At 71.4% G+C, this 461,373-nt stretch carries 354 protein-coding genes, 1 tRNA gene, 4 pseudogenes and 1 riboswitch (1 of these 360 only partly in view); of the genes and pseudogenes, 229 read left to right on the top strand and 130 right to left on the bottom strand.

Annotated elements, in window-relative coordinates; genetic code table 11:
* From POL72_RS21765 to POL72_RS21755, 3 genes are all read left to right on the top strand, one after another.
* Positions 1 to 880, top strand: the 3' portion of a protein-coding gene (locus tag POL72_RS21765; protein WP_272097427.1) for a hypothetical protein. It extends 14 nt beyond the left edge of the window; 880 of the gene's 894 nt are visible here — the last part of the coding sequence; its start codon lies off the left edge, out of view; it ends in the stop codon at positions 878 to 880.
* Between the two features lie 38 nt (positions 881 to 918).
* Positions 919 to 1,623 (top strand): thioredoxin family protein, encoded by a 705-nt coding sequence (locus POL72_RS21760; RefSeq protein WP_272097426.1) that lies wholly within the window; start codon positions 919 to 921, stop codon positions 1,621 to 1,623.
* Positions 1,624 to 1,932: 309 nt separating this feature from the next.
* A complete protein-coding gene (locus tag POL72_RS21755) occupies positions 1,933 to 5,253 on the top strand; it encodes a serine/threonine-protein kinase (RefSeq protein ID WP_272097425.1) in 3,321 nt (1,106 codons plus the stop codon).
* A gap of 21 nt (positions 5,254 to 5,274) precedes the next feature.
* Here POL72_RS21755 and POL72_RS21750 read toward each other — a convergent pair whose 3' ends face one another.
* The 3 genes from POL72_RS21750 to POL72_RS21740 are packed head-to-tail and all read right to left on the bottom strand — an operon-like array spanning position 5,275 to position 8,222.
* Entirely contained in the window at positions 5,275 to 5,793 is a 519-nt protein-coding gene (locus POL72_RS21750; RefSeq protein ID WP_272097424.1) for a J domain-containing protein, read from the bottom strand.
* A 13-nt stretch (positions 5,794 to 5,806) separates the two neighbouring features.
* Complete coding sequence (locus tag POL72_RS21745) at positions 5,807 to 7,027, bottom strand: GNAT family N-acetyltransferase (protein ID WP_272097423.1); 1,221 nt, start codon at positions 7,025 to 7,027, stop codon at positions 5,807 to 5,809.
* Positions 7,028 to 7,070: 43 nt separating this feature from the next.
* Positions 7,071 to 8,222: an alpha/beta fold hydrolase gene (locus tag POL72_RS21740; RefSeq protein ID WP_272097422.1), complete on the bottom strand. Its 1,152-nt coding sequence runs from the start codon at positions 8,220 to 8,222 to the stop codon at positions 7,071 to 7,073.
* Between the two features lie 323 nt (positions 8,223 to 8,545).
* On the opposite strand from POL72_RS21740, the gene POL72_RS21735 reads away from it, so the two are divergent.
* The 16 genes from POL72_RS21735 to POL72_RS21660 all read left to right on the top strand — a co-directional run bounded on the left by POL72_RS21735 (position 8,546) and on the right by POL72_RS21660 (position 24,878).
* On the top strand, positions 8,546 to 9,478 hold the full coding sequence (locus POL72_RS21735) for a hypothetical protein (RefSeq protein WP_272097421.1): 933 nt from the start codon (positions 8,546 to 8,548) through the stop codon (positions 9,476 to 9,478).
* A 12-nt stretch (positions 9,479 to 9,490) separates the two neighbouring features.
* Positions 9,491 to 14,257, top strand: coding sequence for a sigma 54-interacting transcriptional regulator (locus POL72_RS21730; RefSeq protein WP_272097420.1), 4,767 nt, complete (start codon positions 9,491 to 9,493; stop codon positions 14,255 to 14,257).
* Positions 14,258 to 14,396: 139 nt separating this feature from the next.
* Positions 14,397 to 14,747: a hypothetical protein gene (locus POL72_RS21725; RefSeq protein WP_272097419.1), complete on the top strand. Its 351-nt coding sequence runs from the start codon at positions 14,397 to 14,399 to the stop codon at positions 14,745 to 14,747.
* Positions 14,748 to 14,871: 124 nt separating this feature from the next.
* Positions 14,872 to 15,630 carry a hypothetical protein gene (locus POL72_RS21720; protein ID WP_272097418.1) on the top strand — a complete coding sequence of 253 codons (759 nt, stop codon included), beginning with the start codon at positions 14,872 to 14,874 and terminating at the stop codon, positions 15,628 to 15,630.
* A gap of 122 nt (positions 15,631 to 15,752) precedes the next feature.
* Positions 15,753 to 15,914: a hypothetical protein gene (locus POL72_RS21715; protein ID WP_272097417.1), complete on the top strand. Its 162-nt coding sequence runs from the start codon at positions 15,753 to 15,755 to the stop codon at positions 15,912 to 15,914.
* A 56-nt stretch (positions 15,915 to 15,970) separates the two neighbouring features.
* Complete coding sequence (locus POL72_RS21710; protein WP_272097416.1) at positions 15,971 to 16,336, top strand: hypothetical protein; 366 nt, start codon at positions 15,971 to 15,973, stop codon at positions 16,334 to 16,336.
* Positions 16,333 to 16,767 (top strand): hypothetical protein, encoded by a 435-nt coding sequence (locus POL72_RS21705; protein ID WP_272097415.1) that lies wholly within the window; start codon positions 16,333 to 16,335, stop codon positions 16,765 to 16,767. The genes POL72_RS21710 and POL72_RS21705 overlap by 4 nt, the downstream gene beginning before the upstream one ends.
* A 31-nt stretch (positions 16,768 to 16,798) precedes the next feature.
* On the top strand, positions 16,799 to 18,490 hold the full coding sequence (locus tag POL72_RS21700; RefSeq protein ID WP_272097414.1) for an AAA family ATPase: 1,692 nt from the start codon (positions 16,799 to 16,801) through the stop codon (positions 18,488 to 18,490).
* A gap of 833 nt (positions 18,491 to 19,323) precedes the next feature.
* Complete coding sequence (locus tag POL72_RS21695) at positions 19,324 to 19,983, top strand: hypothetical protein (protein WP_272097413.1); 660 nt, start codon at positions 19,324 to 19,326, stop codon at positions 19,981 to 19,983.
* Positions 19,980 to 20,225: a hypothetical protein gene (locus POL72_RS21690; RefSeq protein WP_272097412.1), complete on the top strand. Its 246-nt coding sequence runs from the start codon at positions 19,980 to 19,982 to the stop codon at positions 20,223 to 20,225. Before POL72_RS21695 ends, POL72_RS21690 begins: the two co-directional genes overlap by 4 nt.
* Before the next feature lie 386 nt (positions 20,226 to 20,611).
* Positions 20,612 to 20,749 (top strand): hypothetical protein, encoded by a 138-nt coding sequence (locus tag POL72_RS21685; protein ID WP_272097411.1) that lies wholly within the window; start codon positions 20,612 to 20,614, stop codon positions 20,747 to 20,749.
* Positions 20,750 to 20,994: 245 nt separating this feature from the next.
* Positions 20,995 to 21,360 (top strand): hypothetical protein, encoded by a 366-nt coding sequence (locus POL72_RS21680; protein ID WP_272097410.1) that lies wholly within the window; start codon positions 20,995 to 20,997, stop codon positions 21,358 to 21,360.
* Positions 21,351 to 22,181 (top strand): HK97 family phage prohead protease, encoded by an 831-nt coding sequence (locus tag POL72_RS21675; protein WP_272097409.1) that lies wholly within the window; start codon positions 21,351 to 21,353, stop codon positions 22,179 to 22,181. The genes POL72_RS21680 and POL72_RS21675 overlap by 10 nt, the downstream gene beginning before the upstream one ends.
* Before the next feature lie 306 nt (positions 22,182 to 22,487).
* Complete coding sequence (locus POL72_RS21670; protein ID WP_272097408.1) at positions 22,488 to 23,816, top strand: coiled-coil domain-containing protein; 1,329 nt, start codon at positions 22,488 to 22,490, stop codon at positions 23,814 to 23,816.
* Positions 23,817 to 23,871: 55 nt separating this feature from the next.
* Positions 23,872 to 24,435, top strand: a complete 564-nt coding sequence (locus tag POL72_RS21665; RefSeq protein WP_272097407.1) for a hypothetical protein — start codon at positions 23,872 to 23,874, stop codon at positions 24,433 to 24,435.
* The gene (locus tag POL72_RS21660; protein WP_272097406.1) at positions 24,432 to 24,878 is read left to right on the top strand and encodes a hypothetical protein; all 447 of its coding nucleotides are present in this window, start codon (positions 24,432 to 24,434) and stop codon (positions 24,876 to 24,878) included. The genes POL72_RS21665 and POL72_RS21660 overlap by 4 nt, the downstream gene beginning before the upstream one ends.
* Positions 24,879 to 24,900: 22 nt before the next feature.
* Here the strand turns inward: POL72_RS21660 and POL72_RS21655 are convergent, their stop codons facing one another.
* The 4 genes from POL72_RS21655 to POL72_RS21640 form a co-directional block, all read right to left on the bottom strand.
* Positions 24,901 to 25,101 carry a hypothetical protein gene (locus tag POL72_RS21655; protein ID WP_272097405.1) on the bottom strand — a complete coding sequence of 67 codons (201 nt, stop codon included), beginning with the start codon at positions 25,099 to 25,101 and terminating at the stop codon, positions 24,901 to 24,903.
* A gap of 86 nt (positions 25,102 to 25,187) precedes the next feature.
* The gene (locus POL72_RS21650; RefSeq protein WP_272097404.1) at positions 25,188 to 25,778 is read right to left on the bottom strand and encodes a Uma2 family endonuclease; all 591 of its coding nucleotides are present in this window, start codon (positions 25,776 to 25,778) and stop codon (positions 25,188 to 25,190) included.
* A 79-nt stretch (positions 25,779 to 25,857) separates the two neighbouring features.
* On the bottom strand, positions 25,858 to 26,055 hold the full coding sequence (locus tag POL72_RS21645) for a hypothetical protein (RefSeq protein WP_272097403.1): 198 nt from the start codon (positions 26,053 to 26,055) through the stop codon (positions 25,858 to 25,860).
* A gap of 241 nt (positions 26,056 to 26,296) precedes the next feature.
* Positions 26,297 to 26,914 (bottom strand): hypothetical protein, encoded by a 618-nt coding sequence (locus tag POL72_RS21640; RefSeq protein WP_272097402.1) that lies wholly within the window; start codon positions 26,912 to 26,914, stop codon positions 26,297 to 26,299.
* A 486-nt stretch (positions 26,915 to 27,400) separates the two neighbouring features.
* Here POL72_RS21640 and POL72_RS21635 point away from each other — a divergent pair, with 486 nt between their 5' ends.
* The 9 genes from POL72_RS21635 to POL72_RS21595 all read left to right on the top strand — a co-directional run bounded on the left by POL72_RS21635 (position 27,401) and on the right by POL72_RS21595 (position 34,515).
* The gene (locus tag POL72_RS21635; protein ID WP_272097401.1) at positions 27,401 to 28,009 is read left to right on the top strand and encodes a DUF6431 domain-containing protein; all 609 of its coding nucleotides are present in this window, start codon (positions 27,401 to 27,403) and stop codon (positions 28,007 to 28,009) included.
* A gap of 126 nt (positions 28,010 to 28,135) precedes the next feature.
* On the top strand, positions 28,136 to 29,485 hold the full coding sequence (locus POL72_RS21630) for a DDE-type integrase/transposase/recombinase (RefSeq protein WP_272097400.1): 1,350 nt from the start codon (positions 28,136 to 28,138) through the stop codon (positions 29,483 to 29,485).
* A complete protein-coding gene (locus tag POL72_RS21625; protein ID WP_272097399.1) occupies positions 29,482 to 30,297 on the top strand; it encodes an ExeA family protein in 816 nt (271 codons plus the stop codon). Before POL72_RS21630 ends, POL72_RS21625 begins: the two co-directional genes overlap by 4 nt.
* Entirely contained in the window at positions 30,294 to 30,551 is a 258-nt protein-coding gene (locus tag POL72_RS21620; protein ID WP_272097398.1) for a hypothetical protein, read from the top strand. The genes POL72_RS21625 and POL72_RS21620 overlap by 4 nt, the downstream gene beginning before the upstream one ends.
* A 792-nt stretch (positions 30,552 to 31,343) precedes the next feature.
* On the top strand, positions 31,344 to 31,598 hold the full coding sequence (locus tag POL72_RS21615; protein WP_272097397.1) for a hypothetical protein: 255 nt from the start codon (positions 31,344 to 31,346) through the stop codon (positions 31,596 to 31,598).
* Between the two features lie 134 nt (positions 31,599 to 31,732).
* Positions 31,733 to 32,533, top strand: a complete 801-nt coding sequence (locus POL72_RS21610; RefSeq protein ID WP_272097396.1) for a hypothetical protein — start codon at positions 31,733 to 31,735, stop codon at positions 32,531 to 32,533.
* Positions 32,530 to 32,841: a hypothetical protein gene (locus tag POL72_RS21605; protein WP_272097395.1), complete on the top strand. Its 312-nt coding sequence runs from the start codon at positions 32,530 to 32,532 to the stop codon at positions 32,839 to 32,841. Before POL72_RS21610 ends, POL72_RS21605 begins: the two co-directional genes overlap by 4 nt.
* Complete coding sequence (locus POL72_RS21600) at positions 32,834 to 33,235, top strand: hypothetical protein (RefSeq protein WP_272097394.1); 402 nt, start codon at positions 32,834 to 32,836, stop codon at positions 33,233 to 33,235. Before POL72_RS21605 ends, POL72_RS21600 begins: the two co-directional genes overlap by 8 nt.
* Positions 33,235 to 34,515 carry a tyrosine-type recombinase/integrase gene (locus tag POL72_RS21595; RefSeq protein ID WP_272097393.1) on the top strand — a complete coding sequence of 427 codons (1,281 nt, stop codon included), beginning with the start codon at positions 33,235 to 33,237 and terminating at the stop codon, positions 34,513 to 34,515. Before POL72_RS21600 ends, POL72_RS21595 begins: the two co-directional genes overlap by 1 nt.
* On the opposite strand, the gene POL72_RS21590 is transcribed toward POL72_RS21595, so the two are convergent.
* A protein-coding gene (locus tag POL72_RS21590; protein WP_373372220.1) for an IS5 family transposase occupies positions 34,484 to 35,312 on the bottom strand; the annotation gives its coding sequence in 2 pieces (ribosomal slippage) (positions 34,484 to 34,957 and positions 34,959 to 35,312; 828 coding nt in all). The two genes, POL72_RS21595 and POL72_RS21590, sit on opposite strands and share 32 nt — an antisense overlap.
* Positions 35,313 to 35,511: 199 nt before the next feature.
* On the opposite strand from POL72_RS21590, the gene POL72_RS21585 reads away from it, so the two are divergent.
* Entirely contained in the window at positions 35,512 to 35,814 is a 303-nt protein-coding gene (locus tag POL72_RS21585; RefSeq protein WP_272097392.1) for a hypothetical protein, read from the top strand.
* Between the two features lie 72 nt (positions 35,815 to 35,886).
* Here POL72_RS21585 and POL72_RS21580 read toward each other — a convergent pair whose 3' ends face one another.
* The 8 genes from POL72_RS21580 to POL72_RS21545 all read right to left on the bottom strand — a co-directional run bounded on the left by POL72_RS21580 (position 35,887) and on the right by POL72_RS21545 (position 43,684).
* Positions 35,887 to 36,597 carry a hypothetical protein gene (locus POL72_RS21580; protein WP_272097391.1) on the bottom strand — a complete coding sequence of 237 codons (711 nt, stop codon included), beginning with the start codon at positions 36,595 to 36,597 and terminating at the stop codon, positions 35,887 to 35,889.
* Between the two features lie 344 nt (positions 36,598 to 36,941).
* Positions 36,942 to 37,202, bottom strand: coding sequence for a hypothetical protein (locus POL72_RS21575; protein WP_272097390.1), 261 nt, complete (start codon positions 37,200 to 37,202; stop codon positions 36,942 to 36,944).
* A gap of 60 nt (positions 37,203 to 37,262) precedes the next feature.
* Entirely contained in the window at positions 37,263 to 37,391 is a 129-nt protein-coding gene (locus tag POL72_RS21570) for a hypothetical protein (protein WP_272097389.1), read from the bottom strand.
* 399 nt (positions 37,392 to 37,790) lie between these two features.
* On the bottom strand, positions 37,791 to 39,011 hold the full coding sequence (locus POL72_RS21565) for a matrixin family metalloprotease (RefSeq protein WP_272097388.1): 1,221 nt from the start codon (positions 39,009 to 39,011) through the stop codon (positions 37,791 to 37,793).
* A 1-nt stretch (position 39,012) separates the two neighbouring features.
* On the bottom strand, positions 39,013 to 39,585 hold the full coding sequence (locus tag POL72_RS21560) for a hypothetical protein (protein WP_272097387.1): 573 nt from the start codon (positions 39,583 to 39,585) through the stop codon (positions 39,013 to 39,015).
* Between the two features lie 473 nt (positions 39,586 to 40,058).
* Positions 40,059 to 41,696, bottom strand: a complete 1,638-nt coding sequence (locus tag POL72_RS21555; RefSeq protein WP_272097386.1) for a tetratricopeptide repeat protein — start codon at positions 41,694 to 41,696, stop codon at positions 40,059 to 40,061.
* A 249-nt stretch (positions 41,697 to 41,945) separates the two neighbouring features.
* The gene (locus POL72_RS21550; RefSeq protein ID WP_272097385.1) at positions 41,946 to 43,280 is read right to left on the bottom strand and encodes a LysM peptidoglycan-binding domain-containing protein; all 1,335 of its coding nucleotides are present in this window, start codon (positions 43,278 to 43,280) and stop codon (positions 41,946 to 41,948) included.
* Positions 43,277 to 43,684, bottom strand: coding sequence for a hypothetical protein (locus POL72_RS21545; protein WP_272097384.1), 408 nt, complete (start codon positions 43,682 to 43,684; stop codon positions 43,277 to 43,279). Before POL72_RS21545 ends, POL72_RS21550 begins: the two co-directional genes overlap by 4 nt.
* A gap of 201 nt (positions 43,685 to 43,885) precedes the next feature.
* Here POL72_RS21545 and POL72_RS21540 point away from each other — a divergent pair, with 201 nt between their 5' ends.
* The 4 genes from POL72_RS21540 to POL72_RS21525 all read left to right on the top strand — a co-directional run bounded on the left by POL72_RS21540 (position 43,886) and on the right by POL72_RS21525 (position 46,894).
* Entirely contained in the window at positions 43,886 to 44,401 is a 516-nt protein-coding gene (locus tag POL72_RS21540; protein WP_272097383.1) for a hypothetical protein, read from the top strand.
* Positions 44,398 to 45,024, top strand: a complete 627-nt coding sequence (ruvA, locus tag POL72_RS21535) for a Holliday junction branch migration protein RuvA (RefSeq protein WP_272097382.1) — start codon at positions 44,398 to 44,400, stop codon at positions 45,022 to 45,024. The genes POL72_RS21540 and ruvA overlap by 4 nt, the downstream gene beginning before the upstream one ends.
* Before the next feature lie 274 nt (positions 45,025 to 45,298).
* Positions 45,299 to 46,405 (top strand): double zinc ribbon and FHA domain-containing protein, encoded by a 1,107-nt coding sequence (locus tag POL72_RS51275; RefSeq protein WP_272097381.1) that lies wholly within the window; start codon positions 45,299 to 45,301, stop codon positions 46,403 to 46,405.
* A 90-nt stretch (positions 46,406 to 46,495) separates the two neighbouring features.
* On the top strand, positions 46,496 to 46,894 hold the full coding sequence (locus POL72_RS21525; RefSeq protein ID WP_272097380.1) for a (deoxy)nucleoside triphosphate pyrophosphohydrolase: 399 nt from the start codon (positions 46,496 to 46,498) through the stop codon (positions 46,892 to 46,894).
* 13 nt (positions 46,895 to 46,907) lie between these two features.
* Here POL72_RS21525 and POL72_RS21520 read toward each other — a convergent pair whose 3' ends face one another.
* From POL72_RS21520 to POL72_RS21510, 3 genes are all read right to left on the bottom strand, one after another.
* Complete coding sequence (locus POL72_RS21520) at positions 46,908 to 47,978, bottom strand: FecCD family ABC transporter permease (protein ID WP_272097379.1); 1,071 nt, start codon at positions 47,976 to 47,978, stop codon at positions 46,908 to 46,910.
* The gene (locus POL72_RS21515) at positions 47,975 to 48,871 is read right to left on the bottom strand and encodes a type III pantothenate kinase (RefSeq protein WP_272097378.1); all 897 of its coding nucleotides are present in this window, start codon (positions 48,869 to 48,871) and stop codon (positions 47,975 to 47,977) included. Before POL72_RS21515 ends, POL72_RS21520 begins: the two co-directional genes overlap by 4 nt.
* Positions 48,872 to 48,973: 102 nt before the next feature.
* Positions 48,974 to 49,615: an O-methyltransferase gene (locus POL72_RS21510; protein WP_272097377.1), complete on the bottom strand. Its 642-nt coding sequence runs from the start codon at positions 49,613 to 49,615 to the stop codon at positions 48,974 to 48,976.
* 93 nt (positions 49,616 to 49,708) lie between these two features.
* Here POL72_RS21510 and POL72_RS21505 point away from each other — a divergent pair, with 93 nt between their 5' ends.
* Together POL72_RS21505 and POL72_RS21500 are read left to right on the top strand one after the other, a co-directional pair.
* Positions 49,709 to 50,419, top strand: a complete 711-nt coding sequence (locus POL72_RS21505) for a hypothetical protein (protein ID WP_272097376.1) — start codon at positions 49,709 to 49,711, stop codon at positions 50,417 to 50,419.
* Between the two features lie 80 nt (positions 50,420 to 50,499).
* Complete coding sequence (locus tag POL72_RS21500) at positions 50,500 to 50,934, top strand: hypothetical protein (RefSeq protein ID WP_272097375.1); 435 nt, start codon at positions 50,500 to 50,502, stop codon at positions 50,932 to 50,934.
* Between the two features lie 141 nt (positions 50,935 to 51,075).
* Here POL72_RS21500 and POL72_RS21495 read toward each other — a convergent pair whose 3' ends face one another.
* Positions 51,076 to 51,870, bottom strand: a complete 795-nt coding sequence (locus POL72_RS21495) for an SDR family oxidoreductase (RefSeq protein WP_276596855.1) — start codon at positions 51,868 to 51,870, stop codon at positions 51,076 to 51,078.
* 501 nt (positions 51,871 to 52,371) lie between these two features.
* Between POL72_RS21495 and POL72_RS21490 the strand changes: the two genes are divergently transcribed.
* Complete coding sequence (locus POL72_RS21490; RefSeq protein ID WP_272097373.1) at positions 52,372 to 52,950, top strand: protoglobin family protein; 579 nt, start codon at positions 52,372 to 52,374, stop codon at positions 52,948 to 52,950.
* A 250-nt stretch (positions 52,951 to 53,200) separates the two neighbouring features.
* Positions 53,201 to 54,559 carry a hypothetical protein gene (locus POL72_RS21485; RefSeq protein WP_272097372.1) on the top strand — a complete coding sequence of 453 codons (1,359 nt, stop codon included), beginning with the start codon at positions 53,201 to 53,203 and terminating at the stop codon, positions 54,557 to 54,559.
* A 21-nt stretch (positions 54,560 to 54,580) separates the two neighbouring features.
* Here the strand turns inward: POL72_RS21485 and POL72_RS21480 are convergent, their stop codons facing one another.
* Together POL72_RS21480 and POL72_RS21475 are read right to left on the bottom strand one after the other, a co-directional pair.
* Positions 54,581 to 54,793 carry a hypothetical protein gene (locus tag POL72_RS21480; RefSeq protein WP_272097371.1) on the bottom strand — a complete coding sequence of 71 codons (213 nt, stop codon included), beginning with the start codon at positions 54,791 to 54,793 and terminating at the stop codon, positions 54,581 to 54,583.
* A gap of 395 nt (positions 54,794 to 55,188) precedes the next feature.
* Positions 55,189 to 58,608 carry a transglutaminase family protein gene (locus POL72_RS21475; protein WP_272097370.1) on the bottom strand — a complete coding sequence of 1,140 codons (3,420 nt, stop codon included), beginning with the start codon at positions 58,606 to 58,608 and terminating at the stop codon, positions 55,189 to 55,191.
* Between the two features lie 458 nt (positions 58,609 to 59,066).
* On the opposite strand from POL72_RS21475, the gene POL72_RS21470 reads away from it, so the two are divergent.
* The 3 genes from POL72_RS21470 (at position 59,067) to POL72_RS21460 (ending at position 63,834) form a co-directional block, all read left to right on the top strand.
* Complete coding sequence (locus POL72_RS21470) at positions 59,067 to 60,983, top strand: serine/threonine-protein kinase (RefSeq protein ID WP_272097369.1); 1,917 nt, start codon at positions 59,067 to 59,069, stop codon at positions 60,981 to 60,983.
* A 10-nt stretch (positions 60,984 to 60,993) separates the two neighbouring features.
* A complete protein-coding gene (locus tag POL72_RS21465; RefSeq protein WP_272097368.1) occupies positions 60,994 to 62,070 on the top strand; it encodes a hypothetical protein in 1,077 nt (358 codons plus the stop codon).
* A gap of 210 nt (positions 62,071 to 62,280) precedes the next feature.
* Positions 62,281 to 63,834 carry a sensor histidine kinase gene (locus POL72_RS21460; protein WP_272097367.1) on the top strand — a complete coding sequence of 518 codons (1,554 nt, stop codon included), beginning with the start codon at positions 62,281 to 62,283 and terminating at the stop codon, positions 63,832 to 63,834.
* Positions 63,835 to 63,914: 80 nt separating this feature from the next.
* On the opposite strand, the gene POL72_RS21455 is transcribed toward POL72_RS21460, so the two are convergent.
* The 4 genes from POL72_RS21455 to POL72_RS21440 form a co-directional block, all read right to left on the bottom strand.
* The gene (locus tag POL72_RS21455) at positions 63,915 to 64,946 is read right to left on the bottom strand and encodes a DUF1835 domain-containing protein (RefSeq protein WP_272097366.1); all 1,032 of its coding nucleotides are present in this window, start codon (positions 64,944 to 64,946) and stop codon (positions 63,915 to 63,917) included.
* A 181-nt stretch (positions 64,947 to 65,127) separates the two neighbouring features.
* Positions 65,128 to 66,270, bottom strand: a complete 1,143-nt coding sequence (locus POL72_RS21450; protein WP_272097365.1) for a hypothetical protein — start codon at positions 66,268 to 66,270, stop codon at positions 65,128 to 65,130.
* A gap of 148 nt (positions 66,271 to 66,418) precedes the next feature.
* Positions 66,419 to 67,537 carry a hypothetical protein gene (locus POL72_RS21445; RefSeq protein WP_272097364.1) on the bottom strand — a complete coding sequence of 373 codons (1,119 nt, stop codon included), beginning with the start codon at positions 67,535 to 67,537 and terminating at the stop codon, positions 66,419 to 66,421.
* Between the two features lie 17 nt (positions 67,538 to 67,554).
* Positions 67,555 to 69,084, bottom strand: coding sequence for an RNA polymerase sigma factor (locus POL72_RS21440; protein ID WP_272097363.1), 1,530 nt, complete (start codon positions 69,082 to 69,084; stop codon positions 67,555 to 67,557).
* Between the two features lie 396 nt (positions 69,085 to 69,480).
* On the opposite strand from POL72_RS21440, the gene POL72_RS21435 reads away from it, so the two are divergent.
* Together POL72_RS21435 and POL72_RS21430 are read left to right on the top strand one after the other, a co-directional pair.
* The gene (locus POL72_RS21435; protein ID WP_272097361.1) at positions 69,481 to 70,173 is read left to right on the top strand and encodes a DNA-binding protein; all 693 of its coding nucleotides are present in this window, start codon (positions 69,481 to 69,483) and stop codon (positions 70,171 to 70,173) included.
* An 80-nt stretch (positions 70,174 to 70,253) separates the two neighbouring features.
* Complete coding sequence (locus tag POL72_RS21430; RefSeq protein ID WP_272097360.1) at positions 70,254 to 70,844, top strand: Uma2 family endonuclease; 591 nt, start codon at positions 70,254 to 70,256, stop codon at positions 70,842 to 70,844.
* 90 nt (positions 70,845 to 70,934) lie between these two features.
* Here the strand turns inward: POL72_RS21430 and POL72_RS21425 are convergent, their stop codons facing one another.
* From POL72_RS21425 to POL72_RS21405, 5 genes are all read right to left on the bottom strand, one after another.
* Positions 70,935 to 71,516, bottom strand: coding sequence for a hypothetical protein (locus tag POL72_RS21425; RefSeq protein ID WP_272097359.1), 582 nt, complete (start codon positions 71,514 to 71,516; stop codon positions 70,935 to 70,937).
* The gene (locus POL72_RS51270) at positions 71,513 to 72,832 is read right to left on the bottom strand and encodes a tetratricopeptide repeat protein (RefSeq protein WP_272097358.1); all 1,320 of its coding nucleotides are present in this window, start codon (positions 72,830 to 72,832) and stop codon (positions 71,513 to 71,515) included. Before POL72_RS51270 ends, POL72_RS21425 begins: the two co-directional genes overlap by 4 nt.
* A gap of 227 nt (positions 72,833 to 73,059) precedes the next feature.
* Positions 73,060 to 75,156, bottom strand: coding sequence for a hypothetical protein (locus tag POL72_RS21415; RefSeq protein WP_272097357.1), 2,097 nt, complete (start codon positions 75,154 to 75,156; stop codon positions 73,060 to 73,062).
* Between the two features lie 47 nt (positions 75,157 to 75,203).
* On the bottom strand, positions 75,204 to 77,867 hold the full coding sequence (tssI, locus tag POL72_RS51265) for a type VI secretion system tip protein TssI/VgrG (RefSeq protein WP_272097356.1): 2,664 nt from the start codon (positions 77,865 to 77,867) through the stop codon (positions 75,204 to 75,206).
* Between the two features lie 280 nt (positions 77,868 to 78,147).
* The gene (locus POL72_RS21405) at positions 78,148 to 79,161 is read right to left on the bottom strand and encodes an SGNH/GDSL hydrolase family protein (protein WP_272097354.1); all 1,014 of its coding nucleotides are present in this window, start codon (positions 79,159 to 79,161) and stop codon (positions 78,148 to 78,150) included.
* A gap of 149 nt (positions 79,162 to 79,310) precedes the next feature.
* Between POL72_RS21405 and POL72_RS21400 the strand changes: the two are divergent.
* The 6 genes and pseudogenes from POL72_RS21400 to POL72_RS21370 all read left to right on the top strand — a co-directional run bounded on the left by POL72_RS21400 (position 79,311) and on the right by POL72_RS21370 (position 86,043).
* A pseudogene (locus POL72_RS21400) lies at positions 79,311 to 80,705 on the top strand (IS1380 family transposase).
* A gap of 1,298 nt (positions 80,706 to 82,003) precedes the next feature.
* A complete protein-coding gene (locus tag POL72_RS21390; RefSeq protein ID WP_272097351.1) occupies positions 82,004 to 82,750 on the top strand; it encodes a radical SAM protein in 747 nt (248 codons plus the stop codon).
* Positions 82,747 to 83,823 (top strand): radical SAM protein, encoded by a 1,077-nt coding sequence (locus POL72_RS21385; RefSeq protein ID WP_272097349.1) that lies wholly within the window; start codon positions 82,747 to 82,749, stop codon positions 83,821 to 83,823. Before POL72_RS21390 ends, POL72_RS21385 begins: the two co-directional genes overlap by 4 nt.
* A complete protein-coding gene (locus POL72_RS21380; protein WP_272097348.1) occupies positions 83,820 to 84,812 on the top strand; it encodes a class I SAM-dependent methyltransferase in 993 nt (330 codons plus the stop codon). The genes POL72_RS21385 and POL72_RS21380 overlap by 4 nt, the downstream gene beginning before the upstream one ends.
* Before the next feature lie 11 nt (positions 84,813 to 84,823).
* On the top strand, positions 84,824 to 85,441 hold the full coding sequence (locus POL72_RS21375) for an AAA family ATPase (RefSeq protein ID WP_272097347.1): 618 nt from the start codon (positions 84,824 to 84,826) through the stop codon (positions 85,439 to 85,441).
* 56 nt (positions 85,442 to 85,497) lie between these two features.
* Positions 85,498 to 86,043, top strand: a complete 546-nt coding sequence (locus POL72_RS21370) for a Uma2 family endonuclease (protein WP_272097346.1) — start codon at positions 85,498 to 85,500, stop codon at positions 86,041 to 86,043.
* Between the two features lie 69 nt (positions 86,044 to 86,112).
* Here the strand turns inward: POL72_RS21370 and dnaX are convergent, their stop codons facing one another.
* Positions 86,113 to 88,503: a DNA polymerase III subunit gamma/tau gene (dnaX, locus tag POL72_RS21365; protein ID WP_272097345.1), complete on the bottom strand. Its 2,391-nt coding sequence runs from the start codon at positions 88,501 to 88,503 to the stop codon at positions 86,113 to 86,115.
* A 511-nt stretch (positions 88,504 to 89,014) separates the two neighbouring features.
* On the opposite strand from dnaX, the gene POL72_RS21360 reads away from it, so the two are divergent.
* The 4 genes from POL72_RS21360 to POL72_RS21345 all read left to right on the top strand — a co-directional run bounded on the left by POL72_RS21360 (position 89,015) and on the right by POL72_RS21345 (position 92,885).
* Positions 89,015 to 89,338: a YbaB/EbfC family nucleoid-associated protein gene (locus POL72_RS21360; protein WP_272097344.1), complete on the top strand. Its 324-nt coding sequence runs from the start codon at positions 89,015 to 89,017 to the stop codon at positions 89,336 to 89,338.
* Complete coding sequence (gene recR / locus POL72_RS21355) at positions 89,335 to 90,051, top strand: recombination mediator RecR (RefSeq protein WP_272097343.1); 717 nt, start codon at positions 89,335 to 89,337, stop codon at positions 90,049 to 90,051. Before POL72_RS21360 ends, recR begins: the two co-directional genes overlap by 4 nt.
* 95 nt (positions 90,052 to 90,146) lie before the next feature.
* Entirely contained in the window at positions 90,147 to 90,533 is a 387-nt protein-coding gene (locus POL72_RS21350) for a RidA family protein (protein WP_272097342.1), read from the top strand.
* A gap of 54 nt (positions 90,534 to 90,587) precedes the next feature.
* Positions 90,588 to 92,885, top strand: coding sequence for a hypothetical protein (locus POL72_RS21345; RefSeq protein ID WP_272097341.1), 2,298 nt, complete (start codon positions 90,588 to 90,590; stop codon positions 92,883 to 92,885).
* 113 nt (positions 92,886 to 92,998) lie between these two features.
* On the opposite strand, the gene POL72_RS21340 is transcribed toward POL72_RS21345, so the two are convergent.
* The 3 genes from POL72_RS21340 to POL72_RS21330 all read right to left on the bottom strand — a co-directional run bounded on the left by POL72_RS21340 (position 92,999) and on the right by POL72_RS21330 (position 106,144).
* Positions 92,999 to 93,787: a DUF4097 family beta strand repeat-containing protein gene (locus tag POL72_RS21340; protein WP_272097340.1), complete on the bottom strand. Its 789-nt coding sequence runs from the start codon at positions 93,785 to 93,787 to the stop codon at positions 92,999 to 93,001.
* Between the two features lie 196 nt (positions 93,788 to 93,983).
* Positions 93,984 to 94,976: an aminotransferase class IV gene (locus POL72_RS21335; RefSeq protein ID WP_272097338.1), complete on the bottom strand. Its 993-nt coding sequence runs from the start codon at positions 94,974 to 94,976 to the stop codon at positions 93,984 to 93,986.
* Between the two features lie 14 nt (positions 94,977 to 94,990).
* Positions 94,991 to 106,144, bottom strand: a complete 11,154-nt coding sequence (locus tag POL72_RS21330; RefSeq protein WP_272097337.1) for a tetratricopeptide repeat protein — start codon at positions 106,142 to 106,144, stop codon at positions 94,991 to 94,993.
* A gap of 317 nt (positions 106,145 to 106,461) precedes the next feature.
* On the opposite strand from POL72_RS21330, the gene POL72_RS21325 reads away from it, so the two are divergent.
* The 23 genes from POL72_RS21325 to POL72_RS21215 all read left to right on the top strand — a co-directional run bounded on the left by POL72_RS21325 (position 106,462) and on the right by POL72_RS21215 (position 137,782).
* Positions 106,462 to 107,352, top strand: coding sequence for a 3-hydroxyacyl-CoA dehydrogenase family protein (locus POL72_RS21325; RefSeq protein ID WP_272097336.1), 891 nt, complete (start codon positions 106,462 to 106,464; stop codon positions 107,350 to 107,352).
* A 544-nt stretch (positions 107,353 to 107,896) separates the two neighbouring features.
* A complete protein-coding gene (locus tag POL72_RS21320) occupies positions 107,897 to 108,718 on the top strand; it encodes an enoyl-CoA hydratase/isomerase family protein (RefSeq protein WP_272097335.1) in 822 nt (273 codons plus the stop codon).
* 1,154 nt (positions 108,719 to 109,872) lie between these two features.
* Positions 109,873 to 110,080: riboswitch (cobalamin riboswitch) on the top strand.
* Between the two features lie 92 nt (positions 110,081 to 110,172).
* Positions 110,173 to 110,892 carry an energy-coupling factor ABC transporter permease gene (locus POL72_RS21315; RefSeq protein WP_272097334.1) on the top strand — a complete coding sequence of 240 codons (720 nt, stop codon included), beginning with the start codon at positions 110,173 to 110,175 and terminating at the stop codon, positions 110,890 to 110,892.
* A gap of 23 nt (positions 110,893 to 110,915) precedes the next feature.
* A complete protein-coding gene (locus POL72_RS21310) occupies positions 110,916 to 111,239 on the top strand; it encodes a hypothetical protein (protein WP_272097333.1) in 324 nt (107 codons plus the stop codon).
* Positions 111,229 to 111,978, top strand: a complete 750-nt coding sequence (locus POL72_RS21305) for a CbiQ family ECF transporter T component (RefSeq protein ID WP_272097332.1) — start codon at positions 111,229 to 111,231, stop codon at positions 111,976 to 111,978. The genes POL72_RS21310 and POL72_RS21305 overlap by 11 nt, the downstream gene beginning before the upstream one ends.
* On the top strand, positions 111,975 to 112,802 hold the full coding sequence (locus POL72_RS21300) for an energy-coupling factor ABC transporter ATP-binding protein (protein WP_272097331.1): 828 nt from the start codon (positions 111,975 to 111,977) through the stop codon (positions 112,800 to 112,802). Before POL72_RS21305 ends, POL72_RS21300 begins: the two co-directional genes overlap by 4 nt.
* A complete protein-coding gene (locus tag POL72_RS21295; protein ID WP_272097327.1) occupies positions 112,778 to 113,965 on the top strand; it encodes a CbiX/SirB N-terminal domain-containing protein in 1,188 nt (395 codons plus the stop codon). The genes POL72_RS21300 and POL72_RS21295 overlap by 25 nt, the downstream gene beginning before the upstream one ends.
* Before the next feature lie 23 nt (positions 113,966 to 113,988).
* Positions 113,989 to 114,363 carry a DUF3209 family protein gene (locus tag POL72_RS21290; protein WP_272097326.1) on the top strand — a complete coding sequence of 125 codons (375 nt, stop codon included), beginning with the start codon at positions 113,989 to 113,991 and terminating at the stop codon, positions 114,361 to 114,363.
* 67 nt (positions 114,364 to 114,430) lie between these two features.
* Complete coding sequence (locus POL72_RS21285; protein ID WP_272097324.1) at positions 114,431 to 115,168, top strand: FAD-dependent oxidoreductase; 738 nt, start codon at positions 114,431 to 114,433, stop codon at positions 115,166 to 115,168.
* A 100-nt stretch (positions 115,169 to 115,268) separates the two neighbouring features.
* The gene (gene purL, locus POL72_RS21280; protein ID WP_272097323.1) at positions 115,269 to 119,198 is read left to right on the top strand and encodes a phosphoribosylformylglycinamidine synthase; all 3,930 of its coding nucleotides are present in this window, start codon (positions 115,269 to 115,271) and stop codon (positions 119,196 to 119,198) included.
* A gap of 134 nt (positions 119,199 to 119,332) precedes the next feature.
* The gene (locus tag POL72_RS21275; RefSeq protein ID WP_272097322.1) at positions 119,333 to 120,469 is read left to right on the top strand and encodes a cobalt-precorrin-5B (C(1))-methyltransferase; all 1,137 of its coding nucleotides are present in this window, start codon (positions 119,333 to 119,335) and stop codon (positions 120,467 to 120,469) included.
* On the top strand, positions 120,466 to 121,185 hold the full coding sequence (locus POL72_RS21270) for a precorrin-8X methylmutase (protein ID WP_272097321.1): 720 nt from the start codon (positions 120,466 to 120,468) through the stop codon (positions 121,183 to 121,185). Before POL72_RS21275 ends, POL72_RS21270 begins: the two co-directional genes overlap by 4 nt.
* Positions 121,182 to 122,501, top strand: a complete 1,320-nt coding sequence (gene cbiE / locus POL72_RS21265; protein WP_272097320.1) for a precorrin-6y C5,15-methyltransferase (decarboxylating) subunit CbiE — start codon at positions 121,182 to 121,184, stop codon at positions 122,499 to 122,501. The genes POL72_RS21270 and cbiE overlap by 4 nt, the downstream gene beginning before the upstream one ends.
* On the top strand, positions 122,498 to 123,298 hold the full coding sequence (gene cobI / locus POL72_RS21260) for a precorrin-2 C(20)-methyltransferase (protein ID WP_272097318.1): 801 nt from the start codon (positions 122,498 to 122,500) through the stop codon (positions 123,296 to 123,298). Before cbiE ends, cobI begins: the two co-directional genes overlap by 4 nt.
* Complete coding sequence (locus POL72_RS21255) at positions 123,295 to 124,434, top strand: cobalt-precorrin 5A hydrolase (protein WP_272097317.1); 1,140 nt, start codon at positions 123,295 to 123,297, stop codon at positions 124,432 to 124,434. The genes cobI and POL72_RS21255 overlap by 4 nt, the downstream gene beginning before the upstream one ends.
* Positions 124,427 to 125,272, top strand: coding sequence for a precorrin-3B C(17)-methyltransferase (gene cobJ / locus POL72_RS21250; RefSeq protein ID WP_272097316.1), 846 nt, complete (start codon positions 124,427 to 124,429; stop codon positions 125,270 to 125,272). The genes POL72_RS21255 and cobJ overlap by 8 nt, the downstream gene beginning before the upstream one ends.
* Positions 125,273 to 125,698 (top strand): precorrin-3B C(17)-methyltransferase, encoded by a 426-nt coding sequence (locus tag POL72_RS52285; protein ID WP_272097315.1) that lies wholly within the window; start codon positions 125,273 to 125,275, stop codon positions 125,696 to 125,698.
* Between the two features lie 388 nt (positions 125,699 to 126,086).
* On the top strand, positions 126,087 to 133,079 hold the full coding sequence (locus POL72_RS21240; RefSeq protein WP_272097314.1) for a DEAD/DEAH box helicase family protein: 6,993 nt from the start codon (positions 126,087 to 126,089) through the stop codon (positions 133,077 to 133,079).
* Positions 133,066 to 134,301, top strand: coding sequence for a hypothetical protein (locus POL72_RS21235; protein ID WP_272097313.1), 1,236 nt, complete (start codon positions 133,066 to 133,068; stop codon positions 134,299 to 134,301). Before POL72_RS21240 ends, POL72_RS21235 begins: the two co-directional genes overlap by 14 nt.
* Positions 134,291 to 135,742, top strand: coding sequence for a metallophosphoesterase family protein (locus POL72_RS21230; protein ID WP_272097312.1), 1,452 nt, complete (start codon positions 134,291 to 134,293; stop codon positions 135,740 to 135,742). The genes POL72_RS21235 and POL72_RS21230 overlap by 11 nt, the downstream gene beginning before the upstream one ends.
* 603 nt (positions 135,743 to 136,345) lie before the next feature.
* Positions 136,346 to 136,897, top strand: coding sequence for a precorrin-3B C(17)-methyltransferase (locus POL72_RS21225; protein ID WP_272097311.1), 552 nt, complete (start codon positions 136,346 to 136,348; stop codon positions 136,895 to 136,897).
* Positions 136,898 to 137,323, top strand: coding sequence for a precorrin-3B C(17)-methyltransferase (locus tag POL72_RS21220; protein ID WP_272097310.1), 426 nt, complete (start codon positions 136,898 to 136,900; stop codon positions 137,321 to 137,323).
* A 159-nt stretch (positions 137,324 to 137,482) separates the two neighbouring features.
* The gene (locus POL72_RS21215; protein ID WP_272097308.1) at positions 137,483 to 137,782 is read left to right on the top strand and encodes a hypothetical protein; all 300 of its coding nucleotides are present in this window, start codon (positions 137,483 to 137,485) and stop codon (positions 137,780 to 137,782) included.
* A 576-nt stretch (positions 137,783 to 138,358) separates the two neighbouring features.
* On the opposite strand, the gene POL72_RS21210 is transcribed toward POL72_RS21215, so the two are convergent.
* From POL72_RS21210 to POL72_RS21175, 8 genes are all read right to left on the bottom strand, one after another.
* Positions 138,359 to 140,587: a TOMM precursor leader peptide-binding protein gene (locus POL72_RS21210; protein WP_272097307.1), complete on the bottom strand. Its 2,229-nt coding sequence runs from the start codon at positions 140,585 to 140,587 to the stop codon at positions 138,359 to 138,361.
* 136 nt (positions 140,588 to 140,723) lie between these two features.
* Positions 140,724 to 141,878, bottom strand: a complete 1,155-nt coding sequence (locus POL72_RS21205; protein ID WP_272097306.1) for an amidohydrolase family protein — start codon at positions 141,876 to 141,878, stop codon at positions 140,724 to 140,726.
* Between the two features lie 77 nt (positions 141,879 to 141,955).
* Positions 141,956 to 142,906 carry a BMA_0021/BMA_0022 family TOMM bacteriocin gene (locus tag POL72_RS21200; RefSeq protein ID WP_272097305.1) on the bottom strand — a complete coding sequence of 317 codons (951 nt, stop codon included), beginning with the start codon at positions 142,904 to 142,906 and terminating at the stop codon, positions 141,956 to 141,958.
* 267 nt (positions 142,907 to 143,173) lie between these two features.
* Positions 143,174 to 144,565, bottom strand: a complete 1,392-nt coding sequence (locus tag POL72_RS21195; protein ID WP_272097304.1) for a TfuA-like protein — start codon at positions 144,563 to 144,565, stop codon at positions 143,174 to 143,176.
* Entirely contained in the window at positions 144,562 to 145,785 is a 1,224-nt protein-coding gene (locus POL72_RS21190) for a YcaO-like family protein (RefSeq protein ID WP_272097303.1), read from the bottom strand. Before POL72_RS21190 ends, POL72_RS21195 begins: the two co-directional genes overlap by 4 nt.
* Positions 145,786 to 145,831: 46 nt before the next feature.
* Complete coding sequence (locus POL72_RS21185) at positions 145,832 to 146,251, bottom strand: hypothetical protein (protein WP_272097302.1); 420 nt, start codon at positions 146,249 to 146,251, stop codon at positions 145,832 to 145,834.
* Positions 146,252 to 146,265: 14 nt separating this feature from the next.
* Entirely contained in the window at positions 146,266 to 150,330 is a 4,065-nt protein-coding gene (locus POL72_RS21180) for a TOMM system kinase/cyclase fusion protein (RefSeq protein WP_272097301.1), read from the bottom strand.
* A 152-nt stretch (positions 150,331 to 150,482) separates the two neighbouring features.
* Positions 150,483 to 152,240, bottom strand: coding sequence for a sigma 54-interacting transcriptional regulator (locus tag POL72_RS21175; RefSeq protein WP_272097300.1), 1,758 nt, complete (start codon positions 152,238 to 152,240; stop codon positions 150,483 to 150,485).
* Between the two features lie 437 nt (positions 152,241 to 152,677).
* On the opposite strand from POL72_RS21175, the gene POL72_RS21170 reads away from it, so the two are divergent.
* The 3 genes from POL72_RS21170 to POL72_RS21160 all read left to right on the top strand — a co-directional run bounded on the left by POL72_RS21170 (position 152,678) and on the right by POL72_RS21160 (position 157,261).
* On the top strand, positions 152,678 to 153,784 hold the full coding sequence (locus POL72_RS21170; protein ID WP_272097299.1) for a BPSS1187 family protein: 1,107 nt from the start codon (positions 152,678 to 152,680) through the stop codon (positions 153,782 to 153,784).
* 204 nt (positions 153,785 to 153,988) lie between these two features.
* Positions 153,989 to 155,881, top strand: a complete 1,893-nt coding sequence (locus tag POL72_RS21165) for an FG-GAP repeat domain-containing protein (protein WP_272097298.1) — start codon at positions 153,989 to 153,991, stop codon at positions 155,879 to 155,881.
* Positions 155,882 to 156,028: 147 nt separating this feature from the next.
* Positions 156,029 to 157,261, top strand: a complete 1,233-nt coding sequence (locus POL72_RS21160; RefSeq protein ID WP_272097953.1) for a formylglycine-generating enzyme family protein — start codon at positions 156,029 to 156,031, stop codon at positions 157,259 to 157,261.
* Here the strand turns inward: POL72_RS21160 and POL72_RS21155 are convergent.
* Both POL72_RS21155 and POL72_RS21150 read right to left on the bottom strand, forming a co-directional pair.
* Positions 157,258 to 160,167, bottom strand: coding sequence for a serine/threonine-protein kinase (locus tag POL72_RS21155; RefSeq protein ID WP_272097297.1), 2,910 nt, complete (start codon positions 160,165 to 160,167; stop codon positions 157,258 to 157,260). The two genes, POL72_RS21160 and POL72_RS21155, sit on opposite strands and share 4 nt — an antisense overlap.
* 34 nt (positions 160,168 to 160,201) lie before the next feature.
* Complete coding sequence (locus tag POL72_RS21150) at positions 160,202 to 162,052, bottom strand: hypothetical protein (protein WP_272097296.1); 1,851 nt, start codon at positions 162,050 to 162,052, stop codon at positions 160,202 to 160,204.
* A gap of 669 nt (positions 162,053 to 162,721) precedes the next feature.
* On the opposite strand from POL72_RS21150, the gene POL72_RS21145 reads away from it, so the two are divergent.
* The 9 genes from POL72_RS21145 to POL72_RS21105 all read left to right on the top strand — a co-directional run bounded on the left by POL72_RS21145 (position 162,722) and on the right by POL72_RS21105 (position 174,067).
* Positions 162,722 to 163,612 (top strand): calcium-binding EGF-like domain-containing protein, encoded by an 891-nt coding sequence (locus POL72_RS21145; protein WP_272097295.1) that lies wholly within the window; start codon positions 162,722 to 162,724, stop codon positions 163,610 to 163,612.
* A gap of 336 nt (positions 163,613 to 163,948) precedes the next feature.
* Positions 163,949 to 164,743 carry a precorrin-4 C(11)-methyltransferase gene (gene cobM, locus POL72_RS21140; protein WP_272097294.1) on the top strand — a complete coding sequence of 265 codons (795 nt, stop codon included), beginning with the start codon at positions 163,949 to 163,951 and terminating at the stop codon, positions 164,741 to 164,743.
* The gene (gene cobO / locus POL72_RS21135; protein ID WP_272097293.1) at positions 164,740 to 165,312 is read left to right on the top strand and encodes a cob(I)yrinic acid a,c-diamide adenosyltransferase; all 573 of its coding nucleotides are present in this window, start codon (positions 164,740 to 164,742) and stop codon (positions 165,310 to 165,312) included. The genes cobM and cobO overlap by 4 nt, the downstream gene beginning before the upstream one ends.
* Positions 165,312 to 166,784 carry a cobyrinic acid a,c-diamide synthase CobB gene (locus tag POL72_RS21130; protein ID WP_272097292.1) on the top strand — a complete coding sequence of 491 codons (1,473 nt, stop codon included), beginning with the start codon at positions 165,312 to 165,314 and terminating at the stop codon, positions 166,782 to 166,784. The genes cobO and POL72_RS21130 overlap by 1 nt, the downstream gene beginning before the upstream one ends.
* Positions 166,781 to 167,380 carry a bifunctional adenosylcobinamide kinase/adenosylcobinamide-phosphate guanylyltransferase gene (gene cobU, locus POL72_RS21125; protein ID WP_272097291.1) on the top strand — a complete coding sequence of 200 codons (600 nt, stop codon included), beginning with the start codon at positions 166,781 to 166,783 and terminating at the stop codon, positions 167,378 to 167,380. Before POL72_RS21130 ends, cobU begins: the two co-directional genes overlap by 4 nt.
* A complete protein-coding gene (cbiB, locus tag POL72_RS21120) occupies positions 167,377 to 168,315 on the top strand; it encodes an adenosylcobinamide-phosphate synthase CbiB (RefSeq protein WP_272097290.1) in 939 nt (312 codons plus the stop codon). Before cobU ends, cbiB begins: the two co-directional genes overlap by 4 nt.
* The gene (locus tag POL72_RS21115) at positions 168,312 to 169,874 is read left to right on the top strand and encodes a cobyric acid synthase (RefSeq protein WP_272097289.1); all 1,563 of its coding nucleotides are present in this window, start codon (positions 168,312 to 168,314) and stop codon (positions 169,872 to 169,874) included. The genes cbiB and POL72_RS21115 overlap by 4 nt, the downstream gene beginning before the upstream one ends.
* A gap of 84 nt (positions 169,875 to 169,958) precedes the next feature.
* Positions 169,959 to 172,142: a DUF362 domain-containing protein gene (locus tag POL72_RS21110; RefSeq protein ID WP_272097288.1), complete on the top strand. Its 2,184-nt coding sequence runs from the start codon at positions 169,959 to 169,961 to the stop codon at positions 172,140 to 172,142.
* A gap of 233 nt (positions 172,143 to 172,375) precedes the next feature.
* Positions 172,376 to 174,067 (top strand): AMP-binding protein, encoded by a 1,692-nt coding sequence (locus POL72_RS21105; RefSeq protein WP_272097287.1) that lies wholly within the window; start codon positions 172,376 to 172,378, stop codon positions 174,065 to 174,067.
* Between the two features lie 30 nt (positions 174,068 to 174,097).
* On the opposite strand, the gene POL72_RS21100 is transcribed toward POL72_RS21105, so the two are convergent.
* Complete coding sequence (locus POL72_RS21100; RefSeq protein ID WP_272097286.1) at positions 174,098 to 174,634, bottom strand: hypothetical protein; 537 nt, start codon at positions 174,632 to 174,634, stop codon at positions 174,098 to 174,100.
* Between the two features lie 46 nt (positions 174,635 to 174,680).
* On the opposite strand from POL72_RS21100, the gene POL72_RS21095 reads away from it, so the two are divergent.
* The 15 genes from POL72_RS21095 (at position 174,681) to POL72_RS21025 (ending at position 193,120) form a co-directional block, all read left to right on the top strand.
* On the top strand, positions 174,681 to 175,871 hold the full coding sequence (locus tag POL72_RS21095) for a DUF4135 domain-containing protein (protein WP_272097285.1): 1,191 nt from the start codon (positions 174,681 to 174,683) through the stop codon (positions 175,869 to 175,871).
* Between the two features lie 66 nt (positions 175,872 to 175,937).
* Positions 175,938 to 176,327, top strand: coding sequence for a DUF4280 domain-containing protein (locus POL72_RS21090; protein ID WP_272097284.1), 390 nt, complete (start codon positions 175,938 to 175,940; stop codon positions 176,325 to 176,327).
* 3 nt (positions 176,328 to 176,330) lie between these two features.
* A complete protein-coding gene (locus POL72_RS21085) occupies positions 176,331 to 177,326 on the top strand; it encodes a type VI secretion system protein IglI family protein (RefSeq protein ID WP_272097283.1) in 996 nt (331 codons plus the stop codon).
* Positions 177,327 to 177,332: 6 nt separating this feature from the next.
* Positions 177,333 to 178,223, top strand: coding sequence for a hypothetical protein (locus POL72_RS21080; protein WP_272097282.1), 891 nt, complete (start codon positions 177,333 to 177,335; stop codon positions 178,221 to 178,223).
* A 139-nt stretch (positions 178,224 to 178,362) separates the two neighbouring features.
* On the top strand, positions 178,363 to 181,653 hold the full coding sequence (gene tssC / locus POL72_RS21075) for a type VI secretion system contractile sheath large subunit (protein WP_272097281.1): 3,291 nt from the start codon (positions 178,363 to 178,365) through the stop codon (positions 181,651 to 181,653).
* A gap of 33 nt (positions 181,654 to 181,686) precedes the next feature.
* Positions 181,687 to 182,256 carry a hypothetical protein gene (locus POL72_RS21070; RefSeq protein WP_272097280.1) on the top strand — a complete coding sequence of 190 codons (570 nt, stop codon included), beginning with the start codon at positions 181,687 to 181,689 and terminating at the stop codon, positions 182,254 to 182,256.
* A gap of 11 nt (positions 182,257 to 182,267) precedes the next feature.
* Positions 182,268 to 183,671, top strand: a complete 1,404-nt coding sequence (gene tssK / locus POL72_RS21065) for a type VI secretion system baseplate subunit TssK (protein WP_272097279.1) — start codon at positions 182,268 to 182,270, stop codon at positions 183,669 to 183,671.
* 42 nt (positions 183,672 to 183,713) lie between these two features.
* Complete coding sequence (locus POL72_RS21060) at positions 183,714 to 184,076, top strand: GPW/gp25 family protein (protein WP_272097278.1); 363 nt, start codon at positions 183,714 to 183,716, stop codon at positions 184,074 to 184,076.
* Positions 184,073 to 185,716, top strand: coding sequence for a hypothetical protein (locus POL72_RS21055; protein WP_272097277.1), 1,644 nt, complete (start codon positions 184,073 to 184,075; stop codon positions 185,714 to 185,716). The genes POL72_RS21060 and POL72_RS21055 overlap by 4 nt, the downstream gene beginning before the upstream one ends.
* Positions 185,717 to 185,718: 2 nt before the next feature.
* Positions 185,719 to 186,297, top strand: a complete 579-nt coding sequence (locus tag POL72_RS21050; protein ID WP_272097276.1) for a hypothetical protein — start codon at positions 185,719 to 185,721, stop codon at positions 186,295 to 186,297.
* 12 nt (positions 186,298 to 186,309) lie between these two features.
* Positions 186,310 to 187,923: a type VI secretion system baseplate subunit TssF gene (locus tag POL72_RS21045; RefSeq protein ID WP_272097275.1), complete on the top strand. Its 1,614-nt coding sequence runs from the start codon at positions 186,310 to 186,312 to the stop codon at positions 187,921 to 187,923.
* Entirely contained in the window at positions 187,920 to 188,573 is a 654-nt protein-coding gene (locus POL72_RS21040) for a DotU family type IV/VI secretion system protein (RefSeq protein ID WP_272097274.1), read from the top strand. Before POL72_RS21045 ends, POL72_RS21040 begins: the two co-directional genes overlap by 4 nt.
* An 83-nt stretch (positions 188,574 to 188,656) precedes the next feature.
* Positions 188,657 to 188,917: a hypothetical protein gene (locus POL72_RS21035; RefSeq protein WP_272097272.1), complete on the top strand. Its 261-nt coding sequence runs from the start codon at positions 188,657 to 188,659 to the stop codon at positions 188,915 to 188,917.
* A 6-nt stretch (positions 188,918 to 188,923) separates the two neighbouring features.
* Positions 188,924 to 192,604 carry a type VI secretion system membrane subunit TssM gene (locus POL72_RS21030; RefSeq protein ID WP_272097271.1) on the top strand — a complete coding sequence of 1,227 codons (3,681 nt, stop codon included), beginning with the start codon at positions 188,924 to 188,926 and terminating at the stop codon, positions 192,602 to 192,604.
* A gap of 105 nt (positions 192,605 to 192,709) precedes the next feature.
* A complete protein-coding gene (locus POL72_RS21025) occupies positions 192,710 to 193,120 on the top strand; it encodes a hypothetical protein (protein ID WP_272097270.1) in 411 nt (136 codons plus the stop codon).
* Positions 193,121 to 193,179: 59 nt separating this feature from the next.
* On the opposite strand, the gene POL72_RS21020 is transcribed toward POL72_RS21025, so the two are convergent.
* Positions 193,180 to 194,025, bottom strand: coding sequence for a hypothetical protein (locus POL72_RS21020; RefSeq protein WP_272097269.1), 846 nt, complete (start codon positions 194,023 to 194,025; stop codon positions 193,180 to 193,182).
* A gap of 189 nt (positions 194,026 to 194,214) precedes the next feature.
* Between POL72_RS21020 and POL72_RS51815 the strand changes: the two are divergent.
* The 6 genes and pseudogenes from POL72_RS51815 to POL72_RS21000 all read left to right on the top strand — a co-directional run.
* A pseudogene (locus POL72_RS51815) lies at positions 194,215 to 194,598 on the top strand (regulatory protein RecX); the annotation flags it as partial.
* Positions 194,599 to 194,780: 182 nt separating this feature from the next.
* Positions 194,781 to 194,852: pseudogene (locus tag POL72_RS51810) on the top strand (regulatory protein RecX); the annotation flags it as partial.
* A 109-nt stretch (positions 194,853 to 194,961) separates the two neighbouring features.
* Positions 194,962 to 198,417, top strand: coding sequence for an ATP-binding protein (locus POL72_RS21015; RefSeq protein WP_373372234.1), 3,456 nt, complete (start codon positions 194,962 to 194,964; stop codon positions 198,415 to 198,417).
* A gap of 46 nt (positions 198,418 to 198,463) precedes the next feature.
* Positions 198,464 to 198,880 (top strand): GAF domain-containing protein, encoded by a 417-nt coding sequence (locus POL72_RS21010; RefSeq protein WP_272097267.1) that lies wholly within the window; start codon positions 198,464 to 198,466, stop codon positions 198,878 to 198,880.
* Between the two features lie 154 nt (positions 198,881 to 199,034).
* Entirely contained in the window at positions 199,035 to 200,264 is a 1,230-nt protein-coding gene (locus POL72_RS21005; protein ID WP_272097266.1) for a radical SAM protein, read from the top strand.
* A gap of 460 nt (positions 200,265 to 200,724) precedes the next feature.
* Positions 200,725 to 203,562, top strand: coding sequence for a hypothetical protein (locus POL72_RS21000; RefSeq protein WP_272097265.1), 2,838 nt, complete (start codon positions 200,725 to 200,727; stop codon positions 203,560 to 203,562).
* A 55-nt stretch (positions 203,563 to 203,617) separates the two neighbouring features.
* Here the strand turns inward: POL72_RS21000 and POL72_RS20995 are convergent, their stop codons facing one another.
* Positions 203,618 to 204,571, bottom strand: coding sequence for a S1 family peptidase (locus tag POL72_RS20995; protein WP_272097264.1), 954 nt, complete (start codon positions 204,569 to 204,571; stop codon positions 203,618 to 203,620).
* 753 nt (positions 204,572 to 205,324) lie between these two features.
* Here POL72_RS20995 and POL72_RS20990 point away from each other — a divergent pair.
* The 5 genes from POL72_RS20990 to POL72_RS20970 all read left to right on the top strand — a co-directional run bounded on the left by POL72_RS20990 (position 205,325) and on the right by POL72_RS20970 (position 213,416).
* A complete protein-coding gene (locus POL72_RS20990) occupies positions 205,325 to 206,773 on the top strand; it encodes a cytochrome P450 (RefSeq protein WP_272097263.1) in 1,449 nt (482 codons plus the stop codon).
* A gap of 254 nt (positions 206,774 to 207,027) precedes the next feature.
* Positions 207,028 to 207,273, top strand: coding sequence for a hypothetical protein (locus tag POL72_RS20985; RefSeq protein ID WP_272097262.1), 246 nt, complete (start codon positions 207,028 to 207,030; stop codon positions 207,271 to 207,273).
* A gap of 218 nt (positions 207,274 to 207,491) precedes the next feature.
* Positions 207,492 to 208,418: an RpnC/YadD family protein gene (locus POL72_RS20980; protein WP_272097261.1), complete on the top strand. Its 927-nt coding sequence runs from the start codon at positions 207,492 to 207,494 to the stop codon at positions 208,416 to 208,418.
* A gap of 103 nt (positions 208,419 to 208,521) precedes the next feature.
* Positions 208,522 to 212,121 carry a PD-(D/E)XK nuclease family protein gene (locus POL72_RS50980; protein WP_272097260.1) on the top strand — a complete coding sequence of 1,200 codons (3,600 nt, stop codon included), beginning with the start codon at positions 208,522 to 208,524 and terminating at the stop codon, positions 212,119 to 212,121.
* A gap of 83 nt (positions 212,122 to 212,204) precedes the next feature.
* Positions 212,205 to 213,416 (top strand): ABC transporter permease, encoded by a 1,212-nt coding sequence (locus POL72_RS20970; RefSeq protein ID WP_272097259.1) that lies wholly within the window; start codon positions 212,205 to 212,207, stop codon positions 213,414 to 213,416.
* A 63-nt stretch (positions 213,417 to 213,479) separates the two neighbouring features.
* Here POL72_RS20970 and POL72_RS20965 read toward each other — a convergent pair whose 3' ends face one another.
* Both POL72_RS20965 and POL72_RS20960 read right to left on the bottom strand, forming a co-directional pair.
* Positions 213,480 to 215,837, bottom strand: a complete 2,358-nt coding sequence (locus POL72_RS20965; protein WP_272097258.1) for a GAF domain-containing protein — start codon at positions 215,835 to 215,837, stop codon at positions 213,480 to 213,482.
* 530 nt (positions 215,838 to 216,367) lie between these two features.
* Positions 216,368 to 216,697, bottom strand: coding sequence for a hypothetical protein (locus POL72_RS20960; RefSeq protein WP_272097962.1), 330 nt, complete (start codon positions 216,695 to 216,697; stop codon positions 216,368 to 216,370).
* Between POL72_RS20960 and POL72_RS20955 the strand changes: the two genes are divergently transcribed.
* On the top strand, positions 216,671 to 217,669 hold the full coding sequence (locus POL72_RS20955; protein ID WP_272097952.1) for a DUF4142 domain-containing protein: 999 nt from the start codon (positions 216,671 to 216,673) through the stop codon (positions 217,667 to 217,669). The genes POL72_RS20960 and POL72_RS20955 overlap by 27 nt on opposite strands.
* 176 nt (positions 217,670 to 217,845) lie before the next feature.
* On the opposite strand, the gene POL72_RS20950 is transcribed toward POL72_RS20955, so the two are convergent.
* Positions 217,846 to 218,271, bottom strand: coding sequence for a hypothetical protein (locus POL72_RS20950; protein WP_272097257.1), 426 nt, complete (start codon positions 218,269 to 218,271; stop codon positions 217,846 to 217,848).
* Between the two features lie 161 nt (positions 218,272 to 218,432).
* Between POL72_RS20950 and POL72_RS20945 the strand changes: the two genes are divergently transcribed.
* Positions 218,433 to 219,080 carry a hypothetical protein gene (locus tag POL72_RS20945; protein WP_272097256.1) on the top strand — a complete coding sequence of 216 codons (648 nt, stop codon included), beginning with the start codon at positions 218,433 to 218,435 and terminating at the stop codon, positions 219,078 to 219,080.
* Positions 219,081 to 219,214: 134 nt separating this feature from the next.
* On the opposite strand, the gene POL72_RS20940 is transcribed toward POL72_RS20945, so the two are convergent.
* Entirely contained in the window at positions 219,215 to 219,574 is a 360-nt protein-coding gene (locus POL72_RS20940) for an arsenate reductase family protein (protein WP_272097255.1), read from the bottom strand.
* Positions 219,575 to 220,307: 733 nt separating this feature from the next.
* Here POL72_RS20940 and POL72_RS20935 point away from each other — a divergent pair.
* The gene (locus POL72_RS20935; protein WP_272097254.1) at positions 220,308 to 221,648 is read left to right on the top strand and encodes a sigma-70 family RNA polymerase sigma factor; all 1,341 of its coding nucleotides are present in this window, start codon (positions 220,308 to 220,310) and stop codon (positions 221,646 to 221,648) included.
* 24 nt (positions 221,649 to 221,672) lie between these two features.
* On the opposite strand, the gene POL72_RS20930 is transcribed toward POL72_RS20935, so the two are convergent.
* The 3 genes from POL72_RS20930 to POL72_RS20920 form a co-directional block, all read right to left on the bottom strand.
* On the bottom strand, positions 221,673 to 221,852 hold the full coding sequence (locus tag POL72_RS20930) for a hypothetical protein (protein WP_272097253.1): 180 nt from the start codon (positions 221,850 to 221,852) through the stop codon (positions 221,673 to 221,675).
* 506 nt (positions 221,853 to 222,358) lie between these two features.
* Positions 222,359 to 222,703 carry an RCC1 domain-containing protein gene (locus tag POL72_RS20925; RefSeq protein ID WP_272097252.1) on the bottom strand — a complete coding sequence of 115 codons (345 nt, stop codon included), beginning with the start codon at positions 222,701 to 222,703 and terminating at the stop codon, positions 222,359 to 222,361.
* A 496-nt stretch (positions 222,704 to 223,199) separates the two neighbouring features.
* Positions 223,200 to 224,120: a transposase gene (locus POL72_RS20920; RefSeq protein ID WP_272097951.1), complete on the bottom strand. Its 921-nt coding sequence runs from the start codon at positions 224,118 to 224,120 to the stop codon at positions 223,200 to 223,202.
* 1,063 nt (positions 224,121 to 225,183) lie between these two features.
* Here POL72_RS20920 and POL72_RS20915 point away from each other — a divergent pair.
* Entirely contained in the window at positions 225,184 to 227,622 is a 2,439-nt protein-coding gene (locus tag POL72_RS20915; protein ID WP_272097250.1) for a PAS domain-containing protein, read from the top strand.
* A 30-nt stretch (positions 227,623 to 227,652) separates the two neighbouring features.
* Here POL72_RS20915 and POL72_RS20910 read toward each other — a convergent pair whose 3' ends face one another.
* Positions 227,653 to 228,561, bottom strand: coding sequence for an MBL fold metallo-hydrolase (locus POL72_RS20910; protein ID WP_272097249.1), 909 nt, complete (start codon positions 228,559 to 228,561; stop codon positions 227,653 to 227,655).
* Between the two features lie 357 nt (positions 228,562 to 228,918).
* On the opposite strand from POL72_RS20910, the gene POL72_RS20905 reads away from it, so the two are divergent.
* The 5 genes from POL72_RS20905 (at position 228,919) to POL72_RS20885 (ending at position 235,664) form a co-directional block, all read left to right on the top strand.
* Complete coding sequence (locus tag POL72_RS20905) at positions 228,919 to 229,662, top strand: AzlC family ABC transporter permease (RefSeq protein WP_272097248.1); 744 nt, start codon at positions 228,919 to 228,921, stop codon at positions 229,660 to 229,662.
* Complete coding sequence (locus POL72_RS20900) at positions 229,659 to 229,988, top strand: AzlD domain-containing protein (protein WP_272097247.1); 330 nt, start codon at positions 229,659 to 229,661, stop codon at positions 229,986 to 229,988. The genes POL72_RS20905 and POL72_RS20900 overlap by 4 nt, the downstream gene beginning before the upstream one ends.
* 52 nt (positions 229,989 to 230,040) lie before the next feature.
* Entirely contained in the window at positions 230,041 to 233,316 is a 3,276-nt protein-coding gene (locus tag POL72_RS20895; RefSeq protein WP_272097246.1) for a P-loop ATPase, Sll1717 family, read from the top strand.
* A 98-nt stretch (positions 233,317 to 233,414) separates the two neighbouring features.
* Complete coding sequence (locus tag POL72_RS20890; protein WP_272097245.1) at positions 233,415 to 234,170, top strand: glutathione S-transferase N-terminal domain-containing protein; 756 nt, start codon at positions 233,415 to 233,417, stop codon at positions 234,168 to 234,170.
* A gap of 234 nt (positions 234,171 to 234,404) precedes the next feature.
* Complete coding sequence (locus tag POL72_RS20885; protein ID WP_272097244.1) at positions 234,405 to 235,664, top strand: PAS domain S-box protein; 1,260 nt, start codon at positions 234,405 to 234,407, stop codon at positions 235,662 to 235,664.
* 96 nt (positions 235,665 to 235,760) lie between these two features.
* On the opposite strand, the gene POL72_RS20880 is transcribed toward POL72_RS20885, so the two are convergent.
* Positions 235,761 to 236,414 carry a TetR/AcrR family transcriptional regulator gene (locus POL72_RS20880; protein WP_272097950.1) on the bottom strand — a complete coding sequence of 218 codons (654 nt, stop codon included), beginning with the start codon at positions 236,412 to 236,414 and terminating at the stop codon, positions 235,761 to 235,763.
* 136 nt (positions 236,415 to 236,550) lie between these two features.
* Here POL72_RS20880 and POL72_RS20875 point away from each other — a divergent pair, with 136 nt between their 5' ends.
* Positions 236,551 to 237,159 carry a VOC family protein gene (locus POL72_RS20875; RefSeq protein ID WP_272097243.1) on the top strand — a complete coding sequence of 203 codons (609 nt, stop codon included), beginning with the start codon at positions 236,551 to 236,553 and terminating at the stop codon, positions 237,157 to 237,159.
* A 209-nt stretch (positions 237,160 to 237,368) separates the two neighbouring features.
* Positions 237,369 to 237,794, top strand: coding sequence for an organic hydroperoxide resistance protein (locus POL72_RS20870; protein WP_272097241.1), 426 nt, complete (start codon positions 237,369 to 237,371; stop codon positions 237,792 to 237,794).
* Here the strand turns inward: POL72_RS20870 and POL72_RS51260 are convergent.
* From POL72_RS51260 to POL72_RS20855, 3 genes are all read right to left on the bottom strand, one after another.
* A complete protein-coding gene (locus tag POL72_RS51260) occupies positions 237,780 to 239,702 on the bottom strand; it encodes an ABC transporter ATP-binding protein (protein WP_272097240.1) in 1,923 nt (640 codons plus the stop codon). The genes POL72_RS20870 and POL72_RS51260 overlap by 15 nt on opposite strands.
* Entirely contained in the window at positions 239,699 to 241,633 is a 1,935-nt protein-coding gene (locus POL72_RS20860; RefSeq protein ID WP_272097239.1) for an ABC transporter ATP-binding protein, read from the bottom strand. The genes POL72_RS51260 and POL72_RS20860 overlap by 4 nt, the downstream gene beginning before the upstream one ends.
* 153 nt (positions 241,634 to 241,786) lie before the next feature.
* Positions 241,787 to 243,337: a hypothetical protein gene (locus POL72_RS20855; protein ID WP_272097238.1), complete on the bottom strand. Its 1,551-nt coding sequence runs from the start codon at positions 243,335 to 243,337 to the stop codon at positions 241,787 to 241,789.
* A gap of 680 nt (positions 243,338 to 244,017) precedes the next feature.
* On the opposite strand from POL72_RS20855, the gene POL72_RS20850 reads away from it, so the two are divergent.
* On the top strand, positions 244,018 to 244,929 hold the full coding sequence (locus POL72_RS20850) for a LysR family transcriptional regulator (protein WP_272097237.1): 912 nt from the start codon (positions 244,018 to 244,020) through the stop codon (positions 244,927 to 244,929).
* A gap of 95 nt (positions 244,930 to 245,024) precedes the next feature.
* Here POL72_RS20850 and ilvE read toward each other — a convergent pair whose 3' ends face one another.
* Together ilvE and POL72_RS20840 are read right to left on the bottom strand one after the other, a co-directional pair.
* Positions 245,025 to 245,915, bottom strand: a complete 891-nt coding sequence (ilvE, locus tag POL72_RS20845) for a branched-chain-amino-acid transaminase (protein WP_272097236.1) — start codon at positions 245,913 to 245,915, stop codon at positions 245,025 to 245,027.
* 5 nt (positions 245,916 to 245,920) lie between these two features.
* Entirely contained in the window at positions 245,921 to 246,634 is a 714-nt protein-coding gene (locus tag POL72_RS20840) for an IclR family transcriptional regulator (RefSeq protein ID WP_272097235.1), read from the bottom strand.
* 248 nt (positions 246,635 to 246,882) lie between these two features.
* Here POL72_RS20840 and POL72_RS20835 point away from each other — a divergent pair, with 248 nt between their 5' ends.
* From POL72_RS20835 to POL72_RS20825, 3 genes are all read left to right on the top strand, one after another.
* Positions 246,883 to 247,584 carry an alpha/beta hydrolase gene (locus tag POL72_RS20835; RefSeq protein WP_272097234.1) on the top strand — a complete coding sequence of 234 codons (702 nt, stop codon included), beginning with the start codon at positions 246,883 to 246,885 and terminating at the stop codon, positions 247,582 to 247,584.
* 153 nt (positions 247,585 to 247,737) lie between these two features.
* Complete coding sequence (locus POL72_RS20830; RefSeq protein ID WP_272097233.1) at positions 247,738 to 248,187, top strand: cupin domain-containing protein; 450 nt, start codon at positions 247,738 to 247,740, stop codon at positions 248,185 to 248,187.
* Between the two features lie 173 nt (positions 248,188 to 248,360).
* The gene (locus POL72_RS20825) at positions 248,361 to 248,909 is read left to right on the top strand and encodes a hypothetical protein (protein ID WP_272097232.1); all 549 of its coding nucleotides are present in this window, start codon (positions 248,361 to 248,363) and stop codon (positions 248,907 to 248,909) included.
* Between the two features lie 93 nt (positions 248,910 to 249,002).
* Here POL72_RS20825 and POL72_RS20820 read toward each other — a convergent pair whose 3' ends face one another.
* The 9 genes from POL72_RS20820 to POL72_RS20780 all read right to left on the bottom strand — a co-directional run bounded on the left by POL72_RS20820 (position 249,003) and on the right by POL72_RS20780 (position 258,193).
* Positions 249,003 to 249,542 (bottom strand): hypothetical protein, encoded by a 540-nt coding sequence (locus POL72_RS20820; protein WP_272097231.1) that lies wholly within the window; start codon positions 249,540 to 249,542, stop codon positions 249,003 to 249,005.
* A gap of 132 nt (positions 249,543 to 249,674) precedes the next feature.
* Positions 249,675 to 250,307 (bottom strand): hypothetical protein, encoded by a 633-nt coding sequence (locus POL72_RS20815; protein ID WP_272097230.1) that lies wholly within the window; start codon positions 250,305 to 250,307, stop codon positions 249,675 to 249,677.
* A 6-nt stretch (positions 250,308 to 250,313) separates the two neighbouring features.
* Positions 250,314 to 250,952, bottom strand: a complete 639-nt coding sequence (locus tag POL72_RS20810; RefSeq protein ID WP_272097229.1) for a peroxiredoxin — start codon at positions 250,950 to 250,952, stop codon at positions 250,314 to 250,316.
* A gap of 166 nt (positions 250,953 to 251,118) precedes the next feature.
* On the bottom strand, positions 251,119 to 252,441 hold the full coding sequence (locus tag POL72_RS20805; RefSeq protein ID WP_272097228.1) for a S41 family peptidase: 1,323 nt from the start codon (positions 252,439 to 252,441) through the stop codon (positions 251,119 to 251,121).
* Between the two features lie 354 nt (positions 252,442 to 252,795).
* On the bottom strand, positions 252,796 to 254,148 hold the full coding sequence (locus POL72_RS20800; RefSeq protein WP_272097227.1) for an LLM class flavin-dependent oxidoreductase: 1,353 nt from the start codon (positions 254,146 to 254,148) through the stop codon (positions 252,796 to 252,798).
* The gene (locus POL72_RS20795) at positions 254,145 to 254,933 is read right to left on the bottom strand and encodes an ABC transporter ATP-binding protein (RefSeq protein ID WP_272097225.1); all 789 of its coding nucleotides are present in this window, start codon (positions 254,931 to 254,933) and stop codon (positions 254,145 to 254,147) included. The genes POL72_RS20800 and POL72_RS20795 overlap by 4 nt, the downstream gene beginning before the upstream one ends.
* Positions 254,909 to 255,817: an ABC transporter permease gene (locus POL72_RS20790; RefSeq protein WP_272097224.1), complete on the bottom strand. Its 909-nt coding sequence runs from the start codon at positions 255,815 to 255,817 to the stop codon at positions 254,909 to 254,911. The genes POL72_RS20795 and POL72_RS20790 overlap by 25 nt, the downstream gene beginning before the upstream one ends.
* On the bottom strand, positions 255,814 to 256,725 hold the full coding sequence (locus tag POL72_RS20785; RefSeq protein WP_272097223.1) for an ABC transporter substrate-binding protein: 912 nt from the start codon (positions 256,723 to 256,725) through the stop codon (positions 255,814 to 255,816). The genes POL72_RS20790 and POL72_RS20785 overlap by 4 nt, the downstream gene beginning before the upstream one ends.
* A gap of 550 nt (positions 256,726 to 257,275) precedes the next feature.
* A complete protein-coding gene (locus POL72_RS20780; RefSeq protein WP_272097222.1) occupies positions 257,276 to 258,193 on the bottom strand; it encodes a LysR family transcriptional regulator in 918 nt (305 codons plus the stop codon).
* A gap of 234 nt (positions 258,194 to 258,427) precedes the next feature.
* Between POL72_RS20780 and POL72_RS20775 the strand changes: the two genes are divergently transcribed.
* Together POL72_RS20775 and POL72_RS20770 are read left to right on the top strand one after the other, a co-directional pair.
* Positions 258,428 to 259,228: a dioxygenase family protein gene (locus POL72_RS20775; RefSeq protein WP_272097221.1), complete on the top strand. Its 801-nt coding sequence runs from the start codon at positions 258,428 to 258,430 to the stop codon at positions 259,226 to 259,228.
* 21 nt (positions 259,229 to 259,249) lie between these two features.
* Complete coding sequence (locus POL72_RS20770; RefSeq protein ID WP_272097220.1) at positions 259,250 to 259,909, top strand: YceI family protein; 660 nt, start codon at positions 259,250 to 259,252, stop codon at positions 259,907 to 259,909.
* Positions 259,910 to 260,176: 267 nt separating this feature from the next.
* Here POL72_RS20770 and POL72_RS20765 read toward each other — a convergent pair whose 3' ends face one another.
* From POL72_RS20765 to POL72_RS20760, 3 genes are all read right to left on the bottom strand, one after another.
* Entirely contained in the window at positions 260,177 to 260,788 is a 612-nt protein-coding gene (locus tag POL72_RS20765) for a protein phosphatase 2C domain-containing protein (RefSeq protein ID WP_272097949.1), read from the bottom strand.
* 1,007 nt (positions 260,789 to 261,795) lie between these two features.
* Positions 261,796 to 262,194 (bottom strand): ClpX C4-type zinc finger protein, encoded by a 399-nt coding sequence (locus POL72_RS51805; RefSeq protein WP_373372219.1) that lies wholly within the window; start codon positions 262,192 to 262,194, stop codon positions 261,796 to 261,798.
* 155 nt (positions 262,195 to 262,349) lie between these two features.
* Positions 262,350 to 263,084, bottom strand: a complete 735-nt coding sequence (locus POL72_RS20760; protein ID WP_272097219.1) for an MBL fold metallo-hydrolase — start codon at positions 263,082 to 263,084, stop codon at positions 262,350 to 262,352.
* Between the two features lie 525 nt (positions 263,085 to 263,609).
* Here POL72_RS20760 and POL72_RS20755 point away from each other — a divergent pair.
* The 6 genes from POL72_RS20755 (at position 263,610) to POL72_RS20730 (ending at position 270,787) form a co-directional block, all read left to right on the top strand.
* Complete coding sequence (locus POL72_RS20755; RefSeq protein WP_272097218.1) at positions 263,610 to 264,548, top strand: RpnC/YadD family protein; 939 nt, start codon at positions 263,610 to 263,612, stop codon at positions 264,546 to 264,548.
* Between the two features lie 347 nt (positions 264,549 to 264,895).
* Positions 264,896 to 266,158: an alpha/beta hydrolase family protein gene (locus POL72_RS20750; protein WP_272097217.1), complete on the top strand. Its 1,263-nt coding sequence runs from the start codon at positions 264,896 to 264,898 to the stop codon at positions 266,156 to 266,158.
* Between the two features lie 315 nt (positions 266,159 to 266,473).
* Complete coding sequence (locus POL72_RS20745; RefSeq protein ID WP_272097216.1) at positions 266,474 to 267,898, top strand: M20 family metallopeptidase; 1,425 nt, start codon at positions 266,474 to 266,476, stop codon at positions 267,896 to 267,898.
* 166 nt (positions 267,899 to 268,064) lie between these two features.
* Positions 268,065 to 268,736, top strand: coding sequence for a lamin tail domain-containing protein (locus POL72_RS20740; RefSeq protein WP_272097215.1), 672 nt, complete (start codon positions 268,065 to 268,067; stop codon positions 268,734 to 268,736).
* Positions 268,737 to 268,986: 250 nt separating this feature from the next.
* Entirely contained in the window at positions 268,987 to 269,892 is a 906-nt protein-coding gene (locus POL72_RS20735; protein ID WP_272097214.1) for a hypothetical protein, read from the top strand.
* Positions 269,893 to 270,019: 127 nt separating this feature from the next.
* Positions 270,020 to 270,787 (top strand): thaumatin family protein, encoded by a 768-nt coding sequence (locus tag POL72_RS20730; RefSeq protein ID WP_272097213.1) that lies wholly within the window; start codon positions 270,020 to 270,022, stop codon positions 270,785 to 270,787.
* 46 nt (positions 270,788 to 270,833) lie between these two features.
* On the opposite strand, the gene POL72_RS20725 is transcribed toward POL72_RS20730, so the two are convergent.
* Complete coding sequence (locus tag POL72_RS20725) at positions 270,834 to 272,687, bottom strand: vanadium-dependent haloperoxidase (RefSeq protein WP_272097212.1); 1,854 nt, start codon at positions 272,685 to 272,687, stop codon at positions 270,834 to 270,836.
* Positions 272,688 to 273,000: 313 nt separating this feature from the next.
* On the opposite strand from POL72_RS20725, the gene POL72_RS20720 reads away from it, so the two are divergent.
* Entirely contained in the window at positions 273,001 to 273,504 is a 504-nt protein-coding gene (locus tag POL72_RS20720) for a GNAT family N-acetyltransferase (RefSeq protein ID WP_272097211.1), read from the top strand.
* Between the two features lie 544 nt (positions 273,505 to 274,048).
* Positions 274,049 to 274,744, top strand: coding sequence for a Uma2 family endonuclease (locus tag POL72_RS20715; RefSeq protein WP_272097210.1), 696 nt, complete (start codon positions 274,049 to 274,051; stop codon positions 274,742 to 274,744).
* A 134-nt stretch (positions 274,745 to 274,878) separates the two neighbouring features.
* On the opposite strand, the gene POL72_RS20710 is transcribed toward POL72_RS20715, so the two are convergent.
* From POL72_RS20710 to POL72_RS20695, 4 genes are read right to left on the bottom strand one after another with little or no spacing between them, the layout of a single operon-like run.
* Complete coding sequence (locus POL72_RS20710; protein ID WP_272097209.1) at positions 274,879 to 275,430, bottom strand: hypothetical protein; 552 nt, start codon at positions 275,428 to 275,430, stop codon at positions 274,879 to 274,881.
* On the bottom strand, positions 275,427 to 276,329 hold the full coding sequence (locus POL72_RS20705) for an MbnB/TglH/ChrH family RiPP precursor modification enzyme (protein WP_272097208.1): 903 nt from the start codon (positions 276,327 to 276,329) through the stop codon (positions 275,427 to 275,429). The genes POL72_RS20710 and POL72_RS20705 overlap by 4 nt, the downstream gene beginning before the upstream one ends.
* The gene (locus POL72_RS20700; RefSeq protein ID WP_272097207.1) at positions 276,326 to 277,102 is read right to left on the bottom strand and encodes a hypothetical protein; all 777 of its coding nucleotides are present in this window, start codon (positions 277,100 to 277,102) and stop codon (positions 276,326 to 276,328) included. The genes POL72_RS20705 and POL72_RS20700 overlap by 4 nt, the downstream gene beginning before the upstream one ends.
* Before the next feature lie 2 nt (positions 277,103 to 277,104).
* Positions 277,105 to 278,013: a hypothetical protein gene (locus tag POL72_RS20695; protein ID WP_272097206.1), complete on the bottom strand. Its 909-nt coding sequence runs from the start codon at positions 278,011 to 278,013 to the stop codon at positions 277,105 to 277,107.
* 162 nt (positions 278,014 to 278,175) lie between these two features.
* Here POL72_RS20695 and POL72_RS20690 point away from each other — a divergent pair, with 162 nt between their 5' ends.
* From POL72_RS20690 to POL72_RS20670, 5 genes are all read left to right on the top strand, one after another.
* The gene (locus POL72_RS20690) at positions 278,176 to 278,430 is read left to right on the top strand and encodes a YdeI/OmpD-associated family protein (RefSeq protein WP_272097205.1); all 255 of its coding nucleotides are present in this window, start codon (positions 278,176 to 278,178) and stop codon (positions 278,428 to 278,430) included.
* Positions 278,427 to 279,047 (top strand): hypothetical protein, encoded by a 621-nt coding sequence (locus POL72_RS20685; protein WP_272097204.1) that lies wholly within the window; start codon positions 278,427 to 278,429, stop codon positions 279,045 to 279,047. Before POL72_RS20690 ends, POL72_RS20685 begins: the two co-directional genes overlap by 4 nt.
* 12 nt (positions 279,048 to 279,059) lie before the next feature.
* Entirely contained in the window at positions 279,060 to 279,497 is a 438-nt protein-coding gene (locus tag POL72_RS20680; protein ID WP_272097203.1) for a hypothetical protein, read from the top strand.
* A gap of 88 nt (positions 279,498 to 279,585) precedes the next feature.
* Positions 279,586 to 280,698: a hypothetical protein gene (locus POL72_RS20675; protein ID WP_272097202.1), complete on the top strand. Its 1,113-nt coding sequence runs from the start codon at positions 279,586 to 279,588 to the stop codon at positions 280,696 to 280,698.
* 48 nt (positions 280,699 to 280,746) lie between these two features.
* Positions 280,747 to 282,663 (top strand): hypothetical protein, encoded by a 1,917-nt coding sequence (locus tag POL72_RS20670; protein WP_272097201.1) that lies wholly within the window; start codon positions 280,747 to 280,749, stop codon positions 282,661 to 282,663.
* A 45-nt stretch (positions 282,664 to 282,708) separates the two neighbouring features.
* On the opposite strand, the gene POL72_RS20665 is transcribed toward POL72_RS20670, so the two are convergent.
* Entirely contained in the window at positions 282,709 to 283,113 is a 405-nt protein-coding gene (locus POL72_RS20665) for a hypothetical protein (protein WP_272097200.1), read from the bottom strand.
* Between the two features lie 550 nt (positions 283,114 to 283,663).
* Here POL72_RS20665 and POL72_RS20660 point away from each other — a divergent pair.
* Complete coding sequence (locus POL72_RS20660) at positions 283,664 to 283,984, top strand: hypothetical protein (RefSeq protein WP_272097199.1); 321 nt, start codon at positions 283,664 to 283,666, stop codon at positions 283,982 to 283,984.
* Between the two features lie 148 nt (positions 283,985 to 284,132).
* Here the strand turns inward: POL72_RS20660 and POL72_RS20655 are convergent, their stop codons facing one another.
* On the bottom strand, positions 284,133 to 284,642 hold the full coding sequence (locus tag POL72_RS20655) for an RDD family protein (protein WP_272097197.1): 510 nt from the start codon (positions 284,640 to 284,642) through the stop codon (positions 284,133 to 284,135).
* 423 nt (positions 284,643 to 285,065) lie between these two features.
* Here POL72_RS20655 and POL72_RS20650 point away from each other — a divergent pair, with 423 nt between their 5' ends.
* From POL72_RS20650 to POL72_RS20625, 6 genes are all read left to right on the top strand, one after another.
* Positions 285,066 to 286,685 carry a DUF1552 domain-containing protein gene (locus tag POL72_RS20650; RefSeq protein ID WP_272097196.1) on the top strand — a complete coding sequence of 540 codons (1,620 nt, stop codon included), beginning with the start codon at positions 285,066 to 285,068 and terminating at the stop codon, positions 286,683 to 286,685.
* On the top strand, positions 286,618 to 287,415 hold the full coding sequence (locus POL72_RS20645) for a Mu transposase domain-containing protein (protein ID WP_373372218.1): 798 nt from the start codon (positions 286,618 to 286,620) through the stop codon (positions 287,413 to 287,415). Before POL72_RS20650 ends, POL72_RS20645 begins: the two co-directional genes overlap by 68 nt.
* A gap of 457 nt (positions 287,416 to 287,872) precedes the next feature.
* Positions 287,873 to 290,611: a Kelch repeat-containing protein gene (locus POL72_RS20640; protein ID WP_272097193.1), complete on the top strand. Its 2,739-nt coding sequence runs from the start codon at positions 287,873 to 287,875 to the stop codon at positions 290,609 to 290,611.
* 304 nt (positions 290,612 to 290,915) lie between these two features.
* A complete protein-coding gene (locus POL72_RS20635; protein WP_272097192.1) occupies positions 290,916 to 291,779 on the top strand; it encodes a DUF6209 family protein in 864 nt (287 codons plus the stop codon).
* Positions 291,780 to 291,834: 55 nt separating this feature from the next.
* On the top strand, positions 291,835 to 293,919 hold the full coding sequence (gene metG, locus POL72_RS20630; protein ID WP_272097191.1) for a methionine--tRNA ligase: 2,085 nt from the start codon (positions 291,835 to 291,837) through the stop codon (positions 293,917 to 293,919).
* 361 nt (positions 293,920 to 294,280) lie between these two features.
* The gene (locus POL72_RS20625) at positions 294,281 to 295,687 is read left to right on the top strand and encodes a hypothetical protein (RefSeq protein WP_272097190.1); all 1,407 of its coding nucleotides are present in this window, start codon (positions 294,281 to 294,283) and stop codon (positions 295,685 to 295,687) included.
* Positions 295,688 to 295,873: 186 nt separating this feature from the next.
* Here POL72_RS20625 and POL72_RS20620 read toward each other — a convergent pair whose 3' ends face one another.
* On the bottom strand, positions 295,874 to 297,520 hold the full coding sequence (locus POL72_RS20620; RefSeq protein WP_272097189.1) for a glycoside hydrolase family 43 protein: 1,647 nt from the start codon (positions 297,518 to 297,520) through the stop codon (positions 295,874 to 295,876).
* A 152-nt stretch (positions 297,521 to 297,672) separates the two neighbouring features.
* Positions 297,673 to 298,674, bottom strand: a complete 1,002-nt coding sequence (locus POL72_RS20615) for a universal stress protein (protein ID WP_272097188.1) — start codon at positions 298,672 to 298,674, stop codon at positions 297,673 to 297,675.
* A gap of 565 nt (positions 298,675 to 299,239) precedes the next feature.
* Between POL72_RS20615 and POL72_RS20610 the strand changes: the two genes are divergently transcribed.
* Positions 299,240 to 299,608: a hypothetical protein gene (locus POL72_RS20610; RefSeq protein WP_272097187.1), complete on the top strand. Its 369-nt coding sequence runs from the start codon at positions 299,240 to 299,242 to the stop codon at positions 299,606 to 299,608.
* A 325-nt stretch (positions 299,609 to 299,933) separates the two neighbouring features.
* Entirely contained in the window at positions 299,934 to 300,266 is a 333-nt protein-coding gene (locus POL72_RS20605) for a hypothetical protein (protein ID WP_272097186.1), read from the top strand.
* A gap of 34 nt (positions 300,267 to 300,300) precedes the next feature.
* Here POL72_RS20605 and POL72_RS20600 read toward each other — a convergent pair whose 3' ends face one another.
* The 3 genes from POL72_RS20600 to POL72_RS20590 all read right to left on the bottom strand — a co-directional run bounded on the left by POL72_RS20600 (position 300,301) and on the right by POL72_RS20590 (position 302,075).
* The gene (locus POL72_RS20600) at positions 300,301 to 300,468 is read right to left on the bottom strand and encodes a hypothetical protein (protein ID WP_272097185.1); all 168 of its coding nucleotides are present in this window, start codon (positions 300,466 to 300,468) and stop codon (positions 300,301 to 300,303) included.
* A gap of 397 nt (positions 300,469 to 300,865) precedes the next feature.
* The gene (locus POL72_RS20595) at positions 300,866 to 301,534 is read right to left on the bottom strand and encodes an NAD(P)-dependent oxidoreductase (RefSeq protein ID WP_272097184.1); all 669 of its coding nucleotides are present in this window, start codon (positions 301,532 to 301,534) and stop codon (positions 300,866 to 300,868) included.
* A 67-nt stretch (positions 301,535 to 301,601) separates the two neighbouring features.
* Positions 301,602 to 302,075 carry an AtaL-like protein gene (locus POL72_RS20590; RefSeq protein ID WP_272097183.1) on the bottom strand — a complete coding sequence of 158 codons (474 nt, stop codon included), beginning with the start codon at positions 302,073 to 302,075 and terminating at the stop codon, positions 301,602 to 301,604.
* A 132-nt stretch (positions 302,076 to 302,207) separates the two neighbouring features.
* Here POL72_RS20590 and POL72_RS20585 point away from each other — a divergent pair, with 132 nt between their 5' ends.
* Positions 302,208 to 303,101, top strand: coding sequence for a LysR family transcriptional regulator (locus POL72_RS20585; protein ID WP_272097182.1), 894 nt, complete (start codon positions 302,208 to 302,210; stop codon positions 303,099 to 303,101).
* 205 nt (positions 303,102 to 303,306) lie between these two features.
* Here the strand turns inward: POL72_RS20585 and POL72_RS20580 are convergent, their stop codons facing one another.
* Complete coding sequence (locus tag POL72_RS20580; RefSeq protein WP_272097181.1) at positions 303,307 to 304,524, bottom strand: cytochrome P450; 1,218 nt, start codon at positions 304,522 to 304,524, stop codon at positions 303,307 to 303,309.
* Positions 304,525 to 304,878: 354 nt separating this feature from the next.
* On the opposite strand from POL72_RS20580, the gene POL72_RS20575 reads away from it, so the two are divergent.
* The 4 genes from POL72_RS20575 (at position 304,879) to POL72_RS20560 (ending at position 312,477) form a co-directional block, all read left to right on the top strand.
* Entirely contained in the window at positions 304,879 to 305,397 is a 519-nt protein-coding gene (locus POL72_RS20575) for a DUF2690 domain-containing protein (RefSeq protein ID WP_272097180.1), read from the top strand.
* Between the two features lie 473 nt (positions 305,398 to 305,870).
* Positions 305,871 to 307,724 (top strand): OmpA family protein, encoded by a 1,854-nt coding sequence (locus tag POL72_RS20570; RefSeq protein WP_272097179.1) that lies wholly within the window; start codon positions 305,871 to 305,873, stop codon positions 307,722 to 307,724.
* Positions 307,721 to 311,827 (top strand): DUF3344 domain-containing protein, encoded by a 4,107-nt coding sequence (locus POL72_RS20565; protein ID WP_272097178.1) that lies wholly within the window; start codon positions 307,721 to 307,723, stop codon positions 311,825 to 311,827. The genes POL72_RS20570 and POL72_RS20565 overlap by 4 nt, the downstream gene beginning before the upstream one ends.
* 236 nt (positions 311,828 to 312,063) lie before the next feature.
* A complete protein-coding gene (locus tag POL72_RS20560; protein ID WP_272097177.1) occupies positions 312,064 to 312,477 on the top strand; it encodes a PilZ domain-containing protein in 414 nt (137 codons plus the stop codon).
* A gap of 11 nt (positions 312,478 to 312,488) precedes the next feature.
* Here POL72_RS20560 and POL72_RS20555 read toward each other — a convergent pair whose 3' ends face one another.
* The 5 genes from POL72_RS20555 to POL72_RS20535 all read right to left on the bottom strand — a co-directional run bounded on the left by POL72_RS20555 (position 312,489) and on the right by POL72_RS20535 (position 320,489).
* On the bottom strand, positions 312,489 to 313,184 hold the full coding sequence (locus POL72_RS20555; RefSeq protein ID WP_272097176.1) for an acetoacetate decarboxylase family protein: 696 nt from the start codon (positions 313,182 to 313,184) through the stop codon (positions 312,489 to 312,491).
* Positions 313,185 to 313,216: 32 nt separating this feature from the next.
* On the bottom strand, positions 313,217 to 314,878 hold the full coding sequence (locus tag POL72_RS20550; protein WP_272097175.1) for an amidase: 1,662 nt from the start codon (positions 314,876 to 314,878) through the stop codon (positions 313,217 to 313,219).
* 165 nt (positions 314,879 to 315,043) lie between these two features.
* Positions 315,044 to 316,339 (bottom strand): hypothetical protein, encoded by a 1,296-nt coding sequence (locus POL72_RS20545; protein WP_272097174.1) that lies wholly within the window; start codon positions 316,337 to 316,339, stop codon positions 315,044 to 315,046.
* Entirely contained in the window at positions 316,336 to 317,541 is a 1,206-nt protein-coding gene (locus POL72_RS52165; RefSeq protein WP_444547643.1) for a YwqJ-related putative deaminase, read from the bottom strand. The genes POL72_RS20545 and POL72_RS52165 overlap by 4 nt, the downstream gene beginning before the upstream one ends.
* Before the next feature lie 923 nt (positions 317,542 to 318,464).
* The gene (locus POL72_RS20535) at positions 318,465 to 320,489 is read right to left on the bottom strand and encodes a DUF6531 domain-containing protein (RefSeq protein ID WP_272097173.1); all 2,025 of its coding nucleotides are present in this window, start codon (positions 320,487 to 320,489) and stop codon (positions 318,465 to 318,467) included.
* Between the two features lie 53 nt (positions 320,490 to 320,542).
* Here POL72_RS20535 and POL72_RS51800 point away from each other — a divergent pair, with 53 nt between their 5' ends.
* On the top strand, positions 320,543 to 321,193 hold the full coding sequence (locus tag POL72_RS51800; RefSeq protein ID WP_373372217.1) for a metallophosphoesterase family protein: 651 nt from the start codon (positions 320,543 to 320,545) through the stop codon (positions 321,191 to 321,193).
* A gap of 242 nt (positions 321,194 to 321,435) precedes the next feature.
* On the opposite strand, the gene POL72_RS20530 is transcribed toward POL72_RS51800, so the two are convergent.
* Entirely contained in the window at positions 321,436 to 322,014 is a 579-nt protein-coding gene (locus POL72_RS20530) for a Uma2 family endonuclease (RefSeq protein WP_272097172.1), read from the bottom strand.
* A 360-nt stretch (positions 322,015 to 322,374) separates the two neighbouring features.
* On the opposite strand from POL72_RS20530, the gene POL72_RS20525 reads away from it, so the two are divergent.
* The 14 genes from POL72_RS20525 to POL72_RS20460 all read left to right on the top strand — a co-directional run bounded on the left by POL72_RS20525 (position 322,375) and on the right by POL72_RS20460 (position 339,642).
* Positions 322,375 to 322,617, top strand: a complete 243-nt coding sequence (locus tag POL72_RS20525) for a type II toxin-antitoxin system VapC family toxin (protein ID WP_272097170.1) — start codon at positions 322,375 to 322,377, stop codon at positions 322,615 to 322,617.
* A gap of 72 nt (positions 322,618 to 322,689) precedes the next feature.
* Positions 322,690 to 324,345 (top strand): DUF2169 family type VI secretion system accessory protein, encoded by a 1,656-nt coding sequence (locus tag POL72_RS20520; protein WP_272097168.1) that lies wholly within the window; start codon positions 322,690 to 322,692, stop codon positions 324,343 to 324,345.
* A 159-nt stretch (positions 324,346 to 324,504) separates the two neighbouring features.
* Complete coding sequence (locus POL72_RS20515; protein ID WP_272097167.1) at positions 324,505 to 325,965, top strand: type VI secretion system Vgr family protein; 1,461 nt, start codon at positions 324,505 to 324,507, stop codon at positions 325,963 to 325,965.
* A complete protein-coding gene (locus POL72_RS20510; RefSeq protein WP_272097165.1) occupies positions 325,962 to 328,640 on the top strand; it encodes a type VI secretion system Vgr family protein in 2,679 nt (892 codons plus the stop codon). Before POL72_RS20515 ends, POL72_RS20510 begins: the two co-directional genes overlap by 4 nt.
* Before the next feature lie 56 nt (positions 328,641 to 328,696).
* On the top strand, positions 328,697 to 331,054 hold the full coding sequence (locus POL72_RS20505; RefSeq protein ID WP_272097164.1) for a DUF2169 family type VI secretion system accessory protein: 2,358 nt from the start codon (positions 328,697 to 328,699) through the stop codon (positions 331,052 to 331,054).
* A complete protein-coding gene (locus POL72_RS20500; protein WP_272097162.1) occupies positions 331,051 to 333,063 on the top strand; it encodes a pentapeptide repeat-containing protein in 2,013 nt (670 codons plus the stop codon). Before POL72_RS20505 ends, POL72_RS20500 begins: the two co-directional genes overlap by 4 nt.
* 44 nt (positions 333,064 to 333,107) lie before the next feature.
* Positions 333,108 to 333,839 (top strand): DUF3540 domain-containing protein, encoded by a 732-nt coding sequence (locus POL72_RS20495; RefSeq protein WP_272097161.1) that lies wholly within the window; start codon positions 333,108 to 333,110, stop codon positions 333,837 to 333,839.
* Between the two features lie 12 nt (positions 333,840 to 333,851).
* The gene (locus tag POL72_RS20490) at positions 333,852 to 334,265 is read left to right on the top strand and encodes a DUF4150 domain-containing protein (protein ID WP_272097160.1); all 414 of its coding nucleotides are present in this window, start codon (positions 333,852 to 333,854) and stop codon (positions 334,263 to 334,265) included.
* Between the two features lie 30 nt (positions 334,266 to 334,295).
* The gene (locus tag POL72_RS20485) at positions 334,296 to 335,171 is read left to right on the top strand and encodes a transglutaminase family protein (protein WP_272097159.1); all 876 of its coding nucleotides are present in this window, start codon (positions 334,296 to 334,298) and stop codon (positions 335,169 to 335,171) included.
* A 300-nt stretch (positions 335,172 to 335,471) separates the two neighbouring features.
* A complete protein-coding gene (locus POL72_RS20480; RefSeq protein ID WP_272097158.1) occupies positions 335,472 to 335,846 on the top strand; it encodes a VOC family protein in 375 nt (124 codons plus the stop codon).
* A complete protein-coding gene (locus tag POL72_RS20475; RefSeq protein ID WP_272097157.1) occupies positions 335,843 to 336,826 on the top strand; it encodes a TauD/TfdA dioxygenase family protein in 984 nt (327 codons plus the stop codon). Before POL72_RS20480 ends, POL72_RS20475 begins: the two co-directional genes overlap by 4 nt.
* Positions 336,823 to 337,674, top strand: coding sequence for a dienelactone hydrolase family protein (locus tag POL72_RS20470; RefSeq protein ID WP_272097156.1), 852 nt, complete (start codon positions 336,823 to 336,825; stop codon positions 337,672 to 337,674). Before POL72_RS20475 ends, POL72_RS20470 begins: the two co-directional genes overlap by 4 nt.
* A gap of 167 nt (positions 337,675 to 337,841) precedes the next feature.
* Positions 337,842 to 338,654 (top strand): dienelactone hydrolase family protein, encoded by an 813-nt coding sequence (locus tag POL72_RS20465; RefSeq protein ID WP_272097155.1) that lies wholly within the window; start codon positions 337,842 to 337,844, stop codon positions 338,652 to 338,654.
* A 127-nt stretch (positions 338,655 to 338,781) separates the two neighbouring features.
* Positions 338,782 to 339,642 (top strand): alpha/beta fold hydrolase, encoded by an 861-nt coding sequence (locus tag POL72_RS20460; protein ID WP_272097154.1) that lies wholly within the window; start codon positions 338,782 to 338,784, stop codon positions 339,640 to 339,642.
* 32 nt (positions 339,643 to 339,674) lie between these two features.
* Here POL72_RS20460 and POL72_RS20455 read toward each other — a convergent pair whose 3' ends face one another.
* From POL72_RS20455 to POL72_RS20445, 3 genes are all read right to left on the bottom strand, one after another.
* Positions 339,675 to 340,151, bottom strand: a complete 477-nt coding sequence (locus POL72_RS20455; RefSeq protein WP_272097153.1) for a DUF2059 domain-containing protein — start codon at positions 340,149 to 340,151, stop codon at positions 339,675 to 339,677.
* Between the two features lie 121 nt (positions 340,152 to 340,272).
* Positions 340,273 to 341,091 carry an MOSC domain-containing protein gene (locus POL72_RS20450; RefSeq protein ID WP_272097152.1) on the bottom strand — a complete coding sequence of 273 codons (819 nt, stop codon included), beginning with the start codon at positions 341,089 to 341,091 and terminating at the stop codon, positions 340,273 to 340,275.
* A 79-nt stretch (positions 341,092 to 341,170) separates the two neighbouring features.
* Entirely contained in the window at positions 341,171 to 342,154 is a 984-nt protein-coding gene (locus tag POL72_RS20445; protein WP_272097151.1) for a hypothetical protein, read from the bottom strand.
* A gap of 79 nt (positions 342,155 to 342,233) precedes the next feature.
* Between POL72_RS20445 and POL72_RS20440 the strand changes: the two genes are divergently transcribed.
* The 5 genes from POL72_RS20440 to POL72_RS20420 all read left to right on the top strand — a co-directional run bounded on the left by POL72_RS20440 (position 342,234) and on the right by POL72_RS20420 (position 347,876).
* Entirely contained in the window at positions 342,234 to 342,890 is a 657-nt protein-coding gene (locus POL72_RS20440) for a ferritin-like domain-containing protein (RefSeq protein WP_272097150.1), read from the top strand.
* 447 nt (positions 342,891 to 343,337) lie between these two features.
* Positions 343,338 to 343,676, top strand: a complete 339-nt coding sequence (locus POL72_RS20435; RefSeq protein ID WP_272097149.1) for a four-helix bundle copper-binding protein — start codon at positions 343,338 to 343,340, stop codon at positions 343,674 to 343,676.
* A 219-nt stretch (positions 343,677 to 343,895) separates the two neighbouring features.
* Entirely contained in the window at positions 343,896 to 345,005 is a 1,110-nt protein-coding gene (locus POL72_RS20430; RefSeq protein WP_272097148.1) for a DUF5005 domain-containing protein, read from the top strand.
* A 148-nt stretch (positions 345,006 to 345,153) separates the two neighbouring features.
* On the top strand, positions 345,154 to 346,119 hold the full coding sequence (locus POL72_RS20425; RefSeq protein ID WP_272097147.1) for an AraC family transcriptional regulator: 966 nt from the start codon (positions 345,154 to 345,156) through the stop codon (positions 346,117 to 346,119).
* A gap of 212 nt (positions 346,120 to 346,331) precedes the next feature.
* Entirely contained in the window at positions 346,332 to 347,876 is a 1,545-nt protein-coding gene (locus POL72_RS20420) for an IMP dehydrogenase (protein WP_272097146.1), read from the top strand.
* Positions 347,877 to 348,008: 132 nt separating this feature from the next.
* Here POL72_RS20420 and POL72_RS20415 read toward each other — a convergent pair whose 3' ends face one another.
* Positions 348,009 to 348,920: a LysR family transcriptional regulator gene (locus POL72_RS20415; RefSeq protein ID WP_272097145.1), complete on the bottom strand. Its 912-nt coding sequence runs from the start codon at positions 348,918 to 348,920 to the stop codon at positions 348,009 to 348,011.
* Between the two features lie 232 nt (positions 348,921 to 349,152).
* On the opposite strand from POL72_RS20415, the gene leuC reads away from it, so the two are divergent.
* The 4 genes from leuC to POL72_RS20395 all read left to right on the top strand — a co-directional run bounded on the left by leuC (position 349,153) and on the right by POL72_RS20395 (position 357,719).
* The gene (gene leuC, locus POL72_RS20410; protein ID WP_272097144.1) at positions 349,153 to 350,562 is read left to right on the top strand and encodes a 3-isopropylmalate dehydratase large subunit; all 1,410 of its coding nucleotides are present in this window, start codon (positions 349,153 to 349,155) and stop codon (positions 350,560 to 350,562) included.
* 27 nt (positions 350,563 to 350,589) lie between these two features.
* Complete coding sequence (gene leuD, locus POL72_RS20405) at positions 350,590 to 351,207, top strand: 3-isopropylmalate dehydratase small subunit (protein WP_272097143.1); 618 nt, start codon at positions 350,590 to 350,592, stop codon at positions 351,205 to 351,207.
* 786 nt (positions 351,208 to 351,993) lie between these two features.
* Positions 351,994 to 353,664 (top strand): hypothetical protein, encoded by a 1,671-nt coding sequence (locus tag POL72_RS20400; RefSeq protein ID WP_272097142.1) that lies wholly within the window; start codon positions 351,994 to 351,996, stop codon positions 353,662 to 353,664.
* A 1,511-nt stretch (positions 353,665 to 355,175) separates the two neighbouring features.
* Entirely contained in the window at positions 355,176 to 357,719 is a 2,544-nt protein-coding gene (locus tag POL72_RS20395; protein WP_272097140.1) for a glycoside hydrolase family 31 protein, read from the top strand.
* A gap of 78 nt (positions 357,720 to 357,797) precedes the next feature.
* Here the strand turns inward: POL72_RS20395 and POL72_RS20390 are convergent, their stop codons facing one another.
* The 4 genes from POL72_RS20390 to POL72_RS20375 are packed head-to-tail and all read right to left on the bottom strand — an operon-like array spanning position 357,798 to position 361,106.
* Entirely contained in the window at positions 357,798 to 358,499 is a 702-nt protein-coding gene (locus POL72_RS20390) for a lycopene cyclase domain-containing protein (RefSeq protein ID WP_272097139.1), read from the bottom strand.
* 14 nt (positions 358,500 to 358,513) lie between these two features.
* Complete coding sequence (locus tag POL72_RS20385; RefSeq protein ID WP_272097138.1) at positions 358,514 to 359,431, bottom strand: prenyltransferase; 918 nt, start codon at positions 359,429 to 359,431, stop codon at positions 358,514 to 358,516.
* Positions 359,428 to 360,162, bottom strand: coding sequence for a ferrochelatase (locus tag POL72_RS20380; protein WP_272097137.1), 735 nt, complete (start codon positions 360,160 to 360,162; stop codon positions 359,428 to 359,430). The genes POL72_RS20385 and POL72_RS20380 overlap by 4 nt, the downstream gene beginning before the upstream one ends.
* Positions 360,159 to 361,106 carry a UbiA family prenyltransferase gene (locus POL72_RS20375; protein WP_272097136.1) on the bottom strand — a complete coding sequence of 316 codons (948 nt, stop codon included), beginning with the start codon at positions 361,104 to 361,106 and terminating at the stop codon, positions 360,159 to 360,161. The genes POL72_RS20380 and POL72_RS20375 overlap by 4 nt, the downstream gene beginning before the upstream one ends.
* 250 nt (positions 361,107 to 361,356) lie before the next feature.
* On the opposite strand from POL72_RS20375, the gene POL72_RS20370 reads away from it, so the two are divergent.
* A complete protein-coding gene (locus tag POL72_RS20370; protein WP_272097134.1) occupies positions 361,357 to 365,109 on the top strand; it encodes a UvrD-helicase domain-containing protein in 3,753 nt (1,250 codons plus the stop codon).
* Positions 365,110 to 365,155: 46 nt separating this feature from the next.
* On the opposite strand, the gene POL72_RS20365 is transcribed toward POL72_RS20370, so the two are convergent.
* The 3 genes from POL72_RS20365 to POL72_RS20355 all read right to left on the bottom strand — a co-directional run bounded on the left by POL72_RS20365 (position 365,156) and on the right by POL72_RS20355 (position 367,408).
* Positions 365,156 to 365,761 carry a hypothetical protein gene (locus tag POL72_RS20365; RefSeq protein ID WP_272097133.1) on the bottom strand — a complete coding sequence of 202 codons (606 nt, stop codon included), beginning with the start codon at positions 365,759 to 365,761 and terminating at the stop codon, positions 365,156 to 365,158.
* 683 nt (positions 365,762 to 366,444) lie between these two features.
* Positions 366,445 to 366,948, bottom strand: coding sequence for a hypothetical protein (locus POL72_RS20360; protein ID WP_272097132.1), 504 nt, complete (start codon positions 366,946 to 366,948; stop codon positions 366,445 to 366,447).
* A gap of 145 nt (positions 366,949 to 367,093) precedes the next feature.
* The gene (locus POL72_RS20355; protein WP_272097131.1) at positions 367,094 to 367,408 is read right to left on the bottom strand and encodes a hypothetical protein; all 315 of its coding nucleotides are present in this window, start codon (positions 367,406 to 367,408) and stop codon (positions 367,094 to 367,096) included.
* A 398-nt stretch (positions 367,409 to 367,806) separates the two neighbouring features.
* On the opposite strand from POL72_RS20355, the gene POL72_RS51255 reads away from it, so the two are divergent.
* Entirely contained in the window at positions 367,807 to 368,655 is an 849-nt protein-coding gene (locus tag POL72_RS51255; RefSeq protein WP_272097129.1) for a GNAT family N-acetyltransferase, read from the top strand.
* Between the two features lie 24 nt (positions 368,656 to 368,679).
* Here the strand turns inward: POL72_RS51255 and POL72_RS20345 are convergent, their stop codons facing one another.
* The gene (locus tag POL72_RS20345) at positions 368,680 to 368,991 is read right to left on the bottom strand and encodes a hypothetical protein (protein WP_272097128.1); all 312 of its coding nucleotides are present in this window, start codon (positions 368,989 to 368,991) and stop codon (positions 368,680 to 368,682) included.
* A gap of 520 nt (positions 368,992 to 369,511) precedes the next feature.
* Here POL72_RS20345 and POL72_RS20340 point away from each other — a divergent pair.
* Both POL72_RS20340 and POL72_RS20335 read left to right on the top strand, forming a co-directional pair.
* Positions 369,512 to 370,513 carry an N-acetylornithine carbamoyltransferase gene (locus POL72_RS20340; protein ID WP_272097126.1) on the top strand — a complete coding sequence of 334 codons (1,002 nt, stop codon included), beginning with the start codon at positions 369,512 to 369,514 and terminating at the stop codon, positions 370,511 to 370,513.
* A 5-nt stretch (positions 370,514 to 370,518) separates the two neighbouring features.
* Positions 370,519 to 371,856 carry an acetylglutamate kinase gene (locus tag POL72_RS20335; RefSeq protein WP_272097125.1) on the top strand — a complete coding sequence of 446 codons (1,338 nt, stop codon included), beginning with the start codon at positions 370,519 to 370,521 and terminating at the stop codon, positions 371,854 to 371,856.
* A 57-nt stretch (positions 371,857 to 371,913) separates the two neighbouring features.
* On the opposite strand, the gene POL72_RS20330 is transcribed toward POL72_RS20335, so the two are convergent.
* Positions 371,914 to 372,687, bottom strand: a complete 774-nt coding sequence (locus POL72_RS20330; protein WP_272097124.1) for a GNAT family N-acetyltransferase — start codon at positions 372,685 to 372,687, stop codon at positions 371,914 to 371,916.
* Between the two features lie 176 nt (positions 372,688 to 372,863).
* Complete coding sequence (locus POL72_RS20325; RefSeq protein ID WP_272097123.1) at positions 372,864 to 373,475, bottom strand: superoxide dismutase; 612 nt, start codon at positions 373,473 to 373,475, stop codon at positions 372,864 to 372,866.
* A 344-nt stretch (positions 373,476 to 373,819) separates the two neighbouring features.
* Here POL72_RS20325 and POL72_RS20320 point away from each other — a divergent pair, with 344 nt between their 5' ends.
* The 3 genes from POL72_RS20320 to POL72_RS20310 all read left to right on the top strand — a co-directional run bounded on the left by POL72_RS20320 (position 373,820) and on the right by POL72_RS20310 (position 380,961).
* Positions 373,820 to 375,646, top strand: coding sequence for an OmpA family protein (locus POL72_RS20320; protein ID WP_272097122.1), 1,827 nt, complete (start codon positions 373,820 to 373,822; stop codon positions 375,644 to 375,646).
* Positions 375,647 to 375,659: 13 nt separating this feature from the next.
* Positions 375,660 to 379,913 (top strand): hypothetical protein, encoded by a 4,254-nt coding sequence (locus tag POL72_RS20315; RefSeq protein WP_272097121.1) that lies wholly within the window; start codon positions 375,660 to 375,662, stop codon positions 379,911 to 379,913.
* Between the two features lie 181 nt (positions 379,914 to 380,094).
* Positions 380,095 to 380,961: an Hsp33 family molecular chaperone HslO gene (locus POL72_RS20310; protein ID WP_272097120.1), complete on the top strand. Its 867-nt coding sequence runs from the start codon at positions 380,095 to 380,097 to the stop codon at positions 380,959 to 380,961.
* 33 nt (positions 380,962 to 380,994) lie between these two features.
* Here the strand turns inward: POL72_RS20310 and POL72_RS20305 are convergent, their stop codons facing one another.
* Positions 380,995 to 381,630 (bottom strand): TetR/AcrR family transcriptional regulator, encoded by a 636-nt coding sequence (locus POL72_RS20305; RefSeq protein ID WP_272097119.1) that lies wholly within the window; start codon positions 381,628 to 381,630, stop codon positions 380,995 to 380,997.
* Positions 381,627 to 383,273 carry an FAD-dependent monooxygenase gene (locus POL72_RS20300; protein ID WP_272097118.1) on the bottom strand — a complete coding sequence of 549 codons (1,647 nt, stop codon included), beginning with the start codon at positions 383,271 to 383,273 and terminating at the stop codon, positions 381,627 to 381,629. The genes POL72_RS20305 and POL72_RS20300 overlap by 4 nt, the downstream gene beginning before the upstream one ends.
* A 160-nt stretch (positions 383,274 to 383,433) precedes the next feature.
* On the opposite strand from POL72_RS20300, the gene POL72_RS20295 reads away from it, so the two are divergent.
* Entirely contained in the window at positions 383,434 to 383,898 is a 465-nt protein-coding gene (locus tag POL72_RS20295) for an SRPBCC family protein (RefSeq protein WP_272097117.1), read from the top strand.
* A gap of 134 nt (positions 383,899 to 384,032) precedes the next feature.
* Here POL72_RS20295 and POL72_RS51250 read toward each other — a convergent pair whose 3' ends face one another.
* Positions 384,033 to 384,896 (bottom strand): hypothetical protein, encoded by an 864-nt coding sequence (locus POL72_RS51250; RefSeq protein WP_272097116.1) that lies wholly within the window; start codon positions 384,894 to 384,896, stop codon positions 384,033 to 384,035.
* 13 nt (positions 384,897 to 384,909) lie between these two features.
* Between POL72_RS51250 and POL72_RS51245 the strand changes: the two genes are divergently transcribed.
* On the top strand, positions 384,910 to 385,356 hold the full coding sequence (locus POL72_RS51245; RefSeq protein WP_272097115.1) for a cellulose binding domain-containing protein: 447 nt from the start codon (positions 384,910 to 384,912) through the stop codon (positions 385,354 to 385,356).
* Between the two features lie 505 nt (positions 385,357 to 385,861).
* Positions 385,862 to 386,926, top strand: a complete 1,065-nt coding sequence (locus POL72_RS20280) for an aminotransferase-like domain-containing protein (RefSeq protein ID WP_272097114.1) — start codon at positions 385,862 to 385,864, stop codon at positions 386,924 to 386,926.
* Positions 386,927 to 387,022: 96 nt separating this feature from the next.
* Here the strand turns inward: POL72_RS20280 and POL72_RS20275 are convergent, their stop codons facing one another.
* Positions 387,023 to 387,763 carry a hypothetical protein gene (locus tag POL72_RS20275; RefSeq protein WP_272097113.1) on the bottom strand — a complete coding sequence of 247 codons (741 nt, stop codon included), beginning with the start codon at positions 387,761 to 387,763 and terminating at the stop codon, positions 387,023 to 387,025.
* Between the two features lie 280 nt (positions 387,764 to 388,043).
* Here POL72_RS20275 and POL72_RS20270 point away from each other — a divergent pair, with 280 nt between their 5' ends.
* The 6 genes from POL72_RS20270 (at position 388,044) to POL72_RS20245 (ending at position 395,850) form a co-directional block, all read left to right on the top strand.
* Complete coding sequence (locus POL72_RS20270; protein ID WP_272097112.1) at positions 388,044 to 388,718, top strand: dienelactone hydrolase family protein; 675 nt, start codon at positions 388,044 to 388,046, stop codon at positions 388,716 to 388,718.
* 112 nt (positions 388,719 to 388,830) lie between these two features.
* Positions 388,831 to 390,186, top strand: coding sequence for a cyclic nucleotide-binding domain-containing protein (locus POL72_RS20265; RefSeq protein ID WP_272097111.1), 1,356 nt, complete (start codon positions 388,831 to 388,833; stop codon positions 390,184 to 390,186).
* A 274-nt stretch (positions 390,187 to 390,460) separates the two neighbouring features.
* Positions 390,461 to 391,993 carry a serine/threonine-protein kinase gene (locus tag POL72_RS20260; protein ID WP_272097110.1) on the top strand — a complete coding sequence of 511 codons (1,533 nt, stop codon included), beginning with the start codon at positions 390,461 to 390,463 and terminating at the stop codon, positions 391,991 to 391,993.
* A gap of 8 nt (positions 391,994 to 392,001) precedes the next feature.
* Positions 392,002 to 392,994, top strand: coding sequence for a tetratricopeptide repeat protein (locus POL72_RS20255; protein ID WP_272097109.1), 993 nt, complete (start codon positions 392,002 to 392,004; stop codon positions 392,992 to 392,994).
* A complete protein-coding gene (locus POL72_RS20250; protein WP_272097108.1) occupies positions 392,994 to 394,700 on the top strand; it encodes a hypothetical protein in 1,707 nt (568 codons plus the stop codon). Before POL72_RS20255 ends, POL72_RS20250 begins: the two co-directional genes overlap by 1 nt.
* A 490-nt stretch (positions 394,701 to 395,190) precedes the next feature.
* The gene (locus tag POL72_RS20245; protein WP_272097107.1) at positions 395,191 to 395,850 is read left to right on the top strand and encodes a hypothetical protein; all 660 of its coding nucleotides are present in this window, start codon (positions 395,191 to 395,193) and stop codon (positions 395,848 to 395,850) included.
* A gap of 168 nt (positions 395,851 to 396,018) precedes the next feature.
* Here the strand turns inward: POL72_RS20245 and POL72_RS20240 are convergent, their stop codons facing one another.
* On the bottom strand, positions 396,019 to 399,351 hold the full coding sequence (locus tag POL72_RS20240; protein WP_272097106.1) for a lamin tail domain-containing protein: 3,333 nt from the start codon (positions 399,349 to 399,351) through the stop codon (positions 396,019 to 396,021).
* Positions 399,352 to 399,388: 37 nt separating this feature from the next.
* Positions 399,389 to 400,714 carry a hypothetical protein gene (locus tag POL72_RS20235; RefSeq protein WP_272097105.1) on the bottom strand — a complete coding sequence of 442 codons (1,326 nt, stop codon included), beginning with the start codon at positions 400,712 to 400,714 and terminating at the stop codon, positions 399,389 to 399,391.
* 80 nt (positions 400,715 to 400,794) lie between these two features.
* Between POL72_RS20235 and POL72_RS20230 the strand changes: the two genes are divergently transcribed.
* From POL72_RS20230 to POL72_RS20215, 4 genes are all read left to right on the top strand, one after another.
* Entirely contained in the window at positions 400,795 to 402,489 is a 1,695-nt protein-coding gene (locus tag POL72_RS20230; protein ID WP_272097104.1) for a DUF8728 domain-containing protein, read from the top strand.
* A 143-nt stretch (positions 402,490 to 402,632) separates the two neighbouring features.
* Positions 402,633 to 403,433, top strand: coding sequence for a hypothetical protein (locus POL72_RS20225; protein ID WP_272097103.1), 801 nt, complete (start codon positions 402,633 to 402,635; stop codon positions 403,431 to 403,433).
* A gap of 44 nt (positions 403,434 to 403,477) precedes the next feature.
* Entirely contained in the window at positions 403,478 to 404,371 is an 894-nt protein-coding gene (locus POL72_RS20220) for a hypothetical protein (protein ID WP_272097102.1), read from the top strand.
* A 144-nt stretch (positions 404,372 to 404,515) separates the two neighbouring features.
* Entirely contained in the window at positions 404,516 to 406,462 is a 1,947-nt protein-coding gene (locus POL72_RS20215; protein ID WP_272097101.1) for a CBS domain-containing protein, read from the top strand.
* Between the two features lie 182 nt (positions 406,463 to 406,644).
* On the opposite strand, the gene POL72_RS20210 is transcribed toward POL72_RS20215, so the two are convergent.
* Positions 406,645 to 406,851, bottom strand: coding sequence for a hypothetical protein (locus POL72_RS20210; protein WP_272097100.1), 207 nt, complete (start codon positions 406,849 to 406,851; stop codon positions 406,645 to 406,647).
* On the bottom strand, positions 406,848 to 407,060 hold the full coding sequence (locus POL72_RS20205; protein ID WP_272097099.1) for a hypothetical protein: 213 nt from the start codon (positions 407,058 to 407,060) through the stop codon (positions 406,848 to 406,850). Before POL72_RS20205 ends, POL72_RS20210 begins: the two co-directional genes overlap by 4 nt.
* A 259-nt stretch (positions 407,061 to 407,319) precedes the next feature.
* Between POL72_RS20205 and fadI the strand changes: the two genes are divergently transcribed.
* From fadI to POL72_RS51795, 11 genes and pseudogenes are all read left to right on the top strand, one after another.
* Positions 407,320 to 408,630 (top strand): acetyl-CoA C-acyltransferase FadI, encoded by a 1,311-nt coding sequence (gene fadI / locus POL72_RS20200; protein WP_272097098.1) that lies wholly within the window; start codon positions 407,320 to 407,322, stop codon positions 408,628 to 408,630.
* Entirely contained in the window at positions 408,627 to 410,855 is a 2,229-nt protein-coding gene (gene fadJ / locus POL72_RS20195; protein WP_272097097.1) for a fatty acid oxidation complex subunit alpha FadJ, read from the top strand. The genes fadI and fadJ overlap by 4 nt, the downstream gene beginning before the upstream one ends.
* A gap of 234 nt (positions 410,856 to 411,089) precedes the next feature.
* Complete coding sequence (locus tag POL72_RS20190) at positions 411,090 to 412,070, top strand: SDR family oxidoreductase (protein ID WP_272097096.1); 981 nt, start codon at positions 411,090 to 411,092, stop codon at positions 412,068 to 412,070.
* Between the two features lie 163 nt (positions 412,071 to 412,233).
* A complete protein-coding gene (locus tag POL72_RS20185; RefSeq protein ID WP_272097094.1) occupies positions 412,234 to 412,794 on the top strand; it encodes a GNAT family N-acetyltransferase in 561 nt (186 codons plus the stop codon).
* Between the two features lie 12 nt (positions 412,795 to 412,806).
* Positions 412,807 to 413,586 carry a lysophospholipid acyltransferase family protein gene (locus POL72_RS20180; protein ID WP_272097093.1) on the top strand — a complete coding sequence of 260 codons (780 nt, stop codon included), beginning with the start codon at positions 412,807 to 412,809 and terminating at the stop codon, positions 413,584 to 413,586.
* A gap of 8 nt (positions 413,587 to 413,594) precedes the next feature.
* A complete protein-coding gene (gene speB, locus POL72_RS20175) occupies positions 413,595 to 414,590 on the top strand; it encodes an agmatinase (RefSeq protein ID WP_272097091.1) in 996 nt (331 codons plus the stop codon).
* Between the two features lie 101 nt (positions 414,591 to 414,691).
* Complete coding sequence (locus POL72_RS20170) at positions 414,692 to 415,684, top strand: M14 family metallopeptidase (RefSeq protein WP_272097090.1); 993 nt, start codon at positions 414,692 to 414,694, stop codon at positions 415,682 to 415,684.
* A gap of 126 nt (positions 415,685 to 415,810) precedes the next feature.
* Complete coding sequence (locus POL72_RS20165; protein ID WP_272097089.1) at positions 415,811 to 417,208, top strand: serine/threonine-protein kinase; 1,398 nt, start codon at positions 415,811 to 415,813, stop codon at positions 417,206 to 417,208.
* Positions 417,195 to 418,202: a tetratricopeptide repeat protein gene (locus POL72_RS20160; protein ID WP_272097088.1), complete on the top strand. Its 1,008-nt coding sequence runs from the start codon at positions 417,195 to 417,197 to the stop codon at positions 418,200 to 418,202. The genes POL72_RS20165 and POL72_RS20160 overlap by 14 nt, the downstream gene beginning before the upstream one ends.
* Positions 418,203 to 418,335: 133 nt before the next feature.
* On the top strand, positions 418,336 to 419,043 hold the full coding sequence (locus tag POL72_RS20155; RefSeq protein ID WP_272097087.1) for a hypothetical protein: 708 nt from the start codon (positions 418,336 to 418,338) through the stop codon (positions 419,041 to 419,043).
* Positions 419,012 to 419,329: pseudogene (locus POL72_RS51795) on the top strand (alkaline phosphatase PhoX); the annotation flags it as partial. The gene POL72_RS20155 and the pseudogene POL72_RS51795, both read left to right, overlap by 32 nt.
* 83 nt (positions 419,330 to 419,412) lie before the next feature.
* Here the strand turns inward: POL72_RS51795 and POL72_RS20145 are convergent.
* Both POL72_RS20145 and POL72_RS20140 read right to left on the bottom strand, forming a co-directional pair.
* Complete coding sequence (locus POL72_RS20145; RefSeq protein WP_272097086.1) at positions 419,413 to 422,274, bottom strand: PBP1A family penicillin-binding protein; 2,862 nt, start codon at positions 422,272 to 422,274, stop codon at positions 419,413 to 419,415.
* Between the two features lie 207 nt (positions 422,275 to 422,481).
* Positions 422,482 to 423,687: a serine/threonine-protein kinase gene (locus POL72_RS20140; RefSeq protein WP_272097085.1), complete on the bottom strand. Its 1,206-nt coding sequence runs from the start codon at positions 423,685 to 423,687 to the stop codon at positions 422,482 to 422,484.
* An 86-nt stretch (positions 423,688 to 423,773) separates the two neighbouring features.
* On the opposite strand from POL72_RS20140, the gene pgeF reads away from it, so the two are divergent.
* Together pgeF and POL72_RS20130 are read left to right on the top strand one after the other, a co-directional pair.
* On the top strand, positions 423,774 to 424,586 hold the full coding sequence (gene pgeF, locus POL72_RS20135) for a peptidoglycan editing factor PgeF (RefSeq protein WP_272097084.1): 813 nt from the start codon (positions 423,774 to 423,776) through the stop codon (positions 424,584 to 424,586).
* A 9-nt stretch (positions 424,587 to 424,595) separates the two neighbouring features.
* A complete protein-coding gene (locus tag POL72_RS20130) occupies positions 424,596 to 425,858 on the top strand; it encodes a bifunctional nucleoside/nucleotide kinase/histidine phosphatase family protein (RefSeq protein ID WP_272097082.1) in 1,263 nt (420 codons plus the stop codon).
* A 92-nt stretch (positions 425,859 to 425,950) separates the two neighbouring features.
* Here POL72_RS20130 and POL72_RS20125 read toward each other — a convergent pair whose 3' ends face one another.
* Both POL72_RS20125 and POL72_RS20120 read right to left on the bottom strand, forming a co-directional pair.
* Entirely contained in the window at positions 425,951 to 426,949 is a 999-nt protein-coding gene (locus tag POL72_RS20125) for a hypothetical protein (protein ID WP_272097081.1), read from the bottom strand.
* A 91-nt stretch (positions 426,950 to 427,040) separates the two neighbouring features.
* On the bottom strand, positions 427,041 to 427,607 hold the full coding sequence (locus POL72_RS20120; protein WP_272097080.1) for a hypothetical protein: 567 nt from the start codon (positions 427,605 to 427,607) through the stop codon (positions 427,041 to 427,043).
* A gap of 69 nt (positions 427,608 to 427,676) precedes the next feature.
* Between POL72_RS20120 and POL72_RS20115 the strand changes: the two genes are divergently transcribed.
* Positions 427,677 to 427,958, top strand: a complete 282-nt coding sequence (locus POL72_RS20115; protein WP_272097079.1) for a hypothetical protein — start codon at positions 427,677 to 427,679, stop codon at positions 427,956 to 427,958.
* Between the two features lie 117 nt (positions 427,959 to 428,075).
* On the opposite strand, the gene rpoN is transcribed toward POL72_RS20115, so the two are convergent.
* Entirely contained in the window at positions 428,076 to 429,596 is a 1,521-nt protein-coding gene (gene rpoN, locus POL72_RS20110; RefSeq protein ID WP_272097078.1) for an RNA polymerase factor sigma-54, read from the bottom strand.
* Between the two features lie 343 nt (positions 429,597 to 429,939).
* Between rpoN and POL72_RS20105 the strand changes: the two genes are divergently transcribed.
* On the top strand, positions 429,940 to 430,698 hold the full coding sequence (locus tag POL72_RS20105) for a Crp/Fnr family transcriptional regulator (protein ID WP_272097077.1): 759 nt from the start codon (positions 429,940 to 429,942) through the stop codon (positions 430,696 to 430,698).
* Here the strand turns inward: POL72_RS20105 and POL72_RS20100 are convergent.
* The gene (locus POL72_RS20100; protein ID WP_272097076.1) at positions 430,652 to 431,359 is read right to left on the bottom strand and encodes a DNA-binding transcriptional response regulator; all 708 of its coding nucleotides are present in this window, start codon (positions 431,357 to 431,359) and stop codon (positions 430,652 to 430,654) included. The two genes, POL72_RS20105 and POL72_RS20100, sit on opposite strands and share 47 nt — an antisense overlap.
* A 457-nt stretch (positions 431,360 to 431,816) precedes the next feature.
* On the opposite strand from POL72_RS20100, the gene POL72_RS20095 reads away from it, so the two are divergent.
* The 5 genes from POL72_RS20095 (at position 431,817) to POL72_RS20075 (ending at position 437,066) form a co-directional block, all read left to right on the top strand.
* A tRNA-Leu gene (locus POL72_RS20095) sits at positions 431,817 to 431,901 on the top strand.
* 355 nt (positions 431,902 to 432,256) lie between these two features.
* On the top strand, positions 432,257 to 435,277 hold the full coding sequence (gene secA, locus POL72_RS20090) for a preprotein translocase subunit SecA (RefSeq protein WP_276596833.1): 3,021 nt from the start codon (positions 432,257 to 432,259) through the stop codon (positions 435,275 to 435,277).
* A 137-nt stretch (positions 435,278 to 435,414) separates the two neighbouring features.
* On the top strand, positions 435,415 to 436,065 hold the full coding sequence (gene fsa, locus POL72_RS20085) for a fructose-6-phosphate aldolase (protein ID WP_272097073.1): 651 nt from the start codon (positions 435,415 to 435,417) through the stop codon (positions 436,063 to 436,065).
* Positions 436,037 to 436,693, top strand: coding sequence for an rRNA maturation RNase YbeY (ybeY, locus tag POL72_RS20080; protein WP_272097072.1), 657 nt, complete (start codon positions 436,037 to 436,039; stop codon positions 436,691 to 436,693). The genes fsa and ybeY overlap by 29 nt, the downstream gene beginning before the upstream one ends.
* Before the next feature lie 64 nt (positions 436,694 to 436,757).
* Positions 436,758 to 437,066 carry an HU family DNA-binding protein gene (locus POL72_RS20075; protein ID WP_272097071.1) on the top strand — a complete coding sequence of 103 codons (309 nt, stop codon included), beginning with the start codon at positions 436,758 to 436,760 and terminating at the stop codon, positions 437,064 to 437,066.
* Here POL72_RS20075 and lnt read toward each other — a convergent pair.
* Together lnt and POL72_RS20065 are read right to left on the bottom strand one after the other, a co-directional pair.
* Positions 437,053 to 438,810: an apolipoprotein N-acyltransferase gene (lnt, locus tag POL72_RS20070; RefSeq protein WP_272097070.1), complete on the bottom strand. Its 1,758-nt coding sequence runs from the start codon at positions 438,808 to 438,810 to the stop codon at positions 437,053 to 437,055. The genes POL72_RS20075 and lnt overlap by 14 nt on opposite strands.
* A gap of 136 nt (positions 438,811 to 438,946) precedes the next feature.
* Entirely contained in the window at positions 438,947 to 439,855 is a 909-nt protein-coding gene (locus tag POL72_RS20065) for an outer membrane beta-barrel protein (RefSeq protein WP_272097069.1), read from the bottom strand.
* A gap of 236 nt (positions 439,856 to 440,091) precedes the next feature.
* On the opposite strand from POL72_RS20065, the gene POL72_RS20060 reads away from it, so the two are divergent.
* The 3 genes from POL72_RS20060 to POL72_RS20050 all read left to right on the top strand — a co-directional run bounded on the left by POL72_RS20060 (position 440,092) and on the right by POL72_RS20050 (position 444,222).
* Positions 440,092 to 441,291 (top strand): class I SAM-dependent rRNA methyltransferase, encoded by a 1,200-nt coding sequence (locus tag POL72_RS20060; RefSeq protein ID WP_272097067.1) that lies wholly within the window; start codon positions 440,092 to 440,094, stop codon positions 441,289 to 441,291.
* A 10-nt stretch (positions 441,292 to 441,301) separates the two neighbouring features.
* A complete protein-coding gene (locus POL72_RS20055; RefSeq protein WP_272097066.1) occupies positions 441,302 to 442,156 on the top strand; it encodes an HAD family hydrolase in 855 nt (284 codons plus the stop codon).
* Between the two features lie 182 nt (positions 442,157 to 442,338).
* Entirely contained in the window at positions 442,339 to 444,222 is a 1,884-nt protein-coding gene (locus tag POL72_RS20050) for a serine/threonine-protein kinase (protein WP_272097065.1), read from the top strand.
* 273 nt (positions 444,223 to 444,495) lie between these two features.
* On the opposite strand, the gene POL72_RS52280 is transcribed toward POL72_RS20050, so the two are convergent.
* Entirely contained in the window at positions 444,496 to 445,098 is a 603-nt protein-coding gene (locus POL72_RS52280) for a zinc-ribbon domain containing protein (protein ID WP_276596831.1), read from the bottom strand.
* 367 nt (positions 445,099 to 445,465) lie between these two features.
* Between POL72_RS52280 and nusG the strand changes: the two genes are divergently transcribed.
* Genes nusG through POL72_RS20025 form a run of 3 tightly spaced genes read left to right on the top strand, consistent with a single transcriptional unit; the run spans position 445,466 to position 450,665 of the window.
* Positions 445,466 to 446,887 carry a transcription termination/antitermination protein NusG gene (gene nusG, locus POL72_RS20035; RefSeq protein WP_272097064.1) on the top strand — a complete coding sequence of 474 codons (1,422 nt, stop codon included), beginning with the start codon at positions 445,466 to 445,468 and terminating at the stop codon, positions 446,885 to 446,887.
* 26 nt (positions 446,888 to 446,913) lie between these two features.
* Positions 446,914 to 448,710: an ABC transporter ATP-binding protein gene (locus tag POL72_RS20030; protein ID WP_272097063.1), complete on the top strand. Its 1,797-nt coding sequence runs from the start codon at positions 446,914 to 446,916 to the stop codon at positions 448,708 to 448,710.
* Between the two features lie 29 nt (positions 448,711 to 448,739).
* Positions 448,740 to 450,665 carry an ABC transporter ATP-binding protein gene (locus tag POL72_RS20025; RefSeq protein ID WP_272097062.1) on the top strand — a complete coding sequence of 642 codons (1,926 nt, stop codon included), beginning with the start codon at positions 448,740 to 448,742 and terminating at the stop codon, positions 450,663 to 450,665.
* Positions 450,666 to 450,676: 11 nt separating this feature from the next.
* Here POL72_RS20025 and POL72_RS20020 read toward each other — a convergent pair whose 3' ends face one another.
* The 3 genes from POL72_RS20020 to POL72_RS20010 all read right to left on the bottom strand — a co-directional run bounded on the left by POL72_RS20020 (position 450,677) and on the right by POL72_RS20010 (position 452,833).
* Positions 450,677 to 451,213, bottom strand: coding sequence for a hypothetical protein (locus POL72_RS20020; RefSeq protein ID WP_272097061.1), 537 nt, complete (start codon positions 451,211 to 451,213; stop codon positions 450,677 to 450,679).
* A gap of 42 nt (positions 451,214 to 451,255) precedes the next feature.
* Complete coding sequence (hemB, locus tag POL72_RS20015) at positions 451,256 to 452,239, bottom strand: porphobilinogen synthase (protein WP_272097060.1); 984 nt, start codon at positions 452,237 to 452,239, stop codon at positions 451,256 to 451,258.
* Positions 452,240 to 452,455: 216 nt separating this feature from the next.
* Positions 452,456 to 452,833, bottom strand: coding sequence for a DUF4339 domain-containing protein (locus tag POL72_RS20010; RefSeq protein WP_272097059.1), 378 nt, complete (start codon positions 452,831 to 452,833; stop codon positions 452,456 to 452,458).
* A gap of 143 nt (positions 452,834 to 452,976) precedes the next feature.
* Here POL72_RS20010 and cobA point away from each other — a divergent pair, with 143 nt between their 5' ends.
* Positions 452,977 to 454,641 (top strand): uroporphyrinogen-III C-methyltransferase, encoded by a 1,665-nt coding sequence (gene cobA / locus POL72_RS20005; protein ID WP_272097058.1) that lies wholly within the window; start codon positions 452,977 to 452,979, stop codon positions 454,639 to 454,641.
* Positions 454,642 to 454,972: 331 nt separating this feature from the next.
* On the opposite strand, the gene POL72_RS20000 is transcribed toward cobA, so the two are convergent.
* Both POL72_RS20000 and POL72_RS19995 read right to left on the bottom strand, forming a co-directional pair.
* Positions 454,973 to 457,795 carry an ArnT family glycosyltransferase gene (locus POL72_RS20000; protein WP_272097057.1) on the bottom strand — a complete coding sequence of 941 codons (2,823 nt, stop codon included), beginning with the start codon at positions 457,793 to 457,795 and terminating at the stop codon, positions 454,973 to 454,975.
* 260 nt (positions 457,796 to 458,055) lie between these two features.
* Positions 458,056 to 458,934 carry a response regulator transcription factor gene (locus POL72_RS19995; RefSeq protein ID WP_272097056.1) on the bottom strand — a complete coding sequence of 293 codons (879 nt, stop codon included), beginning with the start codon at positions 458,932 to 458,934 and terminating at the stop codon, positions 458,056 to 458,058.
* Between the two features lie 301 nt (positions 458,935 to 459,235).
* On the opposite strand from POL72_RS19995, the gene POL72_RS19990 reads away from it, so the two are divergent.
* Positions 459,236 to 460,195, top strand: a complete 960-nt coding sequence (locus tag POL72_RS19990) for an RluA family pseudouridine synthase (protein ID WP_272097055.1) — start codon at positions 459,236 to 459,238, stop codon at positions 460,193 to 460,195.
* Here the strand turns inward: POL72_RS19990 and hrcA are convergent.
* Positions 460,188 to 461,231 carry a heat-inducible transcriptional repressor HrcA gene (hrcA, locus tag POL72_RS19985; RefSeq protein WP_272097054.1) on the bottom strand — a complete coding sequence of 348 codons (1,044 nt, stop codon included), beginning with the start codon at positions 461,229 to 461,231 and terminating at the stop codon, positions 460,188 to 460,190. The two genes, POL72_RS19990 and hrcA, sit on opposite strands and share 8 nt — an antisense overlap.
* Between the last annotated feature and the right edge of the window lie 142 nt (positions 461,232 to 461,373).

Below are 461,373 nucleotides of genomic sequence, written 5' to 3'. Positions count from 1 at the left end.
CGCGCTGGCCGCCGCCGCGGCGCTCGCCGCGCTCACCCTGCTGCCCCGCGGGGCCGGCGCCCAGGATCCGGCCGATCTGCCGTCGACCGCCGGCGAGCCGCCGCCGGTGCCCTCGGGCATCGACCTCCTGCAGAAGCGCTCGTACTGGGCGCGGAGCGCGGCCGCGCGCCCGTTCCTCTCCGCGCTGATGGATCTCGGCGTGATCTATTTCAGGCCGAGCCTCGCCCTCGGCGTGGGCAAGCCGCACTGGTCCTGGCTCGGGATCGAGGCCTACGCGAGCGTGTCGCCGAGCGGCGGCGCGGAGTACCTGGGCCTCCGCGCCGCGCTGCCCAGCGTGGAGATCCGCGGCGGCGCGCGATACGCCTTCTCGACGAGCCAGTATTTCCTCGAGCCCCGGGCGTCGTACACGCGCAGGGACACCGAGCTCATGCAGGGCCCCCCTTCGCGGTACGTCGCCGGGGAGATCGAGGTGTCGGGCTCGATACCCTTGCTCGGAGGCAGCCTGTTCGGCGTCGCGACCGGCTATGCGGTGCTGGGGACGCCGCGGGGGTTCTACCTTTACGAGGAGGCGCTCCACGCGGTGATGAAGCCGCCGTACCTCTACCGGGGCCGGCTCGGCTACATGGCGGAGATGGACCGGTTCGGCGAGCTCCGCCTGGGCGCCGCCGCCGAGGTGCTCGGCAACCCTGGCCGCGACAGCCTCGTCGTGCGCATTGGCCCCGTGCTGGCCGTGTCGTTGACGCACCACCTGGACGCGGTGGGCACGGTGATGGTGGTGGCGGCGACGCCCGATCGGCTCGGCCTGCTGGGCGCGGATCTCGGCCAGCTCGGCCTTCGATACCGGTGGGCGACCGGCGATCGCTGGCCGGAGTTCCCGTGACGCATGCGCCTCCCGCGACGCGTGGTAAGCGTCCCTGTATGAACAAGCTCATTTCCCTGACGTTCCTCGCCGCGGCCCTCGCGGCCTGCACCCAGCCAGGCGAGGCGAGCGCGCCCGCGGCCACCGGCGCCGCCGCGCCGCAGCCCGCCAAGGCCGACGCCCCGAAGGCGAAGGCCGCGGACGCGCCGGCGGCTCAGGCGAAGGCGGCCCAGGCCAAGATCGGGCAGCCCGCGCCCGATTTCACGCTGCCGGACCTCGACGGCAAGCCCGTCAAGCTGGCCGATCACAAGGGCAAGACGGTCGTCCTCGAGTGGTTCAACCCGGGTTGCCCGTTCGTGCAGCTCGCGCACCGCCAAGGCGGCCTGAAGGACGTGCCGGCGCAGCACGCCCAGAAGGGGGTCGTGTGGCTCGCCATCAACTCGGGCGCCCCGGGCAAGCAGGGCACCACCAAGGAAGAGAACGTGAAGGCAAAGGGCGAGTTCGGGATGAGCTACCCCGTCCTCATCGACGAGAAGGGCGATGTCGGGCGCGCCTACGGCGCCCAGCGCACACCGCACATGGTCGTCATCGATCCGCAGGGTACGGTCGTCTACGCCGGCGCCATCGACAGCACGAAGGGCGGTGAGCCCGAGCCGGGCGAGCAGGTCACGAACTACGTCGATGCCGCGCTGGCCGAGCTCGCCGCCGGCAAGGCGATCTCCACGAAAGAGACCGAGGCGTTCGGCTGCACCGTCAAGTACTGAGCAGCCCGCCGGCGGTCGCTCGAGCAGCGGAGCAGCGGAGCAGCCGAACCCACCCACCTCGGCGTCATGTCGCGCGCCCCACAAATGGCGTCGCGGACGGCGTCCCGGGCTCCGGGGATAGGCCCCGTCCGGGGTGTTGACATGGACGTAAACTCAGGTTTACCGTTGGGTGACAGTTCTGTCATATCGCTCGTAGCTCACGCCTGAAGCGAGACGCTCACTGGCAAGCGGCCAGGCGGTCCGGGATGATGGCGATTCGAGGCCATGCGCTGGGGGGCTCCACCTTCGCTGTTGAAAAGGGTCCGAGTCATGAGCCGAATGGGAGGAGCGGGCCCGGAGAGCGCGGACGCCGCGTGGTCGGCGAACGAGGAGCCCACGTCCCGCCCCGTCGCGATCGCGCCCCAGAGCAGGCCGCCCCGCTCCGCCCCGCCGGGGAGCTCGGGCGCCGCGCAGGAAACGGTGTTCATGTGCGTCGAGCCGCCCTCGTCGCACGTGCCGAGCAGGTTTCCCATCCGCAACTGGGATCGGTATGAGTGCGAGTCGCTCCTCGGGAAAGGGGGAATGGGCACGGTCTACAAGGCCAGGGACCCCCGACTCCACAGGTACGTGGCGCTCAAGCTGATACGGGGCAACGATCCGGAGCTCGCCCAGCGCTTCATCTGGGAAGCGCGGGCCCAGGCCCGGGTCGAGCACCCGAACATCTGCAAGGTGTACGAGGTGGGCGAGGCGCAGGGCCAGCCGTTCATCGCCATGCAGTACATCGACGGCCAGCCGCTCCACCGGGTGGCGCAGCAGATGTCCCTCGAGCAGCGGGTGAAGATCGTGGCCGACGTCGCGGACGGCCTGCACGCCGCCCACCGGCTCGGGCTGATTCACCGCGATATCAAGCCGGCGAACATCCTGGTGGAGCGGACGGCCGACGGCGCCTTCCGCCCTTACCTCCTCGATTTCGGGCTCGCGAGGGACACCGCGGCGGACGCCCGGGCGACGACGAGCGGCGAGGGGACGCCGGCGTACATGGCGCCCGAGCAGGTGTCCGGGGGCCAGCGCCAGCTCGACCGCCGCACGGACGTCTACTGCCTCGGCTCCACGCTCTACGAGGTCCTCGCCGGGCGCCCGCCGTACGTCGACCCGTCGGTGACGAGCCTCATCGCCCGCGTGGCGCGCGAGCTGCCGGCGCCGGTGCGGAAGATCGACAAGCGGATCCCCGTCGATCTCGAGACCATCGTGATGAAGTGCCTCGAGAAGGAGCCCCAGCGGCGGTACGACTCCGCGAAGATGCTCGCGCTCGATCTCGAGCGCTACCTCGAGGGGGAGCCGATCCACGCGCGGCCGATGGGCATCGGCTACCGCGCCCTGAAGCGCGCCAGGAAGCACAGGCTCGCTGTCGCGGCGGCCGCCGTGGCGCTCGTCGTGCTCGCGCTCTCGGGCGCCGTCGCCCTCCGCGCGAAGCTCGCCGCCGCGCGGCAGGCCGAGCTCGCCGCGCGCGTGGCGTCCCTGGCCGAGGGCTTCGGTCAGGACGTCAAGGAGATGGAGCTGTTCATGCGCTACGCCTACGCGCTCCCCCTCCACGAGGTGTCGCGGGAGAAGGAGGTCATCCGGGCGCGCATGGGCGAGATCGACCGGAAGATGCAGGGCATGCGCGAGACGACGGGCGATCTCGTCGAGGGCCCCGGCCGCTACGCGCTCGGGCGCGGGCACCTCGCGCTGCACGAGCCCGAGGAGGCGCTCGCGCACCTCGAGGCGGCGCTCGCGAGCGGGTATGCCACGCGCGACGTGAAATTCGCGGCGGGCCTCGTGCACGGCATGCTCTACCTGAAGGGGCTCGATCGGGCGCGGCGCCTCGCCGACAAGGGGGAGCGGTCCGCGCACCAGCTCGAGCTCGAGGAGCGGCACAAGCAGCCGGCGATCAGGTACCTGAGGGACAGCGTGAGATCGGCCGCGGAGCCGCCGTCGTACGCCGTGGCGCTCATCGCGCTCTACGAGGGGCGGTTCGACGAGGCGCTCACCGAAGCGCGGCTGGCGTTCGCGCGATCCCCCTGGGAATACGAGGCGAAGAAGCTGGAGGGCGACATCCTGCTCGCGAAGGGCACGGCGGCGCGCGACCTCGGGGAGCACGCGGCGGCGCTCGTCGAGTTCTGGGAGGCCGTCGCCTCGTACAAGGCCGCGGCGGAGATGGCCGAGAGCGATCCCGACGTCCACGAGGCGACCGCGCGCGCCCTGAGCGAGATCATGCTGATCGAGGCGCAGCGCGGCGGAGACGCGCAGGAGGTCGTCGCGCAGATCATCGCCCGGTGCGACAGGGCGCTCCAGGCCAACCCGCGGGCGAGCGGCGCGCTCGCCAAGAAGGCCTGGGCGCTCGTGCACCGCGCGAGGCGCGACCTGTCGCGCGGCTCGGACCCGAGGTCGGACCTCGTCGAGGCGGTCGCGGCCAGCGAGCAAGCGGCCCAGGGCGACCCGTCGGACGCGACCGCGTACGGCGCGATGGGGGCGAGCTTCTTCCTCCTCGCGTCGCACGAGAGCTCCGTGGGGCTCGACGCGTGGCCCTCGCTCGGCCGCGCGGTCGACAGCGCGCAGCGATCGCTCGCCCTCGACCCGAACTCGTTCTGGACGTGGAACGACGCCGCGATCGCCTACGGCATGATGGCCGAGTACGCCGCGTCCCGCGGCGCCGATCCCCTCTCCCTCTTCGAGATCGGCGCGTCGTACGCCGAGCGGGCGATCGAGATCGCGCCGAACGACATGCCGCCGCTCCTCAACCAGGGCTGGCTCTACGCGCGGCGCGCGCAGTACGAGCTCGACCACGGCGCGTCGCCCGAGGAGTCGCTCGACGTGGCCAAGGACAGCCTCGAGGCGGCGCTCCGGCGGCGCCCGGACAGCTACCGCGCCTACAACAACCTGGCCCTGACCTACCTGATCCAGGGCCGGCACCAGCGGCTCACCGGCGAGAGCCCGGAGGTCTCGCTCGCGCGGTCGCTCGAGGCGTACGGCGCGGCCGCGGACCTCAACCCGGACGATCTCGAGGCGCAGCAGGGCGCGGGCCTCGCGCGCATCGAGGCGGCGCACTGGGCGCTCCTCCGGGGGGAGGATCCGACGGCCGCGCTCCGCGCCGCGAGGGGCGCGATCGAGCCCATCGTGGCCGCGAGGCCGCAGAACGCCGGAGCGCTCCTCGCGCTCGGGCACATCGAGCTGCTCTCGGCGCGGTGGGCCGCGTCGCGCGGCAGGAGCCCCGCGCCGGCGCTCGACGCCGCGGAGCGGTCGCTGCTCCGCGCCCACGAGGCGAACGGGGGCAACCCGAGGATCTTCGGCACCCTGGCCGAGGTCCACCGGCAGCGCGCCGCCCTGACCGGGCCGGGGCTCCTCGACGTGCGCTCGGAGATCGAGGCGGGGCTCGCGCTGATCGATCGCACGCTGGCCATCGACCCGGGCTTCCCGCTGGCGAGCGCCAGGAAGGGCGCGCTGCTCCTCCTGAAGGCAAAGGTGGAGCGCGAGCGGGCGGCGCGCCTGGAGCTGGCCCGGCGCGCCGGAGCCCTGCTCGATCAGGCGCTCCGCGGCAACCCGCTGCTCACGCGCGAGTACGCGCCGCTCCTCGACGAGGCGGGGAAGGTCGCCGCGGCGAGCCCTCCTTAGCCCCAGATCCCCGCAGCATCCCTACCGGCGCCTGGGCCGCGTCAGCCTGGCCATCGCCTCGTCGTGGGCCCACTTGACGCGCATGAACTCGCCGGCGTCGCCGCCGCGATCGGGGTGCGTGACGAGCGCGAGCCGGCGGAACGCCTGGCGGATCTCGTCCGCGCTCGCGGCCTCCGCCAGTCCGAGCACCGCGAACGGCGACGCGCCGCGCGCGGACGCAGGCCGCGACGGCGCGCGCCTCGACGGCCCGGGTGGCGGCGGGGGCGCCTCCCGCCGCGCGCGCGGCTTGGGCCACGGGGGCTCGCCGCGCAGGATGCGCGTCCAGGCCGTCGCCCACGCCGGCTCGATCTCGACGAGCGGGCGCCCGGCCGCGCGCTCGGCCTGCGCCCGCGCCTCCTCGACGGTCCGCGCGCCGCCCTGGCTCGCGTCCGGAGGGCGGAACGGCTCGCGCGCCGGCTCGGCCGTCCACCATGCGGCCCACAGGAAGCGGCGGCGGCGGGTCGGGGTCACCGCGTAGACACCGCGGAGCGGGAGCGTCATCGGGGCCGGGCCTTCAGAAGATCTCGGGGCACCACGGGGCGCGCGCGGCGCGGAACAGGCTGTCCGCGCGCTCGACGGCGCCTCCGGAGAGCTCCTCGACCTGGCCCGCGTCGGCCATGCAACGGAAGGAGACGCCGCCGAGGTACGCCGAGCCGAGCGCCGTGATGTCGAGGCGGAGGTCCGGCGCCGCCGTGGTCCGCGTCGCGCGCCGCTCGCCCCCGTGCAGCCGGAACCGGCCCGCGTTCGAGGGGCAATCGCGGTCGGTGATCTCGAGCGTGAGCGCTTCGCCGCTGCCGTAGGCGCGCGCCGCGAGCGCGGCCTCGACGTCCACGATGCGCACCCACAGCCCGTCGCTCGCCGTGAGGCGCAGCCGCCGCGGCTCGACGAGGAGCATACCGAGGGGATGATCGGGCGGCAGGAGGCTCGCCTCGATCCGCTGCGCCAGATCGATGTCGAAGAGGTACCGCCAGACGAGCCTGGTCCCGAGCGGCGAGGCGCCGATCGCCTCGATGACGCGGACCGAGCCGATCGGGATCGTGGAGGCGTCCCACCGGTGATGCACGCAGTACAGCGCGTAGGCCTCGGCGCGCCCGTCAACCTCGATCACGACGCGCTGGAGCTGGCCGCCCCCCTGGCGGATGAAGTCGTTGTCGCTCAGCCGCCGGCCCCGCCACCACGGCTCCGAGCGCGCCAGCATCCCGGGGACGAGCGGGCGGGCGCGCTCCCAGACCGGCGCGAACGCCTCGAGCGCCTCGGCTTCCCCGAGCAGCCGCGCCCGGCCCTCCGCGCTCGCCTCCCCACGGAACGCGCTGCGATCGCGCTCGATCGAGATGGAGCACGCCTGCGACGCGAGGCCGTAGCCGAAGCGGCCGTAGATGGAGCCCTCCGTGGCCCAGAGAGCGGAGATCGGCTGCCCCGCGGCCCGCGCCTCGTCGAGGTGCCGCCGGACGAGGCGCGTGAGGATGCCGCGGCGGCGGTGCGTCGGCATGACCGCGACCGCCGTGAGCCCGGCGGCCGGGACGGCGCCGCCCGGCGTGGTCATCGTGAGCGAGAACGTGCCGGCGGCGCCGACGAGCGACTCGCCGTCGTACGCGCCGAGGCGCAAGGTGAACTCCTGGAGCCGCTTCGTCCCCTCCATGCGCTCGGGGTTCAGGAGCGCGCCGAAGGCGGTGAGGATCGGATGGACGAACTCGCCGTACCGCTCGATGCCCAGCTGCCGGAGCTCGATGTTCATCAGGCTACGATAGCAGTCGCGCCGGCGCCCTCGCTTGGCGCCCCTACGCGCTCAGCCGATCGCGCTCCCTCGCCGCCGCCCGCCGGATGCGCGTCTTCAGCCAGGCCTCGATGAGCGGCCACACCGTGAGCGGCGCGTCCCGGCCGACGACGATGTCGAGGTGGCCGCGCGGGAACGCGCGGTACGTCTTGTCCGACGAGCGGCTGAAGTCGTAGGCCGGCTTCACCGACGCCGGCGGCGCGAGGTCGTCGTGCGTGCCCGCGATGACCAGCAGCGGCAGGTCGAGGTGCTCGAAGCGCTCGGCGTAGCCGAAGAGGCTCCCCATGTGGTGGCCGCTCTTCCGCGACGCCGCCGCGTCGAGGAACATGTTCCGGAGCACCGTGATGCTGCCGCTGTCCATCGCCAGCGACATGTGCTGCGTGAGCACCCGCGTCTCCATCGAGCCGGGCACGAACCCCCGGATCGGCAGCGGAAAGATCGGGCTCTCGACGAACGCCCGCACGAACCGGAACGGCTCGCCCCACGCCGACAGCGGGAGCGCCCCCTGCCCGAGCGGGACGCGCCGGTCGACCGTCAGCATCAGCCGGCCGAGCAGCGCGAGCGACCGCGATCCGTGCGTGAACAGGTACGGGCTCCCCAGCGTGACGATCCCGCCGACCGCGTCCCCCATCGTCGGCGCCGTCGCGTAGCTGACGAGCCCGCCGAGCGAGTGGCCGATCAGGTACACGGGCCGCGGGCCCGAGATGCGCCGGATCTCCTCGATCGCCGCCGGCACGTCCTCGCGGACGAAATCGGTCACGTGAGCCGGCCGCCGCGCCCCGAGGTGCCGCGACCGACCGTGCCCCCGCAGGTCCAGGTTGAAGACGTCGAAGCCCGCGCGCGCCAGGTAGTTGGAAAAGCTCCGCGACGGCAGGTGCCAGATGTACCGGTTCTGGCCGTACCCGTGGATCAACAGCACGCTCGCCACCGTGCTCCGGAGCCGCGCGCTCCGCTTGCGGATCATCGCCAGCGGCACGTCCCGCTCCACCGGCTCCGCGTCCTCCACCCCCGGCGCGCGCGCCCCCTCGATCCCACGGCTCGCCGGCGGGGACTCGTGCGCGGTGCTCCGGACCCGCACCACCACGAGCTCCTTGATGAACCTGTCCCGCTCGTCGCGGTCGACCGTCTGCTCGACCTGGGCCTGATGCAGGATCATCCTTTCCGTCTATTGCGGATTATTTTGCTGTGCGCAACCTCGTTTGGCCCGCCGGGGATGCCGCCGCCGTAGGGCCTTTGCCGCGCCAACATCGCACGGCCACCCACGCTGATCACGAGCAGGCGCGCTCTGGCGCGCCGCCGTGGAAAAAGCTCCGCCGTGGGCGGTCCGCGGGCGTCACACGGCGCTGCGTCTCGTGTACCCTCCCCTCGCTGGTGCCCGGTCCACCGGGGCGCGCGGAGAACCCGAGGCTGGCCTCGGCGCGCCCGTTCCGTGGGCGCCGGAGCCCGGCCCTGAACTTACGCATCGCTAGGTGACCTACAATGTACCACGTGAAGATGGGTCGGCAGCTCGCGGTCGGGGTGCACGCCAGGGCCGCCGCGCTCGCCGCGCTGCTCGGCGCCGTGTGCTTCTCGTCGAGCGCCAGCGCGCAGCCCAAGAAGGACGACGCCGAAGGCAAACAGGACGACTCCGCTGCTGCCGAGAAGCAGGCCACGGACGAGAAGGCGCAGGACGACAAGGCGCCCGGCGAGAAGGAAAAGCCGCAGGAAGCGCCCCCCGAGGCGGCGGATGACAACGCCCCGTTCGAGAGGGAGGGCAAGACCTATCGGTTCGCCGGGCTCCGGTTCCGGAACCTCATTGTGCCGAAGGCGATGATCAACCTCTTCGCGGACGGCGGGGCGTCCGTGAACGTGTTCACGTTCGGCCCGGAGCTCGCCACACGCAGGGACGGGCTCGAGATCGATCTGGCGATCTCCTACGCGGACTACTCGATGGATCCCTTCCTCTTCAAGGGGAAGAACGACGGCAACGACGCCTGGGAGATGGTCTCGAGCGACATGAAGCTCGTCTACTTCACGACCGATCTCCTCTACGAGATCCCGCTCGACAAGGAGAAGGGCCGCTTCTCCCTGCTCATCGGCGGCGGCGTCGGGCTCGGCGTCGTCTTCGGCAACCTCTACCGCGCGCAGGCGTACCCGAACAACCCGTCGCGCCTCGACCCCGACGACGTGGGCTCGTGGAGCAAGTGCGCCGGCCCGACCGGCGGCTTCTGCGACGGCTCCAACGACCATTTCGGCAACTACGACGAGCCGAGCTGGATCAACGGAGGATCCAAGCCGTCGGTGTTCCCATGGATCTCGTTCCCGCAGCTCAGCTTCCGGTACAAGCCGATCAAGCAGCTCCAGACGCGGCTCGACGCCGGCTTCTCCATCACAGGGTTGTTTTTCGGGCTGTCCGCGGGGTATGGCCTCTGATCGAGGGATGAGGTGACGTCGCGTCCGCTGTTTCCCCCGCGCTATGAGCCGATCGGGGCGCTCGGAAAGGGCGGTGGTGGCGAGGTGTGGGCGGTGCGCGACCGCCTCACCGGCAAGACGGTCGCGCTGAAGACGCTCGGCGAGGAGGCGGACGAGCCGGAGGTGCTCGCGCTCGTCCGCGAGGCGGCGGCGCTGTCGGGCGTCGAGGGCCTCGGCGTGCCGCGCGTGCTCCGCTTCGGCCGGCTGCCGGCGTCAGGGCGGCCGTTCATGGTGCGCGAGCTCGTCGAGGGGACGAGCCTCGCCGATCTGCTCGCGCGCAAGGGCGACCTGGCCAGGAACCTCGCGGCCATCGCCGACGCGGCCGATCAGCTGACGCGCCTGCACCGCGCGCTCCTGCTGCACGGCGACGTGAAGCCCGCGAACATCATCGTCGGCGAGGGCGGCCGCGCGACGCTCGTCGACCTCGGCCTCGCCGCGCCGTTCCGCGACGACGGCTCGCGGCCCCTGGGCCTCACGCCCCGCTACGCCGCGCCGGAGCTCTTCAAGGGCGACGCGCTCACCGTCCGCGCCGAGGTGTTCGCGCTCGGCGCGACGCTCGCCGAGGCCCTCCGCGACAGCGGGGGCGATCGCGATCCGAAGGTCGTCGAGGCGCTCCAGGGGGTCGTCGACCGGGCGACCGCCAAGGACCCGAACGCGCGCTACCCGAGCGCGGACGAGCTCGCGAACGCGCTCCGGCGCGCGGCGCGGCTCCCCTCCGGGCCGGGCGAGGAGGCCGGGAGGCCGGGCGAGGCGGGGGCGAGGCCCGACGCGGACGCGGGCGCCGTGGTCTGGCCCATCGTCGGGCTGGACGCGCCCTCCACGCGGCTGCTCGCGCAGATCATGGCGCTGCCCGCGGGCGGCGGGCTCTCGATCGACGGCCCGCGCTCTTCCGGGCGGAGCGCGCTGCTCCGGCGCATCGCGTGGTCGCTCGAGGTGGGCGGGTACGCCGTCGCGTGGGTCGAGGCGGCCCGCGTGGCAGACCCGCGCGAGGCGCTCTCGATCGAGCTGTCGGAGCACGATCTCGGCCGGGTGACGGCGCTCGTCGACGACGCCGACCGGCTCGGCGACGCGGCGCTCGAGCGCCTCGACGAGGTGCGGAAGGCCGGCGGCAAGCTCGTGTTCGTGCTCGGGGATCCATCGGAGGGCGGCGCGGGCCGGGCGTCAGGCGCGCCGCGCGCGGCGCGCGGCGCGCCCGCTGACGACGCGCCGCGTACCGCGCGCGGCGCGCCCGCTGACGACGCGCCTTCCCCCGCGCGCCTGGGCCGCGGGTTCGAGCGCTTCGAGATGGCGCCGCTCGACGAGCAGGTCGCCCGCGAGCTCGTGCAGCGCACCATCCCGTCGCTGAGCGACGCGGTGGCGGCGCACGTCGTCTCCCGCGCGGGGCGGTGGCCCGGGCGCATCCGCGAGATCGTCGCGCGCATCGCGCGCGCGCCCGTCGCGTCGACCGAGGACGTCGATCGGCTGCTCGACGCGCCCCCGACGAGCGCGGTGGCGTCCGGGCCGGGCGGCGCGGGCGCCGAGGGGGCGGCGCTGCCGCCGGCGGAGATCCACCGGCTGCTCGACCGCGGCCACTTCGACGCGGCCGCAGAGGCGCTCGGGCGGCACGTGGGCGACGGCTCGCCCGCCGCGGTGCCCACCTTGACCATCGCACGCGCGCGGCTCGCCATGAACCGCGGCGACACGGCGAGGGCGCTCGCCGAGCTCGGGCGCGTGAAGGACCAGGTCGAGGCCTCGCACGATCACGCGCTCGCGGCGTTCTGGTCGCTGCAGATGGCCCGCGCGCTCGTGCGCGCCGGCGACTACGGCGAGGCGGAGCGCCGCGCCGGCGAGGCCGTGGAGCGCGTGGGCCCGCTCAAGATCGAGGCGGAGCTCACCGGCGCGCCGCGCTCCGAGGTCGCGACGGCCGCCGCGTTCGGCGCCTCGCCCGAGGCGATTGTCGCCGAGGCGGTGGCGACGCGCGGGCTCGCGCAGAGCTTCGCCTCGCGGCACGAGGACGCGAAGCGCACGCTGGAGCACGCGGTCCGGCTCGCGCGGCTCACGGGAGAGCCGCGCATCCTGTCGGTCGCGCTCGTGTCGCTCGCCTTCGCGCTCCAGCGGGACGACCGCCTCAGCGAGGCGAAGGCGGTCTACGAGGAGGCGCTCACGGCCGCGGAGCAGGCCGGCGACGCGGGCACGCTCGCGACGACCCGCCTGAACCTCGCCGCGCTCACGAAGCTCCAGGGCGACCTCGGCGCGGCCATCCGCCACCTCGAGGCCGCCGTCGATCTGGGCCGGCGCTCCGGCCGCGTCGCGACGATCCGCCAGGCGCTCCTCAACCTCGCGAACCTCGACCTCTACCTCGGGCGGCTCGCGCGGGCCCGGGTGTCGCTCGACGCGCTCGCCGCCCAGCGCGCGGATCTCGCGCCGCAGCAGCAGGCGCAGCTGCTCGCGCTCGAGGCGGAGCACGCGGCGCGCTCGGGCGATCTCGAGCAGGCCGAGCGGCTCTGCCTCGAGTGCGCCGAGGCGTACGAGGCGATGGGCCGGCGCATCGACGGGGTCGAGGCGCGGCTCGAGCGCGTGCTCTTCGCGGTGGCGCGCGCCGGCGCGGATCCGCGCGCCCTCGGCGAGGAGATCGACGTGGCGTCGGAGCGCCTGGGGACGACCGGCGCCCACCGCGCCCTGCTCGCGCTGGCCCGCGGCCGCGTCGCGGCGCTCGCGCGCGACGAGTGGCGGGCCCGGTCGGCGTACGACGAGGCGCTCGACGCGGCGCGCGCCGCGGGCCAGCGCGATTGGATCTGGCGCTCGCTGGAGGCGCGGGCGCAGCTCGAGACGGAGCGGGGGCACCTCATCCGGGCGCGCCACGACCGCGAGGAGGCGCTGATCACGCTGGAGGAGATCGCCTCGAAGCTGCCGCGCGACCTCCGGGAAGTGTTCTGGAACGACGCCCGGCGCAAGGAGATCCGGGCGGCCGCGATGCTCGAGCTGATGAGCAGCCGCACGGTGCCGTTCACCCAGCAGAGCGCGGGCGCGCAGGCCGGCGCGGCGCCCCCGCAGGGCGAGGACCGGCTGGCGCGGGTCCTCGAGATCAACCGCGAGATCGCGGGCGAGCACGATCTCACGCGCCTGCTCGCGAAGGTGACCGATCATGCGATCGCGCTCCTCCAGGCGGAGCGCGGGTTCATCATCCTCCAGCGGCCGCCGCGCGACGAGCTGCAGCAGGCTGCGGGCGAAGGCGCTGTCGATCTCTCGATCCACGCCTCGCGCGACCAGGCGGGGGACGACCCGCACGCGCGCTTCTCCAGCTCGATCGCCGAGCGGGTGATCTCCACGGGCGAGTCGGTCGTGACCGCGAGCGCGCGGGACGACGCGCGCATGAGCGATTACGTCTCGGTGCACCAGCTCATGCTGCAGTCGGTCGCGTGCGTGCCGATCCGGCAGCGGAGCGGGCAGGTGATCGGCGCGCTGTACCTGGAGACCCGGCTGAGCGCGGCGGCGAAGTTCGAGGTGGAGCTCCCGACGCTGACGGCGCTGGCCGATCAGGTCGCGATCGCCATCGAGACGGCGCGGCTCGTGAGCGAGAACGAGCGCCGCGCCCGCGAGCTCGAGCGCGCGAACGAGGAGCTGCGCGCGGCGCGCGCCAAGCTGGAGGAGCTCCTCGGCCACCGCACCGCGCAGCTGGCCGCGACGCGGCGGGATCTGCGCTCGGCGCGCGCGGTGATCCGCGGCCATTTCGGCTACGAGGGCCTTGTCGGCACGAGCGAGGCGATGCGCCGCGTGTACGCGCTCATCGACCGGGTGAAGGACACGGACATCCCGATCCTGATCACGGGCGAGAGCGGGACGGGCAAGGAGGTCGTCGCCAGGACGATCCACAACGCGAGCCCGCGGGCGAAGAAGCCGTTCGTCGGCGTCAACTGCGGCGCGATCCCGGAGCACCTGCTGGAGAGCGAGCTCTTCGGGCACGTCCGCGGCGCGTTCACGGGCGCCGACCGCGACCGGAAGGGGCTCTTCCGGGAGGTGACCGGCGGCACCATCCTGCTCGACGAGATCGGGGAGATGCCGCAGAAGATGCAGGCCGGGCTGCTGCGCGTGCTGCAGGAGAAGGTCGTCCGTCCGGTCGGCGGCGCGCGCGAGGAGCCTGTCGACGCGCGGGTCATCGCGGCGACGCACCGGGACCTCGCCGACATGGTCTCGAGGGGCACGTTCCGCGAGGATCTCTACTACCGGCTGCACGTCGTCGAGGTGCGGGTGCCGTCGCTGCGCCAGCGGATCGAGGACATCCCGCTGCTCATCGACTACTTCCTCGGGATCTTCGCCGCGCGCTACGGCCGCGATCGCCGCAGCGTGTCCCGCGCCGCGCTGAAGCGGCTGTCGGCGTACACCTGGCCCGGGAACGTGCGGCAGCTCGAGAACGTGCTGCTCAACGCGTGGGTCCTGTCGGATCGCCCCGAGCTGGAGAGCGAGGACTTCGAGCTCCCCGACGCGGCGCCTCGGTCGCTGCGGGGCTCGCTCGACAGCGGCGCCGCGCCCCCGCCGCGAGCGCCCGCCGGCGGCGGGGCGCCCGCGAGCGCGGGCCGGGCACCGCCGTCGAGCGATCCGCGCCGCCTCGAGACGTCGCTGGACGCGCACAAGGCGAGCGAGCGGGAGCGGATCCTTGTCGCGCTCTCGAGCTGTAACTGGAACCGGGTGAAGGCGGCGCAGGTCGTGGGCCTGCCGCGCCGGACGTTCTACCGGCGCCTCAAGGAGTACGGTATCCAGTGATGTGAGGGCCGCGCTCGGGGTGGGGCGCGGCGGCGAAGCTGCCGGAACAATTGGAGAAGTAGAGCAGGGTCCGGCCGATGTGCTCGGGGGCGTGGAGGGGCCTGGGTCCGACCATGGGTCCAAGGCGGAGCTCGGGGCCGTGACCGAGCCGTCGCCGCCCACACAGGCCTCGCCGCGGCCTCCGGTCGACCTCGAGAGCGCGCAGGGTGGCGCCGCGCCGGCGGTGCTCGTCGTCCACGCCAGCGGCCCCCCACCCTCGCCGGGACCGGCAACGGCGCCGTCGGGCGCGTCGGGGACGAGCTCGCCGCGAGCGGTCCTGCTGGCGCAGCTGACCGAGATGGTCCGGACCGCGCTCGCCGCCGGCGACCTGGAGGCCGCGCGCATGGCGAACGAGGCGCTCGGCAAGCTCCTCGCGACGCCCGAGCAGCCTTCCGGGCACACGGCCGATGTCGTGCGCCTTTCGACCGAGCGCGCGCGGCGGGGACGATGAGCGCCCGAGGTAGCGCGCTGCTCGCCACGCTCGCGGTGCTCCTCGCCGCGGCGTAGGCTCAGAAGGAACCGGCCGGCGAGGGCGGCAACCCTCCCGGCCGACGACGCGAACGAGCGAGGTTCACGTGGTCAGCAGGATACGGCTGAACGTCAAGGCGGGCAAGCGGCTCCAGACGCGCAGGGACGAGGCGCCAATCTGGAGCGACGACTTCAATCCTGATGATGCGTTTCGAGTCTTCAGTAGCAGAATAAGGTCTCCGATAGAGGACCGCGAACCGGAGCCGCTGCCCGTCAAAGAGCTCAGTGCGAAGCTCGCGAAGCTCGCACATGCAGCCGGGTCGCCTAGCGCCTCCTATCTGCCGAGGGAGCCGCAGATAACGGTGCATGAGATACTGTGGGCGATGCACGTGGCGCTCGCCAATGGGGACGAGATGGCACTCAAAGACATGCACAAGCATGCTGTCGAGTACCTGAAAGCCAACAGTGATAGGAACTTCGACGGCGCAACGACGGATGTCGCGCAGCGAGGCGAGTTCGCTGGTTGGCTTGTTCAGGCACTCGGGCGCATCCACGAGCCGATTGACAGGCACCCGGTCCCCGATCCGGTATTCGACGTCGAGCCCCACGTGCGTATAGGGTGGGCGGTGCTCAAGGGCGCTCGTGTCTTCCGTGAGATCTTCGATCTCGGGGAGGATGGCGTGATGGACGCGATGGAGCGCGAGTTCGGCTCTGACCCTGGCGACCTTCACGACGCGAAGGAGATCGCGATGCGCGCCCTTCGCGCGGTTGGGGTTCCAGCAAAGGTCGTTTGGAACACGTTCGAGGCACCGGAGCGCATGAGGTACTCCAGGGCCCGCAGGCGGGCCCGTGGCGGGCCCGTCTAACATCCGAGGGTGTTAGGCACCCCGTCGACGCTGACCGCTTAGCCGCGCACCTTTGCTGCATGAGTGATGCAGCAAAGCGAACGGGGTCCGTCGTGGCTCCGGAGGACGTGAGGCAGGGGGCCATGGCCCTCGTCAGGGATCTCGGCGAGGCGGCCGCGGTGGCGCGTCTCGGCATCAGCCGGCAGGCGTTCGGTCGTCTTGTCGGCGGGCTGCCCGTCCGGAATGCGACGGCGGAGCTCGTCGCGATCCGCCTTCAGAACCCGCAGGGCCCCAAGGCCGCCTGACGATGAGCGCGCCGGGCGCCGGGCTGGTCCTGGCGATCGTGCGCCGGAGAGGTGCCATGTCGAAGGCCACGGGATCGGATACGCAGACGGGAGCGCATGGCGTTCCCAAGGAACTGGCCGGCTTCCTCGAGCTCTTCCGCGGCGTCGTTCGCGGCATCGTGCGGGAGGAGCTCAAGAGCGCGAAGCACGCGACGGATCGGCGGATCCGGCACGACAGGATCGCGCTCCCCAAGCGCGCTGTCCTGGCCGACATCCGCGCCGGCAAGCTCGCCGCGCGGAAGATCGGCAAGTTCTACTTCGTCGAGCCGGAGGAGCTCGAGCGGTACTACGCCGCGCGCGCGAAGGAGAAGCCCGCACCGGAGGGCGACGATTTCGAGGCCGCCATGCAGCGCGCCGGCCTCCGGAAGGGGGCAAGCCGATGAGCCACGCGAGGAAAGCCCGGCGGGCAGCAGAGCGCGCCGCCCGGAAGGCTGGCGGGCAGCGCGGCGCGGTGCGCACGGTCGACACAGCGGAGCTCGCGCCGGAGCTGCAGCAGGGCTTCCGGGCGATCCGGGCGTACATCGAGCGCACCCCCTCGTTGCCCGACGACCTCGGCTCGTACGTGGCGATGGCATTCGAGGTCACGAACATGCCCGGCGCGACGCGCGTCATGCTGTACCCGCGCGAGGTCGCGATCGTGTGCGCCCTCTTCGAGGGCAAGGCGGAGCTCGCCATCGAACTGGCCGAGCGGCCCACGACGGGTGAGCTGACGATCGTCGCGACCAGCGCGAGCGGCCGCTACGCGATCGGGTCCGGCCAGGTCTTCACCGCGGCGGAAGGCCGGAGCATCACCGCGCCGGGAGGCATCGCTTGACGCCCGCGAGCGTCGGCGCGCGGGGGGGCGCATGAGCGCGGAGCAGGACCGACCCGCAGGGCCGCCCGCGCCGAACCAAGCGCTCCTCGACGTGCTCGACGCCGTCGAGCGCTGGATCGATGCCTCACCCGAGCAGCGACAAGCCGCGGGGGCGCACGCGATCGAGCGCTGGACGCTCCTCGCGAGCGAGCGCGGGATCGTTCGCGGCGCGGCCAACGACAACGCGGCGGACCGTCCAAGGGACGATGCGACCGCGCAACTCCAACGCGCGCGAGAGGCCCTGCTGTCGCGCTGCTCGGAAGGCCTCGACGGCGACACCGGCAAGGATGCTCGCGCCCTCGCGAGGGCGGGCAAGGCGCTCGCAAGGGCGGCGGAGCTCGAGTCGGCGCGGGGGCTCGTCCTCGGCGTTCGCCCGAAGACTGGCACGGCGATCCTCGAGCCGCTCCCCGAGCAGCTCTGGCTCGTGAAGGATCTTCAGTGGTGCGCCGGCCGCCCCGCGATGCTCATCGCCGCGGCGGGGAGCGGCAAGACGATCGTCTGCCAGAGCGCGGCCGTATCCCTCGCCGCTGGGCGCCCGCTGTTCGGGTGGTTCTGGGGGCCGCCCCGCTCGCGGGACGTGCGCGTGCTGCACCTCGACTACGAGCAGGGCGACTACGCGACGCGCCGGCGCTACCAGAAGATCGTGCGCGGGATGGGCCTCAACGCCGAGGAGCTCGAGCGCGTCCAGCGCAACCTGAACCTGCTCTGCTTCCCGCAGATCTACCTGACCTCGAAGAACGCAGAGGCCGAGTTCAAGCGCGCGGTCGACGGCGTGGACCTCTGCATCATCGACTCGCTGCGGGTGGCCTGCCGGGGGCTGGACGAGAACGACAGCGCGATCCGCGACGCGATCGACATCATGACGCGCGTGTCGCAGGCGACCGGCTGCGCGTTCCTGGTGGTTCACCACGCGGGCAAGTCCTCGGGGCAGAAGCGCGACGCGCGGGAGCTCGGCCGGGGCAGCTCGGCCATCTTCGACGCGAGCGGGTCGGTCCTGAACCTGTGCCTCGACGGCGACGGCGACGAGAAGGGCGCCGGGGCTGCGCAGCGCGAGGAGATCGCGATCGACTGCCCGAAGTGCGGCGGGAGCGGCTCTCTTCCGCAGTACGAGAGCGTCGAGGGCGGCGTCTGCTTCGGGTGCAAGGGGCAGGGCAAGGTGTGGCGCTCCGGACCGGCGACGACCAAGCAGAGCGCGCCTGCAGCTGCAGACCCGCGCCGCCGCGTCGAGATGAGCAAGGCGAGCGCCGAGGGCGACGGGATGCGCCTCGAGCCGTTCTACCTACGCTTCGTCGACGTCGCGGAGGGAGACAACCTCCTCGCCGGCGTCCGCGTCGAGTACCGGACCGAGGAGCAGATCAAGGGCCCGCCCGAGCAGCCAGGAGACAAGCTCGAGGCCGTCAAGGCGAAGGTGTTGAAGCTGATCCTGGAGGAGACGCGTGCGGGCCGCCCGATCGCTGGCAAGGTCGTGCTCGCGGAGAAGCTCGGGGGGCGCCGCGCCAACGTGTCGGCCGCCGTCGACGAGCTCATCGCGGAAGGCATCATCCTGGACAAGCCAGAGAAGTCCGGCAGGGGCCCGGGCAAGTCGCGCCTGTGGGCGTACGTGGGGAGCGACGGCGCGGAACCTGGCGAGCGCCGCCAGCCGCCCACCGATGCGCCGACGATCGGCGATCCCTCCGACGTCTGACGTGCTCGACCCGTATCCGCCCGGCGGTTCTCACCGCAGAGGCGACGGTGCCAGAAACGCGGTTTTTGGCCGTGACCAGTGCATATTCGCCAATCGTTTCGCAGGCTTGACGGCGGTCCCAGAGATCAAGTTCGCGTCGCCGCGATGGATCCTCCTGGGCGGCAGCGTCCTCACCGCTCCCCTGCGTGATCCTCGCCGGCTCGGTGGGAGACACGGCCGCCAGGACGTCACCCCAGGGGACGGCTGGCCCGGCCATCACAATGGCATGTCCCGGGGTGTCCCGGGGTGTCCCTGGCCTGTCCGGGACACGTCACCGTTGGCCTGTCCGCCTGTCCCCCCCCTTTAGGGGGACAGGCTATGGGACAGGTCAACGTGGAGCGGGACGGGCCACGTTGAACGGGACAGGCCAAGCCGGGTGGCCGCTCTGTGGGCAGCGGCGAAGGAAGGCAGACGAGCCCACCCCCTCCTACAGTTACAGGGGGATCCAGGCGCAGGGCTCCCGACTTTTCCGCGCAAGGTTTGCGCGATTGCAATCTGGGTGAACAACCAGCACCCCGAGCAGGCCGGCTGATCACCCTCGCCGCCGCGGTTAACAGCCGGTTCACAGGTTCACCAGCGGCCTTCACCAGCGCTCGACGCCTGGTTGATGGTCAACCCGGGCCGGTTGATGCCGTGCCCTGCATGTGAGGGGGCTCCAACAGTGACGGGACCGGACAGGCCCTGGGGGCTCGGTCCTTATCCGAGACCGCTTCGGGCTCGGGATGCGGTAGCAGGCGCGGTAGCACGATCGTCTCAAGTCGTGCTACCGGCAGCGGCGCGTGGTACCATCGAGCGTGCGCACGAGAGCGGCTGTTGACCTCGAGGCCTGGGCGGAAGCACGCGGTGGTGTCCGCGCCGCCGCGCGCGAGATCGGGATCGCGTCGCCCACCCTGAGCCGGTGGATCTCCGGCCAGCGGACGCCGGCGGATGACGGCGAGCTCTCGAAGGCTTGGATCGAGACGCAGACGGGCGTGAAGGCGGCCGGCTGGAACGTGCTCGTCGACCAGGCCGCGCCGCCCTCGCCGCCGCCCGTGAAGGCCTCGACGGGTCGCAGGGCGCCCTCACCATCGCCTCGCCCTCGCCGCCCCCCTTCGCAGCCCTCCAGAGCGCCAGCGGCGACGGCGTCGCCTCCCGAGCTCCCGCCGGCGGAACCGGAGCCTCCCGAGCCGCCCGCGTCGCTCGAGGAGCTCAAGCGCAGGGCGCGCGCCATCCCCGGCGAGATCCGGCGCCTGCGGGGCCGCGTGGAGCGCGGCGACGTCGCGGTGAGCGCTTGTGAGACCATCCGGCGCCTGCTCACCGACGAGCGCGCCGCCGCGATCGCGGCCATCGAGGCGGACGGTACGGCGACCGTGGCGGAGGTCGAGCAGCTGCGGGCGCTGGTGCTCGACGTGACCCGGGGGTGCGAGGGCTGCCGCGCCCGGGTGGCGGCCGCGCTGAAGGAGCGCGCGGCGTGAAGGCGCCCGACTGCTCCGAGGCGGCGCCGACAGCGGCGGAGCTCCGCGCGAGGCTCTTCGCGCTGCCCGGGGAGGTCCGCGCGCTCCGGTTGGCCCTCGCCCGCGGGGAGCTCGCCCCCGAGCTGGCGGACGCGCAAGGGCGCCTGCTGGACGCCGAGGGGCAGGCGATCGCCGCGGCGCTCAGGTGCTGCTCGCCCCCGGGTCGGCTGGCCGACGAGCTGCTGCGCGCGCTCGAGGCGTAGTCCCTCGCCCTCGGCACCGCGCCCGCGCTCCCCCGCCGCGGGCCGCTGCCGGGGCAGGACGGGGCCGCCGTCGAGCCGCTCCTCCTGCCCGCAGGCGTGAGCCCCTCCCGGCGACGCGCGGGACGCCCGTTGGCTTCCTGTGATGCTTCACGTGTGAATGGTTCGTGTGCGAAACATCTCCAGCCCCTATCCGCGGGCCTGACCGAGCCGCCCGCGCTGCGATAGGTCGTGATGAGTCGCTATGAGTCGCGATGTCCTGTCTTGTGAACGTCTTTTCGCGTCATATCAGGCACATCGCTTGAAACGACAATGGGGGCCTATCAGACTCCGCACCTATGAGCATGCGCGGGGTCACTGTCTTCATGGGTGACGCGCTCGAACGGCGCGTGAACGGGCATCGAGTCGACGACGGCAAGATCCGGAGTTTCTCGGACGTCGCGCGCGAGGCGATGGAGAAGGGCCTCGACGCGATGGACCGCGAGCGGCGGAGTCAGGCGCAGGCCGGCGAGCACGCCGCGGCGTGAGAGGAGCGAGAGATCATGTCCACGAAGAGAGCAAAGGCGATCAGCGCGGCCGCGAGACAGCAGCGGAAGCGAGATATCGATCGCGAAGCGGCGCGCACCCCGCGCCAGAAGGCCGAACGGCCGACCGCCCCGCGGAAGCCTCCGAGCTCCGGCGCCGCCGCGAAGCGCACCCCCGCCAAGCGCACGCCCGCCAAGCGGGCCGCACGGGGCGACCGATGAGGACCTGGAAGCCCTTGGTCGGGAGCATGTCGACGCAGCGCGAGGCGGACTCCGAGGTCGACCGCGCCCTCGGCTTGTCGTCGTCCCCGCCGACCTTCGCCGGGTTCGGCCCGCCGGAGCGAGGCATGCGGAAGCTCAGCGCCATGACGCCGACGCAGGCGCGCGCCCGTGCTGCGGCGCGGGCCCTCACGTCGTCTGGCGTGCGCGCGAGCGCCGCGGATCTCGAGGTCGACCGCGCCCTCGGCTCCGGCGTGCTCGGCGTGGAGCCGCCGGCGCCGGCACGAGCTGGCTTCGGTCCCCCCGAGCGCGGCGCCAGGAAGATGCCGAGCATGACGCCGACGCAGGCGCGAACTCGCGCGCTGAGGCGGGAGGCCTCGACGCCATGCCGATGACGGCAGGGAGGCCACGCAGCGGTGAAGGCCCGCTGTTCCGCGCGGCTCAGGTTCGCTCGGTCAACGAAGCCGAGCGGCGGATCTCGGCGGTCGCCTCGACGGAGGCTCTCGACGCCTACGGCACGATCGTCCGCGCGAACTGGGATCTGGCGAGGTTCAACGCCAACCCGGTGCTGCTCTGGGGGAACGACGACAAGGCGCTTCCCGTCGGCCTCTGCGAGAACGTGCGCGTCGAGGGCAAGTCGCTTCTCTTCGACGCCCGCTTCGACGACGCGACCGAGTTCGACCAGCAGGTCTGGGAGAAGTACCGGCGCGGCGTGCTCCGCGGCTTCGCGGTCCGCTTCAACCCGATCGAGCGCAGGACCGTCGAGCACGAGGGCCGGCAGGTCATCGAGTACACGCGCGCCGAGCTCATGGCGATCAGCTGCACGCCGGTCCCGTTCAACCCTCAAGCCCTCCGGCGGTCGGCGGGCGATGTGCAGAAGCACCCTGGAGACACGATGAAGAACAAGACGACCAACGGCGCCGGGCAGTCGACCGTGCGCCTGCTCGTGGACGCCTATCCGCAGATGTTCCCTGGCGAGCTCCGTTCGTGGGCTCTCAAAGAGCCCCTCAGCGTGGTGCAGAGCTTCATCAACGCCGGAGGGCATCAGAGCGGGAGCATCCCGCGGGAGGACGCGGAGAAGATCGATCGCCTCCTCGGCATCCGTCCCGCATCGGACGGCAAGATCGGTTACGGCGACGTCGACCCGATCCGCGGCGTGCGGGTCTTTCACGCGCCGACCCCGGGCGAGCTCCGCGCCCTCGGCGGGAGGTCATGACGATGGATCCGAAGCACGCGAACAGCGGCACGCCGATGCGGCCCGCGAGCGTTCCTGCCCTTTTGCGCATCGCCGCGCTGGCGAGATGCTCTCCCGATCAGCGAGAGGCGCTCGCGCGGGTGTTCGCGCCCCGCGACGCGCGCCCTGTCGTGGCGAGGACCCGCGCCGGCGAGCTCGTGATGTCTCACATCGGACAGGTGCCCGGGGGGGCGACGGTTCTCCCGCGGGCCACGGCCGCGAGGGCGCGCCGGTAGGCGATGGCGTGAACGAGACGGGGCGAGAGCGCCTCGAGGAAGACAGGGGACGATGAGCATTCGATCGATGTTTGGGGCCCTCCTGAACTTGGGGGAGGCGCGGCCGAGCGAGGCGGCCGCGCAGGTGGACCGCGCCCGCGCGGTGCTGGCCGCTGCAGAGCGCGACGCCGCGGAGACGGGTGAGCGCCTGGCCGAGCGGGAGGCGCACGTAGCGAAGGTCGAGGCGGCGTTCGACGAGGACCCGAGCGACGCGAACGGCGCCGCCGTGATCTCGGCGCGGAACTCCCGCGACCTTGCCAAGCTCCAGGCGGACCGGGCAGCGCGCCGCGAGCAGCAGGCCCGCGAAGCCCTCGCCCAGGCCGAGCACGAGGCCGAGAGAGCCCGGCTCGAGGCACAGCTCGCGGAGATCGAGCAGCGCCACCACGCCGCCCTCGAGGCCGAGCGGAGCGCCAGCGCCGCCCGACTCGCCGCGCACCCGGCGCGGGCCGTCCTCGAGGCGATCCGCTCCGCGGAGGAGCGCCAGCGCCACGCGACCGCCGAGCACGCGACCGCCGCCGCCGCCCTCGACGCCAGCGCGGCGGAGCTGGCCGAGCTCGAGGCCAAGGTGATGGCCATCGCGCCAGACCGCGCCGAGGAGCTCCGCGCCCGTGCCGAGCGGCGCACCGGCGAACAGCGAGATGCCCTGGCCGCGCGGGCATCCCTCGCCGCCGCCAAGGTGAGGTTCATGCCGAGCGTCGAGCTCGTCATCGCCGGGGAGGCGCTCATCCGGAAGAGCCTCGCCGACATCGACGCCGCGGTGGAGGACGCCCGCGCCGCTGCGAAGCGCGCGCAGGAGCTCGGGGCCGACATCAAGCCGATCGACGACTTCCACAAGCTCTGCCACGTGCGGCACGCGCAGTTCATCGCGTTGCCCGAGGAGGTAAGAAACTGGAACGGCCACTACCAGGACATCGGGCATCTGGCCGGCATCAGCACGCCTTTCGGTCGCGTCGAGCGCGCGTACCGCTTCCAGCTCGAACAGCCGAAAGAGGCTCGGCGAGATGGCGATGTGTCGGACGCGATGAGTCGGATCTCCGAGATCCTGAACAGCCACACGACAGATGAAGTGCGCGCGGCGGAGAAGGCCCGTTACGAGCGCCAAGAGGCAGAACGCCAAAGGCGCTTTGAGGAAACCTACATCCCGCCTCCGCCCGGCGGTATCGTCGTGAGCTATGAAGGGGGCAAGCAGGTGGTCAAGCCGCGTTACGCGGAAGACGCCAACCACCCGTATTTCACGCGCAGGAGGGACGCGACGGAGCCGCAACCCTCCCTGCTCGAGAGCGCCTCGAGCGCGTTCCGCTCGCTCTTCTCCGCGAACGACGGCGAGCCCCCGGCGGCTTGACCCATGGCAGCCATCGACGCGCGCAGCGCCTCCGCGACGTAAGCACAGGAGCACCATGCCCAACCCGATCGAACAGGCAGACCTCTATGACGTGATCGTCTTGGCGGGCCAGCGCTCGCCGGGGCAGGCGCAGGTGAGCGGCGCCGGCTCGCCGCGGAACTGGGACGAGCGGAAGGGCTACGGGCTCAGCGGTGCCTTCCTCGTGTTCACGGGCGACGGGCTCGCGACGTTCCAGGTGCGGCTGCTCTTCTGGGAGCCGCAGCACTTCGCGCAGTGGGACACGTTCTCGCGGCTCCTTGCGCGCCCGCAGCTCGGCGCGCGCCCCAAGGCGCTCGACTACTACCACCCGTATCACGAGCCGCTCGGCATCAAGTCCGTGGTTGTCGAGGACGTCCTGCAACTCGACCAGATCGAGCCCGGCCTCTGGGCGCAGGACATCAAGTTCAAGCAGTACCGCTCGCCGAAGCCGACCCTTTCGAAGCCCGAGGGCAGCACGGCGCAGCTGAACGAGCCGAAGGCCCAGGACGAGTTCGATCAGAGCATGGTGTATCTCGAAGGGCAGATAACGAATCCGACCGACAGCGTCGTGACGATAATTGGAAAGGTGTTCGGTCGATGAACACCATTGAAGCGCACGAAGCGGACGTGTTACGCGCTCGGCTCACGCTGGAGACCGCGGAGCGCGCGCTGCTCGAGGCCTGCACGAGGCTGGCCGCTGCTGAGGCGTCGCTCGGCGCTGCGCGTGGGGCCGACGTACCCGCCGCCCGAGATGCTCGGGACCTCGCCGCAGCGAAGGCAGCCGCGGCCAAGCGCTGGGAGCACGAGGCTCGCGCCGCCCTCGCCGCTGCGGAGGTGGAGCGAGTGCGCGGTGGGCTCGAGGCGCAGCTCGTCGAGGTCGGACGCCTCGAGACATCGGCTCGCCGCCGCGTGGACGGTGGCCAGAAGGAGCAGGACGCCGCCCGCATCGTCCTGCAGAGCGCGGTCCGAATCCGCGAGACCCTCGAGGCACAGCTCGCCGCGCTCGCCCTTCCCCCTGCCGTTCGTCTCACCGACCTGAACTGAACTCCGGGCGAGCCCGCAGCGCTCATCGACGCAGGGCCACGACGACGACCGCCAGGGCGAGCCCGAGCGCGTGCACGAGCGGGTCCGGTGGCTCGATGCTCGCGACGTCAGGGCGCGGGTCGGAGACGGTCATCTCGACGCCGTGACGCGGAGAGACGGGGCTCGCTGTCACGCCGGGGTAGGGCGGATCAAGGATCTCTGCGTCCTGGGGTGGGAGGATCATGCAGCGAAGCTACCACGACGCAGCGCCGCTCCTCACCCTCGCCGCGGTCGAAGCGCCCGTGCCATCGCGCTGGCGAGAGCGGCCGCCTACCTCGCCCAGAGGACCGAGAGGTCGAGCTCGATGGCCTCGAAGGGCTCGACGCGAACCCGTGCGGCATCGCGGTGGACGACCGCAGGTCCCCAGCGGCGATCCGCGCCGAGCACGTACACCTCCAGCGTCCTTTTGACAGGGTCGACCAGCCACGCGTGCCGCACGCCCTCGCGCGCGTAGATCGGCATCTTCTCGTCGCGGTCGACGTCCTCCGTCGAAGGGCTCAGGACCTCGCAGATCCAGTCCGGGGCGAGCGCGAAGTAGGCCGTCTCGGGCAGCTCGGGCATGCGCTCGATCCGCCAGCCGGCAAGGTCGGGCACGAGCGCGTCGATCTCGCCCGGCGCGTGCGGGTCGGGAAAGTGCAGTTCCGGCTCGACCAAGATGGTCCAGCCGCCGGGCCCACCGCGGCCGCGGTCGAACGGGCCGAAGAGCTCCCCCTGCAGCGCGCTCTCCGCCCTGGAATGCCGCGGCGCCGGCCGGGGCATGACGTGGAGCACGCCCCCGATGAGCTCCGCCACCTTGTTCGGCGGGACGGCTTCAAGGTCGGCGTACGTCGCGCGGCGCTGCTTCTCGGCGGGCTGGCCCATGGGCGAAGCCTGCCCGGGCTCGGATGGCGAGGCAAGGCGGCTGCGGGCAGCACACCACGCCGCGCGTCGGCCGGGGCGCTCATCGGCGAAGGGCCACGACGGTGAGCGCCAAGGCAAGCCCGAGCGCGTGCACGTGCGGGTCGGGCGGCTCGATGCTGGCAACCTCGGGGTACGAGTCCAAGGTGATCGCCTCAACGCCCCGCATGGGCGGCGTCATGCCGGCGCTGCCGGGGTACGGGGGATGGACGATTTCGGCATCACGGGGCGGGTGGAGCATGCCGGGAAGCTATCAGGACGTAGCGACGGAGTTCACCGGCAACGAGACGCGCTCACCCTGTCTCGCTGCGCATCGCGCCGCCGGGCCGCTCGAAGCTCCCAGAGACCTTCGAGCCGGTGCTCAAGGATATCTGCGCTCAGGTCGAGATCGCCATGGGCGGCGCCGCCGGCGAGGGCTGGCCCTCGCCCGGCCCTCAGAGATCAGCTCAATGGCCTCGCAGCCCGACGTGGCATCACCGGACTCATTCTCGGGCAAACCCATCAAGACCAAGGAAACAGACCCTGCCTTGATGATAAAACCTGAATCTCTTCCCGACCGCTCCGATTCTATGAGAGTCGGTGGCCTTCACGACACGCCTCACGTTGCCCCGGCTGAAGAACTTCTCGCGAGAAGACACCCAGTCCAACGCATCTTTACTCAGCGACCGGACGTCTTGAAGCTGCGAATATAGCCGCTTCACGCTACCCTCATCGTCGAGCGAACCGACGATACCCGCCTCGCCAATCGCGTCTACCAGTGCTTGTGCTTGCAACACCGAACGTTCGATCCGGTCGGGCGACGCCTCCGGCTCCCACCATTCAAGGCCAGCGATGTGCTCGATCCGGTAGTCTGGCTTGTGTCGACCTGACGCCGGATCAAATACGTATTCCTTGAATTCAACCGCGGTGCTTGGCCCTGCCGCGGCCGTCTGCCTGCGCACCATCTCTTCTGCGAGCTCGGGCACGAGTCGCTGAAACTGCGCGCGCAGTTCTTGGAGCCTTGTCGCACGACGCCGAAGCTCTTGAAGGCTGGCCAAAAGCTCCCGTGGCTGGCTCCGGAGAGCGTCGAGCTGACGGGCCATTGCATCTTCGCGGAGCATGAATCCACGCACATCCTCGTACGCCTCGATCCAATGGCCGGCGCAGACATGACCAATCGCCACCTGTTACTGAGCACCGTCGTTGATGCCGATGATGCGCTTGTCGAGCCAGCTCTTTGATGGCGGGGCGGCCGGCTCACCGCAGCGCACCATCGCCGAGGCGGATCATGGTCGATGGCGACGTTGTCCGGGGGCAGCAAGCTGCCAGGACCTTCTCCGGCGATGCATTGCGCCGCGTTCGATCAAATTCTCAGCGTAGCTCCTCCTGAGCACGATCGCGTCGGTCGAATGCGGGTGCACAGGAAAAGAGGGAGCGCGCATTCCCTTCGTCTCCCGAAAATTACCAGCACGACTCCTCGCCCGTCCGCGTCACGAACGGGGTAGGTCAGCGACAGGAGCGGAGCATCGGCGCGGCGCGGGCCACAAAATAGGCGACGGGAGGAGCTCGTTTGGCCGCGTGCCCCCTCCCGTCGTGCTCCGAATCGCTTGAAAGAGCGGAGCCCTCAACAGATCGTCCATCTGGACCTCGATGTCAAAGGCTGGCTCGCTTCACCGCCCACCGTAGATCGCGCGCGGCCAGCCCGCTGCCCGCGTTGCGGTGCCGCGGCTTGCCCGCTGGGGGGCGGGTTGGGGCTGTGGGGTCACGGCTCGCGGTCCCGGCAGGTACGCGGGCCGCTGGCTGCCGGCGAGCGCGGCGGGCTCGTCACGATCGAGGTGCGCCGTTATCGATGCCGCCGCTGCGGCGCGACGATCACGGTCGTACCGCGGGGCGTCGCACCGCGACGGCACTTCGCCGCGACGGCGATCGGTCTGGCCCTGCTGCTCGTCGGCATCGCCAGTGCAGCGCTCATCGAGGTGCGGCGGCGTGTCAGCCCCTGGTCTGCCAGCTTCGATGCCGACAGCTGGGCGACCGTGCGGCGCTGGTTACGCGCCATCGACCAGGGGCGCCTCTTTCCGTCAGTCCGCCCCAGTCCCCTTGCTGCTTCGCTGCGGCAGCGGGCCGAGCGGGCCGCGATGACGCTCGTCGCGATGGCGCCTTTTGCGGCCGAGGTCCTCGAGGCCGCCGTCATGGCCGGCGCCGCGCGAGCTGCGTGATGGCGAGCGGCCCGCTTCTCGGGCTCATGTCGGGCTCCACCCGGCTGGATCCTCGGTCGGCGGAGCGCCTTGCGCTTGGATGGCTGTGCGGCCGGTGCGGTGTCACCGGTCCGGAAAGGACACGACGTGCAAGACCCCCTCAAGCCGAAGGACCACGCGGAAGCGGTAGCGCTCTATCGCAGTGAGATCATCGGCTCGCTCATGCACCGCGAGCTCGACCGGGGAGAGCTCGCCGAAGCGCTCGCCGACCTGAGCAAACAGCGGTTTCGCCCACCGCGCGCCCATTCTCCGCGCACTTACTCGGTCCCCACGCTCGAGCGTTGGTACTACGCGTACAAGACCGAAGGTCTCGAAGGCTTGCGTCCCAAGCCCCGCAAGGACAAGGGACGGGCGCGCGAGCTCACCCCCGAGCAACGGCAGATGCTGCTCGACATTCGAGAAGAGCACCCGAGCGCCTCGGTCTCGCTCATCCTCGACACGCTGATCGCGGCGGGCCGGATCGACAAGGAGGCCATCTCCGCCACCACGGTGCGACGCCTGTACGCCGAACACCGCCTTGATCGCGTCGCGCTGCGCGATCGCACGGGCGGCAAGGTGCGGTTGCGCTGGCAGGCCGAGCACCCCGGCGCTCTGTGGCACGGCGACGTGTGTCATGTGTCACCGATCCTCGTTGGCGGCAGCGTGGCGCCGGTGCGGATCCACGCGCTGCTCGACGACGCCTCCCGGTACATCCTCGCGATCGAGGCGATGAGCGCCGAGCGGGAGGTCGACATGCTGGCGCTCTTCATCCGAGCACTGCGCAAACATGGCGCTCCCGACGCCCTCTACCTGGATAACGGCTCGACCTACCGCGGGCACACCTTGCACCTGGCGTGTGAGCGACTCGGCACTACCCTGATCCACGCCCGTCCGTACGACGCCCCCGCGCGCGGCAAGATGGAGCGCTTCTGGAGGACGTTGCGAGAGAGGTGCGTGGACTTCACCGGAGCGCTCGGCTCGCTGCACGACCTCAACGTCCGGCTCTACGCCTGGGTCGACGAGCACTACCACCGCACACCGCACGCGGCGCTCTTCGGCAAATCCCCCGCGCAGGTGTACGAGGGGTATCCCCACGTCACCGACAACCTCGACGAGCGGAAGCTCCGCGACGCGCTCACGACCCAGGCCCGTCGGCGCGTCCGACGCGACAGCACGCTCTCGATGGATGGAGAGGATTGGGAGACCGATCTCGGCTTCCTCGCCGGCCACCTCGTCACGGTGTCGCGGTGCCTCGTCACGCCGAACGAGCCGCCCTGGATCGAACACGAGGGCAAACGCTTCGCCCTGCACCGGGTCGATCCGGTGAAGAACGCCCGTCGCCCGCGGCCGGCCTGCAACCTTGATGTCGCGCACGAGGCGCGGGTGCCCTTCGACCCGCCGAAAACGCTTCTGGACAAGGCTCTCGGACGAACGCCCCGCGATGGCGAGGAGGAATGACCATGGACTTTTGTAGCTACTTCAGCTTCACCGCAGAGCCATTTTCAAAGGAGGTCGAAGACGGCGAGCTCTGGCTCCCTCCGTCCAAGCAGGCGATACTCGAGATGCTCATCGAAGCGGTGCACGCCAGAAAGAGCGTGCTCCTCGCTGGTGACCCAGGCGTTGGCAAGACGTGTCTCCTCCGCGCGCTCCGTCATGCCCTTTCGCCGCAGACGTTTCGCTTGACCTACTGCGCCAACGTGACGCTTGGACGCCGGGACTTCTATCGCCAGCTCTGTCTGGCGCTCGGTCTCGCGCGCTGCAGCACCGCTGGAGACGTCTTCTACGCGGTCAGCACGCACGTCGAGGAACTCGCGAAGGAACGAGTATTTCCGGTCTTCGTCCTCGATGAGGCCCATCTACTTCATCAGGATACACTCGATCATCTTCACATACTCCTTAATTACGCCTGGGATAGCCGCGCATTGCTTTCGCTCGTGTTGCTTGGCTTGCCCGAGCTCGGCGAGCGGCTCCGCGTGCGCCGCAATCGCTCCCTGTATTCGCGCCTCCATTACCGATTGACCATCGATCCGCTCACGCCGGACGATACGGCCGACTATCTGCGTGTACGTCTCAACCGAGTCGGCTGCGCGAAAGAGCTCTTCACCACCGACGCGATCGCGATGCTGCACGAGGCGGCCGCCGGCAGCCTGCGCGACACCGACCGACTCGCCACGGCCGCTCTTCGAGCCGCTGCGCGCAAGAAGCGCAAGCTCGTCGAGCGCGATGTCTTCAGCCGCATCCTGCAACTGGACGCAGAGGAGCCCGGATGAACCCCGCCCCCCTGGCCGAGGGGGACACGCGGCGCGGTGACGTCGAGGGCAGCGCAGTCGCCGCCCTCGTCGTTTCCCTCGCGCTCGCCCGCGACGCGCTCACCGCGCCCTACCCGAGCGACCCGGATCCGCTTTGCCCTCGCCTCTACGCCGTCGACGTCGTGCTCCACTACCTCGATCGGCTCGACCACGCTCTCGCTCGCTACCACGCCGTCCTCGACGGCGATGACCGCCTCCCCCTCCACACCGACTGAACGCACCGGCGCTCTGCGACCACCGCAGTCACCCCGGTGCCTCGCCTCGCTGCAATCGCGGTGAGCGGAGATCCGGGTCGACGATGGCCATCACGGAGCCGGATCTTCCGGCCATCAAGCAGCCTGCTCGGTAACACCACCACGCTGCCGCAGAGCGTCCTTACGATGACTCCGTCGAAATGAGCAGTGTGGTCTGGGAAGCTGCACACCACCTTTTTCTTTGAGTCCTTGGTGTCGTACTTAGCTAGTATTCCGTCCTGTCGAGCCCAGTGTCGGTCCTTGGACACGACGACGCCGTATTCAGCAAACTGGAGCTCTGCGCGAAGCAGCGGGACGCGTCGCGCTCTAACGACCGCTGATATCTCTGCTCCACTGTCGAGAAGAGAGACACACTTCTCGCACATCTTTTCTGACTTGCTTGTTTCTTCGGTGTGCTGCGAAACGAGGATACTGCTGCTGTGCATCCAATCTCCATCTGACAAGCCCGGCCTGCGGGCTCGTCACCAGGGCTCTTTTCTGCCCCCGACGGGGTCTTGACTCGAGCGAGCGGCAGTGTCGACGTCGATTTGATTTTTTTCTTGAAAACCATCGGCGTCTATGCATCTGACCCTCGGTCGGGTACCACAGGCGACATGTCGCACTTTGGCGCCGAGTTCATTAAGAGCCGCCGATGATCGACGCATCGATCCTGTCGTGCCGCGTCGCGCACCTCAGAGCAGGGTTCCTCCCGAATCGCCACGCCCGAGGCGCAGTCGGGTTGACCGATTGCACGACGTTGCACAACATTGTGCAGTGGCAACCCTGAACGTCCCGATGAGCGACGAGCTCCGCGAGGCGGTGCGCAAGCTCCGCCCGAAGCTGGGCGCGCGCTCGGATGCCGCCGCGGTGCGGATCTCGGTGGCGCGGCTCTGCCGCGAGCACGGGGTCGCGGTCCGCGGCTCCGACGAGCACCCAGACCCTGACGATCAACCCGACGCGCTGGAGGCCTCGCTGCCGGAGCCGTCGAAAGGAGGGAAACGCGCGGCGCGACCGCCGACGAAGGAATAAGCCCCCGAAGTAGAGCGGGCCGTCCGGGAGCTTGGACCCTTCCGGACGGCCCTGATCGACCCCTGAGTCAGCAGGAGACGACCATGAGCCGTGTAACGCATTCCGAGAAGCGAGCAAAGATTTCCACTTCGAGCATGAAATCGTCGAGCTCGAAGCCGCGGCACCGAGGAGCCAACGAGGCGACCAAGCCGCGGCGGCAGAGTTCGAAGCGCCCCGCGGGCAAGCCCGGTCCGGCGTCGCCCGGCAAGGCGACGTCCGAGCCGTCGAAGTACGCTCGCGGCGCGTCCCCCGCAGACCGCGCGACGGTGCACGGGACGATCAACGAGGCGCTGCGGCAGCTGATCAAGCGCATCGCGCGTCGGCCGTGGGCTGACTTCGCGACGCAGGGCCCGGCGTGGCTCGCCCTCCTCGTGCTGGACGCGCTCGTGCTCGTGCTCGAGCGCAGGGGCGCGGACGCAAACCCCGAGGACATGATCATGTGGCTCGAGAAGCCCAATGCGGTGTTCTCGATGTTCGGCGGGCAGCCGGTCACGCCCGCGCGGTCGGCCCCGCCGGCGCCCGCGACAGCGCCGCCCTCGCCGCCATCCCCGCCCGCGAGGAAGGACGTCCGCGATCCCGCCGACCCGCACCTGCGCACGCTCGGCATCGAGTTCCACGCCTGCGCCGACGAGCTCGGGAAGGCGTCGATCGCGGACATGATGTCGCTGCTGTTCGTCGGGGATGACGACCCGACCTTGGCCATTCAGGACGGCATACGGCGAGAAGTGAACCTCATCAGGTACGCGCTTCAAAGTGAAGAGGACGTCGACACGGAAGCGGTGGGCATGGCCCTGTGGCAGATCGAAGCGCGCCTGATCGTCGCCCGGGAGCTCTACTGCCGCATGCGCGAGTCCATCAAGGACGAGCGCGCGCAGAGCGAAGGGGGCCGCTCGTGAGCCGCGACAAGGACAAGCCCATCCGAGCCCAGTACGACGCCCTCGCGCAGGCGAGGGCGCTCGGCCGGCGTGCGTGCCCTCTCGCGTATAGCCGCCGGGGCACACCCGAGGCCGCCGCGCTCCAGTTCATCGCATCGGCCCTCGTGCATGCCGAGTTCGCCCTCCGCCAAGCGCACAGGGAGGCTCGCGAACTCCGCTGCGTCCACGTGGGCGGCGGGCGTGTGGAGCTCGTTCACGGTCCGGCGCCGGCGCCGGTCATCTCGATCGCGCCGTACCTCGCCGCGAAGAGAGGAGGCGCACGTGGGTAGCTCGCACATCCCCTCGAGCACCCTGATCCCGCCCGACGCGCTCGAGGCGTTCGGCCACGCCGTTGCGCGCCTCGCCGCGGAGATCGCCGCGCCCCTCGCCGTCCGCCTCCTGCAGGAGCACGCGGCCGCACCGGCAGCGCGCCCTGAGCCGCTGGTCGACGTGCACGGCCTCGCCGCGGCCCTCGGGGTCTCGACGACGACGGTGCACCGCATGCAGAAGCAGGGCTGCCCCGTCGAGTACTACGGCGACGACCCGCGCTTCGACGTGGCGGCGGTGCGGGCCTGGGCTCGCGCCCGCGGGAAGGCGAGCGTGGCGCCGCCTCGGAAGGCGCGCGCCGTCCGGGAGACACCGATCCCGGGCGTGACCCTCAAGACCCGCAAGAGGAGGGTCTGATGGCGACGAAGACGAAGGACCAGCCGGTGAAGCTCCCCCGCGGCAACGTGGAGGAGCGCGGCGGCTCGTGGTCGCTGCGCGTCCGGCTCGGCGGCGAGCGGAAGCGCATCCCGCTCGGCTCCGGGATGAGCGAGGCGAAGGCGCGCGAGAAGGCCGACGCGTGGCTCGAGCGCATGGCGCGCGAGGGCTACGGCGTCGACGCGCCTCCAGCGAAGCGCGAGGGCGTGACGGTGCGCGAGCACTTCGCCGCGTGGATTTCGGGGGCGCTCCTGCGCGAGCACGGGCCGGTCAACGGGCTGCGCGAGAAGGCTTCCGCGGACGTCGATGGCTGGCGCGCGGCCAAGTACATCTACCCCGCGATCGGGGACAAGCTCGTGCACGAGGTGACCGAGCAGGACATCGATCGCGTGATGGCGCGCGTGCCGCGCGAGCGTCGCGAGAAGACGCACCTGCAGCTCTACTCGCTCCTGCGGCGCGGGTTCGATCTCGCCGTGATGCCCGCGCGGCTCCGGAAGGACAACCCGGTCACGCGCTACCACCGCCCGCCGAAGGGGACGGCGAAGCTCTTCGCCTACCTCCTGCCGTCGGAGGTGCTCGCGCTGCTCGCGTGCGTGGAGATCCCGATCGGGCGCCGCGTGCTGTACGCGCTCGCCGTCTACACGGGCCTGCGGAAGTCGAGCCTGATGGCCCTGAAGTGGAAGGACGTCGACATCACCCACGCCATGCTCGCCGCCCTCATCACCAAGAACGGCGTGCCGCAGCTCTTCGAGATCCCCGCTGGTCTGGTCAACGTGCTGCGCGCCTGGCGCGCGCGGTGCGGCGACCCGGCCGATGATGAGCGCGTCGTGCAGGATGTCGAGTGCGTGGAGACGCGCGAGGCCGAGCAGCTGCGCGAGGATCTGCGCGCCGCCGGGGTGACGCGCGCTGTGCTCTTCTCGAAGGAGAAGAACGTCGCCCAGATACGCTTCCACGATCTGCGCGCCACGTTCGTCACGTGGGCGAAGCGCGCGGGGAAGACCGAGGGGTGGATCTCGGACCGCACGGGCCACCTTGATCGTGCGCAGCTGGACCGTTACACGCGCGCCGCCCGCACGCTGGCGGACCTCCGGATCGAGCCCTTCCCCGACATCACCAGCGCGATCCCCGAGCTCGCGCCGGCGGCGGCGGATGGGCCCGCCGGCCCCTTGACGGAGGGGGGCGGGACGCCCGAAGGTGGACCCACGGGACGGACCCACGGGCACTTAGAGCCTATCCCAGTAGGCCGGCTGCACGCCAGGTGATGACCCCGCAGGCGAGGTGCAGAAGGGCGAGGTAGGTGTCCGCACGCTTCGACCACCGGATGAGGATTCCCCGAAAGCGGTTCATCCAGCTATGGGAACGCTCGACGACCCATCGGCGGGCTCTGCGGCCTGCCTCCTTCTTGATCTCGCGCGCCTCCTCACCGCGCGGGCGGATGTGTGCCGTGAACCCGAACTCCTTCAGCAGCGCCGGTACTTCAGCGTAATCGTACCCTTTGTCCAGACACATGCCCTGCGGCTTGCGCCCGCTGGGATGCGGGCGTTCGACCGGGATGCTCTCGATGGTCTCGCGCGCCATCTTGAAGTCGTTGCGATTGGCTCCGGCCACGGCGACGCCCACGGGGACGCCCGACGCCTCTGTCAGCAAGCTGCGCTTGGCGCCCCTCTTGGCGCGATCGGTGGGGTTGGGCCCGGTTTTTTTCCCCGCCGAGCGGGGCCTTGCTCATCGCCCCGTCCATCGCCAACCAGCTCCAGTCGATGCCGATGAACTCATCGTACGCCAGCAGCCCGCGGCGCCAGAACTCCCGAAACGCGCCCGCCTCGATCCACTCGATGAATCGTCGATGCGCTGAGGAATGGCTGCAGATACCGGTCGCATCGAGCGCCCCCCATTGGCAGCCCGTCCGGAGGACGAAGAAGATGGCGTCCATGGCCACGCGATCGGGCACGCGCGGGTTATGGCAACCGAGCGGGTGCGCCTTGCGCGGCGGCAGTAAGGGTTCCATCTCTGTCCAGATGGCGTCGGGCAACCTCCAGCCATCATCCTTGAACTGCTTCATCTGCCGCGGCTGCCGCGTCACGTGCCAATGTCAAGACGTCTGGCCAGGACCTCCGCATGTTCCTGAACATAGTCTCCCAAGATCCCAGGTGCTCCCTACTGGGATAGGTTCTTAGCCGCCGCGATCGGTGGGTACCGATCCTCGAAAAGACCAGGGAAATGCAGCACTTCACACCCCCACAATCCGGATACGGTATCCAGTGAGCGATCGTTCGAACCTCGCCGCCTCCATCGACGGCGCGCCCCTCGCCGACGAGGAGGCGCGCGATCTCTGGACGCGGTTCAGCCGGTACATGGATGAGCACCGCGGCGACATGGCGGGCTTCGCGCGGGAGAACGGCTACGTGAGCGTGACGCCGACCTTCGAGCGCGGGCGAGCGCTGCTCGTCGTCCGGACGACGGAGGCGCCGCCGGAGAAGCCGGCCCCGCGCCCCGGCGGAGAAAAGCCGGCGCCGCGCCGCGGAGGCAGCGGCAAGCCGGCGCGCGGCAGGCGGCGGCGCTGAGCGCTCACCGGACGGGCGCGAATCGCGAGCTGCCTCGATCCCGACGGAGAGGCGCCCCGATCGGCCGGAGCCTCACCGCGACTTCCCGGCCCCTCCGGGGAAGTCCTTGCGCTTGATCTTGGCGCGCCGGCCGTCGGGGTGGTGAAACACGATTCCCTCGGCGAGGTGGCCCGGGGCGAAGCGGCTCTCCAGGTGATCGAACAGGCCGTGGAGGCCGTCATAGGTCCTCGGGATGTCGTCGTAGACGGGAATCTCGAGGTTGAACGGCACGACCATGTGCCTGGCGAGCCCGAGCGGGTTGCCCTGAATGCTCGGTCCGAGCGCCTCCGCCGAGTGCTCGCCGTCCGGCCAGCCCTGGAACTCCGTCCCGCGAACCGCCTCGAAGATCCACTTGTCTTCCGGCCCGTGCTCGTCCGCGTCGACGTACCAGCCGTCGATGATCCCCTGCTGCTTCTGGAGCTTGCTCGGGTTCCTGCGCTTCTCGACCCGGACCACGTGGCCCGAGCGAACGGTCAATCGCACGTTCGTGCCGTCGAGCTTCTCGGTGGGACGGCCCTCGCCCGCAAAGACCCACTCGCACCCCTGGCGCGGCTTCGGGAGCACCTTGAAGTCGTCGCCGCGATCGAAAATCGTCGGAATCTTCTCCATGACCTGAATGCCCTTTCGTACCTGGCCGAGCAGCTCGTCAGGCGTGATGACGCCTCCAGCGAGCCCGCTCGCCAGGGCGCGCACCAGCTCCGCCACGGAGGTGCTCGCCTCGAGCGCGACGCGCTTCAGCGCCATCCGCTCCTCCGGCGAGATCCACGCGACGAGGCGTGACCAGCCTTCCGGCGGAACCCATGTCGCGAGCTGCTGCGGATCCTTCCTCGGTCTGCCGCGCGGGCGGCCTGGCGATGTCACGAGCTTCAGGGTAGCCCTATTTTCTATTGTGTCAATTGGCAAAACAAGAATTGGGCACGAGGCGGAGATGGTGGGAGCAAGTAGGACGCCTGCCGCTGCCCTCCTGGAGATCGGGAGCCAGGGCGAGCTCCGCGAAGGCGCGCGTGGACGCGCGCCTCGAGACATCGGGGCTTCGTGCGCGGAGACGCCCTGGCCCTGCGATGGACAGCTGGTCTGTCGCCGAGGGTTCAGTCGAGGAGGGTCCAGGTGGCCTTGGCGGTGCAGCCGTAAGCGTCGAGCGCGCCGGGGTGCGTGAGGGGGACGAGCTTGGTCTGGCCCTTGGCGAGCGGCCCGGTGACCGAGCGGGTGATGGGCCCCGGATCGCCGTAGTAGTGCGTGACGGTGAAGGTGATCTTCGCCGAGTCCGGAACGGCGAAGAGCGAGGTGTTCTTGATCGCGGCGTTCGGGTTGAAGATGCTGGGATAGGTGATCGAGCAGGAGAGGTTCACGGTCTTCGTGACCGGACCGCCGCCGTCATCGCCGCCAGGACCGATGATCGCCTCTGCGCCCTAGCCCACGACCTCGGCGGCGTCGCTCGCGCCGTCATCGGCGCTGTCGCCCTCGAGCGGCTCGGCGATGCAGCCGACGAGGGAGAAGGACGAGATGAGGGAGCAGAGGAGCAGGTTCTCGATGTTCATGGTGGTGTGTCCTTTGGTCCGGTGTTCACGCTCGCGAGATCGCATGTCGGCGGCCTCCGGCGAGTTCGAGCTCGCCTCGGCGTCCCTCATCGCTGTCTCGCGGCGTCGCATCCGGATAGAGCAACCGGCGGGCCAGGTCGTCGGGGCGCTCCGGGCCGCCCCCGGCGCGCCCAGGATCCGCGGGGAACACAGCCTATCTCGGGATTTTAGCGCTCCACCGCGCCGCGCCGGCGGGCGCCTGCGCGGCGCGGTGGAGGTCAGAGCCCCCACGCCGACGGCGTGGGCCTCCACCAGGTGTCCTCTGAGGTGCTCTCTGGTCCGGAAGATCGCGGCAGGCCCAGGCTCGCTCCGCGCCGCCGCGAGGGCCGGTGCTCCCCCCGAAGCCCCGCGATCGAACGCTCAGCGCCGGCGCCGTCGCGACGCCAGCGCGCCGAGCACGCCGAGGAGCATGACCCCGCCGACATCGGCCGATCGGCCGGTCGTCGAGCAGGAGCACCCGGCATCGCCGCCAGACTCCCCATCGCCGCTCTTCTGCGTGTCGTCCGGATCGGCGCCGCCGCCGCCGCCCACCCCGCCGCTCGAGGCGACCGACGAGCTCGCGGTCGCGCCCACGCTCGATCCGCCGCCGGCCGACGAGGAGGTCGACGTGCTGCTGCCGCCCGCTCCGCCGTCGCCCCCGCTGCCGCCGGCGCCGCCGGCGCCGCCGCCATCGAAGCCGGCGCACTCGGTGGAGCACTCGGTCGAGCATTCCCCGCAGACGCACTCGAGGATGCTGATATACATGTCGGCCCCCTCGGGCTGATCATTCAAGCATCCCTCGACGCACGCGTCGTCCGGGCACTCGTTGATACAGCCGATGAATCTCCTGCACGCGAGCGACGCGCCGCACGCGTCATAGGGGGCCTTGCAGTTGTTCGCGAGCGAATCGTTCGAGCAGCTATCGCAGCCGCCGCCGCCGGCGGCGGCGCTCGTGGCGCTCGCCGCATTCGCGGCCGTGGTCCCGCCGATGGGATACAGCGCGCACACGCCGTCGATGTCGTCTTGCTCGATGGTGCGCATCGACGAGCCCACGACATAGTAAGGCGTCATCGTCGCGCTCCGCTCGCTGGAGTGGCCGAGGCCCAGGAAGTGCCCCTCTTCGTGCGTGGCGATCGACTGTGTGTCGACACAGCCGTTGTTGCCGGTGTCGTTCCAGCAAAACCCGACGTCGTTGAAGACCATGTCGGCGTCCACGATGGCGCCGTTGAAGCTCCAGACCGGCATCGTGACGCCGATGACCGAGTTGACGTCGCCGAGCATGTTCGGCCAGGAGGAGCTGATCCAATGAAACACGTTCTTGCCGTCGTTGTAGTTGTAACGATCGGTGGTGTCGCCGAGGAGGTCGACCCGCCACTCCGTACACCCCGCGTTCGACCACGTCTCGAACCCGGACTCGACACGGGCGACGGCGAAGGCGGAGATCTCGCCCGGGATCGTCGAGCGGTTGATGTAGTAGGCGACGGGCAGCTTGTCCCAGCGGGGGACCACGTCATCGAGCGGCACCCACGCGGCGGCCTCACGGGCCACGGCGAGGGACGAGGCGGCGCCGAGCAGGGCGGCGAGGGCGACGTGGCGCCTCACCTCACTTCCCTCCCGCGATGCGCACGACGTCCGTCATGAGGCTCTCGATGGGCTCGACGTCCTCGACGGGCGCCTCGATGGGCACGAGCGCGGCTCCGGTCCGCCGGACGAGGTGCAGCCCCTCGAGGATGCGCCGCGCCATGCCCTTCTTGTCCACATGATAGGCCGAAAGCGCCAGCGCCGTGAGGTGCCACCGCCCCTTGTCGCCCGGGCGCAGGAAGACCACGGCGTCCTCGCCAGGCGAGAGCCTGGCGTCGCCGAGCAGCCGCTGTGTCTTGCCGTTGTAGGTCCCGCCCATCTGCTCCAGCACAATCATCTTCGAGCCCCCCTTGTCCGCCGCGCCACCCTTGAGCGGCTGGGTGATCGTGAGCTCGGTGCGGGTCACGATCGATTTTCCGTCGTCGGATTCCGTCGCGTACGATCGGCCGACGATCACGCGCGCGACCGTCGCCGACTGGCGCACGAGCTCCTCCCGCGAGAGCAGGACGGCCGTCGTCGCGTCCGCGGGCGCGCCGATGCCGAGCAGAGCGAGCGCAGCCGACAGGGCGAGCACTGCTTTCAAGCCTCTCTTCATGTAGATGACTCCTTAAGACATTCATTTCTATCCCGAAGCGCGCGCGGCGGCCACACAGGAAACAGGACTGCAACGTGCTCGCGCTGCCGTGGTGTTGCCCATCTGTCGTGACGGCGGATCATCACGCTGCGACGCGACAGCGCGCCGACATGTACGGAGACGCGCACTACCACCCGCGCCGTGGTACGCCTGGATTTGTGCCGTACACGTAGACGGCGCACTCCGGAGCTCTCCCGGAGGCTCTCGGGGATGAGACACCCTTATCGGGTCATCCCCGCTCTCGACAGCATCGGGCGGAGTCAGGGTGGCTGTCCGTCGATCGGGTCAACTCGCCATCAGCGCCATCAAGGGCGGTCTCCGCTCGCCAGCGGCGCTCGGGCCCTCGGCGCGGCCCCGCGCCGCCCGCGGAGGCACGGGCGCGCGGAGGCCTCGCCCCGACGCCCTCCGCGCCCCGACGCCGCTCAGGGCATCTCTCAGTCGAACCGCTTCAGGCCGTTCGGCGCCCTGGAGTCGCGCTTCGCGCCGGCCTCTCCCCGCGCCACGACGCGACCGGCGAGGACCGCCTCCGCGAGCTCGCGGCACTCGGCGCTCGTCGCGCGATCGGCCCGCGCGAGCGCCTGCTCCGCCGCGGCGCGCGCCTCGGCCGCGCGGCCCGAGAGCGCGTGCGTCCGGGCGATCTCCGCGAGGGTCGCCGAGAGCTCCGCGGCGTTGCCCGACACGTCCAGGAGCCGCTTCGCTCCGAGGTAGAGCGACAGCGCCGCGGCGAGATCCCCCTGGATGCGCGCCAGATCGCCCCGCGCCCGCAGCACGCCGGCCTGACCCGCGCCGTCCTCGAGCACCTCGAACAGGGCGAGCGCCTGCTCGTAGTCCGAGAGCGCCTCCTCCAGGTCCGACGCATCGGCCGCCGCGACCCCCACGAGCTCGGCCACCAGCTCGAACTGCTTGCGGCGGAGATCGCCCCGCACCTTGAGCGTCGCGGCCTGCCCGCGGCGCTCGAAGCCCGTGCGGAACAGCGCGAGCGCACGGTCGTAGTCGCGCACCGCGTCCACGAGGTCCTCCTGCACGGAGCGCAGATCGCCCCGCGCCTTCAGCACCGCGGCCTGGCCCAGGACGTCGCGCGTCGCCGTGAACAGCTCGAGCCCGTGATCGTAATCCTTCTCGGCGCCCGCAAGATCCCCCTGCCGCACCCGGAGATCGCCGCGCGCCTTGAGTGTGCCGGCCTGCCCGAGGTGGTCCTCGGTCGCCTGATAGAGCGTCAGCGCCCAGTCGTAGTCGCGCGCGGCGCCCGTCACGTTGTCCTGGCCGAACCGCATGTCGCCCCGCGCCTTCAGCACGCTGGCCTGCCCGCTCCGATCCCCCGTGTCCTGGAACAGCGCGAGCGCGGTGCTGTAGTCGCGCGCCGCTCCCGCGAGGTTGCGGAGCCGGACCCGCAGATCGCCGCGCGCCTTGAGCGCCCGCCCGTGCGCGGCGCCGTGTGGGCGGGCGCGAGGCGGCTCCGAGGGGCCCGGGGCGTCGGCGTCGGCGGCCCCGCGCGACCCGGCCCGGGGCTTGAGCGGCTCGCGATCGCCGAGCTGCAGGAACAGCTGGATCGCCAGATCGTAGTCGCACACCGCGCCGCCGAGATCGCCCTCCTCGGCGCGCGCGAAGCCCCGCGCCCTCAGCGCGTCGCCCTCCGCCGCGCGAGCGCCCGCGGCCTGGAACAGCGCGAGCGCCTCGTCGTAGTCGCGCACCGCCTGCGCGGGGACGCCCTCCCGCAGGCGCAGCGCGCCCCGATCCATGAGCACCTGGGCCTGCCCGAGCGCGTCGCCCGTCGCACGGAACAGCGCGAGCGCCTCGTCGTAGTCGCGCGCGGCGCCCACGTAGTCGCTCCGCCGGAGGAGCAGGTTGCCGCGCTCCCGCAGCGCGTTGCCGCGCGACTCCGGCGGGGTGCTGTTGAGGCTCGGAGGCGCCGCGCTCGAACGGGGCCCCCGCGTCACCCCCTCGCCGAGCACCTCGGCCAGCGATCCGCTCCTCGGCGTGCAGCGATCCGCCGCGCTGTCGAACGAGCGCTGTGTGGGAGGATCGCCATCCACGCCCTTCAGCTCGGACTGGACTTCGGGGAGGCGACGCATGCCAGGCGGAACATCATACCGCGCCAGCGCCTCTCTCGTGGAGACATTGCGCGGTCAGCGCGGCGGCAGCGCTCGGTTTCCGTTTTCCGTTTTCCGTTTTCCGCTTCCGGTTTCCCTCCGCCGCCCGCGAGCGGAGGCGCGCCGACGGCTGGGGCCGCTGGCTTTCCGCACGTTGGCCCGCTCACGCAATCGGATGCGGGCCCGTGAACTCGTCCACCCCGGCCGTGAAAAGCCGTAGACGGCCGATCATCAGAGGCCCTTGCGCGAGACCAGCACCGCGTCCCGCTCGACCTCGTACATCGCGTGGGTCACGAGCGCCGCAGCCGTGCGCTCGCGCACATGCACGACCCGCAGCTCGGCGTAGGTCTCGTCCGGCAGCAGCTCCTCGTCGACGCCGAACTTCGGATCGTCGACCTGCGCCGGGCGCTCGTCCTGCAGCCGCGGCCGGACCGTCGCCAGCCTGCCCGCGCCGCCGATCTGCTGCAGCCAGCGGTCGCCCCGCCGGACCGCGAAGAAGCGCTGCCCCGGCTTCACGCCGTCCTTCTCGCCCTTGTCGATGAACACCACCTGGTTCTGCCCGACGAGCTGGTAGGGATAGACGGCCGCGATGATCCTCGCCTCGAGATCCGCCTCGGCGCCCACCGGCGGCACCACGTCGAGGCGCCGCAGCACCGCGCCGACCCTGTCCGTGCGCTCGACCACGTCGAGCGACTCGATGAGCCGCGCGCGCACCATGTGCGTCTTCGGGTTGTAACGATCCACGCGCGCCGTGCCGCGCACCGTCACGAGCTCGCCCTTCACGTCCCCGCTCTTCACCTTCTTGATCTCGCGGAAGATCGTCAGCTCCTGGCCGATCGAGACGTCGTGATCGTCCGAGAGGCGGAGGTAGACGTCGTCGCCCTCGCTGAGGAGCATCTGGTCGTCGGGGCTCGCGACGAGCTCCCCCCACGTGTCCTTCTTCACGTCGTCGACCCAGCCGAGCTCGCGCAGGAAGATCGTCTTCGACGGCACCCGCCCCCCGCGCCCCAGCTGGTTCGCGCCGAACCCGATGCTGCCGCGGGTCGGGCCCTCGCTCGGGTCGCGGAGCCGGATCCGGTCGCCCGGGTAGATCCAGTGCGGGTTCTGGAGCTGCGGGTTCAGCGCCCAGACCTGCGGCCACGCATAGGGGTTCGTGTAGTACCTGCCCGAGATGTCCCAGAGCGTGTCGCCGCGCCGCACCGAGTGCGACTCGGGCACGAACTGCCCCTCGACGACGTAGCTGCCGTTCGCGCCGCCCTTCACCGAGGCGGGGCCCTCGCTGCGGCGGCCCAGATCGAAGCCGTCCGACGGGCGCGACGTGTCCGTCGTGCCCCGCGAGCTCGAGGGCAGGTGGGCGTTCGGATCGAACCCGGGCTGCGGATAACCCGGCACAACGACCTGCGTCTCGACGGTCGGCTCGCCCCTCGGGAGCTGGACCACGGTGACGCCCGGCCCCTGGCCGGCGCCCTCTTCGCCGCCCTGCTGATCCTGAGCGCGCGCCAGCGGCGGCGCCGCGACGAGCGCCAGGGAGACCAGGACCAGCGTTGCCTTCGGGGGGAACTTCATCGCTTGCGCCTCGACGGGGGTGAGGGTGGCGGGCTCGGCGGCGGCGATCCGCTCGGGGGCTCTTCGATCACGACGCCGTTCGCGGTCGAGCGGAGCACGGGCGGCCGCGCGCCGTCGTCCTCCGGCGCGAGCCGCACCACCTCGAGGTCAGGCCTGTCGGGCTCCTCCGGGGGCACGGCGCGCGCCCCGGCCTCGCCAGGGCGCGCCGCGCTGCGGACGCCGCCCCGCGAGCGCTCCAGCGAGCCCACCCGATCCGTGAGCACCGCGTTCTCCGCGCGCACCCTGACGAGCTCCGCGCGCAGCTCGGAGAGCTGTCGTTCGACAGCGTCCTGCCCTCCGCCGCAACCGACGTTGAGCGCGGCGAGCGCGAGCGCCATCGCGCCGATGCCCAGGCCAATCCTCATGGGACGCCCAGCCTACCCGCCGCCGCGCCGGCCGGCCAAACGCGCGGCGATCTCCGCGCCCCGGCGGTGCGCCCCGCAACGGCGCGACGCGCCGCGCGCGCCGGAACGACCCGCGCGACCCGAGGTGGGCGGCGCGACGTCACGCGTTACGGAGCGCGCGCAGTTCTGCTAGGGTCCCACCCCGACATCTGGGTGCGAGGGGTGAACGTGCGGAAATTCTTCCTGATTTTCCTTGTCGCGACGGCCTGCGCCGGCGCCGGCTGCGGCGATGACGGCCCCGCGGCGACGGAGTGCTTCGACTACAGCAAGTTCGACGGCGCCACGCCCGAGGTGAGCTTCTCGGCCGAGGTCCTCCCCATCTTCCAGCGGTCCTGCTCGTTCAGCTCGACATGCCACGGCGCCGAGGCCGGCTCGGCCGGGTTCGCGTACCTCGGCCCGCCGCTGAGCGAGCAGGCCACGCAGGCGCAGATCGACGCGATCGTGGCCCAGAACGTCGGCGCCGCGTCGAGGGCGCCCTCCGGGATGCCGCGGATCACGGCCGGCGACCCCGCGAACAGCTTCCTCCTGCACAAGCTCGACGACACCCTGAGCTGCGGGGACCTCGAGTGCGCTCCCGACGGCTGCGGCGACCCGATGCCCTTTGGCGGCGACCCCCTGCCCTCCGTGGAGCGCGACGCCATCCGCAGGTGGATCCAGCAAGGGGCCAAGGTCAATTGATCGGCCGGCTCTCCGGCCACGTCGTTGAAGAAGGCGACGAGGGCACGGTCGTCCTCGACGTCAGCGGGGTCGGCTACGAGGTGACCGTCCCGCTCGGGGCCGTGGGGCGCGCGCGCGGCATCGCCGCGAACGCGAAGGCCGGCTCGGACGCGATCACCCTGTTCGTCCACACCCACGTGCGCGAGGACGCGCTCCTCCTGTACGGCTTCGCGACGCGCGAGGACCGGGCGGCCTTCCGCGTGCTCATCGGCATCTCCAGCATCGGCCCGAAGATCGCGATGGCCATCCTCAGCGCGCTCGGCGCGGGGGAGCTCGCCGCGGTGATCACCCGCCGGGAGACCGCGCGCCTCACCGCCATCCCCGGCGTCGGCAAGAAGACCGCCGAGCGCCTCGTCCTCGAGCTGAAGGACAAGCTCGTCCACCTCCCCTCGGCCCCGCTCTCCGCCGCGGCCCCTCCGCCCGCAGCCGCCGACGCCAAGCAGGACCTCCTCCACAGCGCGCTCACCCGCATGGGCTACCGCCCTGCCGAGGCGGAGCGCGCCGTCACAGCCCTCGGCGCGCGCGTCGACAGCGCCCCGCTCGGCGACCTCGTACGCGACGCGCTCGCGCTCCTGTCCAAGTGAGCCACGCCGCCGGCGCCCGACGAGCCCTGCAAGCCTGGCCGCCCAGGCCCGGCGAGCCGCGACCGCCCGCGTCCGGCAAACCGCGGCAGCCCGCGCCGGCGAGCCGCGGTTTTCCGGGCGGGATCGCCCCGGCGGGCGGGCGGACGGCGGCGCGCAACCCCCCGCGGGGAGGCGGAGGAGCGACAGACAGTCGACAGAGGGGCGCCGCGGCGAATATGCTCCCGCCGCCGTTCGCCCTGGGATCCAGTCCGGTCGCTCGTTGTGAGGAGGCGTGGTGATCACCTGCCCGAAGTGCTCCAAGGAAAATCAGGACCATTACAAGTTCTGCCTCGGCTGCGGCGCCGAGCTGCCTCGCGACGTTTCGCCCAAGAAGTTCGCGGCCGGCACCCCGCCCCACGGCGTGCCGGCGGCGACGCGGGCGAAGGACTACGGCGATGAGCCGACCGCCATCGGCACCGGCGCCCAGAAGGGCCCCGCGGTCGCGCCCCCGCCGCCCGCGCTCGTCGATCCCGCGGCGTTCATCGCCCCGGCCCGCGGGGAGGACACCGGCGCCGGCAAGAAGGCCGCGGCGGCCGCGGCAGCGCCCGCGACGCCGGCAGCGGCGGCCGGCGCGGGGACGGTCGTCTGCCCCCAGTGCCAGGAGCCCAACCCGCCGTCGAACAAGTTCTGCGCGCTGTGCGGCTTCAAGCTCGTCAAGCCGGCGGGCCAGGCCGCGCAGCCCTCCACGCCGGTCGTCTCCACGTCGGGCGCCGCGAACGTCGTGCTGACGGCGCTCCGGGCCGACGGCACCGAGGCCGGCTCGTACACGCTGCCCACGAACCCCACGTTGATCGGGCGCGACTCGGGCACGATCTTCGGCGGCGACAGCTACCTCTCGCCGCGCCACGCGACGTTCTCGATCAAGGGCGGGCGGCTCTTCGTCAAGGACGAGGGCTCGCTGAACGGCGTCTACCGCAGGCTGCGCAGGGACACGCCGGTGCAGCTCGACAACGGCGACGTCTTCCGCATCGGCCAGGAGATCGTCCGCGTCGAGCCGCTCTCCCCGGCGCCCACGACGCCCGACGGCGTCGAGCGGCTCGGCAGCCCCTCGAAGGGCTACGTCGCGCGGCTGGCCCTCATCATCGGAAGGGACGCGACCGGCAACGCGTTCCCGGTCCCCGACACCGGCCTGCACCTCGGGCGCGAGCGCGGCGACATCCTCTTCCCCGAGGACGGCTACGTCTCCGGGCTCCACTGCCAGATCTCGCTCCAGGGCGGCCGGCTGTTCCTCACGGACCTCGGCAGCTCGAACGGCACCTTCCTCCGCGTCCTCGGCGAGACCGAGATCACGGGCGGCGACATCCTGCTCATGGGTCAGCAGCTGTTCCGCATCAACGTCTGAGGGCGCGCCGCCGTCGTCCCGAGGGCGCGACCGTCCCGCTCGCACAACCCGACGCCCCATCGTACGCTCAGCAGCCCTGAGGCACTCGCCATGGAAATGGTCCGCACCATCCGCGTGGTCGCCGCCGTGATTGAACAGGACGGCCGGTACCTCATCACCCAGCGCCGCCCGACCGCCGTGCTCCCGATGCTCTGGGAGTTCCCCGGGGGGCGCGTGGAGGAGACCGAGACGGACGCGGCGGCGCTGAAGCGCGAGGTCCGCCACCGGCTCGGCGTCGAGATCGAGGTGGGCCAGCTGATCTCGTTCGTGAGCCACCCCTACGAGCGCTACGTCGTCGACCTGTACCTCTACGAGTGCCACATCAAGAGCGGCGAGCTCGCCTCGCTGGCCGTGAACGCGTTCCGGTGGGTCACGAGCGCCGAGTTCGATCGCTACCCGTTCACGCCGGCGGACGAGGCCAGCATGAACAAGCTCCTCGGCATGACCTGACGCGCCCGCGCCCTCACAGGCGCGGCGAGCGCCGCAGCAGCACGAGGAACATCGGCCCGCCGAGCACCGCGGTCACCGCGCCCACGGGCGGCTCCGTGCCGAGCCACCGGAACAGGAGCCGCGCGACGAGGTCGCACGTGGTGAGCAGGACCGCGCCGGCCACGAGCGACAGCGGCAAGAGCCGCCGGTGATCCGCGCCGCAGAGCCGGCGGATCGCGTGCGGGACGATGAGCCCGACGAAGCCGATGAGGCCGGTGCGGCTGACGATCGCGCCGACGACGCACGAGGACGCGAGGAAGACGCGGCGCTCGACGGCGCGGACGTCGACACCCAGGGTCCCTGCCGACTCGTCGCCGAGCGAGAGGAGGTTCAGCCGCGCGGCGTCGGCGAGGAGCACGGCGCAGCCTGCGGCGACGTACGCGGCGACGCCGAGGAGGGCCGAGGTCGTGGGCAGCTCGACGAAGCCGATGAGCCACCGGAGCAGCTGCTGGGCGCGCGAGGGGGAGACGAGCGTCTTGAGGAAGGAGATGAGGCCCGCCGCGATGGAGTTCACGATGACGCCGGCGAGGAGCATCGAGGCGCCGGAGGTGCCCTCGGCCGCGCCGCGAGCGATGGCGTAGACGAGCAGCGTCGCGACGAGGCCGCCGGCGAGCGCCGCCGCGGGCAGGAGCGTCGCGCCGAGGACGGTCGTCGCGCCGATGCCGAGCGCGATCGCGACCGCGGCGCCGAGCGCGGAGCCGCCGGAGACGCCCAGCACGTACGGCTCGGCCAGCGGGTTCCTGAGCAGCGCCTGGAACGCGGCGCCCACCGCCGCGAGGCCCGCGCCGGAGACGGCCGCGAGGAGCACGCGCGGCAGGCGCACGTCGATGAGCAGGGTCCGGTCGAGGCCGGGCTCGGCGACGGCGCGCGCGATCGAGACGGGCTCGGCGCCGAGGATCACGGCGAGGAGGAGCGAGAGCACGAGCGCCGCGGGCGCCGCGGCGAGGACGAGCGCGCGGCGGAGGCCCCGGCCGGGCGCGGGCGGCGCCGGGAAGGAGGGCGCGCTCGCTCGGCGCGGGGCGCGGCCGGACACGGGCGACGTCAATCCTGGCCGCCTCCGCGCGCCGCGGGCGGCAGGGTGGCGGGCCCGCTGTTGCGCTCGGCGTTCCGCTCGTAGATGAGGCGCAGCCCGCTGAGCGTCAGGTCGTCGTCGACCGCCTCGATGGTCTCGGTCTGCGGCGCGATGAGCCGCGCCAGGCCGCCGGTGGCGATGACGCGGCACGGGTAGCCGAGCTCCCGCCGGAGGCGGCCCACGAGCCCGTCGACGAGCCCCGCGTAGCCGTACACGATGCCCGACTGCATCGAGTGGACGGGGTTGCGGCCGACGACCCGGGGCGGGAGCGCGATCTCGACGCGGGACAGCCGCGCGGCGCGGGAGAAGAGCGCCTCGGCGCTGATCTGGATGCCCGGCGCGATGACGCCGCCCAGGTACTCGCCCTTCGGGGTCACGCAGTCGAACGTCGTCGCCGTGCCGAAGTCGACGACGATGGCGCCGGCGGGGTGATCACCCCGGTCGGGCTCGGCCGCGTGCGCTCGCGCCGGCGCGGCGCGGGGCGCGGGCTCGGGTTGCCGCCGCACCCACTCGTGCGCCGCGACCGCGTTGACGATCCGATCGGCGCCGACCTCGCGCGGGTTCTCGTAGAGGATGGCCATCCCGGTCTTGATGCCAGGCCCCACGACGAGCGGCTCGATCCCGAACGCCCGCTCGACGAGGCCCACCATCGTGTCGGTCAGCGTCGGCACGACGCTCGCGACGATCGCGCTGTCGATGCGGGCGAGGTCGACGCGGCGGAGATCGAGCATCTGCCGGACGAGCACGGCGTACTCGTCCGCGGTGCGGGAGCGCGCGCTCTCGCAGCGCAGGTGGTGCTGGAGCACCTCGCCCTCCAGCACCCCGAAGCTGATGTTGGTGTTCCCGACGTCGATGGCGAGCAGCATGCTGGCGCGACTCTAGCGCCGCGCGCCCGGGATCCTGCCAGGATTTCGGACGCGCCGCCGGCGCTCGCGGCGCGCTGCCGCACGCCCGCGCGCGCCCGGCCTTCAGCGCTTGCGCGCGAGCGTCACCCCGTCGCGCACGGTGAGCATGACCTTCTCGACCCGGGGATCGCGGAAGACGAGATCGTTGAAGGCGGCGATGGCGCGGCCGTCGGCGCTCTCGGGGGCGAGGACCTCGCCGCTCCAGAGGGTGTTGTCGGCGACGATCAGCCCGCCGCGGCGGAGGCGCGGGAGGGCCTCCTCGTAGTAGGCCGGATACCGCTCCTTGTCGGCGTCGATGAACACGAGATCGAAGGCCGGGCTCGCCGGCATGGCGCGGAGGGTGGCGAGCGCGTCGCCGAGCGCGATCCGGATCTTCCCGCCGTGCTCGCTGCGGTCGAAGAACGATCGGGCGATGCGGGCCACTTCGGGGTCGCGATCGCACGTGATGAGCTCGCCGTCCGGCGGGAGCGCCTCGGCCATGCTGAGCGCCGAGTAACCGGTGAACGTGCCGATCTCGAGCACCCGGCGCGCCTGAATGAGCGCGACCAGCATCCTGAGCAGGGCGCCTTCGACCCGCCCGACCTGCATGACCGCCCTCGGCTCATGGGCGAGGGTGAACTCGCGCAGCTCGTCGAGGAGCGCGGGAGGCGGCTCGGAGTGGTCGTGAACGTAGCGATCCAGCTCTGGATTGACGATGGCGATCATGGCGCGGTTCCTCGGCCGGGCACCGTAGCATCGGTGCGCGCTCGCTCCTCGCCTCACCTTGAGCCGCCGGCGGCCTTCGCGGTAGCGTCGACCATGGCCTTCTCTTCCTGGCAGACGTGCGCCGCAGCGGCGCTCCTGGCGGCGGCCTGCAGCTCGACCGGCGGCAGCCCCGGGACGGGCAGCGCCGGCAGCGCCGGCCTGGGCGGCTCCGGCGGAGCCGGCATGGGCGGCGCTGGCGGGGGCGCGGGCGGCACTGGCGGCGCTGGCGCTGGCGGCGCTGGCGGGGCGGCGAGCTCCACGACGGCCGGCGGCGGCGCGGGGGGAGAGGCTGTCTACGATTGCGCGTCGATCGGCGATCCGTGCACGACCTGCCTCGCCCTGCGCTGTCAGGAGAGCTATTGCGCGTGCCAGCGGAGCACGGAGTGCGCCGCGCTGGGCAACTGCCTCCTCGGCTGCGCGGCGGAGGACGTCGCTTGCAAGCAGGCGTGCATGACGGCGCACCGGGCGGGCATCTCGGGCATCTTCCTCGAAGGCGGCTGCGCGTCCGAGCTGTGCAGGGCGCAATGCCCGTCGCGAGACGCGTTGTCCCCCTGCGCGTCGTGCCGGTTCACGGGGTGCGCCGCCGAGATGAACGCGTGCGTCGCCGACCCGTCGTGCAGGGCGCTGCTCGCGTGCGTGGAGTTGTGCCGTGCGGACGGAGATGGTTGCCAGGAAGCGTGCGCGGCGATGCACGCGGACGGCGTGCAGACCGCCGGGGCGGTCTTCGCGTGCGAAGAGGCGAAGTGCGGTGCGGATTGCGAGTGACGGGTGAGCCGCCGCGGGCCGCCATGCCGCGCGGCGCCGCCGGGGTCGACGCCCCGGGCGAACGGGCATACCATTCCGTCGTGGCCTTCCTCGGATTGCGCGAGATCGAGCGGGACCCGTACACGGCCGTCCATCACGACCCCGCTCAGCAGCTCGTGCTCATCAAGCGATATTCGCTGAACTATCCGAGCATCGCGGCGATCGAGCTGAGCTTCGACCGCATCAATCGGTCGCTCGAGGCGATCGCCAGGCGGCGCACGCTCCTGCTCGTCGACGCCCGAGATGCACCGCTGCGCAACGACGACGGGTTCGAGAATGCGTTCGCTCACTGTCACACGCGGCTGACGGAAGGTTTCAAGAGGACCGCGGTCCTCCTGAAGAGCGCGACCGGGGTGCTCCAGCTCGGGCGGCTTTCGAAGGGCTATTCAAAGCCGATGGGCATCTTCACCCGCCCCGAGGACGCGCTCCACCACCTCGGCGTCAGCGTCGACCTGAAGCAGCTCACCGATCCCTGACGCCCCCCGCCGCCCCAGCGCGGGGCTCACCCGCACAGGAGACGGGCCCAGATCGGCGTTTTCGGCGCGGAAGCGCACTGTTGTGCGCGGAGCACCGAAAACGTCGAGGTGGGCCCGTATCCGCAGCGGGTGCGCCCCGCTCTAGGAAAGGGGTTTGCCGCCGGTTACGCCTAGGACCTCGCCGTTGACGTAGCTCGCCTCGTTCGAGGCCAGGAACACGAACGCCGGGGCGAGCTCGACCGGCTGTGCCGGGCGCTCCATTGGATGATTCTTGCCGAAGGTGGCCACCTTCTCCTTGTCGAAGGACTGCTGGATGAGCGGCGTCCACACGGGCCCGGGCGCCACGGCGTTGACGCGGATGCCACGCTCGATGAGGTCCTGCGCCAGCCCCTTGCTGAAGGTGACGATCGCGCCCTTGGTAGACGCGTAATCGAGGATATTCGAGCTCGGCTGGTACGCCTGGATCGAGGCGACGTTGATGATCGAGCCGCCTTCCTTCATGTGCGGCAGCGCGTACCGGACCATGTGAAACATGGCCAGGATGTTGACGCGGAAGGTGCGCTCGACGCGCGCAGCGTCGATGTCCTCGAACCGCTCGACGGCCTTGCCCTGCTCCGCGGCGTTGTTCACCAGGATATCGATGCGCCCGAACTTGCGCGCCGCCTCCTCGACGACCTTCCTGCAATGGCCCTCGTCGGCCAGGTCGCCGGGTATCGTGAGCGCCTCGCGCCCCGCCTCCTTCACGACGCGCGCGGTCTCCTTCGCGTCCTCGTGCTCGCTCAGGTACGAGATCGCCACGTGGGCCCCCTCGCGGGCGAACGCGAGCGCGACGGCGCGGCCGATCCCGCTGTCCCCTCCCGTGATCAGCGCGATGCGGTCCTTCAGGCGGCCGAGCCCCTTGTACGACGATTCGCCGTAATCGGGCCTCGGATCCATCCTGCCTTCGATTCCGGGACGCTCCTGTGTCTTGCCCTCGAAAGGCGGCTTCGGGCCTGCGCCTCTCGGATCCGCTGTCGGTCCAGTGTTCTGCATAACCTCCTCCTGACGCTGCGCTGTGGGAGCGGCCGAACGCGCTCCCACCGAACCGTGGCCATAAGGGCGTCGGCACAGCCCAGCCATCGGTCGCTGCCTGCTCTCCAGATCGGAGCTCCCCCTACACACCGGCGCAGCGACCGGCGAGCGGCTCGTGCCGTCGGATCCTCGCCGGGCGCTCGCGAGCGGACACGGCAGCAGGCCTCTCGCGGTGATGGACGCGGGGGACGTGATCGACGTGATCGACGTGATCGACGTGATCGAGCAGACGACGCGCGCCCCTGTCGCCCGGTGCCGCCGCGACCCGTCACGTCAAGGCTTGACAGGCGACAGCTGGTCCGGTGTCTTCACCCTGCGTCGCCTCGCGGCATGCCGCCGGCGAAGACGCGGAGGAGAACCGTGGTGATGAAACACATCGACGAGAGCCGTCTGGAGTCAGATCTCGAGTATCGGTTCGGATACCTCATCGAGTTTGTCGGCTTCGGCGAGGCGGACATCGCGGCGATCCACGGCGCCGCGCCGCACCTCGCCCCGCGGGTCGAGGCGCTCGTCGACGCGGTGTACGAGAAGCTGTTCCTCTACGACGCCACGAAGCGCCATTTCGTGCCGAAGCAGCACGGCTACGAGGGGGCGCCCCCGGCCGACCTGGCGTCGCTGACGCTGGGCCACGAGCAGATCAAGTTCCGCAAGCAGCACCTCTCGGCCTACCTCGTCCGGCTCGTGACCCACCCGTATGATCCGAAGATGGTCGCCTACCTCGACATGGTGGGGAAAATCCACACCACGAAGGCCGGCAATCCCGAGGTCGTCGTCCCGCTCGTGCAGATGAACGCGCTCATGGGCTTCGTGTCGGACGCCCTGCTCCAGACCATCCTGTCGCTGGGCCTCGACCGGGAAGCCGAGGTGCGCACCCTCCGCGCGTTCAACAAGCTGCTCTGGCTCCAGAACGACCTCATCGCGCGCCATTACCTCTCGGCGGCTTGATCCCCTCCCCCTCCGACCCCAACCATCGCCCGCCGGGACGGACCGCAGCGGCGGGCGGCGGGCGGCGGCGCGTCGAGCGGATGGCCCATTGCGCAATTGCGCGACCGTTTGCGCAAGCGCACAACGGCTTGCGCTGCGCCGGCCCGCCCCGCGCACGGCGCGATGGCGCGGCCGCCTGCGGCCCGCCTGGATCGGCCGGGAATACTGCGACGACGAACCCGGCACATGCGGTGCTAGGCGCCCGGCCACCATGAACCGATTCTTCGATGGCATCGCGCTTCTCGTGGGGCTGTCCTTCATCCCGACGGTCGCCGGCTGCAGCGACGAGCCATCCGAGGAGGAGCGCCGCTTCGCCCGGCTCGCGAGGCGCGCCGAGCAGGTGCGCGAGCTGTCGTTCCGCCACGCCGTGCCGGTCGCCACGATATCGCGGGACGAGTACGAGGCGGATCAGGAGGCCGCCGCGGCCGACGCTGAGGAGGCCGATCTCGCGGAGATGGCCGCGACCTACGGCCGGCTCGGCTTCTTCGCCGTCGACGCGGACCTGCGGGGGACGCTGGCTCGCTCGGGGGACTGGGCCGCTGCCTGGTACTCTCCCGAGAGCGAGGGCATCGTGCTCATCGGCGAGGTGGACGACGCCGTCCTCGTCCACGAGTACGTGCACGGGCTCCAGGATCAGCATTTCGACCTGGCGCCTGACCAGGACGACGCGCTGACGAGCGACGCATTCCTCGCGCAGCGGGCGGTCACCGAGGGCGACGCGACGCTCGCGGAGGGGCGCTTCATCATGCAGGAGCGCCTCGACGCCGATCTGCACCTCGTGGACTGGGGCCCGCTCCTGTCCTCGGTGCACGCGCGTCGGGAAGAGCTGCTCGCCGGGAGCGAGCTCCCGCTCTTGTTCATGGCGTATCCATCGTTCGCTTACAGCTTCGGGCTCGAGTACTGCGCCCACAACCTGACCGGGGTGAGTGCGGCGACGCCCTTCATCGACAGGCTCCCGCCGTTCGACTGGTCGAGCGAGGACGCGCTATTCACCACGCGGGCGCCTGCGAGCACCCAGCAGATCCTCACCCTCGACGCCCAGGACCCCGAGGTCGGCGTCGGACTCGACGAGATCCCGTCCGCGCTCGACGAGCGGCTCGAGCGGCTCAACTGGGACACCCTCGGCGAGTGGCTCACGTACCTGCTCCTGCGCCCGCTCGAGGGCGCGCCCGAGCTCGGCGACATGCGCGCGCTGGCCGCGGCCTGGGACGGCGATCGCGCCCTGTTCGTGCGCGATCGGAAGACGGACGCGATCGGTACGGCGTGGGCGTCGGCGTGGGACGACGCCGGCGCCGCGGCGGGCGTCGAGGCCGCGCTGTGGCGGCTCCACGACGCCTCGCCGATCGCCGGCGAGGAGCCGCGGCTCGGGCGGGCCGGCGACGGCGAGCTCATCTGGATCGAGCGGAGGGAAGAGCGCGTGGTCGCCGTCAAGAACGTCGATGAAGCGCTCCTGCCCTCGCTCGCCCAGGCCGCCTTCCCTTCCGGGCTCCGGCCGATGCGGCACGTGATCCGCACACGCCCGTCGCTCGCGGCCAGGCTCTCGCGGCGCCTGCCCGGGCCACATCCCTGATCCAGCGACGGCGCGGCGCTCTCAGATGCAGAGCGAGTCGCAGTCGTGTTCTTCTTCGCACGCCGAGACGCAATCGCCGTCGTCGTCACATGCAGCGACGCAATCGTCCCGATCCGTCGAACACGCCGTGATGCAGTCGTCCCCTTCGTCCTTGTCATCGTCCGCGTCGACGAAACAGCCTGCCGCCAGGGGAACCGTGGAAACCAAGAGCACTGCGAGCACCTTGCGCAACATGAGTTGTCCTCCTTCGTGGTGTACTGTCCGCATGCGATGCAGGGGACATCGAACACTCAAGCAGGGGGCGTACCAATCGGCGTTCTGACGCGACTCACCTGTTGTTCCGCAGACCCGGAGAGCCGTTATGCCGCGCAAAGCGAGCTCGGCGCCGGACTTCCGGCTCACCCGAGCACGTCGGCCGACGGTGGTGGGGGGTCCCGCGAGAAGGCAAATCGCCACAGCGGAGCGGGCCTTGGCGGCGCTCGGCGCCGCCGGCGCCGCGGTTTCCCGCGCGGCGCGCCGGGCGTGCGCGCTGGGCCAAAGTGTCACACCCGGCTCGACCGTGAGCGACGGACCTCCGTCCAGGCGAGCCCCCGGCCGCGCTGGGTTTCACCGCAGCGCGGCCCCGCAGCTCACCCCTCGTCTTCGGGCTTCTGCGGCTTGGGCGGCGGCCGGTCCACGGCGTAGCGCCGCAGATCCAGCGTGCAGGGCGCGTCGCCGTGGGCGAACGCCTGCTTCGCGGTCACCGGCCAGGGCGTCGGCCCCTCGATCGTGAACCGCTGCGCGCGCCGCGCCGACGCCTCGAACCGCGTGAGCGGCGCGGCGTCGAAGGCGCGGCCCTCGGGGTGCCACACGTGGTAGGCGCACGCGCCGATCGAGCGCTTGCCCCACGTGTCCAGGATGTCGATGTGAACCGGGTGGTGGATGCCGAGGTGCGCGTGCAGGCTGTGCGGCGGCGCCCAGGCGCGGAAACGCACGCCGCCCACGTGCTCGCCCGCCGTCCCCGTCGGCCGGAGCGGCAGCACGTGGCCGTTCACGAGCACCGTGTGGCGCTCCGGCGTGAGCCCCTGCACGCGCACCTCGATGCGCTCCATCGACGAGTCCACGTAGCGCGACGTGCCCGTCGTCGTCAGCTCCTCGCCGAGCACGTGCCACGGCTCGATCGCGTTGCGCACCTCCAGCACCACGTCGCCGGCGTGCAGCGTCCCCACCACCGGGCAGCGCAGCTCGATGAACGGCCGGTACGCGTCCGCGGGCAGGGCGAGCCCGCGCTGCTTCAGGTGATCCAGCACGTCCTCGAAGTCGCGCCACAGGTAGTACGGCAAGAGGAAGCGGTCGTGCAGCGCCTGGCCCCAGCGCACGAGCCGGCCCGAGTACGGCTCCTCGGCGAACGAGGCGAGCAGCGTGCGGACGAGGAGCGCCTGGGCGACCGCCATCCGAAAGTGCGGCGGCATCTCGAAGGCGCGCAGCTCGATGAGCCCCTGCCGGCCGTGCGCCGTCTGCGGATCGAACAGCTTGTCGATGCTCACCTCGGCGCGGTGCGTGTTGCCCGTCATGTCCACGAGCAGGTGGCGGAACAGGAGGTCCGAGAGCCACGCCGGCTCGTTCTGCCGGCGCTCGAACGCGCGCGAGAGCGCGATCTCCAGCTCGTAGAGGTTCTCGTGGCGCGCCTCGTCGACGCGCGGCGCCTGCGACGTCGGGCCGACGAAGAGGCCGGCGAACATGTACGAGAGCGACGGGTGGTGCTGGTTGAACGTGAGCAGGCTGGCCAGCAGATCCGGCCGGCGCAGGAAGGGGCTCGAGAGCGGCGTCGGGCCGCCGAACGTGAGGTGATGGCCGCCCCCGCTCCCCGCCATGCGCCCGTCGACCAGGTATTTCTCGCAGTGCAGGCCGCTGTGGAGCGACGCGTCGAACACCGTTTCGAGGAGCGACGCGTACGCGCGCACCCCGTCGGAGGGCGGCAGGTTCACCTCGAGCACGCCCGGGTCCGGCGTCACCGAGAAGCGGAGCACGTTCGCGCCGGGAGGCGGCGGGTACCCCTCGAGCAGCACGTCGATGCCCGTCTCCTGCCGGGTCGCGTCGATCGCGGCGATGAGGTCGAAGAAGTCGCCCGGCGAGAGGAGCGGCGGAAGGAAGACGTGGACGAGGCCGTCGCGCGTCTCCACGCAGAGCGCGGTGCGCACGCCGTAGCCCGATCGCCCCGCGGCGGGGGCGGCGCGCTGGGCGTGATGCGCGGCGCGCTCGCCGTCGTGGGCGTGCCGCTGGGCCGCGCGCGCGCGCGCCGTCTCGGCGTGCTCCGGGTCGCCGTCGCCCTCCAGCAGCTCGACGCGGCGCTGCCGCTCTTCCTCCTCGTCGGCCTCGGGCTCGCCGCGCCGCGGGTCCTGCGGCGACACGAGCTCCTCGATCGGCGGCGGCGGGGCCACCGCGACGAGCGAGCGGAGCGGGAGGCGCAGGCCGATGGAGCTGTCGCCCGGGAGCAGGAAGAGGTGCCCGCGCCGGAAGCCCCAGCGCTCGCTGATCCACGACCCCCACTGGCGCGCGAGGGGCAGGACGAAGCCGGCCTCGCGCCCGAGCCCGCGATCGAGGACCCGCGCGAGGCGCCGCCGCTCCTCCGGGTCGTCGAGGTTCGCCTTGAGCGGGTCGACGTCGGTGGGCAGGCTCGCCTCGTCCTGGAGGTGGCGCCAGGGGTCCTCGAGGGCCGGCATCAGGAAGTCGACCAGCCCGAGCCGCGCCGCGAGCGCGTCGGCGAACCTCCGCGAGAGCTCGACGCCGCGCCCGCGCGACGCGCTGGTCGCCGGATCGGCGTGGCGCGCCTGGGACATCTCGGTCCAGATCGGGACGCCGTCGCGCCGGCCGATGATCTCGAGCGCCCAGCGGGGCAGGCTCTCGCCGGGGTAGTGCTTGCCGGCGCGGAGCAGCAGGACGCCGCCCGGCGTGATCCGGCGCCGGAGCTCGTGCGCGAGCCGGAGCCCTTGCGACCACTTCGTCGGGCCGAGCGCGCCCTCGGACCACTCGGGCGCGTCCGGGTACTCGCGCGAGTTGAACGTCGGCTCGCCGCCCATGGTCAGGGAGAGACCCGCGGCGGCGAGCCGCTCGTCCGCGCGATCGGCCACCGACAGGAGCTCCTGCCACACGGGCTCCTCGTAGGGCGTGGTGGGGCGCGGCTCGTGGCCGAGCCGCCCGACCTTCATCTCGAAGGTCACGTCGGTGGCGCGTGTGTCGCTCGTGCCCTCGACCGGCGCCGCGAGCGCGGGCGAGGCGGTGCAGGCGAGCGGGATGTGGCCTTCGCCGCAGAGCAGGCCGCTCGTCGCGTCGAGGCCGATCCAGCCTGCGCCGGGGAGGAAGACCTCGGCCCACGCGTGCAGGTCGACGACGTCGCGGCTCACGCCGCGCGGCTGGTCGGGGATCATCCCCTCGTCCGTGAGCTGCACGAGGTAGCCGCTCACGAAGCGCGCGGCGAGCCCGCGCGACCGGAGCGCCGCGATGAGCAGCACCGCCGAGTCGCGGCAGCTGCCGCGGCCTTGCGCGAGCGTCTCCTCCGGCGTCCAGATGCCGGCCTCCTCGCGGATGACGTACTTGATGCGCCGGTTCACGGCGGTGTTCAGCGCGACGAGGAGCGACACGGTGTCGCCCTTCGAGGGCAGCCCGGCGAGGAACTCATCGAGCAGCGGGCCGCGGGCGAACGACGGGTCGGAGCTGTCGAGGAAGGGGGCCAGGTCCTGCTTGAGCTCGGCTGGGTACGAGAACGGGACCTCCTTCGCGCGCTCGTCGAGGAAGAAGTCGAACGGGTTCACGGGGCGCACGCTGACCGCGAGCTCGACCAGGACGTCGAGGTGAGGGACGCGCTCGCCCGCGGGCAAGAGCACCCGCGCCACGTGGTTGCCGTACGGGTCCTGCTGCCAGCGCGCCGCGATCGGCGGGTCGATCTTCAGGCTGTACGACTCGATCTTCGCCTTCGCGTGCGTCGCGGGCCGCAGCCGGATGAGCTGCGGGCCGAGCGAGGCGGGGCGGGGATAGTTGTAACGGGTCCGGTGCTGGATGAGCAGGCGCACGGTGGTTTGTCTCCGGGGGTGGCCCTATCCAACCAGAAGTGCCCCGTTGCGTCTCGCCTTCCGTGACGCGCGTGAGGCGCGCTGCGCGATCGTTTCGAGGACGATTCGGCCAGGGATCGACCGCGTGGCGGCGCGTGGGCGCGAGCGTGTGGCGGCGCGAGCGCGTGGCGGTGCGCGGACGCGAGCGCGGCGCAGCGCGCGGACGCGACGACACGAGCGTCTGACGGAGAGCGCGATGCAACGCGACCGCGCAGCGACGCGGGCGTGTGATGGAGCGACCGCACGCCAACGCGGCCTCGCGACGGCGCGAGCCGCGTGACGAAGCGACCGTGCGGCGGCACAAAAACCGCGTGTTACGCGGCCTTTGGCGCCGTTCTGTCCCCCCCGCCGCGCCGCGCCCCGACACCGGCGCCGCCCGCCCTTGCCGTCCGAGGGCGAAGCGGTGATCATCGCCCGCTGTGTCGGGTTCGGAGACGAAACAGCCCTCGCTGCCCCCGGTCGAGCCGGGGACGGTGCTCGCCGGCAAGTACCGCGTGGAGCGGGTCATCGGCCAGGGCGGCATGGGCGTGGTCGTCGAGGCGCGCCACGTCGTGCTCGACGAGCGGGTCGCCCTGAAGTTCCTGCTCCCCGAGTTCACCCTGCACCCCGAGGGCTCGGCCCGCTTCCTCCGCGAGGCGAAGGCCGGCATGAAGATCAAGAGCGAGCACGTCGCCCGTGTTTCGGACGTCGGCACGCTCGAGAACGGCGCTCCCTACATGGTCATGGAGTTCCTGATCGGGAGCGACCTGGCGCGCCTGCTGCGGGATCAAGGCGTGCTCGGCGTCGAGGACGCGATCGATTACATCGCGCAGGGCAGCGAGGCGATCGTCGAGGCCCACGGGCTCGGCATCGTCCACCGCGATCTCAAGCCCGCGAACCTGTTCCTGACGGCGCGCGTCGACGGCTCGCCGCTCGTCAAGGTGCTCGACTTCGGCATCTCCAAGATGGCGACCGGCGCGGTCGACGTCCTGACGGGCACGGACGCGGCGCTGGGCTCGGCCCTGTACATGTCGCCGGAGCAGATGCGGCAGACGCGCTCGGTGGATCACCGGACGGACATCTATGCGCTCGGCGTCTCGCTCTACGAGCTGCTCGCCGGCAGGCAGCCGTACTACGCGGAGACGCTGCCGCAGCTCTGCGCGGAGGTGCTGACGGGCACGCCGACGCCGCTGCGGGAGATCCGCCCCGACGTGCCCGCCGCGCTCGCGGCCGTGCTGGAGAAGGCGTACGCCCGCGAGCGCGAGCACCGGCACGCGTCGGTCGCCGAGCTCGTCGTATCGCTCGCGCCGTTCGCGCCCGCGCGCACGTACCCGACCCTGGCCCGGATCGCGCGCATGGGCGGCCTGTCGCTGCACGCCGCGATCCCCGGCGGGCAGCGCGCGTCGCAGCCGTCGTTCCCCGGCGGGCAACGCGCGTCGCAGCCGTCGTTCCCCGCCGTGGACTCGAGGCTCCCTGGGCCGGCCGCTCGCGAGCCGTCGTGGCCGGAGCTCGCCTCGCATCCGGCCGGGCAGCGCGACACAGCGCAGCCGCGCCCGCCGACGCCGCTCCCGCACGGGACGCCGTTCTCGCAGGCGCCGTCGCCCATCGCCCACGCCGCGACGCCTTACCCGCACCCGTCGTCGCCGTTTTCGCACTCCCCGTCGCCGGGCAACGGCGCCTTCGGGCCTCGGCCTGCCGAGGACGGCAGGCCGAGCCCGATCCCGCCGAACGGCTTCCCGGCGCCCACGCCGCAGCAGCAGATCGTCCCCGGTCCGTACAGCGCGCCGATGAGCTCGCGCGCAGCGGCGACCTTCGCCTCGTCGACCCACCTCGGGATCTCGTCGGACGGGCGCCGGATCCCTGGGCTCTCGGTCTCCCCTTCCGCGATCCTCGCGATCGCGCTGATCTCCGCGACCCTCCTCCTGGGGCTCATCGTCGGCAGCGTCTACGTGCTCCGCCGGGGCGGCGCCGACCGGACGGAGGGCACGGCGGCGGCGCCCACGGTCGCCGTGAGCACCACGGAGACCGCCGCGCCGGCGCCGGCGCCGACCCCCGAGCAGCCCGCGCCTGCCGCCGCGACGACGACGCCGGACGGACCGACGATCCGACCGACGGGGGCCGCAGCCGACGCAGCGACGACGGCCGACGCGACGGCGGCGAGCGCCTCCGCTGCCGCGAGCTCCCCCGCGTCGAACGCCGCCGCGGCCGCGAGCTCCCCCGCGGCGTCGCCGAGGACGGCGCCCACCGCCGCTCGGGGAGGCGCGCCTGCGGGGCGCACAACGCCCGCCGCCCGCCCGTCACAAGCTGCGACGACGCAGCGCCCTCCCAAGGGCATCGACCTGAACGACCCGCACTGAGCCCACAGCCATGATCCCCTCGACAGTCCATGCCCCCCGCGCGCTCCGTCGCGCCCGCCTCGCCCTCGCCGCGGTCGTGCTCGGCTCGGCCGCCCTGCTCGCGCCCTCGAGCGCCGCCGCGCAGGCCGCGGGCGGCGATCCGACGCTCGCCCAGACGTTGTTCGAGGAGGGGCGCCGCCTGATGGAGGCGAAGTCGTACGCGCAGGCGTGCCCCAAGCTGGCCGAGAGCCAGCGCCTGCGGCCCGGGACGGGGACGCTGCTCAACCTGGCCCTGTGCAACGAGGGGCTCGGCAGGACGGCGACGGCGTGGGGGCAGTTCAAGGAGGCGCTCTTCGCCTCGAAGAAGGAGGGCAACGCCGCGCGCGAGGCGTTCGCGCAGGAGCACATCGACGCGCTGGAGCCGAGGCTCTCGAAGATCCAGCTCAACGCGGAGAACACGCCCGGCCTGCTGGTCCGCGTCGACGGCGGCGACATCCCCGCGGCCGCGCTCGGCACGCCGATCCCGATCGATCCTGGGGCGCACGAGGTCGAGGCGACGGCGAGCGGCTACACGGTCTGGTCGACGACCGTCCAGGTCGGCGAGAGCGCCGATCTGAAGGCGATCGCCATCCCGAAGCTCCTGCCGGTGGCGACCACGAGCAAGCCCGCCGGGCCGCAGGCTCCGCCGGCCAGCGGCGGCGCCGGCGGCCGGAGCGGCGGGGGCAGCCTGCAGACAGCGGGCTTCGTGATCGGGGGCGCCGGCGCGGCGGTGCTCGGCGTAGGCGCCGTGTTCGGCATCCTCGCCGCGGGGCAGGCGAGCGACGCGGAAAAGGACGAAGCGCTCTGTCCGGAGAAGCTGTGTACGCCGGAAGGTCGCAAGGAGATCAACGCGGCGGAGACCAAGGCGCTCGTGTCCACGATCGGCGTCGGCGTGGGCGTCGCCGCGCTCGCCGCGGGGGCGGTCCTCGTGCTGACCTCGGGCTCATCGAGGGCGGAGGGCGCGAGCGCCGCGGCGGCACGGCACGGCTCGCCGGCGCGGGTGCACGCGCGCATCGTGCCGCTCATCGGCCCGGAGGGCGGCGGGGTCGGGGTGCTGGGCGCGTTCTAGCGCCGAGTCGCGGCAGACGCGGATCGGCCGGGGACCGAAGAGCCGGCGGGCCGAGGGCGGAGGCGCCGGGCCCGGTGGCCGAGGCAGAGAGATCAGGCCCGGTGGCCGAGGGTGGAGACGTCGGGCCCGGGCCCGGTGACGGTCACTTACGCGCCAATCAGGGGGTGTCCTCACGTGACATCCGCGCCGGCGAGCGCTCGCTTTGTGTCGATGGATGACGCCGGCCCGCTAGCAAAGACCTCCGCTGCCTCCCGGCTCCGCAGCTGCAAGCGCGACGTGCTCGATCGCTGGACGCGCCGGGTGCTCGACGATCCCAGGGCGCCGGCGCCACTGCGGGGCGAGCGCCCGATGCTCGTCGACGCGGTGCCGGCGCTGCTCGAGCACCTCATCGAGGCGCTCGCTGCGAGCCGGCTCGCCGGCGAGGACGCGGCGCTCCGCGGCGCCTACGAGCGGGTCGAGGACCACGCGCGCCGCTGCGTCACGCGGGGCCGCTGCATCGCGGCGGCGCTGCGGGAGCTATCGCACCTCCGGGCTGCGCTGATCGAGGAGTGCGTCGCCCAGGGCATCGCGCTCGGGGTGGGGGAAACGCAGGTCCTCCACGCGGTGGTGGACGCGAGCATGTGGACGAGCGCCCTCGAGATCGAGCGAGCGACGCGCGCCGCGCTCGAGGACAGCGGCGCGCGCCTGCGGCTCGCGACGCAGGCGGGCGGCGTCGGCATCTGGGATTACGACACGGTGACCGGCCAGCTGCGCTGGGACGACCGCTGCCGGGAGGTGTGCGGGCTGGAGCCGGCGTCGGACGTCGATTACGAGCTCTTCCTTTCGGCGATCCACCCCGACGATCGCGCGCGCGTGCAGGAGGCCGTGCGGCGCTCGCAGGCCCCGGAGAGCGGCGGCGAGTACAGCATCGAGTACCGCCTCGTGGGGCTCCGCGACCGGATCGAGCGCTGGGTCTGCGTGCAGGGGCGAACCTTCTTCGACGCGACCGGGCGCAGCGTCCGGATGATCGGCACGGCGATCGACATCTCCGATCGCAAGCGGGCGGAGGCTGCGCGGCTGGACGATCTCGCGTTTCGCGATCGATTCCTGGCCGCGCTCAGCCATTACCTGCGCACGCCGCTCACGGCGGTCACGCTGGCGTCGAGCACGCTGGTGCGCCACGGCAACCTGACGCCGCGCCAGGCGACGAGCGTCGAGGGGATCGCGGCGAGCGCGCGCCGCATGGCGCGGACGATCGAGGACCTGCTCGATCTGACCAGGAGCTGCTTCGGCGACAGCATCCCGATCGCGCGGAGGCCGGGGAACCTCCATGTCCTGTGCAAGGGGGCGATCGACGAGCTCCGGGCGACGCACGCGGGGGTGCCGATCCGGCTCGATCTGCGGGGGAGCGGCGCGGGGCTGTGGGATCCCGAGCGGATCGCCCAGATGGTGACGAACCTCGTGCAGAACGCGGCCGACCACGCCGAGCCCGGGAGCGCCGTGCGGGTGGCGATCCGGCCGCGCGGGGGAGACGTGCTGATCGAGGTGCACAACAAGGGCCCGGCGATCGCGCCGGAGCGGCTCGGGACGCTGTTCGAGCCCTGGCAGCAGGCGTCGCCCGCGGAGGGGCGAGCGAGCGCGGGGCGGGGGCTAGGGCTCGGGCTGTTCATCGCGCACCAGATCGTGCGGGCGCACGGCGGGGCGATCGAGGTGGCGAGCCATGCGGAGCGGGGGACGACGTTCACGGCGCGGCTGCCGCGGAGGGGGGCGGCGGCGAGGGGCTGATAGGTGGGGGCAGCGGCGCACATGGGATCCCGTGGCGTGAGGCGGCCACAGTGATCCCGCCGTGCGGATCACGTTAGCTCTTACAGTCGAGCGAGCCGTCCATCGTCGAGCAGCACCCAGGGGGCGGAAGCCGAGTACGCCTCGGTCCCGGCGATTGGCAGGCTTGGCGCATCCGTCAGCTGCTCGAGTCCCTTATCCCGTAGCCGCATCCCACGTTCCGTGAGGCGATACACCTCCGAGAGCATGGGGTAGCCAGCATTGGGCGGTTTTGGACCAGGCGCGCGTTCCACGACCGCGCTCGAATCGTGGTTTGCCCAGTGCTCCAGCCGGCGTGGCAGGAACAGGTCGCCTGTACAGAAAAGGAGATGCCACATGTCTACCAGCGTCTCCGACTTCTGCGCGGCCACGCCCGCCGGAGTTTGCCACTCAGTCGACAGCCGAGAGAGAATGATCTCGTCGAATCGACTCAAGCGCAGGTCTCCCTCTGCGGTCCTTCTCGGAAAGAAGCAGGAGAGGAACGCCCACAGGGGGGCAAGCTCCGGAAACCCTTCGACGCCAGCCCTGCAGCTCTCTGCGAACGACAAGGGGTTCTCGTCGACGTAGCTGTCCCAGAGGCGAATGGCATGTTCGTAGCGTTCCCCCGACCAGGGCCGCGCCTTACCAAGGCGGTCCAGAAGGATCTCGTCCGCATGATCGGACACTGACTCGGAGCAGGTAAACGGACGAACCAACACCTCACGGCTCGCTGCTCTCGACGGTGAAACAGGCTCGAAATCGAGAACGAAGATGTCGTGATGCGCGAACCCGAGATGGCGCAACCAGCTGCAAGTCCTCCAGAGGTTCACCCGCTCGTGAAGGCTCGCCGACACCCACAAGGCGACGGGAGGCTCCCAGTGGGCATCCGACGAATAGAGCTTGTCCCATTCCTCGGTCGAATTCCACCACGCACGACGCGCCCGCGCATGTTCCAGAGCATCCCGACGGCTCGGACCGATGACAAGACGGTCGGAGGCGCACACGACATGCGTCGCACCAAGCTGCAACAGCCGCTCGGTGGTGAGCCCATCGAAAGCAACGTGAGTAGCCCCGCCAAGTTCAACGATGCTCGCCATGCTCAACAGAGCCCACACTTGCAGCAGTACCTGAAATTGTAATTCATGGCCTTTCAATGCAGCGCGAGGGACGACATTCACGGCGCGGCTGACGCGGTGCGCGGCGGGGGCGATGCGCCGACGGACGGCGAGGGCGGCGGTGCAATGCGCTCTTGCGAGAGGGCTTCCGGGAGGAAGCCAGTCAGGCCATGCAGCAGAAGGTGGAGGGCGCGCTCGCCTGGAGCTCGCCCACGGGCTCCCCGCCGTGCGGCGCGCACGCGCCCGGCTCGACATCCGCGATCACGGCCGACTTGCTCCCCAGGCCGACGCCGGGAGGTGTCACGACGCAGAACGGGACACTGGAGCTGACGAGGTTCGACGCGAGCAGGTCCGTGCAGGCGGCGTCGCGGTACACGGACGCCATGAGGGTGCACGAGGCGCCGGTCGGATCGCCGCAGCCGCAGGGGGTGCACTCGCGGCCGTCGATCACGTCCTCGAAGAAGACGTGCCTGACGGCGTACCCCTCCGGACAGCTGGCGTCGTCGCCCTCGTGGTAGATGCAGGTCAGGAAGCCGGACGGCGCCGCAGGCAAGCACGTCGTCGCGTCCTCGCACGCGGTGTACGCGCCAGGGAGGCACGCCCTGGCCCGCGTCGCCCAAGGATCGGCCCTGGGGACCGGCGGCGGGGCGTCGATGCGCGGCGTACACGCGCCGGTCGCAACCGAGGGCGCCGCGATCGTGAGCGACTGCACGCAGGGCTCGCCGTCGCAGAGCTGATCTTCGGGGATCGGGTTCGCCGCGGTGCACGCGCCGTCCCAGCCGTCGGGCGCAGCGAAGGAGGTCATCACGGTGCCCGGCTCGTCGCCTGGGCACGACACGGACGAGGATGCGGCCCAGCCGGTGGGGAGCGCGCAGGAGGCCTCGGGCGGGTCGCACGCGCAGAGCGCGCAGTCCATCGGCGGCTGCTGGAGATCGGCGAAGCCTTCGTAGCCGAGCGTCGGCGCGTCGGCGGGGCAGTCCGGGACAGCCTCGGTCGGCCCGAACCAGAGCAGCGCAGGGCCGAACCAGCCGAGCGGCGCGGGCGGGGCGCACTGGCCGGAGCACAGCGAGCTGTGCATGTCGCCGCCGGAGCCGCCCTGGCCGCTGACGCTGGCCTCGCCACCGGCGCCGGCCTCACCACCGGCGCCGCCTTGGCCGCCAGCACCGCCCTCACCGCCGGCGCCAACCCCCGAGCAATAACCCAGTCTGATCTCTTCGGGTGTACAGGGCCCCGTGATGATGATGGGCTCCTGATCGCAGCCAGCGATGAGCAGCAGCCCTGGAAGGACGAATCGTGCCGTGCGCATAGCTGAAACCTTACTTGAGCGCCGTTCTTCAGCGCAAGGCGAATGACGTACGACGACTTTCATGAACACCATTCCATGAAGCGAGAGGAATTTCTCTTTCCGCGCCAATCTGCCGAAGCGTTTTGCCGCGCTCACTATCGAATCACCCTCAGAAGCGCGCTTGTAAACCGATGCCGAGTGCCACGGCGAGAGCAGGCGCGCGCCAGACGGGGCGCTCGGGCTCAGGAGCGCCTGGGTGGCGAAGAATGGCGGCTCCGGCCACAGGATGAACGACATCCGCGTGTGCTCGGGCCGATAAATTTTCTGACAGAGGCCACTCGATACCCGCCCGTGCACCGAATCCGCTGTGGAGATTCAGCCGTGATGTCGCGTTTAACGGAACGTTGGGAGCCGCATGGAGTATGCCGAGCTCGGCGAGGCCGCACGCGAACAGGCTGCGGCGGTCGAGACAGAAGACGACATCCGTCGTGAGGGTGGAGACCGACATGCCGACGGCTTCGACGTTTCCCGACAGCGAGGCGAGCCCGCGGACCTCCAGCGTAACGGACCACGCCGGCCAGCGTGCCCCGAAGGACAGCGCTGGCCCACCGGCAACGCCTGGTGTCATCCCGAGGCCCGTCACAGCGCCGAGGCCGGCCACCCAGGAGAAGCGCCCTGCCGGAATCCGCGGCAACGCGCTGCTCCGGGGCGGCGCGCGCACCGGCGGCGCCGTGCCCGGGGGTGGCGGCGGCGCATGGGCTGGCTGCGGCGGGCAGGGCCGATCCGGCGAACAGGGCCCCTCGGGCGGCGCGGGCGGCGAAGCGGGCTTCACTGGCACCCCAGGTGGTGCGGCGAGCTCGGCGGCGTCGTCGAGCAGCACCGCGATGGACAGGGCCATGGCGGTGACGAGCACCTTGCAGTCATCGTAGGCGCTGAACCCGTCGAACCAGCGTCCGTGACCGTCGCCGTCGCGGAGGAACATCGAGGCGGCGAGCTTGCCGCGCCGGCGCTCGATGGACGCCGTCATCGTGAACGGAGCCTCCGAATCATAGGGGTCGACCCCGCCCATCGCCCGGGCCGTCTCCGCGCGCAGCAGCTGCTCGTCCGGGCAATCCTCGGCGCCTGGCCCACGGATGAACTCGAGCCGCGCCCGGAGCGGCGTGGCCGTGGGCTCGGCCCGGACCGGTGCGACTCCGGCGGCCGAGATCGCGGCCGCGGCCATCGAGGCGAGCGCTGCGCGTGCTGCCCGCTTCCTGCGCGCGCCCTCGTCGTGAGATCTCCCGCGCATCGGCCTCGTCCGCGCGGTCACGGAAGCGTCTGCCCCGCCGCGCTGCCGGCCGGCGCTGCCTGCGCCGCCGCGGCCTTCGATCGCAGCCGCTCGCGCGTCAGTTTGAGCCGCCCCTCGGGGAACCGCCGCTCGTGGGCGGCGATGCGCTCCAGCGCGGTCGCTCTATCGCCTTGCAGCAGCGCCTGCCTGGCGGCGGCGAGCAGCTGCAGCTCGTCGGCGAGCGGCTCTCGATCCTGGTCGGAGGGAGCGTGCTGCTCCGGCGCGGCGGGTTTGCGCGGGCGGGAGACGCTCGCCGGCGCGGGCGTGGGCGCGCGAGAGGGTGGAGCTTCCTTGTCCGAGATCGCATCGGCTCGCGGCGCCTCGGATCGCGGCCTTCCACCGGGCCCCGTCTCCGGCCGCGCATCAAGGCCGACGGCACGCGAGAGGAGGAGCGGTGTCGCGATCGGGCCCAGGCGGTTGGCCCAGAGGGCCGGCGCTGGCGCGAGCGCGGCAAACAGCGCGGCGCCGCCGACGCCTGCCGTCGCCCACGCCAGCGCCGGGAGGATGAACCGGGCGAGCGCCGGGCGGGCGAACCGGGCGAGCAGACGCGCGAGGCGCGCGGCGCGCCCAGGCCTATCAGCGAGATCCTGGCGTCCGAGATCGCTCGGGAACTCGGGACGGGTCGCGGGCGCGCTCGTCTCGACGACGGCGGAGGCGCCGGAGTGGACAGCCGGCGACGCGGCGGAGCGCGAGGAGGCGAGGGAGAAGAGCGGGACCATGAGCAGGCCGGACCGGAGCGCGCGTTGCTCCTCGGGGCGCAGGCGCTTCACGGCGGCGCGAAAGTCTTCGCGCGCGAGGCGCAGCCGACTTGAATCGGTGTTCTCGTTGAGCTCGAGGGAGCGCGCGATCTCGCGCACCGGGATCTCGACCATGTCGGCCATGATCAGGATGGCGCGCCGTTCGGGCGCGATCGTCGCCAGCAGGCGGGTCGCGATCGCGATCCGCTGGTTCGTGGCGATGCGCTGCTCGCTGCTCGGCGCGACGTCGGCGCCCTGGAAGCATGCCTCGTCTGAAAGGCCCACCGGCACCTCGAGGCGCCGGTAGGTGCGCTCCAGATGGCGCCGGACCTTTCGCCAGGCGATCCCGAAGAGCCAGCTGCACTCGACACGCCAGCGCGGGCCGAGGCCGTGCGGGCGCGATGGCCGAGGGGGATTGCGCAGCTCCGGTGGAGGGAGCGACGCGGGGTCGTCCTGCTCCTGCTTCTCCTGCGCGGTGTCCGCGGCGGCGCCTGGCACGGCGGACACGATGTCGTGGAGAAGCGGCGAGTCGACCGGCGGCAGTGAGGCAGAGCCGCAAGCCGCGGCGGGATAGGCCGGGTTGTACCGGGGGAGGCTGGTGTAGGCGCCGAGGAGGACCTCCTGGGAGAGGTCGTCGATGTCGTCCTCGGCGACGCCGAGGTAGCGGAGCATGCCCGGGAGGACGTGAACGGCGGTCGCGTGCATGGACGTCCAGGTGCTGTGCTGGACGAGGTCGACGGGAGGAGGCGGGAGGGGAGAGAGTGTGCTCATGCTTAGAATTGCGGGGGATTCTTGGGACCGTCACGGAATCGACGGGGGCTCGCGCCAAGGGACGAGGCGGAACCGCAGGCGGGCCTCCAGCTGTACGAGGATCGGAGCCCGGGCTGCGCGCCAGCGCGCCTGATCCCTGGCTGTTCCGGAGAGCGTCGCCCCGCGGCACCGGCGTGCTCCTGAGCAGCGCTTTCAAGAGGGAGGGGAACGTCGCTCGGGATCGCCGCCCGCTCGTTCCACGTCGTGGTTCACGCGGATCCGCGTTGAGGAATGGCGCGACGGAACGCACGCTTCGGCAGGTCGCGCCATGGCGACGCGGCGCTGGGCCTGTAGATGACATCCAGCGCACCGGGGCCATGGCTTGTCCCCAGGAGGCAGCACGACTAGGGACAGGGAATGCGCAAGACCGTTTCGACTCGCAGCATCGTCTCGATCGCCATCACCGCATGCGTCCTCGCGACGACGGCCTGCAGCTCTGACGAAGAGTCGCCTGCTCCGGACGAGGAGGTCGTGGTCGCCATCTCCGAAGCCCGCGGCCTGGCCGAAGGCTCCACGGCGACGATCGAGGGTGTCGTGACCGTCGCGCCCGGCACATTCAATTCGGCGACCGGCGAGCAGGGCTTCGCCCTGCAGGACAACACCGGGGGCGTCTACGTCAGCCTACCCGACGCGCTCGATCTCGGCCTCGATACCCGGGTGCGTGTCACGGGGACGCTCGGGCAGGCGGCCCAGCAGACGGTGCTCAACGCCAAGGCAGCCTCGGTCACGGAGCTCGGCGAGGCCGGAGCCGTCGGCCCGAAGGACGTGACGACCGGAGCGGTCGGAGAGCCCGTCGAGGGCCTGCTGGTGAGCGTGGGCGGCCGCGTGACCAAGGCCGTGGAGGACGACCAGCCCTACGGCTTCAAGGTGTACATCGACGACGGCTCGGGCGAGATCCAGGTCTTCGTGCATATCGTGGACGGGCAACCCGTCATCGACACCGCGTCGCTTGCGGTCGATCAGGACATCACGGTGATCGGCCTCGCCGCGCAATACGAGACGACCTACGAGGTCGCGCCGCGCTTGGCAGGAGATCTCGTGGCGCAATGAGCGAGCCGGGCGGCGCGCCAACCCGACCCTGCGCCTTACCGCCTTGCCCCGCTGTGCGCCCCCGGGCAGACTTGGCCCCTATGGGCCGAGCCGCCGAGAAGCAGCGTCGCGCGACGTACGCCGACCTCGAAGCCGTTCCGCCGCACCAGGTGGCGGAGCTCGTCAGCGGCACCCTGCACGTGTTCCCCCGGCCGGCACCGCGACATGCACGGGCGTCGTCCAGGCTAGGCATCAAGCTGGGCGGACCGTTCGACCTGGGCGACGGAGGGCCCGGCGGCTGGCACATCATCGACGAGCCCGAGCTGCGCTTCCCCGACCCGGACGCGCCGGGCGAGCTCGACGCGCTCGTGCCCGATCTCGCCGGCTGGCGCCGCGAACGCATGCCCGAGATGCCCGACACGGCGTACTTCGCGCTCGCCCCGGACTGGATCTGCGAGGTGCTTTCCCCTTCGACGGAGGGCGTCGACCGCGACGACAAGATGCCGATCTACGCACGCGAGGGCGTGCGGCACGCGTGGCTGGTCGACCCGATCGCCCGGACGCTGGAGGTCTACGTGCTCGGCGCGGATCGCGGCTGGGGGCCCGCCGTCGTCCACCGCGACGCCGCCCGCGTCCGCGCCGAGCCCTTCCACGCCATCGAGCTCGATCTCTCGGTCCTCTGGGCGAGGTGACCTGCAGCCGCGCTGACCTGTCCGAGCTGACCTGGACCGAGCAGCGATGGTTGTACTCCTGCCCGAGGCGATACTGGGTCCATCTTGGGATCAGCGCTTCTTGCTGGGCTCGCGCGCCGGATCGAGCTCCTGGAAGGGCAGCGTGGGCCGGGGGACGAACCGGCTCATCTCGGCGGTGCCGTGGAGGTTCCGCAGCGCGCCGGGCGCCGGCTCCGCGGGCGGAGCGGGCCACGGCGCGCTCGCGGCCTCCCGGGGCGCGCTCGCGGCCTCGTCGCGCAGGTACGACGGCCGCTCCGCCGCACGCTCGCCCTCGAACGCGCGCGCGCCGTCGGTGTCCCCCTGCTGGGCCACGGGCTCGCCGAGCGACTCGATGCGCGGCGGGAACTCGCGAAGTCGCCGCTCCTGGGTCGCGAGGGCCTTCGCGAAGCGCGTCAGGATCTCCGGCTCGTCGCGGGCGAGCGCGCTGCTCATCGCCGTGCCCCAGCCGCGCGTCGCCGCGTCCCAGCGCGCCGGCTGGACGCCGAGCCGGAGCAGCACCTCGATCGCGCGCGCCGCGGGGAAGTGGCGGCGATAGGCCATCACCTCCGCGTAGCGCTCGATCGTGAGCCCCTCGATCTGCGGTTCGCGCTGGTGCGCGCGCCCTGCCTGCCGCCCTCGCTCTGCCGCGCTCATCTCGGCTCCTCGGTCGCGGCGCCGCGCGCCTTGCGCTTCGCCAGCCGCTGCTCGCGCTCCTTCACCCATTTCGGGGTGTGGAGCGCGGGGTTCTTCAGCCACCCGCACGCCTCGCGATCGCCTCGATCGCACGCGAGCTGCGCGGTCTCGCGCGCCTTCTTCGGGTCCCTGGGCACGCCCCACCCCTTGTCGTGGAGCAGGGCGTAATCGAGGCAGCTCGGACTGCTATCGCCAGCGCATGCCTCGCGGAGACGCTCGGCGCCTTCGCGCATCCCTTCTCCCTCCGGTACCTCCTCGCCGTCGTGGGAGATGAGCCAGACACCGAGGGTACGGCATGCATTCCTGTCGTGCCAGCCGCAGGCCCGCCGGCGGACGGCGATCGAGCGGGAGACGTCGCGCTGCGCGCCCTCCGCGTCGAGGTACATCGAGCCGAGGACGTCGCAGCCCTGCGCGAAGCCGAGAGCACAGCTTCGCTCCATGAGCGAGAAGCTCTTGCGCAGGTCCTTCGCCATGCCGCTCCCGAACTTGTGGAGCGCCGCGAGCTCGTAGCACGCGCCTCCGATGCCGCCCTTGCACGCGATCTCGAACAGGAGCGCTGCGCCAGCGAAGTCCTTGTCTCCCTGCTCTCCTCGCTCAAGCATGAACGCCAGGTCGTTGCACGACGCGAGGTGGTTGCGCGTCCGGCAGAGCTCGCCGAGGCGCGCCCTCGCCGTGCTCGCGCGCACCCCCTCGAGCACGTTGCAGAAGAGGCCTGTGTCCTCGCACGCTGCCTCCCGGAGCTTCTGCTGGCGCTTCACGAACCCTTCGATCCGCGCCGTGCGCTCGTGCTCCTTGATGTTCCCGAGCGCGGTGAGATCGGCGGTCCGCCACATCTCCGTGGCATGCTTGCAGCTCCACTCGCTGTCCAGGGAGCAGCCTTCTGCCAAAAGCTCGCTCCCCCTGGCCTGGTTCTTCGTCCCATGGATGGGGACGAAATGGACGGCGCCCAGGAAGCCGCAGGCGTCGCCGTCCTTGGCCTCGCAGGCCCGCTCCAGGAGCTTGACCGCGGCGGTTCGCTCCTCATCGGTTCGCGCCTCGACGCCCGGCTCGCTCCGGAAGCGGAGCTGAGCGAGATGACCGCACGCCGGCAGGTATCCGCCGTCGCAGGCCTTTCCGTAGAGCGCAGCCGCGCGCGGGTAGTCGATCTCGAGCGAGTCCCCGAGGTAAAGCGCCGCGAGCCGGTCGCACCCGCTCTGCTCTCCGCCATTGCACGCCGCGTCGAGCGCGATCGCCGCCTGCTTCGGATCCGTCTGTCGGTAGATGTTCCCGACCCGCACGCAGCTCCGCAGCGCGCCCTGGTCGCAGGCCCATTTGCACTTTTCGAAAGGATCGGATCTCGTGCAGTCCGTAGGAGCTGCTCGCAGCGCGCTCGCGGTGGGTGGCGCAGCTGCTGTGACGGGAGGCGCGGCCGTTCGCGACACCGCGGGCGACGGCGTCGTCGACGGCGCTCCTGAGCACCCGAGCAAGGTGAGGATTCCGGCGGACAACGCTGTTGCAAGCGCTCTCATACGAGCTCCACGATGCCGGGTTCCTTGGGCTCGTCGTCGATCATGCACCCCCTGAGCGCGTCGGCGTGCTCGTCGTCGGTCGCGATGGGCATGGAGTCCTGCTCGGTGGCCGCCCTCGTGTCCTCGCCGTCGCGGAACAGCGATGGAATCGCGATGTCGATATCGTTGTAACGGTCGTCGAAGCGCTCGCCGTTCCAGGGCACCTCGAGCTTCGGATCGCGCCCCTGCCGCGCCACGGGCGCCACGCTGTCCTTGATCGCGTTCGGCAGCGGGTTGCCCTGGATCTGCTCGTTCGTCACCCCGAAGCTGAGCTCCGACCGAGCCCGGCTCCAGTAGAGCGCGCCTCCTCGGTCGTCATTCGTGAGGACGATCTGCGCCACGTAGTCCTCACCGTAGCGGAGCCCCGGCGCGGGCGGAGGATCCTTCTTCGTCTTCTTCGCCTGCTCCCTGTCGAATTTCATGCGGCGGATGACGGACACGTCGCGCGCCATCTCCGAGAGCTTCCGGCTCCGCGCGCCCTTGGTCCACATCATCCTCGCGAGCTCCATGCGCGGGATGTAGATGATCCACCAGGGCTGGATGCTGGTGAACCCGGGGGTGTTGCGCAGCGACCACGCGCACTTGCTCACCCAGAAATTCTGGTCCTTGTCATCGTACATCCGCATGAGCTTGCTGACGAACAGCACGTGTCGGTCGCTGAGCTCGCGCCCAGGGCGGCGCTCCGCGATCACGAGCCGCATGAGGCCGATGGGGCGTGCGCGGCGGATGTGCGCCGCCATGACGTCGAGCGCCACGGGGGCCTCGGGCAGCACGCCCATCCCGCAGAAGACGTTGCCAGGAGGAGCCGTGGTGAGGGAGATGCCATCGTAGATCCCCTCCTTGCCGAGGGGGTCCATCACGGTGTCACCTGTATGTTTGTCGAGCGGGTAGCCGTTGCTCGTGTCGAACTTCTGGATCCGCTTCTCGTCCTTGCTCACGCGGAGCACGAAGAAGATGTGCGAGCCCTTGCGCTGCCCTGTGGCGGGCAGGGTGACGCCCACATACATGTTCTCTGCTTCTGCCTCGGAGGTCGGCGCGGAGGGTGAATAGGGCAGCGTGTCGACCTTCGATTGCTGGTCGGCGCTGCTCGTGACCATCCGTTTTGGCGCGTCGTGCTGCGAGTGCTTCTCAGGTAGATCGTTGAGCACGTGGTCCGCATGCTTCTGGTCGACCGTCGGGCGTCCCTGCGCATCGGTCACGACCCAGGCGATGGGGACATAGCCAGTCACCATCTTGTTGTCGCCGAACGGATTGTAACAATAAATGGTGCCAGGGCCGATCGGTGGAGTCTTCTCCAGGCCAGCAGCGACGTCGAGCGTCGCCTCCTTGGTCGGGTACCACCTGCCGCCCGGAAATTGCTCGGCGTCGAAGATGGGGCGACCGGGGTTCTGTCCGGCTGCCCAACAGGCGCCGTTCATGTGCTGCTCGAGCGTGAACCCGCGCGTGATGGTTCCATACGTCGCGTTGTGCTCGCACGCACAGCAGATCGAGATGGCCGGGTCGTCGTTGTCGGTCATCATCGCGACGAGATCCGTGTTCCTCTTTTCGAGCTGTTTCTTGAAGATCTGAACCTCGAGCCAGGTCGCCGGCGCGGTCGCCTTCTTCCGCAGCCCCCATACGTCCTGGCTCATGTAATCGATCGACGTCTTCTGCATCCGCGAGAAGATGAACGAGTCCCACTTCGAATCCCCGAAGTAGCACTGTCCCGGCCCCCCGTACCGCTGGCCGAACATCGCCTCGCTGAGCGCCTTGGCCCAGGCCTCCTCGGCGGGGTCGTCGACCCACTCGTCCTCGCCGTCCGTGCCCGGCGGGCCGGCCCACGCGTCGTCGAGAGGGGCGTGGATCCGCGCGTCGATGTGGGCGAGGATCTGCTCGATGCTCGTCGCGTCGGTGAGATCCAGCTCGTGCGCCGGGAACTCCGGCGCGCCCGTGGTGCCGTCGGGGTAGTCGACGGGCGTCATGTTGAGGCACGTCGTGAGCCGCGGCGGCTCGGCCTCGAACGCGGCTGGCGGCGAGGCGTGGCCAGGGCCGCCTGCGGGGACCTTGACTCCCATCGGTGCGCTCGGAGCAGGCATCGTCTCTTCTCTCCCTTGGCGTCGCGTCAGCTCCCGTGCCGCTCGACGATCGACCCGGCGGTCGCCCCGTCGAGCTCCCCCGTCGGCTCCAGCGCGTGGTCGCTCTGGAACCTCCGCAGCGAGGCGCGCGTCTCGTCGTCGATCTCCCCCTTGCCCGCGCCCCGGTAATACCCGAGGTTCTTGAGCCGGATCTGCGCTCCGGCGATCGACGTCGGCGCCGGCAGGTCCTCGATCTGGATCGAGTAGCGCCGCACCTGCCCCGTGGGGAACTCGCCGAGCCACAGCGTGATCTCCGCCGTCCTCGCCGCCTCCGGCACGTCCGCCTCGATGGATCCGTCACGGCCCGTCTCGCCGTCGAGCTTCAGGCCCTCGCACACCATCTTGAACCGCTTGCCGGCGTAGGGCTCGAACCGCTCGTCGGTCAGCCGGATGCTGAACCTCTTCGTCCCCGGCGGCGCCTCGCCGTCCTCCGGCGGCTCGGGCGCGCCCTCGTCGCAGTTGAGGAGCACCTGCTCGCCCTTCACGCTCGCCTTCTTGCCGAGCTCGATCGACGCCTCCTCGCCGTAGATCTTGACGACCTTCGACACGATCTCCGCGTCGCTCGCGAGCCGCACCGCCGGGCCCGGGCCGGACAGCGACGCGCGCTCCGAGCCCACGACCTCGATCGACCTCGCCCGGATGACCACGCCCTTCGGCGTGACCTCGATCGAGCTCTGGCCCGACTCGAGCACGATCGAGTCCTCGGCGCGGACGCGGATCACGCTGCCCGAGGAGAGCAGGTACTTGCGCGACACCGAGACCTCGGCCTGGCCGTCGTCGCGGCCCTCGCCCACGAGCAGCGTGTGCTCGGCGTCGACGCGGAGCACGTGCGGGCCGCCCACCACGGTCGTCGAGCCGCCGTGGAGCGTGGCCGTGTCCGTGCCGTGCACCTCGACGCTCCGGTTCTGGAGGATCTCCTCCGCGACGCTGCCCGTGGTGCGGCCGCGCGCGTCGCCGCCGCAGCTCCTCGATGCGCCGCCCTCGACGACCTCGACGAGCGCCCCCGTGACGTGATCGTCGCGGTCGCCCTCGACGCGGACGACCTGCTTCCCCGCGACGTTGAGGGTCTTGTCGCGGCCGACGGTCTCCGTGGCGTCGTTCTCTATCGAGGCGTCGAGATCGCGCTGCGCGCGGATCACCACCTGCTCGCCGCCGGCCCGGTCCTCGAAGGCGATCTCGTTGTATCCGCCGCCGCCCGGCGTCGACTGCGTGCGGATGCCGCTCCGCGAGCGCGAGCGCGGCAGCGGGTGCGTCGGCGCGTGGAGGCCGTTGTGGAGCGCGCCCACGACGACGGGGCGGTCGAGATCGCCGCCGAGGAAGCCGACGAGGACCTCCATCCCCACGCGAGGCACGAACTGGAAGCCCCAGCCCGCGCCCGCCCACGGCGTCGCGACGCGGAGCCAGCACGAGCTCCTGTCGTCGCGCGCGCCGTCGAGGTCCCAGTGGAACTGCACCTTCACGCGGCCGAGCGCGTCGGTGTGGATCTCCTCGCCGGGCGGGCCGACGACGGTCGCGGTCTCGAGCGCCTGCCGCACCGACGCGCGGGGCGCGGGGGGCCTCACCGGCACGGCCTCGGGCGCGCAGCGGAAGCGCGCCTCGTAGCTCGGCCCGTCGCTGCCCGAGAGGTGCGCGTTGTGGCCCTCGTGCTCGACCCGGGTCAGCACGTAGCGCCCGTTGAGCGCGGCGACGTCGTGGCCCTCCAGCGAGAACCTGTGCCCCGGCGCGAGCCGCCTGCACCACGACGCGCCCTCGCCGAGATCCGCGCGCGCCCGGGCCTGCTCCAGCGCGATCTGCGCCCGCTCGGCGCCGGCGTCGATCCTCTCGTCGTGATCGTGGTGATCGTACGTCGTGCGCGCCCGGATCGCCTCCCCTCGGGCCGCGCCGAGATCGAGCGCCGGCCGCGCGAAGTCGAAGCCCTTCACCCGCGCGCCGCGCGGCGCCTTCGCCTGCCTCCGCACGAACCGCGTCACGTGCCGCTCCTCGGGAGCGAGCGCGGCGGCGCCCGTCGCCTGGCGGTAGGCGAGCGTGGGATCGCCGGCGATCTGCGCGTAGGCCCCGGGCGAATCGGCGAAGACGATCACCTCGGGCGCCGCCGGATCGCCATCGCCGCCCTCGGGCGGCTCGAACCAGAAGAAGACGCCGTCCTCCGCGCAGAGCCTGGTGATGAAGGCGAGATCGCTCTCCTGGTGCTGGACGCAGTAGACGCGCGGGGGCCGGGGCGCGGCGAGGGAGAAGCGGTGGGGCAGCCCCGCCTCGGCGAGCACGGCGCCGAGGACGCCCGAGAGGGGTTGTTCCTGGAAGATCCGGCTCTGCCGCCCCTCGCCGAGGAGGGCGAGCCGCGGCTCGATGCGCACGCGGACGACGGCGCGCCCGTCGCCGTCGGCGCCCTCGACGCTCACCCGGGTGACGACGCCGGTCACCGCGCGCGCCTCGGTCGCCGAGGTGGGCACGCGCAGGGACGCGGGCCGCTCCATCAGCGCGGCGGCGAGGGTCGCCTCATCGATCGCCCCGGCGTCGAGCCGCGCGGTGACATCGAAGGAGAAGCAGCGTGAGAGCCTCTCGATCCCTCGAAAGCGCACGACCTCCAGATCGGGTGTCCCGGGCGCGTCGACGCGGAGCTGGAAGAGGGCGGAGGGCGAGGGCGCCTGCACGGGAGCGGATGGTCGGCGGCCGGCTGAGCGGCGTCAACGCCGGTGGAGCGTCGGCGCGCGCCCTCGATCGCCGCGACGTGGTGATCTCGGCCTGGCAGGACGTTCACGGTTCGGCTTCGCTACGGTTCGAGAGTCGCAACACAGCCATGGCGCGTCGCCGTCGGCTCACTCGTGCCCCGTGGGCGCGAAATCAAGGCTGAGATTACCTACCCCCTGGTCGAGCCTGCACACGCCGCGCCGGGCGTCGGGCTCCGCGCGCCTCCCTCCAGCGACCGCGCCGTCACAGCAGAGGCTGCAACGCCGCGTACCACTGCTCGCCCAGCAGCACGTAGCCCTGGAGGTTGGGGTGCCACTGATCTTCGAGCAACGTGGTCTTGTTCGGATTGAAGGGCGTGTACATGTCGACGGAGATGATGTGTCGGCCTGCGTCCGCGCGGGCCTTCACCACCGCCGGAATGGCGTCGTCGTAGGTCTTGATGCGCGCGCTGAGCGCGGTGTCGTCGCCCTTGCTCGCATCGCCGCGCGACGGGACGGGCGCGGCCACCACGATGAGAACACTGGGGAGCTGCTCGTAGATGCTGTCAATCAACGCGCCCAGACGTTTGGGAGCGTTGGGCATGTCGTAATTGTCGATTGCGTCGTTGGTTCCAATCATCAAGAGCACGATATCGGGCTTGTATTGCGGCATGACGGTCGACACCAGCGTCGAGATGCCGCTCCTTCCGCCGGCGGGGGCGATCGTCCAGCCGCTGTGGCCCTCGTGGTTGTGCGGGAACGCCACGCCGCCAACGGTGCTCGGTCCGTTCGATCCCGAACCGACGAACGTGATGTTCTTGCCCGCCGCGTGCGCGAGCCGGAACAGCTCGACGCGATAGCCGCCCGGCGTGTCCCCGTTGTATCCGTCGGTGATAGAGTCGCCGAACGGCATGATCTTGCACGCCGTACCGTCGGTCGGGCAGGGCCGATAGGTCGAGCCCGCGCCGCCGCCGGCGCCACCCTGCGCGCCCGAATCGCCGCCGCTGCCGCCGGCCGCCGCGCCGCCGCCATCCCCGCCACCGCCCGTTCCCGCGAGCGATCCACCGGTGCCGGCCGCAGAGGTCGTTCCGCCGGTGCCCGCGGCAGCGCCGTCCGTGCCGCCGCCGTCGCTCGTTCCGCCTGCGCCGCCGCCGGCGCCCGCTTCGCCCGCTCCGCCGGCGCCCGCTTCACCCGCTCCGCCGGCGCCCGCGCCGCCGCCGCAGCCGAGAGCGATGACGACGAGCCCGGCCACGACCGGCCAAGATGTGATCCTCTTCATGCCGGAGGATGGTAACGCCGAAGGCTACGGCGTTGTCAACTGAGCCTGAATTTCGCGCGTCCTGAGCCATTCAAAAAAGTGGCAAACTGACGCCGCAAAACGGAATGCATTGAAGAAAAGGCTCGGCGTGCGCACCCGTTGCGTTTGTTATGACCCAACGCAAGCGCACGCCGAGCACCTCGAAGGTGCGACGGCGCATCCGCCGAAACGAGCCCAAACCGACCCCGCCTCGACGCGCCCGCGTCCGCCGTCCCGATCCGCGTGCGGTGCACCTCCGCGCGACGGAGACGACGCTCACCGGCGTGGCGGGGCTGGTCGGCTTCGGTGTCTTCCTCCGTGAGCTCGATGTCGACGCCGAGCTCCAGCGCACGTTCGGTCGACTCAAGCCGGACAGCCGTGTTGTCTTCCCCATGGCCGCCCAGATGCGGCTGCTCATCGACGCCGCCGTGGCCGGGGAGGCGCGGGTCTTCGGCCTGGAGGCGCCGGCGAACGACCCGCTCTTCGTGCACCTGGCCGGTGGCGTCGTGCCCAGCATCGACAGGGTCTACCGTGACCTCCGCCGCTTCGACGACAAGGCGCTCGCCGCGCTCGATTCGATGCTCGCCGAGCACGGGCTCGCTCCGCTCGCCAAGGCGCCGCCCGACATCATCCATCTGGACGTGGACACCACCGTCGAGCCGCTGTTCGGCTCGCAGGAAGGAGCCCGACCGGGACCCAATCCTCGCTACCACGGCAGGCCCAGCTATCACCCGCGGCTCGTCCGCGTCGCCGAAACCAACACCGTCATCGGCGCCCAGCTCCGGCCGGGAGACACGAACTTCGGCAACGATGACGTGCCCGACGTCGAGCGCTGCCTCGATCGCGTCCGCGCGGCGGCGCCCGAGGCCGCCGTCTACGTGCGCATTGACGCCGCCGGCGACTGTACCCAGCTGCTGCGGGCCATCGCTGACAAGAGGGCCTTCTTCCTGACCAAGCCCAGGCTTACGCGCGATCTCGCTGGTGCCATCTCCCTGGTCACCCGCTGGAAAACCGTGGACTGGGACGCGGACGGTCGGCCTCGTCGCCAGGTCGCGGAGGTCCTGTTCCGGCGCGGCGAATGGGCAGACCTCGCGGCCCGCGTCATCGCCGTCCGGACGCTCGATCGGACGCACGCCAGGCCCATCTATCTCTGGGGCGATCTCGACTACCCCGTGCAGGTCTACCTCACCAACTAGATGGTCGAAGCGCCGGAGGACGTCGCCGCCCGCTACGACCTTCGGGCTGGCGTCGAGATGCTGATCCGCGACCTCAAGCACGGTTGGGGCTGTGGTCAGGTTCCAAGCCATACCTTCGTCGCGAACCACGCGATGCTGCTTCTGAAGCTCCTCGCCCACAACCTGATGCGCCGTTACGCGCTCCGGCGATTCCCCGAGCTGTCGCGCTGGACCGCGCCGTGGCTTCGCCGCGGGCTCATCCTCGCTCCAGGACGCCTGCTACGAGGCCCAGGACGGGAGCGCCTCCTCCGCGCCCCGGAGCTGTCGTTGCTCGGACGCTGGCTCAACTGAGCGGCAGGCCAGCATTGTGACGGCATTTGGGGAAAGGGGGAGGTGTGCCCTCGCATCGCGATGATGCAGCGGAAAACCGCATTTCTCGCATATTCGCGGTCCGGCGCGCCGCTGAATCACTGAACCCCCGTCCGCTACCGCTCCGACGCGCGAAGGTGAAGTTCAATGGGGCCGCCGCCTTTCAACGGCGGAGAGGGGGTCCCGTCGAAGGTGCGGCGCGGGAAGGGGTCGGAGCTTCAATGGGGCCGCCGCCCTTCAGCGGCGGAGAGAGGACATGCGTGCGACTTGAGGTAGCCGTGAGGGCAGCTTCAATGGGGCCGCCGCCTTTCAACGGCGGAGAGCACGTGGACCGGGACGTTCATCCTGCCGAGGGAGAACTTTCAATGGGGCCGCCGCCTTTCAGCGGCGGAGAGATGACGCGATGTTGACGGTGGCGACGTCGCAGGCCCAAGGCTTCAATGGGGCCGCCGCCTTTCAGCGGCGGAGAGCTGATGGCCGAACGGAATCCGCAACTCGGCGTAAGGATCGTGCTTCAATGGGGCCGCCGCCTTTCAGCGGCGGAGCGTGTAGGCAGCTGCACCCACCAGCCGCACCGACACTACTTCAACTAGGCCTGCATCGCCAAACTCGACGATGTGGGGAAGCACCGGGGGCCGCTCGATCGCTGGCATGCCAAACTCACGGATTCGCTGCATACACCATGTCTTTAGACATGCGGCATGGTTCGTCAAGCGAGCCTCGGTTGCCGTTCTACTACAAGTCTCCAGTGAGCACCGACTCTTAACACAGAATAGCGGCCACTCAGACCGTACCGCGAGGCGCACCTGGCTGAAGTCGTCTCGACGGGCGAGCCCAATCGCTGACCTATTTAGCTCACCTGCTCGCTTTGCCGATTCAACCCGAACAATTCGCCCTTCCTCCACATGGCAGAGGCGGCAATCCGACCAGCCAGCTCTGAATTCCTTGAGAATCAAACGGTTTATGCGCACGCCTCCGCCCGGCCAATCGCGGCTGCCGATATACCCAAGGACCCGCCTAGCACTCGCGAACACGCTGTCCGCGCAGCGCGGACTCGGGCGGCGAGCAGACGACCCCATGCTCCTCGCCGGCAATGCATCGCCCTATCGCCACTAGCCTCGGCCTGCTCCTCACCTTCGCCGAGCCCGTCCGCGGCCCCATCGCCCTCGGCTACGCCTCCCACTTCGGCCTCGGCGCGATGGCCCCATCGCCGTGATCCGCCGCCCCGGATCTCCTTCATCCCCTCCCCTGCCCGCCGTATCCTCCTCGCAGGAGGCTCCATGCCGACCGCGACGCGCCCCCAGAACGCCACGCTCACGGGCACGCTGCCGCTCGACCGCCCCACGGCGGAGCGGCCGCACCGGCTCTACGTGGCCACGTCGAACCACTGCAACCGCTCCTGCCCGTGGTGCTGCACCTGCTCGTCGCCTCGGGGGCAGACCTTCCTCGCCCTCGATCGCTACCGCGCGAGCTTTCCGGCCGAGGGCCCCTTCGAGGTGCAGCTCGAGGGCGGCGAGCCCACGATCCACCCGCACTTCGACGAGATGGTCCGCCTCGCCCGCGCCGAGCCCCGCTGCGCGCGCGTCGTCGTCGTGACCAACGGCGTCGAGATCCCGCGCGATCCGGCCGGGCTCGACGCCTGGCTCCAGAAGCTCGGCGAGCCCGCCACGATCAAGCTCTCGGTGAACCACCACCTCCTTGAGAACGACGGCGGCCTGCTTGCCCTCGCGTGCGCCCTGCGCGAGCGGCTCTCGGCGCTCGGCGGCGATCGCCAGCTCGTCCTGAACGTCCGGTTGCGCAAGACCGAGCCCGACGGCGATGCATGGATCGTCGAGGCAGTGCGCGACGCGGGGCTCATCGAGCTCGCCAACGTGTTCCACCTCCAGCGCTATGGCTTCGCGCAGAAGCGCGACGACTGGGACGAGCCCTTCCTCGTCGGAACCCATTTCACGATGCTCAACCCGGACGGCAGCGCCTTCGGCCCCGACCTCGTGGCGCGCTCAGATGCCATGAGGAGGCTGCCGTGAGCGCCCGTCCCTTCCGCGAGGAATGGCGCCGCCTGAAGAGCCGCGCCTTCGATCTCAAGGGCAACAGCACGGCCGGCGACACGGTGCGCTTCGACCTCTGGGGCCGGCCAGTCGAGGTCTATCGCAACGCGAACTTCTCCATCTACAGCCGTCAGCCCTGCAACGCGAAATGCCACTTCTGCGTCGAGGAGCTGAGGCCAGCGTCGCGCGGGCGCAGCCTGTCCGTGCAGAAGACCGTCGAGGACGACGATGGGCGCTATTTCGATGCCATGGCGGCGTCCCTGGAAGCGCTCCGGCCGCTCGATCCGACCGTCTCGGTGACCGGCGGGGAGCCGAGCCATGATCCGCGATTGCCCCGCATCCTCGCGCTCGGGCAGGCCCACCGGGGCCGCAAGCGGACGCTCACAACGAACGGCTCGGGGCTGCTCCAGCAACGCGAAGGAAAGCGGGTGATCGACTGGATCGTCGACACTGGCGTGCAGCACCTCAACATCAGCCGTGCCCACCCCGATCACGACAGGAACGCACGGCTGATGGTGATGAAGGACGGCCTGCGCGCCGACGAGCTCCGCAGCGTCGTGGCGGCGGCGACCTCGGGCGGCACCCGGGTGCGCCTCTCCTGCGTGCTCCTCGACGGGCAGATCGACGCGGTCGAGCCCATCGTGGAATACCTGCGCTTCGCCCGGTCGCTCGGCGTGGACAACGTGATCTTCCGGCAGCTGATGAAGACCGACCCGACCGCGGTGGTCGAGAACCACGTCGTCAAATACAGCGATCGCGCGCGCGTCCGCCTCGATCCGCTCCTCGACGCGCTGAGCGCCGACGCGCGGTTCTCGTTCGAGCGGCAGATCGTGGGCTATTACTACTATGTCGAGGTGTTCCGCTTCGAGGACATGGATGTCGTCTTCGAGGAGGCCGACCTCGCCCAGCTCGAGGAGACGAAGCGCTCGGGCCCGGGCATCGTCCACGAGCTCATCTTCCATCCCAACGCGAGGCTCGCCTCCACCTGGCAACCGTGGGACGGCGTCCTCGGCCCTCCCCCTTCGATGCGCGCCTCGCTGGCCACGTCATGACACCGCTCCTCATTCCCGTTCCTTACATCGGCCGGAACCTGCTCTTCCTCGAGGAGGTCCTGGACGAGCTCGAATCGCACGGCACTCCTCACCTTCTCCTGTTCCGCGCGAGCGAGGCGGACAAGCTGGCTCGCCTCCTCGAGCACGGCACCGACCGCGCCGGATACCCCGGAGAGAGGGCCTGGACCGACGGCCCGGATCAAGGGCGGCCGATCCGGCACGAAGACGTGATCTTCGCGACGACCGAAGGCGAGATCCGGAGAGGAGAGCGGGAGCCCGAGCGGTCCACGTCGCTCAAGAAATTCGCCGTGATCGAGCGGCCCCTGTTCATCGCGCACGACGCCCGCTGCTTCGTCAAGCTGTGCGACAGGCAGTACGAGTACCGCGATCCGGCGCAGAAGCGAGCAGCGCTGCTCGCGCTCTTCCCGGTGAACCGGGCCGCGCCCATCCAGGGCTGGTTCTCCGAGGAGGACGGCCTCTCCTACCGGGCGCTTGTGCGCCCCATCCGGGGAGGCGCGATGGTCGAGGTGGGCTCGTGGAAGGGGCTCTCCACGGCGTACGTCGGGCGGCTCGCCGCGAGAAACGGGGTTGCGCTCCATTGCGTCGACACCTGGGGAGGCTCGAGCGACAAGTACGCGGACAGGTATCGCGCCATGCTCGCCGCGGAGGACGTGCCCGGCGCGTTCAAGGCGAACATGGCGGCGCTCGGGATCCAGCCAGACGTCCTCCGGATGGCGTCCACGGACGCGGCGGCGCGCTTCGCGGACGCCAGTCTGGATCTCGTGTTCCTCGACGGCTCGCACGACCGCGCGGCCGTGCTCGCCGATCTCGAGGCCTGGTGGCCAAGGCTCAAGCCGGGCGCCGTCCTGGCCGGCCATGACCACAACGAGGATCACGCGGGCGTCATGGAGGCCGTCGCTCACTTCATGTCGCGTGCCGGACGGGCGATCGAGCGCGGCGCAGGCTCGGTGTGGTGGGCGCGGCGATAGGTGGGATGGCGATGAGCAAACCTCTCTTCGTGGCGACAGGGGCCTATTCGTGCGGCAAGACAACGACGCTCCGTCACCTCGCGTCCACGCGGGGCTATCGCATCCACGGAGAGGCGCACCGGCGCGTGCTCGACGAGCTCGGCGCGCGCACCCACGGCCACGCGCCGGACGCGCCGTTTCGTCCGATCGACACGCCGGAGCACCTCTGTCCGATGTGCCGAAAGCGGGAGTTCGCCGCGCGGGTGCTGGAGACCCAGAAGGCGATCGAGGCGGACGCGCGGGAGGGAGACTGGCTGGAGCGCGGGTACCTCGATCCGGTCGAGTACTACCTGCGCACGAGCGGAGAGGCGGAGTATCCCTGGCCGGAAGGCGAGCCCGCGTTCGAGCGTTATGCGCTTGTGTTCCTGTTCGCCGTGATGCCAGAGCTCCAGGAGCCGCGCTGGGGCAAGAGCCGAGAGGCGCGCGCCGCCGAGGCGGAGCGGATCAACCGGCGGCTCGGCGCGCTCTACCGCGCGGCGGGCTTCGAGGTGATCGACGTCGCCCCTGGCACGGTGGAGGAGCGGGCGGAGTTCCTGGCGAGCCGCGCGCGGCTCATCGAGCGTGCTATCCTGCGCGCGAGCCCATGGTAGCCGCCGCGCACATGCCGCTTCCGTCCTCGACCGCTCCTGCGGGGGAGCAGCGGTTTGTGCTCCACGGCGTTCCCTGGCAGACCTACGTGAGGCTGCGGGACGAGCTCGACACCCCCGGCCTGCGGATGACCTTCTGCGAGGGAACGCTGGAGCTGATGAGCCCGTCGACCGAACACGAAGTGGCGAAGACGACCATCGCCCGCCTCATCGAGCTCTTCGCGCTGGAGCGGGACGTTCCTCTCTACGGCTACGGCTCGACCACGTTCCGGCGCGAGGCCAAGTCACGCGGCCTCGAGCCCGACGAGTGCTACTGCGTTGGCAGCACGCTGAAGGAATTCCCCGAGTTCGCGATCGAGGTGGTGTTGACGAGCGGCGGGATCGACAAGCTGCCTGTGTATAGCGGGCTCGGAGTCCGCGAAGTCTGGTTCTGGGAGCGCGACGCATTCCACATTCATGCATTGCGCGGTGAGCAATACGAGCCCATCGCGGCCAGCGAGCTCATTCCGGATCTGGATCTCGTCGCGCTCGCGCGCTTCGTGCGCTGGCCGGATCAACACGAGGCGGTCAAGGCGTTCCGCAGCTGGCTGCGAAACGGAGGCTGAGGCCGCCCCGCCGTCAGCCCACGGCCGTGCTCGGCGCGCCAGGGCGCATGGCGCGCCGGCCCGGGGCCCTCACCCCTCCGCGAAGTCCTGAGCGAGCCGCACGTCCTTGAGCTCCGCGCCGAGCAGCTCGATCGCGGCCGTGACGAGCGGGTGATCGGCCACGGCGCGCTTGGCGGCATCGATGCGGGCCTTGCGCTCGGCGGTCTCGACCTGGGCGAGCGACGGGCCGGCGCTGCCGCGGGTGATCGTCTCGAAGACCAGCTCGGTGGGGCCGCCGAAGTGGGTGCCGAGGACGCGGGCGAGCAGCTCGCGGGACACCGGCTCGGTGGCCTGGCCGGCCAGGAACGAGTTCGCCTCGTAGCCGAGGGCGACGCGGGTCGGCGTGAGCTCCAGCACCGCCGCGTGCTCGAGGACGGAGGCGAGCGCCGGCCGCTGCACCCTGACCGCGGCGATCACCGCGCGCCAGGTGGCGAGGTCCTCGGCGTTCATCGCAGGCGGCGGCGGCGCGCTCGACGCTGGCGCCGGGCCCTGCGCCGAGGGCGGCACGCTCGACGCCGGCGCCGGGGTCTGCGCCGAGGGCGGCGCGCTCGACCTCGGCGCAAAGCTGGGCGCCACGAACGGCGGCGCGCTCTGCGGAACGGAGTACAACGCGCCGCGCGGGGAGGGTGGCGGAGCGCTGTCGGCGCGGTACGCGGGCGCGGCTGCGCTGCTCGCGTACGGCGGCGCCTTCGCGAAGGCCGGCGCGGCGCCGCCGCTCGCGAAGCTGGTCGCGGCGCCGTGCACGCCCGGCGCGCCGTTCACGAAGGGGACGACGTTGGCAGCCGACGTGCCGCTCGCCGCGACAGCGCCGTTCGCCGCCATGCCGCCGTGCGCTCGCGCCACCCCGCTCCCGCCCGGCGCGCCATAGGCAGCCGCCGCACCGTTCGCCCTCGCCACGCCGTTCACCGCCGCCGCGCCGTTCACCGCCGCCACGCCATTCGCCGGCGCCGCGCCGGTCGGTCTCCCCGCCGCGCCCGCGCCCGCTGCGCCGCTCGCAAAGGCGACGCCGTTCGCCGGTGCGCCGGTGGCGGCCGCGCCGTTCGCTCTCACCACGCCGTTCGCCGCCGCCGCGCCGTTCAACGCCGGCGCGTCGTTCGCCCTCGCCACGCCTGCCGCCGCCGCGCCGGACGCGCGCGCGTCCTCCGCCGCAGCCTCGGCCGAAGCCGCCCCGCGCCGGGGCGCAGCCGCTCCGCCGGAGGGCGCTCCAGGCCGCTGCGGCCCGCGCTCCGGCGCGCCGCCACCACCACCCCCGCCGCCGCCTCCGCCGTTCAGGCGCCGCTCGAGATCGCCAAGGCGGCGCAGCAGCTCGTCGATCGGCAGGAGCGGCGGCCTCCGGGCGAGCCGGACGAGCGCCATCTCGAACGAGGCGCGCGGCTGGCCGCTCCGGGCGATGTCGTCGAACGCACGCGAGAAGCCCTGGTGCAGCCGCGTGAGGTCGTCCGCGTCCGCCCGCGCCGCGAGCGCGCGCGTGTCGGCGATCTCCTCGTCCGCGAGATCCAGGAGCGGCGCCGGATCCTCGCAGACCTTGGCCACCACGAGATCGCGCAGGTGCGCGAGGAAATCGCGGGCCACGTGGGGCAGATCGTACCCCTCCTGCGCGAGCTCGCCGACGATGCGCACGCAAGCCGCCGGGTCGCCGTCCACGAGCGCGCCCGCGAGCCGGTGCAGCACGACGCGGTCGGCGACGCCGAGCACCTTCGCCACCCCCTCGGCCGTGATGCGATCGCCGCTCGTCCCCACCCACGCGATCACCTGATCGAGCAGGCTCATCGCGTCGCGCATGCTCCCCGCCGCCTCCCGCGCGAGCGCGCTGAGCGCCGGGTCGTCGGCGGGGATCTTCTCCTGATCGAGCACCCAGCGGAGCCGCGCCGCGATCGCCTGCGCCCCGATGAGCTTGAAGTCGTAGCGCTGGCACCGGCTCAGGATCGTGACCGGGACCTTGTGCACCTCCGTCGTCGCGAAGATGAACTTCACGTGCGGCGGCGGCTCCTCGAGCGTCTTCAAGAACGCGTTCCACGCCGCGTTCGAGAGCATGTGGACCTCGTCCACGATAAAGATCTTGAACCGGTCGCGCGCCGGCCGGTACGGCAGGCTCTCCTGGAGCTTGCGCACCTCGTCGACGCCGTTGTAGCTCGCGCCGTCGATCTCCTGGACGTCGACGTCCGCGCCGATCGTGATCTCGGCGCACGGCGCGCACGTCTGGCAGGGCGTCGCCGTCGGGCCGCGGACGCAGTTCAGCGCCTTCGCGAGGATGCGGGCGCTCGTCGTCTTGCCGACCCCGCGGACGCCCGTGAAGAGGAACGCGTGGGCGACGCGATCCCGCGCGATGGCGTTGGCGAGCGTCGTGGAGACGTGCTCCTGTCCGACGAGATCCTCGAAGGACTGCGGGCGCCATTTCCGCGCGAGGACGACGTAGCTCATACGCTGCTCGACTAGCACCTTCTCGCGGGCGCGTCGCCGCAGCTGTGGCCGGTACGGAAGTCGCCCTGCATTCCGGAGAGTTTGCCAGAATTGCCGCACAAAATGCACCCCGCCCGCGCCAGGGCCGGAACCGGGCCACCGCTCGCGCCAAGGAGCCCCTGGAGAGCGCCAACGGGCCCTAACAAGGCGGAGCGGAGGAGCCCGCTCGCAACGGCAGCCCCGGAAGCGCTCGGCGCGAGCGGAACGCACGGAAGTGGAAACGGAAGCGTCCGCTCGCAGAGGACGGGGGCGTCCACCGCGGAGAGATAGACGCCCCGCAGCGGAGCCGACAAACGTCGGGCCGGCGCCCGCCCCCGGAGGGAGACGCGCCCGTGGTGCCGCCGCGCGCTGCGTCGAACGGCCGCGCGCTGCGTCGGCGGGCCGCGCGTCCAGCGCCCCACCTCGCCCCCCGTTCCCCTCCCCTTCACGGTTGCGGCGCGGCGCGGTTCACGGCATAGACGCCGATCTGAATATGCAATTTCGCGGCGGAATGAACGAGCTGGTTCGCCAGGCGGCGCGCGTGCAGCGCAAGATCGACCAGGTGAAGGGCGAGCTGAAGGACCGCGAGGTGAGCGCGACCGCCGCCGGCGACAAGGTCACCGTCGTGGTCTCCTGCGAGGGCAAGCTGCGCCGGATCGAGGTCGACCCCGCCTTCCTCGCGAGCGAGGGCCTGGAGATGGCGCTCGACGCCATCGTGGCCGCATCGAACTCGGCGCTCGACGCGGCCGACAAGCTCGTCGAGACCGAGATCACCAAGGTGACCGGCGGCGTCAAGCTCCCCGGCATGCATACTTGACGGCGTTGCGTTCCCCGGCGTCGCTCCCCGGCTCCTCGAAGGTCCCGAACGGCGACCGGGGCGCGCCCTCGGCCGGCTTCCGAAGCGCGCCCGGCGGCCTGCCCGGCCGGCTGTCGCGGGTCGCCCAGCTGCTCGCCCGCCTGCCGGGCGTCGGCGAGAAGACGGCACAGCGCTTCGCCCTCTTCCTCGTGACCGCCGGAGAGGACACCGCGCGCGACCTGGGCGGCGAGCTCGTCGAGCTCTGCGATCACATCAGGCCGTGCATCCGGTGCGGCCATATCGCCGAGCTCGACGACGACGGCCGGGCGCTCTGCGCCATTTGCCTGGATACGCGGCGCGACGGCGCGCTCCTGTGCGTTGTCGCGCGCGTCCAGGACCTCCTGGCGATCGAGCGGAGCGGGGCGATGCGCGGGCGGTATTTCGTGCTCGGCCGGCTCCTCTCGCCGCTCGAGGGGGTCGGCGCTGAGGAGCTGCCGCTCGAGGCGCTCCGGGCGCGCGTGCGCGATCCCGAGCAGCCGGTGAGGGAAGTGCTGGTCGCCACCCCGCCTTCCGTCGATGGAGAGGCGACCGCGCTCCTGCTCGCGCGGGAGCTCGGCGCGATGGGGATCCAGGTCACGCGGATCGCCAGCGGCGTGCCGCACGGGGGAGATCTGGAGTTCGCCGACCAGGTGACGCTGGGGCGAGCCATCGAAGGCCGGAAGAGCTTCGGCTAGCAGGAAACGCGAGAATCGGCCCCAGCCATGAAAGCGAGGGCCGGGGCGGGCGGGCGTTCTTCACGCCGAAGCGCTCACGAACTTCAGAGGTCGACATGTCCAAAATCGCCATCACATCCGATCGGGCCCCGCGCGCCATCGGCCCCTACTCGCAGGCCGTCAAGGCCGGAGATCTCGTGTTCTGCAGCGGCCAGATCCCCATCGATCCCGCGACGGGCGAGCTCGTCGCCGGGGGGATCGAGGAGCAGACGGCCCAGGTGATCAAGAACCTGACCGAGGTGCTGTCCGCGGCCGGCGCGAGCTGGAGCGACGTGGTGAAGACCACGATCTACCTGACGGACCTCGCGGATTTCGCCATCGTCAACCAGGTGTACGGAGCAGCCGTCGGCGGCGTGCTGCCCGCACGGGCGACGGTGCAGGTGGCGGCGCTGCCCAAGGGCGCCGCCGTCGAGATCGAAGCTGTTGCCCATCTTTCGCGATAATCGGGGAGCCGCGGCCGCGGCCCCCATCTCCAATATGTCCCCGGGAGCCTCGACATGAGCACAAAGAACGAGAGCGAGAGCACGGAGCGGACCGCCAGCGCAGTGTCCGAAGCTGCGCGCGAGGGCGCCCCCGATGCAGAGAGCGGAGACAAGCCGCGCGCGCGGAGGGTCGTCCGCTCGGCGAGCACGTCCGTCGGCGCGAGCGGCGCGAGCGGCGTGAGCGGCGCGAAACGAACCGACGAGCCCTCCGAGGGCGCGTCGGCGCAGCCCGCAGGCGAGGCGCCGCGTCCCTCGTCGAAGGCCGCCGCAAAGGAACCGCAGGGCTCGCTGCTGGACGTCATCGCGCCGCGCAAGCGGCCGGCGCTCGCGGACGCGCCGCCGCCGCCGACGACCGAGGACGCCGCGCCGCCGCCGGCCGCCGCGCCGCGGGTCGTGCGCGACTACCGCGCGCCGAGGCCCGAGCGGCCCGCCGCGGCCTCCGGCGGGCCCAGGCCCGACCGCGGGCCCAGGCCCGATCGCGGCCCGCGCCCTGACCGTGGACCCAGGCCCGACCGCGGGCCGCGCCCCGACCGCGGGCCCAGGCCCGACCGTGGACCCAGGCCCGAGCGGGCCCCTGGAGCGGCGCAGGTGGCAGGCGCAGAGCAGGGCGCGCAGGGCGCGAGGCCCGACCGCGGGCCGCGCCCCGACCGCCCCTGGTCCGACCGCGGGCCCAGGCCCGACCGTGGACCGCGCCCCGACCGTGGACCTCGCCCCGACCGCGGGCCGAGGCCCGACCGCGGCTTCTCGGCGCGGCCGGCTGCAGAAGGCGGGCGGCCGCAGGGCCCCGGGGGCGCCGAAGGACGAGCGCCCGCCGCGGCGAAGCAGCAGCAGAGCGACCGGATGGTGACCGTGGTCGGCCAGGGCGCGGCCGCGACGGTCGTGACGGGCAAGAGCGCCCGGCAGCCGCAGGGCCCGGCCAAGCCGGCGCACCTCCTCTTCGCGCTGCCGGCGGCCAAGGCGAAGCCGGTCGCGACCTCGGACAAGCCGGCGCTCACGGCGCGCGAGGCGCTCGGCGCGCGCACCGCGAAGGCCCAGCAGGCCGCGGCCACCTCGAAGAGCAAGGCCGAGAGCGGCGCCCGCCCCGAAGGCAGCCCGAGCGCCGGGGCGACGAAGGTCGACTTCGACGCCGAGGTGCTCGCGGCGGGCTGGGATCGGGCGCTCGAGGCGCTCAAGTCGGCGGGCGACGCCGCGCCGGCGCTCGTCGACGCCTGGCTCGGCGCCTCCAACGCGGAGGCGATCGCGGCGGCCGCCGAGGCGGAGGACGCCTCCGGCGCGGCGCGCAAGGCGGCGCGGCGCGCGCTCAACGTGCTCAAGTCGCGCGGGGCGACGATCCCGACGCGCCCGCGCGTGGTGCGGCTCGCGGAGGAGCGCGCCGAGGTGGTCGAGGCGACGCTCATCCCGCCCGACTCGAGCGGGACCGAGGCCATCGCGATCACGAGCCGCGACACCAGCGGCCGCTACCGGATCGCCGAGGTGATCGTGCGCGACTCGGTCGGCGTGCTGCACGCCGGCGCGGGGTGGCTCAGCGGCTCGCAGATCAAGGAGGGTCGCGCGCGCGCGTACGAGAACCTGGGGACGGCGCCCGTGCCGGTCTCCGTGGAGTGGGCGCGCCACCGTATCGCGGCCGCGAAGCGGCAGAACGCGGTGTCGGGGCAGGTCGTGCCGCTCGGGTTCGAGGGATGTCGCGATCTCATCGAGCCCGCGCCGGAGGCCGAGCCGAGGCACCCGGTGGCGGACCTCGAAGAGAGCCTGACGGACGAGCTGGTGACGGCGCAGATCGCCGGCTCCGCCGCGCTGCACGACGAGCCTGAGTTCCGGCACTGGCTGCCCTCGCGGCCGGCGCTCGACGAGCTCTTGCAGAAGGTCGGCCAGCGGCTCGGGGCCGCCGGGATGCGCGATCCCGGGCTGGTGAACACGGCCCTGCGGGAGGAGATCGATCTCGCGACCGACCGGTTCTTCTCGCCCGAGGTGCGCGGGCAGCTCGCGACGCGGATCCGGAGCAGCGCCGTGTCGCTGCGGGCGCGCAAGGGCGACGCGGCGGCCACCACCGCCCTCGCCATCGCGCGCGCCATCAAGGACGCCGGGCTGATCACCTCGCCGCCGCGGGAGATCCCGTTCCTGGCGGCCTTCTTCCAGAAGGCGCTCGGCGTGCTCGCCCAGCAGGGCGGCGGGCAGCTGCGGATCCCGGTCCCGGCCGGCGCTGTCCCGCCCGCGCCCGCTGCGGGCGGCGAGGAGCCCGCCGAGGGCTCGGGCGCCACGGCGCAGGGCGCCGAGGGCTCGGGCGCCGAGGCCCAGCCGTCGACCGACACGTGATCAAGAGCGCCGGCGTCGCCGGCGCGCCGGCGACGCGAAGCCGGTGACCCAAAGACCAGGAGGCGAGCCCGGGGCGACCCGGCGCTCGCCTCTCGGCTTTTGTCCCGGCGGAACTACTTCACCGCGATGGTGATGTCACCGTTCTCGGTGAACAGCTCGAGCAGGCCGCCCTCGCCGTCACCCATCGTGTACGACGTCGCGCTGCCCTCGCCGGCGGTGGCCCACGTCGAGGGGATGCCCTGCTCCACGACGTCGCCGTTGAGCGTCTGCGCGGTCATCGTCCCGTCCACCCCGGCCGGCACCGAGAGCTCGATCGCGCCGTTGCCGGAGCTGATCGCGCCATCGGAGCTGCTCCACGCGTCGAGGTCGACGAAGACGTGGCCGTTGTCGGTGGCCACGTCGATGGCGCCGCGCGCGCCGACCACATCGATGCTGCCGTTGTCGCTTACCACGGTGGTGCCGCGGGACGGGGCGCCGTCCAGGTTGACCTCGACGCCGCCGTTGTCCTGCTCGACGCGGAGCCCGCCGTCGAACTCGGCGGGCAGGACGACCTGGATGTCGGCGCCCAGCCCTCCCCACCCGCCCGAGACGCGTCGCGTCGAGATCACGACATCGCCGTCGGTGATCGCGGAGAGCTCGAGGTCGTTCTCGATCTCCTCCACCGCGATCTGGTTCTCGTCCTTCTTGCGCATCGTGAACGGGGAGAAGCTGACCTCGACCGCGCTCACGTCCCCGATACGGACATCGACGTCGCCGTTCTCGCTCACGATGCGGACGCTCTGGGTCGGTAGGTAGTCGACCCGCGCCTTCTCCTTGGTGCCCTCGTAGCGCACGAGGGTCTCGGCGGTGATGGAGTTGTCGTCGATGGTCAGGGCACATCCGGCCGTCGCTGCGGCGGACACGGCGCACACCAAGAAACAGGCGATTCGGAGCGAGCGATTCATCATGGATTCCTCTCGGGCAGATTGTACGGCGGGCGAGTTGCGAGCCCCATCCGACCCGCGCAGGGAACGTGCCGGCCCGTTCCTTGGACGCGCGCGCCGAGCGGCACGTCATGGATCGCAAGATTTCGACGCCGTGGAGCCGGCCGCGGCGGGCTCAGGGCGCCTCCCACGGGAGAGGAATCGCACCAGCACCCACCCGCTTGCGGAAAGCGGCATGCAGCGCCCGGGTCTTCGGGCCGGGGACACCGGCGCCGATCGTGTGGGCGTCCACGCGAACGACGGGAACGATCTCGCGGAGGCTCGAGGTGATGAACACCTCCTCGGCGGCGAGGAGCCGGGCCATCGTGACGGGCTCGCAGCACACCGGCATGCCGACCTCGCTCGCGACGTGCATCACGTGGGCCCGGGTGATGCCGACGAGGATCCCTGCCTCCTTGGGCGGTGTGATCAGCAGGTGCCCCGGGTCCTCGGCGCCCTCGTGCGCCGCGGGCCGCCGCTCGACGAGGAAGACATTGGACGTCGTGCCCTCCACGACATGACCTGACGGATCCAGGATCAGCGCCTCGTGCGCCCCCGCGGCCCGCGCGTCGCGCAGGGCGAGCAGGCTCTCGAGGTAGTTCGAGACCTTGGCGCCGGGCGCCGCGTCGCCGGCCCGCTGGGTGCGGATCGTGATGGCCGAGATCCCCCCACGGTAGAGCGCGCCCGGCAGCGGCTTCAGCGGCTCGACGAGGATGACGCGGAGGGGCGCGCCCGCGAGCGAGGGATCGAGCCCGAGCGGGCCGCTGCCGCGCGTCAGCATCACGCGGATGTAGCTCTCTAGCGGCGCGGCCGGGCTGCCGGCGGAAGCCGAGCCCGGAGCCCCCGCCGAGCCCGCCGTGGCCCCGGCGCTCCCGGCCGCCGTCGCTGCCCGGAGCAGCGCGACGACCTCGCGGCCGAGATCGTCGCGCGGGATCGGCAGGGCGATCGCGATCCGCTCGGCCGAGCGCTCGAGGCGGACGAGGTGCTCTTCCAGAGCGAACGGCTCGCCGCCGTAGGTGCGGATGGTCTCGAAGACGCTATCGCCGTAGAGGAAGCCGCGGTCGTAGACCGAGACCCGGGCCTCCTCCGGCCGGTGGATCACACCATCGATGCTGACTAGCCGCGTCACGCGGCGAGATTACGTCACTTCTTGAGCTGCGCCAGGAGCTCCTTCGCCGGGGCGAAGTCGCGCTCGTTGTCGAGCGCGCGCTCCAGCATCTGGATCGCCTTCTTCTCGTCGTTCTGACGATGGCTGATCACGCCGAGGTAATAGAAGACCTCGCCCTTGCTGATCGGCGCGCCCTCGTCGAGCTTCTGGAGGAGCAGGGCGCGGAAGGTCTTCTGCGCGCGATCGATGTGCGCCGCCTTCGCCGCGTCGTCGCCCGACTCCGACAGATCGAGCGCCAGCACGCCGAGGTCGCGGAGGATGGCGATCGAGCCCGGGTCGATCTTGAAGGCGATGTCGAGCTCGGCGAGCGCCCGCTCCCGCTGCCCCTCGGCCAGGTAGGCCTTGGCGAGGCGGTGGTGGATCGCGGCGAGGTCCTTCGAGCGGCGGCCGCCGTAGGACTCGACGATCTGCTGGAGCGCCTCGGCGGCCTTCTGGCCGCGGCCCGAGGCGCTGTACGCGTCGCACAGCGCGAGCAGGAGCTCGCGGTCGCCCGGCACGAGCTCGGTGGCCTTGACCAGGAGGTCCGCCGCGCGGCCGGGATCGTTCCGCTTCGCCAGGTGGATGCCGGCCGCCTTGCGGTAGAGCGCCACCTTCTCGGCCGGCTGCGCGGCCGCCTCGGCGTCGCCCGTGATGAGATCGGCGAGCTCGGTGAAGGCCTGCTGCTTCTCGTAGAGGGCGAGGAGCTGCTTCCTGATCTCCTGCGCCGCCCCGTCCGCCGCGAGCCCCCGCTCGAGCACGCGCCGGACCGCGCCCTCGTCGCCGAGGGACCGGTGCAGATCCGCGAGCCGGAGCGCCGTGGCCACCGCCTCCGCGGCGCGGGCGTCCTCGAGGATCACCTCGAGCCGCTGCGCCGCCTCGGCCTTCTCCCCGCGCTGCTCGTGCAGGCGCGCCAGCGCGAGGAGCGCGCCGTGGTGGCGCGGCTCGCGCTCGAGGACCGCGCGGTAGGTCTCGATCGCCCGCGCCGTGTCGTTCAGCCGCGCCTCGTAGACCTCGCCGAGGCGAACGCTGTACGAGAGCTCCGCCGCGACGTCGCCGCGGTCCTTGGCGCGCTCGATCTGCGTGACGAACAGGTCCGACAGCTCCTGATCGCGGCCGGTCTTCTCGAGCAGCTGCGCGAGCAGGACCGTCGCCTTCTCGTTGTCGGGCTGCTCGTCGAGGACCGCGCGCAGGTGCTCGGTCGCCTCGCTCACCGCGTCGAGCCGCGAGAGGCAGATCTCCGCGCTCTCGAGGCGCAGCGCCGAGCGGGCCTCGGGCGACTCGGCCAGGTCGGTGAGCCGCTCGAGCAGCGCGAGGAGCTCCTTGTGCTTGCCGGCCTTCGCGTAGAGCTCGCGCAGCGCCGTCGCGGCGCGCGCGTCGCCCGGATCCGCCTCGAAGAGCGTCTCGTAGAGCTCGATCGCCGCCGCGTCGTCGCCGAGCCGCTCGCGCGCGACCGCCGCGGCGGCGTGCCGCGCGTCGCGGATGCGCTCGGCCTCGGCGTAGAGCTCGGACTGGCGCACGAGCAGCCGGAAGACCTCCTTGTGGTCGCCCGCCTCCTCCCGCACCTTCGTGAGCTCGGCGAGCGCCCAGGTGTCCCCCTCGTCCGCGGCGATCATCTCGCGCAGGATCGCCTCGACGAGATCGCGGTCGCCCAGCGCGCGCTCCGCCAGCTCCTTCGCCTCGCGGCGCAGCTCGCCCGCGCTCCCTTCCATGCCGTCGAGGGCGGCGATCCGGCGCAGCGTGCCGATGAGGTCGCGCTCGCGCCCAGGCGCCCGCTGCAGCTCCTCGATCGACCGCAGGATGTGCTCGCTCGTGGCATCGTGCGTGAGCGCCGCCTCGTACGCCGCCTCGGCGGCCTTGGCGTCGCCCACCTTGTTCTTCTGCCACTCGGCGATGCGCATCCAGAGGTCGCGCGCCGTGTCGCCGTCGAGCTCGGTCCCGGCCCGCACCGCCCGCTCCAGGGCGGAGGCGGCGCTCGCCCAGCCGCCCGTCAGCGGGGCCAGGCGCTCGATCTCGCCGAGAACGTCGGGGTCCGACGGGTCGTCGGCGAGCGCCTTCTCGAGGGTCTCCAGCGCGGCCCTCGGATCGTTCGAGCGCACCTCGAGCACCTTCGCCAGGTCGAGGCGCATCCGGATCCGCTCCGCGCCGCCCGGCGCGAAGCGGATGCGCTTCTCGTAGAGGCGCGCCAGCGCGGCGTTGTCGCCCCGCGTCCGGTAGACGCCCTCGAGCGCCTCGGCCGCCTCGTCGAAGAGCGCCGGGTCCTCGGTGAGCGCCTCGAGCGCGCCGCTCGCCCGCTCGTGATCGACCGCGCGATCGAGCGCCTGCCGCAGGGTGTTCAGGCCCTGGGGCTTGTCGCCGAACGACCCGATCTGGATCACCGCGAGCCGGTAGAAGAGATCCGCCTGGTCGCGATCGCCGGGCGTGACCGCGACGCGGCGCTCGAGCACGTCCGCGAGCGCCCGCTCGTCGCCGAGGCGGCCGTAGAGCCGGTCCAGCGCCTCGAGGAGCTCCGGCGTGTCGCCCGCGTGCTCGACCGCCTTCGCGTAGGCCTGGGCGCTGCGCCGGTCGTCGCCGAGCTTCTCCTCGGCGATGCGGCCGATCCGCAGGAACAGGTCCTTCGCGATCGTCGCGTCGAACGTCGCCGCGGCCCGCTGCGCGAGCGCGTCGCAGTAGCGGCCGAAGCCGTCCGTGCGCTCCGCGAGCCGCTCGATCTCGCCGTGCAGCGAGGCGTCGTCCGGCGCGTCCTCCAGCGCGCGGAGCAGCGCCTGCTCCGCCTCGAGCGGGCGCCCGAGCTGGACGTCCTGCACGAGGGCGATCGCCCGGAGGGTCGCGGCCCGATCGGCCGGCTCGGTCTGCGCGCGCAGGCGCAGCTCGAGCGCGGCCGCGAGCTCCTCGTGGCGCCCGGCCGCGCGGAGGACGGGCTCGAGCACCTCGGCGGCGTCGAGCCGCAGCTCCTCCCGGCCCTCGCCGATGGCGCGGACCGCCTGGATCGCGTGGTCGTTCACCGCGTCCTCGTCGAGGACGAGCCGGTACTGCTCGATCGCGTCGCTCGGGCTCTCGAGCTCCCCCGCGTAGAGGTCGCCGATCGCCGTCCGCAGCTTGATGCGCGCGTCCCTGTCCGCGGCCGCGCTCGCCTGGAGCATCAGGTTCGACAGGAGCTCGTCCCACATCCGCTCGGCCCGGTAGAGCCGCTCCAGCGAGGACAGCACCGCCGGATCGCCCTGCTTCGCCTCGAGCGCCGCGTTGAGCGCGGCGATGGCGTCGCGCGGGCTCGAGAGATCCCGCTCGTAGCGCTCGGCGGCGCGCACGTTGAGATCGTAGCGCAGCTCCTCCTCGTCGGGGCCCGCGAGCTCGACGCGCCGGCCGTAGAGCTCGACGAGGCGGCTCGCGGCGCCGCGCGGCTCGTGCAGCTCGATGAGGGCGTCGATCGTCATCGCGCTCTCCGGATCGAGCTCGAGCGCCCGCTCGTACGCCTGGATGGCGCCCTCCGTGTCCTCGAGCATCTCGAGCTTGGTCTCGGCGATGCGCCGGCAGATCGAGGCGTTCTCCTCGTCCGACGCCATCTCGCTCTTCTTCTCGAGGACGGAGATGAGCGTGTCCCAGTCGCTGAGCAGCACGGCCAGGGTGTCCATCTGCTCGAGCGGCTCGGGATCGCTCGGGTCGAGCGCGGACAGCCGCGCGTAGGCGCGGAGCGCCCGGCGCGGGTCGTCGATGCGCGTGTCGTAGACCTTGGCCAGCGACGAGAGCAGCTCGCGCTTCGTGAGCTCGTCCGACGTGGTGGTCACCCCCGCCTCGAGGCTCTCCGCGAGCTCCTCCCAGGCGCCGAGCTGCTCGGCGAGCCGCTCGAGCTCGCCGCGCGTCTCGCCGTCGTCCGGATCGAGGCCGAACGCCGTCCGCGTCGCGTCGAAGGCGCGCAGCTCGTCGTTGCCGCGCGTCTCCCAGAGCTTCGCCGTCTCCCGGAGCACCGCGACCTTCTCGCGCGCGTCCGAGGCGAGGCCGAACCGCTCGTCGTTCAGCCGGACGAGCTGCCGCCAGTCGTCCGCCCCCTCGTAGAGCGGCCCGAGGATCTCGACGACCCGCGCCTTGTGCTGCGGGTCCTGGATGAGCGCCTCGAGCGCCCGGATCGCCTCGGCGTGCGAGGGCACCTCGCCGACGATCGCCTCGAGCTGATCGATCGCGCCCGAGGTGTCCTCGAGCCGCGTGCGCAGCAGCGCCGCGAGCGCCAGCCGGTAGGGCGCCGCCCGCTCGCCGTTCGGGGCCGCCTCGGCCCGGCGCAGGTAGAGGTCGGCGAGGTCCCGCGGCCGGTCGAGCTCGCGGTAGAGCTCCGTCAGCGCGTCGAGCGCCCGGGCGTCGTTCTCGTCGACGTCGAGCGCCGCGCGGTACGTCTCGATCGCGAGCGCGGGCTCGCGGAGCTCGGTCCGCTCCAGGCGCGCGATCGTGTGGAGGGCGTCGAGCCGATCCTCGTCCTTCCGGTAATCGAGCGCCGCGCGGTAGAGCTGGATGCGCTCGGCGTGGCGCGCTTCCTTGACGAGCAGCCCGTCGATCGCGTCGAACAGCTCGCGCGAGTCCGGCTCGAACTCGTGCGCGCGCCGGTACCACCGCAGCGCGTCGGCCACGTCGCCGAGCTGGGCGTAGAGCTCGCCGGTGCGCCGGCTGAGCTTCGCGCTCGACGCGTCGTCCGAGGTGAGCTCCCCGAGCTCCGCGGCGTAGATCTCCGCGAGCCGCCGCTCCGCGCTCGCCACCTTCGCGAGCCGCTCGAGCTCCGCCCAGACCCCCTCGTCGGTGAGGTCCTCGTGGAGGAGCTTCGCCACCGTCTCGAGCGCCGCGCGGTAATCCTCGAGCTGCTCCTCGTGCAGCGTCGCGAGCCGCTGCAGCAGATCTCGGCGCTCGACCGGGTCCTGGCTCGCGGCGAGGCGCGCGTCGAGCGCGATCTTCACCCGGTTCCAGTCCGCCCGGCGCAGGTACACCGGCTCGAGCATCTCCCCGGCGCGCGCCCGGTGCTCCGCCTCGGCCGAGCCCTCGAGGATCGCCTCGAGCAGCGACACCGCGCCCTCGTGCGCCGGATCGATGAGCAGCGCCTCGGAGAGCTCGTCGAACGCGCGCTGCAGGTCCTCGGTGTGCCGGTGCGCAACGAGCGCGATCTTGACGTGCAGCTCGGCGAGATCGCCGGCGCGCACGTCGAGCTGCCGCTCGTAGAGCCGGATGAGGTCCTGGAAGCGGCCCGCCTCCCGGTAGAGGCCGTCCAGCGCCGCGATCGCGTCCGGGTGGAGCGCGATGTCGAGGATCGTCTCGTAGGTCGCGATCGCGCCGGCCTGGTCCCCGAGCGGGCCCCGCTCGAGCTCGGCGATCCGGAAGAGCAGCCCCGTCTTCTCCTCGTCGCTCTCGGCGTGCTCGACCCGGAGCTTCAGGATCTCGAGCAGCCGCCCGGCGTCGCGCGCCTCGCCGTAGAGCTCCTCCAGCGCGATCATCGCCCGCCGGTCGTCCCCGCGGGCCTCGAGCGCCTTCTTGTACTGCTCGACCGCGAGCTCGCGGTCGTCGAGCTTGTGCCGCGCGAGCTCGCCGACCCGCAGCCGCACGTTCTGCTGCACGTCGCCGTCGAGGATGTCCGGCGCGATGCGCTGGAACAGCTCGCACACCTCGGACCAGCGCCCGGTGGCCTCGCCGAGCCGCTCGACCGTGGCGATCCACGTCGTCACCTCGGGCTCGCCCGCCGCCTCCCGCACGCCGCGGAGCGCGTAGCCGAACGCCCTCGACGTGTCGCCGAGCGGCCCCTCCGCGGTGCGGAGCGACTTCTGCAAGGTGGCGAGCCGCTCGCTCGGGAGATCCGAGGTCTCGACCTTGATCTCCAGGACCCGGAGCAGGCGCTCGGCGTCGCCGTCCGCCTCGTAGAGCGGCTCGAGCGTCTCGGCCGCGTCGCGCCGCGCGTCCTCCCGCTCGAGCATCGCCTCGAGCGCCGCGCGGCAGCGCGCGTTCGACGGGTCGAGCGAGAGCGCCTGGCGGTACGCCTCGAGCGCCCCCGTCGCGTCGGCCTGGTGCAGCCGCCGCACGTCGCCGAGCCGGGCCAGCAGATCGAGCCGGGCGGGCGTCTCCACCGCGAGGGACAGGTCCACCTCCAGCGTCTCGGCGAGGTCGACCCAGCGCTCGTCGAGCTCGTAGAGCTCCTCGAGGGCCGCGAGCGTCGGGCGCTCGGGGCCGAACTCGTCGAGCACCGCGCGCCACGCGTTGATCGCCTCGGGCACGTCGGCGAGCTTCTGCGCGAGCGTCTCGGCCGCCTTGGTCATGGCGCGCCGCCGCTCCTCCGGCTCCGTCGTCGACTGCTCGCGCGCCCGGAGCACGGAGACGAGCTCCCGCCACTGCGACGTCCGCTCGTAGAGCCGCTCGAGCGCCGCGAGCGCCGCCACGTCGGCGCCGTCGTCGCCGAGCCGCGCCTGCCAGGCCTCGATCGCCTTGGCCGGGTCGTCCAGCACCGTCTCGTGCAGCGTCCCGATGCGCTCGTAGAGCGACCGCCGCGTCTCGACGTTCTCCTCGAGGCGCACCTCGATCGCGAGCACGCCCGCGAGCGCCTGGTGCTGCTCCTTCGCCGCATAGATGCGGCCGAGCGCCTGCGCCGCCGGGATCACCAGCGTCGGATCGGTCGGATCGATGGCGAGCACGCGCCGGTAGACCTTCTCGGCCCGGTCGGCGTCGCCGAGGAGGTCCTCGCAGATCCTCGCGACTTCCATCAGGATTTCGCCGCGGATGGTGGCCGTACCGCACGCGTCCGCGGCCGCCGTGAGCACCTCGGCGACCTGCTCGTGCTCGCCGAGGCGCCGGCCGATCTCGATGAGCCGCTCGCGCGCCGCGAGGTCCTCCGGCTCGAGCGGCAGGAGCTCCGACAGGCTGGCGAACGCGCCGGCGTCGTCCCTGAGGCGCTCGTCCTGGAGCACGCTGACCCGCCGGAGCAGCTCGCGCCGCTCCGACTCGGTCTCGGCGCCCTGGCGCCGGATCTCGAGGACCCGCACGAGCTGCCGGATCTCGTCCCGCGCCTCGTACACCGCCTCGAGCACGCGCGCCGCCCGGAGGCGGAGCGCCCCGATGTCGAGCAGCCGCTCGACGAGCTCGCGCGCCTTCGGGTCGTTCTGGCGGATCCGCAGCACGTCCTCGAGGTGCCCGAGCGACCCCTCGGGCTCGTGCAGCCGGTCGAGGTAGATGCTGCCGAGCGACAGCTTGATCTCGACGCTCTCGGCCTCGGTCGCCGTCTTCAGGCGCTGCTCGAGGAGCGCCGCGAGGTCGCGGAAGCGGCCCTCGCGCTCGTAGAGCTTCTCGAGCGAGTCGAGCGCCGCCGTGTAGAACGGATCGAGCTCGAGGATGCGCTCGTAGTAGCCGATCGCCTTGGCCGCATCGCCGATGATCTCCTCGGCGATGAGCGCCACCTCGTTGAGTAGCTCGATGCGCTCGCTCTGGTCCGTCGTGCCCTTCGCGGCGCGGTCGTAGAGCTCCTCGAGCTCGCCCCACCGCTCGGCCGCCGTCAGGATCTGCTTCAGCCGCTCGAACGCGCGGTGGTTGTTCGGGTCGAGGCTCAGCACCCGCTCCAGGTAGGGCTTCGCGCCCTCCGGGTCGCCGAGCTGCTCGTCGTGGAGGCTCGCCGCGCGCTCGCAGAGCTCGACCTCCACGGAGCTGCCGAGCACCTTGTCGCCCTCGGTGCGGCCCGCGACGAGGTGCACGCGGTACGCCTCCGCGAGGTCGGTCGGGCGGCCGGCGCGCCGCGACAGCTCGGCGGCGCGGTCCCAGAGCTCGATGTCGTCCGAGAACTCGTGCAGCGCCCGGAGCAGCGCGTCGAACGCCGTCCCGGCCGCGTGCAGCTTCGCCTCCTCGACGCTCGCGAGCGTGAGGTAGAGCTCCCGCCGCCGCGCCGGATCCCGCTCCGACTCGAGGATGACCCGGAGCGCCATGGCCTCGCGCCGGTGGTTGCCCGTCTCGGCGTACTCGACGGCGAGCACCTTGGCCGCGCGCACGCGCGTCTCCGGGCGCTCGACGAGCCGCGAGAGGACGGCGATCGCGTCCGGGTCGTGCGCCGACAGGTCGAGCGCGCGCACCGCCGCCTCGAAGGCGTCCGCCGGCCGATCCAGCCGGTCCAGGTAGAGCGCCGCGAGCTCGATCTCGCGGCGCGCCCGCTCGTCGCCCTCGCTGACGTCGCGGTGCGTGGCCACGATCACGGACGCCGCCTCGTACTCGCCCGCGGCGTTCAGGAGGCGCGAGAGCACCCGCAGCGCGTTGATGCGCCCGGGCGTCAGCGCGATGACCTTGCGCAGGAGCTCGATCGCCTTCGCCGGGTCGCCGAAGACCTCCTCCTCGAGCGTTGCCCACTCCTCGAGGATCTCGGCGCGATCCTCGCCCCCGACCTGGCTCGCCCTGAGCTCGAACAGCCACCGCAGATCGGCCTGCCGCTCGTTCGCCCGGAGGAGCGCGTCGAGCGCCCGCACCGTGTCGTCGTCGGACGGATCGTCCTCGACGAGGCCGCGGTAGACCGTCACCGCCTCGTCGAGCTTGCCCATCTCGCGCGCGTACACCTCGGCGAGCTTCAGCCGCAGCGTGCGCTGCACGTCGGTCGCGAGGTCCTCCGCCGTCCGGAGCCGGCCCTCGACCGCCTCGACGAACGGCCCCCACGAGCCCGCCGCCCGCGACCAGGCCTCGAGCAGATCGAGCCCCTCGTCGTCCGGCTGGAGCTCGTAGGCGCGGCGCGCATAGCCGAGCGCGCTCGGCTTGTCCGAGAGCGGCCCGCCCGTCACCGCCGCGAGCTTGCGCAGCATGCCGACCTGCGCCTCGGCGTCGTCCGTCGCCTCGAGGAGGATCTCGTAGAGCGCCGGCAGCCGGGCCCACTTCTCCTCCTCCTCGTAGATCGGCACGAGCGCCGCAGCGGCGCGCGCGTCCTTCGGCGAGACGCTGAGCACGCGCTCGTACGAGCGCGCCGCGCGCTCGGGCGCCTTGAGCTGCTCCTCGAAGATCCGGGCCGCGCGGAAGGAGATGTCGAGCTTCGTGGCCGGGTCGGTCGCCTTGTCCGCCGCGCCCGAAAGGAAGTCGACGAGGCCCTCCCAGTCGTTCTGCGAGGCGTAGAGCTCCTCGAGCCCGTCCCAGTCGCCCGCGGTGAAGTACGCGTCGCGCAGGACGCGGAGCGCGCGCGCGTGCCCCGGCGAGAGCGTGAGCACGCGCCGCCACGTCCGCGCCGCCTGGGCCGGATCCTTGAGGCGCTCGGCGTACACCGCCCCGAGCTTCTGCAGCGAGACGAGCCGCGCCGCGTCGTCGGGCGCGAGGTCGACGCGGCGCTCGAGCACCTCGGCGACCGTGGCGAAGTCCTTCTCGCGCTCGGCCTGCTTCTCCAGCGCGTCGAGCACCCCGGGGGCGCTCGGATCGAGCTCGAGGATCCGCTTCTGCAGCGCGATCGCGTCCGCGCCGCGGTCGAGCCGCTCGGCGGCGAGCTTGGCCATCTCGCCGAGGAGCTCGATCTTCGCGGCGCCCTCGGCGCCCTCGAGCTTGCGCTCGTAGAGCGAGTAGAGCTGCGGCCAGGCGCGCCGCTTCAGGTACAGCTCGCGGAGCTTCTGCTGCGCCTCCTCGTCGATCGGCTCGACCGTGAGCAGCGCCTCGTACGCCGCGATGGCGTTCTGGACGTTGGAGAACTGGTCGAACCAGCGCCGCGCGACCGCGCGGTAGAGTCCCGCCTTCTCGGCGGGGCTCTCGGTCAGCTCGGCGAGGCGCTGCTGGTACGAGAGCAGGTCGCGCCAGCGCCCGAGCGACTCGTAGATGCGGGTCAGCTCCCGCACGGCGTCGACGTCCTTGTCGTCGAGCTGGACGATCTGGGTGAGGACCGTGACGAGGGCCGCGTCGTTCTTGGCGCGATCGCGGTAGATCGCGGCGATCTCGCGGAGCACCGCGACCCTGCCGGCGACGTCGTCGGCGGGCGTGCGCTCCAGGTCCTGCCGGTGGAGCTCGACGAGGGCGTTGTACCCCTCGGTCTGCAGGTAGAGGCGCTTCAGGGCGTCGCGCGCCTGGCGGTTCTCCGGGTCGGTCCGGAGCACGGACTTGTACTGCTCGATCGCCTTGGCGGCGTTCTCCTGCGACTCGGCGAGCCGCGCGAGCTCGGTGGCGATGGCGCGCTTCTCGGGGCCGTCGGGCACGGCGCGCTGTGCGTCCGTGAGGATCGTCGTGAGCCGCGGCTTGTCGCCGCGCTGCTCGAGGACCTCGCGGTAGAAGTTGAGCATCCCGGCGTGCGCCGGGTCGGCGCGGCGCACGCGGTCGAAATAGGGCTCGGCCGCCTGGGGCTGGCCGCGCATGCGCCAGTGGACCATGGCGATCTGCACGAGCATGCCGAGCTCTTCGCCGGGCTTCACGCCGCCGCTGCGGAGCTGGTCCTCGTAGAGGGCGACGAGGCGATCCCAGTCGCCCGCAGCGGAGTAGGCCTCGGTCAGGAACGAGAGCGCCTCGGGCTGGCCGGGCGAGAGGTCGAGCAGCTCCTCGTACGCCGCGACAGCGCGGGCCGGATCGCTCAGGCGGGCCTTGATGGTGCGCGCCGCGCGGACGGCCGCCGCGATGCGGTCCTCCTTGAGCTGGGCCTCGCCCTTGACGATCGACTGGACGCGGACGACGGCGTCCCAGTCCCCCGCGGTGGAGAAGGCGATCTCGGCGAGGTTGGCCGCGCGGAGGTTCTTCGGGTCGAGCTTCAGGGCGAGCTCGATGAGCTCGGCCACCCGCTCGCCGAGCTCGGCGCGGCCGTAGCGGTAGCCGATGTCGGCCGCGCTCGTGTAGAGCGCGCTCTTGAAGGCGCCGTCGGTCGCGCCCTCGGCCTCGGCGACGTACCGGTCCACGAGGTCGCGCCACCGCTCACGCTTCGAGGCGTCGGTCTCGAGCGCCTCGGCCGCGGCGTCGTCGTCGGGGCGCAGCTCGAGCAGCCGCTTGTAGGCGGCCGCCGCGCGGTCGACGTCGATGAGCTCCTCGTGGTAGACGCGGGCGAGCTCGGCCTGCATCGCGGGCTCGACGGCGCTGCCTGCGGCGAGGGCGATCTCCAGCTCGAGGAGGCGGGCCACGGCCTGCCATTCCTTTCGCTGCTCGTGCCGCCCGCGCGCGGCGCCGAGCAGGCGCTCGACGTCCCCGGGGCCCGCGCCGTTGTTCGGAGCGGTCACGGCCTCCGCGAGCTCGTTCCAGGCTGCCTCGTTTTCGGGCTCATCCTGCAGACGCCCAAGGGCCATCCGAATCGTCTCAACGCTCATCGTATCTCCGCGGACCTCGCGAATTCGGTCCGGTCCGTTCACGGGCCGGGCGAAGATAGCCGGGCGGACGATGCGGTTTCAAGGTTCCTCGCCCCCGCGGGCCTGGAAGGTGGGGCGGAGCTTTCGCGCGCTTCTGCTTCTGTGGCGCGGGGACGTCCGAGCGGGCGGGCCGTCGGGCCGCGGGCGAGGGCGGTTCACCGCGCTCTCGGCTTCGGCTATCAACCGCGGGCATGGAAGCTACGACGATCAAGCGCTTCGGGGTGATCGGCGCGGGCCAGATGGGGCGAGGCATCGCCCAGGTCGCCGCGGCCGCGGGCCTCGAGGTGGTCCTGTGCGACGTCTCGAGGGCGCTGGCGGAGTCGGGCAAGGCCCAGATCGCCGCCATTCTCGCGAAGCAGGTGGAGAAGGGCAAGCTGGCCGCGGAGGCGCGGGAGGCGCTCCTCGGCCGGGTCGCGGTGGCCGACGGCATCTCCGGGCTGGCCGGGGTCGACCTGGCCGTGGAGGCGGTGACCGAGAGCTTCGACGTGAAGAGCGGGATCTTCAAGCTCGCCGACGCGGCGCTGCCGAAGGGGGCGATCCTGGCGTCGAACACGTCGTCGATCTCGATCACGCGGCTGGCGGCGGTGACCGGGCGGCCTGAGCTGGTCATCGGGATGCACTTCATGAACCCGGTGCCGCTGATGAAGCTGATCGAGCTCGTCCGTGGGGTCCAGACGTCAGACGCGACGTACGAGGCCGTCCGGGCGCTCTCGGTCGGGCTCGGCAAGACGGTGATCACCTCGAAGGACCAGCCCGGGTTCATCGTGAACCGGATGCTGATCCCGTTCCTCAACGAGGCGTGCTTCGCGCTCCAGGAGGGGCTGTCCACGCCGGAGGACATCGACGCGGGGGCGCGGCTCGGGCTGAACCACCCGATGGGGCCGCTCGAGCTCGCCGATTTGATCGGGCTGGATACGGTGCTGTCGATCGCGGAGGTGCTGCACCGGGAGTTCGGGGACTCGAAGTACCGGGCGGCCACGTTGCTCCGGAACCTGGTGGCAGCCGGGTGGTACGGGAAGAAGAGCGGGCGGGGGTTCTACGTGTACGACGAGAAGGGGCAGAAGAGCGGGCGGGCGGTGTAGGCGGCTGCCACGGAGCCAGGGAGGGAGGGGGCGCCGCGCGGGGGGCCGGCGGGGGCCCCTCCCACGAACTCGCGCCTTTTGGTGGGCTATGGCCGGCTGAACGGCGGGGCCGGTCAGGGAGGGCGTCGCACGGAGCGGGCCGGCGCTCGGGTTCGTGGGGCCCTACCCCGCCGGCCCCCCGCGCGGCGCCCCCTCCCTCCCGGACTCTCTCCAGGCGGGGGATGCGGGGAGCGGCGACGGGATACGCGCGATGCGAACACGGATGTGTGGGTCGGAGGATGGGCGATCTGCCCGACTGACTACGATCGCACGCGGGCTCGTGGCAGGGCCGTCATGTCGCGCGCACCCGCACTCAAGCGGTGAGTTCGGATTATCGGGCGACGGGCCGTGTCCCAGAACAGGCGCGTCACGTCTTCTGGAAATCGCTCGCTCGTCGGGTCGGCCACGGGCTCAGCATAGCAGGCCCGAGCGGACACGGAATGACGCCTTCCCTGGCCCGCGGCAGGCGCTTCCCCCCGGCGCGGCGCGCTGCTAACCACGCGCCATGACCGCTCAAGAACAGCAGCCGGGGGCCCGCGGTACGCTCCAGTTCGTCGCCGTCGAGCGCGCGGGTCACGTCGCCACCGTGACCATCCAGCGGCCCGACAAACTCAACGCCCTGAACCCCGCCGTCCTCGGCGAGCTCACGGCGGCCTTCCGCGACCTCCTCACGCCCGCCGAGGGCAACGAGGTCCGCGCGGCGGTGCTGACCGGCGCCGGCAAGGCGTTCGTCGCCGGCGCCGACATCGCGGAAATGGCCACGATGAACAGCATCGCCGCGAAGCGGTTCGCCGACGCAGGCCACCGACTCGCCGAGCTCATCGAGACTGCCCCCTTCCCCGTGATCGCCGCCGTCAACGGCTTCGCGCTGGGCGGCGGCTGCGAGCTCGCCCTCGCCTGCGACTTCATCTACGCCGCCGAAGGCGCGAAACTCGGCCAGCCCGAGGTGAACCTGGGCGTCATCCCGGGGTTCGGCGGGACCCAGCGGCTGCTGCGACGGGTCGGGCCCGGACGCGCGCGCGAGCTCGTCTATTCAGGAGACATGATCACCGCGCAGCAGGCGCTGTCGATCGGGCTCGTCAACGCCGTCTTCCCGGCGACCGAGCTCCTCGCGCGCGCCCACGAGACCGCCCTCAAGATCGCCTCGCGCGGCCCGCTCGCCGTCGCCGCGGCCAAGCGCGTCCTCCTGCGCGGCGAGAGCCTCGACCTCGCCGCCGCCAACGAGCTGGAAGCCCAGGCATTCGCGGCGCTCTTCGGCAGCGAAGATCAACAGCTCGGAATGAAAGCGTTCCTGGCGAAATCGCAGGCCACGTTCACCGGAAAGTGACGCCTCGGAAGGCGCGAACCGCGCGCTCGAGGGCAAAAAAATACCGCGCATCACGCTGGAGGGGGGCCCAGAATGACCGCGGCAGGGACACCGCGCCGGATTCCTGAACGTCCGCCACGGTGCTAAGAAAAAAGACCGCATGCGCTCCGGGCTGGGGGGTCCGCGCCGGTGCGCATGCGGTAGTCAGATTGTGGCATCCGCAAGCGCGTTGTCGATAACAAAGTGCAACGCCTGCACGCCGGGCGAGCAGAGCGCTCCAGACGCGAAGGCAGCCAGGCGAGCGCGCGACCCCCACACACCAGCTCTGCAGGAATTCACGTTCGAGCCGGGCATACCCCTCCACCGAGACAGCGCTCGGCGCAGCGTCCATTTCGCATTCCGAGACGAGCGAACACGAAATCCCCATCTCTTCAATAAGAGACGCCACGACGCGGCGGGCCGCACACCGGACACCTGCTCCCGAGTAAAGAGCCAGGACGAACAAAGCACACTGCGGAAGGAACGCGCCGGCGTCTGTGTTCAAGCGCACGAGAGCCCCTGCGTGGGCGCAGGCCGCCATACGCGCAGCGCCCGCGCGGTGACAAAGTAAACAGGTTTTATCTAAGGAGGACGTAATTCAAGACGTGCGCTCGATGACTCTTCGCCTGGTGCGTCTGGGTCAATTTCTCGGCCTGGGCCACCGCATGACAGGGCCTGGATGGCTCGCCGGCGTGCGCCTGTCTGCTTGATGGGGGCCCCGACAGGCGCACGGCGCGCCTCGGCAGCGATGGCCTCGTGCGCCGCTGCAGCGCCCCCCCGAGGGCGGGGTGGCCACCAGCGCAGGCACCACCGCCGCACCGACGCCGTAGACGAGGGAGCTCGCGGCGTGCAGGGCGGGCCGGAGCGCGCAAGGTGGAAGCGCGCGCCCCGGGTCGACGCACCCGGGTTCGCCCGGTCCGCGCACGCGGGGTGCGCGCGCCCAGCTCGCGCGATCGCGTCGCCTGGACACGCGGGCCGACGCGCGGGCCAGCGCGCGCAAGGCGGAGCCGACGCGCGCTCGACGGTGAGCTCGTCTGACACGCGAGGCCCCGTGCAGCGTCCGCTGGGCACCTCCGCCGCGATCGGGGCGCGACGGCCTTGACGCCGGGCGCGAAACGGGATTACCGAGCACCGGCCTGACAATCCATTCCTCGGGTGCCCTCCGGGGCATAACAGGGAAGCCGGTGCAAAACCGGCGCGGTCCCGCCACCGTGAGTGGGGAGCTGCCTCCGAAGACCACTGGGCCTCATTGGAAGAGGCCTGGGAAGGTGGACGCAGCGCTGGGAGCTCGATCAGCTCCCTGAACCCATGAGCCGGGAGACCTACCCGAGCCTCCCACGAGGTGCAGCTTGCGCACGTCTTCGTGGCGTTCGGGTGCGGACTTCACCCGGAGCGCCGAAATCGGTCTTCACGGCCGCGTTGTGTCGATCGCCGCCGTGTCCCTGGGGACGCTCCTCGCGCCCCGGCCCGCGGCCGCGATGCACCTCGCGGAAGGCGTCCTGCCGCTCGGCTGGTGCGCCGTCTGGAACGCGCTCGCCCTGCCCTTCGTCGCGATCGCCCTCCACCTGCTCCGGCGCCGCACCCAAAAGGACGCCTTCTACAAGCCGTTCGTCGGCCTCATCGCCGCCGCCGTCTTCGCGATCTCGTGCATGCCCGTGCCGGTGCCGACCGCCGGGACCTGCTCCCACCCGTGCGGCACAGGGCTCGCGGCGGTGCTCATCGGCCCCTGGATGACCGTCCTCGTCACCGTGGTGGCGCTCCTTATCCAGGCCCTCTTCCTCGCGCACGGCGGCCTCACCACGCTCGGCGCCGACGTCGCGTCGATGGGCATCGCGGGCGCCTTCACCGGATACTTCGTCTTTCATCTCGCGCGGCGCTGCGGCGCGAACCTCTGGGTCGCGGGCTTCCTGGCGGGCGTGACGTCGGACTGGGCGACGTACGCCACCACGGCGCTCGCGCTCGCGCTCGGGCTCTCGGGCGAGGGCTCGGTGACGTCCATGTTCACGGGCGTCGCCCTCGCCTTCGTCCCCACCCAGCTGCCGCTCGGCCTGCTCGAGGGCGTCATGACCGCGGGGGCGCTCGCCTTCCTGCGCACCCGGCGGCCCGACATCCTGGACCGGCTCCAGGTCGTCCGGCTCGCCCCGGGGGCATCGTGACGCGGCGGCTCGGACAGCGCCCGATGTCAGCGCTGCTCGCGCGGCGCGCGTGCGTGGCCTGCGAGCGCGCGCTCCAGCTCGCCGCTGCCCTCTGGCTCGCCGCCTGCCGCAACGCGTCCTGGGACGGCGTCGACGAGGCCGTGGTCCGCCGCGTCGCCGAGGACGCAGGGCGCCACGAGACGGGGCCGCTGTTCGCGGGCCTCGAGGGCGACCTCCTGCTGTTCGCGTTCCTCTGGGCCGGGCTCCTCGCCGGCTTCGCCCTCGGCTACTTTTCGCGCGTGCTCTTCGTCGAGCGCGCGGACGCGCCCGCGGGCAAGGCCGGCGGCGAAGGCCTGCGTGCGGACTGATCCCCCCGCGCGGCTCCGCGACGTGGACGCCCGGCTCCGCCTCGGGGCCGCCGTGGCGGCGTGCTGCGTCGCCGCGGGCGCGCGCTCGCCCGTCACGCCGGCCGCGCTGCTCCTCCTCGCGTGCGCGGCCCTCCGCCTCCAGGGCACGCCGGCGCGCGCCGTCCTCCGCGCCGCCGCGCCCGCCGCATGGATCGGCGCGGTCGCGGCGGCGCTCGCGCTCGCGCTCACGCCGGGGGCGCCGCTCCTCCCCGGCGCGCCGTTCCCTGTCGACGCGATCACGGCCGAGGGGGCCCGCCGCGCCGTCGCCATCGGCGCGCGCGTCCTCGCGGCGGCCGCGGTGCTCCGGTGGCTCGCCGGCGCCGCCGCGCCGGCCGAGATCGAGGCGGCGCTCGCCGGGCTCGGCGTCCCCGCGGCCCTCGTCGAGCTGCTCGCGCTGACGCGGCGCTTCGCCGGCGTGCTCCAGCGCGCGGCCGACAGCGCGTGGAGCGCCGCCGCGCTCCGCGGCGGGTTCACCGGCCCCGGCGCCGCCGCGCGCTCGGCCGGCGCCGTCGCAGGCGTCGTGGCGCTCCGGACGCTGGAGCGCTCCGAGAGCGCCGCGCTCGCCATGCAGCTCCGCGGCTACCAGGGGAAGCTCCCCGTCGCCGACCGGAGGGCGAGCGCGCCCGCCGCGAACCTCGCGTTCGCCGCCGCCGCCCTCGCGGCCCTCGGGCTCAGCGTCGCCGCGGGAGAGGCCGGATGATCGCGATCGCGCTGCGCGCCCCCCGGCTCGGCTACCGGCGCGGCGAGCCCGTGCTGCGCGACGTGCGCCTCGACGTCGCCGAGGGCGAGTCCGTGGCGGTGCTCGGCGGCAACGGCGCTGGCAAGACCGCGCTGCTCCGGACGCTCGTCGGGCTCCTCCCGGCGCCCGGCGGCGGCGTCGAGATCGCGGGCCGCCGCGTGGGCTCGCCCTCGGACGCCGTCGCCGCGGGCGCCGCGCTCGTGCTCCAGGACCCGGACGACCAGCTGCTCGGCGCGACGCTCCTCGACGACGTCCTGTTCGGCCCGCGAAACCTCGGCCTGCCCGCGCCCGAGGCGCGGCGCCGCGCCGAGGAGGCGCTCGCCGCCGTGCAGATCGCGCACCTCGCCGATCGGGCCATCGAGGCGCTGAGCTTCGGCGAGCGCAAGCGCGCGTGCATCGCCGGGATGCTGGCGATGCGGCCGCGGGTGCTGCTGCTCGACGAGCCGACCGCGGGGCTCGACCCGGAGGGCGAGCTCGCCCTGTGCCAGACGCTGCGCGCGCTCTCCGAGCAGCAGGGGACCACGCTGGTCACCGCGACGCACGCCGTGGATCTCGTGCCGCTCTTCGCAACGCGCGCGGTCCTGCTCGGCGACGGCCAGGTCCTCGCGGACGGGCCGCCGCGGGAGGTGTTCGCGCGGGGGGAGCTCCTCGCGCGGGCGCGGGTGCGGCGGCCGTGGGTCGCCGAGCTCTGGACCCGGATGAGGCCTGTGCCGCCCCAGAGCGGCGCGGGCCTCCCGCTCACCCTGGAGGAGGCGCTCGCGTGCATGACGACGGTCTCCTGCTGATCGGCCACGGCAGCCGCGACGCCGCGTCGAACGCCGAGTTCGAGGCGATCGTGGCCGATTACGCCGCGGCGCGGCCCGAGATCGCCGTGCAGCACGGCTACATCGAGCTGGCGACGCCGCACCTCGCCGACGCGCTCGCGGCGCTCGCGGCGCGGGCGTCGCGGGTGGCGGTCGTGCCGCTCTTCCTGTTCGCCGCGGGGCACGTGAAGAACGACATCCCGCTCGCGCTCGAGCGGGCGCGGGCCGCGCACCCGGGCGTGCGCTTCTCGGCGGCGCGGCCGCTCGGCGTGCACCCGGCGCTCGCGCAGATCGCGTTCGAGCGCGCCGCGACCGCGCTGCCGGACGACCCGGCGGCGCGGGCCCGGTCGGCGCTCGTCGTCGTGGGGCGCGGGTCGAGCGACCCGGACGCGAACGGCGATTTCTGCAAGACGGCGCGCCTCATCGGCGAGGGCCGCGGGCTCCAGCTCGTCGAGCCGACCTTCATCGGCGTCACCCGGCCTTCGGTCGAGGAGACGCTGGAGCGGGTCGCGCGGCACCGGCCGGAGCGCGTCGTGGTGGTCCCCTACTTCCTCTTCGCTGGGCGGCTCATGACGAAGCTCGCCGAGCAGGTCGACCGCTTCTCGTCGACGTACCCGTGGATCCGGGCGTCGCTCGCGCCGCACCTCGGCCGGTCGAGCGCGCTCGAGGGGCTGATCGACGAGCGCGCGCGCCAGGCGTTCGCCGGCGAGGCGCCGCTCCCCTGCGACACTTGCATGTACCGCACCGCGCTGCCGGGGCTCGCCCGGGAGGTCGGCGGGCTCAAGGCGATGCTCTACAGCGTGCGCCACACGCTCACGCACACGCAGGCGTCGAACCACCCGCATGCCCACCGCTCGCTGCGCAAGCACGTGCTCGTCTGCGGCAACGCCGACTGCGTGGACCGCGGCAGCCTGGCGCTGCTCGAGTCGGTGCGCCGCCTCGTGAAGCAGGCCGGCCAGCAGCAGCAGATCCGCGTGACGAGGACGTCGTGCATGGGGCGCTGCGGCGAGGGGCCGACGGTCGCCGTCTACCCCGACGGGGTCTGGTACCGCGGCGTCCGCGAGGAGGACGCGAAGGACCTCGTCGAGGAGCACCTGCTCGGCGACCGGCTGGTGGCCCGGCTCGTCGACGACATCATGCAATGAAGGATGGATAGGAGAGAACCGATATGGCCTGTCACGAGATCGCCGCGCTTCGCCTTGGGCTCATGAACATCCTGGGGATCGATGATCCCGCCGAGCGCACGCACGAGCTCGCCGAGCTCGGCGCCGCGGCCGCCGAGCCAGGGCCGGTCTCGGCGATGCTGCGCGCCGGGGACCTGAAGAACCTCTCGCGCCTCTTCGAGGGGTCGCTCGTGGAGCTCCAGGAGAAGGTCGCCAAGACCCCCTCCGGCGACCCGAAGCTGCCTTATCTGCGCTCGCTCCTCATCCTGACGAAGCAGGTCGAGCTCGATCTGCGCGCCCAGGTCGACGGGCTCGGCCGGCTCTACCGGGAGCTCGAGGAGATGCACGACTTCGTGCACGAGATCTACCCGGCCGAGTGAAGCGCGCCCCTCACCGGAGGGAGCCCATCGCGCGTGATTGCGACCGCGCGGAGACAGGAGCGACGTCATGGCAACACAAGGCAACCCGAAGATCAGGATCGCCCACGCAGCGCCGCTCGGTGACGACGCCCGGCTGCTCCGGCTCGAGCGCGTCGACGGCGCGGAGATCGGCTTCGCCGGCGGGCAGTACGTGATCATCAACACCGGCGTCACCCTGCCCGGCGGCAGGCTCGCGAAGCGCGCCTACTCGCTGCTCTCCAGCGACGCCGAGCAGCGCGCCGTCGAGATCGCGGTGAAGCGCATCGGCGCCGGGCCGGGGTCGAACGTGCTCAACGACATCGCCGTCGGCGCCGAGCTCGAGTTTAGCGGCCCCTGGGGCAAGCTGCGGCTCGCGCCGGGCTTCTCCGGCCGGGCGCTCGTGATCGCCACCGACACCGGCATCACCGCCGCCCTCGGGATCGCCCGGGGCGCGGCCGCCGCCGGCGCGGCGCAGCTCGACCTGCTCTGGCTCGTCGAGCCGAGCGAGACCTTCGCCTCCGAGCCGTTCGTCCGCGAGCGCCTCCCCGCCGCCGTTCGCCTCACGGTCTCCCGCGACCTCCCCCCGATCGGCCACCCCGAGCGGCCAGCGCGCGCGTGCGCACTCGTGGACGGGCAGCTCGCGGCCGGGCCGTACGACGCCGTGCTCTGCGCGGGCGACGGCACGGTCCTCTACCCGCTCCGCGACCACCTGGTCTCGCTCGGCGCGCCGGAGGGGAGCGTGCTCCTGGAGAGCTTCTTCAACAACCCTGCGAAGAAGTCTTTGTAATCGTTCGGGATCTTGCGAGAGGTGGCGGGGACACCGGGCCCCAGCCCCGTGGCTGCCCGTTTCGGTTGAATCGGCTGCCCCCATGGGCCAAATGCCCGCCATGGCTGCCTTCCGACACGTCCGCGGCGCGCGCGCTCTCTCTCCGTTTCGTACCGACAAGCGCCTGACCGAGCTGAAGCAGCGGGTGCCCGAGGTGGTCGGGCTGGGGAGCCGCTGGATCTACTTCGTGCACTCGCGGGCCTCGCTCGACGAGCGCGGCGAGCACGTGCTGTCGCATCTCTTGGACGACGACGCGCTGGCGCACGGCGGGGGCGGGACGGGCGAGGACGAAGGTCAGCTCGTGCTGGTGGTGTCGCGCTTCGGCACCCTCTCGCCCTGGAGCTCGAAGGCGACCGACATCGCCTGGGTGGCGGGGCTCGCGGCGGTGCAGCGGATCGAGCGGGGCATCGCCTACTACGTGCGGGCGTCCCGGCCGCTGACCGGCGAGGAGCTGGCGCGCGCGGCGGGGGCGCTGCACGATCGGATGACCGAGTCGGTGGCCTTCGACTTGGCGGCCGGGCAGGCGCTCTTTCGCGAGGAAAAGCCGCGGCCCCTCGCTCGCGTGCCGCTGTCGCGCGAGGGGCGGCTTTCGCTGACGCGCGCCAACAAGGAGCTCGGCTTGGCCCTGGCGGAGGACGAGATCGACTACCTGCTGGCCGCGTTCACGGAGCTGAGGCGGGATCCGAGCGACGTCGAGCTGATGATGTTCGCGCAGGCCAACAGCGAGCACTGTCGGCACAAGATCTTCAAGGCCGACTGGGTGATCGACGGCGAGGCGCAGGGGCTCTCGCTGTTCAAGATGATCCAGAACACCTTCGCGGTGACGCCGCACCATGTCCTGTCGGCGTACAGCGACAACGCGGCGGTCATGGAGGGGCTCGACGCCGAGCGCTTCTTTCCACAGCCGGGCGCCGGCGCGCTGTACGAGACGCGGCGCGAGCCGGCGCACGTGCTGATGAAGGTGGAGACCCACAACCATCCCACGGCCATTTCGCCGCATCCCGGCGCTTCGACGGGCAGCGGCGGCGAGATCCGTGACGAGGGCGCCACGGGGCGAGGCGCGAAGCCCAAGGCCGGGCTCACCGGTTTTTCGGTGTCGAACCTGCGCATTCCCGGCTTCGAGCAGCCGTGGGAAGCCGAGTCGATCGGCAAGCCCGATCGCATCGTCTCGGCGCTCGACATCATGATCGACGGGCCGCTCGGCGGCGCCGCCTTCAACAACGAGTTCGGGCGTCCTGCCCTGGCCGGCTACTTCCGGACCTTCGAGCAGAAGGTGCCGGGCGACGGCAGCGGGGCCTCCAGCGTGCGCGGCTATCACAAGCCCATCATGCTGGCGGGCGGGCTCGGCAATGTGCGGCCCGAGCTGGCGCTGAAGAAGACCTTCCCGGCCGGGGCGCCCATCGTCGTGCTCGGCGGGCCGGCCATGTTGATCGGCCTGGGCGGCGGCGCGGCGTCGTCGATGGCCTCGGGCTCGTCGTCCGCCGATCTGGATTTCGCCTCGGTGCAGCGGGACAACCCGGAGATGCAGCGGCGCTGCCAGGAGGTCATCGATCGCTGCAACGCCCTGGGCGCCGGTTCGCCCATCCTCAGCATCCACGACGTGGGCGCGGGCGGCCTGTCGAACGCCTTGCCCGAGCTCGTGCACGACGCGGGCGTGGGAGGGCGCTTCGAGCTGCGCCGAGTGCCCTCGGTCGAGCCCGGCATGTCGCCGCTCGAGATCTGGTGCAACGAGGCGCAGGAGCGCTACGTGCTGGCTCTGGACGGCTCACGCCTGGAGATCTTCGAGGAGATCTGCCGGCGCGAGCGCTGCCCCTACGCCGTGGTCGGTCACTCGACGACGCAGAAAGATCTGGTGCTCGACGACGCCGAGCTCGACGACCAGCCGATCGACATGCCGCTGTCGGTCTTGCTCGGCAAGCCGCCCAAGATGACGCGCGACGTCCGCCGCCTGCCCTCGCCCAGACAGGCGCTCGACGCCGCCAAGCTGCCGCTGCGCGAGGCGGTCTATCGCCTGCTGCGGCTGCCCACGGTGGCCGACAAGTCCTTCCTCATCACCATCGGCGACCGCACCATCACCGGCCTCGTGCACCGCGATCAGATGGTCGGGCCCTGGCAGGTGGCCGTGGCCGATGCAGCGGTGACGCTGACCGACTACACGGGCTACGGCGGCGAGGCCATGGCCATGGGCGAGCGCGCCCCGCTCGCCGTGCTCGACGCCGCGGCCTCGGCGCGCATGGCCGTGGGCGAGGCGCTGACCAACCTGGCATCGGCTCCGATCGAGAGCCTCGAGCGCGTGAAATTGTCGGCGAACTGGATGGCAGCGGCCGGAGCCCCCGGTGAGGACGCCAAGCTCTATGAAGCCGTGAAGGCGGTGGGCCTCGAGCTGTGCCCGGCGCTCGGTCTCGCCATCCCCGTCGGCAAGGACAGCATGTCGATGCGCACGGTCTGGGACGGCGGCCAGAAGAGCGTCGTCTCTCCCATCTCGCTCATCGTCTCGGCCTTCGCCCGTGTGCCGGACGTGCGCGGCGCGCTCACGCCCCAGCTCCGCACCGACGTCGGGGACACCGTGCTCGTGGCCGTCGACCTGGGACGCGGCAAGAATCGCCTGGGCCTCTCGGCGTTCGCCACCGTCAGCGAGCAAGTGGGCGACAGCGTGCCGGACGTCGACTCGCCGGCCGATCTGCGCGCCTTCTTCGAGACCGTACAGAGCCTGCGGCAGCGGGGGCTGGTGCTCGCCTACCACGATCGCTCGGACGGCGGCCTGTTCGTCACCTGGGCCGAGATGAGCTTCGCCGGCCGCGTCGGCGCGGAGCTGTCGCTCGATGCGCTGGCGGCGAACATCTCGCTTCCGGCCGCTCAGGCTGCAGCCTTGTTCTCGGAAGAGCTGGGCGCGCTCCTGCAGGTGCGTGCCCAGGACGCGCCCGAGGTCATCTCGGCCTTCGCCCGCGCCGGTCTCGAGGGAGCGGCGCACGTCGTCGGCAAGCTCCGCAGCGACGATCGACTGGTGGTGACCGCGGGCGGCCAGGCCGTGCTCGACGAGCCGCGCGTGGACTTGCGCCGCGCCTGGTCCGAGACCAGCTACCGCATGCGAGCGCTGCGCGACAATCCCGAGAAGGCCCGCGAGGAGTTCGACGCGCTGCTCGACGCCGGGGATCCGGGCATCTCGCCGCATCTGCCCTTCGACGTCGAACGATCGCTGGCTCGCCCGCTCATCGAAGCCGCCAGCGAACGGCCCAAGGTGGCCATTTTGCGCGAGCAGGGCGTCAACGGTCAGATCGAGATGGCCGCCGCCTTCCACCGCGCCGGCTTCGCCGCCCACGACGTGCACATGAGCGATCTGATGAGCGGCGCCGTGTCGCTCGAGAGCTTCCGCGGCCTGGCCGCCTGCGGCGGTTTTTCCTACGGCGACGTGCTCGGCGCCGGCATGGGTTGGGCCCGCTCGGCGCTCTTTCACAGCAAGACGCGCGAGGCGCTGTCGGCCTTCTTCACGCGACCGAACACCTTCGCCCTCGGCATCTGCAACGGCTGCCAGATGATGGCCGGCCTCAAGGACATCATCCCCGGTGCCCAGCGCTGGCCGCGCTTCGTCAAGAACCGTTCCGAACAGTTCGAGGCCCGTCTTGCCCAGGTCGAAATCCTGGAGAGCCCCTCGGTGCTGCTGCGCGGCTTGGTGGGCGCGCGCCTGCCCGTGGCCGTGGCCCACGGCGAGGGCTATGCCCACTTCGCCAGCGACGCCGATCGCCGCGCCGCGCGTGTGGCGGCCCGCTGGGTGGACGGCCGCGGTCAGGTCGCCACGCGCTACCCCGCCAACCCCAACGGCTCGCCCGACGGCATCACCGGCCTCACCACCGACGACGGCCGTGTGACGATCCTCATGCCGCACCCCGAGCGCGTCTTCCGCGCCGTGCAGCACAGCTGGGCTCCCCCCGAGTGGTCGGAACGCGGCCCCTGGCTGCGCCTCTTCGAGAGCGCGCGGGCGTTCGTGGGCTGAGGGTCTCTCCTGGAGTTTCGCCCCGAGCGACCAGGAGGGCAGGAAATCGTCACGCCGCCCGAGGGCGGCGCGCGCCTCGAAAGCTTCTCCCACAACGCCGCGCGAAAATCGTTGTAGTCGTTCCGGCACCTGCGATGGCAGAGCTCCGGCCGAGAGACCCGAAAGGTCAGCGCGAGGGGTTCACGACGGGCGCGTGCGCGGCCGCCGCGGCCAAGGCGGCGGCGCGCGTGCTCGCGCGCGGCGCGGCGGTCGACGCCATCGAGACCACCCTGCCGAACGGGCAGAGGGTCACCTTCCCGCTGAAGCGCTGCGATCGCGACGGGCCGCGCGCCACGTGCAGCGTCATCAAGGACGCCGGCGACGATCCCGACTGCACCCACGGGGCCGAGCTCGTCGCCGAGGTCGAGCTCCGCCGCGAGCCGGGCGTCGAGATCCGCGGCGGCGCCGGGGTCGCCGTCGTCACCAAGCCGGGGCTCGGGCTGCCCGTCGGCGCGCCGGCCGTGAACCCCGTGCCGCGCCGGAACATCACCGAGATGGTCCTCGAGGAGCTCGAGGGCTCGGGCTTCGCCGGGGCCACGGTCACCCTCAGCGTCCCCCAGGGCGAAGAGATGGCGAAGCAGACCATCAACGCGCGGCTCGGGCTCATCGGCGGCATCTCCATCCTCGGGACGAGCGGGATCGTGAAGCCGTACTCGACCGCCGCCTTCCGCGCGAGCGTCGTGCAGGCGATCGACGTCGCCGCCGAGCGCGGCATCGCGACGCTCGCGCTGACGACCGGCGGCAAGTCCGAGGCGTACGCGATGAAGCTCTACCCGGAGCTCCCGGAAGAGGCGTTCATCCAGGTGGGCGACTTCATCGGCACGGGCGTCCGCCACGCCGCGCGGCGGCGGATCACCCGCGCGATCATCGTCGGCATGATCGGCAAGCTCTCGAAGATGGCCGACGGCAAGATGATGACGCACGCCGCCGGCTCGGAGGTGAGCATGGAGCTGCTCGCGCAGATCGCCGAGGAGCTCGGCGCGCGGCCGGAGATCGCCGCCGAGATCCGGCAGGCGAACACAGCGCGGCACGTGCTCGAGCTGTGCCAGCGCGAGGGGCTCACCGGCGTGGCCGGGGGGATCTGCCGGCGCGTCGTCGAGCACACCTCGCGTCATGCGGGCGGCGCCCTCGAGGTGCACGCCTGCCTCGTCGATTTCAACGGGGCGCTGCTGGGCCGATATCCGGCCGGCGACGCCGGTGCCATCGGTGCGGAGAGAGCGGAGGAGCCATGAGTGGTGATGAGGTGCGCACGGTGAACGACATGCGGCAGATGACCGCGCTCGGGCGGCGCATCGAGGACAAGAGCTTCGCGATCATCGACGAGGAGGTCGGCGCGCACGGCTTCCCGGAGGCCGAGTGGCAGGTCGTCCGCCGCGTGATCCACGCGACGGCGGACTTCGAGTTCTCGTCGCTCATGCGGCTCCACCCCGAGGCGATCGTGCGGGGCATCGCGGCGCTCCGGGGCGGCGCGCCGGTCCTCGTCGACGTGAAGATGATCGGCGTCGGCCTGAACGAGCAGCGGCTCGCGTCGTACGGGTGCGCGATCCACTGCTTCATCTCGGACGACGACGTGATCCAGGCGGCCTCCGCGGCCGGCTCGACCCGCGCGATCGAGTCGATGCGCAAGGCGCACCGGCTCGGGCTCCTCGACGGCGCGATCGTCGCCATCGGTAACGCGCCGACGGCGCTGCTCGAGGTCGTGCGCCTCGCCCGCGAAGAGGGAGCGCGGCCGGCGCTCGTGATCGGCGTGCCGGTCGGCTTCGTGTCAGCGGCGGAGTCCAAGGAGGCCCTGATCGAGTCCGGGCTTCCCTCCATCGTGGCGCGCGGCCGCAAGGGCGGCAGCCCCATCGCCGTCGCGATCGTCCACGCGCTGCTGCTCCTGTCGGCGGACTCGCCGGAACCGACAGGCTCGGCCGGCTCGGCCGAGCCGGCCAAGGTGGCGCGATGAGCGCGCGCCGCGCCGTCACCGTCGTCGGCATCGGCGATGACGGGTGCGCCAGCCTGTCGAGCCGCGCCGCGTCCGCGGTCGCCCGCGCCGAAGTGCTCGTCGGGGGCGAGCGGCACCTCGAGTTCTTCCCGCAGTTCCGCGGCGAGAAGATCGCCCTCAAGGGCGGCCTGTCCGCGGCGCTCGACCGCGTGGACGCCCTGTCCGCCGAGCAGAACGTGTGCATCCTCGCCTCGGGCGACCCGCTGTTCTTCGGCGTCGGCGCGCTCGTCGTCCGGAAGCTCGGCGGCGAGCACGTCGAGATCATCCCGAGCCTGAGCTCGGTCCAGTGGGCGTTCGCGCGCACCGGGATCGCCTGGGACGACGCCGCGTTCGTCTCGGTCCACGGGCGCTCCCCCGAGGGGTTCGCGACGCGCCTCCGCCGGCTCTCGAAGGTGGCGGTGCTGACCGACGGGGAGAACAGCCCGGCCCGCCTCGCGGCGCGGCTCCTCGAGCACGGCGACGCCGGCTGGAACGCGTGGGTCTGCGAGAGCCTCGCGGGCGCCGGCGAGCGCGTGCGCGCGTTCGACCTCGCCGCGCTCGCCGCCTGCGAGGACATCGGCCCCCTGAACGTGCTCCTGCTCCTGCGGAGCGACCCTGCGTGGCGCCCGCCGCCGGCCGTCCCCTACCTGCACGAGGACGCGTTCGCGAAGCGCATGCCGAAGAACGGCCTCATCACGAAGCGCGAGGTGCGCATGCTCTCGATCGCGTCGATGGCGATCCGCCCCGACGCGGTCGTCTGGGACGTCGGCGCCGGCTCGGGGTCGGTCTCGATCGAGGCGGCGATGCTCTGCCCCCTCGGCCGGGTCTATGCGATCGAGGTCGACCCGGAGGGCGTCGAGATCTGCCGCGACAACGTCCGCACGCACGGGGTCGACAACGTGCGCGTCGTCGCGGGCCGCGCGCCCGAGGCGCTCGCGGCGCTCGAGGACCCGGACGCTGTGTTCGTCGGAGGGAGCAAGGGGAGCATGGAGGAGATCGTCACGGTGGCGCTCGATCGGCTGCGGCCGGGCGGCCGGCTCGTTGTCAACGCCATCACGATGGAGAACGTCGCCGAGACGTACCGCGCGCTGCGGGCGCGGGGGCTCGACCCCGAGGTCACGCTGCTCTCGGTCTCGCGCGGCGTCCCGCTCGCGCGCTACGTGCGGTACGAGGCGCTGAACCCGATCCACATCTTCGCCGCGACGAAGCCGGCGAAGGCGCAGGAAGCTGCGGAGGGCGCGGGGCTGGCCCGGCCCGCGGCCGCCGGCGCGCAGCGGTCCGCCTCGGAGGCGTCATGAGCGGGCTCGGCAAGCTCTACGGCGTGGGCGTCGGCCCCGGCGCGCCGGACCTGCTCACGCTGCGCGCCGTGCGCGTGCTGCAGGAGGCCGACGTGCTCGCGCTCCCCCGCAGCTCGGATTTCGGCGCCTCGATGGCCTACCGGATCCTCGAGCCCGTCGTCGGCAAGCAGCGGGACAAGGAGCGGCTGCTCCTCACCTTCCCCATGAGCAAGGACCCGGATCGCGTCCGCCCCTACGTCGACGCGGCCGTCGAGACGATCGGCGACCGGCTCTCGCGCGGCCTCACCGTGGCGTTCGCGACCGAGGGGGATCCGTCGCTCTTCAGCACCTTCGTCTATGTGCGCCGCGAGGCGCTCCGCCGCTTCCCTGGGCTCGAGGTCGAGGTCGTCCCCGGCGTCACCTCGGTCACGGCGGTCCCTGCCGTGAGCGGGCTCGCGCTCGCCGACGGGCAGGAGCGCATCGCCATCCTGCCCGCCACGTACGGCGTGGACGACCTGACCGACGTCCTCCAGCGCTTCGACACCGTGGTCCTGATGAAGATCGGCTCGGAGATGCCGAAGGTGACCGAGGCGCTCACGCGCGCTGGCCTCCTCGATCGGGCCGTGTTCGTGTCCAAGGCGACGATGCCCGAGCAGCGGATCGTCCGCGACCTCCGGGCCGCGCAGGGCGAGCGGGGCGACTGCTTCGCCATGGTCGTGGTCACGCGCGGGGAGCGGAGCGGGCTGCTCGTCGGGGAGGCCCCGGCCTCGCCGCCGGGCGGCTTCGACAAGGCTGTTACCGAACCGGAGGCCCCATGACCGCCGAGCGCAAGCCCTACGCCATCTACGCCATCACGCGGCACGGGATCTCCATCGCGCGCAAGCTCATCGAGGGGCTGCCGGGCGCGGATCTCTACGTGTCGCAGAAGCTGTTCGACGGGGCGCCGGCGGGGGCGAAGCCGCTGCCGCTGCCGATGGGGCCGCTCCTGACGGAGGCGTTCACGGCCTACGACTGCCACGTCTTCGTGATCAGCGTCGGCGCGGTCGTGCGCATGATCGCGCCGCTGCTCAAGAACAAGAAGGTCGATCCCGCGGTCGTGTGCGTCGACGACACGGCGCGCTTCTCGATCTGCGTGCTCTCCGGGCACGTCGGGCGGGGCAACGCGTTCACCGAGAAGGTGGCCGCGCTGCTCGGCGCGCAGCCGGTGGTGACAACGGCCTCCGACGCGCTCGGGACGCTGACGGTCGACATCCTCGGCCGGGACCTCGGGTGGACCCTTGACGATCCCGACCGCAACGTGACGCGCGGCTGCGCCGCCGTCGTGAACGCCGCGCCGGTGCTGTTCGTCCAGGAGACCGGCGAGCCCTCGTTCTGGCCCGAGGCGACGCCGCTGCCGCCGGGCGTGCGCTACGCGACGTCGCTCGACGGCGTGGACCCCGGCGCGTGGGAGATCCTGCTCGTCGCGAGCGACCGCGATCTCGCCCGCTCGCACCCCGGCATCGTCGAACGCGCCGTCGTCTACCGGCCGAAGAGCCTGGTGCTCGGCATCGGCTGCGATCGCGGCGCGCCGCTCGACATGGTGGAGCGCGGCGTCGACCGGCTGCTCGAGGAGCACGGGCTGTCGGCAAAATCGGTGAAGGCGCTGGCGACGATCGACAAGAAGGCCGACGAGGAGGCGCTGCTCGCGCTGTCGGCGCGGCGGGGGTGGCCGCTCGTCACGTTCACGCCCGAGGAGCTCGACGCGACCGAGGGCATCGAGAACCCGTCGGAGACGGTGAAGAAGCACGTCGGCGCCCGGGGCGTCGCCGAGCCGGCCGCGCTGCGGGCGGCGGGGGCCGCCAAGCTGCTCGTGCCGAAGCGGGCGTACACCGAGGAGGGCGTGGGGCGGTCCATGACGCTCGCGGTGGCGCGCGTCCCGTTCGCGAAGCGCAACGTGGAGGAGAGCCATGGGTGACAGCAAAGGAGTCCTGTCGATCGTCGGGATCGGCCCTGGCGCCGAGGAGCATGCGTCCCGCGCGGCCCTCGAGGCGATCGCGGCCTCGGACCTCATCGTCGGGTACACGACGTACATCCGGCTGGTGAAGCACCTGATCGAGGGCAAGGAGGTCATCAAGACCGGCATGACCGAGGAGATCGGCCGGGCCCGCGCCGCGGTGGAGCGGGCTCGGGACGGGGCGCGCGTGGCGATCATCTCGTCGGGCGACGCGGGCGTTTACGGCATGGCCGGGCTCGTCTTCCAGGTGCTGGAGGAGATCGGCTGGAAGCGCGGCGAGTCGCCGGAGCTCCGCATCGTGCCCGGGATGACGGCGCTCAACGCGTGCGCGTCGCTCGTCGGCGCGCCGCTCGGCCACGACTTCTGCGCCATCTCGCTCTCCGATCTCCTGACCCCCTGGCCCGTGATCGAGCGGCGGCTCGAGGCCGCGGCCGCGGCCGACTTCGTCATCGGCCTTTACAATCCCGCGAGCGGGCGGCGCACGCGCCAGATCGTGCGGGCCCAGGAGATCATCCGCCAGCACCGCGCGGGCACGACGCCGGTCGCGCTGGTGAAGAGCGCTTACCGCAAGCTGGAGAGCGCCGTGCTCACCGATCTCGACCATTTCCTCGAGTACGAGATCGGGATGCTGACGACGGTGCTCGTCGGGTCGACCAACACCTTCATGTTCGAGGGGTACATGGTCACTCCGCGCGGGTATACCAACAAGTACACATGGGATGGAGCCGCGCTCCCCGGCCAGACGCCGGGGCGCTCGCTCGTGCTCTCGGACGAGAGCGGCACTGCGGAGGAGGTCTAGATGGCACGCGTAGGGAGGCTGGGCGGCGCGATCCTCGCCGAGACCCAGGGGGCGTATTACCTCATCGGCAACACCAAGGCGCCGTGCGACTTCCGCGCGGCGGGGTTCGAGCCGCCGGACGAGGCCAGTCTCGTGAAGGGGTCCTATGTCCGGCTCGAGCCGCTGCGCGACGCGAGCGAGATCGAGGTGGCTCCGCCGGTGCTGCTGCTCGACGTCGAGGGCGAGGAGCTCGCGAAGAAGCTCGTCCATCGCTTCGTGATCGACCGGAATGGCTCGGTGAGCGAGCGGCTGTGGCGGCTCGTCTACAGCCACGACGACCCGCTCGACGACGCCGAGGCGCCGGTCGAGCGCGACGCGCGCTGGCTCGGGGACATCCCCGAGACCATCTGGCAGCTCGTGCGCGACAACGTGCTGCGCTGCCTGTAGGCGCGGCTTTCCGAGCTGCAGGCGCGTGGGGGAAGGCCCGCTTCGGCCGCAGCCCGCTCCAGCGCCCCGAGGCGCGGAGCGCGACGATCCTGAGCCGCATACGCTACGCGCCTCCTCCACGACGGCCCGGCCGCGGGGCGCTGCGCGCCTGAGCTCCTCGTGCGCGACCTGCTCGTGCTATCGTCGCCGATCGACGTGGACAACCTGCCCTATCTCGTCCCCTGCACGCGCGAGCTTCGACACATCGATGAACGGAACCGACCCTTGCGTGCACTCGGCCCGCTGGCGTTCCTTCTAGGAGGGAAGCGTCACCACCGCGGGCACGCCCGGGAAGTGCCCAGCGACTCATCCTTGACAGCCCCTCTCGCGCCGGCTCGAGCCCGCCACCATGGCTGCTGAGATCACTCGCGAGCGCGGCGCGGAGATGCTCGCGAAGCGCATCGAGTCCCGCCTCGTCGCGCAGGGCTGGACTGTCGCCAACTATGCGCCCGAGCTCCCCGTGGCCGACTATCCAGCCGGCCTCGCGATCCGCGAGTACCCGACCGAGATCGGCCCCGCCGACTACGCCCTCTTCGCCGACCGCCGCCTCCTCGGCATTGTCGAGGTCAAGAGGCTCATCAAAGACCCCCGGGACGCCCTCGTCCAGGCCGGGCGCCGCGCGCGCGCCATAGGCACGCCCTTCAACTTCCGCGGGATCTACGTCCCCTTCCTCTACGCGATCGGCGATGAGGAGATATGGTTCCACGACATCCGCAGCACGGCTGAGCGACCGCGCCAGCTCGCCGAATTTCACACACCGGCCGCGCTCACCGAGGGGCTCGGCCACGATCTCGACGCAGCCTGTGCCAAGCTCGCCGCGACGCCCAACGCGAACGAGAAGCTCCGGCCGTACCAGCGGCAGGCGAACGCGGCGGTCGAGAAAGCCATCGCCGCGCACACCCGCCGGATGCTGCTCACGATGGCGGCGGGCACGGGCAAGACGTTCACCGCGGTGAATCAGGTCTACCGACTCCTCACGGCGGGCGTGGTGCGCCGCGTGCTTTACCTCGTCGACCGCCGCGTGCGCGCTAAGGAGGTCAGGCAGGCGTTCGCGGCGGCGGGCTTGTCGACATTCGACGAGATCTACGAAGTCTATGGCCAGAGCATCCGGTCAATCCCGGTGTCCTATCTGCTCGCGCCCGATGCTGCGAAGTCCTTCGTCTACGTGTGCACCATCCAGCGCATGGCGCAGAACCTCTTCCGCAAGGACGCCGTCTCCGATGACGACGCCGAAGAGGCGGAGGCGGACGACGCCGAGGAGCTCAACATCCCCGTCCACGCGTTCGATCTGGTGGTCGCGGACGAGTGCCTCCGCGGCTACGGGTCAGCGCGGCAGTCGCTCTGGCAGGCCACGCTCGATTACTTCGACGCCATCAAGCTCGGACTGACGGCAACGCCCCCGGAATACGCGCAGAGCCGCTTCGGCGAGATCGTGTTCAGCTACACCCGCCAGGAAGCCGTACGCGACGGGTTCCTCGTCGACTGCAATCTCGTGGTCATCAGATCGGGCGTCAAGCTCGACAGCGCTCTCCTCGAGGAAGGCGAAGATGTCGAGCTCACCGAGGCAGAGAGAGAACAGCGACGGCGCGAGCCCCTGGAGAACGGGCGGCCTTACGAGAGCGCGGAGTTCGAGCGCCTGTTCACCCTATCTGGAGCCAACCGGAACATCCTCGAGGAGATCAAGAACCACGCGTTGGAGCACGAGGCGCGCTATGGCCGCTTCCCCAAGACCTTGATCTTCGCGGTCAACGACGCGCATGCGGAGCACCTTGTCCGCCTGGCGCGTGACGTCTTCTCGCGGGGGGAGGATTTCGCCCAGAAGATTACCGGGACCGTCGATCGGCCGTTCCAGCTCATCGAACAGTTCCGCCACCTGCAGGTGCCGGCCATCGCCGTCACCGTTGATCTGCTCGCGACCGGCGTCGACATTCCGGACCTGGAGTTCATCGTCTTCCTCCGTCCGGTCAGATCGCGCGCCCTCTTCGAGCAGATGCTCGGGTGCGGCACGCGCCGAGGCATGAAGCACCCGGACAAGTCGCACTTCGTGGTCTTCGACTGCTTCGGTGGCACGCTCTTCGATGCCTTCCTCAAGACCACCGACATCACGATCGAGCGACCCGCGGATCCGTCGCGCAGCATCGTCGCGATCATCGAGGACATCTGGCAGGACAGGGAGCGGGCCTACAATGTGCGCTGCCTGGTCGAGCGCCTTCACCGCATCGACAAGGAGATGAGCCGCGACGAGCGGGAGGCGCTCGCGGCGTACGTGCCCGACGGGGATCTCGCGACGCTGGCCCGCGAGTTGGAGCAGCGCATCGCTCAGGATTTCACTGGCGTGATGACGCTGCTCAGAAGCGCCACGTTCCAGGAGCACGTCGCGGCGCGAGACGCTGCAAGCAACAGACCGGACGCGCGAAGTGCCCAGCTAGATCGGGAGGTGAGGATGTATCACTTGCTTGTGACGAGGGACGCGGAGGCCTGGGGCAGGAAGCCCTCCCGCTACAGGTTCCCTCGCGGCAGGTTCCTCGACCCCTCCTACCCGGAGTACACGGACGCGAGCATCCGCGAGAGGTTCGAGGATCTCCGACCTGAAACGATCGCCGAGCTGTGCTCCCTGCCCGCGCTCTTCGCGTACGAGGAGGAAGTCAAGCAACCCGCCAGGGTCGGCAAGATCTTGTCTATTGCGCGCGAGGGAGACAGCGTATCGATAACGTTCGAGCTCGATCCCAAGGAGCCGCCCATTCCGCCGGATATCTTGCTGGAGGTGCAACCTGCGCTCGGGATCCTCGATCGGGAGCTCGAACGCACGCACTGGGCCATCAAGGAAGTCGACCTCATGACGGCCTTGCATCGCTACGTGCGAGAAAACAAGGTTCTCCCTGACGCGAACCGGATCGCCTTGAGGGCGGTGCGCGCCATCCTCGACGCGGCCGAGCCCTTCGAGGTGCCTGTTGAGGACAGCGTCATCACGGTGGTTCCGCAGCGATTGCCCGCCGACCCTTGGCCGACCGGCACGTGGGGCCTGGATGAAGGCAAGGACGGCCCCTGGCCATCGCCCGTCCTTTATAATTGCTCCTGGCCGGGTGGGAAGACGCAGATCGTGGCTGCGGCAATGCGCGGGAGCGGGCGGTACCGCGACCTCGTCGCCATCGCCCTCTCCACCCGACGCGGTCCGCAGCAGCTGGTCTGGATCAACATTGCAGCGTGTCTGCGCGCAGATGAAGGGCGGGAGGTCACGCTGGAAGCGTCCTTCGCTCTGGCGAAACGCATTCCCGACAAACTGAAGGAGAAGCAGCGCCGAACCCAGCGCAGCATCGCCGTCAAGAACCTCGTCGGCCGCTCGAGCCTGCCGCTCGTACATACTTCCGAGGCGAGCATGGATGCGTTCAGGCTCACGCTCCCGGAGGGAGCCGTGGAGCCATCGCCGGGCGAGGCACTCCGCAAGCTCGTTCACCTCGCGTTGCTCAAGCTGCCTTTCATCGCGAACAACCAGGCGGATTTCATCGAGGGGATGCCCTACATCGATCCCGATCGCTCCGCGGACACGAAGACGAGCGACGCCTCTTTCGAGATTCTCCTGCGTGCGTCAGCGAAGCTCACGGCGGCCGATCGCGCTCCAAGGATTGATGTGGCGCACCTGATCGGAGGCGCATTCACATTCCGGGAGATGACCAGCGCCCGCAGCATTCTCGAGGAGAACGGCATCGACTGGAGCGCGTTTCGCGAGCTCGCGCATCGGCCGGAATGGCCTGATGATCTTGCTTCACTGTCCGGGGTGAGCAGCCAGCCCCTCGAGCCGACGGAGAACGCGAGTGCGGTGCTCCGCCTCGCCCAAGCCATGTCGTCGCGCCGCGGCGCCGGCCGCGTTCGTACGCGCGATATCCTCGCCATGGCGCTCACGCGGCGCGGGGTCCCGATCGTCGATGCCTTGCTCGCGCGAGGCTTGCTCGGCGAGCCTGTCGGCGATGTGAGATCCACGCGGATCTACGTCAAGAAGACGCGGGATCCATGGCGCCTACCGGTCGAGGCATTCACCATCCCGACAGGCCCTTTGCCCAGAGACGAGCCCGCAGGCAGCTTCTGGAACGCTCTGCTCAAGGCGGTCGGGGAGAACCGAGATCTTCTGGTGGCAGCGTTGCAGCCGGCGCAACAGAAGGGCCTCACGCCAGCCGGTCCGATCATGACGCGTCTCCCCGACGCCATCTTCGATATCGTGGTGCCCGGCATCAGCTTCTTGGCGACGTCGGCAGAACGAACCGAGGGCGCGGTTCAAGCAACCGCCGCGGTGGCTGCCCAGGCCGCCGACGAGGGGATCTCCTCGGTCGCGATCCCGTTCCTGGGCACCGGCGCTGCCGGGCTCGAGAGCGGAGAGGTCGTCGACGCGGTGATGACCACGCTGCTCAAGGGGACATCACGCGCGCCGAGCGTCGTCGTGCTCACGACGCTCGTAGAGAGCGCGGTCAGCCAAGCGCGCTTCGTTGGAGGGATCCTGAGCACGACGGCGCGAGCTTCGACGCCGGCCCCATCCGACGAGCCGCCCGCCGCACCGATCAGCGCGAGGAGCGAGCACTCTTTTCCGGGTCATTCATCGGAATCGATGAAGCCTCCTGACCCTCCCCACGCGGACATCGCCCCGTCGCCATCTCCTGGGATCCGCGCTGCCGCCGCATCTCCGGCGAAAAACATGCCCAAGCGTGCTGAGGACAACGATCCCAAGCTCAAGGGCCCATGGGCAAGGCTTGCTATCGGCACCGGCAAGGCCGAGCTGATCACCCCGGAAGGCACCGCCTGGACGCGCCAGGTTCCGAGCGACTGGGCGACCGTCGAGGTCGACCTGGCGGACTGCAAGCTCTCGATCGAGGACGCCCTGGGCAAACTCGAGCAATGGGACGAGACGGTGACGGCCGCCTTCGGTGACGCGCTGAGCACGCTCCTCTTCGGCCAGCCCACGCCCGCCGAGGTCCGACGGGCGCTGACGGTCCGGGCGGGCACGACGCTCCGCCTCGGGCTCGAGCTCGACACGGCCGCCGCCGTGGTGCCCTGGGAGTACCTCCGCGTCGATGACTCGTTCCTGATCGAGCAGCGCATCTCGATGATCCGCCACGTCGACGCGCAGGGCACGCCAGTCCCGCTCCGCCTCGGGAAGCCGCTGCAAGGTATCGCCTTCGCCTGGGCCAATCCCAAGTACACGGACGACGATGACTTCCTCGACGAAGGGCACGTCGAGCGGATGCAGGAAGCCCTGCACACCGTGCGCGCCACGGTCCACCAGATCGCCCGTTGCAGCCCGCGCACGCTCCAGGAGGTGCTCCAGCGCGCGAACGTGGAGGCGCTGCACTACCTCGGGCACGGCGCGATCCAGTCCGGGAACCGCGGTGTGCTGGTCGTTCACCCCGAGGCCGGGAGCGACGTCGAGTACGCCGAGATCGAGGCGCGCGAGTTCGCCACGTGGATCGGCAATGCCCAGGCGAAGCTCGTCTTCCTCGGCGCTTGCCACAGCGGCGCCGTGCCGCCGCGCGCCGAGCTGACCAGCCTCGCCGGCGAAATCACCCGCCGCACCGGCGTCCCCGTCGTGGCCATGCAGGTCGCGGTTCCACGCGATTTCGCAACGAAATTCGCCGCCGAGTTCTACGCCAGGCTCTGCGAGGGATCGGATATCGAGCGCGCCGTGTACCTCGCGCGCCAGGTGAAGCACCGCGGCCGACACGCGTTCGGGATTCCCGTCCTCTACGCGGACCTGAGCGCTGCTGAGCCTGCCGATCTGCCCGAGCCGCCCGCGGCCCGCTGGGCGTCCTTCGAGGTCACTCCGCGGCACACGGAGCCCCCCGGGCGCGCCCGCGAGGCGTGGCAGGAGGCGCCCCTCCCCGAGGACGCACGCGAGCTGGTCAACGAGGCGCTGAAGACGATCGAGCACGAAAATCCCGCGGCCGAGATCCCGGTGCCTCAAGGCGCCGACGACACCTCGGTGCGCAACGCGTTACGCGAGCTGTTCCGGTCGCCGCGCAGGCCCGATGAGGACAAGCTGGCCAGTGCCCTCTCTGCGCAGCAACGCGTGGCGACCGCGCCCGCAGCCACCCCGCTGCGCGTCCACGGCCCGGTGGAGACGCTCGACGATCAGCCCCTCGAGCCGCGATGGGACGAGATCGAGCCCAAGCTCGCCGAGATCCGCAGCCGCTACGCCCTTCCAGATGAGCTGCTCTGGCGCGCCGTTGGCGAGCTGTTCGCAGGACGCCACGTGCTCTTCGTCGGACCGGTGGGCACGGGCAAGACGACCTTGGCCCGCGAGATCTGCGCCGCTCTCGGCAAGGACGCCCACGTCGCCACCGCGTCGGCGGACTGGACCGCGTTCGAGGTCGTGGGTGGGTTCTTCCCGCGCGTGGAGGAGAGCGGCGGCGAGGCGCGCACGAGGATGGTCTTCCGACCGGGCGCGTTCACGGAAGCGGTGCTGGCCAACTGGCAGGAAGCACCGGCCGCGGAGGGACGCACGGCGTGGCGTCGCGGCGCGGGCGGGACCTGGCTCCTGCTGGACGAGATGAATCGCGCGGATATGGACCGCGCCCTGGGCCCGGTGTTCACGGCCCTGGAGACGCGGCGCCTGCGCGTGCCCAGCGCGTCCTTCGAGGAGAACGCGCCGTCCACCGTGGAGATCCCGGTCCCCAAGGACTTCCGTGTGCTCGCGACGCTGAACGGCGTGGACCGACACTACCTCTTCCGCATCTCCGACGCGCTCAAGCGGCGCTTCGCCTTCATCGAGGTACCCGTGACCTGGGACTTCGTCGGCGAGTGGGAGAGCATCCGAACGCGCTCCGCTGGCGAGCTCGCGCCGGACGGGCCGGCCGGCGATCTGCGGCGCTTCGTCTACTTGGCCCGCGCATTCCACCCTGTCGGGACGGCTCAGCTGTTCGCCGCCGCGCGGTTCCTCGGCGCCTGCGAGGCCTCCAAGCTGGCCCTTGAAGTGCGGCTCGTCCAGGCCATCATGGGATCCGTGCTGCCCGGGCTTGAGGACGCATCGGCACCGCTGCTGCGACTCCTCGCGGTGTGGGCGAGCGGCGACTCTACCCTGCTCGCGGGCGCGCTCCGCAGCGCGGTCCTGAGCCCTGCGGACGCTCCAGCGCCGCTCGCCGCCGCCGCGCCCGCCCTCGTCACGCTGCGCGGGAGGCTCGAGCAGCTCTCCGGCGACCTCGCGGCGCCGGCCGCACCCCCGGGCGCGCCGGAAGATCTCGCGCAGGTGGTGCAGGTGATCGCTCCGGTGCTCGCGCGCCGCGCGCATGGCCTCCCGACCCTCGAGCGCAAGCTGGATGAAATGCGCCGTGCCAACGAGGGCTATCATGTGGGCGCTTGATCGCTGTGGCTGGGGCGCCGGCGCCGTCGATAGCGAGCCTCCTCTCCGCTCGCCCGCAGCGGCCGAATGCTGCCGCGCCCTCGCACTGCGGGCGAGCATCGAGCTGCTCGGCGACGCGGTCCTCGGCGCGTCGGTCAACCCCCTCTTCGCGCCGCGTCGAGCCGGCGATCCGGAGGCGGTGCTGGTGAGGCTCCTGGGCTTGTTACGGCGGCTTCTAGAGCGCGAGCTGCCGCAACTCGGGCGGGTGGTGCGCTGCGAGAGCGCGGCGCGGGAGAGCTGGCAGCGCGTCCCTTCGGGCGGGCGCGTCGACGCCGCAGCGTCGATCCGGACCTCGCTCTCGCGCGCGGGCCAGCCAGCTCCCGATTCGTGGCTGGTGCGGCGCACGGAGCGCCACGTGGACACGCCGGTGAACCGCCTCCTGGCCAGCATCCTGCGGCAGACGGAGACCACACTGCGGCAGATCGCAGGGCAGGATGGCCTGGCCGGAGCGTTGCTCCGCGGCGAGCGCTCGCTGGTCTCGCGGAGCCTGCTCGCGGTTCGCGGCTTCCTCGCCTCGAGCCCTCTTGGTGACGTGCCCGTGCCAGTTGCGCCGCCCGAAGCGCTGATCCGCGATGCGCGGGGTCGCGAGGCCGAGATGACCCGCTTCGCCGGGTTGCTCGGGTGGTGGCGCGCGCTGCGTGAGACGGAGCTGACCGCGCTCCATGCCCTATCGGGCCCCGACGTCTTCAAAGCGCTCTCGACGGCCTCCTGCTATGAGCTCGCCTGCGCGGCGGGCCTGATCCTCGCCCTTCGCGATCGCTTCGCGGCGGCTCCAGCGGCCGAGGCGGGCACGTTCGCGTTCATCACCCCCTTGGGCCTGCTGCGCGCGGCCTTCGGCAGAGGCCGGGAGCGGCGTCACGCGCGCCGCGCATGGACCGCGCTCCTGGAGCTGCCTGGAGGTGTCGAGATCATCGTGGAGGCTCGCAACGCCTCCGCCGATGCCGCCGCCGACCTGACCGAGTGCCTCCATCTGTGGTGCGATGCCGCCCCCGGAAAGCGTATCGCTTACGTGCTGACGCCCGAGGCTGCTCCCGATGAGCCAGGCGACACGGGCTCTGGGCTCCGCGCTCGGCCGTTTCTCGCGGGCGTCGCCGGGGGTACCACGGCCAACCCCGCCGCCGAATGGACTACCCTGCTCGACGAGATCTGGTCCCTCGAAAAGGAGCGATCCCATGCCCGCTGAGCCCACCGAACGCGTCGTCGCGATCAGCGATATCCACATGGGGGCCGACAACGGCCGCAGCATTTTCAGCGCGCAGCAAGAGCTCGCAGCGTTCATCGATTACCTCGCGGCCGCCCCCGAGCGCCTCGACCTGATCGTCCTCGGCGATGCGCTCGACTATCTCCAGGTCAGCCCCTTCCTCGACTTCACGGGCGCCACGGCGAGACAGAAGACCCAGGCGATCGTCGCCCACAACCGCGAGGTCTTCGACGCGTTCGGCCGCTTCATCGGGTCGGGCAAGCGCCTGCGCTGGTGCATGGGCAACCACGATATCGAGCTGGCCTTGCCCGAGGCGCAGGCGGAGCTCGTCGATGCCGTGACCCGAGGGGTCGACCCAGGCGCGCATGCACGGCTCGAGCTCTGCCTTCGCAGCGAGCGCCTCGACTATCCGCTGGCGAGGGGCGGCTTGCTGCGGCTGGTGCACGGCAACAAGGGCGACCCCTGGAACGAGGTGGACCACGACGCGCTCGCCGAAGCGGTCCGCACGGGCGCTCCCTTCCCCTATCCACCTGGATCGCGCCTAGTCGCCGAGGTGCTGAACCCGCTCAAGGACGACGGATTCGCGCACGTCGACCTGCTCAAGCCCGAGCAGACCGTCGCGCTGCCGCTCACCCTGGCGTTGTGGCCCGACAACACGAAGAAGCACCTTGCAGCGGCGTTCCCCGCGTTCTTTGCCACCAAGGCCGTCGGCATCAAGTCCCGGCTTCAGCGCGCGTTCATCGGGACGCGGCCACGGTTCGGAACGTCGCCGCCCGCAGGTGCCGTCGCGACCGCGACCACGCCGGAGGACCTCCTGGCCTCGGCGCTCTCCGACAGCTTCGCCGGACAGAGCAACGACGCGCGCGACCAGACGCTGAACGCGCTGAGCTCCCTGCTCGGCGATGCGAAAGGCACAGAGGCATTCACCCGCGCGGTCACCACGCCTCAGGCCCCGGGCAAGACCTTCAGCGGCTCCCTCCCGGAACGCTTCATCGAGAGCGCCCTGCGGGCCTGCGCCGACAACGCCAATCGTCGGAGCAACCTTTGGTCTCTAGAGGCACCCGACGAGCTCGACCCCTACGTGAGCGGCGCCTTCGAGGACGGCGCCGTCGTCGTCGTGGCCGGTCACACGCACCTGGCGCGCGCGGTGTCGTACCCCGGCGGCTACTACTTGAATACCGGGACCTGGGCGAACCTGATGCGGATCCCGGCCTACGTTCGCGGCGCCGAGTTTGCTGCCCACGCCCGCTCGCTCAAGGAATTCCTCAAGCATCCCGAGCTGGCGCCCGCTGAACTCCGACCCTTCCAGCGCCTCACCTACGCCGACGTGGACCTGCGCCCGGCGGCGGGCGGCCCAGCCTTCCGCGCCGAGCTGCGGGAGTGGACTCCTGGGCCCTCGCGCGCCGTCAGCCGGTTCCCCTGATACCATCGCTGGGCGCTAGGCTCCGTCTGACGAACCGCGCCCGATGAGCTTTTTTCGCGGGTGCGCGTGAGCCCTTAGCACTGCGGTCCCGGCCTCTCGCTGAGCGCCATGCTCGGCAGCCGAGCGCGCTTGGGCCACCGCTCGCCGGAAGGGCGCCGCACCTCCGGAAGGGCCGGTGACGCCAGCGCGCGCCGGAAGCCTTTCGTGCTGGTGCCGGAAACCGTCCGGTGTACGCCGTCGGTGGTGTCCCTGGGGCTCCGACCCGAAGGCTGTCCCCGACCCCTGGCGTTCCCTTCACGATCGCTCTAGCTTCGCGCGCCCGCAGTCCCCGGCGGGATTGCCGCCACGCGAAACGAGGACAGAGCCCCCCATACACGTCTGCATCATCGGCGCGGGCCCTGGCGATCCCGGGCTCATCACGTTGTAAGGCGCCGAGCTCGCCGCCCCGCTGCCCCGTCGTCATGTACGCGGGCTCCTTCGTCCGGCGGGAATTGTGGCGTCCGCGCGGCCGGACGCGCGGGTCATCGACTCCTCCGGCATGACCCTCGACCAGATCGTGGAGGTCTTGCGGGCGTCTACGGCATGGCCGGGCTCGTCTTCTAGGTGCTCGAGGAGATCGGCTGGAAGCGCGGCGGGTCGCCGGAGCTCCGCCTCGTGCCCGGGATGACGGCGCTCAACGCGTGCGCGTCGCTCGTCGGCGCGCCGCTCGGCCACGACTTCTGCGCCATCTCGCTCTCCGATCTCCTGACCCCCTGGCCCGTGATCGAGCGGCGGCTCGAGGCCGCGGCCGCGGCCGACTTCGTCATCGGCCTTTACAATCCCGCGAGCGGGCGGCGCACGCGCCAGATCGTGCGGGCCCAGGAGATCATCCGCCAGCACCGCGCGGGCACGACGCCGGTCGCGCTGGTGAAGAGCGCTTACCGCAAGCTGGAGAGCGCCGTGCTCACCGATCTCGACCATTTCCTCGAGTACGAGATCGGGATGCTGACGACGGTGCTCGTCGGGTCGACCAACACCTTCATGTTCGAGGGGTACATGGTCACTCCGCGCGGGTATACCAACAAGTACACATGGGATGGAGCCGCGCTCCCCGGCCAGACGCCGGGGCGCTCGCTCGTGCTCTCGGACGAGAGCGGCACTGCGGAGGAGGTCTAGATGGCACGCGTAGGGAGGCTGGGCGGCGCGATCCTCGCCGAGACCCAGGGGGCGTATTACCTCATCGGCAACACCAAGGCGCCGTGCGACTTCCGCGCGGCGGGGTTCGAGCCGCCGGACGAGGCCAGTCTCGTGAAGGGGTCCTATGTCCGGCTCGAGCCGCTGCGCGACGCGAGCGAGATCGAGGTGGCTCCGCCGGTGCTGCTGCTCGACGTCGAGGGCGAGGAGCTCGCGAAGAAGCTCGTCCATCGCTTCGTGATCGACCGGAATGGCTCGGTGAGCGAGCGGCTGTGGCGGCTCGTCTACAGCCACGACGACCCGCTCGACGACGCCGAGGCGCCGGTCGAGCGCGACGCGCGCTGGCTGGGCGGGATCCCCGAGCCGATCTGGCAGCTCGTGCGCGACAACGTGCTGCGCTGCCTTTAGTCCGATCTGGCACGGCGAGCGCGCTCAGGCAGCTCGCGCGGACGTCCGGGTGCCGGGTGTTCGAGGGGACCCGCACGTTGGCCGCGCAACGACACCCGGGAAGGGGTGCCACGCCCGGGCTCCTGCGGCATCAAGGACGCTGCTGCTCCTTGTTGCACCATGGCCACAACGGCGGGATGCCGCTGCTCCTTGGTGCAACAAGGCGATGACGGCGCTACGCTTCGCGACGTGCAAGCGCTGAAAGCCCGCGTCCAGAACGGTCGCATCGTCGTCGACGAGCCCACGGATCTGCCGGAGGGCATGGTGCTCGATCTCGTCATCGCTGATCCGGGCGACGAGCTCGACGAGAAAGAGCGCGCAGAGTTGCACGCGGCCCTCGAGGAGGGGCTCGCTGAGATGCGAACAGGGGCAGGCATCGAGGCCGACGTGCTGCTCGCCGAACTGCGGGCGCGCGGGTGAAAGTCCGATTCCTGGGGAGATCGGCCGAGCAGGCGCGCGCGGTGGATGCCTGGTGGCGCGAGAACCGTCACGCGGCGCCGTCGCTGTTCGCCGACGAGCTCGCCGCAGCGCTCCGCATGCTCCGACGTACGCCGGAGATGGGAGCCCTCTACGGCCCCAAGGCGAAGGATGGAGTGCGTCGTGTCTTGCTGTCGCGAACGCAGTACTATGTATATTACGCGGTTGAACCGGAGGCGCGCACTCATCGGAGTGCTCGCTGTCTGGAGCTGCCTGCGCGGCAAGCCGCCCAGCTTGGGTCACGTGAAGGATGTGAAGAAGAACCGCTGAGGCGGAGAGCTCTCCCTCCAGCGAGCTCGGCTCGTGATCAACATCATTGCGACGCTGCTCGCCCTGAGCGAGGCGCGACGCGCCGAGCCTCCTTCCTTGGCAAACGCTGGGCGATTCCGAGACAGACGGTGCCGTCATGGCTCTCTGTCGAGCCGCACAGGCTATCCCGGAGGATCGTTCGCGGCGCTTCATCGCCGGGCGCGACGCGCTGGGCCATCATGTCATCTCGCCTGCGCAGCTCCTCGGCAGCTAGACGAACAGAGGGACCGGGTTGAGCTCGCCCTCGGCGAGCGGGCCGGCGAGCCACCCGAGCGCGCACGGCACCTCATAGAGCCTCCCCGGACCGAATCGGGGCCAGAAATGGCGTAGCCCCGGGACGATCACCTGGACCACGGCCAAGCCGATGTCGGGGCGGGTCTTGTCCACGGCGACGAGCTCCAGTCCCGCCTCGTCGAGGCGACCCAGGCATTGCTCGATGTCGGCGCGCAGATCGGCGCCGCCGATCCGGGGAAGGTGCTCGGCCGCGACCCGCGGGAGATCGGGGCCGGGGAAGAGATGCGCGCGGTCAGGCAGCCGCTCGAGGTCCCACGGCGCCCGGCGCGCCGCGCCGGGATCGAAGAGCTGGTTCAGCTCGGTGAGCGATCGCTGCACGGCCAGGCGCGGGTCGAGGTGGCAGCCGAACCCGATGCTGAATCGATCCTCCCGGGCCTCGTGGGCGAGCGCAACGCAGGTGGGGATACCGAGGTCGTGCGTCAGATCGAGCACCCAGACGGCCCAGCCGAGACGGGCATAGTCTGCCTGGAGGGCTTCGAAGTACGGGTCCCCGAAGCTGTCGAGCGCGATGGCCGGGCGCGCGACCCGGTTGTACCACCAGACCGCAGCGGCATCGCGCTCCACGAGCTCGAGCAGGCCCTGCAGCACGGCCTCTTCGAGGCAAGTGCCGGCCGCCACGCCGTTGCTGCAGGGCCCGCAGAACGCGGTACCGCTCTCGGCCGGGGCCTCGGCGTAGCAGTAGGCCAGCGGGACATAGCGCCGCTCGCGCTTGCTCAGCGACCAGGCCGGGGTCCAGTCGATCGGGGTGCTCGCATCGAGCGGCTCGGGTATCCACTGGCGGCGATCCGCTGCCCGCGCGTTGAGGTGAGCGCGCTCGCGGTACTGCGCCTCGCTGAAGTTCAGCAGATCGCCGAGCGAGAGCGCGGCCGGGCCGAGCTCGTCCTTGCTGCCGCGGACGCACGCCTCGTCCCCCTGGTAGACGCCGCTGTATCGCTCGAGCGCCTCGCAGAGCGCGCTCACCCTGGCCTGGTCCGCGCTGCGCCCCTTGCCGGCGCAGCCCTTGTCGAAGACGTTGGTGCGCGGGACGCCCTCCCGGGGGCAGGCCAGGTAGCCGGACGCGTACACGGCGCGGAGCTCGGTGTCCCGCCCCGGCATCGGCACGAGGTACGTCACGGCTCCGGTGATCGGGCTGACGAGGTGCTGATAGCGCTCGTAGGTCCGCCGCGGGGTCTGCCGGCGATATCCACCGTCCTCGTAATGGGCCTTCTCCACCGGCTGCAGTTCGATCGGGCGCTCGCCGACGGCCGCCATCCGCGCCGGATCGCCGCACACCGGGCACTGCGGCCTCCGGAGGACCGCGTGCGCGGTGATCTCGAACGTGGCCAGGTCGAGGGCGAGCACCCGGGAACCGAGCGCCTGGGGAGAGCTTGTCTCCTCCCTGGCGAGCGCGCGGGCGATGGCCGAGGCGCCGAGCCCGCAAGCGGTCCGTATGCTCGCCTCGGTGGCCGCCCTGGGGGGAGGGACGTGGCCCTCGTGCCCCCGGCGGCGGCGAACAAGCTCCTCGACAGGGCGGTTCTGGCGGATCCAGAACGCCAGGCAGTCCCAGCAGGGGCCGGCGCCGGGCTCGACGACGGGCCCGATGAGCGGCTGGACGCCGGCAGGCTTGATCAGGAACCAGCGCGTTCCTTCACGCAGCGCGCGGCGGTTGATCGAGGCCAGCTCGGGCTGCAGATAGTCGTCGGCCACGACCACCTGCACCGCCGCCTCGCCGTCGATCCGCACGCCTGCCTGTTCGAGCGCCTCGGTCATCCACACGGCGGGGGCGGCGTCGCCGACGGCCAGGACCGACACCGGGGTCCGGCTCAGGGCCACGGCGGCCGCCTTGCCGTCGAGACCCACCCCGCGCCAGAACGCCGCGTGCTCGGAGGGGAGCTCCGGCGTTGCGGGGACCAGGTAGCCACGCGCCGCGAGCCGGCTCAGGGCATACAGGGTCTCGGGCTCGGAGAACCGATCGCGCGCGGCGCGCAGGATCTCGTCGACCGTGCGCCGGCCGTCGACGAGCGCGGCCACCTCGGCGGCGCAGGCGCCGGAGACGACGAAGCGCTCGCGCTCGCCGATCAGGAAGACCACGCCCGCATCCATGCGCTCGACGCGCAGGGTGGGCTTGAACGCCAGCACCTGGCTCAGCTCCAGAGGATCCATCATCGTTTCTGGTTTCACCCGCCGATGAGCAAGTGCAAGTGGCGCGCTCGAGGAGAGCGACCGCTGGATGGCCGGGGATCGCCTCGCCCCCAAGACCCTTCAGAATCCGGGCGGAGTGGAGTCGCACGCGGGCGTTCCACTACATCCCCATGAGGCCGCAAGGGCTCTCCCAGAGGATCGCCCGCAGCGCTTTATCTCCGAGCGCGCCCCGCAGCGCCATCATCTCGTCGACCATCCCGGGCCCGTGGTCGAGGTGGGGAAAATCGGTCCCGAACATCATCCGCGTCGCGCCGATCTCCTTCACCACCCGGTCGAGCATCGCCTCGCCGGGCTCGAGCGCGATCCAGCACTGCCGCTGGAAGTACTCGGAGGGAGGCCGGCGCACCCGGCCGCGCACCTCGCCGCGCATCTGCGCGTATTCGACGTGGTCGAGCCGCCAGAGCCAGTAAGGCAGAAAGCCGCACCCCGCCTCGAGCAGGCCCACCCGCAGCGTCGGGTGGGCCTCGAGCACGCCGCCCTCGATCAGCGAGAGCAGCGCCATCATCGCCTCCATCGGGTGAGAGCACGCGTGCTGGCCGAACCGCGTCTCGAAGCGATCGGCCCCCGCCGTGGCGACGCGCGCGTGCGTGCCCTCGTGGAGGAGCACGGTGACACCGTGGTGCGCGCACGCCGCCCAGAACCGCGCGAGCGCAGGGGCGCTCAGCGTGCGGCCCTGCACCGGGTTCGGCCGGAGCACCACGGCGCGCGCGCCGTCGCGCGCCGCCTGCTCCAGATCGCCCGCCATGGCCTCCGGATCGTGGCGCGAGAGCAGCGCGGGGCCGAGGAGCCTGTCCGGCGCGCTCGCACAGAAGTCGCCCAGCCATCGATTGTAGGCGCTGGCGTAGGCGCGCGAGCGCTCGGCGTCGATGCCGTCGTCGTGGACGAGATAGGACGCGTACGTCGGAAGCAGGACGGCGATATCGACCCCGGTAGCGTCCATCTCGGCGAGGTGCCCGTCAGGCCTCTCCGAGGCGGCGAGGAGCTCGCGGCGGCGCTCGGCGGCGAGCCCGAGCTCGATGTAGGCCGCCTCGGAGATACGCAGGATCGGCTCGCCGTTCACGCAGAGGATGGGGGGCGTGGGCAGGAGCGCGTGCTCGCCCAGGCGGCTCATCCGCCTGGCCAGCGACTCGGGCGGCCTGAAGGGCGCGAGCCGAGGAGCATACGCCCGCATCGCTGCCGGCAGGTACTCCGCCCATAACGCGACGGGCTCGGAGACGTGACGATCCACATCCAGGATCCGGAAGCCATCTCTCATGCGCAGCTCCTCGGGCGGCTCTCAGCACCTGGCCCGGCTCCAGAGGATCCATCCTCGGTCCTGGTCTCGTCCCCCGATTAGCAGCAGCAAGTGAACGGGTACGCTGCTCCCGTCGCGTTGTATGCGGCGAGCGCGATGGGCTCGGAGTCCACGTTGCTCGGCTTCGTGGGCAAGTAGAGCTTGAGCGTATGAGGCTGGAGCGAATCCCAGTACGACTGATGGTCCTTGTCGAGTGGAGATCCCGGCGGATGCCACCGGGCTGCGCCGTCCTCCTCGACGCGCAGGCTCATCGTCCAAGGTAGCCTGTAACCTCGGATGGTTCGCAGCGCCGATGCGAGGTCGTTCTTGAGCGCCCGTCCAAATTCCTCGTCGCTCCAGGCTTTGGCCACCGCCGCGAGCAGCACGACGTTGAGCTCGGCGAACGAGCTGTCGTCGGGAACGAAGCCCCCCGCAGGAGGGCCGCTGTGGAGGCCGACGCGCTCTTGGCCCGCCTGTTCGCCCTCATGACAGCACCCCACGGGCTCCCGCCCTCGTTCGGGGCGACCGACGTGCTGCACCCCGTGGTCCGCCCGGATGTTGAGCCCGCCCCCTTTGTCCTGAGGGCGTGCATGAACCCCGTGCTGATCGTACTCCCGGATCCATTGATCGCTGAACAGCGACGGGCGCTGCTTGTAATAATCCCCGAGCGCCCTCGAGTAGTCCTCCGGACGGAGGTCTTCCAGCAGACCATCGTACCCTGGACGAGCTGCCGAACGCTTGGGCGCGAGCGGCAGGCGCAGCGTCAAGCAGTCGAGCAGGTCGCTGGGCCAGACCCACTCATCGTGGATCCACCTGAAGTCCTCGTCGGCTCGTGCAATCTGAAGCTCGCACGTCCTTGGCCATGGCCAGATATAGCCAAATCGATCCTTGAGCACGGAAGTGGGGTTGTCCCCGGTCAACTCCTTGCCAAAACCGTTCGGATCGGCCCATGCCTCTGCGATCGCGCGCAGGTACGTCGAGCGAAACTCCATCAATTGGTTCGTGCTCATGAGCTCCTCTTTGCTTGACCGTTGTTCGCGATTCTTACAGGCGAGGGAGAAGCGCGGGCAGCTCGTCGAGGCGGATTCGGTGACGGCCTGGAGCGTCGGCGCCTTCTGCCGCACTCCTCGTGAGAGGTAATTTCAGCAGCGCTGCATGCTCGCGCTCATGTCCGCTGGAAGCCTTCGAACGTGCCAACAGGACAGCGCGAGACAGCACGATCCGTCAAGAAAAAACCTTAGATGCAGCACATCTTCGACCGGCTCTGCGCCCATCCCTCAAGGCTCGTTGTCGGCATCGGCATCGGAAGGGCGGATATCAGGTATTCGGTGGAGCCTCGTGCACCAGCGCTCGATCAGCACCGATCGGAGCAACGCTTCTACGCTCGCAAAGCCGAAGCGCGCAGCGTAGGTCTCCAGGTCCTCGGGAACCGGCTTGCCGAGCCGCTCGGTGAAATACCACCGCCACAACGCGTCCGTGTCGCTCACGCCGCTGCCCGCCAGATCCAGGGCGTCCAGCCCCTCACCCGCCATCACGGCCTGCTTGGCGCGAGCCTGCTCCTCGAGACGCCCGTAGCAGCCCATGGCGCGTAGCTGGTCGACGAGGTGACGGCGGACCTCCGGCTCGCACACGGCGGCCGTCCAGCGGAGCTTCGCTTCCCGCGCCATCATGTCGGCGAAGGACTTGGCGTCGAGCCCCTGCTCGCCGAGCCACGCGCGGGTCGAGGGCCCGGTGTACAGCCCTCGCTCGCGCCGGAACTCCATGGCCGTGCGTTCGAGGTGCCCGGGGCCGACCTTCACCCCGTTGCGCTCCGCCGCCTCCTCGGCGAGGCCGCGCAGCAGGGCGCCCTGGATCGCGCGGGTGTAGAGCGGCTCGTCCCCGAGCAGGCGCAGCTCGTCGAGCAGGGCCTCGACGTCCGCGCCGGGATCGAGCTCGAGCCGGGCCGCGCGCATGCGATCGAGGGCCCGCTCCCAGACGTCGGTACGCTGGAAGATGAAGCCGGGCTCCAGCGGTCCTCGATGCATGGCGCGCGCGGCCTGCATGGCCTCGATCATGGCGAGCGCGTCGAGGCGCTTCTGGTCCACGCGCCCGGCGGGCAGCCACCGCTTCAGCGCATCGAGCATGTGGGGGGCCTCCTGCGCGGCTCGGGCCGCCTGGAGCACCGCTGGCCAGGTGCGATCAGGGTAGAACAGGGCCCTGGAGATGGCGACGAGCCGCTCGGCGAGCGCCGGATCGCAGATCTTCGCCTCGACGGCGGCGCCGAGCGTCGCACGGATATTGACGAGGGCCTCCGATGTGCACCGATAGCCGTGCTCGGCGGATGCGTGCGCGACCGCGACTTCGTCGTCGGCGCCGAGCGCGCCCGAACGAACTTGCTCGAAGATCCGGCCCACGCCGACCATGCCGAAGTCGGCCAGCTCGGCAGCTCGGAGCGCGCCCATGCTCGACGCCCCGAACACATGGACGCCCTGGGACATCGCCCAGAGGATCTCCTTGTGCCAGACCGACGGGACGTGCTCGAAGAAGCCGTCCACGATGCCAATCCCCCACGGTCGCTCGCGCGCGGCCCGGTAGACGTCTCCCTGGGCGACGGGCGGCAAGACCCGCAGTTCGGGGAGCCCGGGCACCTCCGCGGGCGGCAGGCTGGGCCCGGTGAACAGGACAATCACGACGACACCGCCTGCGCGCGCGGTCCAGGCGTGTACCCAGGGGCATCCCACATGCTTTCCAGCCCGGGCACGACGACGCGGACGACGGGCAGTCCGAGCTCAGGCCGCGTGAGATCCACGACCGCGACCTGGCGGAGCCCTGCGCTGCGCAGCGCCGCGAGCACCGCGGCGAGATCCTCGTCGAAGCGCTCGCTGAACCCGTCGCTCGCGGCGCCGAAGGAGCGCCACCGCCCCTCGAACCGCTCGATCTCCGAGCGCGCCGCGGCGATCCGCGGCGGCGACCGAAACAGCTCGTACGCGACCCGGTCGACGTCGTCGCGCGCTCCCGCGATGGCGGTCAGACGGCTCTGGGCGGCCTCGGTCAGGGCGCGCGCCAGGGCGACGGCGCGAGAGCGGTGGCACCCCTGACCGCCGCTCACGTACAGGACGCGGCCCGGGTGAGGCACGCGGTCGACGATCTCCGCCACGAAGACCGGCAGCCCGAGTTCGCTGCTCGCGTCCCACACGCCCACCGCAAGTTCGGCCCGATCGAAGCGGGCCAGCACATCGCGGCAGATCGGATCATCCACGGTGTCGAGACCCAGGCGCGTCTGCGCGCGGCGCGCCGGCCCGGCCGCGCGCCACAGCGCCACGGCGTCGCGCTCGATGACCTCGTAGAGCCCGTGGAGCACGGCCTCGAGCCGGTGGTTGCCCGAGGCGAGCCCCGTCGACGTGGTCAAGAAGCACCCGCTGCCGGGCGGCAGCGGCACGGTGTAGTCGGAGTGGACCACCTCGAGCGGCACCCACAGCGGACCGCCGCTCATGACGTCTTCGCCCTCGATCCAGAGCATCTTGTGATGAGGGTGGAAGGAGCCTATCGAGAGCCGCGGCAGCCCGGCGAGGTCGACGAGGCGGTGCCGCGCCGAGAGCTCCGCGGGGGTGCAGAAGAGGAGCGGCTGCAGGATGTGCTCGGCGTGCCACTGCTCGATGGCCTCCATCAGCCCGGACGCGCGCGCGGCGTCGATATCGAGCCCTTTTCCCTGCGAGACCGACACGGATCGGGAGTTGGGTCGGCACACCATCACCACCGGGATCCCGACGACGTCCAGCCCGGTGACGTCGGCGACCCGGGTGATCCCCATGGCGCGCGTCATCGGGAGCACCCGCTCGACGGTCTCCGCCGGGCTGACCAGGCGGTGCGTGCCTCGGAGAAAGGTCTTGTGCGTGGAGGGCCGGGTCATGCCGTCAGGATCTCGCAGAGAGCGGCGCGGGCTCAGGCGCCCCCGGCTACCGGCGCCTGAAGCCGGTCAGGTTGACCAGGTAGGTGCCGCAGAAATCCGAGGTCACCGGTACTTTCGGCGCTTTCTCGCGTCCCACCCGCGCGTCCATATCCACCAGCTGCTGGGGATCCGCCTCGTACGCCACGTGTCCTATCTGCGCGCCCATACCCACCAGATCGTTGCACCACGATTGCACTGAATCTGCTGGCCTACGATAGCGCTTCTTCGTCAACGCGTCCGATGGCACCTCATAGTACAGGGTCTCGGTGCCCTCTTTGTTCTGCACAGCGAGGATCATCGTAAAACCCCAACATTGCTCATCCAGCGCATCTTTATCACCTCTCGTGTCCTCCTTTGCTGCGCTGGTCGTGCTCTTGTCGTCCGTCGCCCCCTTCTGTGCCGTGCTGGTCGCATTCTCATCCTTCATCGTATCCTCCTCTGTCACGTTGGTCGCCGTCCTGAGCCCCTCGGGCCCTCGCCGGCGCTCGGCTGGCCTGCGCCCGCAAACAGCAGCGAGTCGGCCTCGCGAGCATCCGGAATGTCGGTGATGCCCGACCGGAGCCGGCGGAGCCGCTCGATGTCGTCGAGCGCCACGCGCCCTTCAGCCCTGCGCAGGCGAACGAGAGCCACCTGCGCGCGCAGCGCGAAGAGCCGGGCCGTCTGCGCCTCGGCCATGTCCCTCGCGCTCGCGAACGCGGCCTCCGCCTGCCCTGGGTCTCCGCTGGCCCGCCACACCTCCCCGAGCAGCCGGTAGAGCTCCGGATGGTAGCAGCGCTCCTGTGTCGTGAACGTCTCGCCGAGCGCCTCGTCGAGCGCCTCGCGGGCGCCCTCGACGGCGCCGGCGGCCAGACAGGCGTCGGCGAGGTGCGTGGCGTAAAAGGTCGTGACCATGCCCGAGCCCATTCGCCGCCAGCGCGCGATGGCGCCTCGGACGCGCTCGAGTCCCTGCTCCGCCTGTCCCGAATGGACCATGGCCCAACCCCCCAGCGCGTCGGCGAGCACCATGAACGCGGGGAATCCATGGTCGACGGCGACCTTCCCCAGCGCGTCGGCGTACCTCCGCGTGTCGGCCACCTCGCGCCTGAGGTGGTGGATCCACGCGCCGATCTGGTAGGCAATGGCGATGGTGAAGGGGTGCTCCGTCGCTTCCGCCGCGGCGATCGCGTCCTCGTAGATCCGCACCGCGCCGTCCGGCTCGCCGCAAATACACGCGCTCATGGCGTGGGTCACGCGCACGACGATGCTCGGATTCCAGCCATAACGCGCCATGTAGACGGGCAACTCTGCCGGCTGGTAGAGCTCGATGACACGCCGGTGGTGAGGCTCGCCCTCGGTGTGGTCCCCCAGCCACGTGGTCACGTTCGCCAGGATGAGCGACGCCTGCGTCAGGGCGACGACGTCATTCGTGTCCTCCGCCAGCTTCGCGCACTGGGTCGCGATGTCCCGGGCCGCCGTGAGATCGCCGCGGAACAGCGTGAACATGGCCATGCCGTGCAGCGCCTGGCTCCCCCGCTCCCGCTCGCCGGTCTGCGTGGCGAGCTCGATGGCCCGATCGTAAATGCTCTTTACCTCGGGCGCCGACCAGCCCTTGGTCGTGATCAGCGCCGGCATGAGGATACCGTTCAGCCCGAGCTCCATCTCGGCTCGCTCGTGCTCCTGCGCTATGGCCGGCAACCACGCGATGGCCTGCCTGGCCCCGGTGATCGCCTCCACGTACGCCGACCGAGCCAGCGCCGCTTGCGCCGCCTTCTGCGCGTAGCCCACGGCCTCCCGCTTCTGCTCCGCCGCGGCGTGATGGTGCGCGAGCAGCTCCGGCCGCGTCCGGACCACCTCCGGAAACCCCTCCTCCAGCGTCTTCGCGACGCGCGCGTGGCTCCGCTGCCGCGCGCCGGTGGACAGCGACTCGTACGCCGCGTCCCGCACGAGCGCGTGCTTGAAGCTCCCCACCGCCTCCTTGCCCCGCCGCCTGCGCAGCACGATCCCCGCGCTCGTCAAGCGCTCCAGATCCTCTGCCACCGCCGCCGGGCCGAGCGGGCTCGCGGCCGAGAGCACCTTGACGCTGAACTCCCGGCCCATCGCCGCCGCGAGCTGGGCCGTCTGCTTGGCGCGCGAAAGCCGATCCAGCCGCGCCGTGAGCAGCGCCCGCAGCGTCCCCGGGATCGCCGCCCCCGAGAGCGGCCGGGTCAGCTCGTAACGATCCTCCCGCTCCACCAGGAGCTGCGCATCGACCATCATCCGGAGCAGCTCCTCCGCGAAGAGCGGCACCCCGTCCGCGCGGTCCGCCACCTGCTCGATCACGGCGGGAGGCAGCGCCTTGTGGCCCGAGAGCCCGGTGAGCATCTCCTCCATGTGCGGGCGCTCCAGGCGGCTCAGAGGGAGCAGCAGCATGTCGGCCGTCGAGAACGACGGTGAGAACTCGGGGCGAGCCGTCATGATGACGCACATGGGGACCGCGGGCGCCTCGCGAACGAGCTGCTCGAGGAACTCCATCGTGGTGGGGTCGGCCCAATGCAAATCTTCCGCCACCAGGAGGACGGGCCGCTCGTCGGCGATCGCGAGGAGCAGCGACGCCACGGCCTGGAGCGTCAGCGCCTTGTGCCGCTGCGCCGAGACGTCGAGCGGGGCGTACGGTTCGCCGAGAGGCAGGGAGAAGAGCGGCACGAAGAGCGGCATGGCCTCGGCCGGCGTGAAGCCGTGGCCGGCGAGCTCCCGCTCGATCCGCGCGATCTTGGCGCCCGCGTCGGGCTCCTGATCGAGCCCGAGCGTGCGCTCGAGCAGGTCGACCACCGGACGGAGGGGGCTGGTTTGCGTGTCGGGCGAGCACCGCGCCTCGAGAAAGGTGTGGGCCTCGCGCGCCAGCCCGTCGCGCAGCGCGCGCGCCAGCCGGCTCTTGCCGATGCCGGGCTCGCCCGTGATGAGGATCGACTGGCCCGCCCCGTCGCGCGCGCGGCGCCACCGCTCCACGAGGAGCCCGAGCTCCGGAGCCCGGCCAGAGAGCGGCGCCCTCGAGCCGTCGGGGGTCGGCCAGCTCGCCGCGGCGCCGTGCTCCTGCCGGAGGCGGTAGGTCTCCACCGGCGCCGCGATTCCCTCGATGGCGCGGCCCCCTTCGCTCTCGAGGTCGAAGGAGGCGCGCAGCAACGCTTGCGACGCGGCGCTGACCGCCACGGATCCCGGCGGCGCCAGCGCGGCGAGCCGCGCGGCGAGCCGCGGGGTGGCGCCGGTGACGAGGCACGCGCCTTCGAGGTCCCCGAGATTCCCGTCGACGACGAGGCCGGTGTGGAGGCCGACGCTCACGTCGATTTGCGCGCCCGGCGCGGCGCTGCGCGGGTCCTCGGCTCGCGCGGCGCCGGCCATCGCCAGCGCCGCGCGGGCAGCGCGCCTGGCGTCGTCCTCCGCCGCGCTGGGGTAGCCGAAGTAGACGAGCAGATCGTCGCCGAACGCCGCGGCCACGTACCCCCCATGGCGGCGCCCGATGTCCGCGCACAGGGCGAGCGCCGCGCGCAGGGGGTCGTCCAGCCGCTCGACATCGACGGCGTCGAGGGCCTGCGCGACGGCCGCGCGTGCCCTCAGGTGACAGCAGAGCGCCGTCAGCTGCCGGCGCTCGCCGTCGAGCGCAGGCGGAGCGGGCCCCCTCCGCCGGTCGAGCTGCGTGGCGACCGTCGCGATCGAGGGCAGAGGCCGCGTGTCCCCGCCGGCCGGGCCGCCGGCGCCGAGCATCGCCTCGCGCGAGAGCCCGCGCAGGTTGCAGGCCTCGAGCGCCTCGAAGAGCCCACGGGCGGTCACCTCGCGCGCGCCTTCGTCCTTGCGGAGAGCACGGGCGAGCAGGTCGCCGAGGGGGTGGCGCTCGAGCGCAGCGGGGATCGGGACGGGATCGGGGCCGAGCAGCCGGTAGAAGATCTCGGCCTCCGTGCCGCCGTACGCCGGCTTGCCCGTGAGGCACTCGAGGAACACGAGGCCCCACGAGAACAGATCCGCGCGCGGCGAAGCCTCGGCGCCGCGCCACTGCTCCGGCGCCCCGTAGCCGGGCGTGCCCAGCGCGTCGTGGCTGCCGGTCAGGCGCGTGGATCGCCCGTCGTCGAGCGCGGCGCCGATCCCGAAGTCGAGCACCAGCGCGTTGCGGCGGGCGCCCGTGGGGATGACCATGATGTTGCTGGGCTTGAGGTCGCGGTGGACGACGCTCGCTGCGTGGGCGCAGGCGAGGGCGTCGAGCACTTGGAGCATCAGGTGCCGCGCCTCGGGCGGCGCGAGCGCGCCCTCTCGCTCGAGCAGGGCGGCGAGGTCGTCGCCAGGCGCGAAGGCGAACGCGGCGTAGAGGGTCCCATCTTCTGCCTGCCCCGCGTCGACGAGCTGGACGATGTTCGGGTGGTGGAGCTGGGCGCAGAGCCGCGTCTCGCGCAGGAAGCGCGAGATCCGCCTGTCGGCCTGCGCGGCGCCTCCCTGCTCGGCGAGGCGCAGGATCTTCAGGGCGATCGGCTGCCCGGTGGTGAGCTGGCGGGCCTTGTGCACAACGCCAAGCCGCCCTGGCCGAGCTTCGCCAGGATCTCGTAACGCCCGTCGAACGTGGCGCCTGGTGCGAGCGCGGCACCGTCTGCGACATAGCGCTGCATGCTCGATCCCGTGGTCGCTGGAGGCGCTCGGAGAGCGCCTCCAGCGCTCCCTCACGGCTCCTTGTCGGCGTCGAGCACCGCGAGGAGATCCGGATCGACCTCACCTCCAAGCAGGTCCAGGATCTCGCGCACCCGCGAGAGCTCGCGCAGCAGCGTCCGATGGTGGTTGCGGTTCTTGAGCAGCATCTCCTGGCCGAGCAGCGTGAAGGCGTGGTCACGGTTGCCCGTCCGCTGCACCGCCGCGCCGAGGACCATGCCGCGAAATGCGTCGGTCAGATCGAGCGGGAGCGGGGCGCTGCCGCCCCGGCGTCGCTCGGCCTCGTTCACGAAGCTGAGCGCCGCCCGCCAGAGCAGCTTGGTCAGCGCGCTCGGCTCGGCGTCGCTGTCGAAGGTGAGCGCGCGCTCGACGTGGCGCCGCTGGATCACCAGATCGCCGCCGAGGCCGCTCTGCCCCGCGAGCTGGAGCGCGTAAGCGCGCCGGACGATGTTGTCGAGCTGCCGCAGGTTGCCCGGCCAGGGCGCGGACACGAGGAGCTTCATGGCCTCGGGCTCGAAGCGCGCCGTCCCCTTGCCGTCGGCCTCCTGATGGCGCCGGTTCAGCATGAAGTCGGCCCAGCGCGGGAGCTCGTCGAGCCGCTCGGCGAGCGGGAGCAGCCGCACCGGCAGGACGTTGATGCGGTAGTACAGGTCCTCGCGGAAGCGGCCGGCGCGCACGGCGGCGCGCAGATCGGCGTTGGTGCCGACGAGGAGGCGCGCGTCGGCGCGGCGCTCCCCCGCCCCGTCGTCGCCCAGCATCCGGTAAGCGCGCTCCTCGATGAAGCGCAGGAGGCCCGCCTGGGCCTTGAGCGAGAGCTTGTCGATCTCGTCGAGGAAGAGCGTGCCCTTCGCGGCGCGGGCGACAGCGCCCGGGTTGTCCTTGACCGCTCCGGTGAAGGCGCCCCGCTTCCAGCCGAACAGCTCGGCCATCTGCAGGTCCTCGGGCACGCCGAGGAGGTCCAGCGACTCGAAGGGCTGGCCCCGGCGCTGCGAGTGCTCGTGGCACCAGCGCGCGAGCCTGGATTTCCCGGCGCCGGTCGGGCCGGTGATCAGGATGGTGTCGTCCCGTGGGGCGAAGGCGCGGAGCAGCTCGACGAGGTGCGCGGTGCTCTGACCGACGACCGGCAGGAACTCGTCCGGGCTCGCCGGCTCGTCCGAGCGAAGCGGCAGCGCGCGGGCGGCGATGAAGGCCCCGGCGATGCTGGCGAGGATCGCCAGCTCCTCGTGGCACTCCGCCCAGGGGAGCTCGAGCCCGACGGCCCCCCTGCAGCTCACCTCGATCGTGATCATGCCGTCGACGCTGCCGCCCGGCGCGCGCAGCGGGACGACATGGACGTGGGTCGCGTCGCGACCGAGCATCCGCTCGCGCGTCGCGTCGCCGGGCATGCCGGCCGCCTCTGGCGTGTGGCGGAGCGCCATGGCCCCGTCCGGCATCCAGGAGCGGAGCGAAGCGCGCTGGACGTCGATCGAGACCGAACAGCGGTGCTTCTCGATCCAGCTCCAGACGCTGCCGGAGGTGAGATAGCCGGTGCCTTCGATGCGCGCGCCGCTCGGGCGGTCGATGCCGAAGAGGCGCTGGTAGCTGTCCTCGGGACGAAGGTGGACGACGCCGCGCAGGATCCGAGCGCGGCTGGCGAACGGGCTGTCGGCGAGCGTCTCTTCGACGCAGGTGAACATGGCCTGGAGGACCGCCGTTGCAGCTTCGTCGAAGTACGTGGCCGACACGAGGCGGGGGACGAGGGAGATGAAGCGCTCGTCACGGGATGCGGTCACGGTAGGCAGCAGGAAAGCAGGAGAACCGGGAGGGGTCCAGGTGGAACGAACAGTCTCGCGTCTCCCGCGGACGCAGTGCGTCCGGGCGGGACGCGAGCCCCCTCTTGACTCGGAGGCCGTGGCAGCGCCGGCGTCCTGCCGGAGGGACCACGGGAGCCGCCGCGGGTCCGAAAGGCGGACGCGCCATAAGGCGGCCGAACGCCATGCGTGGATGCCGTCCAATGCGGCCGGCGCACTGCAAATAGAAGCGTCGGCGCTGGAGCCAGAGGACGCCGAGGTAGACGCTGCCTTGCCCGAGAAAGGGGCGAGCGGGGATCCTCGTGGGAGCGCGTATCTCACCAGCTCGGCGAACGCGACGGCGGCGCCCTGCGAGACCGCCGTCGCCAGCCGGCTCGTCCACCGCGGTGCGCCGGAGGTGATCTGGTAACGTTTCGAGCATGCGGATTACGGCGTGGATCGGTTGCGCCTGGTGGACGCTCGGGTGCGTGGCGTGCGGCGGCTCGTCGAGCGACGGCGGCCCCCCGGGCGCTGGCGGCGGAGCAGCCACGGGCACCGCGACCACCGGGACCGGCGGCGCCGCCGCGACCTCCGGGGTCGGTGGCTCTGCGGGCGGCGCGGGCGGCGCAGGCGGCGCGAACGGCGCGGGCGGCGCAGGCGGCGCGAACGGCGCGGGCGGCGCAGGCGGCGCGGGCGGCGCGCCGCGCGAGCTGCACGTGGACACGAGCTCACCCGAGCTCAGCGAGATCCGGTTCAAGCCCAGCGAGCTCGATCCAGAGGTCTCCGACCGCGACCTGGAGCAGGTGGCCCTCCTCGACACTCGGGTCGCGCGGTTCGCGGGCAAGCTCGTCGTCACGCTGTCGGGGAGCAGCCAGCCTCCTGGCCCGCTCGACCTCACCCGCTTCGTCGCCGCGCGCGGCTTTCACGCGTTCGCGGTCGCCTACAAGAACGACTACGACATCATTCAAAATGATCCGGACACGTTCGGCGACGCGCGGCTCGAGGCGTTCGATGGTCAGGACCACACCGCGCTCATCGAGGTGACGAGGGCCGACAGCATCGAAACACGGCTGGCGAAGGCGCTCGCGCACCTGAAAGAGGTCCACCCGCGAGGCGACTGGGGCTACTTCCTCGAAGACGACGGGAGCCCGCGCTGGTCGGTCATCATCTTCAGCGGCCACTCGCACGGCGCGAGCTCGGCCGCCCGCATCGGCAAGGTCGTCCGGCTCGACCGGGTTGTGTCGCTGGCCGGGCCGCGCGACACGAACCCGGTGAGCGCCACCTGGCTGTCGGAGCCGTCGGCGACGCCCGTGGATCACATGTTCGGATTGACCGGCGAGCGCGATGAGCAGCACTCGGATCACCTCAAAGCATTCGACCTCATCGGCCTCCCCGGCGAGCTCGTCGAGGTCGACGTCCCGGGCGCGGCGCCGCCGTACGGCGGGTCGCACCGGCTCGCGCTCAAGGACGGCGACCACGGAGCCGCCGGTAATTGCGGCGCGCACGTCGCCGTCTGCGAGGCGATGTTCGGCTTGCCGCTGCCGTGATGTCGGGCAGCGGCGCCGTCGAGTCGAAGTGCCCAGATCGAGCAGATGCGTGGCGAACGTGCGCCGCAGGACGTGGGGCGTGACGGACAACAGCTGCCGCGACCCACCTGGCAGCGCGTGCACGACAACGTCCTGCGCTGCTTGTAGTCTCGACCGGATCGCTTTTCCCGCGGCGACCGCGGGCGTGACGATCGGAGGTCGAACGTGAAACGGTCTTTCCTCGCCTTCGCGGCGGCGTTGCTCGCGGTGGGTTGCTCGGCGAAGTCGAGGACGTTCTCCGGCGAAGAGCCCCAGGGCGGGGGCGGGAACGGCGGCGGCAGCAGAAACGACGGCGGCGGCGATGCGGGCACCGGCGGCAGAAACGACGGCGGCGGCGATGCGGGCACCGGCGGCGGGCCGCTGTGCGCCGGCGTGGACTGCAGCCACCTCGACGGCCGCTGCATGCGCGGCGTGTGCATCGAGGGCGAGTGCTTCGCCGAGCCGCGGCGAGCGGGGACCGAGTGCGCGGCCGCGGCCGGCGAGTGCGACGCGGCCGACACGTGCGACGGCGCGGGCGAGTGCGTCGCGAACCAGGCGCCGGAGGGCGCGGCGTGCACGGGGTGCCCGAGCGGGGCGTGCGGCGGCTGCGCGATGGGGGTGTGCACCGATGGGCCTGCGGTCGTCTCCTGCGGCCTCCGCTTCACCGATGTGACCGCGGCCTCGGGCCTGCCGGCGACGACGGGCAGCTCGGTCGTCGCGTGGCTCGACGTCGAGAACGACGGCGATCCCGACGTGTTCCTGCGCGGCAGCGGCCTGTACATCAACGACGGCGCGGGCGTGTTCACGGAGGGGGCCGCCGCGCGCGGCATCAGGGATGTCGGCACCACCTCCGAGCAGTACCCGGTGATCGCCGCCGACTTCGACAACGACGGTGACATGGACATCTTCGTCGCCAACGACACCCGCTACGGCACGATCCCGAACCGGCTCTATCGCAACGACGGCAGCGGCACGTTCATGAACGTCGCGCTCTCGGCCAACCTCGAGTTCGCGACGACGACGCCCGGCCCGGCGGTGTGGATCGATCACGATCGCGACAACGACCTCGATCTGTTCTTCGGCTCGGAGTTCGGCACGTCCGGCATGTTCCGGAACGACGGAGCCCTGCCGTTCGCCGATGACAGCGCGCGGTTCAGCACCTTCCTCCAGGGCGACAGCGCGGCGTGGGCCGATCCGGACGCCGACGGCGACCTCGACCTTTACGTGGCCACCGGCTCGACGGGAAACGGTAACCGCTTCTTCCGCTTCACGTCGCCGAGCTGGACCGACGTCGCGACGTCGGCCGGGCTCGAGGACACGCGGACGGCCGGCTCCCGCTGGGGCGGCGCGACCTGGATCGATATCGACGCCGACGGCGACCTCGATCTCCTCTCGGTGCGCGACGGGGACGCGGACGATCTGCTCTATTACAACGCCGGCGCGGGCGCGCCGTTCTCCGCCGCCGCGGCGGCGAGCGTCGGGCTCGGAGACGGATCGTTCCTGAGCGCGAGCGTGTGGGCCGACTGGGACCAGGACGGCGACCTCGACGCGTACGTGGGCGACACGCTCTACCGCAACGACGCGGGCACGTTCGCGGCCGCCGGCGCCTCGCTCGGGATCGCCACGCAGCAGGTCGGCTCGTTCGCGGACATCGACGGCGACGGCGACCTCGACCTCCTCACCACGAGCTTCGGGGGAACGGCGCTCTACCGCCGCGACGTGACCGGCATGCCGTGCCGCGCGCCGGGCTACGCGGTCGTCCGCATGCTCACCGATCGGGACGGCAATGCGACCGACGCGAACGTGAGGGAAGATCGCGACGCGATCGGCGCGCGCGTCGACGTGGATCTCGACGGAGACGGGGACTTTCGCGCGGGCGGCTATACCGGGGCGGATCGCGTGGCGACCTACCTCGTGGGCGCCGGCCAGTGGGGCAACCGGCAGCAGAGCCAGCTCCCGCTGATCATCGGGATGGGGGCCGCGGCGTCGGTCGATATCCGCGTGACGTTCCCCGACGGCTCGGTGGTGACACGCAACGACGTCCCCTCGGGCGCGCGCATCACGATCAACGATGTCTGACGAAGGTGGTGAGCGAGATCGGCGCGTTCTGGAGTGGCAGGTAGATTGTCCAACGCGGGTTCAAGGCGCTCTACCCCGAGCTCGGTCATCCGCCCAGTTCGGAAGGTGGCTTGACAAATGCGGGGCGAAGATCGGAGCCTGGTGTCGATGCCTCAGGCGCGTGGCGCAGCACGGTGGACCGCGGGGTGGCTCGCGGCGGTGCTCGCTGCTGGCTGTGCCCAGATCCTCGGCGCGGACTGGGATAGCTACACGCCTCCCGGAGCGCACGGGGGAGGTGGCGCGGGCGGCTCCGCATCCGGCCAGGGTGGCCAGAGTGGCGGCCCCGAGCAGGGGGGCGGCGGCGGAGTGGCCGGAGGCGACGCGTCCGGTGCCGGCGGCAGCGGCACCAGCGGCACCAGCAGCAGCGGAAGCGGCACAGGCGGCAACACCGGCAGCAGCGGCTCCGGCGGTGGCGATAGCACCAGCAGCAGCGGCTCCGGCGGCAGCGACGGCAGCGGCGGCTCCGGCGGCGGCGTGACCGCCCCGAGCTGTGCGACCAGCTCGCCGGAGACAGGCCCCCTCTGCGGGCCTCCTCCCGGCATCAGCTGCTGTGACAGCCGTGAGGTCCCGGGCGGCACGTTCAACCGGAACAACAACCCCGCATTCGCCGCGTCGGTCAGCAGCTTCCATCTGGATACGTTCGAGATCACCGTGGGGCGATTCAGAGCCTTCATGGAGAGCGGGCACGGCGTACGGACCTCGCCGCCCGCCGCCGCAGCGGGAGAGCACCCGAAGATCCCGGGGAGCGGATGGCAGTCCGCATGGAACGAGGCGCTCCGCCCGGACGTCACCTCGCTCTCGGCAGCGCTGAGCTGCACCAGCTCGACCGCGACGTGGACCCCCGCGGCTGGGCGCAACGAGGCGCTGCCGATCAACTGCATCACCTGGTACGAAGCGTTCGCTTTCTGCGTCTGGGACCGCGGGCGGCTGCCCACCGACGCCGAGTGGAACTACGCAGCTGTTGGAGGGAACATGCAGCGGAAGTTCCCCTGGGGCGACATGATCACCCATGACCACGCGTCGTACGCCTGCGCGGCGCCGTGCGCCTTGAGCAGCCTCCTCGAGGTCGGCTCGCTGCCGCTGGGACGGGGACGGTGGGGCCAGTTCGATCTCAGCGGCAACGTCTCGGAATGGGCGCTGGACTGGGCCGTCAACTACACCGTTCCCTGGAGCGACCAGGCCCAGATCTCGGACGTGGCTGGCGACAATCAACGCACCCGTCGAGGCGGCTACTACGCCTCCGATGACTATACGGTGAGCAACGCGCACCGAGGCACCGACCCTCCGACGGTCCGCGGCCCCTGGACCAGCGCGCGCTGCGCGAGAGATCTCCCTCCCTAACGCCGCGCCCGCAGCCCGGCGAGCCGCGCCCGCGCCTGCTCCGCGGAGATGGATCGCGGGCGCGCCTTGCCCCAGCGCTCGAGGACAGCCTCGTACGCCGCCGCGGCGCCGCGCAGATCGCCTGTCGCCTCCAGGGCCATGCCCAGATAAAGCCGCGCCTCCGTGGTCGAGAACGGGTCGGCCAGGGCCGCGCAGGAGCGCGCAACGCGCGTCAGCGGCCCGATCGCCTCCTGCCCCTTCCCCGCGAGCGCGTAGACCTTGCCGATCCGCAGATCGAGCAGGAGCCACCGGCCGCTCTCCGACGGGAGCGGCTGGTCGAGCGGCATCGTCTCGAACGCCGCCGCCGCGTCGGCCGCGGTCTCCACGCCGGCCGCGTACGCCTCGGTCCAGAGCAGCCAGCGGTGCTCCGGCTTGATCTCCTGCGCCGCGGCGCGCCACTTCGACTGGACCCGCTCCACCCACGCCGAGCGCGCCGCGTCGTACGCCTCCTGCGTCATCGACGCTGCCCGGAGGCTGTACGGCAAGAACGCGATGGTCCAGTCGGCCGTGGTCGCCGGCTCGGACCAGGCGCTCATCCGGCGGAGGAAATCGTCCGCCACCCGCCCGGCCTCCCGCGGCAACCCCATCTCACGGTAGAGCTCCGCCAGCTTGAGGGCCGGGCTCGCGTGCGCGTCCTGATCGTTCCTGCCGGCGACCTCGCGCTGCCACGCGCGGGCGTGCTCCACCGCCAGCTCGAAATCGCCGTCCAGGACCGCGAGCGAGATCCGATCGAGCAGCTCCTTCGCCCTCCGCTCGCCCTCGGGGACCGCCGCCCACCCCTGCTCCAGCGCCACGAGCACGCTCTCGCGCGGCGCGCCCCGCGCGTGGAGCGCCAGCGCCAGGTGCCGGTGCGCCGGCGCCGCCTTCGGATCGATCGAGAGCCACCGGCGCGCGTGCTCCTCCACTTGCTGGCAATCGCCCTGGCGATGGAGGAGGCGGACCCGGTTCGCGAGGCAGAGCGTCGCGCCGGGAGCCGTCTCGGCGCAGGCCTGGTAGGCGGCGAGCTCCGCCGCGACGTCCCCCTTCATCCCGAGCGACTCTCCCTTGAGCCCCCACGCGAGCACGTGGCCCCGGTCCAGGGCGAGCGCCCGATCGTAGGCCTCGACGGCGGCGTCGAACCGGAGCTGCGCGAACCTCGCCGCGCCCAGGTACACGAGGAGCTCCGGATCGACCGGGAACCTCGCGACCGCGGCCTCGAGCCGCCGCTCCCATGACACGGCGTCGGAGGGCTGGCGCACGTACGGCTCGGCCGCGTCGAGCAGCGCCATGTCGCGCTCGCCGAGGGCGGCCCTGTGCAGGAGCGCGAGCTGGAAGTGCTCGCGCGCCACGGCCGGCCTCTGTCGAAACGTCCAGATCGCCACGCGCAGGTGGCCGGCGCCGAGGCCACGATCCAGCGCCACGGCGCGCTCCATCGTGCGCGCGGCCACGTCCGGCGCGCCGTCACGGTAGGCCTGCAGCGCCTCCTGGTAGAGCGCAGCGGCCTCCGGGTTGGTCGAGGCGGGGCGCGGCGGCTCCGGGGCGGCGATCGGCGCGCGACTCGGCTGGGGCGGCGGCTCCGGGGGGCGCCGGAGCACCGCGACCGCGGCGCCGGCCACCGCCGAGGCCGCGAGCGCGAGCGCGACGAGCCCGCGCCGACCCGGGCGCGCGCGCTGGTTGGGTGCATTCCGCACCACGACGGCCTCGCCCGACGCAGCCCCGTGGTCCGGTCGCGGCGCAGGCTCCGCCCCGGCGGCCGCGGGCGGCGCGCTACCAGGGCGCTGCAACGCCGGGTCGGTCCGGTGCGGCACGGTCGGCTCGAAGCCGATCCCCGCGGGTGTACCCGCGTGCTCGGCGCCTCGCGCAGGGCCGCCCCGCGCGTTGGCGCCCTCGACCTGGGTCTCGGCCTCTCGCGCCGCGGGCGGCGAGCGCGGCGGGAGGCTGGGCAGCTCGTCCTCGAGTCCCTCGGCGGCGATCAGCGCGCGCCAGAACGCGCCGGCGTCGGGGTACCGGTCGCGCGGAGAGACGCTGAGCGCCCGCGAGAGCACGCGCTCGATCGCGTCCGGCGCCGAGACGCCGCGCGCCCGCAGCGTGGGGCGCAGCGCAGGATCGACGACCACCGAATAGAGCTCGACGATCCCCTCCCCCTCCAGCGCCCGAGCGCCCGTCACGAGCTCCACGAAGACGAGCGCGAGCGCGAAGACATCGGTCCATGGCCCGGTCGCGCCCCGCTGCTTGTCGAACTGCTCCGGCGCGCCGTAGCGGGGCGTGAACGCCGACGGCCCCTCCGCGGTGCTCGCGAGGGCCGCGGTGCGCGAGCGCTGATCGCCGATGATCTTGGCGATGCCGAAATCGAGGACCTTGAGCGTCCTCGCGCCCCCCGCCTCGGCGAGGAAGAGGTTCTCCGGCTTGACGTCGCGGTGCGCGATGTTCTGCTCGTGCGCCACCGCGAGGGCGCGCGCTGCGGGGTCGAGCAGGAGAATCGCCTCGCGGCGGGACAGGGCGCCGCCGCCCCCGGCGCGCAGGCGCTCGAGGTGGCCGGCGAGCGTCTCGCCGTCCAGCCACTCGAGCACGAGATAGGGAACGCGACCGCCCTCCTGGGTCGTGAAGGCGCCGATGTCGAGCGCCTGCACGATGCCGGGCGAGAGGCGCGAGAGCTGGAGCAGGAGCCTCCCCTCGTCGCGCAGCCGTCGAACGAAATCCTGCTGCGCCTCGGGCGAGAGCTCGTCGGGCAGCTTGAGGCACTTGATGGCGACGGGCGCGTCGAACCCCTCGTGCACGCCGCGATAGACGACGCCGAACCCGCCGGCGCCGACGGCGGACAGGACACGGTATTTGCCGTCGATCGTGGTCCCGCAGAGCCGAAATACGTCGCGCTGGGCGCCGGACATCGGCGGAAGTATACGCCATCTCCGGAGGACAGACTCAGGGCGACTCGGGCTTCGCCATGGCGGCCCTTAGCCGGCCGCAGGCGTCCACGAACCCGGTCGAGAGGATCTGGTCGAGGTGCCAGAAGTTCCTCTGCCGCTCGTGTTCGTAGAACCGGGCGATCGTCACCAGGAGCAGGTCCACGCACAGCGCCGGGTCGCGCCAGGCGAGCTCCGTCCGCGGCCCGCTCCGCGACCCGCTCCGCGGCCCGCCCGCGCACGACGCGGCGAGCGTCTGCTCGAGCACCGCGGCGACCAGCGTGAGCTGAAGGACCATGCGGCGGCATGCGCTCGCGCGGATCCCTCCGCCCTTGGCAGCCACCGGCCGCAGCGTGTCGTCGAACGCCGTCGCGAACTCGCGCCACAGCAGCGCGCCCGCCTGATCCACCGCCTCCTTGAGCCCGGCAGCCGGAACGCGCGGCGAGAGCGCGTCGACGAGGCGGGCGCGCGCCCCCTCGTCCTCGGCCAGCGCGCGGTACGGCTTCGACCAGCGGGCGACCTGGCGGCGAACGTCGCCCACCGTCAGATCGAGCTTGAGCCCTGTGATGGGGAGCAGCGACGCATCCGGCAGCTTCAGGGAAGGCCTGTGCCACGCGTACTTGCTCTCCATGAAGTCGGCGAGCATCTCGGCGATACCGTTGCTCGCGGCCACCTGGAGTCGCGCCCTGATGTCGGCCTCGGCGAAGCGGAGCAGCGCCGCCTCGTCGAGCTCGGTGCGGCCCCCGCGCTCGATGAAGGCCGAGGCGATGCCGGGGCCGACAGCGCCGGGAAAGACCGTGTCGAGCGCGAGGGGCTCCTCGAGCCGCGGCAGCACCGCGTACTCCCACTCGAACTCGGCCAGCGCCTCCTGCCACGCGTGGCCCCAGGCGTCATGAACCACGTAGTCTTCGACCTCCGGCGTCCGGAGGACCATCACCATGGTCGCGAGCGTCTGCGTGACGACCTCCGTCGGGACCGAGGCCGCGTCCGCGAGGGAGCGCGCGAGCGCCGGATCGATGGCCGCGCTGTCGAAGTAGCCGAACGCAGGAAAACGCGCCGTCGCCGCGGTGTTCGTGTCGTCGCACCGGGCGATGAAGGCGGAGATGGCGCGCCGCTCCTCCTCCGGGCGCTCGTCCCAGCCGGGCACCTCGAGCCGCGGCGCCTCGGCGGAGCCCGCCGCTCCGGGCGAGCCGGTCGCCGGCGCCGACGCGCGGATGCAGAAGAAGATCGCGGTCGACGTCATGAGCAGATCCACGTCGCCCGGACGCCACGGCAACGGGCCGTAGATCGCGCTCATGAGCTCGGCGCACGCGGCGGGCGACGCGCCCCCCTTCGCGGCGAGCTGCGAGGCGATCGTCTTCGTGATCGCGTGCTTCACCGCGAGGTTGGAGGTCATATGATCCATCGCGGCCTCGACCTGCGCGAGCTCCGCCTCCTCCCACCCGAGCGCCTCTCGCAGCGCCCGCCGGACGAGCGGGATCCCCTCGCTGCCCTGCGGCAGATCGAGCGGGAAATCGAGGAGCGGGCGCGACGCGACCGTGTCGATGAGCGGCGCGGAGCTGCTGCCGGCGAACCGGAGCCAGAGCAGCACCGCCTCGGTGAACCAGGCCCGGAAGGACGCGCTCGCCGCGTGGAACTCGTCCGGGGTCGGCTCGCTCAGGGCGTCGATGCCGCGCATCAGCCGATCGTGAAGATCGCGCCCCCTCGCCTCCCGCTCCTCGCGGCTTCCCTTCGTCGCGTCCTGCAGCTCCTCGATGTCCGCGAGCAGATCGAGCGTGGGACCCCACGCGGCCGGGAGCGTCGGCTCGAAGAGGGCTGCCGCGCACAGGATGGGCGCCGAGGGCTGAGACCCGGTGTTCTTGTGGTCCATGGCCTTTCCTTGAAGAGGGGTGCGACCTCCCATCGCATCACAGGCGCATGCCCTGAGCAAGGCCCCGGACCAGCGCGTCCCAGGGAGAAGACGGAGCCTTCCGGCACACATCGCAGGTTCGTGTCCTCGGGCCTGCGATGTGTCTCTCGGGCCTCCGCGCCGAGCGCACGGGCTCCACCATGAACGCTGGCGTCCGCTTCGGGACCGCTCTAATCGCCCGCAGCTCACCGTGGCGTACCGGTCGTCGGGCTCGACCGCGACGTATCGCGCAGATCACCATCGATCGCGCGCGAACGATGGTGCCTGTCCAGAAACGGCAGCGACCTGTCCACGAGCGGCAAGACAAGCGCGCGACCGGGCTCGTCGCTGTTGCATCCTCGCCTGAATCTATGGTGGAAGCTCGCTCCGCCATCGAACTCGGCAGGGTCGCCGCGGTCGGTCACGGCGGTGCGTCGTGGTCTCCGCAGGTGAGGCATTCAGGCAGCAGCAGGCGGCGCGCGACTGGACTTCGGCGACGGGAACCGGCGGCGCGCACACACCGAATGCCATGCAGGGACCTGCGTCAACATCCCCTCCGAAAGCGCCGATTCGACACTGGCATCTAACTTGAATAGGCCGCCCGACCCTTCTCCAGCCAGCGCAAGCACAACCTTGAAAGGATGACCACCCATGCGGTCTCTTACAGGCTCACTTCTCCACTCTCTGACGATCTCGGCTCTCTCCACCCTGCTGCTCGCGGGCTGTACCAGCGCCGGCCCCTCCACGGCCGACGGCGACGAAAGCGGGGAGGCCACAGACCCCTGCGCCTCGGCCCCCTGCCAGAACGGCGGCGCCTGCGCCGCGGCCGAGAGCGGTTACACCTGCGCGTGCGCGCCCGGCTGGACGGGGACGAGCTGCGAGACCAACATCGACGAATGCGCGCCGAGCCCCTGCGTCCACGGCACGTGCAACGATCAGGTCAACGGGTACACCTGCGCGTGCGCGCCCGGCTGGACGGGGACGAGCTGCGAGACCAACATCGATGAATGCGCGCCGAGCCCCTGCGTCCACGGCACGTGCAACGATCAGGTCAACGGGTACACCTGCACGTGCGCGCCCGGCTGGACGGGGGCGAACTGCGAGGCGCCCGTCTGCGTCCCCACCACCTGCGCCGCTCAGGGAGCGACCTGCGGCTCGATCGCCGATGGCTGCGGCGAGATGCTCGACTGCAGCTCTTGCGGGTCGGGCTTCACCTGCGAGAGCGGCACCTGCCAGCCCACGGCGCCGGCGTGCCCGTGTGATGGCATGCCCGGGTGGGGTCCCCCGACCCCCCCCGTCCAGTGCATCAACTACTCGGGTTCCATGGGCCCCGGCAGCATCTACTACTATCTGAAGAGTAACGACAATGGCCACGAGGGCCCCTTCGTCGAGTTCGCTGTCAACGGCCAGTTCGGCCCGGAGCCCGACCAGTGCGGATACGTGTCGGTGGCCAACACCATCACCTCCATGCCGCTCACCAGCCAAGATCAGGCGGACGCCTGCATACAGAGCTTCCTGAGCTTCGCCGGCGACTGCCCCTGAGCTGGGCGACGCCCCAGGGCGGCGTCTGCAGAGGCTCGCCGTTGCCCCGTGGCGGCTCCGGCGAGACGGTGAATAACGGAGAGACCAGGGGCTAGGTCTACAGCCGCAGATAGGCCGCAAGCGCGGCTGTAGTACTAGCGTTCCTTAAGGTCGCAAAGGGCCCGGACGACCGGCGGTCGAGCATCGCCCACCAGCGCCAGGGCGTCGAGCATCGCGTCCGCCTTACCCGAGGTCGCCCCACCCCCTGGCGTCCGCTGCGCGATCGCTCTAGCGTCGCGCCGCGCGCCCGCGGTCCCTTCCGGGATCGCCGGCGCACGAAGCAAGGAAAGAACCCTCATGCGCGTCTACATCATCGGCGCCGGCCCGGGCGATCCCGGGCTCATCACGGTGCGCGGCGCCGAGCTCGTCGCTCGCTGCCCGGTCGTCATGTACACGGGCTCGCTCGTCCCCAAGGAGATCGTGGCCTCCGCGCGGCCGGACGCCCGGGTCATCGACTCCTCCGGCATGACCCTCGACCAGATCGTGGAGGTCTTCGTCGAGGCCAGGGACGCAGGGCACGACGTGGCGCGCGTCCACACGGGCGATCCCGTCCTCTTCGGGTCGACGGCGGAGCAAATGCGCCGCATGGATGCGCTCGGGATACCGTACGAGATCATCCCCGGCGTCTCGTCCTTCACCGCGGCGGCCGCGGCGCTCGGGCGCGAGCTCACGCTGCCCGAGCTCTCGCAGACCGTGATCCTGACGCGCGCCGAGGGGCGCACGCCAGTGCCGCCGGCCGAGCGGCTCGAGGAGCTCGCCCGCCACCAGGCGACGCTCTGCCTGTTCTTGAGCATCACCCTGCTCAAGGACGTGACCGCGGCGCTCATCCCGGCCTACGGCGCCGATTGCCCGGTCGCGGTGGTGCACAAGGCGAGCTGCCCCGATCAGAAGATCGTGAGAGGCACGCTCGCCGACATCCGGGAGAAGGTCCGGGCCGAGGGCATCAAGACCCAGTCGATGATCCTGGTCGGCCGGGTGCTCACCTCCACGGATTTCGCCGACTCGCGGCTCTATGATGCGGAGTTCAGCCACCGCTTCCGCAAGGCCGAGAAGAAGCTCCTCGTCCCTGGCACGACCGAGGAGGACTCGTGAGCGCGGAGGAGAGCGCCGGCACGGGCGCGGCGGGCGCCGCGGCGACCGCCGGTCGAAAGGGGCTCGTCATCGTCTATACGGGCCACGGCAAGGGCAAGACGACGGCCGCGCTCGGGATGGTGTTCCGCGCGCTCGGCCGGGGCATGCGCGTCGCGGTCGTGCAGTTCATCAAGGGGAAGTGGAAGACGGGAGAGCGGCTGTTCGCCGAGACGCTCCCCAACCTGACGTTCCTCGTCATGGGGCGCGGCTTCACCTGGGAGAGCGACGACCTCTCGCGCGACAAGGCGGCGGCGCGAGCGGCCTTCCAGGAAGCCGCGGCGCTCATCGCGGGCGGCGAGCAGGACATCGTTGTGCTCGACGAGATCACGTATGCGCTCCATTACGGCTTCATCGCCGAGGACGAGCTGCTCGCGGCGCTGCGCGCGAGGCCCACGCACGTGCACGTCGTGATCACCGGCAGGAACGCGCCCGACGCGCTCCTCGCGCTCGCCGACCTGGTGACGGAGATGAGATCGGTGAAGCACCCGTTCGAGCAGGGGCAAAAGGCCCAGATCGGAGTCGATTTCTGATGTCCCGGGCCATCCCCCGGCTCGTCGTCGCCGGCACGGCGAGCGGCGTCGGCAAGACGACCGCCACGGTGGCGATCGCGCGCGCGCTCCGCGCCCGCGGCATGCGGGTCGCGCTGTTCAAGTGCGGCCCCGACTACCTGGATCCGACGTACCACGCCCGCGCCGTGGCCGGGACATCGCACAACCTCGACGGCTGGATGATGGGCCGGGACGCGGTCCTGTCGACGTTCGCGGCGGAGGCCGCCGGCGCCGACGTCGCGCTGATCGAGGGGGTGATGGGGCTGTTCGACGGGGCGAGCCCGACCGGGGAGGAGGGCTCGACCGCCGAGATCGCGAAGTGGCTCGAGGCGCCTGTCGCGCTCGTCGTCGACGCGTCCGGGATGGCCCGCAGCGTCGCGGCGCTCGTCCAGGGCTTCGCTGGCTTCGATCCCGCGCTGCGCGTCGCCGCTGTCGTGTGCAACCAGGTCGGCAGCCGCGGCCACCTCGACATCCTCCGACAGGCGCAGGCGCAGGTGAACCGGTCGCTGCCGGTCCTCGGCGGCCTGCCGCGGGACGAGGCGCAGCGCTTCCCCGAGCGCCACCTCGGCCTGCGCACGGCCGACGAGGCCGCGCTCCCCGAGGAGCGCCTCGACCACTGGGGCGCGCAGGCCGAGGCGTGGATCGGGCTCGACGCGCTGCTCGAGATCGCGCGCGCGGCGCCGCCCTTGCCGGCGGCCGACGCGGCCGCGACGCCCGACGCCGCCGCCGGCGCGCAGCGCGGCCGGGCGCGCATCGGCGTGGCGTTCGACGAGGCCTTCCACTTCTACTACGCGGACAACCTGCGCCGCCTCGAGGCCGCCGGGGCCGAGCTCGTGCGGTTCTCGCCGATCCGCGACGCGCGCTTGCCCGACGTCGACGCGCTCTACCTCGGGGGCGGCTACCCCGAGGTGCACGCAGAGCGCCTGGCCGACAACGCGGCCCTGCGCGACGAGATCCGCGCGTTCGCCGGCCGCGGGGGCCCGATCTACGCCGAGTGCGGCGGGCTCATGTACCTGACCGAAGCGATCCGCACGCTGGACGGGCGCGCGCACGCGATGGTCGGGCTCGTCCCCGCGGAGGCCGTGATGTGCGAGAAGCTGCAGGCGCTCGGGTACGTGGAGGTCGAGACGCAGGCGCGCACGATCCTTGGCGGCGCGGGGCTCCGCTTCCGCGGGCACCAGTTCCGCTACTCCGAGCTCCGCCCATCGCAGCGCGCGGCGACGGCGCCTGCCGAGCCGCCGCCCGCGCAGGCGCCGTCGCAGCCCGAACACGCGCCCTTGCCGATCGAGCACGCCTACTCCGTGCGGCGCCGGCGCGGCGGCCAGGTCACGCGCGAGGGGTACCGGGCAGGGAGCGTCCTCGCCTCGTACGTGCACGCGCACTGGGCCTCGAACCCGATCGTCCCCGAGGGCCTCGTCGCGAGCGCGGCCGCGCACAAGGAGCGCGCGCGATGAGCGGGAGCGGCCAGGGCACGCCGCGGCGCCGGGTCGCGCTCATCGGCGGCGGCGTGCGCTCCGGCAAGAGCGCGTTCGCGCTCTCCCTCGCGCGCTCGCTCGGCGAGCGCCGCGCCTTCATCGCGACGGCCGAGCCGTTCGACGACGAGATGAGGGCGCGCATCGACGCGCACGTCCGCGAGCGAGGCGGCGCGTTCCTCACCGTGGAGGAGCCGATCGCGCTCCCCGAGCGCATCGCCTCGCTCTCCGGCGTCGACGTCGTCGTCGTTGACTGCCTCACGCTCTGGCTGTCGAACCTGCTGCTCCGCGACGAGACCGAGGGCCGCGCGCTCGGGCCCATCGAGGAGCGCATCGAGGCGCTCGCCGCCGCCGTCGAGTCGGCGGCGCCGCACGTCGTCCTCGTCTCGAACGAGGTCGGCATGGGCGTGGTCCCGGAGAGCCGGCTCGGCCGGGCGTTCCGCGACCTCGCGGGGCGCGCGCACCAGCGGCTCGGCCGCTCGGCCAGCGAGCTCTACGTGGCCGTGATGGGCGCGATCCTGCGCCTGCGCCCCGGCCCTGTCGCGCTCGTCGGCGGCGACGGCGAGGACGCGCGATGACGGCCGCCGCCGCGCTGCTCGCCGCGGTCGCGCTCGACCTCGCCTGCGGCGAGCCCCCCGCCGCCATCCACCCCGTCGTGTGGATGGGCTCCGCGATCCAGGCCCTGAAGCGCGCCGCGCCCACGGGCGGCCGCGCCGCCGAGCTCCTCTGGGGCGCGCTCATGGCCCTCGCCGTCCCCTGCCTCTTCGCGGCGCTGGGCGCCGGCGTCGCGGCGCTGCTCGCCCCGCACCCCGTCCTCGCGCTCGCTTTGTCAGGTCTCCTGCTGAAGCCCACCTTCGCGCTCCGCGCGCTCCGCGACGCGGCCTTCGGCGTGCGCGACGCCCTCGAAGCGGGCGATCTCCCCGCGGCCCGCGGCGCGCTGCGCAGCCTCTGCAGCCGCGACCCGTCGGAGCTCGACGAGCCCGCGCTCGTCGCCGCGTCGGTCGAGTCGGTCGCGGAGAACGCGTCGGACAGCTTCGTCGCGCCGCTCTTCTATTTCGCCCTCTTCGGGCTCCCGGGCGCGCTCTTCTACCGCGCGGTGAACACGCTCGACGCGATGGTCGGCTACCACGGCCGCTACGAGTACCTCGGCAAGGCGTCGGCGCGGCTCGACGACGCGCTGAACTTCGTGCCGGCGCGGCTCACCGCGCTCCTCCTGCTCGCCGCCGGGTGGCTCCGCGGCGCCGACGCGCGCCGCGGCCTCGCCGTGCTCCTGCGCGACGGCGGCCTCACCGAGAGCCCGAACGCCGGCCGGCCCATGGCGGCGATGGCCGGGCTGCTCCGGGTCGAGCTCGAGAAGCGCGGCCACTACCGCCTCGGCGACCCCGTGGAGCCGCTCCGGCGGGGGCTCATCGACGAGGCCTGCCGTATCGTGCTGCTCGCGGCGCTGCTCTTCGCCGGGCTCGCGGCGGCCCTGCTGGCGGCGGCATCCTTTGGACAGGAGCTCTTCCGATGACGGCGCTCACGGTGATGGTTCAGGGCACGGCGTCCTCGGTCGGCAAGAGCCTCCTCTGCACGGCGCTCTGCCGCATCTTCCAGCGGCGGGGCCTCCGGGTCGCGCCGTTCAAGTCGCAGAACATGGCGCTGAACTCGTTCGCGACCCTGGACGGCGGCGAGATCGGAAGGGCGCAGGCGGTGCAGGCCGAGGCGGCGCGCGTCGCGCCGACGGTCGACATGAACCCGGTGCTGCTCAAGCCCGAGGGCGACTCGCGCTCTCAGGTGGTCGTGCTCGGCAAGCCGATCGGCAGCCTGCATGCGCGCGACTACTTCGCGTACCGGGGAGAGCTCAAGGACATCATCGCCCGCTCGCTCGGGCGGCTGCGCGAGGCGCACGACGTCGTGGTGATCGAGGGGGCGGGCAGCCCCGCGGAGATCAACCTGAAGGACCGCGACATCGTGAACATGCACGTCGCGCGCGTCGCCGACGCGCCGGTGCTGCTCGCCGGCGACATCGACCGAGGCGGCGTGTTCGCGGCGCTGGTCGGCACGATGGCGCTGCTCGAGCCCGACGAGCGCGCGCGCGTGGCCGCGTTCGTGATCAACAAGTTCCGCGGCGACCTCAAGCTGCTGGAGCCGGGGCTCGACATGCTGACGGCGCGGACGGGCGTCCCGGTGCTCGGCGTGGTGCCTTATCTGAAGCAGCTGCGCATCGCGGACGAGGACTCGGTGTCGCTGGAGGGCCGGCGGCGGCGGGGGCCAGCGGGCCCGGGGCAGCTCGATATCGCGGTGGTCCGGCTGCCGCGGATATCGAATTACGACGACGTGGAGCCGCTGGAGCACGAGCCCGGCGTGGTGGTCCGGTTCATCGAGCGGCCGGACGAGATCGGCGATGCGGACCTCGTGCTGCTCCCCGGGACGAAGAGCACGATGGCCGATCTCGCGTGGCTGCGCGCGAGCGGCCTCGCGGAGGCGGTCGCGGCGCGCGCCCGGCAGGGCGGCTGGACGCTCGGGATCTGCGGCGGCTGCCAGATGCTCGGCGGGGCGATCGAGGATCCGGAAGGCGTCGAGTCGGCCGAGCCGGCGGCGCGTGGGCTGGGGCTGCTCGATGTGTGGACGCGGTTCGAGCGGACCAAGACGGTGGCGCAGGTGCGGGCGCGGCTCGCGGGCGGCTCGTTCCTGGGGGCGGCGGGCGCGGCGACCGCGGGAGAGGCCGAGAGCGAGGGCGCGGGAGAGCTGACCGGCTACGAGATCCACATGGGCCGCGTGGAGCGGGTGGGCGGCGCGGCCGCGGCGTTCGCGATCGGGTCGAGGGGCGGCAAGGCCGAGGCGGCGCTCGACGGGGCCGTGTCGGCGGACGGCGCCGTGGTCGGCACGATGATCCACGGGATCCTCGACAACGACGGGCTCAGGCGGTCGCTCCTCGCGGCGCTGCGCGAGCGGAGGGGGCTCCCCAGGGCCGCCAGTGAGCCGGCGATACCGAGCCGGCACGAAGAATACGACCGGCTCGCGAATGCGGTGGAGGCGAGCCTCGACCGGGGGCTGCTCGACCGCATCGTGGGGCTCGACCGGCGCTGAGCGGCGCCCGAAGAGCACACTCCGCTGACGTGAAGGGTTCTTCCTTCTCGCCGCCGTCGTTTCGCCCCATCGTGCTCGGCGAGCATGGAGACGACACGGGCGACCCACGGCCGCCGGGCGCGGCGTTCTTCCCTCGCGATCGCGGCGCTCCCGGCGCTGCTCGCCGCCCTTGCGGGCTGCGGGGACCGGCGGCGGGAACCAGGCGAGCCGCCCGGCGACGGCGGCCCCACCGCCGCGGCGCCGCCAGCCGACGCGGCGACGTCCTCACCCGCGCCGGCGCCGACCGCCTCCTCGTTCGCCGCCGCCTCCGCGCACCCGGCCGTCCCGACCGCCGTCCCCAGCGCGTCGACCGACGTGGTCGCGGGCGCGTCGCAGCGGTACGAGGCCGGGCCCTCGGTGATCGCGTCGGACAGCATCGACGGCGCCGCCCTCAGGAAGCGGCACGTCGAGCGCATCAAGGCCGACGACTCGCCCGTCACCGTGCTCCGCGGCCAGGGTCCCCTGGAGCTCGGCAAGCGCATCTGCGAGGCGGTGGTGCCGAGGCGCCCCGCGGCGACTCCCGTGCTCCTCAAGCCGAACATCTGCGGGTTCGACAGCGTGAAGGACCCGGCGAAGTCCAAGGGCGACGACGGCGTGACGGGCCGGATCACCCAGCCGGAGTTCGTGCGAGGCGTCGTCCAGTGCCTCAAGGCGCGCGGGCACACGAAGATCACGATCGCCGAGGGATGCGGCCACTCGCACAAGTTCTGGAAGGACCTCGCGCAGCGCACCGGCTATGAGGCGATGGCCGCGGAGGAGGGCGCCGCGCTCGTCGCGATGGACGACGACGGGGTCTACGACGTCGCAGGGGACAGGCCCGGAAAGCCCCTCGCCATCCGCGGCATCCAGGCGACCCACGTCCCGACGCTGCTCATGCCGAAGGTGCTGGCAGAGCACCTCGACCACGGGCTCTTCCTGTCGCTCCCCCGGCTCAAGATGCACAGGTACGCGGTCATCTCCGTCGGCATCAAGGGCATGCAGGGCACGGTCATGCTGTCGGACAGCGCGCCTGCCTACAAGCAGAAGTGGAGGATGCACAGGGAGCTCAAGGAGTACCTGGACACGAAGGCTGCTGGCCAGGAAGACAGGGCTCTTTACCTGTCGTCGCTCCGCGTCTTCGCCGAGCGGATGGTCGACGTGCTCGAGATATCGGCGCCAGACGCGGTGCTCGGCGACGGCGCCCCGGCGATGGGCGGAGACGGCTTCCAGGTCCTGCAGCCCACGGCGGAGATGGTGGCGATCGGCGGCACGAACCCGGTGCGGGTCGATCGCGTGGCGGCGGAGCTCCTCGGCGTGTGGAACAGCCCCGCGCTCGCGCGCGAGCTCGGCGGCCACAGGACCTCGCCGCTCATCGACGCCGCGGCGAAGCGCTTCGGGCTGGATCTCAAGGCGACCGCGATCACGGGAGACGGGGCAGACCTCCTGAAGAGCCCGAGGCCCGTCCACTACAAGGCGATGGCGCCCTTCCGGCTCGACTGGGAGCCCGGGCAGGCGCCCTTGCCCGGCGGGCCCGCGAAGGGGCTCGTTCCCGCGCCGCCGGCCTCGCAGAAGGCGCCCGGCGGTGAGCAGGGCGGCGGGTCGGACGGAGGCCCCGCGAAGCCGGAGGCGCACGCGCCGCCGCTGCCGCCGGGAGAGAAGATCGTGATCGACGGGAAGGCCGACGACGCCGCATGGAGCGGCGCGAAGGCCGTGCAGTGGGACACCGACTATGCCGGCAAGCGCACCGGGTTCACGACGCGGGCGCGCTTCCTCTGGTCGAAACAGGGGCTCCACGCGCTCTTCGAGCTCTCGAACACGGGGCTCAACACGGATCGCTCGAAGCCGATCGGCGAGGAGAGGAAGGGACTTTACAAAGAGGACTGCATCGAGCTCTTCCTGACGCCGGCCCCTGGCTCGCCAAGACGGTATTTCGAGGTGGAGATAGGGCCGTTCGGCCATTTCTTCGATATCGCGATCGACCGCGACGCGCGCCAGGAAGACACGGCGTGGTCGAGCGGCGCGACGATCGCGACGAGCCAGGACGCGCAGGCGCGCACGGCCGTCATCGAGGCGCTGCTGGCGGCGCCGGGGATCGTGGGCGCGCTCGCCCCGAACGCGCGGCTGCCCATGAACCTGTACCGGATGGAGGGCAAGGATCCGCGGCAGTACCTCGCGTGGAGCCCGCCCCGCACGAGCAAGCCGAACTTCCATGTCCCCGAGGCGTTTGGAACGCTCGTGATCGATCCCTGAGCCGGACAGGCGCTAGAGCGACAAACGGGTTGAAGCTGCACGCAGACGGCGAGAAGTTGAGCCGCCAAGACGCCAAAAGACGCCAAAATTTTATTGTTTTCTTGGCGTCTTTTGGCGTCTTGGCGGCTCATTTCTCTGGTTTCCAAGCTGATCGGTGTTCTGGAGCAGTCGCTGTTCACGGGAGAAGCTCCGCGGATTTGACCCGGCGGAGCGTCCTCGGTTACGAGCGCGGGATGCCGATCGATCTCGCCGCCCTGCTCCGCTCGGTCGAGCTGCGCCGCGAGGACGAGACCACGGATCCCGGGCCGCTCTCGGCCACGTGGGAGGACCCGGCGGCGTTCCGGCGCGCCCTCTTCGCCTTCGCCGCGGAGCGGACTGGCACGCTCAGGAGCCGCGCTGGAACAGCCTATGACGTCTACGCCGACGCCGTGCTGCGACACGCCGCCTCGGACAGGATCGCCTTCGTCGAGGTGCCGAGTCGAGGGGCGCCGGGGCGGCTCCGCTTCTCCGAGCTCCACGCGCGGGCCTCCGCGCTCGCCGCGGCGTGGACGCCCCTCGGCGTCAACCCAGGCGCCGCGATCGCGATCGTCCTCCCGCCCGGCGTGGCCGGCGTCGTGGCGCTCGCCGCCGCGCTGTACGCCGGTGCGTGCGTCTCCTGGATAACGCCGAAGGGCGATCTCGCGCTCGCGGCCGCCATGGATGCGCTCGCGCCGGCCCACGTCGTGCTCGATCCGAAGGCGCCCGCGAAGGTGGGCGAGAAGCTCGCGAAGAAGGCACTCCCGATCGCGGCCCCTCCGCGCGCACCCGCCGTGGGCCCGCACGCCTATGCCCCGAAGGAGCCGTGCCTCGGCGCGCTCTCGCCGCTCCGCGCGCCCTTCGGGACAGCCACCCTCGTCCCCGCGGAGACCGTGGTTTCGAGCGCCCTCTCGGACGCGATGCTTGTCCATCGCCTCGCGCCCGGAGAGCGGCTGTCGGCGCCGGGGTTCCACCACGAACAGGCCTTCTTGCCCATGGTGCTGTCGGCGTGGCTCGCGGGCGCGGCGTACGTCTCCGTCCCCCTCGCCACCTTCCAGTCGACCCCCGCCGTCCTCGACGCGGAGGGCGTCAACGTGCTCGGCCTCTCCGCGTCCGCGACGGCGGCGCTGCGCGCCTCGCCCCGCGCGTGGCCGGGCTCGCTCAAGGCGCTGTTCCGCGACGTGGGGGAGCCGCTCGACTGGATGGAGACGCGCGCCGCGGTCGCTGGAAACAACCTCGGCAAGCTGCCCCTCTCCAACCTGCTGATCGACACGGCCGCGGGAGGCACCGTGCTGTTCTCGGCGCGGCGCCCCCAGGGGATCAACGCCAAGGCGCTGCCTTCTCCCGGGGTGCCGTGGGACCTCTTCGATCCCGCCACGAAGAAGCCCACGACCGGCGACGCCGGCCTGTTCGTGCGGCGCGGCGACAAACCGGACAAGGACGGCTATTTCCTGCTCGCCCGCGTCGCGTCGGAGTACCTGTGGGGCAGCACGCTCACCCCTCGAAGGTCAGCGCGAGTATTTCCGGGAGAGGCCCTGTCGCTCGCGGTGACCGAGCTGCCTTTCTGCGAGGGCGCGGCCGTTGTGCCCTTGCCGGGCGCGGCCGCGCGCGGCGACACGCGGTTCGCGCTGTGCGTGTTCATCGGCGCACGGCAGAGCGAGCCGAGCTTCACCGACGCGATCGACAAGCTCGTCCGCGAGCGCTTCGGGCCAGACTACACCCCGGACGCGGTGGAGCTCTTCCCGCTGTACGGACGCGGAAAAGGCAAGAAGGTCGACCCGGAGTGGTGCGCCTCCAACTACCGCGCCGGCCGCCTCCACGCGCGCGCCGCGAACCCGGGCGTCGCCGCGCTCGTGGAGCTGCGGCGGCGGCTGACCTCACCGCCCCCTCGTGGGGAGACCGGCGGATGAGCCTCGGGCCGCGGCCTGCTCGGGCGCGAATCACCTGCGACGCGCGGCGAATTTGGTGTTCGCCGGCATGACGGGTACGTTCGCGCTCGGTGGCCCGTGTACGATAACGAGATCACGCAGGCGCTGAACCAAGGGCTCCAGCTCATCGGCACACAGGGAGTGTCCCTCGCGCCCTTGAACAACGCCGATAGCGCCCGCCCTTACATCGAGAGCGCGCTGCGGTCCATCGTCTCGGATCTCGATTGGCACCTCGGCGCGGACGGCATGCGAGCGATGATGGCGCCCCTCATCGCCTCGGGCCTCCTCGACCACGCGGTGCGCGACCTCTTCGGCCCGTGCCGGACCGCCGCGATGCTGTACGCGCGCGGCGAGTGGAGCATCGTCAGCTCCCTCCGGACGGTCCGCACGCGCGGTCTCCTCACGACCACGACCAGCATCGGCCGGAGCCTCTTCACCAACCTGGTGTACAGCCTCCCGGCCACCGTCGCCGACCGGGTCGACGCGCTCATCAAGCTCGTCAGGCGGTCCTATCTCGAGTTCGGGGTCGAGATCGTCACTCGCCTGCACCGCGACAGAGCCCTCCTCGCGAACCCTGTTCGGCGTGGGAGGGGGCGTGGCCGCGATCGAGATCCAGGGGAGCGACCCGCACGTCTGCGCGCGCCGCGTGGTGATCGTGAGGTACGGCAACGGCGTGCGCGTCGTCTACAAGCCCACCGACCTCACGTTCCAGCTCATGCTGATGGGGTCGCCGCAGTCCTTCGCGGCGTGCGCGCAAGGCCACCCCCGCGTGGCCAACTTCAGGAGCCTGTTCGACACGTTGAACATGGGCTTGCCGCTGCTCCACATCGGCGCGCCGAAGCACAACGCCGGCTATGGATACATGGAGTTCAAGCCTCGCGCGCAGGCGATGACCGAGCAGCAGGCGAGCAGGTACTTCCACGGGATGGGCAAGCTCATCGCCGTCGCGAACGCCTTCGGGATCACCGATCTCCACCAGGAGAACGTGATGGCCACCGTGAACGGGCCCTTCCTGATCGACGCGGAGATGGGCTTCTCGCTCGCTCCGAACGCCGCGCCGGCGAATACCCTCATCTCGCACACCAAGCTCGAAGCGGCGCTCGGGGCGAGGCCGCCGGGGACCACCCAGGCGGGCGGCATGTTCGCCCCGGATCACGACCCCAACACCGGATGGGAGGCCCAGTCGGTATCGCTCCCCGGCGGAGGAGGCCACGCGAACTCCGGGGCGGCCACCGCGAACGGCGGGGGCGTCCGGAACGCGAGGACGTACGCCCTCTTCATCGCCCTCGGCATCGTGGACGGCGTGGACGGCGTGGCCGCCGCGTTCAACCGCGCGAGCAACTGGCTCATGCAACAGTTCGATCGGGTCAACCCGCTGGCGCGCGTGATCCTCACCACCTCGACCATGGTCCGCCAGCACGTGAACGGCGTCACGGAGTACTTGCGAGGCACGCTGATCGACGAGACCACCGCGATCAACGGCAATTTCATGAACTGGACGGAGTGGTACGGGGGCGCCTTCAACGCGGTGCCCGCCGCGTTCTTTCCGCCTCGCGACAAGGCGGTCATGTACGATCCTCGGCCCAAGATCGGCGTCACGACCGCGGCCGCCGCGGTCGCCGGGGTCCACGTCTCCAGCACCCAGGAAGTCCGTATTCGGCTCGCCACGACGCACATGGGCGGCGCGATCGCCCGCACGAAGGCGGATCTCCAGACAGCGCTCGAAGCGGAGCTGCAGATCCCCCGGCGCCTCCAGCATCCAGAGAGAGTGCGCCAGTTCCTCTGATCCCGAAAACTTCACTCCTCCCCTCGCCTCGGGCATGCTCGCGCTCCTGCGAGAGGAGCGCCTTCCATGTCCGGTCCCCAGGTCGTCGCCGGCGCGACCATGATGTGCAGCTTCGGGCTCGCCCCCTCGACGCTCGCCGTGCTCCCCGTGAAGGGCGTGCTCGCGAGCGCGCCCTCCGCGAACATCGCCGACATGGCGGCGATAGCGACCATTCCCCCGTTCGGCGCCTGCACCTCGCTCGCCAATCCCACCGTCGCCTCGGCCACCTCGGCCGCGCTGGGCGTGCTCACGCCCATGCCGTGCGTGCCGGTCCCGGCCGGGACGTGGCTGCCGGGCAACACCAAGGTGATGATCAAAGGGCCGCCGGCCACGGACGTCTCCTGCAAGCTCATGTGCTCCTGGGGCGGGGTCATCCAGGTGCTCAATCCAGGGCAATTCAAGGTGATGGACGTCTGACGCATGCTCGACCCCGCGCTCCTCGAAAAGGCGCTCTCGGGCGGCGGGAGGGACGCCGAGGACGGCCGTCTGCCCGCGCTCGAGAGCGCCATGGCGAACGACCCGATCACCGGCGCGGATGTGGCCAGGAGCGCCCTCGAAAAAGGGGTGACCGACGTGCGCGTGATCACCGCGTATGCGCTCGGCCTGTTCGCGGAGCAGGGGCCCCAGGCGCTCGCGCCGATCTTCACCTCCCTCCGGAAGGCCGTCGCCGAGCGGTGGAGCGCGCTGCGCCCCGCGGAGCGCAAGGAGCGGACGGTCGATGGGGCGTATTCGACGCTCTTCCGGACGATCGTCCAGCACATCGACGTCCATGAGAGGATGAAGGACGCGACCTTCAAGCAGTGGAGCCGCGCCGATCACGACGCCGTCGGCGGGCCCGCGCTCCTCGCCTCGGCCGCGCTGCGCGAGGCCATCACCGCGGCGCTCCCGGCGCCGCGCTCGACGGACTCGCTCTCCGAGCTGGAGGCGCGCGTGAGGACGCACTTCGATCGGGTCGCCGCGCCCGCCAGGCCGGCCCCGCGGCCCGAGCCCCCGCCCGAGCCGATGGCCGACGTCGCGCCAGAGGCCCCGGAGGCTTTCGAGGACGACCCGGCGCCCACCTCGGAGACAGTGCCCGCCCGCTCCTCTTTCCCGCGGGCGCCGGACACCTCTGCTCCTTCGGGCACGCTGCGCATCTCTCCGGCGTTCGCGCACCTCCTCCGGAAGCTCGAGGCCTTCAGCATGCTGGTCGAGAGCGGGCAATACCCGAAGGCGGCCGTCATCGCGGACGACCTCCGCCGCACCCTCAAGAGCTTCGATCCCAAGGTGTTCTTCCCCGACGTCTTCGTGCCCTATTTCCAGGCGCTCGCCTCGCACATCGACGAGATCGCGCCCTGCTGGGAAGAGATGGGCAGTCCGCGGTGGGAGGCGCTGGAGCAGCTCTACCAGGTGGACCTGGACGCCTTCGTGGACGGGTGACCGGCGGTGGCCGCGCCCGGATTGCCCGCCTCCTCCGACCCGCCGGGCGCGCCCCCCGCGGGAGAGCTGGAGTCGGCGCTCGCGAAGCACGCGCGGCGATTCGAGCCGTGGGCGCTCTACCGGCTCGTCCAGCGCCTCTTTCCGGGCCGCCCCATCCACCTCCGGGGCCGCTCGTCCGCCGCGCCGCAGCCCTCGGCCGTGGACTCCATCGGATTCGGCCCCGCCGGAGTGACCATCACGCTGAACCTGGGTCTCCGGTCGGCCACGTCGGCGCTCCCGTCGTATTTCCGGGAGCTGGAGGCCGATCCGCTGCTCGGGCCGCCCCTCTTCACGCTGATCGAGCACATCGACGCGGCGCTCCTCCGCGACAGGCTCGAAGCCCTGGACCCCGGCTCGAGCGGCTGGCTCGCTCCGGCGGGGCGGTACCTCGGCGAGAGGCTGCGGCAGATCTCGAGGCTCGCGACCCCCTCGGGGCTGCATTGGCTCTTTTCGCGGGCATTCCCCGAATTCCAGGTCTCCGTCCGGAGAGGGATGTTCACCGAGAGGCTCGCCGCCATGGCGGCCGAGCTCGGGCGAGCGGCGCTCGGCTCGGCCATGCTCGGCGGCACCGTGCGCTCCCCGACGTGGGGGTTCGACGTCGTGCTCCTCAAGACGTCGAACGACACGTGGACCGAAAATGACTGGCCCGTCGAGGTGATGCGCCGGCTGGAAAACACGGTATGGCGCGGGCTCGACCCCACCGAGGCGCTCCTCCGCGTCTGGCTCGTCGATCCGGACGGGCGCGCGGCGCTCCGGCTCGGCGACGGCAGGGTGGGAGTGGAGCCCCTCGTCGTGGCCTCGCGGCCCGAAGTGCGCCTGATCTTCGAGGGGCGCGCGCCGCGCTCGCGCGGCGATTGAAGCGAGGCGAACCGGGGCTGCACCGCGCTTCTTTGGCCCTGGCCGCTGGACCGTGAAATGCTGGCCATATCGCGCTGGAAGGCGGTCAGGCTCGTGATGCCTGCTCCGCGGTGTGAGAGCCCGCGCCCAGGAGAAGATCGTGAGCAATCAATTTCCCTATCCTTTCCCAGAACGGTTCCGCTCCCGGCTGATGCTCCGCTACAGGACGCGCATCAGCGGGACGGAGGCGCAGAAGAAGCTGCCCTTCCGGCTGCTCGTGCTCGGCAACTTCACCGGGGACCACGCTCACGCCGAAGGTGAGTACGCAAACCGGGTCTCCCACCTCCCCTCCCTCTATGACAGGCCCATTCGCTCGTACGTCTTCGGCGTGCTGGGCGCCAGGGTGGACAAGTTCATGGGGGAGCTGCTCCCCTATGTGAAGCTCGAGCCGTGGCTCGCCACCGACCTGCCCGGGACCATCACGAACCTCCAGCTCACCGGCGCTCTCCCCGCCAGCAAGGCGTCCGAGGGAACGCCCGAGAGCGTGCAGGTGAAGCTCTCCGGCTCGGCGAGCTTCGCGAGCACCGAGGACCAGAACGGCCTCTGCAAGGTGGCCGGCAAGCTCTCCTTCGGCGCCCAGGTCGAGCTCGTCGCCGACAGCCTGCCCACGATGATCGACGCGGGCCTCGGCGGCGGCGGCAAGGTGCGCGGCCTGTTCACGATCCCGGCGCGGGACGAGCCGGTCGGCGTCGTCGCGGGCGTGGTCGAGACGGTCGGCAAGGGCGAGAGGGCCTTTAGAACGAGACTTTACGTCCAGAAATCCGAGCAGGACGAGACCAAGGTCGTGGCCACGCCGATCACGATGGATCAGTGGGCAGGCCTGGTCCCGGACGAGCAGAAGGGCTTCGCCGTGGACGCGGCGGCGGCCGTCGATCGAGCGACTCAGCAGGTCACGGACGCGGGCGCGCAGAAGACCGCCACCGACGCCCTCAGCATCGATGCGCTGCCGGACGCGGTGAAGACCGCGCTCGGCGCCACGACGCTGCAAGACGCGAAGGACGCCGCCGACGCCTCGGTGAAGGCCGCGGCCGCGGCCAAGGGCGCCGCGGACACCGCCAAGACCGCCACAGATGCCTCGGCGACCAAGGTCACCGCGCTCGACGGCAAGAGCGGCGCGGATCTGGACAAGGCCGCTGCCGACGCGGAGGCCGCGCTGCAGAAGGCCCGCGACCTTATCGATTTCGCGAAGTCGGCGGGCGGGGCCGCCAAGGACGCCGCCAGCGCCGCGAAGGCGGCCCACGACGCGCTCGCCGCCCTGATCGCCAAGGGGCAGAGCGCCACGGCCGCGGACGCCACCGACGCCAGGACCCAGGTCCGGAAGGACGTCGCCACAAGGGCCCAGGCCAGCGCCGAGGGCGTGAAGACGTCGTCGGACGCGCTGAACGCCGCCCCCCTCTCGCCGATCCCGCCGGTCGTGCCGAACGGCAAGATCCCCTTGAACGCCGAGCGCGTCCTGCCGTTCGACTCCATCGCGGCGTTCAACCCCGACACCATCGCGTCGAACATCCCGGAGCTGAACCGCCTCGGGATCATCAGCGAGCTGCTCGGATCGCTCAAGAGTGAGCTGCGCAACGTGCCCGCGCTCCGCGACACGATGCGCGCCGCCCTGGAGAACGACACATCAGGCCTCCTCGCCCTGCAGGCCGCTCTGCAGCCCGGCTACCAGCAGCTCGCCATCGTGAAGCCCGCGGCGCCCGCCGCCGCGTCGGCCGGCGGCTCGTCGGGCGCGCCGCCGGAGCTCCAGAGGGCGGTGCTCAGCGCGGTCGGCTCGTCCGTGGGAGAGACGGTCGACAAGAACGGGGCGCTGGCGCTCGTCAAGCTGCAGGGCCCGGCCCCCCAGAACGGCGCGCCCGTGCGCTATTCGAAGGTCGAGTTCCGCGATCACGACGTCACCGTGAGCGACGGCGCGAGGCTCATGAACGAGCTCGCCGCGCTCCTCCTCAACGTGGACATCGTGACGACCAAGCCGACCGGCCCTCTGGCGCCCGGCTCGAAGCTCAAGCTGTATTCCGGCAAGGGCGCCAACCTGAGCGAGCTCCTCGACGTCTGCTCGAAGCTCAGCGCCCAGGTGGATCGACAGCTCAGCGAATACCTGGACGATATCTACCACGCTCCCGGGTTCCAGGAGCTGGAGCGGAACTGGAAGGGGCTCGAAGATCTCTGCCAGTACGTCCAGCAGGAGAACATCGTGATCGATTTCCTCGACGTCACGCGCGAGGAGCTGCGCAACGACTTCCTGGATCACGACTCCGACATCTTCTCCAGCGCGCTCTTCCGCAAGGTCTACATCGAGGAGTACGACCGGTACGGCGGGGAGCCGTTCGCGACCATGCTCGGGCTCTACGAGTTCGAGGACGTGCGGGGCGACGGCGCCGACATCAGGTGGCTGCGTACCATGTCGAAGATCGCGGCGTCCGCGCACTGCCCGTTCCTCGCCTCGGCGAACAGCAAGTTCATCGGCAAGGACTCGATGCAGGACGTGGCCGATCTGGCCGATCTCGACGCCGTCCTGTCCAACCCGAAGTACGGCAAATGGGACGCCTTCCGCGACGAGGACTACGCCGCCTACATCGGCCTGATCCTGCCGCGGTACCTCGTCCGGACGCCGTGGGGCTCGACGGGAGAGCCCGAGCTCGGCAACGAGATCGCCTACGAAGAGACGGTGCACCCCGAGCGGCCGGGCGACGAGAACAACTTCCTCTGGGGCAACCCCGTGGTGCTGTTCGGCAAGAACCTCATCCGCTCGTACGCGACGAGCGAGTGGGCGCAGCACATCCGCGGCCCGAAGGGCGGCGGCAGGGTGGACGGCCTCACCGTCTTCTCGTACACGCGCAAGGACGACGAGATCGTCTACGGCACGAAGGCCATCGGGGTCGACGGCAAGGAGGAGTTCCTCCCGCCCGTCGAGATCGTGATCCCCGATTACCGAGAGTACCAGTTCGCGAGGAACGGGCTCATCGCGCTCGTGCACAAGAAGGGCGAGGCGGTCGCCACGTTCTTCAGCGCCCAGTCCGTGAAGAAGGGCAGGAACTTCCTCGAGGACGTCGCGACGAAGAACTCCTTCCTCGTCACGAACCTCGCGTACACCTACTCGATCACGATCATCGCGCACTACGTCAAGGCGATGGTGCGCGACTACATCGGGTCGACCGCGGACGGCGACTACATCCAGAAGTCGCTGGCCGAGTGGCTCTCCGGCTACGTCACCACCGTGACCAACCCGGACGATCTCACGCTCCGCTACTACCCCTTCAAGGCCACCTCGGTGACCGTGGAGCCGAAGCCCGGGCCGTTCGGCTGGTACAAGTCGGTCATCTCGGTCCTCCCGCACGTGCAGTTCGAGGGCATGGACGTCGAGCTGCGCCTCGAAGCCAGCCTGGGCGGCAAGTGATCCTGAAGCGATCCGAGGAAAGGACGAGCTGCCATGCCTGAATACAGAAGAAGCCTCGATATCTACCAGGGATACAACTACAAGAAGGACAAGCAGACCCCTGTCGGCTACCTGACCAAGATCAAGGTCGCCGGCACGGATCTCACGGTCGATCAGACCTGCAAGGACCCGACGAACCCCACCACGGATCTCAAGTGCGTGGCGGTGCTGAGCGGCGCCCTGTGGGAGACGGGCGTCACCGACGCGGTGTACCTCTCCGGCCAGGTCTCGGCGCCGAACCGGCAGACCCTCGCGAGCCTGATCATCAACAGCCTGACGAGCGTCGAGGTCGTGTACCAGTTCGCTGTGTACGACTACGACCCCGTCGCGAAGAAGTACTACCTCGCGTTCCACGCGAACCAGACCGACATGAACGGCCTGCTCGAGAAGCGCGGGGAGGACCTCAACGTCTCGGTCGCCGACGACGCCTCCACCGAGGTGCAGTCTCCGATCAACTACTCGTTCCAGATCGGGATCAAGCCGCAGCCCAGCGCGCAGACCCTCCACATCGCGACCGCCGATCAGAAGAACGTCGTCAAGTCCTGGGGCCTGGCCCTCGGCTGACGGGAGACGAGATGGAGAGCCTCGGCCGCGTCGACTGGCACCTCGGACAGATCCTCCGCCCGGAAGACTTCGAGTCTCTGGAGGAGTCCCTGTCCGAGGAATCCCGCGCGCGGGCCGAGGCTCCCGGGCTCCCGGCGTACGGCTGGATCGAGCTGGAATGGGATCCCGGCGACCTCTCGCGCGGGATCCTGCGCCTCGAGAGGGCGACGGCCGCCATGCCCGGCGGGCCGATCGTCCGCTCCTCCGACAACCTCTCTCTCCCGGAGCCCGCGAAGCTCAAGGCCGCGGGCACGCCCGAGGTCGACGTGTACTTCCACGTGCTCCCCGCGGAGCCCGCCGAGGGCCAGCGGGCGGGCGCCGTGGGGACCCCCCGCATCACCCTCCGATCCGAGCTGTCGTTCAAGGAGGCGTCCGCGCGCGGCCGATCGCTGCACGTGGGGCGCTTCGAGACGCGCGACGGCAAGGCGTTTTACGTCGCTCCGGCCGTCGTCCCACCCCTCCTCCGGCTCCGATCGACTCCCCATCTCCACGCGCGCCTCGTCGGGCTGCGAGACCGGCTCACCCGGTATTCCGACGAGCTGCGCAAGCACGTGGCCCAGGCCCGAAGGTCGGCCGGCCCCACGCAGGCCTTCCTGCGCGGGCGCGCCGAGGTGATGAAGGCCGTCGCGCTCCTCGACGACGCGCTCCTCGACGCTCCCCAGGGCGCCGAGAGCCGCTCGCACGCGCGCCTGCACCCGCATACAGTGCTCGCGGCGCTGCGGTCGCTCCTCGTGGAGCTCCACCTCGTGGAGGGCACGCTGCCCGACAGCCTCCTTCCGAGGTACGATCACGACAACCTCGGCGGCCTGTTCGGCGACCTGATCTACGCGATCGAGGCCCGGATCGACGGGCTGCCCCTCACGACGCCGACCATCCAGCTCGTCGAGTCGGAGGGCCGCTTCGTGGCGCAGGACATCCCCGAGGACGTGCTCGACGCGCCGGAGATCTACCTCGTGATCGAGCGCCCGACGCCGTACGGCGAGATGCCCCTCGAGCGGTACAACGTGCGCCTCGGCGAGCCGAGCCGGCTGCCATGGATCAACCAGCACTCCACGCGCGGTATCCGCCCCGCCCGGACGAGCGCCTCCCCCGCCGACTTCGGCGCTCGGTTCGACGTCTATGCGCTCCCGAAGCCCGACGGCAAGCAGCGGCAGCGCCTGGAGGGGCACCGCGTGGACACGCAGCGCATGGAGCCGCACCGCGCGGACACGCAGCGCATGGAGCCGCACCGCGAGGGCGCCCAGCGCGTCGCCACGCCCGAAGAAGAGTGGAAGTACGTGCGTGCCAGCCGCTCCATCGGCTTCCTGCGCCCGAAGGAGCTGGAGGGCATCCGCGCCGCCCTCTACTGGACCTATCCGGCGAGCACGGCGCGCTGAGGGCGGACGATGGGCCTCCTGGGACGTCTGGCCGGTGAGCGCATGGAGCCCGCCCTGAAGTCGGTCGCGCGGAACCTCGCGACCGTGCTGAACGCGAAGAAGGGATATGCCGAGGCGGCGGAGGTCTTCGGCCTCGGCGACTACGAGGAGCACCTCGCGACGAACCCGCTCATCGAGGCCCTGGGCCGCGAGATGCTGAGGCTCATCGAGGACTACGAGCCGCGCGCCGAGAGGCCGGTGCTCACCTTCCTCGGCGCGGACAGCACCCTGTACGCGGCCTTCCAGCTCCAGTGCGAGGTCGAGGGGAGCCCGGCGGCCTTCTGGATCCGGATGCACACGATCCTGCGCTACGTGACCGTCGAGCCCATGGCCCCGGGTCCGGACGGAGGAAGGGCGCCCGCGTGAACGACCGCCTCGCCGCCACCCTGACGCTCACCTGCGGCGGCACGGCCCACACGATCCAGGGCGGCAACGTGCGCGCCTTCTCGCTCCGGCTCACGCCGTGGGGCGCCGAAGGAACGGTGGAGTTCGTCCTCCAGGACGACCAGACACGGGGCGGCCAGTACACGGACGGCGTGCTCGCCGACTTCCAGAAGCCCGATCTCGCCGAGGTGAGCCTCTCCGTCAGCGCGGTGCGCTCGGACGCGCAGAAGGACCCTACCATCCCGGCGATCGCGACGCGCGGCCTCGTCGTCGAGCGGAGCGTGACCGAGAAGATCCACGACAAGGGCTTCACGGAGCGCCCGGTGCTCTACCGCAGGTATCGGGTCCGCTTCGTGGACGCGGCGCGCGCCCTCTGGAGGCAGCACCACCCGACGCTTCTCACCGTGGACCAGTCGTTCCAGGACGTCCTCGACGCCAACAAGGGCGACAAGATCACGCTCTCCTACGACTGGGACACGCTGTCCGCCGCGGTGCCGATGGTGTTCTTCCACCTCCCCAGGGCCGCGGGCGCGAGCTTCTACGATCTCGTGACCTGGTACGTGAGCCACAAGGCGGGCGTCCTGACGTTCGATCACACGGCCGGGACCTACAAGCTCTCCAAGACCAAGGATGCCTCGGGGACGGCGGCGGTCCTGCCGCGCGAGGACGTCGTCGACCTGACCTGGGAGATCGCCGAGCCCGTGCGGTACGCCCCGCGGGTCCTGAACGTCTCGGCGGCGTCCCCGAAGCTCTCGGCGATCACGAACCAGGACGCCGCGACTGGCATCTACGACGACGTGGTGATCTGCTCCGACGTCGCGCAGGAGGGCGACGATCGGGTGACCGCCGAGACAGCCCGCGCGCGCGCGCCCGCGACCCGGCTCACCCTCTCGTTCGCGCGGTTCCCCGCCGTGCCTGTCTCCCCGGGCAGCCTTGTCACCGCGTCGACGAGCGGCGGGTTCCCGAGCTCCATCCGCACGACCCCGGGCGACCTGCGCGTGCTCGATCTCTCGATGTCGGCGCGCGCGCTCGATCAGGGCCCCGAGGCGGACTACGGCGACACCGCGACGGGGTTCGAGATCGAGCTCGGCCTCCTGCTCGAGGACCAGGACGACCCCTTCGTGTCCCTCCCGCCGTTCGCACCCCCGAAGTTCCCGGGCTACCTCGAAGGAAAGTGCGTGAGCGCGGTGGGCGAGGACACCGATGTCACCTACGAGATCACCGCGAACGAGACAACGTCCGTGGACGAGTACAAGGTCGAGATCCCGTCCTTCGAGAGCAAGCAGATCAAGGCGCCGTACATGTCGGCGCAGGCGACGGGCACCTTCTACCTGCCCGTTTACAAGAACGAGCGGGTGCGGCTCGCGTGCTTCTTCGATCGCGCGGAGATCGTCCGCGTCCTCGATCACCGGCCCGGCGCGCGGGTGCCGCAGGACGGCCAGGGGCAACACCTGCTCTTCGGAAAATCCGACAAGAGCAACACCTCGATGCTCCACGACTACCAGAGCGACAAACCCGTCCTCCGCGTGCTCCGCACGAACGAGAGCGACACGGTGCTCCTGCGCCTCGAAGAGGGCAAGATGACCCTCAAGGTCGAGGAGACGGAAGGGGGAGGGTCGTAGTCGTGGGCAAGCTGGTCTGCACCGTGGAGCTCGACAAGGTGGCGGGGATCACCGTCACGATCGAGAACAAGGACGATCAGATCACGCAGACCGTCGCCATGAACGGGACCTCGATCACGCTCACCGTGAAGGGCTCCGACGCGACGAGCACCATCACGCAGACCTCGGCGAAGGTCAGCGTCTCGTGCAAGGAGTTCGAGGTGACGGCCTCCGAGACGATCACCATGAAGTCGACCAAGGCGTCCACCTACCAGAGCGACGACACGATGACCGTGAAGAGCGCGAAGGACATGACCCTCTCGTCGGACAAGGACATCTCGGCGACCGGCACCAACGTGAGCGTCACCGGCAACACGAAGATCGCCCTCTCCGGAGGCGGTCAGAGCACGTTGGATCTGACGTCCTCCGCGGCCAAGGTCGCGTCGATGGAGGTCGACGCCGCCGGGCAGACCAAGGTGAGCGTGTCCGGGGCGATGGTCCAGATCAAGGCCGACGCGACGCTCAACGCGGAGTCGACGGGCACGGCCACCTTCAAGGGCAGCCTCACCAACGTGCAAGGCCAGCTCGTGAACGTGGGCTGAGGGAGCGGCGACATGGACGAAGGACCCCAGTTTCGCGCCCTGTTCCACGAGGAGCTCGCGGCGCTCGATCACACCATCGAGAGCGGCGTCCGCAGGGGCGAGCTCGCGGCCGGGACGGACGATCCCGACGTGCGGAGGCTCATCGAGGCCATGGCGTTCTTCTCGGCGCGCACGCGCGCGTCCGCGAGCGCCGCGATGCGGGCGTCGATCATCCGCCTGGCCGGCGGCCTGCTCGACGAGCTGTTCGCCCCGATGCCCGCGGCGGCGCTCCTCCAGGCGGACGGGTGGGGCCTCCTGGACGCGCCGATCGAGCTGCCCGAGGGCACGCAGATGCGGGTCGAGACCTATGACGGGCGGGCGTCGATCTTCTCGACGCGAGGCCCCCTGCCCGTGCGGCCGATAAGGATCCAGAAGGCCGAGCTCGCGAGGAGCGCGCGCGGCGCGGAGCTGCGCGTCCACCTCGCGGCCAGGGTGCCGCAAAAGGGCCAGATCGAGCTCCCGTTCTTCGTCCGGCGGCACGGCGACTACAACGCCGGCGCCGAGCTGCACGAGGAGCTGCGCCGCCACTTCCTGCGCGCGGTCGCGACCAAGGACGACGGGATCGACCGCGCCTGCGACGTGTCGTTCGAGGCGCCCGCGCCCGCGAGGCCGTGGGACAGCGGCGAGGGCGGCTCGCCGATCGACCGTATCCGCTCCTTCTTTCACGCCCCCGAGCAGGCCTTGCTCTTCCGCGTCTCCGTGCCGGCCGAAGGGCCCGCCCCCGAGCGGATGACGCTGACCATCTCGCTCGGCGCGAGCTTCCCGGAGCAGCTCTCGGTCACGGCCGACACGTTCGCGCTCTTCGTGGTGCCGATGCAGAACGCATGGAGCGATCTGGCCGAGCCGATCTCCGTGGACGGCACGAGCGACGCCCGGCAGGTCCGGCTGCTCCACTCGGCGCTCGAGGGGGTCGAGCCGGTGACGGTGCGCGGTATCTACAGGCCTGTCCAGAAGGTGCTGACGCCTGTCCCGCCGCGCTCGCTCTCGGGCGAGGAAGGGGACTCGTACGAGGTGCTCTTCCCCGAGGATGGCAGCGTGATGGTGCGCGTCTCCTCGCCCGACGCGGTGACCGCGCCGTGGATCGCGCAGGTCGACGCCGTCTGGTCGCAGCCCTCGCTCTGGCAGAACGCGCGCGGCCCGCTGACCGTGCGGCCGCAGCGCAAGAAGGCCCTCGACGGCCTTTCGCTCCGCGTGCTCGGCAACGTGCGGCCGCCCCTGCCGAGCCCCCTCGCCCTCTCGCCCGAGAAGGGGCTCGACGTGCTCGCGCTCAAGCAGAAGCCCACGCTCGAAGCGCGCGACCTCCGGGCGCTCCTCACGCTCTTCGGCGCCTCCGGCGCGAGCCCGTTCGCCCGGTTTCCCGGCCGGATCGCCGGCCTCACCGCGTCCTTCGCGCCGGATCCGATCGGCGCGCGGGGCCCGCGAAAGAGGGTGTATCGCGTGGAGATGCAGCGGCCCGCGGCAGGGGAGGAGGCGCTCGCGCCCTGGTTCCACCGGCAGGTCTCGGCGCTGCTCGACGCGTGGAGCCCCGAGCCCGCGGACGTCGAGACGACCTCCCCGCGCGCGGGAGATCAGGAGATCTCGCCGTGACGCAGATGGGCAGTCCATCCAGCCCGGCCGCGGCGCCCCGGGAGGACGGGGTGCTCCACCTCTTGCGCGAGGTCACGGTCGCGCACGCGAAGCTCGAGAGGATCATCGAGGACGCGTTCGACGCCGGCCCGGGCCTGCCCGATCTCGTCGTGCTCTCGACCGACATCTCCGACGAGCTGGACCACCTGCGAGGGCGGGTGTCCCGGAAGACGCGCGCGGCGCCCGAGAACGTGCTGCTGCCGCTCGTGTGCCTGTACGACGAGCGCGTGCTGCTCCGCGTCGCCCCGCTCGGCGGGAGCGAGGAGTGGCTGCGCGTGCAGCGGCGCGACTACGCGCCTCGCGAGGACGGAGGAGACCTGTTCTTCGAGGAGCTCGCGCCCCTCGTTCCGCGCGCCGAGCAGCTCGCGAATCAGCCGCCTTCGGACGAGCGCGATCGGGTCCTGTTGCTCCTGACCCTGTATCGATTCTGCCTCTCGGAGGGCTTCACCGGCGGCTACGCCGGCGCCCCCGATCTGCTCCGCGAGCGCGCGGAGGAGGTGCAGAGCGCGCTGCGGCTCCTCGTGCCGCCGGCGCCCCGCGCCGCGCCCCTGGCGATTCGCCAGCCCCCGGAATCGTGGCTCGCGAGGCTGCGAAAGGCGCTCTCGCTCTGAGCGCGGATCGCCGCGGGTGAGCGCAGAGACAGCGCAGACGCCTTTTTTTTGTGGCCGCGCGCCGCCCGTGGTCAGATCCCCCCATGGAGCGCCTTGGCCCGGGGTCCGACGATGCCGCACCGGCGCCGCGCCCGTCCGCGCCGCCGGCGAAGGGCGGAGTCTCGCCCGAGCAGGCGCTCCTCGCCAGCGTCGAGGCCCGCCTCTCCGCCTCGCTCTCGAAGACGGCCGTCGCCGCCGTGCTCGCGCCGCTCCACGAGGCCGTGGCCCCGGGGGCGAAGGTCGACCCAGCGAAGCTCGTGGCCACCTTCGAGACCATCGAGGACCTGCTGGAAGCAGTGGGCTGAGCTGGGATGGATGTCGCGGGCGGCTCCGGCGTGGACGGGTGGTTCATCCTTGGGATCCTCGCGCTCGTCGTCGGCATCCTCTGCTTCGTCCTGCTCGCCGTTGGGTGGGTCCGGAAGCGCCGCGCCGCCCAGGGGAAGAAGGCCGAGGACCTGGACCTCGCGGGCGCGTGGCGCAAGGCCGTCGCCGCGATGCCCCAGCGCGAGCGCGACGGCCCCGTGCTCGTCGTGCTCGGAGAGCGGCTGTCGGGGAAGACGACCCTCATCCGCGGAGCCCTGAAGCAAGGCGATCGGTACACGCCAGACGGCCGCGATCTGGACGTGTATTCAGGCAATGGACAGCGCGTCCAGGAGATCGCCTCGGACCTCCTGTTCGACCCGCGGCCCGAGGCCGAGGACGCGCTCCGCAAGCTCTGGAAGGGCGTGGCGCTCGATGCGCTCCGCGTGATCGTTGTGGTCAACGCGAGCTCGCTCTCGTGGAACGAGGCCGGGCTGCGCGATCTCGGCCGCGTAGCGCGGCGCAAGCTCGATATCCTCACCGATCTGCGCGGCTCGCCGGTGAACGTGCGCGTCGCGGTCACGCACTGCGACGCTCGCTCCGCCGGGTTCTCACCGCTCTGCGACATCCTCGAGGAGACCAACGCCCGCGGCCCGATCGCGCCGAGGGAGTCCGACGAGCTCCCCCCCGAGTGGCGCCGCGTGACGCCGCTCGGCGCCCGGACCACGAGGTTCCCCGAGCTCGTGGGCTTCGTCTCGTCGGAGGGCCCGGAGACGGTGCGGGCCCTCGCGCCGTTCTTCGAGTCGCTCCTCGCCTCGACGAAGGACGCGCCGATCGTCAACGGCGTGTTCCTCTCGGCCGCGACCGAGCTGGAGCCCTTCCGATCCACCGGCGACGCGCTGGCCGAGGATCCCGAGCTCGCGAGCAGCGACCGTCGAGCCCGGGAGCGCCGCTTCATCACGCGCGTGGGGCTCGCGCTGGCCGCGGCGCTGGCGCTCGGGGCGATCGTGTTCACGGCGCAGCGCGGCTCGGTCGAGCGCACCGCGAGCGCCGTCACGATCATGGCGGACGCGGTGAGCCACGGCGACAGGGTGTCGAGGACCGTCGAGGAGAGGGCCGCGGCCGAGGTGCTCCGGATGGACCGCTCGGCCTGGCTGTTCGAGTCGCGGCGCGCCGAGATCGAGGAGCAGTATCGGACCGCCGTCGAGGCGGGCATGCTGAATCCCAAGCTCCAGAGCACCGACCGCGCCGCGCGGATCCGCGCGCTCTCCGTGCTCGACGCGGGCAAAGAGGGCGACCCGCTGCGCGCGATCATCCAGAAAGACGAGGCCGCGTGGGCCGCCGCGCTCGGCATGTCGCCCCGGACCCTGAAGAGCTATCTGACCGTGAGCGACGGCGCGGGTCCGACCGAGAGGGAGCTCTCGAATCTGCCCGAGATCACGGCGTTGCCGCAGGGCTCTTCGCGCGCGGACTGGGCCTCTTTCTTCCGCCGCCTGTCGGACGTGCTGCACGGGCAGCGCCTGCGGACCGAGCCTTTGAAGGAGCTCCAGGACAGCGCGGGGGATCTCGATCAGGCGGTCCGCGACGCCGCGGAGCAGACGGAGCTCGACGAGGCGGCGCGGATCCTCCAGGCGCGTCATCCGCACCAGAAGAACCTGTTCGGAAAGGGCACCACGAGCGACGCGGGCCCGTGGATGCAGGAGAACGCGGGCACGCTCCAGCACCTGCTCGCGGCCGTCCGGGGAGCCTCGCTCGACGGGCCGTCGGGCGCGGGCAAAGGCCTGCGACAGGCCGTCCTGGACCTCCAGGTGATCGCCGTGCCGCCCGAGATCGTGGAGCCGAAAGCGAGCGAGGCCACGGCCGAGACGCAGGCTGACAATCTGCTCGATCGATTGAAGCAGCTCGTCGGGAGGGCCGCCCCTCCGGCGGCCGGCGTCGGCTCCGCCGCCGCTTCGGCGGCCGGGGTCGGCGCCGCCGCCCCCAGGTCGAGCGCCGCGCCGGCCGCCCCCGCCGCGCCGGCTTCGGCCTCGGCGAGCGCGGCGCCCTCGGGGAGCGCGTCCTCGACTGCGGCGGCCAGCGCCGCGCCGGAGGCGAAGAAGCCGCCTGTCTACAGCGTGGTCCTCGACGCCCAGTCGTGGAGCTTCGACATGGGCCAGTGGGCCCAGGCCATCGTCGCCGGCCGCGCGCTCGTCTACCTCGACGCCCTGTTCGCGGACTCGTCCAGGCGATCGGTGCTGTTCCCCAAGGACGCGGCGTATCCCCCCGTGCTCCCGCAGCCCGGGCGCGGCGCGTCCACGTACATCGATGGCCTGGTCTCGCACGAGGCGTTCACGGCGGAGGTCGAGCCCGGCCTCGCGGGCTTCGAGGCCGCGCTCGCGAGCACGGGCCTCGACGTCTCGGAGCGCGAGATCTACCTGCGGCCCACGCGCTCGGCGGCGTCGAGCTACGGCGCGGGGCTGCGCGACGCGACGGATGCGTATTACAAGAGCTTCCAGCTCTCGCGAGGGGGCGCCTCCGCGCTCGCGGCGGACGTGGCCGACATGGTGTCTCCGTCCTCGTTCTTCACCACCTTCCAGAAGCGCGTCGCGGATCAGGCGAGCGTCCCGGGATCGCCGGGGACGCTGCTCCGGCTCGTGGGGGACCCGGTCGCGGACTTCGGCCCGATCGCGCGGCTCCTGACCGGAGAGAACGGCAAATATCCCGCGCTGGAGCCCTATTACAAGCTCCTCATCACGCTCGTCCCCTCGCTCTCGGACAGGGCCCCTCCGGCGCCGAAGAGGGACGCGCCGCTCGACGATCGCCTGGCCCCCATCGGCGCGCTCGCGCTCTCGGCCCTGCGCACCCCGGCGAAATCCCCCGACGCCGAGGTCGAGGCGTGGCTGAACGACGCGTCCATGACCGAGTCGCTTCGCCGGCCGTTCCGCCTCGCGGTGCAGCGGGCGCTCGCGCTCGGTAAGGCCGATCTCGACCGCGCGACGGCCGACGCGTACACAGCGGAGCTCCGCCCGTCCGTGACCCCGATCCTGGGGCGCTTCCCCTTCGACACGCGATCGACGGTGGACGCGCAGGCGGCCGACGTGGAGGCGACGTTCGGGCCCAAGGGCACCTTCTTCGCGTCGTTCGCGTCGCTGATCGGTCCGGTGTGCCGCGAGGGCCCGGCGGGCAGCTACACGCCCCTGGAGGTCCCCTCGGCCGGCGCGGTCGAGGTCCCGGCGGGGGCGCTCCGGCTCGCGTCGTGGGCGCAGGGCCTCCAGAAGATGCTCTTCGGGCCCGACGGCAAGCCGCAGCCCATCGCGTTCCGCGTCAAGGCCCCTCCCCTCTCGCCGGTCGAGCCCGAGCGCACGATCACCCTGGCGCTCCTGCAGTCGGGGACAGCCACCTTCTATGCGTTCAATCAGGCCCCATCGTGGCAGCCTTTCCCGGTCGCGTGGTCGCCCGCAGGCGGCCAGGCCAACACATCGAGCGTGGGGATCCAGACCACGCCGACGGGCGGCGGCGAGCCCCGGATCCAGACCATCGACGTCGCGGCGGCAGACTTCTCGTTCTTCCACCTGATCCAGCGCGCCGAGGTCACGGGCTCGAAGGTCACCTGGAAGGCCTCGCCCGAGTCCCCCGGGGACCCGCGGAGGTACGCTGCGTTCCTGTTCGAGCCCAATCCCGCGGGGCTGCTCCGGGCGCCGTCCCTCGATTGAGCGCGGACCGCCGGGGAATCGCGGAGGACGGCGAGGACGGGGAGGGCGTCGCGGGCGCTCGCCGGCAAAGTGGATTCCTTTGCGCGGTCACGGGATAATCGCCGCGTGCGACTGCCCAGCCTGCCCCTCCCCTTGCTCGCGGCCGCCCTCGCGGCGCCGGCGGTGCTCGGGTGCAAGTCGCAGGTGCAGTTCCACGTGCGCCCGGACGACGCGCTGAACGAGAACCGGCCCTGCTACCTCGTGGTCCGCAACGTCGACTCGAAGACGTACCTCGAAGAGACGTACCAGGCGGCCTCTCTCCAGGTGACGGCGCCGGACGACTCGGTGCTGGAGACAGCCGTGGTGTTCCCCGGCACGAAGAAGGAGATCTCGGTGTCGCCGCCCGCGAAGGGGATGGTGGCGCTCTACGTCTTCTTCTACCACCCGACGGGCGACTGGAAGGCGATCTTCCCCTCCTCCGAGGCGACGTACGACGTCGTGCTGGAGGGGAGTCGGCTGCGCGTCGAGAAGAGGTGATCCCGGGGCGGAGGCCAGCGGAGAGCGTGCTCGTGAACGGCGAGTTGGCGCCGTGGCCCTCAATCGTACGTCTTGCTGCCGCCCGTCGACGTGGAGCCCGTCTTCGTCGACCCCGTCGCGAAGGGCTCGTAAAGCGTGTCAATCTTGCTGGGGTCCGTCAGCCATTCGAGCTTCGTGTTCGGGTACTCGTTGGCGAGGACCTGTGTCATCAGCGGAGAGATGTCCGCCCGCCTCTTCAAGACCGCCTCTTTGTAGTTGTCCATTCCCCAGATGAACGAGTCGAGCACGCCGAAGTTGGGCTGTGCCTTCGGCTTCGAGGGAGCGAGCTTCAGAGAGAGGCTGCTCAGCGGGGCGACCTCGGTCTTCAGCTTGGCGACCAGGACGCAGTCGAAGATGAGCGCGGAGTGGCTGCCCGCCGCGCTCGCGTAGTCCTTGTGCCGGAACGTCCTCGTGGCCTGCTGACCCTTCAGCGGCTTGTAGTACGCCGCGTTGTAGGCGAAGAAAGGATACGTGCTGTGCGGCGCTTCCCGCCCGGTGCGCAGGCGCGCCGGGGCCCCCACCTTGCCGCCGTCGATCGTGGCCAGCCCATCCCCGAACGTGGTGAGGCGCTTTACGTCGAAAGAGTTCTTCTCCAGGACCGCACGATCGGTGGCGGGCACCCACAGGACCTGGATCATCATCAGGTATCCGAGCTTCTGGGGATAGGAGGCGATGTACTCGATCGACATGGTCGGCTTGTCGACGCCGACAGGCCGCCTGCCCCCCGCGTCCCACCACCACTGGTCGAGCTTCTCGGGCTCGGTCTGGTCCACTGCCAGCGCCCTCGTCGTCGGCATGTAGCCCACCACGACCCTGACATCGATGGTGTCGTTCAGCAGCTTGTAGACGAGCCGTTGCCCGGGCATGGCGTCCTGTCTCCTCGCGAGCAGGAAACGCCAGCGCGCCCCGGCGTGTCAAATTCCGTGTCGACGGCTCCGCCGGGCAGACGCGATCGTTCAGGTGAGACGAGCCAGCAGGCGCCCTGCCGCGGCCGGGAGCAGGCGGGATGAACAGGAGCTTGCGGCCCGCGCGGGGTGCGCCATCGTCCCTCGAGCATGCCGATCATCACGGGAATCGCCCCCTCGCCTGACAAGCCCGGCCACGTCGTCATCCTGGTGGATGGGGTCCCCTTCGCCACGGTGCCCGAGCAGGCCGCCGCCGGCCTGGCCCCCGGCCAGAGCAGCCCCGGGGCCGCGGTGGAGCCGCCCCGGAAGACCGCCGCGGGCGAGCAGAAGACCTACGAGCGGGCGCTGCGGCTCCTGTCGTTCCGTGCGCGATCGGCCAAGGAGCTGGAGAAGCGCCTGATCGAGAAGGGCGAGCCCAGGGAGCACGTGACGACCGCCATCGAGCGCCTCACCGCGAGCGGGCTGCTCGACGACGCGCGCTTCGCGGAGGCCAAGGCCCGCTCCGGCATCGTGGGCAAGCCCCGTTCGCGCCGCAGGATCGAGCAGGACCTCGCCCGCAAAGGCGTCTCGCGCGACGTGGCGGACGCGGCCATACGGCAGGTGATGGCCGACGAAGGAACGGACGAGTCCGCCGTGGCCGAGCGGGCGGCGCGCAAGAAGCTCCGCTCGCTCTCGGGGCTCCTCCGGCGGAGCAGCGGCAGAAGCTCTACGCTTTCCTCGCGCGCCAGGGCTATTCGCCCGACGTGGCGCGCCGGGCGCTGCGCGCGGTGCTCGACGCGCCGCCGTGAACGGCGCCGCCGCGCCGGCCCCTCCGCGTGCGGTGGATCACCCGGGCAACCAAAACCCATCGTTTTTCTGCCCTTCTCCCGCCACCCACCGCACGCTACAAGGAGCCTTATGTCGCACGAGCTGGATGGCTCGCCGCCGGATCGCGCGGACGCTGGCGCGGTCCTGGCCGGGGGAGGAGAGATGGGCGCGCGCATGCGCGCGATCGACTGGTCGAAGACGCCGCTCGGCCCACTCTCGTCGTGGCCCCAGAGCCTCAAGACGTGCGTGCGCATCGTCCTGACGTCGCGCCAGCCGATGTTCGTCTGGTGGGGCGACTCGCTCATCAACCTCTACAACGACGCCTACAAGTCGATCGTCGGCGGCAAGCACCCCGAGGCGCTCGGGCAGCCCGCGTCCGTCGTGTGGCGCGAGATCTGGGGCCAGGTCGGGCCGCGCGCCGCGTCCGCGATGCGCCGCGACGAGGGCACCTACGACGAGGCGCTCCTCCTCGTCATGGAGCGGAACGGCTACCAGGAGGAGACGTATTACACGTTCTCCTACAGCCCTGTGCCGAACGATCAGGGCGGCACGGGCGGTATCCTCTGCGCCAATACCGACGACACGCGGCGAATCATCGGAGAGCGGCAGCTCTCCCTCCTCCGTGACCTCGCGGCGCGGACCTCGCACGGGCGCTCGTGGGAAGACGTGTGCGCGCGCAGCGCGAGCTCGCTCGCGACCAACGCGAAGGATCTCCCGTTCGCGCTCCTCTACGTCGTCGACCCGGACCGGCGGCGCGTGCAGCTCGCGGGCAGCACGGGGTTCGAGCAGGGGCACGCCGCGGCCCCGGAGTCGCTCGCGCTCACGGACGAGTCGCCGTGGCCGCTCGCCGCGGCGCTGCGGGAGCACGAGGCCTGCCGCGTCGTCGAGTTGCCTCCACACCTCCGGGATCTCCCGACCGGCGCGTGGAAAAAGCCGCCGACGCGGGCGGCCGTGCTGGCGATCTCCCCTTCGGGGGAGACGGGCCGCGCCGGGGTCCTGATCGTCGGGCTGAATCCATTCCGCCTCTTCGACGACGATTACCGAGGCTTCCTCCACCTCGTCGCCGGCCAGATCTCGGCCAGCATCGCGAACGCGCAGGCGTACGAGGAGGAGAAGCGGCGCGCGGAGGCCCTCGCCGAGCTCGATCGCGCGAAGACCACGTTTTTCAGCAACGTGAGCCACGAGTTCCGCACGCCCCTCACCCTGATGCTCGGGCCGCTCGAGGACGCCCTCGCGTCGGCGGAGCGGAGCCTGTCGGGCGCGGATCTCGAGACCGCGCACCGCAACGCGGGCCGGCTCCTCAAGCTGGTCAACGCGCTGCTCGACTTCTCGCGCATCGAGGCGGGCCGGATCCAGGCGTCCTACGCGCCGACCGATCTCTCCGCGCTGACCGCGGACCTCGCGAGCGCCTTCCGCTCGGCGATGGAGCGCGCGGGGCTCGCGTTCGAGGTGGACTGCCCGCCGATGCCCGAGCCCATCTATGTCGATCACGACATGTGGGAGAAGATCGTGCTCAATCTCCTCTCGAACGCGCTCAAGTTCACGTTCGAGGGGACGGTCTCGATCTCGCTCCGCGCGCACGGCGATCGCGCCGAGCTCACCGTGCGGGACACCGGGACGGGCATCCCGGATCGGGAGCTCTCGCACCTGTTCAAGCGGTTCCATCGCGTTCAGGGCGCGCGCTCCCGCACCCACGAGGGGTCCGGGATCGGGCTCGCGCTCGTCCACGACCTCGTCCGCCTCCACGGCGGGGCCATCCACGTCACGAGCGAGGTCGCCGTGGGGACGTCGTTCACGGTCTCCCTGCCTCGCGGGACCGCGCACCTGCCGAAGGACCGCGTGAACGCCGCGCGGACGCTGCCGTCGACGACGACGGGCGCAGCGCCTTATGTGCAGGAGGCGCTCCGCTGGCTGCCCGGCGCGGAGGGCGGGTCGCCCCGCGGCGCGGAGGGCGGCTCGCCCCGCGGCGCAGAGCGCGATCACGGCGTCGAGCGCCTCGCCCCGGCGGCGCGGACGTCGTCCGACGACGCCGCGCTCGCGGTCGGCCCGGCGGCGCGCGTCCTCCTCGCGGACGACAACGCCGATATGCGCGAGTACGTCGCGCGCGTGCTGCGCGAGCGCTGGACGGTCGAGGCCGTCGCCGATGGCGCCGAGGCGCTCGCGTCGGCTCGCCGCGACCCGCCGGATCTCGTGCTCACCGACGTCATGATGCCGAACCTCGACGGATTCGGCCTGCTCCGCGCGCTGCGCGACGACGAGCGCACGAGGGGTGTCCCGGTCGTCATGCTCTCCGCGCGCGCCGGGGAGGAGTCGCGCGTCGAGGGGCTCGAGGCGGGCGCGGACGACTACCTCCCCAAGCCGTTCTCCGCGCGCGAGCTCGTCGCTCGCGTCGCCACGCACCTCCAGCTCGCCCGCCTGCGGACAGCGGCCGAGCGCGAGCGCGAGCGGCTGTACGACCTCTTCATGCAGGCGCCGGTCCCCATCGCGGTGTTCGCCGGCCCCGAGCACCGCTACGAGGTCGCGAACCCGCCGTACTGCGAGATGGTCGGCCGGCAGGACCTCGTCGGGAAGAGCCTGCGCGAGGTGTTCCCGGAGCTCGGCGAGCACGAGGCGATCGCCATGCTGGACCGCGCGCTCACGGCCGGCCAGCCGCAGCGCATGGCCGAGCTGACCATCCCCGTCCGGCGCGGCGGCGCGGTGAGCGAGGCCGTCTTCAACTACGTCGCTCAGCCCATCCGCGACCCCTCCGGCGCCGTCACGGGCGTCATGGTGGTCGCCTTCGAGATCACCGATCAGGTGCTCGCCCGGCGCCGGATCGAGCAGCTGAGCCAGCATCGAGAGGAGCTCATCGCCGCGCTCGCGAAGACGAACCAGGAGCTCGACCAGTTCGCCTACGTCGCCTCGCACGACCTCAAGGCGCCCCTCCGGGGGATCGCGAACCTGTCCGAGTGGATCGAGGAGTCGCTGGCGGGGAAGCTGGACGGCGAGACGCAGGAGCACATCCACCTCCTGCGCGGGCGCGTGCGCCGCCTCGAGGCGCTCATCGACGGGATCCTCCATTACTCGCGGGCAGGGCGCCTGCGCGGCGACGTGGTCGACGTCGACACCGGCCATCTGCTCGCGGAGGTCGTCGAGCTGCTCTCGCCGCCCCAGGGCGCCCGGGTCGACATCGCGCCCGGGATGCCGACGATCGCCGCGGAGCGCGTCCCGATGCAGCAGGTGTTCCAGAACCTCATCAGCAACGCCCTGAAGCACGCGCGCCGCAGCGACGCGCACGTCGAGGTGACGTGTGAGGACACCGGCGCTTACCTCGAGTTCGCCGTGAGCGACAACGGGCCCGGCATTGCGCCCGAGTACCACGAGCGCATCTGGGATCTCTTTCATACGCTCGAGTCGCGCGACAAGGTGGAAGGCACCGGGATAGGGCTCTCCGTCGTGAAGAAGATCGTGCAGAGCCGCGGAGGGAGCGTGTCCGTCTCGTCGCGTCCCGGCGCAGGAGCCACCTTCGTCGTGCGCTGGCCCAAGCGGGTGAAGGACGAGGCCTGAGCGCCCCCGGGTTGACGCAGGCCACGCGACGGTCGAAGGTGCGGGCATGCATGCGCGCCGAGAGTCGTTGGAGCCGTGGCTTCGGAGCTTCGTCGCCGACAACGGGGGTATCGCTGGCACGGTGCACCTCGTCGAGGGCGATGCGCTCGCGCTGGCCGCCGCCGTGAACATCCCCGAGAAGGTGCAGGAGATCACGCGCCGCGTCCCGCGGGGCAAGGGGATGGCCGGGCTCGCCTGGGAGCGCGACCAGCCCGTGCAGACGTGCAATCTGCAGACGGACACGTCCGGCGACGTGCGGCCCGGGGCCAGGGCGGTCGCGGCGCAGGCGGCGGTGGCGCTGCCCGTGCGCGACGCCTCGGCGAGCGTGCGCGCCGTCGTGGGGATCGCGTTCGCCGGCGAGCGCGAGCTCGGTCAGGACGAGCTCGATCGGCTCGCGCAGGGCGCCGGCGCGCTGCCGGCCTGACAAGAGCGCTCCCGCGCCGGGCCACCTCGCTGCCCGCCGCAGCGCCGCATTCTCACCCCGGCGCTGCCCGCCGCAGCGCCGCTGCATCGCCGCGCCACCGCACCACAAGGCCCTTGTTTTTCGCGGCTACGATGCTAGCGATGCCCGCTCTCCCATGGAGACGAACGGACGCAGCGCCCCGAAAGCCGCGATCGACGCTTCGCTCGACGCGCGCGATCCGGACGCCCGCCCGCACGTCCGCGTGGAGGACCTCGTGCGCGGTGCCGCGAACGAGCCCGCGTGCGAGCGCGCCGCGGCCGGGCCTGGCGAGGGCGGCGCCACGGGCGAGCCCCTCACGGCGAAGCTCGCCCGCCGCACCGTGCCCGGCGCGCTCTACGAGCCCGGTCCCGAGGAGGGGTATCTCCGATGCACCGCGTGCGCGCACCGCTGCGTCCTCGCGCCGGGGCGCGCGGGCGCGTGCGGGATCCGCTTCGAGAAGGACGGCGAGCTCCGCGTCCCGTTCGGCTACGTCGCGCGCCATTACGTGCGTTCGGTCGAGACGAACACGATCTTCCATGTGCGCCCCGGCGCGAGGTCCCTCACCTTCGGGATGTTCGGGTGCGACCTGCGCTGTCCTTATTGCCAGAACTGGAAGGTCTCCCAGGCCCTCCGCGAGCCGGAGGGCGACGGCGAGCCCATCGACATCAGCGCCGCGGATCTCGTCGAGGTGGCCGTCGCGGCGGGCTGTGGGGTCCTCGCGAGCGCCTACAACGAGCCGATGATCACCGCCGAGTGGGCGCGCGCCGTCTTCGCCGAGGCGCAGCGGCGGGGGCTCGTCACGGCGCTCATCTCGGATGGCAACACGACGCCCGAGGCGCTCGCGTACATGCGCCCGGTCGCCGACGTGTTCCGCGTCGACCTGAAGGGGTGGAGCGCGGATCAATACCGGACGCTCGGCGGCCGCGTCGAGCCGGTGCTCGCGGCGATCGGCGAGGCCCGGCGCCTCGGCTACTGGGTCGAGGTCGTGACGCTCGTCGTCCCCGGCTTCAACGACAAGGCGGCCGGACTCCGCGCCCTCGGCGCCGAGATCGCCGGCGTCGACCCCGACATCCCCTGGCACCTCAACGCCTTCTATCCGCGTTACAAGATGCGCGAACGCATGACGACCGACCCGGCGTTCCTCGTGGACGTGGCGGGCGTCGCCTATGCGCGGGGGATGAAGTACGTTTACGTCAGCAACGTGGCCGACCGCGTCCGTGAGCTCTCGCATACACGCTGCCCCGCCTGCCACGAGGTCGTCGTGCGGCGGTTCAACTACGAGACGCAGGAGGTCCTCCTCTCCGGCGGCGCGTGCCCATCCTGCGGGACGCGCGTGCCCGGGCTGTGGGGACCGGCAGCGCCGTAGCGCCGCGCAGGCGGGCGCCCCGCTCCTGCCGAACCCGCGCGCGCATCGCCGGCCGTGAGCCGACTGGGCCTGTCGCCGCGAGGTTTCTGTCTCATTTCACCAGACGCCCTGTCCGGTGCTCCTCGCATCCCGGAAGAGCCAACTTGCGTCCCGACCGAACTCCCCCGATCGCAGGAGCATCGCTGATACGCACCGCTGGGACGCACATGGGCTCACCACCCGTCGCTCGGGTGCGCGCGCCGGTGAGATGCGCGCGTCGCCATTCACTACTTGCCTCATGACGCGCCGCACCCCTGAAAAGGGTCATGATCGTGGGGCGGTGTACGATGCGCGCCGCGCGCATTTCAACATTGAAACATAAATACTCTTTCCTGGATCCCCAAAGAGCGTGTCCGTGTTAGTTGTTCAATGACCACCTGATCCCGGATCGCTGCCGAAGTCGCTTTCTCGAGGAGGTCCCATGCAGTCACCATTCGCCCTGCGAAGGGTCGCTGGCGGTCTTTTGTCCGCCGCGGCGTCGTCTCTTGTCCTCGCGGCCAGCGCCCCCGCCCTGGCCGGGTCGTCTTATACGCTCTTCGAGAGCGGGCAGGTGCGCCCGCTCGCGCTCTCTCCCAGCGGAAACCTGCTCTTCGCGCTCAACACGCCGGATGGCCGCCTCGAGGTCTTCCGCGTCCATCACGGCGCGCTGGTCCACCGGAGCTCGATACCGGTCGGGCTGGATCCCGTCGCCGTGGCGGCGCGGAGCGACACCGAGGTGTGGGTCGTGAACCACCTGTCCGACAGCGTCAGCGTCGTCGAGCTGTCCCCTGGCGGATACGGCGGCCGCGTCGAGCGCACGCTGCTCGTGGGTGATGAGCCGAGAGACCTCGTGTTTGCCGGCCCCGGGCGGCGCCGCGCCTTCATCACGGCGGCGCACCGCGGCCAGAACAACCCGAACGATCCGCAGCTCACCACGCCGGGCGTGGGCCGGGCCGACGTCTGGGTGTTCGACGCGAACCACCTGGGCCCGTCGCTCGGCGGCGAGCCGCTCGCGATCCTCACCCTCTTCGCCGACACGCCGCGCGCGCTCGCCGCCACGCCCGACGGCGCGCGCGTCTACGCCGCCGGCTTCCACTCGGGCAACCGGAGCACCGTCGTCACCGAGCTGCTCGTGCCCGACGGCGGCGCGGCGAACGGCGGCTCGCCGGGCCCGATGACCAACGCGTTCGGCGACCCGGCGCCCGAGGTCAGCCTCATCGTGAAGTTCGACGGCGCGCGCTGGGTCGACGAGATCGGCCGCACCTGGGACGAGAAGGTGCGGCTCTCGCTGCCTGACAAGGACGTGTTCGCCATCAACGCGATGGCGAACCCCCCGAGGCCGATCGCCGGGCCCTCGGGCCATTTCGCCGGCGTCGGGACGATCCTCTTCAACATGGTCGTCAACCCGGTGAACGGGAAGGTCTACGTCTCCAACACCGACGCGCGGAACGAGCAGCGGTTCGAGGGCCCCGGCGCCTTTGCCGGGCAGAGCCTGCGGGGCCACCTCCACGAGAGCCGGATCACCGTGCTCCGCCCCGGCAATGCCCCCCCGCGCGTCGCGCCGCGGCACCTCAACAAGCACATCGATTACTCGGTCTGCTGCGCCCCGACGCCGAACGCCGAGAGCGAGGCGAGCCTGGCCCAGCCGGTCGACATGGCCGTCACGAGCGACGGCGCGACGCTCTACGTGGCCGCGCTCGGCTCGAGCAAGGTCGGCGTGCTCGGCACGGCCGCGCTCGAGGGCGACACGTTCGTGCCCGACGCGGCCGACCACATCGAGGTGAGCGGCGGCGGCCCGTCGGGGCTCGCGCTCGACGAGGCGCGAGGCCAGCTGTTCGTGCTGACCCGCTTCGACAACTCCATCTCGATCGTCGACACCGCGACCCGGGCCGAGACGGCGCACGTCGCGATGTACAGCCCCGAGCCGCCGGGCGTCACGCTCGGGCGGCGCTTCCTCTACGACGCGCGATCGAGCTCGGCGCACGGCGACTCCTCGTGCGCGAGCTGCCATATCTTCGGCGACTTCGACAGCCTCGGGTGGGATCTCGGCAATCCCGACGAGCCGGTCACGACCAACCCGGGCCCCTTCGTCGGACCGCTGCTCAACCTCTTCACGCAGCAGCCGATGCCCCGGCAGTTCCACCCGATGAAGGGCCCGACAACGACCCAGAGCCTGCGCGGCATGGCCAACCACGGCCCCATGCACTGGCGCGGCGATCGCACGGGCGGCAACGACGCGCCCACCGCGCAGCCGGACAGCGGCTCGTTCGACGAGCGCGCCGCGTTCATGAAGTTCCAGGCCGGCTTCACCGACCTCCTCGGCCGGAGCGGCCCGATCCCGGCCGCCTCCATGGAGGCGTTCGCGGACTTCATCCTGCAGGTGACCTATCCGCCCAACCCGATCCGCCGTCTCGACAACTCACTCACGCCCGATCAGCAGGCCGGGCGCGACACCTTCGTGAGCGGCAACCTGGACGGCACCGCCATCTGCAATGGCTGTCACGTCCTCGACCCGGAGGGCAATCCCGGCGTCGACAAGCCAGGCTTCTTTGGAACGAACGGCAACATGACGTTCGACTTCCAGCCGCAGCTCATCAAGACGCCGCACCTGCGCAACATGTACCAGAAGGTCGGGATGTTCGGGATGGCCGCCCCGCTGTTCGGCATCCTGCCCGGCGACAACGACCCCAAGGGAGACCAGGTGCGGGGGTTCGGCTTCCTGCACGACGGGAGCTTCGACACGCTGTTCCGGTTCTTTCGCGGAATGGGCTTCTCGCCGTTCACCGGCTTCACCAACCAGTTCGGCACCTTCCCTGACAACCCGAACGGCCTGCCGGACTCGCCGGCGGGCGACGCGGTCCGCCGACAGATCGAGTCGTTCCTGCTCGCCTTCGACTCGAACGTTGCGCCGATCGTCGGCCAGCAGGTCACGCTCACGCCCGGCAACCAGGCCGCCGCCGCTCCGCGGATCGATCTCCTGATCGCCAGGGCGGACGCCGGCGAGTGTGATCTCGTGGCGAAGAGCCACCTGACCTCGCAGGAGATCGGCTTTCTTCACACCGGAGCAGGGCAGTTCGTCGCCGACCGGACGGCGCTGCCGCCGATCCCGGACGCGGTGCTCCGCCAGATCGCCCTCGCCACGGGGCGACCCCTGACCTACACGTGTGCGCCGCCGGGCTCGGGCTACCGCATCGGCGTCGATCGCGACGAGGACGGCTCCCTCGACGGCGACGAGCGCAGCGCCGGCAGCGACCCGGCGGACCCGGCCGACACGCCCTGAGCTCCGCCTCGCAGGGCGGCGCGCGGCCGGCGCCCGCTGGCGTTCACCTGTCCCGTCATCGCACCTGCACGCCGGCGCGGAGCGCGCAGTCCGGGTCGGGCGGGGACACGCAGGCGAGGGCGCACACCCCATCTGCGCCGCAGTGGAGATCGGCGCAATCGGGGTCGACGATCTCGGGGCCGACATCACACGCCGCCTCGCAGAGGCCGTCCGCGCGGCACGGGTTGTCCGCTTCGAACTCGTCGATCGTCGGCTGGATGAAGCGGACTATCTGGTCGAGATCGGTGCGCGCCTGCACCCCGTCCAGCGTGCAGGGGTCGTCACCGAACGAGGTCACGCCGGCGTGGCGCTCGACGCCCCCGCGCAGGAGGAACGCCGGACCTCCGGAGTCGCCGGCGCACGTGTTCATGTCGGGAACCTGGTAATAGAACTGGGTCGCGTCGATCGTCCCCGGCGTCCCGCCGACCTGGGCCGGGCCGACCGCCAGGATGGGGAACGTCACGGCGCGGCGCATGCCGAACCCCGTCCCCGCGACGCCGTCGGAAACACCGTAACCGACAAAGGTGTAGTCCGGCCCGACGTACCAGGTGGTATTTTCCATCGATTCGCGAAGGAGCGGCGCGGGCTGCACGGGCGCGTCGCTCTCCAGCTGGATGAGGGTGAGGTCGTTCTCGAGGGTTGCGGGATTGAAGGCGGGGTGCCTCCTCGACGCCTGGATCCGCGCGCTCTCCGACCGCCGGCCGAGGGTCGGGCCGAAGAAGACGCGCGTGAGCGCGCCGTGGCAGTGTCCCGCCGTGATCACGGTGCGCCGCGAGATCACGGTCCCGCTGCAGTACGCCCGGTTCCGATTGCCCACGCCCACGACATAGGCGTGCGTCGTGTCCACAGCGCCTCCAATGATGCGCTGTCGGGACGTGAGCAATGGCTGCTCGCCGTCGCCCCCGGGAGGTGCGTCCGCGCAGCCGAGCCCGCCGAGGCACAGGATCGCGATCGGGATGGCATTCTTCATACTGCAACCTTTCCGTCCAGAAATGGTGTCTAGAGCGGCGGATTGCGGAGGCGCCCGCGGTTCGGCGCCGCTCGGACCCGCGGGCGCGCGGGGGGCATAACAAGCGCAGTGCCAGCGCCATGCTCCGCGAGCGCGCGAGTCGGCCGCGGGGCGTCGCGGGGAGTCCTGGAATGGCGCGCGAGCGGGGGAATCTCGTCGGGGCGATCCCCGCTGGAGGGGACGGCGCGGACGTTCGCTCCGTTCCGGGGAGGGCATGGCGCCGCGGTCGCGGCCCTCGCGCGCTCTCCCAGGGAGACCCGCCGGCCCGGCGGCGTCTCAGGACGCCGGCGTCACCCGGGCCGGCAGGGCGAAGCGCTCTGCGGTGCTGGCGATGTAAGCGCGGTTGAGCTCGCGGCAGGCGGGCTCGTGGCATGGCGGTCCAGCAACGGGCGGAGAGGCTGCCCGGCCGCGGCATCGCACATCATCACACGGCCAGTATAGCGGATGACCGCGGGCGTGGCAGCGGCCGTCGGGGAGCTCGCCCGCCGGTCGATCCGCGGCCGCCGCGCCGCCTTCGTCACGCGCCGGCTCGCCCAGGGGCGCCTCGCCGCCGCGCTCGCGATGCCGGCTGCCTCGCCGCCGCGCTCGCGATGCCGGCGCGTGACGAAGGCGGCGCGGCGGCGAGCGCCCACGCCCACGTCAGGACGAGCTACGTTGTACCCCGATCCGCGGCGGCGCCAGCGCTGGGCGCTTTCGCTCTCTCGAAAGGAGACCATGGAGACCGCCAGAGCAGAAGCCGCCCCCGCAGCGGGCGTGAGCGATCTATCGACGCTGCCAGGGCCGCGGAGGCTGCCGCTCCTCGGCAACCTTCTCGAGATCCGGCCGACCCAGTTCCACCTCACGCTCGAGGGCTGGAACCGCAAGTACGGTGATCTCTACACCTTCCGGCTCGGCCGCACGCCGGTCGTCGTCGTCGGCAGCGCCGAGCTCGTCCAGCGCATCCTGCGCGAGCGGCCGAAGGAGTTCCGTCGCTGGAGCCCGCTGCAGGAGCTCATCGACGAGATGGGCTTCGGCGGCGTCTTCTCGGCCGAGGGCGACCAGTGGACGCGGCAGCGGCGGCTCGTGATGAGCGCGTTCACCCCCGGGCAGCTGCGCGAGAGCCACGGCACGCTCTCCACGATCACCCGCCGGCTCCGGGAACGATGGCGCGCGTCGGCCGCGCGGGGCGCGCCGGTCGACGCGCGGCGAGACCTCGCCCGTTACACGGTGGATGTCACCACCGCCGTGGCGTTCGGCCTCGACATGAACCTCATCGAGCGCGGCACCGACCCCCTGTCGCACCAGCTCGAGACGGTCTTCGCGTCGCTCAACCGCCGCATCTTCGCGCCATTTCCGTACTGGCGGCACGTCAAGCTGCCCGCGGATCGGGCGCTCGATCAGGCGCTCTCGGAGGTGCGCACGCGGATGCTGGACATCCTCCGGACGGCGCGCGCGGAGCTCGACAGGGATCCGGCGCGGGCCGCGGCGCCTCGCTCGCTGCTCGAGGCGCTTCTCGTGGCGCGCGACGCCGACGACCCGAAGGCGCGGCTGTCGGAGCAGGAGGTGCTCGGCAACGTGCTCACGCTGCTGCTCGCCGGCGAGGACACGACGGCCGACACGATGGCCTGGATGCTCCACTTCATGGCCCTGCGCCCCGACGTACAGGCGCGGATGCGGGCCGAGGTCGACGCTGAGCTGGGTGACGTGGACCTGCCCGAGAGCCCGGAGCACGCGCAGCGGCTGCGCACGATCGGCGCGGTCGTGCAGGAGACCCTGCGCCTGAAGTCCGCCGCGCCGATCCTGTTCATCGAGGCCTGTGCGGACACGGTCGTCGGCCCGCTGCGGCTCGCGGCGGGAGCGCGGATGATCCTGCTGACGCGGCAGATCGGCCTGAAGGAGGAGCACTTCCACGACGCGGCCTCGTTCGTCCCGGAGCGCTGGCTGACCCCGCGGCCGGCGGGCGCCGGCAAGCACGATCCGCGCGCCGCCCTGGCCTTCGGCAGCGGCCCGCGGGTCTGCCCCGGGCGCGCGCTCTCGATGGTCGAGAGCGCGATGGTGGGCGCCATGGTCGCGCGCGACTTCGATGTATCGCTGGTCGACCCGGCGCGGCCCGTGAAGGAGCTCCTCGGGTTCACGATGAAGCCGGAAGGGCTGTTCGTCCGTTTCACCCCCCGCCGCCGCTGACGTTCCATCGAGCCTCGTTCCGGGGCAATGCTGGGGTGGATCCCACTGGCCGAGGCGCCCTGAGCCGATCCGGACAAGACGTGCATACCTCCTTCCAATCCGCAAGACTGCGCTACCTCCTGGTCCTCGGCGTCGCCGTCGTTTCCTTTGCGCTCGGATGGTTCCTTAAGCCATCCGTCCGCGTCGCTGGCTTTCCGGAGATAGGGGAGCTGCAGCCGTTCACGAAGAGAGGCTGCACCAAGGTGGGAGCGCCATTGACGGAGCTCGGGGCGTTCTCGGAGGCCTCGCTCCGCTACTCGCCCGGCGACAGCGCGCGGCTCCAGGTGGTGGCCTTCCGCCGCGCAGGCCCGGATGCGGAGCTGCTGCAGCTCGACGCAGGCGAATACGATGACGAGTTCGACGCCAGCGGGGAGGTGTTCAAGCTGCGCTGGGATGCCGCGAAAGGCTGGCAGGTCGGCGACTGTCACGTGGTCGTGAGGTACTGGCCTGGAAGGCCCTGAGCCGGGCGTCGCGCTCATCCCGCCGAGTCGAGCGGAAGTCTCACGCGACCTACAACGATTTGCACACGACTGGCTCTCCTTGCCGGTAAGCGCATGCCTCTCCTGCTGCATTACGTGCACCGCTCTACTTTCGCAGCGCAAATCGTCGCCCTCCGATTCGCCCCTTCGCGCCGAACAAAGCTGGACATGCCGCGATGATGAATTAGAGTCGCGCGCCAATGCACAACCGCTCCGACCAGTTCACCAAGAGCTTGCTGCGGGACGGGCTGAGCCTCGTCTCGGCGGCCGAGACCGAGGTCGAGGTGCTGGCGGCGACACAGAAGATCGATGTCTACAGCGTGCCTGATCCCGCGCGGGCGTCCGAGCGCGCCGCCATGGGCCTGCTCGGCGAGCTCTCGGCGGAACCGAGCCTGTTCGAGCCGTTCCACGGCACGCCGAGCCTTCGTCAGGTCCGGCAATGCCTGCGCAAGCAGCTCACGTGGCACCACGAGCTCGAGCGCCGCGCCCGCTCTGCAGCGCGCTCCGTTGCGCCGGACGAGGACACGGACACGCCGCCGCAGCCGGCGGTCGCCTTCCCTGCGCTGGTCGTCATCGGCCCCGGGCGTCCTGAGACGGTGCTCGACGCCTACCGGTGCGAGCCGGTGCAAGCCGGCGTCTACCACGCCGTACCGGGCCTAATGATGCGGGTGGTGGTGCTCGCGGAGCTGCCCCGGACGCGTACGACGCTGCTGCTGCGGCTGCTCGGCTCGGGCCGCCGCTTGCGCGAGGCACTGACGGATCTGGCGGCACTGCCAGACGATACCTGGGAGAAGAGCGTCGCCACGCCGCTGCTGGTACACTTCCGGCACGGAATCCAGGAGCCGACGACCGACGAGGAGGACGATGTGAGCGCAGAGATCCGGGCGTGGTTCAAGGAGTACGAGCAGAAGCTCCGCGCCGAGGAGCGGAAGGAAGGTCGTGACGAGGGGCGCGCGGAGGAGGCGGCGCGTGCCGTGCTGACCGCGCTCCGGGTCCGCGGCATCGCCGTGCCGGACGCCGCGCGTGGGCGCATCCTGGCCGAGAAGGATCCTGAGATCCTGGAGCGGTGGCATGAACGGGCCATCGTCGCAGCATCGATCGCCGATGTGCTCCCGGACCTGAGCTGAGCGATGGCAGCCGGCGGCAGACTGCCCAGCTGCTAGTCCCCCTTACCCCTTTCGGGGCCGTCCACCGAACCCCCATCGGCCTCTGCCGCCTCTCGAGCCACCCGTGCCCCACGCCGTCATCACCTCCCCCAGCGCCGCCGCCCGCCTCGATCGGGCCGTGGGTTGGCTGCGCCGCCGGCGCCCCGCGGAGCGCGTGCTCCTCGTCGGCGCCTCGGTCGAGGCCGTGAGCGAGCTCGCCCGCGCGTCGATCCGCGGTCGCCGCGCCACCTTCGGCTGGCACCGGCTCACCCTGGGGCGCCTCGCCGCCGCGCTCGCGATGCCGGCGCTCGCGGAGCGCGGCCTCGTCCCGGCCAGCGCGCTCGCCATCGAGGCCCTCTGCGCGCGCACCATCGACGGGCTCGCGCAGGACGGGTTGCTCGGCCGCTTCGCCCGCGTCGCGGATCGACCCGGGCTCCCGCGCGCCGTCGCGCGGACGCTCGAGGAGGTGCGGCTCTCCGGCGTCGCGGCGGACGCGCTCGCGCCGGCCGATCTCGACCGCATCGCCCACGCGTTCGACGCCGCGCTGGACGACGCGGGGCTCGCCGATCGCGCCATCGTCCTGCGACTCGCGGCCGAGCGCGCCCGTGCCGCGGACGACGGCGATGCCCGCTCGCGCCACCCGCTGCTCGGGCTGCCGATGCTCCTGCTCGACCTGCCCGTGCGGTTCGCGCTGGAGCGCGAGCTCCTCGAGGCCGTCGCCGCGCGCTCGCCGGACGCGCTCGCCACCGTTCCGGCCGGCGACGCCGCGTCGCTGCGCCACCTGCAGGCGGCGCTCCGATCGCCGCCGCGGCGGGTCTCGCTGACCGCGGTCTCGGCCGCGCACGACGGCGCCGGCGCGGGCAATGGCGTGGACGACGGCGACGACGACGGCGCGGGCGACGAGCTGCCGCCGGTGGCGCCCAGCACCTCGCTCGCGCGCCTGCAGGAGCACCTGTTCGATCCGCTGAACGACGAGGCCCCCGGGCTCGGTGACGAGGTCGAGATCCTCTCCGCACCCGGCGAGAGCCGGGAGTGCGTGGAGCTCGCGCGCATCGCGCTGCGCGAGGCCGCCCACGGTGTGCCGTTCGAGCGGATGGCGATCCTCCTGCGCGCGCCCGAGCAGTACCGCGCGCACCTCGTCGAGGCGCTGCGCCGGGCCGGGATCCCCGCGCACTTCGCGCAGGGCTCGGTGCAACCCGACCCGGCGGGCCGCGCATTGCTCGCGCTGCTCGCGTGCGCCGCCGAGCACCTGTCGGCGTCGCGCTTCGCCGAGTACCTCTCGCTCGGGCAGGTCCCCGACGCGACGCCCGCGGGCGAGCCGCCGCCCGCCGCGCCCGAGGCCGACCGCTGGGTGCCGCCAGACGACGACCTCTTCCCCGAGCTCCTGCGCGGCAGCCTCGACGAGGCGCCTCCGGACGACGACATGGCGGGGGAAGATCTCGGGTTCGATCCGCCCGGGAAAAGCTTCAATCCGACGACCCTCAACCCCGGTCCGACGGCTCCCAACCCCGGTCCGGCGACCCTCAACCCCGGTCCGACGGCCCCCAACCCCGGTCCGACGACCCTCAACCCCGGTCCGACGGCCCATCCCCCCGATCCGACAGCCACAACCCCCGATCCGACAGCCCACCCCCCCGATCCGACAGCCCAGGGCCGCGACGCCCCCGTGCACGACGGCACCCTGCGCGCCCCGCGGCGCTGGGAGCGCATCCTCGTCGACGCGGCGGTGATCGGCGGGCTCGATCGGTGGGAGGCGCGGCTCTCCGGCTTCGAGCGGGAGCTCCGGCTGGAGCTCGCACGCGCCCCCGAGGATCGCGACGCCGCGCGCATCGCGCGGACGCTCGCGGACCTCTCGGCCCTGCGCGCCTTCGCGCTGCCGCTGCTCGCGGCGCTGCCCAGCCCGGGCGAGCGCGCGACCTTCGGCGAGTGGCAGCGCCGCCTCTCGGCCCTCGCGACGCGCGCGCTCCGGCGGCCCGAGCGCGTGCTCGCGGTGCTCGCCGAGCTCGCGCCGATGGCCCACGTCGGACCGGTGGACCTCGGCGAGATCCGCCTCTGCCTCTCGCGCCGCCTCACCGACCTCGTGCTGCCACCGGCCGCCCGCCGCGACGGGCGCCTCTTCGTCTCGCCCATCGAGGGCGCCCGCGGGCGCTCGTTCGACGTGGTCTTCGTCCCCGGGCTCGCCGAGCGGATCTTCCCGCAGAAGGTCGTCGAGGACCCGATCCTCCGCGACGCCCTCCGACGGGCGATCGCCGGGGGCGACTCGGGCCTCGACACGAGCGACGACCGCGTGGCGCGCGAGCGCCTCGCGCTCCGGCTCGCGGTCGGCGCGGCCCGCCAGCGGCTCGTCGTGTCGTACCCGCGCGTGGACATGGATCAGTCCCGCCCTCGAGTGCCTTCGTTCTACGGCCTCGAGCTCCTGCGCGCGGCCGAGGGCAGGCTGCCCGGCTTCGGCGAGCTCGAGCGCCGCGCCGAGCAGGGCGGCGCCGCGCGCATCGGCTGGCCCGCGCCCGCGCGGCCCGAGGACGCCATCGACGCGGCCGAGCACGATCTCGCGCTGCTCGAGACGCTCTTCAGCCTGCCGGAGGCGCAGACGGTCGGCACCGCGCGCTACCTGCTCAACGCCAACCCCCACCTCGCGCGGGCGCTCCGGTTCCGCGCGCGGCGCTGGATCCCTGGCTGGACGACCGCCGACGGGCTGTTCAAGCCGATCGCGGAGGCGCGCGAGGCGCTCGCGAAGCACGCGTTCGAGCGCAGGTCGTTCTCGCCGACCGCCCTCCAGCACTTCGCCGCGTGCCCTTACCGCTTCTTCCTCTACGCCGTGCACAAGCTCGCCCCGCGCCCGGCGCCCGAGGCGATCGAGGAGCTCGATCCGCTCCAGCGCGGCCGGCTCGTGCACGACGTGCTCTACGAGGTGCTGGTCGCCCTGCGCGACGCGGGCAAGCTGCCGCTCGGCCTGCCCTCGCTCGACGAGGCGCGGGCCGAGCTCGATCGGGCGCTCGACCGCGTCGCCGCGCGCTACGCGGACGAGCTCGCGCCGGCGATCCGACGCGTGTGGGATGACGGCATCGCGTCGGTGCGGGCCGACCTCCGGGAGTGGCTGCGGCGCGCCGCGGAGGACCGCGACTGGGAGCCGATCCATTTCGAGCTGTCGTTCGGGCTGCCGCGCCGCCTCGCCATCCGCGATCCGGGGAGCTCGGACGCGCCCGTGGAGCTCGACTGCGGCGTCCGGCTCCGTGGCTCGATCGACCTTGTCGAGCGGAGCGTGTGGGGAGCGATGCGGGCCACCGACTACAAGACAGGCAAGGCGCGGGCGCCGCGCGACGCGGTCGTGAGCGGCGGCGGCACGCTCCAGCCGGTCCTCTACGCGCTCGCGCTGGAGAAGCTCATGCCCCCGGGCACGCAGGTCGAGTCCGGGCGGCTCTATTACTGCACCTCCGCCGGCGGGTTCACGGAGGTGCCGATCTACCTGGACGCGCGGGCGCGCGACGCGGCCGCCCAGGTGGCAGGGATCATCGGGGACGCGATCGACAAGGCGGCCCTCCTGCCGATGCCGGCGGAGGGGGCATGCGCGCAGTGCGATTACCGGCCGGTGTGCGGGCCCTACGAGGAGCTCAGGACCGGGAAGATCAAGCGGCGCGACATCGAGCCGCGGCGGCGTCTGGAGCAGCTCCGCCGGCTCGCGTGAACGCGCGTGTCGCACGGAAGCGTCGCCCCCAGGCGGCGGCCCCCGATCGCCGCGGGCGTCGCCGGGGATGTATACACTCCACCATGCACAGCAAGATCGCTTTGCCCTGCGCCCTGCTCGCGCTCGCGGCGGCGGGCACTGGTTGCAATCTCATTTTCGGCATCGAGCCTGGCACGGAGGGCGCGTCCTCCGCTTCCTCGACGACGACGAGCACCGGATCCGGGGACGGTGGCTCTGCCCAGACGACGTCGGGCGCCGGCGGTGACGGAGGTGATGGCACCGGCGGTGACGGTGATGGCGGCGACGGCGCCGGCGGCAGCGCCGGGGGCACGCCCTCGTGTCCCCCGTCGAGCTGCGCCGCGGGGGAGTGCCCCGTAACGCGAATGCCAGGAGAGCTCGGCTCCAACGTGAAGGGGATGGCGGTCACGCGGGATCTCGTGCTCCTGGCCAACAACCAGGCCATCGTCGCCATCCCGAAGGACGGCGGGGCCGCGCGCACGCTCCCGGGCACCTACGGGTTCGGCGACACCGCCTGGGTCACCTACTCGGGCGGGCAGCTCTCGTGGATCAACTGGAGCAACGGAGACGTGCTGGGGATCTCCATCGAGCCGCCGAGCTCCAGCCCGATCCAGATCGCGCAGGTCCCCCTGCAGGAAGGCGAGCCGGCGGCCACGGCCTTCGGCCGGATCGCCTCCTTCGGCGACAGCGTCTACTGGGCGACGCAGTCGCCCGCGGCCGTCTGGCGAGCCAAGGCCGACGGCAGCCAGGCTATCGCCGAGCTGGTCGCCTCCAGCGACCGCCCGATCGGCGTCGCCGTCGACGCGACGCACGTCTACTGGTCGGACTACTTGGCGCGCCAGATCCTGCGCAAGACGAAGGACCCGCTTGGCGCCGCCGCCGAGGTCTTCGCGGAGACGAATGGCAACCCGACCGAGCTGGTCCTCGCCAACGGCGTCGTGCACTGGGTGACCGACAACGCCGGCGCGATCCAGTCGAAGGCGACGGACGCGGCGCCGAGCGCCCCGCCCTTCACCACGACGGTCGACACGCAGGCCGTCGCCAAGTCGCTCACGGTGGATGACGAGTTCGTCTACTGGACCGTTTACATGAACAGCGAGGGGCAAGGCGAGGTGCGGAGGGCACACCTCGGCAAGGGCGACACGGTCACCCTCGCGACCGGGCAGCCGTACTTCTTCGAGATCGCCGTCGACTGCGGATCCATCTACTGGAACGTCAACGACCTAGAGGCCGAAGAGGAAGGCGTGGTGTTCCAGATGCCGAAGCCCTCGAACTGAGCACCTCGTCCCCCGCGTCTGCGAAGGATTGCACGCTTCCGAGCCGCCTGGCAGGCGCGGTGGCTACGCGGTGCCCTCCGCCTCTTCTTTTCTGGGCCACGTGAACCGGAACGTCGCGCCGCTCTTGCCGTCCGACTCCACCGACGCCCGACCGCCGCGGCTCTCCACGATCTTTCGCACGATGGCGAGGCCGATCCCCGTGCTCTCCACCTTGTCCCTCGCCTGCAGCGTCTGGAACATCCCCCACACCTTCTCCTGGAACGCAGGCGCGATACCAGGCCCGTTGTCGGTCACGGAGACCTCGACCCTGTCGCCCTGCTCCCGGGCGGACACGGAGACCGCCGCGTCCTCGCGGCCCGCGTGCTTGAGGCCGTTGGTGATCAGGTTCATGAGCACCTGTTGCAAGGGCACCCTGTAGGTCCGCAGGGTCGCCGGCGGCACGTCGAGCGTCACCCGCGCGGGCGGCCTCGGGGCGATGAGCTCGACCACCTCCCTCGCCAGCCTCTCGAGGTCGACGCTCTCCGGCTTCTCGCGGAACCTCGTGGCGCGGGAGTAGGCCAGGATCCCCTCGATCAAGGCCTCCATGCGCCGCACGCGCCCGCGCAGGAGCTCCATCTGATGGCGCGTGTCCTCGGTGAGCTTGTCCGAGAGGTCCTCCTCGATCCACTGGGCGAGGCTCGCGATGCCCCGGAGCGGCGCCTTCAGATCGTGGCTCGTCACGTACGCGAACTGGTCGAGCTCGGCGTTGGTCCGCTCCAGCGCGCGGATGAGCGATTGCGCCTCCTGGAACCGCCTCGCGTTGTCGATCAGCAGGGCGACCCGGTTGGCGAGCTCCTCGGCGAGCGCGACGTCCGCCTCGCTGAAGCGACGTCCCGACTCCGCGTGGACCAGCGTCAGCGCGCCGATGGTCCGGTCGCGCCCCCGGAGCGGGACGACGACATACGACCTCAGCCCGAGCGACCGGATCAGGCGCAGGTGCTCGGGGCTCTGCGCCGCGGACTCGATGGCGGCGTCGGGGATGTCGGCCATCCACTCGGAGCGGCCGGCGCGGATCACCGCCGGCACGCCCGCCGGGGCGTCGGGCCGGGGCGGGTCCATCGCCCTGAGGCGCTCGGCGAGCTCGATCTTCGCGGGATCGCAGTGATGGACGGCCACGCGCTCGATGGAATCGCCGTTCAGCATGTCGACCGCGCACCAGTCGGCCAGGGTGGGGACCGCCAGGTGGGTCAGCTGCGTGAGCCGCGACGCGACGTCGAGCGAGCCGGAGAGCGCGGCGCCCGCCTCGCTCAGGAGGCGGAGCGTCGCCTGCTGCCGCTCGAGCTCCGCCGCGAGCATCTCCGCGCGCGCCCGGGCCTCGCGCTCCCGCTCGAGGAGGCGCGCCCTGTCCAGCGCCGACGCGCACTGCGCCGCCACGCTGAGCAGGAACTCGCGCTCTTCGGGGCTCCACGCCCGCTCGTTCGCGAACGTGAACGCGAGCCCGCCCAGCAGCGCCGCGTGGGCGACGATCGGCAGGACGGCGAGCGCCTTCACGTCGTCGCGGACAGGCCGCAGGGCCGCGAGCTCGGGGTACGCGGCGTGCAGGCTTTGCGTCGTGTCCACCCAGATGGGGCGGCGCTCCCGGAGCGCCTCCGAGAGCGGCAGTCGGGCGTCGAGGTGCACCCGCGCGTAAGGGCTCGTGCGCTGCTCCTCGAGCCCCGCGTGGCCGACGAGCGTCGCGACGCCTGCCGCCTCGTCCGCCGTGTACACCATCGACGTCGAGGCGCCGAGCACCCGGTGGATGTCGCTCACGACGGCGGCGGACACCTGCTCGACCGTCACGACGCCGCTCAGCGCGGTGCTGACCGCGAGCAGCGCCTGGGTGAGCTGGGCGCGGCGATCGAGCTCCTCGACCCGCCTCGTGAGCTGCGCGGCGAGCTCGCCGCGCTCGGCCTCGACCTGCTTGAGGCGCGAGATGTCGGCGAACACCGAGATTCCGCCCTCGAGCTCGCCGCCAGGCCCGATGATGGGCGCGGCGCTCCCGAGGACCATGCCATACGTGCCGTCGAAGCGCTGAATCCGGGTCTCCTCGCTCTCGATGACCTGCCGTGCGGACATCGCGCGGGCCATGGCCCAGTCCTTTGCCTCGTACGGGCGGCCGTCCTCGTGGAAGGCGCGATAAAGCGTCCAGTCGTTGATCGATTCGGTCGAGGCGCTGCCGGCCCAGATGCGCTCCGCCGCCCGGTTGTGCAGGACGAGCTTCCCGGAGGCGTCGCAGAGGATGACGCCGTGCGGGCTGTGCTCGAGCACGGCGTCGAGCCACCCGCGATCCCGGGACCCCACGGCGCGGAGCCGCTCGAGCTCACGCTTGAGGGCCTCGAGATCCGTCGTATCGACGCGGGCGGCGGGCCCGGGGGACGGGCCGGTGTGCGCGGAGGTTCTCATAAGATGATGGCCACCGGCGCCTCGCGGAAGGCCGAGGCGCCGGGCGGGCGGACGTCGCTTGGAGCTTACGCGCATCGATGGCGCGGCGGAAGGCGGCGCGACCCGGCCGAGCGGGTTCCTCAGCGCGCGGCGCGCGTGCGGCTCGGCGCACGCGTCGGCGCACGAGATGTCCGGCTTCCTGGCGGCGTATCCGGGCGCCTTGTCCGGTGCAGCACAGGCGCGGGCGGACGGCGGCCGACTGCGTCACGCCCTCGCGCGGGCGAGTGCCCGAGCGGGTCCTTGGGATCCTGGTCGATCGCCGGGCCGGCCGCTGCGCATCGGCCGGGGTCGACGCCGAGCGGGACTGCGACTCTCGCGGCGATCCCGCAAGGGGCGCAGGAGCTCTCGGGGAAATGACGATGCAGGCTTAGGGCTCCACCTCGCTCACCATCCTCGCTTCCCGAACCCAGATGTTCGGGGCCGATAACCGGCAGGTGAGCGCGACAGCGCGCCGGTGTCGGGCCAAGGAGCAAGCAATGATAGGCAATCGTTCAGGTCGCCTCATGGCGATCATGTTCGCTGGAAGCTTTGTGCTCGCGGGGGCCGGCGGCTGCATCGGCAGCAGCGATGACGCCGAGGCGGATCGCGATGGAACGGCTGGGCACGAGAGGGCCGGCACGGGCCCCGACGGCAGGAGCCACGGACAGACGGGCCGAGACGGCGCGCGAGGCGCCGGCGGGAGGGGCGGTCGAGCGCAGGCCGGCGGCAGGCAGGGAGGCCGCGAGCAGCCCGGCCATCAAGGCGGCAGGCAGGGCGGCGAACGGGCCGGCGGCCAGCGCGCCGGCGACAGGCAGATGTGCGGCGAGCAGGCCGGCTATCAAGGCGGCAGGCAAGGAGGCCGCGGACAGAGCGGCAGTCAGGGCGGCAGGGAGGGAGGCCGCGGACAGAGCGGCGCGACGCAGCAACCGTCGGACGCGGAGCTCACGATGCTGATCTCGTTCATCCACCAGAAGGAGGTGGATCTGTCGCAGATCGCCTTGGACAAGGCCGAGTCGCCGGATGTGAAGCGCTACGCCGAGCAGCTCATCGAGGAGCAGTCCCAGTCCGAGCAGATCGGCGCGGGCTCGAGGGGTTCAAGGTTCAAGATGGAGTCGTGCCCGCGCTGCCGAGAGCTCGACAAGAGCTCGACCGAGGTGAGCGGAGCGCTGGAAGAGGAGGAAGGCGCCGAGTTCGACAGGGCCTTCATCTGGTCTCAGATCTCCTTCCATCGCCGCGCCCTCGAGCTCCTCGACACGCCGCGCGTCGCGAACGCGGAGAACGCCGAGATCCGATCGCGCGTGGAGGCGATGCGAGCGGACGTCGAGCAGCGCCTGACAGAGGCCGAGCAACTGTTCTGCTTGCTGCTCAACGAACAGCGGGCAGGCGGCCAGCAGCAACGCGCTCAGCAGGAAAGCAGCGAGCCCGGCCAGCAGCAACGCGGCCAGTTCGGCTGGGCGCAAACCGGGCAGCAGCAGGGCATCCAGCCTGGCCAGCAGCAGGGCATCCAGCCTGGCCAGCAGCAGGGCATCCAGCCTGGCCAGCAGCAGCAACGCGGCCACCAGCAACGCGGCCAGGTCAGCCAGATGCAGCCTGGCCAGCAGCAGGGCGCCCAGCTCGGCCAGCAGCAGCAACGCGGCCAGCAGCAACGCGGTCAGGTGAGCCAGGTGCAGCCCGGACAGCGGCAGGGCACCCAGCTTGGCCAGCAGCAACGCGGCCAGGTGAGCCAGGTGCAGCCCGGCCAGCAGCAAGGCAGCCAGCTGCAAGGCCCCCAGGCCTACGCGCAGCGGCAAGGGGAATCGCAGAAGTCCCAGTAACATGGCTTCATGTCCCGCAGGGCGGCGGCGACGGCGCCTGCTCGCGGCCTCCGCGAGCGCCAAGCTCCCCGAGCGCGACCCCGCCTACCCGATCCAATAACGGCGTCCATGGTCTCGTGACCGCGATGGCGGGCGAGTAGGCCCCTGCCCGCGGTCGCTCAGGCGAGCCGCGCGCGTCAGGGGTCGATCCACGTCCACGGGAAGTCGACCTCCACAAGCGTGTCGGCGCCGTCGAGCACGTCGACGCTCTCGACGCGCACGATATCGCTCATCGGATCTCCGTCGAAATCCACGAGCCAGACGTCGACGTCATAGTACCCCTCGGAGAGGCCGTCGATGGTGAGGCCGAGATCATCGCAGTCCCCCACCGCGTCGACGACGAGGAAGCCCGCCTCGTCCTCGACGCTGACCGCGACCCCGCTCACGTCGTGATCGAAGCACTCCCACGGGTCGTGGCTGCCGTCGATGGTCAGGGCGACGGTGAGCGAGCCGCGCGTGAGGTGATCGTGGTCATCGTCATGATCGACGACGATGCACCCCGTGAGCGAGGCAGTGGCGAGGACGCAGCCAGCGAGACCGGTGAGCACCTTCGAAAGTTTCATGGGGGTCGTCTTCCTTTATCCAAGTCTGGCGCTGTCGCGCCGATGCGCGGCACGGCAGCAAGCGCTATACCAGCGAGCGGCGCGCTGCGATGCGCCGGCGGCGCTCCGCCTTCGCCGGGTGGCACCGCAGTTGCTCCTGTGAACCCCCCATGGAGATGAACGTGCCAGTCCTCGATATTTCCTCCCCCAGAGCTGCGGCGCGCGCTCAGCAGCGCAGCAGCAGGCTCGCCGTGCTGGCCGCGCTCGTTGCGCTCGCGCTCCTCGGCGCGACCGGGTGCGTGGCAGAAGTCCACACAAGGGCCGCAGCGCCGGCGCATGCGACCGTCACGTACCAGGAGTTCGCGGTGTACGAGGAGCCGGTCGTTCACATCGCAGCGGCGCCGGTCCACGTCGAGGCCTACCCGCGCGTGTACTACCGCGGGACCTACGTCTACTATGTGGACGGCCGCTGGTACTACCCGTCGCACCACGGCTGGGTCTACTACCGCGACGAGCCGCGCGCCCTGGTCCGCTACCGCGTCGACTTCGAGCGACACGGCCATCATCACCATCACCACGTGCACCGCCCAACCACGGTCAGGCCGGCAGCGACGGTCCGGGCGGCGGCCACGGTCCGAGCGGGGGCCTCGGTCAGGCCGGCAACCTCGGTCAGACCGGCAACCTCGGTCAGACCGGCAACCTCGGTCAGGGCGGGGGCGACGGTGACGGCAGGAGCCACGGTCAGGCCGGCGACTCCGGCGAAGCCAGCGAAGAAGCATCGTGTGGAGCGTCGACGGCACCACGTGGAGGAGAGGCACCCCGAGCGCTGACGGCCGTCTCCTCGTTGGCACAAACGTTGCGCATGTACCAGCGACGCGGGGCGTCGCATGACCGCGCTCCCCTCGGGGGCGCCTCGGCCCGCACGCGGCTCCTGCCTCCCCCGATCCCCTAGCCCGCCCTTCCGCTACCCACCCTTCGCGGCGTCGGCAAAGGCCTTCCAGGTCGCCTCGGCCGCGCCCACGCAGGCGCGCGTCCCGTCGCGCACAATGGGCGTGCGGAGCAGGAGCGGATCGTCGACGAGGAGCTCCGCGATCCGCGCCTCGCTCGGGCCGAGGTGCTGGAGGCCCCGCTCCTTCACCCGCGCGCTCTCCGCGTCGTAAAGCGCGCGCACGCCGCCCACCGCGCGCGCCACGCTCGCGAGCTCCCCCTTGGAGAGGCCCTTCTCGCGCAGATCGACGAGCTGCACCTTGATGCCCCGGTCGGCGAAGAACCGCTGCGCCGCCCGCGTCGCCTTGCACTTGGCCGTGCCGAAGATCTGGATCATGCGCGTCGCTCCTCGGTGAAATGGCTACCTCTCCGCTCCGGAGGGCAGCGCGGGCGCGGAGCATAGCAACCGTTGCCCGGACGGCGCAGGGCCAGCGGCGCGCAGGACGCTCCGCGTCGTTCCCGAGACGCTTCACCCCGAAGCGCCCTCGAAACGCTTCGCCCCGAAGCGCAGCTCAGCAGCGCCGCCGCGCGCGCGGGTCGATTCTTCCGACCTGCGGTGCCGTCCGCTGCCGTCTTGGATCCATCCGCCCCGTCGCGGCCGCTCCACCAGGTGGCGACCTCGCTTCGCCCTACGAGGCCGCCCGCTCCGGTCTCGCCCCCCTCCCCCCGCCGGACGGTCCCGGCATACCGCGACCTCGCCGTGTCCCCCTCCGAGGCCGCCCGTGTCGGTTCGAGGGCGACCCCCTCGCGAGGCCCTCCGCCATTTCGTCACGTCGCGCCCTCCGGCCCCCCTCCCCCGCGCGGTCGAGCGTGACGCGGCCGCTCGCCCGGCAATGTATGCTCGTCCGGCAACGCCCACGCGCGCGCCGCCATCCCAGGACAACGAGAACGCGCCGCGCCGAGCGGGGCAACAACACCGAAAAACGTCGGTAAAATGCGCCATGTCGACGGTCGATTCGTTTTCCTATTTACGTCCTCGGCGGTTAGGATATCGAGGCGCATCGATGATCGTGCCCCCTCACACCCTTCGCGGTCGGGTACGACGCAGCGGCAACACTGGAGCGCATTGAATGAGGTTCCGTCCCTCGCTCTCGACGAGCGAGTCCGAATCGAGTCATCCCGTTTCCATCGCTTCCGCGGGCGGACGCGCGGGCGAGCGCGCGCCGGCTCGGCGTGCGAAGGCCGCCAGCTCGCAAGCCACGCTCGGAGCGACCGAGCTCTACTTCCGGTCGCTCGCCGGCAGCCAGCCGCTGACGCGCGAGGGCGAAGTCGCGATAGGCCGTCGTATCGAGGCGGGCACGCTCGCCTGCTTCGAGGCGTGGGTCCGGTCGCCCGTCGCCCTGCGCGAGCTCGCCTCGACGGCGGAGGACGTCCAGGTCGGGGCGCTGAGCCTCCGCGATCTGCTGTGCGAGGCCGACGCGGGTGATCCCGAGGCGGACGCCTCCGCGAAGCGGCTCGCGGAGCTGCTCGGGCTCGCCCGCTCGCTCCTCGGCCGGCAGATCGCCGAAGACGGCGTGGAGACCGCCCTTGCGGGCCTCGCCGCAGGCCTCGCCGAGCTGCGCCTCGATCCGACCTTCGAGGAGCGCATCGAGCGGAGCCTTCGTGCAGCAGCGGCCGAGGCCGACAAGGCCGAGCGCGCCACGATCGAGGCCACGCTCGCGGCGATCGCCCGGGGGCGCCGCGCCGTCGCCCAGGCGAAGTCCGAGCTCGTCCAGGCGAACCTCCGGCTTGCGGTCGCCATCGCGCGGGAGCACCAGCGCTTCGGCGTCCCGTTGCTCGACCTTGTGCAGGAGGGGAACCTCGGCCTGATCCGCGCCGCCGACAAGTTCGAGTACCGCCGCGGCCACCGCTTCGGCACCTACGCCGCGTGGTGGATCAAGCAGGCCATCAAGCGGACGATCCTCAACCAGGGAAAGCCCGTTCGGATGCCGGTCCACCTCACCGCGATCCGGAGCCAGGTGGTGCGCGCCCGGCGAGATCTGGTGCAGGAGCGGGGGCGCGAGCCTTCCGTCGAGGAGATCGCGGAGCGCAGCGGCCTCACCGTGGAGAAGGTGCGGGTGATCAGCGAGCTCGCGCTCGAGCCGCTCAGCCTCGACGCCCCCGTCGGCGAAGAGGGGGATACCCGGTACGGCGATCTGCTGGCCAACGACGAGCCCACGCCCGCGGACATGCTGGCCCGGCGCCGCCTGATCGAGCAGACGCGCGAGCTGCTCGACTCGCTGCAGCCGCGCGAGCGCGAGCTCCTGCGGCGCCGCTTCGGCCTCGACGGCAACGAGGACGAGACGCTCGAGGAGATCGGGCAGTCGTTCTCGCTGACGCGGGAGCGCATCCGTCAGATCGAGGCGAAGCTGCTCGAGAAGCTCCGGACGCGCTCGCGGCAACGAGAGCTCGGCTCCTATCTCGAGGGGTGAGGGCGCGGGTAGCGCCGGCGCGCTTCAGCAGCTGTACCCGACCGCCCCGCCCAGCCGGTGAGACGAGCCGTTCTCGTACGCGACCTCGACGTGGTTGGGCACAAGGGCGACCTCGAAGATTATGCGCCACTGCACGGGCAGGCCGGGGCCGAGGGCCACGCGCGCGCCGAACGCGCCGCCGGCCTCGGGGAGCCTGTCGCTCAACGTCCCGGCGAAGAAGTAGACCGGCGTGACGGGGGACCGAGCGTGTAGCGCGCGACGCGCACCTCGCCGTCGAAGCCACGACGATCGTCAACGTCGGTCGAGCCGGCGCTCGCCGGCGCTCGCCGAGAGCCCGCGGAGAGGTACGGAACCCACGACGCGCTGTCGGGCCGGTAGACCCGCACCAGCCGAGGAGCAGCCTGCCCTCGAGGACCCGCACGCCGCTGCCCGCGCGCGCACCGAAGGCGAGATCCATCTGAAAACGCCGCATCGGATCGGCGAGGGCAGCGCCCGGGGCGAGGGCGCCGGCCATCCCTGACACGGCCGCGAGCTTCCACGCGGCGCGCGTCCCTGTCGCCCGGTCCCGATCTGACCTTGGCCGTCGCTGCCCCAGCAGAACACCCCGCCCTCCTCGTCCTGCGCGGAGGTGTGCTCCCGCCCGGCGGCGAGAGGGGACCGCGCGCATGTCGATCGCCGCCCGCACCGGCACGGAGACCAGGTTGGTTTTCCTAGGAGCCGAGCTGGCCGCTCTGGTTGGAGCCCCAGCACACGACGCTGCCGTCGTCGAGCAGCGCGCAGCTGTGGCGCCTGCCGGCGACGACGGCCCTCGCACCGGCAACGCTCTCGAGGAGGGTGACGCCGACGACCTCGACGACCTCGTCGGCGCTGTCGAAGATGGGCCCGCCGCCGCTCTGGCCGTTGAGGTCCCAACCCCAGCACGCCACCTGTCCCGTGCCGAGCGCAGCGCAGCTGCGGCGTCCGCCCGCCGCCCCCGCCGCAACGTCGGTCGCGCCGCGCACACCGTCCTTGCGGGCGGCTCCGTCTCCCCGGTACCACACCGTGCCTAGGTGCATCTTACCGTGTTCCCGCGGCTTCTATCGCACGCTCTGGCTCGGCCACGCCAGCCGACGTTCCCGCCCGGTGCACGACAACCGGGTAAAAACGCCCGTTCCAACAGCACCTGACACGGATTGAGCAGGCAAACGACCCTACCCAAACGACCCGGGTTGCGTCGGCCCCGGCCCCAAAACGCCCCAAAACGACTGACCTAGGTTGCATCGCGACCAGGTGGCCGCGGCCGGGAGTGCGGCCGCGGCTACCCGGAATGACTATCCCATGGGTTCGCCTTCCGATAGGAATCATCCCGCTCGGCCAACCATAGCGTACAGCTCGCTGCCTCTGACGCCGCTTCCTACGCGTTCGGCACCGCCTGCAGCCGTACGAAAGGGTATACCGCAGCACGCCGCTTCGGCCGTCCACACCGCCGGCCCCAGACGGACGCGCCCCACGACAAGGCGCGGATGCCCTTGCCCGTCCTGCCCGCCTCCCTGCCGCGCCGCTGCTAACGCTCTACACCGTGAGCACGACGTCGGCCACGCTGGCGCCGTGAAACGTGCGCATCCACCACGTCCCCGCGGGGAATACAGCGCTGCGCACGCCGGCACACCATCGTTCGAGTGCCGCACGGTACGACGCTCGAAACGCACGCACAGCGGCACCTGCGATTCGCCACGCGTCCCCCTGATTGCGACCAACCGCAAACGTCGGATTGCCGTCGCGCAGCGGCTCGAAGCTCGTCACGCGCTCGTAAGGGGACACCCTACTGGCCCTCTCGGCGCCCAAGAAGCGAAGTCCTCGTCGCTGCACCTCCGCGCGGGCCCGCGCTTCCTGTCGCTCGAGCTCGGCAGAGACATCCTGGCGAAAGCTCTCCGCGCTGTCCTGCCCGATGGCCGGCGGAAGCGCGAGCGAGACGGTCACCTCCTCGGGCCACTGGGGGTTTTCCGGGTCGAGATACACCGAAGGCCGTGCCGCGCGCAGCACGCCGCGACCGAGCTCGTCCACATTTACCTTGGCGCCCGGCCACTCGCGAGCATGCTGCACCAGGCCAGCGGCGACGGGATTCGCCATGACGTAAGCAATCTTCTCCACCACCGCCGCGCGCGTCAGCAGCCGCACCACGCTCGTGGCCTCGTGGTCCCACACGGGGCCTTCCCACCCGCGAAGCACCTTCGTGCCGAGCGCGACGATGCGATGGAAGAATTGCAAGAACCGCGGCAGGACGCCCCTCGTGTCTGTCACGACCAGGTGCAGATGCGTTGACATGGCGCAGAGCGCATGGACCTCGATGCCGTAACGGCGGGTCGACACCGCGAGGACGTAGACGAGGAGCCGGGTGATTGCCGCGTCCGGGCGGAAGAGCAGGTGCCGGCGCAGGACGCGACGGGTGATGAGGTAGGTGGCTCCGGCAGCGATCTCGCGGGGCTGGCTCATGACAGGTGCACCATGACAAGCTTTGTGCCACGGGTTTTCGTCAATCATTTCGCTGCTCGACCAAGCTTCGCGGGTGGCGGCCGCCTGGCGGTCCGCCACCTGAGCTGGAGCCGTTGCCTACTCCCCAGCCTGACCTGGGTTGCTGTTAGTCCGACCCAGGTCGGAACGCCAACCTGGTCTGCGAACCTGGCCCACCTCCAACCTGGGTCGGACCCGATGCAAACCTTCGGTCCGCTGGGTCCGCCGTGCCAACCTGGGTGGGGTCCGAACCTGGAACCGCAACGCTCACACTGTAACTCACGTTTTCTCTTGCGCATCTACGGCGCCCAGCCGTATGGCATCGACGGGCCGCGAAGACGCTTCTGAACGGGGGAGGATGAAAGCCAGCTGGAACCTCGCCGCGCAAACGCCGGGGGGGCTTCCTGCATAGCGTGAATCATGAGGTGCGCCTCTGCGCACGCCGCGAGGAAGCGCCGCCGTCGGCACGATGGTTCACCGGAATTCCCCTGTCCGGGTGGGATTGGCCATCACGGAGCCAGAGCCCGCGCACTTGTGCGGCGCAACCGAGATATGCCACCTCTGCAGGCCTGGGTGCGCCCGGCGGCGTTCGACCCCTACAGCGACGATGGGAGGTTGCCGTCAGTATACAAATCGCCCACGCACTTCGAGAGGTACGGGAGCGCTTGACCTTCGCCACAAGGGAGCGACGCCGCCCAGTAGCCGCCTCCCAGCGCGCTGGCCGTTGCGTATTTCCTCGCCCGGGTCCTCCTCGGCCGGCGCGGGCGCCGCAGAGCCGCCGCCGGCCTGCACCGGCCCGGGCTGTGGACGGCCGCGTGAACCAGGTTGCGGCGCGACGAAGGCTCCGCGCGAAGGCTCCGCGTGAACCAGGTTGCGGCGCGGAGGCTCGTGATAGTCTCGCTTCGCGCTCACCAGCATCCGGGTAGAAGGCGCAAGGGGCGGATTGAACAGCGACGACAGAGGGCGCGGTGCCGAACGGGGTGGACCGTCCAGGGAACGACGCCGCGAAGATCCGTCGGCGCCGGACGACACGCTGGCACGCGCCGTGGCCGACGCGTCGATGGCCCTCTCGCGCGCCGGCGATGACGGTCCGCAGCAAGCGATCGTGGCGGCGGCGGCGCGCGTCCTCCACGCCGACATCGCCTGCCTCTACGATGTCGCGCAGGCGCCGCACCCGCTCGGGCTCGTCGCCTGCGCAGGCGGCAGCGCGGACTCGCTGGACCCCCTGCGGCGCCTGCCGCTCGACGCCCCGAGCCTCGCCGGCGCCGCCGCCCGCACGGGCATCGTGCAGGTCGCGCCCGAGGACGAGAGCGCCGACGCGCTCCTGGACGCCGGCCATCTGCGCCGACGCTGCGGCTGTACCCACGCGTTCGCGATCCCCATCGCCTTCGCCGGCACCCTGCGCGCGGTGCTGCTCTGCGCCACGGCGCAGCCCGCCCTCCCGGAGGCCGAGCTGCTCGAGATCGCGGGCGCCTTGTCGAGCCTCTTCGGGATGGCGCTCACCGCCGCCGAGCTGCACGCCCAGCGCGCACGGATCGAGCAGCTGGAGCGGGAGAACCACGAGCTCGAGCGCTCGCGCGAGCAGCTCCACGCGACGATCGCGGAAGCGAGGCAGACGGAGGCAGCGCTCCGGCTGAGCGAGGACAGCCTCGCCCGCGCGCAGAGGTTGGCGAAGCTGGGCAACTGGGACTGGCACATTCCAAGCAATGAGCTGCTCTGGTCCGACGAGTGTTATCGAATGCTGGGCCTGTCCCGCGACGCCGGCACGATCACCTACGAGCGGTTCATCGACCGCATCCACCCGGAGGACCGAGAGGGTGTGATACGCGCCGTCGACCTCGCGCTCCAGGGCACCCTGCCCTATTGTGTCGATTACCGGATCGTCCGCCCGAACGGCGAAGAGCGCTTCCTCCACACCGAGGCGGACGTGCTCCGCGCCGAGGACGGCTCTCCGCTGCGGATGATCGGCACGGCCCTCGACGTCACCGAGCAGCGGCGCGCCGATCGAGCCTTGCGGCTCAGCGAAGAGCGCCTGCGGATGATCGCGGAGCACGCGAGCGACGTCATCTTCCATATACGGCTCGGCCCGGAAGGGGGCTACGAGTACATCAACCCCGCCGTCCTCGATCACACCGGCTATCCGCCCGAGGCCTGGTACGAGGACCCTGAGCTGTTCGTCACCCTGATCCATCCCGAGGACGTCGGGCGCTATCATGCGTTCGTCGAGCACATGGCCGCGGCCGGCGGTAGGCTCACCTTCCGGATCATCGACAGGAGCCGCCGGACCCGCTGGGTCTCGACCCACATCACGATCCAGCGCGACGAGCACGGAAACCCGATCGCCGGGATCGGCATCTCGCGCGACGTCACCTCGGAGAAGCTCGCCGACGAGGAGCGCGAGCAGCTCCTCGGACAGCTCGCGGCCGAGCGGCGCTGGCTCCACGCGGTCATCGAGCGCTCGCCGGTCGGCATCCTCCTCCTCGACCGGGCCGGCGCGCAGATCGCCCGGAATCGCCGCGCCCAGGAGCTCGCCGGGACAGACTCGCCGCCCGGGCTGCCGGGCGCATGGTGGCTGTGCCTGCCCGACGGACAGCCCCTCACGGACGAGGAGCAGCCGTCGGCGGGCGCGCTGCGTGGCGAGGTCACGAGCTCGAGGGAGCTGTCGCTCCGACGCGCCGATGGCACCATGCTGGCGGTGCTCGCGAGCGCGGGCCCCATCGTCGACGGGAACGGCAAGCTGCTCGGCGCGGTCGTCGTGTTCGACGACATCACCCGGCTCAAGGAGCTCGAGCGGCTCAAGGAAGAGTGGACGTCGGTCGTCGCGCACGACCTGAAGCAGCCCGTGACGACGATCATCGGCTATGCGACCCAGCTCGAACGGAAGCCCCAGGTCGCGACCGCGGTGAAGACGAGGGCGGGACACATCCTGGCGAGCGCCAAGCGGCTCGGGCGGATGGTCTCCGATCTCACGGACATCTCCCAGATCGAGTCGCGTCGCCTCGCGATCGACCGCGCTCCCATCGACCTGCGCGCGCTCGTGGAGGCGGTCGTCGAGCGGATGGCGAGCGAGACCGAGGGGCGCGCCGTCGACGTCGAGAGCCGCGGCGAGATCCCGATCGTGCGCGCGGACGCCGGGCGCGTCGAGCAGGTGCTCAGCAACCTCATCTCCAATGCCGTGAAGTACGGTGATCCAGAGACCCCGATACAGGTGGCGCTGGAGCGGCGCGACGACGCGGTCCAGATCTCCATCCGGAACAGCGGCCGTGGGATCCCGGCCGAGGATCTCCCGCTCCTGTTCGAGCGCTTCTTCCGGGGAAAGGCGAAGGAGGAGCGCGTGGTCGGCCTCGGCCTCGGCCTGTACATCGCGAAGCGGCTCGTCGAGGCCCACGACGGCAGGATCTGGGTCGAGAGCCCCGAGGGGGGTCACACGACGTTCCATTTCACGCTTCCCGTAGGGGCGGCGCCGCGCCGGGATGCGATGTAATCACGAGCCGCCCTGGCCTGCCGTGCGCGGTCAGCGCGCGCCCGCGACCGAAGCGGGGATCCACAGCGGTGGCTCGGGCGCGCCCCTCCCCGCTCCGGCCGGCACAGCATGGCTTCGTCCGGTGATGCGCTCGAACTCCACGACGTCATGAGAGCAGACGAGCCTTACCTCGTGGCCGCGCTCCTCGCACAGCGCGCGCAGCCGTCGCTGGTTCTCGAGCCGCGCGCCGCGGTCCTTCTCCATCATGAACTGATAGAGACGCAGACCCGGCGTGCACGCCGGCCGAACCGGGTCCATCTCTCGGTGATAGAAGTAGGCGTCGCCGGCGAGGAGCAGCCAGCCGCCGTCGCACCGGACAGCCACGCCAGCGTGGCCCAGCGTGTGACCGATGAGCGGGACGAAGAGCACCTCGTCCTTCAAACCACCCACCGGCCGCGCGCCCTCGAAGCCAAACCAGCGCTCGCCGCCGCCCGAGGGGTACGCAATCCAGTTCGGCTGCGTCGACCACTGAGCCGGCCGGTAGCGCATCCGGTCGAGGAGCGTCCGCCGAGCGATCGCGGCGTCACGCTCGTCGGCGAGCAGATGGACCTGCGCTCCAGGAAAATCGTCGAGGCCTCCGGCATGGTCGAAATCGAGGTGGGTGAGCACGATATGGCGGACCTCCTCGGGTCGAAGGCCCAGGCGCTCGATCTGCCGGCGCGCGGTCATCTCGGCGCGAAACTCCGGTCGCAGGAGGAAGAGGAAGAACCGGCTGAGCCGCTTCCTCGCCATCGAGACGTCCAGCAGCCCAAGCCCGGTGTCCACGAGGACCAGGCCGCTGTCCGTCTCGAGGAGCAAGCAATGGCACGTCAGCCTCCCGCGGAGCCCCAGGGTCCGCCCGTCCATCAGCGCGCCGCCGACCGGGCAAGTCGAGATGCAGTTGAGATGATGGATTCGCACGGACGCATCCCCCTTCGCGGCTACCCTGCTCCCGCGACGACCGCTCGACGAGGTGGCGCCGACGCGGGCCCACGGCGCGGCGTGCGCTCGAACTGCTCATCGCGACCCGCTCGCCGCAGATCCCACGACCAGAGCCTGGGCTCACCGGAGCGCATGAGGCACCGTGACTGCACGGGGTATGCCGAGCTCCTCGAGGAGGTCGATGGCACTGCGCGCCCGGGCCCACGCCACGAGATCCCTGCTCCGGGGCCCGGCGCGGGAGCACCGCGGTTCAGGCCGCCCTGAACGGGAGGCGTCCTGGATGGGCGGCCTTGACTTTCGTACCCCGCCTGGACACTTCCTGACCCCGAGCGACCCATGTCCTTCGCCCGCGCCACCGCGCGCCACCCCGAGTTCCGCCGCGGTGCGCGTGACATGCTGCACGTGTCGCCCGGCATCGCCGCCTGGGGCCTTGTGACCGGCGTCGCGATGGTCAAGAGCGGGCTCACGGCGCCGCTCGCGGTGCTCATGTCGCTCGTGGTCTTCGCCGGCAGCGCGCAGCTCGCCACGATGCCGCTGCTCGCGTCCGGCGCGCCGCTCTGGGTCGTCTGGGCCACCGCCGCCTGCGTGAACCTGCGCTTCGTGATCTTCAGCGCGATGTGGCGGCCCTACTTCGCGCGGCTCCCCAGGTGGCGACGGTGCCTGTGCGGCTATTTCAGCGGCGACCTGAACTACGTGATCTTCAGGGAGCGCTTCCCCGCGATCGAGCCGTCGCCCGCGCAGGAGCCCTACTTCTGGGGCGGCGTTGCGATGAACTGGTCTGCATGGCAAGGCGCATCGCTGAGCGGCATCGCGCTGGCCAACGTGATCCCGGTCGAATGGGGCCTGGGCTTCGCCGGCGTGCTCGCGCTGCTGGGCATCACCTGCTCGCTGCTCCAGGACAGGGCCACCTGGCTGGCCGCCGGCACCGCCGCCAGCGCCGCGGTGGCCGCCTACGCGCTGCCGCTGAAGCTCAACATCCTCGTCGCGATCGCCGCCGCGGTCGCGGTGGGCCTGGGCCTCGAGGCGGCCGAGGAGGCGCAACGACGCGCGCGCAAGGTGACCGAAGAGGCCGGACGATGAGCGCCTGGGAGACCCTCGTGGCCATCGTCGGCCTGTCGCTGATCACCGCGTTCACCCGCGCCTTCTTCCTGTACCCCGACCGGGATCTGCCGATGCCAGGTTGGCTCAGGCGCGGGCTGCGCTACACGCCGCTGGCTGCCCTGGTGGCCGTGATCGTGCCCGAGGTGGTGATGACGCAGGGACACCTCATCGCGACCTTCCAGGACGCGCGGCTGCCCGCGAGCGTCGCGGCCGGCGCCTACTACTTCTCCCGCCGCGGCATCCTCGGAACCATCGTGATCGGGATGGCTGTGTTCTTGCCGCTGCGCATCGGGCTGGGCTGGTAGTGCGCGGGCGCGCAGGTTCTCCTGAGGCGCCAAGGCTGGTACGCTGGGCGACATGTCGGATGAGAGTGCCCACCGTCCGCACCAGCCCACGAAGGCATCCGCTCGCGGGAGCGACTCGACCGGGGCCAGGGGCGTTGGCCCGGGGGATGTCGTCGGCCAGCACTTTCGGATCGACGAGCTCCTGAAGAAGGGAGGCATGGGCCGGGTCTACCGGGCAACCGATCTTCGCCTCGGCGAGCCGGTCGCGCTCAAGCTGATGGATCCGGCGATCGTCGGCACGGAGAGGGCGCGCGCGCGCTTCTTCCGCGAGGCGCAGACAGCGGCGAGGCTGCGGAGCAAGAACGTCGTGCAGCTCCTCGACTTCAACGTCGATGCAGCCACGCAGGTGCCCTACATCGCCATGGAGCTCCTTCGCGGCGAGGATCTGGCCCAGCGGATCGCCCGCGGGCCACTCTCCTATGAAGAGACGACGGCGATCCTCGGCGATGTCTGCAGCGCCATCGCCAAGGCCCACCGCATGGAGATCATCCATCGCGACATCAAGCCGGCCAACGTCTTCCTCGTCGAGGACGACGATGGCCCTCTCTGCAAGGTCCTCGACTTCGGGATCGTCAAGCTGGGTGACCTCGGGCTTGACGCCCAAGGATCCCCGCAGACGGACGCCGGCGCCACCCTGGGCACGGTGAGCTACATGAGCCCGGAGCAGATCGCCGACGCCCGTGGGGTCGACCTCCGCGCGGACCTGTGGTCGATCGGCGTGATCGCCTACGAGTGCATGACCGGGCAACGGCCCTTCCGCGGCGAGTCGCTCTTCGAGCTCGTCCACAAGATCTGCTTCGATGTCCCGGTCCCGCCGTCGCGGCTGGCGGACGTCCCGAGCGGCTTTGACGCCTGGTTCGCCCGCGCGACCCACCGCGACCTCGACCGCCGGTTCACCTCCGCCCGCGAGCTCCTCGAGGCGCTCCGGGCGCTCGCCGGGCGCCCGCCGGATCCGCCCCCGCCCCGGCCCTCCGGCGGGCCGCCCGAGCCCCCCGTCAACCAGAGCTGGGCCTCGGACGCCAACCAGATCGACATCGGCGCCCTCAAGGACCTGACCTTCAAGAACGCCGTGGTCCGCGAGTTCCTCGACAGCGCCAACAAGCACTTTGTCTCGGGGAGCAAGGGGCTCGGCAAGACCCTCCTCCTCACGTACAAGCGCTCGGTCCTCAGCGAGATCTACCTGGCGGCGACCGGCCGCGAGCGCCGCCACGCCGCCGTGCAGTTCATCCCGGAGGGGCGGCCGTACCTCGATCTGATGGGCGATCTGCCCAGCGTCGATCAGACCCGGACCGACCTCATGTCGGGTCTCCACGAGTGCAAGCGGCTCTGGAGCTTCAGCTTCCGCATGTCGATCGTCTCCTACCAGTCCGCGGCCGCCGGCGCCGCCGATCCCGCGGATCTGGCGCCGCTCCCCCGGAGCCTGCGCGGGCTCCTGGAGGGCCGGCCGGTCGAGCCGACCATCGTGCTGAAGGAGCTGCTCTCGCTGACCGTTCGCCAGATCAACCAGGTGGTCGACGCGATGGAGCGCCCGCTCGAGCGGCGGCTCCGCTCGCTCCACAGCGGCGTCTACATCTTCATCGACAAGCTCGATCAGGCACTCCGTCGGCTCCCGCGGGCCGCGTGGATCCACATGCAAGCGGGGATGATCGAGGCCGCGTGGGATCTGATGAACGCCAACAGGCACGTCAAGATCTTCGCCACCATCCGCGAGGAGGCGTTCTCCGCCTACGAGTCCGACATCAAGAACAACCTCTACGGGGCGACGTCGACGCTCCGCTACGCCAAGCACGAGCTCTTCGAGCTGCTCGAGAAGCTCACGTACTATTACGAGCGCCTGCCGCTCCGCGAGTTCATCCACCTCGACGTGGTGAGCGCGGGCCGCTCGGCCCGCGGCGAGTCGACCTTCGACTTCCTCCACCGCCACACCCTCGGGCGGCCGCGCGACCTCGTGATCCTCGCCTCGGAGATCTCGCGCAACCGAACGGCCCTCGACGAGCGGACCTTCACGCAGATCGTGCAGCGCACCAGCGCCGGCCTCCTCGTGGCCAACATCTTCGACGAGATGCGGGTCTTCCTCGAGGTGCTCTGTGACCGCGACAAGCGGGCTGGCTTCCTCGGCCTCCTCCCCTGCGACGTCCTCACCCACGACGAGGTGATCGAGGTCTGGTGCAAGTTTCATGAGGTCGATCGCGCGTACTACGACGCCCACGGCCGGGACGCCGACGAGGTCTACCACCCCTTCCGCGAGCTCTTCGAGTGCGGCCTCCTCGGGGTGCTCGGCGCCGATCCGGGGACCGAGCGCCAGCTCCAGCACTTTCGACAGCCGCACGACGCCGTGGTCGGCTCGCGCCACGCGCTGCCGCGCTCGCGGTATTACCTGCTCCACCCGTCCCTCCGCGCGTTGATCGAGCCGCTCCCCGGCGGCGGCCCGTTCCACGCGATCCGCCACGTGGTCATCGGCCACGAGGAGCCCTGGCCGCGCCACTGGGACCTCGTTGTCGACGTCCAGCGCGAGCTCTTCCGGCGCCCGGACGCCGACGAGGAGGTCGCCGGGGAGGTGTTCTCCCTCCTCGACCGCCTCTCGACGGAGGTCGCCGACGGCGAGGGCCCTGAGGCCGCGCGGCGGGCGATCGCCGCCTCCCCCACCTTCGCCCGCCTCAGCGCGCACCTCGAGCGGATCCACTGGGACGATCTCCACCTCACGCTCCTCGAGCTCTTCCCCGACGAGCGGCGGGAGGAAACGGAGCCGACCGACCGGGTGGAGGTGGCGATGCTGCTCATCGACATCGTCCGGTCGACCCACATGATCCGGAGCATCGGCGACACCGGCTTCGTCGACCACCTTCACCGGCTCCGCGGCTCCCTCCGAGGGGCGACGAATCCGCGCCTGCTGAAGGGGACCGGCGATGGGTACCTCGCGGTCTATCCCACGGTGGCCCGCGCCGTCGACGCGGCCCGCATGCTCCGTCGCACCATCGACGACCCTGCCCAGCTGCGCCTCGTCGTCCACTGGGGCTGGGTGCGGATGAGCGATCACGACGTCATCGGCAGGGAGGTCCACCGGCTCTTCCGGATCGAGGCGGTCACCGAGGAAGATCGCATGGACGAGCCGGGCTCCGGGCTCGGCCTGCCGCGCCCCGGCCGCGTGACGCTCTCGCGCTCCGCGGCCGCCGCGCTCCCCGACCCGTCGCGCGCGGACTTCCGCCGAGCGGGCGCGTTCCGGCTCAAGGGGTTCGACGATCCCGAGTCGATCTGGGTGGAGATCGACGAGGTCGACGCCTGCCCGTGAGATCGCGCGGTGAGCCCGAGGGCCGACCGGCGCGCCGCGTCCTCCGCCCGCAAGCGCTCGGCCGGAGGCGCGCGCCAGTGTGGTAGTCTGCCGGCGACATGACCGAGCTACTTGGCCTCGTTTTCTCGCCGTGGACCGAGAAGGCCCGCTGGGCCCTCGACGTCCGGCGCGTCCCCTACACCTTCCGGCACTACCTGCCGCTCGTCGGTGAGCCGGCGCTCCGGGTGAAGCTCCGGCGGCTCACAGGCCGTGTCTCGGTGCCTGTGCTCACCACCGACGACGGGCGCGTGCTCGGGGACTCGGCCGACATCGCGCGCTGGGCGGACGGGCGCGGCGCTGGACCGACCCTGTTCCCAGTCGAGCACGAGGCCGACATCGCGCGGCTCATCGATCTATCGGAGCGCGGCCTCGCCGCCGGGCGCGCCCGCGCGCTGAGGCGCATGCTGGCCGACGACGAGGCGCTCGCCGAGATGGCGCCGAGGCCGATCCGCCGCGCGCTCCGCCCCCTCGCCTCGCGGCTAGGAGCGCTGGGGGTCGCCCGCACCCTCCGCAAGTACGAAGGCGACAAAGCCGACGGCGAGGCGCACCGGCAAACGCAGGTCGCCGTGCTGGAGGAGATCCGCGAGACGCTCGCGCGGGCGGCGCCGTCCGGAGACGCGCCGAGGACGCTCCTCGGCCGCTTCACATTCGCGGATATCGCGATGAGCCAGGTCCTCGTGAACGTCGCGCCGCCCGCCCAGCTGAAGCTCGGCGCCGCCAGCCGGCGGTGCTTCTCCGACCCCGACCTGCGCGATCGCTACGACGACCTGATCGCGTGGCGCGACCAGCTCTACAGCGCCTTCCGCGCGAGCTGACCGGCCGCGTCGGGCGAGCGCGGCATCTCGAGCGACGTGAAGCCTGGGGAAGCCAGCATGGCAATGTGCTTCATCAAGGGGCTCTCTCCTTCAGGCGTCGAGTGAGGCTGACCGGGAGCGCGGTCGCCCAGCGCGCACCCCTCGACCGTTGGCAGGCTCGTCCGCAGCGCTGGGCCTCGCGTCGCGCCAGAGGCTCGATCGTGGACGCCGGATCTGATAGCGATGGAATTTACCATGAAACAAGCGTGGCAAACGGACGAGCTGGGCCGCTTTTTCGAGATGTCCGTGGATCTGATCGGCACCGCCGGTTTTGACGGGCATTTCAAGCGGGTTGGCCAGGCGTGGGAGCGCACGCTCGGGTTCTCGCGCGAAGAGCTCTTGTCGACGCCGTTCATCGACTTCGTGCACCCCGACGATCGAGAGCGCACGCTGGCCGAGTCGGCGCAGGTGTTCGGCGGCAGCGGCAGCGTGACGTTCACGAACCGCTACCGGTGTCGCGACGGCTCTTACCGATGGATCGAGTGGAACTCGTCGGTTCACCCGGAGGAGGAGCTCGTCTATTTCGTCGCTCGTGATATCACCGATCGCAAGCGCGCGGAGGAGTCGCTGATCGAGGCCGAGTCCCGGTTCCGGGCGGCGGTCGAAGGGAGCCTGGACGCCTTCTTCGTGCTCCGGAGCGCGCTCGACGAGGCCGGGACACTCGTGGATTTCGTGATCACCGACGCCAACCAGAGGGCCCTCGCGGGGATGTCGATGCCCCGCGAGGAGATCGTCGGCAAGCGGCTCAGCGAGCTTTCGCCCGCCGCGCGCCAGCAGCTGGACAAGTACGCGCGCGTCGCTCGGACCGGCGAGCGGCTCCTCGAGGAGGAGCTGAGCGACAGTCCATTGCACAAGGATCGGTGGTTCCAGCATCAGGTCATCCCGCTGAGCGACGGTGTCGCGATCACGATCAGGGACATCACGCCCTTCAAGCAGCTGGAGGCCGAGCTCAGGGAGGCGCTCCAGCGCCGGGCCATCCACGCAGAGGAGCTCGAGGAGAAGAACCGCCTTCTCGCGGCGGAGAACGCCGAGCGCGAGCGCGCCGAGGCGCTGATGCGGCAGCAGCAGGAGACGATGCGCGCCATGTCCACGCCCATCATCCAGGCGTGGGAGGGGGTCCTCGTGCTGCCGATCATCGGGACCGTGGAGACGGGGCGGGCGAATGACATCATGGAGCGGCTGCTCACCGAGATCGTGCGGACGAGCGCGCGCTTCGCCATCCTCGACCTGACCGGCGTGAGCGCGGTGGACGCCGCGACCGTGGCTCACCTCCTCGCCGTGGTGCGCGCGGCGAACCTCCTCGGCAGCAGCTGCCTCGTCTCCGGGATCTCGCCCGAGATCGCGCGGACGATGACGGAGCTCGGCGCGGCGGATGGCGGGTTCAAGACCTTCAGCGTGCTCCAGAGCGCCTTGCGTTACGCGCTCTCCCACTGCGGCGCCAAGGGCCCGCGGTGAGCCGACCGGGCGCGCGCATCGACGCGCGCTTGAGCTGATGAGCTGACGTGACGTGGCGGGGAGCGCCTCTGCGTCGCTCGACGGCTGTCGAGCCGCTCACCCGCGGCTGCGCGCCCGCTTGCCGTCCGCGGGCGCGAGCCATCGATCGAGCTCGTCCGAGACGAGGTGAAAGTCGAACGCTTCGGAGTCGATCCCGAGCTGGGTCATGGCGCCGATGATGAACGACGTGACCACGCGGGCCGCGGAGCGAGGATCCAGATCGGAGCGCAGCTGTCCGCCGCGCACGCCTTGTCGCACGAGGTGCTCGACAGCGAGGTTCCACTCCTTGTGGACGGCGCGGAGCGCCGCCTGCGCCGCCGGGTCGCGCTGCGCGCGCACGGAGAGCTCTTGCAGCACGGCCGCGAGGTGCGGATTGTCCTGGAAGGTGCGCCATGCGCTCTCGAGGTGCGCTCTCAGGATCGCGCGCGCGTCCGCCGGGCCTGCGGCGCCCTGGCCTGCCGGGCGTCGCTGCGCCTCCACGAACTTGTCTGTCACGTGCGTGACGATGGCCGCGAGGAGCTCGTCCTTCGTCCCGAAATAGTAGTGCAGCGTCGAGATATTGACCCCTGCGCGCGCCGCGATGTCGCGCGTCCGCAGCCCCTCGAGGCCCTTCTCGGCGATGAGCGTATACGCCGCCTCGAGCAGGTCGCGCCGCCGCGCTGCACCGAGCTCCGTGGACGAGGTCTTGCCGCCCGCGGCGGCGCTTCTCATCTTCGCCAAGCCCGCGCAAAGCTACAGGTTTCCTCCGGTCCCAGCAAGCGCCCGCGGCGCGCGCCTTGACCGTCCGGCCGCCGTCGCGTATTGTCAATCAACTGATTGATTGACTCCCATCGCATGGAGGAAATGCATGATGTCCTTGGAGCTCACCACCGCGCCGCTCGCCGCCCGGGTCCAGCGAAAGGCGATAGGCGTGGGGATGCGTCTGTTCTTCGCCTGGTCGCACCTTGCGTATCGCCTGCTTCCGCCGTGGGGCGGCAAGCTGCGCGCTGTCGATCACCTCACCGTGCCGTGCTCGGATCTCCGGGTGGCGGAGCGGTTCTATGTCGGGCTGCTCGGCGCGCGCCTGATGATGCGCGTCGACGTCCCGTTCCTCGAGCGGATGGGGCGGCCTGCAGACGAGATCGCGCGGGGGGTCCACCTCTCGGTCGTGTTCGCCGGGGGGCCGCGGCTCGACCTCTTCGAGTCGCCGATCGGGCAGCCGCCCCGGAAAGCGGATCATCCGCACTGCGCGCTCTGGGTCGCGCCCGGGAAGCTGCTTGCGTGGAAGGAGCGCTTGAACGCGGCCTCGGTGCCGACGTACGGCCCCACGCGGCTCGGACCGCCGGGCCAGGCGTCGCTCTATTTCAACGATCCATTCGGCAACCGCCTCGAGCTCGTCACGCTCGGCTTCACCGGGGAGATACCGGTCGGGGCGCCCGACCTCTCCGCGCTGGACTACACCTGGGCTGGTCCGTGAGCCGCCAGCGGACTGCAAGCTGATTACAATCGGATGACGCCGCGCGGTCGATGCCTGGCGTGATTTCCGGGTGGCGTCTCCTCCCGCGGTTGCCCGGGAGGAAAGTGGGCACTATGGGAGCGTACCCGAACGGCGCTGCCCGGTCGGGCCGTGCCCGGCGGGGGCGAGCTGCCCGTGACCGAGCCCATCGCCACGAAAGGAACGCTCCAATGCCTGTTGACGTGAAGTACACGACGCAAGCCACGGCCCATGGCGGCCGCGATGGCCACGCTGCCACTGCCGACGGTGCTCTCAAGGTCAAGCTCTCGACGCCGAAGGAGCTCGGCGGCGCTGGCGGCGAGGGGAACAACCCGGAGCAGCTGTTCGCGGCGGGTTACGCGGCTTGCTTCCTGGGCGCCCTCAAGTTCGTGGCCGCGCAGGAGAAGGCCCGGATCCCGGCCGAGGCCACCGTGACGGCGAGCGTCGGCATCGGCCCGCGCTCCGAGGGCGGGTTTGGCCTCGACATCGGCCTTCGGATCGCGCTGCCGGGCCTGGAGCGGTCGCAAGCCGAGCAGCTGGTCGAGAAGGCGCACCAGGTTTGCCCCTACTCGAACGCCACGCGCAACAACGTCCCCGTCCGCCTAGAGGTCGCCTGACCGTCTGACGCCGCGCGCCCCCTCCACGGGCGCCGGCCCCTCGTGGACGAGCTCCCGGTGGAGCGCCGCAAACGCTCCCCCCCGCGCGAGCAGCTCGGCGTGCGTCCCCTGCTCGACGACCCGCCCGTGGTCGAGCACGACGACGCGATCGGCGTGCCGGATCGTGCTCAGCCGGTGGGCCACCACGAAGCTCGTCCGCCCCCGCAAGAGCTTCCCGAGCGCCGCCTGCAGCCGGGCCTCGGTGAGCGCGTCCACGGCGCTCGTCGCCTCGTCGAGCAGCACGATGCGCGGGCTCACGACCATGGCGCGCAGGAAGCACACGATCTGCCGCTGCCCGAGCGACAGCGCCGTCCCGCGCTCGCCGACCTCGGTGCGCAGGCCGTCCGGCAGCGCGTCGAGCATGTCGAGCACGTCGAGGCCCCGCGCCGCGTCGCGGATCTCGGCGTCCGTCGCGGCGGGGTTGCCGAGGCGCACGTTGTCGAGCACCGTCCCGCTGAAGAGGAAGTTGCTCTGCAGCACCAGCCCGAGCTGCGCCCGCAGCGAGGCGGACGAGGTCGCCGCAATATCGTGCCCGTCGACGGTGATCGACCCCGCCGTCGGCAGGTAGAGCTTCGCGAGCAGGTTCAGGATCGACGTCTTGCCGCTGCCCGTGTGCCCGACCAGCGCGATCATCTGCCCCGGCTCGGCGACGAGATCGACGCCGTGGAGCACCGGCTTGCCCGGATCGTAGGCGAAGTGGACCCCCTCGAACACGACCCGGCCGCGCACCGGGGGCAGCGCCGGGAGGCCGCGCTCGTCGGGCCAGTCGGGCGCCGTATCGAGCACGCGGAAGAGCCGTTCGGCCCCCGCCATCGCCGTGAGGGCCTGGTTGTACTGGTTGCCCAGGACGGGGATCGGGTTGAACAGGAGGTTCGCGAGGAAGAAGAACTCCACGAGCACGCGCAGCTCGATCGCGCCGTGGAGGGCCTGATAGCCGCCGGCGACCACGAGGACGGCCAGGAACAGCTGCCCGTTGAACTCGAGGAGCGGAAGGAACGCCGCCGAGTGGCGCGCCGCATCCATGTTGTAGCGGGAGTGGTCGAAGATCAGCGCGCGGAACAGCCCGCCGTTGATGTCCTGCCGCACGAAGCCCTGCGTCACGCGCACCCCCGTGACCGACTCGGCGAGCGTCGCGGTCACGCGGGTGAAGCTCTCCTGCGCGCGCTGGTGGGCTGCCCCGAGGCGCTTGTGGAAATAGACGATCAGCCCCCAGAAGACGGGGACCATCGCGACCACCACGAGGAAGAGCTGCCAGTGCGCGTGGGCCATCAGCGCCATCGCGACGGCCATGGTGCCGAGGTTCACCGTGCTCACGAACACGACGTCCTGCACCGCCACCCGGATCGCGTCGATGTCGGACGTCATGCGGCCGATGAGGCGCCCCACCTTCGTCTTCACGAAGAAGCGCATCGGCATGCGCAGGAGGTGCGCCTCCAGCCGATCGCGCATGTCGAACACCACCGCCTCGCCGAGCTCGAGCGCGAGCCGCGCGCGGTAGTGGAAGACGATCTCGGTGAAGAGGACGAGCGCCGCGAAGCCGAGGACGGCGAGCAGCGTCGCGCGCGCGTCGCGCCGGGCCACGGGGCCGCTGATGATGGCGCCGACCGCCCAGGTCAGGATCGGGAGCTGGATCGATCTCACCACCACGAGGGCGAAGAGCGCGTTCCGCTTGCGCGCGTACGGGCGGGTGAAGGCGAACACCCGCCGCACGAGCCCGAGATCGAGCGTGCGGTGGTGCTGGTCCCGCTCGTCGTCGAGCGCCACGCGCGTGAGGCCGAGGCGCACGTCGATCGGCGCCGCCTCGGCCGCGGAGCGGGCCGTTCCCGACGTCGTCGCGGGGCGGCTCGGCGCGTCGACTCCGCGGCTCACGCCGGGTCCTCGGCAGGGCGCGCGCCCGCGGCGGCGCGGCGCGAGGGGGTGTCGTCCGCCCGCGCCCCGGAGGCGTGGGCGTCGTGCAGCGCGAGGGCGCTCGCGTAGTGGCCGCGCCGCCGGAGCAGCTCCTCGTGGGTCCCCCGCTCGGCGATGCGGCCCCGGTCGAGCACGATCACCTGGTGCGCGCGGCGGAGCAGGTGCGCCCTGTGCGTCGCCATGATCGTCGTCCGCCCCCGCGTCGCGCTGAGGATCGCGTCGAGGATCTCGCGCTCGGTGCTCGCGTCCACGGCCGCGGTCGGGTCGTCGAGCAGGAGCAGCGGCGGGTCGAGCAGCACGGCGCGCGCGATGGCGAGCCGCTGCCGCTGGCCGCCCGAGAGGTTGGCCGCCGCCTCGCCGAGCTCGGTGTCGTAGCCCTCGGGCAGCTCCCGGATGAACTCGTCGGCGCAGGCGACGGCCGCGGCGCGCTCGATCTGCTCGCGCGTCGCGTGCGGGGCGCCGAACGCGATGTTCGCCGCCACCGTGTTGCTGAAGAGGAAGTTGTCCTGAAAGACGACCCCCATGCGCCGGCGGATGTGGTCGAGGTCGTGGCGCCGGAGGTCGACGCCGTCGAGGAGGACACGCCCCGACGTCGGATCGTAGAAGCGCGGGATCAGGCTGAGCAGCGTGCTCTTGCCCGCGCCGGTCGGGCCGATCACGGCGACGAACTGCCCCGGCGCGACGTCGAGGTGGACGTCGTGGAGGACGGGCCGCTCCGGATCGTACCCGAACGTGACGCGCTCGAACACGAGGCGCCCCTCCACCCGGGCAGGGCGCGCCGGCGCCTCGGGGCTCGTGATCTCGACGGGGGTGTCGAGCACCTCGAAGACGCGCTTCGCCCCGATGAGGCTCTGCTGCGCGGTGTTGACGATCGTCGCCATGCTCGCGATCTGCCCCGAGAACTGCTGCAGGATGCCGGCGAACACCACGAGCTGCCCGAGCGTCATCCGGTCGCGCGTGACGAGCAGCCCGCCCATGCCGAGCAGGATGACGAGGTTGATCTGCCCGAGCAGATCGATGGTCGGGCTGAGCACGCTGACCGTCCGGAAGGTCTCCTGCTGCTGCTCGCGCACCTCGCGGCTGCGCTCGTCGAAGCGGCGATGGGCCTCGCGCTCTCGCCCGAGCCCCTTGATGACCTGGATGCCCTGCAGCCCCTCCGTGAAGCTCAGGACCATGCGGTCCACGAGCTCCCGGTTGCGCAGGTAGGCGGGCTGCGCCCACCGGGCGAAGAGCGTGCTCGTGATCCAGAGGAGCGGCGTCGGGGCGAGGCACGCGAGCGTGAGGAGGGCGTGCGCGCGGAGCATGTACGCGACGTACACGCCGAGCGACAGGACCATGATGACGCTCGGGAGCAGCACCCCGTCCACGAAGGAGCGCACGAGCTGCACGTCGCCGGTGACGCGGTTGATGAGCGAGCCGCTCTTGTTGGCGTCGAAGAACCGGAAGCTCAGCCGCTGGAGCTTGTCGTACACCCGTGCCCGGAGATCCGGGACGATCTCCATGTGGACGAGGTGGCCCACCGAGAGCGCGTAGCCGTAGTTGATCACCGCGCGCGCGACCGCCATCGCGAGGATGGCGGCGCCGATCGAGAGGACCGCGCGCATGGGCTCACGCTCGGCGTCTACCAGCGTGCCGAGGCCGGCCGGCAGATCGGGGAGGCGGTTCGACGGATCGAGCCGATGGCGGAGGATGTCGATGGCGAGGCCGGTCAGGCCGAGCCCAGCGAGCCCCAGCGAGAGCAGGACGATCTGGTAGCCGAGGACACGGAGGACGCGCCCGCGGTACGCCCAGCTCAGCCCGAGGAGCCGCAGCAGGAGAGAGCCGCCCTCGCGGGAGCGCCCTGTTTCAGGCGAAGCGAGGGAACCGACATCAGGACGTGAACCGGACAACATCAGCGCAGGGCACCTGGCATACCGGCCATGCCGGGGCCCGTAAGCTACCGATTTGTGCGGCGTTCGCCAGCCGCGGGGACACGAACCAGGGGCGCGGCCCGCGTGTCGCCTGGACCGCTGGGTCAGCGCCCTGACAGGGCTCCTGGCGCTCCGCTAGTACATCAGGTTGCCCTTGCCGAGCTGGAAGTTGATGTTCGATCCGAACTGATCGCGCGCGTTCTGGACGCGCGAGATCGCGTTCGAGATCCGGCCCTGGCGCTGCGACCAGGTCGCCGCCGAGAGGCCCGCCGCGATCTCGGTCTTCGCCAGCTGGAGGCGATCCGTGGAGACGGGGTGCAGCGGCGTGCCGCCGGCGTCGAGGACCTCCAGCGCGTCGTCGATCTCGGCCTCGGCCAGCTCCATCAGGCGCCGCTGGACGTCGGCGCGCGTGTCGTGGAACTGCTGGACGAGCACCTGGGCGGCGTTCAGGCGCTGTCTTGCGATGTCGAGGTTGAACGCCGCGTTCAGCACGCGGAGGAACCGCCCGATCTTGTTGATGTCGGTGTCGGGGAACTGGATGGGGCTGCCGAACCGCGCCTCGAGCTCCAGGCCGGCCGGCGAGTCCTTGAAGAAGTTCGACAGGTAGAACGCCACCGCGCCCTCGATCTGGTTCCCGAAGGCGTTCGTGTGGAAGAACGGCGGCGTGTCCACGGCCTCGATGAGGGGCGGGGTGCTGAACGTGCCGTCGCCGAACCCGTTGAGAAAGCCGATGTCCAGGACATCGATGTTGGGCGAGGCCAGCCCGCTGCCGCCGAAGCCGCCGTCGAACGCGCCGATGGTGCCGGTCGCGGGGGCCTTCCGGGTGCCCGTGTCCAGGTTGCGGTTGCGCCCCGTGTCCAGGTGGTTCGCGCCCGCGTTCGCGTGGCACACGTTGCAGCGGCCCCGCGCCGGGTCGAGGAACGCCTGCCGCCCCTCGTTCGCCTCGGGATCGGCGAGGTTCACCTGCGTGAGGTTGAGCTCGTTCGTCCGGCCCAGGCTCATCTGGAAGGCGAGCGTCAGATCGAGCTCCTGCGCCGTCGGGAGCCGGAAGGCGACCCCCGGCACGCGGCCGAGATCCGTCGGGTAGTGCTGCGTGATCGCCCCGGTGAGGAACTCGCGCAGCGAGCCGGTGCCCGGGGCGCCGTCGCCCGACCAGCCCGTGCGATGGACCGGCGGGCTCGCTATCCCGTCCACCGGATCCGGCGTGATGCTCGTCGCCAGCGAGAGCGTGTGGGGGACCGCGCGCATCGAGAACTTGTTGTCGAGATCGTCGAAGCCATCGATGTTCTCGCGGATCAGGCCGAGCGTCTTCAGCTCGGGCGTCTCGAGATCGGTCAGATCCGGGTCCTGCTCGAAGACGAACAGCGGGTCGAGGGGGTTGTCCTCGAGCAGAGCGTCGATGAAGGGGATGTCAATCGTGAAGTTGTTTCCGACAGGATGGCACGTCCCGCAGGAGCGGCCGTTGCCCTCGAAGGTCTCGCGAAAGAAGATATCGGCGCCCGCGCAGATCTCCCTCGTGACGAGCCCGGCGATCACGCGAGGATCCTGGTCGCAAGCCGCGAGCCGCTGCTGAGCCGTGAGCGCGCTCGACGCGGCGCCGAGGGGCTCTACCTCGCCCTCGCCCTCCGGCGCGGAAGGGGCGCACGAGGCGAGGAGGGAAACAGAGACGATGGGGGCGAGGATCAAGGAACTCAATCTCGGACTTGGCATGACGCGCTCTCTTCCTGTTACTGTTGTTCGACACCGATTCCGAACCACGGCGTTCATGGATGCGGCGCGCCGTCCGGCGGCAGCGCCGAGGAAACACAGGTGAAACCGACCTGGCGCTACGATGACGGCCGGCGGCCGACGCGGCGCCGGCGCTGCGGGCGAGATGGCCGATCCAGGCCATCCCCGCGGCGTTGGAGGCACGCCGGAGGCTCGAGGCCCGGTCCTCGCGCGCTCCATGCGACAAGCGCGCTCGGGCCGCTCCGCCTCGATACGACCCCCTACGGGGATCGCGCCACAGGCGATCTCAGGCGGCGATTACTTAGCGGACCGGACCAGACATGGCAACGTTCACAAACGTTCGCAGCACAAATCTGACTTCCTAACGAACCTTTACAAGCAGGATCACGAGACGACATTCTCCGGCTGATCGGCCTGCGGCATCGCCGGGTATCGCCATGACGGCGGGCGGAGCGGGCGCGAGGAGGAGCCGTGTGCCCGGCTCCGCGGGCGTGCTCGGGAGATCGAAGCGGACATGGGTGCGAAGACCGGCGGCATCCCCTCACCTCTCGCGGTGAGATCAGTGACCGTGCCGGTTCAATGGCCAACGTTTAGGTCGGCCGATGGCGCGCTTCCAACTCATTAGTAGCATGGGCCCCATGCATCCCGTGCATCTCGCTTCCATCGACCTGAACCTGCTCGTCGTCCTCGACGCCCTGCTGGCGGAGGGGAGCGTCACGCGCGCGGCGGCGCGCGTCGGGCTGAGCCAGTCGGCGATGAGCCACGCCCTCGGGCGCCTCCGCGTGTTGATCGACGATCCCGTCCTGGTGCGCACGCCGCGGGGGATGATCCCGACGCCGCGCGCGCAGGAGCTCATCGGCCCCATCCGCGAGGCCCTCGCCAAGATCGAGGCGACGGTCGCGCGCAGCCCTCGCTTCGAGCCCGCGACGGCGCGCCGCTCGTTCACCGTCGCCACGGTCGATTACGTGGAGCTCATCCTGCTGCCGCGGCTCGTGCAGAAGCTCGTCTCCGAGGCGCCCTTCATCGACCTCGTCGCGCGCCCCTACGACAGCGAGATGTGGAGCTCCATGGAGACCGGCAAGGTCGATCTCGCGATCGGCCTGCTCCCCACCTTGCCCGCGGGGTTTTACCGGCAAAGGCTCATCGAGGAGCGCTACATGTGCGTCGTGCGAAGGAACCACCCCGCGGTGCGGGGCAAGCTCACGCTCAAGACGTACACGAGCTTGCCGCACGCGCTCATCAGCCCGCGCGGCGAGGGGGGAGGCCGGGTCGACGAGGTCCTCGCCGAACGAGGGCTCTCACGCCGCGTGGCGCTGCAGATCCCGCACTTCCTGGTGGCGGCCCACATCGTGGCCCAGACCGACCTCGTCCTGACCGTGCCGGCGCGCATCGCGCGCGTGTTCGCGGAGATGGAGGAGCTGCACGTCATGAAGCCGCCCGTGGAGCTCGGCGGGTTCTCCGTGGATCAGGTGTGGCACGAGCGGCACGCGAAGGACCCGGCGCACATCTGGCTGCGCGGCGTCTTCGCGGAGATCGCCCGCGACAGCTGACGCGCTCTCCCGCGCGGCGACCAGGTCTCGCGGGAGCGGAGGCGAGCCGACGTGCCGAGTGACGAATGGATGAACCGGTTAACTCGCGCCGCCGTTCAACCCGGGCCGCCGGGCGCGGCGATGAACGGGGTGCCCTCGGTCTCGGCGAGCTGCCGGTGGAGCGAGGTCAGGCGGGCCGTGACGGGGCCGCGCTCGCCGCGGCCGATCGTGCGCCCGTCGAGGCTCCGGATGGCGATCACGCCCGCGCCGGTGCCCGTCAGGAACGCCTCGTCGGCGGCGAAGACGTCGAGCCGCCCGATCGAACGCTCCACGACCGTGAGCCCGATGCCGCGCGCGAGATCCATGACGGCCGCGCGGTTGATGCCCTCGAGGCAGCCGTCGGTGGCCGGCGGCGTCGCGAGCACGTCGCCGCGGAGCGCGAACACGTTGGCCACGGAGGCCTCGGCGATGTGGCCCCGCGCGTTCAGGAGCAGCGCGTCGTCGGCGCCGCGCTGCCTCGCCTCGAGCTTCGCGAGCGCGGAGCCGAGGTAGTTCAGGCTCTTGATCCGCATGTCGAGCGCGTCCGCGTTGGGCCTCCTGTGGCTCGACGTGATGAGCTCGAGGCCGCGCCGCCGCTGCTCGTCGTCGAAGAGGCGGATGGCCCCCACGATGCAGAACAGCCCCGGCCGCTCGCAGGTCGTCGGGTCGACGCCGAGCGGGCCCACGCCGCGCGTCACCACGAGGCGCACGTAGGCCTCGGGCTGGCCGTGCGCACGCGCGGTCTCCTCGACGATGGCGCGGAGCCCGTCGAGCGAGCGCGGGAGCGCGATGCCGAGCGCCCTCGCGCCGATCTCGAGCCGCGCGAGGTGGCGCTCGATCCGGAAGACGCGCCCCGCAGCGACGCGCATGCCCTCGAACACGCCGTCGCCGTAGAGCAACCCGTGATCGGTCACGTTCACGGTCGCGTCCGCAGCGTCGACGATCCGCCCATCAATCCATGTCTTCATGCCGTTCACCTCCTGCCCTCGCCCTGGAGGGCGCGCGCGACCCGCTCGGCGGCGTCGCGTGTGTGACTCACCGCGGCGTCACGACGATCGCCGCGCAGGCTCTGGGCGGCCGCGGCGCAGGCGACGCAGCCGTGCAGGCCGCCTCGCGCGAGCACCGGGGCCGCGATGACGGTCAGCCCGTCGATCCACTCCCCCTCGTTGACGTCGTGGCCGCGCTTCGCCGCGCGCCGCGCGGCGCGGAGCGTGGCGGGGTCCGCGCCCGAGGCGCCCACGAGCTCCGGCGCGTGCGCGAGGTAGAGCCGGCCGCTCGCGGTGACGTCGACCGGCACCTCGGCCCCGACGGTGGGGGTCGCGCGAAGGAGCCCCGTGCCCTCCGCCTTGTCGAGCACGACGAGCCTGCCGGCGCGCGCGGCGACGAGGAAGAACGTCTCGCCGAAGGCGCGCGCCGCCCGCTCCAGCTCGGGCCTCGCGACGCGCGCGACCGCGTCGAGCCCCTGCGCCCCGAGCCCGAGCCGGATGAGGCCGACGCCGAGCCGGTAGCGCCCCTCCCCGTCCTGCTCCACCAGCGCGTGCGCGGCGAGCGACGCGAGCAGCCGGTGCAGGGTCGCCTTCGGCATGCGGAGCCGCTCCGCGAGCTCCGAGAGCGAAGCGCTGCCACCCCCCTCGCGCAGCGCCTCGAGGGCGCGCACCGCCTTGTCGACCGTCCCGGATCGCTCCATGCTAGTTCCACTATTCGGAATTACGTTCCGATTAATGGTATACCTCCATCCCGCGCCGCGGTCGAGGGCGCGCCTCGGGTGCGGCGCGGCGCCGCGGGATTCCCGCGGCATGGCGGGCGGAGGCGCGCGGGGCCGGAGGAGGCGCTGGGGCAGCGGGCTCAGCGCTGGGGGCGACGCGCGCTGGTGTCGCTCGAGGGGGTCGGATAGCGTCCTTCCGTCCCGCCGTGAGCTGCGGAGGAGAGGAGCACATGCGGAAGATCTCATCGGTCGTACTCGTCCACGGCGCCTGGCACGGCCCGTCCTGCTGGTCCCAGGTCGCGTGTCGGCTGCTCGCCGGCGGGCTCGACGTCCGGGTGCCAGAGCTGCCGAGCGTCGGGCCCGCCGCCGGCGAGCCGGGGAGCCTCGCGGCGGACGCAGAGGCGGTGCGGGCGGCGCTGGCCGAGGCGCCAGGCGAGGCCGTCGTGGTCGCGCACTCCTATGGGGGATTGCCGGTCACGGAGGTGGCGGCCCGCGCGGGCAACGTCGCCCACCTCGTCTACCTGTGCGCGTTCATGCTCGGCCCGGGGGAATCCCTGCTCTCGGCGATCGGAGGCCACGAGCCGCCGTGGTGGATCACCTCCACGGATGGCCGGACGATGATGCCCGACCGCGCGCGCGACATCTTCTACAACGACTGTAGCGACGAGGTCGCAGCCGCCGCGGCAACGGCGCTGCGGCCCCAGTCCAAGGCGTCCTTCACGGAGCCGCTGGGGGCCGCGGCCTGGCAGGAGCTGCCCTCCACGTACGTGATCTGCGAGCGCGACAACGCCATCCCGCTGTTCGCGCAGGAGGCGATGTCGCAGCGCGCGAGGGACGTGCGGCGCCTCGACGCAGGCCACTCACCGTTCCTGTCGCAGCCGGACGAGCTGGCCGCGCTCGTGCGCGACATCGTCGCGGCCGCAGGCGGCTGAGCCGACATCGGCGCGCGGCGCGGCGACGTCGGGGCGGCATCGCCCGCGCCTGGCTCCCGGAACCCCATCGACATTCCTGCTCGGCCAGCGAAACGGCGGCGGAGGGCTGCCGTATCCAGCGAGCAGGGCGGCCTGTCGCGACGGCCTGTCGCGATGGGCAGACCCGCGCCCGACGCTGCCGTGGAGGATCAACCCATGACTGTCCTGAACATCGCCTCGATCGAGAAGCTCAGCCTGCCCGGGCTCGCCCACCAGACCCTCGCCGGCCCTCGCGACGGCCTCCGGACGCTCGAGGTGTGGATGCAGACCGTTGCGCCGGGCGCGCAAACGCCGCGTCACCGGCACGCATGTGAGGAGGTGATCGTCGTCCTCCGCGGCTCCGGGACATGCGAGATCGATGGAGTGGCCCTCACGTTCGGCCCGGGCTCGACGCTCATCGTACCGGCGGGTGTCCCGCACCAGATCGTGAACACGGGTGAGGAAGAGATGCACGTCGTCGCCGCGCTCGGCGCAGCGCCGGTCACCGTGGAGACGCCTGCCGGCGAACGCATCGAGCTGCCGTGGGATCAGCACCGCTTCGCTGGCAAAAAGTGCGAGGTCTGACATCGATGCCTGTAGGCTGAGCCAGGCCGCCTGTCGCTTTCTGGCGAGGTCGCCTTCGCCGAGCAGCCGGGCGGGCGTGCAGCCTTGTTCTGCCCGGCCGCAGGACGCTGCCTGCACCGGAGCCACGTGAGGCGCCCTGGCTCGTGGCACACGGGTTGCCGTCTGGTGCTGGCATGAAACCGAACACGCTCTTCAAGGTCCTTGTGCTGGTCGCTAGCTTCCCGTTCGCCGCCGGCTGCGCTCTCGGCTCCGAGGAGGAGTCGGCACCGGGGCAACAGTCGCTCGGCGCTTCGTCCGACGCCGAGGGGATCTGGCGCTCCACGAAATACTCCTTCGGGCTCTGCTCCGGCGAGTGCATCACGACGGTCTCCCGCGACGGCGCCGAGCTCTCGCTCAAGGCCTGCACGCACAACCAGGGCTGTCCCCGCTCGAACCTGGCGACGCTGACGGACGAAGGCGCGCGAAAGCTCGACGAGATCGAGGACGCGCTATCGGGCGTCGCCCTCGACGACCGCTACGGCTGCCCTGACTGCGCCGACGGCGGCGCAACGTCGGTGCACCTGCGCCGCGACGGTCTCGAGACGTCGCACCTCTACGGGTATGCCGAGGCGCCGGCGCCCCTTCTGGCGCTCGATCACCTGGTGGCCGAACTCCGGCTCGGCCTGGACTCCTGCACACCGGGACCGCTCCTGACGCTCTCGCCGGGGTGCACGCCCAAGTGAACGCGCTCGACCGGAGGCTCGGGGCCAGATCGTCCGGGTGAGACCGCCGCCGCCGGAGCCCCGCCCGACCAGCGACGCCCGCCGGAACAGGCGCTAGCCGTCGTCCGGCACGTAGAGCTTCACGTCGTCGAACTCGGCGGTGCCCTCGTAATAGTTGATGTGCGGATCACCGAAGAAGAAGTGATCCGGGTAGGCCGACCCCGCCGGCCAGGTCTCGAAGGTCTCGCCGAAATCGACCGTCTCGCCGTGGCGCTCCGCCTCGATCTCGTCGGGGCGCTGGTTGTAGTGCCACGTCACCGGCGGCTCGCGGAAGTCCCTCCGCGCGGCGTACGTCGTGCTGCCGCCGTGGTGGAACCTGCCCGCCGCGGACATCGCATAGCCCCGGCCGTCGCGCTCGACGGTGAATACGTAAGCCTCCCTGTCGAGGTACTTGTCCACGAAGATGGGGCCGTCCTTCCACCCGGCCGCGGTGTACGACGTGAACCCATTTCCGGTCCACGGGCTCCCGAACGCATCGCCGCGGAGCCAGATCATGCTCACATAGCGTGATCCATCCTGCTCGGCCCGGCCGGTCGAGGGGTTCCAGACCGCCGACCAGGGGCCGTCCTCTCCGAAGTTGCTGTCGGTGTCCATCACGACCTTCCGGTGGTGATGGATGAAGACGTTGTTGTGAGGGGCCGGCCGCGGATAATCGGTGATGCAGAGAAAGTAAACACCATTATCGAATATCGCCGACCGCGGCGCGGTGCTGCGATCGCTGAACCGCTACGGGTCGGCCAGCTCGTCCCCGTCGTAGCCGTTGGTCTTGCCCCCGTGCGTCCTGCTGCCCTCGCGCAGGCCGCCGAAGTCGATGTTCGAGACCGTCACCTCCACGCGGTACCGCGGCGGCAGCGGCGCGGTCGAGCGGAGGATCGCGCCGTCGTAATGGCGGGTGGAGACGAGCCTCGCCTTGCCGCCCACCGCCTCGAAGCGGCCGCCTGTCTCGGGGACGCCATCGCGGTCGCTGTCGCGGCCGTACAGCTCGACCGTGAGCCAGCCGCCCTCGCCGTACGTGAAGGACTTCCGGAACGATCGGAACCTCCGCAGCCCTTCCCGGAACACCTCGCCGCCCCGCGCGGAGAAGAACTCCCCATCTTCGTCGAAGACGTCGACGTGATAGGGGCTCTCGTCCCCATACCGATCCTCGATCCACGCCGCGGGCTCCTGGAACGGCGCATCGAAGGTCTCGTGGTGGACGAGCTTCCAGCCGGCGCCGGCGGCCCGCGCCGCCGGCTTCGGCCCGCCGCCGCTCGCCCCGAGCGCCTCGGGCGCGGGCGCGCGCGAGCACGCCGCCGGCAGCACCACGGCGAGCGCGGCGAGGCGCCGCGTCGACGCCTGGCCGCGCTCGGGCGGCGCCACGCCGCATCAGCGGTTGGGCTGCGGGGTGAGGCGCAGGTACGGGCGGACGGCGTTGTACCCCTTGGGGAACTTCTGCGCGAGGACGGCGGGGTCCTGGAGCGAGGGGACGATCACCACCTCATCGCCGTCCTTCCAGTTCGCGGGCGTCGCCACGGAGTGGCTGTCCGTGAGCTGGAGCGAGTCGATGAGGCGCAGGATCTCGTCGAAGTTGCGCCCCGTGCTCGCCGGATACGTGAACGTCGCGCGGATCTTCTTGTTCGGATCGATGACGAACACCGAGCGCACCGTGAGCGTGTCGCTCGCCTGCGGGTGGATCATCCCGTAAAGGCCCGACACCTTCCGGTCCACGTCGGCGAGGATCGGGTAGTTCAGCTTCGTGCGCTGTGTCTCCTCGATATCCACGGACCAGCGCTTGTGCGAGTCGACGTCGTCGACGCTGAGCGCGATGGGCTTCACGCCGCGCTTGTCGAACTCCGCCTTGAGGTTGGCGACCGCGCCGAGCTCGGTCGTGCAGACCGGGGTGAAATCCTTCGGGTGCGAGAACAGGATCACCCACGAGCTCCCGGCCCACTCGTGGAATCGGATGGTCCCGTGCGTGGACTCTTGCTCGAAATCAGGCGCGATGCTTCCGAGTTGCAGGCTCATGACATTCCCTCCTGGCCGCGGCCCAGTCTCCGCTATGGCGGAGGAATCTCCGTCAAGCCGCTCAGCGTGTCAAGCCGGGAGCGGCGGTGTTTCGCGCCGGGGCGCCGCCGGCGCGTTCGACCGCACCGCGCCGCACCGCGCCGCGCTTGGCCGGCGCGGCCGCGCGTCAGAGCGCGCCGACCTCGCGCCGGAGGCCGCGCCACGGGATCTCCCGCGGCGGCGAGGCGCGGCGCTCGCCCGCCCCGTCCGGCTGCGCCGCGGTCGAGCACTCGCCGTGCTCCAGCAGGTGCAGGGCCTCGGCGAGGCACGTCTCGCCCGCGTCGCCGAGCTCTGCGCTGAGCGTGTCGTCGGCGGCGCAGTCGGGGGGGAAGCCATCGTAGAAGTCGCCCTCTTCCTTCGCGTTGAGCACCCGGAACGCGATCGGGTGCACGACCATGTCGCAGTTGTCCCATCCGTACATGCCGACGGGTTTGCCGTGCGTGGTCGAGCCGACGATCTTCACGTCCATGTAGGCGCGCAGGCTGTTGATCAGCGTCTCGCTCGCGGAGGCCGTCCCGCCGGACGTGATGACGACCAGCCGGGACAGGGGGAGCGGCGGCTGGTCGAGGTCCTCGAACGTCTCCCGCTTGTCCCAGTCGACGTGCCTGTCGTTGTGCGCGGTGATGTCGAGCAGCGCGCCGGCCTCTGCCGGCCGGTGGATCAGGCTCGCGAGGTGCCTCTCGACGGAGAGGCGCCCACCGCCGTTGTAGCGCAGATCGAGCACGAGCTCGTCGACCTGGCTCTCCCTGAACAGCGCGAAGGCGCTGTCGAGCTCGCTCACCGAAGGCTCGATGAAGGTGGTGAGCATGAGATATCCGATGGTCGCGGAACCTGCCTGCACGACACGCGGGCTCACGACCGTGGTGATGCCATACCACGCCTTCCGGAGCGCGACCGTGAAGGGCTCGGCGTCCGCGCGCTCGATCGTGAGCGACATCTCGTATCCTTCCTCGTCGGGGCCTGCGAGCTCCTCCCAGAGGTCGTCGCTCACGACCTGCTCGACGTCGATCCCGTTGATCGCCACCACCGCGTCGCCCCGCCGGAGGCCGGCCTCTCCGGCAGGCGAGCCCGGCTGGATCATCGCGAACCGGAGGCTGTCCTCCTGGTCGAAGCTCCACCGCATGCCGAACCCGAGGGTCTGCCCTTCCCGGAAAAACGCGTCGTCGACGCTCTTGCTCGAGATGTAGCTCCAGCGGTCTCGCGGCTCGGTGACGAGATCCACGAGCAGCGCCTCGGGCGAGGGGTACGCCCGGTAGTCCACGTCGGGTACGGTGTCGTACCAGAGATAGGCGTCCTTCATCAGCTCGAACAGGAACTGGTTCTGTCCCTGCGGTGAGCAGTCTGCCTTTGGCTCTGGATCACCGTCCGAGGCGGTACAGCCTCCCGTCGCGGCGGCGGCCAGCGCGAGGGTGCATGTGGAGAGGACCGCGACGAGCTTCGAGGCGACCATGCGCCCCAGCACACCACGAAACGGAAAGGGCGAGCAACGGGGTTGGGTTGGCGGTTCGACCCGACCGGGGTTGGGTTCGCGATCCCCGATCCCCGACCGGGGTTGGGTTCAGCGTAATCCACCTCACTCCACCACCGACCAGATCCCGACCGGGGTTGAGGTTCAGATCCGGACTGGGGTTGAGGTTCAGCCGCTTCCGACCGGGGTTGCGGCTCAGCCACCAACGTAATTCATCTCACTTGGCCGCCGACCAGATCCCGACCGGGGTTGAGGTTCGCTCGCTCCCTGAGCGGGATTGCGGCTCACCGGGGTTGCAGCTCACCCAACCGTGGTTGAGGCCAAATGCAATTCATCTCACTCTGCCGCCGCGACTAGATCCCGACCGGGGTTGAGGTTTGCCGGCCTCGGCAGCCCATAGTTGTCCCGCAACGTCTGTCCCGCATATTCCGTCCGGAACAGCCCGCGCTTCTGCAGGATCGGGACCACGTGCTCGACGAACGCCTCGAGCCCCGACGGCAACACCGGCGGCATCACGTTGAAGCCGTCGGCCGCCCCCTGCTCCCACCAGTGCTGGATCGCGTCCGCCACCTGCTCGGGCGCGCCGGCGAACGTCCGGTGGCCGCGGCCGCCGCCCAGCCGCCCGATGAGCTGGCGCACCGTCAGCCGCTCCCGCCGCGCCAGGCTCACGATCAGCGTGTAACGGCTCTTCGCCCCCTCGATCTGATCCTCGCTCGGAAGATCCCGCGGCAGCTCCGCGTCGAGGTCGAGATCCTCCGGCTTCACCCGCAGCGTCTGCGCGAGCTGGCGCTTGGCATACTCCGGCTTGATGAGCCGATCGAGCTCCGCGTCGAGCGCGTGCGCCTCCGCCTCGGTGGCGCCGATGACCGGCACGATCCCCGGCAAGATCTTGATCGACCCCGGATCGCGCCCCAGCGCGCGCGCACGCCCCTTCAGATCGACATAGAACCGCTGCGCGTCCTCCAGCGTCTGCTGCGCCGTGAACACCGCCTCCGCGTACCGCGCCGCCAGCTCCTTGCCGTCATCCGAAGAGCCGGCCTGCACGAGCAGCGGATACCCCTGCGGCGAGCGCGGCACGTTGAGCGCCCCCTCGACCTTGAAGTACCGCCCAACATGCCGCGGCGGATAGATCTTGCGGTCGTCGCCCCAGACGCCGTTCTCCTTGTCGCCGAGCGGCGCGTCGTCGTCCCAGCTGTCCCACAGCTTCAGCGACACATCGATGAACTCCGCCGCCCGCGCGTACCGGTCGCTGTGCGCCGGCAGCTCGTCCAGGTTGAAGTTGCGCGCCGCGTCCACGCCCGCCGTCGTGACGATGTTCCAGCCCGCCCGACCCCCGCTGAGGTGGTCCAGCGAGGCGAACCGCCGGGCCAGGTTGAACGGCTCGTTGTACGTCGTCGAGGCGGTCGCGATCAGCCCGATGTGCTCGGTCACCCCGGCGAGCGCCGCGAGGAGCACCGTCGGCTCGAGCGTCCCGGCCGGCCTCCGGCCCACGTTGTTCCACAGCACCGGGCTGTCGGCGAGGAACACCGAGTCGAGCTTCCCCCGCTCCGCGATGCGGGCCAGGTTCTTGAAGTGCGCGACGCTCGTGTTCGCGAACGGATCGCTCTCCGGCAAGCGCCACGAGGCCTCGTGGTGGCCGACGCTCATGAGAAACGCGTTGAGATGCAGCTGTCCGGGTCGTTGGGTCACGGGGAACTCCGTTCCAGTTCAGGGTTCGAGTCAGGATCTCCGGCAGCGGCCGCGCCCGCCGCGACGCCCAGCGCCGAGAGCAGCGACTCGCGGTGGGCGAGGAACCGCGGATCGCGCAGCGGGCGCGGCGCCGGCAGATCGATCCGCCGCTCCTCGGCGATGCGGCCGCCTTCGAGCACCAGCACCCGATCGGCGAGCGCGATCGCCTCGTCGACGTCGTGGGTGACCAGCAGCACGGCCGGCCGGTGCCGCGCGCACAGCTCGCGCAGGAGGTCGTGCATGCGCCCGCGGGTCAGCGCGTCGAGCGCGCCGAACGGCTCGTCGGCCAGCACGAGCTCCGGATCGCGCACCAGCGACCGCGCCAGCGCCACCCGCTGCTGCTCGCCGCCGGACAGCTCGACCGGCCACGCGCGCTCCCGCCCGGCGAGCCCCACCTCCGCGAGCGCGTCCAGGCCGCGCTCCCGGGCCTGCGGCACATCGAGCCCCAGGATCACGTTGTCGAGCACCCGCGCCCACGGCAGGAGCCGCGTGTCCTGGAACACGACCGCCCGGTTGTCCGGCACGTGCAGCTCGCCCGAGCCGGTCACCTCGTCGTCCAGCTCGGCGATCGCCCGCAGCAGCGTGCTCTTGCCCGATCCGCTGCGGCCGAGCAGCGCGACGAACTCGCCCCGCTCGATCGTGAGGTCGATCCCGTCGAGCACCACGCGGGCGCCGAAGCGGCGGACCAGACCGCGGATCCGCACCGTGGGCGGTGCCGCCGTCAGCCGGCCAGGATGCGGCGCCATGACAGGGCCTTTCGCTCGATGAGCCGCACGGCCGAGTCGGAGGCCAGGCCGAACAGCCCGTACACGACGAGGCCGAGGAGGATGATCTCCGTCTGCCCGTACGAGCGCGCCAGCGACATCATGTAGCCGATGCCGCTCGTGGCGTTGATCTGCTCGACGACGACGAGCGCCAGCCACGCGCCGGTCACCGCCAGCCGGAGGCCCATCAGGAAGCCCGGCAGCGCCCCCGGCAACGCCACCTTCCGGATGAACTGCCACCTCGTCAGGCGGACCGTCTCGGCCAGCTCCACGTAGCGCGCGTCGATGGTGCGCAGCGCCGCGTGGGTGTGGACGTAGACCGGGATGACGACGCCGAGGGCGATGGTGAGCACCTTCATCTGCTCGCCGATGCCGAACCAGAGGATCAGCAGCGGGATGAGCGCCAGCGTCGGGATCGCGCGCTTGATCTGCACGGGCCCGTCGACCAGCGCCTCGCCGACGCGCGTCAGCCCGGCGAGGAGCGCCAGCACCGTGCCCAGGCCAGCCCCGAGCGCGAGCCCCAGGAAAGCCCGCTGCGCCGACGTGAGCAGGTTGGCCTGGAGCCGCCCGTCGGCGATCAGCTCGTGGGCCGTGGTCACCACGGTCCACGGCGCGGAGAGCACGCGCGCGTCGAGCGCGCCCGTCGCCGAGGCGACGGTCCAGAGCGCGAGCAGCAACGCCGGGCCGAGCGCGAGGCCGTACGGGATGCGCCGCCCCGGGCCCAGGCGGCGCCGCAAGCGGCGACCGGACAGGCGGCGGCCGATCGGCGCGCCGGACGGCGGCGCGGAGAGATCCGCGGTCGCGGTGAGATCCGGGAAGCTGGCGAGGCGCGGCGAGGCGGCGCTCGTGGGCAGTGCGGTCGTCATGGAGTGCTCCTGTCGGCCGTCGCCGGCCTGTCCGTCGGTCCGGCGCCCTCGGCGGCGCCGGCCACCTCCGCTCCGATCGTCTGGAATCGGAGGTCGAAGATCGTCCTGGCCTCGAACCGCTTCTGGCCGGAGGCCTCGGCGAGCAGGTCGGCGGTCTCCTGCGTCAGCGCGATCGCCTCGGACCAGTCGCCCGGGTACTGCGGCTTGCCGGCGGCCTCGATGAGGAAGCGCCCTTCCCTGGCCGAGAGGCCCTGGTCCTTGACGTAGTACGCCTCGATCCACGCCTCCGGGTGCGCATAGGCCCAGAGCTGGGCCTTGGCCCGCCACCTGGCGTAGTCGACCAGCGCGGCCGCCTTGTGAGCGTCCTTGAGCGCCTCGGCGCGCACGTAAAGGAAGCCGAGGTTGTCGCGGACGCCGTGCGTGATCGACGAGGCGCCCTCGGCGCGGTACTCGTTGAGATAACGCAGCAGGGTGACGCCGGACAGCGGCGCGACGTCGACCTGGCGGCTGGTGAGCGCCTCCTTGAACTCTGTGCTCGCGAGCTGGACGAGCGTGACGTCCTTCTGCGACAGCCCGGCCTTCTTCAGCGCGCGCAGCACGAGCGCGCCCTGGGCCTGCCCCGGCGAATAGGCGATCTTCTTGCCGCGGAGATCGTCAGTGGACGCGACCCGCGCGCCCGGCGCGGTGGCCAGCTCGTAGATGGGCTTCTCCCTGACCTGCACGGTGACGATCTTCACGTCGAGCCCGGTGAACGTGGCGTGGATGGGCGGCGTATCGCCGACCGCGCCCGCGTCGAGCACGCCGGCGCGGAACGCCTCGACGGTCTGCGGTCCTCCGCTGATGTTCTGCCAGTCGACGCGGAACGGCAGCCTGTCGAGGTCGCCGGAGAGCTGGAGTTGCTTCTGCACCGTCGGATCACCGATGCTGAGCCGCGTCTCGCGCGGGATCTCGGCCGGGATCGGGGCGTCCGGGGCGAGCGTGGCAGCGGCGCTCGCCTGGCCGTCGCGCTTGCACCCGGACGACGCGATCAGCGCAGAGAGCGCCGCGAGCGTCGCGAGTGAGCGAATCCTGTCGATGAACGAGCGCAGATGGACCTCGGTGCGCGGCTGGAAGCGGTGCCGTTTCGCTGCTGCCCAGGCGCCGCCCCGCCCGCCGCCCAGCCGGCGGCGGAGAGGAGCGCTCAGGAGACCCCGGGATGGGCCTCACCGAGCCGATGGCTCGCGGTCCGTCCTCGGGAGCGTCTCGCCATGACCAGCAACGCCCATGCCGCCGCGCCGCTCGCCCTGGGGACGGCGCGGTCCAGCGGCCCGCGCCCGCCGTCGCGAGGCGCCCGCCGGCGGCGCGACGGCCGGGCCGCGGCCGCGCTGCTTCCCCAGCAACAGCCGGTGGTGATCCGCTGCTCCGGCGCGAGCACGGCCGGCTCCCTCCGGCGGGAGCGAGCGCGGCGGGGGCGGCCCGCTACCGCGCGGCGGCGGCCTCGCGCCGCCCCTGGACGCCGAACGCGTCGAGCAGGTAGTCGCGGAAGGCGCGGATCTTGGACGGCAGGAAGCGCGTCCCCGGGTGAACGAGGTACAGGGAGGCGGCGCCGTGGATCGCGTAGTCCTTGAGCACCGGCACGAGCCGCTTCGCGTCGAGGTCGCCCCGCACGTTGATCGCGGGGACCAGCGCGATCCCGCCCCCGGCCAGCGCGACCTCGCGGCAGAAGGAGAAATCGGAGGCCGAGATCGCCGCGCGCACCCGCAGCTCCGCGCGATCGCGGCCGTCGCGCGCCGAGAGCGCGATCGTCGCGTGCCCGCGCGCGGTCTGGGCGAGCAGCAGCCGGTGCCCCGCGAGGTCCTCGGGCCGGCGCACCGCCCCGTGCTTGCGGAGGTAGGACGGCGCCGCGAACAGGCCGACCTCGATGTGCTGCAGCTTGTGGGCGATGAGCGACGAGTCCGGGAGGCTCGAGGTCGCGCGCAGGGCCACGTCGACCTGGTGGGCGTCGAAGTCGAGCAGCGCCTCGGTGAGCAGCAGCTCCAGCGAGATCTCGGGGAAGCGCTCCGCGAAGCCGGCCGAGAGCGGCGCCAGGATGCTCAGCCCGAGATCGAACGGCGCCGTCACCCGCAGGTGCCCGCGCGGCCTCGAGCGCGCCTGCTGCACCGCCACGTTCGCGTCCTCCAGCAGCTCGAGCGCCCGCCCGACGCGCATCCGGTAGGCCACGCCGTCCTCGGTCGCCTGCACGAGCCGCGGGCTGCGGCGGAGCAGCTCCACCCCGAGCGCGTGCTCCAGGCGCGTGATGCGGCGGCTGACGCTGCCCTTCGTCTCGCCCAGCGTCTTCGCGGCCGCCGTGATCGATCCGAGGTCGACCACCAGGCAGAAGGCCCGCAAATCGGTCACATTCGCGTCGATCGTTTCCGTTTTGGCAACCTGGCGTTTCATTGCAGGGTCATTGTACCACTCCTGGAAACGACCTAGGGTGAGCGCAACATGGATCGCCGGGCTGCATTGAGGCTCCTCCTTGCCGCGGGCGGGGCCGTACCGATCGCCGGCGCGTGCGGGCGCTCGACGTCGACAGCGCCCGGCCCGGCTCCGGCGTCGAGCTCCACGTCCACCGCGGCCGAGAGAGGTTCGATGTCCGACACCCAGCACAAGGCGCGCGAGGGGCGCATGCCGGCCCTGTTCCTCGCGCACGGCTCTCCCTTCCTGCTCGACGATCGCGCGTGGGTCGCCGAGCTCGCCGCCTGGGCGCAGGCGGTGCCGCGCCCCACGGCGATCCTCATGATCTCGGCCCACTGGGTGGACGCGCCGGTCACGCTCGGCGCCACCGAGACCGTGCCCCTCGTCTACGACTTCTACAACTTCCCCGAGAAGTACTATCGGGTGGAGTACCCCGCGCCCGGCGCCCCCGCGCTCGCGCGGCGCGTCCGCGAGCTGCTCGGCCCGCTGGGGCCGGTCGCCGAGGCTCCTCGCCGCGGGCTCGATCACGGCGCCTATGTGCCGCTCGTCTGCATGTACCCGGGCGCGGATGTCCCGGTGCTCCAGATCTCTTTGCCGACGCTCTCTCCAGCTCCGCTCCTCGAGATGGGGAGAGCGCTCGCCCCGCTCCGCGACGAGGGGGTGTTGATCGTCGGCAGCGGTTTCTTGACCCATAACCTCCGCGCGGCAGACTGGCGCGGAGATGCGGTCGCGCAGCCCTGGGCCACGGAGTTCGACGCATGGTGCGCCGAGGTCCTCTCGCGCCGCGACGTGGGCGCGCTCGTCGAGTACCGCGCCCGCGCGCCGGGAGTGCGGATGGCGCTCCCGACCCACGAGCATTTCGTGCCGGTCGTCGCCGCCATGGGGGCGTCGATCGACGTGAGCGAGCCTGTGCAGTTCCCCATCACGGGGCTCACCTATGGCTCGTTCACGAGACGTTCTGTGCAGTTTGGCTGACAGATAAGGAGATTGTCTCTCATGTTCACCGCTCGTTTCGCTCGCATCGCCCTCCCCGCCGCGCTCTTGCTCTCGCTCGCGGGGTGCGAAGATCCGACCAAGGACAAGCCCAAGGCGACCATCTCGACCGCCGTGCCCGCGCAGACCCAGGCCGCCGCCGCGCCCTCGGGCCCCGCCGAGACGCTGCCCATCGACGCGGCCGCCTCGACCATCGGCTTCGTCGGCTCGAAGGTCACGGGCAAACACGAGGGCAAATTCGAGAAGGTCTCGGGCTCGATCACGCTCGCCGGCGGCAAGGCCGCGGGCGGCAAGCTCACCATCGAGGCCGACGCGTCGTCGGTGAAGACCGACGCCGAGAAGCTCGACGGCCACCTCAAGTCGCCGGACTTCTTCGACGTCGAGAAGTACCCGAAGGCCACGTTCACCTCGACCGAGATCAAGGCCGGCGGCGAGAACGGCGCGACGCATACCGTCACCGGCGAGCTCGATCTGCACGGCGTGAAGAAGACCATCACCTTCCCGGCGACCATCACCGAGGGCGCCGACGCCGTCTCGGGCAGCGCCGAGTTCGTGATCAACCGCAAGGATTTCGGCATCGTCTATCCGGGCAAGCAGGACGATCTGATCCGCGACGACGTGCTGCTGAAGCTCTCGCTCAAGGCGCCCCGCAAGCAGGGCTGAGCGCCGGCCGAACACCGGGCGCGCCGCCCGTGGACGCCGCGCTCCGACGACGCAGGTGCCATGGCCGCGCGCCGGCGTGCGAGTCGCCGAGGCATGATAGGGTGCCCCTCCGCTCAGAAAGGAGGCCTACGGTGGCGGCTCGCCGCCACCGGGCTGCACCTCTCGGACATCGACCTGCTGGTGCGCATCATCGACCGGCTCGTGGACGCGAGGAACACGGTGATCCTGATCGAGCACCACCCTGCCGCGCCGCGAAGCGGCGCCAGGTCAGCCGACGCGCTCGCCGAGCACCACCGCGACATCGTCCTGCAGGTTGCCGGATGGAAGAGCCGCCGCCTGGATCAACGCCTCGACCGCCGATTTCACGTCACCTGTGCGCGCAAGAGCGTTGGTGGTCGCCAGCGAAGTGTACTTCAGCAGGCCATCGGTGGCGACCAGGAGGCGTCCCGAGAGCGGTTGGCGGGGAATGATCGCGGGCCTGCACGCGCCGCTGCCGGCCAGCGGCTTGCGGCTCTGCGCCGCCGTCAGCTCGATCGGTCCGTCGGGCGTGACGAGGAGCGCGCCGGAGTCCCCCACGCTGGCGCCCCAGAGCTCGCCTCGGCTCACCTGGACCACAACGAGGGTCGTCTCGCCACATCTGGGCTCCGCTTCCAGCTCACGGTCGAGCTGGCTGAGGCGCTCGCACCAGCCGTCCGCGTCGAGCTCCATCTCGGCGCCGAGCGCCACCATTGCGCTCGTCGCCGAGCGGGCGGCGGCCGCGCCGCCCGAGAGCCCACCCGCCCCGTCGGCGATGGCCACGGTCCACCGATCGCCACGGCAGCTCAGCTCGAGGCGATCCTCGTTCGCGCTACCTGCCACACGGCGTGACCAGAAGCGCATCCAGCCAGAGGGAGGTTCGAGCCGCTCCCACTCGCCGCAGCGTTCCGAGAGCGTGATCTCTGTCGCGTGAACAACGTTGTCCCGGAACCAGAGGGCTGCGCCCTCGCCGAGGCCGCATTTCGAGCAGCCGCTTTCGACGAACCCGGGCACTGCGACGAGTCCGCCCACGTTCTCACCATGATCGCTGAGCGGCGCCTGTGCGCGAAGGAAACCAGCGCCAGCGCGAACAGGTGCACGATGCCAAAGCGCTCCAGATTCCCATCGAGCCCGCCGTAGGCCCTCCGGACCACGAAGAGGGCGACCGCTGCTACCACGTAGACGCCTCCCAGGAGGCCGGCCGGGATTCGCAGGAGAGACCCGGCGCCGAACACGGTGAGGGCGAGGCCGGACAGCAGGAGAAGGCTGAGCCAGGGATCGCGCCCGCGGCTGAGCTGGAGCGCGGGCACGGAGTAGATCCCGCCGAACAGGATCCCGAGGAAGGGCACCGCCATGCACAGGAGGAGCGCTTCCCGCGCGCGGTGACCAAGGGTCGGGGGGGTCATGGGTCAGGCAACGTCAACCATCCACGGCGACAAGCTATTCCGAGCCCTCGGCGCGCAGTCCTGGCGGATCGGTTCACCGGGATTCCTCGGCCCCGGAGCACATCCCCCGAGGCCTGCGGTCATCGATCCCCTCCAACACGCCTCCGCCGTGTTCCTTTCGGGCCGTGCCGGTGGAGTGGGACCGTATCGCCGGGCCCACCGTGCAGTTCCACCACACAGAGGCGCCCGCCTGTCGCGGCTCCCGCAATCCGGATGAACACCAGATTGTTCAGGAACCAGAGCGCGTCCTGTGAGGTACCCACGCAGCTTTGTATGTCAGCTCGGCGCCACACGGTCCAGCGGGCGGCGCACCCCGGCCGCTGATGATCCTGGCGGCGCCACGCACCATCCTGGAGCTCCGCGAATGGCAGACGGCCGTGTTCAAGGATGTCTCTAGTCGTCGGCGCACAATCTGGGCGGATCGGTTCACCGAGGTTCCTCGCGAAGGATCTCCATGCAGAGACGCACGCAGGCACTGCAGATGTTGATCCGGCCGACCCCTAACAGCGCGGGCACATCGACCAGCGAACGCTTGCAGAACGCGCACGCAAGATGCGGGTCCCGATAGCTGAGCCCTGTCCGCGTCTTGCTCGGCTCGCCGTCCTCCCAGAATCGCCACCAGGGGCGCCATCCGAGGACATTATGGCGGCGAAGACGGCGGGCACATTCGTGAACGCAAGCGCTGCAAATGCTGACATCAGCGGCAGCGATGAGGCGCTCGAGGACGGCCACCCCGCGTCGACAGAAAGAACACTGAGAACGCGCCTCAGCGACGTCGTCGCTGGCTGCCTCTCTGTCCGACAGGTCAATCCAGGTGCCCGACATACCAACAAGCTCTCATCACCCCTCGAGCTGTAGCCTGTCATCATCGGGCCACAGTTCATCGTGCGGTTCCACCGTGAAGAGGAACAGCGGCTGGTGAAGAGCTCGACGCGCTCCTCCCGCGTCAGGCCATCGCCATCTTCGATGCATCAGCAGCGTCACATCGGCTCCTGTTCTCGCAGGCGAAGCACCTCCTCCATGCGGGCATGGAGCAGCTTCTTGGCGTCGTCACGAAGCGGCTCACCATGGGCGCTGATGAGATGGTGAAACGGCAGGTCGGCGAGGCGGCGAAAATCAGAAACGTCGGGAGCGCACGCCTCTCGCCAGGTCGCCGGGATGCTCGCCACGCCGATCAACCCTTGGGCGACGAACAGCGCGCCCGTTTCATCGGAAAAGAAGGCATCGACGTGTGACCAGTTCTGGACAGCGTCGCAGGTGATGAGGATTCCGCCCTCCCCCGGCAGCAAAACGGCGGCTTCCGGGAACCGCGCCGTCGTGAACACGAACACGATGCCTCCGTGCGCCGGGAACGGGCCTCCTGCTGCGAGCGCTCGGTCGGCAGGCCGGCCATCGGCCGCCACAGCCTCGGGAAGCGCCCAGAGGGTGGCGCCGTAGCGGTCACGGTAGAAGGGATCGTCTCGGCCGTGGAATGCACCGAGCCGCACGATGTGGCGGACCCTGCCGAGGGCGTCGAGCTGGCGCAGCCCTTCCTCGGTCAGGCGCACGGTGTTCACGAGCGTGAGCTCTCGGTTCTGTCGGAGCACGGTCATCGTGCGGCTCGTCTGGAGATCGATCCCGGCGTGGTGAGTCCTGTTCGTACCCATGACGTAAAAGACCTCTGGGAATGCGTCCTGAACCTCGCCATGCGGCCATGCGGGGCTGTACTCGAACATCTTGAATGTCTCCACACGGTCGCGGCGTCGCGGCTCCTCAAGCGGTGCCCCGCCTCGTACCGCCGTCGCGGGCCTGCCCGATGCGCCCGCCGTTCGGTCGCGGTCACGCCTCCTGAACTGCCCCGCATGGTGCGGATACTACCGGGGTCTGCGGCTTCTGTCAGGCGGATCTTCGCGTCTGCCGAGCGCGATCGAGGCTGGTCGCACCAGCGAAGGCGCGAACCCGACCTGGGTCGGATCGCCCCCATGAGCGGCACCGAAGAGAGTCCCCTCGCCGCTCCGCTCGTCGACATGCCGACCGCCCCGGAGGCCAAAGTGCTCATTCCCCCAGTCGACAGGATATCTCGCGCGACCGAATACGATTTCCACACGACTGGCTCCACCTGACGGCAATTGCTCGTGCTCCCATGTCGCATTACGAACGCATCTGCAATCTCGTAGCGCGACGCGACGACTCTCTGACTCGCCCCGACCCATTGAAACATGCTGGCTCATGCCGCGACGGTGGGTTAAAGTCTCTCGCGAATGCATAACCGCTCCGACCAGTTCACCAAGAGCTTGCTGCGCGACGGGCTGAGCCTCGTCTCGGCGGCCGAGACCGAGGTCGAGGTGCTGGCGGCGACACAGAAGATCGATGTCTACAGCGTGCCTGATCCTGCGCGGGAATCCGAACGCGCCGGCATGGGCCTGCTCGGCGAGCTCTCGGCGGAGCCGAGCCTGTTCGAACCATTTCACGGCACGCCGGGCCTTCGTCAGGTCCGGCAATGCCTGCGCAAGCAGCTCACATGGCACCACGAGCTCGAGCGCCGCGCCCGCTCTGCAGCGCGCTCCGTCGCGCCGGACGAGGACACAGACGCACCGCCGCAGCCGGCGGTGGCCTTCCCTGCGCTGGTCGTCATCGGCCCGGGGCGTCCCGAGACGGTGCTCGACGCCTACCGGTGCGAGCCGGCGCAAGCCGGCGTCTACCACGCCGTACCGGGCCTGGTGATGCGCGTGGTGGTGCTCTCAGAGCTGCCCCGGACGCGCGCAACCCTGCTGCTCCGGCTGCTCGGCTCAGGCCGCCGCTTGCGCGAGGCGCTGGCGGATCTGGCGGCACTGCCAGACGACGCCTGGGAGAAGAGCGTCGCCACGCCGCTGCTGGTACACTTCCGGCACGGAATCCAGGAGCCGACGACCGACGAGGAGGACGATGTGAGCGCAGAGATCCGGGCGTGGTTCAAGGAGTACGAGCAGAAGCTCCGCGCCGAGGAGCGGAAGGAAGGTCGTGACGAGGGGCGCGCCCAGGGGCGCGCGGAGGAGGCGGCGCGGGCCGTGCTGACCGCGCTCAGGGTCCGCGGCATCGCCGTGCCGGACGCCGCGCGTGAGCGCATCCTGGCCGAGCAGGATCCGGAGGCACTGGAGCGATGGCTGGAGCGGGCCATCGTCGCCACATCGCTCGCCGAGGTGCTCGACGAGCTGAGCTGAGCAATGCAGGCTGAAGGCGCGCTGCCCGACTCGTAGACTTCAGCAACGACCTCGCGTCGTTCGCAGGACCGTCAACGGTCTCCAGTCGAGAGGGCCCCACCGCGACGAGACGATGAGAGGCGTTCTCGGCAATTGCATCGGTGCGGCGGAGAGGCACAGAGCTCGGGCAGATCCGCTGCCCCGATGCTCCACGACCACTCTGGACGGTCGCCGACGGCTCATCGGATCCAAGAGGAAGACGGGAAGAACATTGCCGACGGTCTTCGCCCCTGCGCCTCTCCGCTCCTTCCGCGCCACGATCGTGCTCGCCGCGCCGGCCTCGGCCACGCCGTGAGAACGATGCGCGCATGCTCCACAGCGACGTCTCTCGACACGCCCTCTGCCTGCTCGCAGCCTTCTCCGCCCTCACGCTCCTCGCCGGCTGCGCCGATGACGAGGCCTTGCCGCCGCACGAAGGCGAGCCGGCCTGCACCGGCTGGGGCGACGAGGCGCCCGCCGACGGCGTCCTCGAGCTGCCCCGCCCGACCGGCCCGCACCCGGTCGGCACGCAGATCCGCGCCCTCACCGACAGCGCGCGTGGAGAAGAGGCGACGGAGGATCCCGACGACCGCCGCGAGCTCGTGGTGCAGCTCTTTTACCCGGCCGATCCTTGCGGCGCAGGGCAGCTCGCGCCGTACCTGTCGCCGGAGGAGGGCGACAGCCGCCGTACGACCGGCGGCCTCCCGATCGAGGACGGCTTCGAGGCGAGCATCGTCACGCACGCGCGCGTGGGCGTGCCGCTCGCCGAAGACGGCGCGCCCCACCCGGTGCTCCTCTTCTCGCACGGGTTCGGGATGCTCCGCGCCGACTACACGAGCCTCCTCGAGGACCTGGCGAGCCACGGCTTCGTGGTGGCCGCCATCAGCCACACCTACGACACCGAGCTCACGGTGTTCCCCGACGGCCGCGCGGTGCCCTTCGGCTCGGTCGTCCTGACGCCGGCGATGGACGCGTCGGAGGAGGAGATCGAGGCCTTTTCTCAGGCGATGAACGAGCACGTCGCTGTCTGGGTCGACGACGCGCGCTTCGTGCTCGACGAGCTCACGGCCGCCGCGCAGGACGACCCCGGCGGCCTGCTCACGGGCCGGCTCGACCTCGAGCGGGTCGGCGTGCTCGGCCACTCCTACGGCGGCGCGATGGCCGCCGAGGCGTGCGCCCGCGACGACCGCTTCGACGCCGGCCTCGACATCGACGGCAGCCTCTTCGGGCCGCAGAACGGCGCCGGCGGCAGGAGCCTCGCGCAGCCCTTCTTCATCATGCTCGCGGCGGACCACCCCGACGATGCGAGCATCGACGAGACCTACGGCGCGCTGAACGGGCAGGCCTACCGGGCGCGGGTCGAAGACACCGCCCACCTCACGTTCTCGGACCTGCCGCTCGTCGTCGAGCACTTCCTCGGCGAGAGCGTACTCCCGGAGCTGCTCGGCACGCTCGAGCCGGCCCGCGCGGTCGAGATCACGAACGCGTACACGCGCGCCTTCGTCCAGGCGCACGTGCGCGGCGACGCGGCCCCGCTGCTCGACGGCTCGTCGCCGGAGTACCCGGAGGTGACCTTCGAGAAGCGGCCCTGACGCCCCGCGGGCCCGCTGAGCCCGCCCGTCCACGCGCCGCGCCCGCCGGCCCCGCGCACCCCCATCCACGCGCCGCGTTCGCCGGCCCCGCGCCCGCCCCATCCACGCGTCGCGCCCGCCGGCCCCACGCACGCCCATCCAGGCGCCGCGCCCGTCCGCCGACCCCGCGCCCGCCCGCCGGCCCCGCGCTCCTCGCCACGGCGCTCTGGAAGGTTGAAGATGTCACTCCCCCATGTCCGGGGTACACCCACGTCGTGGGCGCTGTAGAGTCGGTCCCCGGAGATCGCCGCCGTCCTCAAGCCCCTGGAGAGGTTCATGCTGACGAAGCTCAACGAGCGTGAAGCCGTCGCGTCCTGCGAGCGCTGCTGGGAGCACGAGATCGTCCCCGCGCTGCACGACTACATCCGCATCCCCAACAAGTCGCCCGCCTTCGACCCCGCCTGGCGCGAGAACGGCCACATGGACAGGGCGGCGTCGCTCATCGCGGCCTGGTGCGAGGCGCAGCCGATCCCCGGGCTCACCGTGGAGGTGGTGCGCATCGGGAACCGCACGCCGGTGATCCTGATGGAGGTGCCGGGCACGCGCGACGACACGGTGCTCCTCTACGGGCACCTCGACAAGCAGCCCGAGATGACGGGGTGGCGCGAGGGGCTCGGCCCCTGGGAGCCTGTGCGCGAGGGCGACAAGCTCTACGGCCGCGGCGGCGCCGACGACGGCTACTCGGCCTTCGCGTCGCTCGCGGCGCTGCGCCTGCTGCACGAGCAGGGGATCCCGCACGCGCGCTGCGTGGTGCTCATCGAGGGCTGCGAGGAGAGCGGCAGCCCGGACCTGCCGGCCTACATCGACGCGCTCGCGGGGCGCATCGGCAAGCCGAGCCTCGTCGTGTGCCTCGACTCCGGCTGCGGCAACTACGACCAGCTCTGGACCACGACGTCGCTCCGCGGGCTGCTCCAGGGCACGCTCGACGTGAACATCCTGCGCGAGGGCGTCCACTCGGGCGTGGGCAGCGGCGTGGTGCCCTCCAGCTTCCGGATCCTGCGGCAGCTCCTGTCGCGCATCGAGGACGAGCGGACCGGGCGCGTCCTCGTGGACGCGCTGCACGTGCAGATCCCGGAGGAGCGCGCGGCGCAGGCGCGGGCCGCGGCCGATGTGCTGGGCGCGTCGGTCGTGAGCGAGCTGCCGTGGGTGAAGGGCGCGCGCCCGGTGACCGGCGACACGGCGGAGCTCCTCCTGAACCGCACCTGGCGCCCCGCGCTCTCCGTGACGGGCGCCGACGGCCTGCCGCCCATCGCCAGCGCGGGCAACGTGCTGCGCCCGTTCACGAAGGCGAAGCTCTCGATGCGCCTCCCGCCGCGCCTCGACCCGAGGAAGGCGGCGACGGCCCTGAAGGAGGCGCTGGAGAAGGACCCGCCGTACGGCGCGGAGGTCCGGTTCCACGTGAGCGAGCCATCGGCCGGATGGGACGCGCCGGCGACGGCGCCCTGGCTCGAAGCGGCGGTGCGCAAGGCGTCGAAGACGTTCTTCGACCGGCCGGCGATGGGGCTCGGCGAGGGCGGGACGATCCCGTTCATGGCGATGCTCGGAGAGAAGTTCCCGGAGGCGCAGTTCCTGATCACCGGCGTGCTCGGGCCGCAATCGAACGCGCACGGCCCGAACGAGTTCCTGCACCTCGGCATGGGGAAGAAGCTGACCTGCTGCGTGGCGAGCGTGATCGCGGACCACGCGGCACGCGCGCGCTGAGGGGCGCGGCGGCGCGCTTCGTAGACGCGCGCGCGTCCGCGGCGGGACAGACGCGCGCGTCCATGGCGGGGGCGGCTGCGAACGGGAGCTCGCGCGCGCCGCCCGTCGACACACCGTTGACACACCGCCGGGATCGCCGTGTGCTGGGGCCGAGGAGAACATCGTGATGGCACAATTTCGATACGCCGCGCTCTGCATCGCTGCCCTCTGCGCGGGAGGCTGCGGTTCGAGCGACGAGCCCGGGGACACGGGCACGGGGGGCGCGGGCGGCACGGGCGCGACCACCACGTCCCAGAGCTCGAGCAGCGCGTCCCAGAGCTCGAGCAGCGCGGGCGGCGGCGGCCAAGGGGGGACGGGCGGCGGGACCGCGACGACGACCGTCGTCGTGAACGAGATCTCGGCCAAGGGCGGCGACTGGATCGAGCTCGGCAACCCGGGCCCAGGCTCGGCCGACCTCGGCGGGCTCGGCCTGTGCGACTCCGACGACAGCGGGCAGTGCAACACGGCCGACGCGCTCAGGTTCCCCGAAGGCACGCAGCTCGCCCCGGGCGCGTACCTGCTGATCCTCGGCGACCAGCTGCCCGAGGACGGCCCTGGGCCCCACACCGCGTGCCTGCCGGACGGCGGCCCGAGCAGCTGCTTCTATGCGACCTGGAAGGTGAGCGCCTCCAGAGGCGAGACCGTCTACCTCATCTCCCAGAGCGACCAGGTGCTCGCCCAGTTCGAGTATCCGATGGAGGCAGCAGCCGATGGGCAGACGTGGGGCAGGCTGCCCGACCTGACCGGCGAGGGCGCCGTCACGGCGCCGACCCCCGGGGCGGAGAACGCGGCGCCCTAGCTCCGCCCGCCGGGGATCCGGAGAGAGAGTGAACGCAAAGGCGCAAAGACGCAAAGACGCAAAAGAAAGAATGAATATCATGCATTTTGCCGTCTTTGCGCTCTTGGCGCCTTTGCGTTCAACTCTCTCTCTGCACCGGACCGCGATGCGCATGTCACCGACGTCTGCGATCGAGATCCTCCGCGCCCCGCGGCTGCTGCCGCGTCGCCTCCGGGCGTCCCGTCCGGATGGAGGACCTGCGCCAGGAGCCTTGGCACGGCGCTCTGCGGCGCCGGCGCTCGCGCTCTCGCTGCTCCTGTCGGCTTGCGGGGCCTCGGATCCGCCGCCGGTGCGGGAGTCGGGCTGCCCTCGTTGCACCGGAGCCGCGCGAATCGGCGCGCTCCCGCCGGGCGACATCGACGAGTGCTCCGGTGTCGTCGCCAGCACGCTGCACCCGGACACGCTCTATGTTCACAACGACCACGGCGATGACCCTCGCTTCTTCGCGATCGGGCTCGACGGCGCGCTGCGGGCCGAGGTGACCGTGGCCGGCGCGGCGGCGATCGACTGGGAGGACATCGCGCGCGGCCCGTGCCGTTCGGGCGGAGGCAGCTGCCTGTTCCTCGCGGACATCGGCGACAACGACGGCGAGCGCGACAGCTACACAATCTACGGCGTGCCGGAGCCGGACACGCTCGGAGGAGCGCCGCTCGCCTCGACCGCCGAGGTGTTCGTGCTCTCGTACCCCGACGGAGACCACGACGCGGAGACGCTGCTCATTCACCCCGCCACCGGAGCGCTCACCATCGTGACGAAGGTCAACAAGGGCACCTCGGGCATCTACGAGCTGCCAGCGCTGCCCGCAGCGGGCGCGCCGGCGACGCTCGTCCGGACGGGATCCATCGAGCCGCCCGCCGGGAGCGCGCGCTTCACCAGCGGCGACGTCCACCCGGACGGCACGGGCGTGCTGCTGCGCACCTCATCCCACGTGCTCTACTACCCCATGACACCGGATCAGACCGTGGCGCAGGCGCTGGCCGAACCGCCCTGCGTGCTGCCGTCGCCCGACGAGGAGCAGGCCGAGGCGATCGCGTGGGTGCCCGGCGGATGGGACTACGTGACGGTCGGTGAAGGGAAAGAGGAGCCGATCCACCGCGTGTCCTGCCAGGCGCCCTGAAGGACGCCCGAGGTCGCGAGTCCGCGCGGGTCGTTGCTCGCGGCCCGAGAGGACACGGCTTCTCGGTGGACGAGGCTTTCTGTATCCTCATCCTCCTCCCGCCACCGAGTCCGCAAGGAGGACCATCATGTCGCACCATGGGAAGACCGCGGCCGCACTGCTCGCCATTGCGCTGCTGGATGCCGGCTGCGGGTCCCCCGAGCAGGACACATCCTCCGGCGCGACGGGCGGCGGCGCCACCTCGGTCAGCTCCGCGTCCAGCGCGACCGGCGGAGCCTCATCGAGCGAAGCCAGCAGCGCGTCGACAGGCCAGCCGCCCAGCAATCCGGGCGAGATCGACTGCCGCACCCCCGGGGATGGGAAGTCCACCCTGGCCTTCGTCAACAAGTGCGACCAGCCGCTCCAGTTCCAGGGGAGCCTCATCGAGGGCGGGGAGCTCGGGCCCGGGCAGTTCGCTTGCCGCGACGTGGGCACCAGCGAGGAGCCGCTGTCGTCCCTGCGTTACTGGGCGTATGCCGGGTCGGACCCCGGCGGCGGCCGACACACGCTGGCCGAGATGACCCTCAACACCGATTTCAACGACTTCGATTGGTACAACATCAGCCACGTGGACGCGCACAACCTCCCCCTGGCGATCGTGCCCGTAGGCCTGCCGGACTGCCGGACGCTGTCGTGCCCGGCGAGCCTCCTCGCGGGGTGCCCGGAGGTGGGTCGCTACAAGGACGCGAGCGGCGCGACGATCTCCTGCGTGAGCCCTGACCGGGACGATCCCACGAGCCCCGTGGCCATGTACTTCGAAGAGCAATGCAAGGACGCGTATTCGTGGTCGGGCGATGATCAGGAGTCGATGGCCGCCTGCGCCGGGGAAGACTACGACATCGTGTTTTGCCCCTGAACTGCCGCTGGGCCTCCTCGGGGCCAAACGCCGGCGAGGGGCCGATTCACACGGTGACCCGCGTGCCGTCGAACCTGGTGAACGTGAAGCCCTTGAACGGCTCGCGGAAGGTCCGGCGCTCGTCCCGGAGCAGGCTGATCGCCACCTCCTCGCCGAGGGCCAGCGACGCCGCGGCGTCCGTGCGCCAGTGGATGCCCGCCCAGTTGCGCCCGAAGGCGGCGTTGGTCGCCAGCTTGTTCAGCTCGCCGCCCACGGTCAGGGGCGGCCCGCTGTACGGAACGAGCCGGGTCGGATCGGCCGGATCGGGGACGAACGGATCCTCGATGACGTGGTCCTCGTCGAAGAACGCCTTGATGAGCGTCACGTTGACCCCGGCGATGGCGGCGGCGCCGCCCGGGTACGACCCGTGGAGCGGGGCGCCCTCCGGGAAGGCCTGCGGCAAGAGGTAGCTGCCGAACGCGTCGTACGTCAGCTCGACCACCTGCGACTCAAGGATATCGCGGTGCAGCGGGTAATCGCGCGCTTCGTTCGCGAGGCGGTGGTGCACCAGCCCGCCGTACGCCTCGGGGCGGAGGTTGTTGTGCACGAACCACTTCTGCCAGTAGGTGGCGCGGATCTCGCGCGACGTCCCGAAGGGGAGTAGGCTCTGCAGGTAGCCGAGCGAGAAGGTCGCGGCGGCGGAGGCCTGCGTCCGCGACGTGAGGTAGGGGTTGGTCGGGCTCAGGGGGGCCGCGATGCCCCCCGGCACGCCCGGGTTCGTGCTGCGCGCCGCGCCGAGGAGCAGCGCCGCGCCCCAGTAGAGGGGCGAGCCGCCATGCACATACTCCGCCAGATCGCGCCCTGTCGAGACATAGCGGCGCACCGGGTCGTACGCGATCGACCGGGTGGGGCTGATCCCGTTTTGCACCGCGAGCCACTCGTCATACTCGGTCTGGAAGTCGTTGCCCGGCAGCGCCGTGCGGATCTTGCCCCCGATCACCTGGGGTCCATAGGGGATGTCCCGCAGGAGGAACTGCGAGATGTAAGGGCCGTTGAGCACGCCGGGAGGAATCACGTGCCTGGCCGTCCTGCCCGAGCGATCCCGGGGATCGGCGTAGGTGACGCTGCCGCGGAACAGCGTCCCCAGCGTCACGCGGCCGCGAGCGCGCGGGCCCGTGTAGCCGGAGAGCCGGTTGATCTCGTCGATCGCGTCCGCCACATCGCTGCTGTCGGCGTAGCTCTCGAAAGGCACGTCCCGCAGCAGCGCCTGCCAGTAGACCTCGACCGCCTCGGCGGCCCTCTCGGCGCTCGCCAGCGCGGGGGCCGGGGGCAAGCCGATCTGGGCCGGGGTCGTGCCGATGAGGCTTACCGCGAGCGTGCCGATCGGACTGACAAGCTTGCGGTCGCCGCCGAGCGGGATGGCCTCGAAATCGTCCCATTCGCGCGACGCGAAGGCCCTCGACGCGACGCGGTACGCCGCCGGATCCACCTCGCCTCGCTCGTCGTGCGGCAGGCCGCGCGTGTTCGTGCCGATCTTGTTGGGATAGCGCTCCTCGTCGCCGTTGTTCGGGTGCGGCGCGATCGGCTCCTCGAACTGGTCGACCGCGGCCTCCACGCGCACGCGCAGCGCGCGGAGGCGGAGCTCGTGATCGAGCGGTGAGACGCGCGGATCGCGGCGCGACGAATCGAACCCATCGAGCAGATCGTCGACGCCCCTGCCCCGCGCTGCATTGGCAACACCGGGGTTCGCGGCGAGTACGCCTCCCACGGCGAGCGAGCCGGCCACACCCATGAAGGCGCGTCGGCCTGAGACCTTCTCGGCCCCCGGCCGCTTTGCAGCGCCCTCGGGGTTCACGGGCTTCGGGGCCTCGGGAGTCGAAGCATCGCTCCTGGGATCGCTGTCATGAGAATCGGTGGTCATGGCATTCAGCTCCGTTCGTTGGACAGACCTTCGCGTCGGCCCGCCGCGGCGTTCGCGACCAGGCACCCGTGAGAATCGGCCTGTGAGCTCAGATCGAGGCGCGTCGCCCCGGAAGCGCGGACGGTGAGGTCGAGCTTCCGGCGACGCGCGCGCTTCGAGCGCCGACGAGGCCAGGAAAGCAGCGGACAGCGGCTTCAATCCGCCGTATCCGTTTTATAGGACAAACATCTACTATAACGGACAGACTCGAGCAAGGACTTTGTTTCGCAGCGCACCTGCAGAACTTCTGTCGTCCGGGGCCCGGTGATATCGAATGGAGATGCGACAGGGCGGCGATGGGCGGGCGGGCTCGGCAATGCCGGACGGCATCGTCCGGGGGGCGCAGGCGGGGGATCTTCCGGGGGTCCTGGAGCTCTATCGTGCTCTCCACCCCGAGGACGCGCCGTTCCCTCCCGAGCCCGAGCTCTCCGCGCTCTGGAAGCGCATGATCGAGCAGCCCGGGCATCACCTCTTCGTCCTGGAGCGCGACGCCGCCCTCGCCGCCTGCTGCTCCCTCATCGTCATTCCGAACCTCACGCGCGGGGGCCGGCCGTATGCCTTGCTGGAGAATGTGGTGACCCACCGCGAGCACCGGCGTAGAGGCTTCGGCGCGCGCGTCGTTCGCCATGCGCTGGCGGAGGCCTGGGAGGCCGGGTGCTACAAGGTCATGCTCATGACAGGGTCCCGCGAGCCCGAGGTGCACCGCTTCTATGAGGCGTGCGGCTTCCGCGCGGGCGAGAAGACCGGCTTCCTGGCGCGCCCCGGCGCCGGGCGCTAGCGCGGCCTCCCGGACCTGCCCGGCAGCGCGCCACGCTGCTGGCCTCGCAGCCGCTCGCGTCGCGCCGGGTCGCGCGAGAGCCGGGCGACGTCGGGGGTGTTCTCGAGGGCCAGCGGCGCGTAGCGCCCGGCGCGCCCGTGAGCACCGAGCCGAGCTCGAGGCCCGCGGCCTCGAGCTCGGCGAGCACGGCAGGGTCCGTGAGGAGCAGGAAAGGCCGCGCTTGCGGCGGGGTTCCCTGCGGCGCGGCGGCGGGCTGCGGCCCTCCCGCGGCGGGAGAGGGCGGCGCGGCGGACGGCTGCCCCTCTGCCCTCCGGACATCCTGGCGCGCCGCGGAGGGCCCCTCGGACGGCCACCACGAGCACCCGGCGATGCCGGCGCTGGCCGCCAGCGCGGCGAGGGCGAGGGCGTGACGGAGGCGGCGGGGGCGCACGCTGCCAGGCTACACCGGCGCGCGCCGCAACGATCTCGAGGCGATCTCGACGAAGCGAGCAAACCGAGCCGCGTCGCGGTCGACGTACACACAAGGCGTGTGGATACTGTCCCCATGCAGCACGCCGCGCTCGCGCGCCGGCTCCGCCACGTTCGCGCGCCTTCCCCGCTCCACTTCCCGGAAGAGGCCCTCGTGCCGGAGACCAAGCGCCACCTCGAGATCAGGACCCTGCTCTATGTGGTGCTCAAGACCTTCGCGGATCGCGCGTCGATCGGATCCGACCAGTTCGTCTACTGGTCCGCGTCGGATCCGAGCCGGTGTCTGGCGCCGGACGCCTTTGTCCGGCTCGGCACCCCTGACACGCCGTTCGGCTCCTGGAAGACGTGGGAGCGTGGTGCCCCTGAGCTCGCCGTCGAGATCGTGAGCGAGCACGACTCGGATCCGCAGACGTGGGCCGACAAGCTCCGCAAGTACCACGAGCTCGGCGTGCTGGAGCTCGTCGCGTTCGATCCTGACGCCGCGTCAGGAGAGCGGCTGCGGGTCTGGGATCGCATCGACGACGATCTGATCGAGCGCGTCGTCGAAGGGGAACGCAGCCCGTGCACCGTGCTCAATCTGCACTGGGTCATCGTCCCTGCCGCAGGCCAGCCGGCGGCGCTTCGGCTCGCCCGCACCCCCGACGGGGCGGAGCTCGTCCCGACCCCTGAGGAGGCGGAGCGACGCCGCGCCGAGGCCGAGCAGGCCGCCCGCGCGACGGCGGAGCGGCGAGTCGCCGAGCTCGAGGCCGAGCTGCGCCGACGAGGCGGCTGACCCCGTGGGCATGCACCGGGTCAACCTCACCATCTCCGACGAGGACAAGAGGCCCTGCTGACACCCGGCAGGGGTGAGGGAAGCGCTGCTGACGCCCGGCGGGGGTGCGAGGAAGCGCTGCTGACGCCCACTGGTCATCGGGGCCGTCGGGCGCGCGTAGGCGCGGAGGGCGCCTCCATCCAGCGGCGGAACAGGCGAGCCTCGCCCGGCGGGAAGAACGCGGTGGGCGGCACCTCGGCGTGGTAGCGCCGGAACGCGGCGCTGAAGTCCGCAGGATCACGGTCGAACCACGCCTCGGCCTCGGGCGAGCCGCGCAGGAGCCGCTCGAAGCGCAGCCGCGCCACGAGCAGCGCCGACATCCTCACGCCGTCCTCGTCCGCGCCGAGCAGCGCCCGCCGGAGCGCGGGCGGCAGCGCCGGATCCTCGGCCGCGGCGCGCAGCGCGGCCACGGGATCCTCGGCGGTCATCGCGCGCGCCACGAGCGCTTCGTAACGCGCGTGCGCCTGCGCCCCGGTCAGCCGCGCCGGCCGCGCCGCCGGGCCCTCCGCTGCCCTGCCGCGGGCCTCCCCTGCCCCGCCGCGGGCCTCCCCTGCCCCGCCGCGGGCCTCCGCTGCCCCGCCGCGGGCCTCCCCTGCCCTCCCACGCGCCGCGCGCCCCGCCGCCCCGCCGCCGGCCGCGCGCGTCACCTGCGCCTCCCGCGCCTGCCGAGCGCGCGCCGCGCGCGGCGAAGCTCCTCCCGCACGGCAGCCACGTCGCCCGCGCCGTGCACCGTGCCCTCCATGCGCTCCAGGGTCACCCCGCGCAGGTTCGGGCAGCGCGGCGCGACCTCGTCCAGGAGGCGCCACACCGGCTCCGGCACCGCGTCGTCGTGGCCGTCGAGCCGCAACACCCGGCCCGAAGGCAGCCAGCCCGGATCGCTCGGACCGCCGCCGGAGAGGTGGATCTCGATCACCCGGGCGAGATCGAGCCGCGCCACGTACTCGGCCGGATCGAAGCCGAAGTTCTCCGCCATGGTGTGGACGTTGTGCAGGTCGAGCAGCAGGTGCGTCCGCGGCGCCCTCAGGATGCGCTCGAGGAAGCGCGGCTCGTCCAGCGGATCGCCGAGCACGAAGTAGCTGACGCTGTTCTCGACGCCGACGTCCTCGACGACGGCCTGCATCGCCCGGAGCGCGCGGCGGGCGACCGCGGCGCCGTGCGCGCTCATGGGCATCGGGAGCGGCAGCCCGGCCGAAAGGCCGGCGGGCGCGCTGATCCCCAGGTGATCCGTGTACCAGCGGAAGCGGAAGATCGCGTGGTCGCGCCGGAGGGCCGCGAGCCAGCGGGCGCGCCGGCCCGCGTCGGCGGCCGAGGCGCCGCCGAGCGACCAGCCGACGCCGTGGGCGACGAACGGCCGGTCCGACCGGCGCGCCAGCTCGGCGAAGCGGCGGTGGAAGCCGTTCTCCTGGAGATCGGCCTCGGCGGCGTCCGGCACGCGCCAGAGCGTCTCGGGCGCCACCTCGTAGTAGTCGGCGTCGCGCAGGATCACCTCGGCCAGCAGGTCGAGGAACGCCGCGTCGGGCTGGAGCGTGAGGCCGACCGGGATCAACGCGTGGAGGCCCCGCGCCCGTCGACCGAGAAGAAGTACAGGAAGCGCCGCGACTTGGAGGGCACGTGCCCCATGCCGCAGGCCATGAGCCCGCTGTCCTTGGCCCCCTCGACGTCGATCCCGCAGCCGCTCGCGATCGCCCAGTGCGCGCCCGCGGGCGGCGCCTTCACGAGCCGCGCGCGCACGCTCGCGGCGCGGGCCTCCACGTCGCGCGCGTCGGCGCCAAGGCCCTTCCGGAGCAGCGCCCCGAGCGCGCCGATCCGCTGCGCAGCGATGCGCTCGTCGTGCTTCAGCTGCTCCTCCCGGCCCCCGGCCGCCATGCGGCGCATTCCGTCGTAGCTCGGGAGCGCGACGTCGAGCTGCGTCGCGGCGACGGGCACCTTGTCGGTCCCGACCACCACCAGGAGCGGCTCCCCGCTGCCTGCGCCGGGCACGAGCTTCTTCAGATCCGCCATGGTCGCGCAGACGACCTCGACGCCCGCGAGCGGGGCGAGATCCCCGTCCGCGCCGAAGTTGAGCAGCTCGCCGAACGCGTGGCCGCGCTCCCACTTGGCGCTGTCGTCGGCAGGGATGACGAAGACGAGCAGCGCCCTGTTCGCCTGCCGGGCGCGCCGGAACGCGGCCGAGACCTGGACCAGCGACCCCGAGGCCGCCGCTGGCGTCCCCTTCTCGTCGCACGCGGCGCCGTCGCCGAACGCGTCGCGGATGAACGCGGGCCACGCGGTGGCCGCGAGCCCTGCTGCAGTCGCTCCCAGCAAATGCCTGCGCTTCATGGTCACTCCTCACCGCCGTTCCCGAGCAGCTCGCTCTCCGTCTCGCCGCGCCCCGAGGGCTCGGGCGCGAGCGGCGCGAAGGCCGACCCGCCTGCCTGCACCAGCCTATCCCGATCCCGGCCCAGCACGATCGGCGCTGCCCCCGCGGATCGCAGCATCACGCGATCGCCCGCGGCCGAGTACTGGCCTGTCGCGACCACCTCCCCGGAGCAGCGGTCCTCGAGCGTGAAGCCCCCGGACGCGTCCAGGAGGAGCGTCCGCAGCCCCGCGGCGTAGAGGCCGACCAGCTCCGCCTCCGCGCCGCCAGGCTCCAGCGCGCCGCCTCTGGGGGCCGCCGGCACCGCGGCGAGCGCGTCCAGGGCGTCCTGCGCCGCCGAAGGCGCGAACGCGGCGGGATCGCCGGGATCGCGCCGCACATCGGGCAGGGCCTCGATCACGCCCTCGGGCGGATCGAGGAAAGAGCCACGCTCCAGCAGGTCCGGCGCCGTGAGCGTCCACATGCCGTCGCGACGCCGGGAGATCTCGCCGCCGACGAGCGCCGCGAGCGCCGCCGCGGCCGCCTTGCTCGCGTGCAGCGTCAGGCGGTCGTCCCGCGCCTCCTCCCCCAGCGCGAGCCATCGGATCTCGCCCTCGGCGCCGCGGACGTGCGCGAGCATGCCCCCGCGCAGCGCGATCCGCGCCGCGCCCTCCGGGCCGCGCAGCACGGCCGTCTCTTCCACGTCGAGGGCGACCGGCAGGATCGGCGCGCCCTGCCAGCCGTCGCTGGCCACGGTCCAGCGAGCGCGCGCCGCGGGATCGAGCAGCACGTACGCGGTCGCGTCCGGAGCGTCGATCGGCTGGGAACACCCGGCGGAGAGCAGCGCCGGGCAAAGAAGGGAGAACGCAAGGAAGAGACCACGACGTCTGGGCATCGGGCGGAACCTCCGGGGAGCTGAGACGCCCCACGGCGGTGAAAGTTTCATCGACCCCCACGGGCGCGCCCCGCCCGTGCTCGCCCGGGGCGAGCCCCGAGCGGCGAGGGGCACGCCCCTCGGCTTCACCTCCACGCCGTGCATCGGTATAACGAGGAAGTCATGAGCGCCGACGCGTCAGGCCTGAGACGGCCAAGGCACCCGATCCCCGATTTCGTCGAGAACGCGCTGAACGAGCGTGGCTTGATGGATGCCTACAAGGCCCGCCCCGCGTACCAGCAGAACGATTATATCGGATGGATCGACAAGGCGAAGCGGCAGGAGACCAGGGAGAAGCGCCTCTGCCAGATGCTGGATGAGCTCGAAGCCGGCGGTGTTTACATGAACATGAAGCATCCGGCATCGGAGAAGACGTGAGTTATCCCGCGGAAGGGAACAGCGAGTCCGTGCTGGCCTATGTGTTCTGGCACTGGAGACGACCCGAGACCGCTGCGGAGGAGTACGAGCGCCGGCAGCGAGCCTTCCATGCGGCGCTCGCCGCGGCGCCCGCGCCGGGCTTTCTCCGGTCGTTCAGCGTCGGGCTCTCCGGGGCGCCATGGGCGGCCGGCGGCGGAGACGCCTACGAGGACTGGTACCTGGTGCAGGATTTCGGTGCGCTCGGCGCCTTGAACGAGGCCGCGGTCTCCGCCAGCCGCTCGGCGCCGCACGACGCGGCGGCCGCGGTCGCCGGCGGCGGGGCCGGGGGCCTGTATCGCCTGCGGGGCGGAGTTGCGCTGCGCGCGCCCGGCTACGCCCACTGGTTCGGCAAGCCCGACGGCGTGTCCTACGGTGAGCTGTTCACCCGGCTCACGCCGATCCTGGAGCAGGCGAGCGCCGGCCTGTGGATGCGCCAGATGGTGCTCGGGCCCGGCCGGGAGTTCTGCTTGCACGCGGCAACCTCTGTATCGCTGCCCGCTCCGTTCGATGCGCTCGTCCTGCCGCTCCGGCCAGCCTGGCCGGCGCTCGACGACACGGGCATGCCTCCGGCGCGCTGAGGCGCGCCCGCCATGGAACCGGCGCGCATGGAGATCGACCTCGCGTTCGTCCCCGGCTTCTCGGCATCGCTCGCGGGCTGGGAGGCCACGCTGCGCGTGGGCGGCCATGGCGCGGTGAGGTGCCACTGGATCGGGCCGTCGGGCCCCGAGGAGCGAACCGGGACACGCCACGACATCTTGCTGACCCCGCAAGCCTTCGAGAGGCTCAGTGGCGCGCTCCGCGAGCTCCCCGAGGCCTTCCAGCGGTGGGCGCTCGACGATGCTCCTGTCCGGCACATCCGGTGCCGCGCCGGAGATGGGCTCATCGAACGTCGCCGGTCGGTATCGAGGAAGGCCGCGACGCCGCTCGAGGCGGCGTTCGATCGCGTCTGGCTCGAGCTCTTCTCCCTCGTGCGGCCGGCCCTCGTCGATCTCGGAATGCCCGAGTCGCTCGTCGCGCTGGCGCGCTGATACGACAGCGCCCGACAGCAGCGAACAGCACGAGCGCTCCGAGGCAGGCTTGCCGACGTGCTCCCGCGTTCCGTGTACACTGCGCGCCATGAACCGCTTCCTGCTGATGAGTGTGCTTGCTTTGTCCGCGTGCAGCCCCGAAGCTCGGGACTTCGCTCCTGGGAGCTCCGACGCCACGAGCTCGGGGACCTCCGGCGGGGGCGGAGGCGACGCCGTGGCCGCGGCGGGGGCCGGAGGCGACGACGCGCCCGGCTGCCAGGATGGCCTGTCCTTCTGCGGCGGCGCCTGCGCGGACAAGACCTCCGATCCGGAGCACTGCGGCGCTTGCGACCATTATTGCCTGGGAGCGCCGTGCGTGGCGTCGCGCTGCCAGCCCCTCCTCCTCGCGTCGGGCGGCGTCGAACCGACGGACATCGCGGTCGACGACACCACGGCGTACTGGGTCGATCCCGTCGCTCGACAGGTGATGACGGTGCCTGTCCGCGGCGGCAATGCGGAGTTCCTCTTCATGGGAGACCCCCCCTTCGCCCCCCAGAGCATCGCGCTCGACGCCTCCGGCCAGATCTATTTCACCGACTCCGGCCTCGAGATCATCATGATGGCGACGTACGAGGGCGATTCCACGATCCTCGCGGACGGGCAGACATACCCCATGGCCATCGCGGTCGACGCCGCGAACGTCTACTGGACGAGCGCCGACCAGGGCACCGTCATGAAGGTGCCCGTCGCGGGCGGCGCCGCGGTCGCGCTCGCGGAGGGGCAGGACTCCCCGCTCGGCGTCGCGGTCGACGCGACCCACGTCTACTGGGTGAACGAAGGAGGCACGGTGATGAAGGTGCCTGTCGCGGGCGGCGCCCCGAGCGCGATCGCGGACGGGCAGGTCAAGCCGCAGGACATCGCCGTGGACGCCGCCGCCGTCTACTGGACCAACGACGGAGGCACCGTGATGAAGGCTCCGCTCGAGGGCGGCCCCCCCGTCGCGCTCGCGGAGGGGCAGCGCAACCCGCGGAAGCTCGCGATCGACGCCGAGAGCGTGTACTGGACGAACGATGACGGCACCGTGAAGAGGGTGCCCATCGGAGGCGGCGATCCCGAGACGCTCGCGACGGGGCAAGATCATCCGCTGGGCATCACCGTGGACGCGACCAGTGTCTACTGGACGAACAGCGCCGCAGGCACGGTGATGAAGCTCCCGAAGTGACACCCCGCTTGCCAGGGGCCCGGTTCGAGCGCGACGATCGGCGCCTCCATGAAGCGCGCCGCCCTCCTCCCGATCGCCCTCCTCACCGCGTGCGCCGGCGCCCCGGCTCCCCAGCGGGCCCCTGACGCGCCGGTGCTCGCGGCGCCGCGCCCCGCCGTCGCCGCGCCCGCGGTCGCGGCGGCGCAGCCCGCGACAGCGCCGGCGGAGCTCGCCTTCGTGCTGAGGATCGCCCATCCGAAGCGGACCTGGGACAACGTCGCGCGGCTCCTGCCGAGCAGCGCGTTCGTGTTCACCATCGGCTCGACGGATCCCACGAAGGTGCTCGCGCAAGCGGTGGGCCCGGAGCTCGCCGCCATCGTCGATCTGGACAGGCCGCTCGACGTCGCCTTCCTGGGCACCATGGGCGATCACGCCGTGGCCTCCCTGTCGGTCGCGGAGCAGGACGTGCCGCGGCTGGCCGATCGCTTCGCGCTCAAGGAGCTCAAGGAGCACCCGGGCCTGTTGCGCGTCGAGCGCGCGCGTGACGCCGAGCCCGACGACGAGGCGCCGCCCTGGGCCTGCGCGTTCGATCCCGGCGAGCGGCGGGATGGCGCCCGCCTGCTCTGCGGCACGAACGTGGAGGACATCGAGACCGCCGCGGCCTACCTCGTCCAGGTCGTGGCCCGCGAGCCGCTCGACGCGGACGCGCGGATCGAGCTCTCGGAGCGGACCCTCCGCCAGGCCGTGGAAGAGGCGAGCGGCGCGGGCGACGCGGACGAGGACGACGGCCGCGCGGGGGCGCTGGGCCAGGAGCTCGCCGCGGGGTTCCTGCGCGATATCGAGAGGTTGAACGTCGACCTCACGTGGGGCCGCGCGGACGTCGAGGTCGGCCTCACGCTGCGCTTCGCGGGCCGGCGCTCGCCCCTCACGCTGGCCTTCGCGCCGGCGGCGGCGCAGGACGCCGCGCCGCCGCCGGCCTTCTTCCGCCTCCCGGCCGACACGGCGGTCGCCTTCCACACGCAGGGCGCGTCGCGCGCCGAGCTCACCCCGCTGCGAGAGGCCGTCTTCAAGGCGCTGCGCGACGACATGATCGACGACGGCTACGACGAGACGCGGCTCGATCAGGTCCTCGATCGCCTCGAGACCCTGGCCCTCACGGGCGGCCCCTTCGTCTTCGGCGCGGGCGCGAACGGCGCGGCGGCGGAGAAGGCGCTCGCGGCCTACCAGCGCGACAAGGGCGCGCAGCGCGCGCAAAAGGCGGCGCGCCTCGCGCTCCAGGGATGGATGCTGGCCTCGGTCGAGGAGCCGGCGCCGACCTGGATCTCCAGCGTGAAGGAGCTCCTCCTGCGCGGCGATGAGCTCGACAAGCTCAAGCGGAGCGCGCCGAAGGACGGAAACACCGCGCGGGCCGCGGGCAAGCCCGGGGGCGCGCCGAAGGACGGCGCTCGCAAGGACGACGAGGACAAGCAGCGCACGACGCACGCGATCGTCCGCGCGCCCGCCTCGCTGCCCGCGGGGACGCTCCACGTCGAGCTCCGCTCGAAGCCGCTCACGAAGGACGCCCCGCCCGCGCACACGACCCACCTCTACGTCGTCCCCGCCGGCCAGCGGACGTGGTTCGGGATCGGCGAGGACGAAGCCGCCCTCGTGGATCGGCTGCGCGTCGCGGTGGATCCGGGGCGCGACGAGGGCACGCTCGGCGCGGCGCCGGACATCGACGTGCTGCGGAGGCGCGGGACGCTGGCCGGCGGGCTCTTCTCGCTGGCCGGCTTGACGCTGCTCGCGGCGAACGGCGACACGCCGGAGGCGCTGGACAAGGTCGCCAAGGATCTCGCCGCGCTCGCGGCGCTGCCGGCGCGCGGCGGGGTCGCCATTCCGCTCGCCGTCACCTCCGAGGTGCTCGGCTCCGGCGCGGCCCGCCTCGACGTCCGCGTGCGGCTGACCCACGCCGGGATCCAGGACGCGATCGCGCTCCTCGCGCGCTGATGTCGACCCACCGCGCGAGGGGCCCGGACCGCGCTCGAGGCAGCGTCACATCGAGATGTTGATCGTGGGTGTCTGGTCCGTCGTCCAGGAGCTGACGCCCGGGAAATAGGTCGTCTCCTCGTCGCCGCCCTGGGTCGTGTGGATCTGGTACCGGCGATTCGCTCCGCAATTGAAGAGCGCCCCGTAGACGACCGATTTCGTCTGACCGGCGCCGACCAGCTCGGACGAGTTGTTCGCGAGCTTGTCCCACGTGCCGCCGGACACCTTCACCTTGCTCTCGTCCCAGTCGACCGTGAACGCCTGGCTGCCGGAGTTGTGCACGCTCACCGTGATCTGGCAGCCGGCCACCGCGTCGCTCGGCGCGCCCGCGGCGATCGCGGCGCCGATGGGCAACGCGAGGGCAGCGGCGATCAAGGTCCGGCGAATGAGCGCATGTCGTTCGAGCATCATGACGAGTCCTCCTGTGGTGGTGCGGCCGTCGATTCACCTCGACGGCTCGCTCGCGCAGGGACCTCAGCAACCGGCAGGCCAGAGGCGAACTCGCGTCGGACCGCGAGGGTCGGGCCTCGTCCTCGTCGCGCGCCGCCCGCCTCCGCTGCGGGGAGGCGCGCGCGCGGAGCCCCCGGGCGCCTGCTCGAGCCTTCGGCCGGGAGCGCTGCGGGTGACACATCGCCACAAGGGTGTCACGTGACACCCTGTGGCAGGTGAGCCTGCCCATCCCGGACGTGAGAGGACGCCGCGGCGCTGGCCGCCGCGCTCACGCCCGCTTCGGCGGGATGGGGTACATCGCGGCCAGATCGTCGTTCCGCCGGAACCCGAGCGCCTCCACGCGCGCAGACGGCATCGGCTGTTCGTGTTCGGGCAGGAGACAGGAAGAAGTCCAGACGATTCCACTCGACGGTCCGGGGTGGCCCGGTCTTCTTCCTTGCATGTGAAAGCCGCCACAGCGTACTTCTTGACGCGAGAGCAGCCTCCGCTCGAACAGCTCGAGGAGATCACCATGCCCTGGTATGTCTATTTCGCGTACTTCTTCGGTGGGGCGTTCCTCGCCAATGCGCTCCCCCACTTGATCGCCGGCGTGTCCGGCCAGCCGTTGCAGACCCCGTTCGCATCACCGCCATTCAAGGGGTTGTCGCCGCCGGCGGTGAACGTCGCCTGGGCGCTGGCCAACCTCGCCTTCGCGTATCTCTTGCTTGTGCGCGTCGAAGCCCTCGATCTCCGGAGCTGGTCTGACGTCGGTGTCTGTTTTGTCGGGTTCGGCGCCATGGCCCTCCAGTGCGCTCGCTCTCTCGCTCGCCTTCGCAAGCAGCCCCTCCCCTGACCTGCCCCTTCGCGAGGCGACGAAGGCGCACGCGCCGCGAACGCCGTGAGGCTACGAAGAGACGATCGCATTCTTGCGACGGGCACCACGCACGCCGCCGGCCCCCGGAGACACGGCTCGTCCCCGCTGGAGCCCGGCGAACCGCCTCTCAACGTGCGTCGTCAGAGCCGCGCACGAGGATGACACGGGTCTTCGACAGCCGGTCGTGCAGGCCCACGGGCGCGCCGCCCCGCCGCGTCAGGAACGTGAACGCCTCGAAGGGGATGAACCGGCACAGGGTGCGGAGCGCGATCCGACCGAGGCCGGCGCGGCTGCCGTCCTCCATCACGACCCGCGTGCCAGTGACGAGCTTGCCAGGCGTGGCGCCGAAGATCGCCTCCATCGAGGCATAGTACGCGAACATCATCACGAGGCCGAGCAATGTATCGTTGGCCTTCTCGAACACGTCGGCGCCTCCGAGGAGCCCGAAGATCACGCCCACGAGGAACGTGAACAGCATCAATCCCATGTAATCGACGACGAGGTTCACGAGCCGCCTGTCGCTGCTCGCGAGCCGCAACCGCGAGCGCTCCTCCGGTCGCAGCGCCGCGGAGGCGTCTGCCTTGGGTGGTTCGTAGGGGTTGTAGCTCTCGGCGGGCTGCGCGGTCGGAGAATTCATGAGACCTCTCCATGGGGTTGGATGACGTCGCGGCGCAGCGCTCGCGGGCAGACTGCCCCCGGAGTCGGCGCGCCCAAGCGCATGCTACGCCCCGCATGCGGCGGCGTGAAGACAGCCCCTTCGACCCGGCGATGAGCGATCAAACAGGCGTCGGTCTTCGGAGTGTGGACGGATCGCAAGGGCGACCGGTGCGCTCTCGAGGACTGCGGCGACGTGGCGGGCTGCCGCGTCGAGCGGTGATCGCGGGGCGTCCTTCCGCTCGGCGAACGCGCCCGGCCGAGCGAAACCCAAATACATTCACGGGCCCGCGGGCATTGTAGGGGGGATGGAGACGTGGCAAACGCGGGCATCCGACGGCGATCCGAGTGTCAGCCGGGCGTTTGCCTCAACTGAGGCAGGAAAAATACGACCATGGCGAAGCGCGTGAACCGAAGAATCTTCCTCCGGGGGCTGGGCGGAGCTTGCGTCGCGGCGCCGTTCCTCGGCTCGATCCTCGACCGCACCGTGATGGCGCAGCCGGCCACGCCACCGAAGCGGCTCATCGTGATGTACACGCACTATGGCTGCATCACGACGCGGTGGTTCCCGAAGAAATCGCACGGGCCGCTCACCGCGGCGGACCTCGAGTCGACGACGCTCAAGCACCTGGCGCCTTACGTCGACAAGCTCCTCATGCCCCGAGGCATCCGCGCGATGAACGAGTGGACGGCGACGATGGTTCGGGGGCAGGGGAACGATGAAAATACGCAGGTGAACGGGTCGTACTTCACTTGCCACCCGGTCACTCCCAACAGCAACGACCCGTTCAGCTTCAACACGGCGACGAAGTTCTACGCCATGCCGACCGGTCCCTCGCTGGACCACGTCATCGCACGACAGCTCAGCCCGCAAGGCACTCCGTTGCTCATGAACACGATTGGTGAGCGTGACAACTCTCAGTCGGCGATCTCCTACTCCGCTGCCGAGACCCTCTTCAATAGCATCTCCGCGTCGCAGGCCTTCAGCAGCCTCACGGGACTCTTCGAGGCGGGGAAGCCGACGTCTCCGGACACCTACGCGGCGATGCGCGGCAAGAGCATCCTCGACATCGTGAGGGACGATCTGCAGACGCTCGAGCGGTTCGACATGAGCCGTGCCGACAAGCGGAAGCTCGCAGCCTGGAAGGAGCTCCTCCACGCGACAGGAAACGTGGTGGTTCCTTCGCAGTGCAACACGTCCCTCGCCACGGCGCTCGGCGTGACGCAAGAAAACATCGACCTGGTGAGCAACGCGAACTACTCGGACAAGCTGACGCAGCCGATCTCAGGCGGCCTGGACGGAGCGGACCTCTATTCGAACCTCGCCCTGCTCGCGGCGGCGTGCAACGCGAACCCCGTCATCTTCCTGAAGTACCCCGCGGCTTACAGCTTCAAGGGGCTCGGCCTGACGCAGGAGGCCGCGGGTCTCGCGAGTCGCTTGGACCACGCGGGCATGACGGGCACCTGCGTCCCCGGTGTGATCGACATGATCCTCAAGATCGACGACTACTATGCAAGGAAGTTCGCCCACCTCGTCGGGCAGCTGAACCGTATCGACGAGGGCGACGGCACGCTCCTCGACAACTGCGCGGCCGTCTGGTTCCAGGACGCGTCGGACGGCTGCGCCCGCAACCTCAACAACCTGCCGATCGTCCAGGTCGGCAGCGCCGGCGGCTATTTCAAGACCGGCTGGGCCGTGAACGTCGATGACGGCTCGCCCGATCTCACGACCGGCAACAGCGAGATCACGTGTGCCGACGGCACGTCGGACCGGGTCGACGCGATCTCCCAGGAAACGGGGACCGATCCATCGCTCGCCAACGCGCCGATCAACAAGTACTTCTGCAGCTTGATGAACGCCCTCGGGGTCAAGGCAGGCCCGGATGGTTTCCCGGCAAAGGGCGGTTCGGCGCCGGTGACCCACTTCGGCATGTACGACCGGACGGAAGACTTCATCGGTGGCGGGACCAATCCCCCCACCATCCACGATCCGGGCGAGTTCACCGCGCTCAGGGCGAACTCCTGAGCGGTCTCCCTCGTCTTCATCGGCCTCGGGACCGCCGTGCTCCCCCGAGCCCTCCAGCGACCGCGCCGACGCCCCCGGAAGCCGTAGGCACCCAATCGCTGATCGATCTCACCCCCTGATCGCCCTACCTCGAGCGCTGCTGGAGCCGGCCCGGCAGGCGCTCGCGCCGAGAGCACGAGTTCGTCCACCTCGCGGATACGTGCAGGTGCTCCGGTCGCTCTACAGCGTGCCCACCCGCTACGTCGGAAGCACAGTGCGCGTTCGCGCCGACCGCGCATCGGTGAGGATCTACGCCGGCACGGAGCTCGTGAAAGTGCACGCGCGCGTCGCGCCGGGCAAGCGTTCCACCGATCCGAGCGACTACCCCATGGGCAAGGACGTCGCAGCGGTGCGCGACGTCGCCTCGCTCATCGCGAGCGCGAAGAAGTGCGGAGTGCACGTCGGCGTCTACGCTGAGCGACTGCTCGCGGTGCCATTGCCCTGGACGCGCATGCGGCTGGTCTACGCACTGCTGCGTCTGTGCAAGAAGTTTGGCAACGGGCGCGTCGAGGCGATCTGCCAAAGCGCGCTCGCGTTCGATGTCGTCGACGTGCAGCGCGTGGCGCGCATGCTCGAGACGGCGAAGCCGCCGGCGTCACCGTCCACGGATCAGCGCACGGTCATTGCGCTGCCCGCGCCGGTGACCGCGCGCAGCAAGCCGCCCACCCACCCACGCGGCAGGCGGCGATGACCGCTGCGGCCCCGGCGAGAACGTCGAGTCTGGGGCCGCGCCTCTGACCCCTCGCTCCGATCGGTGTGCCTCGCCCCCCTCGTCGATAGGACCGCTGGTGTCGCCGGGGGCGGGTGAACCTGCCCGCTCCTGAGCGTCGCGGACCCTGCCGGGATCTACACGGGGGCCTAGGTGGCCCCATGACCCTGCGAAAAGAGAGGTCGCCGGTCGCTGCGCGCCCGGCTCCGGAGACATCGACACGCTTCGCGGTCTCGGGCGTGGTCGAGACCGATCACGTCGTCTCCCCCCTGGCGCCATGATCCTGCGATGGGGTGGCCCCATGACCCTGCGACGTGGCAGCATGCAGGCAGGCAGCATCGCGTTTGGATTTCTTAGCCCCACACGCCGCCGAGGTTCTCTTTCCCTTTCCGCCCCAAGACCGCGGTCTCTGGAAACCGATGACTCAAGGAGGAGCGTCATGATGCGTTTCGATTCCCCTTTCCAGCGCTGGCTGTTCATCTTGTCTACCTTGCTCTTCTGCGGGGCGCTGTCCACGGGCGGCGCCGGCTGCGCGCTGGGCCCCGAGCCGCCCGCGGGCGACGAGCTCCAGCTTCGCTTCCCCGACCACGCGCTGCAGATCCTCGGGGGCGGCGAGGCATTCGTCGCGGTCGACCGCGGCTTCGCGCTCGCCTCGACCGTCGGATTAACCGGCGACGGCGAGATCGAGGCCTCGCTCCAGCGACGCGGCGGGCTGCACGCCGCGCTGCCGGCGCGCGGCGAGGGGGAGATCCGGTTCCATCTGCCCGGCGGCTTCGAGGCGCGTGTGCGCGAGATCGGCGCCGAGGGCGAGGGCGTTATCGCCGAGCAGGCGGTGGCGTTCCGGCGCGAAGGCGGCACGTCGTTCTGGTCGGCGATCGAGGAAGGCTACGAGGAGTGGCTGCTGCTCGACGCGGGCATCGCGCGCGCGGGCGCTCCCGCGGCCGCGTGGGAGGTCGCGGGCGCGACCCTGAGGCAGCAGGGCGACGCCGTCGAGGTCGTCGACGAGTCCGGCGCGCCGCGGCTGCGCGTGACGGCGCCGGCCGCGTTCGCGCGCGGCGGTCGCCCGATCGCCGCGCGCCTCGCGGTGCGCGGGGCGACCATCGAGCTCTGGGCGGACGCGGGCGGCGAGCCCGCGCTGATCGACCCCGTGTGGGCGCCGGCCGGCGCGATGAGCACCGCGCGCCACGGGCACTCTGCAACGCTGCTCTACGACGGCAACGTGCTCGTCGTGGGCGGGTACAACGGCGCTCTCCTGGCGAGCGCCGAGCTCTACAGGCCGAGCACGAACACCTGGTCATCCGCCGGATCGGTGACCCCCGCCCGCCGCTACCACACGGCGACACGGCTGAGCGACGGCAGGGTGCTCATCGCGGGCGGAAACGGGGCCTCGAGCGCGCCAGTCGCGAGCGCCGAGCTCTACGACCCGAGCACGAACACCTGGTCGGCGGCCGCGCCGATGACCGCTTCGCGCCAGGGGCATACCGCGACGCTGCTCGACGATGGCACGGTGCTGGTGACCGGTGGGCTCACCGCCGGCAACACCTACGTGGCCAGCGCCGAGATTTATCATCCCGCGACCAGCACCTGGTCGGCGACCGCACCGATGACCCAGGGCCGTGGCGGGCACACCGCGACGTTGCTCACGAGCGGCAAGGTGCTCGTCGCGGGCGGGCGCAACGGCTCCTACCTCTCGAGCACGGAGCTCTACGATCCGAGCGCCGGCGCGTGGTCGTCGGCTGGATCGATGAGCACGCCCCGCTATCAACACGCCGCGGCGCGGCTCGCGAGCGGCAAGGTGCTCGTCACGGGCGGCTACAACCCCTCCTCCCACGAGCTCGCGAGCGCCGATATCTTCGATCCGGCAGCACCCTCGTGGACGGCGGCCGCTCCGATGGCTGTCCCCCGCACCGGACACACTGCGACGCTGCTCAGCAATGGCGACGTGCTCGTGACGGGCGGGGCCATCGGCCTCACCACATCGACCGCGACCGCCGCCCTCTACAACCCGGCGGCCGATGCGTGGACCTCGGTTCCAGCGATGAGCGACGAGCGCAGCGGGCACACCGCGACGCTGCTCGCGAACGGCAAGGTGCTCCTCGCGGGCGGCGTGAGGTATGGAATCATCACGAACGCGTACCTGTCCAGCGCAGAGCTCTATGCCGATCCGACCACGACGTGGGTTGCCACGGCATGGACGATGGTCACGCCGATGAATGACGATCGAGCCGAGCACGCAGCGATCGTGCTCAACGACGGCAGGGTGCTGGTGACGGGGGGTGGCCATGCGCCAGCGGCCAACCGCGCCGAGCTGTACGGTCGGTTAAGCAATACCTGGACAGCGGCCCCTCCCATGGCAACTGGGCGAGATGAGCACACGATGACGCTGCTCCCGAACGGCAAGGTGCTGGTCGTGGGAGGCCACGGGACGTCCGCGTCCAACGCCGCCGAGGTGTACGACCCGACGACCAACACATGGTCGCCCGCGGGATCGCCGCACGCCGCCCGAGTCGGACACTCGGCCACGCTGCTCCTGAACGGCAAGGTGCTGGTCGTGGGTGGGTTCCTGCTCGACGCTCTCACTGCCCCAGTCGCGCTTTACGATCCGGCGAGCAACACCTGGTCGCCTGCCGCGCCGGACGGCGCCACCCTCGGCAAGCATACCGCGACGCGGCTCACGAGCGGCGACGTGCTGGTCACGGGCGGTAACGGCAACGGGACGCTGTTGGACAGGGCCATGCTCTATCATCCGGCGACCGACAGCTGGTCGCCCGCGGGCAGCATGAGCGTCCCGCGTTGGTATCACACGGCGACGTTGCTGAACAATGGCGACGTGCTGATCGCCGGAGGTGCCAACGGCAACAACTATCTGTCGAGCACCGAGCTGTATCATCCGGCGACGAACAGCTGGTCACCCGGACCGGCCATCGGTATCCGCGCCTACCACACGGCGACGCGGCTCACGGACGGCAGGGTGTTGATCGCTGGAGGCTATATGGGGACGTCTCAGTTGGCGACAGCCTGGCTCGTGAATTCGACAGGAACGACTTCGGCCCCGACCGGCGCGATGAACCAGGCACGAAACAGCCATACAGCGGTCCTGCTCGGGAACGGCAAGGTACTGGTCACAGGCGGAATATACTTCGGAAGTCTGCCGAGCGCCGAGGTCTACACGCCCTGACCCCGGCGAGGCCCGCGCATCCCCGCGGGAGCGAGGCCGTCGCGCAGGCGCGGCGCCCACGCGGCCAGACAACCTCATGATCGACGTCGACGACCTGTCGCCGATCACCCCAGGCCCGGGGCTTGACAGCTGGGCCCGGTCCGGGTCCATGCCGTCCGAGGAGCTGCGATCCGCCGTCACGCCCCCCTCGAACCGCACCGGCGCGATCGGCCGACGGGCGATCGGCCTTCACGCCGGCCGAAACGTCGCCCCGCTTGCATCGGCTGCCCGTTCCTGGCTACGCGTCCATGCAAGGAGGGTCCCGATGGCAACGACCGCTGTTCTCCAGTTCCTGCCTGACTGGCAGCACGCGCAGCAGGGTCCGATCGAGCGCGGGGGGAAGCTCAGGATCGAGTATGAGCTGAGCCGCCTGTCGCGCTGCTTCACGACGTGGCGCGGCGCCGAGATCGGCGACATCACCGCCTACGTCCGCTTCCACCCGCGGGGCGCGATCGTGCAAGGGAGCGTCGTCGAGGAGGTGCGGGCCCCGGGGAACCCGCCCGGGCACGTCGTCGCGCACAGGCCCGCGGCCCTGGAGATCTCGGTGCCCGACGACGCGACCCAGGCGGAGATCTGGTTCCACGGCTTCTCTCAGACCAGCCGCCGGTGCGAGGCGTGGGACACGCGCTTCGGCGACAACTACTGGTTCGACGTGGGCGGCCCGCCGCCGCGGATCCCGGCGCAGCCGGTCGTCTACCGCGCGGGGGCGCAGCGGCGCCCCGACATCACGAACGTCCGGGCCTTTCGGGTCTCGAAGGTCTACGCGTTCCCGAGGCCCGCACAGGGGCCGATCGCGGGGACAGACATCCAGATACACCTGGACCTCGACGCGTGGGTCAGCCATTCGGCGTGGGGCGCCAGCGCATGGATCGATGTCCACGTGTTCGACGGCCACGACGCGCTCGTCCACGCCGAGACGATCCCGCTTTCGTATACCGGGTGGGGCCCGAACCAGCAGTTCAGCTTCGCGGGCAAGATTTTCCAGGGATCCACCGCGACGCCGGGCTCGGTGTCGCCGCGGCCGGACGCGCGCAAGGTGCAGCTCCGGCTCTATTACGAGATCGACGGCCAGGTGTTCACGGATGGAGTCCTGCACCAGGCCGAGCTCCCCGAGGACGCGCGGCTCTGATCGGCGCCCCGCCGCCTCGCCGCGGGAGAGCGCCCCATGCTAAGAGGGCGTTCCCATGGCGAGCCGCTTCTACGTCACGACGCCCATCTATTACATCAACGACGTCCCGCACCTCGGTACCGCCTACACGACGATCGCCGCGGATGTGCTGTGCCGCTACCACCGGCTGCGCGGCCACGAGAGCCGCATGCTCACCGGCACGGACGAGCACGGCCTCAAGATCCAGCGCGCCGCCGAGGCGCGCGGCCTCGCGCCGGGCGCCCACGCCGACGAGATCGCCGCCGTCTTCCGCGACACGTGGCCGAAGCTCGGCTGCGCTCCCGACGACTTCATCCGCACGAGCGAGCCGCGCCACAAGAAGGCCGTGCAGGAGCTCTGGAGCCGGATCAAGGCGCGCGGGGACATCTACCTCGGCCACTACGAGGGGCTCTACTGCGTCGGGTGCGAGGCCTACTATACCGAGAAGGATCTGGAGCAGCCCGGGAACGTCTGCCCGCTGCACAAGAAGCCCGCCGAGAGCGTCAAGGAAGAGAGCTACTTCTTCCGCCTGTCCAGGTACGGGGACGCGCTGCTCGATTACTACAAGCGCAACCCGACCTTCGTGCAGCCGGCGAGCCGCCTGAACGAGGTGGTGAGCTTCGTGCGCGAGGGGCTCCAGGATCTGTCGGTCTCCCGCACCACGTTCCAGTGGGGCATCCCCGTCCCCGACGACCCGAAGCACGTCATGTACGTGTGGTTCGACGCGCTGGCGAACTACATGACCGCCCTCCGGGAGCCGGAGGACAACACGCGCTTCTGGCCCGCGGACGTGCACCTCGTCGGCAAGGACATCCTGCGCTTCCACGCCGTCTACTGGCCTGCGTTCCTGCTCTCGGCCGGCTACGGCGAGGCGGAGCTGCCGCGCCAGGTCTTCGCCCACGGGTTCCTCACGTACAGCGGCCAGAAGATGTCGAAGACGCTCCGCAACACCATCAGCCCCGTCGAGGTGGCGGCCGCCCTCTCCGAGGCGGCCGCGGCGGCCCTGCCCGGCGGCCCGGATGCAGCGGCCAGCGCGCCGCCCGTCGGGGTCGACGTGGTGCGGTATTGCCTGATGCGCGCGATCTCGTTTGGCCAGGACGGCGATTTCGGCCTTCAGGACGTGCTGTCGCGGTATGGCTCGGAGCTCGGCAATTCGCTCGGCAACCTGCTGAATCGCGTGCTCCCGTTCGCCGAGGAGGTCCCCGCGAAGGGGGCCTCGGGCCCGCTCGAGGAGGAGCTCGCCGGCGCGCAGCGGCAGGCCGCGGCGGCCGCGGCGGCCGCGTTCGACGCGAACCAGCCGACGCGCGCGCTCGACGCGATCTGGACGGTGATCGCCGCGGCGAACCTCTACATCGACAAGGCCGCTCCGTGGGTGGCCAAGAAGACGGACCCGGCGCGCCTCGGGACGATCATCGCGACCTTGATCGAGCAGCTCGAGGCGATCAGCGTGATGATCTCCCCCGTGATGCCGGTCGTGGCGGGCAGGATGCGCGAGCAGCTCGGGCTGCCGCCGATCGCGTTCGAGGCGGGCAGCGATCGCTGGCCGGTGGCGCTCCCCGCGCGAGCGCCGGGCGAGAAGCTCCGCAGGGGCTCGCCCATCTTCCCGCGCCTCGAGAAGGAGAGAGAGGCCGAGCTGCTCGCCCGGTTCGCCCCGCCGCGGCCGGACGCCGAGCCGGCGAAGGCCGACGCGACGGCCGGCGCGAAGGCCGAGTCGAAGGCGGCCCCGGAGGCGAAGGCCGCGCCCGCGGCGAGCGGCGGCGCCGAGGTGGCTGCCCCGCCGGCGCGCCAGGGCAAGAGCCCCGTGGCGTTCGACGATTTCGCCCGGCTGGACCTCCGGATCGGCGTGGTCACGAGCGCCGAGCGCGTGAAGAAGAAGGACCGGCTGCTCGATCTGCGCGTCGACACCGGCGACGGCGCTCCGCGGCGCATCATCTCGGGCATCGCGGCGAGCTACGCCCCGGAAGAGCTGGTGGGCAAGCGGGTCGTCGTCATCTGCAACCTGCCGCCGCGCGACTTCGGCAAAGGGCTCGTGTCGGAAGGCATGCTGCTGACCGCCGATGTCGAGGGGCGAGTCCGCACCATCACGGTCGAGGACGCCGCGCCGGGCACGCCGGTGCTCTGATACCGCACGTCGGCACGCGATTCACAGCGCAGCGACTACGACGGGAGCGAAACACCGGCCTCTGGCGGTGGTGTACCTCTGGCCGCAGGTGGGGTCTTTTGAACCGCCAAGTCGCCAGAAGACGCCAAGAAAAACAAAAAAAATTTTGGCGTCTTCTGGCGACTTGGCGGTTCCATCCTTCCGGCAGGTGGGAGAATCCCCTCGCCACCCCGCCTCCGCGGCCGAGCGGTATGGCCGCGATCGCTGCGCCGCGATCGTGCTTTTCACGCCGGTGGGCGGGGGACCAAGGGGGATGCCGGTCCGCGCGCCGGGGGGCGTGCTAGACCTGGTCAATGCGCGCTTGCCTTGGCACGAGGAGGCGGTGAGCATCTCCCTGCGGGGGCGCGATGCCGTGGCCCTGGCCATGGCGGTCGCGGCGCACGCCGCGATCCTCGCCGCGCCGACGCCGGAACGGCCTCTCGAGGGCCCTGCCGAGCCGTCCGCGCTCGTGGATGGCATCGATTTCGAGCTGGAACCACCGGCTCCCCAGGCCGCAACCGCGGCGCCGGCCGGGGGCGAGCCGGTCGCGAGCGAGCCGGAGGAGGCCGGCGAGATCGGCAAGGCCCCTCCGGCCGAGAAGGCGCGGGCGCCCGCGCCAGGCGCCGCAGCGGCCAAGAACGCCTCGGTGGATCGCGCGAGGCCTGCGCCGGCCTCTCCGGCCGCAGAGCCGAAGGCCGCACCTCCGGAGAGCGCGCCGCCCGCAGCCGAAGCCGCCGCCCGGCCTGCGGCCGAGGCCCGTGCGCCCGCCGCCGAGGCTCCCGGCGCCCCCGCGCCCACCGCCGAGGCCCCTGCGCCCGCCGCCCAGGCGCCGGCGGCCCCGGCGACGGCGCCGCCCGGCGACGAGTACGGCGGGGCACCTCCCGCTGCGGGCGGGGGCATCGCGCTCGCGCCAGGGCTCGGGACGCCCCTCTGGACCGTGCCCGGCGTGCTTCCCGGCCCGGACGCGCCGCGCGCCGCCCCGACGGCCGCCCCGCGCGCTCGCCCTGTGGATCCGGCGATCGCGGGCACGGTGCTGAACGAGACGCTGCACGGCAAGGACAAGAGCGTCGGGATCAGCGTCCCCGCCGCGGGCGCGGTGGCGAGCACCCTGGCGGACATGGTGCGCTCCTCGGCCGCGCCCCTCGACGCGCGGGCGACCTTCGAGGTCAAGCTCGGCGCCGACGGCCAGGTCCTCGGCGTCCGGCTGGTGAGCGCGTCGGCCGGAGACGGCCCCACGTGGGATCGCATCGTGGACGGGGCCAAGGGCGCGCTCGCGGGGAGCGCGCTGCAGATGGGGCCTGACCGGCAGCCGGTGACCGTGACGGTCAAGGTCCAGTCCAAGGTGCAGTATCCGTCCGGCAGCAAGAAGAAGCCCAAGCCTGAGCTCGTGTGCGCCGAGGAGGTGCTCGAGCAGCTCCAGCAGGCGATGGAGGACCCGAGTCGGCTCGGCCAGCTGCGCGGCCCGGGCGACGGGGCGCCGCCGGCGGGCGACATGGATGAAGAAGAGCGAAAGAGGAGGTTCTGCATCCCTGTCGGGCTCCGCGCCAAGGGCGATCTGTCCGATATCGGCGCGCACAGGCTCAACGTGGTCTCGGCGTCGTTCGCGGTGAAGCGCGAGGGCGAGCGCGCCCTGCCGCACGAGGACATCCTGCCGATCGACACGCGCGTCCCGTGGGCGCCCAAGGACCCGAACAAGACGAAGCTCCCGCCGCCCAAGAAGAAGAAGTGGAAGAAGAAGAAGGAGCCTTGAAGGCCCCGGCCTGCTCACGACCCTGACGGGCTGCAGAGAGCCCAGCCGAGCGAGCGCGAGCTCGATCGCGCCTCGCGCTTCGGCGAAGCGCTCGTCGTCGACCCCCTCGGGCGCCACGACCCAAGATCCAGCGACCCGCGGTCAAAAACGAGGTTCCTTACCCGCCTCCCTCCCGGGAAAGTGACGCTACGAGCGCCTGGGGTCGATCAGGTACTCGCGCTCGCGGTACTCGAAGTAGTCGAAATCGGCTGGGCGCGCGGTACCCGACATGTCCTGGCACGCCATGCCGACGAACGCACCGGTGAAGTTGGGAAGGCCGGGCGCGGAGGCCTCGTCCGAGAGGATGCTGGCGTCCAGGTGCTCGGGGAACCAGCTCCAGTCCGTACCGTCGAGGCTGTAGGCGAAGTAGAGCCGGTCGTGGTCGAGCTCGGCGCGCAGGTGCACGGGCGCGGTGCCCGGGATGGGGACGGGCGCGGTGAAGGCGTCCGCCATGACCCCATCCGGAATCGCCGACATGATCCGGATAGTGCGCCCGATCGTCTCATCGTGCGAGATGTGCAGGTAATGGAACTTGCTCGTGTTGTAGTAACAGATGAGCCCGGCCATCTGCTGATAACGCTCGGGCGCGAAGTCGACCGACGTGACCGCGGTGTAGCAGTGCGCCTGCTGGCGACGTGCGACGAGCGACTGGCGGAACAGGCTGCCGAGCGTCTCGCGGCCGTAGAGCCGGAGATGACCGGGACGTGCGGTGAGGCTGAACAGCTCGTCGGGGTAGGGCGAGCGCAGCCACTGGAAGTCGATCGGCAGCTGCGGTGAATCGAAGTCCTCGCGCGCGGCCGGGGCGGGGAAGGGATGCGCGGGCAGGCCGGGGGCTGGGACCTCGACGCGCGGGACATTTTCACCATCGGCCTTGCGAAGCCAGCCGTCGTCCGACCAGACCATCCTTTGGATCGCCGTCTCGCGGCCGAGCGTCGAGCGCCCGCGGTTCGGGATGGGACGGCTGCACAGGTGGACCATGTACACGTCGCCCGACGGCGTATCGCAAAGGTCAGCGTGGCCCGCGCGCTGCAGCGCGACGTCGGCGCGAGCGCGCGAGGTCAGGATGTACGTCTCGGGGTGCAGCTCGTACGGGCCGGTGAGGTCACGGGAGCGCGCCATGGTGACGGCGTGGCCCTGGTATGTGCCGCCCTCGGCGGTGATCAGATAGTAGTAGCCGCCGCGCTTGTAGATGTGCGGACCTTCGGTGTAGCCGATCGGCGTGCCTTTGAAGATGTTCGTGACAGGCCCGATGAGCTTGCGCTCGGCGTGCGAGTACTCCTGGAGCACGATGCCGGCAAAGCGATCGTGGCCGGGCCGGTGGTCCCACAGCATGTTGCTCAGGTACTTGCGGCCGTCGTCGTCGTGGAACAGCGACGGGTCGAAGCCGCTCGAGTTGAGATGAACGGGATCCGACCACTCGCCGTCGATGGTGGGGCTGGTCACCAGGTAGTTGTGGAAGTCGCGCATGGACGCGCCGGACGCGCCGCCGACGCTGGTCCGGCCGTAGCGCTTCACGTCGGTGTAGATCAACCAGAACAGGCCATCCGCATACGTCAGGCACGGCGCCCAGACGCCGCACGAATCGCCGTCGCCAAGCAGGTTCAACTGGCTCGCGCGGTTGAGCGGACGCGAGAGCAGACGCCAGTGCACGAGGTCGCGCGAGTGGTGGATCTGCACGCCGGGGTACCACTCGAAGGTCGATGTCGCGACGTAGTAGTCGTCGCCGACGCGGACGATGGACGGATCGGGGTTGAAGCCCGGCAGGATCGGATTGCGGATGACGGGTTCAGGCATGGATGAATGGCTCGCCGGCGATGGTCCAGGGGACGATCGCGCCGAGGATATCGAGGAACGGGGGGAAGGAAAAGTGAAACGATATGCTCCCGGCGGCGCTGGAGTGCACGATGAGCCGGGCGCCGCACGGGCATGCTTCGCTGCCGCGCCGCTCAGGGCAGCTCCAGCACGAACGTGGAGGGGCGCGCGACCAGCACGTCGCACGGCGCCGAGCGCATGACGGATTCGGCCACGCTGCCCAGGAGAGCGCGCGAGATCCCCGAGCGCCCGTGCGTGCCCATGATGATGAGATCGGCCTTCCACCGCCGGGCTTCGCGGACGATCGCGCGCCTCGCGTCGCCGCGCCGGACCGACGGCTCCCACGTCACGCCGAGCCCGTCGAACGAGTCGAGGAGGCGCCGTAGACCGGCGCGCGCGTCGTCATGGTATCGCGCCTTGTAGGCCGCGAACTCCAGCGAGGGGAGGGCGAGCGCCATCCTGTCCTCGAAGGGCACGCGATAGGCGTGGATCGCCCGGATGCGGCTCACCTCGGGGTCGATGACCTTCGTCGCGAGCACGGCGCTCCGAAGCGCGACGTCCGAGAGCTCGACGGCGAGCAGCGGTCGCCTGTAGGCGCTGGCGGGGGCTCGCTGCACGACGAGCACGGGAGTGTCCGCGTGACGGACCGTGAGCTCGGCCGTCGACCCGAGCAGGAGATCGAGGATCGAGCGCTCCCCGTGCCTGCCGAGGACGATCAGCTCCGCGCCGTGGCTGCGCGCATGACGGATGATCTCGACGAACCCTCTGCCGACGAGCACGCTCGGGACGACCTGCAGACCTGCGTTCCCCGCGCCCCGGGCGACATCGAGAGCGCGGGCCGCGATCTCGTCGAGCGAGCGACGCGCGGCCTGCTCCGCGCTGTCGCCCTCCGCGGGCGAGGCGGGCGCTGGCAGCACGTGAACGAGGTGCAAGGTGCTGCCCGCCGAGAGGGGGAGACACGCGGCGCGCTCGACCGCCGCGAGAGCACCCGGCGAGAAATCGGTTGCTGCAAGGACGTCGCCGAGGCGAGCGTCGCGGCGCGGTGTGCTCGTCGTCCGGCCGTCGCGCCGATGGGCCGGCCCCGCCTGGGCGGGCGAGCTCGGAGGCGTGGCGGGCGTGGCGTCGGTGCGGCGCATCGGCTCGCCGCGCAAACATAGCAAGCCGCGCGCCAAGCGTCGCGACCTGCCCTGCGAGGGCGCGCGTGCCGCCGAGGACCTGCGCGGCGCGGGAGATGCGCGCGCTACGTAAGGATTGCGCCCGAGGTGGCGCGGGACTCGCCATGTTCGTCGAGGTCACAATGTTCCTCACGACTTGCTGGTGGTCATCTCGGCGCGGACGATCTCCCGGGAGCCCACGGCGGGGCTTACGAGATCGAGGCGATCCAGCCGGCGATCGAGCTCAGCACGAAGCTCGGAGCTCAGGGCCCGCTGAGGTCGGCGGACGCCGGCTGCGGCCCACCGGTGCCCTGGCGAGCGGCTGACCTCGCGTGATCGCGAAGGAGGGGGCCACGAACCTGGACGGTTGGTGTCCATTGGCGCCGCGGGCCGACAGCGAGGATCGGTGCCGCCATCATGGCATACCGGAGTACGACGCCCCTCCAGCCTGGCGATAACGCCCGGGGAAATGCGGTCGGCTCCGTCCCACTCCGCCATCGAGGCATCCTTCGCGTTCACGCTTGACGCCTTGGAGCGTCCAGCCATCATGCTTCCCATGGCGCGCACAGCACCTGTCCCGAATATCCCCGCCATCCCCGGAATGAACCCGGGCGTCTTCATTCTCGGCGGCGGCGGTGGTGGCGGTGGCTCCAACGGCACCGGAGGCAACGGCGGTGCGGGCAGGCAAGGAGCGGGAGGCAGCAACGGCGGAAAGAGCGCGTCGGGCGGCGGCAAGGGAGCGCTCGATCCGCAGCGTTATCCGCTGTGCGGCACCAAGTCGCATCCCGTCGACGTCGCCACCGGCCGCGCCTTCACTCATCCGAGCGTGATCGGCGACGCGCGGCGTACCAGGGCAGGATCGCGCCTTATCCGAAGCACCGGAGGGCCCGGAGCTGCGAGGAGGCAGCTGCCCTGAGCGCTCGGGGTGGCCCTGCGCAGTACGATCCTTCCGTGAACGCCGACGCCCTGGAGCGAGAGGCCATTCGCCGAGGTACCGTGTCGCGAGGCAACCCCATGACGGAACATAATTTCCACACGCTGTGTCGATTCGACTCGCCGGTTGGATACGCCAACGGCGAGCCGACCCGCTGGCTGAGAGCGGAGTACGCATCTGGAAGTATCCACGGACACCCGCGGCCTCTGTCGGAGGTTCGCAAGTTCATCCCGGACGCCGAACCATGAGAGCCTTCCGGATCGCCCCCCTTCAGTCGTTGCGCATCCCGACCGGGTGGAGCATGGTAGTGAACAACCTGTGCGAGATCGACCCGTCGCAGATCCAGGCGCGTGACGATCCACAGTGGGAGTACCTCGAAGAGGATCTGCTCGCGTTGAGGCATGAGCCGCTCGGCGCCACCGTGGACGCAGGCTGGTATCCATCGATGGATCCCGACGGCTCTTTCAAAGCCGAGGTCTTGATCGGCGATGATTGGCAGTCACCATTCTCGGCGCTGGAGACGCGTAGCCTCTCGGAGCTCACCGCCTGGATCGAGGCGCGGCTTCAGGATACACGCGCGATCGAAGCGGAGGTGGCTCGCAGGCGCAAGCTTCAATCAAAAGGTGGTTCGCGGCAATAGCAACGCCATCCATCTCGATTGAACCGCCTGCTGTTCAACCTACGCTGGAGCCACGTCCACCGATAAACGGGTGCCGCCCGTTGATGTTGAAGACAGGCAACAAGCTCCGGTACTCGTTGGCAAAGCCGGAGTCGCCCGAAGCGGAGTAGTGCTCGATCGCGCCCCGGAGCGAGCTCGGGACCATGGCATTGTAGAGGGTCATTCCAATCAGCGTGGGGATCATCCACGCTTTACCGTTCAGCGTCCAGAAGACGCAGGCAAGGCAGGATAAAACCATTCCCGCGATCAAGCGAGAGCGCCGGGCATGGCCCCTGTCCTGGAGAGCATCGCGCAGATAACGCAGGTGTTGAGGCACCTTGAGGTCGCGGAGGAAGCGCGCGAGCGCGCGTGGCTCCGCGCTACCGGGCGCTCCGGCGCTTACCAGGGGCGTGTCCCGTTGGGCTCAGCGGTTACCGCTCGACTGTACGCGCCGCCAGACTGGGCTCGTCCAAAGCGCTGCGGCGAACATGGCACGCATCGCCTGCATGGCCTGCGCGTCCGACGAGCTGATCTCGTGCTCTATCACGGACGACCACAGGTCTGATCGCGCTGAGTTGCTTTCACCAGGTGATCAACGGGGAACGATGCACCCAGGTGTCGTCGCGCACTTGGTCCAAGACGAAGCTCGCAACATGTGCTCGCGATATGGTTCCGCCGTGGAAGCTGGAGAGATCCGTGAGCGCGCGGATTGTGTCGCGGCTGGGCTTGTCGTTGAGGACGGAGGGGCGAACGAGAATCCAGTCGAGCCCGCTGTCTCTGACGATGGTCTCCTGCCGGTTCTTGTCGGCGTACACCTTGCGCAAGAGAAGAGGGAAAATCACGTTGTCGAAGAGAAAGCCTCCGTGCCCCGCACTGTCCCCGGCGCCAATCCCCGTGATGCAGACCAGACGTGAAACTTGCTCGATCTTCATTGCGCTCACGAGAGCGCGCGTCGCGGACGAGAGAAGGGTCACCTCGCGGAATGGGCTAGCGGGTGTGCCGAGCGCGCTGACCACGGCGTCCCGGCCTTTGAGCGCTTGGCGCAGGATCCTCTCGTCGCGAGCGTCTCCGACGACGAGCTTCACCCCCTTGAGGTCACTCGCCTTCTCGGCAGAACGCACGAGCACGGTGACATCGTACCCTCGCGCCGCCGCCTGGCTGACGATCAGGCGGCCGGTGGCGCCGGTCGCTCCAAGGACCAGTATCTTCGGCTGGACAGTCCGGATGTCGTCGGTTACGGAATCTTGCATGGTAGCTATCTCGGAAAGCGGGACGCCTCCTGAGAGGCAGTCCCGTCGTTTATGTCCCTCGAGGTGATCAGAGCCGGCCCTCCGCGAGCAGCTCCCGGGTGCGCTTCAGCGTTGACAGCAAGGCGCTCTTGTAGCCCTTATCACTGTTCATCCACTCCTGCTCGGCCTGCTCCTCGGGGCCGTTCGGCTCTTTGCCGCGCAGGCCGAGGTAGCAGTAGAAGCGGAGCTGGAGCGTGCCGTCGGCGTCCTCGAACAGCTCGTTGATGATCGCGCCCTCGCGGGGACCGGTGGCCTGGAAGAAAGTGACCTTGCTCTGCGGCTCGAACATGATGATCTCGCGCAGGTCGTCGCCTGCGATCGTGGCTATACGCACGATGTGAGATCCGCTCTCCTCGACGACGTCGCAGCGGGTGCAGAGCCCGGGCGGGAGGAACAGGCGAGCGTCGCGGGCCTTGAGGACCAGGCCATCCCATGCCTGCGCGCGGGTCAGCTCGGTCTCGCCTTCCGGGTTCACCGGGACGATGGCGGTCGAATAGATCATGATGATGTTCCTTGTCGTGAGTGTCGAGTATCGCTCGGCTCCGGCTTGGGCCAAAAGACACCCTGTACTTAGTGATTTACATCCGTGCCAATAGACGTTAACTTGGGACAGACCGTCTCACTGGTGGAACGCATGGATCTGCTTGCTCTCGCTGACTTCAGCCTCGTCGCCCGACACGGAGGCTTCGGACGAGCCGCACGCGCCGCGGGGCGCCCGAAAGCCACCCTGTCGCGCCGGGTCGCGGAGCTGGAGGCCGCCCTCGACCTGCGTCTCTTCGAGCGCGGGGGGCGCACACTGAAGCTCACCGAGGAAGGACGGGCGCTCTTCGAGCGAACGGGGGCATTGCTTACCGAACTCGACGAGGCTGCGGCAGCGATCGCCTCGGGCGGGGACCGGCCGCGAGGCAAGTTACGAATCAGCGCGCCTTTGCTCTTCTCGCAGACCGCGATGGGCAAGCTTGCGGCCGGGTTTGCGCTGAGATATCCGGAGGTCCGGCTCGAGGTCACGACGGAAGATCGGACCGTCGACATGGTAGAGGAAAGTTATGACCTGGTAATCCGGGTCAATCCGGATCCGGATGAAAGCCTTGTCGGACGAGTCTTGCTGCGCGATCGGCTGGTAGTCGTCGCGAGCCCGGGCCTCGCTCGACCGACGGACAATCTCGCTGTTCCGGCTGTAGTGCGGGGGGCAGGCGATCGGACTGCGGCCTGGGATATCACGGCGCCAACTGGAAGATCACGCATCATGGTTGATCCAGTCCTGCGCCTATCGTCGCTCATCATGGTCCGCGATGCTGTCCGAGCGGGCGTCGGCGCCGGACGCCTGCCAATTTCACTTGTAAGTCACGATCTGGCCGCTGGAACTCTGGTGCATTGGGGCGATGTGGACGGCCCAGACATCGCCCTGTGGACGCTCTATCCGTCCCGGCGGCTGCTGAGCGCTCGTGTATCCGCCTTCCTCGACTATTTGAAGGAAGCCTTTCCTATGGGAAAGCCTGACGAGCTGGCGGCCTATATGGGGGCATAAGGCGGCTAACCCCGCCGACCTCTACGCTACGGCGCTTACTTCCACGACGATCCGCGGCAGCGCCTTGCGCTACGGCGGGCCTTTCAGAGGGCTGCAACTCTTTGCCGGGGCAGAACGGGGCGGCGCGCTTCAGAGACCACGTTCCCCCACCTCGCCTCCGCCCGTCCAGAGCCCCCTCCCCTCCCCGAGCCGGTCCTCCCGCCCTTCACCCTGGACACGGCGTCTGCGCCCCCGCCGCGTGCACCGCGGCGCGCCTCCCCGGCTCGAAGCGGATGGGCAAGCGCGCCGGACCGTGCACGATGATCGCCTTGCGCGGCTCCCACGGCTCGTCGCTCGCGAGCCGGAGGCCCTTCAACCGGCAGAGGAGATCCGGCAGCGCGATCCGCGCCTCCAGGCGCGCCAGCGCCGCCCCGATGCAGAAATGGATGCCGTGCCCGAACGCGACGTGCGGGTTGGGATCGCGCCCGATGTCGAAGCGGCCAGGGTCGTGAAATTGCAGCGGATCCCGGTTCGCAGAGCCGATCACGGGCAACACCAGCTTTCCGGCCGGGATCACCTGGCCGTGCACCTCGACGGCGCGCCTCGTCTCGCGGAACACCATCTGCAGCGGCGAGCGGTGGCGCAGCACCTCCTCGATCGCCGAGGGCAAGAGCTCGGGCGCCGCCCGGAGGCGGAAGAGCTCCGCCGGGCTCCCGATGAAGCACAGGATCGCGTTGTCGATCAGGTTCGTCGTCGTCTCGGTGCCCGCCGCGAGCAGGAACTGGAAGAAGTTCAGGATGTCTCCCTCGGTCAGCCGCTCGCCGTCCACCTCGGCCTCGACGAGCCGGGTCAAGAGATCCTCCGCCGGCGCCCTCCGGCGCGCCTCGATCAGGTCGGCGAGATACGCCTTCATCTCCTCCTTCACCACGGCGTGCTCGCTCACGGCCCTCGCCGCCTCCTCGCCGCCCGAGATCGCGTGGCTGAGGTTCGCTATCACCTCGCTCCAGCGCAGCAGCCGCGCCCGGTCCTCGAAGGGAATGCCGATCATCTCCGCGATCACCATCGTGGGCAGCGGCCCCGCGTAGTCCGCCGCGAGGTCCATCTCCCCGCGCTCGATCCACGGATCCAGGAGCTCGCGCGACAGCTCCCGGATGCGCGGCTCCAGGCCCGCGATCGAGCGCGGCGTGAACGCCCGCAGGACGATGGATCGAAGCTTCGTGTGGCGCGGCGGGTCCGAGAAGACGATCCAGTCCGGCGCCTTGCCCGTGGGAGGCGTCACCGCGGAGCTGAACGCGTCATGATCGGTCAGCGCCCGCTTCACCCCGTCGTAATCGAAGATCATCCAGAGATCGAGCGGAGCGACGTGGAACACGGGAGAGCCGGTCCGCAGCTGATCGTAGAGGGGATAAGGATCCCGCCGCATCTCGTCCGGAAAAAGGTTCATCGTCGAAACCTCCGTCGTCTGGAGTCGCCGGTGGCAGCAGCCCTTCGGGAGACGATGGTAATCGATGCAACCACCAGATGGAGCGCTGGAACGCGCCTCCCGAACGGAATGCCCCAGTCGACACGACCCGGACGGACGCGCCGCGCGATCGCCTTGCGCCGCGCGCCGCCGGCGGCCCCTGACGAGCCCGCGGCTCCCGACGTAGCGAGTCCCGGGAGGCGCCCGACACGGGTCCTTTCGCGGTCGCGGGAACCGGTCGGGGCCCGGCGCCCGTACCCAGGCCGAGACCTCGACGCGCCGGCGCCGCTCGGTAGCGCAATGCCCGCGTTCCCAGGGCTCGAAAGGACATGGACCATGCGTATCGCCTCCTCGTTTGCCGTCGTCGCCCTCGGAGCTTCCTTTGCCCTCGCCGGCTGCATCGCCGACACGTCCGATCCCGAGCCGCTCGACGGAGAGGGCTCCGCGCAGGAGGACGTGGGCGAGGCCGCTGCCGCGCTCGGCAGCTGCTACGGCGCGTCATGCACGGAGCAGGACCCTGGCGCGACCGGGTGCGAGGCCGACGCGGTCACGCGGGCGTCGAGCGACATCCTGTCGGGCACCACCGCGATCGGCAAGATCGTGATCCGGTACTCGCCGAGCTGCAACGCGGCATGGGCAAGGACCGTCGTGACGAGCGGCAGCTCGTATCTCCGGGCAGAGATCACGAGGAGCTCGCCCTACGCGACGAGCCAGGCCGAGTCGACCTCACCCACCGACGCGCTGCGCTCGGCCATGCTGGCCGTCACGCCAGGCTCCAGGTTCACCGCCATTGGCAAGATCGGCTCGAATCCTGGCATTTTTCAATTCAGCGGCACCGTCCGCACGAACTTTTGACCCCGCGGTGAAGCCGGGCCTCCGGCGGCGCAGCGCCGGGGCCGCGAGCGCCGCAGAGCCCGCCAACCGGGCGCGCCGGCGCGCCCCCCGCTCGATCGCGGTCGATACCGCCGCACCGGGGCCGCAGTGCTGATGTCTGTAGGCCTCAATCGACCCGCCGCAGAGCCGGCTTGAGGCGCCAGATCCCCGACAAACCACCGGCCCCGCGCGACGGCGAGGCGTGCACACGCCTTGCATAGGCCGCGCTGCGAAGGCCGGCTCGCTGGAGAGCCGCCCTGTCGAGGCCGATCCGAATTCGGACGGCCGCCCAGCGAAAAGTCCACCCGTAGCGTCCTGCGAAGCCTATAAGACGGCCCGGGATTTCGAGGCTGCTCGCGATCTTCCTCGTCGAGCATGCGGCGTTTCCCCCAACTTGCCTGCGCGCCGGAGCAGTCGACGGCCGCTCGCCCAAAGCACCCAAGGTGATCCTGCGAATGAGAGCCCCCTTGCCCCCTCGATGGATCTGCGGCGCCGCCGCGCTAGCCGCGGCGGCGTGGGCCGCGCCAGCGTCCGCTCAGGAAGCGGGACCGGCGCGCGGCCTCGCCCTCAACCGCTTCAGCCCCGCGCCCGCCGGCGACCGGATGTTCGGCGTGCCGTCGCCGTACGCAGCCTCGCCGAACCAGGACGGCAGCGCGACGCTGCACGTGATGCTGCTCGGTGACTACGCGCACAACCCGCTCGTGCTCACGCGGCAGGGCAGCGACGAGAACCTCGGCGCGATCGTCGGCCACCAGCTGTTCCTGCACCTGAACTCCTCGCTCACGCTCTGGGACCGGCTGCACGTCAACGTCGACCTGCCCCTCGCCGTGCTGCAGCAGGGCGACAGCCCCGCGGCCGAGGGCCTCTCGTTCAGGTCGCCGAGCGACGTGCAGCTCGGCGATCTCCGGGTCGGGCTGCGCCTGCGCCTCCTCGGCGATTACTTCGACCCGTTCCAGCTCGCCGTCGGCGGCTTCGTGTGGGTGCCGACCGGCGACCGCGACGGCTCGTTCGTGGGCGAGGAGTCGGTCCGCGGCCTGCCTCAGATCCTGGCCGGCGGCCGGATCCCGGGCTTCGTCTGGTCGGCCGCGGCCGGCGTCGATCTGCGCCCCGCGCAGACGTTCGCGCAGGTGCGGCAAGGCCTGATGTTCAACGGCGGCGCGGGCGTCGGCCTGCTGCTGGGCTCGGAAGAGCAGCTCCAGATCGGCCCCGAGGCGACCGTGTCGACGGTGCTGGAGGACCCGGAGGCCCGCAACACGAACGTCGAGGCGCTGCTCGGCCTGCGCTACCGCTTCGCGCCCACGCTCCGCGATTTCGAGCTCGGCGTCGCCGCCGGCCCCGGCTTCACCTCGGGCATCGGCACCCCGGATTTCCGCGCCGTCGCGATGCTCGCGTACTCGCCCGAGGTCCGGCGCGCGGACCCGGACCGCGACAAGGACGGCATCGTCAACGAGAAGGACGCCTGCCCGGACGTGCCCGGCGTCGGCGACCCGGATCCGAAGAAGAACGGCTGCCCGCCCTCGGATCGCGACGAGGACGGCATCCTCGATCGCGTCGACGCGTGCCCGGACAAGCCCGGCGTCGCGAACGACGACCCGAAGAAGCACGGCTGCCCGCCGCCAGGGGACCGCGACAAGGACGGCATCACGGACGACGTCGACGCGTGCCCGGACGAGGCAGGCCCGGCGAACGAGGATCCGAAGAAGCACGGCTGCCCGCCGCCGCCCGACAGGGACGGCGACGGCGTGATCGACGCGGAGGACGCCTGCCCCGACATCCCCGGTATCCGCACCTCGGATCCGGCGACGAACGGCTGCCCCGGCGACCGCGACGGCGACACGGTGCGCGACGATCAGGACGCCTGCCCCGATATCAAGGGCAAGCCCGATCCGGATCCTTCGAAGAACGGCTGCCCCGTCGCTGTGCGCATGACCGAGACCGAGATCGTCATTCTCCAGCAGGTGCAGTTCGACACCGGCAAGGCGACCATCAAGAAGGTGAGCGATCCGCTCCTCGATGAGGTCGCGGGTGTGCTGAAGGAGCACCCGGAGATCGCCAAGATCGAGGTGCAAGGACACACAGACCCGCGCGGCGGACGCGCGTACAATATCAAGCTCAGCCAGGCGAGGGCCGAGTCGGTCATGAAGGCGCTGGTCCAGCGCGGCGTCGAGGCCGAGCGGCTGGCGTCGAAGGGCTACGGGCCCGACGTCCCGATCGCGGACAACGACACCGACGAGGGACGCCAGAAGAACCGCCGCGTGCAGTTCAAGATCCTCGAGAAGAAGCCGAAGCAGCAGCAGGAGGCGCCGTGAAGAGACGTTGGGTCATAAGTAGTCTTGTCGGGATCGCCTGCGTGGGCGGGCAGGGCGGCGCCGCGCACGCCGAGCCCCATCTGCGCAAGCAGGTCGACCAGCGGGGCGACTTCATTCTGATCGGGAACACGCTGGGCCACGAGTGCGGCAGGGACGACATCGACTCGCCCATTGTGGGCGACATCGGTGCCTGCGGCAGCAACATCGGCGACAGCGCGCCCGACACATACTGGCGCGCCGACTCGCCCGCAGAGGGCCAGGCGGAGGCGAGCACCACCATCACCGCCGCGCAGGCGCGCACCACCGCCGTGCTCCAGGTGCCGGCCGGCGCGACGGTCACGCACGCGTACCTCTACTGGGGCGCGCACCTCGGGACCACCGGGACCGCGGACGAGGCCGTCACGCTGGAGCGGCCCGGCTCGGGCGGCTTCTCCGAGGCGGTGACCGCCATCGACAGCGTCGAGACGATCAGCTCGATGCGTGTCTACTACCAGTCGGTCGCGGACATCACCGCCGTCGTGCAGGCCCACGGGTCCGGCGCGTACCGGGTGAGCGGCGTCAACAGCGCGACCTTCACGAACAACAACTTCGACAACCACTTCGCCGGGTGGTGGCTGGTCGTGTTCTACGAGCTCGCCTCCGAGCCGCCGCGCAACCTCGCGCTCTTCGACGGCCTCGACACGGTGGCCAGCGGGTCGACCCAGAACGCCACCCTGGACGGGTTCCTGGTGCCGAACGCGGGCTACGACGCGAAGATCGGCATGGTCGCGTTCGAGGGCGACGTGGCCCACGAGGGGGACCAGTTCCTCTTCAACGGGACCGCGCTCGGCAACGATCTGAACCCGGTCAACAACTTCTTCAACGGCACGCGCTCCTACTTCAACGCGCCGGTGTCGAACGTCGGAGATCTGCCGCAGCTCGCCGGGACCGCGGGGACCATGGCGGGCATGGATATCGACGTCTTCGATATCACCTCGCTGGTGACCCCGAGGCAGACCTCGGCGCCCATCCGGGCGTCGAGCAGCATGGATCTGTACTTCCTCGCCGGGTTCATCACGTCGATCTCGACCTTCAAGCCGGACTTCACGTCCTCCTCGAAGTCGGCCGTCGACGTGAACGGCGGGCTGCTGCTCCCGGGCGACCAGCTCCAGTACACGATCGAGGTCGTCAACAGCGGCAACGACGCGTCGAGGGGCACCGTGCTCACCGATCCGCTGCCCGCGGGCGTCACCTACGTGCCTGGCTCGCTCTCCATCGTGGCGGGCGCCAACATGGGCGCGAAGACGGACGCGGCCGGCGACGACCAGGGCGAGTACGACGCCGGGACGCGCACGGTCCGCGTGCGGCTCGGCACGGGCGCGAACGGGACGGCGGGGGGGTCGATCCCCGCCGGGATGTCGTCGCGGGTGACCTTCCGGGTGACGGTCGACGCCAGCGCCTCGGGGGTCATCGCCAACCAGGCGATCGTCCGCGCCGCCGGGCAGCAGGGCGCGCCCGAAGAGGACACGCCGACCGACGGCAACGGCCCGACCGACGGCGTGCCTCCGACCGAGGTCGTCATCGACGCGTGCGAGACCGACGCGCAGTGCGCCGCGCCGACGCCTCACTGCGACACGGCGGCGGCGCCCAACGAGTGCGTGGAGTGCCTCACGGACGCGCACTGCGGGCCGCTCTCGCCGACGTGCGACCCCGACACGCACGCCTGCGAGTGCGTGCCCACGGGCGCCGAGGTCTGCGGCGATTCGATCGACAACGACTGCGACGGCGTGTTCAACAACGGCTGCGACTCGGACAACGACGGGATCGACGATCCCGACGAGCTCGAGGCCGGCACCGACCCGAACGACGCGGACAGCGACGACGACGGCGTGATCGACGGCGATGAGCCCGACTTCGACGAGGACTCCGACGAGGACGGCCTCATCAACGCGCTCGACCCCGACAGCGACAACGACGGGCTCTACGACGGCACCGAGCTCGGCCTGCCCTGCGACAACGCCGCCACCAACGCCGCCGCGGGCCATTGCCGCGCCGACGGGGACGCCGGCGCGACCAAGACCGATCCGCTCGACGCCGACACGGACGACGGCGGCGTGCCCGACGGCCAGGAGGACTTCGATCTCGACGGCGTCGTCGACGCGGGCGAGACCGATCCGAACGTGCGCGCCGACGACGTGCCGCCGAAGGACACCGACGGCGACGGGCTGAGCGACGATTTCGAGGAGACGATCGGGAGCGATCCGAACGACGCCGACACCGACGACGACGGCGCGCTCGACGGCCAGGAGCCGAACCCCGCCGACGACACCGACGGCGACGGGCTGATCAACGTGCGCGACGTCGACAGCGACAACGACGGGCTCTTCGACGGCACCGAGCTCGGCCTGCCCTGCGACAACGAGGACACCGACGCCGCCGCGGGCCACTGCCGCGCCGACGCGGACGAGGGCGCGACCAAGACCTCGCCGGTCGATCCCGACACGGACGACGGCGGCGTGCCCGACGGCCAGGAGGACATCGACCTCGACGGCGAGATCGACGCGGGCGAGACCGATCCGAACAACGGCGCCGACGACGGGACGCCGAAGGACACCGACGGCGACGGGCTGATCGACGTGGTCGAGGAGCAGAACGGCACCGACCCGAACGACGCCGACAGCGACGACGACGGCGTGATCGACGGCGATGAGCCGAACTTCAGCGACGATCACGACGGCGACGGCCTCATCAACGCGCTCGACCCGGACAGCGACGGCGACGGCCTGTTCGACGGCACCGAGCTCGGCCTGCCCTGCGACAACGCCGCCACCGACGCTGCCGCGGGCAACTGCATCGCGGACGCCGACCCCACGACGACGACGCACCCGCTCGACTCGGACACGGACGACGGCGGCATCTCCGACGGCGCGGAGGACGCGGATCACGACGGCGCCATCGACGAGGGCGAGACCGATCCCAACAACGGCGACGACGACGCGGTGGACGAGGATCGCGACGGCGACGGGCTGCCCGACGCGGAGGAGGAGGCGATCGGGAGCGATCCGGACGACGCCGACACCGACGACGACGGCGTGCCCGACGGCCAGGAGCCGAAGCCCGGCGAGGACACCGACGGCGACGGGCTGATCAACGTGCGCGACGTCGACAGCGACAACGACGGGCTGTTCGACGGCACCGAGCTCGGCCTGCCCTGCGATCACGAGGGCACCGACGCTGCGGCGGGCCACTGCCGACCCGACGGGGACGCTGGCGCGACCAAGACCGACCCGCTCGACGCCGACACCGACGACGGCGGCGTGCCGGACGGCCAGGAGGACACCAACCTGAACGGCGTCGTCGACGCGGGCGAGACCGATCCCAACATCGGTGAGGACGACGGGACGCCGGTGGACAGCGACGGCGACGGGCTGGTCGACTCGCTCGAGGAGGAGATCGGCACCGACCCGAACGACGCCGACAGCGACGACGACGGCGTGATCGACGGCAACGAGCCGAACTTCAGCGACGACCACGACGGCGATGGCCTCATCAACGCGCTCGACCCCGACAGCGACGACGACGGGCTGTTCGACGGCACCGAGCTCGGCCTGCCCTGCGACAACGCCGCCACCGACGCTGCCGCGAAGACCTGCATCCCGGACGCCGATCCCACGACGAAGACGAACCCGCTCGATCCGGACACGGACGACGGCGGCGTGGCCGACGGCGTGGAGGACGCGAACCACAACGGCGCCATCGACGCGGGCGAGACCGATCCCAACAACGGCGACGACGATCAGACGCCCCCGGCGTGCCGGCAGGACAGCGATTGCGGCGGCGCGACGAGCGGGATGATCTGCGAGCAGGGGACCTGCGTGGAGGGTTGCCGCGGCGCCGAGGGCAACGGCTGCCCGTCCGGCGAGGTGTGCAGCTCGACCAACAGCACGGCGGGCACCTGCGAGCCCGAGAGCGAGAACGACCCGAGCGGCATCTTCGCCGAGGGCAACGGCTTCTGCGCCGCGCGGCCCACGCCCGCGGGCAGCACCCGCGGCGCCGCCGCGCTCCTGCCCATGCTCGCCGCCCTCGCCGGCCTCGCCCTGCGCCGGCGCCGCGCGGGCCGCTGACCGCCGGATAGAGAGAGGCCCACGGCCGCGCGCCGCCCCGCCCACCTGGCGGGCGGCGACCTCCCCAGCGGCCGCGGGCGCCTCTCGCCGCGAGCGCCCTCAGGGGCGCCGAGATCCCCCACCCGCTCCCCTACCTGCGTTCCTCCTCGACCCGCCGCAGCGGGCGGCACCATCGTGTAAGTTTCTTGTCCACCTGTAGCCGTCCTCCGTAGCGTACCGCGCCAAGGAGAACGACCATGGAGATGCTGCTCGCCAGCGAGCGCCGCGCCACGCGCCGCGCCGCGATCGTGGAGTGCCAGGCCGTGCGCGAGCGGGGCTTTCGGCTGCTCGGCACCCGGGCGATCGACCTGTCGATCGACGGCATGCTCGTGCTGACGCGCGCCCGCGCGCTCACGGGCGAGCCGGTGATCGTCTCGTTCCGGATCCCGGAGACGAACGTATGGATCGACGCGACGGCGACGATCGCGCGCACCCTCCACGGCCGGCGCCAGGGCGACCCGGGGCGCGCCGTGGGCCTGCGCTTCGACCCGCTCGACAGGGCGTCGATCCGGCGCCTGCGCGCGGCGCTCGAGCGCTTCCCGCCGACGTACCCCTACCGCGCGCAGCGCGTGGACTACGCGGCGACGGCCGCGATGATCGCGCTCAGCTGATCCGCGCTGCTTCAGGAGGAGGGAGGGAGCTCGACGTCGGCGACCGGGAACTCGGCCTGGAAGCGGGAGAGCCGGACGGCGAACACAACACGACCCTCGTCGACGCGCGGCAAGCGCGCCGGATCGACGCGCGCCTCGAGCAGGCGCGCGTGGCGGGCGCTCCCGCGCGCGGTCGGCGCGCAGAAATAGTCGTGCCCGTCGCGGTGGTGCACCAGCCGGCGGAGGCGCGCGGGCACGAGCGCGCTCGAGGCGGGCAGGCTCGGGCCCGCGGCCGCGAAGCGCAGATCGGCGAAGACGTCACCGCCCTGCGACGCCCGGAATCGCTCGCTCCCGTCCGCCTCGCGCGCGATCTCGAGATCGGCGTGCTCCTTGGGGATGCCCCAGTTGCGCTGCCCGTTCACCACGCTGTCCCACGAGCTGACGTAGATCTTGCTGATGGACCAGCAGAGGCCGTGTCGCGTGCGGAAGCGCCCGGGGATGAACAGGAGCTCGCGATAAGGCCCCACGTTCGATGACGTGTAGTCGAGGGCCATCAGCAGGCTGTAGCGCCCCTCGAAGCGGGGGCGGAGCGCCTCCGGGATGAAGCTCTGCTCCTCGAGCAGCGGCCCCGGGAGCTCGAGCATCACGATGGTCGCATCGCCGGCCAGCGTCCACGGCGCCGGCGCTGGCTTCACGTCAGGAGGACGACTTCCGGCGCTCTGGCTCATGACGATCTCTCCTCGGGCTCGCTGGGATCAGGTTACCCGAGCAGATCGATCGCTCCCGGGGGGCGCCGCGCGCGCGCGAGCTCCGACCTCTCGAGGTGGGCGAGGACGGCGAGGACGGCCGCCTCGTCCCACGCGTCGCCGAGGATCTGCAGGCCGATGGGCAGGCGCTCGGCGTCGACGCCGACGGGCGCCGTGCCGGCGGGGAGGCCGGTGAGGTTGCCGAGGAAGGCGAAGCGGCACATGCCGTCGAGGGCCATGGGATCCAGGAAGGCGCGGCCTTCCTCGGCCTGGGCGTAGCGGGGCGCGGTGATCGCCGTCGTCGGGAGCGCGAGGACGTCGACGCCGGCGAGGGCGCGCGCCACCTCGCGCCGCATGCCCGCGCGGAGCCGCGCGGCGTCGATCTGCTCGAGCGCGGTGACGCCCGAGAGGAGGCTGAAGGTGACGCGCAGGTCCTCGCTGATGAGGTCGCGCTGCTCCCTCCAGGCGCGCTGGTTCGCCGCGAGCGACTCGGGGCCGATGACGAGGTAGCCGATGGAGGCCGCGTGCCTCGCGAGGGGGATCTTCACGTCCACGAGGGTCGCTCCCTCGCGCTCGAGCGCGCGCAGCGCCCCCCAGCACACGCTCGCGACCGGGGTGGAGGCGTCGCGCCACTCCTCCTCGTCGACGCCGATGCGCAGGCCGCGCACGCCGGCGCCGAGGCGCGCGCCGAAGCCTCCGGGGGGCGGCGGGGGCGCCCACGCGGTGAGGTCGTCGTCGGGGTCGGGCTCGCTCGCGACGGCGTCGAGGAAGCGCGCGAGATCGGCCGTGCTGCTGGCGATCGGGCCGGCATGGGCGACCGAGCCCTTGAAGCCGTCGCCGGCGCGGCTGACGCGGCCGAAGGTCGGCTTGAGGCCGAAGACGCCGTTCAGCGCGGCCGGCGCCCGGATGGATCCGCCGCCGTCGCCGCTGGCCGCGAGCGGCGCGAGCCCGAGCGCCACGCCGACGGCGGAGCCGGTGGAGGAGCCGCCCGCGGCGCGCTCCTTGTGGTGCGGGTTGTGGGGCATGCGCTGGTGGATGCTGTTGCCGATCGGCGACATGCCCCACTCGGTGAGCACGGTCTTGCAGAGGAACACGGCGCCCGCCTGCCGGAGCCGCGCGACCACGGCGGCGTCGCGCGGCGCGGGCGTCTGCGGGCCGCAGGGCGAGCCGAGCGTCGTCGGGAGGCCCTCGACGTCGAACTCGTCCTTGACGAGCAGGGGCACGCCGTCGAGCGGGCCGCGCGGCCGCCCCTCGGCGTGGCGCGCGGTCGACGCGTCGGCGTCCCTGAGCGTCGCCTCGCGCAAGGTGGCGACGGCGATGTTCATGCACGGGCGCTCGGCGGCGAGCGCCTCGAGCGCCGAGAGCGCGCGCTCGGCGACGCGGAGCGGGGTGGTGGCGCCCTTGCGGTAGGCCGCGGCGTAGGCGAGCGCGGGCCGGGGCCAGTCGCGGACAGGGGGCGCGCCGAGGCCGGCGTCCTCCCAGCGCCGCGGCGGCGCGGCCTGGAGGGGGCGCGCCTCGGCGGGGGCGTCGTCGCGGAAGGCGTCCGGAAGCGAGGCGAGGCGATCGATGCCCAGGCTGCGCTTCATCACTTCCCGGAGCGCGGCGGAGGATCCGGGCGCCTCGGCGGCGAGGCGCGCCGCGGTGAGCGCGCGGCCGGTGAGTCGGGGGACCTTCATGCGCCGCAGCTTACTCGACCGGCAGGGCGGGGCGGGGGCTCATGGTCAGGGTGCTCCGTGAGATCACGCGGTGGCTGCGCGTCGTCGACGGCGGGATCGCTCATCGTTCCTCGTCGATCCACGCGCGTGGAATGGCATGGGACGTCGGCCGCCGCGACCCGGAGTTCAGGTAGACGAGGTGAGGTCGTCCCAGACACGCACCGACTCGGGGCGCAGCTCGCGCAACCACGTCACTGCGCGCCCCTCGGACAGCCTCCGCTCGAACACCAGCGCCGCGTCGCCCGCGTAGAAAGTGCCGGTGGAGTCGGTCGCCTCTTCAACCTCGTCGAGGCCGAGCGCCTGCGCGAGCTCACGACCGTGCGACGACCGCGAGACATGAACCGGCACTTCTTTGGGGTGTCCCCACAACGCAATGCGGGAGAGGAAGGTGCGCACCGAGTCGCTCGTTCGCTCCCATTCGTCCCAGCCGAACCCATACGCCCACATCCTGCCGTCCTCCGTCACGCATGCGAGGGTGTCAGGGTTGTCGATGTCTCGCGGGCTCACCAGGATCGCAGGGCCATCCGGCGTCTGCTGAAGCGGCCACTCGGCGACGCTCCCTTCGGCGAGGGCTCGATCGAGCATCTGGATCCCGCCGAAGCGCTGGATCCGGTCGACGCTACGCAGACCACCGAACGAGCGCTCGGCGTCAGCGGCCGTCCTGGCGAGCGCCTCGCTGCCGCCGTTCTCCAGCACCCACGAGGCGAGCCGCTCGGGATCGCCGGGATCGTGCAGCCGACAAAGCCAGCGCGATGCCGCCTCTCTCGCACGAGGCGACAGCGGCAGCGTCTTCGATGCCGGATCGACGGTTGCGCAAAGAAACCCGACCACGCTCTGCCGAAACCGGTGGTTCGCCTCTTCGAGCGGGAGATCGAGGTGCACGGCGTCGTTGTCCAGAGCCGCGCGCGCCGTCAAATCAGCATAGTTGTCGCGGAACTCGATCCAGCCAGATTCGGGCGCACGAGGCGCCTCTCCCGCCGCTCGCACCACCGGAAAGGCGCACTGCAACCGCAGGGCCGCACACTCTTCAAGCCAGGGCCGCAGGCTGGCCGCCGTGGGGCCCAGCACCCGCAAGAACACGTCGTCGCGCAGGGCAAGCACCCCGTCGCAGACGTGCCACACGAATCCGTGCAGGCGAGACGAACGACTCGCTTGGCCGATCCGGCGAGCAACGCCCTTGACGAGAGCGGTCGTCTTGTCGAGCGCGGTGACCGGTCCCACCTCCGGCTCGAAGGTACCGAGGTGGACACGGGCACGCAGCTCAAACCCCGGAGCCCGCCACCCCTCGAGCCTCTCCGCCACCTCGTTCAACTGGGCAACGGACACCGTGAGCTGTTTGGTTCCGCAGATGGATCGGAGCTGGGGGCTGAACATGCCCTTCTCGACCGTTCCGAGGAGGAAATGGCTGAATCGAGGCTTCACGTCGGCCCCCAGTCGTTGTTCAGGCCGGTACCTCCGAAGACGCCCGGCGTCATTCCGGACACGCGATTGGCGCGGCGCTCAATCTCCGCGTCCGAATGATTGTTGCGTCCTGCCGCCCGGTCGGCCTCGAGCTGCTGTCGATACCGCGTTGCGTTCGCCCTGCGCGCGTCGTCTAGAGGTGCGTTGTTCCCCTGGGCGGCCTGCTGCCGTGCTCGATCCAACGGTGCTCCCGCGCCTGCGGGCCTGAAGTTGAGGGGCGGTCCGCCTTTAGGAGGCGACGCGGGAATCGTCTCGGGCTGCTGGCCCGTGCCTACCAGCGCGTGCAAGCGAGCCAGCGTCTGCGAGCAGTTTGGGCACGGCGCGCAAGCGGTTCCATTGACATCGGTGCTTCCGATCGGCCCCATGCGGCGTAAGGCGCGTCGGAGGTGTCGCTGGCCCCCGGACGTGCCCGGATCGCATTTTACCCGATTTCGTTCCTCGTAATCGTAGAGATAATTACTGACCGCATGGGGCTCGGAACACCAAGACGGATCCCTGCCCTGACCGCGCCCCGAGTCTTGCGGGAGCGCGGCGGCGACCGCCGGGTGGAGATCGTGCAGCGGCCCTTTCCCACCAACGTTGCGCTCACTGGCTGACTGCCCGGTGAACTCGCGCGTGCCGCCACCTTGAGATTGCGGAAGGCGCCGGGTGCTGAGGTCGGAGCCCATCAGCCCATCCAGGTCGACCAACGCGAGCGGTCTCCCGCTCACGTACCCGTACGCTTCGAGCCCCCCTTCTAGCCCCAGCGGCTCCGGGCTCAGGTACGTCGCGCTCGCCGGATCGAAGTACCGCCACCGGTTGTAGTGGAGCCCGGTCTCCGGCTCGTACCAGTGCCCCGGGAACCGGACCAGCGTGGCAGCCGCGTCGCCCGCGATCACCCGACCGTACGCGTCGGTCTCGAAGACCTGGTCGACGCTCCCGTCAGCATTGACGAGCCCGAGCGGCACAGGCGCCCCGTCCCGGTGCACGAAGTACTTCCAGGCGCCCGGGCCCGCCTCGGTGTCGATCGCCTGCGCGACCGGCGCCGGCGAGCCCGGCGAGTACGCGTAGCGCCGGCGCTCCGCCAGCGTGAACGCCGCGGATGCGCCTGTAGCGCTCGCCCCGCGCTCGACCGCCTCTTCCAGGAGGTCCTCACCATCCCAGCGGTAGCGGTGCCGCACCATCGCCGCGTCCCGGCGCAGCACGCGCTTCTCGATGCGCCGGGCGAACCCGTCGTAGACGAACTCCAGCCGTGTGCCGTCGGGCAGCGCCATGCCGGAGAGCAGGCCGAGCACGCTCCACGCGTAGGTGGTCACCGCGGCGCCCTCCACCTTCTTCACGAGCCGGCCGCGCGCGTCGTACGTGAGGGCCGCGCCGTTCGTGGTCACGAGGCGGCCGCCGCTGAGGTGGGACTGCGCGCGGCCGTCGATCCAGCGCACGTCGCCTCGCGGCGAGAGCGCGTAGTCCTCGGTCCTGGCCCGCCCCTCGTGCCGCTTCTGCGCGATCCGGCCGCGCGCGTCGTACAGGAAGGACTGCGCCCCGCGATCGCGATCGACGAGCACCTGGAGCTCGTCGGCCGGCGACCATCGGTAGTCGAACCGCAGGGTCTCCGGGCCGCCCAGGCCGCCGACCCACATGGGTTCGCCCGGGCGGACAACCGCGGTGCCACGGCCGAAGACGGCCGAGCGGAGGACGTTGCCGTGCGCGTCCCTCGTGAGCTCGATACGGCCACCGCCGGCAAAGAAGCGCCCTGTCTCGCCGTCCGTCGGGTCGTACGCGAACGTCGCGATCGGCGGATCCGCACCCCGGGCGCCCGAGACATCCGAGAAGACGAGCGCGGCGCATCGCCCGACGGCGTCGCGCGGCGCGGCGATCGAGAAGGCGCCGAGCACTTCCACCTTCGTGCGATGCAGGCCGGTGTCGTAGACGTGCCGGAGCGATGTAGCGGACCACGGATCGTCCTTCCGCTCCGTGTCCTCGCGGGTGCAACGCCCTCGCGCGTCGTACGTGTAGCGCGTGCTGACGGCCTCCGTCTCGAAGCTCAGGAGGCGCCCGCGCTCGTCGTACTCCAGCCTGTGGGATGTGTCGTCCGAGAAGGTGCGCGCGATCAGCCGATCGAGCTCGTCGTAGGCGAGCTCGACGAATTCGCCGTCGTCGAAGGTGATCCTCGACAGCCGCCCGGCCTGATCGTTCCTGTACCGCAGCCAGCGACCGTCGAAGGTGCGCTCCGAGAGGATCCGCCCTTCGAGGTCCCGCTCGATGGTGTGCACGTCGCCCTCCTCGTTGACGATGCGTACCAGTCGAGCTCTCGATCGTAGGCGTACGAGACGCGCGTGCCGTCGCTCCGCTCGACCGCGATCACCTCGCGGAGGCCCGCGTAGATCAGCCGGAACCAGCGGCCATCCGCGTCTCGCTCGCCGGCGAAGCGGCCGGCCTCGTCGTAGCTCGTGACCGTGCGAGCGCCCAGCGGCGAGCGGTGCTCGACCACGCGCCCCATCGCGTCGTAGATCCAGCGGTGCACCCCGCCCTTCTCGTCCCGCATCTCCACGAGCCGCCCGAGGAAATCGTAGCGGAGCGCCCGCGCGCCGCCGTCCGGCTCGACGATCCCGATGCGGTTGCAGAGCGCGTCGTACGTCATCGCCGTCTTGCCGCCGTCGGCTGTCTCGGCGTGGACAAGGCAGCCGCGCTCGTCGTAGCGGAAGCTCGCGACGAGCCCCATCGCGTCGGAGAGGTAGATCAGGTTTCCGTCAGGATCGCGCGCGTGCTGCGTCTCCAGGCCGTCAGGGCCGCGCGTGGTCACGACATTGCCGCGATCGTCGTAGCGGTACTCCGTCACCTGAGCGAGCGGGTCGACCACACGGTACGCGCCGCCGGCCTCGCCCATCCGCCATGTGCGCCCGAGGCCATCGCGATACCCCACGAGCTCGCCTGCATCGTCGAACACATTCTCGTGCACCTGTCCCGCCCACACGATCCGGTCCGCCTTGCCAAAGGCGTTGACCCCGATCCTCCGCAGGGCGCGCGAGGTGATGACGTTGTTCTCGTCCCCGCAGTACTCGACCTTCGCGTGCAGGACCCCCTTTGCGCGACTTCCGTCCGCGAGCACCTCGGGCACGCCCTCGGCCAGGAGCGCGCGTTCATTGGGGTCGTTGCACCACGTCTCCACGCAGCGACCGCGGTCATCGTAGCGGTAGTGCACCTCGAGGCCCGTGGGCCAGCGCTCCAGCGCGAGCCGATGGTCCATGTCGTACGCGAAGGTCATCGCGTGCCCCAGGGCGTCGCGCGCGACCACGAGATCTCCGCGTTCATCGTATTCGTACGTGCGGAAGGACGTCCAGGCGCCCCTCGATGACGCGTTCTTCACCTCGAACGCGGCGATGCGGCCGTCGCGGTGCCGCCGCACGCGGAGCAGGCGGCCCACGCTGTCGTTCACGAACTGGAGCGGGCCGGTGCCGTTTTCGTAGAAGAGCCGGGCCTGGTTGCCGTTGTGATCGAGGAGCGCGCTGAGGCGGAACTCGTTGTCGATGGCAAAGACGTCCTCGAAGACCCGCGTGATCCCGTCGTCCGCCTCGAGGAGATAGCCGTCGCGGGTGCGCGTCAGCCATCCGACGGGGAGCTTCACGGTCTCTCCCTCGTCGGGGCAGCGGTCCTCGCACGCGAGCGCCGTCGCGGTGACGACGCGCACCCTGCGGCGGCGGAGCTCGATGACGCGCCAGCCGAGCGAATGGTTCCAGCCGTAGCCAAGGCCGTAGTCGAGGTCGCGCTGCGCAGAGTTATAGGCGCGCTCGATCACGAGCGGGAACGCTCCCGGCAGCGCCATGTCGGTGACGGCGAGCGTGTAGACACGGCCCGTGACCGGATCGATGGGGTGCCCCGCGTGCGTTCCTCCACCGCCCCCGTGCGTCGGGTTGGGGCAGCCGCCGCCGCTGCCCTGACCGCAGCTGCCGGCGTTGCGGCCGCCGCCCTGGGCGCCGTTGCCGCCGTTCTTGCCGCCCGCGCCCTGATCGCCGCCGGCGCCGTTGCCGCCCCGCCCGCCGCTGCCACCGCCGCCGGCGCCGCCGCCGAGGATGAAGACACCAGGGTTCATTCCAGGGATCGCGGGGATGTTCGGAACCGGAGCTGTGCGCGCCATGATGCGATGGTCGCCCAACGAGCCACGGAGTCAATACCCGCTGCCACGCAGAAATGTGCTGGGATCGTGCAGCGCGCGGTGACCGGACGTACGCGCAGCTTCCAGCCCATGCATGCTGGTGTACAATGTGCCTCGATGAGCCCGGGCAACTCTCGCCCAATGCAGCGCTTCGCGTGCGAATCCTCCATATCTCGGATCTGCACGAACGTGGACCGCGTGGACGGGAGCACTGGCGGCGGCAGCGCGTGCTCGGAGCAGCCTGGGAGCGAAACCTGGATGAGGTTCTGAGAGGCGGGGCCATCAACCTCGTCTGCTTCACGGGCGACGTCGCCGACTGGGGGATCGCCAAGGAGTACGAGGCAGCGACCGCGTTCTTCGAGCGGCTCCTCTCGCGACTAGGGCTCGGCGCCGAGCGGCTCTTCATGGTGCCGGGTAACCATGATGTCGCGCGCGCGGTCGAGGAGGACGCTTGGAAGGCGCTGCGGGACGCGCTCGCTCGATCCGCTGGCGCTGTCGCGGCGGATGTCGGGCCTCGACAAGGCCCCTCCGCTCGGCGTCGAGGCCAGCCTTCGAGAGCGGCTCTTGAAACGGCAGGACGCCTACCGAGCATGGGTACGCGGAGCGCTGGGCCGGCCGGAGCTCGATCCGGCGGGATCACCGCATGGGCGGCTGGGTTATCGGCGCACGCTGTTCCTGGGCGATGAGGCATCACCTGTGCAGATCATCGGCCTCGACACGGCGTGGCTCGCCGGCGACGACGCCGACGCCGGGAGGCTGCGCGTGACCGAAGATCAGGTGATGCGGCTCGCGACGGGCGAGCATGGCGTGCCGCTCGCCGGGCTGAGTTCCAGCAGTGGAAAGGCGCCGCACGTCCGCCGCGGGATGAGCGCCGCCTGCGCGCCCTCGAACGCTGTGCCGGGCACAGAGCTCCGCCGGCTGCGCCCTCTCAGGCCCCCGGCTCGGCCGCAGCCTCGTACAGCTCGCGGACGTCGAGCCGGGCGCCGATCGACGCGAGGTGCGCGACGTCGCCATCCCGCGCGATGGCAGACGTGAAGTCGCCGTCGACGTCGCGAGTCCACACCTCCACGCTGCGCTCCCGGTGCGACACCAGGACGTACTGGCGCAATGAGGCGAGGCTCTTGTAATGCTCGAACTTGTCGCCTCGGTCGTACTCCTCGGTGCTGCGGCTCAGCACCTCGACGATGAGCGTGGGGTTCGTCACGGCTTGCTCGTCCTGGGCGTCGCGCTCGATCGGCCCACACACGACCGTGACGTCGGGGTAGGTGGCGAGGCCTGTCGACGGCACACGCACGCGAAGATCGGCGTCGTAAGCACGGCATCGACCTCTGCGAAGCTCGGGGAAGAGGAGGCCGATGACCGCCGCAGCGAGCGCGGCATGCTCGGGCGTACCTCCCGCCATCGCGTATATCTGGCCGTCCAGGTACTCGTGCTTGACGTTGCTGGACGCCTCGAGGGTCAGGTACTCGGCGTACGTGTAGTGGATGCGATGTGCCGGGGCCACCATGGCCGCGCAGTATGGCACAGCGCACGGCGTTCGCCGCGGGTGGCGGGCGCTCGGGCGCGGCCTCCGCGTCCGGCGCCGCAAGGCGGCGTCTCCGGCGCCCTCGATCGCGGCCGACCCGAACAGCTCACGAGCCCCGCGGAGCGGCGACATTTCCCAGAAACCGCCGGCCTGGCCGGTCCCAGGCAGGCGCTCGCGATGCCGGCGGTGGAGCGCGCTCGCGCCGCGCAGTAGGCTCACCATCGCGACCGCCCGGCAGCACCTGGCTCAACAGCTCGCAAGCTCCACTCGGTACGTCGATGACATCGAATCTCCCGCAGAGGATGCCGATGCGCGGCCGCGCGACGAGGAGAGCTTCAAGCCGTGATCGTGCTGGAGACGCACGCTTGGTTCTGGCTCGTCGCGTCCCCAGATCGCCTCTCCGAGCAGGCAGCCGTGGCCGTCGATGGTGCGGATAGGCTTGGCGTCTCGGCCATGAGCTGCTGGGAGATTGCGATGCTCGCCGAAAAAGGGAGGGTCGAGCTCGATCGGCCCGCGCAGAGATCGCTCGAGGACGCGCTCGCCAGAAGCGGAGCGGCGCGATCCTCTTGCCGATTGAACCGGTGATCGCTGCGCCGCGTGACGGCCACGATGGCTTGACAGCAGCGTCGGAGGGCGGGTCTCATCGCTGGTGGATCCATGGCGACGAGCAGCCCTCCGCATGTGAGCGCGATGCCGGTCGGCGCTGCGACCGCCGCCGCCATGGCATGGAGGTTCAAGGGCAAGCTCTGGGTGACCGCGATGGTGAAAGCCACCTTCGGGTTCGCCAGCGACACGATGATGCAGCGCATCGCGCCGCAGGAGATCATCCGGGAGGAGGTCCATCACCGCGGGCTGCCCTCGCGGAGCATCCGGTTCACGACCGATCTGGTTCCTCGCCTGCTCAAGGCCGACGTGCTCTTCACGGGCCATGCGCATGCGCCGCACGGCCGCCCCGTCGAGGCGGCGCATGTCCGGCTGGGGCTCTTCTCGAGCAGCTGGACGCTGCTGGACAAGACGCTGATGGTCCGTAAGCGGGGCGGCTTCGTGCGGCTCCCCATCGATTACGAGCATGCTTTTGGCGGGATCGGCTTCCCGGACAACCCGTTCGGGGAGGGCCATCCGCAGGGCTCGGGCGAGCCGAACATCCTCGATCCGGTCGACGCGAGGCGCGTGGCTGGCTTCGGCCCGATCTCGAAGGCCAGCCCCGCCCGCCGGCGGCTCCTCGGGGCGACCCCGCGCGCCCTGCTGGAGCGCGGCATCCCCGAGATCCCGGACGATCTCAGCTGGGACTACTTCCAGGCGGCGCCGCCGGATCAGCGCACGCACTTCCTGCGCGGCGACGAGTGGATCGTGATGGACGGCCTGCACCCGAGCGCGCCGCGCATGCGCATGCGCCTGCCCGGCGCGCGCGGCGTCGCGCGCATCCACGGCCTCGCGGGCCTCGGCCTCGCCGAGCACCAGGAGCTCCCGCTGAGCGCCGACGTGCTGCGCATCGACGGCGACGAGCAGCGCTGCACGGTGACGTGGCGCAGCAGCTTCCCCGTGCCCTCGGAGGACGCGCTCCCGCGCATGCGCATCTTCGCCGGCGTCGAGCTCCCGGGCGAGCCGATCGCGTGGCCCGCTCCGGGCGCCGCGGTCAGCAGGGCCGGAGCGACGGCGCCCCGCGCGGGCGCGGCGGGCGACGAGGACGACGCTTCCCTCGAGTCGACCGTCGCGCTGTCCGCCGCGCCGAGCATGAGTCCCACAGGGACGCTGGACGTCGCGCCGAACAGGGCGCTCGCGGTCCCGGGGACGCTGCCGTTTCGTCCGGCCCCCGCAGGCGCCTCGCCGTCGCCGCCGAAACGGCCCGCACCACCGCCACCCGAGGCTCCGCTCGCCAGGTCCGGGACGATGCAGATGCCGAAGGACGTCGGCAGCCAAGGCGCTTCGCCGTCGCCGCCGAAACGGCCTGCACCATCGCCGCCCGAGGCTCCGCTCGCCAGGTCGGGGACGATGCAGATGCCGAAGGACGTCGACAGCCATGCGGCGCGCCAGCCGGCGACTCCCTTCACGGCCGAGCCGCCACGCGCGCAGCCGGCCGAGCCGCCACGCGCGCCGCCGGCCGAGCCGAGCGCTCCCGCCGCCAGCGCGGCCGCGCCCGCGGTCCCCACGCCGGACCCGGTGAGCCCCGCGGCCGCGGGGGGCGCCTTCGCCTGGGCGACACCACCCCCCGAACCGCCGCCCCCGGAGCCGCCGCCCGCCGGAGCGCCGAAGCGGCCCGCGAAGCTCGATGTGCGGGCGCTCCTGTACGGCGCCGGCAAGGGGCGAGGCTGACGCTCCGATGCCCGTGAAACCCCGAAGGGCGAGCCCCGGCGCAGCGTGTCAGCTGCCCTCATGCGGCCACCCCGGCGCCCCCGCGGCGCGCACGCCCACGCGGCTCCTCCACCTTTCCGGTGCTCCAGGGAAAGCCGCGGAGGAATCGGAGAACGAGCGATGAAGGAAGCCTCCGGGACGTTGGACGTTCGCATCGAGTCAGAGCGGGGGCCGTGGGACCACGTGAAGGTCCGCGAGCTCCACGGGCGAGAGGCGATCTCGCAGCTCTTCTCGTTCGATCTCGAGGTCGTGATCGACGAGGGCCGCGAGCTCCCGGCCGACGCCGCGCCCGGCGCCGAGATCAGCCTGGTCTTCGAGGCCGACGGCGAGGAGATCCGCCGCGTCTCGGGCATGCTCGGCCCGATCCGGGACCGCCTCGAGCCGCTGGCGGAGCGCGCCACCTGCCGCCTGCGCCTCGTGCCGCGCGCGTTCCGGCTCACCCTTGTCGAGACGCAGGAGATCTACCTGGATCGCAGCGTTCCGGACATCCTCCGGAGCAAGCTCGAGCGGCACGGCCTGGGCTCCGAGGACGTCGAGCTGCGGCTGCTCGAGACCTACCCCGAGCGCGAGTTCGTCGTGCAGTACGGCGAGAGCGATCTCGCGTTCATCAGCCGCCTGGCCGAGCACGTCGGCATCAGCTTCTTCTTCGAGCACGAGGGCGGCCGCGACAGGCTTGTCTTCACCGATCACCCCTCCGGCTTCCGCCTCGCCGCGGGCGCGGAGACGGTGCCCTTCCGCGCCCGCGGCGAGGCCGCGGACATCTTCGCCCTCGAGGTGACGACCGACCTGGTGCCCACCAGCTACGTGGTGCAGGACTACAACTACCGCGCGCCGCAGCTCGACCTGACGGCCTACGCCAGCCTGGGCTCGGGCGACGGCGGCGGCGTCGTCGAGTACGGCAGCCACGTCAAGACGCCCGAGGAGGCCGCGAAGCTGGCGCAGATCCGGGCGGACGAGCGGCTGTCGCGGCAGCGCGTGTACGAGGGCAAGGCCAGCCGCGCGGCGCTGTCCGCCGGGCGGCGCGTGACCCTGATCGAGCACCCGCGCTTCCCGGAGCGCGAGGAGCTGCTGCTCGTCGAGGTGGAGCACGAGGCGAGGCTCCCGGCGTTCAAGGACGCCGGCGAGCAGAGCCCGTTTTACAGGAACGCATTCCGCGCGATCCCGGCGCGCGTCGCCTACCGGCCGCCGCGCCGGACGCCGAGGCCGCGCATCTCCGGCGTGGTCACGGGGATCGTGCAGCCGGGGCCCGGGGGAAAGACGAACGGCGTCGCCCTGCTCGACGCCGAGGGGCGCTACACGGTCCAGCTCCACTTCGACACGGCGGAGCCGGGCGAGCAGAAGGCCTCGCGCCCTGTCCGGATGGCGCAGCCCTTCAGCGGCGTGGGCCACGGGATGCACTTCCCGCTGCGCCCCGGCACCGAGGTCCTCGTGGCGTTCGCCAACGGCGATCCGGATCGCCCGGTGATCCTCGGCGCCATGTTCAACCCGCTCGCGCCGTCCCCCGTGACGGCCCGCAACGCCAACCAGAGCCGCATCACCACGGCGTCCGGCGCCATGCTCGAGATCTCGGAGAAGCGATGACGAAGCCCACGACGGTCGGGATGCACTTCCGCTCCGAGGCCGCCCCGGCCGGAGCGTTCACGGTGCTGGGGCTGCGCGGCGAGGAGGCGCTGTCGCGCCCGTACCGCTTCGAGATCGATCTCGCGTCGCCCGATCCCGCGCTGCCGCTCGACGACCTCGTCGGCGCGGCCGGGGAGCTCGATCTCGCCGGCCGCACGGTCCCGGGGGTCGTGGCCGAGGTGGAGCAGGGCGGCGCGCTCGGCGGCGATCGGTACGCCTACCGGGTCGTGCTCGTGCCGCGCCTCGCCCTGCTCGGCCTCGCGCGGCAGACGCGCTTCTACCAGCGGCTCAGCGTGCCGGACCTGGTGGAGGCGGTGATCGCCGGGAGCGGCCTCGGGATCGAGGTGGAGCGGCGGCTCGAGCGGGCGTATCCGCCGCGCGAGCACGCCGTGCAGTACCAGGAGAGCGCGCTCGACTTCGTGTCACGGCAGCTGGAGCAGGCGGGCGTCAGCTACTTCATCGAGCCACGCGGGGGGGCGGAGCGGCTCGTCCTCTGCGACCACCCTGACGGCTTCCGGGGCGCGGTCGAGGCCGCGATGGGGGAGGCCGGAGGGGTGCGCGCGCTGCGCTGCCGGCGCCGGATGTCGCCGCGCGCGCTCGTGCTGCTCGACTACAACGAGCGCACGCCGGAGGTGCCGCTGGAGGCCGAGGCCGAGGTCGACGCGCGCGGCTTCGGGCTGCTCGTCGACGAGGGCGGCTCGTTCGCGGCGCCCGAGGAGGGCGCCGCGCTCGCCGCCGTGCGCGCCGAGGAGCTGCGCTGCCGCGCGACCGTGTACGACGGCGCGATCGGCGCGCCGCTCGCCGCGGGCGAGCGCCTCGGGCTCTCCGGCCATTTCCGGGCCGACTGGAACCGCGATTACCTGGTGACGCGCGCGGTGCACAGCGCCGGGGCGGTCGACGAGCCGCGCTATGCTTGCCAGTTCGAGGCCATCCCGGCCTCGACGCGCTACCGCCCGCCGCGCGTCACGCCGAGGCCGCGCCTCGAGGGCGCGATGGTCGCCCACGTCGACGCGCGCGGCCCGGAGGGCGTCGCCGCGGTCGACGCCGAGGGGCGCTACCGCGTGGTGATGCCGTTCGATCTGAGCGGCGCGGCCGAGGCGCAGGGCTCGGTGCCGATGCGCCTGGCGACGCCCTACGGCGGGGCCGACGAGGGCATGCACTTCACGTTGCGCAAGGGCGCCGAGGTGCTGTGGACCGGCGTCGGCGGGGATCCCGAGCGGCCGGTGATCACCGGCGTCGTGCCCAACGCGAAGAGCCGCGTGGTCACGAGCGCCGACGAGGGGCGCGGCCGCATCCGGATGCCGAACGGGGCCATGGTCGAGATGGGAGGCGGCTTCGGGCGCGCGCGCGGCGGGCCCGCGACGCGCGCCGGCGCCGAGGGCGCGCTGCCGACGGAGCAGCAGCTCGGCCAGGACGAGATGACGACCACCGCGAGCAGCGCGGAGGACTGGATCCGCATCGCGGTCCCCCACAGCGACGGCAAGTACAGCTACCTGCGCTACGGCGAGCGGGCGACCGCGGCGGCCGGCACGTTCACCGAGTCCGCGCGGCTCGATCCGACCGCGGGGTTCGGCGACAGCGGCTGGACGTGGTCGAGCCTCGACAACGGCTACGACACGAGCTCGGACGCCAATGACAAGGGGAAAGCGGCGCACTTCGGCTGGGCGGCGAGCGACGGGGTCTACGATCACACGGACGGCAACCGCACGGTCGTGACCCAGGGGGACTACCAGTCGGTCACCACGGGCAACCGCACCGACGTCGTCCTCGGGAACTACCGGCTCGTCATCCCGAACCGGACGCTCGGCATCTTCGACGTGGACTTCTACTCGATGACGTTCAGCAAGGACTGGCAGGGCTGGCGGAAGACGACGCGCAGCCACGTCTCGACGGTCAACCTCACGTACGGCGACAACTCGAATTTCTTCACCGGCATCAACTTCGGGGCGAGCCTCGGCGGGAACTACAGCATCGCGGCGGGCGTGAACGGCAACGTCTTCCTCGGGCTCAACACGGGGATCACGGCCGGGATGAGCTGCAACATCGCGTACGGCCCGGTGCTCGAGTTCGGCAGCACGAAGAAGCTCACCACGGCCGACGAGCAGGACATCAAGGCGCGCTCCAAGGTGCACCTGCGCGTGCGGAGCACCGACGCCCCGACGGTCGAAGCCGCGAAGCCGTGGGCAGCCGCCGTGGCCGCGGGCGCCCTGGGCGCGGTGGCGGGCCCGCTCGGCGCCTCCGCGGGCAAGGACGATCTCGAGAAGGGCAGCGGGCTCACGGGCGCGACGTGGGGCATCGCGACGCTCGGGGCGCTCGTCGGCACGTACCTGGTCCACAAGCTCGCCCACGCGAGCCCGCTGAACGACGCCGAGCTGATCATCGAGCCGACCCAGCTCCTGCTGCGCTGCGGCGGGCTGGCCGGCGCGTACATCAAGATCGAGCCCGCCGCGATCGAGCTCGCCTGCGGTCCCAGCAGCCTCAGGATCGACGCGACGAGCGTCATCGCCGGAACAGGGACCGCCAAGCTGGAGCTGAGCAGCACAGCCGCGTCCTCCGTCCTGAGGTTCGGCGGCCACCAGGTCCAGGTTGACGCCGGGGGAGCCGTCATTCAGGGCGCCCAGTTCCACATGCTCTAGGAGGAGCCCGCTCGGCGGGCGCGCGGGCTCGCGGCCTGCGCGCGTCGAGAGCTGCCATGAAGATCATCAACCCCACGCCCACCACGTTCGCCGCGGTCTCGTGGCAGATCCGGCCCCCGCAATGGGACCTGTGCCTGATCGCGAAGGGCACCTACCGCCTCGTGCCCGGCGAGCCGGCGATCCCCGCCGGCGCCCCGGAGCCGCCGCTCGGCGACGCGCACGAGGGCGACGATCCGCGCGGGGCGCTCCTCCGCGCGTCCGACTTCGCCCCCTTCAAGCCGAAGGCGGATCTCCTGCTGCTCGGCAAGGCCCACGCGCCCGGCGGCCGGCCCGTCAGCTCCCTGCCGGTGAGCTTCGCCGTCGGCAAGACGTCGCTCGCGCTGCAGGTGACCGGCGACCGGTACTGGACCGATCCGGCCGCCGGCAAGCGCACCGACCCGCAGCCGTTCGTCGAGATGCCGCTCGGCCATGACCGCGCCTTCGGGGGCCCGGGCTTCGCGGCCAACCCGGCGGGGCGCGGCGTGTTCGACCCGGGCGAGCGCGATCTGCGGCGGCGGCCGCTGCCGAACATCGAGGATCCGCGCGCGTTGGTCGACTCGCCCGCGGCGCGGCCGCCGCCCGCGGGCTTCGGGCCGCTCGCCGCCGCCTGGGCGCTGCGCGCGAGCAAGCTCGGCACCTACGACGAGCGCTGGCTGAAGCAGCGCTGGCCGTTCTTCCCCGACGATTTCGACTGGAGCCACTTCAACGCGGCCGTGCCGGCGCTCCAGGCCGAGTACTCGCGCGGCGACGAGGAGATCGTCTGCCACAACCTGCACCGCGCGCGGCGCGACTACCGCGCGCGGCTCCCCGGCGTCCGGATGCGCTGCTTCCTCGACGAGCTCGCGGGCGGCGCGGAGCGCTTCCGCGAGGTGCAGATGCACCTCGACACGGTCCGGGTCGACATGGAGGCCGAGGCGCTCATCCTCGTGTGGCGCGGCCACGCGCCCGTCTCCGCCGAGGACCACCCCGAGGTGCGGCACGTGCTCCTCGCGAGCGAGCCGCTCGGCGAGGGCCGCGTCCCGGCCGCGCGCTACCGCGAGGAGCTCGCGCTCGCGCTGATGGAGGCGCGCCCTGCCGTGGCGGAGGCGCCCGCCGCGGCGGCGCCGCCCGGCAACGACAACGACGGAGCGTCTCCCCTGGCCGGCGTCGACGACGCCGCGCTCCTCGCGCAGATCCGCGCGACGCTCGAGCGGGGCGGCGCCCCCGCGGCGCTCGTGGCCTCGCTCGGCGCGTCGGTCGATGGCCCGCGCCCGCCCGGCGCGGAGCTCGAGGCGTGGCTGGGCAAGCTCGGCGGGGATCCGGCGCAGCTCGACGAGATCCAGCGGGAGAGCCGCGAGCAGATGAAGAAGGCGCTCGAGGCCGGGGGGCACGACCCGGCGCAGCTCGACGCGCTGGACCGCGAGGACGAGGCACGGGACCGGGCAGCCACGGAGCGCGCGGCGCCGTGGACGCGCGACCGCGTGGAGCTCTGCCTGTCGATCCGCGAGAGCATGGCGGGCGCCGATCTCTCGGGGCTCGACCTGTCGGGGCTCGACCTCAGCGAGGCGAGCCTCGCGCGCGCGCTGCTCGTCGGCGCCGACCTGACCGGCGCCCGCCTCGCCGGGGCCGACCTCGACGGCGCGACGCTCGCTCGCGCCAGGATGGCGGGCGCGTGGCTCCCGGCGGCCAGACTGAACGACGCCGACCTCTCCGGCGCCGACCTCGCGGGCGCCGACCTGACCGGCGCGGCGCTCGGCAAGGCGCGCCTCGACCGCGCGGCGCTGCGCGGGGCCATCCTGACCGGCGCGGCCGCGGCCGGCGCCTCGTTCCTCGAGGCCGACCTCACCGGGGCGCGGCTCGACGGCGCGCAGCTCGCCGGCGCCCGCCTCGCGCGCGCGGCGCTCGACCGCGCGTCCTTCGCCGGCGCGGCGCTCGAGGACGCGAGCATCGAGGGGGCGCACGGCGAGGCGGTCGACCTGCGCGGCGCCGACCTGCGCGGGCTGCGCGCCTCGGAGCACACCCGCCTGCCGCGCGCCCAGGCGCGCGGCGCCCGCGCCGACGGCTCGCGCTGGATGCACGCCGATCTCACGGGCGCCGACCTCGCGCTGTCGAGCCTGCGCCGCGCGGATCTCGGCCGGGCCGAGCTCGGCGGCGCCGACCTGCGCGGCGCCGACCTGGCGGGCGCCGACCTGACGCGGGCGCGGCTCGGCGGCGCCCGCCTCGAGCGGTCGAACCTGCACGGGGCTCGCCTCGAGGGCGCCGACCTGCGCGACGCCGACCTGCGCGGCGCAGGGTTGTACGAGGCCGCCCTGTGGCAGGCGCGGCTCGAGGGCGCCGATCTCACGGGCGCGCAGCTCGCGTCCACCCTGCTCACCAGCGATCGAGGCGCGACGTGACCGGGGCCGCCGCCACCTCCGCGGGCTTCGCGCGGGACAGGGACGATCTCCTCGCGCGCCTCGACGCCGGACCGCTCGATCCGCCGATGATCCTCGGCCTCGACCTGCGCGGCGTCGACCTCGCGGGCCGCGATCTCTCGGGCGTGCTCTTCAACGGCGTCGACCTGAGCGACGCGCGGCTCGCCGGCGCGCGGCTCGCCGGCGCCGTCTTCCTGGCCGTCACGCTCCGCGGGGCCGATCTGTCGGGCGCGCGCCTCGAGCGCGCGGTGCTCGCGCGCCACGTGCGGCTCACCCGCGATGCCGCGGCCGCGACGCTGCCGCTCGAGGCCGATCGCGACCTCGGCGCCGAGTCCGTCGAGGCGCTGCGCGCCGCCGGGTACGCGGGATACGCCGCCGGGGCCACGTCGCTCGCCGGCGCGTCGCTCCGTGGGGCCGATCTGTCGGGCGCGCGGCTCGAGGGCGTGGACCTCGCCGGCGCCGATCTCTCGGCCGCGACGCTGACCGGCGCCGCGCTCGCGGAGTGCGCCCTCGACGGCGCGCGCCTCGACGGCGCGACGCTCGGCGAGGTCGAGCTCGACCGCTGCGGGCTCGCGGGCGCGAGCTTCATCGACGCCGAGCTCGCCGCCGTGACGCTCATCGGCGTCGAGCTCGGCGCGCTCGACCTGTCGCGCGCGCGCCTCGTCCGCGGGCTCCGCGTTCCGAACCAGGATCTCCGCGGCGCGGCGCTCCCGCGCGACCTCGCCGACGGCGACCTCACGGGCGCGAACCTCACCGGCGCGGACCTGTCCGGCTTCGACCTGCGCGGCTGCAAGCTCGACGCGGCCGCTCTCGACGGCGCGCAGCTCCCGTCCGCGGCGCTCGGCGGCGCGTCGCTGCGCGGCGCGTCGCTGCGCGGCGCGCGCCTCGCCGGCGCCACGCTGAGCGGGGCCGACCTCGAGGGCACCGTGCTCGAGCGCGCGAACCTCGACGGCGCCCGGCTCGACAGCGCCGGCCTCGAGGGGGCCGACCTCACCGGCGCCAACCTGTCGGGCTGCGATCTGTCGGGCGCGCGGCTGCGCGGCGCCCGCCTGCGCGGCGCGCTGCTCGCGGCCGCCGTGCTGCGCGGGACCGAGCTCACCGGCGCCGATCTCTCCGAGGCGTCGCTCCAGGACGCCGCGCTCGACGGCGCGGATCTGCGCCGCGCGCGCCTCCCGGGCGCCCGCCTCGCCCGGGCCGAGCTCACCGGCGTCGATCTCTCGGACGCCGACCTCGCGGGCGCCGATCTCTCCGAGGCGCGCATCGCGGGCGTGCGCCTCCGCGGCGCGAACCTGGCCGGCGCGCGCCTGCACGGCGCCACGCTGAAGCGCGCGCAGCTCGCCGGCGCCGCCCTCTCCGGCGCGGATTTCGGAGGGGCCTCGCTCGAGGGGACCTCGCTGGTCGGGCTCGATCTCCGGGGCGCGCGGCTCGCCGGCGCGCGGCTCGCGAGGAGCTCGCTCGTCGGGGCGAAGCTCGGCGGGATGGATCTCTCGGGCGCGGAGCTCCGCGACTGCGACCTGTCGCGCGCGGACCTCCGGGACGCGCGGCTGGACGGGGCCGATCTGGCGCAAGCGAGCCTGGCCGGCGCCGAGCTGGGCGGCGCCTCGCTCGCCTCGGCGCGCCTCGGGGTCGCGAACCTGACCGGCGCCAGCCTCCGGGGCGCGCGGCTCGCCGGCGCCGATCTCTCCCGGGCGTGCCTCGACGGCGCCGCGCTCGCGCGCGCCGATCTCGGCGGCGCGCGGCTCGACGAGGCGATGGCGCGCAAGGCGGATCTGAGCGGCGCGCGGCTCGAGGGCGCCTCGCTCGTCGGCGCGGACCTGTCGCACGCCGACCTGTCGGGCGCCGATCTGTCGGGCGCCGACTGCCGCGGGATGAACCTGCACCGGGCGACCACCGCGCGCGCGCGCTGGGACGGCGCGAAGCGCGAGGGCGCCCGCGAGACCGATCCGGAGCGTGCCCGCGCCGAGGACTGGCGCCCGCCCACGCTGTTATGAACGGCCGACGACGGCCGCGAAGCCACGACCCGAGGACCACCGCCATGCCCACCGCCGCCCTCCCTGCTCTCCCCGTCGAGCCCCCGCCCTCCGACGCGCGCCCCGAGGGGCTCCGCGACGGCGCGCCGCGCGCGCAGTCAGCGGAGCGCCCGCTGCGCATCGTGGCGAGCGGGGGCGCCTCGGCGTCGATCGTCGAGCGCGACGGCCACGAGGTCGTCGCGGTGCACGACCGGGCCGGCCGGCTGCTCTTCGAGTACGACGCGGAGACCGGTCGGGGCAGCCTCGTCGCGGCGGGCGGCCTCTCGCTCGCGGCGCCCGGGGGCGACATCGATCTCGTGGCGGGCGGCGCCATCCGCTGCTGGGCGGCCGGCGAGGTCGCGATCGCGAGCCGGAGCGGCGCGACCCTGAGCGCGCGCGCCGGCGAGCGCGGCGCGACGGTGCAGGTCGCGCCCGGGCGCGTCACCGTGGCCGGGGAGGCGCTCGCCGCCGTCGCCGAGCGGGGCGACGTCCGCATCGCCGAGGCGCGCTATGAGGGGCGGGCGCTCACCGCCGTGCTGGAGCGGGCGCACACCACCGTGGGCAAGATCGAGTCGATCGCCGGGCGGGTGATCGCGCGGGCGGGGGATCTCTTCCAGGAGGTGCGCGAGCTGCACCAGCTCCGCGCCGGGCGGGTGCGCGCGCTGGTCGAGGACGTGATCGAGCTGCGCGGGCGCGAGGTATCGGTGGACGCGCGCGAGGACGTGAGCATCGATGGCCAGCGGATCAACCTGGGGTAGGAGGGCGCGGCGATGTTCCCTGTAACAACGACGCAGGCCGGGATCTGCCAGGCCATGCCGGACACGTGCAAGACCCCTGCGCCGCCCGGTCCGCCGGTGCCGCTGCCGTACCCGAACGTGGCGATGTGCAACCAGGCGCTCCCGAGCACCTGCGCCCTGAAGGTGCTGGTGGAGGGCAAGCCGGTGCTCACGAAGCAGAGCGAGATCCCGATGTCGACCGGCGACGAGGCGGGAGCTGCCGGCGGCGTCGTGAGCGGCAAGATCAAAGGCGAGGCGATGTTCCGCAGCTTCTCGGCGAAGGTGAAGGCCGAGGGCAATCCGGTCGTGTTCCACGCGTGCGCGGTGGCGCAGAACGGCAAGAGCCCGAACATGCCCATGGGCGTGCAGGTCGCGCCGTCGCAGGCGAAGGTGATGGTGAGCGGCTGAAGGGCCGCGCGGCTGGCGGAGAGGGTCCACGTGGCGGCGCGTCGTTACCGCGTGGTTCACCGCAGCCGGTACGAGCTCGGGGCCGACGGCGCTGTCGCGTGCCGGCTGGAGGCGCACCTCACCCCGCGCGCGCTGCCGCATCAAGCGGTCGAGTTCCACCAGCTCGTGGTGCGGCCGCCGCCGCGCTCGAGGCGGGTCGAGGAGGACGCCTTCGGCAATCGCCGCGCGCGGATAGATATCTGCGGGAGCTTCGGCGCGATCGACGTCACGGCCCTCAGCGTGGTGCGCCTCTGCGAGGAGGCCGCGGGCGGCGCCGACGATCTCGGGGACGACTGGCGGGCCGTGGCGGCGCGCACGGCGGCCGCCGCGGCGGAGGACCCGGCGCTTCGCGCGCTCGTGGAGGGCACGGCGCGGGCGCCGCGGAGCGGCGCGATGGCGGACTACGCGCGGGGGAGCTTCCGGGAAGGCCTCCCGCTCGGCGGAGCGCTGGAGGGGCTGGTCGACCAGATCCGACGGGATTTCACCTTCACCCCGGGCGTCACCACCGCGGACACCGGCATCGCCGTCTTCTGCGAGCTCCGGCGCGGCGTCTGCCAGGACTTCGCGCACCTCGCCGTGGCGTGCTTGCGATCGATGGGCCTCGCGGCGCGTTATGCGAGCGGCTACGTGACCGGCTCCGCCTCGGCGCCGGCGCGCGCCTCGCACGCGTGGGCGTCGGTGTGGTTGCCGTCGGGCGGCTGGCACGACCTCGATCCGACGCTCGGGCGCCTGGGCGCGCCAGGGCACATCGTGCTGGGCTACGGACGCGACTACGATGACGTCGCGCCGCTCAGGGGCACCGCCGAGGGCGCGCGCGGCGTCCGGCTGCGGACGGAGATCGTGGTGGCGCCGCAGGGAAACGAATGACGTCGCGCCGTTTGCACGAGCCGCTCGCGCGTCCCCCATCTCCGCGCCGAAGTGGACTGACGCCTCCGGGACGCCCCTCCCGCTCGTCAGCCGCGCCGGCTCCGCGACGACGGATGTTCTGGAGCTCCTCAAAGCGTCGACGCATTGAAATCGCTCCCGGAGCGACGCCGCTCGCTCCTGGGCCGTACGGGGGCACACCCATGTCGTTCAAGCGCATGGAGCCCTGTCTGATGTTCGGCGGAACCGCCGAGAAGGCCATCACGCTCTACAAGAGCGCTCGGGGCGAAGTGTGAGGGCGTGATGCGCTTCGGCGATGTGTCGGGCGACAACCCATCTCCCGAGAGCAAGGACCGGATCCTCCACGCCACGCTGCACATCGGTCCTGGCGTCATCATCGTCATCGACACGATGCCCGGCACGCCGGCCGCGAAGGGGAGCGACACCGAGGTCTGCTTGCACCTCGGCGATATCGCGGAGAGGACGAAGGTGTTCGACGCGCTCGCCGTGGGCGGCGACGTCACTAGGCCCCCGCTGGAGACGTTCTGGGGACTTCCGCACGCGCGCCCCGCACCGTGTGTCCCCACGCGCACGCCGCCGCTCGCATCCTGGCACGGCGCCCGCATACCGACCGCCAGCAAGGACGTGGCGGGGGGACCACGCGGAGGAGACCTATGAGCCAGAGAGCATCCGATCAAGCCATCCAGGTAAAGCCGCTCGCAGGGCACATCGGCGCCGAGATCCACGGCGCCGACATCTCGAAGCCGCTGCCCGACGACTCCGTGGCGGCCATCCGCGCGGCGCTGCTGAAGTGGAAGGTCGTCTTCTTCCGGAACCAGCCGCTCGGGCACGCCGAGCAGATCGCCTTCGCGGCGCGCTTCGGCGAGGTGACCTATGCCCATCCGCACGAGGACGAGCCGTTCGACGAGCACCCGGAGATCCTCGCCATCGACAGCCGCCGCTACGATCGCCGGTACGGCAGGCGCTTCAGCTACGAGAACCGCTGGCATACCGACGTCACCGCGGCCGTGAACCCGCCGGCGGCGTCGATCCTGCGGGCGCACATCCTGCCGCCGTACGGCGGCGACACGACCTGGACGAACCTCGTGGCAGCCTACGAGGGGCTGTCCGCGCCGCTGCGCGCGCTCGTCGACGGCCTGCGCGCGGAGCACCGCTTCGGGCTGCGGTTCGCGCCGCAGGACCAGGACAGCCCGTACCTGCGCAAGGTGCGCGAGAACCCGCTGATCTCGATCCACCCCGTGGTGCGCGTCCACCCCGAGACCGGCGAGCGGGCGCTGTTCGTCAGCCCTGGATTCACCAGCCACATCGTCGGGCTGTCGCCGCGCGAGAGCAGCGCGATCCTCGATCTGCTCTTCGAGCAGATCAGCCGCCCGACCTACACGGTGCGGTTCCGGTGGGAGCCCGGCAGCATTGCATTCTGGGACAACCGAGCCACGGCGCACCTGGGGCCGCAGGACCTCGGGCACCTCGACGTCGAGCGCGTCCTCTACCGGGTGACGCTGACCGGAGATATCCCGGTGGGGGTCGACGGGGTCCGCTCCGAGATCGTGGCCGGGGAGCCATTCGGCAAGCGGCCCCCGAGCAAGCTGAAGCCCGCCCGCAAGGACAAGGCGGCCGAGGCGGAGGTGCAGGCATGAGCGCCGCGAGCACAGGCGTCGAGAGGACGTCGTTCGAGGGGCCCCACGGGCCGGTGGAGGCGGTGCAGGTCCGCCCGGCGTCGGGCGGGCGCTCGCCGGCGCCGGCGGTGCTGATCCTCCACGAGGGGCTGGGGCTCACGGTCCATACGATCGAGCTGGCGAGGCGCTTCGCGCAGGAAGGGTACATCGCGTTTGCGCCGAACCTGTATTCGCACGACACGACGCACCGGACCTTCACCGAGGCGGAGGTGGCCCGGGGGGTGAGCCTGCTGCGCGCCGCCGACCGCGACGAGGTGGTCGCGCGGTTGCCGGCGGACGAACAGGAGCGGCTGAAGAAGGTGTTCGCCTGGTTCGGTAGCCGCGACACGTCGACCTACCTGTCCGACGCGAGGGCGGCGGCGGCGCACCTCGTCGGCCGGTCGGACGTGCGGTCGGGGGGCGTCGCCGCCGTCGGGTTCTCGCTGGGCGGCGGGCTCGTGGGGCAGCTCGCGGTCGCAGGCGTGGAGCTCGCGGCGGGCGCTGTGTTCTATGGGCAGGCGCCGGCCCTGGAGCAGGTGAGGAACGTGCGATTTCCGCTGCAGGTGCATTATGCGGAGGACGATCCGGCGATCACCCCGAGGGCGCCAGCGGTGGGGGAGGCGTTCAGGGCTGCGGGGCGAGAGCTGATCTCGTTCGTGTACCCTGGGACGCGCCACGGGTTCTTCAACGAGACGCGGCCGGCGTACCACGCCGACGCGGCGCAGCTCTCGTGGCGGCGCACGCGGGAATTCTTCGCCGAGCGCACCGGCAACGTCGCGCAGTGGCGGCCGCAGGCAGTCGCCGGCGAGGGTGTGCGCGCGGCGGGGTAGCTGCGGCTCCACCGCCGGCACCTCAACCTGGGTCGGCTCCTCAACCTGGGTCGGCACCTCAACCTGGGTCGGCTCCTCAACCCGGGTCGGCTCCTCAACCTGGGTCGGCTCCCCAACCCGGGTCGGGTCGGTCGCGCCCATGGCACGGAGGCTGCTGGGCGCCCGCCATGACCGCCTCCACGCCCATCGCCGAGAGCAACGCTCCGAAGCCCATCCACACCGACGACGCCGGACTCATCGCAGGCGCGATCACCCTTCCCGCGCCCGCGGGTGACCTCCCCGGCTACCGCGCCCACCCCGCCTCCGGTGGCCCCTTTCCTCTGGTGCTGGTGATCCAGGAAATCTTCGGCGTCCACGAGCACATCCGCGACGTGGTCCGCCGCCTCGCACACCGCGGCTACTACGCCCTCGCCCCGGATCTGTTCGTTCGGCAAGGCGATCCGAGCCACCTCCACACCGTCGATGAGTTCCGCGCTCTGGCGGGCCGCGTACCCGACCGGCAGGTCCTCTCCGACCTCGACGCCAGCGTGGCCTTCGCCCAAGCCTCCGGAAAGGCCGACGTCCGCAAGGTGGCCGCGGTCGGCTTCTGCTGGGGCGGGCGCATCACGTGGCTGTACGCCGCGCACAACCCGGCGCTCAAGGCGGCAGTGGCCTGGTACGGACGCCTGACCGGCGATCGGACCGAGGCCCAGCCCAGGCACCCCATCGACGTGGCGGGCGCGCTGCAGGTGCCCGTGCTGGGCCTCTACGCCGGACAGGACCAGGGCATCCCCCTCCCGACGGTCACCGCGCTGCAGGAGGCGCTCCGTGCCGCCTCCGAGGCCGGCAGCGCGCCCGGCGCCGCGCACTCCGAGATCCAGGTCTACCCGGACGTCCCGCACGCCTTCTACGCCGACTACCGGCCGAGCTACCGGCCGGAAGCCGCCGCCGACGCCTGGCAGCGCCAGCTCGACTGGCTGGCCCGACACGGCGTCGCCTGACAGCGACCAGCCGCGACAGCGCCCTGGCGGCCCCTGCTGCCCCGGCAACAAGCTGCGCCTCCACTGCTACTCCCCACGCACCTCCCGCCCGCGCCACCGCGCCCCGCCGATCGGATACCCTGACGCCGTGCGCGCCAGGATCCGAGGCACCGAGCTCTACTTCGACATCGAGGGCATGGGCCTCGTCCCCGACGGCCCGCGGATGCGCGAGAAGCCGGTGATGTTCGTCGTACACGGCGGACCTGGCGCAGATCACGCCTCGCACAAGGGCGGGATGACGCCGCTCGCCGATCAGGCGCAGCTCGTCTACTTCGATCATCGCGGACAGGGCCGCTCCGCGCGCGGGCCGAAGGAGACGTATACCCTCGAGAACAACGTCGAGGACATGGAGGCGCTCCGCCTGCACCTCGGCCTCGATCGTATCGTCGTGATGGGCACCTCCTATGGCGGCATGGTGGCCATGGCCTATGCGCTCGAATACCAGCGCAACATCTCTCATCTCATCCTGGTGGCCACGGCAGCCAGCCATCGCCTCATCGACCGGGCCAAGCGGATCGTCGCGGAGCGCGGCACCGAGCAGCAGAGAGCGGCGTGCGAACGCCTCTGGGCCGGCGAGATCGAGGGCGACGCGCAGTTCGCCGAGCTCCTCCAGATCCTGGGGCCGCTCTACTCGACCACCTTCGATCCGCAGAAGGCGAACGAGGCCGGCGCGCGCACCATCTACAGCGTCGACGCGTGGAACGTCGGCCTGGAGAGGTTCATGCGGAGATTCGATTTCACGCCGCGCCTCCCCGAGATCGCCGTGCCCACGCTCGTCATCGCCGGCCGACACGACTGGATCTGCCCACCCGATCTCTCGGAGGAGATCGCGCGGCTCATCCCGGGCGCGGATCTACGTATCTTCGAGCGCAGCAGCCACTGGGTGCGCGCTGACGAGCCGCGGGCGCTGCTCGACGCCGTCGCCGGCTTCCTGGCCGAGAGGCGGTAGCGCGCAGAGCGCACCGCCGAGCGTCGCGCCCTCTACTGGATCCCGGCCTTCTTCATCGCCGCGGGCATCCGCTGGACGATGACCGTCCCGACCTTCTTCCCCACCTCGCCGCTGATCTCCGGGAGGAGCTTCGCGGCCTTCTTTCCGACCGGCGTGCCGTAGAACTTGATGAGCTCCTTCAGCTCATCGGCGGTGAACTTCCCCGCGTAGATATCGACGTTCCACTGGACGAGCTCGTCGTACGGCAGCACCTCGGCGACCACCGCCTTCAGCTTGCTGGCCTCCTTGGTCGAGACCTTCGCGCCCGCTTGCTGCATCGAGGCACTCATGTTGGTCATCAGCTGATCGAGGAGCGCGTTGTAGACGTCCTTCGGCATGACGAGGTGCGTGAGCTCCAGGGCGAGCTTCTTCTCCGCCTCTCCCGCGTAGGCGCTGCCGAGCGACACGAACGAGAGCAAGGTCACGACGGCGAGCGAGACGATCCATGAACGAAGCGCGTGCTTTCTCATCGGCCCTTTGTATCACGACCGCGCCGCGATCCGAGCCGCGCAGGCTGGCCCGCCGCATTCTCTCCCATGAGCCGCCGCGACACCCGAGGAGCCGCCACGCAGGAGCAGATCGGGTGCTCGGTCACACGACCGTCACCTCGTCCCCCACGCGCAATGTGCCGGATTTCGTCTCCTGGATGTAGTTCTGTCCGAAGTTCACCTCGCCGGGCCTCTGCGCATCGCGCCGGTAGCTGGCCAGCGTGCGGAGCGGCTCCGGGCCGCGCTCTGCGGTGCGCTGGTCGGTCGTGGTGACGACGCAGCGGCCGCACGGGCCGCCGGCGCGGAGCACGAGGTCTCCGATGCGGACGCGGCTCCACAGGTCCTCGTCGAAGGCAGCGCAGCCGCTCACGACGAGGTTGGGCCGGAAGCGATCCATCGGCAACGGCGCGGCGCCCCGGCCCTCGAGGTGAGCGTTCAGATCGGCGAGGGAGGCCTCGGAGATCACGAGCAGCGGGAACTCGTCGGCGAACGACACGACGTCTTCCGTGCCTGCCACCGAGGCCTTGAGGACGGGCCGCCGGAACGCCTCGCCGATGCGGACGAGCCGCGCCGGGTGATCCAGGACGCCGCTGAGCCACGCGGCGGCTTCGTCACCGCAATCCTCGGCCAGGAGGCCGCTGCTGCTCCAGACCTCGACCGTGAGCAGGCGCGCGCCCTCGGCCCTGCGCGGCACCGAGATCGGCGGCCGGCCGGCGAAGCCGAGCGTGAGCGCGCTCTCGGAGAGCTGCGTCTCGATGAGCGCCATGCGCGGCAGCGGGCGCTGCGTGAGGGGCTTTCCCTCGGGGTCGACGATCATGAACCGCCGATCGCCGGCGAGGCCGAGCGCGTCGACGGCGGACGCGTCGAGCGTGAGGCCCCGGCAGCCTTTGACGGGATAGATGTGGATCGCGGAGAGTCGCATTCCGTAGCTTATAACACCCCTCGGGCGCTCGGCGCCTGGAGAAGCACGGAGCGCGCGTCGCGAACGCCCGCGCCGCCCCTCATGCCACGTCGCCTCCCTCCGCCGGTATCCCGAGCACCTGCCGCAGGTCCATCCCCACGACGACGTCGGCGTTCTGCCGCACCCAGCCGACGAGCGCGGGGCGCAGGGCGCGCGCGATCTCTTCCTTGACGAGCCCTTCCACGACGCTCGGCCCGAGGCGCTGCGGGTCGAGCGCGACGCCGCCGCCCGCGACCAGGGCGCTGAACAGGCGCACGAGCGACTCGGCGCCCGCGGCCTGGCGCGCCGCGCCGAGCGGCTCGACCCGCTCGACGGCGATCTCTCCGCCGCGCTTCACGATGAAGCGACGGACATCGGCCTGGTCGACTCCCCCCTTCTGGAGCACCGCCGACGAACAGTCGACCTCGATGCGCTGCACGCGCGGCGCCGTCTCGATCTCCTGCCGGGTGCCCTCGATATCGACGCTGGCCGCGACGGTCGCGCCGGTCGGAATGCGGAACCCGTCCGAGCCCACCCCGCCAGCGAGCTCCTGGCGCAGCGTCAGCCGCGCGGACAGGCGGGCGCCCCGCACGGCCGTACTGCTGCCGGCCTCGAGGTTCGAGAGCGCCTGACGCACCGTCACGACGAGATCGGGATCGCTCGTGGGGTCGTACGGGGGCATGGCCATGGGCGTCGACGTGACGAGTCCGCGCATGAAGGCGCGCGCCTCGTCCTCCGCCGATCCCTTTCCGACCCGGACGAGCCCTCCCGTGTAAAAGACGTTGGGCGTCATCGCGCCTGAACGGAAGTCGTACTCGATCTGCTGGAGCCCCATGTCACCGAGCGGCGGCGGCAGGTCGATGACGAGGTACGGCTCGAAGGTGATCCGCAGGAGCGCCGGCGCGAGCGTCAGGCGGAGCGCCGTCGCGCTCGACGTGGCGAGCGCGGCCACGCCGGTGCGCTTCAGGACGGTGCGCGCGGGAAGCTCGAACGAGATCGAGACCGACTCGAGATCGATCCACGGCGGCAGGAAGCACCAGGCCATTCGAGGAGGGTACACCCACCTGGCCGCCGGAAGCGCGGCCTATTGACCCGCCGCGCGGGGCGCGCCCATCATGCCCCGCATGAAACCAGAGGAATTCCTCGACGAGCTCGACCGCAAGGTCGGTGAGCGCCTCGCCCACATCGGCGCCGTGGCCCGCGCGGCGGAGCCGGCGAGCGGCGTCGGCATCCCGGCGCTGCTCGCGACCGCGCTCAAGAAGGAGCTCGAGGCGACCGAGGAGGCTGCGCTCTGGCTCACCACCGAGACCGACGTGGAGGTGAAGCTCGCCCTCGCCCGCCAGTGCGGCGACGAGGCGAGGCATTACCGGCTCATCGCCGAGCGCCTCCGCGCGCTCGGCGTCGACCCCGCGGCGATCCCGGCGAAGTTCGGGCCTCCCACGCCGATGTTCGGGTACTTGAAGGGGCTCGGCTCCACGGTCGAGCGCGTCGCAGCGGGCCAGTTCACACGCGAGGCGCTCGCGAAGGTGCACAACCAGGCGTTCATCGACTACTGCGAGTCGCAAGGCGACGCCGAGACAGCGCGCCTCTACCGCGACGTCATCCAGCCGGACGAGGGCCATCACCACGAGATGGGCCGGCGGCTCCTCGCGCGCCTCGCGGTCACCGAGGAGTCCCAGGCGCTCGCGCGCGCCGCCGCGATGCGCACGCTCGAGATCGCCGAGGAGCTCCAGGAGATCGCGCGCCTGAAGATGGGTATCTGCCGCGCGCCTGGGTGCTAAGCTCTACTGCGGCAAGTCGGCCGGGGAAGCGAACCGCCAAGCCGCCAAGGGCGCCAAGAGAACCGGGGAATAGGGGGATGCCCGGACGGCCCCCTTCCCCCTCTCCCCTTGGCGTCTTTGGCGGCTTGGCGGTTTTTCTGCCGAGCCGGGGCAACTTCCCGCAGTAGAGCCACGTTGTGTCGCCGCGTTGCGCGGAGGGAGCGACCAGGGCGGGACCAGCGGTTCGGGCGGGGCGTTCGCGCATGTCTCGCGGCGTCCCGGCTGTTCGCGAGGCGCGCTCGAGGGCACGGCGGTCTCGGCGTCGGTCGCTGTTCCGAGGCCCATTTACGGGATGGCCCGACATGCGAAAGCCATCGAATCCATGCACCCTCCAGATACCGAAGTTGCCGCCTTGTCGCGAGGCTCCCTCGCGGCGAGGGGCGGCCGGTTGGATCAAGGGGGGTTCTCATGATCAAGTTTCCGGGGGACAGATCGTTCCGGGAGGTGGCCCGGTTCACCCAGGATTGTAGCTCGATCTGCACGCACGCGGCTCAGTATTGCCTCGAGATGGGAGGCTCTCACGTGAGCGCCACGCACATGCGGATGCTCCAGGACTGCGCCGATATCTGCGAGGCGACCTCGAAGCTCCTCCTGCGCAGCTCGCCCCAGATCCCCCAGATGATGAGCGTGTGCGCCAGCCTCTGCGAGCAGTGCGCGGCGAGCTGCGATAAGCTCACTGGGGATATGCAGATGAAGACGTGCGCTGACGAGTGCCGCCGCTGCGCTGCCGCCTGCAGGCAGATTTGACAGCGGCGGAGGCATCGCCGTCCTCCAGACCGCGAACCGATCAGCGGAGTAGCTCTCCTCGCCTCTTGCGGATCGCCGCCATCCTCTGCGCCAGAGCCCTTGTGCGCGCGGGGCCCGCCGGCGCCCCCGTCGCGTGTAGTCCGGCAGCGGAGCGACGCCGACGGCGGCGGCGTTCAGGCTCCCCATGGTACCCTCGCGCGCATGCGTTATCGAAGGACCATGGGAGCCGCCGGGTTCGCTCTCCTGTGCGCCGGGTGTGGCGAGGAGGCGCCCGAGGCCGCGGTGCGCGCGGTGCGCGACCTGGGCGCGCTGGAGTTTGCCCCGGCGATCCGAGGGCGGGACGGCGGCTACAGCGCGCGGTGGGGCGACCGATCGGTGTGGGTGTTCGGCGACACGACCTTGGAGATGCCGGGGGAAGACGGGGCGCTCTGGAGGTCGAGCACCTTCTGCGCGACCGACGATCTGGATGCGTCGGATGGGCTCTCGTCGCTCACCGAGCCGCTCGACGCGGACGGCGCGCCGCGGGAGTTCCTGCCGTTCACCGAGGAGGAGCTCGCGTTCAACCTCGAGCACTCCGACCCTCGTTCGGAGGAGACGTGCGAGGAGGACTGCGGAGCGCGCTATGCGCTGTGGCCGGGCCCCATCGTCGTCGACGAGGCGACCGGCCGTGCGCTCGTCTTCTACAGCAAGGTGACGGGGCGACTCGGGGCCGGGGCGTTCGAAGTCGACATGCTGGGTTCGTCCATCGCTGTCTGGGAGAGCCTCGACGCGCCCCCCGCACGCCCGGAGGTGCGCCCGGGCGCTGCGGATCCGACGCTCCTCTTCGGCGCGGATGAGCCCTTGCTCACGTCGGCGGCGCTCGTCCGCGAGGGGATGCTCTACGCCTATGCCTGCGCGTGCTCGGGTCTCACGTGCCCGTGCATCGTCGCGCGCGCCCCGCTCGCGGAGGCAACGGAGCGCGACGCGTGGCGGTTCTTCTCGGACGAGCGCTGGGTGAAGGGCCATGGTGAGGCGGAGCCGGTCATGGCGGGGGCACCGATGATGTCGGTGCATTGGAATGAGCATGTCGGCAGGTACATCGCGCTGTACAGCGAGCCGGTATCGTCGGAGATCTCGATCCGGACGGCTCCGGCGCCGGAGGGGCCCTGGTCGGACAGCGCGGTGGTTCTCACCGCCGAGGTCCCGCCTACGCCGGATGCGTGGCCCTATGCCGCCCTCGTGCACGCGGAGCTCGCGCGGGAAGGAGAGCGGGTGGAGTACATGACGTACTTCCGGGAGACGGGGTTCCTGGAGGGGGAGATCCGGCTCGTCGAGCTGGAGCTCGAGTAGAGGCGACCCGACCCACGTTGAGGCGACCCGACCCACGTTGAGGCGACCCGACCCACGTTGAGTCGGGTGCCGGGCGCCCCTCCCAACCTGGGCGCGGTCGCGGCCGAGGCCCTTTTTTCTGCGACCATCCATCAGGTACCCTCCGCCCGTGGCAACGTCCGACAGGAGCCGCGCCGAGTACCAGCGGCGGGTCAACCGCGTGATCGACTACATCCAGGCCCACCGCGCGGAGGACCTCTCCCTCGACACGCTGGCGGCCGTGGCGGCGTTCTCGCCGTTTCACTTCCACCGCGTGTTCAAGTCCATGACGGGCGAGAACCTTCGCGAGTTCATCCAGCGGACGCGCCTCGAGACCGCTGCGAGCCACCTCGTGCAGCGGCCGCGCGCCGACATCCTCGAGATCGCCCTCGAGAACGGCTTCGGCTCGGCGAGCGCCTTCGCGCGCGCCTTCAAGGAGCGCTTCGGCATGAGCGCGTCCGCCTGGCGCAACGGCGGCGCCACGGACGCGCGCAAGGCGGGGCAAGCGGATCGCAAGCCGGGTGAAGTCGAGCGCAATCCGTGCAAAGCAGCGGTCTGCGCGCCCTACCAAGATGCCTCCTCGTCGGGCGCGGACGCCCGCCAAGACGAGGAGGAGATCATGAACGTGACCGTGAAGACCCTGCCGAGCTACCACGTGGCCTATGTCCGATGCGTCGGCCCCTACGGCCCGGGAGGGAGCGTCGACGAGGCCTGGCAGCGGCTCGTGCGCTGGGCCAGCGCCCGCGATCTGTGGACCCCGGACCGCATCTGCCTCAACATCGCGCACGACAACCCCAAGGTCACCGAGCCTGCCAAGTGCCGCCTCGACGCCGCCATCGTGATCCCGCAGGACTTCAAGGCGGACGGCGACGTCAACGTGACCGACGTCGCCGGCGGCAAGTACGCCGCGGGCGCGTTCCTCGGCGAGGCGCACACGATCGGCGCCGCCTGGGACCAGCTCTTCGGCAGGTGGCTCCCTGAGAGCGGCTATCAGCCCGATCACCGGCCCTGCTTCGAGCTCTACCAGGGCGAGTTCCACGATCCCAAGACCAACAGCTTCCGCTGCGAGCTCTGCCTGCCGGTGCGCCCGCTCTAGCTCCGCCCCCCAGGGAGCCCGGTCATCCCGCCCGGGCTCCTGCACCGCCTCGCCGCGACGCTGGCGGGCGGCCGGGCCCCTGTCGCCTCGCGCCTCGCGCCGCCCTTCCAGGCCCGCCGTTGCCCCCGCAAACCATCGATATTACACGACTTTCCCGGGAGAACGGCGCCGCTCGTGTTTGACAGCCGGGGATCCTTGCACTAGGAGCCGACATGGCATTCATCTACGATGAGCCGAGCAGGACGTTTGGCGAGTACCTGCTCGTCCCGAATCTGACGACGAAGGACTGCGTCCCGGCGAACGTCGATCTCACGGCCCCTGTCGTCCGGTTCAAGGCCGATCCGGGCGCGACGCCGCCAGATCCGAGGCTCGCGCCGCTCACGATGAGCGTGCCGGTCACCAGCGCGATGATGCAGTCGGTCTCGGGCGCCGACCTCGCGATCGCGCTCGCGCGCTGCGGCGGCCTGTCGTTCGTGTACGGCTCGCAGGGCATCGAGGAGGAAGCCGCCATGGTGCGGCGCGTGAAGAACTACAAGGCAGGGTTCGTCGTGAGCGACTCGAACCTGCGCCCCGACGCGACGCTCGGCGACGTCCTCGAGCTCACCGATCGCACGGGCCACTCCACGATTGCGATCACCGAGGACGGCACGCCCACGGGCAGGTTCGTCGGCATCATCACGAGCCGCGATTACCGGCTCGGCAAGACGCCGCTCAGCACGCCGGTGCGCGAGATCATGACGCCGTTCAAGTCGATCCACTGCGGCAAGGTCGGCCTCGATCTGCAGGAGGCGAACGAGCTCATCTGGCGTCACAAGCTCAACACCCTGCCCGTCATCGACGAGCGACAGCACCTCCAGTACCTGGTGTTTCGCAAGGACTACGAGTCGCACCAGGCGCACCCGCTCGAGAACGTGGATCACGAGAAGCGCCTGATCGTCGGCGCCGGCATCAACTCGCGCGACTACAGAGATCGCGTGCCGGCGCTGGTGGAGGCGGGCGCCGACGTGCTCTGTATCGACTCGTCGGACGGCTACTCCGAGTGGCAGGGCGACACCATCGCCTTCGTGAAGTCGCTCGGCAAGCCGGCCTATGTCGGCGCCGGCAACGTCGTCGATCGCGAGGGCTTCCTCTACCTGGTCGAGGCGGGCGCCGACTTCGTCAAGGTCGGCATCGGCGGCGGATCCATCTGTATCACGCGCGAGCAGAAGGGGATCGGCCGCGGCCAGGCGTCGGCCGTGATCGAGGTGGCCAAGGCGCGCGACGAGTACTTCCAGCGGACCGGAGTCTACGTGCCGATCTGCTCCGACGGCGGCATCAGCCAGGACTACCACATCACGATCGCCCTCGCGATGGGCGCCGACTTCGTCATGATGGGCCGCTACTTCGCGCGCTTCGACGAGTCGCCCGGGCGCAAGGTCCGCGTGAACAACCAGTTCATGAAGGAGTACTGGGGTGAAGGGAGCAACCGCGCGCGCAACTGGCAGCGCTACGACCACGGCGATACCAGCAAGAAGAAGGATCAGCTGGAGTTCGAGGAGGGCGTCGACAGCTACGTGCCGTACGCCGGCAAGCTGAAGGACAACCTCGACGTCACCCTGGCCAAGGTGCGCTCGACGATGTGCAACTGCGGCGCCACCTCGCTGCGCGACCTGTACATGCGCGCCCGCCTGACCGTCGCGTCCGCGGTGAGCATCCACGAGGGCGGCGTCCACGACGTGATGCTGAAGGACACGCGCGGCAACACGCGCGAGCCCTGAGCCACGCAGGCCGGCCGCGCCGGCCGCGCCGACCACCCCTGTTGCGCCCCGGGGCGCACGCTCTTGTCGACGGGGCGAGTCATCGTGTCGCACCCCGTCCACCTGACGGGCGGCGGCGCGCCTCGCGCGGCGTCAGCCGCCGAGGAGCGCGCGCGTCCGCTGCTCCGCGCGGCGCCCCTCGGCGGCGAGCCGCTCGACGAAGCGCTCGATGATCGGATTGCGCCGGAAATTCTCGCGCGTCATCAGCTCGACGGGCAGCGGGTCGACCTCCGCGACCTCGACGTCGAGCCGCGAGCGCGCGACCTCGGTCAGCGCGAGCGCCGGCGCGAGGCCGATGCCGAGCCCGCCGGAGACGTACGAGACGAGGAGCGACACGCTCGACACGTCGATCGTCGAGATGGGCCGGATCCGCTCGCGATCCAGGTACGCGTCGAGCATCCGCCGCCCCACGCTGCCGGGCGCCAGCCGGAGCAGCGGCTCGTGCCGGAGCCGCTCGCGCAGCGCCGGCGCCGAGCCCTTGAGCCGCGGCCCTACCCAGAGGAACGGCTGCACGAACAGCGGCTGCTTCACGAGGTCGCCGCCCGCCGAGGACGCCGACGCGAGGCCCAGATCCACCTCGCCGCGCTCTACCCCCCGCGCGGCGTCGACCGAGTTCGCCGTCGTGATCGCGAACCGCACCGGCGCGCGCTTCTCGAGCATCTGGCGGATCACCGGCACGAGCAGCCCCTTGCCGAGGTAGTCGCTCGCCGCCACGCGCAGGGTCGTCGACGGCTCCCCCGCCAGCTCCGAGAGCAGCTCGAACACCCCCTCCGCCTGGTCGAACAGCCGCGTGATCGCGCCGAGCGCCGCCTCGCCGGCCGGGCTCAGCCGCACGCCGCGCCCGTCGCGCTCGAACAGCGCCACCCCGAAGCGCTCCTCCACCCGCCGCACCTGCTGGCTGATCGCCGACGGCGTCTTGTGCAGCCGCCGCGCCGCCTCGGCGACCGAGCCCGACCGGGCCACCATGAGCACATCCTCGAGCGCGGGGAGCAGCGACGCGTCCATGTAGTTTTACTTAACCGATCGTGAAAAAAGTTTCATTCGACTTAATCCTCTCGCGCCCGCATAGTCATGCCGCCCGCCCGACGTTGGACCGCCAGACCGGCGGCGCGCCGGACGCCTCCAACGAGGCTGCCGGCGCGCCGTGGCTGCGGCGCTCGGGCTGGTCCGCTTCGCTTCGCACGCCGTCCCCCTTCACCCCCCTTCACCCGATTCCAGCGCACCGCGAGAGGCCATCATGGGTAAGAGTCTCTATGACAAGGTTTGGGACCTCCACAAAGTCCGCACGTTGCCGAGCGGCGAGGATCAGCTCTTCATCGGCCTTCACCTGATCCACGAGGTGACGAGCCCCCAGGCGTTCGGGATGCTCCGCGATCTCGGCCTGCGGGTGAGCATGCCCGAGCGGACGTTCGCGACCCTCGATCACATCGTCCCGACCGACAACCGCAAGCGGCCGTTCAAGGACACGCTGGCCGAGGGGATGGTCGACGCGCTCAAGAAGGCGTGCACCGAGCAGGGCGTCACGTTCTTCGATCTCGAGTCGGGGCGGCAGGGCATCGTGCACATCATCGGCCCCGAGCTCGGCCTCACGCAGCCGGGCATGACGATCGCGTGCGGCGACTCGCACACGTCGACGCACGGCGCGTTCGGCGCGATCGCGTTCGGGATCGGGACGACGCAGGTGCGCGACGTGCTCGCCACGCAGACGCTGAGCCTCCAGCGGCTCAAGGTCCGGCGGATCCAGGTGGAGGGCAAGCTCGGGCCGGGCGTCTACGCGAAGGACATCATCCTCGAGATCATCCGCCGGCTCGGGGTGTCCGGCGGCACGGGCTACGCGTACGAGTACGGCGGGTCGACCATCGAGGGGTTCTCGATGGAGGAGCGGATGACCCTGTGCAACATGTCGATCGAGGGCGGCGCCCGGGTCGGCTATGTGAACCCTGACCAGGCGACGTTCGAGTACATCAAGGGGCGTCCGTACGCGCCGAAGGGCGAGGCGTGGGACAAGGCGCTCGAGTACTGGCGCTCGATCGCCTCCGACGAGGACGCGCGTTACGACGACGTCGTCCGGATCGACGCGAGCGAGATCGCGCCGACGGTCACCTGGGGCATCACGCCGGGGCAGGCGATCTCGGTGAAGGAGAGGGTCCCGGCGGCCGAGGACGTGGCGAACGAGTCCGAGCGGGCGCTGATCCGCGAGGCGCTCGAGTACATGCGGCTCGAGGGCGGCAAGCCGATCGAGGGGACGAAGATCAACGTGGCGTTCATCGGCAGCTGCACGAACGGCCGCATCTCCGATTTCCGGGAGGTGGCGCGGCGCATCCAGGGGCACAAGGTCGCGCCGCACGTGCGCGCGCTGGCCGTCCCGGGGTCGATGGAGGTGGCGCGCGCGGCCGAGGCCGAGGGGCTGGACCGGGTCTTCCGCGAGGCGGGCTTCGAGTGGCGCGAGCCGGGCTGCTCGATGTGCCTGGCGATGAACCCCGACAAGCTCATCGGGGATGAGCTGTGCGCGTCCTCGTCCAACCGCAACTTCAAGGGCAGGCAGGGGAGCCCCACCGGGCGCACCGTGCTCATGAGCCCGGTGATGGTCGCGGCTGCCGCCGTCCGCGGCGAGATCGCCGACGCTCGTGACGTGTTCGGAATCTGACGACGCTCGCACCCGAGGGAGATCCCAATGGCACTCGATTTGATTCAATCCGTCACCGGTCGCGCCGTTCACGTTCCGGGGGACGACATCGACACGGACCGCATCATCCCGGCGCGCTTCCTGAAGTGCGTCACCTTCGACGGCATCGGCGAGCACCTCTTCCGGGACGTGCGCTTCGACGAGCGGGGCGAGAAGCGGGAGCACCCGCTGAACGACCCGCGCTTCGCGGGCGCGACGGTGCTGATCGCCGACCGCAACTTCGGCTGCGGGTCGTCGCGCGAGCACGCGCCGCAGTCGATCGCGAAGGCGGGTTTCAAGGCCGTCATCGCCGAGAGCTTCGCCGAGATCTTCTTCGGCAACTCGACGACGCTCGGCATCCCCTGCGTCTCGGTGAGCCGGGAGGACCGCGCCGCGCTCGTGGCGCGCGTGAACGCCGACCCGAAGACGCCCGTCACGGTCGACCTGCAGGGGCAGGTCATCCGGGCCGGGAGCGATCTCACGGTGCCCTTCACCATCAAGCCGGGCGCGCGCGAGTCGCTGATCCGGGGCACGTGGGATCCGATCGCCCAGCTGCTCGAGGGGGCCTCGGAGGTCCAGCAGGTGGCGGCGCGGCTGCCCTACGTGCGGCCCGCCTCCGCGCAGTAGCTCCGCGCTCGAGCGGGGCGCTGCCCCAACCTGGGGCGCGCGAGCAAGCACCTCAACCTCAAGCACCTCCTCAACCTGGGTCGGATCGACCGCCTCCCCGAACCTGAACCTCAACCTGGGTCGGGCTTTCCAGGGTCGGGTCATCCAAACCTCAACCTGGGTCGGGTCAGGGGGTCGGGTCACCACCCGGCCGAACCTCCGGCCGAACCTCAACCTGGGTCGGGGCATCCAGGTCCTCCAGGGTCGGGGCATCCAAACCTCAACCTGGGTCGGGTCAGGGGGTCGGGTCACCACCCGGCCGAACCTCAACCTGGGTCGGGGCATCCAGGTCCTCCAGGGTCGGGTCATCCAAACCTCAACCTGGGTCGGGTTACCACCGGGTTACCACCCGGCCGAACCTCAACCTGGGTCGGGGCATCCCAGGTCACTCAAGAGGAAAATTCCGCCATCACTCCATCCGCTTGCCTGCCGGCACCCCCTGCGGCGCCGGTTGGCTCAACGTGACACGTAGCCAGCGCTCCCCGTCACACTGTGGCCCTGTCGCGCCGTGCGGTTGCGCGCAGCGGACGCCGCGCGACCGCGAAAAGCCGGCCGGTACACGTCGCTCCGGGGCCGGAAACCCGACCGAGCAGGCGGGCGCGCCTGGCATGTCCAGTGCTTTATCTCGACGCGAGCTCTTCGAGTCGGCGCTGAGACGCCGCGCGCAGCAGCGCTCCGCATGCCGCGGCGCAGAGCCATCGTTCCTTGATCGCGTGTCTCGCACAGGCACGCAGGATGGAGTACCCCATGCGTTTCGCGATCTTCTCCTCTCTTATCCCGCGTTCGTCAGCCGCTCGCTCCTCTCTCCAGGGGCTCATTGCGCTCTCCGCGCTCGTTGTGCTCACCGGCGCCAAGGGGCAGGGCTGTGGAGGCGTGGACGAGCCGTCACCGCCACCGGAGCCCAACTGCGGACCTGGCTTTCACTGGGAGACGGTCTGTTCACCGTGCGAGATCGGCGAGATGTGCGAGGAGCAGTGTGTGCCCGACAGCGTCTGTCCTGCTGACTGGAGCGAGCAGACCATCTGCAGCGGCGGCACCACCTCTTCGGGCCAGGGTGGCTTCGCCGGCGGCACCGCCATGCCCGTCGATCCGGGCGAGTGCTGGACCGAGTGCATCCCGCCGCAGCCGTACTGCCCGCCGGGCACGATCGAGCAGACCGTGTGCGGCGGCTCCGTGACGGTCGGCGTCGGCGGCGCGGGCGGCTCCGGCGGCTGGGGCAGCGCCAGCAGCGCTGTCGGCGTCGGCGGCTCGGGCCCTGGCGGCATTCCGATGCCTTCCGAGCCGTGCTGGACCGAGTGCGTGCCCGTCGAGCCCTACTGCCCGCCGGGCACTACCCCGCAGACCTTCTGCGACGAAGGCACCACCGTCACCAGCAGCAGTGTCGGCGTCGGCGGCTCGGGCGGCTGGGCGGGCACCGGCGGCGCCGGCGGCTCGGGCGGCTGGGCGGGCACCGGCGGGGGCACCGCTGGCGGGGGCATCGGCGGCTCCGATTCAGACTTCGCCGCGCCGCGCCCCGGCGGCGGCTGCTGGACCGAGTGCGTGCCCACCGCGCCCTACTGCCCGCCCGGCACCACCCCGCAGACCTACTGCGACGGCGGCACCACCGTCACCAGCAGCAGCGTCGGCGTCGGCGGCTCGGGCGGCTGGGCGGGCACCGGCGGCGCCGGCGGGAACACCGCTGGCGCCGATCCAGGCTTTGCCGCGCCGGTCCCCCCCGGCGGCGGCTGCTGGACCGAGTGCGTGCCCACGGAGCCCTACTGCCCGCCGAACAGCATCCCGCAGACGGTCTGCGGCGGCAGCGCGGTCTCGGTCGGCAGCACCGGGACCGGCTACGGCGGCGCTGGCGGCGCCAGCCCGTACCCCGGCCAGGAGTACTGCTGGACCGAGTGCGTGCCCGTCGAGCCCTACTGCCCGCCTGGCACGACCCAGCAGACCATCTGCGAGGGCGGCACGCCCGACACGAGCAGCAGCGGCACCGGCGTGGGCGGCATGCCCTACCCCGGCGGCGGCTGCTGGACCGACTGCGTGCCCACCGAGCCCTACTGCCCGCCGGACAGCATCCCGCAGACGGTCTGCGGCGGCGGCAGCTCTGTCTCTGTCGGCAGCTCGGGCAGCACTGGCACCGGCGTGGGCGGCATGCCCTACCCCGGCGATTGCTGGACCGAGTGCGTGCCCGTCGAGCCCTACTGCCCGCCTGGCATGATCGAGCAGAAGGTCTGCTCCGGCGAGAGCAGCAGCAGCAGCACCGGCACCGGCATGGGCGGCGCCGACGCGTACCCCCCCGGTGATTGCTGGATCGAGTGCGTGGAGGGAGCCACCTGCCCTCCCGGCGCGACCATCCGGACCATCTGCGAGGAGATCAGCGCCGGCGGCTCCGCCCCGATCTGCCGGACCGAGTGCGTCCTGATGCTGCCGTGACGCGACGGGCGCGGGCGATCCCCCCGACGGCGGGAGGTTTCGCGAGCGAACCGCCGCCGCCCGCGCCCTGGAGCGCCGCAGCTCCGATCGAATGACGAAGGCGCCGGGAGCGCCAGGGGAAACGCGATCCCCTGGCGCTCCCGGCGCATCGGCGTTTCAGGACGGCACCGCCCCGGCGCTGCGCGGCCGCGCGGCCCCCTCGAGCCAGCATCGGATCTGGCAGGACCGGCCGCAGATCGATGTGAGCGAGCTGCGGCAGCAGGCGCCTTCGGGTCGCTGGCACCACCTCGGCGCAGGCGACAGTGCCAAGGGACCACGGAGCTAGGACCGGGCCTTCGCCCGCTCGTCGAAGCGGAGCCGCGTCGTCGGAGGCGCGGTATCCTGTTCCGCGGCAGCCTCGGTGGCCCGACCGACGTCGCCCACTACGCCGTCTGGACCACGGAAATCACCCCGCTGATCGACGTGCTCCGTACCGTTGAAAGCCGCTGGTCGATTGAAGAGCGCGTCGAGAGGGCGCTGAGCGAGGTCTGCCTTGGCCACGATGAGGTTCGCCGTTTCACCCGCTGGTACCGCCACATCCCCCTCACGCCGTCTGCGCGCGCCCTCTCGACGGTTGATCGAGCTGCCTCCGACGCGTCGAGCTGGTCCGGCGGTAAAGCGATGACCGCGGTCCAGCGCTCCCCCTCTTGACGCGGCGCTCCGGAGCGGCCCCGCCAGCCTCGTCCTCCCTCGGCCTCGAGGATGCCCGCGGGCCGGTTGATTGGAATTGACATCAATCATGTGAGCGTTCACATTGCGGTCGAGGGGCATCCTTTCGCTTCGGCCTCCTCGGTCCCCGTGGGCACCGAGTTCTTCGTCATCCATTCACTTTTGATCGATTTTTGCACCGATTCTGTTCGCTCGGCCTTCGAGAAAGCGATCGCTGATCGATGGTGATTGGCGTTTTGCCAAGGGCGATCCGCCAGAGAACACGACGAGCATCGTTCATTCGACGCCTGTCGTGAAAGCCTGAGTGCTGTCCACCGGAGATGATTTCGTCACGAATCCGGCGATACTGGCGGTGCGGCCGGATGGCAACCTTGGGAATGGACAGTCGGGCAGCCTGCGCCAGCGAGGCGCTCCGCTGTAGCCGAGCTCTCGCGGCAGGTACTCCCGAGGGACCCCGCCTCGAGCACGAACGAGATCCTCGTCAAGGCGATCCAACCAGGCGTACGCGGCCGGCCGCCCTGCGGATTCGGCTCCGTCTTCGGAAGTAGCGGTTCAAGTCGCTCCCAGCGTTCGTCCGGCACCAGCAGCTTTCCCACATCCTATTCCGTCGCGCGCTCCGCCTCTCCCAAGCGAGCGGGATCAGCGGGCTATTTCCAGATGCTCCCATGCTGATTCAGCGGTGCGAAGCGCAGGCGGAAACAGCTCCGTGCCCCGGCCGCATGGGGGCAGTCCGCGCTCTTACAGCTGGCATACATCATCGAAGTCGGGAGAACCATCATGCACTCTGTTGCTTGCGAGGAGTCATGCGAAACTTGATTAACCGTCATCTCTACGCGGCTCTGATCGGCCTCTTGCCGCTCGGCGGCGCGTGCTCGGGCGGGTCCACCACCCCCGATCCGGGTGCCGAAGGCGCGTCGACCAGCGCCGCTGGCACGACCAGCGGGGTGGGGGGAGGCGGTACGACCGGTACGACCGGTACGACCGGTACAGCCGGTGCGGCCGGGGTCGGCGGCGGCGGCGGTTCCGGAGGCCAGGGAGGCGACGACGACCAGCTGGCTTGCCCGCCTGCACCTCCAGAGACCGGGCTCTATGCCGCCGACGCCACCGGCGTCACCTTCAACCTGGAGACCGGCCTGCTGAGACTGGAGGTCTGCAATGAAAGCATAATCAGAGTCCAGTACACCACGGCCGCTTCACCCCCGGACAAGAAATCTCTGTCCGTCAACAAGGAGTGGGACAAGCCGAGCTTCTGCGTCGCGGAGAATTCGGGGACCGTGACCATCACCACTTCACGGTTGAAGATCAACGTCAACACGACCGACGGCCTGGTCACATACACCGACCTGAACGACGGCGTTCTCCTGTCGGAAGACAGCAAGACCTTGACGCCCGCGACCGTCGAGGGCGTCAGCACCAACCGCGTCGAGACCGTCTTCAAATCACCCGCCGACGAAGCCCTGTTCGGTCTTGGCCAGCACCAGGACAACGTGATGAACCGCAAAGGGACGACCCGGCGCATCGTCAACGCCAACACGGAGATCAACATTCCGGTGCTGGTGTCCAACAAGGGCTACGGGATCTTCTGGGACAACTATTCCACCTCGAACTTCGACGGGACCAGGTCCAACAACAGCAAGTACAGCTACTCGTCCGAAGCCGGCGAGATGGTGGACTACTACTTCTTCTATGGTCCGAGCATCGATCAGATAGTAGCCCAGTACCGCACCGCGACCGGCGCGGCCCCGCTGTTCCCGAAGTGGGCCTACGGGCTCTTCCAGTCGAAGGACAAGTACGGCAGCCAGGCCGAGCTGCTGAGGATCAAGGACGGCTACCGCGACAACAAAATTCCCGTCGACTGCATCGTTCAAGACTGGGACTACTGGACCCCGTACGCGTGGGGCTCCCACTTCATGGATGAACGCCGCTACCCGGATCCAGCGGCCCTCATCGCCGAGATGCACAAGGCCAACGTTCACACGATGATATCGATCTGGCCCGTGTATCAACGCGTGAACACCGAGCGGAAGGCCGGAGAGATGGGCAACTACAACGCGCTCAATGAAATTGGAGCTCTGTACCCGAGCAGCGGGACACACCGCTTCTACGACACGTTCAACCCCGCCGCCAGAGCGCTGGTGTACCAGCAGATCCACGATCGCCTGCTGGGGCCGTACGGCTGGGATGGCATCTGGGCAGACAACACCGAACCCCAGGCCTATCCGGACCCCGTGAACGTGCGGGCGGCTGATACCGCGCTCGGCAAGGGCGCGCTGTACCTGAACGCTTATCCCCTGGGACACGCCGCGGGGGTGTACGAGCATTGGCGTAGCATCGGCCCGAAGCCAAAGCGGGTCTACGTCCTCACCCGCAGCGCCTTCGCCGGCCAGCAGCGGTACGCCACGACGTGCTGGTCGGGAGACATCGACAGTAATTTCGCGACCTATGCCAAGCAGATCCCCGCGGGGCTCAACTTCTCGCTCGCGGGCATGCCCTACTGGACCACGGATATCGGCGGGTACTGGGGACACAACGTGAACTGGACCACCAGCGCGAACAATGAGCTCTTTACCCGCTGGTTTCAGTATGGCGCCTTCTCCCCGATCTTCCGGATCCATGGAGGCGGCTCGAGGGAGCTGTACAGCGACAGCTGGAGCGCCGCCACCAAGGCCAATCTCCTCAAGATCGACAACCTGCGCTATCGGTTGATGCCTTACATCTACTCATTGGCATGGAAGGTGACCAGCGAGGGCTACACCATGATGCGGCACCTGGTCTTCGACTATCCCAACGACGCGAAGGTGTTCAACATCAAGGATCAGTTCTTGTTCGGGCCTGCCTTCCTTGTCAATCCAGTGACCACCGCGGGCGCCACCAGCCGCTCCGTCTATCTCCCCGCGGGGACCTGGTACGATTTCTGGACAGGCTCGACGACGGACGGCGGACGTACCGCCTCGGTCCCCGCGCCGCTGAGCGAGATGCCGCTCTTCGTCAAAGCGGGCTCGATCGTCCCCATGGGTCCCAGCGTCCAGTACGCGACGCAGAGCATCGACCCGCTGGAGATCCGGATCTATACGGGCCAGGACGGGTCCTTCACTCTCTACGAAGACGAGGGCGACAGCTACAGCTACGAGGAGGGCAAATACTCGACGATTCCATTCACATGGAACGAGTCTACCAAGAAGTTGACCATCGGCGCACGGAAGGGGAGCTATACCGGAATGCCGGCCAGCAGGACGTTCAGGATCGTGCGGGTAGGCTCCAATCACGGCGCCGGCGTCGACGTCACTGCCGCGCCGGATCAAATGGTCACCTACAATGGCTCAGAGGTGGTCGTCACCGCGAACTGAGCGACGGGGGCGGCTCGGCCCTGCGGTGGCGACACCGCTCCTCTGAAGAAGAGGCGCGCCGGAGGCGCCGGGGGAAATTCAATCCCCGTCGCTTCCGGCGCGCCCGTACCTGAACCCGAACGCCCACGCCGGGAACACCGTGGCCGCGAACCCCGCGCCGAGCCCGTAGAGGATCTCGTCGAGCGGCACGCCGAGCAGCGCCCTCCCTGGCAGCAGCACGCTGGGCCGCCAGGTGCGCTCGAACACGGAAGGCACGAGCGCGGCGAAGACGAGGCACAGGCCGAGATAGAGCGCCGCCGACAGGAGCGCTCCGAGCAGGCCCGGCACGAGCAGATCGGCACGCGCCGCGCCGAGCGCCGCGGCGACCGCCACCATCGCCGTCACCGACGCATAGAGCACGGGCACCCCCGCCGCGAGCAGCGCCCCGGCCACCGCGAGCACGAGCGCGATCGCCGCCGCCGCCCGCCGCCACGGCCGCGCCCCCCGCGCCGCGCAGGGCACGGGCGCGCGGCGGAACACCACGGCATAGACGGTCGAGGAGAATCCGCTGAGCCCGACGACGAACAGCACGTCCTCGATGCCGAACCCGATCCGATCGGCCAGGTCGAACAGGAACTTCGGGGCCCAGTACCTCGGGTAGAACAGCCGCTCGGCCGCCGCGAACGGCAGCGAGGCGAGCGCCATCCGCTTCATCAGGGGGCGCAGATCCGGGCGCGCGAGCCAGATGACGCCCCCTGGCACGAGGAAGAGCAACGAGAGCAGCAGGAACTCGTGCGACATCGCGCCCTCGCCCCTCAGCGCGCTGCGAGCGCGATGGCGGTCGAGCCGACCAGCGCCAGCGTCGCCGCGCCCGCCGCCGCGACCCGGACCAGCAGCAGGCGCGAGCCCGGCGGCGCCGGGCGGGCCAGCAGCACGACGAGCGCCGCCGCCGCCGGCGCGAGCAGGCCCGCCCCCGGGCGCAGGCCCACGGCGCCCAGGCCGACCGGCGCGAGCAGGAGCGAGAGCCCGTTCAGGAGGACCACCCACCGAGCCGCGCGCTCTCCGCCCACGCGCACCGGCAGCGTCCGCTTGCCGCTCTCGCGATCCGAGGGCTCGTCCGGGAGCGCGGTGGCGATCGCGCAGCCGAGGTGGCTCGGCAGCAGGAACGCGAGCAGCGCGAAGGGAAAACGCGCGGGGTCGCCCCCCTGGGCGATGTAACCGTAGAGCGGCAGGACCGCGCCGACGCCGACCATCTGGAGCAGCTCCCCGCCGCCGCGGTACGACAGGCGAAGCGGCGGGTAGCTGTAGGCCCAGAGGAGCAGGAGCGCCGCGATCGCGAGGAGCACGAGGAGCGGCGCTGCGGCGGTCGCCAGCGCCGCGGCGAGCGCCGCGGAGACGGCCACGAGCGCCGCGGCGCACACGGCGGCCGCCGCGCCGAGCGCGCGGGGCGAGAGGCGCCCCTCGACGAGCACGCGCGAGCCGCCCGAGAAGGGCGTGGCGGTCCTGTTGCGGCGATCGGTCTCCCGATCGGCGACGTCGTTCGCGTAGACGATGAAGAGCTGGTCCAGCAGGCCGAACAGCTGGACCGCCGCGAGCGTCCCCAGGTCGAGCGGTCGGCCGGCCGCCTGCGCGCCGACGAGCTGCCCGAGCAGCAGCGGGAGCGCGATGCTCGGCTGCGAGGCCAGCCGCGACGCATCGAGCCACGCTCGAAGCGCGCCCGGCCGGGCGCTCATCGCCCCTCGCCCCGCGACAGGCCGAGGCGATCGGCCAGCTTGGCGCGCAGATCGGTGAAGGGGAGGTCCCAGCGGCGCTCGCCGTCGAGGCGCCAGGCCTTGAGCGGGATCAGGTCGACCTGGGCGAGCAGGCAGTGGAGCTGCGACTCCTCGGGCGGCTCGCGGATGAACGAGAAGGGGTTGCGGTACTCCCGGCCGTTCAGCTGGGAGTACTTGCGATCGTTGCTGGCCACGAGCTCGATGAGCGTCCTCTGCCGGCCGTCGAGGTAATCGAAGAACGAGACGTCGAAGGGCCCGATGCCCGCGCGCTCGTCCGGCTTGCGCATCACCCAGCGAGCCCAGTCGTAGCCGTAGAGGAAGTCGTGCGCGTAGCGGAAGCGCAGCTTCGACTTGTTGCCGAAGCCCAGGCAGAGCGACACCACGCGGCGGGCGAAGTCGCCGATCGCGGGCGCGCTCCCGGCCTGCCACAGGCAGCAGGCCAGGTAGTCGAGATCCCAGAAGATGTTGTCGGGGAAGTTGTCGGCGACCGCGCAGATGATCTCGCCGAGCCCGCGGGCGAAGGCGCGCGCCCGCTCGGCGTCCTCGCTGCCGCTCACGATCTGCTCGACCAGGGCGACGGGGGTGGGCGCGCACGGCCGGCCCGGCGCGACCGAGGCCCGCGCGCCCTGCAGGGGCGTGAGGCGCGCGAGCGCGTCGCGCTCCTCCGGAGGGATGACCGCGATGCCCGTCATGCCGGCCCTCCCCCGGCGGCGAGCACGGCCGCCGACAGGGCGACGATCCCCCACTGAATCGCGCGGTGGAGCTCGCGCTTGTAGGCCGCCTGCGCGGCGAAGGCGTTCGTCACCGCCTCGGGGCTCTTCTCGAGGAGCCGCGCCCGGAAGAAGAGCGCCACGGCCGCCGCCGGCGCGACCGACCAGGGAGGCGGCGCGTCTTCGGCGAGGAGGGACGCCGCGAGCCAGAGGAGCGGGCCGAGGCCGGCGAGGGCCTCGGTGGCCCGGCGCGTGGCCGCATTGCCGAGCAGCGTGGCCACGGTGCGCTTGCCGCCGGCGCGGTCGCTCTGCTCGTCGGACAGCCCGCTGGCCAGCGCGCTCGCCAGCGCGAGCACGAGCAACCCGGGCAGGAGCGCGACGAGCCACGCCGGCGCCAGCGCGCCGCACTGGGCATACGCGTGCAGCGCGGGGAGCACGCCGCCGACGCCGGCCATCTCGAGGAGCTCGCCGCCGCCGCGGTAGTTGAGCCGGATCGGCGGCAACGTATAGGCGATGAAGACGAGCTGGCCGAGCGCGGCCAGGGGGAGCAGCAGCGGGCGATCGAGCGCGATACCGGCACCCCAGGCCATGAGCAACGCGGCGACGCCGGCCCCGAGCCCGGCGAGCAGGAGGGCGCTGGCGGGAAGGATGCCGTCCGGGATGGTCTTCGGCGAGCAGCCGTCCGGGAACATGCGTCGCTTGAGGGCGTCCACCTCGCGATCGCCCCAGTCGTTCAGGAGCACGACGAAGGCGACGTCGGCCATCATCCACAGCGCGCCGAAGGCCAGGGCCCCTGCGGACAGCCGGCCGGCGACGGCCGCGCCCACCGCGTGCCCGTATACGGCCGGGACGAGCACCTTGGGCCAGCTCGCGGGCTTGAGCGCGTACGCCCACCGCGCTCCAGGGCTCATCGACTCGAGGCGCATGGATCAGCTCTCCCTGCTGCTAGCACAAGAACATCCACGCTTCGGGGCTACATGAGCCCGTACGGAAAACGGAGCGCCTTCCGCCGGGCACGGCAGCGTTTCCTTCCACGCCGATCTGAGCCACCTTACTCCCCCCGACAGCCTCCACACGCGACCCAGTGCGGCACGTCCCCCTCCCCTCCCCGAGCCTGGCCGGCGCGCTCCAGCCGCGCGCCCGCGGGCAGCGCCTCGAGCCCGCGCGGAGGCGCGCGTGAACGCCGACGCGGTCCGGCCGCGCGGCGCGCGGGTGCTCGCGGACGAGCCCGCTCGCCGCCGCATCCGCGACGATCTGCGGACGACGCTCGTCGTCGAGGCCGCCGCGGGCACCGGCAAGACCACCGCGCTCGTGTCGCGGATCGTCGCCGTGCTGCGGAGGGCGCCCGAGGAGGGCGGCGGGACGCTCGATCGGATCGTCGCGGTGACCTTCACGGAGAAGGCGGCCGGCGAGATGAAGCTGCGCCTCCGGGCCGAGATCGAGCGGGCGCGCAGCGACCCGAGCGCCGGCCCCGCGGAGCGCGCGCGGCTCGACGAGGCGCTCGCGCACCTGGAGGCGGCGCGCATCGGGACCATCCACTCCTTCTGCGCCGACCTCCTGCGCGAGTGGCCGGTCGAGGCGCGCGTCGACCCGCTGTTCCAGGTCGCGGCCGCGGATCAGGCCGAGGCGCTCTTCGATCAGGCCTTCGACGCCTGGTTCCAGCGCACCCTGAACGACCCGCCCGAGGGCGTGCGCCGGATCCTGCGCCGGCGCCCGCGCGACGGCGCGCAGGGCCCGCGCGACCTGCTCCGGAGCGCGGCGTTCAAGCTCGCCGAGCACCGCGACTTCACGCGCCCCTGGCGGCGCGACCCGTTCGACCGCGAGCGCGCCATCGACGAGATCCTGGACCGCCTCGCGGCGCTCGCCGGCCTGGGCGCCGAGGCCGACCGGGAGGGCGACTACCTCGCGCAGAGCCTCCGGAACCTCGACCGCTACCTCGCGGAGCTCCGCCGCCGCGAGGAGGTGACGGGCGGGCGCGACCACGACGGCCTGGAGGCCGAGCTCGGCGACGTCGCGCGCTGGAAGGAATGGCGCTGGAGGGGCACCGGCAAGGCGTTCGGCGGGGATCTCATGCGCGCCGAGGTGCTCGCGCAGCGCGACCGCGTGAAGGTCGAGCTCGACGCCGTGCTGACGGCCGCGAGCGCCGATCTCGCGGCGTGCCTCTCGCGCGAGCTCCGGCCGCCGATCGAGGCGTACGACGCGCTCAAGGCCCGCGCCGGCAAGCTCGACTTCCTAGACCTGCTCCTCTGCGCCCGGGACCTCCTCCGATCGAGCCGCGGCGTGCGCGAGGAGCTGAACCTCCGCTTCTCGCACCTCTTCGTCGACGAGTTCCAGGACACCGACCCGCTCCAGGCGGAGATCCTGCTCCTGCTCGCGGCCGACGACCTCTCCGAGACCGACTGGACGCGGGCGCGCCCGGTGCCCGGCAAGCTCTTCGTCGTCGGCGATCCGAAGCAGTCGATCTACCGCTTCCGCCGCGCCGAGGTCGCGCTCTACGAGGCGACCAAGGCCCGGCTCGTCGCGTGCGGCGCGAGCGTGCTGTACCTGTCGACGAGCTTCCGCAGCGCCCCGTCGATCCAGGAGGCCGTCAACGCGGCGTTCGCCCCCCTGATGCAGGGAGGCGCCGCCGAGGGCGAGCGCGCGGCGACCCAGGCGCGGTACGTCGCGCTCGAGCGGTTCCGGGACGATCCGCCGGAGCAGCCGACGGTCATCGCGCTCCCGGTGCCGCGGCCTTACGGCGACTTCGGCAAGATCTCCGATTTCCGGGTGCGGCAGTCGATCCCGGACGCGGTGGGCGCCTTCGTCCACCACCTCATCCACGGCGGCGCGGCGCTGGACGGTGGCGGCGCGCGGCGCTGGACGGTGACGGAGCGCGAGCGCCCTGGCCAGCGGGTGCCGCTCGAGGCGCGGCACATCTGCCTTTTGTTCAAGCGCTTCCAGACGTTCGGCGAGGACGCGACCCGCGCCTACGTGCGGGCGCTCGAGGCGCGGCGGATCCCGCACGTGCTGGTGGGCGGGCGGTCGTTCCACGATCGCGAGGAGGTGATGGCGGTGCGGAGCGCGCTGCTCGCGATCGAGTGGCCGGACGACGAGCTCAGCGTCTACGCGACGCTGCGCGGGCCCCTCTTCGCGCTGACGGACGACGTGCTCCTGCTCTACCGCGATCGGTTCCGGCGCTTGCACCCGCTGTTTCGACCGCCGGACGACGGCGCGCTCGATCTCGCGGTGGAGGGCGGGGCGCGGCCGCTCCGGGAGGTCGCGGAGGCGCTCGCGGTGCTCGGCAGGCTGCACCGCGAGCGCAACCGGCGGCCGATCGCGGACACCATCGGCGGGCTCCTCGACGAGACGCGCGCGCACGCGGGCATCGCGATCTGGCCGACGGGGGAGCAAGCGCTCGCGAACGTCCTGCGGGTGATGGATCTCGGGCGGCGCTTCGAGGCGGCCGGCGCGACGTCGTTCCGCGCGTTCGTGGAGCGGCTCGAGCTGGACGCCGAGCGGGGCGAGGTCGCGGAGGCGCCGGTCGTCGAGGAGGGGACGGAGGGGGTGCGGATCATGACGGTGCACCGGGCCAAGGGGCTCGAGTTCCCGGTGGTGATCCTGGCGGATCCGGCGTCGCCGGCGGCGCACCAGCTCCCGTCCCGACACGTCGATCCGGAGCTCGGCCTGTGGGCGGAGCCGATCGCCGGCTGCGTGCCCGCGGAGCTCGTCGAGCGCCGCGACGAGGTGCTGCGCCGCGATCGCGAGGAGGCGGTGCGGCTCGCGTACGTCGCGGCGACGCGTGCGCGCGAGCTCTTGGTCGTGCCCGCGGTGGGCGACGCGCGCCCGGGCGACGGCACGAGCGACGGCTGGCTCGACGTGCTGCACCCCGTGCTCTACCCGGCGCCGCGCGAGCGGCGGAGCCCTCGGCGCTGTGAAGATCTCGGCTGCCCTCCGTTCGGGACCGACACGGTGCTGGAGCGCCCGGCGCGGTGCGAGGCCGACGAGCGGGACGCGGTCGCGCCGGGGGAGCACGCGCCGATGGCCGGATCGCACCGCGTGGTGTGGTGGGATCCGGGGGCGCTCGACCTGGATCGCGAGCCGGAGGCGGGGCTGCGACAGCAGCGGATCCTGCAGGCGGACGCGGGCGGCGCCGGGGCGGGCGTGGCGGCGGCGAGCGCCGGGCCAGCGAGCGGCGCCGGGGTCCTGGGGAGCAGCGGGGCGACCGCGAGCGCCGTGCTCGGAGGAGAGCTCGGGCAGCGCGGGCACGAGGCATGGCAGGAGGCGCGGCAGCGGGCGATCGTGGACGGCTCGATGGCGGCTGTCCGCGTGAAGACGGCGACGGAGATCAGCCACGAGGCGGCGGAGGCGGCAGCGGCGGCGGCCGGAGCGGGGACGGCGGCCGCGCAGCGGAGCGGCGGCGGGGCGGCGCGCGGGGAGAGGGCGGACGCGTTGCCGGTGATCTCGTTCGAGCAAACGGAGATCGCGCGCGAGGGCCGGCCCTACGGCAAGCGGTTCGGGACGCTTGTGCACGCGGTGCTGGCCGAGGTGGATCTCCGGGCGGGCGAGGACGAGGTAAGGACGGTGGCGGCGGCGCAGGCGAGGCTGCTCGGGGCGCCGGCCGAGGAGCTCGACGCGGCGGTCGCGGCGGCGGTCGCGGCGCTCGAGCACCCGCTGCTCCGGCGCGCAGCGGAGAGCGCCGCGCGCGGCGCGTGCGAGCGGGAGACGCCGCTGCTCCTGCGGCTCGAGGACGGGACGATCGCCGAGGGCATCGTCGACCTCTCGTTCCGCGAGAGCGTGGGCGACGTGGGGATCTGGACCGTGGTCGATTTCAAGACCGGCTCCGACGCGGGCACGGCGCACGCGGCGCAGGAGGCGCAGGTGCGGCTCTACGTGCAGGCGATCGCGGAGGCGACGGGCGAGAGGGCGAGAGGGGTGGTGCTCAGGGTGTGAGGGGCGCCGCCGCGGCCTGCGCCGCGCTGGCGCTCAACGGATCAGATCACGGCTCCCACATCGTCTTGATCTTGAAGCTCCGCGTCGGGAAGTCGCCGTCGCCGGTTCGAGCGGTGACAACGATGCGGTGGTCGGCTCCGGACAGAAGCTCATTCGGAGTCAGCGTACTGAAGTCGATTCCCCACGGGGGGCCGACCATGCAGCCACCGAAGTCCTCGTAGTTGCCGTGCAGCGTATCTTCCGCCTTCTTGACCATGACCCCGTTCTCCTCACGGTACAGGGTGGCCTTCAAGATCAGCGCCTCGCATGCCTCTTCATTCGTCGGCAGGGAGTCCGCCCAGGTCACGTACGTATGCAGCGTGTAGCCGGGACCGGGCTGCGAAGTGAAACCGCTCCTGTAGTTGGTGACGTCGACCGCCTGCGCCTTATAGCAGCCTGTCGTGGTGTACGTCGTCGGCGAGGTGTAGTTGAAGCCGCCGCTGTACGTCGCAGCCGCGCCGACGGTGGCGCATGTAGACTCACCGTACGCCTGCTCCGCCTCCGCGACGTCTTCATCGCGCTGTTCGTCCTGCATCTCCACGGCGCAGCCCGTGGTGGCCATCGCGGCCATGGCAGCAAAGAGGCATCCCACTACGGAATGGATTCGGCTCATCTTTTCAGATCTCCATTTGTGAAGCGTATGAAAATGGCATCGCGATGTTCAGCCGGGCGTCGGGAGGCCATGGTGCGCTGGTTCGCCCACGCCAGTGCGTGGAGCCGAGTCGCCTCTTCACCACGGCCTTCCTTGGTCCGGCTCATCGCCGCCGCCGTCGCGTTCAGCAACGCACATGCCAACGCAGCGCCCCTCCCGCCTCGACGCCATCGCCAGGCCCCCAGCTCGGTCCGGCACGGCCCCGCAAGGCGGTAAATCCAGACGAAGAGAGCTCCTGTAGGGCGCGCCAGGGGCCCGGAGCGCTGCCCGTGCGAGCCGCGGTGAGCACGTGTCTGTCACGCAGAGAGCCGTGACATGTCACACCAAACACCGTGACATGTCACACCAAACGCCGTGACAATGCCACGGGGCTATCATCGGCATCGGACGGTCTTCGACGTCAGACGACTTTTACCGGTCATCCGTCGGATGGGGGTCCGGCGCGCTTGCTGCGGGCTTGGGGGGGTCGCTGGCTGACCGTGGTCGATCTCAAGACCGGCTCCGACGCGGGCACGGCGCACGCAGCGCAGGAGGCGCAGGCGCGGCTTTACGTGCAGGCGATCGCGGAGGCGACGCGCGAGAGGGCGGAGGGGTGGTGCTCGGGGTGTGAGAAGCGCCGGCGTCACGCGCCGGCGATCGGCGGCTCAGCTCGGCTCCCACACCGTACGGATCCTGAACTTTCGCGTCGGGGAGCTGCTGCCATTGCCGGTTCGGGCGGTGACGACGACGCGGTAGCTGTGGGTGGCCACCATGGGCGTATAGAACTTGAGTCCGTGACTGAGGCCAACGTTGCAGCCCACGCCATTGACGTAGATGCCGCGTCTCTGCGCTATCTCTGCGCGGGCCATCACCCCATTATCCTCGTAGTACAGGGTGGCAGCCAGAAACAGATCGCGGCACGCCTCCGGGTCCGTCGGCAGGGTGTCCGCCCAGTCCACATACGTATTCAGCTCGTGGTTGGGGCCGGGCGCCGGCGTGAAACCGGCCTCGTAGCCGACGACGTCGACCGCCAGGCTCTTGTCCGAGCCGCCGAGCCCGGACCGGCACCGCTCGTCGACACGGAAATCCAGCCCGAAGCGAGCTCCTCGCGTCGCGCCATGCAGCCGGAGCGCTGCCCGCGCGAGCCGCTGCGAGGGCTTCTCTGTCACGCTGCAGGCCGCGACATGGCGGGGCTGAGCGGCGTCGCCCGAACACCGGCTCGACTTCTGGCGGAGCGAGCGCCCGGGTGAAGCGCTGGCCATCGGCCCATCGACGACCCCCCTGTGGGCGAGGGCGTCGAGGCCCGGCGCGCGCTCACCGCCGGTCGGGGGTCCGCACGAACCGCTCGTCGTCCACGGTGGCGGGGAAATCCCCGTCGTCGACGTGCTTGTACAGGCTGCCCTCGCGGATCTCGTAGCGCATGTACACGGAGGGCTCCTCGATGGGCTCCTCGACTCCATCCTGCAGGATGCGCGTGTACTCGAGCGCGATGTGGCCACGCTCGGTGTTGTACGAGACGATGCGCGCGTAGAGGTCACGCGGAGCACCCTCGTAGGGAAAGCGGAGGTGGAAGCTCGTCGCGCTCAGCTCGAGGAGCGAGCCGTCCTCCTCGCTGATCCACGTGCCCACGAAGGGCAGGCGCTCTTTCTCGTCGATCCGGGACTCCCGATCGTCTGCCGCCAGCTTGGACGCGGGCGCGCCTGGGCGTGAGGGCGGAAGCACGAGCTCGACCGGGGCGGCGGCCCCAGACGACAGTCGAGCTGGCGAGGGACCGCAGCCGATGGAGGAGAGCGTCGCGAGCGCAAGGGCGGCGCAGGTCGCGCAACAGCCACGTCGGTACATGGGACGAGTCTACACCCGGGCGGCGGGCGCCGGCCCCGTGGACGCGCGGTGCACGGCGGGCGCCGGCCCCTGGACGCGCGGTGTACGGCGGGCGCCGGCGCCGCTCGGCGCCAGCACCGAAAGGCCTCTCCGAGGAGCCCGGCGCTCCTCGCGCCGGGGCGCGTGAGGTGACACAATCGCGGCCCGTGAGCGCTCTCCTCACCGCCATCGAGCGGTTTTACGATGCCGTCCCTCGCTGGCGCGCTGACGCAGAGGACCACGGACCGCTGACTCTCTTCGTTCGCCGCGGCGACGGCTGGCCCTACTATGCCCGCCCCGCCCTCGGCCATGCCGGCGCCGCATCGGTCGAGGACGTGGCCGCCGTACGCACGCGTCAGCGGCAACTCTCGATCCCGGAGGCGTTCGAGTGGGTGCTGGAGACCACCCCTGGGCTCGACGCCACGGCCGAGGCGGCCGGCCTGCACGTCCGGCGCTGCCCGCTGCTCGTGCTCTGCGGCGAGCCCCGCCAGACGCCTTTGCCGGAGGACGTCTCGCTCTCGATCATCACCGCCCAGGACCCGGATCTCGCCGAAGTGCAGGCCGTCGCGCACGTCGCCTTCGGCGCGCTCGACACCGCGGTCGGCTCTGCGGGACCGGCCGAGCGGGAGGCCGCCGCGGCCGCGCTCCCGGCCGGACAGGCGGCCGCGTGGCACGCGTCGCTGATCGAGGGAACGCTGGTGCACGCGGCCGCTCGGGGCCGCGAGGGAGCGCTCGCCGGCCCGCTCTGCACCGGCTGCTACCAGCACGTGCAGGACGTCGCCGAGATCGTCGGCGTGGGGACGCTGCCGGCGGCCCGGGGGCGCGGCCTCGCCGCCGCGGTCACCGCGCTTCTGGCCCGCCATGCGCTGGACGCCGGGATCCGCACCGTGTTCCTGTCCGCGCAGAACGACCGCGTCGCGCGCGTCTATGAGCGGGTCGGGTTCCGGCGCGTCGCCACGGCGTGCATCGCCGAGCCGCCCGTGCAAGCGGAGCGCGGCAACGTCCTCGAGACGTGATGCAGCGCCCTACCGCGGCGCCGATCAGACAGGGGCGAGGTGGTAGTGCGGTCCCTCTTCCCCGCGCAGGATCTCGGTATGAACGACCGACGCGTCCCGCAGGTGCGCAACCTCCCCGAGCCCGGCGTCGCCGCGATAGGCCGAGAAGGCTTGTTCATCCGGAAACGTGACGAGGTGGATCTCCTTCAGGGTGAGCCCAGCGCCGTCGGGCGCGGTCACCACGGTCCGCTCGATCGCGCCGCCGTACCGCGCCATCACGGCCGCGGCCTTCCTCTCGTATGCGCGGAACGCGTCGAGCGCCTCGCAGCGCACCGTGAGGATCACGACCAGCGTCACAGGAACACCCGCTCCTTCACGCCACCCCGCCACCCCGCCATCAAAGCACAAAAAAAGAGCGCCCATTCGACGGTGGGGGGGGAAAACCGTCACGGGCGCTCTGCCCTACTTGATTAGCAGGATGCAGGCCAAGGGTTGTACCCTCGATTTCCGCGAGTCTTTCCCTAGGGGACCTGCGTACTCCTTTCGTTCCTGAAATCAGCACCTGCAATCCTGGTATCCCCGACACTGCCGAGGAGCCCGTCCAGCGGGTGGTGGGGCGGGCACGAGACCGTGCCCTGTCGGCACGAGAGCGTGCCCGCCACCGGCATCGGTTCCCGCTCCCGGGATCTCCTCGAAGCGAACCACGCTCACCCCGGTTTCTCGTCGCATCGCGCAGCGGTCCCCGCTCGCCGGAGGCGAGGCGCCGCCCCCTTGAATCGCCCGCCCGCGCCGCGCGCCGCGAGCAGCGTTGACATCACCGCCAGGCTTGCTCCAATGCGAGTGCCCGCTCCGCGCCGTTCAAACGAGGAGGCATCCGATGCGGCACTTCCTGACCACGATGGACTACACCCGCGCAGAGATCGAGGGCCTCCTCGAGCGCGCGCAGCGCTTCAAGCGGCGGCCGATCGAGCCGCGCCTCAAAGATCGCACCATCGCGCTCGTCTTCTTCAACCCATCGCTGCGGACGCGCACCTCCTTCGACGTCGGCATCCGCGAGCTCGGCGGCCACGCCGTCGTGCTCGAGCCTGGCCGGAGCGCCTGGCCCATCGAGTTCGAGGAAGGCATCGCGATGGATGGCGAGCCGGAGGAGCACATCCAGGAGGTCGCTCGCGTGCTCTCCCGCTACGCCGACCTCATCGGCGTGCGCGCGTTCCCCAAGTTCCAGCGCTGGGAGGACGATCGCCAGGACAAGGTGCTCCAGGGCTTCGCCCGTTACGCCACCGTGCCGGTCGTCAACCTGGAGACCATCACGCACCCCTGCCAGGAGCTCGCGCTCGCGCTCACCATGAAGGAGCGCCTCGGCCGCCTCGACGGCAAGAAGTTCGTCCTCACCTGGACGTATCACCCGCGCCCGCTCAACACCGCGGTCGCCAACTCGGCCGTTCTCATCGCGTCCAAGCTCGGCATGGACGTCACCCTCCTCTGCCCCAGCGAGGAGTACCACCTCGACGAGCGCTACCTCGACGCCGCCAGGAAGAGCGCCGAAGGCAACGGGCAGAAGCTCTCGATCACCTACGACATCAAGTCCGCCTACGAGGGCGCCCACGTCGTGTACGCGAAGAGCTGGGGCGCGATTCCCTACTTCGGGCGCTGGGAGCAGGAGAAGCCCATCCGCGACAGGCACAAGCACTTCATCGTCGATGAGCAGAAGATGGCGCTCACCGCGGGGGGGCTCTTCTCCCACTGCCTGCCGGTCCGGCGCAACGTCAAGGTCACCGACGCGGTGATCGACTCGCCAGCATCGATGGTCATCGACGAGGCAGAGAATCGGCTGCATGTCCAGAAGGCCGTGATGGACGTGCTGGCCAACGGGTGGTGACGACGATGGGTTCGACGCAAGACGTCATCGTCCGCCTGCTCAGGAACCTCGGCAGCCGCAAGGAGGTCGAGCAGTACCTGAAGCAGTACGCGGCCGTCGATCAGCAGAAGTTCGCCATCATCAAGGTCGGCGGCGCCATCCTCGATGAGGACCTCGAGGCGCTCGCGACCTCGCTCGTGTTCCTGAACCAGGTCGGGCTGTACCCCGTCGTCATCCATGGCGCCGGGCCGCAGCTCGATCGGGCGCTCGCCCAGGCGGGCATCCCGACGGAGCGGGTCAACGGCCTGCGCGTCACGACGCCCCGCATCCTGGAGATCGCCCGCCGCGTCTTCCTCCGCGAGAACCTGCGGCTCGTCGAGGCGCTCGAGGAGATGGGCACGCGCACGCGGCCGATCACGGCGGGCGTCTTCGAGGCCTCTCTGCTCGACGAGGAGCGCCTCGGGCTGGTCGGCAAGGTCGAGCGCGTCCATGTCGACGCGGTGAGGTCCAGCCTCCGCGCCGGGCACCTGCCGATCCTGGCCTGCCTCGGGGAGACGCCGGGCGGGCAGATCCTCAACATCAACGCCGACGTCGCCGCGCGCGAGCTCGCGCTCGCGACGCAGCCGTTCAAGATGATCTTCCTCACGAGCACGGGCGGTCTCCTCGACGAGCACGGGCGCATCATCTCGGCGATCAACCTCGAGGAGGATTTCGCGGGCCTGATGGCCCAGCCCTCGCTGAACGGGGGCATGCGCCTCAAGCTGCAGGAGATCAAGCTCCTGCTCGACGGGCTGCCCGCGACCTCCTCGGTCTCGATCACATCGCCCGATCACCTGGCGAAGGAGCTCTTCACGCACACGGGCTCTGGCACGCTCGTCCGCCGCGGCGAGCGGATCCTGCGGCACGACGCGCTGGACGACGCCATCGACCGCATCCGGCTCCGCGATCTGCTCGAGGCGTGCTTCCAGCGGAAGCTCGACGAGCACTACTTCGACAAGAAGCCTTTCTATCGCATCTACCTGTCCGACTCGTACCGGGCGACGGCGATCCTCACGCTCGACCCGGGCGGGAGGGCCCCGCTCACTCCGTACCTCGACAAGTTCGCGGTGACCTCGGAGGCGCAGGGCGTGGGAATCGGCGGCTCGCTCTGGACGCGGATGAAGAACGAGAACCCGAAGCTGTTCTGGCGCGCCCGGAACGGCAACGAGATCAACCCCTGGTATTTCCAGCAGGCCGAGGGCAGCTACCGCAACGAGAACTGGACGGTGTTCTGGTACGGCCTGTCGAGCTTCGACGACATCCGGGCCTGCATCGATCACGCGCTGTCCTTGCCGGCGACGCTGCGCCAGCACGGCAGGGCTTAACCCCGACCGACGCCGCCTTTTATCCGCCGTGGCGAGGGCGCCTCTTCGCGCTCGGGCTCACGGCGGGTCGCCCCCGCCGTCGGTCTCCACCTCGTCGAGCGGATCGCTCTCCTCGTCCGTCGCGGGGCCGGGCAGGCGCGACGTCGGCGGCGGGGCGCTCGACCTCTTCTCGCCGCCGCGCGCCTTCAGCGGTTTTCGCGGCGCTCGCTTCGGCTTCGCGGGCGCGCCGAGCGCGTCCGGGTTGCGGGGCTTCTTGAGCGCCCGAGGCGGCAGGAGCTCCGCGTCGACAGCGACCTTCTTCGCCATGAAGATCGCGGCGTCGAGCCGGTAGAAGCTGCGCTTCCGGTAGAACTTGAGGGCGCCGATGTTGTTCTCGGCCACCTCCAGCACGAGGTGGGTGCAACCGTGGATACGCGCGAGGTGCTCGAGCTGCTCGAGCATGAAGGCGCCGACGCCGCGGCCCTGGTACTCGGGGTGGACCGCGAGCTCCTCGACGAAGAGCGGGCGCATGTCGTGCTTCGTGAAGTAGCGCTCGTTCATCCAGTTATCGGTCCCGGTGATCTCGAAGGCGCACTCCGCGTAGCCGACGATCTCCTGACCATGCGCCGCTCGGACCTCGAAGAGGAGCTGCTCGACCCCTTCTTCTTCGTAGACCTCGAGGAACCGCTTCTTCGAGCGAGGCCGCTGGTATTCGACCGTCTCCCGGTTGACGTCACGGAACACCTTCTTGAGGAATTCCCAGACCCGGTTCAGGTCGCGCCGGTGGATCCGGCGCACGTAGATGAGGCTCTCTTCCCCGACGGCGCGGGTGCTCGGCTCGGCCTTGCTCATCGCCGCGCCCAGTCTACAGGACGAACGCGGCCGGGGCACTGGGGGCGAGCCATGATCTGGAAAGCCGCGTCTCGTTGGGCAGTCCAGCCCGAGGGGAAGGTGGTCGTCGCGTGGCGCAGGGAGCGCCGAACTCGCCGGTGGGACGGCGGGAGTGCAGGCCCCCGCCGTGTAACGAATCAACCCTGCTGAGCGTGCGGCCCGATCTGCGCGAGGCGCGCGTTGATCACGTCCCAGTTCAGGCCCGAGAGGACGTTGGCCACATAGTCCGCCTTCTTGGTCTGGTAGTCCGCAAAGTACGCGTGCTCCCAGGCGTCGACGGCGACCATGATATGCGTGTTCGCGAACAGACCGACATCGTGCTCGGTCCGGATGAGGTTATTGAAGAGCTTCTGCTCCTGGTAGTCGTACACGAGCACCGTCCAGCCGTGCGCGCTGAGGAGCGCCGCCTTCGCGTCGGCCAGCCAGGCGTCGAAGCTGCCGAACGACGCCTCGATGAGCTTCTTCGACTGGGCGCTCGGCTGCGTCGAGCCGTTGCCGATGTTCTCGAAGTACAGCTCGTGGAGCACCGTACCGTTGAAGGCGACCGGCTCGCGACGCTTCAGCTCGCTGTACGCGTTGTACGAGTAGTTCGGCGCGCTGCGGTCCGCCTTGCCAAGCTGCTCCCAGATCTCGTTGAGCTTCTTCACGTAGCCCTGGTACAGCGTGAAGTGCGCCTTGAGCTGCAGGTCGCTCAAGCCCTTGGCGTTGCCGCCGAGGAGGTTGTCGAAGTTCTTGGGTTCGCGCGCCATGGTCCCTCCTGAACGAGTACCGCGAGCAGTGCGTGCCGCGGGGTCAGGCGGCCGCTTTACCGCTGCCGCCCCCCAGTAGCAACCCTGCCGTACCAGGCGACACACCGCCGACTCACGACGCCAGCGGGCCTGACCTTCCGCGCAGGAAACTCCGGACGCCGGCTCGATCGGCGCCGTGAGCCGGCGAAGGAACGCCACGCCCCCACACCCCGGAGCGCAGCGCCCGAGCTGGCCCGATCGGCCGGCGCGCGTCCAAAAACCTCGTGAAACGTTGAACGCCGCCGCCGTTTCGGTCGATACTCCTGGAACTTGCTGTTCCTTCGCGCAGGGAGGCGACCTCGTTCATGCCGGCTCGTACACAGGGGACCCATCCGACGGCCGCGCTCGCGGCGGCGCTGTGCCTGCTCGGCGCAGCGGCTCACGCCGAGGCGCAGGAACCCGCGAGACCCGAAGGCTTCGCGCTCGACAGGTTCCAGCCTGCGCCCGCCGGCGACAGGATGTTCGGAGTCCAGTCCGCCTACACGGCAGGGAGCGCCACACCCCACATCATGCTCCTCGGCGATTATGCCCAGGATCCGCTCGTGTTGCGGCGGTTGTCGGGGAACGAGGAGTTCGGTGACGGCAAGGTCGTAGGCAGCCAGCTCCTGCTCCACCTGAGCGCCTCGCTCTCTCTTTGGGAGCGCCTCACGGTGAACATCGATCTGCCGCTCGCGCTCCAGTCGGGCGACGGCGGGGCCGCCTCCGGCGCCTTGCTGCCGCAGCCGACCAGCAGCGCCCTCGGGGATCTCCGGCTCGGCGCGCGCGCGACGCTCTTCGGCGGCTACTTCGATCCGTTCCAGATCGCCCTCGGCGGCTACGTGTGGCTGCCGACCGGCGACCCCGAGGCGTATTCGGGCGACGGCAGCGTGCGCGGCGGTCCGCAGCTCGTCCTCGGCGGCCACCTGGATCGCGCGGTGTGGTCGCTCGCCGCGGGGCCGGAGTTCCGGTCCACGAAGCAGTTTGCCAACGTCGAGCAGGGCATGACGGTGCACTGGGGCGCCGGCCTCGGGCTGCTGCTCGACGACGAGCGACGCCTGCAGATCGGCCCCGAGATCACCGGCGCGATCACGGTCACCGATGTCCAGCAGCGCACGACCAACCTGGAAGCCCTGCTCGGCGGGCGCTACCGCTTCGCGGACGACTTCGAGGCCGGGCTCGGCGTGGGCCCTGGCCTCACCCCCGGCGTCGGCACCCCCTCGTTCCGCGCGGTGGCCATGGTCGCCTACTCGCCCGAGGTGAAGCCGCCCGTGCAGGACCAGGACGCCGACGGCATCGCCGACGCGGACGACGCCTGCCCGCACACCGCGGGCGTCCGCAGCCCGGATCGCGCGAAGAACGGCTGTCCGCCGCCCAAGGACGCGGACCACGACGGCATCCTCGACGCGGTCGACGCCTGCCCCGCCGTGGCCGGCGTCGCCTCGCCGGACCCGAAGAAGAACGGCTGCCCGCCGCCAGGGGACCGCGACAAGGACGGCATCACGGACGACGTCGACGCGTGCCCGGAGCAGGCCGGCCCGGCGAACGACGACCCGAAGCAGCACGGGTGCCCGCCGCCGCCCGATCGCGACGGGGACAAGGTCCCCGATGCGTCGGACGCCTGCCCGGATCTGGCCGGCCTCGTCACGACCGACCCGGCCACGAACGGCTGCCCGGGCGACACCGACGGCGACGGCATCCGCGACGACAAGGACGCCTGCCCGAACGAGAAGGGCAAGCCGAACGAAGATCCGACGCAGAACGGGTGCCCGGTCGCGGTCCGGGTGACCGAGACCGAGATCGTCATCCTGCAGCAGGTTCAGTTCGACATCGGCAAGGCGACCATCCGGCCGGTGAGCAACGAGCTGCTCGACGAGGTCGCCGGCGTGCTCAAGGACCACCCGGAGATCCTCAAGATCGAGGTTCAGGGCCACACGGACGACCGCGGCACGCGCCAGTTCAACACGAAGCTGAGCCAGGCCCGCGCGGAGTCGGTGCTGAAGGCGCTCGTCGATCGCGGCATCGCCGCCCAGCGCATGCAGGCGAAGGGCTACGGGCCCGACGTCCCGATCGCGGAGAACAAGACCGAGGCGGGTCGCCAGAAGAACCGGCGCGTCCAGTTCAACATCATCGAGAAGGAAAAGAAGCAGCCCTAGGCTGGAGGCGTCGATGGCAAAGCGATTGGCATTCACGGGGCTCACGAGCGCCGCGCTGCTCGGGGCGCTCTATGGGACCGCGAGCGCGGCTCCAGTGCGGCGGGTCCAGGTCGCGCAGCGGGGTGATTTCGTCCTCATCGGCAACACGCTGGCGCACGACTGCGCGTCGTCCACGCCCGCGCCGCTGGTGGGCACGGTCGGGACGTGCGGCACGGCCGCGACGCTGGCGGACTCGGCGCCCGACATCTACTGGCGGGGCGACAGCCCCCTCGCAGGACAGGCCGAGGCGAGCACCACCATCGATCCCGCGGCGGCCCGCAGCACCGCGGTCCTCAGCCTCCCCGCGGGCGCTCGGGTGACCCACGCGTACCTCTACTGGACGGTGAGCCGCGACAGCGGCACCTCGGCCGATCTCACCGTGACCCTGGATCGGCCTGGCGTCTTCTCTTCCAGCGTGACCGGTGCGGTCTCGGGCCAGACGGAGATCTCGGGCCTCGCCCACGCCCAGACGGTCGCCAACGTCACCTCGATCGTGCAGACGCGCGGCGCGGGGGCGTATCGCCTGAGCGGGATCTCCAACGGGACCGTTCTGAGCAGCGTGAGCCAGCAGATCGCGTTCGCCGGCTGGTGGATGGTCGTGCTCTACGAGCTGACGACCGCGCCTGCGCGGAATCTCGCCGTCTTCGACGGGCTGGATCAGGTGATCGACGGCGCGACGGTGGGCTGGAGGATCTCGGGGTTCGTCGTCCCCTCGGGCGGGGGCCAGGCGAAGCTCGGCGTCGTCGGGTACGACGGCGACAGCTCGACCGGCGACGCGCTCGAGTGGAACGGGACCGCGCTGTTCGACGCGCAGAACCCGGTGAACAACTTCTTCAACAGCTCCCGCTCGTTCCTCGGCGCGCCGATGTCCTCGGCGGGCGATCTGCCGAGGCTCACCGGCGGGCCGCTGAGCATGAGCGGCATCGACGTCGACGTGGTCCAGGTGCCGGCCGCCCTGCTCACAGCCGGCGACACGGAGGCCCAGGTCGGAGCGGCCGTCAACGGCGCCGACAGCTACCTGCTCGGCGGCCTCGTCACGTCGGTGCCGACGCGCCTCCCGGATCTCTCCACGTCGACCAAGTCGGTCCTCGATCTCAACGGCGGCGGGGTCACGCCTGGCGACACGCTCGAATACACGATCATCGTCGCCAACACCGGGGATGACAACGCCGCGGCCGTCGTGCTGAACGACCCGCTGCCCGCCGGGGTCACCTACGTGCCGGGCTCGCTCGAGATCGCCTCGGGCCCGAACCTGGGCGGCGTGACCGACGCGCCCGGCGACGACGAGGGCGAGTACGTCGCGGCATCGAGGGCGGTCCGCGTCCGGCTCGGCGACGGCGCCGACGCGGCCCAGGGCGGGTCGCTCGGCGTCAGCGAGACCACGACGGTGCGGTTCCGCGTGACCATCGATCCGGGCACGGGCGGCGAGATCGCGAACCAGGCCATCATCACCGGGCAGAGCCCCGAGGGGGGCGCTGCCCAGGACTACCCGACGGACGGCAACGGCGCGGAGCCGGGCGCGCCGCCCACGGAGATCCTCGTCGACAGCGACGGCGACGGGCTGAGCGACGGCGACGAGAAGGCCGCTGGCACGGATCCGAACGACGTCGACACGGACGACGACGGCGTGCCCGACGGCGACGAGCAGCTCTGGGATCGCGACACCGACGGCGACGGCCTCATCAACGCGCGGGACGTCGACAGCGACAACGACGGGCTGCTCGACGGGACCGAGGTCGGGCTGGCGGACTGCGACGGCCCGGGGACGGACCCGCGGAAGGGGCACTGCGTGCCCGACGGCGACGCCGGAGCGACGACGACCGATCCGCTCGACGCGGACACCGACAACGGCGGCGTGCTCGACGGCTCGGAGGACGCCAACCTGAACGGCGTGCTCGACGCGGGCGAGACCGACCCGACGACCGGGCGCGGCGCCGACGACCGGCGCGCCGACACGGACGGCGACGGGCTCAGCGACGCTCTCGAGAGGACGCTCGGCACCGATCCGAACGACGCCGACAGCGACGACGACGGCGTGCGCGACGGCGACGAGCCGAACCCGACGGACGACAACGACGGCGACGGGCTGATCAACCCGCTCGACATCGACAGCGACAACGACGGCCTCTTCGACGGCACCGAGCTCGGCCTGGGCTGCGACGGTCCGGGCACCGACGCGGCGGCGGGCAACTGCGCTCCCGACGGCGACGCGGGCGCCACCAGGACGTCGCCGCTCGAGGCCGACACCGACCGCGGCGGCGCGAGCGACGGCTCCGAGGACACCAACCTGAACGGCGTGCTCGATGCGGGCGAGACCGACCCGCGCTCCGGCCACGGCGACGACGATCCGCAGAACGCGGACACCGACCACGACGGGCTGAGCGATGATCTCGAGGTCTCGCTCGGCACGGACCCGAACGACGCCGACACCGACGGTGACGGCGTCCGCGACGGGCTCGAGCCGAACCCGGCTCACGACACGGACGGCGACGGGCTCGTCAACGCGCTCGACGTCGACAGCGACAACGACGGCCTCTTCGACGGCACCGAGCTCGGCCTGGGCTGCAACGGCCCTGGCACCGCGCCGTCGCGGCACTGCGTACCGGACGAGGACGCCGGCGCCACGAAGACGTCGCCGCTCGACGCGGACACGGACAAGGGCGGCACGAGCGATGGCTCCGAGGACGCCAACCTGAACGGCGTCGCGGACGACGGCGAGACCGACCCGACCCGCGGGCACGCCGACGACGATGACGAGAACAACGACCGGGACGACGACGGGCTGAGCGACGACCTCGAGAGGACGCTGGGCACGGACCCCGGCGACGCGGACTCGGACGACGACGGCGTGCAGGACGGGCAGGAGCCGAACCCGTCGGACGACGGGGACGGCGACGGGCTCATCCACCCCCTCGACGTGGACAGCGACGACGACGGCCTCTTCGACGGCACGGAGATGGGCCTCGCCTGCGACGGCCCCGGAACCGACGCGGACGCCGGGCACTGCACGGCGGACGGGGACAGCGGGGCCACGACGACGTCGGCGCTGAACCGTGACAGCGACCGAGGCGGCACGACCGACGGCTCGGAGGACGCCAACCTGAACGGCGTGCGCGAGGCCAGCGAGACCGACCCGACCGCCGGCCACGGCGCCGACGACAGCCACAACGCCGACGGAGACGCCGACGGGCTGAGCGACGATCTCGAGGTGTTCCTCGGCTCGAACCCCGAAGATCGCGATACCGACAACGACGGCCTGCTCGACGGCGAGGAGCCGAACCCCAGCGACGACGGCGACGGCGACGGCCAGGCCGACGTCCTGGACGCGGACAGCGACGGCGATGGGCTCTTCGACGGCACCGAGGCGGGGAAGGACTGCGCGGACGCGGACACCGACGCCGCCGCCACGAGCTGCATGCCCGACGCCGACGGCGGGACCACCACGACGAGCGTGGTGAATCCCGACACGGACCGCGGCGGCCAGAGCGACGGCGATGAGGACCTGAGCCACGACGGCAAGGTCGACGAGGGCGAGACCGATCCGAACGACCCCGGGGACGATCGCGGCGATCGCGACGGCGACGGCCTCTCGAACAGCGAGGAGACCGCGCTCGGCACCGATCCGGACGACGCCGACAGCGACGACGACGGCGCGCTCGACGGCGAGGAGATCGAGCCTGGCGTCGATACGGACGGGGACGGGAAGATCAACGCGCTCGATCCCGACAGCGACGACGACGGGCTCTTCGATGGGACCGAGCTGGGCAAGGGCTGCTCGCACGAGGACACCGACGTCGACGCGGAGACCTGCGTGCCGGACGGCGACGAGGGGGAAACGACGACCTCGCCGACGCAGGCCGACACCGATGGCGGCGGCGTGATCGACGGCGAGGAGGACGCGGACCACGACGGCGTGGTCGACGAGGGCGAGCGCGATCCGAACAACCCGGCGGACGATCAGCCTGCGGAGTGCGAGCAGGACAGCGCCTGCGGCGCAGGGATGGTGTGCGACGAGGCCACGAAGGAGTGCGTCCCGGGCTGCCGCAACCCCGACGACACGATCGGCCCGTGCACCACGCCGCTCCCCGGTGAGGGCGTCGTGGTGCAAGGCGGCGGCTGCGCCTGCACGGTGGGCGCGGACGGCGACGGCGGTCGCTCGGCGCCGTGGGCCTTGCTCGCGGCCGGCGCCTGCGCCGCCGCGCTGCACCGGCGCCGCCGGCGCAGCTGAGCTCTCCCCCCCGGGCGCCCCCGCGCCCAGGGGGCGCCTGTGCTACAAGCCAACGGAATAACTATGCTTTTATGCGAGGCGCGCCCGCCCGCGGGGCGCCTCTGCCTGCGACGACCGATGCGCCGCGGGTTGCCATCGGCCGTCCGTGGCTTAACGATGTTTTCTCACGGGAGAGTGCCTCTTGCCCCGACCTTCTGATTCCGTCGTCCGTGCCATCACGATGGATGGCGCCTTTCGCGTCATCACGGCGCTGACCACCGAGACCGTGCGGGGGGCCGTCGCGGTGCAAGCTGCGACCGGCGCGACCGCGCAGCGGCTGGGAGAGCTGATCACCGGCGCCATCCTCGTGCGCGAGGCGATGGCCCCGAACCTGCGGGTCCAGGCGATCGTCAAGGGCGCGGCCGGTCACGGGAGCCTGGTGGCCGACTCGCACCCGGACGGCACGAGCCGCGGCCTGGTCAACCTCGGCAAGGGGGCCACGGCGGAGAGCGCGGTGGAGATCGGCGGAGGGTCGCTGCTTCAGGTCATGCGCACGCTGCCGAGCGGCATGCTCCACCAGGGGGTCGTCGAGATCCCGACCGAGGGCGGCATCTCCGCGGGCCTGATGGCGTACATGCAGGAATCGGAGCAGGTCGTCTCCATGATCGCGGTGGCGACGCTGATCGGCGAGGACGGCGTCGGCGCCTCCGGCGGCTACCTCGTGCAGCTGCTCCCGGAGGTCGAGCGCGGTCCGCTCATGGTGATGACCGAGCGGCTCAAGGATTTCGAGCGCCTCGACGACGTGCTCGCGCACGAGGGAGCCTCGGCGGACGTGCTGCTCGGCGAGCTGCTCTACGGCATGCCGTTCTCGCGGCTCGACGACTCGCCGCTCAGCTTCAGCTGCCGCTGCAGCGAGCTCCGGGTCATGGCCACGCTGGCGAGCCTGCCGCGGAGCGACATCGAGGAGATGGTCACGGACGGGAAGGTCCTCGACATCCGCTGCGATTATTGCGGGAAGGACTACCAGGTGTCGCCGTCGCAGCTCCGCTCGCTGCTGACCACGAGCTGAGCGGCCGCGCGCCCGCGCGCGGCAGGCGCGACCTCACGCTGGCTGGCCGGGCGAGAGGCCGCGGCTCACGAACGCGATGACCCGCTCGATCTCCGCCTCGTCGTCCCACGCCGCGTCGGGAGCGATGAACACGCGGTGGAGGATGTACCCCGCGAACGTCGAGACGATGCAGCGCAGGACGAGGGGCGGCGGCCACGGGACGATCTGCCCTTCGCGCTGGAAGCGCTCGATCAGGGCGATCCCCTTCGCGAGGATCGGCGCGTACACCCGGCTGGCGATGCCGATCCGCAGCTCGGCGTCGAACGGCAGCTCCTGCGCGAGGATGCGCGCGAGCTGCGGGTGCGCGCGGACGAACGCGGTGCGCTCGGCGAGGAGCGCCCGCAGGAACGCCTCGAAGGTCGGGTAGCTCGCGTCGAAGAGCGGATCCATGGAGCGCGCCATCGCGGGCCCCACGAGGTGCTCGATGGCGGGACCGAGCACCCCCAGGAGGAGGTCCCTCTTGCTCGGGAAGTACTTGAAGATCGTCGCCTCGGCGACCCCTGCGCGCCGGGCGATGTCCCGCGTCGCGGTCCCGTGGAAGCCCTGCTCGGCGAAGGCCGCCACCGCGGCCTCGACGATCTTCTTCTGCGCCTCGGTCAGCGTGTCGCTCGAGCGCGGTCGTCGGCTCATCGGCGCTCTCCCTGGCCACCGTCGGCCTCGGCCCTGCGCGTGAAGAGCCGGTCGAGGGCCCGGTGGAGCTCGCCCTCGTCGAGCGGATCGCTGCGCACGCTGACATGGCCGTCGGGCCGGACGAGGACGGCGGCCGCCGACGCGGCGCCGTACGTCGCGTGGGCGTGCCCGTCGGGATCCGCATAGCCTCCGGCCTCGGGCGCGCCGATGACCAGGGCCTCGAGGTCGGGTCCCCCGAGCTGCGCGGCGAGCTTCCGTGCCTGCTCGCGCGCCCCGCCGTCCGCCTGCGGGCCGGTGAAGAGCAGCAGCATCCATTCTGCGCCGCGCATCAGGTCGAAGAGGTGGACCTGCGCGCCCGCCTCGCTGCGCAGCACGACGTCCGGCGCGCGATCCCCGGCGTGGGGCCCGCGCTCGGGAGGGCTTCCGATCTGCACGGAGAGCGGGCTGTTCCGGTAGCGGATCTTGAGCTGCGAGAGGAATCCCACGATCCGGCGCTGCACGGCGGGGATGCCGAGGAGGCGGACCGCGAGGCGCGGCGCGACCGCGCGCAGCGTCCGGCCCAGCGGACCGTGCCCTGCCATGAGCCCGAAGAGGCGGTCCGTGAAATCGACGAGCCGACGGGCGACAGGCAGCCGCTCCAGCTCGTAGGTGTCCAGCAGCCATGCTGGCATCCGGCCTCGTTCGACGGCTGCGAGCTTCCACGCCAGGTTGTAGGCGTCCTGGATTCCGGTGTTCATGCCCTGCCCCCCGGCCGGGCTGTGGATATGCGCCGCGTCTCCGGCGAGGAAGATCCGGCCCTTGCGCAGCCGCGTGGCCACGCGGTGGTGCAGCCGGTAGCGCGAGAGGACGATCGCCCTCTCGACCTTGAACGACACCGGGATCATCTCGCGCATCGCGGCCTCGAACTCCTCGAGCGAGACCGGCGCGCCGTGCGCCGGCGACGGCTCGGGCTGGATGAGGACGACCCGGAACCGATGCGTGCCGGGCACCGGAAAGGCCACTCCGACGCCGCGACGCGAGGGGCTGATGTAGATGTCGCCGTCCGGCAGCGGCCAGTCGACGATGAGGTCGCCGAGCATGCAGTGATCGTCGTAGGTGTCGCCCTCGAAGGCGATGTCCGCGCCCTTGCGGACGGCGCTGCGCGCGCCGTCGCAGCCGAGGAGCCACCTGGCGCGCACCTCCTCGATGCTCCCATCGGCCCGGCGGAGCGTGCAGGAGACGCCGGCGCTGTCCTGCGTGTAGGAGGCGAGCTCGACGCCGCGCTCGAGCGTCACGCCGAGCCCGGCTAGCCGGGAGCCCAGGACGCGCTCGGTGTCGAACTGCTGGACGGTGAAGATGCCCGGGATCGGCGTGGATAGCTCCGGGAAGTCGAGGATCGGCAGCCGGGCGCGCCGTCCGTTCGAGAGGAGGACGTTGAGCCCTCCCACGCGCACGGCGTGTTCCATGGCGGCACCGAGGAGCCCCATCCTGCTGAAGAGCTCCATCGTCCGCGTCTGCACGGCGAGCGCCCGCGAGTGATCCGGCGGCGGCTCCGTTGCCTTGTCCACGATCCGCACCGTGAGCCCCCGCCGGGCGAGCTCCCCGGCCATCGTCAACCCGGTCGGCCCTCCACCGACCACCAGCGCATCCAGTGCTCCTGTCATGCCCCGCCTCCGATTTGGTGAGTAAGTACTCACTCACTATAAGAAGGAGCGGCGGGTTGGCAAGGAGCGACCGAACTCCCCGCTCATCCGCCCCCGCCCCACCCTCGATCGGCGGACCGCCCGCGTGCTCCCCCAGCGAGATGGATGCAATGGTCGCCGCATGGAAGAGGTCCACGTCAACGTCTACATCCACGCACCGGTCGAGCGGGTCTTCGACGCGGTGGCTGACCACGAGCGCTTCCTGCGCTCCGGGGACGGCACCCATACGAAGGTCGTCCGGCCAGGGCTCACCGAGCACAACGGCCTCGGCGCCCTCCGCGAGGTGCGCGTCGGGAAGCGGATCCGCTACGTCGAGGAGATCACGGCCTTCGAGCGGCCGTGCTCGTTCGACTACCAGATCGTCGAGAGCACGCAGCCGCTCCGGCACCAGGGCTCGCGTCTCCGCTTCACCCCGCGCGGCGAGGGCACGGAGATCGACTGGACATCGCGCTTCGACATCCCGCTGCCGCTCGTCGGCAAGCCGCTCGGATCGCTCGCCAGGCGCATGTTCATCGCGGCGTTCACCGAGCTGCTGCTCGCCGAAAAGGCGCGGCTCGAGGCCTCGCAGCCCACGCGCGCCACGTGACCCCCTCGCGCCCTCGCCGACAGGCAGCGCTCAGAGGGACATCACCTTCGCCTCGAAGAAGGGGCGATCCTTGGACTCTGCGGTTCGGTGCTGCTCGATCTGTGGCCAATGCATGTAGACGGATACCTTATCATCTACGACATCGGCAGAAAGTTCCCATGGCCAGCCTCTTGCTGATGCCAGACGGTCCCGTATAAGCTGTTGGCCTCAACTTCCTTCCGTTCGGCCTCCGGATTTGGTCGAGCTGTCGCAGGGGTGTTCAAGATGCGACCGATGGTGAGATGTGCGTCACTGCTCGGCCAGACGGCCTCTGGAGCAGCTCGTATCGGGGGTTCCAGGGGGAAGCTGTCGACGAGGGCGGGAGCGCCACCGCAGCTGGGCAGTCGCGGCAATCGGGCCAACCGAGTCAACGCCTCGAGCTCATGGCCGAACGGAGCCACCGCGCTCTGTGCCATCGCGCTGCTGACGCTCGTGGCATGTGCCCAAGGCGCCAGCCTGGACGGCGAGAGCACGGGGGGCGGCGGCGCTAGCTCGGGTGGAGCGCCGTCGTCCAGCTCGGCCGGCGCCGGCTCCACCGTGTCTGCAACGAGCAGCACGACAGCGAGCGGCACGACGGGCTCCGCGACAGGCGGCTCGGCCAGCGCGGGCGGCAACGTCACGAGCGCAGCGGTGAGCGGCTCGGCAGGCTCAGGTGGTGCCGACGGCACGGGCGGCGCCGGAGGCCTGGGCGGCGCTGGCGGTGAGGACGCCACGAGCTCAACGACGAGCAGCTCCGCGAGCAGCTCGGCCAGCTCGTCGGCCAGCAGCTCGGTCAGCTCCTCTGCCAGCAGCTCGGCCAGCTCCTCCGCCAGCAGCTCGGCCAGCTCCTCCGCGAGTAGCTCGGCCAGCTCCTCCGCCAGCAGCTCGGCCAGCTCCACGACGAGCAGCACGACAGGCGCCGGAGGCGGTACCGCCACGAGCTCCACGACCGCAAGCTCCACCACCGGCGGCGATCCCACGGGGGAACTCGAGGTGCAGTACGCCACGAGAGACGCCGCCGCCACCCCCGCCTTTCTCTCCTTCAAGATCCAGGTCAAGAACACCGGAAGTGCGAGCGTCCCGCTCCAGGATGTCACGATTCGCTACTGGTTCACGGCCGACGGTTTCACGTCGGCACTGATGAGCAACTGCGACTTCGCGTCGGTCACCGGTGGGCGCGACAACATCATCAGGACGTTTCACGAAGCGTCTGGCACGGACGCCGATCACTACCTCGAGATCGGCTTCGCATCCGCTACAGGCAGCCTCGCCCCGGGCGCCACCTCGGGATACGCAGAGATTGCCATCTACAACGCGAACTACGATAAGCTGACGCAGGCCAACGACTACTCCTTCAGCGCGACGGCGACCGCTTTCACGCCTTCGATGCAGGTGACCGGGTACCGCGCCGGCGAGCTCGCCTGGGGTATCGAGCCCTAAGCTCGGCCGCACGCTTCCGCGGCTCCGCAACGCCGCGCTCGGCTGCCCGCGGCGGACGCGCCTCCGGTGGCCGCCGGCGCCTCGATGCGCCCGCGCCCCTCGTTCGCCTGCCCAGATCTCACACCGATCCAGCGCCTCCACGGAGGGGCACCTCGGCGCACCCGCTCGTGTGCTGTGGCAGCCTGTCTCGCCGCGCGCGCACGCCACACCCCGCAACATGCCGTTACACGCCCAGACCCGTCCCAGGCGGCCGCGATGTAACCAATTTTCCATGGAGTTCTGCCCTGCCCTGGGACGCGATCGCTTCCGCTGCGCCTGGAGACGGGCAGCACGGGCGGCACCATCCTTGAATGGCCCCGCTCGGACCCTGAACTCTATGGATGCCAACGCGCGCGCAACCCGTCCTCCCCCGTCGTCCCACACCCGGCCTGTGCAGGCCCCGATCTCACGTGATGCGCCGCGGAGCGGGCCGAGGCCCGGACACGGCCCCGATCCGTTCGACGCCTTGAAGCGGCGGGCCGCGGACACGCCTGGGCTCATCAGCTTCGCGGGCGGGCTGCCCGCCCCGGGCGAGTTCCCGCGCGCGAAGCTCGCGGCCTCGTTCGTTCGCGCCCTTCAGAACCCCAGCTGCCCGGCGCTCCAGTACGGCTGGCCCGAGGGCGACGAGGACCTCCGCGCCTGGATCGCCGGGCAGCTGCGCCGGCGCGGCGCCCAGGTGGCTCGCGACGACGTCATCGTGACCAGCGGCGCACAGCAGGCCGTGTCCCTCGCCGCGCAGCTGCTGCTCCGCGGACCGCGCGCCAGGACCGGCGTCGACCGCGAGAGCTACCCCGGCGCGCTCGATCTGTTCCGGGAGCTCGGCGCGACGGTCGTCGATGACGGCAGCCACGTCGATGCCTATTACCTCATGCCCGCCGTCTCCAACCCGCGTGGACGCAAGCTGTCGCGCAGCGATCGAGCCAGGGTCCTCTCGACCCTGCGGCCCATCATCGAGGACGACGCTTACGCGGATCTGTCCTTTGACGGCGCCGCCCCGCGACCGCTCCTCGCCGAAGCGCCCGATCGCGTGTTCCACGTCGGGACGTTCTCGAAGACGCTCTGCCCCGGGCTCCGCATCGGCTGGCTCGTGCCCCCGCGCTCGCTCCGGGCCGAGATCCTCCAGCTGAAGCAATCCGACGACCTGCAGGCAGCCAGCCTGCCGCAGGCCGTCCTGGAAGACTACCTCCGCACAGAAAACTTCGATCAGCGGCTCGTTCGCCTGCGGGAGTTCTACGGCCGCCGCGCCGACCGGATGGAGCGGGCGCTCCGGAGGCACCTGCCCGGCTGGCGGTTCGACCCCCCCACCGGCGGCTTCGCGATCTGGGTCGAGCCCGACGCCGAGCCGAACGAGGCCTTCCTCCTGGCCGCCGCCATCGAGCACGGCGTCGCCTTCGACCCGGGCTCGCTGTTCCGGGCCCACGGCGCCGTGAGCCCGTTCGCCCTCCGGCTCTGCTTCTCCTCGGTGGCGTGCGACGAGGACCTCGACGAGGGCGTGCGCCGCCTCGCGCGGTGCTGGGCCGAGGTCGCGTAGCGTCGCCAGCGCCCCGATTCACGCTAGATTCACGCCAGCGCCCCGATCACGTCGAGGCGCTGACCGAGCACCACCATGGACGCCGCCGCGGGCCGCTCACTGCGCCAGCGGGCCGCCCGGCTTGTGCGGGACCGGCGGGCGGCGATCGAGCAGCTCCCGCGCCGCGGCCCGGACGACCGCGGGCACGTCCGCCGCCGCCGCGAGCCGCAGGAGCTCGGGCCGCAGGAGGAGGCGCACCATGGGCACCGCGATCTCCTGCGGCGCGCCCGGGTTCTGCACGATCGCCATGCGCACCCGCGCGCGCTGCGGCCACTCGGGGTGCTTCGCGATCTCCGTCAGGACCTCCGCGCTCGCCGGGCGCCGCGCCGCGAGGCGGACGACGTCATCCTCGGTCAAGCGCGGGTTGTCGAGCAGGTTGCGGATGACGAGCGGGTGCGGGTCCCGGAGCAAGGCTTCGAAGGCCGCGCGGGTCGGCCGCCGGGCCAGCGCGCGCCGCTCGCCGAGCGTGAGCGCGCGACCGGCGCTCGACGTGGCGAGGAGCCGCTCGTCGGGCGCCGGCGAGGCCGGCTGCGCCTCGGGCCGCCGCGCCTTGCGGCGCAAGAGGCGCGAGAGCGGCAGCAGGGCATGGGAGGACGCGAGCTCCCGGAGCTGCTCGACGCGCTCCGAGAGCGCAGGATCCGCGAGGATCGGCACGACGGCGCCCAGCACGTCGCGCGCGAGGGGGTTGGCCTGCTCGGCGTCGCGGCAGAGGTCGTCGAGCGCGCGGGCGACCGAGGGCGGGTCGGCCCGCAGCACCTCGCTCCGCAGGTACGCGACCCGCAGCCGGAGCTCCTTCAAGGACGAGACGGCTCGCCTCCATCGCCCGGCCAACGCATCCACGCCGTCAATCTACATCGCCGGCGTCCCGGCGTGGAGCGCGTGCCAGGCAGTTTGCGCTACGCGACGTGCGCGGGGCGGTTATCCTGCGCCGCGCCATGAGGGGACGGCGAAGCCGATCCCCGGTTGCTGGCAGGGACGGCGAAGCCGATCCCCGATTGCTGGCGGGGACGGCGAAGCCGATCCCCGGTTGCTGACGCGGACGGCGCAGCCGATCCCCGTCTCGAAAGGGAGGAGTCGCATGTCCGAAAAGGTTTCGTTCCCCGCGAAGGACGGGTCCTCGGCGACCGGCGAGATCGTCTGGCCGAAGCAGGGGGACAAGTCGCCTGCCGTCGTCCTGATCCAGGAGTGGTGGGGTGTGAACGACCACATCCGCTCTCTGCTCGACCGGCTCGCCGATGCCGGGTTCATCGCCCTCGCGCCCGACCTCTACCACGGCAAGACCACCAAGGATGCCACCGAGGCCAACCGGCTAATGGTCGAGCTCGACAAGCCGCGCGCCCTCGCGGAGATCGCCGGCGCCGTCCGCTTCCTGTCGGCGCACGAGCGGTCGACCGGCAAGGTCGGCGTCATCGGGTTCTGCATGGGCGGCGCGCTGAGCTTCGCCGCCGCGGCGACGATCCCCGAGCTCGCGGCCGCGGTGCCCTTCTATGGCATCCCGAGCCCCGCGCCCGACTATGCGCGCGTCAAGGCGCCGATCCTCGCCCACTTCGCCGCGCGCGACGGCTGGGCCACGCCGGCCGCCGCCGAGGCGATCCAGAAGGAGCTCGCCGCCCACGGCCAGTCCATGGAGCTCCACGTCTATGACGCCGACCACGCGTTCGTGAACGACACGCGCCCCGAGGTCTACGCCCCCGAGGCCGCCAAGCTCGCGTGGGAACGGAGCATCGCGTTCCTGAAGCAGCACCTCGGCTGAACATTGGCTGAGCACGACGCCGCGGACCTTCCCCGGGCTCCGCGGGACGCGCGGGGCGTCGACCGGGCGCGTTCTTTGCCGTCGCGCAGGGAACCCTGATATACACGCTTACATGGCCCTCCCCCCGGTACTCCCGGGCTCGATCCAGCAGGCGGAGTCGCCGATCGACCGAGCGCTCTCGCTGGCGCTCGCGGGAGAGCGGGACGCCGCGCTGCGCTGGGCCGCTGCGCTGGTCCGGCACGACCCGACGATGCCGTCGGCGCTCTGCCTCTGCGGTCGCCTCCTCGGCGAGCTGAACCGGCACGAGGCCGCGCGCGAGGCGTGCTCCACCGCGATCGCCCGCGCGATCGACCTCGAGAACCTGCCGCTCGCCGTGGCGGCCGCGCGCGAGAGCGAGCGCTTCGGCGGCGATCCCGGGCCCGGGCTCGACCTGATCGCCGGGGCGTTCTGCCGAGACTCGCCGCGGCTCGGCGAGGGCGCGCCGCCGCCGCCGCCCCTGCCGGCCGCCGAGGCGTTCCAGCCGCTCGCCTCCGTGCTCACCGGCGCGCTCCTGCTCAACAAGGCGACGGAGATCATCCACGACGCCACGCGCAGGCTGGCCGCCCAGACCGATCACCCCGGGATCGCGCCCCAGCCGGTCTTCTCGTCCGTCGGGCGCGACGCGCTCCGCGCCCTGTGCGCCGCCTTCACGCCCATCTGGGTGGCGGCGGGGGCGACCGTGATCGAGCAGGGCGCCGCGCGCAGCGAGGCCTACTTCGTCGCGCGCGGGGAGCTCGAGGCGCGGCGCCGGCGCGTGGACGAGGAGATCATCCTCGCCCGGCTCACGAACGGCGCCATGTTCGGCGAGATGGCGCTGCTCTCTCGGGCCCCGCGCACCGGGAGCGTCGTCGCCACGCGGCCCTCCATCGTGCTCGAGGTGAAGCGCGACGCGATCGACGACATCGCGCAGCGCGAGCCCGAGGTCGGCCTGGAGCTCGCGGCCTACTGCCGGGACCGCATGGTGGAGAACCTCGTCCGGATGAGCGACGTGCTCCGCGTCGTGCCCGAGGCCGACAGGCCCGCGCTCGTGAAGCGGTTCCGCACGCGCACGTTCGAGAAGAACGAGCGGCTGCTCGTCCAGGATGAGCGCCCCCCCGGCCTGTTCCTCATCGCCTCCGGAGAGGTCGCCGTCGTCCGGCGCGACGCGGCGGACGACGCCCGCGTCGAGCCGCTCGTGCTCTCGACGCTCGGCCCCGGCGACGTCGCCGGCGAGATCGCGATGGTCCTCCGCCGCGCGGCGAACGCCGATGTGATCGCCGTCCACCCCACCGTGACGCTGTACCTTCCGGCCACCGAGTTCATGGGTCTGGTCGAGGATCACCCGGCCGTGCTGGCGCAACTCTACAAGCTCGCGGTCCAGCGCGACGACGAGACCACGAGCATCATGGCCGAGGAGGTCTCCGTGGCCGAGGACTTCGTGTTGATCTAGGGTACCGATCCGATCGAAAAAATTGACGAAACGAACCACGGATGTGCGGAGGTTTTGTTGTTGTCGCTTCTGTGTCTCTGTGGTTCAAACTCTCTCTCGCGCGGCGTTTCAACCTGTTCGGTGCTCTAGCGACGTCCCGCGAGCACGCGGCGGGTGCACCGATTGACGCTCCGCGCCACGCCCCGTAGACTTTCAGTCTATCCGTTGTTGTTGACCAGCACTGAACAACCACCAGCGTAGGGAAGGCCACGCTCGCATCACAGGTCCTGCGACAATGACGACGAACGCGTTCGCGCTGGAGGGACAGGTGCTGGTCGGCCGATATCGGCTGCTCCGCCCCCTCAGCTCGGGCAGCATGGGCACCGTCTGGCGCGCGGACGATCTCACGCTGGGCTCGCCGGTCGCGATCAAGATGCTCGGGCCTCTTTATGCGAAGGACGAGACGGTCCGCGCGCGCTTCTACCAGGAGGCGCAGGCGGCGGCGGCGCTCCGCAGCCCGAACGTCGTGCAGATCCTCGATCACGGCGTCGAGAACGACGTCCCCTTCATCGCGATGGAGCTCCTCGAGGGCGAGGACCTCGCGCACCGGCTCGAGCGTGTTGGCGCGCTCGATCCGGCCGATACGGCGCGCATCTTCGCCGACGTCGCGCGCGCCGTGCGCAAGGCCCACGACGCCGGCATCGTCCACCGCGACCTCAAGCCCGACAACATCTTCCTCGCCCTCGACGACGACCGGGAGGTGGCCAAGGTCCTCGATTTCGGCGTCGCCAAGACGCGCATGTCCGGCAAAGAGGGCATCGGGACGCAGGCGGGCGTGCTGATCGGGACGCTGCCGTACATGAGCCCTGAGCAGGCGCAGGGCGCGACAGTCGATTATCGGTCGGACCTCTGGGCGCTCGGGGTGATCGCGTTCGAGTGCGTGTGCGGCCGGGCGGCGATCACGGCCGAGGCGCCTGGCGCGATGATCCTCGAGATATGCAGTGATCCGCTGCCTGTCCCCTCGAAGGTGGCGTCTGTGCCCGTGCCGCCGGCGTTCGACGAGTGGTTCATGCAGGCGTGCAGCCGTGACCCGAACGGGCGGTTCGCCTCGGCGACGGCGATGGTCGACGCGCTGCGCGACGCGCTCTTGCCGCCCAGCGACGCGCAGGAGGGCGGGCGCGCCTCGGTGAGCTCGATCCCCGGGGGCGCGGGCACCGCGTCGCCCTCCGTCCCGCCGATGTCCGCCGCGCCGCTCTCCGCTGCGCCGCTCTCCGCCGCGCCGCTCTCCGGTCCGCCGATCTCGACCTCCCCGCTCTCCGTCTCGCCGGGTGGGAGCGTGGCCTCGCGGCCGGGCCTCTACGACGAGGCGGGGGCCGACTCGAGGCCTCGCCGCAGGATCCCGGTCCCGGCCGTCGCGCTCGGCCTCGCGGCTTCGGTCCTCTGCGGGGTGCTCTTCATCGGCTGGCGCGCGCTCGGCGACGATCCGATCCCGCATGCACCGCCGTCCGGCGCGGCCCCGCCGCCGGGGACGCTCGAGACACCGCCTGTCGTCGTCCCGGCGAGCAATCCGCCGGCGGAAGCGAATTCGCCCAGGGGGGCGCCCGAGCTCGCGCCTTCCCAGGACACGACGGCCGCGGCGACCTCGACGCCCGCGCCCCGCGCCGGCTCCGCGCTGGATGCCAGCGCTCCGGCCGCGGCCGCCTCCTCGGCCCAGGCGGCGCCCGCTCGCCCGGGCAAGGCCGCGCCCTCCTCGCCGCGGCCCAGGTCCGCGGCCCCGCCCGCGGCCTCCAGCGCGACGCGCCCCAGGTCCGACCGCCTCGGTTTCTGAGGAGACGAATGCGCGCGCGATCGAGCGTCTCGGGCACCGCCACCATCGCGTTCGCGCTCGCGCTCGCGCTCGCGGCCACCGCGCGGGCGGCCGACGTCGACCCCGCCACCATGAACGCCGCCCGGGCCCTCGCCGAGGAGGGCCTCGACCTCTTCGACAAGGGCCAGTATGCGGCGGCGCTCGACAAGTTCGGGCGCGCGGACCAGCTGATCCAGGCGCCGACGATCGACCTCTATGCCGCGCGGTGCCTCGAGCAGCTCGGGCGCCTCATCGAGGCCTCCGAGCGCTACCTGCAAGTGAGCCGCACCTCGCTCGATGCCTCGGCCAGCGACGTCTTCAAGGCCGCTGTCGCCGACGCCGGGAAAGCGTACGACGATCTCAAGCCACGAATCCCCAGGCTCGCTGTGGGGGTGCGCGGCGCCCCAGAGCGCGAGGTGCAGATCACCATCGACGGTAAGCCGATGCCGCCGGCGCTGGTGGGGGTCAGCCAGCCTGTCGATCCTGGCAAGCACGTCGTCGAGGCCGTGTGGACGGGGCGTGTCGTCCGGCGGGAGGTCGCGCTGCAGGAGCGGCAGGAGGCGGCGGTCACGCTCGAGTTCCCCGTCGGTGTCCGCCCGCCCATCGTCCTCCCCCCGCCTGCCGGCCCGGCGCCGGGGACCACGCAGCGCGTGCTCGGCTGGACCGCCGTCGGCACGGGCGCCGCGGCGCTCGTGGCCGGTGGCGTCACGTTCGGCATCACGAGCGCGCTGCGCAGCGATCTGATCGACCTCGGGTGCACCGAGGACGTCGTGTGCCCGGACACGCCGAAGACGCGCGACAAGCTGGGCTCGTACAACGACATGCGCCTCGTCCCTGCGCCGGCGTTCATCGTGGGCGGGGCGCTCGCCGCGGGCGGCGTCGCGCTGCTCCTCACCGCACCGTCGGCGGCGGCGAAGCCCAAGGGCGCAGCGGTCCTTCCATGGATATCGCCGTGGGGTGCCGGGATCGCGGGGGTGTTTTGATGAAACGCAACGGCTTCATGATCCTTGGCGGCGCGGTCGGCCTGGCCGGCGCGCTGGGCGGGTGCTTCGACGAGGGCGTGCTCGTGCCGGGCGCCATCAGCGGCGGCGGCGCCGCGCAAGGGGGGATGGGCGGTGTGGGGGCCGCGGGAGGCGCGGGCGGCACGGGCGGCGCAGGCGCCGCGGGAGGCGCAGGCGCCGCGGGAGGCGCGGGCGGCGCGGGCGGCAACGAGCCCTGCACGCCTTGTTATACAGGCCCCGAAGCGACCAAGGGGGTCGGCGAGTGCAAGGAAGGCTGCCTGCGCGGCGCCTCGTGCGACGGCGAGGTGGTCCCCACGGCCGAGGGCTGTACGACGAAGGAGAACGACGAGAGTTGCGACGGCGTGGCGGCGTGCATCGGAGCGCACGACTGGAGCGCCAAGCTCGGAGGGAACGGCGACCAGTTCGGGGTTGACGTCACGTTCGACAGGGAAGGGCACATCCTGGTCGCGGGTGCCTTCAGCACCAGCCTGGATTCCGTCGGCAGCCAGGGAGCGCCCGTCGGCAGCCAGGGAGCGTACGACGGCTTCGTCGTCCAGCTCGGTCCCGGCGGCGCGAGGGGGTGGTCGAAGGCGTTCGGGGGGAACGGCTCGGATTTTTCCACTCGCGTGGCGCTCGACAAGAACGGCGGCGTGATCCTCGCCGGGACCTTCGAAAACACACTTAACTTCGACGGGGCGTCGCTCACGAGCGCAGGCAGCTCGGACGTGTTCGTGGCGAAGCTCGACGCGATTGGCGGCCTGGACTGGATCGAGACGATCGCCGGTCCGAGCGTCGATAGGGTTTACGGGCTCGCGGTGGATTCGAACGACAACATCGTCGTCGCTGGCAGTTTCACCGACTCGGCCGACGTGCTGGGCGGGCAGCGGATGGGCGGGGGCCACCTGACGAGCAAGGGTGGAGAGGACATCTTCGTCGTGAAGATGGACGCCCTCGGGAACCTCGCCTGGAGCAAGAACTTCGGCGATACGACGGCTGAGGTCGCGAACGACGCTGCCGTCACGCCCGACGGAGGCGTGGTCCTGGTCGGCCGCATCGCAGGCAGGGTGTACTTCGGGACGACGCTCCTCACGGCGCAGGGCGACGACGCCTTCATCGCGAAGCTCGACGGGAGCGGCACGCCGCTCTGGGCCAAGATGTTCGGCGACACCATGGGCCAGGAATTCACGGCGGTCGCGGTGGACGCGAAGGGGGACATCGTCGTCGCAGGGAGCACCGGGGGAACGATCAATTTCGACGGAGCGCCGCGGAGATACGCCGGAGGAAACGACGCGGTCGTCGCCGCCTTCAACGCGGAGGGCAAGCACCTCTGGAACCGTCTGTACGGGGACGGCCGAGATCAGAGGGCGCTGGGGGTGGCGGTCGACCAGGCGGGCAACGTCATCGTTGTCGGAGAGTTCGAGAGCGCCATCGACTTCGGCGCCCCGAGCCCGAAGCTCCAGTCCCTCGGCGGCAACGACGCCTTCTTCGCGAAGCTCGCTCCGAACGGCGATACGGTCTGGGCCAAATCGTTCGGCGACGCGTCGGAGCAGCGCGCCCGGGCCGTCGCCGTGGATGAGCTGGGAGCCATCGCGCTGACGGGCAGCTTCAGCGGCAGGATCGATCTCGGGGGGGAGCCCCTGATGAACACCGGGGGCCCCGACGCCTTCGTCGCCAAACTGCAGCCCTGACGGCCGGCAGCCACCTCGCGACGAGGCGCTCGCGTCACCGGTCCCGCGGAGGCGCGGCAGTGGCCGGACTACGGCCGCAAGTGGCCGGAATCGTTGACTCGATCGGGGCGCTTCCGGTCGCTGCCCGGGGGCGGCCCTCCCTCCGCGCCGGCAGCACCGTGTTGCCGGCGCGTGGTGCAGGACCTCCGTTGGACCAGGGGACGCATCGAGGTCCGGTGAGCCGTCCATGCACCAGAACGAGTGATCCACCCGGATCTCGCGCGACTCGCCTCCGGAGCACCTCGTGAGTCCTCGTTTTGCGGTGAGAGTCCACGTTTCGCGGCGTGAGCCATCGCTTTGCGGTGGGAGTCCTCGCTTTGCACCGCTGTTTGCTTCACGGACGATGCACACGGTGCCAGCGCAAGGCGAGCTCACCTGGCACCACACTTGCCAGGAGGCCCCCCCACTTGCTTAGAGGAGGAATGGCTCACGCAGGAGGAGGTCTCGCGCGATGAGGAACACGCAACAAAGCCCGGGAGGGCTCTACCAGGCCCCTGCCACGTACACCCAGGGGACGAGAGGGCCCGCCAGCATCGCGCCGGTGGCGGCCAGCGTGCCGCCCATGTCGGGCTCGGGGGACCTCGAGCGCGAGCTCGAGGCGATCGCCCAAGGCGTGCGGCAGAAGCGGCGGGGTCGGTTCGCGTTCTGGATGGGTCTGGTCGTGGCGGCCGTGGCCGCGGTCGCGGTGACCACCTTCGCCGGCAAGGTGAAGGAAGCCGAGGCGGGTCAGGCCGAGGCCGTGGCCGCCCGGGTCGCCGAGCAGGACAGGATCGCGCAGCTCAACCTCCAGCTCGACGAGCGCAACCGGAAGATCACCGAGCTTACCCTCGCGCTCGATGCCGCCAAGAGCGACGCCGAGAAGGCGCAGAAGGCGTTCGCCGATTACAAGGCGACGGCGGCGACCAAGGCGCTGGCCGAGGGTGATGACGTGGCCGACGCGAAGACGCCGACCGTCAAGGGGACCGCAACCCTCCGCGGCCGAGCGGCGACGTCCGGCAAGGCGGCGCGGGGCGCCAGCGCGGCGGTGCGGGGCGCCAGCGCGGCGGCGTCGGCCAAGAAGGGCGGAAAGTGCGTGTGCAAGGCGGGCGACCCGCTCTGCGGCTGCCTGTGAGCGCCCGCTCACGGCTCATCCCTCCTTGATTCTTCCTATCTTCTCCAGACACAGCTGACAGAACGAAGACACCGGCGAGCGGCGTGGACCGCGCGGCGGCGCCGGGCGAACGGCGGGCCGCCGACGCGCGCTGCGCTGAGGAGCGCGGCGCAGCGCCTCGGCCGGGGCTCACGGCACGTTCGCCGCACCAGGGGTGATCGTCGCGGAGAGCGCCCAGTCGACGGCGGCCTGGTTCGTGTCCGTCCCGTCGGGCAGGCGGCAGAGCGAGCCAGCCGCCGTGCCGCCGTCCGCCACGGTGGCCGGCAACGCGTCGCCTTCGACGAGGCTCACGCTGGCGCTCCCGATCGTGACGGCGGTGATGCTCCCCTCGTAGGAGAGCGCGTCGATCACGGCCCCTGTCATGGTGTTCATCAGCGCGATCCCGTCGGAAGCCCCGTTCTGCATCCGGTCGGTCTGCGCGCCAGAGAACGCGATCGTCACCGCACCTTTCGCCACGACGCCAGGCATGGTGTCGGTGCCGACCACCGCCGTGCTGCCGACGACGAGGTACTGGCCAGCCGCGAGCGTGCCGGCGGAGCTCAGATCGAGCGTCCTGTAGGCGGAGGGCGCGCTGCTGGATCCATCGACCAGCACGAGCGCATGGCCCGTGAGATCCACGGGCGCGCCGGTACCATTGTAGATCTCGATGAACTCGGCCCCATCGCCGCCCGGCTGATCATAATCCACCTCGTTGATCACGAGCCCTGCCGTCGCGGCCTCCGCCCCGAGGGTCGTCACGAGGTCATCGACGCCGCGCGGCTCGACCTTCGAGTCGTCGTTCCGGTGGGTGAGGACGCCGCGGATGCTCGCGAAATGCTGGCCTTCCGCCGGGAAGGGGCTCGACCGGTACAGGAGGTCGTCCACGCACAGATCGCCTGTGACGACGAACTCATGATATCTCGTATCGAGCCCGATCACCGTGACGTCCTCCACCTCGACGAGGACCCCCTCGAGCGCGGCAGCGCGCGCGCCGCCCGTCGCGATGTCGGCCGGCGCGACGAGCTCCGGGGCCGGCGCCGCCTCGCCGAGCGACGCGATCACCTCGACCACGGCGGACCCGAGCTGGATCTGCCCGAAGTAACTCGCGATCACCGCGCTCGGGATCCGCACGCGATCGCCCACCAGCACGGTGTTCTGCGGGCTGTACACGTAGACGCCGGAGTACGCCGGCCCCGCGTACCCCGGGTCCCCTGGCTTCGCCTGGACGAAGAAGCCGCTCGCGTGCTTCCCGGTCACGAGCACGTCCTCCAGGGCCACCGTCTCGCCCTCCGCGCGCGTGCCGTCCTTGATATCGTAGATCGCCACCGTGCAGCCCAGGGCCCCTGCGTTCGCCTGGTCCGGGCACAGGTCGCACGGATCGCCCTTGCCGTCGCCGTCCGCGTCGGCCTGATCGGGGTTCTGGAGGCTCGGGCAGTCGTCCGCGCCGTTCTCGATGCCATCGTTGTCGGCGTCGTTCGGGTCCGGCGGCGAGCAGAGCGAGCTGCCGGCGTCGAGCGGGCACGCGTCGCAGGCGTCACCGTCGCCGTCGCCGTCGAAGTCGGCCTGGACCCCGTTGTCGAGCGGCCGGATCGGGTTGAAGACGCTCGGGCAATCGTCCGCGCCGTTCTCGATGCCGTCGCCGTCGAGATCCGCGTCCGTCGGCTGCCCGGTGTAGACGGTCGAGCCGTTCACCGAGGCGTTCCGGGGCGCGCTCTCCGCGCGCGACGGGGTGCAGAGCGGCTCGCGCTCGGGCTCGCCGCAGAAGAAGGCCGGATAGATCTCGCCCGTCTGCCGCTCGAGGTCCTCCAGCGTCATCCCGATCTCGTCCCGCAGACAGACCTGCTTCGACGCGCCGCACACCTCGACCGCGTCGCACGCGTCCGCGCCCCGGAGCGCGGACACCACGGCCGCGTCGCCGTACAGGACCTTTCCGCCGCGCATCACGAGGACGACGTCCTCGGGATCGGCGGCGACGACAGCGCGGTGGCTCTCGCGCTCTCTGCCGTCGAAGATCGCGATGTCGGCGACCTTCCCCGTGGACAGCGCGCCGATCACGTCGTCCGTCGCGGTGACCGCGGCGGCGCTCCCGGTGACCATCCTCCACAGCTCCTCGTCGGTGAAGAAGCCGTCGTAGTACGCCTCGTTGAGCGCCGCCGCGCACCGGAGCTCCCGCAGGAGGTTCATCGACCCGGTCGCGATCCAGTCGGTGCCGAGCGCGATCTGCACCCCGAGGCGGGCGGCGGCGGTGACCACGGCGGTGTCGCCGTAGAGCGTGATGTTGGAGCGGGGAGACCAGATGAGCGCCGTGCCCTCCGCCGCCATCGCCGCGTAGTCGGGCGCGGTCAGGCCGATCCCGTGGATGAACGCGCTCTGCGGCTCGAGCACGTCGTTCGGCTTTGTCTTCAGGCAGACGAACTCGTTGCGCGCCGACGCCTCGATCCCCTCGGCGACATGCGGGCAATAGGCGTCTTCCCCCTCGACGTCCTCCCCCGTCACCATGTCGGCCGAGTAGCCGCAGCCGCTCACGATCTCGCGGCCGCCCGTGTCGTCGAGCGGGAACGTGTCGAAATGGACCGCCTTCTGGCCCAGGCCCTCCTGGTCGGCCCGGTCCAGGTTCCTGAGGAGCCCTGGCGCGCTCCCCGAGCCGACGATCGAGGTCGCGCCGCCCATCAGGAAGCGGAGCTCGCCCCAGCGGATCTGCGCCTGGCTCGCCATGCCTGGCGCGTCGATCCTCGTGTGCTTGTTGTTGCCGGTGCGCCAGTCGTGGCGGTGCTCATAGCGCTCCTCGGTCGGGGTATACGGGCTGTTCTGCGTGTACGTGATGTGATCGTGCGTGTTGATGAGCGCCGGGGAGACGACCCCGCTCGGGCACGTGATCTCCGTCGCGCCCGCCGCCTCGCAATCGCAGCCGACGCACGCGATCGCGCCCCGCTCGTCCACGAGCACCCGCCCGCCCCGGTACACCCTGCCCGGGGCCAGCACGACGCCCCGGATCAGCGTCGCGCCCGCGCCGGCGACCACCTCGCACGTCCCCTGCGGGAGCGGCGAAAGCTCCTCGCAGACGGTCTCCTCGGCCGGCGTCTTCGTGCAATCGATCTCGCAGCCGTCGCCCGTCGCGACGTTCCCGTCGTCGCACTGCTCCCCCGGATCGAGGGCGCCGTCGCCGCAGCGCGGGGGCACCTCGATCTCGCACGCCGCCGAGCAGCCGTCCCCGGCCGCCGTGTCGCTGTCGTCACACGCCTCGCCCGGGTCGAGCGCGCCGTCGCCGCAGCGGGGCGCCGCTGGCTCCTCACGCTGGCACGTCGGCGAGCAGCCGTCGCCCTCCGCGGTATTGCCGTCGTCGCACGCCTCGCCCTCGTCGACCACGCCGTCGGTGCAGACGCCGAAGCGAACGCCCGCGGCGTCGTCCCCGCAGCCATTGAAGAGCAAAAGGACCACGCGCACGGCCATCCGCCGCGCGAAGCGCGCCGAGCTGTGAGGCATGCCTCACCTGTCGGCGACGAGAGCGCCCGAGTTGCCTTCAAATGACGCGGCGGCAGCGCACCACCGCGATCGCGCCGATCGCGAGCAACGCGAGCCACCCCGCACCGGGCCGCGTTCCGCCTTCGCTGGTCGCGCCCGCTGCATAACTGCAGGAGCTCGCGCGCCGCTTTCCGTCGATCGGCCGCCCCATCTGCCCGCTGCTTCCGGGCGGCGAGCCGGCTGCAACGCCGCCGCCGCTCGATCCGCTCCCCCCGCCGCCGCTCCCCGTTCCCCCGCCTTGCTCCGTCGGCTCGCAGTTGTCGGCCGACTCGCTGAACGCGTCGAGCGCGAGCTTCTCCACCCCGGCCTCGTCGACGAGGCCGAAGGGCTGCTCGTCGAGCGGCGCGTCCTGGTAGCTGGCCCAGACGACGCTGGCGACATCGTCGCGCTCGGAGAGGAGCTCGAACGATGTGGTCAGGTTCGCCGCCTGGAGCTCCTCGCCGACGAGCGCGCTCGACCACGCGATCCCGGTCACGGCGAAGGGGCTCTCGTCTCCCTCCTCGTCGGCGAGGTCGCGCAGCTCGTCGAGGTAATCGCCGAGCGCCACCGGATCGACCTCGGTGCCCTGATGGAAGAACAGCTGTTGACCGAGGCGAGACCACGGCGTCCGCTGGCCGAAGCGCGCCTCGAGATCGTCCCACACCGGCTGCGCGTAGAGCTCGCGCAGGTAATCGACCCCCGAGAACGGCGCGGCCGGGTCGTCCGACGCGAGCAGGCCGCCCGTGGTCAGCGACAGCTCGTCGACGTTGAAGAGCGCCTCGTTGCGGATGCGGATCTCGGCGAGGATCCGCGCGAGCACCCGGGGCAGGACGAAGGTGCAGCCCGCGTGCTCCGGGTCGAGCGTGGGGTCGGGGAGCTCGGAGCAGTTCGGCTGACTCCAGATCTCCCACTGGACGACGTCCCCGGCGTACCTCGTCATGAGCGCCTCTGCCGTCTCGGCGAACGCCTCTACATACGGGTTGTTGCCGTCCCGGTCCCGATCGTCATTCCAGACATCCTGTTCTTCTCCGAGCGTGCGGTGAGAGAGGAGCCCGACCGGCTCGAGGCCAGCGGCGCGCGCCGCGTCGATGATGGCGTCGTACTCCTCGAGCTTGTCGTCGTCCCACGCGTCGGCGCCGTCGAGCAGGAACTCGACGCGCACGGCGCCGGCGCCCGCCCGCGCGAGCCGTTTCGCGTGATCGCCGTCGAGGATCACCTCCCCTGCGTCGACGGGCGCCCCGGGATCGATGCCATAGAAGCCGCACGGCACGCCGCGGGCACCGAGCGCCGGGGGCGCGACGAAAAGCGCGGAGGAGGCGGCAAGAGCGACAATGGCTGCACGCATGTCGCAAGGATAGCTGGGATGAGCGCCTCGACCAAGAAACGACCCCGACATGAACCATCCATGGTAGGGAGAGGCTTCACATGGCTTTCCTGGAACCGGAAGAAGCAGAGCACGGACAACTCGGGGTCGCCCCTCCGAGCGGCGAGGCCGACGGCGACCTGGAAGCGGCGGGCGACGGCGTCGAAGGCGCGCCCTCGGCCCGGAGCTGGCGCGACTGGCTGCGAGGCGCGCCGCTCTCCGAGCGCCTGCACCTCGCGTTCGGCCTCGTGCTGCCGGCGTTCCTCCTCGTCGTGAACATGGTGCGTGTGCGCTCGTTCACGATCGACGACGCGTACATCTCCTACCGCTACGCGCGCAACTTCGCCCGAGGCCTCGGGCTCGTCTACAACGCCGGCGAGCGCATCGAGGGGTACACGAACTTCCTCTGGACCGTGCTGCTCGCGGGCGGCATCAAGCTCGGCCTCGACCCGGACATCGTCGCCAAGGTGCTCGGCGGGCTCGCCGCCTGCGGCTCGCTCGGCGCGCTCTACCTCCTCTCGGCCCGGCTTCGCCCGCACGGCGCGGTCCCTTGCATCGCCACGTGGCTGTTCGCGAGCTCGATCGTGCAGAGCGGATATGCCGTCTTCGGCCTGGAGACGCCGCTGTTCGTCCTGCTCGTCCTCGCGGGCACCGAGATGATGTTCCGCGAGCGCGATCGGGGGACCGGCTTCCCGTATTCGGGCCTCGTCTTCGGGCTCGCCGGCCTGACGCGCCCGGAAGCGCCGATGTTCATCGGCATACCGATGCTCTTCCTCGGCCTTCGCTTCTTCGGGCGGCAGAACCTCCTCCGCGGCGTCGTCTTCGCCGCGCCCATCGCGTGCCACATGCTCTGGCGGCACAGCTACTACGGCACGTGGCTGCCGAACACGCTGAGCGCCAAGACCGGCAGCCTCGCGGAGCAGCTGGCCGGGGGGCAGCGCTACCTCGCGGAGTACGCGGAGCACACGTGGCCGGCGCTCCTGCTCGGGCTCTTCGGCCTCTGCGTGGCGATCGTCGCGCGCCACCGCGACGCGCTCTGCGTCGGGGCCCTCGCGCTCGCAGTGGGCGGCTACGTGCTCCTCGTGGGCGGGGACTGGATGCCGTACTACCGCTTCATGAGCCCGTTCGAGCCGTTCTGCTTCCTGCTCGCGGGCCTCGGGGCGCGCGCGCTTCTCGAGCCGCTGCTCGCCGAGCTCTCGGCCCGCGCCACGGACGCGCCCGAGGGCAAGGCGATCGCCCTCGCCGCGGGGGCCGGCGTGCTCGCGCTCGGCTGCCTCGTCGCGCTGGGCGCCTTCCGGGCGCAGCGGATCGAGCGCGCCCAGCACCGGATCCTCGACGACGAGAAGCGGTTCTGGGACAGCGCCGCGGGCGGCGTGGCCAGCTGGTTCCAGGAGCACGGCAAGCCCGGCGAGGTCGCCGTGGGCGACATCGGGTACATCGGCTATGTGACCGACTATCCGGTGCTCGATCTCCTCGGCCTCGTCGATCCCGTGATCTCCAAGCTCCCGGGCGGCTACACGCGCAAGACGGGCCCCGGCTACGTGCAGCACGTCTTCGACAAGATGCCGCGTTACTTCGTGTTCGTCGGCGGCGCCGACACGTGCGACAAGCTCCCGTTCCCGGCGCAGGAGAAGCTCCGCAAGGACCGGCGTTTCCGGGGCGTTTACGAGGTGGCCGGGATGGTGCGCCACAGCAAGAACGGCTACTGGTGCGTCTTCGAGCGGTCGAACGACGCCGCTCCGGCCCCGGCGCCCTGAGCCTCGCCGCTCCGCGGCGAGGCTCGCCACGGCAACACGCGTCGGATGGCGGATGGCGGATGGGTGGCGAGACGAGGGCGGCCCTACCGCGGGCGCGCGCGACCCCACCGCAGCTCCGCGAGGTTTGCTAGCATCGCCGCCCCATGCCCTGGCTCTGGTACGTAGGTCCCCTTGCGTTGCTCGTCGTCTGGTTCCTGACCGGCTTGCGCGGTCGGCACGAGGCGCGGCGCGACCGCGAGCTCGCGCGGTGGCGCGCGCTGATGACCCCGGAGGCGGCCCCGGCCCGTCCCGGCGCGAAGCCCGGCGGCCGGAAGGCCGACGCCGGCGCCGACGGCCCTCGTCCGGTGCGCTCGTTGCCATCCAGCCTCGAGCACACGCTGCAGGAGACGGGCGGCGGCGCGGTGCTCGCCCGCTACGAGCTCGTCCCGAAGCTCGCCTACGTCGCGGTCGTGGGGCCGGACGCGAAGAACGGCAGCGAGTACCAGGTGGTCCTCACAAAGCTGGCCAAGGCTGCTCCCCGGCTCACCGTGTGTCCGCTGCCCATCGTCGATGGCACGCGTGCCCCCAACACCGGCGTCCAGTTCAAGAAGGACCCGGAGTTCATGGAGCAGTTCCTTGTCGAGGGGCCTGAAGCGAAGGCCATCGGCAGGTGGCTCTCGAAGCCCATCCGCGACGCCCTGCTCGACTTCCCCGATGCGTGGCTGTTCGTGCGGGATCGCGCCATGGCGCTCGCCGTGTACGGCCCCGTCGACGCCGACCGCATGGAGGAGCTCGTGATCGCTGCCGACGCGATCTTCGCCGAGCACGGCAACGAAGGCGCTCCCTCCCTGCTCTTCGACGGCAGCGGCGACGCTGACGACGACAGCGAGGAGGACGACGACGAAGACGAGGAGGAGGACGACGAGGACGAGGAGGCCGCGGGCGCCGAGGGCGCCGTTCGCTGATCACGGCCGAGCCGAGCCATGGTAGTCCTCGCAGGTGGGCCTGATTGAACGCGAGATCGCTGCTCTCCTCCGCTCTCCTGCTCTCGCTCTGGCTCGCGGCGCCACCTGCCGCTCCGGCCGAAAAGAACAGCTGGGCTAAATCCCAGGGATCGCGTGCGGAGCTCGAGCTCGACGTCCTGAGCAAGTCGGCCTCCTGGGCCATGGACGATGTCACGTCCGAGGTCAGCACGTTCGGGCTGACCTTCGATCTCCGAGGTCAGCTCGAGCGGTTCGGCCGGCTCCACCTCGACGTGGATCTCCCGCTCGCCTACGGCGACGTCTCCGCGACGTTCCGGTCCACCCGGCTCGGCGTCGACGAGAGCAGCAGCGCCGGCAGCCTTCTCTTCGGCAATCCGACGGTCGGCGCCCACTATGCGCGCGCCCTCTCGCGCAAGCTCACCGTCTTCGGCGGCGGCGCGCTCTCGATCCCCGTCCTCAGCGCCCCCGACGCCGACGCCCGCGCCACGCTGCAGGCGACCGCCCCCGCGCGCGCCTCCTTCGGCCTGCACCGGCTCACCGCCGGGCACCTGCCCCTGAGGGTCCTCGGCGGCGTCGAGGCGGAGCTCGCCACCCGGCTCGTCTACCGCGCGGACACCGCGGTGATGTTCGCCCTCCCGACCAGCAGGGCCGGCGTCGAGCTCGTGGTCGAGCAGGGCGACGAGCTCGAGCTGCGCGGCCGAGGCCCCTACGGCGGCGGGCTCCGCCTCCAGGCCGCGCTGACGCCGACCCGCGACGACTGGATGCAGCTCGCGATGGAGCCGTTCTTCACCTACACGCTGGAGCAGCCTGGCTTCTACGCCCGGGCGGGCCTGCTCGTCGCGATCGACGCGCCGCTCGGGTTCGGCCTCGCCGAGGACAAGGTCGCCACGCTGCGGCTCGCGGCCGGCCGCAGCTTCTGATCGCGTCGCCCGCCTCCGCCCGCCGCCGCGCCGCCCGCGCCGAGCCAGACGCCCGCCGTCCGTCAGGGGATCTCCCGCGCCCCCTGCCGCTCGCCGTCGTAGGCTTCCCTGGAGCGGGAGCGAGCGAAAGGCGGGGCGGTCACCATGGGCGAGCAGCACGTCTCCGAGCAGGCGAGCGAGGAGCAGCACCACGCGTTCATGCGGGCGCTGCTCGACGACGTGGAGGCGCTCGAGCGCCTCCTCCGGGAGGATCGCATCGAGTCCGGCGTGCGCCGCATCGGCGCCGAGCAGGAGATGTTCCTCGTCGATCGCGCGCTCCGGCCCGCGCCGCTCGCGCTGGAGGTGCTCGAGCGGGCCGCCGATGACCGGCTCACGACCGAGCTCGCTCGCTTCAACCTGGAGGCGAACCTCACCCCCCTCCCGTTCGGCGGCGACTGCCTGCGGCGGCTCGAGGCCGAGCTCTCGGAGGTCATCGGGCGGGCCGCCGAGGCCGCGCGCTCCGCCGGCGCCGACGTCCTGCTCACGGGCATCCTCCCCACCCTGCGCGCCGGCGACCTCCGCCTCGAGAACCTCACGCCGGCGCCTCGCTACCACGAGCTCAACCGCGCGCTCCTGCGGCTGCGCCAGGGCGACTTCCGAGTCTCGATCCACGGGCTCGACGAGCTCGAGATGACCCACGACAACATCCTGCTCGAGTCGTGCAACACGAGCTTCCAGGTCCACCTCCAGGTCGGGGCGCGAGAGTTCACGTCGCTCTACAACCTCGCGCAGGCGGTGACCGCGCCCGTCCTCGCCGCCGCGGTCAACTCGCCGCTGCTCCTCGGGCAGCGGCTCTGGCACGAGACGCGGATCGCCCTCTTCGAGACGTCGGTCGACACCCGCCCGACCGCGCTCGAGGGCCGGCAGCACAGGCCCCGCGTCCACTTCGGAGACGGCTGGGTGCAGGGCGGCGTGCTCGATCTCTTCCGCGAGGACATCGCGCGGTTCCGCGTGGTCATGACCGCCGAGACCGGCGAGCCCCCCGCGGCCGTGCTCGCGCGCGGGGAGGTGCCGGACCTCAAGGCCCTGCGGGTCCACAACGGCACCGTTTACCGCTGGAACCGCCCCTGTTACGGGACTCTGGCCGGGGTCGCGCACCTGCGCATCGAGAGCCGCGCGCTGCCCTCGGGGCCCACGGTCCTCGACGAGGTCGCGAACGCCGCCTTCTTCTTCGGCCTCATGTCCGGCCTCGCCGCCGAGCACCCGCGCATCGACCTCGAGATGCCGTTCGAGGACGCCAAGGCGAACTTCTTCGCGGCGGCCCGCCACGGCCTCAAGGCGCAGCTCACGTGGATCGGCGGCCGGAGCCTCCCTGCCCCGGAGCTCCTCCTCTCGCACCTGCTCCCCGCCGCCCGGGCGGGCCTCTCGGCCGCGGGCATCGACGCCGCCGACATCGACCGGTACCTCGGCGTCGTCGAGGAGCGGGTCCGCCGCGGCCAGACGGGCGCGCAGTGGGCGCTCGGCTCGCTCGCGTCCATGGCCGGGCGGGGCACCCCGGAGCTGCGGAACCGCGCCCTCTGCGCGGCGATGCTGGCCCGCCAGCAGGAGGAGGCCCGGGGCGGCGGGGCGGGGCGCCCGGTGCACGCGTGGGAGCCCGCCACGCTCGAAGACGACCAGGACCTCGTGCGCGACAGCTACCGGACCGTGGGCCAGTTCATGTCGACCGATCTGTTCACGGTGCGGCCCACCGACATCGTCGACTTCGCCGCGAGCGTCATGGACTGGCGGCACGTGCGCCACGTCCCGGTCGAGGACGAGCAGGGCCGGCTCGTCGGCGTCGTCTCCCACCGCGCGCTGCTCCGGCTCGTCGCCCGCGGCGCCGCGGCGGCGCCGAGCGGATCCGCGTCGCCCACGGTGGCGTCCATCATGCGGCCCGACCCCGTGACCGTCGCGCCGGACACGCCGACGCTGGAGGCGATGCGGATCATGCGCGAGCACCGCGTCGGCTGCCTGCCCGTCGTCGCGGGCGAGCGGCTTGTGGGCATCGTGACGGAGCGCGATCTCCTCGACGTCTCGGCGGCGCTGCTCGAGGCCTTCCTGCGCGAGGCGTGAGGGCCGCCTGCCGCCGAGAGGCGCCGGAGCGAGAGGGCAGGTGGCCGCGAAAACGCCAAAAGACGCCAGAAGACGCCAGAGAACGAGTTTCGCCCTCTGGCGTCTTCTGGCGTCTTGGCGGTCGGCTCCTTCGAGCCGCTCAGCGCTCTACGGGCGGGGCGCCTTTCGACCCCGCGCGGAGCTCACAGATCGCTGATCTCGACGCACGTCATCGCGTCGCCCTTGGCCTGGCAGTCGAACACGGTGCCGTACGTCTTGAAGAAGCCCTGCTTCGTGCGCGTGACGTGGTACCGCGTCCCGTCGATCTGCCGGATGCTCGTGTAGCTCCCCTGACAGCCGATCGCGCCGAGGCTCGCGAGCAAGAGCCCGAAAATCAAAGAACGCTTCATTCGCTCGCCTCCGTCGTTACCTCGACCTCGGTGCACTCCGCCTTGCCCGGCGCGTCAGGGCACATCCACATCGCAGGCTGGTTGTTCTTGTGACCGGCCACATACACATAACCCGGCGCCGCCGGCGCCGAGTCGCTCGCAAACGTCGCACAGCCCGCGAGCGCCGAAGCACCGCAGAGCAACGCACTGCATAGAATGAGTTTCCGCATGGCCAACCACGCTATCGGCAAGCTCAACCGTGGGCCAAATTAGCGCTCAGGCTGTCCCAACAGCTCTTCCTCCCACGTCGCTTTCTCGTGGAGCGCCTCGCCGCCCGCGACACCCTCGCCGCCCACGGTTGACACGCCGCGTTAGCGCACCTAAGGGAATTGCCCCAACCGGTGTGCGCTGGCGCGCCGGGATCCGGGGGGCTGCGCGGGGCGCGCGGGGCGGGCTCGCGATGGGCTCTCCGGCAGCAGAGGAGTCGACATGGCTTCAGGCAAGAATGGGAAGGGCGGCAAGGACCGGGTGGCGGTCGTTGCCGGGCTGCGCACGCCGTTCACCAAGGCAGGGACGGCGCTCAAGGCGCTGCGCACCGTCGATCTCGCCACCACGGTGGTCAAGGAGCTCCTCCAGAGGAGCGAGGTGACCCCGCGCGACATCACGCTGGTCGTCTACGGCCAGGTGGTGCCGACGCTCGACTGGCTCAACATCGCGCGCGAGGTCGTGCTGCGCACCGGCCTGCCCAAGGACACCGACGCCTACAGCGTCTCGCGCGCCTGTGCGACGTCGCTCCAGGCCATGACGAGCGCCGCCGAGGCGATGCTCGCCGGCCAGCACCACGTCGCCCTCGTCGGCGGCGCCGACAGCATGAGCGACGTGCCGCTCGGCGTCTCCCGGAAGCTCGCCTCCGCGCTGACCGACTTCCAGAAGGCCAGGTCGCTCGGCGCCCGGCTGGAGATCCTCTCCCGCCTCTCGCTGAAGGACCTCGTGCCCCCGATCCCGGGCTTCTCGCGCGAGCCCACCACGGGCGAGCAGATGGGCGAGGCCGCGGAGAAGATGGCGAAGCAGAACGGCATCTCGCGCGCCGAGCAGGACGCGATCGCCCACCGCTCGCATACGAACGCCGCGCGCGCCTGGCGCGACGGCACGTACGCCGCCGAGGTCATGCACGTGATCCCCCCGCCCTACGACAAGCCGGTCGAGCGCGACAACGTGGTCCGCGACGACTCGACCCTCGAGGCCTACGCGAAGCTGTCGCCGGCCTTCGATCGGCGGCACGGCACGATCACCGCGGGCAACGCGTCGCCGCTCACGGACGGGGCGAGCGCCCTGCTCCTGATGCGCGAGGGCAAGGCCAAGGCGCTCGGCTACCAGCCGCTCGGGTACGTCAAGTCGTGGTCCTACGCGGCGGTCGACCCGGGCTGGCAGCTCCTGATGGCCCCGGTGCTCGCCGTGCCGCGGGCGCTCGAGCGCGCCGGCCTCTCGCTCGCCGACATGGACCTCGTCGACATGCACGAGGCCTTCGCCGCCCAGGTCGCGTCCAACCTGAAGGCGCTCGCGTCGCCGTCGTTCGCCGCGGAGAAGCTCGGCCGGTCCACCCCCGTCGGCGAGATCGATCCGGAGAAGCTCAACGTCAACGGCGGCTCGATCGCGCTCGGCCACCCCTTCGCGGCGACGGGAGGGCGCATGGTGCTCTCCACGCTCCGCGAGCTCAAGAAGCGCGGCGGGCATCACGCGCTCCTCACCGTCTGCGCGGCGGGCGGCCTCGGCGCCGCCGTCGTCCTGGAGGCCGCATGACCACGACATCCGCCGCCGCCGCGCCGGCCCCCGCGGCCGCGAGCCCGCTCTCCCTCGAGGTGCGCCCCGACGGCGTCGCCGTCGTCACCTACGATGTCCCGGGAGAGGCGGTGAACACGCTGAAGCCCACGTTCACCGGCGATCTCGAGCGGATCGCGGGCCAGATCGCGAGCAACCCGCTCATCAAGGCGGCGATCCTCGTATCCGGCAAGGCCGACACCTGGATCGCGGGCGCCGACATCGAGATGCTGAAGAGCGTCGCCACGCCGGCCCAGGCCGAGGCGATGTGCCGGGCCGGCCACGAGGCGATCCTGCGGATCGTGCGCTCGCCGAAGCCGATCGTCGCCGCGATCCACGGCGCCGCGCTCGGCGGCGGCCTCGAGGTGGCGCTCGCCTGCCACGCCCGGGTGCTGAGCGACGACCGGAAGACGGTGCTCGGCCTGCCCGAGGTGCAGCTCGGCCTGCTCCCCGGCATCAACGGGCTCCAGCGGCTCGCGGAGCGCGCCGGCCTCCAGGTAGCGCTCGATCACGGCCTCACCGGCAAGAACATGCGCCCCTCGAAGGCGCGGCAGCTCGGCGTCGCCGACGACGTGGTCCCCGTGGCCATCCTGAGGGAGACGGCCGCGGCGCTCGCGCTCAAGCTCGCGCGTGTCGAAGCCGGCCCGCCGTTCCGGCCCAAGCGCGGGAGCGCGCCGAAGCTCGACTCCGCCGCGCTCACCCGCGCGGCCCTCGAGCGGAACCCGATCGGCCGTGCCCTGCTCTTCCAGCAGGCAGCGCGGCAGGCGCGCAAGAAGACCGGCGGGCACTACCCGGCGCCCGAGCGGATCATCGACGTGCTGAGGACCTATGCAGAGAAGGGCTTCGAGGCGTCGAAGGAGGTCGAGGCGCGCGCGTTCGGCGAGCTCGTCGCGTCGAGCACGGCGCACCGGCTGATGGAGCTCTTCTTCGCGACGAACGCGATGAAGAAGGACACCGGCGTGGACGACCCCGCCGTGCAGCCGAGGAAGGTCGAGAAGATCGCGATGATCGGCGCCGGCCTGATGGGGGCCGGCATCGCCTATGTCAGCCTGAACGCCGGCATCCCCGTGCGGCTCCGGGACCGCGACGACGCGTCGATCGGCCGCGGGCTCAAGTACGTGGCCGACATCCTCGGCGAGCGGGTGAAGAAGAAGCAGCTCACGCCGCTCGAGCGCGACGAGAAGCTCGCGCTGCTCACCGCGACGACGGACGGCTCGGGCCTCCGGAGCGCCGATCTCGTGATCGAGGCGGTCTTCGAGGATCTCGCGGTGAAGCACGCGGTCCTGCGGGACGTCGAGGAGCACGGCAAGGACGGGGTGATCTTCGCGTCGAACACGTCGTCGATCCCGATCTCCCGGATCGCGGCCGCGTCGAAGCGGCCGCAGAACGTGGTCGGGATGCACTACTTCAGCCCGGTGCACAAGATGCCGTTGCTCGAGGTCATCCGGACCGAGGCGACGTCTCCCGATGTGGTCGCGACGGCGGTGGCGGTCGGCAAGCGGCAGGGCAAGACGGTCATCGTCGTGAACGATGGTGTCGGCTTCTACACGAGCCGGATCCTCGGGCCGTACATGAACGAGGCGAGCTGGCTGCTCGCCGAGGGGGTCGCGATCGAGCAGGTCGACGGGGCGCTCGTCGCGTGGGGCTGGCCGGTCGGCCCGCTCGCGCTGCTCGACGAGGTGGGCATCGACGTCGCGGCGCACGTCGGCCCGATCATGCTCGAGGCGTTCGGCGACCGCCTCGCGCCGCCTCCCACGATGGCCAGGCTGGTCTCGGACGACCGCAGGGGCCGCAAGAACGAGCGCGGGATGTACCTGTACGGCGCGGCGGCGAAGAAGAAGGGCAAGGGCAAGCACGCCGACGAGAGCGTCTATGGCGTGCTCGGGTTGCCGGTGCCGAGGGCGAAGGACGGCCCGCCGGTGCCGGTCGAGGAGATCCAGCTGCGCTGCTCGCTCCAGCTCGTGAACGAGGCGCTGCACTGTCTCGGCGAGGGGATCCTCCGGAGCCCGCGCGACGGCGACGTCGGCGCGATCTTCGGCCTGGGTTTCCCGCCGTTCCGCGGCGGGCCGTTCCGTTACGTCGACAGCCTCGGCGCCGCGGAGGTGCTCCGCCGCATCGAGATCTACGAGCGCCGCTTCGGCAAGCGCTGGACGCCCGCCCCGGCGCTCGTCGAGGCGGCGAGGACCGGGAAGCCCTTCTACGGCTGAAGAGAGAGAGAAAAACCGCCAAGACGCCAAGACGCCAGGAGAAGAGAAGAACAGATCTTCTCTCTTCCTTGCGTCCTGGCGTCTTGGCGTCTTGGCGGTTTAAATTCTTCATCCATCCACCTCGCTCGCTGTTTCTATCGACCTCCATGATCACATCCGGCGCAGCCGCCGGCCCCCTCATGGCCCGCGCTTTGCTCTCCTCTCGGCGAGGGACGGAGCGGGAGGGGACCAGTCATGCGGAAGTGCATTCGCGACGCGGTGGTCGTTATCACCGGGGCGTCTTCGGGCATCGGCAGGGCGGCGGCGCTCGCGTTCGCGAGGCGCGGAGCGCGGGTCGTCATCGCCGCTCGGAACGAGGCGGCCCTCGAGGAGGTCGCCGCCGAGTGCGCCAGCGTCGGCGCGCGGGCGCTCGCCGTCCCGACGGACGTGAGGGACGAGCACGCCGTCCGGGCGCTCGCCCGCGCCGCCGTCGAGGTGTTCGGCAGGATCGACGTCTGGGTGAACAACGCCGCCGTGTTCCTCTACGCGCGCGCGGACGAGGCGCCCTACGAGATCTACCGCCAGGTCATCGAGACGAACCTGCTCGGCTATGTGCACGGGGTACGGGCCGTGCTGCCCTGTTTCCGCGCGCAGGGCGCCGGGGTGCTCATCAACAACGTCTCCGCTCTTGGCAAGTTCGGCGCGCCGACGATGAGCGCCTACGTGATCTCCAAGTTCGGGATCATGGGCCTCTCGTCCTGCTTGAGACAGGAGCTCTCCAGCACCCCGGACATCCACGTTTGCACGCTCCTGCCCGCGACGGTCGACACCCCCATCTACCAGCATGCCGGCAATACGACCGGCCGCGCCGTCCAGCCGATGCGGCCGATCGTCGACCCCGAGCGGGTCGCGGCGGCGATTGTCTCGCTCGCAGAGCGGCCGCGGCGCAGCGTGTATGTCGGCGCCGCGGGACGCATCGCCGCCGCGGCGTTCGTCGCCTTCCCGGGCCTCATGGAGCGGTTGTTCGCGGCCTACGCGATCCGCGCGACCTTCCTGGATCGCGCGGCGCCGTACACCGACGGCAACATCTTCGTGCCCATGAAGCACTGGACCGGCGTGACCGGCGGATGGCGCTCGACCTCGGGCCTCGCCGCGCTCCTCGACACCGCCCGGGTCTTCGCCGGCCTCGCGCTCACACTCCCGTCCACAGCGGCAGAGCGCATCAGGCCACGATGACATAGCCGTCCTGGCACCCTCCGTACGCGATTCCCCAGCCATCTTGACGCGCCATCGCCCCCGACGTGTCTCTCAACCTCGGGGGTCCTGTGACGTGTTCTCCACGGAGTCCCGGCATGCTGCGCCCACAACGACGATTCAATTAGAATAAGGAGGCGCAACGATGAGCCGTTATGTGGCGCGCACGCTCCGAAGCGATGACTTTTCGACTTTGATGGAACTGGAGACGACCCTCTTCGGCGACGCGGGCGAAGGGGAGCTCGGGCGGTATTACATCCGTCTTTGCTGCGACTTCTTCAAGGACTCTTGCTTCATGGTCGAGGCCGCGGGGAAGCCCGCGGGCTACCTGCTCTCCTTCACGCGCGGCAAGGAGGTCTACTGCACGACCCTCGCCGTCCTGCCCGAGTATCAGGGCTCCCGCGCGACGCACACGCTCCTCCGCGCGTTCGTCGGGTCGATCCTTGGATGGGCGGAGTCGTGCTGGTTCACCGTCGAGGAGGACAACCACGCCGCGCGGGCGCTGCACGCCATGCTCGGCGCCAAGGAGATCGAGGTCCGCCCCGATTTCTATGGAACCGGGCACCCGCGCATCATCTCGCGCATCGATCGCGACGCGTTCATGGCCCTCCGGGCCCGCTTCGAGAAGGTGGGGCTCGTCGATCGCCAGGCGGACGCGAAGGAGCCGCGCGCGGCGGAGAGCAGCGGCATCGCCGCGGTGGCCTGAGGCCGACAGACCATGACGACCACCGCTCCGCTCGACCACGGCCGCCGCGCACCGGCGGCGGCCGACCGGCCCTGGACCGAGGCGCTCTCCATCGCCAGCCGGCTCTCCGGCGTGATGGGGCTCGCGCTCGACACCATGTTCCGGACCAGCCTGCTGCCCACGCTGCCCGCCTCGCGCCACCGCGAGAGGGCGCGCCTCCTTCACGGGATCGCCCGGGACCTGTGCGCGCAGCACTCCCTGCGCGTCCGCGTGACCGGCGCGCTCCCCGCGTCGCCGTTCGTGATCGTGGCCAACCACGTCAGCTACCTCGATCCGATCCTCCTCGCGTCGCTCACCCCCTGCACCGCCATCGCGAAGCAGGAGATCGGCAGCTGGCCGATCATCGGCGATCGCGCGCGCGATCTCGGCGTGATGCTCGTCGATCGGCGGCGCCCGGCGAGCGGGGCGCGCGTGCTCCGGTGCGCGCTCCGGGCCCTTCGCCATGGCGTCCCGGTGCTGAATTTCCCGGAGGGCTCGACCACCCGCGGAGAGAAGGTCCTCCCCTTCCGGAAAGGCATCTTCGGCGTCGCCCGGATCGCGGGTGTCCCCATCGTGCCCGCGGCCATCACCTACGATGATCCGGAGCTCTGCTGGGCGGGCGACGACACCTTCCTCCCCCATTTCCTCCGCTTCTCCAGCCGCCGAGAGGCGAGCGCCCGCGTCGCCTTCGGCCCGCCGCTCGGCGATCACGGCGGCGCGGCCGATCTCGCGGACCGCGCCCGCGCCGTGATCCTGGACCTCTTGAGCCTGTAGGAGATCTCATGTCTCAACAACGAGCAGCCGCGTACCTGCGGCACGGGCAGACTCCGTTCTTTCGCCTCCCGACCGCGGGCTTCCACGAGGCCGGCGCGTCCGCCTATTCCGGCGCCGACGCCGTGCTCCTCGGCGTCCCGTGGGACGGGAGCGTCACGTACCGCCCCGGCGCGCGGTTCGCCCCCTACGAGCTGCGCCGCGTGAGCGCGCTCGTGCAGTCGTATCACCCCGGCCACGGCGTCGACGTGTTCCGCGCGATTGACGTGCTCGACGGGGGCAATGTGCCCTTTCCCCCGTTTCACGCGGACTCCGTGCGCGAGCTGATCCAGGCCTCGGTCGACGAGGTGCTCGCGGCCGGCGCGGTCCCGTTCGTCGTCGGCGGCGACCACTCCATCGCGCTCCCGGTGCTCCGCGCGCTGTCGCGGCGCCACGGCCCCGTCACGGTCGTCCACGTCGACGCGCACCTCGACACGAGCACCTCGGAGGTGTGGGGCGAGCCGTTCCACCACGGCACGCCGTTCCGCAACGCGATCGAAGAGGGGCTGATCGCGCGGAGCGCGCTCCACCAGATCGGCATCCGCGCCACGTGGGGCCACCCGGAGGAGGGCGCCTTCGCGGCGCACGCCGGGGCGACCCTCTACGGCATGGATCGGATCGACCGCGACGGCGCTCACGCGGTCGCCGCCGCCATCAGGGCAGCCGCGGGCGAGTCGCCCGTCTACATCTCCTTCGATATCGATGGCATCGACCCGGCCTATGCCCCGGGCACCGGCACGCCCGTGCCCGGCGGGCTCACCTCACGCGAGGCGTTCCAGCTGCTCCGCGGCCTCGCGGGGATCAACCTGGTGGGCATGGATCTCGTCGAGGTATGCCCCGCCCTGGACCACGCCGACATCACCCTCCACCTCGGCGCGCACCTCCTGTTCGAGGGCCTGGCCCTCCTCGCGACGCGCAAGGGCAACAAACGCGACCAGCGCGACCAGCGCGACCAGCCGCGCGGATGACGCGGATGACGCGAATCGTGGAATCGTGGAATCGCGCCACGTGAATCCGCTCAATCCGCTGGCGTCCGCCGCCATTCCGGTGTCACATAAGAGACACTGGGATGACACGCTCGCCCGCTCTTTGTGGCCGCTACGCCGATCTCCCGCAGCTCGATGACGCCTGGGCACGCCTGGCGCGCACCTACGGCGGACGGGAAATAACGATCGGGACGTCCGCAAACGGAAGGCCATTGCGGCGCTACGACTTCGGCAATCCGCTCGGTCCGACGTTCCTGCTGACGTCGCTCATGCACGGGGTCGAGGTGATCGGCGGGCTCGCGCTGCTCGATGCGGTCCGGTCGATCCTGGCGAGCGGGCGCGCGGGCGTGGCGGCGCGGGCGCGGCTCGTCGTGGTGCCGGTCGTCAACCCCGACGCGTTCGCCGACAACCTGGAGCGCCTCCGCGGCGAGCGGCGGGCGTCGCAGCGCTGCAACGCCCGCGGCGTGGATCTGAACCGGAATTTCGCGCCGCTGTCCTCGTCGCGGCCGCTGCACCCGTTCGCGGGCTCGCGGCTCCGGTGGTCGCCGCACTACACGGGGCCGCACGCCTTCTCGGAGCCCGAGTCGCGCGCCCTGCGCGACGTCGCGCTGGAGACGCGGCCTGCGCTCGCGATCGGCTTTCACAGCTGCGGCAACTTCCTGCTCTACCCGTGGGCGCACACCGACGTGCCCAACCCGCGCGAGCCGCTGTACCGGGCGCTCGGCGACGCCTTCTGCCAGGCTCTGCCGCGCGAGCGGTACGAGGTACGCCAGGCGGCGCACTGGTACCCCACGGTCGGCGACATGGACGACTGGCTCGACGCCAACCTGGGAACGCTCGCCTTCACGGTGGAGGTCAGCCGTCCTGCACGCTCCTTCCGCGACATCCGCCGGCTGCTGAACCCGTTCTGGTGGTTGAACCCGCGCGAGGCCGACGAGGCGATCGCCAACGTCGTCCCCGGCGTCGGCGCGCTCCTCTGCGACGCCCTCGACCGCGGCGTGGGCGGCGCGCCCTCGCGGGCGGCCCCGCCGATCGACGCGCCGCCTGTGGAGCTCTTCGCCGACGCCGCCGAGTGAAATGGCCGCGCTCGCGGCGTGCGCGCCGATGTCGGCGGTCGCCATCCCGCGCTGGCCAGAGGGCGACGGCGGCGAGGGCTGTCGAAAAGTGCCAGTCCCGCGCGCAGCATCCACTATCCTTCGGGCGTGGACGCCGCCACGCCCCGCATACCGCCGACCGTGCGGATCAGCCCGAGCGCGGCGGCTCGTCACGCCGGCGCCGACGAGTCGGACATCTGGCAGCACACCCCCGACGAGGTCGTCGAGGGCAAATACCGGCTGGTCCGACCGCTCGGGCGCGGGGGCATGGCCGAGGTCTGGCTCGCCGTGCACGTCACGCTCAAGACCGAGCTCGCCGTGAAGTTCCTCAGCGCCTCGCTGACCGGCGACGCGGAGCGGAGCCGCACCGTCCTGGAGAGGTTCCGGTTCGAGGCCCAGATCTCGGCCCGCCTGAGCGCGCGCACGCGGCACATCGTCGCGGTCCACGACGCGGGGGTTCACGACGACATCCCTTACCTCGTGATGGAGTACATCCCGGGGCGAACGCTGTTCGCCGAGGTGCGCCAGAAGGGACCGATCGATCCGGTGCGCTTCGGGCACATCCTTGATCAGATCGGGGACGCGCTCACCGTGGCGCACGACATGGGCATCGTGCACCGCGACCTGAAGCCCTCGAACGTGATGCTCGTCGACGCGCCCGGCGCGGAGCTGACGGTGAAGGTCGCGGATTTCGGCATCGCCAAGGCGCTGCACGGCGATCTGGGCCTGGATCGACCGCAGGAGACGGAGGCCGACGTCATGCTGGGCTCGCCGAACTACATGAGCCCGGAGCAGCTCGCCTCGCCGCTCGCGGTCGACGCGCGGGCCGATGTCTGGGCGCTCGGCGTGCTGGCCTACGAGGTGCTGACGGACTGGACGCCTTTTCACGGCAACAGCATCGCGGAGATCATCGTGGCGGTCAGCACCCGCGATTTCGAGCCTGCCACGGAGATCAAGCGGTCGCTTCCCCCGGGGCTCGACGCCTGGTTCTCGCGCGCCCTCGCGAAGGGGCCGGCGCAGCGGTTCGCCTCGATCCGCGAGATGGTCGGGGCCTACCACGCCGCGCTCTCGGCGCCGCCGCCCGAGCGGCCCGCGGAGGTCGCGCCGCCGCGGCGGCCTCGGGTGGCGCCCGCCGTGGCGCTGGCCTGCCTGACCGCGCTCGTCGGAGGGACCGCCGCGCTGGCGGCGCGCCTGCTCGATCGGCCGCGCCTGGAGCAGCCGGCGCGGCTGGTGGCCCCCGGCGTGCGGGGCGCGCTCCAGGGCGTGGCGCTGCGCTCGCCGCCACCGCCGCAGCCCACCGCAGCCGAGCAGCCGGCCTCCGCGGCGACGCCCGCGCCGCCTGCTTCCACAGCATCGCCCGCGCCGCCGGCCTCCGCAGCGCCTGCGCAGCCGCGCTCGTCCCAGCGCCGCCCCGGGAGTGACAGGGTCGCCCCGCGCGCGACGGCGACCGCCGCGCCCACGGTGCCCCGGCGCCGCAAGGAGATCGACAAGAGTGAGACCTTTTGAGCGACGGCTCATCACGCTCTGCAGCGCCGCCTTGCTCGCGGCGGCGCCGGCGCGCGCGCTCGCCGTCGGGGCCGAGGAGGACGCGAAGACGCTGTTCGCCCGGGGCCGCGAGCTGCGGAGCGCCGGACAGTGCGACCAGGCGGTCATCGCCTTCCGGAGCGCGCTGGAGATCTACCCCGAGGGGCTCGGCGCGCTCAGGAACATCGCCGAGTGCGAGGAGGAGCTCGGCCGTTATGCCTCGGCGAGGCGAGACTGGTGGGATCTCCGGCGCGCCGCGCTCCAGTCCAACGAGGCGAAGTACGCCGGGTGGACGGAGGACGCCGAGGCCCGCTACCGGGCGCTCGGCAGCAAGGTCGGGACGTTGACCGTCCGGCTGAAAGGCGCCGAGGGGAAGCCGCCGGTCCAGGTGGTGCTGGACGGCAAGCCCCTCGACCCGAGGCTCCTCGGCGTCGAGCTCGAGCGCGATCTCGGCGCCCACACGGTCGAGCTGTTCTACGGCGGCGCCGCGCCCATCGCGGAGCGCGCCGAGCTCGCGCCTGGCGCCCGTCAGGTCGTGACGCTGACCGTGCCCGCGCCGCTCCCGGCGCGCGACGCGCCCTCCGCGCCGAGCGCCTCCGGCACGCCGCCCAGCGGCATTCGCATGGGCGGCTACGTCGCGCTCGGCGTCGGCGGCGCGGGCGCGATCGCGACCGTCGTGGCGCTGGCCGTGCGCGCCGGCGCGCTGTCCGCGGTCGAGGACGGGTGCTCCCCCGCCGGCGGAGGTGCCTACGAGTGCCCGCCGTCGCTCCAGGGCGACTACGACACGGGCAAGACCGCCTCGACGCTCGCCAGCGTCTTCGCCGGCGTCGGCCTGGTCGGGATCGGCGCCGGCGTCACGCTGCTCCTGCTGAGCCCTTCCGAGCCCACGCCGCCGGCCCCTGGCAAGCCGGCGGCAGAGCTCGTCCTCACGCCGACCCCGGGCGGCCTCGGCTCGCGCCTGCTCGTGAGGTTTTGAGGTCCAGCGATCGGACGCGGCCGGCGCCGTGACGCGGAAGGCAACGCAGGGGCGCGCGTCGCTGAGCTTGTCTTTCCGCACCCGGGCGCTACCCCATAATCGAGGCGAGGGCGCGCGAGGCGGGGAGGTCGAGATGAGCTCACGGCGAAACAACATCCTTGGTTCGATTGCAGGGAGCGGCGCGGTCGCCGTCCGCGGGGCGGCGGAGGCGCTGTTCTCGGCGGCGGGCAAGCGGCTCCTCGACGAGGGCACGCGGGAGGGCCTGCGGCGCGTGATGGTCGAGAACACCACGGCGGTCGTGGACGCGCTCGCGCCCGGGCTCTCGCTTGGCGCGCAGACGACGGGGAAGATCATCGCGGAACAGGGCGGAACGCAGGCCGCCGCGATGGTCGCGCAGGCAGCGGGGCGGCACGTGGGCCAGGCGGCGCTCACCGACGGCGTCTCGGCCGCGGTCGCGAAGGGGCTGGCCCGAGAGGCGATGAGGGCCGCGGGCCGGGAGGTCCTGAAGGGCGCGGGCAAGGCGGCCGGTATCGGGTTCGTGCTCGACGGCGCCTTCGGTGCCTACGAGGGCGTCACGGCCTACCAGCGAGGCGAGATGACGCGGAACGAAGCGCTCGCGCACGCGGCGCAGGAGGCCTCGACAGGCGCGGTGGCGACCGGCGCCGGCGTGCTGCTCGCGGCGGGCCTCGTCGCGGTGACCGGCGGCGCCGCGGCGCCGCTCGTCTTCGCGGTCGGCGCTGGCGGCGCGATCGGCGCGAAGCAGGTCCTGCGGCGGCTCATCGGCCGGGTGTCCTCGAAGGTCCTGGCCCGTGACGTTGCTGACGGCGGCCAGGTGGGGTGACGCCGCAGAGGTGGAGTGTGTCCCGGCCAGCGCGCTCGCCGACTCGACCTCTCGGCGTGTGCGGCATTGCGTTCCTCTCGTTGCATCGGCCCCGCGGCGCCCCTGTGGCAATCGCCCCGTGCCTTTCGCGTGGTGGTGCTCCGACGTGGATCATCCCCATGCGACGACGCATCCGCCGGACAACATCACCATCGCCCCCTGGGGAGAGCTCTTCATGGCGGAGGATGGCTATCGAGGGAACTACCTTCGAGGCGTGACGCTGGACGGGCAGATCTTCGATTTCGCGCGCAACGCGCGGAGCATGAGCGAGAGTCTCTCCCTCCACCTCGGCCGCCCCGCCTCTCTCGCCCATCAGAGGGCTCGTGCCGCTCAGAACGGCGGCGGCGCCGTCTCGCCGGCCGGCAGCGGGCCCGGCTCCGGCGCGTGCTCTGACTCGACCGGCGCTGGCGCGACCCCCGGCTCTACCGGCCGCGGCTCCTCCCCTGGCGCCGGCGCGGTTCCCTGCGGCTCGGCTGGCGCCCCGCCGTCCGCCGGCTCCGCGCCCGCGTCCGTCTCGGGGACCTGCGCCTCCTCGGTCGGCTCCGTCCCGGCGACGAACACCTCCTCGATGGCGTCTTCCTGCCCCTCGCGCGCGAGGAGACCCGTCCGCGGATCGATCTTCACGCGCACGACGCCGCTCGGCACCGGGAAATCGGCGGCCGGGCGCTTCGCGTGCGCCTGCTTCATGAAGTCCACGAACGCCGGCAGCGCCGCCGTGGCGCCCACCTCGCCGTTGCCGAGCGGCGCCGCGTCGTCGTAGCCGGTCCACACGGCGCACGCGATGTCGGTCGAGTAGCCCACGAACCAGGTGTCCTTCGCCTGGTTCGTCGTCCCCGTCTTGCCGGCGATCGGGCGCCCCAGCGAGCGCGCCTGCTTGGCGGTCCCGCTCTGCACGACCGACGTCAACACGCTCGTGAGCACGTAGGCCTCCGCCTCCTCCATCACGCGGTGCCCCGGAGGGCGCGGCGGCAGCGGGATCTCCACCCCGCCGGGCCCGACGATCTTCGTGATCAGGACCGGCTGCTCGTGGACGCCGCCCGCGGCGATGCTCGCGTACGCGGCGGCCATCTCGCGCGGCGTGACCTCGTAGGCGCCGAGGGCGAGCGACAGGTCTGCGCCGAGCTTCGACTGGACGCCGAGCGCGCCGGCGAAGGCGACCACGTTCGAGGCGCCGACGCGCGACAGCGCCGACACCGCGGCCACGTTCACGCTGTGCGCCACGGCCTCCCGGAGCCGCGCCGGCGACTCCCCCTCGCTCTCATCGTAGTTCTGCGGCTTGTACCCGGCGATGGCCAGCGGATCGGTGTCGAGGATCGTCGCCGGCGTCAGCGTGCGCGCGTGGATGCCGTAGCCGTAGACGAACGCCTTGAACGTCGACCCAGGCTGCCGCCGCGCGAACGTCGCCCGGTCGAGCCCGCCGCGCACCGCCTCGTAGCCGCCGACGAGCGCGACGATCTCTCGCGTCCGCACGTCGATCGCGACGAGCGCCCCCTCGGGTCCGAGCTCGAGCCGCAGCGGCGCCGGGGCCGCGGGCTTCCCCGGTTTGCCCGCGGGCGCGGCGCGCCCTGCCTCTCCGGCGGCGTCCTCGTCCTCTTCCTGGCCTGCGGCGGCCGCTTCGACGACCGGCTCCGGCGCGGGGCCGATCAGGCTGACGCGCACGACCTTGTCGACGTCGGCAAACTTGCTCGGCGGGAGCCCGTTCGGGTTGTACCGCTGCGCGCCGCGGAGCGTGACCGTGCCTTCCAGCGTGCCCACGCGCATCGAGAGCGTCCCTCGGGCGTCGTCGGCGCCCGTCACGACTCCCCGGAAGACCTTGTGTCCGGCGGGCGTCCCCTCGAAGGCGGGCGGCTCTTTCTTGCTCCGCGCGAGCGGGCCGAGCAGCTTGTGCCGCTTCGCGTAGGCGTCGAGGTTCTTGCGGACGGACGCGCGCGCCGCCGCCTGCATCGCCGGATCGATCGTGGTCGAGATCGTGTAGCCGCCCTGCTGCGCGGCGGGCCCGACGAGCTCGCGCAGCAGGCGCTGCGCCTCGGCGACCACCTCGGGCGCGAGCTCGGCGAGCGATTCGGTCTCGACGGCGAGCACGACCGGCTCCTGCTTCGCTTGCGCCACCTGGATCTCGTCCGCGAAGGCCTTGCGCTGCATCTGATCGAGCACGAAGTCCCGCCGCGCCACGGCGCGCTCGAGGTTCACCCGCGGCGAGTACACCGACGGCCCCTTCACGACGGCGACGAGCAGCGCGGCCTCGGCGAGCGTCACGTCGCGCACGCTCTTCCCGAAGTAGTAGCGGCTCGCCTCCTCGACCCCGTAGCGGCCGTGGCCGAAGTAGATCTTGTTGAGGTAGAGCTCCAGGATCTCGTCCTTGGTGAGCTCCTGCTCGATCTTCCGGGCGAGGATGATCTCGCGCGCCTTGCGGTTGAAGGTCCGGTCCGGCGTGAGCAGGACGTTCTTCACGACCTGCTGCGTGATGGTGCTCGCGCCCTGCCGGGCCCGGGTCGAGCGGAGGTTCACCGCGAGGGCGCGGAGCATGCCGAGGTAGTTCAGCCCCGCGTGCTCGTAGAAGCCCGCGTCCTCGGCGGCGAGCGCGGCCAGCTTCACCTGGCTCGGGATCTCGCCGATGCGCACCACGGTGCGCCGCTCGGTGAAGACCTCGCCGAGGCGCGTCCCGTCGCGCGCGAGGATGCGCGTCACCTGCGGGGGCCGGTAGTCCTTGAGCTCATGGGTCGAGGGGAGATCCGCCTCGTAGTGCCGGATGACGAGCGCGATCGTGGCGGCGGCGAGCACGAGCAGCGCCGCGAGCGCGATCCCGATGCGCTTCGCCCACGTCGCGATCCCGGGGCCTCTCTCCTGCGGGGGCGCGCCTTCCGGCTGGCTGGGCGGGCGCTGCGCGCCCTCGAGGTGCGGCGCGCTCGACGGCCGCGTTGCGCCGCTGATGCGCTCAGGCGGCTCGCTCCCTCGCCCCGGCGGCCCCGACCGCCGCGCGGGTGGCTCTGACGCCTGACGCAGCGGATCCGATGCCTGACGCAGCGGATCCGACGCTCGGCGCAGCGGATCCGACGCCTGACGCAGCGAGTCCGACGCCTGACGCAGCGGATCCGACGCTCGGCGCAGCGGATCCGACGCCTGACGCAGCGGGTCCGACGCCTGACGCAGCGGGTCCGACGCCTGACGCAGCGGATCCGATGCTTGACGCACCGGATCCGACGCCTGATCCGGCGCATCGGTCTTCCTGACCGGATCGTCCCCGTTTCCCGCTGAGTTCCGTGATTGCTCCGAGGCCATGACGCCGTCCCCGTGAACGCTGGCGCAGGCGATGCGCATCCAGAGCGCCCGTCGCGCCGGCGCGGCGACGCTAGCACGCCCGCGGAGGCTCGCCTCGATCCGGGGCGCGCTCGCGGAGGATCAGCCCTGGAACAGCCGCATGGCCACGATGGTGATCAGGATGCCCGCGATCAGGCAGCCCGCCGCGATGCCGACGAGGAGCAACGGCTTCGCCTCCGCCTTGGCCGGCGCCTTGGTGGGCTGCTTGGCGAGGGGCGCCGGCGCGGGCGCCGGCTTCGCGGACGGCGCCGGCGGCTGCTGGACCATCTTCACCGTCTTCGCCGGCGACTTGAACGCGGACGGCGCGGGCGCCTTGTTCGCCTGGAGCGCGGCGGCGTGCTGTTTCGACGCTTGCTCGAGCGCCGCGTTCGCCTTCTTCGGCATCATCGCCGTGTAGCCCTTGCCCGCGCCGCCCGCGAACGGCTTGAGCGCGTCAGCGAACTCCGCGGCCGACTCGAACCGATCCTCGGGCCGCTTCTCGAGCGCCTTGGCGAGCACCGCGCTGAGCCCCGGCGGAAACTGCTTCCCGGGGACGCGGTCGTCGAGCGGGATCGGGTTCCTCGTCACGTGGTGCTGGATGTACTCCATGGGCGTCCGCGCCTCGAACGGCAGCTTGCCCGTGAGCACCTCGTACAGGATGGTCGCGAGCGAGTAGATGTCGCTGCGCGCGTCGAGCACCTTGCCCTGCGCTTGCTCGGGCGACATGAACTCCGGCGTCCCGAAGACCATGCCCTCCTGCGTGAGCATCACCGACCCCGGCCTGAGCTCCCGCTCCGTCACCTTCGCGAGGCCGAAGTCGAGCACCTTCGGGTAGTCCTTCAGCCCGCCGTTGGTCGACAGGAAGATGTTCTCGGGCTTGAGATCGCGGTGCACGATCCCCTGGATGTGCGCCTCCTGCAGCGCGCCGCAGACCTGGATGAGGACCGGGATCGCGCGCTCGACGGGCAGCGGCCCTTCCTTGCGGACCACCTGGTTCAGGTTCTTGCCCTCCAGGTACTCCATCACGATGTACAGCGAGCCGTCCTCGAGCTCGCCGTAGAGCAGCACCTTGACCGTGTTCGGGTGCGTGAGGTGGCTCATCGCCCGCGCCTCGCGGCGGAAGCGGGAGACGAGATCCTTCCGGTTCGCGAGCTTGGGGTGGAGGATCTTCACCGCCACCATCCGGTTCATCGCCGGCTGCGCGGCCTTGTAGACCGACCCCATGCCGCCGGAGCCGATCTTCTGAAGGATCTGGAACTGCCCTCCGAGCAGATCTCGACCGATATTCGGGTCCGGACCGGCAGCCATGCGTGGAGCCGGAAAATACCACGCAACCCACCCGTATCGTCTATGACCGAAGCAGCGGACGCATCGGATCCCACCGTGGAGCCAAAATGACCGTAAAAATTGACGCCCCCGGGACCGCCGAGGCGCTCGAGAGCCCGCTCCTCGCCGCCGCCGGCTTCTCGCACGCCTTCTTCACCCGGCGCGGCGGCGTCAGCGCCCCCCCGTGGGACACCCTGAGCTTCGCCATCGCCCTCGGCGACGATCCCGCCGCCGTCCGGGAGAACCTGGAGCGCGCCGCGCGGCGCCTCGGCATCCCGGCGGCCCGGCTCTATTTCCTCAGCCAGGTCCACGGCGTCGAGGCGCGGGTCCTCACCGGTGAGGAGGATCGCGACGACGTCGTCCGCGAGGTCGGGGACGTGACCCTCTCGCACGTGCCCGGCGTCGGCTGCGGTGTCCGCAGCGCCGACTGCGCCCCGATCCTCCTCGCCGATCGCCGGACCGGCGCCGTCGCCGCGGTCCACAGCGGCTGGCGTGGGACCGTCCGCCGGGTCGTGGTCGAGGCGGCCCGCGCGCTCCGCTCGCTCGCCGGCCCCGGCGCGGAGCTCGTCGCGGCCATCGGCCCGCACATCGAGGCCTGCTGCTTCGAGGTCGGCGACGACGTCGCCGCCGATCTCGCCGCGTGCTCCAGCGCGGGCGCCGCCGCCGTCGTCCGCGGGGCGCCCGGCGCGCGCCCGCACGTCGACGTCCGCCGCATCCTCAAGGCCCAGCTCACCGAGGTCGGCCTGGACGCAACCTCGGTCGAGGACGTCCCTGGCTGCACGGCGTGTGACCCCGCCCGCTTCTTCTCGTACCGGCGCGACGGACAGCGCAGCGGCCGCCTGCTCTCCGTCATCGTCGCCGGCCGTACCGTCATCGGCTAGAACGCTCCCATGGTCTCGCTCGCGCGCGACTCCTCGCCGATCGTGCTCGCCATGGTGGGCCTGCCCGCCCGCGGGAAGACGTCCATCGCCCGCAAGATCGCGCGGTACCTGTCGTGGCTCGGCCACCCCACGCGGCTCTTCAACGTGGGCAACTACCGCCGCGCGCACCTCGGCACCGCGCAGCCGCACCAGTTCTTCGACCCCAACAACACCGAGGGACGCCAGGCGCTCCTCGGCATGGCGATGACCGCCCTCGACGACCTCATCGGCTGGCTCAGCTCCGGCGGGGAGGTGGCGATCTACGACGCCACGAACAGCACGCGCGCTCGCCGGAACCTCGTCACCGAGCGCTGCCAGGCGCACGGCTTCCCGGTCGTCTTCATCGAGTCGATCTGCAACGACGAGTCGATCATCGAGACCAACGTCCGCGAGACGAAGCTCCGCTCGCCGGACTACCAGGGCGTCGACCCGGAGGCGGCGCTGCGCGACTTCCGCGCGCGCATCGCGCACTACGCCCGCGCGTACGAGCCGCTCGGCGAGCCCGAGCGGAGCTACATCAAGATCATCGACGTCGGCCGCCAGGTCGTGCTGAACCGCATCCACGGCTACCTGCCGGCGCGCCTCGTCCCGCTCTTGATGAACATGCACCTCACGCCGCACCCGATCTGGCTGACGCGCCACGGGGAGAGCGTGTTCAACGAGAAGGGGCTGCTCGGCGGCGACTCCGATCTCAGCGCGCGCGGCGACGAGTACGCGAAGAACCTCTCCGCGTTCATCCGCGAGCGGGCCGGCGACGAGCACGTCAACGTCTGGACGAGCACGCTGCGCCGCACCATCCAGACCGCGCGCCCCATGACGCAGAACCACGTCGCCTGGCGCGCCCTCGACGAGATCGACGCGGGCGTCTGCGAGGGCATGACGTACGAAGAGATCCGCCAGCAGATGCCCGAGGTCTTCAACGCGCGCGCGGCCGACAAGTTCCGCTACCGCTACCCGCGCGGCGAGTCCTACGAGGACGTCATCCAGCGCCTCGACCCGCTCATCATCCAGCTCGAGCGCCAGCGCTCTCCCGTGCTCGTGATCGGCCACCAGGCGGTGCTGCGCGCGCTCTACGCCTACCTCGTGGATCGCCCGGCGCCCTCGTGTCCGACGCTGCCGATCCCGCTGCACACAGTCATCGAGCTGACCCCGACGGCGTATGCCTGCGAGGAGCGCCGCTTCCAGCTCGCGCCCGCCGTCCAGGGCGGCGACTCGAGCACCGCGCACCCCTGAGCCAGGCCACGCGGCCGCGCTGGAGCGCGCGCGGCCGCGCTGGAGCGCGCGCGGCCGCGCTGGAGCGCGGGCTGCGGCGCGGCCGCGCCGGCTCAGCGATCCCGGCTGATCAGCTTGCGGAGGAGCTCCAGCGGGTGGAACGGCAGCATCGCGGCCATGTCGCTGTCGGTCCCGGCCCGCTCGAGCACCGCCCGCACCGCCGGCGCTACGATGCCCATCGGGTCGATCCGCTCCACGAGCGCGCGGAGCGCGCTGAGCGCCGCGCGCCCCGCGTCGATCCCGAGCGGGATGGCGAGGGCCGCCGGCACCGGCGCGAGGATCACGTCGCGCACCGCCACCGCCCTGGCCCAGGCGCCCGGGCTCGGGTCGACCTCGAGCTGCCGGATGGTCTCCGCCTCCGCGAAGCAGCCGAGCGAGAGCTCCCCTGCCCGCTCCTCGATGGCGCGCGAGAGGTGCCGGTAGTCGCGGCGCCAGTCGCCCGCGAGCAGCCCCATGTCCTCCCGCACCTCGTCCGGCCCGAGGATCAGGTTGATCCCGCGGGCGTCGCGGCGGAGCGCGACGCTCGTCCAGAGCTCCCCGCCCTCGAACAGGCCGATCACCACCGTCTTGCCGATCCCGGCGAGCGACTCCAGCGTGCCGCGCACGACGCCCGCCGAGGGGATCGGCACGCCGCGCAGCCTCGCCGGCCAGAGATCGATCCTCCCCACGAGGAGCTCCTCGCGGGCGAGCTGCAGCAGCAGGAGCGACTGGGCGATGAGGTCGTCGCCGCGCCGCACCCGCGCGCCGAACCGCTCCACGATGGCCTCGAGGACGCCCGCCTCGAGCACGGCGGCCCAGCTCGCGTGGTGGCTGGCGGCGAGCTCCTCCGCGGAGAGCGGGACGGCGCGCTGCGCGTCGTCGATCCGGAGCCGGCCCGCGTCCGTGTGCACGAGCTTTCTGAGCTTGCCGCCCGCGTGGACCGCGACGACGCCGCCGCGCGGCCGGCCGACCTCGCGCTCGTCGATGCCCGTGCGCCTGGGCCGGAACAACGACAGCACGCGAACCCAGTCGGTCGCGGTGAACCCCTCGAAGCGGACGTCGGGCGAGAGCACGGGGCGAGCCTACCGCCGGCGCGCTCCGTGCGCGAGCGCCACCCCGGAGCGCGTCGTCAGCCCGGCGCGAGCGCCGCCTGGCGGCGCACGGCTACGCCCCCCACCAGAGCATCTCGTGCACCTGGCTCTCGCCGCGGACGGGCACGATCACCCGGATCTTCTGGCCCTCGATCTGGACCACGTGGGCGGGGAAGCTGTCCGCCGGGTAGTAAAGCGACTTCACGAAGCCGTTCGCGTCGAGCCAGAGCAGGTGCACCCCGTCCGCTGTCGCCCCATGCATGAGGAGCATCCGCCCGCCGCCGAGCAGCGCGAACTCCAGGCCCTTGAAGCCCATCTCCTCGAAGCGCTCCGGGGACGGGAAGTCGTCGCCCACGGACCTGAGCTCCGGCACGTGCGCGCGGAGGTGCTTGTAGAGCGTGTCGTAGCGGACCTTCGCGAGCTTCGGGATCCGTCGGTCGCCCGCGGCGATGATCGGCAGCCGGTCCGCGTCGAACGTCGGCACCTCCACGTGGGTGCGGTAGCGATCCACGAGCCTGCCGCGGCCGATCTCCTCGTCGCTGAGCGCCTTGAGCCACCACTGGAAGATCGCGAGATCGCCCGTCCCTGCGCGCGACTCGAGCCGGACCAGCGACTCCCACAGGGGCTCCGGACCTGCCACTTCCCGCCGTGGTTCTTCACGACGCACGCCCCGACGTAGAGCGCCCCGTGCGTCACGAGGGTGACGAGCATGGGAGCATCTCCGCCCCCGCTCGCCGCCGGCGCGCCGCTGGATTCGCCTGCGGGCGCGAGCCAGGCGTCGCGTCGCTCGCGCGTCAGCGCCGCGCCCAGCCGGTGGACCGACGCATCGGAGAAGTCGAGCCCGAGGTCGGGCGCGCCGAACGCCGCGGGCGCGAGGCGGGCGAACACCTCCGCTGCGTGGTCGATCTGGGCCAGGATCGACGGGTTTCCCGCCGGGTTCGCGTCCGCGGAGCGCACGCCTGCCAGGTCGGCGAGCGCGTCGGGCGGGTAGTGCGGCGCGAAGAAGCGCTCGAAGATCTGGGCAGCCGTGATCGGTTCGGCGGGCATGGCTCGGGGCCGTGAGGGTGGGCGTGGCGAGGGGCGGGCGACCGCGGCCGGCCGCCGCGGCTCAGAACATCTTCTTGCGCTTCGACGAGCTCAGGATGCCGAGCATCTCGCGGTACTTGGCCACGGTGCGGCGGGCGATCTTGATGCCGTCCGTCTCCTCGAGGATCTTGACGATCGCCTGGTCGCTGTAGGGGTTCGACTTGTCCTCGGCCACGATGATCTTCTTGATCGCCTGCTTGACGCTCTCCGAGGCGATGTCTTCGTCGGCGACCCTGTGGATGGATGAGTTGAAGAAGTACTTCAGCTCGAAGAGCCCCTGGGGCGTGTGCACGTACTTGTTCGACGTCACGCGGGAGATGGTCGACTCGTGCATGCCCACCGACTCGGCGACGTCCCTGAGGATCATGGGCTTCAGGTAGCCCACGCCGCGCTCGAGGAACTCGCGCTGCTTCTCGACGATGCACTCGGTCACCTTGATGATCGTGCGCCGCCGCTGCTCGATGGCCCGGATCAGCCACTGCGCGCTCCGGAGCTTCTCGCTGATGAACTCCTTCGCCTTCGGGTCCCGGAGCATCCGCTGGGCGAGGTTCTCGTTGATGTAGAGCCGCTGGAGCCCCTTGTCGTTGTCGGTGACGACGAACTGGGTGCCGTCCTTGATGACGTACACGTCCGGGGTGATGGCGATGGTCTTCTCGTCGACCTCGGCGAAGTTGCGCGCCGGCACGCTCTCCAGCTTCTGGATCTCCTGGACCGCGTCGTAGACGTCCTCCAGCGGGATCTTCAGCGCCTTCGCGATCGCGGGGAAGTTGCGCCGCTCCACGTTGTGGAGGTGGTCCTTGATGATGGCCATCTCGATGTCGTCGAAGCCCAGCACCTCCGCCTGCACCCGCAGGCACTCCGACAGGTCGCGGGCCGCGACCCCGACCGGATCGAAGCGCTGGATCATCGACAGCACCTCCTCGGCGTCCTCGGGGTGGAGCTCCGCCTCCCGCGCCAGGTCCACGAGGCTGATGTCGGGCCCCTTCGTGCCGTCCGGACGTTCGCCCCCCTTGAGGTCGAGGTACCCCTTCTCGTCGAGGTTGCCGATGACGAGCAGCGCGAACTGCCGCTCGTTCTCGACGAAATCGCTCATCTGGAGCTGCCAGAGCAGGTGGTCGCGCAGGTTCGACGGCTTCGTCAGGTTCTGGTCGATCGGCGGCAGCTCTTCGAAGCCGCCCCGGTGCGCGGGCATGGCCTGCTGGAGCTGCCTGTTTTCCAGGAATTGCTCCCAGTCCACCTCCTTGACCCGCTTCTCCGTCTCGCGCGCCGCGATGTCGGTGTCTCGGTCGAACCGCTCGCCGTTCTCGAGCCGCTGCTCCGTGGGCAGGTCGGCGTTCCTCCCCCGCTGATCCGCCTTGTCGCCGTCCCGCGCCTTCGGGTCGGTCATGTCGTCCGCGAGGACAGGGTTGCCGTCCAGCTCCTTCCTGATCTCGTCGACCAGCTCGAGCCGTGAGAGCTGCAGCAGCCGGATGGCCTGCACCAGCTGCGGGGTCATCACAAGCTGCTGCGACAGCTTGAACTGGAGCTTCATCTCCATGCCCATGAGGAGCTCCTTCTCTCAGTTCGCCGCCAGCGCCACCCGCCGAACGGGGGCCGGGGCATTGCGCGAGGTTCGTGCCATCGAGTGTCTCATTGGTGGCCTCACCCCCAACGTAGCATCGAACGGGGCAGCGGCCCGGGTCTTGCTTTCACGTCTGCACCAAAAAATAGCGCAGGGCTTGCATCCTACACCGCTGAACATGGTTTCAGCCTTCGCCGCGGTAGATTTTTCGCCCCGCGCGGAGCTCTGCCCGCAGCCAGTTCGGATTGGCCCCCATCTGCCGATCGTTGCACTATCGGCCGCCGATCGGGAGGCTTGAAATCCCGAAAGGTTGGGCGAAGGCGCGATGGGAAAGCCGAAGGTGCGCGGACCTACGCGCGGGCACGGGATGGAGGGCGTGCGCGGCGGGGCGTCGTCGCCGGATGTCGAGAAGGAGCGGATCCTGTCTCGCTCGCCCCTCGCGTCGCTGGCCTCGCCGAGCCGGCGTGCGCTGTTCGAGCTCGGCAGGGTCGAGCGGCTCACGCGCAGGCAGTGCGTTTGCCAGCAGGATGCGCCGCCGAGGCACCTGTTCCTGATCGGGGCGGGTCGCGTGAAGGTCGAGCGCGTCGCCGACGGTCGGGTGGTTCCGCTCGGGCACCGCGGGCCCGGCGACCTCGTCGGCGAGGGCGCCCTCGCGGGCGCGACGGTCTCCTCCGAGAGCGCGACGGTGCTCGACGAGGGGGACGCGCTCGTGGTGCCGCTCGCCGGTCTCGAGCGGCAGCTCGCGTCCGACGCGGCGCTCCGCGGCGCGCTCGCCGCGGCGCTCGTGGCGCGCAAGCTCGAGACCGAGGCGCGCCTCGGCTCGCTGCTCCTCTGCACGGTCGAAGCGCGCCTGATCGAGTTCCTCCGCGCCGCTGCGCGGCGCTGGGGGCAGCCCCACACCGCTGGACAGCTGGTGTCGGCGCCGTTCACGCACGCGGACATCGCGCTGCTGATCGGGTCCACCCGCGAGACGGTCACCCTGCTGCTGGGCAAGCTGAAGCGCGCCGGCCTGATCGCGTTCGACCGGCGGCGGATCGTCATCCGGGATGGCGAGCACCTCGAGGCGCACGCCGCGACGGCCTGAGCGTCCGCCCGGAGGGGCCGCTGCGCGGCCTGCGCTGGAGCCGGTACACCGCGGCGCCGTTCGGCTCGATGAAGGTGCGCCGCTCTGCGGGGCGGCCTCCCGCGCCTTCCACGCCCGCCGCAGCGCCAGGCGCGCTCGGGCGGCTCCCCTCCAGCTCGCCGATCTCGCCCTGGACCAGACGGAGGCGAGGAAAGATCCCGGACTGCGTGGATTCCCGGGCGCGGAGGTCGACGAAGATCGTGCTGAGCAGCCGACCGAAGGCGTACGGCTTGAGCAGGACCTCGCTGACGTCGTCCGTGCCGTCGCACGAGGCCGGCTCGTCGGCACAGAAGATAACCCGCCGGGGCATCGTGCCCTCGCGCCGCAGGCGGCCCAGGATCTCCCGGGCGCCTTTCGTTCCGGGGGCGAGATCGATCAGCGCGACGTCGTAGACGCGCTCGCGGGAGAGGGAGATCGCTTCCTCCAAGGTCGCGGCCGGGCTGACGAGCGCGCCGCGGTTGCAGAGGAGGAGCGCCGTGGCCCTCCGGAGGACATGGTCCTGATCGAGGAGGAGAACGTTCGGTTGGTACGTCATCGGGTATCCCTGCGGCTTGCAGTCGAATTGCCCCGCATCGACGAGGACGGCGACGAGCGCGCCCCCTCCGTCGTTCAGCGGCAGCATCCGCGTCCGCGGACGGTCCCCCCTTCGCAACGCACGTGCCGAGGGGGAGGCGCCGCCGCCGCCCGGGCCTCGTTTCCCCTGTTCTCGGCGGCAACCCGGTCGTTCGAGCGTCGCTGCCGGTGAGGCTGCCCCGCCGACCCCGGGGCCGCCGCTGTGCCCATTTCGCGCTCCCTCCGCAGCGCCTCTCCGCCCCGACGAAGAGCGCCCCCCCACCCTGTCGGCTTGCCCACCGCGTCCTTGGCCGTCGGTGGGCGGTTCGTGCGCACGGGCCAGCCCAGGTTTGCGGCCCCTCCAGGGCGGCGCGGTCCGCCGATCCGCCGGTTGCTCCAGGCTCGACGTACCGCGGGCCACATGTCCGGACCGCTCGCGCTGCCCCGACCTGACGCGTTCGGCGCAACGCAGCAAACTGATTTTCCCGCTTGATGAGGCTGGCGTGGGGTGCCACAAGCGTCCGCGCGCACGAGTGGCGGAATTGGTATACGCACCGGTTTTAGGTTCCGGCGCCGCTAGGCTTGGGGGTTCGAGTCCCCCCTCGTGCACCACGGCTTGGCGCCTGGAGGACTCGACCAGCTCGCGGCGTGACGCGCCGCCCCGGGGCGCCTCCGCCGGGTAGCCCGGGACGGTCGTGGTCCGCTGGGCGCGCGGCGCGGGGACGAGCGTTCGTCGTCGGGCCGCGCGCGGATTTGAGGACGAACGCGTGATGGGGCCCGGGCCGCGGAGCCTCGGACGGCCTCCGGCGGCCTCCAGCGGATCGCCTCGGCGGCGTCGTCGACCGCGCGCGCGGTCCCGGAATTGCGCGACGCCCGCGGCGCGACTACGTTCGCGTTCCTCGGCCGGACCCTCTCCTCCCACCTGACCGCCGCGGAGCCAAGGCACGTAAAGATGTTCACTTGGGCGATGAAGAAGATTTTCGGCACCTCGCACGAGCGTGCCATCCGCCGCATGCGACCCCGGGTCGAGGTGATCAGCAGGATGGAGCCGGAGCTGCAGAAGCTCTCGGACGCCCAGCTCCGGGCAAAGACGGCGGAGTTCAAGGAGAAGCTCGCCAACGGGGCGACGCTGGACGACATCCTGGTCCCGGCGTTCGCGGTCTGCCGCGAGGCGTCGAGGCGCGCGCTCAAGATGCGCCATTACGACGTGCAGCTCATCGGCGGCATGGTGCTCCACAACGGCTGCATCGCCGAGATGCGCACCGGCGAGGGCAAGACGCTGGTCGCGACGCTCCCCTGCTATCTGAACGCCCTCGAGGGCAAGGGCGTCCACGTCGTCACGGTGAACGATTACCTGGCGCGGCGCGACGCCGAGTGGATGGGCAAGCTGTACGGCTTCCTCGGCCTGTCGACGGGCGTGGTCGTCAACCAGCAGGGCGACGCCGAGAAGCGCGACGCGTACCGCTGTGACATCACGTACGGCCAGAACAACGAGTTCGGCTTCGACTACCTGCGCGACAACATGAAGTTCTCGGCGCTCGAGTACGCGCAGCGCCCGCTGCACTATGCGATCGTCGACGAGGTCGACTCCATCCTCATCGACGAGGCGCGGACTCCGCTCATCATCAGCGGGCAGGGGGAGCGCTCGAGCGACAAGTACCGCACGATCAACGAGGTGATCCCGCAGCTCCGGAACGAGGAGCATTACGCCGTCGACGAGAAGGCGCACTCGGTGACGCTGACCGACGAGGGCGTGGAGACGGCAGAGCGGCTGCTCGCCTCGCTCCAGGTGCTCAAGGGCACGAACCTCTATGATCCGGTGAACCTCGAGACGCTACACATCCTGAACCAGTGCTTGCGCGCGCACACGCTCTACAAGCGCGACGTCAACTACATGGTACGCGACGGCAAGGTGCTCATCATCGATGAGTTCACCGGCCGCGTCCTGGCGGGGCGCCGGTGGTCGGACGGCCTGCATCAGGCCGTCGAGGCGAAGGAGAACGTCCGGATCCAGGAGGAGAGCCGGACGATGGCGACGATCACCTTCCAGAACCTCTTCCGGCTGTACAAGAAGCTCTCCGGGATGACCGGCACCGCGGACACGGAAGCGGCGGAGTTCCACAGCACGTACAAGCTCGACTGCGTCATCATCCCCACGAACAAGCCGGTGGTCCGCGTCGACTACGAGGATCTCGTCTACAAGACCGAGAAGGAGAAGTTCACGGCGGTCATCAACGAGATCCTCGAGAAGCACGAGCTCGGCCAGCCGATCCTGGTGGGCACGACGAGCGTCGAGAAGAGCACCGCGATCAGCCGGATCCTGACGAAGCGGGGCGTGAAGCACAACGTGCTGAACGCGAAGCACCACGAGAACGAGGCCTACGTGGTCGCGCAGGCGGGCCGCAAAGGGGCCATCACGGTCTCGACCAACATGGCGGGTCGCGGGACGGACATCATCCTGGGCGGCAACGCGGAGATGCTCGCCAAGCTCAAGTTCAAGGAGCAGAACCGCCAGCCCGAGGCGGAGCCCGAGGCGTTCGAGGCTCTGGTCGAGGAGATCAAGAAGGAGTGCACCGCGGAGGGCGACGAGATCCGCGAGATCGGCGGGCTGTACATCCTGGGCACCGAGCGGCACGAGTCGCGCCGCATCGACAACCAGCTGCGCGGCCGCGCCGGCCGCCAGGGCGACCCCGGGACGTCGAAGTTCTACCTGTCCCTCGAGGACGACCTCATGCGCATCTTCGCCGGGGATCGGGTGAAGAACCTGATGGAGCGCATGGGCATGCCCGACGACGAGCCCATCGAGCACCCGTGGGTGACGAAGAGCGTCGAGAACGCGCAGAAGAAGGTCGAGGAGCGCAACTTCGACATCCGCAAGAACCTGCTCGAGTACGACGACGTGATGAGCGCGCAGCGCAAGACGATCTACGACATGCGCCAGTCGCTGCTCGTCGGCCGTTACTCTCCCGAGATCATCGACGAGGAGGGGAAGCCGACGGGCGAGAAGCGGACGATCAAGCCGCTCGCGTCCATCGTGGAGCTGGTCCGGCCGGACGTCGGCTACCTGCTCGGCATGTTCGCGAACGACCCGGTGATGCCGCTCGACGCGGACGGCAACCGGCGCGAGATCGTGCGAAAGGACTTCGAGAAGACGGAGCGGTTCGTCGAGCTCGAGAACATGCAGCGCGAGATCTACACGCGCTGGGGCGTGAAGCTCGAGCTCGAGTCGCGCGCCGACAAGGTCCTCGAGATCTACGACGAGTGCTCGGAGCTCATGCCCCTGGCGCTCACCGAGCAGCGCGAGCGGCTGCTCGATCTGATGGACCGGATCATCGGCGCGATGGTCGAGGAGTCGTGCCCGGCCCGCAAGCCGCCGGAGGACTGGGACTGGGGCGGCATCTTCCAGGGCTTTCGCGAGCACTTCGGCGTCGAGCTGCCGGACGACATCGCGCACATCGGCGACCAGGAGACGCTGGCGCGGGAGCTCTACGACCGCGCCGAGAAGGCGTACGAGAAGCGCGAGGAGGAGATCGGCGTCGAGCTGTCGCTGCGCATCTTCCGCCACCTCTACCTGGAGGAGCTCGACAAGGCCTGGGTCGACCACCTGACCGACATGGACCACCTCCGCGACGGCATCGGTCTGCGCGGCTACGGGCAAAAGGACCCGAAGCAGGAGTACAAGAAGGAGGGCTACAACATGTTCGTCAACATGGTGGCCCGCGTCTCCTCGAACGTGGTCACGAAGCTCTTCAGCGTGAACGTCAGGCGCGCCGAGCAGGAAGAGGCGCAGATCGAGGCTGCGGATCGCGAGCGGCACGCTGCGGCGCTGCTCGACGCCGTCGCGCAGCACGACGAGTCCCTCCCGATCGGCGCGAACCCTGCCCCGGCGCTCCCGCAGCCTGCCGTCATGCAGGAGCAGGAGTGCCCCTGCGGCAGCGGCCAGCCGTTCAACAAGTGCCATGGTGTCGAGGACGAGGCGACGGCCTGAGCCGGCGCTTCCTGCCCGCTCCGCCTGATAGCTAGAACGAGGCAGCGAGGGCCCCTGCCAGGCCCTTGCTCCTCGGCATCTCACCCCCGCATGAACACCGCCTGAGGACCGATCCATCGGTTCCCGGAGGCAGCATCATGAAGGTGTTCATCGATTCAGGGGATATCGCGGAAATCAGGGAAGCGCAGTCGATGGGGGTCATCGACGGCGTCACGACCAACCCGTCGCTCCTCGCCAAGGCCGGCAAGCCGACGAAGCGGGCGATCGCCGAGATCTGCGAGGTGGTCGACGGCCCCATCTCGGCCGAGGTGGTGGCGGTCGAGAAGGACGCGATCCTCCGCGAGGGTCGCGAGCTCGCGAAGATTCACCGGAACGTGGTGGTCAAGGTGCCGCTCATCGACGAGGGGCTCAAGGCCGTCCGCATCTTCGCTTCCGAGGGCATCAAGACGAACGTGACCCTCTGCTTCTCGGCCGCCCAGGCGCTGCTCGCGGCCAAGGCTGGGGCCACGTTCGTGTCGCCGTTCGTCGGGCGCGTCGACGACGCCGCGGGAGACGGGATGGATCTCGTCCTGCAGGTCGTGACCATCTTCAGGAACTACGGCCTCTCGACGCAGGTGCTCACCGCGAGCGTACGGCACCCCGTCCACTTCGTGCAGGCCGCCATGATCGGCTCGCACGCCGCGACGATGCCGCTCAAGGTCATCAAGCAGCTGATCAAGCACCCGCTCACCGACGTCGGGCTCGCGCAGTTCTTGGCAGATGCGAAGAAGATCCCCGAGCTGGTATAGCGATCCCGTGGCCGAGAAGCGCAAGGAGAGCTCGGGGACGAAGCGCCGCGGGAGCCGCCCGGCGGCCCCCGCGGTCGTGTCCGTCACGACGCAGGGAGGGCCCTTCAAGGGGGTGTCGACAGCGGTCGTGCGCCGGCGGGCGAGCAAGATGCTCGCCCACCTCGCGTTGGAGGGCGTGGAGCTCTCCGTCGCCCTGGTGAACGATGAGGCCATCCACGAGCTCAACCGCAGCTACCGGCGCAAGGACAAGCCGACCGACGTCCTCGCCTTCCCGCTGCTCGACCAGAACGGAGCCAACTCGCGCAGGCGCGGCCGGCGAGGTCCCGTGGATCCGTCGGTGTGGCGCGGTCTTCTCGGCGACGTGATCGTCTCGATCGACACGGCCGCGCGGCAGGCCGCCGAGCGAGATCGCCCGCTGCTCGACGAGATCACGATGCTGCTCGGGCACGGCCTGCTCCACCTGCTCGGCTATGACCACAAGACCGACGCAGAAGAGCGGGAAATGACGGATTTGACCCGTGAGCTCGAGGTCGCGGCGGCGTCTCGAAGCAACAGCACCACTGTAATCAAACCACATCGCAGCACCGCGACGCCAAACGCGACGCCAAAGAAGACGGGGGCGCGATGAGTTATCGCTTGCGATGCGAAACCTCGCTTGTTAAACGGACGCCCCCTTTCGACTTGGAGGAGACATGCCCGGTTCGAACAAGCTGACCAAGGCGCAGATGATCGTCGGTCTTGCCGAGGCCACCCACCTCGACAAGAAGTCCGTGGCCAGCGTGCTCGATGCGCTCGGCGAGCTGGTGAAGAAAGAGCTCGGTCCGGAGGGGCCGGGCGAGGTCACGGTTCCGGGCCTCGTGAAGATCAAGGCGAAGGAGATCCCGGCCACGCAGGACCGGGAAGGCGTCAATCCGTTCACGAAGCAGCCGATGACCATCAAGGGCAAGCCGGCGAGCCGCAAGCTCCGCGCGGCGCCCGTCAAGGCGCTCAAGGACGGCTGAGCGGCGCGTCCGTGGCCGCAGCTTGCGTCGCCGCATCGGGCGGCGCGAGCTCCGGGGGCCCCGCAGGCGGTCGCGCCCCCGAGCTGACGCCCCGGGCTCGTTGCGGGGCCTTCGCTGTGGAGCGTCGCGCCCGGAGCGCACAGCCGATGCTCGCGAGGGCGAGCAGCGTCGCCATCGGGGCGTCGCCCAGCCGGGTGTAGAGCGTCAGCGGCGTGTCCCTGATCGAGGGGGTCGCAAAGGTCACCCCCGGCGCTGCGCTCTCGTCGCGGCTGCGCACCACGCCTCGGGCGTCGATCCACGACACGACGCCGAGGTTCACGGCGCGCACGAGATCCCGGCGCAGCTCGATGGCACGCATGACCGCGAGCCTCGCGTGCAGCTCGGGCTCGGCGCTCCCGGTGAACCAGGCGTCGTTCGTGATGTTGACGAGGAGGCTCGGGGCGAGCGTCCCGGTGATCCGCCGCCCCACCCCGGTGAGCGTGTCCTCGTAACAGTTGAGCACCCCGATCCGGAGCGCGGGCCCGTGCTCTCGGGGCAACGTGAGGGCGCGCGGCTCTGCGCCCGGGATGAGCCCGCCGCTTTTCTGGAAGATGCGCCGCAGCCAGGGCAGGTAAGCGCCGCCCGGGACCGTCTCGCCGAACCAGAGCAGCTGCAGCTTGTCCTGCGTCGGCTGCATGCTCCCATCAGGGAGCACGAGGGTCGCGGAGTTGTAGCTGTTCCGTTCCTCGACGCCGTCGGCGGCCTTCACGGGCGGCGCCTGGGTGATGAGCCCCGCGAGGATGGGGCCGCGGATGTCGGGCCCCAGGATCGCTCGACCGCCGCGCGGCGCCTGCCGGGCGCTGTGCGAGAGGGGGTAAGGATACGCCGCCTCGGGCCAGAGGGTGAGCTCTGCGCCGCCGGCCTCGGCCTCCCGGGTGAGCTCGTGCAGGGTCCGCAGGATCCGCGGGTGGTTCTTCGCTTGCCAGCGCTCATGCGGCCCGACCGCCTGGTTGACGAGCGCGACCCGCGCCGTCGGCAGGCCGGCGCTGGCGCGCTCGACCGCGGCCATCCGCAGCGCACCGTGGACCGCGAGCAACCCGAACAGCGCGACGCTCGAGAGCGCCGGGTAGAGGATCGCTCGGGGCAACCGAAGGCGGACGGGCCGCGATTCCTGAGCGAGCGCGCTCTCGAGCGGCCGCCCGCCCGGCGCTCTCCCCGAGGCGGCCAGACCGGCGCGGGTGAGCAAGGCCGCCCCGACGGCGAACAGCACGGAGACGCCCCGCTCGCCGATGAGGTCGGCGAGCTGCACGAGCGCCGGCCAGGGGCTCATGAGACCGGCAGGAGTCCAGCCGAAGACGGTCGGGATGGCCACGGCGGCGAACACGCCGGTCGCAAACGCGAGCTCGAGGGGAGCGCGCAGCCGCCGGATGAGCGCGCTCGTGATGCCGCCGCAGACCGCCCAGACCAGCGACTGAGCGGCCGCGAGCAGCACCAGCGCGAGGTACGAGGCGGCCGCGCCGAGAGGTGTGAACCGCTGGATGACCTCTGGCACGAAGCGCAGGCCCACGATGCCCGCCGCCGTTCCCCACACAGCGCCGCGCCCGAAGGCGCGCCAGACCGTCGGGGCGTCGTGGACGGCGGCCGCCAGCAGGGCGAGGCCAACGATGACGGCGGGGACCAGATCCGTGGGCGGCGCCGTGAGGGCGAACGTCGCGCCGCCAGCGAGCGAAAGGAACAGCGGGGCGCGGCCACGGAGCGCGCGCATGATCGAGGCCTGGGGCACGATGCGGCGTTATACCGCGTGGAGACGGTCCGGACCGCGACCGCGACGACGGCCTGGCCGAGCGCAGGACGGACGCGCACCGCACGGTCAGGGCGGACAGGAGGCTATGACGAGCCGCTCACCAGTAGATGCTGAGCCCGCCGCGGAAGAGCCCGCCGCCCGATGTGTTGGTCGTGCGGCCGGTGTCTGGATCCGTGAACTCGGGAACGAGCCCACCGTCCGTACGGCTGCGCACGAAGCCGAGCGCATCGACGTTCAAGGCGATGCGAGGGGAAAGCCGGAACTCGAGGCCGATGCCGCCGTGCGCACCGAAATAGTCGTACTCCGTATTCGGAACGAACTCGGTGCTGCCAGCCGCGGCCTCGCTCGAGGAGCGATCGACCTCGGCGTGCGCGATGTTCAGGCCGCCCATGAAGTAGAACTGGGTGCGGCTGCGCGGGTTGACGAACAGCATCCCGCTCAGCGAGAGCGGCACCTCGGTCCGCTGGTCGCCGTTGTAGTCCGTGCCCGCGAGGAAGTCGGCGCCTGCATCGATCGCAAACGCCGGGACGGGCCGGTAGCGCAGGCTGATCCCGACGCCTCCCATGCCAGCGTCCTCCGCGCCGCCGTGCTCGCGCCCCAGCATGACGCCCTCCATGCGGAGGTTGATCCCCCAGTGGCGCCGCCAGCGCCGCTTCACCGGCGGAGGCGGCGCCGGGGGCGCCACGCGGCGCACGATCACGCGCGGCGGAGGGGCCGCCCCAGGCGTCACGACGATCACCTGAGGAGGCGGGCCCGACGGCGAGGTCTCGTAGACGACGACCGGCGGGGCGGGACGGGCTCCTCTGGCCGGCGGGGGCGGCGGCGCCTCGGCAGGCGCGGCCTCGGCAGGAGCGGCGGGCGGAGGTTCTGCGGCGGGATCGCGAGGCGGCTCCACTTCCTCGCAGAACCACGCGCCGGGAGGACAGTTGCTGTCCTCCTGCGCGAACGCGCTCATCGGCGCGGTCATCGCCACCGCAACAAGGGCATGGGTCAAGCAACGGCGCATCGGGCGACTCCTCTTCGGTGCAGGGAAGTTAGCAACCGGGATGCCATCGACCATCTTGCGGGATCGTCGTCACCATGGCCACGCAGCACGCCGGCGTGCATCGGCCGCCACGGCGCGCTGTGGCGGAAGGTTCACACGCGCGCCGTTCCGCAGGGTACTAGCTCCCACGGCAGACGTCACGGCGCGGTCGCCCCCGTCGGGAACCCTGCCAACATCGAGACCGATCGGATTCCATCATGCCTACGGTTACGTTGAAGCAGGGTCACGTTCGGCCGGTGTGGTCGGGGCATCCCTGGGTGTTCGCTCAGGCGGTCGCGCGCATCGAGGGCGGCGCGGTGGCCGGGGACGAGGTCGTCGTCACCGACCCCTACGGCAGCGTGCTCGGGCGCGGGCTCTACACCCCGCGCTCGGCCATCCCGGTGCGCATGTACACGCGCGAGGACAGGCCGATCGACGCGGCCCTGTTCCGGCACCGGATCGAGCGCGCCATCGCGCACCGCCGCGAGCTCGGCCTGCCCGCGCGGGCGCCTGGCCACGAGACCGACGCCTTCCGGCTGATCCACGCCGAGGGGGACGGCCTGCCCGGGCTCATCGTCGATCTGTTCGGCGACGTGGTGGTCGTGCAGCTCGGGACGATCGGGATCAAGCGCCGCGAAGGGGTGATCTTCGACGCCCTCCAGGCGGCGCTCTCGCCCCGCGCGATCGTGGACAGGACCCCGGAATCCCTCGCGAAGCTCGAGGGGTTCACCGCCGACGCGGGCGTGGTGCGCGGCGATCCCGGGCTCGATCAGCTCCGGTTCGTCGAGCGAGGGCTGCGGTACACGATCCCGCTCGCGCTCGGCCACAAGACCGGGTTCTACCTGGACCAGCGGACGCTGCGGACCCGCGTCGAGCAGCTCGCCCACAACCGGCGCGTGCTCGATGCGTTCTGCTTCGTCGGCACGTTCGCGATGGCAGCGGCCCGCGGCGGGGCGAGCGAGGTCCTCGCGATCGACGAGAGCGCGACGGCGATCGAGGTCGGCGCGGAGTGCGCGCGGGAGAACGGGCTGCTCGACCGGATCAAGTTCACGCGCGACGACGCCCGCAAGGCGCTGCAGAACGCGTCGAGGCAGGAAGGCTACGATCTCGTCATCTGCGACCCCCCGAAGCTCGCGGGCACGCGCGCCTCCAAGGACACCGCGCTCACGGCGTACCGGCGCCTCGCGGCCGGGGCGTGCCGCGCCACGCGCCCGGGCGGCGTCCTCGTGCTCTGCTCCTGCTCCAGCGCCGTGAGCCTCGACGATCTGACCCGGGTGCTCGCGCTCGGCGCGCGCGACGCGCGCATGCAGGCCGCGGTGTTCGACCGGCACTTCCAGGGAGGGGATCACCCCGTCCCCGCCGCCTTCCCCGAGGGGCTCTACCTGAAGAGCCTCATCGCGCGCATCGACGCCCTCTGACGCTCGCCCGATGAAGCCGCTCTCCCTTGTGCCTCCCGACGCCGCGCGCGCCCTCGCCGGGGTGATCTTCGATCTCGACGACACCGTGCTGGATCACGGCGCCCTCACCGAGGCGGCGTACGCGGCGCTCTTCCGTCTACGCGAGACGGGGCTCGCGCTGATCGCCTGCACCGGCAGGCCCGCCGGCTGGGGCGAGGTGCTCCAGCGGCAGTGGCCGATCGACGCGACGATCGTCGAAAACGGAGCCGTCGCGCTGGTCCGTGAGCAGGAAGGCGACGTCTCCGGCCATCGGGAAAGGCACGCCCAGCGCGCCGGCGCAAGCCGCGTCGTCACGCTCGACGACCTGGACCGCGAAGCGCGGAGAGCCCGTCGGGCCGAGCTCGTCGGGCTCGCCAATGACATCGTGCGTCGTTTTCCGGCGGCGGCGCTCGCCGACGACAACGACCAGAGGGTGACCGACGTTACCATCGACATCGGGGAGCATCGGCATGTCCCGCCCGAGGACGTGCAGAAGATGCGCGCGGAGCTGCGCGAGCGGGGGGTGAGGACGCTGCTCTCGAGCGTCCACCTCCACCTCACGCGCGACCCGTCGGACAAGGCCACGGGGATTGTGCGCCTGCTCGCCGCTCGGTTCGGTGAGGACCCCACCCGGGCGCGGCACCGCTACGCGTTCGTCGGCGACAGCGGCAACGACGGCGTCGCCTTCGCCGCATTCGTGCTGACCTTCGGGGTGGCCAACGTGCGCGCCCACCTCGGCAAGCTGTCCGTGCCGCCGCAGTTCGTGGCGTCCCTCCCCATGGGCCGCGGGTTCGGGGAGATCGCCCAGAAGATCGCCGAACTGCGGAAGAATGCACCCGAACCGTGATCTTGCCGCGCGCAAGTCACTTCGCGCTGCGATCCGCCCCACACCTGACGCAGGTAACCTAGCCGCAGCACGCACCGACGGAATAGGATCGGCTTTCGGGAGGGGCGTGCCTCCCAACCCTTTACAGGGACGCGTGTTCTCGGGGACCATGACGTTGGTCCCTCGCCCGCCAGCGGCAGCAGATGGCGTTTCGACCCCCGACCCCCGGCCTCCTCGTCGACAACAAGTACCGCCTCGCGGAGCGCATCGGCGGGGGCGGCATGGGGGACGTGTTCCGGGCGGAGCACGTGCTCGCAGGTCGCGCCGTTGCGATCAAATTCCTCCACCCTGAGCTGGCGGACAACTCGGAGCTCTCCCACCGGTTCTTCCAGGAAGCGCAGGCGGTCAATCGGATCCGCCACCCGAACATCGTCGACGTGATCGACGCCGGCGTCGGCGAGCTCGGTCCGTACATCGTGATGGAGCACCTCGACGGCGAGTCGCTCGGCATGGCGCTCGCGCGCTTCGGTCGCCTCGACATGGAGGCCGCCGTCGGCGTCGCGATCCCGGTGCTCGAGGCGCTCGACGCCGCGCACCGCGCGGGGATCATCCACCGCGATCTCAAGCCCGAGAACATCTTCATCGCCTTCGATCCGAGCCGCGGCTCGGCCGTCGTCCGCCTGCTCGACTTCGGCATCGCCAAGGTGCTCGACTCCGACGGTCCCTCGCCGCGGACGCGCACGGGCGTCGTGTTCGGGACGCCCGACTATCTCTCGCCCGAGCAGGCCACGGGGGAGTCGCCGCTCGACGGTCGGAGCGATCTCTTCTCGGTGGGCGTGCTGCTCTACGAGGTGCTCACGGGCACGCGGCCGTTCCGCGCGCCGACCGCCGTGGCGACGGCGTTCCGCGTCGTGCACGCCGAGGTGCCCACGCTCGCCTCGGCGGGCGTGACCGTCGACCCGCGGCTCGAGGCGATCGTGCAGCGGCTCTTGCAAAAGGATCCCGCGAAGCGGTTCCAGACGGCCGGCGACGTCGTCCGCGAGCTCGAGCGCGTCGCGCCTGATCCGCCCCGAAGGACGACGGCGCTCGGCAGGCTGATCAACGTGCAGCGGCGGATGGCCCTGAGCCTGGGGAACGCCCCGGAGAACGAGCGCGATCGCCTCTCGTCCTCGCGCGATCGATCGCGCCCGGGGTTCGACGTGAACCCCCCGCCGATGCGCATCTCGCCGTCGATCGTGCCGGGCGGGCGCGTCACCGAGGCGCCGCCCGGGATGCGGCCGTCCTCCGAGCCAGCGAAGCCCGCGCCCGGCGTGACGCTCTCGAACGCGCTGCGAAGCCGCGGCTCGGAGCCCACGATGCTCTCGCAGCGCGGCGAGTCGCTGCCCACGGTGCGCAGCGCCGATCTCGGCCTCCGGGCCGAGCCGACCGTCCGCAGCGCGGACTTCGGCTCCCTGATGAACCGGACACGCGACACGCGGCGGCCCAACGTCACCCCGGTCCGGCCGCTGCCGGCGCGCTTCGCTGGGCAGTACCAGGTGCGCGGCCCGGTGCTGCGGAGCGTGGATCGCACCATCGTCGATGAGTACGGGAGGAGCGCGCGCGACGAGGTCGTCTCGCAGATGCCGCTCCGCTACGCCGACGACTTCAAGCACGACTCGATCAACGCGCTCGTCGGGTACGAGCTCGAGGCGCTCGACGCTTACATGGAGCTCGCGACATCGCTGGTCCTGCGCGATCTCGAGCGCTGGCGCGACATCGGCAGGCTCGGCGTCGGCGGCGAGCTGCACAGCCTCGTGCGCACGCTGTTCGCTCGCCCGCTGACCGACATCGCGTCGCTCATGCGCCGCGGGACCTCGATCTGGTCGCGGCTCTTCACGTTCGGCTCGTGGCGCGTGGCGACTGGCCCGACCGGGCGGGTCACGCTCCACATCGGCGACTTCGACCCTGCTTCGCTGCCGCTCCGGCTGTGGGTCGTGGGGATGGTCGAGGAGACAGCGCGACGCGCGTCCGGCGGCGGCGTGAAGGTCACGATCACGCTCGGCGAGCTCGGCTTCACCTCCGAGCTCGCCTGCGAGATCAGCCTCTAGCTCCGCCCGCCCGAAGTCCGGCCAGAGATGGCGGGACTTCGGCGCCGCTTCGCGGCGACCTCGCGCCGGCGGCCCTGGCCTCGTTTCCTCGGGGCTCCGCCCCGCTCCGCACCCCGGCGTCCGCTTCGCGGCCGCGCCGCGCCGGCCGCACGAGGAGCGGCCGCGCCGCGCCGGCCGCACCAGGAGCGGCCGCGCCGCGCCGGCCGCACCAGGAGCGGCCGGTGCTCGGGGATGTGCCGCAGCGCGATGGCTGCGCGTCGCTGGAGGCGTCTCTCAGGAAGGCTTGCGCGCGCGGTAGCACGCCTGACAGAACACGTCGCGGCCCTCGACGGGCTTGAACGGGACCTCGCCCTCGGAGCCGCACGACTTGCAGGTGATCGAGAACGTCGGACGAGTACGCGGCGCGCGGGGCTGCTGCGCCGGGCCGCGGCTCGGCGCAGCAGCGCGGCGCTCACCGGCGAACGAGGGGGCGCGGTAGTTGCCATCATCTCGGAAGGGCGCGCCGCCGCGCGGACGATTCGGGTAGTGACTCGGCACCGCCCAGGTGGGCGTCAGCCCCGAGTACGCGTCCTGCATCGGGCTGCGGTACTCGTTCACGTCTCCCGTGTAGCGGGGCTTCCGAGGCTGGCCGTCGCCGCGCGCCAGGCCGCGATGCCCCCCGGCACCTCGGGCCGGACCAGGGCGCTGGCGCTCCGCTGCGCGAGCCGGCGATCCGCTCTCCCCTCGATTGTCCTTGCGCGCACGGCGGCAAGTCCGGCACCGCTTGGGCGGAGCCGCGAGCTTCCGTTCGGCGTAGACGGCAGCTTCCGCAGCCGAGAATAGGAACGACGTGCCGCAGCTCGCGCAGACAATGTGCTCGTCTCGATGCTGTTCCATGATTCCTCTTTCGTCAGGCCGACGGGCCTCGCAGGCTCACGGGCTCGGGTGACTCGGATGACTCGGGTGACTGGAGCGCCCGGAGCTGCCCCGCTGCGCTGGAGAAGCGCGATTTACGCGGGGTTCTACGTGATATCGGTGGGATCGCCCTCTTGATGGGGCACGGGAGTGCCTACGGTGACATGCTTGTCAGGGCGGTCAAGCGTGCCGCCTCCACGCAACGCCAGGATCGATCGCGCGGCGCGGAGCTTTGATTTCGAAGCTCCTCACGATACCATCCGCGCGACTTTCACGAGGAGCGCAGCTCCTCCCGTGACGGACCACGAGCCGCATCTGCCCACGCCGCGCATCGCAACCAGTCGAAGCAATGAGCCATCCCTCCCTGCACCTCACCGCTCGTGACTTCGACGCGTACGCCGCCGAAAAAGCGACCTCGAAGGCCTACTCACGCCCCCGCCTCGAGGTGAAGCAGCGCGCGCTCGCCTGGGCGCGCGGCGTCGTCGCCCGGCTCGCCGAGCTCGGCATCTCGGTCGACGTCCATGGCTCGGACGAGCACCCCTCGATCCGCAACAAGCACCGGGCCGACTGCCAGTGGGTCTTCTTCTGGCGCGATCAGGCGGCGCGCGATGAGCTCGATCGCCTCCTCGACCGCGGCCGCTCGATCTCCGACGCGATCGACGATCCGAGCCCCTTCACGCGGCACGCGTTCCTCGCGCTGCGCATCTCGGAGAGCGAGGTGCAGGTGTGCTTCGCGGTCCACCCGGACGCGAAGGTGGACGTCGACAACCTCCGGGCTCGCCTCTCGGCGACCGAGGAGGCGACGGGCGCGCCGGCCTCGCCGCTCTCCGCGGAGCTCACGAGCGCGCTCCACGCGCTCCCGGAGCAGTTCTCGTTCGGCGCCGCCGGCGGCGATCGCGTGGCCTGCAGCGCGGCCACCCCGGACGCGATCGCCGAGATGCTCCGCCGCGCCGCCGACGGCCAGGTGCCGCTCTGGATCGGCTGGGCGGTCCCGCGCGAGACGGCGGTCGAGCACGCCGACATCCTCGACGAGCAGCTCGAGGACGCGCTCGTCGCGCTCGCCCCGATCTACCGGCTCGTCGCGTGGTCGCGCGAGAACGACCGCATCGCGCTCGACCGCAAGCTCGAGGGCATCGAGCAGGAGCGAGCGCGCGCCCACGCCGAGATCGAGGCCGAGAACGAGCGATGGCGCTCCGAGCAGGCCAAAGCGCGAGAGCGCTCGATGGAGCAGGCGCGAGCGCGCGGCGATGAGCGCGTCGAGGCCGCCCTGCCCGCCCGCCGACCGACCCTGGCGACGCTGTTCAAGTCGCCGAACAACGCTGGCGCTGGCGCTGGCCGCGGCGGAGAGCCGCGGCCCTCGCTGAAGCGCGTCGGAGAGGGCGTCACCCCCGCCCGGCGAGCGCCGCAGGGCGAAGCGGAGCAGCAAGCGAAGGTCGAGGCTCCGCAGAAGCCCTCGGCCGATCACGCGCCGCGAGCGCAGCGTGGTCCGTCCGGCGAGCCAGACGCTGCAGCGAAGGTCGCCCCGGAGCCCGCGAAGGGCGGCGTGCTGGAGAAGGGCAGCCGGGTCCGCGTGCGACGAGGCCCGTTCGGCGACAAGATCGGCGTGGTGAGCGAGCTCGACGGGCGCGGAGGCGCGCGCGTCCTGCTCGGCCTGCTCTCGACGAGGCTCGAGCTCGACGATCTCGAGCTCGTGGTCGATGGAAGAGATCGGCCCGCGCTCTCGACGTCGCACCGCAAGCCGCTCGCACCGACGCCGCGCAAGGCGCGCTGAGCGTCGCCGCGCAGCCCCCCCACGCAATGGTCAAGCGCGATCCATCAACCTACCCTGTCGGCCTCGGCGCACAGTTCCGCAGCAAGCTTCCGCTCTACCTGACGGGCGCGGCGCTGCTCGCTGCGCAGCAGTTCCTCATGGCCAGGCGAGATTTCCTGGTCAAGGACGCCGTCGACGCCGCCGTGAAGGCGCAGTCGAGCGAGGCCGCGCAGGCGGCGCTCGTCATGCTCGCGGTCAGCGTGGGCGCCGCGATCATGCGCGTGTTCTCGCGGGTCACCATCTTCACGGCGGGCCGCAACGTCGAGTACGAGCTCCGGGCGATCCTGCTCGCGCGCCTGCACAAGCTCGGGCCGTCCTTCTTCCGCAAGATGGCGACCGGCGACATCATGAGCCGGGCGACGAACGATCTGACGCAGGTTCGCCTCCTCCTCGGCTTCGGCCTGCTGAACGTCGTCGGCTCGATCTTCGCGTTCACGAGCGCCCTGTACGTGATGCTCCACATCTCGAAGAGGCTCACGCTCGCGGCGCTCCTGACGATGCCCGCGCTCATGCTCGTCACCCGGTCGTTCTCGACCAAGCTCTTCGCCCGCACCCGCGACAACCAGGAGGCGATCGGCGCCATGAGCGACCGCGTCCTCGCGAGCCTCGCGGGGGTCAGGGTCGTCCGCTCGTTCGCGCTCGAGGCGTCCGAGATGGCCGCGTTCACGAGCACGAACCAGGGCTACCTCGAGAAGAGCCTCGCGCTCGCCAGGCTGCGCGGCTCCATGGGGCCGCTCATGGGGGCCATCAGCTCGGTCGGCGTGCTCATCGTCTTCTGGTACGGCGGGCGGCTCGTGCTGGAGCAGCAGATGACGAGGGGGGACTTCGTCTCCTTCTGGCTCGCGCTCTTGCGGCTGACCTGGCCGATGCTCGCCCTCGGCTTCGTCGCCGCCATCGTCCAGCGCGGTCGCGCCGGCTACGTCCGGCTCAAGGCGATCTTCGAGGCCATCCCCGAGGTCGTGAGCGGCCCGATGCCCTCCCCCGATGTCGTCCGCGGCGCCATCTCCGTCAAGGAGCTGACGTTCTCCCACGGCGCGAGGAAGGTGGTCGACGGCGTGAGCTTCGAGGTCGAAGCGGGCAGATCGCTCGCCATCGTCGGGCGCACCGGCTCGGGCAAGAGCACCATCGCCACGCTGCTCGCCAGGCTCATGCCCACGCCGCGCGGCGCTGTGCTCCTGGACGGCGTCGACATCTGCGACCTGCCGCTCGACACCGTGCGCGCGAGCATCGGCTACGCGCAGCAGGATGCGTTCCTCTTCTCGACGACCGTGGCGCGCAACATCGGCTACTCCCTCGACGATCCGGACTCGCCCGCCGCGTTCGAGACGATCCGCGCGGCCGCCGCCGAGGCCGAGGTGCTGAACGAGGTGCTCTCGCTGCCTGACGGCTTCGACACCGTGGTCGGGGAGCGTGGCGTGCAGCTGTCCGGCGGACAGCGCCAGCGCGTCGCGCTCGCCCGCGCGCTCGTGCGCGAGCCGAACGTCCTCGTCCTCGACGATCCGCTCTCCGCCGTCGACGCGAAGACCGAGCAGGCCATCCTCGCCGCGATCGAGCGGCAGGCCGCGCGACGGACCGTCATCCTGATCACCCACAGGGTCGCGGCCGCGCGGCGGTGTGACGCGATCGTCGTGCTGGAGCAGGGTCGGGTCGTCGAGCGCGGCACGCACGACGAGCTCGTCCGCGCGGGCGGGATCTACGCGTCGTTCGCCGAGGAGCAGCAGCTCGAAGAGGATCTCGCGACCTTCGATGCGTCGCCGCCCTCACAGCCGGTGGGGCTCTCGTGACGCAACCGGCACACGGAGACAGCCCGACGATGCGGTCGAAATCTGGCAGCGTCTCGGCCGCGGGCGAGGCGGGCGCGGGCCCGCGGCGGCCGGCGCAGGCGGCGACGGCCAAGGGCCGCGGGGCGACGAAGGCGAGCCGCACCGAGGACGTGCTGAGCCGGTTCCACGAGGAGACACGGCTCGGCGAGGCGTACGACGCGCGCATGCTGCTGAGGCTGTGGCCGTTCGTGCGCCCGCAGGGCAAGCACCTCGCGGTGTCGCTGGCGCTGCTCGTCGTCACGGCGCTGCTGGCGCTCCTGCGCCCGCTCATCATGCGCGACGCGCTCGACGCGTTCGACACGCCCGGCGGGCTCGATCACCTCACGCGCAGCGGCCTGTTGCTCACGGGCATCATGCTCCTGGAGCAGTCGCTCGCCTTCCCGCAGCTCTACCTGATGCAGCTGGCCGGCGCGCGCGCGATGGCCGACCTGCGCGTGCGCGTCTTCGGCTTCCTGCACACCCGCCGCCTCGGGTTCTTCGATCGCACGCCGGTCGGCCGGCTCGTCACGCGCGTGACGAACGACGTGGACGCGATCGGCGAGATGTTCGCGTCCGGCGCGCTCAACGCGTTCGGCGATCTCCTCCGGCTCTTCGTCATCGTCGCGGTGATGGTGTCGCTCGACTGGCGCATGTCGTTGCTCGCCTTCGCGGCGGTCCCCCCGGTCGCCCTCGGCGTCAACTGGACGCGGCGGCGGATGCGCGACGCGTTCCGGGAGGTGCGGGCGAAGACGGCCAGGATGAACGCGTACCTCAACGAGCAGGTGTCCGGGATGGCCGTCGTGCAGGCCTACGCCAGGGAGGAGCGCTCGGCCGAGGAGTTCGACGAGATCAACGCGGCGTACCGCAACGCGAACAACCGCTCGATCGTGCTCGACGCGACGCTCGACGCCGCCATCGAGATGGTCTCGAGCGTCTGCATCGCAGCGGTGCTCTGGTACGCCGGCGTGAACAGCCTGAAGGACGAGATCTCGTTCGGGACCTTGTTCGCCTTCGTCGCCTACATCGACATGTTCTTCGTCCCGATCCGCGATCTCTCGGCTCGGTACACGCTCCTGCAGTCCGCGATGGCCGGCGCGGAGCGCGTCTTCGAGCTGCTGGACAACAAGGACGAGGACGCGACGGCGGCGGCGGCGACGAGCGGCGGCGACGCGACGAGGCCAGCGGACGAGGGCGTCGCGTTCGAGCTCGACAACGTCGGCTTCGGCTACAAGCCAGGCGTGCCCGTGCTGCGGCACGTGTCGATCGCGGCGAGGCGCGGCGAGAAGGTCGCGCTGGTCGGCGCGACCGGCGCCGGCAAGAGCACCGTGGCGTCGCTGCTGCTCCGCCTCTACGACGTCGATGAGGGCGTCGTGCGTGTCTTCGGCCGCGACGTCAGCGCGTACGCTCGCGACGAGCTGCGCCGCCAGTTCGCCGTCGTCCCCCAGGACGTGTTCCTGTTCCCGGGCACGGTGCTCACCAACGTCGCGGCCGGCGACGCGATCCCCGATCGGGCCAAGGTGGTGAACGCGCTGAACCGCATCGGCGCCCTCGACCTCTTCGAGCGGCGCGAGGGCGGGCTCGACGCCCCCGTGCTCGAGCGCGGCAGCAATTTCAGCGCTGGCGAGCGCCAGCTGATCGCCTTCGCCCGGGCGCTCTACCGCGACCCGCCGCTCCTCATCCTGGACGAGGCCACGGCCAACGTCGACAGCGACACCGAGGCGCGCCTCCAGCGCGCCCTCGAGGGAGCCATGGAGGGGCGCACCGCGTTGATCATCGCGCACCGCCTCTCGACGATCCGCGCCGTCGATCGCATCGTCGTCTTCCACAAGGGCTGCGTCGTCGAGCAGGGCACGCACGAGGACCTGCTCGCCGCGGGCGGCGTCTACAGCAAGCTGTACCGGCTGCAGTTCGCCCGGCAGGCAGCGACGAACGCCTAGGAGCGCGGGTCCTAGGGCTCCGCGCTCCCTCCGCCGGGATCGGCGTCGGCGCCGTAGCACCTGCTGACGCCGGTGCCCCCGGCGGCTCCCATCCCATCGCCGTCGGCGCCGGCCGCGCCTCCTGCGGCACCGGTCGCGCCGTCATCGGCGCCGATCGCGCCCCCGGCGACCACCCGCAGCCAGTACTCGGAGCAGCTGCCATTGACGATGATCAGGTGCTGGTCGTCCACGCAGGTCACCTCGGCCTGGTTGCCGGCCGCCTGCGCCAGCGTCCCGCCGCTCTTCGTACCGTCGCGCTCGAACGACAGGTACACCTGCCACCACCGCGGGCGCGCGCCGAGGTGATGCTTGAGCGCGTACCGCATGCCGCCCGGGAAGTAGAGGAGATCGCCGTCCGGCGCCGAGGTCTCGTAGATGCCCCCCTCCGGGGTGGCCTCGACGAACTCGATCGGCGGGTTCGATTCCTCGGACCTGTCGCACCTGTTCGGCGCGCACCCCGCCGCGAACGCCGCCGACGCGCCCACCGCCCAGGTGGCGGCCCATCTCAAGCGCTGCGCGGCGCTCCCGCCTGCGCCCTGGCTCCGCATCGCTCAGCCGAGCCAGCGCGCGGCGTCGAGCGCGTGGTAGGTGAGGATGAAGTCCGCCCCGGCGCGCCGGATCGACGTCAGCAGCTCGATCACGGCGCGCTTCTCGTCGATCATGCCGCGCTCCGCGGCCGCCTTGATCATCGCGTACTCGCCGCTGACGTTGTACGCGCCGAGCGGGAGCGTCGTCACCTCGCGCACGCGCGCGATGACGTCGAGGTACGCGAGCGCGGGCTTGACCATGAGCATGTCGGCCCCCTCTTCCTCGTCGAGCGCCGCCTCGCGCAGGCCTTCGCGGGCGTTCCCGGGGTCCATCTGGTAGCCCGCCCGGTCGCCGAACTTGGGCGCACAGTCGGCCGCCTCGCGGAACGGCCCGTAAAAGCCGGACGCGTACTTCACGGCGTAGGAGAGGATCGCCGTCCCCGTCAGCGACTCGGCGTCGAGGGCGCGCCGGATCGCGGCGACGCGGCCGTCCATCATGTCGCTCGGCGCGACCACGTCGGCCCCCGCCTTGGCGTGGACCACCGCCGCCCGCGCGAGCACCTCCAGCGTCGCGTCGTTGTCGACGTCCACCGCCCCGGACGCGTCCTGCCGGAGCAGGCCGCAGTGGCCGTGATCGGTGTACTCGTCCACGCACACGTCGGTGATCACGAGCAGCTCCGGCACGGCCTCCTTCATCGCCTTCACGGCGCGCGGCACGGGCCCGTCCGGATCGTAAGCGCTCGTGCCCGACGCATCCTTGATGCGCGGGAGCCCGAACAGGATCGTCCCGCCGATGCCGAGCTCCTTGCAGAGCCGCGCCTGCGCTGCCGCGGCGCTCACGGGAAGCTGCGAGACGCCCGGCATCGTCCCGACCGGCCGAGGCGCGTCGAGCGCCTCGTTGAAGAAGAGGGGGAGGATGAAATCTCCCGGATGGAGGGTCGTCTCGCGCACCAGGGCGCGGAGGGCGGGCGAGCGACGGAGCCGGCGCGGTCTCTTCGTGGGGAACACGGCGGCGGAGCATAGCAGCCCTGCGCCCGCGTGAGCCGCTCCGGTCCAGAGGAGCGCGCGATCCGTGGATCGCGTGGGCGCTGCGAATCGGTTAGTGTTCGCCCGAAACCGCCAGCATGAGAACGGCCCTCCACTTCCCGTTCCCGTTTTCCGGCCGCGCTCGCCCCGCCGCGCGCGGCGCTCGCGCCGGGCGCGGTCCGCGCGCGCGGCCGTCGCTCAGCGGTGGGCCGCTCCAGAGCGCGCGGCCGAGCGCGCCGCCGGGCCGGGACGCGACGTCATCGGCTGGGGAGTCTGCTGGGACGAAAGTGGCAGCGTGTCGTCGTCCTCATCCGCTTCCGAGCCGTCCTCCGGCTGTTCCGCAGGCGTCGCCGTGGCGGCGACCGTGACCGTTGCAATGTCGGACAGCGGGCACCACACGGTCCATGCCTCATTGCGGACGAAGCTATCGAGGGGGACCACTCCGCTCTCGATTCCGCGCGCGAGCTGGTCGAGCTTGACCGGCCCGACCGAGCGCTCCCCGTTGGTGACGTACCATCGGTCCGGAAAGCCGCGCTCCGAGCTCAGCAGCTCCTCGACCAGTTTCACAGATCTCATCGAATGGACTCCAGAAACCGCCGGACGTTGAATCGACCGGGTGCGATTCTAATCGCATAACGCACCGGGTCAACATCACTGCAGAATCGCTATGACAATCAACGTCTGCCATGCATCAACGAGAGAATGACGGGAGTTTGACTGTGTTTCCGAGGCGTAACGATCCTTCCGAGGAGAGCCCCGGCGCGGCGGCCGCGGGGGCGATGAACGACGGAGCGCCGGGCGCGGCCAGGCCAGGCATCGTGTACCTGGTCGGCGCCGGCCCGGGGGATCCGGGGCTCCTCACGCTGCGCGGCGCGGAGCTCCTCGCCACGGCCGACGTCGTGCTGCACGACGAGCTCGTCCACACCGCGCTGCTCGACCGCGTGCGGGAGGGCGCCGACGTGCGCTCGGTCGGCAAGCGCGGCGGCGATCGGGTGGTGAAGGACGCGAAGCAGGCGGAGATCGACGCAGAGCTCGTCGCGCTCGGCCTCGCGGGCCGCAGCGTCGTTCGCTTGAAGGGCGGCGATCCGTTCCTCTTCGGGCGTGGCTCGGAGGAAGCGGAGGCGCTCGCGCGGGCCGGGGTGCCGTTCGAGGTGGTTCCGGGCGTCTGCTCTCCGCTCGGCGCGACGGCCTACGCCGGCATCTCGCTGACGCACAGGCACATCGCCTCCAGCGTGATGATCGTCAGCGGCGTCACCCGGGCTGGCAGATCCTTCGACTGGAGCGAGCTCGCCTCGGTCCGCGGGACCATCTGCGTCCTGATGGGCATGCAGGCCCTCGACGCGGTGGTCGCGGGGCTGATGGGGCCGGGGCGCCGCGATCCCGCGACGCCGGCGGCGGCGATCCAGTGGGGTACGCGGGCCGACCAGCGCGTCGTCTCGAGCCGCCTCGACGAGCTGCCTCGCCGCGTGGGGGAGGCAGGGATCGAGAGCCCCGCGGTCATCGTCGTGGGCGCCGTCACGGGCCTGCGCGACACGCTCCGCTGGTTCGATCGGAAGCCGCTCTTCGGCAAGCGGGTGCTCGTGACCCGGCCGCGTCACCAGGCGCGCTCGACGTCGAGGCTGGTGCGCCTCCGCGGCGGCGAGGCGGTGGAGCTGCCGACCATCGAGATCCACCCGCCCCCCGACCCCGCGCGGGTCACCGAGGCTGTCCGCAGCCTCTCCGGTTACCACGCCGTCGTCTTCACGAGCGAGAACGGGGTGGCCTGCTTCTTCAAGGAGTTCGAGCGGCTCGGCCTGGACGCGCGCGCCTTCGGCCCTGCGCGCCTCGCCGCGATCGGCGTCGGGACCGCCGCCGCGCTCGCCGCGCGCGGCGTCCGCGCCGACATCGTCCCGCGGGAATTCCGCGGCGAGGAGCTCGCGGAGGCCATCCTCGCCGACCCCGCGCTGGCCGAACGCCGGGCGGCGTCCCCTCGAGTCCGCGTGCTCCTCGCGCGCGCGCTTGTCGCCCGCGAGGTGCTCCCCGAGCGCCTCCGCGCCGCCGGTTGCGAGGTCGATGTCGTGCCTGTCTACGAGACCCGCCCTGCGTCGGCCGGTCGCCGCGAAGAGCTGCTCCGGGCGCTCTCGGCGGGCGAGATCGACGTCGTGCTGCTCACCTCGAGCAGCACCGTCGACAGCCTCTGCGATCTCCTCGGCGAGGGCGCCGCAGCGCGCCTCGACCGCGTTCTCCTCGCGAGCATCGGGCCGATCACGACCGCGACCGCCGAGAAGCGGGGGCTCCGGGTCGGCGTGACCGCCGAGGTGAGCACCACAGCAGGTCTCCTGGACGCGCTGGATCGACATTTCACTGCATTGCAAGCTGCCCCTGGGAGCGCCAGGAGCGGATGAGCTGGTCGCACGATGTGCGACCAGCGCACCTGCGGAAATAAAGAGAGCGTCGCAGCGGACCTGGGGGGGAAAGGTCTCCGCCGCGACGCTCGATCCCACGTGAGAGCAGGGCGCGTGCCCACGACTTCTTCAAGTCGCTTCAGGCACTTAGGACGTCCTGGCAGGAGCCTCCTTGCGCTGCTGCGCGGCCACGGCGACAGAGATGCAAGGACGCTCCTGATTCAGCATTACCGTCGAACATCGACAGCGGCATTCCCCGGGGCCGGAGCAGGCGTACAGCGTCACAGCCGGACAGCGCTGGTGAGATGAGCGCCTTCCGGTGCCGTTCGGCTCACTCGAACGTCGCTCGCACCACGACGAACTTGTTGTTGAGCTCGATGGAAGTGAGCTTCTCGAAGATGCGAGGGCTGCCGAGCTCGTTCGACAAAGAGCCCGTGCGCCCGTGTTCGGTGACGAAGTAGAAGGTCTTCAAGCCCTTCTTCTTCTGCTCATTGATGTAGTCCTGGAACTTCTTTCCGCTCGACACGAAGGCCGCCAGCCGGTTGCCGGCATAGAAGTTCTCGCCCTTCCAGTTCAGCTGGTAAGCGACGAGCGGCCCTGGGATCTGCTGATTCGCGCGCACGTAGGCGAGCAGCGTCTCGCGTTGCCCCCAGTGCGGCGACGTCCGCACGAAGTACACGTCGATGCCCCACGCCGTGAACACGACGGCGAGCGCCAGGAGCGCGTAGACGACCTGGCGGCGCCAGCGCGCGACCATCAGCAGCAAGCACAGGGCAGCCGCGGCGGCGGTGAAGGCCCACAGGGCCGCCGAGAAGTCGAGCGACTGCGGCCAGGGGCGCTTGTAATTGTACGTGAACAGGTGCAGCAGCCTGGCCTGGCTCGGCTGTCCCTCGCGCACCGTCGCGAGATCGCGCCCGACGAGGAACACGAGGAGCGCAGCGCCGAGCGCGATGGCGCCGAGCATCGCGCGCTCGTAGCTGACCACCGCGGCGGAGCGCGCCGATTGCGCCGGCGAGGAGGCGCCGCTCGAGCGGCGCGCGAGCCCTCCCACGCGGCCATCGAGGCGCAGCATGTCGTCGAGCAGGATCCCCGTGAGCATCGCCGCCGGCGGGACGGCCGGCAGGATGTAGTGATGGAACTTCGTCAGCATCAGGGAGAACAGCGCGAAGCCGAAGAGGAACCATATCGCCAGGAACACCGAGGCGTCGCCCTGGCGGACGTCGGCCGAGCCGCGCTCCCCCGGCGCCGCGCCCTCGCGCCGCCTGAGCCACCACACGAGCGACGCGGGCACGAGCCCGGTCCACGGGAACATCGCGTAGCCGAGCTGCCACACGTAATAGCGGAAGCTCACGTCGTCGCCCTCGTTCGTGTCGTGGACGTGGGTGAAGGCGCGCTTGAACATGTCGTGGAACAGGAGCCTGTCGGTGAACGGCTGGCCATGCCGCGCGTACATCGCCACGAACCACGGCAGCGCGACGCACGCGAGCACGAGCAGCCCGACGGGGATCTCCATCTTGAGCAGGTCGCGGTACCGGCGGGAAACGACGACGTAGCCGAGCGCGCAGAGCACCGGGAGCCCGAAGCCCGCCGGCCCCTTGGCCATCGTGGACAGGGCAGCGAAGAACCACGCCGCGAGGAAGAGGAGCCGCTGGACGCGCCGCTCGCCCCAGCTGGCGTACAGGACGATCGCGAGCGTCTGCGCCCAGACGAGCGCCTGGAGCGCAGGCTGAAGGCCGGGGAGCACGGGCAGCACCGACCGGCAGGCCTCGTTGCCGGGGAGACCGCAGTTGCCCGGTGAGCCCGAGCTGAAGACGTCGCCGCGGAAGTGGAGGCCGAAGGGCGAGAGGCCGATCTCGACGTGACGCGAGAGCAGGTAGAGGATCTGCGGCAGCGCGCAGGCGAGGATCGCCCCCAGCACGAGGTGATAGGCCGAGAGGCCCACCTTGAGCGGGCCGAGATCCACCTCGTAGACGCGCGCCTCCTCCGCGTCGTCGGTGTGGATGCCGAGCAGGAGGAGCGCCATCGCCGCGGCCATCGTCGCGACGAAGGGCATGTCGGTCATGGTCTGGTGGGAGACCAGGAACCACTGCGGCATCGTGGCGAGGACGAGCCCCGCAAGCAGCCCGGCGCGGCGGCTGAAGATGCGCGAGACGGCCTTGTAGAGGAGGTAAACGGCGACGAGCGTCAGCGCGAAGACGGGGAGCCTGACGGCCCACTCGGGCCACGGGGTGCGCCCCTCGGCGGCCGCCGAGAGCATCTCGCCCGACCGGTAGCGGACGCCGAACGCGGCCATCGCGAGCGCCTGCATCCAGAAGTCGAGCACCGGCTTCGACCAGAACCAGCCGTCCTGCGCCCACCACAGGGAGATCCAGTCGTTCCTGGCGAGGATCTCGCGCGCGACCTCGCCGTAGTGCGTCTCCCAGGGATCGGTGAGCGAGTGGCTCCCGAGCATGGGCAGGTAGAGCAGCGTGACGAGGGCGACGAGCCAGAAGCCGTGCCGCCGGCCGAGAGGGCGCGGCGCTCCCGCCTCGTCGACGCGGCAGGGACCGAGGCGCTCGCCGAACCGGAACGCGCCGATGACCGCCGTGAGAAACGCGACAGGGACGGCGACCGCGGGCACCGCCAGCGAGAGCAGCGTCGGCGCGCCGTCCGACGAGAGAGGGCTCGGCGAGAAGAAGCCAGCGACGCTCAACGCGATCAGGGCGAAGAGCGCGACGAGCCCGCCCCCGAGCAGCGCGAGCGGGCCGAGGAGGTCGCGGATCGCGACGCGCGTGGCGACGCGCTCGGGCCGATCGTCGAACGTGCCGAGCAGATCGAGCAGACCGATCGCCGCGATGGCGACGCCGAGCGCGCCGATCGGGACACCCCAGCGCAGCTGGGGCGCGAGCGCCATCACGACGAACGTGAGGAGGGCGCCCGCGGCGGACACGGCAGCGCCACGCCAGCGGAGCGGGTTGCCCTGCGGCACGAGGCGAGCCTCCTCGGCGTCGCCCGCGGCCCCGTCCATCCCGACCGTGCCGTCGCCCCCCGCAGCCCGGTCGTCAGGGGAAGGCGCGCGCGGCTCAGGTGCGCTGGGGCTCTCCAGATCGCCCGCGGCCGTCCCGTCGCGGGCGTCCGCGGGCGCACCGCTGCGTTTGTCGTGTGTGTCGTTCATGGCTGCGCCAACCGCGGAACGAGGCGCGGCCCTGGCGTAGCAACTCCAGGTCGCCGGGCAAAGCAGCGGTCGCATGCGCCTGCGCTGCGCTCCCGAACGCGCGCGCTCCGCGAGCGACGTCGCGGCGCAAGGAGCGCCCCTACGTACTTGGATCGATGGGCCTCACGCGCCCACGAAGGCGCCCCGCCCCGTTCGTGCGTCTCGCGGGCGCGACAGGAACAGGGGCGGGTCGACGGCCACGGCCAGGCCGCGGCCACCGCCTACTTCGTCAGGCGCGCGATCTCTTCCTTGATGATCGTCTCGGCGAGCACCGGCACGACCTCCCACACGACGCGCTCCACGACGTCGCGGGACAGCGCCATCACGGCCTCCACCTGCTCGGAGGTGAGGCCGAGGCCCTCGAGCTTGCTCGCCATCTGGCCGTTGACCTGCGCGGAGGCGGTCGCGGCGACGGCGGCAGGCCCCGTCGCGGTCTTCGGCACGCCGGACACCGGCGTCGGCGAGAAGGCCATCGTCGTCGTGACCGGCACGTTCGCCGGGCCACCGGGCGCCGTCTTGACGGAGGCCTGGGCCGGCGCAGCGCTCGTGGCCGGCGCGTTGGGCGTGTAGATGAGGGTCTTCGCGCGCTGGAGCGGGCTCGCTGCCGCCGGCTGCGCGGCGGCTGCCGGCTGCGCGGCGGCCGCGGGCTGCGCGGCGGCGGGCTGCGCCGCAGGAGAGCGCGCGGGCGCAGGCGCCGCGGCAGCGGGGGCCGCTGCGGCGGCGGGCTTCGCTTCGCCGCGCGACGCCAGCAGCTTCTTGACCTTGTCGATCATCTGCTGCGTGTCGAACGGCTTGTCCATGTGATCGTCCGCTTGCGCGCCCGATCCCTTCGCGGGGTCGAACGGGTTCTGCTTGGACGACAGGATCAGGACGGGCGTCGCCGGTGAGGCCTGCTTGATCGCCTTGCACAGCTCGTAGCCGTTCTTCGGCTCGAGCGTGACGTCGGCGATCACCAGGTCGGGTTTATCGCTCTTGAGCTTCTGCAGCGCAGCGTCGGCGCTGCTCGCCGTCACGACGCGGAAATCCTGACCCGCAAAGGTGATTTCGAGCACTTTGCGCATGGTCACGCTGTCGTCTACGGCGAGAAGGGTGCTGGCCACGAACGGGTCTCCTCTCAGATGGCGAGAAAGCGATGACGGCTCTGGATATCTTCGGCTCCGGTCGCGCGATGTGTCAACATTCGCGGTGTATTTCGCCCCCGCGGGCCCCGCGGATGTGCGTTTTTCGCGCCGGTAGAGCCCGGTCCCACGCTGGTGGGCGGAGCCGAGGCGCCCCCCGGTGAGCTTGTACATGCGTCCGCTCCGACCCGCCACTCCGCCGAGCCAGGAAGACAAAGCCGCCGAAACGACCGGCGTCCGCCCGGCCGCCCAGGTGCGACCTCCGCAGGATGGCCGCTGGACGGTGCCAGCCGAGCTGGATCGACGCCCGCTGGACGGGGCCGTCCGTGCGCTGGCCGCGGTCTCGTGGTCCGACGCGCGCCGCTTGATCGAGACCGGCAAGGTGCTGGTCGGGAGCGCGGTGGCGACGAGCGCCCGCCGGCGGGTGCTCAGCGGGGAGCAGATCGAGGTCCGCTTGCACGCGCCGAGGCCCGAGACCGTGCGGCGGCGCAAGCTCGAGGGCGAGCTCGTGGTCTACGCGGACGCGAGCGTCGTCGTGGTGAACAAGCCCGCCGGGGTGAGCACCATCCCGTACGGCGACGAGGATCCCGCGGAGCAGGCCGCGACCCTCGACGCGCTGGTGCGCGAGGTGCTGGCCAGGCGCGACCGCCTGCGCGGGCGCGCGCCGCTCGGCGTGGTGCAGCGCCTCGACAAGGGGACGAGCGGGCTGCTGGTCTTCGCGCGGACGCTCGCCGCGAAGAAGCACCTCGCGCAGCAGCTCCGCGTCCGCGCGATGCACCGGCAGTACCTGGCGCTCGCGCACGGCGCCGTCCCGCGCGGCACCTACCGCAGCTACCTCGTCGAGGATCGGGGCGACGGGCTGCGCGGCTCGGCGCGAGAGGGGCGGCGCGAGGGGCAGCTCGCGGTGACGCACGTGGAGCCGATCGAGGTGCTCCGAGGGCCGCAGGAGGGGGCCGGCGCCGGCGGCGTGACGCTCGTCGCGTGCCGGCTCGAGACGGGACGGACGCACCAGATCCGCATCCACCTCGCGGAGGCCGGGCACCCGCTCGTCGGCGAGACGGTCTACGTGCGGGACTACCGCGGGGCGAGGATCCCGGCCGCGCGGCTGATGCTCCACGCGGCCGAGCTCGGCTTCGACCACCCGGCCGACGACCGGCCGATGCGCTTCCAGGCGCCGCCGCCCCCGGACTTCGACGACGTGCTCGATCGGCTCCGCGAGCCGCAGCGGAAGGGCGCTACTTGACCTTGCCGCGGACCTCGGTCATCGCCGCGGCCGTGGCGTCGACCAGCGGCATGACCTTCGCGTAGTCCATCCGCGTCGGGCCGAGCACGCCGACGGTCCCGGCGACGCGGCCGTTTTCCATGTACGGCGCGGCGACGAGGCTGAGCTGGCCTCCGCCAAGATCGCCCGCCTCGCTGCCGACGAACACGGTGACCTCACCCGCGCCGGCGGCGAGCGTCCGGTCGAGCAGATCGACGAGCTCCTCGCGCTCCTCGAGCGCCTTCATCAGCTTCTTGAGCCGATCGACATCGGCGTACTCGGGCAGATCGATCAGGCGGTTCTGCCCCTCGATGACGACCTCGCTCCGCCGGGTCACGTCGGCCGTCGCCTTGCTGCCGAGCTCGAAGGCGCGGCGCCTCAGCGCGTCGATCTGGAGGCGCTCGTCCGCGAGGCGGCGGGCGAACAGGTCCCGGATCTCGCCCAGCGTGCGCCCCTCGATGACGTCGGCGAGCAGGTTGTGGATCCGGGTGAGCTCGCCCTCGTTGATCGCCTCGTCGGCCGAGATGAAGCGGTTCGCGACCGAGCCGTCGGCGAAGACGAGCACCGCGAGCAGCTGCCCGGGCTTGGTCGGGATGAAGCGCAGCTGGGCGAGGGCGCGGAGCTCCGCCCGCGGCGCCGCCACGACCGCCGCGGCGCCGGACAGCTCCGAGAGGTAGCGCCCGGTCTCGCGGAGCGGATCGCTCGCCCCCGCGTAGATCTCGGTGAACCTGGCGCTCAGCTCGGCCTGCTGCTCGGGAGACAGCGACCGGAGCTCGACGAGCGCGTCGATGAACAGCCGGAGCGCGCGATCGGTCGGGATCCGCCCGGCAGAGGTGTGCGGCTGGTGGAGGTACCCGGCCTCCTCGAGGTCGGCGAGCACGTTGCGGATCGAAGCAGCCGAGAGATCCAGCCCGTACTTCCGGGCGAGCGTCCTGCTGCCAACTGGGTCGCCCGTTGCGATGAACTCGGTGACCGCGGCGAAAAGGATCTTCCGAGATCGATTGGAAAGATCACTCATGTCAGCTGCATGCAGCGCACAAGCGCGCCGCCGTGGCTACCTGGACCAGGGACCGCCCGGACCGGGAAGCCATGCGGGCCGGACCTTCGCTCCCGTACGTCAAGCTGCGCGTGCGGGCGCTCGACCCACGGACGCGCATGCG

It is taken from the genome of Sorangium aterium (assembly GCF_028368935.1).
In the GTDB taxonomy this organism is placed as follows: Bacteria; Myxococcota_A; Polyangia; order Polyangiales; family Polyangiaceae; genus Sorangium; species Sorangium atrum.
Note: the sequence above shows the minus strand (reverse complement) of the source record. Positions and strands in the feature narration are given on the sequence as shown.

Excerpts from the sequence above, each read along its gene's own strand:
- POL72_RS20700 (WP_272097207.1), bottom strand. The coding sequence starts at position 277,102 with ATGAAGCGCAGGCATTTGCTGGGAGCGACTGCAGCAGGGCTCGCGGCC.
- POL72_RS20725 (WP_272097212.1), bottom strand. The coding sequence starts at position 272,687 with ATGACCACCGATTCTCATGACAGCGATCCCAGGAGCGATGCTTCGACT.
- POL72_RS21665 (WP_272097407.1), top strand. The coding sequence starts at position 23,872 with ATGCCCAACCCGATCGAACAGGCAGACCTCTATGACGTGATCGTCTTG.
- POL72_RS51800 (WP_373372217.1), top strand. The coding sequence starts at position 320,543 with ATGTGCTGGGATCGTGCAGCGCGCGGTGACCGGACGTACGCGCAGCTT.
- POL72_RS20830 (WP_272097233.1), top strand. The coding sequence starts at position 247,738 with ATGGGCAGACCCGCGCCCGACGCTGCCGTGGAGGATCAACCCATGACT.
- POL72_RS21270 (WP_272097321.1), top strand. The coding sequence starts at position 120,466 with ATGAGTGGTGATGAGGTGCGCACGGTGAACGACATGCGGCAGATGACC.
- POL72_RS20365 (WP_272097133.1), bottom strand. The coding sequence starts at position 365,761 with ATGAGCCGAATCCATTCCGTAGTGGGATGCCTCTTTGCTGCCATGGCC.
- dnaX (WP_272097345.1), bottom strand. The coding sequence starts at position 88,503 with ATGAGCTACGTCGTCCTCGCGCGGAAATGGCGCCCGCAGTCCTTCGAG.
- POL72_RS21445 (WP_272097364.1), bottom strand. The coding sequence starts at position 67,537 with ATGCGCGGGAGATCTCACGACGAGGGCGCGCGCAGGAAGCGGGCAGCA.
- POL72_RS20450 (WP_272097152.1), bottom strand. The coding sequence starts at position 341,091 with ATGCGACTCTCCGCGATCCACATCTATCCCGTCAAAGGCTGCCGGGGC.
- POL72_RS20100 (WP_272097076.1), bottom strand. The coding sequence starts at position 431,359 with ATGCTGCCGCTGAACGACGGAGGGGGCGCGCTCGTCGCCGTCCTCGTC.
- POL72_RS20895 (WP_272097246.1), top strand. The coding sequence starts at position 230,041 with ATGTCGGATGAGAGTGCCCACCGTCCGCACCAGCCCACGAAGGCATCC.
- POL72_RS20455 (WP_272097153.1), bottom strand. The coding sequence starts at position 340,151 with ATGAGAAAGCACGCGCTTCGTTCATGGATCGTCTCGCTCGCCGTCGTG.
- POL72_RS20660 (WP_272097199.1), top strand. The coding sequence starts at position 283,664 with ATGCCCTGGTATGTCTATTTCGCGTACTTCTTCGGTGGGGCGTTCCTC.
- POL72_RS21650 (WP_272097404.1), bottom strand. The coding sequence starts at position 25,778 with ATGGGCCAGCCCGCCGAGAAGCAGCGCCGCGCGACGTACGCCGACCTT.
- POL72_RS20955 (WP_272097952.1), top strand. The coding sequence starts at position 216,671 with ATGTGCGGCGAGCAGGCCGGCTATCAAGGCGGCAGGCAAGGAGGCCGC.
- POL72_RS20715 (WP_272097210.1), top strand. The coding sequence starts at position 274,049 with ATGCAGCACGCCGCGCTCGCGCGCCGGCTCCGCCACGTTCGCGCGCCT.
- ybeY (WP_272097072.1), top strand. The coding sequence starts at position 436,037 with ATGCGAAGAAGATCCCCGAGCTGGTATAGCGATCCCGTGGCCGAGAAG.
- POL72_RS20775 (WP_272097221.1), top strand. The coding sequence starts at position 258,428 with ATGTCCGACACCCAGCACAAGGCGCGCGAGGGGCGCATGCCGGCCCTG.
- POL72_RS21190 (WP_272097303.1), bottom strand. The coding sequence starts at position 145,785 with ATGACCCGGCCCTCCACGCACAAGACCTTTCTCCGAGGCACGCACCGC.
- POL72_RS21485 (WP_272097372.1), top strand. The coding sequence starts at position 53,201 with ATGAACCGATTCTTCGATGGCATCGCGCTTCTCGTGGGGCTGTCCTTC.
- POL72_RS20400 (WP_272097142.1), top strand. The coding sequence starts at position 351,994 with ATGCGTTTCGCGATCTTCTCCTCTCTTATCCCGCGTTCGTCAGCCGCT.
- POL72_RS20825 (WP_272097232.1), top strand. The coding sequence starts at position 248,361 with ATGAAACCGAACACGCTCTTCAAGGTCCTTGTGCTGGTCGCTAGCTTC.
- POL72_RS21610 (WP_272097396.1), top strand. The coding sequence starts at position 31,733 with ATGAAATCGTCGAGCTCGAAGCCGCGGCACCGAGGAGCCAACGAGGCG.
- POL72_RS21625 (WP_272097399.1), top strand. The coding sequence starts at position 29,482 with ATGACCATGGACTTTTGTAGCTACTTCAGCTTCACCGCAGAGCCATTT.
- fsa (WP_272097073.1), top strand. The coding sequence starts at position 435,415 with ATGAAGGTGTTCATCGATTCAGGGGATATCGCGGAAATCAGGGAAGCG.
- POL72_RS20690 (WP_272097205.1), top strand. The coding sequence starts at position 278,176 with ATGAGCGCCGACGCGTCAGGCCTGAGACGGCCAAGGCACCCGATCCCC.
- POL72_RS21510 (WP_272097377.1), bottom strand. The coding sequence starts at position 49,615 with ATGATCGCCATCGTCAATCCAGAGCTGGATCGCTACGTTCACGACCAC.
- POL72_RS21185 (WP_272097302.1), bottom strand. The coding sequence starts at position 146,251 with ATGAAGGATGAGAATGCGACCAGCACGGCACAGAAGGGGGCGACGGAC.
- POL72_RS21230 (WP_272097312.1), top strand. The coding sequence starts at position 134,291 with ATGCCCGCTGAGCCCACCGAACGCGTCGTCGCGATCAGCGATATCCAC.
- POL72_RS20060 (WP_272097067.1), top strand. The coding sequence starts at position 440,092 with ATGCCTACGGTTACGTTGAAGCAGGGTCACGTTCGGCCGGTGTGGTCG.
- fadJ (WP_272097097.1), top strand. The coding sequence starts at position 408,627 with ATGACCACGACATCCGCCGCCGCCGCGCCGGCCCCCGCGGCCGCGAGC.
- POL72_RS21130 (WP_272097292.1), top strand. The coding sequence starts at position 165,312 with ATGTCCCGGGCCATCCCCCGGCTCGTCGTCGCCGGCACGGCGAGCGGC.
- POL72_RS21440 (WP_272097363.1), bottom strand. The coding sequence starts at position 69,084 with ATGAGCACACTCTCTCCCCTCCCGCCTCCTCCCGTCGACCTCGTCCAG.
- POL72_RS20260 (WP_272097110.1), top strand. The coding sequence starts at position 390,461 with ATGACGACGAACGCGTTCGCGCTGGAGGGACAGGTGCTGGTCGGCCGA.
- POL72_RS20670 (WP_272097201.1), top strand. The coding sequence starts at position 280,747 with ATGAAGCGCGCCGCCCTCCTCCCGATCGCCCTCCTCACCGCGTGCGCC.
- POL72_RS21160 (WP_272097953.1), top strand. The coding sequence starts at position 156,029 with ATGCCTCAGGCGCGTGGCGCAGCACGGTGGACCGCGGGGTGGCTCGCG.
- POL72_RS20495 (WP_272097161.1), top strand. The coding sequence starts at position 333,108 with ATGCCCACCGCCGCCCTCCCTGCTCTCCCCGTCGAGCCCCCGCCCTCC.
- POL72_RS20000 (WP_272097057.1), bottom strand. The coding sequence starts at position 457,795 with ATGAACGACACACACGACAAACGCAGCGGTGCGCCCGCGGACGCCCGC.
- POL72_RS21285 (WP_272097324.1), top strand. The coding sequence starts at position 114,431 with ATGGCAACACAAGGCAACCCGAAGATCAGGATCGCCCACGCAGCGCCG.
- POL72_RS20330 (WP_272097124.1), bottom strand. The coding sequence starts at position 372,687 with ATGAGCAAGGCCGAGCCGAGCACCCGCGCCGTCGGGGAAGAGAGCCTC.
- POL72_RS21705 (WP_272097415.1), top strand. The coding sequence starts at position 16,333 with ATGAGCCACGCGAGGAAAGCCCGGCGGGCAGCAGAGCGCGCCGCCCGG.
- POL72_RS21710 (WP_272097416.1), top strand. The coding sequence starts at position 15,971 with ATGTCGAAGGCCACGGGATCGGATACGCAGACGGGAGCGCATGGCGTT.
- POL72_RS21430 (WP_272097360.1), top strand. The coding sequence starts at position 70,254 with ATGGGCCGAGCCGCCGAGAAGCAGCGTCGCGCGACGTACGCCGACCTC.
- POL72_RS20325 (WP_272097123.1), bottom strand. The coding sequence starts at position 373,475 with ATGGCGCGCGAACCCAAGAACTTCGACAACCTCCTCGGCGGCAACGCC.
- POL72_RS21740 (WP_272097422.1), bottom strand. The coding sequence starts at position 8,222 with ATGATCCTGCATCAGGCCCAGGTCGAGCAGACGGTCGACCGCGACGAG.
- POL72_RS20225 (WP_272097103.1), top strand. The coding sequence starts at position 402,633 with ATGCCCTGGCTCTGGTACGTAGGTCCCCTTGCGTTGCTCGTCGTCTGG.
- POL72_RS20305 (WP_272097119.1), bottom strand. The coding sequence starts at position 381,630 with ATGAGCCGACGACCGCGCTCGAGCGACACGCTGACCGAGGCGCAGAAG.
- POL72_RS20745 (WP_272097216.1), top strand. The coding sequence starts at position 266,474 with ATGCTGACGAAGCTCAACGAGCGTGAAGCCGTCGCGTCCTGCGAGCGC.
- POL72_RS21155 (WP_272097297.1), bottom strand. The coding sequence starts at position 160,167 with ATGTCCGGCGCCCAGCGCGACGTATTTCGGCTCTGCGGGACCACGATC.
- POL72_RS21320 (WP_272097335.1), top strand. The coding sequence starts at position 107,897 with ATGACCGCTCAAGAACAGCAGCCGGGGGCCCGCGGTACGCTCCAGTTC.
- POL72_RS20315 (WP_272097121.1), top strand. The coding sequence starts at position 375,660 with ATGGCAAAGCGATTGGCATTCACGGGGCTCACGAGCGCCGCGCTGCTC.
- POL72_RS21090 (WP_272097284.1), top strand. The coding sequence starts at position 175,938 with ATGTCCGGTCCCCAGGTCGTCGCCGGCGCGACCATGATGTGCAGCTTC.
- POL72_RS20530 (WP_272097172.1), bottom strand. The coding sequence starts at position 322,014 with ATGGTGGCCCCGGCACATCGCATCCACTACACGTACGCCGAGTACCTG.
- POL72_RS20965 (WP_272097258.1), bottom strand. The coding sequence starts at position 215,837 with ATGAGAACCTCCGCGCACACCGGCCCGTCCCCCGGGCCCGCCGCCCGC.
- ilvE (WP_272097236.1), bottom strand. The coding sequence starts at position 245,915 with ATGAAGACATGGATTGATGGGCGGATCGTCGACGCTGCGGACGCGACC.
- POL72_RS20940 (WP_272097255.1), bottom strand. The coding sequence starts at position 219,574 with ATGATCCAGATCTTCGGCACGGCCAAGTGCAAGGCGACGCGGGCGGCG.
- POL72_RS20235 (WP_272097105.1), bottom strand. The coding sequence starts at position 400,714 with ATGCGTGCAGCCATTGTCGCTCTTGCCGCCTCCTCCGCGCTTTTCGTC.
- POL72_RS21375 (WP_272097347.1), top strand. The coding sequence starts at position 84,824 with ATGAGCAAACCTCTCTTCGTGGCGACAGGGGCCTATTCGTGCGGCAAG.
- POL72_RS20170 (WP_272097090.1), top strand. The coding sequence starts at position 414,692 with ATGACACGCTCGCCCGCTCTTTGTGGCCGCTACGCCGATCTCCCGCAG.
- hrcA (WP_272097054.1), bottom strand. The coding sequence starts at position 461,231 with ATGAGTGATCTTTCCAATCGATCTCGGAAGATCCTTTTCGCCGCGGTC.
- POL72_RS21150 (WP_272097296.1), bottom strand. The coding sequence starts at position 162,052 with ATGGACCACAAGAACACCGGGTCTCAGCCCTCGGCGCCCATCCTGTGC.
- POL72_RS21545 (WP_272097384.1), bottom strand. The coding sequence starts at position 43,684 with ATGAGGATTGGCCTGGGCATCGGCGCGATGGCGCTCGCGCTCGCCGCG.
- POL72_RS21060 (WP_272097278.1), top strand. The coding sequence starts at position 183,714 with ATGGAGCCCGCCCTGAAGTCGGTCGCGCGGAACCTCGCGACCGTGCTG.
- POL72_RS20055 (WP_272097066.1), top strand. The coding sequence starts at position 441,302 with ATGAAGCCGCTCTCCCTTGTGCCTCCCGACGCCGCGCGCGCCCTCGCC.
- POL72_RS21455 (WP_272097366.1), bottom strand. The coding sequence starts at position 64,946 with ATGGCGAGCATCGTTGAACTTGGCGGGGCTACTCACGTTGCTTTCGAT.
- POL72_RS20995 (WP_272097264.1), bottom strand. The coding sequence starts at position 204,571 with ATGAAGAATGCCATCCCGATCGCGATCCTGTGCCTCGGCGGGCTCGGC.
- POL72_RS21215 (WP_272097308.1), top strand. The coding sequence starts at position 137,483 with ATGGCCACAACGGCGGGATGCCGCTGCTCCTTGGTGCAACAAGGCGAT.
- POL72_RS20205 (WP_272097099.1), bottom strand. The coding sequence starts at position 407,060 with ATGCGGAAACTCATTCTATGCAGTGCGTTGCTCTGCGGTGCTTCGGCG.
- POL72_RS20635 (WP_272097192.1), top strand. The coding sequence starts at position 290,916 with ATGGCAACGACCGCTGTTCTCCAGTTCCTGCCTGACTGGCAGCACGCG.
- leuD (WP_272097143.1), top strand. The coding sequence starts at position 350,590 with ATGGCACTCGATTTGATTCAATCCGTCACCGGTCGCGCCGTTCACGTT.
- POL72_RS21515 (WP_272097378.1), bottom strand. The coding sequence starts at position 48,871 with ATGCTGCTCGCCATCGACGTCGGGAACACCAACATCAGCTTCGGGGTG.
- POL72_RS20255 (WP_272097109.1), top strand. The coding sequence starts at position 392,002 with ATGCGCGCGCGATCGAGCGTCTCGGGCACCGCCACCATCGCGTTCGCG.
- POL72_RS20295 (WP_272097117.1), top strand. The coding sequence starts at position 383,434 with ATGGAAGAGGTCCACGTCAACGTCTACATCCACGCACCGGTCGAGCGG.
- POL72_RS20010 (WP_272097059.1), bottom strand. The coding sequence starts at position 452,833 with ATGAGATCTGTGAAACTGGTCGAGGAGCTGCTGAGCTCGGAGCGCGGC.
- POL72_RS20570 (WP_272097179.1), top strand. The coding sequence starts at position 305,871 with ATGAGAGCCCCCTTGCCCCCTCGATGGATCTGCGGCGCCGCCGCGCTA.
- POL72_RS21715 (WP_272097417.1), top strand. The coding sequence starts at position 15,753 with ATGGCCCTCGTCAGGGATCTCGGCGAGGCGGCCGCGGTGGCGCGTCTC.
- POL72_RS20475 (WP_272097157.1), top strand. The coding sequence starts at position 335,843 with ATGAGCCAGAGAGCATCCGATCAAGCCATCCAGGTAAAGCCGCTCGCA.
- POL72_RS20210 (WP_272097100.1), bottom strand. The coding sequence starts at position 406,851 with ATGAAGCGTTCTTTGATTTTCGGGCTCTTGCTCGCGAGCCTCGGCGCG.
- cbiE (WP_272097320.1), top strand. The coding sequence starts at position 121,182 with ATGAGCGCGCGCCGCGCCGTCACCGTCGTCGGCATCGGCGATGACGGG.
- POL72_RS21380 (WP_272097348.1), top strand. The coding sequence starts at position 83,820 with ATGACACCGCTCCTCATTCCCGTTCCTTACATCGGCCGGAACCTGCTC.
- POL72_RS21110 (WP_272097288.1), top strand. The coding sequence starts at position 169,959 with ATGGAGACGACACGGGCGACCCACGGCCGCCGGGCGCGGCGTTCTTCC.
- POL72_RS21560 (WP_272097387.1), bottom strand. The coding sequence starts at position 39,585 with ATGAAGAGAGGCTTGAAAGCAGTGCTCGCCCTGTCGGCTGCGCTCGCT.
- POL72_RS20740 (WP_272097215.1), top strand. The coding sequence starts at position 268,065 with ATGGCACAATTTCGATACGCCGCGCTCTGCATCGCTGCCCTCTGCGCG.
- POL72_RS20765 (WP_272097949.1), bottom strand. The coding sequence starts at position 260,788 with ATGCGCTTCTGGTCACGCCGTGTGGCAGGTAGCGCGAACGAGGATCGC.
- POL72_RS20860 (WP_272097239.1), bottom strand. The coding sequence starts at position 241,633 with ATGTTGTCCGGTTCACGTCCTGATGTCGGTTCCCTCGCTTCGCCTGAA.
- POL72_RS20900 (WP_272097247.1), top strand. The coding sequence starts at position 229,659 with ATGAGCGCCTGGGAGACCCTCGTGGCCATCGTCGGCCTGTCGCTGATC.
- POL72_RS20585 (WP_272097182.1), top strand. The coding sequence starts at position 302,208 with ATGGATCTGCTTGCTCTCGCTGACTTCAGCCTCGTCGCCCGACACGGA.
- POL72_RS21350 (WP_272097342.1), top strand. The coding sequence starts at position 90,147 with ATGTCCAAAATCGCCATCACATCCGATCGGGCCCCGCGCGCCATCGGC.
- secA (WP_276596833.1), top strand. The coding sequence starts at position 432,257 with ATGAAGAAGATTTTCGGCACCTCGCACGAGCGTGCCATCCGCCGCATG.
- POL72_RS20615 (WP_272097188.1), bottom strand. The coding sequence starts at position 298,674 with ATGCGCCGCACCGACGCCACGCCCGCCACGCCTCCGAGCTCGCCCGCC.
- POL72_RS20465 (WP_272097155.1), top strand. The coding sequence starts at position 337,842 with ATGACCGCCTCCACGCCCATCGCCGAGAGCAACGCTCCGAAGCCCATC.
- POL72_RS21405 (WP_272097354.1), bottom strand. The coding sequence starts at position 79,161 with ATGAAGAGGATCACATCTTGGCCGGTCGTGGCCGGGCTCGTCGTCATC.
- POL72_RS21310 (WP_272097333.1), top strand. The coding sequence starts at position 110,916 with ATGTCAGCGCTGCTCGCGCGGCGCGCGTGCGTGGCCTGCGAGCGCGCG.
- POL72_RS20380 (WP_272097137.1), bottom strand. The coding sequence starts at position 360,162 with ATGACGGGCATCGCGGTCATCCCTCCGGAGGAGCGCGACGCGCTCGCG.
- POL72_RS21505 (WP_272097376.1), top strand. The coding sequence starts at position 49,709 with ATGGCCTTCTCTTCCTGGCAGACGTGCGCCGCAGCGGCGCTCCTGGCG.
- POL72_RS20935 (WP_272097254.1), top strand. The coding sequence starts at position 220,308 with ATGAGGTTCCGTCCCTCGCTCTCGACGAGCGAGTCCGAATCGAGTCAT.
- POL72_RS20720 (WP_272097211.1), top strand. The coding sequence starts at position 273,001 with ATGGAGATGCGACAGGGCGGCGATGGGCGGGCGGGCTCGGCAATGCCG.
- POL72_RS20905 (WP_272097248.1), top strand. The coding sequence starts at position 228,919 with ATGTCCTTCGCCCGCGCCACCGCGCGCCACCCCGAGTTCCGCCGCGGT.
- POL72_RS20245 (WP_272097107.1), top strand. The coding sequence starts at position 395,191 with ATGAGGAACACGCAACAAAGCCCGGGAGGGCTCTACCAGGCCCCTGCC.
- POL72_RS20430 (WP_272097148.1), top strand. The coding sequence starts at position 343,896 with ATGGGAGCCGCCGGGTTCGCTCTCCTGTGCGCCGGGTGTGGCGAGGAG.
- POL72_RS52285 (WP_272097315.1), top strand. The coding sequence starts at position 125,273 with ATGGCACGCGTAGGGAGGCTGGGCGGCGCGATCCTCGCCGAGACCCAG.
- POL72_RS20675 (WP_272097202.1), top strand. The coding sequence starts at position 279,586 with ATGAACCGCTTCCTGCTGATGAGTGTGCTTGCTTTGTCCGCGTGCAGC.
- POL72_RS20890 (WP_272097245.1), top strand. The coding sequence starts at position 233,415 with ATGACCGAGCTACTTGGCCTCGTTTTCTCGCCGTGGACCGAGAAGGCC.
- POL72_RS20390 (WP_272097139.1), bottom strand. The coding sequence starts at position 358,499 with ATGTCGCACGAGTTCCTGCTGCTCTCGTTGCTCTTCCTCGTGCCAGGG.
- POL72_RS21595 (WP_272097393.1), top strand. The coding sequence starts at position 33,235 with ATGGCGACGAAGACGAAGGACCAGCCGGTGAAGCTCCCCCGCGGCAAC.
- POL72_RS20505 (WP_272097164.1), top strand. The coding sequence starts at position 328,697 with ATGAAGATCATCAACCCCACGCCCACCACGTTCGCCGCGGTCTCGTGG.
- POL72_RS20840 (WP_272097235.1), bottom strand. The coding sequence starts at position 246,634 with ATGGAGCGATCCGGGACGGTCGACAAGGCGGTGCGCGCCCTCGAGGCG.
- POL72_RS20140 (WP_272097085.1), bottom strand. The coding sequence starts at position 423,687 with ATGGCTGCCGGTCCGGACCCGAATATCGGTCGAGATCTGCTCGGAGGG.
- POL72_RS21525 (WP_272097380.1), top strand. The coding sequence starts at position 46,496 with ATGGAAATGGTCCGCACCATCCGCGTGGTCGCCGCCGTGATTGAACAG.
- POL72_RS21745 (WP_272097423.1), bottom strand. The coding sequence starts at position 7,027 with ATGAACATCGAGCTCCGGCAGCTGGGCATCGAGCGGTACGGCGAGTTC.
- POL72_RS21255 (WP_272097317.1), top strand. The coding sequence starts at position 123,295 with ATGACCGCCGAGCGCAAGCCCTACGCCATCTACGCCATCACGCGGCAC.
- POL72_RS20025 (WP_272097062.1), top strand. The coding sequence starts at position 448,740 with ATGCGGTCGAAATCTGGCAGCGTCTCGGCCGCGGGCGAGGCGGGCGCG.
- POL72_RS20620 (WP_272097189.1), bottom strand. The coding sequence starts at position 297,520 with ATGCCTGAACCCGTCATCCGCAATCCGATCCTGCCGGGCTTCAACCCC.
- POL72_RS20920 (WP_272097951.1), bottom strand. The coding sequence starts at position 224,120 with ATGAGCCAGCCCCGCGAGATCGCTGCCGGAGCCACCTACCTCATCACC.
- pgeF (WP_272097084.1), top strand. The coding sequence starts at position 423,774 with ATGACCGTAAAAATTGACGCCCCCGGGACCGCCGAGGCGCTCGAGAGC.
- POL72_RS20730 (WP_272097213.1), top strand. The coding sequence starts at position 270,020 with ATGTCGCACCATGGGAAGACCGCGGCCGCACTGCTCGCCATTGCGCTG.
- POL72_RS20575 (WP_272097180.1), top strand. The coding sequence starts at position 304,879 with ATGCGTATCGCCTCCTCGTTTGCCGTCGTCGCCCTCGGAGCTTCCTTT.
- POL72_RS21425 (WP_272097359.1), bottom strand. The coding sequence starts at position 71,516 with ATGAGCGCGGCAGAGCGAGGGCGGCAGGCAGGGCGCGCGCACCAGCGC.
- POL72_RS20600 (WP_272097185.1), bottom strand. The coding sequence starts at position 300,468 with ATGACCCTCTACAATGCCATGGTCCCGAGCTCGCTCCGGGGCGCGATC.
- POL72_RS21105 (WP_272097287.1), top strand. The coding sequence starts at position 172,376 with ATGCCGATCGATCTCGCCGCCCTGCTCCGCTCGGTCGAGCTGCGCCGC.
- POL72_RS21115 (WP_272097289.1), top strand. The coding sequence starts at position 168,312 with ATGACGGCGCTCACGGTGATGGTTCAGGGCACGGCGTCCTCGGTCGGC.
- POL72_RS20805 (WP_272097228.1), bottom strand. The coding sequence starts at position 252,441 with ATGGTCGCCTCGAAGCTCGTCGCGGTCCTCTCCACATGCACCCTCGCG.
- POL72_RS51805 (WP_373372219.1), bottom strand. The coding sequence starts at position 262,194 with ATGTCGGGCACCTGGATTGACCTGTCGGACAGAGAGGCAGCCAGCGAC.
- POL72_RS21210 (WP_272097307.1), bottom strand. The coding sequence starts at position 140,587 with ATGATGGATCCTCTGGAGCTGAGCCAGGTGCTGGCGTTCAAGCCCACC.
- POL72_RS20510 (WP_272097165.1), top strand. The coding sequence starts at position 325,962 with ATGACGAAGCCCACGACGGTCGGGATGCACTTCCGCTCCGAGGCCGCC.
- POL72_RS20550 (WP_272097175.1), bottom strand. The coding sequence starts at position 314,878 with ATGAAGGTCCCCCGACTCACCGGCCGCGCGCTCACCGCGGCGCGCCTC.
- POL72_RS20610 (WP_272097187.1), top strand. The coding sequence starts at position 299,240 with ATGCTTCCCATGGCGCGCACAGCACCTGTCCCGAATATCCCCGCCATC.
- POL72_RS20300 (WP_272097118.1), bottom strand. The coding sequence starts at position 383,273 with ATGACAGGAGCACTGGATGCGCTGGTGGTCGGTGGAGGGCCGACCGGG.
- POL72_RS20065 (WP_272097069.1), bottom strand. The coding sequence starts at position 439,855 with ATGCGCCGTTGCTTGACCCATGCCCTTGTTGCGGTGGCGATGACCGCG.
- rpoN (WP_272097078.1), bottom strand. The coding sequence starts at position 429,596 with ATGGGCATGGAGATGAAGCTCCAGTTCAAGCTGTCGCAGCAGCTTGTG.
- POL72_RS20880 (WP_272097950.1), bottom strand. The coding sequence starts at position 236,414 with ATGAGAAGCGCCGCCGCGGGCGGCAAGACCTCGTCCACGGAGCTCGGT.
- POL72_RS20640 (WP_272097193.1), top strand. The coding sequence starts at position 287,873 with ATGATGCGTTTCGATTCCCCTTTCCAGCGCTGGCTGTTCATCTTGTCT.
- POL72_RS20795 (WP_272097225.1), bottom strand. The coding sequence starts at position 254,933 with ATGGCGCCGCATCCTGGCCGGCTGACGGCGGCACCGCCCACGGTGCGG.
- POL72_RS20270 (WP_272097112.1), top strand. The coding sequence starts at position 388,044 with ATGTCCGAAAAGGTTTCGTTCCCCGCGAAGGACGGGTCCTCGGCGACC.
- POL72_RS21205 (WP_272097306.1), bottom strand. The coding sequence starts at position 141,878 with ATGAGAGATGGCTTCCGGATCCTGGATGTGGATCGTCACGTCTCCGAG.
- POL72_RS21030 (WP_272097271.1), top strand. The coding sequence starts at position 188,924 with ATGGATGTCGCGGGCGGCTCCGGCGTGGACGGGTGGTTCATCCTTGGG.
- POL72_RS21460 (WP_272097367.1), top strand. The coding sequence starts at position 62,281 with ATGGATGACGCCGGCCCGCTAGCAAAGACCTCCGCTGCCTCCCGGCTC.
- POL72_RS20375 (WP_272097136.1), bottom strand. The coding sequence starts at position 361,106 with ATGCGCCTCGAGTCGATGAGCCCTGGAGCGCGGTGGGCGTACGCGCTC.
- POL72_RS21700 (WP_272097414.1), top strand. The coding sequence starts at position 16,799 with ATGAGCGCGGAGCAGGACCGACCCGCAGGGCCGCCCGCGCCGAACCAA.
- POL72_RS21555 (WP_272097386.1), bottom strand. The coding sequence starts at position 41,696 with ATGCGTCGCCTCCCCGAAGTCCAGTCCGAGCTGAAGGGCGTGGATGGC.
- POL72_RS20185 (WP_272097094.1), top strand. The coding sequence starts at position 412,234 with ATGAGCCGTTATGTGGCGCGCACGCTCCGAAGCGATGACTTTTCGACT.
- POL72_RS20760 (WP_272097219.1), bottom strand. The coding sequence starts at position 263,084 with ATGTTCGAGTACAGCCCCGCATGGCCGCATGGCGAGGTTCAGGACGCA.
- POL72_RS21570 (WP_272097389.1), bottom strand. The coding sequence starts at position 37,391 with ATGAACATCGAGAACCTGCTCCTCTGCTCCCTCATCTCGTCCTTCTCC.
- lnt (WP_272097070.1), bottom strand. The coding sequence starts at position 438,810 with ATGCGCGCGCTCCGTGGCCGCGCCCCGCTGTTCCTTTCGCTCGCTGGC.
- POL72_RS21675 (WP_272097409.1), top strand. The coding sequence starts at position 21,351 with ATGCCGATGACGGCAGGGAGGCCACGCAGCGGTGAAGGCCCGCTGTTC.
- POL72_RS21645 (WP_272097403.1), bottom strand. The coding sequence starts at position 26,055 with ATGCTCCACCCGCCCCGTGATGCCGAAATCGTCCATCCCCCGTACCCC.
- POL72_RS20595 (WP_272097184.1), bottom strand. The coding sequence starts at position 301,534 with ATGCAAGATTCCGTAACCGACGACATCCGGACTGTCCAGCCGAAGATA.
- POL72_RS20820 (WP_272097231.1), bottom strand. The coding sequence starts at position 249,542 with ATGGACACCGACAGCAACTTCGGAGAGGACGGCCCCTGGTCGGCGGTC.
- POL72_RS20950 (WP_272097257.1), bottom strand. The coding sequence starts at position 218,271 with ATGAAACTTTCGAAGGTGCTCACCGGTCTCGCTGGCTGCGTCCTCGCC.
- POL72_RS20810 (WP_272097229.1), bottom strand. The coding sequence starts at position 250,952 with ATGAGCCTGCAACTCGGAAGCATCGCGCCTGATTTCGAGCAAGAGTCC.
- POL72_RS20105 (WP_272097077.1), top strand. The coding sequence starts at position 429,940 with ATGGGAAAGCCGAAGGTGCGCGGACCTACGCGCGGGCACGGGATGGAG.
- POL72_RS20970 (WP_272097259.1), top strand. The coding sequence starts at position 212,205 with ATGCACAGCAAGATCGCTTTGCCCTGCGCCCTGCTCGCGCTCGCGGCG.
- POL72_RS20155 (WP_272097087.1), top strand. The coding sequence starts at position 418,336 with ATGAGCTCACGGCGAAACAACATCCTTGGTTCGATTGCAGGGAGCGGC.
- POL72_RS21010 (WP_272097267.1), top strand. The coding sequence starts at position 198,464 with ATGCATGCGCGCCGAGAGTCGTTGGAGCCGTGGCTTCGGAGCTTCGTC.
- POL72_RS20030 (WP_272097063.1), top strand. The coding sequence starts at position 446,914 with ATGGTCAAGCGCGATCCATCAACCTACCCTGTCGGCCTCGGCGCACAG.
- POL72_RS21220 (WP_272097310.1), top strand. The coding sequence starts at position 136,898 with ATGGCACGCGTAGGGAGGCTGGGCGGCGCGATCCTCGCCGAGACCCAG.
- cobM (WP_272097294.1), top strand. The coding sequence starts at position 163,949 with ATGCGCGTCTACATCATCGGCGCCGGCCCGGGCGATCCCGGGCTCATC.
- POL72_RS21005 (WP_272097266.1), top strand. The coding sequence starts at position 199,035 with ATGGAGACGAACGGACGCAGCGCCCCGAAAGCCGCGATCGACGCTTCG.
- POL72_RS21735 (WP_272097421.1), top strand. The coding sequence starts at position 8,546 with ATGTACCACGTGAAGATGGGTCGGCAGCTCGCGGTCGGGGTGCACGCC.
- POL72_RS20250 (WP_272097108.1), top strand. The coding sequence starts at position 392,994 with ATGAAACGCAACGGCTTCATGATCCTTGGCGGCGCGGTCGGCCTGGCC.
- POL72_RS21640 (WP_272097402.1), bottom strand. The coding sequence starts at position 26,914 with ATGCTCCGCGAAGATGCAATGGCCCGTCAGCTCGACGCTCTCCGGAGC.
- POL72_RS20265 (WP_272097111.1), top strand. The coding sequence starts at position 388,831 with ATGGCCCTCCCCCCGGTACTCCCGGGCTCGATCCAGCAGGCGGAGTCG.
- POL72_RS21035 (WP_272097272.1), top strand. The coding sequence starts at position 188,657 with ATGGAGCGCCTTGGCCCGGGGTCCGACGATGCCGCACCGGCGCCGCGC.
- POL72_RS20385 (WP_272097138.1), bottom strand. The coding sequence starts at position 359,431 with ATGAGCGCCCGGCCGGGCGCGCTTCGAGCGTGGCTCGATGCGTCGCGG.
- POL72_RS20850 (WP_272097237.1), top strand. The coding sequence starts at position 244,018 with ATGCATCCCGTGCATCTCGCTTCCATCGACCTGAACCTGCTCGTCGTC.
- POL72_RS20420 (WP_272097146.1), top strand. The coding sequence starts at position 346,332 with ATGGCATTCATCTACGATGAGCCGAGCAGGACGTTTGGCGAGTACCTG.
- POL72_RS21680 (WP_272097410.1), top strand. The coding sequence starts at position 20,995 with ATGTCGACGCAGCGCGAGGCGGACTCCGAGGTCGACCGCGCCCTCGGC.
- POL72_RS21490 (WP_272097373.1), top strand. The coding sequence starts at position 52,372 with ATGAAACACATCGACGAGAGCCGTCTGGAGTCAGATCTCGAGTATCGG.
- cobI (WP_272097318.1), top strand. The coding sequence starts at position 122,498 with ATGAGCGGGCTCGGCAAGCTCTACGGCGTGGGCGTCGGCCCCGGCGCG.
- POL72_RS20130 (WP_272097082.1), top strand. The coding sequence starts at position 424,596 with ATGGTCTCGCTCGCGCGCGACTCCTCGCCGATCGTGCTCGCCATGGTG.
- leuC (WP_272097144.1), top strand. The coding sequence starts at position 349,153 with ATGGGTAAGAGTCTCTATGACAAGGTTTGGGACCTCCACAAAGTCCGC.
- POL72_RS20075 (WP_272097071.1), top strand. The coding sequence starts at position 436,758 with ATGCCCGGTTCGAACAAGCTGACCAAGGCGCAGATGATCGTCGGTCTT.
- POL72_RS21145 (WP_272097295.1), top strand. The coding sequence starts at position 162,722 with ATGCGGTCTCTTACAGGCTCACTTCTCCACTCTCTGACGATCTCGGCT.
- POL72_RS21760 (WP_272097426.1), top strand. The coding sequence starts at position 919 with ATGAACAAGCTCATTTCCCTGACGTTCCTCGCCGCGGCCCTCGCGGCC.
- POL72_RS20340 (WP_272097126.1), top strand. The coding sequence starts at position 369,512 with ATGCGGCACTTCCTGACCACGATGGACTACACCCGCGCAGAGATCGAG.
- POL72_RS20580 (WP_272097181.1), bottom strand. The coding sequence starts at position 304,524 with ATGAACCTTTTTCCGGACGAGATGCGGCGGGATCCTTATCCCCTCTAC.
- POL72_RS21345 (WP_272097341.1), top strand. The coding sequence starts at position 90,588 with ATGAGCACAAAGAACGAGAGCGAGAGCACGGAGCGGACCGCCAGCGCA.
- POL72_RS21085 (WP_272097283.1), top strand. The coding sequence starts at position 176,331 with ATGCTCGACCCCGCGCTCCTCGAAAAGGCGCTCTCGGGCGGCGGGAGG.
- POL72_RS21435 (WP_272097361.1), top strand. The coding sequence starts at position 69,481 with ATGCGCAAGACCGTTTCGACTCGCAGCATCGTCTCGATCGCCATCACC.
- POL72_RS20240 (WP_272097106.1), bottom strand. The coding sequence starts at position 399,351 with ATGCCTCACAGCTCGGCGCGCTTCGCGCGGCGGATGGCCGTGCGCGTG.
- cobU (WP_272097291.1), top strand. The coding sequence starts at position 166,781 with ATGAGCGGGAGCGGCCAGGGCACGCCGCGGCGCCGGGTCGCGCTCATC.
- POL72_RS21235 (WP_272097313.1), top strand. The coding sequence starts at position 133,066 with ATGTGGGCGCTTGATCGCTGTGGCTGGGGCGCCGGCGCCGTCGATAGC.
- POL72_RS20445 (WP_272097151.1), bottom strand. The coding sequence starts at position 342,154 with ATGGCCTGGTGCTTCCTGCCGCCGTGGATCGATCTCGAGTCGGTCTCG.
- POL72_RS21015 (WP_373372234.1), top strand. The coding sequence starts at position 194,962 with ATGTCGCACGAGCTGGATGGCTCGCCGCCGGATCGCGCGGACGCTGGC.
- fadI (WP_272097098.1), top strand. The coding sequence starts at position 407,320 with ATGGCTTCAGGCAAGAATGGGAAGGGCGGCAAGGACCGGGTGGCGGTC.
- POL72_RS21275 (WP_272097322.1), top strand. The coding sequence starts at position 119,333 with ATGGCAGAGCTCCGGCCGAGAGACCCGAAAGGTCAGCGCGAGGGGTTC.
- POL72_RS21415 (WP_272097357.1), bottom strand. The coding sequence starts at position 75,156 with ATGGGAGTCAAGGTCCCCGCAGGCGGCCCTGGCCACGCCTCGCCGCCA.
- POL72_RS21750 (WP_272097424.1), bottom strand. The coding sequence starts at position 5,793 with ATGACGCTCCCGCTCCGCGGTGTCTACGCGGTGACCCCGACCCGCCGC.
- POL72_RS21300 (WP_272097331.1), top strand. The coding sequence starts at position 111,975 with ATGATCGCGATCGCGCTGCGCGCCCCCCGGCTCGGCTACCGGCGCGGC.
- POL72_RS20230 (WP_272097104.1), top strand. The coding sequence starts at position 400,795 with ATGGCTTTCCTGGAACCGGAAGAAGCAGAGCACGGACAACTCGGGGTC.
- purL (WP_272097323.1), top strand. The coding sequence starts at position 115,269 with ATGGCTGCCTTCCGACACGTCCGCGGCGCGCGCGCTCTCTCTCCGTTT.
- POL72_RS20750 (WP_272097217.1), top strand. The coding sequence starts at position 264,896 with ATGCTCCACAGCGACGTCTCTCGACACGCCCTCTGCCTGCTCGCAGCC.
- POL72_RS20215 (WP_272097101.1), top strand. The coding sequence starts at position 404,516 with ATGGGCGAGCAGCACGTCTCCGAGCAGGCGAGCGAGGAGCAGCACCAC.
- POL72_RS20190 (WP_272097096.1), top strand. The coding sequence starts at position 411,090 with ATGCGGAAGTGCATTCGCGACGCGGTGGTCGTTATCACCGGGGCGTCT.
- POL72_RS20560 (WP_272097177.1), top strand. The coding sequence starts at position 312,064 with ATGGAGATGCTGCTCGCCAGCGAGCGCCGCGCCACGCGCCGCGCCGCG.
- POL72_RS21020 (WP_272097269.1), bottom strand. The coding sequence starts at position 194,025 with ATGCCCGGGCAACGGCTCGTCTACAAGCTGCTGAACGACACCATCGAT.
- POL72_RS20680 (WP_272097203.1), top strand. The coding sequence starts at position 279,060 with ATGGAACCGGCGCGCATGGAGATCGACCTCGCGTTCGTCCCCGGCTTC.
- POL72_RS20515 (WP_272097167.1), top strand. The coding sequence starts at position 324,505 with ATGAAGGAAGCCTCCGGGACGTTGGACGTTCGCATCGAGTCAGAGCGG.
- POL72_RS20885 (WP_272097244.1), top strand. The coding sequence starts at position 234,405 with ATGAAACAAGCGTGGCAAACGGACGAGCTGGGCCGCTTTTTCGAGATG.
- POL72_RS21550 (WP_272097385.1), bottom strand. The coding sequence starts at position 43,280 with ATGAAGTTCCCCCCGAAGGCAACGCTGGTCCTGGTCTCCCTGGCGCTC.
- POL72_RS20520 (WP_272097168.1), top strand. The coding sequence starts at position 322,690 with ATGGCGACGAGCAGCCCTCCGCATGTGAGCGCGATGCCGGTCGGCGCT.
- POL72_RS21495 (WP_276596855.1), bottom strand. The coding sequence starts at position 51,870 with ATGGATCCGAGGCCCGATTACGGCGAATCGTCGTACAAGGGGCTCGGC.
- POL72_RS20655 (WP_272097197.1), bottom strand. The coding sequence starts at position 284,642 with ATGAATTCTCCGACCGCGCAGCCCGCCGAGAGCTACAACCCCTACGAA.
- POL72_RS20470 (WP_272097156.1), top strand. The coding sequence starts at position 336,823 with ATGAGCGCCGCGAGCACAGGCGTCGAGAGGACGTCGTTCGAGGGGCCC.
- POL72_RS21000 (WP_272097265.1), top strand. The coding sequence starts at position 200,725 with ATGCAGTCACCATTCGCCCTGCGAAGGGTCGCTGGCGGTCTTTTGTCC.
- cobJ (WP_272097316.1), top strand. The coding sequence starts at position 124,427 with ATGGGTGACAGCAAAGGAGTCCTGTCGATCGTCGGGATCGGCCCTGGC.
- POL72_RS21070 (WP_272097280.1), top strand. The coding sequence starts at position 181,687 with ATGCCTGAATACAGAAGAAGCCTCGATATCTACCAGGGATACAACTAC.
- POL72_RS21045 (WP_272097275.1), top strand. The coding sequence starts at position 186,310 with ATGGACGAAGGACCCCAGTTTCGCGCCCTGTTCCACGAGGAGCTCGCG.
- POL72_RS21465 (WP_272097368.1), top strand. The coding sequence starts at position 60,994 with ATGATCCCCTCGACAGTCCATGCCCCCCGCGCGCTCCGTCGCGCCCGC.
- POL72_RS21200 (WP_272097305.1), bottom strand. The coding sequence starts at position 142,906 with ATGAGCACGAACCAATTGATGGAGTTTCGCTCGACGTACCTGCGCGCG.
- POL72_RS20835 (WP_272097234.1), top strand. The coding sequence starts at position 246,883 with ATGCGGAAGATCTCATCGGTCGTACTCGTCCACGGCGCCTGGCACGGC.
- POL72_RS20535 (WP_272097173.1), bottom strand. The coding sequence starts at position 320,489 with ATGGCGCGCACAGCTCCGGTTCCGAACATCCCCGCGATCCCTGGAATG.
- POL72_RS20180 (WP_272097093.1), top strand. The coding sequence starts at position 412,807 with ATGACGACCACCGCTCCGCTCGACCACGGCCGCCGCGCACCGGCGGCG.
- POL72_RS20590 (WP_272097183.1), bottom strand. The coding sequence starts at position 302,075 with ATGATCTATTCGACCGCCATCGTCCCGGTGAACCCGGAAGGCGAGACC.
- POL72_RS20555 (WP_272097176.1), bottom strand. The coding sequence starts at position 313,184 with ATGAGCCAGAGCGCCGGAAGTCGTCCTCCTGACGTGAAGCCAGCGCCG.
- POL72_RS20665 (WP_272097200.1), bottom strand. The coding sequence starts at position 283,113 with ATGATGCTCGAACGACATGCGCTCATTCGCCGGACCTTGATCGCCGCT.
- POL72_RS20115 (WP_272097079.1), top strand. The coding sequence starts at position 427,677 with ATGGGAGCATCTCCGCCCCCGCTCGCCGCCGGCGCGCCGCTGGATTCG.
- POL72_RS21655 (WP_272097405.1), bottom strand. The coding sequence starts at position 25,101 with ATGATCCTCCCACCCCAGGACGCAGAGATCCTTGATCCGCCCTACCCC.
- POL72_RS20435 (WP_272097149.1), top strand. The coding sequence starts at position 343,338 with ATGATCAAGTTTCCGGGGGACAGATCGTTCCGGGAGGTGGCCCGGTTC.
- POL72_RS21240 (WP_272097314.1), top strand. The coding sequence starts at position 126,087 with ATGGCTGCTGAGATCACTCGCGAGCGCGGCGCGGAGATGCTCGCGAAG.
- POL72_RS21170 (WP_272097299.1), top strand. The coding sequence starts at position 152,678 with ATGCGGATTACGGCGTGGATCGGTTGCGCCTGGTGGACGCTCGGGTGC.
- POL72_RS20395 (WP_272097140.1), top strand. The coding sequence starts at position 355,176 with ATGCGAAACTTGATTAACCGTCATCTCTACGCGGCTCTGATCGGCCTC.
- POL72_RS20480 (WP_272097158.1), top strand. The coding sequence starts at position 335,472 with ATGCGCTTCGGCGATGTGTCGGGCGACAACCCATCTCCCGAGAGCAAG.
- POL72_RS20695 (WP_272097206.1), bottom strand. The coding sequence starts at position 278,013 with ATGCCCAGACGTCGTGGTCTCTTCCTTGCGTTCTCCCTTCTTTGCCCG.
- tssK (WP_272097279.1), top strand. The coding sequence starts at position 182,268 with ATGGAGAGCCTCGGCCGCGTCGACTGGCACCTCGGACAGATCCTCCGC.
- POL72_RS21290 (WP_272097326.1), top strand. The coding sequence starts at position 113,989 with ATGGCCTGTCACGAGATCGCCGCGCTTCGCCTTGGGCTCATGAACATC.
- POL72_RS21360 (WP_272097344.1), top strand. The coding sequence starts at position 89,015 with ATGCAATTTCGCGGCGGAATGAACGAGCTGGTTCGCCAGGCGGCGCGC.
- POL72_RS52280 (WP_276596831.1), bottom strand. The coding sequence starts at position 445,098 with ATGGAACAGCATCGAGACGAGCACATTGTCTGCGCGAGCTGCGGCACG.
- metG (WP_272097191.1), top strand. The coding sequence starts at position 291,835 with ATGGCGAGCCGCTTCTACGTCACGACGCCCATCTATTACATCAACGAC.
- POL72_RS20870 (WP_272097241.1), top strand. The coding sequence starts at position 237,369 with ATGCCTGTTGACGTGAAGTACACGACGCAAGCCACGGCCCATGGCGGC.
- cbiB (WP_272097290.1), top strand. The coding sequence starts at position 167,377 with ATGACGGCCGCCGCCGCGCTGCTCGCCGCGGTCGCGCTCGACCTCGCC.
- POL72_RS21450 (WP_272097365.1), bottom strand. The coding sequence starts at position 66,270 with ATGCGCACGGCACGATTCGTCCTTCCAGGGCTGCTGCTCATCGCTGGC.
- POL72_RS20990 (WP_272097263.1), top strand. The coding sequence starts at position 205,325 with ATGGAGACCGCCAGAGCAGAAGCCGCCCCCGCAGCGGGCGTGAGCGAT.
- POL72_RS52165 (WP_444547643.1), bottom strand. The coding sequence starts at position 317,541 with ATGGTGCGGCACCGCTACCGCTGGGATGGTGAGGACCTCCTGGAAGAG.
- POL72_RS21390 (WP_272097351.1), top strand. The coding sequence starts at position 82,004 with ATGCCGACCGCGACGCGCCCCCAGAACGCCACGCTCACGGGCACGCTG.
- POL72_RS21620 (WP_272097398.1), top strand. The coding sequence starts at position 30,294 with ATGAACCCCGCCCCCCTGGCCGAGGGGGACACGCGGCGCGGTGACGTC.
- POL72_RS20050 (WP_272097065.1), top strand. The coding sequence starts at position 442,339 with ATGGCGTTTCGACCCCCGACCCCCGGCCTCCTCGTCGACAACAAGTAC.
- POL72_RS21755 (WP_272097425.1), top strand. The coding sequence starts at position 1,933 with ATGAGCCGAATGGGAGGAGCGGGCCCGGAGAGCGCGGACGCCGCGTGG.
- POL72_RS20875 (WP_272097243.1), top strand. The coding sequence starts at position 236,551 with ATGATGTCCTTGGAGCTCACCACCGCGCCGCTCGCCGCCCGGGTCCAG.
- nusG (WP_272097064.1), top strand. The coding sequence starts at position 445,466 with ATGAGCCATCCCTCCCTGCACCTCACCGCTCGTGACTTCGACGCGTAC.
- POL72_RS20490 (WP_272097160.1), top strand. The coding sequence starts at position 333,852 with ATGTTCCCTGTAACAACGACGCAGGCCGGGATCTGCCAGGCCATGCCG.
- POL72_RS21660 (WP_272097406.1), top strand. The coding sequence starts at position 24,432 with ATGAACACCATTGAAGCGCACGAAGCGGACGTGTTACGCGCTCGGCTC.
- POL72_RS21325 (WP_272097336.1), top strand. The coding sequence starts at position 106,462 with ATGGAAGCTACGACGATCAAGCGCTTCGGGGTGATCGGCGCGGGCCAG.
- POL72_RS21580 (WP_272097391.1), bottom strand. The coding sequence starts at position 36,597 with ATGGCGCTGAAGCGCGTCGCGCTCGAGGCGAGCACCTCCGTGGCGGAG.
- POL72_RS20790 (WP_272097224.1), bottom strand. The coding sequence starts at position 255,817 with ATGACGACCGCACTGCCCACGAGCGCCGCCTCGCCGCGCCTCGCCAGC.
- POL72_RS20335 (WP_272097125.1), top strand. The coding sequence starts at position 370,519 with ATGGGTTCGACGCAAGACGTCATCGTCCGCCTGCTCAGGAACCTCGGC.
- POL72_RS20440 (WP_272097150.1), top strand. The coding sequence starts at position 342,234 with ATGAAACCAGAGGAATTCCTCGACGAGCTCGACCGCAAGGTCGGTGAG.
- POL72_RS21480 (WP_272097371.1), bottom strand. The coding sequence starts at position 54,793 with ATGTTGCGCAAGGTGCTCGCAGTGCTCTTGGTTTCCACGGTTCCCCTG.
- POL72_RS20320 (WP_272097122.1), top strand. The coding sequence starts at position 373,820 with ATGCCGGCTCGTACACAGGGGACCCATCCGACGGCCGCGCTCGCGGCG.
- POL72_RS20755 (WP_272097218.1), top strand. The coding sequence starts at position 263,610 with ATGCATAACCGCTCCGACCAGTTCACCAAGAGCTTGCTGCGCGACGGG.
- POL72_RS20770 (WP_272097220.1), top strand. The coding sequence starts at position 259,250 with ATGTTCACCGCTCGTTTCGCTCGCATCGCCCTCCCCGCCGCGCTCTTG.
- POL72_RS21670 (WP_272097408.1), top strand. The coding sequence starts at position 22,488 with ATGAGCATTCGATCGATGTTTGGGGCCCTCCTGAACTTGGGGGAGGCG.
- POL72_RS20415 (WP_272097145.1), bottom strand. The coding sequence starts at position 348,920 with ATGGACGCGTCGCTGCTCCCCGCGCTCGAGGATGTGCTCATGGTGGCC.
- speB (WP_272097091.1), top strand. The coding sequence starts at position 413,595 with ATGTCTCAACAACGAGCAGCCGCGTACCTGCGGCACGGGCAGACTCCG.
- POL72_RS20925 (WP_272097252.1), bottom strand. The coding sequence starts at position 222,703 with ATGCACCTAGGCACGGTGTGGTACCGGGGAGACGGAGCCGCCCGCAAG.
- POL72_RS20980 (WP_272097261.1), top strand. The coding sequence starts at position 207,492 with ATGCACAACCGCTCCGACCAGTTCACCAAGAGCTTGCTGCGGGACGGG.